We start from the raw sequence: 461,373 nt of genomic DNA on the forward strand, positions 1-461,373 counted from the left end.
AAGGCGCGCTGCATATTGATGGCCGCAATGTTTTCGCCCCAGCCAGCATCGGTGTCGCCCTTGGCAAACAGGCGCGCGATTCCATCGATCTCATCAAGAACGCAGAACTTGCGCTGCTCGAAGCCAAGCGGGCAGGCGGTGGCAGCTCGCGTGTTTATGTGCCGGAAATGGAAGCCGTCGCCCCGAAGGATACGGTGGCGCTGGATTCCGAATTGCGCAATGCGCTTGATCGCGGCGAGATCGAAGTCTTCTATCAGCCCATCGTGCGGCTGACGGATCGCAGCGTTGCCGGGTTCGAGGCGCTTCTGCGCTGGCGCCATCCCGCCAAGGGGCTGGTCGCGCCTGCCGATTTCATCGCCCATAGCGAGGAGACCGGCACTATCGTGGCGCTTGGGCAATTGGCGCTCGAACGCGCGGCGGCCGATCTTTCCGGTTGGCAGCGCTATTTCCCTTTGCCTGAGCCGTTATTCGTCAGCGTCAATCTCTCGCGCCGTCAGTTACGCGAAGCGGGTCTCATTAACCGCTTGTCGGAGCTGCTTTCGAGCGCCAGCGTGGCACCGGGCTCCTTGCGGCTCGAGATCACCGAATCCTCTATCGCCAGCGATGAGGATGTGAAGCGCCTTGCGCTCAGCATCAAGGAATTGGGTGCGGGCCTCGCCATCGATGATTTCGGCACCGGCCAATCGAGCCTGTCGCAGCTTGCCGATCTGCCCTTTGACACCGTGAAGATCGACAAGAGCTTCCTGTCTGCGGGTGCCAACACGGATGGCGATGTCGTCCTCACCTCGATGGTGCAAATGGTGCACGAGCTGAAGCGCGGCGTGATTGTGGAAGGGGTGGAGACCGAGGCCGATGCCGCGCGTCTCGCCGAATTGGGCTGCGAATACGCGCAAGGCTTCCTCTTCTCGGAAGCCGTCACTGCCCAGGATGCGATGACCTATATCGCCCGCACCTTCCGGTCGCCGAGCACGGTGGGGTAGGGCTTAAGCCCGCCCCGCCTCGCCCGAAAACCCGGAAATATCGGCGCCGAGTTTGGCGATGGCGGTTTCCCAAATCGCCTCATGGCCGGTTTCGAACACCAGCTTGGGATCAGCGTCGCAATGAATCCAGCCATTGGCGAGGATTTCGTTTTCGATCTGGCCGGGGCTCCAGCCTGCATAGCCAAGCGCGAGCAGGGATTTTGACGGGCCGGAGCCGTCTGCAATCGCCTGTAAGATATCTGTGGTGGCGGTCAGGGCGATATCGGAGGTGATGGTGAGCGTGTCCTCCTCGGTGCCGTAATCGGCGCTGTGCAGGACAAAGCCGCGCCCCATATTCACCGGCCCGCCAAACAGGATCGGCATGGCGGCGAGACCGGGCGAAACCGGGATTTCGAACTTCTCCATCAACTCGCCAAAGGCCAGCCCCTCGATCGGTTTATTGACGATCAGCCCCATCGCGCCCTTAGCGGAATGGGCGCAAATGAAAATCACGCTTTTCTCGAATCGGGGATCAGGCATGCCCGGCATCGCGATAAGGAGCTTGCCTTCCAGGAAATTCTCGGCCGGTTCAGGAGAAATCGCACGCGTCATGCCTTTCAGGATAGCACAGCGGCTTCACCCGTGCACGGCGTTAGGTTACAACTCTTCTAAACAGACGCGTAATATCATCAGATTAGGAGTGACTATGACCATCGCAACCGGTGACAAGATTCCGTCGGCAACACTGATGGAGATGCGCGATGGGGCGCCGCGCGCGGTCAAAACCGAAGAGCTTTTCGGGGGCAAGAAAGTGGTGCTGTTCGGCCTGCCGGGCGCCTTCACCCCGACCTGCTCAGCCAAGCATCTGCCGGGCTTCATTCAATACGCCGAGGCCTTCCGCGAAAAGGGCGTCGACACCATCGCCTGCCTCTCGGTGAATGACGCTTTTGTGATGGGCGCTTGGGGCAACTCGGTGGGGGCGGGCGACAAGGTGCTGATGCTCGCCGATGGTAACGGCGATTTCACCAAGGAACTCGGCCTGGAGATGGACGCCACCAAATACGGCATGGGTTCGCGCTGCCAGCGTTTTGCCATGGTGGTGGAAGACGGCGTGGTAAAGAAACTGAACGTCGAAGAACCCGGCGCCTTCCAGGTCTCTGCCGCGGAATATGTGCTGAAGCAGGTGTGAGGCTAGCGCCGCACGCTCCCTAAAACGTCATGGCCGGGCTCGACCCGGCCATCCATTTTTGGCGATGTCCGTTTTCTGGATGGCCGGCTCGGTGGCCGGCCATGACGGATGAAGTGTTTACGGCACCGCGCCACGGGCGAGGGCATCGACGCGTTCGTTCTCGGGGTGGCCGGCATGGCCTTTCACCCAGCGCCAGGTGATCTTGTGGGGGAAGGTGGCGGCATCGAGCGCGCGCCATAAATCTTCGTTCTTCACCGGCTTCTTATCGGCGGTTTTCCAGCCGTTTTTCTTCCAGTTGATGATCCACTTGGTGACCCCGTCCATGACATAGCGGGAGTCCGTATAAAGCGTGATTTCTGAGGGCTTTTTCACCGCCTCCAGCGCCTTGATCGCCGCCATCAACTCCATGCGGTTGTTGGTAGTGGCCTTCTCGCCGCCGAAGAGTTCCTTTTCATGTTCGCCCGCGCGCAGGATTGCCGCCCAGCCGCCGGGGCCTGGATTGCCCGTACAGGCACCGTCCGTGAAGATTTCGATTTGCATGGCGCCTACAAACCATATTCGCTGCTGCTGCGCACCTTCTTATGAAAGCGCAAGCGGCGGGAATATTCGCGCGGGTCTTTGGGCCGAACGAGGGCGTTGGGATCGTGGTTCAGCCAATCGTAAAGCCGGGTCAGGAGGAAGCGCAGTGCCGCGCCGCGCGCCAGGATGGGCAGGGCTTCGCGTTCTTCCTTGGTGAGTTCGCGCCCTTTGCAATAGGCCGCGATCAGGCTCTTGGATTTGGTGACGTTGAAGGCGACATCTGGCTCGAAACACCAGGCGTTCAGCATCACCGCAAGGTCATAGGCATACGCATCGTTGCAGGCGAAATAGAAATCGATCAGCCCCGAGACCTGGCCATTCATGAAAAGCACGTTGTCGGGGAAGAGGTCAGCATGGATCACACCTTGCGGCAGACCCACCGGCCAGTTCGCGGTGATTTCGTCATGCGCGGTGCGGATCAACTCGCCGAGCCCTTGCTCGACTTCATCGGCCCGGGGAAGGCAGGCCTCCACCAGTTCCCGCCAGCCATCATAGCTGAGGGCGTTCTTGCGCTTTAACGCGAAGCCTTTTCCGGCCTCGTGCAGCTTCGCGAGCGCCGCACCCGCCGCCGCGCAATGGGCGCCGTCCGGCTTTCGAAGCGAGAGCCCGTTCAAGAAGGTAAAGAGCGCCGCCGTCCGCCCCGAAAGGCGCGAGGATTGCGCCCCTTCGAGACTTCGAACAGGCAGAGGACAGGCGATGCCATTGGCCGAAAGATGCTCCAACAGCCCCAGGAAAAAGGGCAGGTCTTCCACCTTCACCCGCTTCTCGTAGAGCGTGAGAATGAAGCCGCCTTTGGTGGTCTGGAGGAAATAGTTCGAGTTCTCCACGCCCTCGGCGATCCCCTTAAAGGTCAGGGGCGCGCCGATGTCGTATCCGGCGAGAAAACTCTCGAGTTCTTCAAAAGAGACATCAGTGTAAACAGCCATCCCCAATACCTTGCCAGGGAGTTCGGCGAGTTGAAAGTGTTTCCGTGTTGGAGGGCTGGTTACCTATTCCACCTCCGTCATGGCCGGGCTCCGACCCGGCCATCCAGATGAAGGTGAAACCTGCCAATCCTTGGTAGGTTGTGCGCGTCGGCATGGATGGCCGGGTCGGAGCCCGGCCATGACGGTTTAGGGTGGTGATGGATTCACCATCTCTCAGCTAATGAAATGCCGCCGGTTACAGATATTTCAGGCTGGCCCCAAAACGGCGGTTTTTGCGACGCGATTGGCAAAACCTAAGGCCGATGCGGCTTTAGCGCGGGCCGCAGCGCTTGGCTTGCCGGGCGGCGTTGGGTAGAGTTCCGCCCTTCCTGCGGCCAATCAACCGCAAGTCGCGTGGGGCTGCTGAAAGGCGCGCCGCCGGCAAACATGGGTCGCGCGGGAGGGAATCTCACTGTATACACGCCCGCGGCATCACCTTTTTCGAGCCCCAACCCTTTTCGAGCAAACGATGAAAAGCACGAAGCTTGTTCGCCTCTTTACCGTTTCGGCCCTTGCTGTGGTCACGCTCTCGGGCTGTGAGACTTGGCAGAAGGCGGTCAATTACGTGCGCGCGGACAACCAGAATGTCTGCCCCGACGCCCAGATCCTGGCGAACACCTCGGTGATCCCGGTCTATGACCCGGCCAAGGGGGCTGACCCCTCCAATATCGTCTACACGATGCAGATGACCGGGATTAAGACGCGCTGCGATTATTCCAAGCGGGACAACACCACCGACGTCAATCTGCGCATCGCCTATAAGGCGACCCGGGCGCCGGGTGGCGAGGCAGCGCATTTCAAGGCGCCGTACTACGTGGCGGTGACGACGGACGGCAATATCGTCGACAAGCAGGTTCACTGGCTGGAATTCGATTTCCCGCAGAGTGCCGCTGTCGTCACGGGCGAAGAATATATGGACAGCGTGGTGATCAAGGTCGCCCCGCAAAAACGCTCCTTTGAATATCACGTGCTGACGGGCTTTCAGCTCACCCAAGCCCAAATCGAATACAACAAAAAGATGGGACAATATCTGCCATGACTTCGCTTTCCCGGGAGCTTTCGGCAATCGCGGGCCGCGCGTTTGCTGATGAGGGTCTTTCCGCGGAATTCGGCCTGGTCAAACCTTCCGACCGTCCCGATCTTTCCCAGTTTCAATGCAATGGTGCGCTGGCTGCTGCCAAGAAGGGCGGCGGAAATCCGCGCATGCTGGCGCAGAAGGTGGTTGATAAGCTGAAGGCGACCTCGATCTTCGCCAAGCTCGAGATTGCAGGCCCCGGCTTCATCAATATCGATCTCACCGACACCGCGCTCGATGCGCGCGCCGCCGCTATGTCGAAGGATGCCCGTCTGGGTGCGCCGGAGACCGGCATCGGCAAGACGATGGTGATCGATTACGGCGGCCCGAATGTCGCCAAGCCCATGCATGTCGGTCATCTGCGTTCGGCGATCATCGGCGACAGTCTGAAACGGCTGTTCCGCGCCAATGGCTGGAAGGTCGTCGGCGACGTTCATCTCGGCGATTGGGGCCTGCAAATGGGCCAGCTGATCTCCGAAGTGGCCTTGCGCGGTATCGCGCCGATCTATTTCGACGAGGCTTTCACCGGCCCTTATCCGGAAGAATCGCCCGTCACCATGGATGATCTTGAGGTCCTCTATCCGGCAGCGTCAGCGGCCTGCAAAGCCGATGAAGCGCGGCTCGAACTGGCCCGCAAAGCCACCGCCGAATTGCAGGGCGGGCGTCCCGGTTATGTCGCGCTGTGGAAGCATTTCTTCGCGGTGTCCGAGAAGGGCCTCAAGCGCGAATATGCCAGCCTCGGCGTCGAGTTCGATCTTTGGAATGGCGAAGCCAGCGTCGATCCCATCATCCCGCCGATGGTCGAGGATTTGAAGGCGCGCGGTCTTGCGGAAGAAAGCCAAGGCGCGCTCGTCGTGCAGGTTGCCGAGCCCGGCGACAAAAAAGAAATGCCGCCGCTGATCCTTTTGAAGTCGGATGGCGCGGTACTCTACGGCACCACCGATCTGGCGACCATTGTCGATCGCGTGAAGGAGCTGGACCCGAACCTCATTCTCTATGTGGTCGATCAGCGCCAGCACGGCCATTTCGAGCAGGTTTTCCGCGCCGCCAAGAAGGCCGGTCTCGCGGGCAAGGCCGAGCTGGAACATGCCGGTTTCGGCACCATGAACGGCGCCGACGGCAAGCCCTTCAAGACCCGTGCGGGCGGGGTGATGAAGCTGTTCGATCTCATTGCCATGACCACCGAGGAGGCCAGGAAGCGTCTTACGGAAGCGGGCATCGGTGCCGATTATCCCGAAGCCGAGAAAGAAGACATCGCTCAGAAGGTGGGCGTGGCGGCGCTGAAATTCGCCGATCTCTCCAATTACCGCCTGACGGACTACATTTTCGACCTCGAGCGTTTCACCAAATTCGAGGGTAAGACCGGCCCGTATTTGCAGTACGCGGCGGTGCGCATCCGTTCGATCCTGCGCCGCGCGGCGGAAGAGGGGCTGATCGGTACCGCGCCGGTGATCCGCTCGCCGGAAGAGCGCGCGCTGATGTTGCAGATCCTGGCGCTTCCCGATGCGATGGAAGCCGCCGAGGAAAAGCGCGCCCCGAACATCCTCTGCGAGTATGTGTTCACGCTCGCCCAGGCCTTCAGCCGCTTTTACGCTGAACACCACGTCATGAGCGAGCATGACGAGGAAAAGCGCCTCTCGCGCCTCGGCCTTTGCGGCCTGACGCTGGAAACTCTGACCAAAGTCCTGGATTTGCTCGGGATCGAAGTTCCGGAGCGGATGTAAGTCCTGTTTCCCTCTCCCCTTGAGGGAGAGGGCACAAAATCTTGCACTTAGCCGAGTGCAAGATTGGCCGAGCCTATGCGATCCGAGGCTAAGTGCTAGATTTTGCGGGTGAGGGGTCACTATCGCGGCACTCACCCCTCACCTGAAAAATCATCGGGGTTAGCGCCGCGCCTCTTTGTTCCTTTCGACCAGTCATGCGGCGCGCCCCTAACCCCGTGATTTTTCTTCCTCTCCCTCAAGGGGAGTGGGGAACTGGCGAAGGGTGGGGGATAACTTTCCTGCCGCAAAAACAATCACTGCCTTCTCGTTGACACTCCATCCCCCCCTCGTGATACTTCCCCCCAACGCAAGGCCCCGCCGGGAGGCGCCGGTTTTGTGGTGAGCAAACGATCCCTCGCGGGAGACGTTTTCCTTCTGCCAAGGCAGACAGTTCCAGCCCTCGCGTTCTGCGAAGGCCGACTTGTCGGGCCGAAGCCGAAGGCGAAGGCCGAAGGAGCAACCGCCCCGGAAACTCTCAGGCAAAAGGACCGCGAAGGGGATGAACTTCTGGAAAGCAGATGCGCGTTCAGCGTGTCTCACCGAAGGGGTAACCCCGATCCGCCAAGCGGTCAGGGGGAAATCTCTCAGGTCCAATGACAGAGGGGCGCGGATTCCGCGAGGACGCGGAAGGCGCTCATCTCAAACGTCATTGGGCCTTTATGACCGACGCTGAAGCCTTACGCCGTACGCCGCTCTATGCATTGCATGTGGAGCTTGGCGCCAAACTCGTCCCCTTCGCGGGCTATGAAATGCCGGTGCAGTATCCGGCTGGTATCCTGAAAGAGCATCTGCACACCCGCGAGAAAGCCGGGCTGTTCGATGTCTCGCATATGGGCCAGGCCTTCCTGCATGGCGCCAATCCCGCCGCCGCGCTCGAGAAGCTGGCGCCGTCGGATTTCATTGGCCTCAAAGAAGGTCAGCAGCGCTATGGCCTGCTCCTCAATGCTGAAGGGGGCATCAAGGACGACTTCATGGCCTCGCGGCTGGCAGGCGAGAGCGCGATGTATCTCGTCGTCAACGCCTCCATGAAGGACAGCGACTTCGCCCATATCTCCCGCGAGCTGGCGGGCGAGGTGGCGCTGGAACAGCGTCCCGACCGTGCCCTTCTGGCCCTGCAAGGCCCGGCCGCGGGTGCGGTGCTGGAAAAGCTCTCGCCCGGCATCGACAGCCTGACCTTCATGCGCGTGCGCCGCGCCGTAGTGGCAGGTGTGGAGGCCATCGTCAGCCGCACCGGCTATACCGGCGAGGACGGCTTTGAAATCTCCGTCGGCGGCCAGGATGCCGAAAAGCTCGCCCGCGCGCTGCTCGCCGACCCGGATGTGATGCCGATCGGCCTCGGCGCCCGCGATTCCCTGCGCCTCGAAGCCGGTCTTTGCCTCTATGGCCATGACATCGACGAAACCACCGATCCCGCCGAAGCCAATCTCGTCTGGGCCATCGGCAAGCGCCGCAAGACCGAAAAGGGCTTCCCGGCTGCCGACAAGATCATGGAGCGGGTTCTTAACGGCACCGCCCGCAAGCGCGTCGGTATCCGCCCCGAAGGCCGCGCCCCGGCGCGCGAGGGCACCGAGATCGCCGATAAGACCGGCCGTATCATCGGCAAGATCACCTCGGGCGGCTTCGGCCCCAGCCTGAATGCCCCGGTCGCCATGGGCTATGTCGAGTCTGCCTTTGCTGCCGATGGCAGCGAGATCGACCTCATCGTCCGCGGCAAACCCGTCCCGGCCAAAGTGGCCCCCATGCCTTTCGTCCCCAACCGCTACAAGCGAGGAGCCTGACCCATGTCGAAGACCTATTACACGGACCAGCACGAATGGATCCGCGTCGAGGGTGATGAAGGCACCGTCGGCATCACCAGCCACGCCACCGAGCAGCTCGGTGACGTCGTGTTCGTGGAAGTCCCCTCTGTCGGCAAGACCGTCGCCAAGGGTGGCGAGGCCGCGGTGGTGGAAAGCGTCAAGGCGGCGAGCGAAGTCTATTCGCCGGTCTCCGGCACCGTCACGGCGGGCAACAACGACCTCGCCGATGATCCGGCGCGCGTCAATGCCGATCCGGAAGGCGAGGGCTGGTTCTTCAAGCTGAAGCTCTCCAACCCGGCCGAGCTCGATGGGCTGATGACCGCCGAGCAGTATCTCGATTTCGCGAAGGACCACTAATAGATGCGTTATCTGCCGCTGACTAAGGCCGACCGCGCCGCCATGCTCGAGACCATCGGGGTGGTGAGTGTGGACGCGCTTTTCAAGGATGTCCCCAAGGCCGCCGAGGTGCCGGTTTCGGCCTTCGATCTTCCGGATCATCAGGGCGAGCTGGCCGTCGAGCGCAAGCTTGCCGCCATGGCCGCCAAGAGCACGGCGTCGGGTGCGGTGCCGTCCTTCCTGGGCGCGGGTGCCTATAAGCACCACGTCCCGGCAGCGGTGGATCACCTTATACAGCGCTCGGAATTCCTCACCTCCTACACGCCCTACCAGCCGGAAATCAGCCAGGGCACGTTGCAGGTGCTGTTCGAATTCCAAACCCAGGTCGCCATGCTGACCGGCATGGATGTCGCCAATGCCTCGCTCTATGACGGCTCCACCGGTACCGCGGAAGCGGTGCTGATGGCCCAGCGCGTCACCAAGCGGGGCAAGGCGATCCTCTCCGGTGGCCTGCATCCCCAATATGCCGAGACGGTCGAGACCGTCGCGAACCTGCATGGCAGCGTTCTGCGCGCGCCCGCCATTCCGGGTGCCGAAGAAGACCTCGCCAGCCTGGTCGATGATCAGACTGCTTGCGTCGTAGTCCAGACTCCGGACGTGTTCGGGCTGCTGCGGGGTCTTAAGAACATCGCCGAAGCGGTTCATTCTAAAGGTGCTTTGCTGATCGTCGTGGTCACTGAAGTGGTCAGCCTTGGGCTTCTTGAATCCCCCGGCGCGCAGGGCGCCGACATTGTGGTCTGCGAAGGTCAGTCGCTCGGCAATGGGCTGAATTTCGGCGGGCCCTATGTCGGTCTTTTCGCGACCCGCGAGAAATATGTCCGCCAGATGCCGGGCCGGCTCTGTGGACAAACTGTGGATGCCGAAGGCCGCCGCGGTTTCGTCCTCACGCTTTCGACCCGCGAGCAGCACATTCGCCGCGATAAGGCGACGAGCAATATCTGTACGAATTCAGGGCTTTGCGCGCTGGCTTTCACAATTCACCTCAGCCTCTTGGGCGAGGGTGGCTTCACCCGTCTCGCCGCAATCAATCACCAGCGCGCCACCACCCTTGTGGATAAGTTGTTGACGGTTCCGGGGGTGTCACTGGTCACATCGACCTTCTTCAACGAGTTCACGCTGCGCCTGCCGAAGCCCGCCGCTGAGGTGGTCGAGGCGCTGGCGGCCAAGGGGATTCTGGCGGGCGTGCCCGCCTCGCGCCTTGCCCCCGCCGACCGCGATCAGCGCGATCTCTTGATCGTGGCCGCGACCGAAACCAACACCGACGAAGACATCGACGCGTTCGTGACTGCCCTGAAGGAGGTGCTGTGATGGCGATGAACTCTCAAGGCCGTCCCTCTCAGCCGGGCGCGGCGGAAGTTGCCAGCCTCGCCACCATCTCCGGTGACCGGGGTTTGGACCACGAAGAAAAGTTGATCTTCGAACTCGGACGTTCGGGCCAATGCGGCGTCGATCTGGAAGAGGTCACCGTCTCCGATGACCGCCTCGGCGGGCTTCGCCGCAAGGGCGCCATCGGCCTGCCGGGTCTCTCCGAGCCGGAGGTGGTCCGTCATTATGTGCGCCTGTCGCAGCAGAACTATTCCATCGATGCGGGGCTCTATCCGCTCGGCTCCTGCACCATGAAGCACAACCCCCGCCTCAACGAGAAGATGGCGCGGCTGCCCGGCTTCGGCGACCTGCATCCTCTGGCCCCGGCCTCGGCCAGCCAAGGTGCGCTGGAGCTGATCAGCGAACTCGCCAAATGGCTCACGACCCTGACCGGCATGCCGGCGGTCGCCATGTCGCCCAAGGCGGGCGCCCATGGTGAGCTCTGCGGTCTGCTCGCGATCCGCGCCGCTGTCGAAGCGCGTGGGGAGAAGCGCCTGCGCGTGCTGGTGCCGGAATCGGCCCATGGCACCAACCCCGCCACCGCCGCCTTCGCGGGCTTCACGGTGGAAGAGGTGAAGGCCACGCCGGAAGGCCGCGTCGACCTCGACGATCTCCGCATCAAGCTCGGTCCGGATGTGGCGGCCTTCATGCTGACCAACCCGAACACCTGCGGCCTCTTCGAGCGCGACATCATCACTATCGCAGAAATGGTGCATGACGCGGGCGGCTACTTCTATTGCGACGGCGCCAATTACAACGCCATCGCGGGCCGCGTCCGTCCGGGCGACCTCGGCGTCGATGCCATGCACATCAACCTGCACAAGACCTTCTCCACCCCCCATGGCGGTGGCGGTCCGGGCGCGGGTCCGGTGGTCCTCTCCGAGCGTCTGGCGGCTTTCGCGCCGCTGCCGCTCCTGGTCGCCGATAAGGATGGGTTGCGCCTGATCGAGACCCGCGAGGGTCTGCCGGGAGGGGCCAAGCCCTTCGGCCGCATGAGTGCCTTCCACGGCCAGATGGGCATGTTCGTCCGTGCGCTCAGCTATATGCTCAGCCATGGCCGCGACGGCATCCGTCAGGCATCCGAAGACGCCGTGCTCTCGGCCAACTATGTGCTGGCGAGCCTGAAGGACGTGATGAGCGCCCCCTTCGAAGGCCCGTGCATGCATGAAGCCTTGTTCGACGACACATGGCTGAAGGACACCGGCGTCACCACCCTCGACTTTGCCAAGGCAATGATCGACGAGGGCTACCATCCGATGACGATGTATTTCCCGCTCGTCGTCCATGGCGCCATGCTGATCGAGCCGACCGAGTCCGAATCCAAGGAAAGCGTCGACAGCTTCATCCATGTCCTGAAGACCATGGCGCTGGAAGCCAAGGCCGGACAGACCGAGCGCTTTGACGGCGCCCCGCGTCTTGCCCCCCGCCGCCGCCTCGATGAAACGGCTGCCTCGAGGAAGCCCGTGCTGAAGTGGAAGGAAGGGTAACCCTTCCGTCATGGCCGGGCTCGACCCGGCCATCCATTTCTAATCACACATCGGAATAGAAAGACCCGCCGGAAGGCGGGTTTTTTTATCGCCGCACATGCCGCTCAGCTGCGCCTGGGTCAGCCCGCGCACATGGGTGAAATCAGTGCCGCGCGCCTGGGTGGCTGAGAAGACCGCGCCGGAAAAATCCGCCCCGTCGAGTTTGGACATGGAGATATTCGCGCCGGAAAGATCGGCCCCGGTAAACTTGGCGCCCCGGAAATTGGTCACGCTCATGCAGGCCATGACCAGCTTGGCACCCGAGAAATCGGCCCCCTCCAGATTGCCGCCTTTGACGCATTGGTTGGAAAGGTCCTGGCCCGCAAAGACGCAATGGGGGCATTTGAGGCCGGGCTTTACCTCGGGGCTTGCCGCCTGCGCCCCCAGGAAAAGGGCGAAAAAGGCGAGAAAAGCAAAGATAAGGCAAGGCATGGCTGTTCCGGAATGAGACGGGCAGGGGTGTCGTCGCAACCTGTATGCCAGACCCCGAAAGTCCCTGCGCAGAGCAGTGTCATTTTTTCTAACGGGATGTCGCTGGGGCGATGTCACAGATTTGTAATTGCCGCTTACAACTTCATGACGGAGGCGGCGGATTTCGCAGCAAAATCAAACGCCGTTCGGCTGGCATGACGGTTGCTAACCTTTTCAGCAGAATGGCGCCGAATAGCTCGTCGCCTCGTCTGGGAGAGCGGGATGACCAAAAAACTTCTCAAAACAACGCTAGGGCTTATTTTCGCGGGCGCATTATCCGCGGGGGCAGCCTTCGCCAGCCCAACCTGCCTCAGCACCACCAATCTTGGGGATGGCGGTTCGGTCGCTGCCGCGTCGCTCACCTCGGGCTCTTGCCTAGTGGTGAACGATCTCACCTACGGCAACTTCCATATCGCCAACCTGCCGGTGGGAGCATCGATCAGCTTCAACACCAACACGCTGGGTGGTCTCGACTATTACCAGATCTCCTTCGACGGCAAGTTCAAGGCGGGCAAGCCCGCAGCCAAGATCTATAGCTGGGATTATGAAGTCGCGATCACCGGCCCCACCGGAATTGGCGCGGGCTTCACCAGCATCGACGCCGATTTCACCCAGACGGTAGGCAAGTCCACCCGCACGCTCACGACCTCGCCGTTGGCGAGCGATGTGATCACGCAGGTGAAGAACGGGCCGAACCTGACCAACACGAGCATCAGCCACGCCGATTTCGGCCTCGGCCTGACCTCGCTCAAGATCAGCGAAATCTTGGCCGATCTGGGCACGGTGTCGTCGGTGACCTCCACGCTCACGGCCTTCATCCCGCCGCAGAATCCGCCTGAAGTGCCCGAGCCCTTCACCCTCGCGCTCCTCGGCGGCGGCCTTGCGGGGATGAGCCTGCTTCGGCGGAAGAAGAGGTAACAGCCACTTTTACCTCCCCCTTGCGGGGAGGTCGAAATGCGAAGCATTTCGGGTGGGGGGAAGCGGTTGAGGCACATCCCAGCTGCTTTCCCCCACCCGAAAAATCGTTCGCTGCGCGCCCAATTTTTCGACCTCCCCGCTAGGGGGAGGTGAAAGAGCCAAAACAAAAAGAGCCGGATTTCTCCGGCCCCTTTCGTCACTTCGCTCAGGAGAAGCGTCGTCTTAGCTGCAGCCGCTGGTCGAGCCGCAGGTGTTGCACTTCATGCACGTCCCGTTGCGCACCAGGGTGAAATTCCCGCAAGTGCCGCAAGCATCGCCTTCATAGCCCTTCATGCGGGCTTCGGCGCGGCGCGCATGAATGTCTGATCCAGGCTTGCCCAAGGAGACCACCGGGGAGGCTTCGGCCACCGCCGCGATAGAGGCTTCCACGCTGGAGGCGATTTCCGAAAGATCGACCGTCGCCATCTCCACGAAATCCTCATGGTCGTGATCGTGGTCATGATCATGTTCGTGGTCATGTTCATGCGTGGCTTCCATCTTCACCGCGGCCGCGGCGGCACCGCCGCGCACCACGCCGAGGCGATGCACATTGGCGCGGACATAACCGGCCGAGGTGGTACGGCTGATGGCGGGCTGCGCCTTCTGGCCTTCCGCGACACCGCCGCCAAGGTCTTCATCATGATGCGGCGGCACATGGGCGAGGTCGTTGCGGCCGAGATAGGAAACCGCCAACTCGCGGAAGATGTAGTCGAGAACGCTGGTGGCGTTCTTGATGGAGTCGTTGCCGATCACCATGCCCGCCGGTTCGAAGCGGGTGAAGGTGAAGGCGTCGACGAATTCTTCCAGCGGCACGCCATATTGCAGGCCGATCGAGATCGCGATGGCGAAATTGTTCATCAGGCTGCGGAAAGCGGCGCCTTCCTTATGCATGTCGATGAAGATTTCGCCGGGACGGCCGTCTTCATATTCGCCGGTGCGCAGATAGACCTTGTGACCGCCGACGACGGCTTTCTGGGTATAGCCCTTGCGGCGGGCGGGCAGGGTCTCGCGTTCGCGGGCGCGGATGACCTTTTCCACCAGCTTCTCGACGATGCGCTCGGTCACCACCGTGGTGCGCTGGGCAACCGGGGCGGCGATCAAAGCTTCGCGCTTATCCTCTTCTTCCTCATCTTCGTCATCAAAGTCGAAGACCTGGCTGGCGAGCGGCTGCGAAAGCTTGGAGCCATCGCGATAAAGCGCATTGGCTTTCAGGCCCAGCTTCCAGGAGAGGAGATAGGCCTCGCCGCATTCGCGCACGCTGGCGCTGTTGGCCATGTTGATGGTCTTGGAGATGGCGCCCGAGATGAAGGGCTGCACCGCCGCCATCATGCGGATATGGGCTTCCACCGAGAGGAGGCGCTTGCCGATACGTCCGCAGGCATTGGCGCAATCGAAGACGGGCAGGTGATCGGCCTTGAGATGCGGCGCGCCTTCCAGCGTCATCGCTCCGCAGACATGCAGATTGGCGGCATCGACATCGGCTTTGCCGAAGCCGAGCGTCTTCAGCATGTCGAAATCGGGGCTCGCCAGCACCTCTTCGGAGATCTTCAGCGTCTCGACGCAGAAGGCTTCGCCCAGCGTCCATTTGTTGAAGACGAAGCGGATGTCGAAGGCCGATTCCAGAGAGGCTTCGATCTTGGCGATCTCTTCCACGCCAAAGCCCTTGGCTTTCAGGGCTTCGTAGTTGAGGGCGCCGGTATAGCCGTCCAGCGTGCCATGGCCGACCGCATAGGCGACGATATCGTCGATCTGGCGCTGGTCATAGCCAAGCGTGCGCAGGGCTTCGGGAACGCAGCGGTTGATGATCTTGAAATAGCCGCCGCCCGCGAGCTTCTTGAACTTCACCAGCGCGAAATCAGGTTCGACGCCGGTGGTGTCGCAATCCATCACCAAGCCGATGGTGCCGGTCGGCGCGATCACGCTCGCCTGCGCATTGCGGAAACCATAGCGCTCGCCGACCGTCAGGGCATCATCCCAAGACTGTTTGGCGGCGCGGATGAGCTCGTTCTGCTGAATGGCGGCAAGATCCAGCGGCACCGGATTGGTGGAGAGCTGTTCATAGCCTGTCACCTCGCCATAGGCGGCGCGGCGATGGTTGCGGATGACGCGCAGCATTTCGGTGGCATTGGCGCGGTATTCGGGGAAGGGCCCGATCTCGCTCGCCATCTGGGCGCTGGTCAAATAGGAGGTGCCGGTCATCAGCGCGGTGATGGCGCCCGCAATGGCGCGGCCTTCGCGGCTGTCATAGGGGATACCGGCGCTCATCAGATAGCCGCCGATATTGGCAAAGCCCAGACCCAGCGTGCGGTAGTCGTAAGAGCGCTGCGCGATCTCCTTGGAGGGGAACTGCGCCATCATCACCGAAATTTCGAGCACGATGGTCCAGAGCTTGACGGCATGCTGGAAGGCGGCGACGTCGAATACCTTGCGGCCGTTCTCTTCGGCGCGGAACATCATCAGGTTCAGCGAGGCGAGGTTGCAGGCCGTGTCGTCCAGGAACATGTATTCCGAGCACGGGTTGGAGGCGCGGATATCGCCGCCAGCCGGGCAGGTGTGCCAGTCATTGATGGTGGTGTGGAACTGAATCCCCGGATCGGCGCAGGCCCAGGCCGCGTTGGAAATCTTCTCCCACAGCTCGCGGGCGCGGATGGTCTTCACCACTTTGCCGTCGCGGCGGGCGGTCAGATACCACTCTTCGTCGTTCAAGACCGCGGAGAGGAATTCATCGGTGACGCGCACCGAATTGTTCGAGTTCTGGCCCGAGACCGAGAGATAGGCTTCCGAATCCCAATCGGTGTCATAGGTCTTGAAGTCGATATCCTTATAGCCCTGCTTGGCGAAGGAGATAACGCGCTCGATGTAATTGTCGGGGATCATCGCCTTGCGCGCGGCTTTGATCTCGCGGCGAAGGGCAGGGTTCTTTTTGGGATCGAAGCAATCATCGCCCGAGCCCTGGCAGTTCACCGCCGCCTTCATCACCGCTTTCAGATGCTTTTCGGCGAGCTTGGAACCGGCCACCATGGCGGCGACCTTCTGCTCTTCGATCACCTTCCATTCGATGAAGGCTTCGATATCGGGATGGTCGACATCTACGATCACCATCTTGGCGGCGCGCCGGGTGGTGCCGCCCGATTTGATGGCGCCCGCAGCGCGGTCACCGATCTTCAGGAAGCTCATCAGGCCGCTGGATTTGCCGCCGCCGGAAAGCTTTTCGTTTTCGCCGCGCACGGCAGAGAAGTTCGTGCCCGTGCCCGAGCCATATTTGAAGAGGCGCGCTTCACGGGTCCAAAGGTCCATGATGCCGCCATCGTTGACGAGATCGTCCTGGACCGACTGGATGAAGCAGGCATGGGGCTGCGGATGCTCATAAGCGGTGCGCGAGCGTTCCAGGCGGCCGGTGTTGGGGTTCACATAATAATGGCCCTGGCTGGGGCCATCGATGCCATAGGCCCAATGCAGGCCGGTGTTGAACCATTGCGGGCTGTTGGGGGCCGCCATCTGGGCGGCGAACATGTAGCAAAGCTCGTCGTAGAAGGCCTTGGCGTCGGCCTCATCGTCAAAGTAATTGCCCTTCCAGCCCCAATAGGTCCAGGTGCCGGCCATGCGGTGGAAGACTTCCTTGGCCGAGGTTTCGCCGCGCGTCTCGCCGCTGTCCGGTGTCTGGCGCCACAGCCATTCCGGCACGCCTTCTTCCGGCACGGGTTTCAGGGCGACGGGCACGCCCGCTTTGCGGAAATACTTCTGGGCCAAGACATCGGACGCCACCTGGCTCCAATGCTCAGGCACTTCGATATCGGTCTGACGGAAGACGATGGAGCCATCCGGGTTGCGGATTTCCGAGGTCGCCGTGCGGAAGGCGATGCCGTCGTAAGGGGAGTGGGCTTCTTTGGTGTAGTGACGATGAATACGCATGATCCCCTCGACATTCCGCGAAATGTGCCCGCCTCGAACGCTCCCGGCAGCAAAAAGGGGACAGCTTTCCCATCCGCGGGACTTCAGCTTGGTCAAACTGAGCCCCGGCGGGGAGATTTCGGTGTGTCCGCCAGATTTGGTGTCGCGAGCGGCGACGTGGGCCAAGTATTGAATGGGTCTTCCCGGACAGGCAAGGGATAAGTGGTAAACGCGGCTGTGGACACTATATCTGGTGGGACCGTCTGCCGCGAAAAAGCCGCGAGTCAAGCGGGTGTGCTAAATTGCGCAGAAAATATATTTGCATTCGGCTGCGCACAGGCACCGGTTACCCTGTTGGTGGGTTGTGGACAGTCGCCTAACTGACCGGCTTCTGTCATGGCTGTGTCGTCAATTTAGCGGCCTGATTTCGTCAGGCTTTGCTTGGCCCGGGCGGTGCGGGTCCCTATATTCCCCACGAATCCACGTCCCATGAGTCGCTGATGAAGTTCCTTTGGATGATCTTTTCCTGGTGGCACGGCGCCACCATCGGCACGCTCCTCAACACCTGGTTCCGCGGCGTGGCCGTGGGGGCAGATGGTTTTGGCAACCGCTATTACCAATCCAAGGACGGCAAGCGCCGTTGGGTCATTTATAAGCACACGGTGGAAGGCTCCTTCGTGCCGCCGGAATGGCACATCTGGCTGCATCACACCGTCGATGAACCGCCCGCGGCGGATCTTAAAAAGAAATCATGGGAGAAGGACTATTTGCCGAATTTGAGCGGCACCGCAGGAGCGTATCATCCCCGCGGTAGTTTGGCCGCCGAGGGCGTGCGTCAGTCCGCGACCGGCGATTATGAAGCCTGGAGTCCCAATGCGTAACGAGCCCTCCTATGCATAACGAAACTGTCGAGACTTTGATTGGCGCCGTGGTGATCGTCATCGCGGTGGTGTTTGTGATCTTCACCTATCAGACCACCGGCTCGGCCCGCATGGACGGCTACGAGCTGACGGCAAAGATGGTCCGTGTGGATGGTTTGGCGGCGGGCACCGATGTGCGGCTCGGCGGGGTCAAGGTCGGCACGATTAAGGCTCTGACGCTCAATCCCGACTACATGATCACCATCCATATGGACATCAACGGCAATGTGAAGGTGCCGGACGACTCCTCGCTGGTGGTGACCTCTTCGGGCCTGCTTTCGGGCTCTTACCTGTCGATCCAGCCGGGCGGCTCCGACAAGATGCTGGCCGCGGGCGGGCAGATCAAGAACACTCAGGGCGCCATCGACATGATGGGCCTGCTGAATAAGTTCGTGAATTCCAGCTCGGGCAGCAGCTCTGGCAATTCCAGTGCCGCACCCGCGCCAAGCCAGCCGTAACGCCATGAAAAAGACCGTGGCCCTCGTTCTTGCCTCTGTTGCCCTGGCAGGCGTTGCTGCCGCCTTGGCCCAGAACGATCCTCAGCCCGGTCAAGCTGTTTCGCCGCCCGCCGCGGCGCCGTCAGCCGATACTCCCGCGCCGCTGCCGACAGAAGCGGTGGCGCCGCCCACCACGCCGGTGGGCCCGCCGCCCAACGCGGTGCTGGAACTGCGCGCCCTCGACAAGATGACCGGCAAGGCTTCGGTCATTAACGCGCCGCTGAATAAGCCGGTGAAATTCGCCACCCTCACGATTACGGCGCGCACCTGCTATTCCACCCCGCCGAGCGAAACGCCAGAAACCAGCGCCTTCCTGCAGATCGATGACGACCGGCCGGATCAATCCCACCGCCGCGCCTTTTCGGGCTGGATGTACGCGTCTTCGCCGGGCCTCAATGCCCTGCAGCACCCGCTCTACGATGTGTGGGTGATCAGCTGCATGACCAAGTCGCCGGGCCAGCTCCCGTCGGTGGTCGCCTCCGCACCGGTCAAGGCGGTGTCGCCCAATGCGGGCGCCAATGAAGCCATGCCCACATTGCCTGAAGATGCCGGCCAGTAAGATTTCGGCCAGATCGCTGGTGTCGCCAGCGCGGTGTTGAGCAGCGCCAGATAGCGCGCGCGCGGAATTTCGATGGCGCCGAGGCTCGCCAGATGCGGAGTAATGAACTGGGTGTCGAGCAGGGCGAAGCCGCCAGCCCTCAGCCGCGCCACGAGATGGACGAGGGCGACCTTCGAAGAATCCGTGACGAAGCTGAACATGCTCTCACCGAAAAACGCGCCGCCAAGTTTCACGCCATAAAGGCCGCCGACGAGTTCGCCATCAAGCCGTGTCTCCACCGAATGGGCATGACCTGAGGCGTACAGCGCGGTGTAGAGTTCCAGGATCTCATCATTGATCCAGGTTTCCTCGCGCCCCTCTTTAGGCGTGGCGCAAGCCTCCATCACTTTGCGGAATTCCGTATCCACCGTGACCGTGAACCGGTCCGAGCGGATGGTGCGGGCGAGCCGCTTGGAAACATGTAAGCCGTCGAGCGGGAAGATCCCGCGCATATCCGGCGATATCCAGAACAGGGAGGGATCGTCCCGGCTTTCCGCCATCGGGAATAGCCCCTCGGCATAGGCGCGGAGCACGATCTCTGGCGTGATTTTCGGCGCGTGCATCACGCCATCATAGCCGAGGGCCCCCGCAGATGTCAGCGGCGCTCCTTCAAATGCGCGATAGCATCCTGGTCTTACGCAGCAGCACGCGGCCGCCGAGGCGGGTGAGGGCGCGCGCGGCCAGGAAACTTCCGACCGCGCACAGAAGGCTGATCGGCATGATCCAATAGCCGAGCAACTCATGGCCAACCGGGGACTTGTCTAGGATCGCGAAGGCGAACATATGCGGGCCCACCCAAAATCCGGTCTGTTCCGGCAGGATGGGTTTGGCCACCACCACCGCCGCGAAGCCGATCGACAGCAGGAATAAGAAGAGCGCGGCAAATCCAAGCGCGGCAGCGGCAAGGCTGCGTCCGGCGCGCTCCAGGATGGTCACCAGCAATATGCTATGGGTCGAGTGTACCACCGCCTGTTCCAGCCGCGCCTGATCAAGATAGGCGGCGGCGAGTTCCAAGGGATCGCCAAGACTTTCCAGCGCTTCGTCGGCGGGGGCGCCGGTCTGGGCGCTGCGATCCTCGATATGGCTTTTGATCTCGGCGAGAATGGCGCTGCGCTCTTCGGATGGAACGCTCGTAAGCGCCCGCGAGAGGGTGGCGATATAGGCTTTCACCTTATCATTTGTGAGAGCGAGTTCAGTCATGGGGTGTTCTCCACCACACCGGTCATGGCGGTGCGGAATGCGATCCAGGCCTCTTTCATGGCGGCGATGGTTTTCTCGCCCTCAGCGGTGAGGCTGTAATATTTGCGCGGATGGGCGGCGTCGTCTGTGACCCAGCGGGCCATCAGCTTGCCGTCCTTTTCCAACCGGTTGAGGAGGGGATAAAGCGCCCCGTCGGCGACGATGTCGCCTTGCCGGTTGGCTTCGGTCAGGATTTGCAGGCCGTAGCATTCGCCGCGCGCCACCACGGACAAAACCACCAATTCGGCGGCGCCTTTGCGAAGTTGCGAGAGCCAGGGTGCGATGTCGATCATGGGAACAATCTATCGCACGATGTCTTGCTATGCAAGATATAATGTTATGATGTTTTGCGGAGGCGGGCTGTGCCTCCGGCATGGCTTAGAAAGAGGCGGCTAATTCCGGCGGTTATCCGGGAACACGACTTCGATGGACGGATCGCCTTCCGGCGCTTCCCTGCCGGCGTTGCGCTTGGCGATGGTCACGGCATAGGCGAAGACGATCGCTGCCCCGGCGGCTGCGACCAAGAGAACATGCGGCGTGCTCAGATCCACTAAGAACCGGGCCGCGACCGCACCCAAAGCACCTGCCATGGCGATGGGGGCCACAGCGAGCTTGATCCGCTCGCCCAAGCCGTTCACGGCGAGGGCGAGGATGCTCGGCCAAGCGGGGCCTGCGAAGAAGCACATTGCAAGGCTGGCGACAGCCGCCGCCCCAGGGCCAAAAATCGCGCCCGTTAGCGCGGCCAGCACGCTGCACGCCGCGAAGATCTCCAAGACGCGCTCCGGGCTCATCGCCCACATCAAGCCAGTGGCGCAGAGCCGCCCTAAGCCGAAAAGCACAAGACAGAAGACAAAGACCTCGGAGAGTTCACCGTGCGATAATTCCTCGAAGGCCAAGGCAAAGCTCTTATCCGCGGCTTTCCAGGCGAGCGCCATAGAGAGGATATTGGCGAATTGGGCCGCCATCGCGAAGCCATAGAGCGGGTTGCGCAGAAGGTCGCTGAACTCGGTGCCGATCGAGGTGGGGCGGCGATAGCTTTTCCGCGCGACCGGAAAGCGCGCATGTTCCACCGCGCCGCTCAAGACCAGAACGCTCACCCCCAAAAGAATATAAGGATGGGCGATGGAATAGCGTGCCGCCTCTTTGGGCAGGGCAAGATCGGAGTCGATCAGCCAGCGCGCGGTGAAAATGCCCACCAGCGAGCCGATGGGATAAGCTGCTTGGGCCAGATTGAGCCGCCGCACAGCGGTCCGGCTGCTGCCCAGCTCCATCACCATGGGATTGACCGAAATCTCCAGCATGATCCAGCCATAGGCCAGAAGCATCGTGGCGAAGAGGAAGAAGTCGAAGCCTTGAGTCTCGGCGGCGGGATAAAAGGTGAAGGCGCCGATGCAGATGCAGCCAAGCCCGATCAGGATCGTCGGCTTGAAGCCAAAGGCGCGGGCGGTCAGGGCGGCCGGAATGGCACCCAGGATATAGACGATCTGATAGGCGCTGTCGGTGAGCGGGCGGCGCAGGCCGGTCAAGGCGAAGACCTGCGCGAATTGCGGCATCAGGGTTTCATAGAAACGATGGCCAACGCCCCACAAGGTCACCAGGACCATCATGAGCGCGAAGGCGGCCCATTGACGGCGGTCAGGAAGGGTATGGTTTGGATCGCCCACCCAGGTCCCCTGTCAGGAAATAACCTAGCGTTGTTTGATTAGCGAATTACCCTTCGTGCGGCAAGCATAGAGCGCGAAAAGAGCCATAAACAGGCTCGCGGCGGCGACCACGGCGAAGTTAAGACGCATCGTGTCCCCTAAAAGGAAGTGGAGGGGCCGCAAGACCAAGCCGCCCAGCGCGCCACCTGTGGCCACCAGACCGGTGATGGTTTTCATCTCCACCCCGCGTCCTTCGAGCGCCATGCCCAAAATGGTGGGCCAAGTGATGGAGAGTAAAAAGCTTAAGGCGAAGCCCGCCACACCTTGCGCTGTACCTTGGCTGAGTGCGGCGAGGACTGCGGCGAGGACGGCCAGCGCCATAAAGCCGCCGAGCACGCGGGTGGGGCGCAGTTTCCACATCAGGGCGGTGCCGGCGAAACGTCCCAGCGCGAAGAGGATCATGCTGGCCATGAAGCTATGGGTGGCGAACCAGCAATCCTGCGGCAGGATGTAGCCAAAGCGCATGGGCGAGGACCACAAGGCGCCCATACCAATCACACTGGCGGCTTCAGCCAGGATGGCGAAAAGGATGAGCTTGTTCTTCAGAAGGCGCGCCGCTTCGGTGAAGATTGCGGCATAGCCCGGGGCACGTTCGCGCGCCACGGCGGGAAATTCGTTTTCCTCGATCAGAAATGCGCCGATCAGCACGAAGCCGCCGACCACGATATAGGGATGGGCGATAGCAAGATGAGCGCCTGCTTGGGGCAGCACGATGCCTTGGCGGGTGATCCAGTTGCTCGCGAAAATTCCGATGATGGCGCCGAGGGGATAAAGGCACTGCGCCAGATTCAAGCGGAAGACGCCCCGCTCGGGACTGCCAAAGGCGACAAACAATGGATTGGCTGCGGTCTCGAGCGCGACCCAGCCGATCGCGGTGGTGAGTACGGCAGCGAGGAGCAAGGAAAAGGCTTTGGTTTCGGCTGCGGGATAAAAGGTGAAGGCCCCGGCCGCGACACAGCCCATGCCCAAAAGGATCGCCGCTTTATAGCCGAAACGCCGCGCGTAAATGGCCGCCGGAATGGCGCCTATAAGATAGACGAAGCTGTAAATACTCTCGGCCGCCATGCGCTGCAGAGGCGAAAGCTGCAGCACCCCCACGAACAGCGGCATCATCCCATCATATAGCCGGTGCCCCACGCCCCAAACCGCCACCAGACTGGCGGTTAAGAGAAAGGCGATGACATACCGCTTGGGGGCTGCCGCGATTCCGGACACGGGAAAATGCTCGGATGTTACGTAGGGAAGCTTACCTGTCCCGCTTTAAGGAAACGCTACTGTGGGCGTAGTCGTCTCTGGCGGAGGTGTTTGGCTGTGCTGCAGCTTAATGCAAAGCGGGTGATCACCACACTACACAGCGCCATCAGCACCAGCCGCAGGCCATCTGGCACCGCGACAGGCGATTCATAGGTCCATCCCAGAGCGATGCCGCCCGCAGCTCCGGCTGTGCTCAAAAGGCCGCCTGCGATTTTCATGCGGCTGCCTTGGCCCGCAAGGGTGAGACCAATCACGGTGGGCCAGCAGATCGCCAGAGGCAAATTGAGGAAGAGCACCAGAACGGCGCGGGTCGATCCGCTACACAGGCTCGCGGCGATCACCAGCGGGGTTGCTACCACCATGGCGAAAGCGAGCAGGTTGGCCGGGCGATAGCGGAACATCAAAAGGCAGCCGCCAATCCGCCCCGCGCCGTAGAGAAGCATCGAAATGAGCAGGCCGTTGCTGCCGAAATGGCCGACGTTGGTGACGCCCAGCGCCGTGGCGCCCTCCGATGCGAAGCCCGTGATGCTTCCGAGCATGAAGATGCAGCAAGCCTGGGCGGTAAGGGCGCGTTGAAAGCCGGGGTTGGCGAGCAGGCTTTTGATTTCGCCACTGATGCCTTTGAAGCTTTGGCAGCGCGCGCTCGCCGCAACCGGAAAGCTGATTTCCTCCACGGCGAAGGCCAAAATAAATCCAACCCCGCCCACCAGAATATAGGGATGGGCGATGGCCATGGCGTCTCCCGCATGGGGCAGGGTGAGGTGCCAGCTTTGAATCCAATACCCCGCGCCAATACCGATGATCGCCCCCAAGGGATAAAAGCACTGCATCAGGTTGAGGCGCCGGACCGCGGTTTTCTCCGGCCCCATTTCCAGAATGAGCGGGTTGGTCGCGTTTTCGAGCACCACCCAGCCCGCCAAGAGAAAACTCACCGCCATGGCATAGGTGTTGAAAGAGGCCATCTCAGCAGCGGGATAAAGGGTGAAGCTGCCGGCCATCAGGCAGCCCAGGCTTAAGAGAATGGCGGCCTTATAGCCGAATTGCCTGGCATAGATTGCGGCGGGGACAGGCAGGAAAAAATAAAAGAGATCGAAGATGTTCGCGATGACATCCCCGCGCCAGCCGTTCAGCGAAAAGTGGTCTTTGAATTCGGGGGTAAGTGAACTGAATAGATAATGACCGCATCCCCACAGAAAGGTGAGGCAGAGCATCAGCGCGAAGGCGCCTCGGTGCTGAGCACGATTTGGCTCCGCGTGGTGCACAAAAAACCCCATCAATAAGCGGGGGCATCATCGTCTACGTATGTAAACGCTATACTAATGATCCGTACACGGCGATCAAAGAGTCACAGCAACTACAAGTAAACAAACCGTGCAAAAAGCCGAAAAGGCGGGGATTAACCCGCCTTCTTCTTCGCCAGATATTTTTCCAGCCAATGAATGTTGTAGTCGCCGTTGATGATGTCCGGCTCTTTGAGCAAGGCCTGGAAGAGGGGAATGGTGGTTTCGATCCCATCCACCACCAGCTCGTCGAGCGAGCGGCGCAGGCGCATCAGGCATTCGTTGCGGTTACGGCCATGCACGATCAGCTTGCCCGTCAGGCTGTCGTAATAGGGCGGGATTTTGTAGCCCGCATAGATATGGCTGTCGAAGCGCACGCCCAAGCCGCCCGGCATATGGAACTGTTTGATGGTTCCGGGTGAGGGCTGGAAGGTGAAGGGATTTTCTGCATTGATGCGGCACTCGATGGCATGGCCCGAGAAGGTGATGTCTTCCTGGTTGATGCCAAGCGGGGAGCCCGCCGCGATGCGAATTTGTTCGCGCACCAAATCGATACCAGTGATGGCTTCCGAAACCGGATGCTCCACCTGCAGGCGGGTGTTCATTTCGATGAAATAGAACTTGCCGTCCTCATAGAGGAACTCGATCGTGCCCGCGCCGAGATAACCGAGCTTTTCAAGGGCGCGGGTAACGACGCCGCCGATCTCGTCGCGCTGGCTGTCATTGAGGGCCGGGCTGCCGGCTTCTTCCCACACCTTCTGGTGACGGCGCTGCAGAGAACAGTCACGCACACCGAGATGGACGACCTTGCCGAAGCTGTCGCCGATGACCTGCACTTCGATATGGCGCGGGGTCTGGAGATACTTCTCCATATAAACCGCGTCATTGCCGAAAGCAGCCTTGGCTTCGGATTTGGCGGTGGAGAGCGCAAAGGAGAGTTCATCGCGGTTCAGCGCCACTTTCATGCCGCGTCCGCCGCCGCCCGCCGTCGCCTTGATCAGCACGGGAAAGCCCATGCCCTCAGCGATCTCGATGGCGTGTTCTTCGTTTTCGATCGCGCCTTCCGAACCTGGCACGGTCGGAATACCCACCTCTTTCACCGTCTGTTTGGCGGTGATCTTGTCGCCCATGATGCGGATATGCTCCGGCTTCGGGCCGATGAAGGTGAGGTTATGCTCGCCAACGATTTCCGCGAAACGGGCATTCTCGGAGAGAAAGCCATAGCCGGGATGGATGGCTTGCGCGCCGGTGATTTCCGCCGCCGCAATCAGCGCCGGGATATTGAGATAAGACTGCGCCGTCGCGGGCGGACCGATACAGACGCTTTCATCGGCCAGACGCACATGCATGGCGTCGGCATCAGCCGTGGAATGGACTGCCACAGTGGCAATGCCCATTTCCTTACAGGCCCGGTGAATACGAAGCGCGATCTCGCCGCGATTGGCGATGAGGATTTTTTCAAACATTATGCAAGGACGACCAGGGTCTGACCGAATTCGACCGGTTCACCGTTGGCGACGCAGACTTCGGTGATGGTCCCGGATTTGGGGGATTGGATCGGGTTCATGGTCTTCATGGCTTCCACGATCATCAGCGTGTCGCCTTCCTTGACCTTGTCACCCACCTTGACGAAAGGCGGCTTGCCCGGCTCGGGCGCCACATAGACGGTACCGACCATGGGGGAGGGCACAGCGCCAGCGGGCGGGCCTTTGGGCTTGGCCGCTTCAGCGGGGGCGGCAGCGGCAGGGGCCGCGGCCACGGGGGCAGCCGCCGGGGCGGCCATATAGGAGCCGACCACCTGGCGCGCCACGCGCAAACGCGAGCCGCCCTGTTCGACTTCGATTTCTGTCAGCCCGGTCTCGGTGAGCAATTCGGCAAGTTCACGGATCACGGAAGAATCAATGCTGGGCATACTTTTCCCCTTCCCGAGCGGGAGGCGCCCCCCGATGGACTTAACATCCTTCATATTCATATGGCGGCCTCTTCGATCAGGGACGCAACGGCGTCCACGGCAAGCAGATAACTATTGGCACCGAACCCGACGATCACACCCGATGCGACGGGAGAGATATAGGAGTGATGGCGAAATTCCTCACGCGCAAAGGTATTCGATAGATGTACCTCGACGATGGGGCAGGAAAGAGCCCTTAAAGCGTCGTGGATGGCAATCGACGTATGCGTGTAGGCACCGGCATTGATGATGATGCCGGCCGCAGCCTCCCGCGCCTCATGAATCCATTCGACCAGCTCGCCTTCATGGTTGGACTGGCTGAAAACCACGTCATAGCCATGGCTTTGGGCCCGCGCGGCGGTCATATCGCCGATATCGGACAAAGTGGTGCGGCCATATACGTCCGGCTCTCTCGTCCCCAAGAGGTTGAGATTGGGCCCATTGAGGACATATATCGCCTTGGCCCTGGACTTCTTGGCCACGAAAATGGCTCCGTTACGAGTTCGGATTCGCCTTATAATCGCCAATCGGGGCGGCGCAAACACCAATCAGGATCAGGCGTTATGGCTGTTACAGTGACGATTAACGGAGAAGCCCGCGAACTGAACGGTCCGGTCAGCGTGGCAGCTCTGCTAACAGATATGGGACTCGACCCCGCCAAAATTGCGGTCGAACGCAATTTGGAAGTGGTTCCCAAGTCCCAATACCACGAAATCACGGTGAATGGGGGAGATCGCCTCGAAATCGTGCATTTCATCGGCGGCGGCGATGACGCCCGCCCTGTGGATAAACCGTTGATAATTGCCGGGCGGACCTTCAAGTCGCGCCTTATTATCGGGACAGGGAAGTACAAGACCTATGCCCAGAACGCCGCGGCGCTGAAAGCCTCGGGCGCCGAGATGGTGACGGTGGCCGTGCGTCGGGTGAATCTGACGGATAATTCATCTGAGAAGCTGGTCGATTTCATCGATCCCAAGGAATACGTCTACCTGCCCAACACGGCGGGCTGCTTCACGGCGGAGGACGCCATGCGCACCCTTCGCCTGGCGCGCGAGGCGGGCGGCTGGACTCTGGTGAAGCTGGAGGTCCTGGGGGACAAGAAGACCCTTTACCCCAACATGATCGAAACCCTGCGCGCCACCGAACTCCTCATCAAAGAGGGTTTCCAGGTGATGGTCTATTGCAGCGACGATCCTTTGATGGCCAAGCGCCTTGAGGAACTCGGCGCCTGCGCGATCATGCCTTTGGCCGCGCCCATCGGGTCGGGCCTCGGGGTGCAGAACCCTGTCGGCATACGGATGATTATTGAAGAGGCGAAGGTGCCGGTGATCGTCGATGCCGGTGTCGGCACGGCCTCGGATGCGGCGATTGCCATGGAGCTGGGCTGCGACGGCGTTCTGATGAACACCGCCATCGCCGAAGCCAAGGACCCGGTGCTGATGGCTGCCGCGATGCGCCATGCGGTGGAAGCGGGGCGCCTTGCGTATCTCGCCGGCCGCATGCCCAAAAAGCGCTACGCCGATCCCTCGAGCCCGATTGCGGGGTTGATTTAGCCTCCAACCCTCCCTCAAGGGGAGGGTGGAACCTACTTCATCAGCGCCTTGATCTCGTCCTCGGTGATCTCACCGGCATGGACTTTGCCGTTGATGATGAACATCGGCGTGCCGCTGAACTGGGCCTCGCGGGCGAGGCGGGCGCTGGTGGCCATATCTGCCTCTACATGTCAGCCGGTGGTCTCGTTGTTGGACGATTCATTCGCGTTATATCTAGGCGCGCTTATCGTCAGGGATTTTATTGATCCTTTTCATGTAATTGCCTCGTGGGGCTATCCGGGCTTTTCCAGAATTGAAGCAGTAATCTCCAGAGAATTCGAAGCAAACTTGAGTTCTCCAATTGACTTTGAAAACATCTTTGGAAAACACGGTAACTCGACAAAATATGCAGGATTGCTCTTCGCGCAAAGCCGAGATTAGTTGCTCTGTCATGACAACTGGGGGGAACACTTCTGGGAAGGTGTCATAAAATCCGTTGGGATGGATCGTAATTCGTGGAAACTGACCTTCCGGGATTTTCTCCTCATCCTCCCATTCCCAATTGAGTTGGCGCACAACAACACAGGAGGCAATGGCGACATCGATCGCTGGGCTTTGCCCATGGTTTGTGGCTCTTACGTGAAACTTAATTGGTCTACCGGGAGCGATGTCCCCAGATATTACGTCAAATCCCAAGTAGGCTCGGACTTGGGCGCGACCGACGTCACGAGCGACTTTGATAGATTTCTCAGCCGCGTTGGAGGCTCTCTTGGCTTCATCAGCAGCATCGCGACTCGCATCGGCTGCGCGCTTCGTGTGATAAAGCGTGAAGCCGACAAGTATCACACCAGCCGCCGTGATGAACATTTCGAGCGTTGCAACAATTGCTATCCACGGCGTCCACGCAGCTACCCTTTCTTGGGCTTCGACGTTGCGTCGTTCATAGTCGGATGGTGGCTTGCGGGCTTCTGCTTCAAGTGCTCCGGCTATCCGCTTTAGGTCCGGTGCTAGAGATGATGGAGACGTTTGGGTTGCGTTATTAGCTGGCGGTTTTTGGGGGGAGATTGATGCAGCTTTTCCTTCTGCAGAGCTGTGCAAGATCAGCAAGACTGCCGTAACGATTAGCAAATAGTACCGCAACATGAACAGCCCGCCGTGAGTCCCCCGTAGGCGATCGTACGGCGGTTGTGTCCCCCTGTCTTTTCAATTTTTTCTCGCCTGCGGTATTCTCTCCGCTGAGACGCATAATGCCAATCGCCGGGTTGATTTGATCACATCCCGTCATGGCCGGCCTCAGAGCCGGCCATCCAGGCGGTATGGATGGCCGGGTCAAGCCCGGCCATGACGTTTGACGAATTACGACTTCATCAGCGCCTTGATTTCGTCCTCAGTAATTTCACCGGCGTGGACTTTGCCGTTGATGATGAACATCGGCGTGCCGCTGAATTGGGCCTCGCGGGCGAGGCGGGCGCTTGCCAGCATGGCCTTGTCGGTTTCGGGCGCGGTGAGATCCGCGGAAAGCTTCATCACATCGATGCCGACATCGCGTGCCGCTTTCAAGAGTACCTCTTGATCGACCGCCTGTTTGCCTTCGCTCATCAGCGCGAAATGCAGCGCCAGCGCCTTGTCGCCTTGCTTTCGTGCCGCCACCGCGGCGCGCGCGGCCATCTGCGATTGGGCGCCGAAAATTGGAAACTCGATGAAGGAAAAGCGCGTGTCGTGCTTATGCGCCTCGTAGAACTTCTTCACCGCCGCCGAGGTGTTGCGGCAATGGCCGCAATTATAGTCATAGAACTCAACAAAGGTGTTCTTGGCATTGGCCGGGCCGGTGACATAACCGACGGCGGGATCGAGCAGCGCCTTCTGTCCGATCTTGTCGACCGCCTTTTGTGTGGCGAGGGCTTCCTCGGCGGCGGCATCGGCTTCCGCCTTGGCCTGCATTTCATAGATCAGCTTGGGATTGGCGAGCAGGAACGAGCGCAGCCGCGCATCCGAGGCCACCGGCACCAGATGAAAGGCGAGGGCGCCGCCCATGATTGCAATCGCCGCCACCGCGCCTACGGCACCGCCCAGCGCCGCCGATTTCCAACCCTGCTGCATGATATTGTCCTGTCTTTAATTCCGGCGCAGTTGGGATTGCGCGATGGCGAGAATGTCGTTGGCCCGTTCCCAATCGGGCGTGCCGTTCTGTAGTTTCTGGCGCGCACGCAGCGCAAACACCGCCGCTTTGCGAATGTCGCCGACGCTGTAATAGCGCTCCGAGGTGGAGAGGTCCGCCATCGCGGTGTTTCCGAGATCGCTATAGGCCTGCGCCAGCTCATACCAGGCGAAGGGATTGTCGGTATCCTGCTGCACGGCGATCTTGAGATTGGCGACGGCTTTTTCTTCCATCGCCTTCTGGCCTGTCGCGATTTGCGCAGCCGCCAGCGCCACGCGCAGCTCCGGCGCATCCGGCAAAAGGTCGACACTCTTCTGATAGGGCACGACGCCTTTCATCGGCTGGCTCATCGAGACGTAGATCTGGCCGAGAACCTCATAGAAGTACGGATTTTTCGGCTCGTCTTTGATCAGGCTGTTGGTCTCGGAGAGGGCCTTGGGCAGGTCGGGCGAGCGCATATAGACAATGGCGCGGGCATAGCGGGCCTGCGGTGAGGTGTTCGTCACCGGATAGCGGTACATCACATCCTGAACCGGCAGGGTGTAGCCGATCAGCTTAGCCTTCACCATTTCATAGGCGTGTACGGCTTGCGGGGAATCCGGCACATCGCGATAGGGCGAGGCTTCCGCGATCAGGCGCAAATTCGTCACGCGGTCGCGGCTCGCCGGATGCGAGGTGGCGAACTGCTCGGGGTTTTTCACCATCATGGCTTCTTCATTGGCCATGCGCTCGAAGACATTGACCATGCCCATGCCGGAGAGGTGGATGGCACGCAGATATTTCTGGCCCATCTGGTCGGCAGTGGCTTCTTGGGCGCGCGAGAAGGCGAAGAACTGCGCCGCCGCCACGCTCTGACCCATGCCCATCAGCACCATGCCCGCCTGGCCTGCACCCGCAATCGCCGCACCAATGCCGAGCAGCATCGAGAGCAGCATGGGGATTTCGGCTTTCGCCATGGCTTCGGAGCCGCGGGTGAGGTGACCGCCCGCCATATGCCCGGTTTCATGCGCGAAGACGCCGATCATCTCGTTCGGCGTTTTGAGGTTAATGAAGAGACCGGTGTTCACGAAAATGTTTTGCCCCTCGGCCACGAAGGCGTTCAGCGAAGGGTCATTCACGAGATACATCTTCACCGCTTGCGGATCGATACCTGCGACTTTCAGGATCGGCTCCTCGTAAGAGCGGATAAGGCGTTCAGTTTCGGTATCCTGTACCAAGCTGATGCCCTGGGCCGCGGCGGGGCCAAAAACGGCCCATGCGGCGCCGAAAAAGCCCGCGCAGAAGGACAGAAGGCGTCCCGACACAAGTCTGCGGCTTTTCCGGTCGTTCAGAGGGTTGCAAATCGTCAAAGCTTGGACTCTCCTCTTCCCCCAAACGGTTCGGGCGACGGTAGGTATAGGCGCTGTTTGCGTCAACGGCGCGCGGCCCACAAGTGTATTCGGATTCAGCAAGGATTACGGCCAGTTCATGATTTACGCGCGCGCATTAGCCGGGGTTGCCGGCCTTGTTCTTCTGGCCGGCTGCTCGGTCGATCTCGGCTCCGTGGGCGACACGGTGGGGCTCGGCTCCAAGGCACAGCCGCAGGGCCTGGCGGTGGGCGATGAGCCTTTTGCGGTGCGCGTGGGGGCGGCGACCCTGGCTCAGGGCGGTTCGGCGGCGGATGCGGCCTCGGCGATGTATTTTGCGCTCTCCGTCACCTATCCCGTGGCGGCTGGGCTCGGCGGCGGCGGCATTTGCATCGTTCATGATCCGGCCAAGAACGAAACCGTGGAATATGATTTTCAACCGCGCGATGCGGCTTCGGGTGGGGCCTATGCAGTGCCGGGCGCTGTGCGCGGCATGGCGCTGATGCAGGGGCAATACGGCAATCTGCCATGGCAGAAGGTGGTCTCACCTGCCGAAGGCTATGCACGGGCTGGTTTTCCGGTCTCCAAAGCCTTGGCCGACAGGCTTGCTTCCACGGTGGATGTGATCCGGCTCGATGCCGGGCTTTCGGCGGCGTTCCTGGATGAATCCGGCAAGCCCATACCGGTTGGCACGATGGTGACCAATCCCGACCTTGCGAACACTTTGGCCGCGATCCGGGAAGCCGGGCCTGATGGTTTTTACGCGGGCGCGGTGGGCCAGAAGATTTCCGCTTATGCGGCAAGTGAGGGCGGGGCGATCACCGCCGCCGATCTCGCCTCGGCCAAGGCGCAGGTGACGACACCGCGCGTCAGCCAAATGGGTTCGCAATATATCTATCTGCCGTCGCAAAAGACTGGCGCGGGGGCTTTCGCGGGCGCCGTTGTGGATCATCTTGCACGCGCCACGCAGACCGATATCGGCGGCAAGGATCTGCAAGCTTCCGTTGTCTATGCCACCCAGCAAGCCCTGAAGGATTACAAAGTCTCCGATCTGCCCAAAGATTTGGGCGCCACCGGCTTTGCCGCGATGGATAACAAGGGGCAGGCGGTGGCCTGCGCGGTGACCATGAACGGGCCGTTCGGCTCGGGCCATACGGCGCGCGGCACCGGCGTGACTCTGGCCAAAGCACCGTCCTCCGGCGCGGCGGGGCTGGCTTCGGCCTTCCTGACCCCTGTCATCGCTGCTCCGCGTACGGATGAACCGGCGGTTCTCGCGGGTGCAGGTGCGGGCGGTCCCAATGGTACGGCCGCGATTGCCTATGCGCTGGCGCGCATTACTGCGGGCGATGAAATCCTCACCCGCAAGGATCTGCGCACCACCGGTGTTGCCCCTTACGACACGGTGAACGCGCTGGTCTGCTCGGGCTCGACCTGCGTGGCTTTGCCTGATCCGGCCGCCAGCGGCCTCGGCGCCGCAGTGCCGACACGCAAGAAGTAAGGGGGTATTCGCGCGGGAGTGGGTTGCCTTGGCGGCAGCGCTTCCCGCGCGGCATCATTTACCCTCCAGAATTTACTCTCAGGCATAAGTTTATTGGGTGGAATTAAAACGCATCGTCGCGCGTTATACCGTAGCTTTTGACAGATGCGTCATGGAGGCGAGCCCTCCCACCCGAGGATTGTATGCAAGTTCGCCTATCCGCACTGGCAACCGCCGTGCCGCCTTTTGTGCTTGAGCAGCGCGATGTTGCTGGCAGCGTTGAAGCGCTCCTGGGCAGTCACGAAAACATCCGCCGCCTTTTACCCGTGTTCGAGAACGCCGGGATCGACCGTCGCTATTGCGCTGTTTCCTTCGACTGGTTCGCCAAGAGCCATGGCTGGCAAGACCGCAACGCCATGTTTGTGCGCAGCGCGGTGGCGTTGCTGGAAGAGGTGTCGTCAAAGCTTCTTGCCTCTGCCGGGCTTCAGCCGCGCGACATAGATGCCATCGTCACGGTATCGACCAGCGGTATCGCCACCCCAAGTCTTGATGCGCTGCTCATCGAACAGCTCAGCTTGCGCAGAGACGTGAAGCGGCTGCCTATTTTCGGTCTCGGATGTGCGGGCGGTGTGATCGGGTTGTCGCGCGCCGCCGATATCGCAAAGGCGATGCCGGGCAGCAACGTGCTTTTTCTCGTCGTCGAACTCTGCACCCTGAATTTTCGAAAAGAAGATTTGTCCAAGAGCAATATCGTGGCGACGGCCCTGTTCGGGGATGGCGCGGCGGGCGCGTTGCTCTCAACAGAGGCTCAAGGCCCCGTACTTGGCCCCAGTGGCGAGCATACCTGGCCCCATTCTCTCGATGTGATGGGGTGGGAGGTCGAAGATCAAGGCCTCAAGGCGATCTTCTCCACCAGCATTCCTGCTTTGATCGAACGGGATATGCGCGCCATTACCGATACGTTTCTCGCCGATCACCAGCTCTCGCGTCGCGATATCGCGCTTTACGCAAGCCATCCCGGCGGCGCCAAGGTGCTTGATGCGCTGGAGCATGCTTTCGAGATCGAGACCCTGAGCGATAGTCGCGCGGTTCTCAGCGCATACGGCAACATGTCGGCGGTCACCGCGCTCTTTGTTCTGGCCCGCATGAACTGGCGCAAACCGGACGGGCGTATCCTCTTGAGCGCGATGGGGCCGGGCTTCACCGCGGCATTCCAGCTTCTCGGGGGGCCATCATGACGATTGCTATCGCTATCATCGCTGCGGTCGCGCTGCAACGGCTGTTGGAACTCGTCTGGGCGCAGCGCAACACCGCGCGGCTGCGCGCGCGTGGTGCCACAGAGGTGGGGGCAAGCCATTACCCGCTCATAGTGCTGCTGCATGCGGCCTGGCTGGTCTCGATCCTGATTTTTCTGCCGTTGCCGGTCGCAATCTCCGCGGTGCCATTGGCTGCGTTTTTAGGGTTGCAGCTTTGCCGGGTCTGGGTGCTTTTCACCTTGGGGCCTTATTTCACCACCCGCATCATCTCTCTGCCTGGGGCGCCTTTGGTGCGAAAGGGCCCTTATCGCTACATCCGCCATCCCAATTACGCCGTGGTGATTGGTGAAATTCTCACGCTTCCACTGGTCTTCGGCGAGGTGAAGGTTGCCATCGTCTTCTCGCTGTTGAATGCGGCGATATTGACGTGGCGCATTCGCGTGGAAGATGCAGCCCTGGCAGCACGCCGATGAGCGATACGGTGAAAAGCTGGATCGGCTTTATCGCCATGTGTGTGGGGATGTTCATGGCCATCCTGGATATTCAGGTAGTCGCGACCTCGCTGCCGCAATTGGGCGCCGCCCTCAACCTTCGTGAAAACGATCTGAGCTGGGTGCAGACCGCGTATCTCATCCCAGAGATCATCGCCATCCCGCTCACCGGCGTTCTGACGCGCGCCATCGGCTTGCGCTGGCTTTTCACAGCCTCGACCTTGCTCTTTGTGATCGCCAGCCTTGGCTGCGCGCTGAGCGGTGGCTTTGCTACCTTGATCTTCTTTCGCGCGCTGCAAGGCTTTTCCGGCGGCGCTTTGATCCCGGCGGTGTTCACCTCGGTCTTCTCGATTTTTCCGCGTAAGGCGCAGCCCGCTGCGACCATCGTGGCGGGCAGCTTCGCCATGATCGCGCCGTCGCTTGGGCCAGCCTTGGGCGGCTACCTCACCGAGGCGTATAACTGGCACGCGATCTTTCTGATCAATATTCCGCCGGGGCTTTTGGTCTGTGCGGTGGTGGCTTTTCTGTTGCGCTCGCCCCGCAGCGGCCTCAGTGAATTGACCAGGGTTGATTATCTCTCGGTGATTTTTACCTCGTCTTTTCTCGTCGCCCTGATGCTTCTGCTCAAGGATGCGCCCAAGCAATCCTGGTCCGGTGCGGAGATTTGGGCGTTGGAGGCGATTTGCCTTCTCACGCTTATCGCCACCATCCGGCAGTGTTTGCGCCACCACCAGCCTTTCTTGCACTTGCGAAAATTTTCCGACCGCGCCTTTGCTACCGGGGCGATCCTCAGCTTTGTCACCGGCCTCGGTCTTTACGGCGCCACCTATCTCTTGCCGGTGTTTCTCGGCTATGTGCGCCATCACGATCCTTTGGAGATCGGCAAGATCGTGATTGTGGCGGGGCTGGCGCAGCTTATTACCACCCCGGCGGCGGCGGTGCTCGAACTGCGCGTCTCTGCCAAATGGATTGCGCTGTTAGGCTTCGCGCTCTTCGGGGCGGGCTTTCTCGCCAATGGCTTCATGACGCCAGAGACCGATTTCGATGGTCTTTTCTGGCCGCAGGTGCTGCGTGGTGCGGCGGTGATGCTGTGCATTTTGCCGGCGACACGCTATGCCCTGGACAATTGGGAGGAGGCCGAGCTTTCCGACGCCAGCGCCTTGTTCAATCTCTTGCGCAATATGGGCGGGGCGGTCGGCATCGCCTTGGTGGATACGGTGTTGCAGCAGCGCACACCCGTTCACGTCCAGCACATCGTGACCGCGCTGCAAGCGGGCGATCGCGCCACGGCGGAATTTGTTGGCTTGCCGCTCAGCCGGTTTCATGGCGAGCCACTCGGCCCCATTGATGAGCTGACCAAATCCCTCATCCAGCCTATGGTGGAGCGGGCCGCGGCGACGCTGGCATTCAACGAAGCCTGGCTGATGGTCGGGGCGGTATTCGCTGTAACCCTCTTCATCTTCTTTTGGGCGCCGGGCACCGCACCGCTATCGCGCAAGGCATAAAAAGAGCCCGGTGCGGAGGGGCGCACCGGGCTCGGTACCGGATCGTTGGCTCCGGATATTAGAACTTGATGCCGACGCCTGTGCCGATCAGCCAGGGATTGATGTCCACTTTCGCCGTCACCGGCGCGCCCGAGAACGAGGCATTGGTGGAGAGCCACAGCTTCTTGACGTCGAAATTCCAGACATAGCGGCCATCTTCCGTGAGCGGAACATCGGTGCCGAATTGCAGCGCGAAGCCCCAATTGTCGGTCGTGCGCAGCTTGCCGAGCGGGCCGTTCGAGCGATCATAGAAGATCGTCATGTTGGGGCCGGCGCCGACATAGGGTTCGAAGAAGCCGATCTTGTCGAAGTGATACTGCACCGTCACCGTCGGCGGCAGCAGGTAGACGGTGGCGAGCTTGCCAGCGGCGTTGTGATAGATGCTGTGTTTGGTGGTCCCGGCGATTACTTCCACGGCCCAATGCTTGGTGAAGTAATAGGAGATATCGGCCTCGGGGATGACGCTGTCGGTGATGCTGAGCTTGCCGCCGATATTCACGTTCGAGCCGACATCCGGCTGCACCGTCACGGCGCGCAAACGTACTTCCCAAGTCCCGGCTTCAGTGGCGGAGGCGGGCGCGCTCGCCAGCATCAGAGCGGTGACGGAAACGCTGGCCAGAGCAGCAAACACAGAACGCATAGGGCTTCCTCTCATTTGTCCAATTCTTGGAAGCGCAGGGAATAACCCCGGAGATAGAATTACAATTAGATCGTTTCTAAGCGCGAATACCCGAGTTAGGAGAGAAGTGCTCCGGTTTTGCGGGGCAGGGTGGCGCAATCCCCTGATAAATTTGTGGTTTCCGTTATGGAAAAACCAATTACTTTACTAAGTCTTTGATTTGCTTGCGCCGTTAGGTCGCAGATTTGCGCTCCCCGCAACAGGCGTGAGACGCGGGCTTGGCCGCTGTCATTTTTGGCTTCAAAGCCGAATCATTTATCGCGGATGGTGAGGTAGACCAGCGTCTGGTTCGCCAGCACATGGGCGATTTCGCCGAAGGTCGCCGGTCCCGGCATGGGGATGAACTGGTCGCCCTCCAGCTTGCCATGGACATAGTTGAGAACGCAGTTGCAGGAGAAGGCGGGCGCGAGCGAAAGCTTTTTCGCTGCCGCGATCAGGGCGAGGCGGTAGTCGGGCATGGGCTGCGCTTGGTGATAGACCCGCCCCTTCATCACCGGGGCATAGAAGAGCGCCTTGCGGGTTTCATGGTTGAGCGCGTGGAAGGCGGTGTTGATCACCATACCCGCCTTTTCGCTGATCAGCGGCAGAGTGAGATCGAGTTTCTTACGCATGGCATAATCGTAGAAGTCTTCCGGCGTGCCATTGATCATGCAGCGCCCGGCCGAGAAGCTCGATTCCTGGAAGACGATCTCATCGCCAAAGCCCGGCTCGAAGACATTGATGGTGCCGATTACCGCCACTCTGGATGGTGGCAGGCTGGCGCGCAGGGTGACGATCGCACTGTCGCTGACGACCCCAGTCGGGCCCTCGAACACTTTGGGCGTGACCTTGCCGATCTCGTCGAGATGCACGCCGGAGACCCAGCCCGCCACCGCGGTTTCAAAGATGCCCGGAATGCTGGAGGCGGTCAGCCCATAGGTGGTGTGGATGTCGCTCAGCCCCGGCACGATCACAAGGGTGAAGCCGTTGGAGGGGGCTTCGGTGGCGATGGCGGGGATATGGCCGATATCGATCAGCCTTGTGCTCACATCGGTGATCTCGCGCGGCAGAACCGTAACAAAGACGCGATCGCGTTCGACGACGCCGCCTTCATGGGTGAGAAAATAGGGGATGGTGCCGCCGATCCAATTGCCGCGCTGCAGCCGTCGCAAGGCCGCTTCTTCACCAGCGATATGCAAGGCCAAGCCCTGCGCGATGAGGCTGTTGGCTTCTTCGACAGGTACGAGCTGGTTCACAGGGGCCCCGATCCCTTAATCCGCGCGCAGTTTTCGGTCGTTTGGACCAAATTTATCGTACAAAACTATGCCCCTTCGGCGCCCCTCGCAAGAAAGATCGTCAGTAGATGCGACAAACCCGGCGTGAAAGCCGGGTTTGTGCAATCATTTATTTGGAATGCGTATTATTCGGAGTGGATACTATTCCGCCCGAAAAGTCCGCTGCCACCAGCCTTTTTTGGGCGGCTGCGGCGGTTCATTGGATTGGGGCGCGGATTCTTGCGCGGGCGCAGCTTCTGGCTTCTGCGAAACAGACTCACTCTGATTAGACGAGTCTTGCTCCGCCGTGTCGGCCTTCACCGGCTCAGTTTGAGCAGGCTCAGCTTTAACAGGCTCAGCTTTAACAGGCTCTGGCTTCACAGGTTCAGAGGCAGGCGTAACGGGCTCCACCGGTGTGGTGTCGACCTCTTCATGCATCAGCGACCAGACCGGCTTGGAGGCGGCATTCGGCGCCGCTTCGATGGCGGGGCGCACCGGCTCGTCGCGGGGCGTGGTGTCGATCTCATCGACATTGCCGAAACGGTCTTCAAAGAAAGACTTGGCAGGGGCGGGCGCTGCAACGGCTGCGGCCGGAATCTCGGGCGCAACGGCGTCGCCAGAAATGGCTGCGTCGGCATCCTGAGCTTCGCCTTCGCCAGCTTCGGCGCGCGTCTCATCGTTGAAATCGCGATCACGGCCACCACGGCGGCCACGGCGGCGGCGGCGGCGACGGCGCCGTCCTCCCTCACCATTTTCGCCTTCAGCCTGCGGCGCACCGCCAGCTTCCTGGCCTTCGAGCGCGGGTTGATCCTCGCCATCCTCATCGCCGTCGTCGCCTTCGCTTTCGCTCTGGGCGGCCTGCGGCTGCGTATTCTGGCCATTTTCTGCGCTGCGCGGCTCGCGATCATCGCGGTCGCGGCCACGCCCGCCACGGCGGCGGCGACGACGACGACGACGGCCATTCTCGCCATCGCCATCACGGCCTTCGCTATCGCGCCCTTCGCGGCTCTCGCTCTGTTCGAATTCCGCCGGATCGCTGCCCGCTTCGACAGCGGCTTCCATCTCGGCTTCTTCCACAAACTCTTCCGGTTCGGGCTCGGGCGGCGGGGCCATATCGGCAAGCCGCGGACGGGCGGTGGAGGGATCGCGCTGGCCAAAGCGATCGATTTCGAAATCGCCAGCTTTCAAGCCTTCACGCGGCTCGAAATTGATCACCACATCGTATTCGGTTTCCAGACGCGCCAGCTCTGCGCGCTTCTGGTTCAGGGTATAGAAGCCGACATCCTGGGCGACATGGACAACCATGCCCTCGCAGCGCTGCTTCTGGGCCTCTTCTTCCAGGCCGCGCAGCACGCGCAAAGCGGTGGATTCCACCGAACGCACGATGCCTTGGCCGCCGCAATGGGGGCAGGGGACGGTCGAACCCGCGATCACACCGGCGCGCAGGCGCTGGCGGGACATTTCCAAAAGGCCGAACTGGCTGATCTTGCCGATCTGAATGCGTGCGCGGTCATTCTTCACCGCATTATGGAGACGCTTTTCGACCGCGCGATCGTTGCGGTTGTCTTCCATATCGATGAAGTCGATGACGATCAGACCCGCAAGGTCGCGCAGACGGAGCTGGCGGCCGATTTCGTCGGCAGCTTCCAGGTTGGTCTTGGTCGCGGTGTCTTCGATATTATGTTCGCGCGTGGCGCGGCCCGAGTTCACGTCGATGGCGACGAGAGCTTCGGTCTGATTGATGACGATATAACCGCCCGATTTCAGCGTCACGGTGGTGGAGAACATCGCATCGAGCTGGGCTTCGATGTGATGGCGCTGGAAGAGAGGAACCGGCTCGCGATAAGGCTTCACATTCTTGGCATGGCTGGGCATCAGCATGCGCATGAAGTCTTTGGCGTTGCGGTAGCCTTCCTCGCCTTCGACCACGACCTCGGTCACGTCCTTGTTGTAAAGGTCGCGGATGGCCCGCTTGATGAGATCGCCTTCCTCATAGACGCAGGAAGGGGCGTTGGACTGCAGCGTGATCTCACGGATCGTGTCCCAAAGGCGGAGCAGATATTCGTAGTCGCGCTTGATCTCGAGCTTGGTGCGGTTTTCACCCGCGGTGCGGATGATCAGGCCCATGCCTTCCGGCAGATCGAGGGCCTGCGCGGCCGCCTTCAAGCGCTTGCGGTCATTGGCATTGGTGATCTTGCGAGAGATGCCGCCACCGCGCGGAGTATTGGGCATCAGCACGCAATAACGGCCGGCCAGCGACAGATAGGTGGTCAGGGCGGCGCCTTTGTTGCCGCGCTCTTCCTTCACCACCTGCACCAGGATGATCTGGCGGCGCTTGATGACTTCTTGGATCTTGTAGTGACGGCGGCGCATCCAGCGCTGGCTCGGGCGCTTGGCGTCCAAAGCTTCGGCGCGCGGGGTCTTCTCTTCGCCTTCCGGCACGATTTCGGCTTCCACGGCCTCGGCGGCGTCTTCGCCGTTTTCGCTTGCCGCAGCTTCGGCGGTTTCGCTGGCGGGGGCGTCCTCGTCCGCGCCCTCGCTGGCCGCAGCCTCAGCCGGGGCGTCTTCGGAAGGCTCGCTGGAATCGTGTTCGGACTCTTCGACGATTTCCACCACCGCGCGTTCGGCGGGCGGCTCGTTGTCGAGCTCTTCGCCGTTTTCGCTCTCGGCGGTTTCTTCCTCGTCTTCTTCCTCTTCTTCGTCGTCGTCGTCGGAGGAGGCGTCTTCGCTACCGGCCGGCTTCGCCTTGATCTCGAAGGATTCGATATCGTCTTCCTGGCGCTCGCGCGCTTCGGCTTCCTGATCGGCGAGCAGGGCGAGGCGGTCGGCGACCGGGATCTGATAGTAGTCGGGGTGGATTTCCGAGAAGGCAAGGAAACCCTGGCGATTTCCGCCATATTCCACGAAGGCAGCCTGCAACGAGGGCTCTACGCGGGTGACTTTGGCGAGGTAGATATTGCCTTTGAGGGGCCGCTTGGAGGCCGCTTCGAAATCGAATTCTTCAACCTGCTGTCCGTCCAGGACGACAACGCGTGTCTCCTCCGGGTGGCTGGAATCGATCAACATCCGTTTGGGCATAGAATTCTCCGGGCGGCGCGCTAGGGACGGCCGGACGCAGCAGGGCGTCGGCTACCGGCATGGGCCACCATGTTTGGGTAAGTGTTTGCGACCTGCGCGCACCCCGCCGCGGCAGTGCCACGGTCTTTTCGTTAAGGGTACGGTCCAAGTCGTTCATCTGTTCACATGTACTCGCGAGGCGGCGTCAGCCGCTCAGCTCTCTCGCTGCTCCTTGGCCGTTAAGGCCAATCCGATTGGCGTCCTCCTCGGACAGCCCCGCCACACTCTGAAGAGCGCGGCACCGACGCAGCATGAAGCAGTTGTAGGTAACCTGCCGGGCTCCGGCAAGTCTCGTCCCGCCCCCCCGTATCAAATTCCTGATGTGCTAACGAAGCGTAAATGGTTTACATCCAGCTTTCGCGAGCAAAGACCAAAGGCGCAGGCATGGGGGGCGTGAGGAAAATTATCCTGTTGTCCACCATCGGCCTGGTCCTGACGGCCGGGGCGGGGCTGGCGCTGTTCACCTTAAGCGCCGCCCGTGGCCAGGATACCCCCCAGACGGTGGACGACGTCATCAATAAGGTGCTGCGCGAGCGGGCTCAGGCGCCCGCCCCCGATTCCGCGAAACCACCCGCGGCCCGCGAAGCCGTGGTGATGGGCGCGCGCATCGGTGAGCATCAGGACCGCACACGCTTTGTGGTGGAACTCTCCGAACCCATCCCGATGCGGACCTTCACCCTCAATAATCCCAACCGGGTGGTGATCGATATGCCCTCGGTGCGCTGGCATTTGGAGGGGCCGCCTAAGCCGACCGGCAATGGGGCGGTGCGCTCTTATAGGTATGGCACCTTCCGCCCTGGCAATGCGCGTTTCGTGATTGACCTGAACGGCCCCGTCAATGTGGCCGAGCCGATGGTCCTGCCGCCCCAGAATGGCAGCGGCTATCGCGTGGTGTTCGATCTTTTCCCGGTGACACAGGCGAAATTCGATGCCAATGCGGGCTGGCCCGCGGATTTGAAAGCACGCGAACAGGCGGTGCAGATGGCGGCGCTACCCAAATCGCCGCCCGTACCGCAAACCCGCATCAAGAAAGCGATCATCATCGATGCCGGTCATGGCGGACCGGATTCCGGCACCATCGGTCATGATGGCACCATGGAAAAGGATGTCGTTCTCGCCGTGGCGATGAAGCTGCGCGCCACGCTTCTGACCCGTGGCTATACCGTCTACACCACACGCGACAGCGATGTGATCGTGCCGCTCACTCAGCGCGCGCGCATCGGGCGGGCCTATAAGGCCGATCTCTTCATCTCGATCCATGCCGACTCCAACCCCGACCCCAATGTCTCGGGCCTGTCGGTCTACACCCTTTCGGAAAAAGGCTCGGATAGGGAAGCGGCCGCGTTGGCACAAAAGGAAAACGCCGCCGACGCGATCAATGGCGTCGATCTCTCGGGCGATAACTCCGCCGTGGCGCCGATCCTGATCGATCTCGCCCAGCGCGACACCATGAACAAATCTTCACATTTCGCCGAGGGCGCGCTGGCGGAATTGGGCGCTGTCACCGACATTTTGCCGCGTCAACCGCATCGCTCCGCTGCTTTCGTGGTGCTGAAATCCCCCGATATGCCCTCGGTGCTGATTGAGCTCGGATATTTGTCGAACAGCCATGATGCCGCCCAGATGCAATTGGAGTCTTGGCGCGCTAGAGTTGCCCGGGCCATCGCCGCTGCGGTGGACCGCCAATTTGCACCGCCGTTGGAAGCGGGGGCCAGTTCGCCCACGCCCTAACGCTTCGCCGCAGACGAGTAGAGTTCGCAAAGCTTCCCATGAGCGACACGCAAGACGAATTTCCCCAGCGCCGATCAAGCCAACAGCCGCGCCAGCCTGGACGGGCCACGGCGCGGCCGGAAGAGCCGTGGGATCTGCCGCCGCCGGATGGTTTTGGCGCGCGCCATGCTGAGGGCGGCGAGGGCGAAGAGTTCGATTTCAGCGCTTATGACGAAGCTCCTCCGCCGCCAAAAAAAGGTGGCCGGGGCGGTAATGGCGGTGGCGGCGGTAAAGGTTTTAAGAAGCCCTGGCTGCATAAGCTCGCGATCTATGCCGCGCTTGGTGCGGGCGTCTTTATCGGCGTCATCGTGCTCAGCGTCATGGGCTGGATCTGGTGGGTCACGCGCGATCTTCCCAGCGTCAAGGATTTGCAGAATTACACCCCGCCGGTGACGACCCGCGTCTATGCCGGTGACGGCACGCTTTTGGGCGAATATGCCCGCGAGCGGCGCGTGTTCGTGCCTATCGCCTTTGTGCCGAAGCTGGTGATCAACGCCTTCACCTCGGCGGAAGACCGCAATTTCTACAGCCATCCGGGTATTGATCCGTCGGGCATGCTGCGCGCCGCGATCAAGGACATCGGCAAGGTCATGGTCGGTCAGCGCCCGCATGGCGCCTCCACCATCACCCAGCAGGTGGCGCGTACCTTCAAGCTCAATGCCGATGTGAAGATGGCGCGTAAGTTTCGCGAAATCTTCCTCGCCATGCGGCTGGAGTCGACCTACTCGAAGGACAAGATCCTCGAGCTCTATCTGAACCAGATCAATCTCGGCCAGAACTCCTATGGTGTCGGCGCTGCGGCGCTGAATTATTTCGGCAAGTCTTTAGGTGATCTCACCATCTCCGAAGCCGCCTTCCTTGCCGCTTTGCCGAAGGCCCCCAGCCATTACGATCCGCGCTTTCACCCTGAAGCGGCCCGCGACCGCCGCAACTGGGTGATCGGCCAGATGGAAGAGAATGGCTATATCACCCATGAGCAGGCCGAAGCCGCCAAGGCGGAGCCGCTCAATGCGAGCAATCGCCCGCTCGGCAGCCAGACGCAAGACGCCAACTACTTCGTCGAAGAAGTCCGCCGCCAGCTTTACACCCGCTATGGCGGCAACCAGCTTTACGACAACGGCCTGCAAGTGCGCGCCTCGCTCGACACGCGGTTGCAGAACTACGCTGTGAACGCGCTACGTATGGGCTTGGTGCGCTATGACCGCCGCCATGGCTGGCGCGGCGCGACCAAGACTCTCGATGTCTCCGGCGATTGGAAGACAGCGCTCAAAGGCCTCGGCAATCATTCGGGTATCGAGACCTGGGACACCGCGGTGGTGCTCGGCTATCGCGCCGATAAATCCGTCCGCATCGGGCTTGTGAGTGGACAGGAAGCCTCCATCCCGTTCAAGGAGCTGGCTTGGGCGCGCCCAGAGCTGAAGAACGCCGAAGTCGGCGCGTCACCGGCCAAACCGCAAGATGCGCTCAAGATCGGTGATGTGATCTATGTCGAGCCGGTCGATAGCCATGGCAATTTTGGCCTGCGCCAAGTGCCGGAGGTGAATGGCGGTATTGTCGCGCTCGATCCGCATACGGGGCGCGTGCTCGCGCTCTCGGGCGGCTTCTCGTATGAATCCAGCCAATATGACCGCGCCATGCAGGCGCTGCGTCAGCCGGGGTCGACCTTCAAGCCCTTCGTCTATGCCGCCGCGCTCGACAACGGCTTCACCCCCGTCGCCAAAGTGCTGGATGCGCCCTTCTGCATGCAGCAGGGGCCGGGCATGCCAATGTGGTGTCCGGAAAACTTCGAGAAGCACTTCATCGGCCTGGCCACGCTGCGCCGCGGTATTGTGCTCTCCAAAAACCTGATGACCGTGCGTCTCGCGCAAGCCGTCGGCATGGACAAGATCACGCCCATCGCCGAGCGCTTCGGGGTCTATAACAAGCTCGATCCCTTACTCGCCAATGCGCTGGGGTCCACCGGCACGACGCTTCTTCGCATGACCACCGGCTTTGCCGAGTTCGTCAATGGCGGCAAGAAGATCACGCCCTCGCTGGTCGATCAGATTCAGGATCGCGACGGCAAGACCATCTGGCGTCACGACGATCGCAAATGCGAGGGCTGCAACAGCCCCGACTGGAACAATCAGGCCGAGCCGCTTCTGGAAGACAAGCGCGAGCAGATCATGGACCCGCGCACGGCCTATCAGATCGTCTCCATGCTGCAAGGCGTGGTGCAATACGGCACGGGCGCGAGTGTTTCGGTCATCGGCAAGCCGATCGCGGGCAAGACCGGTACCTCGAACGATAGCCGCGATGTCTGGTTCATCGGCTTCTCCCCTGATCTGGCGGCAGGTGTGTATGTCGGCTTTGACAATCCGCGCACGCTGGGGCAGCGCGAGCAGGGCGCCACGGTGGCGGCTCCGATCTTCCGCGACTTCATGAAGGGCGCGCTGGAAACCAAACCCGCCACGCCCTTCCGCGTGCCGCCGGGCATCGAGCTTATTCCGGTGGACCGCTTGACCGGCAATCTCGTGCCCGCGGGCACGCCGGGCTCTATCCAGGAAGCCTTCAAGGCTGGCACCGCGCCGGGTGAGCCGGGCGCCGCGCCGACCATGGTGATCGGTGGCGATCAGCCCGCCACCACCGCCACGCAAGGCCAAGCCCCCGGTGTGGAGCAGGGAACAGGCGGGCTCTACTAAGCTTTTGACTCCGGACCGGAGCCGATATGAGCCTTGATGATTGCGACAGCGCGAAGAAGCCTTCTGGAGCGGGGCTTCTTCGCCGCGTCTTCAGGATATTTGCTACGCGCCGTCTGTTTCGCGCCAGCGAGCTTGCGCAGATTTTCCTCTGTGCCGTGCTGGGCGCGGTTGTGGGGGTGGTGATCTATCTCTTGCGCGAAGCGGTAGTGAATTTTCACCGTCTGAGTTTCGATCTGCCCGCGGGCGCGCTCCTCAGCACCGGCCAGCATGTCTCCGAATTCCGCTTGATGCTGGTGCCGCTTCTGGGCGGCTTGGCGCTCGGATTTTTCCGTCATGCAGCGCGGCGGCGCTCCGCCGAGATCATCGATCCCATCGAAGCCAATGCGCTTTATGGCGGGCGCATGTCCTTTCGCGATTCCATCCGTCTCGCGCTCACCACCATGCTGTCCAACGCTTCGGGCGCCTCACTCGGCATGGAGGCGGGCTATACCCAGCTTGGTGCTGGTTTCTATTCCATGGTCGGGCGCAAGTTCCGCCTGCGCCGTGCCGATTTGCGCGTCTTCGTCACCGCGGGAGCTGGGGCTGCGATTTCTGCTGCCTTCAATGCACCGCTGGCAGGGGCGTTTTATGGCTTCGAGCTGATCCAAGGCGGCTACACCACACGCGCGCTGGCGCAAGTGGCGGTGGCTTGCATTTGCTCGGTGCTGGTCGCCCAAGCCTTGAGCCCGGAAGGGGTGCTGTTTGTGGTGCCGCAAGGCGCTGCGCTCACCCCGCTCAGCTATTATCTCTTCGCCGGAATGGGCTTTTTGGCGGCGGGGATCGCGGTGCTCGCCATGCGCAGCGTCACCTGGACGGAGAAGGCCCTGCGCGCGCTTCCCGAATGGACGCGCCCGGCCATTGGCGGCTTTGCGGTGTCGTTGATTGCTTTAGCCTATCCCCAAGTGCTCGGCAGCGGGCACGGCGCCATTCAATTCCACTTCGACAGCACCATGCCCTGGCTGTTTCTGGCGGCGCTGCTCTTTGCCAAACTTTTTGCCTCCGCCATTTCGGTCGGTTCGGGTTTCCGCGGCGGGCTCTTCAGCTCGTCCTTGTTTCTCGGCGCCTTGTTCGGTGCGCTGTTCGTGCAGATCGCAGGATTGATCTATGCGCCGCTTTTGGCTGAGCGTTCCGCTTTCATGTTGGCGGGCATGGGGGCGGTTGCGGCAGGCATTATTGGCGCGCCTTTGACCATGGTCTTTCTCACCTTGGAAGCCACTGGCGATTTTGCGCTCACGGCGGGCGTGCTGCTCTCAGTGATCATCTCGGCCACCATTGTGCGCCTGTCTTTCGGCTATTCCTTTTCCACCTGGCGCTTCCATCAGCGCGGTCTCGCCATCCGCAGTGCCCATGATGTGGGCTGGATATCCGAGCTTTCCGTCGGACGGTTGATGCGTTCCGATCCCAAAGTGGTAACGGCGGATACCTCGCTCAGGGCGTTACGCGAGCTTTTTCCGCCGGGCAGTACCAAGCGCCTCTATGTCATCGACAAGGCGGGCCATTACGCCGGGCGCATCGATATCCTGGAAGCGCATGATCCTTCCATCGACGATGCCTTGCCGGGGTTGGTGGCCGGTGATCTTGCGATGGACAATAAGCTCTATCTTTTGCCGGGGTTGAATTTGCGCGATGCGCTGATCCGATTTGAAGATAGCCAGAGCGACAGCCTGCCGGTGCTGGCCTCCGAGACAGATTTGCGTCCCATCGGATATCTCACTGAAGCCTATGCCTTGAAGCGCTACACTCAGGAGTTGGAACGCATCAGAGGCGAAGAAACCGGCAGTGATCTATATTCTCTCGGCCAGACCTCGCAGGGGTAATGCGGAAATTGCACATGCACCGTTTGGCTCTAGTCTTGGTGTAAGGCGGCGTTAATCCGGCTCGCTTATTTTGCGCTGCAGCAACGCCGGGCGTCATTTTCATGCGCAATGGTCTTTATCGCTCCTGGTTCAAAGGGCCCTTTGCTCAAGGCTGTTCCGCGATCATTCTTCTGGATGGAAGAGCCATCGCAAGCGATCCCGGCCACAGCTATATCGGCGATTTCACAGATGTCGGCGGGCATTTTCATGCCGAGGTGAAGGCGAAGCGGCACACCCGCCTGAAACTCCCCGCCGCCATGGCCGATCTCGACGCGTTCACAATCATCTGCGACGGCCCCTCCGCGCAAGAGACTGCCACGCTCACCTGTGTTGTGCCAGAAGCGCCCGGCAACGAGGTGGAAATCAAGCTGATGTGGGTGAGTGAGATCTGATCATGCGCGATGGTTTCTATCGGCTGCAATATGAAACGGGTGCGGTCACCGGCAGTGGGGTGATGGCTTTTCACGAAGGTGTTTTGTCCGGCTGCAGCCCTTATTATTTCATGCACGGCACCTTCAAGAAAAAGGGCAATAGCCTCGAAGGTATCATCGAGTTCGAGCGGCACACCGAGCGGCCAAATCAGGATCCTTCTGTGCCGCGCGAATTCACGATCCGCATTTCAGGACTTTGCGGCGCCAATTACGGCCAGTTCGTGTTTTCGAGCCCCGATGGGCCGCATCTCAAAGGCAGTGCCAAATTCACTTGGCTCGGCGCGTATCAATAGAGAGCCAGCGTTTCGCGCATTGATGCGTGCTTGTTGTGCTGTAGCGCTTGAGGCTTCGGCGCGACGGTTGCGGTGAATACGCATTTTCCAACCAGCAACACGAGTGGCAGAGCTTGAACGCATCGAAAGCGAAGAGATCGGCGACGATCTTTGTTCGCTCGATAAATTCGCGCGAGAATACTCGGGGAAACTGCTCATGTGTCTGTAGAAAATATGTAAGGGGCCGTTAATTCCCCCTACCTATTTTGCAATTTAGTAAGTGTCGGAGATGTTGGTCATGCGTGACGGTCTTTACCGTTCCTGGTTCAAAGGTCCCTTTGCTCAAGGTTCTTCCGCGATCATTCTTCTGGACGGCAAAGCGGCCTCCAGCGATCCCGGCCATAGCTACATAGGCAGTTTCACAGATGTCGATGGGCATCTTCATGCCGAGGTGCAAGCCAAGCGGCACACAGGCCTGAGATTTCCTGGGGCTGTCGCCGATCTCGATGAGTTCACCATCATCTGTGACGGGCCATCCACGCAGGAAAGCGCCACCCTCAAAGGTTTTATCCCGGAAGTTCCCGGCGTCGCGCTCGAAATCAGGCTGAGCTGGGTCGACGAGGTCTGATGCGATAGTTTTTATCGTTTGACGGGCCGGCAGCCGCGTTTTGGGGATGCTCGGGCTGCACGCCCCCCCATTTCTGCATGGCACTGCAAGAAGAAGGGCTCGCTCGGCGAGTACCAATAAGCCCTTGTTCCCTCCCAATCCGTGGAGGATGATGTTCCCGGAGCGGCCTTCTTGGGGACTATCATGGCGTTGCGATCGAGGATCGGCGCATTACTCATATGCGTCGTGGCGCTTGGTGGATGTAGCACCACGGTCGCGGTGAAAGCGCGCTTTCCTGCCAACAACGCGCAAGCCGCAGAGCTCAAACGCGTGGCAGTGGCTGGGTTCGGCGGCCCAGAAGGTGATTATTTCGCCTATGCGCTGGAAGCCATGCTGAGCAATGCCGAATTCGATGGGCGGCGCTATTTCTCCCTGGTGGGCAGTGGCGCGCGCGATGTGCCGCCGGATCGTGCGGTGGAGTTCGGACGCAGGGTAGGGGCCGAGGGTGTCTATTCGGGCATGCTGCGCGAGGCCGATTTCGAAGATTATCCCTATGAAGAACGCACCAGCCGCTGTGTGGAGAAAAACGCGGAAGGCAAATGCGTGCGCAAGGAAGTTTTGGTCAAGCCCTGCGTGCGCCGCGAATTCAACATGGATGTGGTTGTCTCGCTTGCCGAAGTGCGCACGGGCGAGGTTGTCTATTCTGCCCGCAAATCCGGCGATACCTCTGCCTCTTGGTGCAGAGGTGATATTCAGCCCTATAGCGATAGCGATATGATGGATGGCGTGCTCAACCGCATCCTCGCCGAAATCCGCCCTGACATCGCACCGTATAACAAGGTGCTGCAAGCCACGGTGATCGAGAAAACCGATGGGCTGTCGGAAGGTGATGCGGCGCGCTTCAAGGCGGCGGTGAAGCTTGCCGATAACGGCAATATTGGGGATGCCTGCCGCCAATGGGATGAGCTGAAGGCGGCAAACCCCAATCATCCGGGCGCGGTCTATAATGTCGGGGTCTGCGCTGAGGCCAATGGCGATTTCGATGGCGCCCTCGCATTGTATGAACAGGCGAGCCGACTTTCGCTCAAGCCCGATAGCGACATCGCCGAATCCATCGCCCGTGCCAAAAATCTGATCGCCGCACGCCAGGAGCTGCGCCGTCTGAAAGCCAAAGGCAAACGCGGCTGACGCAAGCCGCTATCGCGTTTCGGTGCGCGCGCGCCCGTGCTTGGCGTCGATCTCTTTCAGAAGAAACTTCGCCCGTTTACAACTGGGCGAGCAGCGGCCTTCCGTCTCCAAGCGGCAGGGTGCCAGCCCTTCGGCTTGCGGGTAACGCGTCAGATCGGCGGCAAGACAGCGGGACATGGGATGGTAGAAAATAGGTCGCGAGTGCGCCTTATTACACCCATCACCTCCTCGTACCTACAACTTTCAAGAGGGTTTTCACGGCGGGTTAAGGGTCCAGGTCGATATTGGGCCAAAATTAGACAGCGCTTTCGGGGGGCACCGCCATGCTGAAGTCGATCAGCACCCGTCAATTGATGATTGCCTATGCCGCTATTGCCGGGCTGTTTGTTTTGGCGGGGGTGGGGTTCTGGAATGACATTCTGCTCTTTCCCAAGCTCGCGAAGTTTTTCGGTATCGATCTTTCTCATGCCTTGTGGATACAGACGCTCTATTCGCTGGGCTATGTGCTCGCCGCGCTGCCCTCGGCGCTGTTTCACAGGAAATACGGCTACAAGATCGGCATGATCTTCGCGCTCAGCGTGGTGTCGATTGGTCCATTCCTGATTTTTCCGGCCATCGTGCAGCATAGCGCGATCTTTTTCTTTCTGGCTGTGGCGCTGCTCGGCGTGGGCTGGTCGGCGCTTGAAACCAGCCTCAATCCGCTCGCGGTGGAAATGGCACAGCCGCGCGTTGCGGTGCGGCTGATCAATTTCCTGCAGGCCTTTTTCACGGTTGGCCTGATGGTCGGCTTTATCGCCTGCCGCTGGGTCTATGCCCCGGATCTGCATCTGTCCTTCGACATCTTGGTCGAAACGGCGGCGCGTCCCTATGTGGTGGTAGGATTGGCAGTGCTGCTCGTGGCCTTTATGGCCGAGCGTGTGGAGCTTCCTGCGCGTTGCGGCATCCGCGAGGGCGGTATCGCCGATGTAGGGCAGGAGATGCGCGATCTTTTGGCGTGTCCTCAGGTCAAACATGGCATGGCGGCGATTTTCGCCTGCATCGCTCTGCAATCGACGCTGCAAGGCGCAACCTACCAATATGTCATGCAGCAATATCCGGACTACAGCGATGCCATCGCGCAGAACATAGTGTTCACCGGCTTGGCTGTGTTCGGTATCGGGCGCTTTGGCGGGGTGGCGCTGATGGGGCGGATCGATCCCAACCTGCTTCTGAAATGGGGGGTTGCCGCTTGCGCGGTGTTGACCCTTGGCGCCGTGCTGATCGGCGGTACGTTCGGTCTTGTTTGTGTCATCGCCACCAATCTGTTCCTCGGCATCGGCTATCCGACCGTGCTGGGGACCGTGCTCAGAGACCGGCATGAGAGTCCCAATATCGCTGCCGGCCTGCTTGTGACGGCGTCGGGCCTGGCCGGGTTGATCGTTCCCTTGGCGATGAATTTCCTCATCGTCTCCGCGAATGTGCGTGTCGCCATTCTCTTGGCGCTGCCCTGCTTCCCGCTTCTTTATTTCTATCTGCTCCAGCAGATGCGGATGGTGAGCCCGCAACTTGCGGGTAAGGGCACTGCAGCTTCTAGTTAAAATTAAACTTCCGCGAGAAGTTGATACTGACACGCACTAGCGCATTTTGTCGCACCAGTGATAATGAGAGTTGGTCGCGAAAACGTATCCCCCTATGGTCGCCTCCGTTTTGACCTTGGGGAATTTCGATCGTGCTTCTGACTGCCACTTCCATGATTGCCTTGCTTGCCGCCGCCGATGTTGATGGTGGCGCTGTAGCGCCGCTTCCGGCCTCGAGCATCGACACGTCCGCCCGTGAGCTTGTGACGGTGAAAGGGGAGCGGCAGTCGGGCTATTTGCCGACCACCTCCAGCTCGGCCAAGATCGATGCGCCGCTGCGCGATATTCCCCAGTCCATTGCCGTCATCAGCGAGGATGTGCTGCGCGATCAGCGCGCGCTGTCGATCCAGGATGCGGTCAAGAACGTGCCGGGTGTCGGCCTCAGCTCAGGTGACGGCCAGCGCGATCAGGTCTTCATCCGTGGCTTCACAGCGATCGGCGATCAGTATGTCGATGGCTTCCGTGATGACGGTCTTTATTTCCGCGATCTTTCCAATGTCGAAACCCTGGAAGTGGTGAAGGGCCCCGCTGCGGTGCTTTATGGCCGCGGTTCCTCGGGCGGCATCATCAACCGCGTCACCAAGAAGCCGGACCGCGACATCACCGCCTTCACCGTCACCGGCGGTTCGTTCGATGATAAGCGCGGCGAGATCGATCTTGGCCGCAGCGATCTTGGCTATGGCGTGGGCTTCCGTGTTACCGGCGCCTGGGAGGATAGCGACAGCTTCCGCGATCAGCAGTTCCTGCACCGCGTCGCGATTTCGCCCTCGCTGATGCTTGGGCGGGGCAGCGACACCACGCTGCTGCTGCAAGCCGATTACTTGCGCGACCGCCGCCTTACCGATTTCGGCATTCCCGCCATCAATGGCCGCCCGGTGGATGTGCCGCGCAACCGCTACTACGGCGCCGCCAATGCCAAACAGGCCGATGTCAGCCAGGCCGAAGTTCTGTCGCAGACTGCGGTGGTCGAGCATCGCTTCAGTGACAGCCTCAGCCTGCGCAATGGCTTTCGCCATTACAACTATTCGCTCAATCGCCATAATACGAACTCCACCGCGGTGAACACGGCGGCGCAGACCGTCTCGCTCTCCCATGGCGGTGTGCTGCGCGATGAGGATGGCTGGTCGAACCAGCTCGAACTCACCCAGAAGCTTGAGCTGCTCGGCACCCATCACAGCCTGCTTTATGGCTGGGAGCAGTCCAACCAGGGCAAGGATGCGGTAACGCTGAAATCCACCGTCGTGGCGGTGACGAATATCTTCAACCCCGTGCTGCCGGTGATCGATAACGCGAATTTCACCGCCGCCAGCGCCAGCAATACCAATCGCTTCACCACCACCGGCCTTTATGTGCAGGACCTCGTGGACATTGGCTATGGCATCAAGGCGATGGTCGGTGTGCGCCATGATGATTTCCACCAGAAGACCACGCAGCGCATCGCGGGCCAGCCGAATCTCGCACGCACCGACTCCAATTGGAGCCCGCGCGCGGGCCTTGTCTATCAGCCCGATACGATGCAGTCCTATTATCTCTCCTGGAGCCGCAGTTATCAGCCTTCCGGCGAGACCTTCGCGCTTGCGGCGACCAATGCCGATCTCGCGCCGGAAAAGACCGAGAACAAGGAATTCGGCGCGAAATATTCGCTGCTCGACAATCGTCTGTCGATCCAGGCGGCGGCTTATGATTTGCGCCGCACCAATATCAAAGGCACCGATCCCATTACGCAGAAGGTGATCCCGGTCGGCGTGCAGCGCACACAAGGCGTGGAAATTTCCGCGGCGCTGGATCTGCCCAATGATTTCCGTGCCATGCTTGGCTATTCCTATATGGACGGGAAGGTGACGCAATCGGCGACGCCGAGCTTCGTCGGCAAGCGCGCCACGCTGACGCCCGAGCACAGCTTCAATGCCTTCCTGACCAAGACGCTTTTCACCGATTACGGCATCGGTGCAGGCCTCAACTATGTGGGCGATCGCTGGGCTGATCCGGCCAACACCACCATCCTGCCGAGCTATGTTACCATGGATGCGATGGGCTGGGCCGATTTCGGCGTGATGCGGCTGCAGGTGAACCTCTATAACCTCACCAATGAAGGTTACATCGTTTCGGGCCACGGCACCTCGGCGCTGCTCAACGTCCCCGGCGCACCGCGCAGCGTTCTCGTGACCGCGCGGGTGAAATTGTAACCGCCATCAAAGCCGGGCCGTCATCCTGCGTTTACCGAAGGAGGCCCGGTCATGCTCACCAAAGGGAGGTACCCTTGTCCTGTCTTTGCAGCCTTTATGCCTGTCCTTTGTATAAGCACATCGTCGAGCTGCAGAACGTGCGTCGCGCATCGATGTCTCCCCCACCTCGTCATGGCCGGGCTCCGACCCGGCCATCCAAGTTGTCACCGCGACCTATGGATTTCGGGGCAAACTGACCGCTGGATGGCCGGGTCGGAGCCCGGCCATGACGGAGAGGTAAGTCCAATTCTCGCACCTTTCTTGAATCCGTCTTAATTGTTTGCTATACAAACAATTAATGCTGCAACGGATCGCGCGTCAGGCGCGGGGAGGGCGCGATGTTGAAACGCTTGCTTTTTTGCGCCGGTCTGATCCTGGTGCTAAGTACTTCCGCTGAGGCATCGATCCTTAACTTCTATCTCTGGGGTCCGGGCGCAGCGTCGTCGTCTTTCTTCGCCACCATGCCCAGCGACTTCACCCCGGTGGATATCGCCGCGGATGGCTCGTCTTTCGCGGTGGACGACGTGACCTATATACGGGGCGGCTTTTTCCCCTGTCCCTGCACCGGCAGGCTGACCTTCTACACGCCAAAGCATCATGGCGGGGTGGAGATTTCCGGCGGCGGCACAACCCCTGCCCATTACGAGACGGCGCAGCTTTTCTCCGGCCCGATCACGCATCCGGTGATCGATCTTGGCACCTATGACGGCGTCTTTATCGCGCCGGACAATTTCTACAGCGGCGGCCCGGCCACCATTGTCATCACCGAGACGCCCGATCCCGCCGTGCCCGAACCCGCCACAGGCGCGATGCTGCTCGCAGGGGCGCTGCTGCTTTTTGCCTCCCGCCGTAAACTGAACCGCGCGCGCATTTCGGATAACGTGCAGAGCGGCTTGAGCATCGCCTAAACCGCGAGCTGTGTTCTGCTGGCTTCGCGCCCGCCTCTTTGGTATTCAGGCGTCCTGCCTTGATACCAAAGGAAGTTCGTTATGCGTCAGCGCGTGAAGATGTTTGCTCTCGTTGTTTTTGCCCTCGCAGGCGCGTCGCTGGTGCTGGCTGGCTGTCACACCATCGCTGGCGCCGGTGAAGACCTTTCCAAGGCCGGCAAGGCCATCGAAAAGACCGCCAGCAAACACGCGCCGTAATATCGGAAGTGGGGTGGGGCGCATCGCTCCCCAAACCCGTCATCCCGGACGCGCCACGAGGGTCTCATCGTCTGGCATTAGGCGCGATCCGGGAGCCACGGCGAAACCTGGCGCGGCTTCAGCGACGACGAAACTTACGCCGCGCCCGGTTCTTGCCAGTGGGGATAGGTCACATAAGCCGTGAGCGCGCCTTCATCATGGGCGCGAATGGTAACGGTGTCGCCTTTGGGCATATAGACGATCTCGCCAGGTCCGGCCGTTACATGCACATCGCCGCTCGACACCGACAGCCGCCCTTCAAGAACAAGCATCACGTCGTGGACGGCCAGCTTTTCATTCAGGCCCTGGTTGGGACCGTAACGGCCATAGCCGATCGTGATGGGTCCGCCATGCCGCTGGTCGACCAAGTTGGCCGCGAACACGTCGTCATCCTGCCCGGGCGAGCGCTCGAATGAGGCGTCGGCCATGGAGAGTTTCCGGATCATCTGTAAGTCCTGCTGGGTTGCCGTCCTTAACCCGTTCGGCTGGACCGATGTTCCAAGATGCACTGCCGCAGATCGTGCATTCGCTTTTGGAACAAGAATACGGTGACAGGAACCCTATTTCCCGGCTTGGGAGGCAAGGTGCTCCTGTCACCACGTCCCAGTCACCACTACCCCGTCACCACTTCTCCACCTGTCATCCCAGACGCGCCAAGACGGTCTCATCGTCTGGCACAAGCCGCGATACTCCTTCCTTTTCTGCCCCACAAAGTGGGGGAAGTGCTTGACGATGCAGGGCAGCGTCAGGCGAAGGGGGCACGCCAAGATGCCTGTCGCCAAAAAGTTTCACGCGGAGACGCAGAGCCGCAGAGAGAGCGTGCCACATCCTATACCGTCATGGCCGGGCACCGACCCGGCCATCCATCTCTGCGTCTTGCAAACCCTCGTCATGCTGAGGTGCGAGCCGCGCAATCGCATTTGAGATGTGTACGGATGATTTCGGCGACGAGCTTCGCGCCGCAGCCTTAGCTAAGGCTGAAGCAATTTCAGCGGTGGTTCGCGAGTGACTTTACTCTGAGCTAGCTTGGCTTCTTCGGCCCGATCGGCGGTGAAAATTATGGCTGCTACGATATTCTTCTGCTGACTTGAAAAGCGGGGGGACGGGATACTTTTGGCCCGAATACAAAGGGACGTCTGCTGCAAATGCACGAGGATTTCGATTGCTTGCGGAAGCTAACTGAAACCCGAAGGTGATGTTTGAACCGGTCTCCCAATTTTTGCGCGCTGTTACAATCCACTCGTTCAATCGAGTCATTGATTGAGACGTGATATATCCGCCTTTGAGGACGTTACGGAGTGTCGTAAGAATTCCCACCTCACCTTCGCTACTTTCGACAAAGTTTCGAACAACAGCTCTAATAGTTTGTTCGCTTTCGTGTGTGGGGTAATAAAGGGCCGGCCTGAGCCGCACCTTGGTGAAAACACTCTGCCATGATGATTCAAAGAATGTCTCGGAGAGCCTCGCGCGCAAGACGTGATAGATGATGGCGTTAAGAAAGAGAAACATTCCTCCAATTGTCGCGGGGCGGCGTCCTTCGAGCGTGTCGCGAACTGTAGTTGCGCCATATGATTGCGTGCGCTGTGAAAGAAGGACGTACTGAATGGGAATTTCAGAGAGGGTCTGGATTCTGTCTATATGTGGCAGGGAATAGCGCCACGTTGGCGAAGTTTGGGCGTCGAGATACGGACGTGTCTTTACAAAGTCGCGATAGCTATTTGGGATTTGGCTCCCTGGAATGAAACGCTCACCCTCAAGGCATTTTTCAAGTGCACGTGCAAAGTCATCTGCACGCGGAAAGTCAACGCCGCAACTTCGTAACCATGAGGGAACTCCCGATAGGTAGACCAATTGGCGTTTCGATGTCGCAATGATTTCCTCTTCGGATATTCGTGTTTTATCCGCAGCATCCAAAAATGATAGTGGTGAAGCTAGTTGAAGCAAGAACTGCAACTCAGGTATCAATTTAAGGCTCGGGTGAAAGCCTGGTGGCCACTTAGCGTCTGTTGTGGTTGCTCCCTCAAATTTAGCTTTTACGAGAGTGGTTCGCGAAAAGTCGCAATTTGTCAAGTTCGCAAATGAAAAATCAAACCCGGATAGATTAGCGTTGCCAAAGTTGAGACCAGACAGGTCTGTGTGGCGGAAATCGCATTTGGGGTCGAGATCGAGAAGTTTGACTATTTCATTAAATTCGCTTGGCCCGTTTAGGGGGTCGATCAGTCTAGCAACTCTATTTAGGTCAATTCGGATCGCTTCCATGGTTGCGTTGCCCCTTCAACCGGCTTTCACTTATGTGTATTTCGTCCTTAGTTTGCTTGATTGATTTGGCGACGAATATCTCTATGCATCTTTGTTTTAGTGGAGAGAGGCGAGCAAAAACTCCCTTACTGCTATCATACACCTTTGAAATCTTCACATCAGCTGCGTAGCAAAAGAGGCTTACATCAATAGAGAAATTGTCTTCGTCGACCATCACGGTACAGAGGTTCTCATCCCCTAGATATTTTCCAGAGAGAGCTTTCTGTTCGGACTGTTCCGAAACGTTCCAGATTGTGTCAGGTAAAGCAATAACGGGATCCAAGACTTCAGTCGCCGTTATTTCCTCTGAGGTTTTGCCATTAATACTTGCGCCAGCTGTTGCTGTGGGTTCGGAGCTAATCTCAATTTTTGCTCCAGCACTTTTCTGACTGCTTGAAATGTAAGTTTGTTTTGCTGTTCGTCGTTTGCCTTTGTCGGCATCGGCATATCTAGAACCGCGAACAATCGTGCAGTTCCTGAGATCAAGCTTCAGGTATGCTTGGCTGAGCCGTATTTCGAATGAAACAGATGCATTTGAAATTTTTGCTACACCGAATCTCAGTTCGACATTGATGGCGAACCCTTTTGAAGTCAGCGTTTGCGATGGGACGTCGCATAAGAGCTCTGCCAATCGTGCAAATTTATTCGTGTCTGCAAATTCCACTTCCATAGGCTTTTGCGCCACAAACATCGCCCCCATGATGTTCGACTGCAGAAATTATACATTGGGAGAATTTGTGGCAACAGTATTGGCCGGGGAGAGTAAATGGATGTAGTGCTAGCAATTCGCATGTAATTTAAGGCGCTGAACTCCCCGCCTTTCCCCTCTTTAAGTCTCCCCACCTCTTGTCGATGCGACCTCGGCTTCCCATCTTTAGGGATGGTCGCTGTTTGAAAATTGAAGGCGAGAATGATCCGCGGTTTGAGGCGGTCATTGGATCAGCACGAGGAAGGAGGGTACTCCCCCCTCTGAAAACGCTCAGCACAATTATATTGCCGAAGCTCGGCTGTCGGCGTTTGGCGCGACCGCTCCGCGTCTCCGCGTCTCCGCGTGAAACTTCCTTTTGAGGGCGATACCTCGTACGGCGGCCCCCCTTCGACCGCTTCGTGGCGTTCGCACGCTGTCGCTACTCACTCCCCCGAAAGGCGGGGGGGCAGAAAAGAAGAGGGGTGTGCCCGAACCGGGGCCGAAATGAAGGGCAGTCTGAAGGCGAGGGCAGCGAAAGGCGGCAGAGGGGTACTCCCCCCTCCCTAATCTCCCATAACAATTATATTGCTGAAGCACCGTGCGCCTGGGCGCTGTCCGAGGGCCGTCCGGCAGCCGCCGGGGACGCTTCCGGGCCGCTCCTAATACGGCGAAAATCCTGCCGCCCCAGGCGGTTACCCCCGAAATCCCCGATTTGTTTTCAGCTTTTCACGCCCCGTTTGCATCGGCGCGGCCAAGACCCTATATCCCGTCCCCCACGCGCGCCTTTGGAAGTGGGAACCGGTTTTCCGCATCCCGGGCGCGCCAAAGACATCAAGCGGACCAGATATGCGCCCGGAAATTGAACGGCAAATCGACGAAATCCAGCAGGCGATCGCCCTGCTGAGGAGGCATCTTTAACTGGGATCAAGCGATCCGCCGCCTCGATGAATTGAACGCCAAAGCCGAAGACGCCGCCATCTGGAACGACCCCCAGGCCGCCCAGAAGCTGATGCGCGAGCGCCAGAAGCTGGACGAGTCCTTGGGCTCGGTGAAAAAGCTCGAAGCCGAGCTCTCCGACGCGGTCGGGCTGATCGAGATGGCCGAGGCCGAGGGCGATGCCGACATGATCGCCGATGGCGAGGCGCAAGTGGGCGACATCGCCCGCCGGGCCGAGCGCCAGCGTCTGGAGTCCATGCTTTCGGGCGAGGCGGACGGCAACGACACCTATCTCGAAATCCATGCGGGCGCGGGCGGCACCGAAAGCCAGGATTGGGCCGAGATGCTCTTGCGCATGTACACCCGCTGGGCGGAGCGCAAAGGCTTCAAGCTCGAATGGCTGGAAGAGAGCGAAGGCGAAGGCGCGGGCATCAAATCGGCGACGCTCTTGGTCAAGGGCCGCAACGCCTATGGCTGGCTGAAGACCGAAGCCGGCGTGCACCGCCTGGTGCGCATCTCGCCTTATGATTCCAACGCGCGCCGCCACACCTCGTTTTCCTCGGTGACGGTCTATCCGGTGATCGATCAGACCATCGAGATCGACATTCCCGAAAAAGAAGTGCGCATCGACGTCTATCGTGCCTCGGGCGCGGGCGGCCAGCACGTCAACAAGACCGAGTCTGCGGTGCGCATCACGCATTTGCCGACCGGGATTGCGGTGTCGTGCCAGACCGAGCGTTCACAGCATCAGAACCGCGCCAATTGCTGGGAGATGCTGCGCTCGCGACTCTATGAGATCGAGCTCAAGAAGAAGCAGGACGAGACCGGCGCCTTTGTCGGTGAGAAGTCCGAGATCGGCTGGGGTCACCAGATCCGCTCTTATGTGCTGCAGCCCTATCAGCTGGTGAAGGATTTGCGCACCGGCGTCGAAAGCCGCACGCCGTCGGATGTGCTGGATGGCGATCTTGATCCCTTCATGGCCGCAGCCCTGGCGCAAGCCATCGGCGGCAAGAAGGGCGAGAAGATCGAGGATCTGGAATAGGGCGGGCAGGATAGGGGCGGCTTTGGCCGCTCCGCCGCCAATACCAAAAGCCCCGCTCGGCGGTGACCGGGCGGGGCGTTTTGTTTGAAAGACTTACGGCTTCAGCGGCGTGAATGTGGCCGCGGGCGCGTTGGTGGCCGGGCGTGTCAGGCTCGATGTCGGTGCCTGCGGCGCCGGGGCCACGGCGGGGGCGGCTGGCTTGCCGAAATCATCGCCGAGCGGATTGTCGGCGTGGCGGCAATTGCCCTCGAAGAAGGCGCCGGTCTCGACCGCGAAAGCCTCGTGCAGGATGTTGCCCTGAACATGGCAGGTCGAGGCGAGCAGCACCTTGCGGGCGCGGATCGAGCCTTCGATGCGGCCGCGCACGGTCACTTCCTCTGCCATGACATCGCCTTGGATAAAGGCCTTCTCGCCGATGACGAGCGTGGCGCTCTGCACATCGCCTTCCACGCGCCCGTCGATCTGCACATCGCCGCTGGACTTCAGCGTGCCGGTGACGACGAGATCGGAACTGATGATGGACGGCGCGGAGTTGCGCGGCTTGCGCAGCGCGGCCTGATTGTTCTGCATGGGCGGCGGAGGAGCCGATGCCATGGTCTTGTCTTCCTTCTTGCTAGAGAACATGTCGCCCTGCCTCGATGAAATTTCTCGGGTTCCTCACCACATCATCGTACCAGATCTCATAATGGACATGAGGACCGGTACTACGCCCCGTCGACCCGAGTTTACCGACTGGTGCACCTTCCCCAACCCTGGCACCTACATGCACCAGGATTGATGAAAGATGTGCGTACCTCGTGTGAATGCCGTAACCGTGGTTGATCTCGACCATCTTGCCGTAGCCGCCGCGTACATCGGCCCACACAACAGTACCGGGCGCGGTGGCATGCACCGTCGAACCGGTCGGTCCCGCAAAATCAACGCCGGGATGGAAAGCGTAACGGCCAGTGAAGGGGTCAACGCGCGCGCCAAACCCGCTGGTCCGCTCAAAAGAGGGACCTGAGACGGGTGTGGTCAGCGGCACATGCTTCATGCCGGCCAGAAGTTCACTCATTTCTTCCAGCACCGCCGAGGCTTTCAGATAGGCGTCCTGAAAGGCCTGATCGGAGATGCCCTCCAACTGCACGGAGGAGAGCGGAATTTCGGGCCCGCCAACGCCGCCTTGGGCAGATGCCACGCGCTGGGCGAATTGGTCGGGATTGATGCCGGTCTGTTTCAGCACGCCGCGGATATCGCGCACGCCTTGTTCAGCCTCGCCTTGGGTGCGCGCCATCAGGACGGTCTGGCCGACCGATAGGCGCTTCACGCGCTCGGTCTGGGCCGCAAGCTGGCGCAGCACGGGGTGGCGTGCAATCACCTCAGGCGCGATGTCATTTGGCCTCTGGCGGTGGAAGAGGCCGGTGATGCGACCGACCGCGCCGCCGAAATCCAAAAGGCTTGCATGGGTCGGCTTGGCGCCGCGCGGCTGCGGCTTGACCGGCTTGGGATCGACCGTGATGTCCGAGCTGCCAGACGCGGGCGCCACTGCTTGTCCGGCACGCGGCGCGGATTGGATCGCTGAAGGCGGCGCGCCCACATCCAAGCCTTCTTCGATCGGACCGGCGCTATCGGCATTGGCCGAGGCCGAGACGGTGTTCTGCCGGTTCACCACCGCATCCACTTGGCGCTTATGGTCGAGCACCTGAAGGATCGCGTTCTGTTTGGCGGCAAGTTCGTCGGCAGCAGATTTGAACCGGTCGTCAGCCGTGACGAGGGCGGTGTTCACTTCGTCATAGGCGAGCTGTAGATCGGCGATGCGCGCTTCATAAGCGGCTTGCTGCTGCTGTTGGCGATGATCTTTGGCGGCGATGATTCGATCCTTGAAGATCACATTCACGGTGGCGAAAGCCACCCAGCCCAGGAAGATCAAGGTGAGGCCAGCGACAGTGCCTTGGAAAACAGAGCTCAGGGTGAAGAACTGCACCCGCCCATCACTGCGGATATAGAGCTGGCGCTCTGGAAATGTCTCGTGAAGCCACGTCCAGACGCGCTCGGCGAGCGTCTCCGCCATACTCATACTTCCCCTTTGCGCGTCGTTTTCTGCGCTTACCCCTAGGGGCGGCATATCACCGTTTCCAGGGCGTTTGTTCAAGCGATTAGCCCAGAAAAACGCGGGCGAGGTTAATCCTGATCGGAATGTTTTCCGAGAGTTTGTTGGCCTCAAAGGGCTTTTGCCGCATCCAGAACGGCCTCCGCATGGCCGTCCACCTTCACTTTGCGCCAAATTGCCTGGATTTTTCCGGCCTGGTCGATCAGGAAGGTCGCGCGTTCCACCCCCATGGATTTGCGGCCATACAAGGTTTTCTCGACCCAGACGCCATAAGCCTGGGCGATTTCGGTTTCAGGATCAGATGCGAGCGTGAGCTTTAACTTGTGTTTGCTTTTGAAGCGATCATGGCTCTCCTTGCTATCCTTGGAGATGCCAATGACTGTGACCCCAAGCTCTTGGAATTTCTTGGACAACGCCGAAAAGGCGATAGCCTCCTTGGTGCAACCAGGCGTATTATCCTTGGGATAAAAGTAAAGGACTACCGGCGCGCCCTTCAGGGACGCCAAGGAGACCTCGCCGCCAGTGTCGGCTGCGAGCTTGAAGGACGGGGCTTTATCACCGAGCTTGAGGTCCATTCCTAATCCAGAAGTTAGGTTGTCCGTAGGGCCTGAGGCTGTATACGCGATAGCGGTAGGCGCGAATTTGCGCAATACCCGTCATGGTTTCTGGCGTCCGCGCGCCACAAAAATGGTGGCAGACGGAAAAGGCATTGATGAATCCGGTTGGTTTTCTCAGGCGCTCGATCAAGGCGCATCATTTCAGCCGGGCGGCGATGGTAGCAGGCGGGATCGCCGCGGCCCTGGTACTGTTTGTGCTGGGCGCCGTTATCCGGCTGCTGATCGGGCCCGTATCGCTCGGACCTTTCGCCGGATCGCTTTCGGCTGCCATAGACCGGGCCGTGCCGGGGATCACCGTTAAATACGATCAAGCCGCTGTGGAATGGGAGCGGGATGAGGGGCGCATTACCCTGGCGATCCTGGGCACGCGGGTGCTCGATCACGAGGGGCGCATCATCGCCCAAGCTCCCAAGGCCGATATCGATGTTGCCGCCAGTCCGCTTATGCAAGGCAGGGTAGAGGTCAAGAGGATCAGCCTTGTTGGCGTGCAGCTCACCTTGGTTCGTGCCGCCGATAGCTCGCTTCATCTGGGGGTTGGCAAGGATCGGCAGGATGAAGACATCCTGAAGCGTCTGTCCGATACGCTGAAAAACAGCGACGGGCCGTCCACGCTGGAAAGTTTTGCCATTAAGCGGGCGCGGCTCGCATTCTATGACGAAACCAGCAAATTATTCGTCGTGGCCCCCCGTGCCGATTTCCGGCTAGCCAAAGACAAGCGCAGCCAAGGTCTCGCCGCAGTGGTCGATGCCGGCGTAGAGATTTCCGGTTTTCCTGCCCATTTGCATGGAGAGGTCAATCTTCCGGCCAATAACGGACCGGTTACCGGAAAGGTCGCCTTGCAGGGCCTGTCGGTGCATGCCTTGGCGATGAATAGCCCGGCCTTTGCCGCGGTGAAGGATACCGCCCTGACGGTTGATCTCGAGGCCAAGTTCATCAAGCAGGGCGCTGCACTGACCTCGCTGGACTTTTCTCTGGCGGGCAAGGGCTCGCTTCTGGTGCCGCAGCTTGCAAATGGCCGTGTCAAAGTCTCGAAGCTGGATGCCAAGGGCCATTACGACGGCAAATCCAATCGGGTCGTGCTCGATCGCGCGCTTCTGGTGGCCGATAAGATCAAGGCGGAACTTAAAGGGCGATTAGGGCTTCGGTACGATACATCCGGCGCGCTGTCAGTCCTGGATGGTGAGCTGAAAATGAACCGCCTCGGCATCGCTTGGCCTGGTGTTTTTGCATCCCCCGTGCAGTTTGAGCAGGTCGATGTGAAGGCTAGCTGGCTGCGACCGGAGAAGAAGTTCGTCCTTGAGAAGCTCGCGGTTGGCGGGGCGCCATTTGCCTTATCGGCCTCTGGCCATGTGCAATTTGCGCAAGATCAATCCCCCGCGGTCGAGATCAAGGGCAGCATTGCTGCAATGAGTGTGCATGATCTCGTGCGCTATTGGCCGGTGGTAGCTGCGCCTGGCGGGCGTGACTGGGCCGCGAGCAATATGACCAAAGGGCGGATAGGGCCGCTGGTTTTCGAACTCCATTTTGCGCCGGGGATGCTTGATCAGCCCGCGCTTCCGGCCGATGCCGTGCTGGTGCGTGCGCAAGTCAGCGATGCCGAGGCAACCTACATACAAGGCCTTACGCCACTCACCAATCTCAGCGGCACGCTGATTATCACGGGCACCTCTTTCACAGCGGATATCGCGGCTGGACGTATCGGCAATCTCGTTGCCGGGCACTCCAAATTCGTCATTCCTGATTTCAACGTCTCTGAAGAAGTCGGCGTCGTGGATGCGCATCTGCAAGGGCCTATGGCCGATGTGCTGGCGTTGTCTGACATGGGAAAGCTGCGCTATCCGACGCGCTTTGGCATCAACATCGCCAGTGCCAAGGGGGATGCGGCGCTCGACCTCAATTTCCGCATCCCGCTTCTGAAAAGCGTGTCAACCGATCAGATCAGCATCGGCATCAAGGCGAATGTGAATGGCTTCGGATTGGCCTTGGGGCCGCGCCTGACCATCACCGATGGCGCCGTGCTGTTTCAGATCGACAATAACAAGCTGCGCGCAACAGGCAGCGCAGGCATCGGCGGTTCGGCGAGTAAGCTCACTCTGGATTGGACCGAAGAGTTTCAAGAAAAACCCGTCACGACCAAGATCAACATCAAAGGGGCGGTTGACGACATCGCCCGCGCAGCTCTGGGCCTCAATACCAAGGATTATCTGAAAGGGCAGATGGGTGTTTCCGGTTCGCTGACTGGCCATCGCGGCGCCTTGACTCAAGCCAGTCTAGCCCTTGACCTCACGCCCACTCTGGTCAGCCTGGACCTCATCGCCGTCAATAAACCCGCTGGCTTCCCGATGAACGCGCGTCTGGCGATGACCTTCGGGCCGGGCAGCATCCCTGACACTCAAGTTGTGCGGGTCACCGGGCCTGCCACCACCATCGCCGCGACACTGCGTTTTGACACGAGCGGTAAGCTCGTCAATTTGCAGGCGCCGACGGTACACATTGCCCAAAACGATTTCGCGCTCCAGGTGGCGCGAGGGGTTTATGGCATCGATGTTCAGCTACGTGGGCATTCTCTTGATGGTTCGCGCATCGGTGCGCAAAGCGGTGGCTCCGACGAGGCGAAGTTTGAAGAGCCTTTCCATGTCAACGCGAAATTGGATCGCATTGTCCTGCGCGAAGGCGTTTCGCTCGCCAATACCGCACTGGATGTTTCGGGCGTTGCCGATCGTCCGGCGACCATGAATCTCTCATCCTCCTTGTCCGGTAAGTCGCCCCTGACCATGACTATCGGCCCGACCGATAGTGGCCGCCGCCTTGTTATGTCCACGGGGGATATGGGGCTCTTGTTGAAGGGCGTGTTCGGCTTCACCTCAATGCAGGGCGGCAAGCTTGATGTGAATGCGAATTTCAACGGCCGGGTGGATCAGCCAGGCCCTGCCGATGCTGCCGACTTCCAGGGCAAGGCTGTGTTGAAGGATTTCCGCGTTCTCAATCAGCCCTTTCTGGCGCGCCTGTTCTCTGCGGGATCGCTGATGGGCCTCGCCAATCTGATGCAAGGCCAGGGCATTGCGGTGGATTCGCTGGAAGTGCCGTTCTCCTCCAAGAATGGCGTGATCTCGGTGCGCGATGTGCGTGCCTCGGGTCCGGCTATCGGTGCGACAGCAGAGGGTTATGTCGACCGGCCCAAAAGCGTGATCGCGATCAAAGGCTCGCTGGTGCCGCTGTTCGGGATCAACAGCGTGCTTGGCAATATCCCGATCCTGGGCACGCTCGTGACCTCGAAAGAGGGGGAGGGTATTATCGGGATGACCTATAGCGTGTCGGGAAATTCGGGCGAGCCGAGCGTCAGCGTCAATCCGCTCTCGGCGCTTGCGCCAGGCATCCTCCGGCGCATTTTCGAAGGGCGCATTCCCAACGCCTCGCAGGCGCCGTCGAACGCCGTGCCGCCTCCGCCGTCCCCAAAGCCAAACAAGCAGTAACACTGACCCGAATAGGCCTTCTTAGCGGGATTTTTCGAGGATGTTGGTGGGCAGACCGTCGATGCTGGTCTGGTTTTTCTGTTCCCAATAACGGCGGATTCCGTCGTCGCCTTTGCCGCGCGCCCAATCGTTCAATTGTTCACGCTCGGAGGAATAGTCGAAAAAGGGCACCGACATTCCGCATGACGTCTGCACCATCTCGATCGTGACATCGAAGATCTGCCGTGCCCCGGGCAGAGGCGGAAAGTGTGCGATGAGTTCTTTCCATTGCTGATCGCCTTTATGCACGGCCTTGGCGATACCGAATATCCGCAGGATGACGGGTTTACCCTCGAAGGCGCAGAACATAATGGTCATGCGCGGGTTCACCTGAACATGGGCGGATGTCTCATTACCGCTGCCGGTGACGTTCAGCCAAAGGACGCGGTTCGGGGATAGCACAGCGAAGCTGTCCATCCCTTTAGGCGAAAGACTGACACGGCCCGTTTCTGCCGCTGTCGCAACGAAGAAAATCTTCTGCCGCGCGATGAAATCGCGGTGCTCTTCGCTCAATGCGCCAAATTTCTTGCCCATAGGCGGCTCCTTTTGCCTCCATCAGCATCTCACATGCCACGGGCGAGGCCATAAAAATATGGCCGGAGCTTAGCGCCCCGGCCATTCGAAAATTGCATGGAATGAAGTAATCAGACCGGCTTGACCAGAATGTGCTTCTTCTTGCCGACCGAAAGCTTCAGCACGCCTTGATCGGTGAGATCGGAAAGGCTCACCGTCGCGCGCACATCTTTCACCGCCGCATCATTGATCTTGAGCCCGCCGCCTTCGATGAAACGGCGCGCTTCGCTGGCAGAGGAGGTCAGGCCAGCCTGATGGGCAAGGGCCGTCACCGCAATGCCGTCGAGCTTGTCGCGCGCTATTTCAAAGGTCGGGAGACCTTCGGCCAGCGTGCCTTCTTCAAAAGTGCGGCGGGCAGTTTCGGCGGCTTCAAGCGCAGCCTCCCGGCCATGGGCCATCGCGGTCGCTTCGGTGGCGAGCACCTTTTTGGCGTCGTTCAGCTCGGCGCCTTGCAGGGCTTCGAGGCGGGCGATCTCGTCCATCGGCAGATCGGTGAAAAGCTTGAGGAAACGACCGACATCGGCATCCTCGGTATTGCGCCAGAACTGCCAGTAATCATAGGGCTTCAGCATATCGCCATTGAGCCAGACAGCGCCCGCTGCGGTCTTGCCCATCTTGGCGCCCGAAGCCGTCGTCATCAGCGGCGAGGTGATACCGTAGAACTGTGCTTCGGTCAGACGGCGGCCAAGGTCGGTACCCGAAACGATATTGCCCCACTGATCGGAGCCGCCACACTGCACGCGGCAGCCATAGCGCTTGTAGAGTTCCACGAAATCGTAGGACTGCAAAATCATGTAGTTGAATTCGAGGAAGCTGAGCGGCTGGTCGCGCTCGAGGCGCAGCTTGACGCTGTCCATGGTCAGCATGCGGTTGACCGAGAAATGGCGGCCGACATCGCGCAGGAAGGGGATGTATTCAAGCTTATCCAGCCATTCGGCATTGTCGACCATCACCGCATCGGTGGGGCCGTCGCCAAATTTCAAAAAGCGCTCGAAAATGCGGAAGATCGAGACTTTGTTGGCTTCGATCTGCTCAGCCGTCAAAAGCTGGCGGCCTTCGTCGCGGCCGGAGGGATCGCCGATTTTGGTGGTGCCGCCGCCCATCAGCACGATCGGCTTGTGACCGGCCTGCTGCAGGCGGTGCAGGGTCATGATCTGCACCAGGCTGCCGACATGGAGCGATGGGGCGGTGCAGTCAAAGCCGATATAGGCCGTGACGCGTTCTTTCGCGAACATCTCGTCGAGCCCGGCATCATCCGTGGTCGCATAATACGCGCCGCGCTCCGCGAAGGTGCGGAGGAAGTCGGATTTGAATTTTGGCGCGTTGGTCATGATACGGTTCCTTGATGCCGTCTTGGCGAGTAAGACCCAAACAACGGTGCGGGCAAAAGAAAACCCGCGGGCCTTCGCAGCCGCGGGTCTTCTACGGCTGCAAAAATCCGGTCAGCGGTGATCGTAGGGGTTGGTCATGCGTTCGTTGACATAGCCCTTCACGGTCTCGACCACCTCAGCCTCGTGCTTGTCGAAGAAGTGGTTGGCCCCTTCGATCTTGTCATAGGTGATCTTGATGCCCTTCTGTGTGTGCAGGCGGTCGACCAGCTTCTGCACATCCGGCTCCGGAACCACGAGGTCCTTGGTGCCGTGCACGATCAAGCCGGAGGCCGGGCAGGGCGCCAGGAAGGCGAAATCATACATGCTGGCTGGCGGGGCGATGGAGACAAAGCCGGTGATCTCCGGACGGCGCATCAGAAGCTGCATGCCGATCCAGGCGCCAAAGCTGATGCCGCAAATCCAGACGAAAGAGGGGTTCGGATAAAGGGTGTTCATCCAATCGAGCACAGCGGCGGCATCGGAAAGCTCCCCCGCGCCGGAATCGAAAGTGCCTTGGCTGCGGCCGACGCCACGGAAGTTGAAGCGTACGGTGGTGCAGCCCATGCCGTGGAACATGTGGAAGAGGTCGTACACCAGAGGATTGTTCATGGTGCCGCCAAACTGGGGATGGGCGTGCAGCACCAGCGCCATCGGGGCGCCGGGAGTCTTCTGCTTCTGGTAGCGCGCTTCAATACGGCCCGCGGGGCCCGGCAGGATGATATCAGGCATGGACAAAAAGGCTCCGAAAATCCGGTTGGCAAAGACGCCTGCACGAAGGCATTGTAGGGTTATGAGTCGGCACGGTTTGAGAATGATTTTCTTTTGAAACCATGCACATAGCGATTCTTTTGGTTGGGTGCCCTGGGTAATACTTGACCTGGGCACTCAGGAAATTTATATGCTTCCCGGAAGGTACGCGACGCGATTGTCCGCTGTTCATACACCAAGCGGCCCCCCGTTGCGCAAGGAAAAGCAGCGCAGGGCGCAAATCAGCCGATGTTGCGTCGGTTTGGAGTGGTACGATGAGGCTTAGCACCAAAGGTCGATATGCCGTTATGGCGATGGCGGATCTGGCTTCGCATGAGGCTGGGGCCCGCCCGGTTTCCCTAGCGGATATCGCCGAACGGCAGGAAATCTCGCTCTCTTATCTAGAGCAGTTGTTTGCCAAGCTGCGCCGTGGCGGGCTGGTCACTAGCGTGCGAGGTCCCGGCGGCGGCTATCGCCTCTCCAGACCTTCCGACGAAGTACGCGTTGCCGACATCATTATGGCGGTTGATGAACCGATCACCGCGACCCGCTGTAAGCCTGGTTGCGCCAAGGGCTGCGCCACGCAGGGCGCGCGCTGCATCACCCACGATCTTTGGGAAGAGCTGGGCCGCCAAATCCATATGTTCCTTTCCAAAGTCTCGCTGGCCGATGTGGTCGAAAAGAAGGTCTTGGGCCGGGCGCAGTTGGAAATTCAGCCGGGTGAAGGCGAAGCTGCCGCGGCATAAAGAGGCCCATTTTTCAGGCCTGGAATAAAGTTATGGCGTATTTGGATTACAACGCGACCTCGCCCTTGCGTGCGGAGGCGAAAGTGGCTGCCGAACGGGCATTTGCGCTCGGCGGCAATGCTTCGTCCGTACATGCCTCTGGCCGCGCAGCGCGCGCGCTGATCGAGGAGGCGCGCCAGAATGTGGCCGCGCTGGGGGGGGCTCGCGCGGAGGAGGTGATCTTCACCAGCGGCGCCACCGAGTCTAATGCGCTCGCCCTTTGGGGCGCGGTGATGGGCTCGCTCGAAGCCCGTGACGCGGCGAAGGATGCCACGGCCCGTATCACGCGGCTGTTCGTGTCCGCGATTGAACATCCCGCGGTTTTGGAAAATGCCAAAGCGGTTGCTGAACGCTTTGCGGGATTGCGTTTGGAATTTATCCCGGTGCGGACGAATGGCGTTGTCGATCTCGACGCGCTCAAAGATCTGCTGCGCGAAGGCAAGGGGCGGGCGCTGGTCGCCCTGATGGCTGCCAATAACGAAACCGGTGTTGTGCAGCCGGTGGACGAGGTGCTGACCCTGGTACGCGCGGAAGGCGCGCTCTTGCTGGTTGACGCGGTTCAGGCGGCTGGAAAAATCGCATTGCCTGCGGCTGACTATCTCACCCTCTCGGCGCATAAGCTCGGTGGGTTGCAAGGTGCGGGCGCGCTCATCGTGCGAACCGGTATACCGTATGCGCCGCTGATCACCGGGGGCGGTCAGGAACGCGGTGCGCGGGCCGGAACCGAGAATCTCGCGGGAATCGCAGCCTTTGGCGCGGCTGCCACGGCGGCAGCGCAGGAAAATGTCACGCCCGTGCTGCGTGACCGTTTTGAAGCCGGTTTGAGAAAGATTGCCCAAGAGGTCACCATCTTTGGGGTTGAAAGCCTGCGCTTACCCAATACATCCAACTTTTCTTTGGCTCCTATCCCGGCTGAGACCGCATTGATGGCCTTGGACCTTGATGGCGTGATGCTAAGCTCAGGCGCTGCGTGTTCGTCGGGCAAGGTCAAACGGTCGCACGTTCTTGCTGCGATGGGCATAAGCGAGGATGTTGGGGCGTGTGCGTTGCGCGCCAGCTTCGGCTGGAATTCCACCGAGGCGGATGTCGACGCTGCCTTGTCGTCCATTTCCAAACTGGTCGCGCGCAGGCGCGCGGCCGCATGAGGGCGTAATGGCTGCCGGTTCTGAAACCAAAGACCAAGTTGCCGCTCTGGGTGAGAAGTACAAATACGGCTTCGTCACCGATATCGAGATGGAGACGGCTCCCAAAGGGCTGAATGCGGATGTGATCCGTTTCATCTCGGCCAAGAAGGGCGAGCCGGAATGGATGCTGGATTGGCGCCTGGCGGCCTTCCGCCGTTGGGGCGAGATGACCGAGCCCAATTGGGCGCGGCTGCGCTATGCCAAGATCGATTACCAGGATGCCTATTATTACGCGGCGCCCAAGAGCACCGAGAAATACAAGGACCTGGATGAGGTCGATCCCAAGCTCTTGGAGACCTATAACAAGCTCGGCATTCCCTTGTCCGAGCAGAAGATGCTCGCGGGTGTCGCCGTGGATGCGGTGTTCGATTCCGTTTCGGTCGCGACCACCTTCAAGGAGAAGCTCAACGAAGCGGGCGTGATCTTCTGCCCGATCTCGGAAGCCATCCGCGAATATCCCGATCTGGTGCGCAAGTACCTGGGCAGCGTTGTTCCTGTGACGGATAATTTCTTCGCCACGCTGAATTCGGCGGTCTTCTCCGACGGCACCTTCGTCTACGTGCCCAAGGGCGTGCGCTGCCCGATGGAGCTGTCCACCTATTTCCGCATCAATGCCTCCAATAGCGGGCAGTTCGAGCGGACCCTGATCATCGCAGATGAGGGCTCTTACGTTTCTTATCTCGAAGGTTGCACCGCCCCGATGCGCGACGAGCATCAGCTCCATGCCGCGGTGGTGGAACTCGTGGCCCTCGAAGGCGCCGAGATCAAATATTCGACGGTGCAGAACTGGTATCCGGGCGACGAGAACGGCAAGGGCGGCATCTACAACTTCGTCACCAAGCGTGGCGATTGCCGTGGCCGCCGCTCCAAGATTTCCTGGACGCAGGTGGAAACCGGCTCTGCCATCACCTGGAAATATCCCAGCTGCATCCTGCGGGGCGATGAAAGCGTGGGTGAGTTCTACTCCATCGCCATCACCAACCATTACCAGCAGGCCGATACCGGCACCAAGATGATCCATCTGGGCAAGAACACCCGCTCGCGGATCATCTCCAAGGGTATCTCGGCGGGTAAGGCACAGAACACCTATCGCGGGCTGGTCAGCGTGCATCCCCATGCCCAGAACGCGCGTAATTACACCCAATGCGACAGCTTGCTGATCGGCGGCAAATGTGGCGCTCACACCGTTCCCTATATCGAAAGCCGCAATCCTACGGCGCGGCTGGAGCATGAAGCGACCACCTCGAAGATCGCCGAGGATCAGCTTTTCTATTGTTTGCAGCGTGGCCTGACCCCGGAAGAGGCGGTGGCGCTGATCGTCAACGGTTTCTGCAAGGAAGTCCTGCAGCAACTGCCCATGGAATTCGCCGTCGAAGCACAGAAGCTTGTCGGTATCAGCTTAGAGGGGAGCGTCGGGTGATGCTCGAGATTAAAGATCTGCATGTCAGCGTCGGGGATAAGGAGATCCTGAAAGGGCTCTCTCTCACCATCGAGACCGGCAAGGTCCACGCCATTATGGGGCCGAACGGGTCTGGTAAATCCACCCTCTCTTATGTTCTCTCGGGCCGTGAAGGCTATGAGGTGACGAGCGGCTCCATCACCTATAACGGTGAAGACCTCCTCGCGATGAAGACCGAAGAGCGCGCGGCGAAGGGGATTTTCCTCGCCATGCAGTATCCGGTCGAAATCCCGGGCGTCACTACCATGATGTTCCTTAAGACGGCGCTGAATGCGCAGCGCCGCGCCCGCGGGGAAAGCGAACTCGACGCCATGGCGGTCTTGAAGCTGGTGCGCGCCAAGGCGAAATCCTTGCAGGTTTCCGAAGACATGCTGAAGCGGGCGCTGAATGTCGGCTTCTCCGGCGGCGAGAAGAAACGCCTCGAGACGCTGCAGATGACGCTCTTCGAACCCAAGCTCGCGATCCTGGACGAAACCGATTCCGGCCTCGACATCGATGCGCTGAAGCTGGTGGCCGAGGGCGTCAACACGCTGCGTTCGCCGGAGCGCTCTATGCTGGTCATCACCCATTATCAGCGCCTCCTGGACTACATCGTGCCTGATAAGGTGCATGTGCTGGCCTGGGGCAAGATGGTGGCGGAAGGTGGCAAGGAATTGGCGCATGAGCTGGAAGCCAAGGGCTATGGCGATCTTGTGAAGGAGCGGGCATGAGCACGCGCGAAGCAAGGCGGGCCGAAGCGCTCGAAAGCTTCCGCGTCCGCGGCATGCCGCATCGCCGCTTCGAGCATTGGCGCTATTCCGATCTGCGCGCCGTCCTGGATGCAGGGCAGGTGGCGCAAGCGGGCACGGCGAAGTGGTCGGTGGAAGATCTGCCCGAAGGGGTGGAGATGTTCGATCTCGCCGAGCCGAACGGTCCCAAGTGGCTGATCGAGACCTTAGGCTCGATTGGCGTGCGCCGTACCATGCAGGAAGCCTCGCTCGCCTTTGCCGATGGCGGCGTGGCGTTCCGGGTGGCGAAAAACACGGTGGTTACCGACCCGATCAAGCTCACCGTCACCGGTTCTGGAAATCTGCGCTGGCTGATCCTGTTGGAGGAGGGCGCGCAGGCGACGGTCTACGAAAAGCACGCCTCTGATGCGGGCCTGCTGCGCAATGTGGGTGTGGAAGTGGCTTTGGGTGCGAATGCGGAAGTGTTCCATGTCCGCACTTCGCCCTTTGCGCCGAAATCCTTCACCATCGAGCATATCGCCGTCTCCGTCGCGAAAGATGCCCGCTACAAGGCGCATTTCAGCAATTTCGGCGCCCGCCTGTCGCGCACCGAACTGCAGATCACGCTGCAAGGCGAGGGGGCTGAGGCCCATCTTTCTGGCGCCACAGTTCTTGGCACGGATGGTCATGCCGATGTGACGACCCATATCGAACATGCCTCGGGCAATACGCGTTCTACCCAGCTCTTCAAGCATGTGGCGGGCGGAAAATCCCGCGCTGTCTATCAAGGTAAGATCACGGTGCGCGAAGGCGCCGATGGTTCCGACAGCCGCCAGACCGCACGTGCGCTGCTGATGAGCGAGCGCGCCGAAGCCGATATGAAACCCGAACTCGTCATCTTCGCGGATGACGTCAAATGCGCCCATGGTGCCACGGCGGGCGATCTTGATCCGGAAGCGCTGTTCTATATGCGCTCGCGCGGCATACCCGAAAAGGATGCTCGCCGCTTGCTGATCAACGCCTTTTTGGAAGAGGCGGTCGAGCCGATCGCGGACGATAAGTTGCGCGCCGCGGTGTGGCACGACATTGAACAGGCGCTGCCGCGCGCCATGGAGCCGCTGAAATGAGCTTTGTTCCGCCCATCGGCGATTTCCCCATTCTGGCGCGCGAGGTGCATGGCAAACGTCTTGCCTATCTCGACAGTGCAGCTTCGGCGCAAAAGCCCAAGGCTGTGCTGCAGGCGATGTCCGATTTCGCCTCGACGTCTTATGCCAATGTGCATCGCGGCGTGCACACGCTGGCAGCCGAATCCACCGACGCTTATGAGAAAGCTCGCAGCACGGTCGCCAAATTCCTCAACGCCAAGCATACGGACGAAATCGTCTTCACGCGCGGCGGCACGGAAGCGCTAAACCTGGTGTCCTATGCCTATCTCGCGCCGCGCATCGGGGCGGGAGACGAAATCGTGCTCACCAAGATGGAGCACCATTCCAACATCGTACCGTGGCATTTCCTGCGCGAACGCCAAGGCGCAAAGCTGAAATGGGTGGATGTGCGCGAAGATGGTTCCATCAACGCCGCCGCCTTCGGTGCCGCCATCACACCCAAGACCAAGCTCGTCGCGGTCACCCATATGTCGAATGTGCTGGGCTCGGTGAATCCGATCAAGGACATCATCGCGATTGCGCATGCCAAGGGCGTTCCGGTGGCGGTCGATGGCTGCCAAGGCGCAGTACATGAGATCGTCGATGTGCAAGACCTGGATGTCGATTTCTACGCTATCACCGGTCACAAGCTTTATGGCCCGAATGCGATCGGCGCGCTTTATGCCAAGCGGGCGCATTTGAAATCCATGCGCCCCTTCAATGGCGGCGGTGAAATGATCGCCGAAGTGAGCGAGGAACGCATCACCTATGCCGAACCGCCCGCGCGGTTCGAAGCTGGCACGCCGCCGATCCTGGAAGCGGTGGGTCTTGCCGCTGCGCTTGACTACATCACCGGCCTTGGCCGTGCAGCGATCAAAGCCCATGAGGCGGAGATCTATGCCTATGCCCGCGAGGCGGTGCGTCAGTTCAATTGGCTGAAGGTAATTGGCGAGGCGGAAGGCAAGGGCGCGATCCTGTCTTTTGAGGCCGAGGGGATGCATGCGCATGACCTCGCCACTATATTGGATCATGAAGGCGTGGCGGTGCGGGCCGGGCATCATTGCGCGCAGGTGCTGATGGAACGGTTCAACCTTGCTTCCACCACGCGGGCATCCTTCGGGCTCTATTCCACCCGCGAGGATGTGGATTTGCTGATCGCGGGCCTCGCCAAAGCCCGCAAGATTTTGACGTGAGAGTATGATGGACGAGAGCCTGCGTGAATTGTACCAGGAAGTGATCCTCGATCACTCGCGCCACCCGCGCCATTTCGGGCCGCTGGAACATGCCACCCATGATGGGCAGGGGCATAACCCCCTCTGCGGCGACCGCGTTACGGTGCATCTGATCGTCGATGGCGAGGATCGCATCCAGCGTATCACTTTCGAAGGCCGGGGCTGTGCTATCAGCCAAGCCTCTGCCTCGCTAATGACCGACATGTTGACGGGGCGTACGGTTGGCGAAGCCGAGGAATTGATGAACGGCTTCCTGCATCTGGTGAAGGGCGAGGACGCGTCCGATTTGGCAGAAGACGATCTTGACCGTTTGCAGGTGATGGCGGGCGTTTCGGCCTTTCCCATGCGGGTCAAATGCGCCACGCTGGCCTGGCACACCATGAAATCGGCACTGGAGAACGGTGCATCTCAGGCCGAGGCTGCGAAGACCGAATGAGCGAGCAACTCGAAACCACGCCGGATCAGGTTTCCGCTATTCCGCCGGAAGAGCTGGAAGCCTTCACGCAAAAACTCATCGCGGCGATGAAAACCGTCTACGATCCGGAAATTCCGGTCGATATCTATGAACTTGGCCTTATCTACAAGGTGGATGTGGCGGACAATAAGGACGTCGCGGTGGACATGACACTGACCGCGCCGGGCTGTCCGGTGGCTGGTGAGATGCCCAATATGGTGCGCGACGCGCTTCTTACCGTGGAAGGCATCGGTGATGTCACGGTTAACATGACCTTCGATCCGCCCTGGACGCCGGAGCGCATGAGCGAAGAAGCCCGCCTCGAACTGAACATGTTCTGATGGGAACGATGATGAAGCGCGAAAGACCCAAAGCTGTCCGCCTGTCCGATGCGGCTGCCGCCCGTATTCAGGAAATCATGGAAAATGCGGAAGGCAAATATCTGGGCTTGCGCGTGGGCGTGAAGAATGGCGGCTGCGCCGGTATGAGCTACACGATGGATTATGCCGAAAGCGCCGAACCGCTTGAAGAAGTGATTGAAGACAAAGGCGTGAAGGTTTTCATCGATCCCAAGGCGATCCTGTTTCTGATCGGAACCGAGATCGACTTCGTAACGGAAAAGCTGGGCGCGCGTTTCGTTTTCAACAATCCCAATCAGACGGCGGCTTGCGGCTGCGGCGAGAGCGTGACTATCAAGCCTGCGGTCGAGGCGTAACTGCGGCCAGCATCTGGATGGTGAGCCCCAGGCTCGCCATCGCCGCTCCGAACAGGCAAACGGGGAACCATCCAGCGATATGATAGATGGCTGAGGCGCCCGCCGAGCCAATCGCGCCGCCAATGAAGATCCCAGACATGAAAAGCGTGTTGATGCGCCCGCGCGCCTCAGGGCGCAGCGCGTAGATTTTGTGCTGGTTGGACACCACCGCGCTCTGCACGCCGAGATCGAGCACCATCACGCCCACGATCATGCCAGTGAGGCTGTTCCAAAAACCGAAGGCGAGCCACGACAAAAGGCAGGTGATGGCGCCTGCGATCACTACGGGGCGTGGGCCCCGGCGGTCGGCGATATGGCCAGACATGGGCGCGGCGAGAATTCCGGCGACGCCCAAAATCGCAAATAAGCCCGCGGCATCGGCGCCCAGTCCGAACAGCGGCTCTTGCAGGCGCAGCGACAGCACCGTCCAGAACACCGAGAAGGAGCCAAAGAGGCAGCCCTGGGTCATGGCGGCCCGGCGCAGCACCGGCTCTTCATCCCAAAGATCGGCGAGAGAGGCGAGGGCCTTGCGATAGGAAAGCTGCAGGTCCGGCTTGTGCGAGGGCAAGGTGAGCGCCATCAGCGCGCCTGCGGCCAGCATGGTGGGCACGGCAGTCCAGAACACTGCGCGCCAGCCGAACCAGCTTGCTAGGAACCCGGCGACAGCTCTGCCCAGCAATATCCCGCAGAGCAGGCCGCTCATCACTTTGCCGACGATAGCGCCGCGGCTTTCATCGCTCGCCAGTGTGGCCGCGAAGGGCACGATCTGTTGCGCCACGCTGCTGCCTGCACCCACCAGCAATGACGCGAGCAAAAGCCATGGTGCAGTGGGCGCAAGCGCGGCAAACACCAGCACGGCGGCGAGGAGGGCGAATTGCAGAACGATCAGGCGGCGGCGGTCGAGTAGGTCGCCTAAAGGCAGGAACAGGATCAACCCAAAGCAATAGCCAAGCTGGGTCGCGCTCGGGATATACATCGCGGCATGCGAGAACGGGAATGCCCGCTCGATCATCGCCAGCAGCGGCTGGTTGAAATAGAGGTTGGAAACGCCAAGCCCCGCCGCGACCGCCATGGCGACGGTCGGGATGGTGTGGTCGGGTGTGGAGGACGCAGGCTGGGCCATGGCGGTTTGATAGCCCCTTGCTGACCGTCATGCCAGCCTTGTGCCCTTGCCCTGAAGTCATTTGACAGGCTGGCATGCCGCGCTTCTATTCTCCCTTCAGGTCATGCAGCAGGTCGAAAGCCTTATCGCGGCGGGGCGCCGCTACGCGCGTAAAAACGGTGCGGGCATTGCCGTGTCGCTGGTGCTGCACACGCTCCTGGCGCTGCTGGTCTTGGCCGGCGCCGCCCGTCACACCACACCGCTGTTTTCACGCCCAGAGCCTTTTCTGCCCATTGATCTGGTACGGCTGGGTCCGGAAACTCGCTCCCCCCCGGCGGAGCAGCACGCTTTGGTGCCGCAGCAGAGGGCCGGTAAGCCGCAACAGGAAACAGCGCCGCAAGAAGCTCGCGTCTCACCCAAAGGCACCAAACCGGCGCCCGATGATGCGCTCGATACCAAGCTGAAAGCACTCGCCAAGCTCAAATCGCCTGACACCAAATTGAAGCTGGAGGTCGGGCAGGGTGTTTCCACCGTCGATGCCTCCAATGGTGCAACTGGGGATTCGGCGACCTATAGCGTGCGGGATTTCGTGCTGGCGCAGGTTTTGCGGCGCTGGACGATCGATTTAGGCAAAGCCAAAGACAAGCCGCTGGTGATCGCGCTGCAAATCACCATGAAGCGGGATGGCTCCATTACCGAAGCGACCATCATCGAGCAGGCGCGCGCCAAGACCGATGCCTATTACCGCGATATCGCGCTCGGCGCGCGCAATGCTGCGCTGTTGTCCTCGCCAATCAACCTGCCGCCTGGCGATTATCCCAAGGAAATGCATTTCACGCTGCGCTTAGACACTCGGGCTGTTCTGCATTAGGGCAGATCGCGCGCGATGCGAAATCCGGCGAGTGTGGAATAGTCGTATTCGCTGCCATCACTGGCGCTGGCGATACGGGCGGCAGAGCGCACGAAAAGCGGTACGTTATCCCAAGAACCGCCGCGCAAGACATGCTGGCTGCATTTGGCGTCCCGCCAAGGCCGCGCATCGCTGGGCGCGCCAACATAGCTTTTGTGCCAGCAATCCTCGGTCCATTCCCAAACATTGCCCAGCATGCCGTAAAGCCCGAATGGGTTGGGCTTGAAGCTGTCGACATTAGCGAGGACATGAAAGTCGTAGGTTGAGCCGCAACCATTGCAGTTTGCATGGCCTCGGCCGATTTCATCGCCCCACCAGCGGGCTGTGGTGGTGCCCGCGCGCGCGGCATATTCCCATTCGGCCTCACTCGGCAGGCGATAGGGGCCGGTTTTGTTGGGCAGGTTCGGACGCGCTTTGCGCACTTGCTCGTTCAGCCATTCGATATAGGCGTGCGCGTCTTTGTAGGAAATGCAGCTCGCGGGCCAGCGCGAGGGTTCCTCGTCATAAGGCGGATAGGCCAGACCCTTGCTCGGCACATGCCAGCGCATATCGAGCAGGGTGTTGCAGGGATCGGGCTGATAGCCCGTGGCGCGCAGGAAGTTCAGATACTCCTCGCTGGTCACATTGAATTTGGCCAGCGCAAAGGCTTTCACCGCGACGATGCGCTGGGGACCTTCGGCATCGAACCGTCCTGCTTCGCTTTGCGGGCTGCCCATGACGAATTTCCCGGCAGGGATGCCGATCATGTCCGGGCATTCGGGGCATTCCTTGAAATCGCGGTCGGCCGGTTCAGCCGCGACCGCGCCGCTTATAAGGCAACCAACAAGCAAGAGGCGGCGCAGCATGGGACACTCGCGGTTTGGTTGGTTTGCTTTAATATATAAGCTATCGCTGCCGGAGCGGCGGCACGCATTCAGTCTAGGGGCAAGAAAGATGGCAGGACAACCCTTAAAGCGCCTCGATTATATCGATAATCTGCGCTGGGTCGTGATCGTTCTGGTGCTCGGCGTGCACGCCGCGGTGACCTACAGCCATGTGGGGAGCTGGTATTACAACAGCGATGTCGAACCGGGTCTTTTCGAAAGGCTCATCTTCATTGCCTTTCAAGCCTCGCTGCAGTCCTTCTTCATGGGGCTGATGTTTTTCCTGGCCGGATATTTTGTGCCCACCGGCTATGACCGCAAAGGCTTCGGGCGTTTCATGGCGGAGCGCCTGTTTCGTCTCGGCGTTCCGTCGCTGATCTATGTCTTTGTCCTGCACATTGGCATGGGGATATTTCTTCTCAATTGGTACGGCAAAACCGATCCTGCTACTGCCTACGGCCTCTATCTTGACAAAGGGCAGTGGATCAACGGCACCGGTCCGATGTGGTTTGCCGTGGCCTTGCTGTTCTTTTCGTTTGTCTATGCGCTGCTGCGCCTTGTTCTGCCGAAACCCACAACGAGCTCATCTTCTGCGGCGCCTTCACTCACCGCCATTCTGTGTCTGGGGCTCGGAATGGGCGCGGTGACGTTTCTTGTACGCCAATTCGCACCGCTTGGGACCGCGTGGCACAATATGCAGCTTGCCTATTTCACCCAATATGTCGTGCTGTTCGCGCTGGGGATCTTGGCGCGCCGGCGTGGCTGGGTGGAGGCGCTTCCGCCGCGCTGGGGAATGCCTGTTTTTCTCACTGCCTTGATCGGTGCTCCGCTCTCGGCGATTGGCTTGGTGCTGCTTTCGATCTCGACGCACGCACCTCAAAACGCTTTCGACGGCGGCTTGACGTGGCAAGCCGCTGCACTTGCTTTTTGGGAGCAGGTATTTTGTGTGTTGTTCTGCACCGGTCTCCTGATCCTGTTCCGCGACCGTGTGAATGCGCGCACGAATTGGAGCCGCGGTTTCTCCGATAACGGATTTGCCGTTTACGTGATCCATCCTCCTATTCTGGTTGGCATTACCTTGGCAATGCGCCCCTTGGCTTGGCCGGCTTTGGCCATGTTTGCCATGGCCTGGATCATGGCACTCATCGCAAGCTTTGCTGTTGCAGCCGGGCTTCGTGCCGTGCCGGGCGTAAAGCGCATCCTATAAAAAAAGAAGGCGGGCATTGCGGCCCGCCTTCATCGTTAGAAGATTTTCATCTTACCAGAGCTTCACGCGCTCTTCCGGCGGCAGGTAGTACTTGTCGCCCGGCTTGACGTCGAAAGCGCCGTACCAATCGTCGAGGTTGCGGGTCGCACCCAGCACGCGGTATTCGGCGGGCGAATGCACATCCGAAAGGATGCGGCTGCGCAGCGCGCCTTCACGCATCTTGGTGCGCCAGACTTGGCCGAAGCCCAGGAGGAAGCGCTGGTCGCCCGTATAGCCATCGATCACCGGAGCGGGGGTTCCGCCGAGGGCGATGTGATAGGCCTTCAGAGCGATGGAGATGCCGGCCAGATCGGCGATGTTCTCGCCCAGCGTGGCCGCGCCGCGCACATGCAGGCCCGGCAGCGGTTCATAGGCATCGAACTGCTTCACCAGCATGGCCGTGCGGGCGTCGAAGTTCTTGCGATCCTCTTCCGTCCACCAGTTCTGCAAGACGCCTTTGCCGGTATATTTCGAGCCCTGATCGTCGAAGCCATGGCTGATTTCATGGCCGATCACCGCGCCAATGGCGCCGTAATTGACCGCATCATCCGCATTGGGATCGAAGAACGGCGGCTGCAAAATCGCGGCCGGGAAGGTGATGGAGTTGAAGGGCGGGTTGTAATAGGCGTTCACCGTCGGCGGCGTCATATACCATTCCGCCTTGTCGACCGGCGAATCCAGGCGGGTCACGTCGCGCTTCCAGTTGAAGGCAGCGGCGCGCTTGATGTTGCCGATCACGTCATCGCGGCTGATCTCGAGAGCCGAGTAATCGCGCCACTTGTCGGGATAGCCGATATAGGGCGTGAACTGGCTGATCTTCTCGAGCGCCTTCTTCTTGGTCTCCTCGCCCATCCAGGGGAGCGTCTTGATGTCCGCCTCATAGGCCTTCAGCAGATTGCTGACGAGCTTTTCCACCTTGGCTTTGGATTCCGGCGGGAAATACTTCGCGGCATAGAGTTTGCCGAAAGCCTCGCCCAACTCGCTATCGAGCAGGCGCACCGCGCGGGTAGCGCGGTCATTCTGCTGCGTGCGGCCGGAGAGGGCGGTGCCAAAGAAGGCGAAGTCTGCGTCATCGAACTTCTTGGGCAGGTAGGAGGCGTAGGAGTGCAGATAATGCACCGTCAGGTAATCGCGCCACACTGCAACCGGGGTCTTGGCAAAGAGCTTGGCCAGGACCGGGATGGCGGTGCTTTCGCCCACAATGATCTGGCGCTCGCCACCATTGAGTGGAATGCCGCCTTCAGAGAAGAACGAGTCCCAGGGGAATTGCGGCGCAGACTTCTTCAGCGCGGCAAAGCTCATCGGGTGATACATCTTGTCTGCGTCGCGCTGGTCTTTCAGCTCCCAGCGGACTTTGGCGATGGCGGTTTCGAGTGCCAGCACCTTTTCGGCGCGCGCCTGCGCGTTCTTCGCGCCCGACATGTCCAGCATGGTGGCGATGAAGACCTTATAGGCGTCGCGCACCTTCACGATGTCAGCATTGGTGAGGAGATAGAAATCGCGATCCGGCATGCCCAGGCCAGCGGCCGAGACATTCACGCTGTAATGATCGGGGTTCTTGTCATCGATGCCGATACCGGCCGCGAAAAGAGATCCGGCCGAGACATTCGGCGAGCCCATCAGCTTCGCGACGTCTTTCAGGGACTTCAGGCTGGCGATGCGGGCGAGGTCGGCCTTGGCCGGTTCCAGCCCATGCGCTTCGATGGCTTTCTCGTCCATATAGCCATCATAGAGGTCGCGCAGCTTCTTCTCGTCCGGGGTGAGCTGATCGACCGGCTTGGCTTCAAGCCCAGCCACGATTTCCTTCATGCGCTTTTCGCTGAGGATCGCGAGCGACTGGAAGGAGCCGATGCCGGAACGATCCGCCGGGATCACGGCCTGCTTGTCCCAGGCGCCATTGACGTAGTTGTAGAAGCTGTCGCCCGGCTTAACGTTCTTATCCATGCCGGAAAGATCGACACCCCAGGTGCCGAGCTCGGCCTTGGGGCCGGGCGGTGGGGCTGGCGGTGGCGGCGGCGGGGCGGCTGTGCAGCCCGCCAGCAACAGCGCGGCGACGACCACGAGGGGACGTTTCATGCAATAACTCCTTGGTGAAAGCCCGTCAGACAAGCGGCCTGCGCTTGCCGTTGGGAACAGTGTAATGAGGGAACCCAGCCGAAGAAAAGGGCCGTAATGGCCGTCGAACCGGGTTCATCACTAGTAAAAAAGCAAACTACCAGAGCTTCACGCGTTCTTCGGGGGCCAGATAGTACTTGTCGCCCGGTTTCACGCCGAAGGAGGCGTACCAATCGTCGATATTGCGCATCGTCCCCAGCACACGGAACGGTCCCGGCGAATGCACATCCGACAGGATGCGGTTACGAAGATCGCCGTCGCGGAATTTGATGCGCCAGACCTGCGCGAAAGCCATCAGCACGCGCTGATCGCCGCTAAAGCCATCCAGCACCGGCGCGGGCTTACCATCCAGCGAAATCCGATAGGCCTTCAGCGCAATTGAAAGCCCGGCAAGGTCGGCGATGTTTTCGCCCAGCGTATTGGCGCCGCGCACATGCAGGCCCGGCATGGGTTCATAGCCGTCGAATTGCGCCACCAGTTTGTCCGTACGCTGTTTGAAATTGGCGCGATCCGCATCCGTCCACCAGCTTTCGAGATTACCGGTGCCGGTGTATTTCGATCCCTGGTCGTCAAAGCCGTGGCTGATCTCATGGCCGATCACCGCGCCGATGCCGCCATAGTTCACCGCATCATCCGCATTGGGATCGAAGAAGGGCGGCTGCAGGATCGCGGCAGGGAAGGTGATCGAGTTGAACGAGGCCATGTAATAGGCATTCACGGTCGGCGGCGTCATATGCCACTCGTTCTTGTCGACCGGCTCATCCAGGCGCTTCACATCGCGCTGCCATTCGAACAGCGCCGCGCGCTTCACATTGCCGATGAGGTCGTCGCGCGCAATGGTCAGGCCCGAGTAATCGCGCCAAGTGTCGGGATAGCCGATATGCGGCGTGAAGAGATGCAGCTTATCGAGCGCCTTGGCTTTGGTCGCATCGCTCATCCAGGTCAGCGATTTGATGTCGGCCTCATAGGCTTTCAAAAGATTGCCGACGAGCTTTTCCACTTTCGCCTTGGATTCGGGCGGGAAATACTTGGCGACATAGAGCTTGCCGAGCGCTTCACCGATCATGCCGTCGAGGAGGCGTACACCGCGTGTGGCGCGGTCATATTGCTGCGAGCGGCCGCCGATCACCGTGCCATAGAAAGCAAAATCGGCATCGTCAAACGCTTTCGGCAGATAGGCGGCATAAGCGTGCAGATAATGCACGGTGAGATAGTCTTTCCACACCGCGACCGGTGTCGCCTTGAAGAGCTTGGCGAGTTCCGGCACCGCGGTGCTTTCGCCCACGATCACTTCGCGCGCGCCGTCTTTCAGCGGAATACCGCCTTCCGAGACAAAAGCATCCCATTCGAAGCCGGGCGCCATGGTTTTAAGGGCCGAGAAGGCCATCGGCGCATACATCTTGTCGCGATCGCGGCGCTCCTTGCGGGCCCAGCGCAGCTTGGCGATCTCGGTTTCGAGTGCCAGCACCTTTGCCGCGCGCGCTTCGCCATCCTTGGCGCCGGTCAGCGTCAGCATGGTGGTGATGTAGGTCTTATAGGCCTCACGCGCCTTCACGATGTCCGGGTTATCGAGCAGATAGTAATCGCGATCCGGCATGCCGAGCCCGGCAGCGGAGACACGCACGGCATAGGCATTGGAATTCTTGTCGTTGATCGAAATGCCCATGTTGAAAAGGCCGCCGGTCTCAAGCTTGGGCGAGCCCATCAGCTTGGCGACATCCTCCAGGCTTTTCGCTTTGGTGATCAGCGCGAGGTCCGCTTTGGCGGGGGCGAGGCCGCGCTCTTCGATCTGCTTCTGATCGAGAAAACCATCATAGAGATCGCGCAGCTTCTTTTCTTCCGGCGAGAGCTGGTCCAATGGCTTGGCTTCCAGCGCGGCGACGATCTCTTTCATCCGGCCTTCGCTGGTGATCGCGAGCTGTTGGAAGGAGCCGATATTGGAGCGATCCGGCGGGATGACGGCGTTGCGGGTCCAAGTGCCGTTTACGTAATCGTAGAAATTATCACCGGGCTTGGCGTTCTTATCCATCCCCGCCAGGTCGATGCCCCAACTGCCCAGGCTCGCCGTGCCGGCGTTGGCTGGAAGAGCCGCAAGGGCGAGGGCCCCCGCCAGCAGGAAGCCGCGGAATCGGTTAAGGCCGGACATGGATTGCTCCTCGAAATAAAATTTGCCGGGAGAATGGGGATGTACAGACCAAGGGCGCAAGTCACGCTTTCGCGAAATCCTGCACTTTCGGGAGGCGTGGCGCGGAAATAGGCGGGGATAATTCGGGGCTTAGGCGGCGTTGATGGCGCTGATCAGCTCATCTTCCGCGGTCACCCGGTTGCGGCCCGAATTCTTCGCCTTATAGAGGCATTGGTCCGCCCGCTGAACGAGTTTTTCGGCGGTGTCATTCTGACCGAGCTCCGCCACCCCGATCGAGATGGTGATGGTGCCCAGAATGTCCCCGGTAGACCGCTTCACCAGCTTCTTGTTCTCCACATTGCTGCGGATTTGGCTGGCGAGCTTTATGGCGCCAGTAAGTTCGGTGCGGCGCAGGATGACGGCAAATTCCTCCCCGCCATAACGCGCGGCGGTATCGCGGCCTTTGACATTCTCCGAAAGGCAGCCCGAAACCAGGCGCAGCACCTGATCGCCCGTCTGATGGCCCCAAGTATCGTTGAAGCGCTTGAAGTGATCGATATCGCACATCATCAGCGCGACCGAAGTATTGGTCTCGCGTGCATCATCAATCGCGGCCTGAAGCTCAATGTCGAAGGCCTTGCGGTTGGCGAGGCCCGTGAGGGGATCGAGGCGGCTTTCCTTGCGCACGGTGTCGAGCTGGTTTTTCAACTCGTTCACCTGGGCGGAGGAGCGCTGTAATTCGGTTTCCAGCGATTTTGCGCGGGTTTCCATCGCCTGGGTGGCGCCGACCAGTTTGTCGATCAGTTTAGCGACTGCGGCAGGAGATTGATTACCGCCGAGTTCGCCGCTCACCGCTGACAAGGCGCGGCCATACTCGCCTGCATCCTTGCCGGCCTTCTCCAACTTGCTCATCACGGCATCGATCATGCCGGAGATGGAGGAGCCGACTTCTTCCATGGTCTGGGCGGTGCGTTCACGGATGAGGAAGCGGGCGCAAAGATCCTGCAGCACAGGCCCGGTGAAGGGAGCGCGCTCGCGGATCATGGTTTCCACGGTCCGCGACAGGGCTGGGTTGTTGCCCGCCGCATAGACGAAGAAGAGCTCGTAGTGATCCGGCGTCGGCGCGACGTTGAAATCGGCCATCAAGGCGAAGGCCGCTTTTGCCAATGCTTGTTCCCGCGACTGCCCGGCCACGCTTTTCCCCAAAGTTCCACCTAGTGGATGCAACCCCGAGTGTCGGTCGCGGGAGTGTAAGAAAGCGTTAAACGGGCTATTTTTTATCGCCGGACACTTTGTCTTTCGGGTGTTTTTTTGCCTCGGGGCTTGCCGGCAGGGGCGGGGTTTCGCGCTCTACTGGAGCCCCGATGGCACCCGGCGAAAAACTCGGGGAGTCGCTCGCCGGGAAGCTGTCTTCGGCCTGCTGGTCGACGGAGCCGGGCTTGGAATGGGTCAGCCCGTCAACATCACGCTTGATCTTCGCCGTCATCCGCCTCTCCAGAATTGTACTCAGGAGAGGAACTGGATCACTCGCCCTGCGGTTCCCCGGAGGGTTCCGGCGTCTCCGCCGGGGCGGATTCCGCTACAGCTTCCGCAGGGGCCTCGCCAGTGGCTTCGGCGACGGGCTGCTTCTTCTTGCGCGGGGCGCGGGGGGGCTTGTCGGTCTTGGGCTTGGCAGCCCGGGGCGCCCGGGTCCGCTTCGGCTTTTCGGTGACCGTTTCTGCCTTCGCGGGTGCTTCCGCTGCTTCGGCTGCCTTGGGCGTTTCGATCAGCTCAGCCTGGACCGGGTTTTCCACCACCTCCACTGGGGCGGGCGCTTCAACCACTGGCGCCGGGATCGGCTTATCGACGGCCACGACAGGGGCCTCGATCACTGGCGCAGTGACTGGCTTTTCCACGGCTTCCACAGGTGCGGGCTTTTCCACGTTTTGCGGCTTGGCGGGCTGTCGCGCGGGCTTGGGCGCGGGTTCCTGCTCCGGCTCCGGCTTGGGCAGCTTCACCGGGCGCAGCAGGAAGGCTGGCAGTTGAGAGATATCGACGGGCCTGGATTCGACACGCGGGTTTTGAGGCGCCTGCGGACGGCGTTGCATATAGGGCATGCCCGGCATGGCGCGGCGTGTAAACGGCTCCTGCGGACGGCCAGGCGTGGCGGCTTTGGGCTGGGGCGCGGGCACAGGCGTTGCGGGAGCCTTCACCTGCTGCTGCGGCTTAGGCGGCTGCGGCTTGGCTTGTTGCTGCTGCGGGCGGACGAAGTTGCTGTTCGGCGCGTCGGGCTTTTTGACCGGCTCCATGGCGGCGACTTGGCCATGCGGCTTGATCGGATGCTCATGACGGTCGTTGCGGTCACGGCGGCCCCGGCGATCACCACGGCGGTCGCCGCGTCCATCACGGGACTTCTCGCGGGCAGGGCGCTCGCGCACTTGTTCGGCCAAGCCTTCCAGCTTGCGCCGCACGATGGTGTTTTTGGTCAGCTTCTCGATGGCGTCGACGTTTTTGGAATCCGCGCCGGTGACGAGCATATACGCCTCGCCCGAGCGGCCCGCGCGGCCGGTGCGGCCGATGCGATGCACATAATCGTCGGAGTGATAGGGCACATCGAAATTGAAGACATGGCTCACGGCCGGAATGTCGAGGCCGCGCGCGGCAACGTCAGAAGCGACCAGGATGGTGACTTCGCCGGAGCGGAATCCATCCAGCGTTTTGGTGCGCACCGATTGGTCCAAATCGCCGTGGAGCGGCGCGGCATTGAAACCGTGCTTCGACAGCGATTTGGCAACGATATCGACCGTGTGCTTCTTGTTGCAGAAGACGATGGCATTGGTGATCTCGCCCGCTTCGCGGATGAGGATGCGCAAGGCTTCGCGCTTGGCCCAATCGTCATTGGGCACTTCCACCAGCTCTTGCTTGATATTGGTGGCAGCAGTGGCGGGGCGGGCAACTTCCACCCGCACCGGGTTGGAGAGGAACTGCTCCGTCAGGCGGCGGATTTCCGTCGGCATGGTCGCCGAATAGAACAGCGTCTGGCGGGTGAAGGGCAGGAGCTTACAGATCTTCTCCACATCCGGAATGAAGCCCATATCCAGCATGCGATCCGCTTCGTCGATGACGAGGGTCTGCACTTGGGTGAGCATCAGCTTGCCGCGCTCGAAATGGTCCATCAGGCGGCCCGGCGTGGCGATCAAGACGTCGACGCCACGGTCGAGCTTCTTCTCCTGATCATCGAAGGAGACGCCGCCGATCAACAGCGCCATCGAAAGCTTGTTGTACTTGCCGTATTTGCCGAAGCTCTCGGCCACCTGGGCGGCGAGCTCGCGGGTCGGCTCCAGAATGAGCGAACGCGGCATGCGCGCCTTGGCGCGGCCACGCGCCAGGATCTCGATCATTGGCAGGGTGAAAGAAGCGGTCTTACCGGTGCCGGTCTGGGCGATTCCGATGATGTCGCGGCCCTTGAGGACGTGGGGAATACCCTCCGCCTGGATCGGGGTCGGGGTCTTGTAGCCCGCCTCCTGCACGGCTTGGAGGAGCTGGGGTGACAGGCCAAGCTTGTCAAAACCAGACTCAGCCTCTTCGGCGGGGGCTTCCGGCGCGGCTTCGATTGTTGCTGGAACCACAGGTTCTTCAGCAACGGAATTGTTATCCGTAGGCTCAGGGAGGGGGGAGGGGGTAGGCGCCTCGGCGGCGGCGACAGGGGCCTCCACGGCAGGGGCAGCAACCTGTTCGGCGGCTGCTTCGACCGCCGGAGAAGAAGAAATCTGTGTGGGTTCAGAAGGGTTTGTCGAAGATACGGGATTGGTAGCTTCAATCATACCGGCTTGCGCGCCGGCGCTCGTTACATCACTCAAATGCGCTCCTGCATGAGCCCGTCCCCGGGCCCGGTTGGGCAAGGGCGCAGCTTAAGCGCCCGGGGCGATGCCCGTATTGGCACCGCTCGTCCATCCCCGGGATATGAGGAACAAAGGGCGAAAAGTCAAGGTGAGGGGAATCCGCATTGCGCCTTCCCGCGAGAGCTGGGAGCTTGGCCGTCCAGCGTTACGGATATCGTCCGTATCGCCGTTCCCCGTCTCGCCGGCTCTCCTCCAATGTGTGGCCTTTATCCGGACGGATATACGACGCCATGGGAGGTGTACCAGTAGGGCAGAGGCTCAGTTCGGCATCTTCCGGAAAATCCAGCGTGTTAAAGCCACCAGCGGAATTGCGCCTGAGCCACCAAATGCTTTTGCGAGCCGGATCAATATAGGTGTGCTGCAGAGAAAGTGCCGTTACGGTTCCTGATGGTGCGCTGCCTTGCAGCACCTGCCTAATTTTCAGATCAAAGAACCACGGCCACCGCATGATAATGGTGTCGTCGTTTGTCTCTGGGATCACGCTTGGAATTTCCGCGGTAACGAGAGCCTCAACTTTGGCGTCGAAGCAGCTTTTGCGCTCTGCGTCGTTGGCGCCGCCAACTGCGGCGCGGGGTAAAACATAGATCGCTATGGTGACTGCAATGAGTGCAGGCTGCAACGATGGTAACCGCAACATCTCTCATTTCGCCTTAGGATAAAGCCATCCCTGTGTCGTCAGCCACTCCATGATGGTGCCTTGCCAGCGATCGCGCGGGATAAGCGCGAAGCCGTGCTGGCCTTTTTCGAAGAAGCGCGCTTCCACCGGCACACCGGCATGGCGCAGGGCTTCGAGGTAGACGATGCTGTTGTCGATATCGACCAGCTGGTCGTCCACGGCATGCAGCAGCAAGGCGGGCGGCGTCTTTGCGGTGACCTGCATTTCGCTGGAGAATTGCGCCACCAAATCATCCGAAGGCGAGGGGCCGAGCAGGGCGTTGCGTGAATCCATATGGGTGACCTTCGCGGTCATGCTGATCACCGGATAAACTAGGATCTGAAAATCTGGGCGCAGGCTGATCTTGTCGGGATTGTCGATGGTGGACTTCTCGAAATGGGTCGCCAGTGTCGAGGCAATATGTCCGCCCGCGGAATAGCCGATTACGCCGACGCGCGCCGGATCAAGCGCCCATTCTTTCGCATGCAGCCGGATGAAGCGCATCCCTTGCTGGGCGTCTTGCAGCGGGCCGATGGATTTATCCGTCATCGTCTGATCGCTGGGCAGGCGATATTTCAGCACGAAAGCTGCGATGCCGTGATCGACAAAATATTGCGCCTGCTGCACGCCTTCATATTCGAAGGTCAGCCCGGCATAGCCTCCGCCGGGGATGATCAGCACGCTTGCGCCCGTCGCCTTGATCTTTGCAGGCAGATAGACCTGGATCGCGGGGCGGCTGACTTTCAACACCCAGCCGGTGCCGTTTTCCTCATCCGGGCCGGGCTTGGAATTGGGGATCGCCGCCGTGCCGTAGAGCGCAAAGCTTTGCATTTTAGGCGGGAATGCCTGGGCGGGATCAAGCGGCGCGGCTTTCGCCGGTATCAGAACGGCTAGGCTCAAAAGCGCGGCCCAAAGCGCCGCTTTCGCGAGATCGATCATCTTCTTTTCCCCTGGCTCCTATGGCGAGCCTAGAGCAGTTAGGGCAAAGCCGACAGATAAATTGTCTGAGTAACTCGCGGCGCGGTGCCGCTTGGCCTTCACTTTTCTGTTGCTTGGCCGGTGGCTTGTAGCTGCTTCAGCTTGCGGCGGAAGGCTTCGTAGGTGAGGGCGTTTTGAACATTCACCGGCAGATCGGGATTCATGAAAACCACTTCGCCGTCTTCGCTGACGCTGCTCTTGGCGTTGGGGTCGGAAATGAAGACGACTTGCAGCGTGTTGGGGTCTTTGTCGGGCACGAAATCTTCAGGCTTGGCGATATTGTTCACCGCTAAGATGTCCTGACGCAGCATCAGAGCCTTGATCTGTTTGTCTTCATCGGCGGGCGCCGCGTAACAGGCGCCGGCGAGCAGCACCGTCACGCAAAAGAGCTTCACTTTTCGCATCGGACCGCCTCCCGGATCGTGCCTGGATGTTAGGCCGGTTCCGTGCCGAGGCATACCTCCGAGCGCGGGCATTTCAGAAAGAGGAAGGGCACTTCCCCGAGACGGGGCTTGATGTGTGGCGCGATGGTTTAAGTTTTTAATTTTTAAAAGTCGCAACTTTGCGCATCAGGTTTGATAATAGTTGCATCGTATACCGTGTACGAAATTGAAGAGACCTCGCGCCTTCGCCTATGCTTAAGCCGTATTTCTGCCCGGAGCCTTTGCCGCCTGGATGTCCGTCCAGGTGCAGTGATGCGTTTGCGCGGGTTTATGACGAGCTGCATGGGCGGGTCAGCATTTATATCGCCAGCGCAAGATGCGCTGTCTTCCTGGAAGGCGATTGCACGCCCAACGAGGCGGTTGCCGATATAATGCTCTGCCTTGAGCAGGGCTTGGTTCAGCCGGCGACGGAGGTATTTGTCGATCTGACCGATTTCAGCGGGACGGTGGATTGGGGGTTCGTCGGCACAATTCCTAAACTTGCGATCTGGAAGCCGCCGCCACAGAAAATGGCTTTCCTTGTAGGCAGCGAGCCTTTGGCCGTGCTTGCCAAGGTCGTGGGGGTATTTGTCAATAATACCAAATCGAAGACCTTCACGGACCCTTACGAAGCGCATGCCTGGCTAGGCTGGCTGGATTAATGACCGAACTTGCGCTCGGCGCCGCGATAACAGCCGCTATAACAATTGGGCGCGCCGTGCCTATATAAAGGTCCGCTTTATTCTGGGACCTTGCTCATGCCCTCCGCGCCGCCGCCTTTCCATGGCCCGATCTACTGCGACACCGCCCATATGTGGCTGGGCATGCACGAGCCGGTGAATACGATCACCAATGCGGCCATCCTGATTGCGGCCTATATCGGCTTTCGCCATGTGCGGCGTTCGGGGATGAAGTTCAGCGCCGATCTGGTGCTGCTCTTGGTCTTGCTGGTCGGTGTCGGCGTCGGCAGTGCGCTTTGGCACGGGCTTCGCACCTTCTGGGCTTTGCAGCTCGATTGGATTCCGGGCGTGCTCTATTTCCTGCTCGTGACGCTGCTCTGGATACGCCAGCTCTATGGCTGGTCTGCGGGCGTCTTCGCGCTGATGATCATGCTGGCGATGTCTGTGCTTGGCATCATCAAGTTCGGCGACAGCCTCGCGACGATCACGCCAAACCTGCGCTTTGCGCCCTTCTATTTCACCGTAACGATCTTGGGCGCGCTGATGGTGGCGGGCGCCTGGAAGAAATTCGGGCGCGACACGGCGATGCTGGGGGCCGCGGCTTTGGCCTTCGGGATAGGGGCGGCGGCGGCCCGCTCCATCGATCTCTTGATGTGTTCGGTGGTGCCTTTCGGCACGCATTTCCTCTGGCATCTCGGTCTTTCGACCGCGGCCTGTCTGGGGCTGATGCTGGTGGTGAAAATGAAAAAGGCGCGGGAAAATTCCGCGCCTTCTCTTGCAGCTTGATGCAAACAGCTTAAGCGACCAGCGCCCCGTTCGGCATCATTTCGTCGGGCGGGTTCGCGAGGAAGGTCTTACGATAGACCGCGCGCTCGCAGGCGCCCTGACGCGGGCCCTGGCAATAGAGTTTCACGTTACCCAATTCCTGGGCCTTCTCGTCTTGCGCGTACTTGCTGAAAAAGCCGCAATCCGGGTGGTTACCGCACACTTCCGACATACAAGGACTCCACGCGTTTCTTTATCTCTGCCTCTGGGGCGTTGAGCCCAGGTTTGCAGACGAAAAAAGACAGTTTTGAGGTAACTATCGGGGTGTGCGGCTTTTTGCGCGCGGAAATGCGGTCGCAGGGGAATAGTGCCTAAAGAGAACTGCATAGGGAGTAGGCAGAATAAGCGCGCTCCCTACGCAATAAGACCTCTTAAACGTCCACTTCCTTCACGAACTGGGCATTTTCCTGAATGAACTGGAAGCGCAGCTCGGGCTTTTTGCCCATCAGCCGCTCGACCATGCTCTCGGTCTCTTTCTTATCCTCTTCGCCGACCTGAACGCGGACCAGCGTGCGCATGCCCGGCTTCATGGTGGTCTCTTTGAGCTGGGCCGGCATCATTTCGCCAAGACCTTTAAAGCGGGAGACTTCCACCTTGGCGTTCGACTTGAACTCGGTCTTCAAAAGCTGATCGCGGTGCTTGTCGTCGCGGGCATAGATCGACTTGGAGCCATGGACCAGGCGATAGAGGGGGGGCATCGCAAGATAGAGGTGGCCGTTTTTGATGAGCTGCGGCATCTCGCGATAGAAGAAGGTGAGGAGCAGCGAAGCGATGTGCGCGCCGTCCACGTCGGCGTCGGTCATCACGATGACCCGCTCATAGCGCAGCGCCGATTCATTGTACTTCGCGCCCGCGCCGCAGCCGAGCGCCTGCATCAGGTCTGAAAGTTCCTGGTTCTGCGCAAGCTTGCCCGCCGTGGCACTGGCCACGTTCAGGATCTTGCCGCGCAAGGGCAGGATGGCCTGGGTGGCGCGATCGCGCGCCTGCTTGGCGGAGCCACCGGCCGAATCGCCCTCCACCAGGAAGATTTCCGTGCCTTCGGCGGCATCACGGGTGCAATCGGCGAGCTTGCCGGGCAGGCGCAGTTTGCGGGTCGCCGCCTTGCGCGAGACTTCCTTTTCCTGGCGCTTCTTCAGACGGTCTTCCGCCTGGTCGATGACGAAATCGAGCAGCTTGTCCGCCGTGCCGGGATCTTCAGCCAGCCAATGGTCAAAGTGGTCGCGCACCACGTTTTCCACCAAGCGCTGGGCGTCGGGGGAGGAGAGCTTGTCCTTGGTCTGACCCTGGAACTCTGGATCGCGGATAAAGACCGAGAGCATGCCCACTGCCTGGGCCATCACGTCTTCCGGCGTGATCTGGGCGGTCTTCTTATTATTGGTGCGCTCGCCATGGGCGCGCAGCGAGCGGGTGAGGGCGTTGCGCAGACCCTGCTCATGGGTGCCGCCTGCGGGCGTCGGGATGGTATTACAATAGCTGGAGAGGAACGGGTCCATCAGCGGCGTCCAGGCCACCGCCCATTCCAGCGTGCCTTTGCCATTCTGCTCCGAGCGGCCGCTGAACATGCGCGGCGTCACCGTGGTCTTATTATCGATCTCGCTCGCGAGGTAGTCCGAAAGGCCGCCTGGGAAATGGAAGGTGTCCTCGGCGGGCGTCTTGTCGTCGAGCAGGCTGGGATCGCATTTCCAGTGAATCTCCACCCCGCGGAAGAGGTAGGATTTGGACTTCACCATGCGGTAGAGCCGCGACGGCGAGAAATGCAGGTCGCCCTGGAAAATCTTGTAGTCGGGCTTGAAGGTGGTGGTCGTGCCGCGCCGGTTGGCGCTGCCTGTTTCCTTCAGCTTGCCGATGGGCAGGCCGCGCTCGAAGCGCATCTTGTAGCCGGTCTTGTTGCGGAAGACCTCGACTTCCATCCATTCGGACAGCGCATTCACCACCGAGGCGCCGACGCCATGCAAGCCGCCGGAGGTCTCATAGACCTTGCCTTCGAACTTACCGCCCGCATGCAGGGTGGTCATGATCACTTCCAGGGCCGACTTATTCTTGAATTTGGGGTGCGGATCGACCGGGATGCCGCGGCCATTGTCGCGAATGGTCAGGATGTCGTTGGGGAAGAGCTCGATTTCGATGCGGCTGGCAAACCCGGCCACCGCTTCGTCCATGGAGTTGTCCAGGATTTCCGCTGCCAAATGATGCAGGGCCGCGGCATCGGTGCCGCCGATATACATGCCCGGCCGCCTGCGGACGGGCTCAAGCCCCTCCAGCACCTCAATATCTTTGGCGGTGTATTCCTTCCCGCCGGAGCGGTTTTCGTCAAACAAGTCTTTGGCCATGGGTCGATCAAGCGCGATTCGGGGATAAACCGATAGTGGAAAAGCACCTTCCCGCAAGGCAGGCAGGCACTTCTTAAGGAGTTTCCCGTAAGACCTAGTGGCGTTTTCCCGCCGAGACAATGGCTTCCTCATATCGATGATGACCGATTGCGCCGCACAGCAACCGCAGGAAGATCCGCGCTACTGCTTAGCGCGGCTGAAGATCATAATTGACACCTTGCCGGTCACGATCCTGCTCAACCCGGTGGCGGTGCTGCTGACGGTCTTCGCCATGTGGCTGGGGCAAACCGATTTCGGTCTGCACTCGAAAACCCGCATCGCGGCCGCAGTGGGGGCGCAGATCATCGCCTCTTTTGCCGCTTTCGTGGTGCGCGAGCGCCACCGGGTCATTCGGCCCGATGGTGTCGCGCAGGCCCGGCGCGAGCTGATCTTGATGCAAGGCGTCATTGGCTCTGCCTGGGCGGCGGTGGGCTGGGCGCTGTGGATAGATGGCAACGGCGCCAATAACGGCTTAGTCGCGATTCTCCTGGTTATGAGCCTTTGGGCGCTGGCTTTGACGCGTTGCGCGGTGCGCATGGTCTTTTTCACGGGCATTTTCACGGCGGTAGCGCCCATGATTGTGCGTATGGGAACCTCGGGCGACGTTCTCGCGCATGTCTTTCTGGCGCTGCTGCCGATCGTGGTCGGCTATGTGGCGTTCTCAGGCATGGCGGCGCGCAGCCGGGTGGATGAGATGCTCCAGGCTCGCTTCGCGCTAGAGGATTTATCGGCAGAGCTTGCGGCCGCGCGCGATGAAGCGGTGGAGAAGCGCAAAGAGGCCGAGAACGCCAACGCCTCCAAATCGGCCTTTCTCGCCAATATGAGCCACGAGCTCAGGACACCGCTTAACGCCATCATCGGCTTTTCGGAGATCATCGCCACCCAGGCGCTCGGGCCGCATAATGAGCGCTATCCCGAATATGCCGGGGATATCCGCAACTCCGGCACGCATCTGTTGACGCTGATCAACGAGATTCTCGACATCGCCAAGATTGAGGCGGGCAAGATGGAGATCGCGCCGCGTCCTCTCGATCCGGAAAGCGCATTGGATGCCGTGGAGCGGATCATGACGATACGCTGCCTGGAAAACAATTTGACTGCTGTTTACACGGTTAAGCCGGGTACACCGATGATCATGGCCGACGAGCGGGCCTTCCGGCAGATCGTTCTCAATTTGGTTTCAAATGCCGTGAAATTCACGCCCTCTGGCGGGCGCATCAATATTACATGCGAACCCGCCGAAGAGGAGGGGCTGCTGCTCTCGGTTTCCGATACCGGCCAGGGCATTCCCGCCGAGAAGCTGGCGCAATTGTTCCAGCCCTTCAGCCAAGTCGACAATCGTTTCGACCACCACCATGGCGGCACTGGTCTGGGTCTCGCCTTGGTGCAGGGGCTTGCCAAGCTGCATCACGGGCGCGCCTGGATCGAAAGCGAATTGGCGCAAGGGACAACGGTTTACGTTTACTTCCCATTAGGCACGGTTAAGCAGGCCCTAACCACGGCCGCCGAATAGAATGTGAAGCTTCTCAGTAAATTTTAACCCACGCTGATTAGCATCGACAGCCTCGATGCCCGGGGAAAAGGGGAATCCCGTGGAATTTTTCAATCGGCTGCGCAGCCAGCGAAGCACAGATGTCCGTGTGCTGAAAGCGCAGTTGGACTTAACTTCGCAGACGGTACGATCCACAAGGCTTTCGTCGCCGTTTTGGGCGCTCGCCATCGCCTGGCTCGGCTCGGATAGTTTCGGCGCTTTTGGCCATGCGAGCTTTAACGTTGCTGTGTTTGTGCCGGTGATTGTTTCGGCCACGATGATTTTATCGGCCAGCGTCGTCTCCATCTACCAATACGACACGTCCGATTCGAATGAATACGAGCGCACCCGCCCGTGGTTTTCGCGGATCGTCGCCATGCAGGCGATTATCTCCGCGGCCTGGGGCCTCACACCCTGGCTGTTGTGGGACCCAGGTTCCGTTCTCAATCATGTCTATCTCGCGGGCGTTACCGCCGCGGTGCTTGCGATGCTGGTCGTCAGCCGCTCGAGCCATATGGACATGTTCCTCGCTTCGATCCTGCCCTTGACCTTGATGGCCTCGCTGCGTTTCGCCATCGGCAATGACGTGATCGATTACGGCATCGCGATTCTGCTGCCTGCTTTTGGCGCGCAGCTTTTGATCGACGGTCGGCGCCTGATGCATCGCCTCGACGAAGACTCCCGTCTCAGGTTCCAGGTGGAAGATCTGGCGCGCGAACTTGAAGAGACCCGCGACGATGCATTGAGGAAGCGTTTCGAGGCTGAGACCGCCAACGCCTCCAAGACCGCATTCCTCGCCAATATGAGCCATGAACTTCGCACGCCGCTGAACGCCATCCTCGGCTTCTCTGAAATCATCGCTCAGGAGTGTTTCGGTCCGGTCGGTTCGTCGCGCTATCGCGAATATGCGGGCGACATTCATTCCTCTGGCGCACATCTTTTGAGCCTGATCAACGATCTTCTTGATGTTGCCAAGATCGAGGCGGGCAAGATGGAGATCGCGCCGCATCCCATCGATCCGCATCGCACCTTCGATATCGCCTTGAAGCTGATCGGCGCCAAGGCGCGCGAGAAGAAGCAGGATCTTGTCATCACTATCCTGCCCGATGCACCGCCGCTTTATGCCGATGAGCGCGCACTGAAGCAGATGCTGATCAATCTGGTTTCCAACGCGGTCAAGTTCACGCCGGAAGGCGGCAAGATCGCGGTGACCGCGGGCGCGGCCTCGGGCGGCGGCTTCCAGGTGGTCTGCGAAGACAACGGCCCAGGCATTCCGCGCGAGAAACTCGACAAGATTTTCACGCCCTTCAGTCAGGTCGACAATCGCTACGACCGCCAGGCGGGCGGCACGGGCCTTGGCCTTGCGTTGGTGCGCGGCCTTGCCGAACTCCATGGCGGGCGGGCTTGGCTTGAGAGCGAATATGGCAAGGGCTGCCGGGCCTATGTGGTGCTTCCGGCTGAACCACCCAAGCAGATGGGATTGGAAGGCGCTGTCGCGGCGTGAATGTCGGATAGCGGACGAAAGGAGCAGGCTATGCATTGGAGAAAGCCATTCCCGCCCCGTTCCGTGCGTCCCCAGCCGCTGGATGAGTTCAGGAGCTTGGTGCTCGAGAGCTTGAAGGAGGAGGCCGAGAGGCTTGCGCCTGCCGAGCGAGCTGCACCAGAGACGCTGCCGCAGCCGAAAATTTTTGCCACAGAGTGACGGGGTTTGGTTTAATCTCTCCGCCGAGGAGAGTGAGATGTCCCCCCCGTCTATCGGCAATTTGATTCGTTGGCATTCCCGTGAATTCGGTATTTCGGCAATGTTTGCCGCTGTGGTGCTGTTTGTGGCGTCCATCATCGTGCTCGGGCGCAATGTCGAGCAGCTGCGCGAAAGTTTCCAGCTTTCTACCCGCACCCAGGAAGTGCTGCGCCAGATCGATCAAGTGCATATGAAGATGATCGGCACCGAAATGATCGTGCGCGGTTATGGCTTGACCGGGGATGCCTCGTTTCAGCGCTATGCCAAGGAAAACCGGATGCGGATGGTCGCGGCCATGACCACGCTTGGCGAATTGGTGCGCCAGGAGCCCGCGCTCGACAAGGACTATCACATTCTGGAAGGCTGGGTGGCGCAACATCAGCAGCTTTACATCGATCTGATGGATGGCGGGCCTGATCAGCGCGCCCGTATTGTGGATGCGACCGTCAATCCGCAAAAGCGCGAGGCGCGCGCCGAGGCGATGCGGGCGCTCGACCGCATGGATGGGCTGGAGCAGAAACTCTTGGCGGAGCGGCGGGCCCGGGCTGAAGCGCAAGCGGCGAAGAGTTTCGTGATGGCGATTGCGATTGCGGTGTTTGCTTTTGTAACCGGTACCATCGGCTTTGGTCTGACCTTCATGCCGCACAAATCCGGCCTTGCGCCGCGCTGGTAGGGCGCACCCGCAAGTAGATACTCCCATCACAGGAGAAGATGCTGTGAAAAGACGCTCTCTCGCATTCCTAGGCGCGCTGATGCTCGGCACTTGTGCTGAAGCCGCGGTGATCGGCACCTTGCAGCGCTATCCGGGATTGAAGCCGGCCGCAATCGCCGTTTTGCCTGCGGAAAGGCGCACGGCGTGGGAAGAATATTTGAAACGCTCGGTGGCCGCGCATAAGGCGGATATGGCGGTGCTGGAAGCGGAACGCAAAGGGATGAAGCAATTTCCCGGGCCGCCCGACGCCAGCTACCACGATAAATCCATGCCGCTCGACAAAGCTCCGGAATGGTATGGCAGTGAAGAGGCGCGCCGCATAGCAGGCAACATCGTCTCGTTTCAGACCCCCGCAGGCGGCTGGGGCAAGAACCAGGATTTCACCAAGGGCCCGCGCCTTAAAGGGCAGATGTGGGTCGTATTCGAGAAAACAGCGCGCAGCCAGCCGCAGGATTATCCCAACCCCGCCGCGGTGCATTGGCATTACACCGGTACCATCGATAACGATGCCACCACCACACAGCTTCGCTTTTTGGCCAAGACCATCGCGGCCGCCGGGGAGGGCGATACGGCGGCTTGGAAAGCAAGTTTCCTGAAAGGGCTCGATTATCTTTTCGCGGCCGAGCTTCCTTCCGGCGGCTGGCCGCAGATATGGCCATTGGAAGGCGGCTATTCCGACGCGATCACCTATAACGACGATGCGTTTGCCAATACCGCTTCGCTGCTCGCCGATGTGACGGAAAATGCGGGCGGGTTTTACGGCTTTGTACCTGCAGAGGCGCGCGCCAAGGCCAAGGCCGCGGTCAAACGCGCCCGCGCTGTGATCCTTTCCACTCAGGTGGTGGTGCATGGCACGCGCACGGTCTGGGGCCAGCAGCATGATGCGCTGACGCTTTCTCCTGTTGCGGCGCGTAATTTCGAACCCGCGATGCTCTCGGCCACAGAAAGCGCGGATCTGTTGCTGTTCTTGATGAAGCTGCCAGATCCCAGCACCGAGGAAGTGCGTGCGATCCATGCCGCCGCGCGCTGGCTGCAGACCGCGGCCATTCCCGATATCGCTTGGGAGCCGGATGGGGATGGGCGCAAGCTTGTCGCCAAGCCCGGCGCGCCGCGTATGTGGGCGCGCTTCTATGATCCGCAAACCATGAAGCCCGTCTTCGGCGACGTGGACAAGACCATCCATGACAACGTCAATGAAATCAGCGCCGAGCGCCGCGCGGGCTATTCCTGGTACAATACCGGCCCCGAAAAAGCGCTGAAACAATACGCCCAGTGGGCCAAGACCCATCCGGCACAGTAAAGAAAAGGCCCGGTGTTGGCGGGCCTTTCAGCATCAGCCTTTCACCAGGCCTGCGATCAGGGCCGAAATCGGTGTGGTCGGGCGGTTAATCAGTTTGGAAAGCGTGTGGCTGTCGTCGAACAGAGCGCCCAGCGAAATTGGGCCTTCCCAGCCTGCGACCATGGCCGCGAAGGGAGCTGGAAGACCTGCGCCCTCGAGAATCTTGGCGTATTCGCGGATCGGCAGGTCGTGATAGGGAATCTGCTTGCCGCTCTGGCGCGAGATCTCTTCGGCGAGGTCGCTTAAGGTGAAGGCGGTATCGCCTGCGAGTTCATAGGTTTTGCCTTCGTGACCACTCGTGGTCAGCACCACCGCGGCGGCTTCGGCATAATCGGCGCGGGCGGCGGCAGAGGCTTTACCGGCGGCGGCGCTGCCGACGAGCGCGCCATGGGCGAGAGCGGCAGCAATCGAGCCCGCGTAATTCTCCGTGTACCAGCTATTGCGCAGAAGGGTGAAAGGCAGGCCGGAAGCTTTCACGGCCTCTTCGGTCGCTTTGTGCTCTACGGCGAGATCAAGCGCGGAGCTATCGGCGCGCAAGAGGCTGGTATAGGCGATGAATTTTACGCCCGCTGCCTTCGTTGCCGCGATCACTGCCTTATGCTGGGCCTCGCGCTGGCCGATCTCACTGCCGGAAATCAGCAGCAGCTTTTCCACACCTTCAAGTGCCGCGGCGTCGGGCGTGTTGTAGTTGAAGGCGCGGGTGGTGACGCCGAGATCCTGCGCTTTGGCCGGATCGCGCACTAGAGCGACAATTTCCGAAGCGGGCAGGCGGGTTTTCAGGGCTGCGATGACAAGGCGGCCGAGCTGGCCGGTAGCGCCGGTGACCGCGATGGTGTGGGACATGGGAGGCTCCGTGAGGGTGTTGCCTTGAACGATATGGGCCTTGACTTACGAAAAGGAAGTACTTACATAAACGTAAGTATGACAAAAAGTGAGAATTGAAGAATTTTCGCCATGAGCGAACTCCGTACCCTGTCCGATGCGCTCCGTCGCGGTGAGCTGTTGAATGCGGCTTGCCCGTCGCGCGATGTCTTGCGTCATCTCACCGGGCGCTGGGCTGTGCTGGTACTGATTGTTCTGCAGGAAGGCACGCTGCGCTTCAGCGAAATCCGCCGCAAGATCGATGGTGTTTCGGAGCGCATGCTGGCCGAGACCCTGCAATCCTTGGAAGCCGACGGCATGCTCACGCGCACCGATCACCACGTTGTGCCGCCGCATGTAGATTACGATCTGACAGAGCTGGGGCGCGAAGCCGCCGAGAAGGTGGCTGCGCTTGCCGATTGGATCGAAGTCAACATGCCCCGCATCGCGACGCATTGGGAGAAGGCGGGCTGACCCCAAGCAGAACCCCCGGTGTTTCTACCGGGGGCTTGGGGGCTCACGCGATGCGGCGGATCACGGCGAACCACATTTGCAATCCGTCCAAATGCTCGGGATGTTCATAGGCGGGGTTCAGCTCGCTTGGCGCGAAATCCAGCGCTTCAATCTGCCAGCCTTCGGCGAAATCTGCTGCTATATCCGCACGGGACAGGCCGCCGCCGGGCGCTTTGGGACCTTCGGCAAACGCGAAAAGATAAAGCCGACCATTTGTGTTTAGGACATGCGCCAAGCCTTGGACATAGGCCTTTCGCTGCGCAGCCTCATAGACATGGTAGAGCCCGCTATCGATCACACTGACAAAGCGCTTATCCCATTGGGCGAGGGTCATCGCGTCCTTCACTTGGAAATCGACTGTAACGCCTTCTTTGGCCGCGCGGGTCTTCGCGCGGGCGATCGCTTCTTCGACAAAATCGATGCCGGTGACGGCAAGTCCGCGTTTGGCGAAATAGACCGCCGTGCCGCCGGTGCCGCAGCCACAATCAAGAAGCGGGCCTTCGATCTCGTTCTCGATAGCGATGAAGGGCGGCTGGGGCTTACCGATATCCCAAGGCGGATTGGTTTCGGCATAGATCTGCGTGAAGCCGGACTGTGCGCTTTCGTACTGTTCAGGTTTTTGGGCATGCGTCATGGATAACCTCCAAGGGTTTTGGGCAAAGATGCGAGGTGGGAGCGAAAGGGGCGGCTTAGTCGTCTGGCGGCGGGGCGGCGAGCACGCCGTCGATGATCACATCGAGCGCCCACAAGAACCGTGATTTCGGCGAAGTTGCGAAGAGCAGTTCGCGGTTGGCGTGGAGCAGGGGATACTCCTCCGCTGAGAGGTTTTCGAAGACCTCCTTGGCCTTGGTGAAGTCACTGCCATTGTCGCGCCAGTTGCTATGCTCGGCCGCGACCGCAGTCACGTGCAGCAGCAGCAGATCGACTGCCAGGGCGGCGCGCGTCTCCTGAACACCGCCTTCCATCAGCAGCGCCAGCACGCGCTCAACGATCCGAAGTGCATTGGGGCCGCAGGTGATCTGCATCATGGCAAGTTGCGCCAACCCCTTCTTCTCATAGAGCAGCAAAAGGTAAGAGGTGAGCAGGGCCTTGAGGCGGGTGCGCCAGCCTTTGCCTTCTTCAGGCAATTCCACGGCCCCGAAAGCCGCATCCAGCATGGCGGCGTAAAGGGCATTGAGATTCTCGAAATAGACATAGAGCGAGGCAGGGCCGGTATCGACCGCGCTCGCCACCCGGCGCAGGCTGATCCCGCTTACCCCTTCGGCTTCCAGAATGGCTAGGGCGGCAGTGACAATCGCTTCGCGGCTGAGCGGCGCCTTGGCGGGGCGATTGCGGCGGCTGATGGGGGCGGGTTTCTCATCCATGAGGCTATTCTAGCTAACGAACAGTGATCGTCAAGATCAATGATCGTTAAATCCGGAGCTTGTCCAAACTAAAAGACCCTGGGGCGTACCCCAGGGTCTTCAGCACTTCTGTCTTCAGGAGAGAAGATCAGACCGAATAGTACATCTTGAATTCGATCGGATGGGGAGCGTGTTCGAAGGCGTACACTTCTTCCATCTTGAGATCGATATAGGCGTTGATGAAGTCGTCCGAGAAGACGCCGCCCTTCTTGAGGAACGAACGGTCGGCATCCAGGCTGGCAAGGGCTTCACGCAGCGAACCGCAAACGGTCGGGATCTGCTTCAGCTCTTCCGGCGGCAGGTGATACAGGTCCTTATCCGACGGATCGCCGGGGTGGATCTTGTTCTCGATGCCGTCGAGGCCGGCCATCAGCATGGCGGCGAAGGCGAGGTACGGGTTGGAGCCCGCATCCGGGAAGCGCACTTCCACGCGCTTGGCCTTCGGCGAGTTGCCGAACGGAATACGGCAAGAGGCCGAACGGTTGCGCGCGGAGTAGGCGAGCAGCACCGGGGCTTCGAAGCCCGGGATCAGGCGCTTATAGGAGTTGGTCAGCGAGTTCGTGAAGGCGTTCAGCGCCTTGGCGTGCTTGATGATGCCGCCGATGTAGTAGAGGGCGGTTTCGGAAAGATCAGCATAGCCCGAGCCAGCGAAGGTCGGCTTGCCAGCCTTCCAGATCGACTGGTGAACGTGCATGCCCGAACCGTTATCGCCAGCCATCGGCTTCGGCATGAAGGTGGCCGTCTTGCCATAGGCCGCGGCGACCTGGTGCACGATGTACTTGTAGATCTGCATGTTGTCCGCGCCCTTGACGAGCGTGTTGAACTTGCAGCCGAGTTCGTGTTGGGCCGAGGCCACTTCGTGATGGTGCTTTTCCGGGTCGATGCCGACATCGCCCATGATCGCCAGCATTTCACCGCGGATATCCTGCGCGCTGTCGATCGGCGGAACGGGGAAGTAGCCGCCCTTCACCGACGGACGGTGGCCGAGGTTGCCGGAGTCATATTCGGTGCCGATGTTCCAGGCCGCTTCCGTCGAATCGATGTGATAGAACGAGCCCGACATACCAGCGTCGAAACGCACGTTGTCGAAGATGAAGAATTCGGCTTCCGGGCCGAAGAAGGCGGTGTCGCCGATGCCCGTGGACTTCAGATAGGCTTCAGCAGCCTTGGCGATCGAGCGCGGGTCGCGATCATAGGGCTGGCCGGTGGTCGGCTCCAGCACGTCGGCGGTGATCACGAGCGTGGTCTGGGCGAAGAAGGGGTCGATGAAGGTGGTGGAGAGATCCGGCAAGAGCAGCATGTCGGATTCGTTGATGCCCTTCCAGCCGGCGATCGACGAACCGTCGAACATCGTGCCCTGGGTGAGGAACTCTTCGTCCACCGCGGCGAGGTCGAAAGTGACGTGCTGCCACTTGCCGCGCGTATCGGTGAAGCGAACATCGACGAACTTCACGTCTTTCTCTTTAATCAGTGCCAGGATTTCTTGAGCTGTAGCCATAACTAGGTCTTCCCCTTCCAAGTTGGGTGTGGTTGTTCGCCGGGATTACTTAAATCGCGTCCGTGCCGCTTTCGCCAGTACGGATACGGATCGCTTCTTCGACATTGAGGATGAAAATTTTGCCATCACCGATGCGGCCGGTGCGGGCAGCTTTTTGAATCGCGTCGACAGAGGCCTGCAGCCGGTCCTCGGCGATGACGATTTCAATCTTCACCTTCGGCAGGAAGTCGACGACGTATTCAGCGCCGCGATAGAGTTCGGTATGGCCCTTCTGCCGGCCGAAACCTTTGGCTTCCGTGACCGTGATTCCTTGGACGCCCACTTCCTGGAGCGCCTCCTTCACCTCATCCAGCTTGAACGGCTTGATGATGGCCTCAATCTTCTTCATTCCGGACTCCTTGCGCTGAATGTTGCGCCGTTAAGGAAATAGCAGGGGTTATGCCAAGTTTCGGCTGCACAAAACCTAACAATATCAAGAACTTATAGGGCCTGTTCGCGGCGGCCGCCAAAGTCTGCCCAAAGGATAGTCTTTGTGCACGACAATTGAGCAGCATCGCTGTTATCAGCCCCCAGATATCTTGATGTTTTTGCCTCCACGCCCAGCTTCTTCCCTATCCTTTGCAAGCCTCGCACCAACCGCAAGCTCTTTGCGGCCATTCCGTTTAAATACTTGAAGGAGGCTACCTTTGCCGTGTGGCGGTCGTATAGTCGCCGCCATGTCTGATCTGCGCTTGCCCACAAGAGAAGAGGTCCTGACGGTTAGCGAAATGTATGCGGCTGATCGTTTTGCGGCCGCGAGTGGCGTGCCGACTCTATCTCTGATGGAATATGCGGGGCGTGCGGTCGCCGATGAGATTCTCCGGCTGCATGCACGGCCTTGCCCGGTCGTTGTGTTGTGCGGGCCGGGCAATAACGGCGGCGATGGATTCGTGGTGGCGCGGCTTCTGAAAGCGCGCGGCTGGAAGGTGACTCTGGCGCTGCTCGGTGCGCGCGGCGACCTCAAAGGTGATGCGGCCTATCAATCGGTGCAGTGGGACGAAGAGGTTGTGCAGGTATCGCCATCCGTACTGGACGGTGCAGGGCTGGTGGTGGACGCGCTTTATGGTGCGGGGCTGTCGCGGCCTTTGGAAGGTGTGGCGCGCCAAACTGTGGAGGCACTCAACGCGCGGCCGGTGGAAGTCGTGGCGATCGATGTGCCCAGCGGGCTCTCGGGCGATCTTGGCCGCGCCTACGACGGTCTTTGTGTCGATGCCGATGTCACGGTCACGTTTTTCCGCAGGAAGCCCGCGCATGTCTTGATGCCGGGGCGCCTAAAATGCGGGCGCGTGGTGGTGGCCGAAATCGGCATTCCGGTGGAGGCGTTGGGCGAGATTGCGCCCGCCATTGTTCACAATGGCAAAGCGCTATGGGGCAAGGCCTATCCCAAGCCTGATCCTCTCGGACATAAATATGGGCGCGGTCATGCTGTGGTGGTTTCCGGCCCAGCACATGCGACGGGGGCGGCCCGGCTCGCTGCGCGTGCGGCGCTGCGTATCGGGGCGGGGCTGGTAAGTGTCGCGAGCCCGCCTGAATCCGTCGATGTGAATGCCAAACATTTGACTGCGATTATGGTCAAACCCTTCGAGGGTTCGGCAGGGCTCGCCTCTCTGCTCCAGGATAAGCGCTACAACGCGGTCGCCATCGGGCCCGGCCTAGGCGTTACGCCTCAGACCAAAGATCTCGTCGAAACCGCGCTGGTGGCGCCATCTGTGATCGATGCTGATGCGCTTACCGCCTTTCGCGACGATCCCGGCGAGCTTTTCGATCAATTGGGTCCGTCGCATGTGCTGACGCCCCATGAAGGGGAGTTCGCACGGCTCTTTCCGGGACTGCTGCAGGACTCGGTTAACCGTATTGAAGCGGTGCGCAAAGCCGCTGCCACTGCCGGATGCGTGGTGCTGCTTAAAGGGCCGGATACGGTGGTCGCCGCGCCCGACGGTCTGGTTTCGGTCAACACCAATGCGCCACCCTGGCTTGCGACCGCTGGTTCCGGCGACGTTCTGGCGGGTTTCATCCTTGGCCTTTTGGCGCAACATATGGACGCCTTTCTTGCCGCCTCTGCCGCCGTCTGGCTGCATGGGCTTTGCGCCACCGATTTCGGCCCCGGCCTGATTGCCGAGGACATCGCCGAACAATTGCCCGGCCTGCTGCGCAGGCTCTATGAAGAGATTTGAGATGACCGAAAACTGGTTATTATGGGCTCGGCAAGCGCAGGCCTTAGCCCAGAGCGGACTGACGTTCTGTACCAACCCATATGACATCGAGCGCTACCACGCGCTGGAAAAGCTCGCCGCGGAGATGATGGCAGGCGGGCCGGGCGAGGGCGCCGAGCTGCTCCTCAATTCCTTTCAAGCGCAAAAAGGCTATGCCACGCCGAAAGTGGATGTGCGCGCCGCGCTGTTTCGCGATGGTGAGGTGCTGCTCGTCAGCGAGAATTCCGATGGCGGGCGCTGGACCCTGCCAGGCGGCTTTGCCGATGTGAATTCTTCGCCCAGTGATAATGCCGTGCGCGAAATGCGCGAAGAGGCGGGGCTGGAAGTGAAGACGACCAAGCTCGTGGGCGTTTGGGACCGCGATAAGCGCGGCTACACCAAGCCATACCCCTATCACATTTATAAGCTGATGTTTCTGTGCGAGCTCACCGGCACTTGTGAGAAGTCCAATCTCGAAACCGGTGAGCCGCAATGGTTTCCGGTAGATGCCTTGCCCGAACTCTCGATGGACCGCACCCAGCCCTGGCATATCGAGCGGCTCTACGCCCACTATAAAGACCCAAGCCTTCCGGCGGAGTTTGATTGATGTCCGACGTTCTTATCCGTCATGTGGAGCAAAACGATCTTTCCGCGTTGCTCGCCATCTATAATCATTATGTCGAGACTACCGCGGTCACCTTCGATCTGGGGCCGCGCACGCTGGAGCAGCGCCAGGTTTGGCTCGACAGTTTCGCGCGCGAGGGCCGCTGGCAGTGTTTTGTCGCCGTGCAGAAAGGCGAGCCGGTCGGCTGGGCCTGTTCGGGAAAATTCCGCGAGAAGGACGCCTATCTCACAACGGTGGAAACCAGCATCTATCTGAAGCCCGGCATAGGCGGGCAGGGGCTCGGCACCCGACTCTATGCCACGCTCTTCGAGGCGCTCGCCAAGGAAGATGTGCATCGCGCCATCGGCTGCCTGACGATTCCCAACGAGTCCTCGGTAGCGCTGCATAAAAAGCTCGGCTTTCAGCATGTCGGCGATTTCCACCAGGTCGGGCGCAAATTTGGCCGCTTCTGGGACATCACCTGGTACGAGAAGGCGCTCTGACCGCCCATTTTCCGGTAAATACACCGAAAACAATGTGAATAAATCCGGCAAAGCCCCGCTAAAGGGCGGAAGTCATTGTCGCTCTGGCCCTTCTGGCAGCAACAAGCCCTAGCGGCCTGCGAAATCCCCTGCTATAGCGGCGCCCTTCTGCCGGTACCCCCGGTGGAGCCCGTATGCGGGCGTGGCGGAACTGGCAGACGCACTCGGTTTAGGTCCGAGCGCCGAAAGGCTTGGGGGTTCAAATCCCTCCGCCCGCACCACAGGCGGCAACAGGCGAAGGCGCACTCACCCCCGAAGGACGGCTCCCTCGGGACAGGAAGTTTGGAAAGAAAAAGACATGCAGATTACTGAGACCGTTTCCGAAGGCCTGCGCCGCGAATATCAGGTGGTGGTAGCCGCCGCCGATCTGGACAGCCGCCTCTCGAGCAAGATCGACGAGGTCAAGCCCAAGATGAACCTCAAGGGCTTCCGTCCTGGCAAGGTGCCGACCTCCTATCTGAAGAAGACCTTCGGCAAGTCCATGATGGGCGAGATCGTCGAAGCTCTCGTCAACGAAGGCAGCCAGAAGGCCGTCTCTGACAACAATTTGAAGGTTGCTTTCCCGCCCCGCGTTGAGCCGTTGGGCGATATCCAGGCCGCCGTTGATGGCAAGGCCGATCTCGAATTCAAGGTCGTCATCGATCTGATGCCCGATTTCGAGCTCGCCGATGTCTCCGCCCTGGAAGTCGAGAAGCTGGTCGCCGACATCGAGGAAGCCGATGTCGATGAAGCCATCAAGCGTATTTCCGAACAGTCCCGCAGCTACAGCGCCCGCGGCGAAGGCGAAGAAGCCCAGACCAACGACGCGGTGGTGATCAACTTCGTCGGCTCGATCGATGGCGAAGAGTTCGAAGGCGGCAAGGCCGAAGACTTCAACCTCGTGCTCGGCTCGGGTTCGCTGATTCCCGGCTTCGAAGACCAGCTCGTCGGCGCCAAGGCCGGTGAATCGCGCGATGTGAAGGTGACCTTCCCGGCCGAATACGGTGCCGAAAAGCTCGCCGGCAAGGATGCTGTCTTCGCGGTCACCGTGAAGGAAGTGAAGAAGCCTGACGAAGTTGTGATCGACGACGCGTTCGCCAAGACTATCGGTTTCGAAACCCTGGCCGAACTCAAGGACCGCGTGCGCGAGCAGCTCAAGCGCGACTATGCCCAGGCCAGCCGTTTGCATCTGAAGCGCCGCATCCTCGACGCCCTCGACACCAAGCATGACTTCTCGCTGCCGCCGACCATGGTGGAAGGCGAATTCAACGGCATCTGGCGTCAGGTCGAAGCCGAGCTGAAGCGCGAAGGCAAGACCGCTGAGGACGAAGGCAAGTCCGAGGAAGAGCTGAAGAAGGAATATCACGACATCGCCGAGCGCCGCGTGCGCCTTGGCCTTGTCCTCGCCCGTATCGGCGAGCAGAACGGCCTCACCATTGCGCCGGACGAAATCCAGCGCGCCATCGCTTCGCGCGCCCGCCAGTTCCCAGGCCAGGAGCAGGCCGTGTTCGAATATTATGCCCGCAACCCGCAGGCCCAGGCCGAAATCCGCGCTCCGATCTTCGAAGACAAGGTGGTGGATTTCATCGCCGAGCTCGCCAAGGTCAGCGAGAAGAAGGTCGACCGCGCCACGCTGTTCATGGACCCCGATGAGGCCCTCGAAAAGCTGAAGGGTGAGGCCAAGGCCTGATCCTTCCGGCAACCAGAAACACGAAAGGGCGTCCGAAAGGGCGCCCTTTTTGTTTGGGGCCGCGCTGTCGTGAATTTCCACTATCGCGATTTTTCAATATTAGCCCACTTATTAGGCAGAGCATGGGCAGGGTTGCAGTACGGGGCCGTACAAATCCAAAAATCCTTACTTATTTCATGGAAATAGAAACCATGATCTGAAGGAAGGAGAATGTTTCGCTCAGCATTCGCCGTTGCGATAACGGCACTCACCTTGACCGGCATTGCCGCTGCCGAGCCCGCAGTCGTCTATCTGCAAGCCGTTTCGCCTGTTGGCAACAAGAACGCGCGCGCGACGAAGCTGGCCTATGACGATAGTGAATTGGCCAGCACAGAAGGCGCCACAGCACTCTATCGCCGGATCGAGGCGGCCTCGCATCTTGTGTGCGGCGACCAGGATGCCACCATTCGCGATATCCAGCCTGAAAAGAAACTCGCCGCCTGCCGCAGCCGTGCCATCGGTTACGCGGTGGCCAGTGTGAACGCACCCAAACTCGCCGAAGCCGCCGCGGCCGCAATGCCGTAGCGGGACGAGGGCGGTCCGGCCCGCCACGGGTCAAGCCGGAAAAGAAGGGCGTCCTCCCACCTCCGGGGCGCCCTTTTTTGCTAGTAGGATTTTCAAGCAGTGGGCGATCCAACTATTACGCGCTGCATACGATTTTGAAGGGCGGGGGATGCAAGTCGGAATGCATCCATGCGAGCCGGACCGTGCATCTCTTGGATAGAGAAACGCAAGAGAGGTCCCCATGACACGCTTCGCATCCATCGCCGCAGGTTTCGCCTTTGCCGCCGTTCTGATGGCAGGATCCGCATTCGCCGAGAGCGTTCGCGTAGAGGCCGCAGCCCCGCTGCCCTCGGGCCTTTATCAGACCCGCGCGGCGATGGTGCCCTATCAGGCTGGTGAGCTTGCCAGCGATGATGGTGCGCGCGCCGTCTATGCCCGGATTGAGGCCAGCACTCATGCGGTCTGCGGGGAGAATCTGGCGCAGCAGCCCAGCGAGGCGATGACACACAAATATGCCGCGTGCCGGGCGCGGGCTATGGCGGGGGCGGTCAAGGATTTGGATTCCCCGCGCCTGACCGCCATCGCCCATTAGGTACTACCAGCGCTGATGCACATGCGGTTTGACGAGCCGGTCATAGATCTCGCGCGCCGCTGCCATCACGTCCTGCGATAGGGGCGCGAGGTCGGCGGCGCGGGCATTCGCCTGCGCCTGTTCGGCATTGCGCGCGCCGGGGATGACCACCGTCACGGCCTCGCTCATCAAGATCCAGCGTAGCGCGAATTGGGCCATGCTCGCGCCCGCGGGCACCAGCTTGCGGATTTCCTCGACTGCTTTCAGGCCGGTCTCGAAGGGCACGCCCGCGAAGGTCTCGCCGACATCGAAGGCCTCGCCATGGCGATTGAAGGCGCGATGATCGTCAGAGGCGAATTTCGTCTCCTTCGTGATCTTGCCTGAGAGGAGGCCCGACGCCAGCGGCACGCGCGCGATCACTGCGATGTTCTTTTTCTTGGCTTGTTCGAAGAAGAGATCGGCAGGGCGCTGGCGGAAGAGGTTATAGATGATCTGCACACTGACAACATTAGGGTATTCGATCGCCTTCAGCGCTTCTTCCACTTTCTCAACAGAAACACCGTAGGCTTTGATCTTTCCGGCCTTTTGGATTTCATCCACAGCCTCGAAGATTTCCGGACGCCAGTAAGCTTCCAGCGGCGGGCAGTGGAGCTGCACCAGATCAAGCGCATCGACTTTAAGGTTCGAGAGTGACCGGTCGATGAAGGCTTCGAGGTTCTTTTTGGTGTAGCCTTCCACCACATGCGGATCGAGTCTGCGCCCGGCCTTGCTGGCGACAAAGGGGCGTGTGCCGCTGCGCGTACCCAAGACTTCCGCGATGATCTTCTCCGAACGGCCATCGCCATAGACGTCGGCGGTGTCGACAAAAGTGATGCCGGCATCGAGCGCGGCGTTGAGGGCAGCCTTGCCGTCTTCCTCGCTGACATCGCCCCAGGCTGAGCCGATCTGCCAGGCGCCGAAGCCGACTTCGCTGACCTGCGCTGACAATCTTCCGAACGGACGTGACCGCATTTGTGATGCTCCCTGGGTGTGAGGCGCGAGGTAGCAGCGCAGTGCCTGAGCCGCAAGCGCGGCTTTGGTACGTAAACGCTCCGCTACGGCTTTAGGTGTTTGTCGAAGAATTTGACGATCACGTCCTGAGCTTCCTGTGCTTCGGGTATTTCCGAGCGGCCGATGAAGGCATGCCACATGCCGTCCCAGACATGCAGGTCGGCTTCGACACCCGCCTTGACCAGTTCGCGCTGGGTATTGATGGCGGTGCTCATCTCGTCTGAGCGCGTGCCGGTGATGAGGAGCGTCGGCGGGAACTGCTTCAGCACCTCCGGCGACACGATGGGCGACATCAGCGGCGCGTTGAGATCGGCGCTGCCGTAATAGACCTGCTCGTCAAAATGCGGCGGCTTGCGCGGATCGGGCGGCGTGTTGCCCAACAATCCTGGGGCGAAGTAGATCGAATCCCCGGCCCATTTGGCATCGGCACCGGCGCACAGAATGCCGATCGCGCCGGGGCGGGGGAGGTTCTCTTTCTGGAACCACGCCGTGGCTTGCGCCGTGAGCAGCCCGCCGGCGGAACAGCCATAGATGCCGATGCCTTGCGCCGGATAGGTTTTGAGCAGCGCCTTGTAGGCCGCAGCCACGTCTTCGCTCGCGGCGGGAAACTGGTGCTCCGGTCCCATGCGGTAATCGAGCGAGACCACTTTGATCTTCAGCTTCGCGGCAACCGGAATGACGTCCATCATGCCGAAATTGATCGCGTCGCCGGCAACGAAGGCACCGCCATGCAGACCGATCAGCACGCGATGGCGGTTGCGCGGCGCGATGCCGTCTTTCGGTGTCACCACCACGGCATGGATGCCGCCGACCATTTCTTCCTTGAGATCGACGCCGAACTGCTCCTGCAGCTTTTTGACGATTGGCACATATCTGGCGCGGATGCGCTCGCGCCCTTTTACGTAGTCGGGCGGGCCTTCAGGCTGAGGGGCGGCGGACGGCGTGGCGGCGGGTGGCTTGGGACGCAGCGTTTCGAGCAAGGCCGCTTTGGCTTCCGGGCTCGCCCGTTCCGGCAGCGGCTGCAGGAATGCAGGCACCTGAAGAATGCCGTTGGCATCGACCTTTTCCGCCGGATCGGCATGCGCCGAGAAAGACACCAGAACCGCGGCAGCCAATGCCGATATGCACTTGCCCATGTTTGTCCCTCGAATAGCCGGCGCCTTGTAGCTCGCAAAAGCTGCTCGATGGGTCACGTCGGTGTGAGGAGGTTCAGCGCCCGCGAGAAACGACGCCACATCTGAAGAGTAAATATTCCTATTGTTGTTTATCGATAAATGTGTATTGTTTTTCGATGTTGATGTATCGAGAGTCGATATGGGCTGTGATGAAGCAACGGAATGCTGCTTTAGGGGCTTTGCTGGCCTTGGTGCTCATCGCCGGATCAGAGGCGGACACGGGCAAGGCCGCGCCGAGCTATGGCGTGGTTTTGGCCACCGCAGTTGCGGCTGAGATCTGCGGAGGTTCCTGGCGGGATGGCGGGGCTGCCGTGACCCGGAACTGCCTGACGCGGGCCTTCGATCTGGCAGGCGAGGGGCTCGCTTTAGCCCGTCAATTTTAATCGCGAAGTGTGGAGGGGTTTGATGGCTACGAGTTTCCTGCCGCGGGCGCTGCAGTGGGTGTTCCGCTTTTTCACCATCCTGATGGGCATCGCCGCTTTCGCCATCATCCTGGTGCTGATCGTCGATCCCAAGCTGCCCTATGGCATGATGCAGGGCTCTTTTGATGTGCACTTTCTGGGGCAGCCGGGGGTGATTTTGCTGAAAGGCACTACCCTTTGGGCGCAATACCTTTCAGGCGCCGGCGTGCATGTGCGCATTACCGATGCGAACGGGTTGTTCGAGGTGATCAAGCATACGGGCCTGCCGCTCGCACTCCTCTCGGTCGTTTATTTCGGCATTTTGTTCGAGTTGTTGCGGCGCCTGTTCAAGGCGGTGCAACACGGTCAGAGCTTTACCCAAACCTCGTTCCGGCTGGTGCAGACCATCGGTTTTTCGTTGCTGATCTTCTCGGTGGTTTCGGCGGTGGCGGAGGGCTGGTTCCAATACACCGTCTTCACCTATTTGGCGCATCACGCCCAGTTGACGATCTCGGGCACGGATTTGCAGTTCCCCGCGCCGAACAATTTCGAGATCCAGGGCGGCAATGGCTCGCCTTTCGGCAGCCCCTATTTCTTCACCGGCTTGCTCGTGCTGGCGCTGTCTGAGGTTTTTCGCCAGGGCCTGAAGCTGAAAAACGAAAACGATCTGACGATTTGAGGGGGATAGGGGTTATGGAGTTGGTGTGGTTGCCGCGTGCCTTACGGCGGCTGTTTCGAGGCCTCGCCATTTTATGTGGCGTGCTGTTTGTGGTGGTTTTGCTTTTCGCCTGGATTGATCCGGTGATGCCCGGGCGCGGCTTGTCTCTGGTGATCAACATGATGGGCGATCCGCGCGATCTGCCGTTCCAGCACCGGGAGTTTGCGTGGCAGTTCGCCAAACGGGGCCTGGTGACTTTCCAGATCCAGAATGCGTCGCTGTTCCTTAGTGCGCTCATGCACGCCGCCATACCGGTCTTTCTTATCGACCTGCTGTATTTTTGTGGTCTCTTCGAGGTGCTGTCGCGCCTATTCCGAAATGTCGAGCGGGGGCAGTGTTTCACCCTGCAATCGGTGCATTTTATGCAAGGGATCGGGATTTCGCTGTTGGTGATGTTCCTGGTCGATGCCGCCACGGGTGGCTGCTGCTTTTACTTTTTGCTGGATTTTTTGACCCACAATGCCGAGCCATTGTCCTCCACTTATGCAGTTCACCTACCTGGCAGGGAGGTGCAGCTTCCATACTTCTTCGTGGAGAAGCCGCTTAACCTATATCTCCCATCAGTTTTCAGCTGGGAGACCCTGTTCTGCGGATTCCTCGTGCTGGCTTTTTCCGAAGTCTTCCGCCAAGGCTTGAAACTCAAAAAAGACAGCGATCTGACGATCTGATGGCCATCAAGCTCAATCTCGACCGGGTGATGTTTGAACGGAAGGTCAGCTTGACCGAGCTGGCCGACCGCATCGGCATCACCTTGGCTAATCTCTCGATCCTGAAGAACAACAAGGCCCGCGCTATCCGCTTTTCGACCCTGGATGCGCTCTGTCGCGCGCTCGACTGCCAGCCCGGCGAGATCATCGAATATGTCCCGGGCGAGCCGATGGAGGATGAGGATTAGGCCGCTCCTGCCAACTGGTTGGCCGCGATGGGCAGAGCTGTCGCTGCTGCGGGCTTCTTATCTTTGTTGTCGGCGTCGTCCGTCTTGGCCGCGTCTTTGTCCTTTTTATCTTCAGCCGCTTTCTTGGCCTCGGCGGCTTTTTCCAGAAGGGTAAGGCCGGCATCCTTATCCTCCTTGCCATCCTGCGCGTCCTTTAGCGCTGCGAGTGCCTTTTCATCGTCCGTCTTGGGATGATTGCCCGACTGATAGGCCTTCAGCGTGGCCAAAGCCTTCTCGGCATCCGTCGGTGGGGCTTTGTAGAGCTTGGTGGCGTCGATGGAGACCTTTTCTCCTGCCGCCCATTTCTCGGCCGCATCCTTGAGCAGCGCTTTCACATCGGCGGACATGCGGGTGTAGGGATCGAGCCGCATGTCGTCAGAGGCCATGATAGAGTTGAGGTTCAGCGTCACCCCCAGAATGGTCACCGTACTTTTGGCAGTGAGGTGGCCGTAATTCTTGGCCTGATTAAGGGCGCTGATGGCATCACATTGGGCGGCGTTCGCGACCCAATCCACTAGCGTGGCCCGGAAACTGTCGGGCGTGCCGTCGCCCATATGCCCCTGCTGCGTCGTGGCGAGAAGCTGCTGATCGAAATCATCAAGATGTTCATAGCTGCGGAACCAGGCTTGCGCGCGCTCCACTTCGGGGCCGCCGCCGGGCATCCAGGCACTTTCGAATTGCTTCTCAGCTTGATTGATTTGTTTTGCCCCGGTGGTGTGCAGCGCGGTGCTGCCGCTCGCCAGTGCCGCTACATCGCCATAGCCATGTTTAATGCAGTCTATCATAACGTCGGTTGTTTTATTGAAGGCCTCGCCAAGCTCAATCGCGGTGGCTTTGCCGCTAGTGTCAGCCAGAGTCGACACGGCTTTGAAGAAATCCTGCGTGGCAGCGACGCTAAGGGGCCTATAGCCGCTGGCGGGCAGGGGGGCTGTGGCGTCGGCGGCTTTCTCAGCATCGCTTTGTTGCGGGGCTGGGCCGTATTGATCGAAATAGGCTTTCGCCCGCGCCACGAAATCTTTGCCGCCGCGTGAAAGCTCCATCAGCGCCAAGGTTTTGGCATCGCCCAAAGCTTGCGCTTTCTGTTGGATCACCTTTGTTGTCGCGGTCTGTCGATCTTCTTCGCTGTCCTTGATCGCATCCTGTTTCGCGGCGATCTCGGCGGCATAGGTGGGATCGGCCAACACCGCCTCTACGGCGCGTGAAACATCCGCCTGAGCCGAAAGCAAGGCTTTGGCATCCTCGGGACTTGCCGATCCGCCGCCCGTGAAGCCGCTTGCCGCCCAGGTGGCTTGGCGGGTTTGAATCAAGAGCCGTTGATCGTTCTCGGACAAGGAATTGAAATAATCGAGCCGCCGCTGCTCGATATCCGCCTGACCCTTACCCCAATTATCGCTGCTGATCTGACCGTTGAAGGCGGCATCCTGAGACGCCATCGCGCGGTAATGCTCGACATAGGCGGAGGTGGCAAAGGCGGTGGCCACGTCTACGGCTTTATCATTGCCTGCTTTGGTGGGATCGAAATTACTCGCATCGGCCACCAGCGCAGCGAGGGATTTGTAGGCGCTGAGCTGATCGTCCAGCGAAGTCTTGCCGCTCATATCGTTGAGGGCTGCGAGGCCCTTGGTCACCGCATCGCTCGACCAGGTCTCGGCAGGTTTGGTCGGGCTGGTGAGCGCAGCTTGTGCGGCGGGCGAGAGGGTTAGTTGGTCGGTGGGGGCGGAAGAGCTTGCAGGGCTGGTTTCTTGCGGCGGCGCGCTCACCGCCGCGGATGTAGCTGCTGGAATGGCCGTGCTGCTGGCGATCTGCATCGCGATCTACCCCAAAAGGCGCGCGAACAATTACACGGGTACGTTAATATTTGTTCTATCTGGGATTGTTGTCTCGTGTGGCTTTTTCACGCGCTGATGTTCAACGCGGCCCCGGGCAGGATCAGGGCGCTCCCGCCGCTGGCGGCCTCGACGCTTTTGTCGAGCTTGGTGAGGGCTTCCATGCTGTCTTGCACATCGCGTGAGGTTTGGTGTTGGCCGGCGAAGGCCTGTTTGGCGGCCTTGGCCATCTCTTTTAATTGGCGCGACAGGCCGCGCACCTCATTGAGAAAATCGTCTTTGTCCTTGGCCTCGGGCGATTGCTGCAACTGCTTTTGGATGTCGCTGCCGGTCTTTTGATAGGCGCCGACCGCCTGCTTCTGTTCGGAGGCATCGCTTGCACGGGAGGCGTCACTCTTACCGGCTTCCGCGCTTTTTGCATCCTCAGCTTTTGCTTCGCCCTTCTCATTTGGCGCTCCCAGCTCCGCGGCCTTCGCTGTCGTGGCGGCATTGGCCATATCGGCGGCATCGGTCGCGGCGGCCGCGCTGCCGCCGGTCGTCTGGGCGTATTCCTTCACTGCCGCGGCCAGCTCTTTGGCGAGTTCTGCGATCTGGCGGGCCATCTGCTTGGGATTGCCTGCCGCAAGCATCTTCATTTGACGCAACATCTGGCGCACTTGCTCGACGCGCTGTTTTGCTTGAGCCTTGGCGTTGTCGCTGCTCGCTTTAGGCATGGCCTTGAGCTGTTGAAGCGCTTGCTGCTGCTCTTTCAGCTTCTCCGCCTGGGCCTCGGCCAATTTGGTGCTCACATTATTGCGCGCCGCGGGAGCGGTGAGGGCAGGTGAGCTGGTGGCGGTGACATCCATGGCGGTGCGGTCTGTCTTGGCCTGATTACATATTCAGCCCGTATTTGGGCAGCGACACATCAGCTAGACGTGAATGTGGTTGAGAAAGGGTTTATTGCTGCGCCATTAAGGGGCGGTTGACCCGGCCTATGACAGGGTAGTGTTCGAAAAAGGATTGGGCGATCTGGCGGTTGATGCGCGGGTGTGGGAATGGTTGACTTAGCCCCGCTGGCCTACTCAACTCAGAGGTCGAATCAGGAGTTGCCATGACTGACCCCCGTGACGTTTACATGAATACCCTTGTTCCCATGGTGGTGGAGCAAACCTCCCGCGGCGAACGTGCTTACGACATCTACTCTCGCTTGTTGAAAGAGCGGATCATCTTCATCACGGGGCCGATCGAGGATTACGGGGCCAGTCTCATTACGGCACAGCTTCTCTTTTTGGAGGCGGATAACCCCAAAAAAGAGATCTCGATGTATATCAACTCGCCGGGCGGGGTGGTCACGGCGGGTTTGGCGATCTACGACACCATGCAGTACATCCGTCCCACGGTGCAGACTCTTTGCGTCGGTCAGGCGGCTTCCGCTGCGTCGCTTCTGTTGTGTGCCGGCGAAAAGGGCATGCGCTTCTGCCTGCCGAACAGCCGCATCCTGGTGCACCAGCCTTCGGCCTCTTATTACGGCCAGGCGGCCGATATCGCCCGCCATGCCCAGGAAATTGTTAAGTTAAAACGGCGGCTTAATGAGATTTACGCCAACCACACCGGCCAGACGGTCGAGGCCATTGAAAAGGCGCTCGATCGGGATACTTATATGAGTGCAGAAGAGGCAAAAACCTTCGGCTTGGTTGACGCTGTGTTTGCTAAGCGTGCTGAGCCTCAGGAGAATTCCTGATTTCGCCTTTCGTCCTGACTGTCAGGATACGCGTAGTTTAAACATATCTTGATCCGCCCGCCGCTAACGTGATCGAATGGCTTGGTGCTGAACCGATTTGAGTTGGCGCGGGTTGTGCAGGGTGCGTTTACGGTGGTGCAAAGGCGACCGAAAAGGCGACATGCCTTGCAGTCTTAAAGGGCGGGCCGAAAGGCCCGAGACAACGGAATGAGTAAGTCCAGCGGCGGCGAATCCAAGAACACGCTCTACTGTTCGTTTTGCGGGAAGAGCCAGCACGAGGTCAGGAAACTGATCGCGGGCCCTACGGTCTTCATCTGCGACGAATGCGTCGAGCTGTGCATGGAGATCATCCGGGAGGAAAACAAAACCTCCTTCATGAAGAGCCGCGAGGGCGTTCCGACGCCTGCGGAAATCTTCAAAGTGCTCGACGATTATGTCGTCGGCCAGCAGCATGCAAAGAAGGTGCTCTCGGTAGCGGTGCATAACCACTACAAGCGCATTAATGCGGGCTCCAAGAATTCGGACGTCGAACTGGCGAAGTCGAACATCCTCCTGCTCGGCCCCACGGGCTGCGGCAAGACCTTGCTCGCCCAGACGCTGGCGCGCATCCTCGATGTGCCCTTCACGATGGCCGACGCCACCACCCTGACCGAAGCCGGTTATGTCGGTGAGGACGTCGAAAACATCATCCTCAAGCTCCTGCAGAACGCCGACTACAATGTCGAGCGGGCGCAGCGCGGCATCGTCTATATCGACGAAATCGATAAGATCAGCCGCAAGTCGGACAACCCGTCCATCACCCGCGACGTGTCGGGCGAGGGTGTGCAGCAAGCTCTGCTCAAGATCATGGAAGGCACCGTTGCCTCCGTGCCGCCGCAGGGTGGGCGCAAGCATCCCCAGCAGGAGTTCCTGCAGGTGGATACGTCCAACATTCTCTTTATCTGTGGCGGCGCTTTCGCGGGTCTCGACAAGATCATTTCGCAGCGTACCTCGGGCTCGTCGATGGGCTTCGGCGCCGTCGTACGCGCGCCCGACGAACGCACCACGGGCGAACTCTTGCGCGAAGTGGAGCCGGAAGATCTTCTGAAGTTCGGTCTGATCCCGGAATTCATCGGCCGTCTGCCGGTGCTCGCCACCTTGGGCGATCTCACCGAGCCGGCGCTGATCGAAATCCTGACCCGTCCGAAGAACGCGCTTGCCAAGCAGTATCAGCGCTTGATGGAGATGGAAGGCGTCAAGCTGCGCTTCCAGGATGAGGCCCTTTCGGCCATTTCCAAGAAAGCCATCCAGCGCCGTACGGGTGCACGCGGCCTGCGTTCGATCATGGAAGCGATCCTGCTCAATACGATGTATGAGCTGCCGACCATGACGGGTGTTCAGGAAGTCGTCATCACGGCCGAAGTCGTCGAGGGCAGGGCGCAGCCGCTCTACACGTATTCCGATAAAGGTCAGATGGCGCAGCAAAGCGCGAGCTGACGTTTTCGCTACGCGACAGCAGGAAAGTTGGAAATCCCCTTGGGAACCACCCCAGGGGGATTTCTATTTGCTCGCAACTGATGCGTTTGGGTGTCTTCTACGAGAAGGTTTAACCCGGTTTACAGGGTTTTCGGCGCCTACTTGGCGAGGTGAGGTTGCGCTTTTGCCCTGGCCCCGGGATTATGTCCGGCTTGTCGCTCCCTTGTCTTGAAACGATCCAGTTGGAGCCCCACTTTATGAACCTTAGAGTCGGCCCATTCCGGGCGACAGAGCGGAGCCGGTGCCCATCTGGGGCTGGTGGACCCGCACAACCGCCGGCAGAACCGGCGAGGAGACCATAAATGTCAGATTTCCCCTCTGCCAAGACTGAGGGCGCCAACCCCGAAGGCGCCAAGCCGGAAAGCCCGCTTGTGCCCGTCCTGCCGTTGCGGGACATCGTCGTATTCCCCCACATGATCGTGCCGCTTTTTGTTGGCCGCGAGAAATCCGTACGCGCGCTTGAAGAAGTCATGGCCGAGGAGAAGCAGATCCTTCTGCTGACCCAGAAGAATGCGGCGGATGATGATCCAACCCCGGATGGGTTGCACAAGATCGGTACCATGGCGACGGTCTTGCAGCTTCTGAAACTGCCCGACCAGACCGTCCGCGTTCTCGTGGAAGGCAAGAGCCGCGCGCGCGTGACCGGTTTCACCGAACGCACGGATTTCTTCCAGGCTCAGATCGAACCCGTCTCCGAGACGGTGGGCGAGGGCCGCGAGACCGAAGCTTTGGTGCGCACCGTCAAGACCAACTTCGAGCAATACATCAAGCTGAACCGCAAGGTGCAGCCTGAAACGCTCGCGGCTGTGGCGCAGATCGAAGATCCGGCCAAGCTTGCCGATACCGTCGCCTCCCACCTCTCGGTGAAGATCGGCGATCGTCAGGCCTTGCTGGAAACCTTCGGTACCGCGGAACGTCTCGAGAAGGTCTTAAGCCTAATCGAAGGCGAGATCGGCGTGCTGCAGGTCGAGCGCAAGATAAAATCCCGCGTCAAGCGCCAGATGGAGAAGACCCAGCGCGAGTACTATCTGAATGAGCAGCTCAAGGCCATTCAGAAGGAACTCGGCGAAGGCGAGGAAGGTCGCGACGAGCTCAACGAACTCGAAGAGCGCGTGCGCAAGACCAAGCTCTCCAAGGAAGCGCGTGAGAAGGCGCAAGGCGAGATCCGCAAGCTTCGGCAGATGAGCCCGATGAGCGCGGAAGCCACCGTCGTGCGCAACTATCTCGATTGGCTCTTGAGTCTGCCTTGGGGCAAGAAGTCCAAGATCAAGAAGGACATCAAGCTCGCCGAGGACATCCTCAACGAAGACCATTATGGCCTCGACAAGGTCAAGGAACGCATCCTGGAATATTTGGCGGTGCAACAGCGCGCCGGCAAGATGAAAGGCCCGATCCTGTGCCTCGTTGGCCCTCCGGGTGTGGGTAAGACCTCGCTCGGCAAGTCGATCGCGCGCGCCACGGGCCGCGAGTTCGTGCGCATGTCTTTGGGCGGCGTGCGGGATGAAGCGGAAATCCGCGGTCACCGTCGCACCTATATCGGCTCGATGCCTGGCAAGGTCATCCAGTCGATGAAGAAGACAAAATCGTCGAACCCGATGTTCCTCTTGGACGAGATCGACAAGCTGGGTGCCGATTGGCGGGGTGATCCGTCTTCGGCCCTCTTGGAAGTCCTGGACCCCGAGCAGAACGCGACCTTCAACGACCACTATCTGGAAGTCGATTTCGACCTCTCCGATGTGATGTTCATCACTACGGCGAACAGCCTGCGCATGCCGCAGCCTTTGCTCGATCGTATGGAGATCATCCGCATCCCCGGCTACACCGAGGATGAGAAGGTGGAAATCTCCAAGCGCCACTTGATCGCCAAACAGGTCAAGGCGCATGGGCTGAAGGACAGCGAGTGGTCGATCACCGACGAAGGCCTGCGCGACCTGATCCGCTATTACACGCGCGAAGCGGGCGTGCGCAGTCTGGAGCGTGAGATTGCCAATCTGGCTCGTAAGGCGGTCAAGGAGATCGTCTCGGGCAAGGCTACCTCGATCACGGTCACGCCGGAAAACCTCAACACCTATGCGGGCGTGCGTCAGTTCCGCTATGGCGAGGTCGAAGGTGAGGATCAGGTCGGTGTCGTGACCGGTCTGGCGTGGACGGAAGTCGGCGGCGATACGCTGCAGATCGAAGCCGTCAGCATGCCGGGCAAGGGCCGGATGCAGACCACGGGCAAGCTCGGCGATGTGATGAAGGAATCCATCGACGCGGCACGCTCCTATGTCCGCTCCAAGGCGACGACCTATGGCATCAAGCCGCCGGTCTTCGACAAGGTGGACATCCACGTCCACGTGCCGGAAGGCGCGACGCCGAAGGATGGTCCGTCTGCGGGTGTCGCCATGTCGTTGGCGATCATCTCTGTACTGACGGGTATTCCGGTGCGCCGGGATGTGGCGATGACGGGCGAGGTCACCTTGCGCGGTCATGTGCTGCCGATCGGCGGGCTGAAAGAGAAGCTCCTCGCGGCCTTGCGGGCCGGCATCAAGACGGTGCTGATCCCGCAGGAGAACGAGAAGGACCTGGCCGACATCCCGGATAACGTGAAAGCCGGGCTGAAGATCGTTCCCGTCTCCAAAGTAGGAGAGGCTCTCAAAGTTGCCCTGGTGCGCGAGCCCGAGCCCATCGATTGGGTGGAACCGGACGAAGCGGCCGCCGCAAAGCGCGTCGATGGCGACCCAGATTCTGTCTTAACACATTGAAGTAGTTAGCATTCCCGGCGGGGTGGAAAGCCTCGCCGGGATGCCTGTTTCCACCCCCTGAAGGGGAAAAGCCGCGGTTTCGCACGCTTTTTTGTTGGAAATTCCCCGAGTTTAGCCCGGTTTCGGGCCTGTTTTCCTTGCCCGGCTAGGGCTTGGCGCCCTAGATTTCGGCCAATCGCCCCGGCGATTCTGAGTTTTCTGCGCTATCCCGCGGCACAGGACCACCGCTCTGCCGGATCGCGCCTCGTAAGAAGGAGCTATTTCCGTGAACAAGAACGATCTGATCCAGAAGCTCTCCGACCACACCGGACTTGCCAAGACTGACGCGGCCAAGGCTGTGGACGGCGTCTTCGACCTGATCGCGGCGGCGCTCAAGGAAGGCGATGAAGTGCGCCTGACGGGCTTTGGCGTGTTCGTGGTTGCCACCCGCGCGGGCGGCAAGGGCCGCAACCCGCAGACCGGCGAAGAAATCACCATCAAGCCGTCCAAGCAGCCGCGCTTCCGTCCTGGCAAGCAGCTCAAGGACTCGCTGAACTAAGCTTCGGCACAGTTTGATTTTGAAAGACGGGGCAGCCTGATGGCTGTCCCGTTTTTTTGCGTGCGGCGGCTACTCATCTTCGATGAGAAAGAACAGGGCCTCGACCGGTGTCTCGAGCGTTCTCGCCAGCGCCAGCGCCAGCATGGTGGACGGCACGAAGACGGAGTTCTCCACCGTGTTGATGGTCTTGCGCGAGACGCCGACAAGGGCCGCCAGATCCGTCTGGGTCAGCCCTTTCGCCGTCCGTATCTCTTTCAGCCGGTTGCCAAGTCGGCGCTCAGCCATCGCGCGATGCCCGCCAATCGGCGATAAGATAATATAGCGTAGGGATGATAACGATGGCTGCCAGCGATAGCCGCATAGCTAGCGGCAAAACCGCAGGCGCGAGCGCTTGAACCAAATAGTTCGTAACTAACGCGGCGGCGGCGACGAGATAGCCGATAGCAGCGGCCCTGGCGCGTAAGGCACGGCTTAGCTCGTCATTGTTCGCAGCGCGGTAATGACGATCGAGAAACCCAGGCCCGAGCACGAGGGACAGAGCTGCGATCAAGATCGTGCTGGCAAACAAGGCCCGATCCGACCACGGCGCAGTAGTGGCAGTTTCCGCGAGCAGGGTAAGCGTCATCGCGATCACAAAAAGGACGCTCCATCTTTGACGGCGGGCATAATGCTCAATCAGTCGGCCTTCGACGTTCGGGCTAAGCTTTTCCGGCGCAGCGCGGAAGCGTCGCCGATACAGGAGGATGGCGCCCCAAACGAGGATAAGAATGCCAAGTGGCAGCCACCACGCAACATGACCACTGATCCCTGCGGGTGCAAAATTTAAGGCGAGCACTAAGAGCAGGGCGAGGCCGATCCAGAACACTAGTCCCAATGCAGTTGTGCGGCTGTGCCCATCCAGCTTGCGCATTTCTTCGGCTGCAATTTCTTCGTCGGATCGATTGTCGAGCATGTCGTTCTACTCCCCCCGTCCGGCCCGCCAATCGGCGATGATGTAATAAAGCGCAGGCAAGGCGTACCCGGCATAGAGCGCCCAGGCTAAGCCGGGCAGCAGCAAATCTGGTCTGAAGGCGCCGAGCCCCCAAAGCCCCGTCAGCGCAAGCATCACCACCCAAAAGCCAAAGCGCAGCGTGCGGGCCCGCAACGCCGCAGTGAATTCGTCGTTCAAAATCGCTCTGGTCTCGCGGTTGTGCCAGCCTGGTCCGATGGCGAGCTGTGCCGTGCACATCAGCAGCAAGAGCGCGGTCACCGCGAAAAACAGCAATCGCAGTGGCCAATCCAACGCGCTCGTCTTTTCAGCCGCCGAACTCAATGCGATCATGTTGCCGCTTAAGGCGACAAGGCCTGAAAGGAGCATCCAACGCCATGTGCGGTGATGGGCATCAATTCTCTTGCGCACAATGTTGGGGGCCTGGGCATCCACAGGCGGCGTAGTACGCTTAAAATAGGCGAAGGCGGTGATGAAGCCGCTACCTGCCAAAACCGCGACGAGGATCTGAAGGTCTTGGTTTTGCAGCCACGCGCCCCGGCCTGAGAACAGGGCCGCGGTGAAGAGCAAAACCAAGAGGAGCGTGCCGCCCAGCATCGCTGCCGCGAGGCGCAAGGCCGCTCTTTCGCTCGCATCCAGCCTGGCGACGATCTCGTCTTCAGCCTCTTTGCTCATGAAGCCCCGCAGCAATGTAACCTATGGGTTACTGTAACCTTGGAGTTACGGGCTGTCAACCGGAGGTGGCTAAGGCAAAGCTTGATGCTTTGGCTGGCTCGTGTAAGAGAGACGCCCCAAGCCGGTTCGCCCGGACGGGCGGTTAGCTCAGCGGTAGAGCATCTCGTTTACACCGAGAGGGTCGGGAGTTCGAAACTCTCACCGCCCACCACCAACTAAGTTATTGTTTTGGTGTATTATTTTTGATTTTTTCTGTGTTGGCGTTTTTCGCTCAAGTGCTGTTCTGAGACTATCTTGAGACTTCGGCAGGTCGCCTCCGGTGATCTTGGTACTCATGCCTCCAAGGCGTCGGTCGCCTCTTTGAGAAAATCCGGCTCGTATTCGCCATATGCGTCTGAAATCTTGTCCTCTGGCGCTACTTGGCCGAGCTGGGTGTGCTGCTCGCTCAATCAGGGGGGCGTTTTCAGGCGGGACATAGCCGGACGGTCGGGCGGCAACTTGCGCCACCTTCGGACCTTGCTTCGGTCTGGTCGGCCTATACTTTCACGGGTCGTCGGGGAACTGAGTGGGCATAGATGAATAGGGAAATTAGCCCGCTGACGGCGGGACGCTCAAAAGCTGCGGCTCGTTTCGGGCGGTGGATCGCCATCTGCGGAGCATTGCTGGCACTTGGCGGTATGGCGCTCGCCGACGAATTGGGTGACCTCAAGCAGCGTGCGGAGCGCGGCGATGTCAAAGCTATGAACTTCCTCGGGCGCATTTATGCCCTTGGCGAGGGGGTTCCACAGAATACGCCAACGGCTTTGAAGTGGCTTCGTCTCGCTGCAGATAAAGGCGATCCTGGCGCCATGATGAAGATCGGAGATATCTACTTCAGCGGGCGAGGAGGCATTCCCGTCGACCAAACCGAGGCAGTGAAGTGGATTCGAATGGCGGCGGACCGTGGCAACGGGGACGCGATGGCTTATCTATCCACCCTTTATCACGATGGGTTGGGTATCGCGCGGGACGACCTCAAGGCTTACGAGTGGGCGTCGAAGGCCGTCGATGCCGGGAACACCAAGGCGACACCATTGCGGGATTTTTTGAAGCGGGGTCTTCTATTCGCCGTCGATAAGCCCGGAACCACGACATGCGCGAGTGTAAGGGCCAAATTTGATGCAGACGGGACCATCACACAGGAGAAATTCAAGCAGCTTATGATCTCGATGGGATACAAATGGAATCCCATTGCTGAGCAGAATTTCGCAGGCGAATGTAAAGTGGCGGCGCTCAAGGCAAGTGTGACCAAGCACCAACAACTTTGGCCAACAAACATCATTTTCACTGCCAAGGTGATCGACGACAAAGGTGTCTGCAAGCTAACAGACATTTTGCTCGAGCCTTGCGAATAGGCTCTTGCCTTCTTCCCTCCGCGCAGGAGGTTGCGAAGGTCGGCTTTAGGAAACCTCGCTCAACGCGGCAGACCAGCACGCTCACATGCCGGGCAGTTTCAACACACGCCGGTTTCCGGCGCGGTCGAAACCGGCGTCCAGGGCTGAGGCGGTGTCGCCGGGCGCGATCGAGGCCAGCAGTTCTACGATGTGGTTCAGCGAGAAGTCGTCCTCCTCGCGCCACCCTTCGACCAGCGCGGGCAGGCTATCGCGCAAGATAAGGCTGTAGGCGCGAATGTGCCAGGCGGTCCATTTTTCTTCGCCCGCAAGCTCGACCAGGCGCTGCGCATCCTCTTCGTTCAAGGCGATGGCGCTGAGCTGTAACGTCAGGCCGTCGTCAAAGGCGGTTTGATAACTATCCTCGGCCAAGACCGCCCAGAAGGTAAGGGTGCCGCCTGCGTTTTCCAGCCGAGCCCGCACCGCAGCCACCATTTCTTCGGTGACCGAAGAATCGTCCCAGCCGCTTTCCGGCGCGAGGGCGAGAAGGCTGCGCTCGTCTACCAAATCCCAATCTGCCATCGCCGTTCCCCGCTGCTATTGCCACTCTACTGGGCAGCTTGGCCCGCAATTGGGCAGTGCCGGCCCGGCGGCGCCCAGACATCCGCAAAAAACCTCCCGCAGAGGCGGCTTTCAACCCGAATGTTCCTAGCTTCGACTTGTTCTAGGAAGCAAACCACTCCTAAAGTCTACGGTATACGATTATGGCACCGCTTATCCGGGCGGCGCGTGAGGAGGTTGGAATGGCGTTCTGGAGCCGCTGCAAGAGTATCGATAGTCATCTCAGCCATGCCAGCGGCCGCCATTTGAAGGCCACCTTGCGCTGGTGGCATCTCCTCATGATGGGCGTGGGCGCCATTGTCGGCACCGGCATTTACACGCTCACGGGCATTGGCGCGGGCCTCGCAGGTCCAGGCGTGCTTCTGTCCTTTGTGGTCTGTGGTGTGATCTCGACTTGCGCGGCGCTGTGTTATGCCGAAATGGCGACGGCCATTCCTGCCTCGGGCAGTGCCTACACTTATACATATACGGTGCTGGGTGAGGCGCTGGCTTGGATCGTCGGCTGGAGCTTGATCCTGGAATATACGGTTTCGGCAGCCGCAGTGGCCGTCGGTTGGTCGGGCTATTTTTCCGAATTCATCCATACGGCGGGGATCGCGGTGCCCGAAGTGCTGCTGCATGGCACCTTTGCGGGTGGCTGGATCGATATTCCCGCGGTCATCCTCTCCGCTATTGTGACTTTGCTGTTGATCCTCGGCACCCGCGAAAGCGCACTTATCACCACCGTGCTGGTGCTGGTGAAACTGGCGGCACTGCTGCTGTTCGTGGTCATCGCCTTTCAGGGCTTCAATCTTGCGAACTTCCATCCTTTCCTGCCCTCAGGCATCGGCGCGCATGTCGATGGGGATGGCGTCAAGCGCGGCGTGCTTGCAGCCTCGGCCCTGATCTTCTTCGCCTTCTATGGTTTTGACGCGGTGTCGACCGCGGCTGAGGAAACCAAAGATCCGCAGCGCGATTTGAAGATCGGCATCATCGGCTCAATGGCGCTGTCCTCCTCCATCTACATGCTGGTGGCGCTGGCAGCTTTGGGCGCGTGCTATTACACCGATCTTTCCAAAGCCGCGGCGCCGCTCGCCCATGTTCTCAACATGCTGAACAACCCCTTGGCGGCACAGATCGTCTCGATGGCGGCGATCATCGCGCTGCCGAGCGTGATCCTGGTGGTGATGTATGGCCAGAGCCGCGTGTTCTATGTGATGGCGCGTGACGGGCTTCTGCCGCGCTCGCTCGCCAAGGTCAGCGAGAACCGGGGCACGCCGGTCTTCATCACCGCGGTCACGGGTGTCATTGTGGCGTTGCTCTCGGCCACGCTGCGCCTCGACAACATCGCGCTTCTGGCCAATGCGGGCACGCTCTTTGCGTTTATCGCTGTGGCGGCGTCTGTGCTGATGCTGCGCTGGCGCGCGCCGGAGCATAAGCGGACGTTCAAGGTTCCGGCCCCTTGGCTGGTGGCGCCGCTCTGCATTGTTGGCTGTTCGTATCTCTTCGTGAACGGGCTTCCGGCCACGACCCAGATCTGGTTCCTGATCTGGAATGGTATTGGGTTAGTGCTCTATTTCGCTTATGGCGCGCGCAGGTCTGCCCTCGCGGCGCCCCAAGCGGCGGAGTAAGGCTCAGAACCTTTCGATATCGAAGGCGGGGCAGGATTGGGATTGCCCCGTCACCATCGAAGCAATGCGTTCGGCGGTAAGCGGGCCCAAGGTCAAGCCAAGATGGTTATGCCCGAAAGCATAGAAGAGATTGGCGGCAGCGCGGCTTTTGCCGATCGCGGGCAGATAGTCGGGCAGGGTGGGGCGCGATCCAACCCATTGCGAGGTTTCCGCGCCCGCTTTCAAACCCAGATCGCGCACCGTGCGCGTGATGCGGCGCCATTTGGCGGGATCGGCGGGCAAATTCTCTTTGCCGAATTCGACAAAGCTTGCCGCGCGCAGGCTGGAGGCAAAGCGGGTGACGATGGTCGCGTAATCCTCGAACACCACCGGAGGCATCATTTGCGGCCAGGCTTGCGCCTCATATTGCACGTGATAACCGCGCTCCGCGATCATCGGCACTTTATGGCCGGCTGTTTCCAGAAGCGCGCGCGAGCCGAAACCTGCCGCTACCACGATCACATCCGCGGTGATCACCTCGTTATCGAGAAGAATGCGCGCGGTGTCGTCCTCACGCTGAAGCGCCCGCACTTTGCCGTTCAGGCGCGTAATTCCGGCGGCCGAAAACGCGCTCTCCAGTTTTGCGAACAGCGCGGCCGGATCGCTGATCTGTCCGCTGCCGATACAGCGTACCGCGCCTTCGATCTTCTTGGCCGAGAGCGCCTGCAGCGCTTCCATCTCCTCTTCCGACGCGTCGCGAATGCTCGCTGTGCCGGTATCGCTTTCCATCCAATGCTGGCGGCCCGCAGCCGCGCTCTTGGCACTGTTCCAAACGATGAAATGGCCATCGCCGCGCATCAGCTCTGGCGCGCAAAGGCTTTCTGTAAAGCGTTTCCAAGCCGGAACTGCTTCCGCCAGAAGCAAGGCCAAGGCGCGGCTGCCGCGCTCAAAACTCTTGGGCTGAGCCGCCTTCAGAAGACGAATCGAAAAGGGCAGCCATGCATCAATGGCATTAAGCGGCAGGGACAAGGCGCCATGAGGCGAGAGAAGGCGGCGAGGGGCGCCGAGGACAGTCGCCATAGACGCGATAGGTGCAACTTGCTCTACTGCAATATGGCCTGCATTTCCCCAGGACGCACATTTTCCATGCGAAGGCGGCGCATCGATCAGCGTCACGTCCAGGCCCGATTGGCGCAATTTCAACGCCACTGCCGAGCCGATAATGCCTGCGCCGGTGACAACCGCTTTCGTCATAACAATTCCCACATTGAAAGCCGAAATATTATACCGTATACCGGTACCACTGCAACGGAGGTTTGAATGGCTGCGAAAGTACTGTGGAAGGGTGTTTATCCTGCCGCGACGACTCAATTTGATAAAGATTTGGCCGTTGATGTGCCCGCCACACAAAAGGTTTTGGATGCGCTGGTGACGGATGGCGTGGATGGCCTCGTCGTGCTGGGCACTTGTGGTGAGAATAATTCGCTGGAACCGGAAGAGAAGCGCACGGTTCTGGCCGCAGCCGCCGAAACCGTTGCCAAGCGCGTTCCTATCGTCGCCGGTGTTTCCGAGCTCACCACCGATCGCGCGGTGAAATATGTGCGCGATGCCGAGAAGCTTGGCGCCGATGCGCTGATGGTGCTTCCGGCCATGGTCTATGTGCCGACGGAAGATGAGCTCCTCGCGCATTTCAAAAAGATCGCGGCTGCGACCTCGCTGCCGATCATGATCTACAACAACCCCATCGGCTATCGCGTCGAGATCAGCCTCAAGCTGCTCGAGCGTCTGGCCGAAATTCCGAACGTCGTCGCCGTGAAGGAAAGCGCCCCCGATACGCGCCGCTTCACCGATGTGATCAACGCCTTCGGCAAGCGCTTCACGGTTCTCGCCGGTCTTGATGACGTTGCGCTGGAAGGCTTGATGATGGGCGCCTCGGGCTGGGTCTCCGGTCTTACCAGCGCCTTCCCGAAGGAATCCGTGGCGATCATCCGCTTGCTGGATGAAGGTAAGTTAGAGGAAGCTCGCGAAATCTATCGCTGGTTCATGCCGCTCCTCCATCTCGATTCCTGCCACGATCTCGTGCAGGGCATCAAATTGGCGGAAGAATTGATGGGCCGCGGCTCCGAGCGCGTGCGTCTGCCGCGCCTGCCGCTCGCAGGCAGCCGCCGCGAGCAGGTCATCGCGATGGTCAAACATGCTGCCGCCACGGCGCCTTGCAGCAAGCTTTCCTCCGCGGCTTAAGGGGTTAGGCTCCCGCCATGAAGAACATCTTCTTTTGCATCGATGGGCACACGGCGGGAAACCCCGTGCGCCTTGTCGCGGGTGGGGCGCCTTTGCTCCATGGGGAAAATATGGGAGAGCGCCGGAAGGATTTTCTGGCGCGCTTCGATTGGATCCGCACCGGCCTGTGCTTTGAGCCGCGCGGGCATGACATGATGTCAGGCGGGTTCCTCTATCCACCGACCCAAGCCGATACCGATATCGGTATTCTCTTCATGGAGACCAGCGGCTGCTTGCCGATGTGCGGTCATGGCACCATCGGCATCATCACCTTTGGTATCGAGCATGGGCTGATTGTGCCCCGTGAGCCCGGTCGTCTGAAAGTGGAAGTTCCTGCGGGCATCATCGACATCGAATACGGCACTGAGGGCAAGAAGGTGACCTGGGTGCGCATCCGCAATGTGCCCGCTTATGTCGCCGCGACCGGCATCAAGATCGATGTGCCCGATTTCGGGCCGCTCACGGTCGATATCTCGTATGGCGGCAATTACTACGCCATCGTCGAGCCGCAGGGCCCCTATGAAGGGCTCGACGCGCTCAACGCCGACCGTATCAAGGCGCTCAGCCGCACCATCCGCGCCCAGCTTCAAGCCATCATTGATCCGGTGCATCCGGTCGATCCGCGCATTCACGGCGTCAGCCATGTTTTGTGGGCCGATAAGCCGATGAGCGCTGATGCTGATGGCCGCAATGCGGTTTTCTATGGTGACAATGCCATCGACCGCAGCCCGTGCGGAACGGGAACCTCAGCGCGGCTTGCCCATCTGGTTTCCAAGGGGCGGTTGAAAAAAGGCGACCGCTTCATACATGAAAGCTATATCGGCAGCCGCTTCATTGGCCGGGTGGAAGACGTCACAAAATTGGGCGGGGTGGATGCTATCATCCCGTCCATCGAAGGCTCGGCGATAGCCACCGGATACAACACCATTTGGATCGATCAGGACGATACGTTCGCGGCCGGATTTAGCGTGAAGTGAGATATCAATGACTGAGACCATCACCCTGCAGCATCATGTGGCGGGCAAGCTCGTATCGGGCGCCACCGCCTTTGAGCAGCCCAATCCTGCCGATCCAAACGATCTCGTCATCGTCGGCCCGGAAGGCGATACGGCGCTTGCTGATGAGGCGAGTGCGGCGGCGCGTTCGGCGGTGGCTGCTCTGGCAGCGGGTGGGGTGGAAAAGCGTGCCGATAGCCTGGCCGCGATTGGCCGTACACTGATGGCCCGCGTGCCGGAACTCGCCGTGTTGATCGCGCGCGAGACCGGAAAGACAGTGCCGGATGCCAAGGGTGAAATCATCCGCGCGGCGCGCCTGTTCGAATTCTTCGCGGGCGAAACCATCCGCAATGTGGGTGAGATGTTCGATTCCACCCGTCCGGGCGTGACGGTGGAAGTGAGCTACGATCCCGTCGGTGTGGTCGCGGCGGTGACGCCGTGGAATTTCCCGATTGCCATTCCGGCCTGGAAGATCGCGCCCGCCATCGCCTTTGGGAATGCGGTTCTGTGGAAGCCCTCGGAATATTCCTCGGCCACCGCCGCCGCCTTGATGGAGGTGATCGCTGGCGCCGGACTTCCCGATGGCGCGGTGAACATGATTTTGGGTGCCGGTGGGGCAGGCAAGGCCGTCACCGAAGCTTCTGGCGTGGATGCGGTCTCCTTCACTGGTTCCGCCACTACGGGCCAGCTCGTGCGCAAGGCCGCCGCGGCCAGCGGGCGCCGCATGCAGCTTGAGATGGGCGGCATCAATGCGCTGGTGATCGCGGCCGATGCCGATATCCCGAGCGCGGTGGAATGTGCGCTGAATGGCGCCTTCTTCGCGGCGGGCCAGCGCTGCACTGCCACCTCGCGTATCATTGTGGATGACAGCATTGCCGATGCCTTCGTCGCTGCGCTCACGGCTCGGATGCAGAGCGTTGTTGTGGGCGATCCGCGCGATGCCAAAACGCAAGTTGGCCCGCTGGTGTCCTTGCGCCAGAAGGCGGCGATCTCCGCGCTCACAGAGCGCGTGGAAGCGGTGACGGTACCGGTGATCGGCGGCACGAAACAGGAAATGCCGCATGCCTTCTTCGCGCTGACCTTGTTCGATGGCCTGACGGGCGATCACATCTTTGGCGCCGATGAAATCTTCGGGCCGGTGGCGGGTGTCTATCGTGCCAAGGATTTTGATGAGGCGCTGGCGCTGGTGAATGGCTCTAAGGCCAATCTCTCCGCCGGGCTCTGCACCAAATCGCTGAAATATGCGCAGGTGTTCAAGAAGAAGGTGCATGCGGGCGTGGTGACGATCAACCTGCCGACCGCGGGCATCGATTATCACGCGCCCTTCGGCGGCGTCGGGGCTGCAAGCTATGGCCCGCGCGAGCAGGGGCGGTCGGCGCGCGATTTCTACACCGAGCTGAAGACGACCTACCTCAGCCCGGGCGTCTAATTCTCCACACCGGAATCAGATGGGCCGCCACCGCGGCCCATTTTTTTTGCCTTCGGCGCTGCTTGCAATCGCGTCAGGCCGTCCAGGGGGATCGAAAGCGCGCGCGGGAACCCATTCGCCCGCAATCCTTTGTAGTATACTATTTTCATGCCAGGGTACCGTGTTGTCTGACATAATAATCGCCAGCCCTCATACGGGCACATCAGCCTTAATGCGCAGAAGAGGCATATTTACTGCGCAAAAATGGTAACGATAGCATCTATATTGCACAAATTGGCGGCGAACCGGGTAGATGCTTGCATATGCGCCGCAAAAAAATTGTCATCTAAATGCCGAACGTGCCCTGCGACCGATTGCGTGCAGTCGTATATCGTATAATATTTTTCTCAGCGTTTTGTAATAATGAGGGAAAGGGGCACATTCTCCATGAAGCTTAAGACCAAACTCTTGGCCGCGACCAGTCTTGCCGCGGGCGTGTTCAGCTTCCAGGCGTCCATGCAGCTTGCCTATGCGCAGGCTGCGCAGGAACCCGAGACCATCGAAACCGTGGTGGTGTCAGGCATCCGCGGCAGCTTGACCAAATCGGCCCAGATCAAGCGCGATTCCAAGCAGATCGTTGACGTCGTGTCCGCCGAAGACGTTGGTAAGCTCCCGGACAACAATGTCCCGGAAGCCCTGGCCCATGTCACCGGCGTGCAGATCGAGCGCATGCATGGCGAAGGTTCGTCCATCTCCATTCGCGGTCTCAGCAGCGTTGCAACCACCTTGAACGGCAACGCGGCCAGCTCCGGTTCGGATCGCGCGATGAACCTGTCCGATATTCCGGCGGAATTGTTGAAGGCCGTGACGGTTTATAAATCCCGCTCCGCCGATCAGGTTGAAGGCGGTATGGGCGGCACCGTGAATGTCGATCTACGCCGGCCGCTGGATCTGCCGTTCGGCTGGACTTTGGCAGGCAGCGTGCGCGGCGTTTACAGCGACCTTGGTGGCACCTACAGCCCCTATACCAGCGCGCTGATTGCCAATCGCTTCGACACCGCGCTGGGCGAGATGGGTTTCCTGCTGAACCTCTCCTATACCCAGAACAATTACTTCGAGAATTTCATCGAAAGCGAGTCCCCGGATCCGTTCTTTGACAAGGATCAGTCGACTCTGCCGGGCAATATCCATGCCTTGAATGGCGGTGTCGGCCCGATCGCGCCCTATGCGATCAATTACGGCGTCGAGCAGGGTGCAACCACGCGTCCCTCCGTCAATCTTTCGACGCAGTGGAAAGCAAACGATCATCTCGATTTCGTGCTGGAAGGTGCTTACATCTCCAGCAAGGACAAGCTGCACCGCGATCGCCTGCATATGGTGGTGCGCAACGGGACCTATAATCTCTCGAATATCCAGATGATGCCGGACGGGCAGACGCTGAAATCGGCGACCTTCACTTCCGCGGATGGCACCAGCCCAGTCAATGGCGGCCCGGAATCCTATTTCACCCGCACCAACCGCGACGAGTTCAACACCAATCTCGAAGCGCATTACCACTTCGACCGTTTGCAGGTGAATGCGAGCGCGCAATATAACTGGAGTTCGTCCAAATACTTCACGCTCGGCACCTATTCGCGTTTCCAAGGCGCGACGTCGGCTGTGGTGGACGTGAATTCCTCCACGGTTCTTGGCGGCGGGCCCTTCGTCCAATTCAACAACACCGATTTGAACGACGTCTCGCAATACCGCTTGTTCCAGCTCCATGACGAAGTGGGGCACTCCAAGAGCCAGGAATTCGATACCCAGGCCGATGCGACCTATCAGGTGAGCGAGGATTGGTATCTGCGTAGCCTGCAAGCGGGCTATCGCTACTCCAACCGCCATACGCAGAAGGATTTCGGCTATCGTGACGCCATTTTCTACGATAGCGCCACGACGAAGAACAACACGCACTATATGCCGATGAGCGCGTTCCCGTCCTGCGGTAATGCCAGCGAGAAGGTCAAGCCTGATGTGTCGGGGGCGGATATTCCCTCCTGGTATCGTCTGTCATCCTCCTGCATTCTCGATAATTACGCGGCGGTGCGTAACTACATCGCTACCTCGCCGATGGCTTCGAAGGGCCGCTACGATTGGTCGAGCAATGAGCCGCCGAATATCGATCTGACCAATTCCTATAACGACCACGAATACACTTTTGCCGGCTATGCCCAGGCAAATTGGGGCGCCAATTTGTATTTCCCGGTTGAAGGCCAGCTCGGCGTGCGTGCCGTTCAGACCTGGGGCGATGTGCTCAGCACGGATTACACCGACAATCAGGATGCGAAGGGTAACTGGTTCACCACCATTACTCCGCATTCGGCGAATAAGAGCTATTTCGACGTGATGCCGAACGCCAATGCACTGGTGCATTTCTCGGATAAGCTGCAGCTTCGTCTGTCCTATTTCTATCAGGTGGACCGTCCCGCGTTTTGGGATGCCTCGGCCTGGCAGAGCATCAACGTTCCCAACAAAATCATTTGGGCGGGCAATCCTGATCTGCACTCGATGCGTGAGCATAATTACGACGCATCGCTGGAATACTTCTTCGGCAAGGCGGGCCAGGTCTCGCTTGGCTACTTCCTGAAGAAGCCGCATGGCTGGTTCTACTATGCGGGCATTCCGATCAACGATCCGAGCAGCCCCTATAACGGCTACACGCTCTATCAGAATCGCAATGCCAAGCCCGGCACCTTCGAAGGTCTGGAATTCTCTACCCAGAGCTTCTTTGATTTCCTGCCTGGCTTCTGGTCGAACTTCGGCGCCAGCGCCAACGGCACGCTCATGACGTCGTACACCATCATGTACGACTATCTGAATCCCAAGGTGAACACCGACCTTGCGAGCGTTCCGGGGGTCTATAACGCCGAAAACGTTTCGCGCTACACCTATAACCTTGCCTTGTTCTATGACACGCCGGAGTTCAGCGCCCGTTTGGCCTATAACTACCGCGCCAAATGGCGTGTCAGCGTCTGGCAGGATGCGGTGGCCTATTCGCCGTATAACGATGCCACCTCGCGGCTCGATGCGGCGGTCAACTTCACGCCCTACAAGTGGGTCACCTTCAGTGTCGAAGGCTCCAACCTGCTCGGCGAGAACAACCGCACGCAATGGGGTAAGGACGATAAGATGCCGCTCGGTCTGCGCATGCAGGCGCGTACAGTTCAGTTGAGCGCGCGCTTCCGCTACTAAGTTCATCTTTCCTATGGAATGGGCAATCGGTCTTCGCCGGTTGCCCATTTCTGTCTAGCTCTGATTTGGTGAGGGGGAAAAGTTGCGTACACGCTTCGCTGCCTTTGGCGTTTTGGCTTTGCTGCTCGGGCCTGCTTGGGCCGCGCCGGGAGAAGAGGTCAATCTTTCCTCCCTGGTCACCAACTTCGAACTCGGAGCGCATTTTGTTTCCGGAAGTGCCGTTCTTTATCGATTGAACCGCGAGGAAATTCGGCTCGCTGATCCCAAGAGCGGGAACAGTGAGCTCATCGCGCGGGTGTCCGCCATCAAGGCGCTGCTTGCCGCCAAGCTCACGGATAAAGACGATGTCACGCCGCTGGATTACGATGCAGCCAAAAAAACGCTGAAGCTGAGGGCTGGGGGCAAGATTTGGTCTTATGACCTTGCCAAGAATTCCGTCAGCGAAGCGGGCGGCGAACCACCGCGTGCTGAAAAGCAGACCGAAGTGGAATCCCCTGACCACAAGCACAAGGTCATTGCCAGAAACTACAATCTCTATCTGGTCGACAAAGCGACGGGCAAGGAAACCGCGCTGACGGCGGATGGCTCTTTTGATCGCCATTACGGCCAGAATTATGCGCTGATGGCCGATATGGTGGAGGCGAACAGCGAAACCCCACCGATCAATCTGGCGGTGCAGTGGTCGCCGGATTCCAAGAAGCTTCTCACCTATCGCCTGTCACGCAACAACGCCTATATCTGGCACGCGATTCAGCAAACCCCGAGGGATAGCCGCTTTCCGCGGACCTTCACTTTCGTTTATCCCACCGCGGGCGCCAAGGATGTGCCGCAGATCGAGCCGATCCTGATCGATGTGGAAAAGGCGATAGCGAAAAAGAAAACCGCGATCACCACGCTGAAAGTGCCCGCGCTCTCGCTTTTGTGGCCCGGTGATCCGCCGCTGTGGTGGGAGGGGGACCATATTCTTTATGAATGGACCGCGCGCGGTTATGGCGAGGTCAATCTTTACGAAATCGATCCCGTCACGGGTGTAGCGACGGTGCGTGTGCATGAAGCCGTTAAGCCGCTGGTCACGGTCACCTCCAGCGCCATTCGCAGCGAGCCGGAGCTGGGCGGCTATCTCAATATCTCCGAGCGCAATGGCTGGGCGCAGCTCTATTACCTTCCAAAAGGCAGTGATCCCGCGGGCGGGCGGGCACTGACCTCCGGTGCTTGGGAAGTCTCAGAAATTCTGCGTACAGAGAAGAGCCGCGTGCTTTTTACCGGCAATGGCCGCGAGGCGAATTCAAACCCTTATAACCACGCGCTCTATAGCGTCACGCTGGATGGCACGCTGAAGCTCCTCACGCCGGAGCCTTACGACCATCGCGTCACGCTGTCGGAGGATGGCGCCTGGTTTATCGACCGCATGTCCTCACCAGCGCTGCCGTCGCAAACATTGCTGCGCTCGACCGAAGACGGAAAGATCGTCGCGCGGCTGGGTGAGGCCGATCCAACGCCGCTGAAAGAGGCGGGCTATGCCCCGGTCGAACCGTTTGAAATGCTGGTGGAGGATGGCAAGACCAAACTCTACGGCGCGATCTTCCGGCCCAAGAATTTCGATCCTTCCAAGAAATATCCGGTAATCGATTACGTCTATACCGGGCCGACCACGCATAACTATCCCGAAAGCTATGGCGCCAGCTTGGGCCGGATGGAAAGCACGCTGGCCTCGCTTGGCGTGATCGTCACGGTGATCGATGGGCGCGGCACCTCGCAGCGCGGCCAAGCCTTCCGCCTTCCGGCTTATCAGAATATGGGCGAGGTGGGAATCGATGATCACATCGCCATGATGAAGGCGATGGCGGCGAAGTATCCCTACATGGATCTCAGCCGCGTTGGCGTTTATGGCCATTCGGCGGGCGGTTATGATGCCGCGCGCTTCATCTTACGCCGGCCGGATTTCTTCAAGGCGGCTGTGGCAAGCGCGGGCACGCATGATCTGCGTCTCGACAAAGCCTGGTGGCCGGAAGTGACCATGGGTCTTGCCGATGACGCCACTTGGGATCGCAACTCCAACATTGCGGTGGCGGGAAATCTGAAAGGCAAGCTCCTCATCGTGCATGGCGAGACGGACGACAATGTCCCGATCACCGCCTCGCTGCGCTTGCACAAGGCGCTCATCGATGCAGGTAAGCTGCATGAATTCGTGATGGTGCCGAACAGCACCCACCACACGGTGTTCCAGCCTTATTACTGGAAGATGCTGCTCGATTTCTTCCAGCGCAATTTGGTGGAGGCGAAATAGCTTTCAAGGCCAAGCGCGCAGCAGGATCACGCCATGGGCGGGAACATCATACTGCGCACTGGCCGTCACATCCTGATGCGCCCAGAGATCGCGCAGCTTGGCAGGCACGGGCAAGCCGATCTCCTGCCAATTCAGCGCGATCTCTTGTGGCGTAGCGCTGCGATTAAAGAGGCCAACCGCGACCGAACCATCGGCCAATTTCTTGGTCCAGATCTCGCGCGAGCCGGACTTCTTGACCGGCAAGCCCTGCGTACCCGCCTTGTCCTGATCGATGGCGATGACCTCCCGATTGCTCAGTATCTCCAGCGTTTGTGGAGACATCTTGCGCACATCATTGCCCAGGATCAGTGGCGCGGCCATCAGCGCCCACAGGCTGAAATGGGTTTTGTATTCGTCGGCGCTCATGCCGCCATTGCCGACTTCCAGCATATCGGGATCGTTCCAGCCATTGGGGCCGGTATGGTTGGGTATGCCATTCTTATCGAAGCCGATCTTCGCCATGGCGGCGTAGCTATCTTCGATATCGCCGGTGGTGCGCCACAAATGCCCGCCCACCGCGCGGCCCCAGCTTCCCACATCAAAACGGCCATATTCGCATAAGGAATAGACGATGGGGCGCCCCGCCGCCGCCAAGGCTTCGCCCATTTCCTGATAAGTGCCATAGACGGTATCGGCGGTGTTATAGAAGGCCTCACCGGAGCAAAGATCGTATTTCAGATAATCGATGCCCCATTGCGCGAAGCTCTTGGCGTCTTGTTGGATATGCCCATAAGAGCCTTCGAAGCCAGCGCAGGATTTCGGCCCAGGCGAAGTGTAGATGCCGAGCTTCAGGCCTTTCGCGTGCACATAATCGGCCAGCGCCTTCATATCGGGAAATTTTGCGTTCGGCTGCAAGCTGCCATCCTTGGCGCGCGTGCCCTGCCAGCCATCGTCGATGTTCACATATATATAGCCAGCATCGCGCAAGCCGGAGGAGACCAGCGCATCGGCGATCTCACGGATCGAGCGGTCATCGATGTCGGTGGCGAATTTGTTCCAGGAACTCCAGCCCATGGGCGGAGTGGCGGCGAGATTTTGCTGTGGCACAACCCGGCGCGGGGGCAGGGTGGTGGTTTTGAAATCGAGCGCCTGCAGCGCTTTCGCCGTTCCCTTATGCGCTTTGACATCGAAGACCTGGTCCCACAGCTTGCCGCGCATGGAGAGGGAGGCGCCGTGACGCTCCAAAACAATGTCTTCCATTTTTACGCGCGGATTGCCGTTGAAGAGGTGGAAGATCAGCTTGCCGTCCTCCACACGCATGTCGCGCATGGTTAGGTCGCCATACCAGCGCGAGGTGACCATGCCTTGCCACGCCCCATCGTGTTGTTGAACGGTGATGCGGGTGAAGCCGGGAAAGTCCGGCGAGGCTTCCACAATCCAGCCGCCGCTTAAGGCGGGCGAAGCTGCCGAGGCTGATGAGGCGAGTAACAGAGCCGTGAAGGCCACGCCAATCTTGGCAATTCGTGTGCGCATCGCGCATTCCCCAGTAGTCTTCAAAATCGTATAATATATACTTGAAGGCGATTGCCTATGCCGATTAGATGGCGGACGTCTTTATTTTGAGGGAATGATGAAGCGGAGCGTTGCGCGAAAATCCTTGGTGGGCTTGGGGCTGGCGGCGATCGTGTTGATGTTCCCGGTCGCGGCAAAGCCCGTTGCCGATACGGTCACGCAGAAGTTCGAGACGCCCGAATTCCGTCTCTCGCTGCAACAGAATTCGCAGACCCTGGTCTCCCTGGCGCCAAAAGCCGCCTCGGATGGGTTTGATTTCGCGCCCTCAGGCCGTTTCAAAACCCGCCTTGGCAATGGCGCCTATCGCTTGGGCGATATCGACCTGCGTGTCCGCAGCGCGGGCGAGGCGGAGTGGCATGATTACTCCAGCGCCTTCAAGCGCGCGGCGGTCAAGCCGCTGGCGAAAGAGGCGGGTGTGCTGGCAGCGGCCGATATCTCGGCAAGTGTTGGTGGGCCAATAAAAGTCGAGCGCCGCTGGGTGCAAGAGGGGGGCAAGCTCGCGCTGCGTTTCACCTTGACCAACACCTCGGAGGTGGCGGTGGAAGTTGGCGGCCTCGGCATCCCGATGATCTTCGACAATATCATCACCGGCCGCACGCTGGATGAAGCGCATGAGAAGGCGTCGTTCTATGATCCTTATGTCGGGCGTGATGCGGGTTATCTGCAGGTGAACCGGCTGAACGGCAGAGGCCCCTCCTTGCTGGTGCTGCCGGAAGCCGGAACGCCCTTCGAGCTCTATAAGCCCATCCTGAATGCGCGCAACGCGGACAAGTCGCTCAAGATTTATAACGACCCCGAACAGCGCAATATGACCTTCGAAGGCTTTTATGACTGGATGGTCACCTCGAAAGGCTTCGCGGATACGGAATGGAAGGGCGTTTCGCAATGGAATGAAACGACCTCCTTCACCTTGGCGCCGGGTGCGAGCCGCACCATCGGTGTTCGTTTTGTCACCGCGCCATCGGTGCGCAAGATCGAAGCCACGCTGATAGCGGAGGGGCGCCCCGTCGCCGTCGGCCTGCCGGGCTATATCGTGCCGACCGATATGAAGGCACAGCTTTTCCTGCACGCGCCCGCCGCGGTGAAATCGGCTGAGGTTTTCCCAGCGGGTGCCTTGAAGCTTGGCACGCCGGAAGCCGTACGCGATGGCTGGATGAAATATTCCGTGCAAGGCGTAAGTCTTGGCCGGGCGCGTCTCACGCTCACCTATGCTGATGGCACGGTGCAGACCATCCATTATCTTGTGACCAAGCCTGAAGCTGAGGCGGTCGCCGATATGGGCCGTTTCCTCTTTTCCAAGCAGTGGTATGAAAATCCCAACGACCTCTTTCATCGCAGCCCCTCGGTGATGGGCTATGACAAGGAAGAGGGCCATATCATCACGCAAGATAACCGCGTCTGGGTCGCTGGCCTCAGTGATGAAGGCGGGGCGGGCGGCTGGCTCGCCGCGGCGATGAAGGAACTCGATAATCCGGTGCCGGAGGAGGTCGCCAAATTCGAGCGCTTCGCCAACGAGACCTTGTGGGGCCACATCCAGGTCAGCGAAGGCCCGGAGAAATACGGCGTCAGGAAATCCATCTTCTATTACGACCCGGAACATTTCCCGGCGGGCACCTATGATCCCAAGCTGAATTGGAAAACCTGGGCCTCGTGGGACAAGAAGGGCGCGGATGATATCGGCCGCTCCTTCAACTATCCCCATGTCGCCGCCGCATGGTGGATGCTCTATCGCGTCGGGCGTTATCATGAAGGCTTGGTGACCCAGCCCTGGCAGACTTATCTGACGCGCGCCGCTGAGACCATCAAGGCGATGATGGTGAAGGCACCGTACTACACCCAGTTCGGCCAGATGGAAGGCGATGTCTTTGTTGCCATCCTGAAGGATCTGAAGCGTGAGGGCATGACGGCTGAGGCGTCCGAGATCGAAGCCTTGATGAAAACCCGCGCCGATCATTGGAAGACGCTGAAATATCCCTTCGGCTCGGAAATGCCGTGGGATTCCACCGGCCAGCCGGAAGTCTATGCCTGGATGCGGTATTTCGGCTATCAGGATCAGGCGGCGGCGACGCGCGAGGTGATCCTCGCTTATGATCCCACCATCCCGCATTGGGGCTATAACGGTTCGGCGCGCCGCTTCTGGGATTTTCTCTATGCCGGGAAAATCTCGCGTATTGAGCGTCAGCTCCATCATTACGGCTCATCCAACAACGCGCTGCCACTGTTCGATTCCTATCGCGCCAATCCGGAGGACTTCTATCTCTTGCGCGTGGCCTATGGCGGCTTGATGGGTTCGCTCAGCAATATCGACGAAAACGGTTTTGCCTCGGCGGCCTTCCATTCCTTCCCCGATATGATGAAGTTCGATCCCATCAATGGCGATTACGGCTCAAGCTTCTTTGCCCATGCTTATGCGGCGGCATCCTATCTCGTGAACCATCCGGTCTTCGGCTGGGTCGGCATGGGCGGCAATGTCTCGGAGGCCAATGGCAAGGTCGTGATCGCGCCCAAGGATAGCGCGCGCACCCGTCTCTTCATCGCGCCGGAAAAGCTCTGGCTCACGCTGGACGCGGGCAAGATCGACGCGGCTGCCTATGATCCCAAAAGCGGCTCCGTGGTGCTGACGCTCGCGCCCAAGGATGCGCACACGTCAAAGGCAGTGCTCAACATCGCGGGCGGTTATCACCTCGCGCAAGGTGGTACTGTGGTCGCGCTGGATGCTAAGCCCGTTGAGGTCATGTTGGTGAAGAACTAAGCTTAAAAAAGGCCGCCTCAAAAGGGCGGCCTTTAATATTAGCTGTTCTGGATTTCGATCTGGTTTCGCAAATCTTCCAGAGTGGAGGCGATGTGGTCATACATCATGCTCTCGACCACTTTGGATTGCCCGGCGCACCAGGCCTCGAACATCTCAGTATGTTCCTTCTTGGCGCGCTTGCGGCGGCCAGCCGGTTCCAGATGCTTATGCACATAGCGTTCGGCGATCAGGTTCAGCCGCTCAATAATGCTGACGGTGATCAGCTGGCGGATCGGGCGCACCAGCGTCATATGAAATTCGCGGTTCAAACGGCCCACGGCAACGCGATCGTTGGCGGCGGCTTTGTCGAGCAGGTTCAGCGCGGTCCGTGCGATGGCCTTGTCTTCGGCGGTCGCTTTCTTGGCCGCGCGGCCCACCGCTTCCGGCTCCATCTTCAGGCGCAAGGCATAGACTTCCTCTGCCTCTTTGGCCGAAAGCGGGTAGACGAAAAAGCCGCGATTGGTGACCGACTGCAAAAGCCCATCTCGTTCGAGCCGCGCAAAGGCTTCACGCAAGGGGATTTTGCTGACGCCCAGTTCCTTGGCCAGCGCGTCCTGCCGGATGGGAAGATTGGCGGGCAGCTCGTTCGACAAGATCCGGTCGCGGACCAAGCTGTAGACTTGCTCCGACAGGGTCTTGGCGACGATCGTCATTCTCGGTTTTTCCGCGTTTTCGGGTGCTGAGGCGCTGTGCTCTGTCGACATCATCTGTTTCCAGCGGTTACCCGCCGTTCTGGCCTTGGGGACGAAGGCTATTGTGGCTGGCGATCGTTGCCAGATAACGTATACTATCAGGCCGTCTCCCTCCAAGAAAGACCGTGCTTGTCGCTCCCTTTGGCAAGGCGGACGGCCTTTTCCCAACTGGATATGAAGCCCAAATGACGATCGAAGCTGTTCTTGCTGAACTGACCCCGCCCGTAAGCCTTGCTGCCCCCATTTCCCGGGATGAGCGCCTGGCCCGACTCGAAAAGGCGCGCCGCCTGACGCGCGATTTGGGGGCTGAGGCGCTTTTGATCAATGCCGGGTCAAGCATCGACTATTTCACGGGGCTGCGCTGGGGTGTTTCGGAGCGTTTGACGGCGCTGTTCTTACCCGTTTCGGGCGACCCCATCATTGTTTGTCCCTATTTCGAACGCGGCTCGGTTTTGGCGGGACTGCAGGTCGAAGCCGATTTGCGGCTTTGGCAGGAAGATGAGAGCCCCTATGCCCTGATCGGGGATGCCATGCGCGCCAAGGGGCTGACGAAGCTTGCGGTCGATCCCTCCATCTCCTTCGAAATGGTCCATGCGCTGGGCAAACAAACGGGGCTTTCGATTCTGGAAGCCGGGCCGGTCATTCGCGGCTGCCGCCTGTGCAAGTCGCCCGGCGAGCTCGCCATCATGCAGCAGGCGATGGACATGACCTTGGCGGTGCATAAGGCGACTCAAAAGATCCTCCGCGAAGGCATCACCACGGCGGAAGTCGAGAATTTCATCGAAGCGGCGCATCGGAAAATGGGCGCCTCCGGCAATTCCTTCTGCATCGTGCAATTCGGCCGTGGTACGGCCTATCCCCATGGGTTGCCGGGCGTGCAGGCCCTGAAAGAGAATGACCTTGTGCTGGTGGATACCGGCTGTTTCGTGCAGGGCTACACCTCCGACATCACCCGCACCTATAGCTTCGGCAAGCCGACTGATCGCCAGCGCCAGATTTGGGATATTGAGAAGGAAGCCCAGGCGGCCGCTTTCGCCCGCGTTGCGGTGGGCGTACCCGCCGAAGAGGTGGATGCCGCCGTGCGCCGCGTGCTCGAAAAGCATGGGTTGGGGCCGGAGTATAAACTTCCGGGCACGCCGCATCGCACCGGCCATGGCATCGGCCTATCGATCCATGAAGCGCCGTTTATCGTGCGGGGCGACAAGACGCTGCTCGATGTCGGCATGTGTTTTTCGGATGAACCGATGATCGTGGTGCCGGGCGAGGATGGAACCGAATTCGGCGTTCGCCTGGAAGACCACATCCACGTAACAGAAAAAGGGGCCGCGTGGTTCACGCAGCCCCAGCAAGATATCTTTACCGCCTGATATCCGTCTTATTCTTCGTCGGGGTAGGGGCCTTTGCCCCCCTCGGCGATGAATTGATCGATCCGCGCCTCGAGCACCGGCAACGGCACCGAGCCCAAGGACAGTACGGTGTCGTGGAAGGCGCGGATGTTGAACTTTTCGCCCAGCGCGGCCTCGGCCTTATGGCGCGCTTTCCAGATCGCCATCTCACCGAGGTAATAAGAAAGCGCCTGTCCCGGCCAGGCGATATAGCGATCCACCTCGGTCGCGATTTCATGATCGGCGAGCGCCGTGTTGTCGTGCAGGAATTGGCGGGCCTGTTCGCGCGTCCAGCCTTGGCTATGAATGCCGGTATCGACCACCAGCCGTGCTGCGCGCCACATCTGATAGCTCAGCATGCCGAAACGTTCATAAGGCGTCTCGTAGATGCCCATCTCCACACCCAGCCGCTCGCTATAAAGCGCCCAGCCTTCGCCATAGGCCGAGATGAAGCTGTCACGGCGGAAGGGCGGCAGGTTCTTGTTTTCCGACGCTAGCGGCATCTGGAAGGCATGACCCGGCGCGGATTCATGCAAGGTCAGCGCAGGCAGGGAATAGAGCGGGCGCGAGGGCAGGTTATAGGTGTTGACGAGATAGATGCCTGGGCCACCGCGGCCACCCGTATAGAAAGGTGCGATATCATCCGGTACTGGCTTGATGGCAAAACGCTGGCGCGGCAGATGGCCGAAATACTCGCCTGAGACGGCATCGAACTTTTTGGAAATCCAGGCCGCGCGATCCAAGAGGTCTTGCGGCTTCTTCACATAGAATTGAGGATCGGTACGCAGGAAGGCGAGGAAGGCGGCAAGATCGCCTTCGAACTTCACTTCCTTCATCACCTCGGCCATTTCGGCGCACAGAGAGGCGACTTCCTTCAGCCCGACCTCGTGAATATGCGCCGGATCGTCATGCATGGTGGTGTATTCGTAGATCTGCGCTTTATAGAAGTTCTTGCCATCCGGCAGGTCATACGCGGCGAGGGATTTTTGCGCGCCTGGCACATATTCATCGCGCAGGAATTTCAGCAGATTTTGATGCGCCGGAATCACGCTGTCTGAGATCGCCTTGCGGGCAGCCGCGCGCAGCTCTTCCTGTTTGGCGGCTGGAAGGCTCGCCAGCATGGTCTTGAACGGCGTGTAGTAGATGTTCTCTTCCACGTTCGGCGCGTTCAGCACCGATTGCACCGTGGCGTCGCGCCCTTCTAGCGTGACCTGGGGCAGGGTGAAGCCGCGCTTTAGGCCGGCCCGCATATTCTCGATATTCTCCTGGAAATAGCGGGGAATATCGTTCAGTTGGCTGATGTAATTGCGATAGTCCTCTTCGCGGCGGAAGCTGCCGCGTGCCATGCTGGCCAGATCGCCCCAGAAGGAGGTGTCGCCGGAAAGCGGGCGTTGATAGGTCTTATAGACCTGATCGGAAATCAGGGTCTCGATCTGATAGCGATAGACCTTGAAATCCACGCCGCGCTGCGCCGAGAGTTTGGCCGTGTCGATCTTGTCCAGGCGGTTCAAGACCTCGCGCCAATGGGCAAGGCGCTTTTGCTGCGCGGCTTCATTCACCACCGGCAGATGGGCTGTATGCGTTGCATTGGGCGTGTCTTCATCCGCCGCGAATTGATGCTGCCTCCATGTCCATTCCGCCTTGTACAGAGCTTCGAAAGCTTTGTTTTCGTCGTGCTTGGCGGTTGCGGCTTGGCTTGGAAGAATGAGATCACACATGCAGATTGCCGTCATCACTATGGGTAGGAACGCTTTCACAATAAGACCCCCGCTGCCTGGAACAAGAGAAGAGAACCGATTGCAGCGTAATCGTATACAGTATATCTAACAAGAGATGCTTCCGAGAAGGGGACTTGAATGCCGCGCCTTCACCGCCGTGATCTGTTGCGAAGCTCCGCATCTATGGCTGCGTTTGCAGCGCTATCTGGCGGAACGGCTCTAGCCGCACCGCAGCAGGGCCTCGCGCACCCCGTCGCACTGAAGAATGTGCGTCTCTTACCCTCGCCATACCGCACGGCGGTTGAAGCCAACCTCAAATACCTTCTGTCGTTGTCGGCGGATCGCTTCCTGCACAACTATCATAAGTTCGCAGGCCTCCCCGTGAAGGGCGAGCTTTATGGCGGCTGGGAAGCTGACACCATCGCGGGCGAGGGGCTTGGCCATTATTTGAGCGCTTTGGCGCTGATGTATGCCCAGACTGGCAATCAAGAGTGCAAAACCCGCATCGCTTATATCGTTTCGGAAATGGCCAAGGTGCAGGCCGCGCAAGGCGATGGCTATGTCGCCGGATTCTTGAGGAAGCGCAAAGACGGCACCATCGTGGATGGCAAAGAAATCTTCGCCGAAATCGCTGCGGGCGATATCCGCTCCACCGGGTTCGATCTGAACGGCGCCTGGTCGCCGCTCTACAACATCCACAAGGTGCTGGCGGGTTTGTTGGACGCCGAGGAACTGGTGGGCAATAAGCAGGCGCTGACCGTCTGCCTCGGCTTCGCCCGCTATCTCGATAAAGTGTTCGCGAAGCTCTCCGACGCGCAGATGCAGGATATGCTCTCCTGCGAATATGGCGGCATCAATGAAAGCTTTGCCGAGCTTTATGCCCGCACCAAGGATGCGCGTTGGCTGAAACTTGCTGAACGCATCTACGATAAGAAGAGTCTCGATCCCGTGCTGGCGGGCGAGGATCATCTCCCCAACACCCATGCCAATACCCAGATTCCGAAGATCATTGGCCTTGCGCGGATCGCGGAAGTCGGTGGGCCCGGCAGCTTCAAGCAAGGCGCGGCGTTCTTCTGGGATACCGTAGTGCACCATCACAGCTTTGTGATCGGCGGCAATGGCGACCGCGAATATTTCTTCGCGCCCGATACCACGGCGGATCATCTCACCGAACAGACCTGCGAGCATTGCGGCAGCTACAATATGCTGAAGCTGACGCGGCACCTCTATGCCTGGAAGCCGGATGCGGCGCTGTTCGATTATTACGAGCGCACCCAGCTCAATCACATTCTCGCGGCGCAGAATCCCAAGACGGGCATGTTCACCTATATGACCCCGATGATGTCGGGGGCAGAGCGTGGCTTCTCCGGGCCAGAGGATGCCTTCTGGTGCTGTGTGCTCTCGGGCATGGAAAGCCACGCCAAGCACGGCGATTCCGTCTATTGGGAATCCGGCAACACGTTTTTCGTGAACCTCTTCATTCCCTCCGAAGTGAAAAGCAGCTTCGGTGCCTGGCAGCTCCAGACGCGCTATCCCTATGAAGGCGATATTCACCTCAAATTGAACGCGCTGCATGCGCCGAAGGTTTTCGCGCTAGCCCTGCGTATTCCGGGCTGGGCTGAAAGCGCCGACATCACCATCAATGGCGAGAAGGTCGAGGCCGTCCGCGAGCATGGCTATGCGGTCCTGCGCCGTACATGGAAGGCAGGCGATGCGGTGACGCTCTCTCTGCCGCTGGCGCTTCGTCTTGAAACGGCGCCGGGCAGTGAACGCGCGGTGTCGATCCTGCGCGGGCCTATGGTGATGGGCGCTGATCTCGGCTCTGCCGAGAAGCCCTTTGAAGGTGTCGCGCCCGCTTTGGTCGGCGCGGATTTGCTCGCGGGCATCAAGCCGGTAGCGCCGCAAGATGCGGTCTATCGCACCGAAGGTATCGGCCGCCCTGGCGAACTCACCTTGAAGCCTTTCTATGCCCAGTGGGAAGAACGTTCGGCGCTCTATTTCAATCGCTACAGCGAGCCGGAATGGGCGAAATACCAAGCCGCCTATCTCGCCGAGCAAGCCCGGTTGAAAGACATTGCCGCCCGTTCGCTGGATGTGATGCATCTGGGTGAAATGCAGGCCGAGCATGATCACGCGCTGAAGGCGGAAACTTCCTATCCCGTGATTTATCGCGCCCGCAATGGCCGCGATGCGCGCGCTGGTGGCTTCTTCTCCTTCGAGATGGCCGCCCGCAAAGACGGCAAGGACCCTGGCGCGCTGATGCTCGCGGTCACCTATTGGGGCGGCGAGGTCAATCGCGATTTCAATATCGAGGTCGATGGCGCGCTTGTCGCGCATCAGCTCCTCACCGGTCAAAAGCCCGGCGAATGGCTCGATCTCGAATATGCGATCCCGCTGGAGCTGACCAAGGGCAAGGACAAGATCACCGTCCGCTTTGTCAGCTTGAATCGTAAATCCGTTGGTCCGGTCTTCGGCGTCCGTCTCTTCACCGCCGCGCCTTCAGGGGCAAAGTGATGCTGAAAGCTCTTTTTCTCAGCGGCGCGGCTTTTGCCTTGCCGCTCGCCGCCGCCGAGCCCATCGCCGTGACCGCGCCGCATAATCCGATCTTGTCGGACGGCACTTCATTTTCCGCCGATCCCGCGCCGCTGGTGGTGGGCGACACGCTTTACATTCTCGCCGGGCATGATGAAGCCGCGCCAGACCAGAATGATTTCATCATGAATGACTGGCAGCTTCTGGCGACCAAGGATGTCGCCTCCGGAAAATGGCTGCATTATCCGCGTTTCCTGAAACCCGAGGATGTCTTCAAATGGGCGACGCCGGGCCGCGCTTACGGTGCCCAGATCATCCAGGCGCCGAACAAGAAATTCTATCTCTACGCGCCGGTGATGCAGGCGAACTGTTCAGATAAGGATTGTTTCGGCATTGGTGTCGCGGTTGCTGACAGCCCGCTTGGGCCTTGGACTGATGCCCATCCCGCAGGTCCCATCATCTCGCAGCGCGCCCCCGTCGCCAACACTATCCAGAACATCGATCCCACGCCTTTCGTGGATGAGGATGGCCGCGTTTATATCTATTGGGGCACCTTCGGACAGCTGCGGGGTATCGAACTCGCCGCCGATATGATCACGCCCAAAGGCGAAGAGGTTGCGGTTAAATCGCTGAAAGGCTTTTTCGAAGCGCCTTGGCTCTTTAAGCGCAACGGCACCTATTACATGGCCTATGCGGGCAATCACGCGGGGCCGAACTCGGATTGCACCCCTGCCGTCTATCACGCCTGCATCGCCTATGGCTCCGCGCCGTCACCGCTCGGTCCTTGGACCTATCGCGGCGTGATCCTGCCGCCGGTCAGCTCCACCACTTCGCATGACGGGATCATTCAGTTCAAAGACAAATGGTATCTCGTCTATCATACCGCGGATGCCAAAGGTGGCGGTCATTTCCGCCGTTCCGTCGCGATCGATGAGATGCAATGGGACGATAGCGTTACCCCCGCCGCGATCAAACAGGTCACGCCGACGCCGCGCCCGCCTTCGGAAATCGGCCCGCAGCGCAATGTCGCCCCCGCTGCGAAAATCGTTGTCTCCAACGATCCCGTGCCGGTGCAATGTTGGAGCAAGGCGCTGAATGATGGCATCGTCCGGGTCAATCCGCTGCCACCCGATATGTGGGGCACCTGGAACGGCAATAACCCGCCCAAGCCCTGGATCGCTTATCAGTGGAGCGCGCCGGTCAAGCTGAACGCCTCGCGGATCACTTTCTGGGCGGATCATCCGGCAGGCGCGGGCGAGGGCGTTGCCCCGCCGAAATCCTGGCACCTTGAATATTGCGATGGCAGCGCCTGGAAGCCGGTCCATGCCACCTCCAGCTATGGCACCGAGACAGACAAATTCGTTGAGGTGACCTTTGAACCCGTCACCACCACATGTCTGCGAGCCGTTTTCGATGCCTCGCAGGCGGGGGGTGGCACGGCAGGCGTGGCGGTTGAGGAATGGGAGGCGCTATCGGTCGAACCCGTCAAGCTGCATCTCGGGGAAAGTCCGCAAGTTAAATAGGGGATTATCGCCCTCGCGGGGGCCGCCTCACGGATTTGGGACTTTGCGGCAGGCAAAATTGCGCGCTTAACTAGAGTCTTGCACAAGCGAGGCTCCCATGAAGCTGATCCGCTTTCTCGCCTTCGTCCTCTTCATCAGCCCCGCTGCGCTGGCGGCAGACAGTCTCGCAATCAACGGGGCGGGCTATTTTGAAAAGCCCGGCCTCAACGTCATGGTCTTCGATGATTTCTACCCCGAAGGCCATCAAGGCGGGGTGAGCATCATTCAGCAGGGCGTGCGCGTCGCGGCGCTGGGGGACCTTCGACTGGAACCTGCGCCAGGGCAGTGGTCGCCCATGCCCGCGATTGGCGCAAAGAAGATTGACCGCAAGACTGGAACCATCACCCAGTCGCTCTCTTACCCCGACCCCAAGCGCATTCACGCCACCGATAATCCGATCGTTTATCCCGACCTCGATTTTTCCTATCGCCTGCGTGTCACCGCGCTTTCCGGAGACAGTTTCAAGATCACTGTCGATCTCGACAAGCCGCTGCCGGAGGCGTGGATCGGCAAGGTCGGCTTCAATCTCGAACTCTTCCCCGGCGATCTTTTCGGCAAGCCCTATTTGATGGACGGCTTAGGCGGGATTTTTCCGCGCCAGCCCAATGGTCCCATCACCGGCAATAAAGAAGCCAAAATCGGTGCGCCGCTGGCGAGTGGCACCAGCTTCGTGGTCGCACCCGATGATGAGGCTCGCCGCCTGAAGGTGGAAAGCAAAACGGGGCCGCTTCAGCTCATCGATGGCCGCGTCACCTATAATAATGGCTGGTTTGTGCTGCGCAGCCTGATCGCGAAAGGCGCCAGCAAAGGCGCTATCGAATGGATCGTCACGCCGCACACCATTCCTGGCTGGAAATATCAGCCCGTCATCCAGGTCAGCCAAGTTGGCTACGCCAGCGCGCAGCAAAAACGCGCGGTGATCGAGCGTGACCCGCGCGATACCACGCCTGGGCCCGTAGTGCTCTATCGCTTGACCGAGAGCGGCAAGGAAGAGGTGCAGCGCGGCACAGCGGAGCAGTGGGGCAAGTTCCTGCGCTATGATTATGCCACCTATGACTTCTCCAAGGTGACCCAGCCGGGCATGTATGTTCTCAGCTATGGCAGAGTGCTCTCGCATCCCTTCCGCATCGGATCGGATGTTTATGACCGCGACGTGTGGCAGCCGACGCTGGAATATTTCCTCCCCGCTCAGATGTGCCACATGCTGGTGCGCGAGGGCTATCGCGTCTGGCATGGGCTCGATCACCAAGATGATGCGCTGATGGCACCGGTCAACCACATGCATTTCGATGGCTATGCGCAGGGGCCCTCTACCTTGACCAGCTTTAAACCCTGGCAGCATGTGCCGGGGCTGGATGAGGGCGGCTGGCATGATGCGGGCGACTACGATTTACGTGTCGAATCCCAGATGGGCACCGTCTGGGCGTTATCCAAAATGGTGACGGAGTTCGGCCTCACTTACGATGCCACCACGATCGACGAAACCGCCAAGCGCACCGAAATTCATGAGCCGGATGGCAAGAACGACGCCCAGCAACAGATCGTACACGGACTTTTAAGCGTGCTCGGCGGCTATCACGCGATGGGGCGGCTCTATCGCGGCATTCAGGATATTGATCTCGAGCAATATACGCTGCTGGGGGACATCTCCACCAATACCGATGGGCTTGTTTACGACGCCGCGCTCAAGCCAGGCGAGCGTACCGCCACCACTTCGGGCAAAAAAGATGACCGTCTGGTCTTTACCGAAGATAATCCCGACCGGGAGGTCGAAATGGCGGCACAGCTTGCGGCCGCCTCTGTGGCGCTCAAGAACTTCGACGCCAAGATGTCGGCGGATGCGCTGGATGTTGCCAAGAAGCTCGATGGCACCAGCTTTGCCCGCGCCAAATGGCTTTCCCCGCGCGTCTTCATGCTGAGCGAACTTTATCTCGCCACCGGCGATAAGAGCTATCTCACGCGGCTCATCGCGCTCAAACCGGAGATCGTCGCGCATATTGGCCAGGCTTGGGCGTTGGGTGAGGTGATCAATCAGATTGATGATGCCGCCTTCAAAGCCGATGTCGCCAAGGCGGTGGCCGCTTATCAGAAAGACCTCGCCGCCAAGCTCGCCAAGGCCTCACCTTATGGCGTGCCGTTTGATTGGCGCATCTGGGGCGTGGGCTGGCAGGTGCAGGAAGAGGCCGTGCATCAATACTTCTTCCGCAAAGGCTGGCCCGAGCTGACCACGCCGGATTTCGAACTCAACGCGCTCAATTATGATCTCGGCGTGCATCCGGGCGAGAATACCGAATCCTTCGCTTCCGGTGTCGGCGCGCGTTCGGCCACGGTGGCGTATGGCACCAATCGCGCCGACTGGTCTTACATTCCAGGCGGCGTCGTCTCCGGCACCGCGCTGATCCGCCCCGATCTGCCCGAGCTGAAAGTCTGGCCCTTCTTCTGGCAGCAAAAGGAATATGTCATGGGCGGCGGCGAAACCGATTTCATGTTCCTCGCCCTTGATGCGCGGAAGATGTTCGGGAAATAGCCCACCACCTCTCTGTCACAGGTGTAGACAATGCATGGATTGTTGGCGTTGTAGGGCGGTGCAACTCATTGTTGTTGCTCAGGGGTACCCGCTGGCATGGAGATTGCTCTTTAGCCTGGGCGGCTTACTCGGAGCTTACCATGCACGGCAAACTCCCCTCTGACGAGACCGCGCAATTCCAACGTCTAGTCGCGTTCTTTTGCGCTCTGTTCTCCGGGCCTGATCCTTTGGCTTCGGCCGATTGCCGCGACTCTTTCAAAACCTATGTGCCCCATTATTATCGCGACTGGTTCGGACCGGGCGTGGAAGGTCTGACGGCGCGTCATCTCAAATGGTTTCGCCGCCTGTCGCCGGTATTCGATCTGCCGCGCGGTTCAAGTGTGCTCGATTTCGGTGGCGGCTACGGCATGGATTCCATTTTCCTGGCGTCGCTGGGCTACAAGGTGACGTTCTACGAAGTCAGCATTCATCACATCGGCGTCGCCAAGGCGCTGGTGGCGAAGTATGTGGAGGAATTCGGCCCCTTGGACATTACCTTCATGCACGCCCGCAAGGATCCTCTGCCGACCGGGCTGGATGCGGTCCTGCTCGATGAAGTTGCCCATCATATCGAGCCGGTGGAGGAGGTTTTTGAGACCGCCGCACGCATGCTGAGACCCGGTGGTTCGCTGTTCCTGCTCGAACCCAATTTCCTGAGTGCGCCGGTGCAACTCCACTTCTTCCGCGTGCGCGGCTTCAAGGTCGTTGGATTGCAATGGGACATCGAGACCGGCGAGGTGCGCCCGCTTGGCCGCGAACATATCCGCATGCTGTTCGATTGGGTTGCCCGCGCCCGCAAATTCGGCTTCCAGCGTCTCCACACCGATTATGTCGTGCCCTGGCTGATCCGCAGCGCGCGGCCGAGCTGGCCGCGTCGCATCGTGGAACATGTGCCGCTGCTCCGCGACATCGCCGCCACGCATGTGACGATCCATTTTGCAAAGAATGGATAAGCGCCGAGGCCGCCGCGGATCGGAAATGAAATGGCGACAAGCCTAAGCGAAAAGCATCGCACAGCCGGTCATCCCGCGCGAGTATTTACTCCGACCCCGTACCTTCGCGTACCTCTGCGGGCTACAGATGATTTCACTTGTGTCTAATGGTTTTATACCAACGCGGTATTCGCTCGATCCGTATATTCTCTGCATTTTCTAGCAAAAATCGTGGTCTGCCGGGGTTCTCATTATTATGAAACATACCCGTTATCATAGCATAGGCCACCCATTCCTGACTGTCGGCTCCAGAATCGAAAGTCATCTTTTGGTTCATTGCGGTTGCTTTATCGACCGCGGTCGACAACGCCCGCAAATTTTGTCCATTCCCATGGGGGGCATCATATATCCAAAGAAGTTTATATTGCTTGCATCGTATATCAACAAAACCTCTGTACTCACTTCCCGCCAGCTGCACCAAGCCTTCAAAGGCTACACGTCTCTCGTGAAACACCTCTGGCTTTGACAGGATATCGCACACACTTGTTTTTACCGTGTCTGCACTGGCCCCACTCAAAACTAAATTCAGAGCTCCAAGAATTACCCAGACGACCGCTGTTCCGGCGCGCATAACATGATGCTCCTCTAATATGGGGGGGCTGTCGGTCGGGGGGGATGGGAAGTACGGGGTCAGAGTAAATTCCTTTCGAAATGTGACTCACGCTTTCAATGAAGCACGCCCCATGAATCGCATACGCCCCCAAATTCGCTTAGTATGTCGGAAATTTTTTTTTGCACGCCCATGACAAATTCATAAGTCAGGACATGGCATAGGCTGATCAAAATATAAGGGGCGGAGGCATCCACGACTTTATCCAACTGTGCCTCAGGATAAAGCTGCCATATCTTGTCTATGGCTTGATCAGGCGGAGGCCAATTTTCAAATTCGACATTGAACTCGATTTTGTAGGATTTTGAAAAATCAAATTTGGCTGCATCCAATCGACGAAATACATCGCCGTCGAGGTCGGGCGGCCATGTCATGTTTCCTCACGTGTTTAATGGTTGCGTGGAGCATACGGTTATACCCTGGCCCAGCAAGTTCGAGATCAGGGTATATGCTCTGGTTGATCGATTTATGCAGGATTTCGCGCGCTCAAGCTATCTGCGTCCGCTTCTCACCCGCCATTCTGTCCGTACTCTGTCCACGCCATGAAATCTCGCCGCTTCCTCTTGGCGGCGGGGCGGGCGGTCCCCATCTATGGGAATCGTCTGAAGTGACCCTCAAAAAAGTTTTTTTGAAAATCGCACCGTACCAATGTCGTCTGAGGTCGCCTTAATGCGGGTTAACAGCAAGGCGTTTGTTCTTTGAAATCGCGAGGATAGAGGAAAAATTCGGGATTTGAATTCGCGTTTTTCACGTCACCCCTGGCCCGCCGCAATTGGAGGAGGGGGGAGGGGAAGGAAAATCCCAGCACAATTATATTGCTGAAACCGCTTCAGCGCAGATGCCCGGCGGTGCGCAGCAGGTAAGCGAGGACCTGCGCTACCGCTCTATAGAGCGCTTCGGGAATTTCCTGGTCGACTTCCAGGGTGGAGAGGGCTTCGGCCAGGGCAGGGTTCTCTTGCACCGGCACGCCGCTCTCTCGCGCCTTCTCGATGATGGCTTCGCCGACCGCGCCTTTGCCTGATGCCACCACGCGCGGGGCATGGGACTTTTCATATTTCAGCGCGACCGCGATGGTGTCTTTCTTTGCCGCCATCACACCGTGCTCTTACCATAAGCGCCCAGCGTCCCGCCGGCTGATCCGCCAGATGTGCCGTAGGCGGATGATTTAGCGGGGGCGGCGGAGACAAAGGCGATATCGGCCTCGAGATGGCTGCCGCTCAGCGCGTCGTTCAGCCAGCCAGCGCCTTGCTTAAGCTCAGTCAGCGCGTCGGGCCGGTCTGCGGCGATGGTGATCCAGGCGTGGTCGCCGGAAAGCGCGAGGTTGGCGCGCACCGGGCCTAAGGGTTCGATGGTCAATGCGAGGCCCACGCGCCATACCGGCTCGGGATGCTCGGCGCTGCGCCCGGAGCTGTCACGCTGGATGATGAGCTGCGCCACGGCGGGGCCTTGCGGCGTCATCAGCGGCAGATCGACGACATAGCGCGGGTCGGGTGTTCGTGTGCCACGGCTCTGCGGATCGGCATCTTCCGGCAGGCTCGCTAGCTGCAGCAGATTTTGGCGCGCCAAAGCGGCCTCGCTGCCGGTGATGAGAAGCTTGGCCGCATCCACGGGGCTGGAGCCTGCAGGCAGGCTTGGGCTTGCGGGGCCTTGCGCCACGGGGTGGCGGCCCGGCGGCGGCACGCTGGCGCCACCGCTCGGGATTTCGCTCTCACCACTTTGGGCCGCCCATTGCCGCGCAGCCTCAGCGAGTTTGCCGAGCGCGGATTTCTGATCCCTCGGCGCTTCACCTTGTTTGGCGAGGCCTGACTCAGTGAAGAGGCCCGATTGCGCCAGCGCCGTTTTGATATCGTCCGCAGACGGAGCTTTGTTGGTCGGCAAAGCAAGGCTGACGAGCTGCTGCACCGCGGCTTGCACCGGTGGCGGCAGCAGGCCCGCGCGCGCCGCCGCCAGGGCATTGGCCAGAAGCGGGGCCATGCCGTCCTGCTTAGCGATGCTGGTTTGGCGCGTGAGCGCGATGGCGCTTTGCAGGGCGGCGACGGGATCGGGCGGCGCGATGGGCGTGGCGATCTGGGGCAAGCCTTGGCTGGCAGATTGAGGCGCCTGCGCGACCTGACCGGTACCCGCGGGCGCGGGCGGCGTCGGCAACGACGGCGGAAAGGAAATAGTCACAGCGGCACCTGCAGGCTTGCGGCCCAAGGCTAGCCTTCCAAATCTTAATAACCCGATGCCGCTTGGCTAAGCGGTTCCCGCATTGGTGGCGGGTTTGTCTTGAAACCGCTCAATCTTGGGACAAGGCCCTTTTGGCCCCGCGCCGGCCTCGCTAGGGTGCGGTCCTCAAAAGGACCTTCCCATGCGGACCAAACTTCTCGGCGCGGCGGCGCTTTCTGTTCTCGCGCTGGTGCTCTCGGCCTGTGGCGGCGGCGGGGAGCGGATGCCGGTGCATGTGGGCGAGGAGTGGCACGGGCCGATTCTGATCCTGCGCCGCTATGCCGGGCCAGATGGCTATCTCACCCGCAAGCAATTGGAGGAGGGGCTGCGCAAGGATTTCGACGCTGCCGACCTCAACCATGATGGCGTGCTGCAGCCGGACGAGGCGCGGGTGGTAAATCAGGCGCGCTGGAAAGAGGATCAATCGGCGATTTCGCCGCTGCAGGATTGGAATGGCGATGGGGTGATTGACTTCAATGAGTTCGCCGCCACCGCCCGGGCTCTGTTCAACCAGGTGGACCGGGACGGTAATGGCGTCCTGACGCCGCAGGAGCTGCGAATCTCCGGCAAGGATGGGACGAAAACCGGCCCCGATGACGCTCCCCAAGACGGAAAACAGGGGGCTCCGGAGCGCGAACACCGCCGCGGCGGCCACGGAACAGCGGGATAATGCTGGGTAATTCGCGCTAAACGGGCCAATTTGCGCGGTATCAGCCGGTCTTTCCAAAAAAAATGGCGAGAGGGCAAAAAGAGCTAATCGCCTGCTTGACTTAGGAAAGCTGGCCCCCTACATCAGCGCTCCTTCGCGGGGACACCTCGCGAAACCGCCCGCGGGGGCGTAGCTCAGTTGGTTAGAGTGACGGCCTGTCACGCCGTAGGTCGCGGGTTCGAGCCCCGTCGCTCCCGCCATTAACTTCCAAGGGAAGTTAATGTTTTCAAAGGTGGTTCTGGAATTTTCCAGCCCCCCTCCACGTTCAGCACCGCGACCGCTGAACGCCAAATCCCTGGTCAGATATGCCCTCAACCCATCGCCGTTGCGGCGGGTGTCTTACTTTCGAAGACCTGCGCGGCGCATCAGCCCTCAGCGGTAAGGGCTTGAATGCCATTGCACAATAAATATGATAAATGCATGGCTGCCGCAGCGAAGAACGGCAGCGGCCTCGAGCGCGCAGGTACAGGGCCGTCTCCGGGGAGCCTAAAACAGGGAAGGGAAGAAAAGTGCCAGATTTTCATAATAAGCTGGAACGGAGTCGTCTTGTGCGTGGCATGCGGACGATCGTCTCCGCAGCGGCTTTGGGGGCTATGGTAGCAAGCGGTGCCGTCGCTGCGGAGGCGCCCCGGATTGTCCAAAAAGATGGCCGTCATGCGTTGTTGGTAGATGGAAAGCCCTTCCTGATGCTGGGCGGGCAAATTCACAACTCCAGCGCTTGGCCGGTCGAATTGGGACAGGTCTGGGAATCGGCCGCAGCCCTGCACGCCAATACGGTTGAAGCCCCTATTTATTGGGAGCAGTTCGAACCGCAGCAGGGGCATTTCGACACCACCAATATCGATGCGCTGATCAAAGGCGCGCGCGCCCATAACCTGCATTTGGTTCTTCTCTGGTTCGGAACCTGGAAGAACGGCAACATGCATTATGTGCCTTCCTGGGTGAAGGAGGATAGCAAGCGCTTCCCGCGCACAATCCGCCCCGATGGTGAGCCCCTTGATGTGCTTTCTCCGCTGGGGCGCAACACGCTCGCGGCCGATAAGGCTGCCTTTGTGGCCCTTATGAACCATCTCAAGAAAGTGGATGGCGACGAACACACCGTGCTGGTGGTTCAGGTGGAAAATGAATCGGGCAATATCGGCAGCGTGCGCGACAATTCACCTGAGGCCAATGCACTGTTTGCCAGTCAGGTTCCTGCTGATCTTCTCGCGGCGGCGCATAAGTCTGCAGGGACCTGGAAAGAGGTCTTCGGCAGCGAGGCGGATGAAACCTTCCAGGTTTATTATCAGGCTAAATACATCAATGAAATCGCGGCGGCCGGCAAAGCCGTGTTCAACATTCCCTATTCGATCAATGTCTGGGTGTCTTATCCGCCTAACGCGCTCGCGCAACGCGCCGTGGAGCAGCCGGGCATAGGCTATCCCAGCGGCGGAGCGGTTCAGAAAATGGTCGGCTTGTGGAAGGCTCTTGCGCCATCCATCGATGTTATCGGGCCGGACATCTATGGCGATGGGCGCGATTTTGTCGAAAACCTGCTACAGACTTATGCACGCCCGGACAATCCTCTGATGATCCCTGAAATTGGGCGCAGCGATAATTTCGCAAAGATCTTCTATAAGGCGCTTGGTCATGGCGCGATCGGCTTTGCACCCTTCGGTATCGACCGGACAGGCTGGAACATTCTGGGCGACGAAGCCTGGCCCGCACATGCGCGCAATTTCCGGCTTTTCGCCCCGATGAGCCGCGAAGTCGCCAAGCTGGAATTCGAAGGCAAGGTGAAGACCGCTGTCGAGGAACCCGGTAAGCCCACGCAGGAAATTGATTTCGGCGAGTGGCAGGCGACGGTCGCCTATGGCTATCCGCAACGGGATGGCGAGACCCCGCCAGGTACAAAAGACCATCATGGCGCGGCCTTCATCGCCCAGCTTGGACCGGACGAATTTCTGGTTACGGGCCTAGATGCCAGTGTGATCTTTCATTTGAAGGATAAGAAGCCTTGGATGCGCAGCCAGTTCGTCACGGTGGAGCAGGGTAGCTTTGAGAAAGGCGTCTGGAAGCCGGTGCGGCTTTGGAATGGCGACGAAACCGATCGCGGCCTTTGCTTCCACCAAGACGTCGAAGTCGTGCGCGTGAAAATGCAGAAATTCTAAAAACTTGCGCTGAGGGCGATGGTTTACGCCCTGTAGATCAACAGATACTCGATGGCCGAGTGCGAAAGCGCTCGGCCATTTTCTATTTAACACGCGTGCGTGCGCCGTTAACCGCCAGCCGATTTGCGTCAGAAGATATCTGCTTAGCGCAACTGAACTTTACAACCCTGGCAACGAAGGGGCGGGCAGGCTGAGCTAGCCTGAGCCTGACCCTCTGTTTGCGCAAGGGCGCCCGTCCCACGGGCGGCGTTCCCGATTTGGCGTTCAGGGTTCGTGCCGGGACGACCCGGTTTGCGCTCCTCACCGCCGGGACGGCCCGGCTCCATTTTGGAGATCGCCTTGGGCCAGAACGAACCAACGCCCGAAGAGTATCGCGCACGCTATTTTGCGTTGAAAGCGCAGGCTCAACTTGCCAATGCTTCGCGCCCCGCCGCCAAACGGCTCGAAAATCCTACTGTGCTGCCGCCCGAACTGATTGGGGTCGAGGAGATAATCCCGCCGGGCTGGTATTGGACCGGGCGTATCGCGCGCGGGCAATCGCTGCGCCTGATCAATGCGGAAGCCTCAGCGGGCGTCGCCGCGTTGTTCTGGAATGCGCATGACACCTCTGAGCGGCTCAATCCCGGCGATACGGTGAAGGTACAGTGGACGGCGCGGATATCTCGCGGGCATCTTCTACTGTCGGATATGGGCCGAGCGATCGCCTCCATAACTGAGGACACTTGCGGCTACGCAGATCTGATTGCCAACGGCACCACACGCAAGGCCTTAGAGCGCAAATACGGCGCTGATGTCTATCGCCGTAACAGCCATGACAATTTCATTCTGGCGGCTGCAAAGCACGGGCTGAGTGAGCGCGATGTTGGGCCCTGCATCAGTTTCTTTGCGCCGGTGGTGACCGACGAAGCGGGAAATTTCTTCTGGAATGCCGATGCGTTGAAGCCGGGCGCATATGTCGATCTGCGCGCAGAGATGGATCTCATCGTTGCTCTTTCCAATTGTCCGCATCTTTTGAGCGGCGGAGTGGAGGCAAAGCCGGTGCGCCTGCAAATCTGGAATTCGCCCCCCGCGCAGTTGGACGACTTCAACCGCACTGCCACTGAGGAAACGGTGCGCGCCTTCGAAAACACAGATGCCTATCTCGCTGGATATTGAGGAGACAGAAGATGACTCTTTCCACCTCCACTCTTGATCCGGCCAAGGCTGTTTACGACCAGTCGGTTCCGGCGCGCGCGCCGTGGTCGCATCTGATTAAAAAAGGGCAAATACTGCGCATTGTCGATGCTAAAGGCCAACAAGCGGTGGACACGTTGTTTTATAGCGCCGAAAAGCCGGAAGAGCGCTACAGCGCCCAGGACACGCTGGCCGAACAGGGCTCTGCGTATGTCACCACCGGCACGCGGCTGATTTCCAATGCCGGAAATCTCATGGCAACGGTCATCGCTGATACGAGTGGTGATCACGATACATCGGCAGGGGCGTGCAGTTGCGAAGCCAACACGGTTCGTTTCGGGCATCAGACCAAATACATGCATGCATGCCGGGAGAATTTCGTGGTCGCACTCGCCGGCCATGCCATGAGCAAGCGCGATATCGTCTCCAACATCAACTTCTTCATGAATGTTCCAGTGCTTCCCAATGGCGAACTCGCGATTGTGGATGGCATGTCTAAGCTAGGCGACTATGTTGAAATCCGGGCCGAGATGGATGTGATCTGCGCCATTTCCAACTGTCCGCAGGTGAACAATCCTTGTAATGGCTTCAACCCCACTCCAATCCAAATATTAATCTGGGATGGCCCTGCCTGAATCATGTTCAAAACGGTCCTCATCGCTAATCGTGGAGAGATTGCCGGCCGCATCATTCGCACGCTCGATAAGATGGGTATTGCGAGTGCTGTGGCTGCTTCCGATGCGGACCGTTTCACCCCGCCTATGTTGGCTGTTGGGCGCGTTATCCGGCTGGGCGGTGGCGGCGTTCAGGATACCTACCTCGATGCCGACAAGATAATCGCGGCGGCGCAAGCGGCAGGTGCAGATGCGGTGCACCCCGGCTATGGTTTTCTGTCCGAAAATGCCGATTTTGCGGAGCGTCTGAACCGCTCAGGTATCACCTTTATCGGGCCAAGGCCGGAACATATCCGCGCCTTTGGTTTGAAACATAGCGCGCGAGAAATTGCTTTGGCTTGTGGCGTGCGGTTGCTGCAGGGCAGCGGCGTGCTTCGCCACTTTGATGAGGCGATGGCTGAGGCGGCACGTATTGGCTATCCGGTGATGCTGAAAAGCACCGCTGGCGGCGGTGGCGTCGGCATGCAGCTTTGCCATTCGCCCGAAGAGCTAGCAGATCGGTTTGATCGCGTGGCGCGGCTCGCGGCGAGCAATTTCGGTGATGGCAGACTTTATATAGAGCGTTATGTGGCCAGCTCGCGGCATATCGAGGTGCAGATCTTCGGCGATGGTAAGGGCGGTGTTGTCACCTTGGGGGAGCGTGATTGTTCCTTGCAGCGGCGCCATCAAAAAGTGGTGGAGGAGGCACCGGCCCCCAATCTTTCTCAATCTCTCCGCCGGTATGTGCACGACGCCGCCATCGCGCTTGCGCGTCATGTCAATTATGCTTCCGCGGGTACGGTCGAGTTTGTTTATGATGTGGAACGCGCTGAAGCCTATTTCCTCGAAATGAATACACGCCTTCAGGTCGAGCACCCGATAACAGAAGAATTGTATGGCGTCGATCTCGTGGAATGGATGCTGCGGCAAGCTGCAGGTGAACTCGTCCTGCCGAACCAGGAAAGCCTGGTTCCGAGGGGCGCGGCGATAGAGGTGCGGCTATATGCAGAAGATGCCGTCCACGATTTCCGTCCTTCGACCGGCACCATTACGGCCGTTCAATGGCCGGAAGGTACGCGGGTGGAAAGCTGGGTAGCGCCCGGTGTGGACGTATCGCGATACTACGATCCCATGCTCGCCAAGCTGATTACGCATGGCGAAAGTCGTGATATAGCTTTGGAAAAAATGCGTGCTGCACTGGCGGAAACAAAGCTCTGGGGCATCACAAACAATCTTTCCTATCTCGATGCGACGCTGTCGATGGAGGCATTTGTCGCGGGTGAGGTGGTAACCTCGAGCCTAAGCCACTTGGCATTTAGCCCTGGTGTTGTCGAAGTGATTGCTCCTGGAACCTTTACCGGCCTGCAGGACTGGCCGGGGCGCTTGGGGTATTGGTCTGTCGGAGTTCCGCCATCCGGGCCGATGGATGATCGCGCCCATTGTATCGTCAATCAAATCGTCGGCAACGCATCTGGCGCTGCTGCCCTGGAATGCACCTTAACCGGTCCAACTTTGCGATTTGGGCATGATTGTGTGATCGCGCTGGGCGGCGCAAAGATGCAGGCGATGCTGGATGGCCTGCCTGTTCCATATTGGCAGGCTATCGAAGTGCGTGCGGGGCAGGTACTCAGTTTAGGAGAAATCCAAGGCCCCGGGATGCGCAGCTATATCGCTGTGCGTGGCGGTTTTGACGCGCCACTCTATCTTGGGGCACGCGCGAGCTTTGCGTTGGGCGAATTCGGCGGGCCTGCGACCGGAATCTTGAAGGCGGGGCAACAGCTTTCCTTTGCGCAAGATTTCGTGGAGGGCCCGCCCGCCGTTGTGAGTGATATCCCTCAACTCACCCGCAACTGGGATATTGCTGTTCATTATGGACCTCATGGCGCGCCGGAGTTTTTCGCGCCAGATGATATCGATGATCTTTTCTCGGCCGAGTACGAGGTTCATTTCAACAGTGCGCGCACTGGCATTCGCTTGATTGGTCCTCAGCCGCGTTGGACGCGTGCGGATGGCGGCGAGGCGGGGCTGCATCCCTCCAATATTCACGACAATGCTTACGCTATCGGCGCGATTGATTTTACTGGCGACATGCCAATTATTCTCGGCCCGGATGGCCCAAGTCTGGGCGGCTTCGTTTGTCCTGCCGTGGTGGCGAAAGACGAACTGTGGAAGCTCGGCCAGCTTCGCCCCGGCGATAAGCTCCACTTTCATCCTGTTGATCATGTCACTCGCAAACCCATAAAGCCGAAATCGGATCGTCTACGTGAGCTTCCGGATGTGGTTGTGCGCCGGGCAGGTGACGAAAACATTCTGGTCGAATTCGGCCCTATGGCGGTTGACTTTGCGAGCCGTCTGAAAGCGCATCTATTGATGCAAAGCCTGCAATACGAGAAGGGCCTTATCGACTGCACGCCAGGAATCCGCTCTCTTCAGATTCATTACAACAGCGAAGTGTGGCGCGAGGATAAGCTCCTCGACGCGATTAGCGAACGTGTCGCCGCTTTGCCTTCGCCCGAAAGCGTCATAGTGCCAAGCCGCATTGTGCATCTGCCGCTCTCCTGGAATGATCCATATACCCAGCTTGCGATGCGAAAATATCAAGAGTTGGTGCGGCCCAATGCGCCGTGGTGTCCGGACAACATAGAGTTCATTCGTCGCATCAACGGGCTTTCGTCTGAAGCTGAAGTTCAGCGCGTGCTCTTCGACGCATCTTACCTTGTGCTTGGGCTTGGCGACGTCTATCTCGGCGCACCGGTGGCAACTCCGCTTGATCCGCGCCATCGCCTAGTGACCACAAAGTACAATCCGGCGCGCACCTGGACTCCGGAAAACGCGGTAGGAATTGGCGGCGCTTATCTTTGTGTTTATGGCATGGAAGGGCCTGGTGGCTATCAGCTTGTCGGACGCACCATTCAGATGTGGAACCGCTGGCGAAAGACGGCGTGCTTCGAAGAGCCATGGCTGTTGCGCTTCTTTGATCAGATCCGCTTCTTCCAGGTTTCGACAGCTGAGCTTGCCGAGGCGCGTGAAGCTTTCCCGCATGGCGCTTACCCCTTGCGGATCGAGACCTCGACCTTCTCGCTCGCCGCGCATCGGGAGTTTCTCTCCACGCATGCAGACTCCATTACAGCGTTCAAATACTGTCAGCAAAAAGCGTTCGAAATAGAACGGCAGCGCTGGTGCGACGATGGACTGGATATTTTGGTGGCCAACGGGGCCGCTGCAGATAGCGATGAAGCCATTCCGGTCGGTGCAACGCCGGTTTATGCGTCTACGGCAGGATCTGTTTGGAAACTGGAAACGGCACCAGGAGCCCATGTCGCCGCCGGTACAACAATTCTCATCACAGAGACCATGAAAATGGAAATCGCTGTTACAGCACCCTGTAGCGGCAAGCTGCTGCAGTTGCGCTGCCAGCCCGGGCAAGTGGTGCAAGCCGGACAACTTCTGGCACTGATCGGAGTGACTTGATGCAAGCCATAACTCTTGCCGGTTTGAAGGCGACGTATGCCAAAGGGACACGTGTAAGCGATGTGATGGCGGAGGTGCTGCGCCGTATCGATAGCTATAAAGATCCCGCGGTTTGGATTTCCCGTGCCAGCTCGGAGGCGGTCATGGCCCGTTCGGCGGCACTCGACGCAGATCCTTCGGCGCGCGCATTGTCGCTTTTCGGTGTGCCCTTTGCTGTAAAGGACAATATCGATTGTGCCGGCTTTCCCACAACGGCGGGTTGCCCGTCCTTCGCTTACGCGCCATCGGAAAATGCAACTGTAGTGGAGAAGCTGCTTGCGGCGGGCGCGATTTTGCTGGGAAAGACAAATCTCGATCAGTTTGCAACCGGTTTGGTCGGCACGCGTTCGCCTTATGGTGCGCCGCGCTCGGTGTATGATACGCGGTATATTTCGGGCGGCTCGAGTTCCGGCTCGGCTGTTGCGGTGGCGGCCGGTTTGGCGGCGTTTGCGCTCGGCACGGATACGGCGGGCTCGGGCCGTGTGCCAGCTGCCTTCAACAACATTGTTGGGCTCAAGCCGACGCGCGGGCGGCTTTCAGCACGCGGTGTTGTTCCAGCCTGTCGCAGCCTCGATTGTGTTTCGATATTTGCTAATACGGTAGGTGACGCGGCAATCATTGCAGCAGTGGCTGAAGGTTTTGATGCGGCTGATCCCTTTTCGCGGCCCATGCCCGCCGTGCTCGCGCCACCGGATGCGTTCCGGTTCGGCGTGCTACCAGTCGCCTCGCGCGATTTTCTCGGTGATGTGGGGTGTGCCGCGCTTTACGACGCGGCGATTGCGAGGCTTGTCTCTTGCGGTGGTACGCCGGTGGAGTTCGATTATGCGCCGTTCCGAGATGCTGCGGAACTTTTATATGATGGTGCTTGGGTGGCCGAGCGGACGGCGGCTGTTGGTGATTTCCTCGATGCCCACGAATCCGGTTTGGATCCGGTGGTGAAGGCGATCGTTGCCAGCGGGCGCCGGTTCAGTGCTGTAGATGCTTTCACAGGCAGTTATCGGCTTGCCGAATGCCGCAATAGGGCCGATGCGGAATGGGAGAAGATGGATCTCATGCTTCTTCCTACAGCGGCTGTGCATTATACCCTTGATGAAATCACCGCGGATCCTATTCGAAGGAATAGCCATCTCGGGCGTTTCACCAATTGGGTCAATCTTCTTGATGCTTCCGCCATCGCGGTGCCCGCGGGGTTTCGCGACAATGGCTTGCCTTTCGGCATTACTCTGCTGGCACCTGCGGGTGGGGAGGTCGGGCTTACAAATTTGGCGCAGCGCTTTCACGCTGCCAGCGCAACTGGGGCGGGGCTATCGCGCACGCCGGTCACGGTTGAGCCGTTGTCGCTGCTAGATAAGGGTGTCGATCTCTTCGTTGTTGGCGCTCATCTCAGCGATATGCCGCTGAACAAAGAACTGCGGGATCTAAAGGCGCGTTTTGTTACCGCTGCGCAGACCGCACCGGATTATGAGCTGTACGCGTTGGCCAATACCACACCCCCAAAGCCAGGAATGGTGCGTGCGCCAAGCGCGGATGCGGCATCTATCGCAGGCGAGGTGTGGCGGTTGACGCCGGAAGCCTTTGGCCGCTTTGTGGCGAAAATCCCGACACCGCTCGGAATCGGCAAGATCCACCTTAGCGATGGAAGCGAAGTCAGTGGCTTTCTCTGCGAGCCTATTGCCCTTCAAGGCGCGCGTAACATCACAAGCTTTGGCGGCTGGCGCGCCTTTATCGCATCGATGACGTCAATATAGAAAAGTGAGGTTGATTGTGGCGGAAGACAACACCATGCGCCGGGCACCAAGAATTTTCAGCTTACCGATTGCGGCGTTGATTGGAATGTCGCAACTTTCCGCGGCGCCAGTACCCGCTTGGTCCGGCGATGGCGGGGTTCCGGCATTCTACACCTGGACCGGGGCCATACCCGTAAAGCCGGGCATTTTCCTCCGCGGTGAAGCATTGTCCTCCGAGATGTCGCTGCCGGATGCCGGTATAGCTTTGCGCATCCTCTACACCTCTACCGGCTGGCCGAAGGCGAAACCCATCACCGTCTCTGGGGCTCTCTTCATTCCGAAAGGAACACCGCCTAAAGGCGGCTGGCCTCTGATCGCCTGGTCGCATGGCACCACGGGTTATGCAGATGTGTGTGCGCCATCGGCGCGGCCGCGTTCTGAGCGCGATGCCAAATATCTCAATGATTGGCTGAAGGATGGCTATGCCATCGTCGCCACCGATTATGCGGGGCTCGGCACGCCAGGGCCGCACCCTTATCTGCAATATAAGTCGGAAGGCATGTCTGTGCTTGACAGCATCCGCGCGGTACAGGCGAAATTTCCCGAGCTGAGCCGCGACGTGCTTACTATGGGTCAAAGCCAGGGATCTGGCGCCGCACTGGGCGCAGCCTTGATTGCGCCTGACTATGCGCCGGAGCTGGAGATCAAAGGCACGGTCGCCACCGGCATAGTTGCAGCCACCACGGCAATCGGCAACGCGCCGCAGGTGAAGGATGCTGAGATTTACACATCGCCCAAAGACTATAGCAACACCGCTTATGAGGTCCTGTTCTTCCTCGGCACGGTGCGCGCGAGCAATCCCGACCAAATCAAACCCGACGATTACATTTCCAAGAGGGGCTGGCCAATGCTGGAGAACGCGCAGCATAGCTGCTTTCGTGATCTGGCGAAGGACGCGCAGACCATGAAAATATCAGTCGCGGATTTCTATAAGCGCCCGATTGATAATCTCGAGGCCATTGCCGATAAGACGAGAAACTTCCCGAACGTCCATATCAAAACGCCTGTTTTCATCGGCACGGGTTTGGCCGATACCTCCGCCAAAACCTCTAAGCAGTATAATTTTGTTTCGGCGATGTGCGCGGCAGGTACCACAGTGCAATGGCATTATTATCCGCACGCCACCCACAGCAGCGCCTTGCCGCGGGCGCGTGTGGATTCACCCACTTTCGTGAAGACTGTTATGCAGGGTAAACGTGCCGAGAATATGTGCGCCAAGCTTGTGCCTCCGGGGCCTATCCAGACGCCGGAAGAATAACAAGATAGTTCAGGGAAGACGCCAGCGCCGCGGAATCATTGCCCTCGATTCCGCGGCATCTCTTATTCCTTGCCGCCGAGCAGTTTTGGCAGATCGCCAATCACCGCGATTAGGCTGAAGGCGCCGATCCCCACCAGCATGAATAGCACCGCGCCTACGCACATGGTCGGTTGAAATCCCATCCGCAGGCTGTTGAATACTTTGATCGGCAATGTCTGGATCATGAAGCCCGAGACCATATTGGCGATGATGTATTCATTCAGGCTGACAATGAAGACAAAGACAAAACCGCAAGCAACGTAAGGCGTGATGATCGGGCGTACCACGGTGCGCAGCACATCGCTCTCATTGGCGCCCATTAATGCGGCGGCTTCGATCAGCGCTGGATCTATGGTGCGAAAGCCCATGCCGATAGTGGCCAGCGGCATAGTGGCAAACACAACCGCGTGGCTGAAGACGATATCCTCCAGACGGCCAATAATGCCGAGCCAGCTGAAGAACACCAGGAACACGATTGAAACAACGATGGCTGGCAGAAGAAAGGAGAGGCGGGCTAGCCCATCCAGTAATGCTCCAACGTGCGAAGCATATTTCCAGATCGCGTAGCAGATCGGCAAGGCGATGCTGACCGATGCCAGCGCGGCAAGGATCGCGATCCGCAAGGAGTTGATAAAAGCAGCCATCCAGTCTGGATCATTAAAGAAATAGCTGTACCAGGTAAGGCTGGCATTCTCCGGTGGAAAGCGGATTTGCTGCACGTTGTTGAGGCTAACTCCGGCCACGATTAGAAGCGGCGTCAAGAGGAAGGATGCAAGCGTCATAAGAAAGAAAAAGCGCAGCGTGCGTGTCACAGCCTTTTTTTCCTTCCGGTAAGGAGGAGAGTGAAGAGGGCAATGGTCGCAGTCGCCAGCATCAGCAAAACGGCCATGGCGGCAGCGCGCGGCAGGTCATGCCCGGCTTGTGCGGTCGATCCGATCAACACCGCCAGGGGCCATTGCTTTGGGGCTCCCAGAACAATCGGTGGCGCATAAGCGCCCATGGTGAAGATGATGGCTAGCAGCACGGTCATCGTCGCGGGCGCGCGAGCCATCGGCACAATCACGGAGAAGAAGGCCTTAAAGGGCGAAGCGCCCATGGTGCGCGCGGCTTCCACTAAGCTGTTGTCGAGGCGTGACAGCGAGGGATAGAGCGTCAGCACGGAAAAGGGGAGCATTAGATAGATGAGGCACGAAAGCACCGCTCCGCGGCTGGGTGTCAGCGACATGGGTTCGGCCATTATGCCGAGCATGACCAGAATATTCGAAAGCCCAATTTTCTTGGACAACATAACCTGCCAAGCAAAGGCGATCAGCACGTCGGAAAGCGTCAGGGTGGTCAGAAGAAGAATGAGCCAAAGAATTTGCGCCCGCCGCCGCATGCGGGTGATGAAATAGGTCAGCGGAAAACCCAGAATTAGACTCGCCGCGGCCACTGAGGCGGAGAGCTCTATGCCGTTCAGTATGGCACCGAAAACTTCCGGCTGAACCAGCGCGCGATAGGCGGAGAGGGTAAAGCCTTCTGCCCAAAGCCCTGCGGGATCATAAGGCGCCAGCGAAATGCGCAGTAGAAGAAGAAAAGGGAACGCCGCAAGGCTGATGAGCAGAAAGCCGGGCCATGCAAGAAGCGCACTCTGTTTCAGCCAGCTCGTCTTCATGTGGAGAGCACCGTTGCTGCGTCGGGCGAAATATTGATATGTACGCTCTCACTCCGGGCGTGCGCGTTCCACTGGGCTGGATCGAGGCTGGCGAGAAGCTCCTGATTTTGGCAGATCAAACGCAGTTCGATCCGTCCGCCCACATCACGTACAAATTTCACAGATGCCTCGATACCATCCTTGGCGAGGTAAATGCCTTCTCGGCGCACCGCGAGGGTAGCGTTGTCGCCACTCTTCAGTGCGGCCGGAACCGCTTTCACAGAAAGCGTGCTTTCACCCCAGACAACATTTCCTGCATTGGCGACCTTTACCGGTAACAGATTGCTGCGGCCAATGAAGCTTGACACAAAGATGTTGGCAGGATTGCGATAGAGTTCGGCGGGGGCGCCGATCTGCTGCACCACGCCGTCGGCCATCACCACCATAATATCGGCAAGGGTCATAGCTTCCCGTTGATCATGGGTGACAAGGATGGTGGTGATCTTCAGCGCACGCTGAAGCTGGCGAAGTTCGACCTGCATGTGGTCACGTAGCTCCGCATCCAGTGCAGAGAAGGGTTCATCCATCAGGAACAGCATCGGTTCCTGGGCCAAGGCTCGAGCTATGGCGACCCGCTGACGCTGGCCACCAGAGAGTTCGCTGATTTTTCGGCCGCCAATATCCGGCAGCCTTATCAACGCGAGCAACTCATTGACGCGCGCCTTTTCCTCGCGGGAATCGTAATTGCGCAGTGAAAGCGCATATCCGATGTTTTCCGCCACCGTCAAAAAGGGGAACAGTGCCAGGGACTGGAACACCATGGCGAAGTTGCGCTGATGCACCGGTCTTGCTGTGATATCGGCGCCATCGAGAAAAATGGCGCCGGATGTCGGCTGCTCCAGCCCCGCTATAATGCGTAAGAGGGTGGTCTTGCCGCAGCCTGATGGCCCCAGGATACAAACAAACTGACCTTGCGGCACGGTGAGGGAGGTGTCGTGCAGGGCGGTACGCTTGGCAAAAGCCTTGCGGATATTTTTGACCTCTAGGCCTAAGGGCATCGGGTTATCCGGTGATCATGTTGGTGAAGCGCTGCTCGATATAGCTCGTGAATTTGAAGCGCGCTTCGGTGGCGGTCGGAATGGAGGGGATTTGTGAGGAGACCGCGGCGAATTCGGTATCGCTTAAGGAAAGCTTGCCACGCTCCATCACTGGGGCTGAGCCGACATGGCGCGCGATTAGCTCCTGTGCCCGTGGCGTGCACATGAAGTTAAGGAATTCCGTGGCTTCGTCGGTTTTGCGCGACGCGCTGGGCTGACACCAGGCATTGGTCGCCTCCACCGCGCCCTCCTTGGGGAATATCGAAACAACGTCAGAGCCGTTCCGGCGCATCACCATGGCGGTATCGTGCATATAGGTGCCGCCCAGAACCTCATCATTGATCAGAGCCGTCTGCATGGTGCCTTCGTCCTGCCACCACAATTTGACGTTGCTCTTCATCTCGCCGATCTTGGCAATGACCTTGTCGATACCTTCTTTGGTCTCCAAGATCTCATTTCCTCCGAAATGCAGCTTGGTGGCGATCTCCAGAATGAGCGAGGTCGATCCCGACATCACGCCAAAGGCTGCTTTGCGCGGCTGCCATAATACGCTCCAGCTATCGGGCGCTGGCTTCATCTCTTTGGGATTGACCACCAAGGTCATGTACCAGGACATCGCCGCGACATGATCGGGGTGTTGGCCGAAATCGGCGCTAAAGCGGGGCTTCAGCGCGCGGACATTCGACAGGCGTTGCGTATCTTGCACTCGCCATAGCCCTTGGGCCCGGCCGCGCAACACATCGACAGAAGACGCGCAGCAAACATCCATCGGAGGATTACCTGCCTTGTTTGCTTCTGCTAGTTGAAAAAGAAAATGTGCGCCTTCCGGTTGTTCCTGGGATTGCACGGCAATGCCGCTGGCCTTGGTGAATTCGGGATAGATGTATTGTGCAAAGCTGCGTTCGAAGAGGCCGCCGAAAGTGGAAACACGCAAGCTGCGTGTGCCGCTGTGTTTCACAAAAGGGGCGCCGGTGAGGGCATAAACGCCGCCTGCCAGTACAATGCCGCCTGCCGTCCAGCCCGCCTTGCGCAAGAAGTTTCGGCGACTGGCCCGTTGGCGGTGGTCGGTCGGAGGCGCCATGTCCTAGCTCCTTGCCTTGCGCATGCTTTGATCCCAGTCATCAGGGTGATGGCAAGGCGAGAGGCCGGGGAATATCAAGCTGTACAACATCAGTTATCCGTAGACGAAACTATCACGCCACTCAGCCCCAACGTTGCGTGAAGCAGTGTGGGGCTCGTGGCGCCAAGATGAGGCTTTGCTGTGCAGCTCAGCCCAATTTTCCGGCATTCACACCCTCCTGCCGCCATGGCAAAGAACGCACGCGCATAGCATCTACGATTTCGAGAAGCGCTAAGGTGCGCGGAGAAGAGGTGTCGCGGCGGGTGATCAGTTCGATGTCGGTCGTGAAGCTATAGACGTCCGGAATGATCGGCTTGAAGTTCTGCAGCCGCCAATGTGACTTGACATAGTGGTCCGGCAGCGAGCCGAGGTAATGCCCTGAGGCGATCATGATTGCGACGGATTCCATCGTGTCCACCGAAGCAGTTTGGTGCAATTCGCTAGAGCGGAAACGATCGCTATCGGTAAGGAAGGTGTAGCCCGCCTTATCGCAGCTCTGAACGTCTTCAACGGTCATGTCGCTCTTGGCATAGAGCGGGTGCGACGGCGCACAATAGAGGTTGGAATGCTCTTTATAGAGCAGGCGATGATCTAGCTGGTTGATATGCCGACGTCCAATGACCATGCCCACATGCAGCGTGCCGTCCAGAACGCTCTGCTCAATTACATTCGATGTGGCCGTAGTTATATGAAATTCCACGGAAGGGTAGAGTTTGCGGAACTCGCCCAGAACCTCTGGAAAATTCATCGCCGGGTCGGCGAGAACGGAATCTATCACCCCGATCTCGATCGTGCCGCGCAGCTCGGTATGCATGCTGCGGATATTGGCTTCGAATTGCTCGAGATTTGAGATCAGGTGCAGGCTCGATGCATAAACATGCCGCCCCTCGTCGGTCAGGGAAAAGCCCGTCCGCCCGCGCCGGCACAGTCGCACCCCCAGACGGGTCTCAAGGTCTTTGACATAGCGGCTGATCGAGGGCAGGCCGAGTTGCAGTTCGGATTCCGCGGCCGCAAATCCTCCGCAGCGCACCACAGCGCAGAAAATCCGCAGGAGGCGGATATCACCATCGCCGATTCTGCCAGTGAAGGTTTTCAGCTTCATAGTTTCGAACCTCGACAATCGTTTTTGTTCAACTCGCCATTCTCGCTCCCGCTTCAGCCCTTCAGTGTAAGGACCGTGCCCGGATGCGTGATCGATAACGCTGCAAGGCACATACCAATTTTGGTCCTCAACACAGGGTCCGCCAATTTGGGTCCGTATGACGACTGCCAGAGTGAGTGCCTCGTCGATGCCTGACTCCAAAACCGGCTCGAACATTTGAACGAAGGATGGCGTCTAGAAATGAAGATGAAGCAGGATATCGCCAAGCAACCGATGATTGTCGGACAACCCGTGCTGGTCATGGTCGACTTTCAGGGGAATGGCGGCAGCGGCGGATATGTGCCTGGCGTGGAAGGCGGCGTTCCGCATGTCGGCACGCTGGAAGAGCGCAAGCAGCGCATGGCGCGCGCCAGAGAGCTGGTTGACGCTGCGCGTGATGCGGGAGTTCCGGTTGTATTCATCCAAGAAGTGCATCGTCCAGATGGCGTTGATTTCGGGCGAGAGCTTGATGGCGATGAGGATGTGCACTGCGTTGAAAATCTGCCTTCGACAGCGATCTCCATGGAAATAGGCTATCGCCCGGGTGATTATCACATTCCTAAGCGGCGCTATTCGGCCTTTTACGGCACCGATCTTGAAATCCTGCTCAAGGGCCTGAAGGCGCAGACCTTGATTCTCACTGGCGGCCTTACCGACGTCTGCGTGCACTACACCTTTGTCGATGGTCACCAGGGCGATTACTACTGCCGTGTGGTCGAGGATTGCGTCGGCGGTTCGAGCCAGGAAGCCCATGACGCCTCGCTGCGGGCAATGGAATATCTGCAGGCCGGCGCTCGCCGCAAAGCCGCAGAAATCCTCGAGGCGTTCAAGGCGATAAAGGCCTCGAAAGCTGCTTGAACCATAGCGGTCCTTTAACGATGGCGCTTAAGCTGCCCATCGCTAAAGAGTGGTTTGTAGAAAAGCCGCTTGGCGATGGGCTGACGCTGATCCGCGAGCCGTATGTTGCGCGCGTCCTGCGCTGCAATATCTGGCATCTGCGTGGCCGGGATCGCGATCTCCTGATTGATACGGGCATGGGAATCGTGAGCCTTATGGCGGCGTTCCCAGAGCTCTTTTCGAGGGCGCCGCTGGTAATCGCCACCCATGCGCATGGCGATCACATCGGCTCTCTATATGAGTTTTCCGAGCGTGCCGCGCATGCGGCGGCTTGTGCGATTCTATCCAATGCTAATGAATCCCGCAGTCTTCTTCGCGAGGACTGGCCCGCGCGTGCAGTCGAGATGCTGAGGCGGGCCGGGTATCGCATTCCGCGCGCGCTCCTTTCCGCTGTGCCGCATGAGAGCTTTGATATCCGCAACTTGCCGCTTTATCCGGCGCCACCCACGCGCCTTTTAAATGAAGGCGACATAATCGATCTCGGAGACCGTCAGTTCTCGGTGCTGCATTTGCCCGGTCACACGCAAGACAGCATCGGGTTGTTTGAGGAAGCCACCGGCACCCTCTTTTCGGGCGATGCCATCTACGACGGGCCGCTCCTCTACGAACTGAGCGACAGTGATTTAAGCGCCTACGCCATCACGATGCGTCGCCTGATAGAATTACCCATCCGGCTCGTGCATGCCGGGCATGATGCGAGTTTCGGAAAGAAACGCCTTTTATCGATTGCGCGAAAACATCTGGAGCATTGGTAAAGATGAAGCCTTGTGCAGCCTCTGCTCAATCGAAAGCCGATGCGGGCTTTTGTGCCTGCTTTTTTGGCGTCCACGGTGTTTTCGAAGCCATGGCTGTCATCGAAACTTCGCGGCGCGGGCAATTTCGTTTTCAAACGCAAAGATGCTTCAGCTTGGCTCATTTTGTTAGCGTCTACAACAGTGGGGAAGTTAGCCTCTTTGATTAAGGAGACTGGTAATGTCCGCAGTGCATAAATTGAAAGAGTCTTTGTTATTGTGTTGTGCTGCGGTCGTTCTGACAGGGGGCGCCGTAGCCGCCGAGAATGCCGGCGGCACGACGACTATTCTGGAAACGGTGACGGTAACTGGGCAAAAGCGCACTGAAACCCTTCAGGAAGTGGCGCAGAGCGTCAGTGTTTTGGGCGGCATGCAGCTTGAGAACCAGCATATCGCGACCTATGCTGATCTCGCTTCAGCCATTCCAAATCTGTCTTTCACAAGCTTAGGTGCGCCGGGGCTCTCCAATCTCGAAATTCGCGGCATCTCTTCCGACGTGGGCACTTCGACTGTCGCTATCTACCTGGACGATACGCCGATCACTATTCGAAATCAGGCGTTCTATTCCGGCCAATCTGAGCCGCAGCTCTTTGATCTTGCGCAGGTGGAAGTGTTACGCGGCCCGCAAGGCACGCTTTACGGCGCCAGTGCCATGGGCGGGACTATTCACTTCGTTTCAAACCCGGTGGATCTTTACAGCTATGGCGGGTCCGCTTCTGCTGATGTCTCCGGGACTGAGCATGGCGGTGCGAATTTCAGCGCCAAAGGCGTTGTCAATGTCCCATTAATCGATGGACAGCTTGGCTTGCGTATTGGCGTCGCCATTACCCATAACAGCGGCTATGTCGATCACGTCGACTCCAGTGGTCATACCCTGCGCAACGACATCAATAGCGATGAAGAGAAGGTTGTGAAGGCTTCCATCCTTTGGAAGCCGACCGAGCGGATTTCCATCACGCCGTCGATTTTCTACCAGCGCACGGCGATCGGCGATACCGGCCTGATTTCCCTGAACCAGGCTCCCTACAAAACGGACAAGCTGGTGAAGGAGAGCGGCGCCGATACGCTAGCCATCCCGAGCCTGAAAGCGGAATATCACTTTGATTGGGCCGATCTTGTCTCGGTGACGAGCTATGCCTATCGCCATTTCCCACGCGTGACTGACGGCACGTATTTTAACAGCGAATATATCGGCGGTTATGTTGACAACATGGGGGTCAAGGGGCTGGATGGCAAGCTCGATGGCGCCCAGCTTGGTGCGTTGCCCGGGCCGGTCTATAACGCGATTACCACGCGCCAATTCACCCAAGAGGTGCGTCTGGTCTCACAGCCTCACGATCCTAGCGCGGCGCTGCCCGTCACCTGGATTGCCGGCCTCTACTATTCAGAGGGCAATAAATACGGCAAGTCGTCCCAATATATCACCGACTTCAATACCACGGTCGCCAAGGTCTATGGCATGACCTCGAAGGATCTTCTGGGGGATGATATTCCGAACGATCTTTTCTACCAGTTCGACAACCAGACCAAGGATTATGAATATGCGGCTTTTGGCGAGGGCTCCTATTATTTCACGCCCGGTCTGAAATTCACCGCGGGGTTGCGTTATCTTTACGCCCGCTCGACCGGCTATGGCACTTCGAGCGGCTTCTTCGCGGGTGGCAGCAAGCCCGCATTGAAGGTGGCAAATTTCCACGCTCTCACGCCGAAGTTCTCGCTGAGCTATGACGTCCAGTCAAACCTCACGGTCTATGCCTCGGCGGGGAAGGGCTATCGCCTCGGCGGCAATAATCCAAATGTTCCCTCTGGCTTTTGCGCCAAGGATTTGGCGAGCTATGGCTTAAGTGCCGCGCCCAAGACCTATGATCCTGATGAGCTGTGGAACTACGAAGTGGGCAGCAAAGGTACATTCCTGGGCGGCCGCCTGTCACTCAACACCGCGCTCTATGACATCGAATGGAAACACATGCAGATCGATGTGCCGCTTAATACCTGCGGCTTCGATTTCACGGGTAATATCGCCAATGCGCGCAGCTACGGTGTTGAGCTTGAAGCCATGGCGCAGATCAGTGATGCACTATCGGCGGGCATCTCTGGCAACTATACCCATGCGACATTTACAGAGGATGTGGCGGGTCTCGGTGTGAAGAATGGTGACCAGGTGCCTGGCGCGCCGCGTTGGTCGCTTAATCTCTGGGCGGAATACCGTCGCAAGATATTCGAAGGCAGTGAGAGCTTCCTCAGGGCAAGCTGGCAGGCGACTGGTGAAAGCCACGGCACCTTCAATGCCAAGAATGCCGATTTCAAACGTCCTGTCTACAGCACCATCAGCGCGCGCTTGGGCACGGATATCGGTAATTGGGAAGTTGCGCTTTACGGCCAGAACCTGCTCGACACATATAAGATCGTGCAGAGGCCATCCAACAATTATGTGCCTGGCGGCTATACGATGCGTCCGCGCACCCTCGGTATTTCCGCTTCAGTCAATTACTGATCCCGCAACACCGCGCGACTCCCGGGCTTTGGGGCCCGGGTGTCTTGCCCCTTAGAACAGCGTCACTGCCATGGCAAAAATCGAAGTCGACGGCTCATTCTCAGTCGACATGTTCCGACGCGTTTTCAGCTTCTGTCTGCATCAGTGGAAGCGCCAGCCGATCCTGATCCCTTCGATGATGCTGTCGATGCTGCTTGCGACGGTATGCGATGCCTTTGTACCGGTTTATGCGGGCCATCTGATCGATGCTCTGCAGTTGGGTCTTCGCGGGAAGGATGCGGCCTTTCACGCCATCTTGATGATCTTCGTGCTCGCGATGATCCTGGTCACTTTTCGCTATCTCGCGCTTTATCTTCTCAATCATTCTTCGACCAGAATCATGCCGTGGATCATCGAGGGAGCCTTCGCGCGGGTACAGAAATTTTCGACAAGCTGGCACAATTCCAATTTTGCGGGTTCCACCGTGCGCAAGATCACGCGCGGGGTTTGGGCGTATGATCTTTTGGCCGACACGGTATTGCTTGGATTCTTTCCCGCTTTTGTGATGCTGGTCTCTGTGACCATTCTGATGGTTTGCCGCTGGCCGCTGATGGGTGGATTGGTGGCCGCGGGTATTGTCATTTTTGTGAGCGTATCGGCGGCCTTTGTGTTGCGCTTCATTGTGCCTGCAGCGCGCAAGGCCAATGCCGCCGACTCACGCATTGGTGCGGTTCTCACCGATGCCATTAGCTGCAGCGCTGCGGTGAAAGCATTCGCTGGTGAAGCGCGGGAGGAGGAAAGGCTGGCAGAAACCGCGGCTGTCTTTCGTAAGTTGACTTTCAACACCTGGAACCGCAGCTTGATTGCCGGTTCGACGCAAACCACCATGACGGCGTTGTTGCAGACGGGTATGGCCGTGTTCGCAGTCTGGCTTTGGCTGAACGGCAAAGCATCTACGGGCGATGTCGCCTATGTGCTTGCGACCTTCACCTTGATCCAGGGCTATTTGCGCGAGATGGCAACTCATTTCCGCAATTTGCAAAAATCCGTCAATGAGATGAGCGACGTAGCCGCCATTGCCATGCTGCCGGTGGAGGTGTGTGATATTCCCAGCGCGCGGCCGCTGATCACCAAGGCTGGGGCAATCCGCTTCGAGAATGTGCGCTTTCGCTATGCCGCCGGCGAGAAGGATATCTACGAGAATTTCTCCATCGACATTGCGCCAGGCGAGCTGGTCGGGCTGGTGGGGGCGTCGGGCAGTGGCAAAAGCACCTTCGTCAAGCTGCTGCAGCGCCTTTATGACGTGCAGGAGGGGCGCATTTCTATCGACGGACAGGACATTGCCTCGGTAACGCAGGAGAGTTTGCGGCGTGCGATCTCTTTGGTGCCGCAGGAGCCGGTCCTCTTTCACCGCAGCCTTGCCGAAAACATCGCCTATGCCCGTGTGAATGCCACGCGTGAGGAGATTATCGCAGCGGCCAAACAGGCGCGGGCGCATGACTTTATCGCGCATTTGCCGGAAGGCTATGAAACCCAAGTGGGCGAACGGGGCGCCAAAATTTCTGGTGGCGAGCGCCAGCGTGTAGCCATTGCCCGCGCGGTTCTATCCGATGCCCGCATTCTGGTTTTTGATGAAGCAACCTCGAGCCTCGACAGTGTTTCCGAAGCATTATTACAGCAGGCGCTCGAAACGATCATGCGCGGCCGTACCACATTGTTCATTGCGCATCGCCTTTCCACCTTGAAGGTGGCCGACAGGATTTTGGTATTCGATAATGGCCGCGTCGTCGAGATGGGGTCTCATTTGGAGCTTATGGCGCGGGCGGGGCAGTATCGAAGACTGTTTGATGTCCAAACAGATGGCTTGGCCGCGCAGTAACGCGGTCGCACTACAAGCCTCGATAGGCGGCTGCTTTGGCGAGGCGTGTTGTACTAGACGGCTAATGGCGTCACATACCCGCCGAGCGTCGCAAAAAATTCATACAGCGATTATTCGGGCAGGAAATTGCATCGCGCTGCTTGCCAATTGGCATTGCACTGTACTAGCTGGGGGCATGAGCCGGGATTTTGACGAGAGAGCGCTATGGCTGGCGCGCGTTGTGCTACCGCATGAGCCAGCGCTTCGCTCCTGGCTCAAGACTCGCCGCGTCATCGCTTTTGAGATCGACGATATCGTCCAGGAGGCCTATGCCAAGCTGCTGTCCTTGGAGAATGTGGCCGATGTGCGCGATCCCAAGGCATACATATTCCAGGTAGCCCATTCGATTTTGGTAGATCATATCCGTCGCTCTCGGGTGGTGCCGATCCGGGTGGCAGGCGATATAGACCTCCTGGAGGTGGAATCCCCGGGGGCGTCACCCGAACGGCAATTAGCGGACCGAGACGAGCTGCGCGAGTTAAGCAGCGCCATAGCGTCTATGCCGAATAAGGTCCGGCTGGTGTTTGTACTGCGCCGCGTGCATGGGCTTGATCACCGCGAGATTGCGCGCCGTCTCGGCATCAGCAAGAAGACGGTAGAAAAGCGCATGTCCGCGGGGATCCGGCATTTGACGAATTTTTTCACACAGGGAGGGGTTGGGCATCCTCAAACGTCTAACGACAGGGGCAAGCCGTTGCGCGCGAGACATGATAAGACAGACACGGCAGAAAATTGACGATCTCGCTGCGGATTGGGCCGCCAAGCTGGACACGGGCGCGTTGTCGCCAGAGGATGATGCTGCGCTTCAGGCGTGGCTCAAGGCGGATCCACGCCATTTGGGGGCTTTCGGAAAGGCACGCGGGCTGGCGCTGTTCAGCGAGCGGGCTTGCGTACTGGGCGAGAAGGATCTGTTGCAAGCTCCTTCGCCACGCTTAGATCGGCGCAAATTGCTTTGGAGCTGCGGGGCCAGCATCGCGGCGGCGGCGTCTATCGCGCTTTATCCGCCAGTAGCTTCATGGATTATGGGCGAGCGGCTTTACACGACACGGGTTGGAGAAACCCATGTGGCGATTTTGGAGGACGGTTCCGTCCTGACCTTGAACACCGATACCAAGATCGGGGTGCGCTTCAAAAAGGGCGAGCGCAACATCATGCTCTATCGCGGCGAAGCGCTGTTCGATGTCGCCAAGGATAGGAAGCGCCCGTTCATCGTGCATGCACGCGACACCCAAGTACGGGCCGTCGGTACCAGCTTTACGGTTCAGGATCTGCCGGGAAGGCCGGTGCAGGTCTTGGTGCGCGAGGGCGTTGTGGAAGTTCGGCTCAAAGATATGCCTGTTCCCGCCCGCCTTGCCGCCAATATGCAGGCCGTGGCGCTTCCAAATGCGGCAATCTCCAAGAAAGTCCTTCCGACCGGAGATGTTGAACGCGGGCTTGCTTGGCGTGCAGGCCGGATCGCGTTTGAGGGCATATCGCTTAAGGATGCGATCAGCGAATTCGCGCGGTACAACGACACGCCCATTATCGTCGATGACCCTCAGCAGGCGGATCATCGCATTACCGGACTTTTTATCTCCAATGATCCGGTGCGCTTCGCAAATGCTGTCGCTATCGCGCTCGACCTTGAAGTCGAAATGCGAGGTGACGCCATTCATCTGGTCAAGCCTTTGCGGCGCTGAGCCAGGGCGATCCTGTCGTCACCTTGTAAAACGTTTATGACATGCCGGGGGCATCTCGAAGCTCAACCGTCTCACTGTTGCACGGGATGGTGCTGTCTTTGATGAGGGGGCTCAATGTCGCAATTCAGAATGTTTCAGCTTTTGGTGGGCTGTTCCGCCATGGCTCTGCTGATGGCGAGTGGCGCGTCGGCGCAAACACGTACTTATGATGTGCCCGCGCAAAGCGCGATAAAATCCATCCCGGAATTCGCCCGTCAGGCGGGAATCCAGATCGTATCTCCCGCAGACAAGCTTGACGGTGTTGCGACTCCTGCGGTCACCGGCACGATGGAGCTGCACGATGCGCTTGCCCATCTTGTGAGGGGCACGGGTTTGCGAGTTGCCTCCAATGATGACCAGACCGTGGTCCTGAAGCTTGCGGAGGCTAAAGAGGCTCGCAGCGGAAGTGCCGCGAATGCCGCTGAAATAGAAACAGTGACGATCACGGCCTCGCGCGTGATCTCTGATGCCGCCAACTCGCCCACGCCGCTGACGGTGTTGGGTGCGGAAGACATTGAGCTCAAAGCGGCGGTGAATATCGCCGATCAGATCGGCCTTTTGCCCGCCCTTGCGGCGACCAGCAATCCGCGCAACACAGCCAGCAATATTTCCGGCGGCATCGCGGGCATCAGCGCGCTGAATTTGCGCGGTCTTGGCCAGACGCGAACCCTGGTTCTCTTGGATGGGCAACGTCTTCCGGCAGCAACGCTTTCGGGCTGGATCGACATCAACACTATCCCGTCCGGCTTGATCAAACGCGTGGATGTTGTAACCGGCGGCGCTTCAGCGGCCTGGGGTTCGGACGCTATCGCTGGTGTAGTCAATTTTGTCATCGATAAGAACTTCACCGGCTTGAAAGGTGAGGTGTTGGGCGGGGCAACGACCTATGGAGATGATCCAACTTTCAAGGCGTCGCTGTCTGCTGGCACTAGCTTTGCGGGCGGTCGCGGCCATGTCCTTCTGAGCGCGGAAACGTGGTATAATGGCGGGCTCACGGGCTTGCCGCGCTCCTGGTATCGTGGTTCCAAGCAGCTTTATAATCCGGCCTATACCGCCACCAATGGGCAACCGCAGATTTTGGTTCGCCAGAATGTCGGCTACACCACCATTGCTCCAGGCGCGATTGTCACTTCTGGGCCGATGCGCGGGTTATATTTCGGTGCCAATGGTGCTCCCGCGCAGCTTAATTATGGATCCTTGGTCTCCGACCCATTCATGGTCGGCGGTGACTGGAAATATACCGATTTCGGCAAAGACCCGCAGGATCTCGATCCAGAGATCACTCATCAAAGCGCCTATGGCCGTGTTTCCTACGATGTCACCAATGGCCTGGAGCTCTATGGCGAGTTCACCTTTTCGCATGCCCACAGCAAAATATCTGGGACGCCGTATTTCAGCTTCGGCGGCCTGACCATTCAGCGCGATAACGCCTTCTTGCCCGCTTCTGTTTCGGCAAGCATGAGCCAGCTTGGCCTGAACTCTTTGACGGTTGGGTCGTGGAATGCCGATATGGGGCCGCTGCAATCGCAGACAGACCATACGCTGTACCGCTATGTGGTCGGCGCGAAGGGCGTGCTTCAAATTCTCGGCTCGGAATGGAGCTGGGACATTTATGGCAATCGCAATGTCAGCGAATTCTATGATGCAAGCCTGGAGCCGATTAAAGCCAATTATGCCAAGGCGATCGACGCGGTAATAGGCCCCAATGGCGCGATCGTCTGCCGCTCCAGCCTGGCCACGCCGGGCGATGGCTGTGTGCCGCTGAACATTCTCGGCACCGGCGTCGCTTCGCAAACTGCACTGAATTATGTCATGGGGAACAGCAACATCAACGCCCACATCACGCAAAGCGTTGTGTCGGGCACGGTGCGGGGCGAACCTATCTCGACCTGGGCTGGACCTGTGGCGGTGGCTGCCGGTGTCGAATATCGCCGCGAAAGCGAGGGCGGGCGTTCTGATCCCTTGTCGCTCACCAATGGCTACTGGGCGGGCAACTATAAGCCGATCACGGGCTCCTATGACGTCACCGAGGGCTTCATGGAAGTGCTCGTGCCGCTCCTGCAGGATGGATTCCTGTCGAAGTCTTGGGATTTGAATGCCGCGGTGCGGGCGACCAATTATAGTACGTCGGGATATGTCACGACATGGAAGGTCGGTACGACTTACGCGCCGTTTGAGGACGTAAAGTTCCGGCTGACCAAATCGCGCGACATCCGTGCGGCAAATCTCTCGGAGCTTTATACGCCGGGTGCCGCCGCCACAACAACGCTGTCTGATCCCTTCCTTGGGAACAAATCCTACACCGTGTTGCAGCTCACCACAGGCAATCCCACCATTTCCCCTGAGAAGGCCGATACTTTCGATATCGGTGCTGTGCTGTCGCCGCAATTCCTGCCCGGCTTTTCGGCCTCGGCGGATTATTGGGATATCGATATTCGCGGGGCGATCTCCACATTGAGTGCGTCCACCACGGTGAACCAGTGCTATCTTGGTAACCAGGCGCTTTGCGGCAATATCGTGCGCGACGGTTCGGGGCAGATGACCCAGGTTTATCTGCGCCCCATCAATCTCGCCAAGCGCCTGGCGCGCGGTCTCGATTTCGAAGCGAATTACCAGATCGCCGTCAGCGATATTTCTCCCGAACTCGGGGAGGGGCAGGTCTCGCTGCGCGCGCTTGTCACCCACTATCTGAAATCCGTGACGGATGACGGTATCAGCGGCGTGACCTCCTCATTGGGGGTGAATAGCGGCGGTGTTCCCCACTGGCTCTACTCGGCGCGTTTGACCTATGCGTCAGGACCGGTGACTCTATCGCTCACCGGCCGGGGCGTCAGCGCCGGGGTTCTGGATCCCTCCTATGTGGAATGCTCGGCGAATTGCCCGGCTTCCACGGCGGCGCATCGCACCATCGATAACAACTCCATCGATGGCACCTTCGCGATTGACACCTCTTTTGCCTATGAAGTGTCTGAGCCTGTGCAGATGTTCCTGAATGTCGATGATATTACCAATGAGGTGCCCGCGCAGGTGGCCAATGGCATATCGATCGGCAGTGCGCAGCGCGGTGTTAGCAATTACTACTATGATCTGATCGGCCGGTCGTTCCGCGCTGGGGTCCGCTTCAAGTTCTGAGATGGGGAAGGGGCGCTTTGGGGCGCCCTTTTTTGGGAGATTTGTATGCGGCCTAGGCATTGTTTGTGGATAATCGCGGTGTTGCTGGCGCATCCGGCATATGCTTTCGATTGGCATAGCTGGGATACGGATAAATCAACGCGCGAGACCACGTTCCTTCCGACCTGCACCGGCCCCTATCAGATCTCATCTGCGGATGTGAATGGGGATGGTTATCCTGATTTGATTATCCCGTGCCGGGGAGAGCTGTTGTCGCCCAAGCTTAAGCGTCCGGCGAATGATCAGCTCACGGTTTATCTCAATCCGGGCGCCAAAAAGGGTACGCCGTGGAAGCGGATGGATTTCACGGTTGGCTTTGGCCCGTACCATTCGGCGACGGCTGACCTCGATGGCGACGGTATTCCGGATGTGGTCGTGCCGAATTACCAGTCCAATGATGGGCGCGATATCGCCATTCTTTACGGGGCTAAGGATCGCAAGAAGGTTTTCGAACCGGCCGCCTATATTTCGATAGAAGGCGGACATTTCGTCAACGATTATCCGCTGATGGATGATGGCGAGCCGCGCTATCCTACGCCGGGCCTGACCTCTGTGGCCATTGCCGATTTCAACCACGATGGCAGGCCTGATATTGTCGCCGCCTCCTATCAGTCCAATTTCTTTGTGGTTCTTCTGAATGAGGGCGGCAGGAAGTTCCGTCAGATACGCTTTCCGCGTCAGGCGCCGCCATATGACCTTTTATTGGCCGGGCCGCGCGACATCGCCGTTGCAGATTTTGACGGTGATGGCGAGTTGGATCTGGCATTCTCAATGTATGAGAGCAATCTGATTGAGGTGTGGAAGGGCGATGGGAAAGGCAACTTCTCGCCTTGGCGGCGTTCGCAGGCGATGGGCCGCATTCCCTATCATCTGAAGGCCGCGGATTTGGATGGCGACGGCAGGCCCGACATCGTTGTGGGAAATCGCAGTGTCAGTGACAATGTGGTTCTGCTGAAGAACGGGCTGGATCGCTTCACGAACGCGGGATCGTTCCGCCTTGACACGCCAAAGATCGGTGAAACGACGGCGGATGAAATTCGCGATGTATTCCTGGCTGATCTCGATCACGACAAGAAGCTCGATCTGATCGCGGCGGCGCGCGCCTCTGGTAAGGTCGTGTTTTGGAAGGGAACGGGGGATCTTTCCTATAACGAGGCTTTCGTGGACAGGAAGACGCTGCTCTTCCCGGAAAAGGGGCCACGCGGTATCGCGGTTATCCCGGGTGCCGTTGCGGTGATCTTCTACAACTCCAGCGAGGTGGGACTTATCCCTCTGCCCGAAAAGTAGGATGATGTGGTGCTGTGTCGAAAGGGCCGCGCGCTGGTAGAGCGTTTAGAACGCGCCATGCAGTCCAAAGCTGATGGTCTGGCCGGTGCGGTAATACCGGCTGGTGGCATTGCTATATTGGAAATAGCTAAATTGCTTGGCGTGGAACAGGTTTTGAACGTTGAAAGTGATTTCGGGGTCACTGGGGATTTCTCCCAAAAACCGCGATAGGCGCAGGCTGGATGAGAAGTCCGCCTGCCCATAGGCCGCGCTGAAGAGATATGCCCCCTCTGGGCATCCGCTTGCTGCCGCTTGGGTCGTCGGCAAACAAACGCTATTCACATTGGAGCTTGTGCCATAGGAGCGCGCTCGGAAGGTATAGGAGAGGCGTGCCATCAGGCCGTTTCTTTCGTAATACCCCGTGAGATTGAGGCTGTAGGGCGCTACGTCTGTGGCATGCACGGCAGCAGAGCCTGAGCTGGACTGTCCTGTGACCGTGGCATTTCCGGTGAAGCCGAAACCCGACAGACTGGAAAGAACGCCATCCAGCGGCTGAACATAGGTGATTTCCAGACCTTTGATTGTCTCTATGCCCGGCGCGTTGATTTGTTGGGTGACATTCACAACGGCCGCGCAATCATCGTCCGATGTGCATCCGGCGCGAGCCGCGAGCGCGGATTGCTGCAAGGAGGTCAGGCTGCTCCAGGTGATGCCAAATTGTGAGAGATATGAAAATGGCCGCGATACGATTTGGGCGACGGAAAAGCCGCTGATGTCTTTGCGGAAGAGTGCCAGGCTGAAATATCCCTCAAGACCGGTATAGGTCTCGACACCAATATCGATGTTGTTCGAGAAATAGGGCGTCAGACGCGGATTGCCCAGGGTGAGCGATTGCGCGGTGAAATCGCTGAAATTCACGGTTTGGATCATTTGGGCGACGTTGGCACGGGTCATGGTTCGTGACCAGCTCGCGCGCACCATCGCATTCTTGTCGAGCTCATAAACGAGATTCATGCTCGGCAGATAGGCCTGATAGGTCCGCACCGTGTTGGGGAAGGTGTAATCGCCATTGGTCAATTTCGTTGGCGAGCGGATTTCCTGCCGGGTTTGGCTCCAACGCAAGCCGAGATTATAACTCAGTGTGCGCCGCGCCAGCTCGAAGTTGCCATCAACCTGGCCATATAGTCCTGTGCTGCGTTCTTCAAAACATCCAGATGTTGCGCCCGCTGCTGTGCCGGTGGAAAACCCGAAACCTTTCGGCTGGTCGACGCAAAGGCCATAGACGTTGTTGAAGCCAATATTTTTCTGCTCCTCATATTTTGAGGCGCGCTGGAAACGGGCGTAATCCAGAGAGACAAAGCCGCTCGGGCCCGGATAAAGATAGCTTGCCAGCTCTGCCTGCGGGATCAGCGACAGCGATCGTCCCGAACAAGCGCTATTATTGCCGTTCTGGCAGATATTGCTCTGCCATGTATCCGTTCTGTCGATGCCGACAATGCTGCGATACGCAACGTCATAAGCCGCGCCGAGCTTGAGAATAAGGAGGTCGTTGCGATAGGCCGCGTCCAGATGTGCTCCGTACGTGCTTGTATATCGCCGGTCGAGCAAGAGCTCCGCACGGCCGCCATACCACTGGAAATTAGCCGGGTTATCGAGATCTATATTGGTCGTGATCGAGGGGATTGTCCTCGTATTGTCAAAATGGGCAGTAACCCCGCCTATGGGCGCAGCGCATCCAGGTAGGCCGCCAGGCACGCCGCTGGAGGGGCAGGTGACCAGATAGACGTTGGGCGTTTCCCGGAAGTAATGGCTGCGGCTGGCGCTTGCTTGCAATGCGATCATCATGCGGTCATCCGGCCGCCAAATGATGCCTGGATTGAGGCTGAGAAAATCGAAGCGCTCGTTATAATCGCGTGCCTCCAGGCCAAACTGCGCATTATAAAGCGTCGTCGTACGCACCACGCCGTTGCTGTAAAGCGTGCTCGCCGTGGGGATCATCGGCTGGGCGCCGGCTCCCGCCCGCACGCCAAGGCCGAGATCGGAACGGTCAAGACGGCGGAACTGGCGGCTCGCAAAGATGTCGAGATAGGCGTTCAGTTTTTCCGATGGGCGTATCTCCAGGCTGGAACCTGCGTTGTAGCGATCGCGCGATCCGCGTTCATACATGCTGCGGGGCAGGCGTGGCAGAAGCATGTTGCTGATCTGCGTGATATCGAGACCGGGATTGAGCGCCTTCAGCATCGCGGCATTGACGGTCGTCCCAGCCGGCAAGTTTTGCAAGGCTACGTTGCTTGGAATGGTCGGAGCGATGGCCATGGCATCACCGCCGATGCTCACCTTGCTGCCAACAAGATCGCAGCCGCTCGTTGCGCCGCAAAGGGTTGCGTTGTTGATGGCCGGCGTTACCCAGCCTGCGTTACCGTCTTCCCATCCATTCGTATACTGATAGGACCTTCGTGCGGCGATCCCGATAAGAAGGCCAACCGAACCCAACACCGAATTGGTGTTGAATGTATCGCTCGCGATGAAGGCGCCACTGCCGCCCATCCCGTTGGAGAGGGTGTTGGAGTTGCCTTGCAGCGAATAGCTCATATGCGCGCCGGGATTGTCGAATGGCCGCCGCGTTTTCAGATTGATTGTGCCGGCGGCTCCACCTTCCAATATTTCCGCGCGTGCGGTTTTGGTCACCGTGATTTCAGAGAAAAATTCGCCCGGAAAAACATTCAGATCCACTTCCCGGTTGGAGTTGCTGGAATCGATGATGCCTCCGCCCGCCACCATGATTGGCGCGTTGTTCAGGAGAATTCTCGTGTAATTGGTCGATAGGCCCCGGATGGCGACTTGCACGCCTTCGCCATCGGCATCGCGTTTCAGCAATATGCCCGGAATGCGGTTTATGGATTCAGCGATATTGGTATCGGGAAACTTGCCTATATCCTCGGCGAATATGGAATCGGTAAAGCTGATCGCTATCTTTTTTTGCGCGGCGGCATTGGCGAGGCTGGCGCGGAAGCCGGTGACGATCACGGTTTCCGGGTGTGCCGCGTCCGCAATGGCGGAGGTGGCATCGGGGGACGCTGCATTTGCTTTGTTCGAAACAATGACAATCACTTTGCCGTTGTCGGACAGCACCGTCAGGGGGGTGTCTCTCAAGAGCTCTCGTAAGCCAGCTTGAATGTCGAAGCGCCCATGCACCGCACGCGTCTTAAGGGTGTAGATATCCTCTCCCGGTGCGAGGATTTGGCGGCCCGCCTGCAATGCAAAGGCCGCGATGCCTTGTTCTGCGGGCTGTTCGGGAATGTCGAAGACGCGCAAATCCGCTGCCTGCGCGGCTTGTGCGCCGCCCAACGCAACGTATGCCCCCGCAACGAATGTGGGCAGTCTTCGCATTCTGTGCCCCGGAATTTCCAGCCCTTTACTCTACATACTGGACTGAGAATTATTTGTCTGCTTTATTCCTTTGGGCGGAGAGCAAGACTGTATTGCCTTTCTGATCGAAGGAGAGGTGGAACGCCTCTGCGGTGGCCTTGGCAAATCCCACCGGGTCGTTTGCCTTGAAAAGGCCGCTCACCACGCGGTTTGAAACGGCTGGATCCGCCATGGTGATCGTGATTGGGCTATAGCGTGAAAATTCGGCTGCGGCTTCGGCCAGGGTTCGGCGCGAAAGAAAAATATAGCCCTCGCGCCAAGCCAGGGCGTTGGTGACTTCGGCCGTGGAAGCGGAAGTCATTGTGACTGCGCCGTTATCAGTGATGATCACCTTGCGGTTGGCCGGAGCTTGCAACGTGTGATTGCCGCTTGAATCGTGGGTTTCAATCGCCACGACACCTTCGCGAACCAGCACTTCAATGGGCGAACCTGCAACATTCTTGACGGAGAAGCTGGTGCCGACTGCGCGCACATGGGCATTTCGCGCTGCGACCCGGAAGGGACGAAGCTTGTTTTTGGCGACGTCGAATAAAGCTTCACCCTTGGCGAGGGTCACGTCTCGGGAGAGCAGGGCGTATTGAATCTCCGCCTTGCTGCCCGAATTCAACGTCATGGCAGAGCCATCCGACAGCGCCACGACCTCCATATGCCCGAGTGTCGTGGAATAGTGATGGTTTTCCAGGCTGAGGCGGAAGAGCCCGGCGTACATCGCCACAATGAGGCTCGCCGCGATAGCGCCGATCATGACAAAACGCGTTGCGCTTTTTGGTCTGGCGGTGACGGCGGGCGCCAGTTCGGGATGCGCTTTACCCATTTTCTCGAGGTGAATCTGGACTGCCAGCGCTTTCATGAAAGCGCCCTTATGGCGCGCATCGGCCGCCAGCCAGCGCCGGAAAGCCAGTTCATCCGCGGCGGGCACTTGTCCATGATCGGACTTCGCTGCCCATTCGGCCGCTTGCCGGTCGATTTCGCTGCTAGCTGCGCTCATGGGCTCCACCAAAATACGCAATATTGCCAACGTCCTCGGCTGGTGCGGCTTGCGCTTTCCGGCCGAACCGCGCCATCAAATGCAGGATGGCGCGGGCAAGATGGCGTTCGACGGTGCGATCAGAGATGGCCAGGCGTTGTGCCGTCTCCTGCTCCGTCAGTCCCTCCACCCGTCTCAGCCAAAGAACTTCGCGCGTGCGCTCTGGAAGTTCAGCCAGAACCTGCGCCACTGCCTGAACTTCTTGGCGCAGAACTATGGCTTCTTCGGGGTCGGCCGCGGCTGAAGGGGTGCCCAGCGCGTCCAAATCGCCATTCGCGGTGACAGACACGATCCGCGGGCGGCGGATGTGGTTCATAACGATCGAATGCGCGACGGTTTTGGCATAATGCAGCGGGGTGCGAATGGCGGAAACGTCCTCCATGGCCCCGAATTTCGCATACATCTCCTGAATAACGTCGTCGATATCCAGCTCTGCGATGCGGTACCGCGACAACCAGGCGCGTATACGCGGTTCATGCGGCAGCAAATTTTCCTCGATCCATGCGGCACGCTTCCACAACTCACTCATGACGCGTCGGACCAGTGTTGCCCGCCATGCCCGGGCAATTTTGTACCGGTATCAGTAAAAAAAATCGCGCCCTCGATCGGTGGGGCAGGCTGGAGATGTGAGATGGCTACATCGTACTGCGGCATATTGAGCGGTCGTCCCTGCCGAGGCTTCTAACGAGCCTCTGAAACATGTGCCGGAAAAAGCTGTCAGGCCCCCCGGCGACTATCCTGCTCTTTATTATATCCCGCGCTGCATCGCTAGGCTGTTGTAGGGGCGCCACAGCTCGCACATGCCTCAAAAAAAGTTTGTCGGGTTTTGGGGGCGTCAGGTGTCTTGGATGCGAGAACATAAAAAAGAATTTTGGGGAGGCTGACCAGCCTTAGTTCGTCTCTAGCGGCAAACCCATCGGGCGCATTGCGCTGCCGGGTGAGGGTGGAGGCTTGCCTGTGGCCTGGGCCGCAGGCGGATGAATGACGGTCCGGATCTAGCTTCTGATTGAGGAAGAAAAATCGTGCCCGTCGCATAAACACGATGGGCGCGCGAGGGGGATTCATGTCCGCAGCCGGCTCTCGTCATATCCGTCCAACGGATAGCATCGATGGGTTCCTCCCCGGTTGGGCGCTACGGCGGCACTCTGTGCGGTGGGGTGCCGCCGCTTTTTTCTCCTCGCAGGTTTTTGGCTCGGGCATAGCCAGCCGCGAACTCCACTGATCGGATTTTGAAGAGACAGCCTCCGGCCTCGGGGGCTTGATGGCACAAAAAATGAGACCGGTACCATCATCAGCAGGGCATACGCCGAGCGCGACACCAGCAATACGTGAACAAAAACAGCAGAGGGAGAAGGGAATGCAAAACAGAAACAGAGGGGGAAGGGGTATGAAACGTGTATTGATGGGCACCGCTGCCGTGGCGGGGCTCACCGCTTTGATGCCGGCGCAGGCCCAAGAGGGTGCGATCGAGACGGTCGTTGTAACCGGCTATCAGCGCAGCCTTGTGAGCGCCGCCGATGCTAAGCGCAATGATATCGGCTTTACCGATGCCATCTTTGCCGAAGACATCGGCAAATTTCCCGACAGCAACATCGCGGAAGCCATCAACCGCATTCCCGGTGTCGTTCTGAACCGCGATCCGGCCACCGGCGAAGGCTTGCAGATTTCGGTACGCGGTCTTGGCTCGCAATATACCAAGATCGTGCTCAACAACGCGCCGATCGCGGTGGCGACGGCCTCTGGTATCGACCAGACGAATTCCAATCGCGAAACCGATATGAACATGTTCCCCGGCGAACTGTTCAGCAATATCTCGGTGGCGAAATCCTCGCGCGCGGATCAGCTTGAAGGTGGTGCGGCTGGCACGGTGAATATGCGCAGCCGCCGTCCTTTCGACCGGCCAGGCCCTTATCTCTCCTACAATCTCACTGGCAACGGTAATTCCATCACCAATGGCCTTGGTGGCACCGCGGCGCTGATCGGCAGCAATACATGGAAAACCGGCACGATCTTTGGTGATGTCGGTGTGCTTGTCGGCGTGGTTGGAAACCGCATCGCCCAGTTCACCAGCGGTTGGGATGATGGCAACGGCGGCTGGGCGACGCCCACAATCAAGACCGCAAGCTCTACGGGCGTCGGCCAGTGCGCCACGGCGACCGGCTGCGACAACGACAATACCTTCTCGATCGGCGGCAATTACATCACCGTTCCCGCGACGATCCCGCGTAATGTCACCTTCACGGGCGCGTCTGGCCACGCCTATGGCTACAGCTCCACTTGCCCGACGAATACGCCCGCGATGACCTATTCGCCTTGTGCGGTGAATGCCTACACACTGGCTGACATCAATCCGAAACTTGGTGCCGATGCGGCTTCGATCACCAATAAGCTCGCTAACGCGTTGTTCCCCCGCTTGCTGCGCAACATGTATCAGCGCAACAACCGCTGGAAATACAACGGCGTTGCAAGCTTCGAAGTGCGACCGAGCGACTCCTTGCACTTCTATGCGGATTTGGTCGCGGGCAAGTTCTGGGAAAATATCGACCGCACCGAACTGACGCAGCCGATGCGCTCCAACGGTTCATGGACGCAAGGTGTCATTCCGGCCGATGTGGTGATGGACCAGAACAGCGTCGTGCAATCCTTCACGGCGTATAACGCGCAATGGGCGATCGATACCCGCCATTACGCCAACACGGCCGATTTCTTCGCGATCAATCCGGGCATGAGCTGGCAGGCCAGCGACATGCTCTTCATCGAGCTCAGCGCCAATGCCAGCCGCAGCCACTGGATTCAGACGGTTTCGGAAATGGCGGTGGTGTCCTGCCCCAGCATGGGAACGTATCCGGGCTGCACGCCTGTTGATAGCACCGGCGCGCCCGTGACCAATGGTGTCGTCACCAAGAACTGGTTCGACGGCAAGCAGTATTTGTGGTCGAGCAATATCGATCCCAATAACCCGCGCAATTATCAGTGGGCCTCCTCAAGCCTTGGCACCGGCGGCGGCGTGTCGGTCAACGACAACAAGCGCTATTCGCAGACCTATGGCGTGCACTTGGATCTTACCTATGGCGGCGATTACTTCCGCGTCAAAGGTGGCGCCGCTTATGACGTCATCAGCCGCAACATGATCCAGGGTGATGCCAACGGGCCATGGTCCAAAGCGGTCTGTCAGGGCTTCCAGAACACCACGAGTTCTGCTTGCGACGGCCGTCCGGGTTCCTATGTCGCGCAGCAGAACCTCTACAACTTCCTCACGATGGGGCCGACGAATTTCTTGACGTTCGATTACGCGAACTTCGAGAGCTTCACCAACATGAAGGCCTATAACGCGCCGGTCGCGGGCTTGCGCAATCGCTGCGCCTATCAAAAAGCCACCCCGGAAAACGGCAATCCCGTGCAGTCTTCCACCGGTTCTTCGGGCTGTTACGAAGAACGCATCCTGGGCTCGTATATCGAGGCGGAAGGCAAGTTCAACTTCGATCTTCTCTGGGATAACCAGGAACTTCGCTACAATGTTGGCCTGCGCTATGTCACGACACGGCAGACCATCGATTCTCCGTTCCAGATGACGAACCTGCCGCAGACGACGGCCTATTGGGGTAATGCCTTCTACGATTACACCTTCGTGCCGCAGACAAGGACCTACGATACCTTCTTGCCGTCGGCGAGCCTTGTCTATAAGCCGCTGGATGATCTTCTGATCCGTGCCAGTGCTTCGCGCACCATGACGCGCGCATCCTTGCCCTTGATGACGTCCAACCTCACCGTTGCGTCGCTCGGCTATCAGAATATTCCGACCAACGACGGGTACTACTTCACCTTCAATCCGGGTAACCCGGATCTGAAACCCTATTACTCGACCAATATCGATGTCGGTGTCGAGTATTACACCGGCAAGGAAGGTTATATTAGCGTCAGCGCCTTCCGCAAATTCCTCCATGGCGTGCCGATCAACCGCGTGCTCGATGGCAAGACCTTGGCGGATGTGGCGTCCTACGGCATCACCTACGATTACTTGAACTGGAACCAGATCCAGAACTTGAACAGCTATGGCGGCGCCACCAACACCGGCTGTACCGATGCAGCAAGCTGCGCCGCTACGCCGGTTCGCTTCACCATCAACTACAACCAGCCGGGTGTTCAGACCTATACGGGTCTTGAGTTCGGCTATACCCAGCCCTTCGATTTCGTTCTCGAGGATTACGGCCTGAAGGGCTTTGGTATCTCGAACAACTTGACGATGATCGATTTCAAGCAAAGCGCGTCGAACTTCGTCATCGCCTCGGATGGCAGTGCGCCCATTCATGCCGCGGCCGTGCCGCACTGGTCCTATAACGGCACGCTGTATTGGCAGGGTGACGGCTTCTCTGCGCGTCTGTCCTATAACTACCGCACCGGCTATTACAGCAGCGGCGTTTCGGGTGCGAATAGCGTGTGCTTGCCGGCGCTTTCTGCTGTGGCTGGCCAGAACACCTATCAGCGCGCGGGTTGCTCGGCGGGCGCCTATATGAGGAACGCGCCTTACTCCCAGTTCGACTTCTCCACCAGCGCCAAGATCTCGAAGATCATCGACGCGACGATCCCGTCCGATCCCGAGATGAGCATTGGCGTGACCAATCTGTTCCGCTCCAAATACAACACCTACTTCCAGTACCCGGTTGCGCAGGATCGCTATTACCTCAGCAACCAAACCTTCTCTCTCTCCCTGCGCGGGACTTTCTAAATGTCGATGAAGCAAGAGAACAACGAACACCAGGGGAGTACCCAGAGAATGTCTAACTGCAATCGCGAACTGGATAAGAAGGGTTGGGGCCATTTGTCTGTGTGGCCGGGAAAGTCGCTCCTGACGGGCAGCACGGCGTTGTCTTTGATCGCGGCTTTCGGCGTGAGTGCTGGTTGTGCACTCGCCGATGTCAAAGTGTCGAGCGGGACGATGGTGGATTCCTCCACCGTCACCGCCGGTAGCGGAGCCATCGTTCTGAGCGGCGGCACCTTGAACTTCAGCTCGACGTCGAGCGTGAGCAATGCGGTTTCGGCGGCAACCGGTTCGTCCAGCAGCATCACCGCTGGCGGCAATAGCGGCACGCTGGCGGGAGCCTTGACGGGGACGGGGGCGATTACCCTCTACTCCGGCACTCTGATCCTGAAGAACACCGCGGATCAGGCGGGCTATACCGGCACCATGACCGTCGCCTCCGGCGCCACGCTGCAAATGGGCGATAACAGCACCAGCATGATCGGCGGCATCATTTCGGATGGAACGACGCTGATCAACAACGGAAGTGTGGTGTTCAAGTCCATCGCGACGACCGGAACCACGGCTGCCGCTTTGCTGCCCAACACTTATTGGGGAGCCATGTCGGGCAGCGGAGCGGTCCGGGTGAGCGGCAGCAATTCCCAAGTGTATCTGACGGGCACGAACACCTACACCGGAACCACCACGATCGATGCCGGCAATACGCTCTTTATCGGTAATGCCAACAACTATGGCAGCATCACGAGCGGTTCGATTGCTGTTGCGGGCACGCTCGCCTTCAACCGTTCGGATCTCTATGTCTATAACGGCACCATTACCGGCGCCGGCATTGTCAGCCAGTCCGGCGGCGGCACACTTATTCTCAATGGTAACAGCGTGCTGACCGGCGCTTCCTCAATGTCGTACAACAACAACCTGACGCCGCCGGCCAAGGTGGGCTATATCGGTGCGTTGCGCGCGACCTCTGGCTGGCTTCAGATTGGCGATGCCGGTCACAAAACGGCGTCGATCACCGTTCCGCTTGCCAACATCCTGAAGGGTGCGGGCATGTCGGGCTTCGGCACATTGAACGGCGACCTGATCAATGGTGACGATACGCAGGGCACGGTTTCGACGCCGACCACGCCGACCACCCAGCTTATGGGCGGCATCCTCATGCCGGGCGATGGCTCGACGCCCGGCACCTTCACGCTCAACGGCAATTACACCCAGGGCACTTATGGCGGCCTGCTGATCGCCACCACGCCGACCGTCACGTCCAAGCTTGTGGTCAGCGGCACGGCCAATATCAAAGGGCAGCTCAGCATTTCGGGCCTGAATGGCAGCTATACGCCGGGGCTTTATCCCATTCTGACCGCCAATACCGTTTCAGGTACGTTCAACACGGTTCTGACGGGCAGCCCGGATACGGCCAATGCCTTCGGCGTCTATTACAAGCCGAGTGAAGTGGATCTGGTGATTGCGCCGAAATCCATCGGCCAGGTCTACAATGATCTGGTGGTGCAGAATTTCGATGCGGCGATCAGCTTGAACGATATGGTGCTGGATCACACGTCATCCGCCGTGTGCAAGGATTGCCAAGGCTTCTCCGTCTGGGGCCATGGATATAATGGCTCCAGCGGGCTATCCGATGGCAACGGAGCGTCCGCATTCTCCAATCACACGGTCGGTCTGATCGGCGGCTTGGATTATCGCTATCTGAGCGGCTTGTCGTTCCATGCGGTGATCGGCGACAGCGAAGGCCATGTCCGCCTGCATGATCAGAGCGCTTCTGGGCACAACACCCAGATTTACATGTCGGCGGCGGCGCATATCCCGGCCGGTGCGGTTGTCTTTGACACCTCCACCTTCTTCCTCGATGCGGCCACGGATGTCAGCCGGAAAGACAGCTTGGGTAATAGTCTGACGTCGACCGTCAAAGACACCGTATATGGCGCTTCGGTGCAGATCGGCGTGCCGCTTCTGCATGGCGACCTGCTGCCCTTCGGCAAGGTCACTTATAGTTTCCTCTCTGGTGGGGGGGCGAAGGAAGCCGGTGTCAGCCCGATGATCCTGGCGGTGAAGCATGGGCATCAGACGACCGGGCGCTATCAGCTTGGTGTCCGTTATGGTCACACCTATGCGTTGGATGATGATTTTCAGATCCGTCCGCAGATCATGCTGGGCGGCGAGGGGAATGACCGCGCCATCGGCAAGACCAATTTGATGTCGATGTCTTCCGGCGCGCTCTTCTTCGCGACCTCAGCCGCGCCTGATCGTATAGCTGCAGTGGGCCAAGTTGGCGTGGATGTCTCCGCGAGCAATTTGACCTTCCAACTGGGAACAAGCGGCCGCAAGAGCGGCAACCAGGATCAGTTCCTGTTCAACTTCGGCGCCGCGTATCATTTCTGATGTTCGCGATGGTGGCTCCTCATTGGGGCCACCATTTCCGCCGTCTATCCTTAAAGCGTATTTGAGAAAGGGGCCTCTCGGCCCCTTTTTTAATGTTCGTGGCTGCAGGAGCAGGCGCCCGCCTCGGTGAGCGGCGCAAGAATACCTAGCATATATGCGGCAACAGCCGTTGCCGGGGCCATATTCGGCGCCACCACCGTGGTGATACCGCGTTCCTTCATCTTCTCGACAAAGCAGCCGCCCGCGCTTCCGGCAATGAGAACTTGAACGCCATCGAGCGGATGGGCGCCTCCCTTGAAATTATGAACGGTCTGCTCCTCGTTCAGATCGATACGGGCGATCTCAACCGGATGCTCGCCAGCTTCCGCTTCATAGACAAGAAAGCGGGCCGCATGTCCGGCATGTCCGGAAATGCTCTGGAAGTCTTCGCTAGCGACGGCAAATTTCACGATATTCTCCATGGAAGGCTGGATGACAGCCTTTCATGGGCGCAGTTGGCGCGCGGGTTCAATTGCGCCAAATGCGCGCAGAGTTCCGCCTCAGCCCGTGGCCGAGCTTCCGCGGACGATTAACTCCCCACCCAACATCACGGTGCGCGGCTGAAGGCCCGGATTTTGGATGCGATCCGACAAGAGCTGCATGGCGGCATGGCCGATATCGTCCACGGGTTGCGCAATAACGGTCAATCCCGGTTCGACAAGGCTCGCCCAAGGTTCATTATCGAAGGCCGCAACGGCGAGGTCTTCAGGTATGCGCAACTTCAGCGCTTTTACCGCGCGTAGAATCCCGCCGGCGGTCAGGCTGTTGGAGGCGATGATTGCGTCGGGCTTCTCGCTGGCCCATAGCTGGCGCAGAGCGGATTCTGCATCGCTCGTATAAGGACGAATGAATTGGCCCAATACGGGCAGACCTGCTTTAGTCACTGCCTCGGCATAGCCTTGATAGCGTTCCTGGCCTGTGCGGCTCGAATTGCCGAATAGTCCCGCAATGCGCTTTTTGCCCGAAGCAATCAAATGCTCCACGAGCACACGCGCGGCCTGAACATTGTCGAGCGCCACCGCATCATAGCGGCTGCTCGCCAGATAGCGGTCAACCATCACCACGGGGACCTCGAGAAGTGGATCTTTTTCGAGCTTGTGCAGCGTCGTTTCGGTCGGGGCTAGAATAAGCCCGGTAACGCGCTCTTCTTGCATGGAGCGCAAGTAAAAGGCTTCGCGTTCTGGATTCTCATCCGTGTTGCATAAGACAACGCGCATGCCTTGCGCATAGGCCATGTCCTCGACCACGCGGCTGACTGCGGTGAAGAAGGGATTGCGGATATCTGCGACAACAAGCCCGATCGTTTTGGTGTTCTGTGAGCGCAGCCGGCGGGCCGAAAGGTTGGGGCGATAGCCGATCGCCTTCACCGCTTTTTCCACCTTTTTCCGCAGCTCGGCGCTGACGGGGCCGCCACTCAAAGCCCGCGACACAGTGGCCGGAGAGACGCCGGCGGCCCGCGCCACATCCTTGATCCCGGCGGGGGATGTCTGTTGATCTAATTTATTATTCAATGGCTTAACCACTTTCCTGGCCCTGATCGCGGCTCTGTCGGCCGCTTTCTATGAACACTTATTGACAAACGGGGGTGAAAACGATTTCAGTTCCCTCGCGCATGAAAACGATTTCAGCGCCGTCACCATAATAAGCCCTCGGGAGGGGCGCAAGGATGTCTGCCACATCAGTCGCGGGGCTGCTGTCCCCCAAGCTCATCCAGCTTGCGGCGCGTCCGGCCAGCAAGGCAGAAGCCATTGAACAAGCCGCGGCGCTTCTGGTTGCCGCCGGTATCGTCGCGTCGGGCTATGGCGCCTCCATGCAAAAGCGTGAAGCGGTCGCCAACACATTCCTCGGCCATGGTATCGCCATTCCGCATTGCTTGGCGGAAGACCGCAATCTGGTGCTGAAGAGCGGCCTCGCGATTCTGCAGGTCCCCGCTGGTGTCATTTGGAATGACGATCAAGAAGCCAAGCTCATCGTCGCCATCGCCGCGCAATCGGATACGCATTTGAGCGTGCTGCGCCGCCTGACGCGTCTGCTGCAGGACGAAGCCGCGCTCGCCAAACTCTTCGCGACGGAGAAGGCCGACGATATTCTTGCTGCCTTCCTGGCCGACGAGGCGCAGACGCAATCTGCACCCGCCAGCGATTTTGCTGTCAGCGCGGTTTGGACGGTGACTTATCCCGCGGGCCTGCATGCCCGTCCCGCCACGCGCTGGGTCGAAACTGCTAAAGGCTTTGCGTCCAGCATCAAAGTGCGCCGCGGCGCTGAGGCGGGCGACGCCAAATCCCTGGTTGCGCTATTGCAGCTTGGCGTGAAGCCGGGCGAAGAGGTGGTGTTCTCCGCTGAAGGCCGTGATGCCGAAGCCGCGGTTGCCGCCCTGAAAGTCGCCGCCGAATCTCTCGCCGCACAGGAAATCGCCGATGCCAAACGTGCGGCGGAAAAATCGGCGGCAAAGCTTCCGGGCTGGACCCCGCCGGGCAATCCCATCGCGATCTCCGGTGTAGCGGCTGCGCCAGGTCTTGCCATTGGGCGTCTTCACATTCTGCGCGGTGCCAGCGAGGCGGTGCCTGATCATCCCGTGCCGCTGACCGAGGGCGGCAGCATGATCGATGCGGCGCTCACCGCCACGCGCTCGCGGCTGAAGGCTTTGGCGGATGATACGACCAGGCGCCTTGGCGCTTCCGAAGCGGCCATCTTCAAAGCCCAAGCTGAACTTCTCAACGATACCGATCTGATCACCCGCGCTTGTCAGTTGATGGTGGAAGGTCATGGTCCGGCGTGGTCGTGGAATGCGGCGGTGGAAGACATCGCCTCCAAGCTCGCTTCCTTGAATAATCCGGTGCTGGCGGGACGTGCCGCCGATCTGCGCGACGTTGGACGTCAGGTGTTGCTCGTCCTGGAGCCGGGTCTGGCTCGCAGTGAACTCTGCCACGATGTGCCGCCGACACTGGAAGAAAAATGCATCTTGGTGGCGAAGGATTTGTCGCCTTCTGATACCGCCGCGCTCGATAGCGCCATCGTAGCCGGTATCGTGACGGCGGAAGGTGGCCCGACCTCGCATACGGCTATTCTCGCCCGCACGCTCGGTATTCCGGCGCTCGTCGCGGCGGGGGCCGGTGTTCTCGGCCTTACCGATGGCGCGCCCGCAATCATCGAAGGCCAGGGCGGGCGGCTTTATCTTGATCCGTCGGCGGAAGATTTGGTTGCGGCCCGTGAGCACCTTGCCGCGCTGGCCGCGAAAAAGGCTCAGGAAGCTGAACGCCGCGCGCTGCCCGCCGTCACCACCGACGGCAAGCGCACGGAAATCGTCGCCAATATCAATCAGGCCCATCAGGCCGCTTTTGCGATCGAGCAGGGTGCCGAGGGCGTCGGTTTGATGCGTACTGAATTTCTTTTCCTCGAAACCCGCAAGACCCCGGATGAGGATGAGCAATACGAAGCCTATGCCGCCATGTTGAAGGCGATGGATGGGCGCCAAGTGATCGTGCGCGCGCTCGATATTGGCGGCGACAAGCAGGTGCCGCATCTTGCCTTGCCCCAGGAAGCCAATCCCTTCCTCGGCGTGCGCGGGGCAAGGCTGCTCCTGCGCCGTCCCGAATTGTTGCTGCCGCAGTTGCGGGCGCTTTATCGCGCCGCGTCATCGGCTGCGGGCAAGCTCGCGATCATGTTCCCGATGATCACCTCGGCGGCTGAAATCATCCGCCTGCGCAGCATCTGCGAGGACATCCGTAAAGAGGTGAATGCGCCGGAAGTGCCGCTCGGCATCATGATCGAAGTGCCCGCCGCTGCCTTGCAAGCGCATGTCTTGGCCCAGCATGTCGATTTTTTCTCGGTCGGCACCAACGATCTTACGCAATATACCCTCGCGATGGATCGGCAGAATCCTGATCTCGCACCGGAAGCAGATTCCCTGCATCCCGCCGTGCTGCGTCTGATTGGTTTCACGGTCGATGGTGCCAAGCGTTATGGCCGCATGGTCGGCGTCTGCGGTGGTCTGGCGGGTGATCCCTTCGGGGCTTCGCTGCTTGCAGGTCTTGGGGTTGATGAACTCTCTATGACTCCGCTTGAAATCCCCGCGGTGAAAGATCGTTTGCGGCGGGCGAGCCTCGCCGAGTTGAAGGGGCTTGCGGCGCGCGCGCTGGCCTGTGAATCCGCTGCGGATGTGCGGGCGTTGGAAGGCGTTGCACCATGAGCGCCATCGTCACCGTAACGCTCAATCCGGCGATCGATCTCACCGTCGCGCTTGATCATTTGACGCCCGGTGAGGTGCATCGCGCGCACAGCGCCGTGTCCAATGCGGGTGGCAAGGGCGTGAACGTCGCGGCCTGTCTTGCGGATTGGGGCGTCAATGTCTCCGCCACCGGCTTTCTCGGTGCGGGCAATGTCCATCCCTTCGAAACCCTGTTCCGGGATAAATCAGTTGGCGATGGCTTCATTCGATTACCCGGTGAGACGCGCATCAACGTCAAGATCACCGAGCCGGGCGGGCGCACCACCGATGTGAATCTGCCGGGACTGCCGATCGAAGCCGATCTTCTGCCGCGCCTTAATGATCGCATCCGCGCGCTGGAGCCTTCGCTGCTGGTGTTGTCGGGAAGTCTGCCTGCAGGTCTCTCGCCGTCGATCTGGGCAGATATGGCCAGCCATTGGCAGCAGCAGGGCGTGCGGGTGTTGCTCGATGTTTCCGGTGCGCCGCTGCAAGAAGCTCTAAGCCGGGAAGAGCTGCTCTTCGCCGTCAAACCCAATCGCGATGAGCTTGCTGCCGTGATGGGTGCTATTCCTGATGACGCTGCGCTGCTCGCCCAAGCGCGTGCCTTGCATCGCAATGGTATCGGCCTTGTGGTGGTGTCGCTCGGCAGCGAAGGCGCGCTGTTCGTCTCGGAAGAGGGTGCGCTTTACGCGGCGCCTCTGAAAGTCGGCGTGGTGTCGAGCGTCGGCGCAGGTGACGCCATGGTGGCTGGTCTGTGCGCCGGGATCTCCGAAGATGCCAGCCTTGAACGTCTCGCCCGGCTTTCGACCGCTTTTGCGGCGGGCAAGCTGCGCAAGATCGGGCCGCATCTGCCGCCGAAACAAGATGTCGAAGCGCTTGCCTCCGCGGTCTCCATCGCGGCGGCGGAAGATTGGATCATGTATGGCCGGCTTTCCGGCGAACAGTCCTCATAAGAGGGACGTATCGGGAGTATCTCATGACCTTACCGGTGATCATTGGCGATAGCGCCAAGACGGCACAGGCATTATTGGCAGCCGAGAGCCTTCGCAAAGCCGCCGCTGTACGCGGGCTGGATGTGGCTGTTGAAGTGCGAGTGGAAGGCGTCACCCTGAATGCGCTTCCCACGGCGCAGTTGACGGATGAGACCGTCATCGTCGGTGCGCCCGATGGCGATCTGCCGAAAACCCAGCGCCATTTCACTATTGAAGCGATGCTCGCCGATGCGGGCGCATGCCTCGATCAGCTTGGTTCCGCAGAAAGCAAAAAAGCTTTCGTGGTCGCGGTGACCTCTTGCCCGACGGGCATCGCGCATACCTTCATGGCCGCCGAAGGCTTGAAAGCGGGTGCGGAAAAGCTGGGCTATGACATCCGCGTGGAAACCCAAGGTTCGGTCGGCTCCAACGATACGCTTTCCGAGGATGAAATCGCCCGCGCCGATGTGGTGATCGTGGCCGCCGACCGTCAGGTCTCGACCGATCGTTTCGGCGGCAAGAAGCTCTTTGTCACCGGCACCAAGCCTGCCATCAAAGACGGCGCGGCGCTGATCTCGCAAGCGCTCACCGAAGCAAAAGTGCAGGGCGCTGCCGCCGCCCCGTCGGATGCAGCCGCCAAGCCGCAAGGCTCACCGGGCGTCTATAAGCATCTGATGACCGGCGTCTCCTTCATGCTGCCCTTTGTGGTGGCCGGCGGTCTGATGATCGCGCTCGCCTTCGCGCTGGGTGGCATTTATGCCGGTAATGTCGATGGCACCTTTGCCAATGCGCTCTTCAAGATCGGCGCTAAGGCCGCCTTCACCCTGATGGTTCCCGCCCTCGCAGGCTATATCGCGTTCTCGATTGCAGACCGGCCCGGCATAGCGCCCGGTATGATCGGTGGCGTGCTCGCGGCGCAAGTCGGCGCGGGCTTCTTAGGTGGCATCCTCGCGGGTTTCATCGCGGGCTATGCCGTCAAGCTTCTCACCAAATACATCCGCTTGCCGCAAGGCCTCGAAGGCTTGAAGCCGGTGCTGATCCTGCCTTTGCTCGGCACGGCGATCACGGGGCTTGCCATGATCTATGTCGTCGGCACGCCGATGGCCCAGATTCTCGCAGCCCTTACCAATTGGCTGCAAGGCCTGCGCGGCGCCAATGCTTGGGCGCTGGGCGCTATTCTCGGCGGCATGATGGCGGTCGATATGGGCGGGCCGGTGAACAAGGCGGCTTATGCTTTCTCGACCGGGCTTCTCACCTCCAACATCTTCGCCCCGATGGCCGCCACCATGGCGGGCGGGATGGTGCCGCCGCTGGCGCTCTTCCTCGCCACGCGTTTCTTCGCCAACCGCTTCACCAGCGCCGAACATCAGTCCGGTCCGGCAACGGCGCTGCTCGGCCTTTCCTTCATCACCGAAGGGGCACTGCCGTATGTGGCGCGCGATCCCTTGCGCGTCATTCCGGCCCTGATCGCCGGATCGGCCACGGCGGGCGCTTTGGCGCTGGCTTTCGGTACCGAGCTGCGCGTGCCCCATGGCGGGGTCTTCGTGATGCTGATCCCGAATGCGGTCAGCCATGTCGCTGCCTATGCGCTCGCCATTCTGATCGGCTCTGCCGTCGGCGCCATCGCGTTGCGTCTGACCCTTCGCCGCCAAGCTTGAACCTATAACAACACTACTCCAGGGAGCATTTCATGCGCCTTTTGCTGAAAACGTTTTCAATCCTGATGCTGAGTTCCGCGGCTGCTGCGCTGCCTGCAGTGGCGGCCGACAAGACCATTACCTGGAGCGCCTCCTACACGGGCGAGGCGGCTGAGGTGATGGATGGCGGTTTGGCCCGCCGTGGTGCCTTTGCGGGGCAGGTGTTTCTTGGCGCCGATACCGATCTCGACAAGCTCTTGGGCTGGGGCGGGGCCACGCTGCATCTTGGCCTCAACAACCGCCATGGTGAGGATCTGTCGGTGAAGGGCATCGGCAACTCCACCTCGGTGCAGGAAATCTATGGCGGCCAGAACACGCGTCTGGTGCGCGTGACAATCGAGCAGAAATTATTCAATGACCGCTTCGATCTGGAAGTGGGCCGCACGCCTGCCAATATCAGCTTTTTGGGCTCGTCCTACTGCCAGTATTTCCAGATGAATGCGGCTTGCGGAAATCCGACGTTTATTTTCAAAACCTCGAATTTCACCTGGTGGCCGACTTCAAGCTGGGCGGCGCATGCCACGGCTTGGCTGACCCCGGAAATCTATTTCCATGGCGGCATCTATGAAGTGAACCCGAAGCGCGCGCTCGACAGCGACCACGATCTCGATTGGAGCTTTGACGGCGCCACCGGCTATATCGCGCCATTCGCGCTCGGCCATAAGACGACCTTCGAGAACTCCCGCCTGCCGCATAAATGGGAAATCGGCGCCTGGTACGATGAATCCGATTACACAGATCCCTTGCGCGCCGCCAATGGTAAGCCCGCCTTGAGCCAAGGCCTTCCTTATGCCACCCGCACCTCGGGCCGCTCTGGCTTTTATGCCCGTTTCGAGCAGATGGTGTGGCGCCCGGATGAAGTCAGCCATCGCGGCCTCACGCTGATCGGCGCGGTGCTCGGCAAGATCAACGGCCAGCTTGCGGAATCGAGCTATCAAATGGCGGGCTTTGAGTGGACCGGCCCGCTGAAAAGCCGCCCCACCGACAGCCTCGCTTTCGTCATTGCGCGGCAGGAATATTCCGGCCTCGAGCTTGATAACATTCGCATCGCACGCGCGCTGGTGGGCGGGGCAGGCACCCAGCATCGCGATCAGGTGATGATGGAAATGAGCTATGGCTTCGATCTTGTGCCGAACATCCGCGTTCAGCCGAACGTCCAATACATCATCCATCCTGATCAGATGAATGATCCCTCGCGTCTGAAGGATTTGCCGAACGCTTTCCTGTTCGGCCTGCGCTTCGACGTCAACTTTGCAGATGCCTTCAAGTTCAACGACTGAAGGCAAGGCCCGGCTGATTGGTCCCCCCCGCAGCCGGGCCTATTTGCGAAGCAAGGCTGCCTCTCTATTCCGCAGTGCTCTTCTGATGAAACCGGGCTGCGAGCAGGTGATAGACGCCATCGCGATTGATCGCGCCAGCCACAAGATTGGCCAGCAGCGCGGTTGTCATCAGCGGCACCAGCATGCCGTGGTCGCCGGTCATTTCCGACACGATGACAAAGCCGGTAATGGGCGCGCGGACCACACCGGTGAAATAGGCGACCATGCCTAAAAGCACGATCGGGCCGGGCGCGGCGTGGTGAAAAAAATGCGCGACATCGGCCCCGATTCCAGCACCAATGGACAAGGAGGGCGAGAAGATGCCGCCGGGAATGCCGCTCAGCGAGGATAGCGCCGTGGCAATGAGTTTCAGCGGCGCGTAGAGCAGCGAAAGCGTGCCGCTATGATGCAGCACCATTTTGGCTTGGTCATAGCCGGTGCCATACACGGCACTGCCGCTGGCCAAACCGCACAGGGCCAAACCGAAACCGCAAAGCCCGGCGAACAAAACCGGATGGGCGGATATCCAGCTCCGCCAACGCACCGGCAAGCATCCCACCCCTGAAACCAGAAGCCAGCTAAAGCCGCCGCCCGCTAGGTCTCCCACCACCGCGCAAACAGGAACGGCGATCCAGGCTGTGCCAATCGGCAAGGACGCAACTGTGTAGCCGAAATAGGTGTAGTTGCCCATCAAGGCTTGCGCGGTGAGACCGGCGATAATCACCGCCGCGATGATGAGACCGCTGGTGCGCATTTCAAAACTGCGGCTCATCTCTTCAATAGCAAAGACGATCCCGGCGAGCGGTGTGTTGAAGGCGGCCGCCACGCCTGCCGCCGAACCCGCCAGAATGAGCCCCGATTGGCGCTGCGGCGATAAATATCCCGCCAAGAACATCGTTGAGGCGCCAACTTGCACCGTGGGGCCTTCGCGGCCGGTGGAGGCGCCCACGAGAAGGCCGAAGAGGGTGAGAAAGACCTTGCCAATCGCGGGCCGCAGCCCGACCAGCGTGCTGCGATGTTCCCAATCCGTCGAGGCGCGCGCGGCAATGGCCTGCGGAATGCCTGAGCCTTGGCAATTTGGAAAAAAGCGCAACGTCAGAAAAAGCGCGAGCACAAAGCCCAGCGGTGTAACGATGAGCGGCAGATAGGGCCATTTGGCAATTTGGCTGCGAAAAATGGCTTGCGCGGCATCGGAGCCGAGTGCGAGCCCGACAGCGGTCAGGCCAACCGCTAGGCCTCCAATAAGGAAAGTCAGGCGCTGCCGCCATTTTACGGAATGCAGCAGCAGAAGGCGCTGATGATGAGGGTTAAATGCGCGCGCCAGAAGGGCCTTGCGGAAGGAAGCGAACATTGTACCTGTCTAAAGCATTGTCCCTGCGGCTGCCAGTGATTGCTGTCAGAGACAAATGTATCTCACGCGCCTTTTGCTTTTTGGGGATGGGGGATGTGTGCGTCGATCAAGGCGTCCGCTGCGGCCACCAGATGGCGGGCAGGGGCTTCTGCGCCAAACAACTGGCCGGAAAGATGCGCCCCTTCAATGAGTAGGATCAGCATATCAGCGAGCATGGCGGGATTTTTCGCGCCCAGCTTTTTGGCCACGTTGCGATAGCGCTCGCGGAACTGGCGTTTGACCTCCAGCGCGGCTTGGCGCGCGGGGTGATCGGGATGGGGATACTCCACCACCGCATTGGAATTGCCGCAGCCGCGATATTCCGGCGTGGAGGCGCGTGTCTGGATACCGAAAAGCCATTTGCGCAAACTGGCGCGCGCGTCTTTGCCATCCGCAAACAGCGCGTCGAAGGCTTTCAGCCTTTCCGCCCCGTGATGGCGCAGATAATCGGCCGCGAGTTCGTCTTTAGAAGGGTAGGTGCGATAGAGGCTCGGCTTGGTGACGCCCGCGCGGCTGACGATCTCGTCCACACCCACGGCGCGGATGCCTTCGCGGTAAAACAGCTCTTCGGCCGTCTCCCGGATACGCTCTGCCGCCCGCTTGGTCGGCTTGGAGGTGTCCTGCACCTGTTTCTCCCGTTCACTTCGTAATGGAAGCCATCAAAGCTTGCCCTGCGAAATGTCTTAATTTGTAAGCCTTCTAACTTCCGACTTGCCTGATAAGGGGTACCCCGTATATCTGTTTTCTGGGACGTACCGGTCAGTAACATGCATATAGCCCCAATCGGCACATTTTGCCAGAACTATGACGCCAGCGTTACACGGGGGCGGGCATGAACGCCATTGTCCGTATCGCGCTGGAACGGCCCTACACCTTTGTGGTGATGGCGCTTCTGATCCTGATCATCGGGCCTTTGGCGGCGCTTCGTACCCCGACCGATATTTTCCCCAGTATCGGTGTGCCGGTGATCGGCGTGGCCTTCCAATATACCGGCCTTTCGCCCGAAGAGATGTCGGGGCGCATCATCACGCCCTATGAGCGTGTGCTGACCACCACCGTCAACGATATCGAGCATACCGAGAGCACCTCGCTACCGGGTATCGGCATCGTGAAAATCTATTTCCAGCCCAATGTGGATATCCGCACCGCTACCGCGCAGGTGACCTCGATTTCGCAAACGGTGCTGAAGCAAATGCCTGCGGGCATCACCCCGCCGCTGATCCTCAATTATAATGCCTCGACGGTGCCGATTTTGCAGCTCGCCAGCTCCGGCTTGCCGGAACAAAAAGTGCTGGACCTGACGCAGAACTTCATGCGGCCGGTGCTGACCACGGTGCCGGGCGCGGCCATTCCGTATTCTTATGGCGGGCGCGTGCGCCAGGTGCAGGTCGATCTCGATCCCCAGGCCCTGCAGGCCAAAGGCCTTTCCGCACAGGATGTCGGCAATGCGCTCGCGGCGCAGAACCAGATCATTCCCTCGGGCACGGTGAAGATTGGCGCGCTGCAATATACGGTGAAGCTCAACAACGCCGCCCAGACGATTGACGATCTCAACAATCTGCCCATGAAAGCGGTGAATGGCACGGTGGTGTACTTGCGCGATGTGGGGCAGGTGCGTGATGGCTCGCCACCGCAGCAGAGCTTGGTGCATGTCAACGGCCAGCGCGCCGTGCTGACTACGGTGCTCAAGACGGGCTCCGCCTCCACCCTGGATGTGGTGCAAGGCATCAAGAACGCTTTGCCCAAAGTGCTCGAAAGCCTGCCGGATGCCTTCAAGGTGACGGCGCTGAACGATCAGTCGCTGTTCGTGACGGCGGCGATCTCGGGCGTGGTGCGCGAAGGCCTGATCGCGGCACTGCTCACCAGCTTGATGATTTTGCTGTTTCTGGGGAGCTGGCGCTCCACCGTCATTATCGCGACCTCCATTCCTCTCGCCATTCTGGCGGCCTTGGCGGCGCTTTCCGCGGCGGGCGAAACCCTCAACATCATGACTTTGGGCGGCTTGGCGCTTGCCATCGGTATTCTGGTCGATGACGCCACCGTGACCATCGAGAACATCAATTGGCATCTGGAGCGGGGCAAGGCGGTGCGCCAGTCCATCCTCGATGGGGCGCAGCAGATCGTGACACCGGCTTTCGTGTCGCTGCTCTGTATTTGCATCGTGTTTGTGCCGATGTTCATGCTGACGGGCATTTCCGGTTATCTCTTTGTGCCGATGGCCGAGGCGGTGATCTTCGCCATGATCGCCTCCTTTATCCTCTCGCGGACCTTGGTGCCGACCATGGCGATGTATCTGCTCCGCCCCCATATCGGCGAGCAGCATGCCGCGCGCGGGCATAAACCCGGAATGTTGGCTCGCTTTCAGCAAGGCTTCACGGCGCGGTTTGATCGCGTACGTGAGGGCTATCGCAATCTTCTCGCCATGGCGATGGCGCATCGCGCGCTGTTCGTGGGCGGCTTCATGGCCGTGGTGGTGCTGTCATTCGCGCTGATCCCGTTCCTAGGCTCGAACTTCTTCCCGTCGGTGGATTCCGGTCAGATCACCATCCATGCTCGCCCGCCGGTCGGCACGCGGCTGGAGGAATCCGCCGCCATTTTCGGTCGCATTGAAAAGACGATCCGCGCCACCATCCCGCCGAAAGAGCTCGATACCATTGTCGATAATCTCGGCCTGCCGACCAGTTCGATCAACACGATCTATAACAACTCCGGTTTGATCGGCTATCAGGATGGCGACATCTATATCAGCCTGAAGGATGGCCATAAGGCGACGCCGGATTATGTGCGCAAGCTGCGCGAGAGCTTGCCTGCGGCCTTTCCGGGCGTGACCTTTTCCTTCCTTCCTGCGGATATCGTAAGCCAGATCCTGAATTTTGGCACGCCTGCGCCGATCGACATTCAGATCAGCGGCCCCAAGCTCGAAGCCAATCAGAAATACGCGCTCGCCTTCCTGAAGAAGCTGCGCCAGATCCGCGGTGTCGCCGATGCCCGTATGCAGCAGGCGATGGATAACCCCCAACTCCGTGTCGATGTCGACCGCTCGCGGATTGCTGGTTTCGGCCTCACCGAACGCGACGTCACCAACAGCCTGACCACGTCGCTGGCAGGCTCGTCGCAGGTCGCGCCGACCTTCTGGCTCGATCCCAAGAGTGGGGTGTCTTATCCCATCGTGGCGCAGATGCCGGAATTTGAGCTGGATACGCTCGCCGGGCTCTCCAATGTCCCGATCACAGGCACGTCCGGTGGCCTGCAGGTGTTGGGTGGCCTCGCCCATATCAGCCGCGAGACCTCCGCCGCCGTCGTCACCCATTATAATGTGCGCCCCACCGTCGATCTTTATGCGGCGGTGCAGGATCGCGATCTGGGCGGGGTGGCCGCGGATGTGCGCCGGGTGATGGCTGAAATGGCGCCGCAAGTGCCAAAGGGGGCAACCGTCACCTTGCGTGGACAGGCCGCCACCATGGATACCGCCTTCACCAGCCTCTATTTCGGCATTCTGGCGGCGCTGGTGCTGATTTACCTCCTGATCGTGGTCAACTTCCAATCCTGGCTTGATCCCTTCGTCATTATCACCGCGCTGCCTGCGGCTTTGGCGGGGATCGTCTGGATGCTGTTTGCGACCGGCACCACGCTCTCGGTGCCCGCGCTCACCGGCGCCATCATGTGCATGGGCGTAGGTACGGCGAATTCGATCCTGGTGGTCAGTTTCGCGCGTGAGTGTCTGGCCGAGACCGGCAATGCCGCCATCGCGGCGGTGGAGGCGGGGATCACCCGTTTCCGCCCGGTGTTGATGACGGCGCTGGCCATGATCATCGGCATGGCACCGATGGCGCTGGGCCTCGGCGAGGGCGGCGAGCAGAACGCGCCCCTGGGCCGGGCCGTTATTGGTGGTCTGATCTTCGCGACCTTCGCGACCCTGATCTTCGTGCCGGTGGTGTTCGCCATGGTGCATGGCAGGAAATCCCATGCCCCCGCGTCGGAAAGCTCAGCTACGGGAGAGGCCTATGCCTGACAGCCAGAACTTTACCTTTGAAACCGAAATGGCCGATCCGGCGGCGCCCAAGCATAACCCGAATGGCCTCAGCGAAAGCCAAAATGACGTGCTGCGCTACACCCCGCCCAAGCATTTGAAGCGGATAGGCATCGGGGCTGGGGCTTTGGCGCTGGTGGTGGTCGGCATCGGCCTCGCCGGGCGCATGGTTGCGGCCAGCAAGGTTCAGGATTGGACCGCCGATCAGGCCATTCCGGTCGTCAAGCTCATCGCCCCCGCCGGGCCGAGCGCCGGACATGATCTGGTTCTGCCGGGCTCGCTTCAGGCCTATAATAATGCGCCGATCTTTGCGCAGGTCGCTGGCACCATCCTGAAATGGCATGTCGATATCGGCGCCAAGGTCAAATCGGGGGATGTTCTGGCCGAAATCGACCCGCGCAGCTATCGCGCGGCGCTGGATCAGGCCCGCGGGCAGCTCGCGCGCGATACCGCCAGCCTCGCCAATGCCAAGGATAACCTTCAGCGCTACCAGTCCCTCGCCAAGCAGAATGCGATTTCCAGTCAGCAACTGCAGAACCAAGAGTCGACGGTGGAGTCCAATGCCGGGGTGGTGGCGGCGGATCGCGCGGCTGTCGAGGCGGCCAGCATCAATCTTGGGTACACGCGTATCGTGGCGCCCTTTGATGGGGTGGTGACCAGCCGCTCCGTCGATATCGGGAATTTCGTGGCCGCGGGCAACGCGTCAGGCACGCCGCTCTTCACGGTTTCGGATCAGAACCGGCTCCGCCTTTATGTGCGTGTGCCGCAAGGCTACTCCGCCCAGGTTGTGCCCGGCACCAAAGCCAGCTTCACCGTGCCGGAATATCCCGGCCGCAGCTTCACCGCCACCGTCGGCGCCAGCGCCAGCGCCGTTGATTCGTCGAGCGGCAGCGTTCTGGTGCAGCTTCTGGCCGATAATTCCGAAAAGCTGCTCAAGCCTGGCTCCTATGCCCAGGTGCGCTTCGCCTTCACTGCTCCGGCCGTCAGCGCCGAAATCCCCTCCAGCGCGCTCATCTTCCGCAACGGGGGCATGGCGGTGGCTGCGGTGGGGCCGAAGAATAAGGTAGTGTTTCGTCCGGTGGAAATCCTGCGCGACAACGGCGCGACGGTGCAGCTCGCCTCTAGCTTCGAGCGCGGCGAGCGGATCATCGACAATCCGCCGGATTCCCTCGGCCAGGGTGACGAGGTTCGGGTCGCTTCTAAGGCAGCGGGGAGAAACTGAACGGGATGGGTGCGACAGTTGTTGCGAGCCTTTCTCAAGGCCAGCGAACACAGCTTCCATCCCCGTAAATTTTCCTCATTTTTCCTGTTTTCAGCCCGCGACTCCTGGTCTAAACCCATTCTAAATCAGCGTTGTGCCGGTCGGTCGCAGGGGGAGCCGTCCCCGTTTGGCGCCCGCGTGACAGGTGGGGCAGGTTCTTGTCCCGGCCCGGTGGTCAGCTCTGGCGCGGTTAGGAAAGTCGATGGAAAAGCTCCTTTTGGAATACCTGCCGATCCTGATCTTCATCGCAGTCGGCGGGCTGCTTTCGGTGTTTCTGGTGGTGGTGCCGTATCTGGTGGCGCCCAAGAGCCCGGATGCGGAAAAGCTCTCTGCTTATGAATGCGGGTTCAATGCTTTCGGCGATGCGCGCATGAAGTTCGATGTGCGCTTCTATCTGGTCTCGATCCTCTTCATCATCTTCGATCTGGAAGTGGCGTTCCTGTTTCCCTGGGCGATCACGCTCGGCGAGACGGGGCAGTTCGCTTTCTGGTCCATGCTGGTGTTCTTGGGCGTTCTGACCATCGGCTTTATCTATGAATGGAAAAAGGGAGCCCTCGAATGGGAGTGATCCCCGCGGGACAGGCTGGGCGCGCTGGTGTTGAAGGCGCTGGCCCCATCACCAATGAAGATCCTTATTTCAAGGCCATGCAGGCCGAGCTGGCCGATAAGGGCTTTCTCGTTGCCAACGCCGATGCGCTGATCAACTGGGCCCGCACGGGCTCGTTGATGTGGATGACCTTCGGTCTTGCCTGCTGTGCAGTGGAGATGATGCAGGCCTCGATGCCGCGGTATGATCTCGAGCGCTTCGGCATTGCTCCGCGCGCCTCACCGCGCCAATCCGATGTGATGATCGTGGCGGGCACGCTCTGCAACAAGATGGCGCCCGCGCTGCGCAAGGTTTACGACCAGATGCCCGAGCCGCGTTACGTGGTGTCGATGGGCTCCTGCGCCAATGGCGGCGGCTATTACCACTTCTCCTATTCGGTGGTGCGCGGTTGTGATCGCATCGTTCCTGTCGATATTTACGTGCCCGGCTGTCCGCCGACTGCCGAGGCCTTGGTTTATGGACTTTTGATGCTGCAGCGGAAAATCCGCCGCACGGGATCGATCGAACGGTGATGCCATGATCGTACGTGTCTGGACAGGGGACGCCCTGGAAGAGAACGCCGAAGAATACCGCCGCCAGTTCGCAGAGGTGTACCTCAGGCGCTTTAAGGCCATTAAAGGGTTTCATGGGGTTCAAGTGCTGGAACGGGTCCATCACAACCATATCGAATTCGTCATTATATCGCGTTGGGACAGCATGGATGCGATCCACGAATACACCGGGGAACGCGCGGATCATGCTGTGCTCGAAAAGGAAACACGTGAGGCCCTCGCGCGCTACGACGAAAAGGTGAAGCACTACGTCCTGGTGCTGGAGGAGAACCGATGAGCGTCGATTTTCCGGCTCTCGCCGGCGAGATTGCGGTGGCGCTGCCCGCCGTCACCACCAAGATTGCTTTTGGCGAGCTTACGGTTTGTGCCGAAGCCGCTGATATTCTCAATGTGCTGACGGTGCTGCGCGACAGCTTTGCCTTTAAGACCTTTATCGATCTTTGCGGCAACGATTATCCCGCCCGCCCCAAGCGCTTCGATGTCGTCTATCATCTTCTCTCGATCACGCTGAATGCGCGTGTCCGCGTGAAGGTGCAGACAGACGAGGCGACGCCCGTTCCCTCTGCTATCCCGGTCTTTGTCGGGGCAGGGTGGTATGAGCGCGAAGCCTGGGACATGTACGGCATCACATTCGCCGGCCATCCCGATATGCGCCGCATCCTCACCGACTATGGCTTTGAAGGTCATCCTTTGCGCAAAGACTTCCCGGTCACGGGTTTTGTCGAACTGCGCTATGACGATGATAGCAAGCGTTGTGTCTATCAGCCGGTTCAGCTGGTGCAGGAATTCCGCGAATTCGATTTCTTGAGCCCCTGGGAAGGTGCACCGCACATCCTGCCGGGCGACGAGAAGGCGGCACTGGCACCGAACGCCACCTCTGGCGATCCGGGGAAGAAGTGACATGCAAGATTACGAGAACTTCCGGAAAGATGAATGCCCACCCTGGCTGAAGGACGGCGCTAAATCCGACGACGGTCGCATCACCATCAATTTCGGCCCGCAGCATCCGGCAGCGCACGGCGTGTTGCGCTTGGTGCTGGAGCTTGATGGTGAGCTGGTGACCCGCGTTGATCCTCATATCGGTCTTCTCCATCGCGGCACTGAAAAGCTGATGGAGACCAAGACCTATATCCAGAGTATCCCGTATTTCGACCGTCTCGATTACGTGGCGCCGATGAACCAGGAGCATGCCTATTGCATGGCCATCGAGAAGCTCCTTGGCTTGGAAGTGCCCAAGCGCGGCCAATATATCCGCGTGCTCTTCTGTGAGGTGGGCCGCATTCTTTCGCACATGCTGCAAGTCACCACCCAGGCAATGGACGTGGGCGCGCTCACCCCGCCGCTGTGGGGCTTTGAAGCCCGCGAAGATCTGATGCAGTTCTATGAGCGCGCGTCCGGCTCGCGCCTGCACGCCAATTACTTCCGGCCCGGTGGCGTGCATCAGGATCTGCCGCCCAAGCTGATCGAAGACATGATCGCCTTCTGCGAGCGTTTCCCGAAGGTGCTCGACGATATCGAAACGCTTCTCACCGAGAATCGTATCTTCAAGCAGCGCAATGTCGAGATCGGCATTCTCACGCGCGAAGATGCCGAGGCTTATGGCCTGACTGGTGTGCTTCTGCGTTCGGTGGGCGTGCCATGGGATTTGCGCCGCGCTCAGCCCTACGAATGCTATAACGAGATGGATTTCCAGGTCGCCATCGGCAAGAACGGCGACAACTATGATCGCTATTGCATCCGCGTCGCTGAGATGCGCGAAGCCAATAAGATCATGCTGCAGTGCTTGAAGAACCTGCCGGAAGGCCCGGTGGTGTCGACCGACAACAAGATCGTGCCGCCGCGCCGCGCCGTGATGAAGTCCTCGATGGAAGCCTTGATCCATCACTTCAAACTCTACACCGAAGGTTTCCGCGTTCCGGAAGGCGAGGTTTATGCCTCGGTGGAAGCGCCCAAGGGTGAATTCGGCGTCTATCTTGTGTCGGACGGCTCCAACAAGCCGCATCGCTGTAAGATACGCGCGCCGTCTTATGCCTCGATGCAGGCGCTCGAACATTTTGCCACGGGCCACATGCTGGCCGACGTCTCGGCCATTATCGGCTCGATCGACGTCGTTTTTGGGGAGGTGGACCGGTGAGCGTTCGCCGTTTGCACGAACAACAGCCCGAAAGCTTCGCCTTCAATGAAGCGAATATGGAACGGGTCAATCAGTGGATCGCCAAATTCCCGCCGGAGCGTCAGCGCTCTGCGGTGATTGCATCGCTTTGGATCGGTCAGGAGCAGGAAGGCTGGGTCACCAAGCCGATGGTCGAAGAGATCGCCAAGCTGCTCGACATGCCCTACATCCGCGTGTTGGAAGTGGCGACCTTCTACACCATGTTCCAGCTTTCGCCGGTCGGAAAGCATCACGTCCAGGTCTGCACCACAACGCCGTGCTGGCTGCGTGGTTCCGACGAGGTGGTGAAGGCCTGCAAGAAGCACATCCATGAAAAGCCGCACACGGTTTCGGCCGATGGCGAGTTTTCCTGGGAAGAGATGGAATGCCTTGGCGCTTGCGTGAATGCGCCGATGATCCTGATTGACAAGGATCCTTATGAGGACCTCACCGGCGAGAAGACCGGCGAAATTCTCGAAGCCATCCGCCGCGGCGAACAGCCGAAGACCGGCCCCCAGAACGGCCGTCATTCCTCCGAGCCGGAAGGCGGGCCTACAACGTTGACGACGCTGGAGGAGAAGGTCTGATGCTCGCCGATAATGACCGCATCTTTACCAACCTCTACGGCTTTCAAAGCGCAGGGCTTGAAGCTGCCAAGCGTCGTGGCAACTGGGATGGCACCAAGGCCATTTTGGAACGCGGCGTCGATGCCATCATCGACACCATGAAGAAGTCGGGCTTGCGCGGCCGTGGCGGCGCGGGCTTCCCGACGGGCCTGAAATGGTCCTTCATGCCGAAGGAAGTGAAGGAGCGTCCGCATTACCTCGTGGTCAATGCCGACGAATCCGAACCCGGCACGTGTAAGGATCGCGATATCCTGCGCCATGATCCGCATACGCTGATCGAAGGCTGCTTGATCGCGAGCTTCGCGATGCGCGCGCATGTTGCCTACATCTATGTGCGTGGTGAGTTCATCCGCGAGCGCGAAGCGTTGCAGCGCGCGGTGGACGAAGCCTATGCCGCAAAGCTCATCGGCAAGGATAACATCCACGGCTATCCCTTTGATCTTTATGTCCATCACGGCGCGGGCGCATATATCTGCGGTGAAGAAACCGCACTGCTCGAAAGCCTTGAAGGCAAGAAGGGTCAACCGCGCCTGAAGCCGCCATTCCCGGCTAATGTCGGTCTCTATGGCTGCCCGACGACGGTCAACAATGTGGAATCCATTGCGGTGGCGCCGACCATCCTGCGCCGTGGCGCGGAATGGTTTTCCAGCATCGGCCGTCCCAACAACACGGGCACCAAGGTCTTCTGCATCTCCGGCCATGTGAACAAGCCGTGCAATGTCGAAGAGGAGATGGGTATTCCGTTAAAGGAACTCATCGAGAAGCATTGTGGTGGCGTGCGCGGCGGCTGGGATAATCTCCTCGCGGTTATTCCGGGCGGCGCCTCAGTGCCGGTGATCCCGAAATCGGTCTGCGACACGGTGCTGATGGATTTCGACAGCCTGAAGGCGGCGCAAACCGGTCTTGGCACCGCTGCGGTGATCGTGATGGACAAGTCTACCGACATCGTGAAGGCGATCCAGCGTCTTTCCTATTTCTATAAGCATGAGAGCTGCGGTCAGTGCACGCCTTGCCGCGAAGGCACCGGCTGGATGTGGCGCGTGATGACTCGCATGGTGAAGGGCAATGCCTCGGTCGAAGAGATCGATCTGCTTTATGAAGTGACCAAGCAGGTGGAAGGCCACACGATCTGCGCCCTCGGCGATGCCGCGGCGTGGCCGATCCAGGGCCTGATCCGTCATTTCCGTCCGGAGATGGAGCGGCGCATCCTCGAATACCGCGCGGCGGCAAAGGCGGCGGAATAACATGATGCTGCGGGGCTGGATCAAGGCGACGGTGCGGGCAGGGGTTTTTGCTCCCGCTTTCGCATGCCTTGCGCTTGCCCAGATAACACCGGACGCGTCTTCCAGCCTCCGTCCCAAGACGGAAAGCGTGGGCGTCACCATGCCCGCGCCGGAGTGGTTCCCCCATAGTTGGGACATCAACACCTACGTCCTGCGCGTCACCCAGTTCGGTATCATGCCGCCGCTCGATGGTGGTGTGGCCTTTGTGGGCGACAGCCTGACCGATTGGATGCGCTGGAACGAGCTCTTCCCCGAAGTGCGTAGCCGTAATTTCGGCATCGCGGGCGACACCACTGTGGGCTTGAAAGCGCGCATCAATCAGGTGATCGCGGCCAAGCCCGCCACGGTGCTCTTGCAGATTGGCACCAACGACGTCGAATTCGGCAAGCTTACGCCGGAAGGCATTGCCGCCAATGTCGGTGATTGCCTCGATGCGTTGAAGATCGGCCTGCCGGGCACCACCGTCTATGTCGAAAGCCTTCTGCCGCGCCAGCCGCAATACGACGACAAGGTGCGTGCCGTGAACGCCGCGATCAAAGCGGTGGCGGAGGGGCGCGGCCTGATTTTTATCGATCTCTATCCCCATTTCGTGGCCGGCGGACGGCTCGATCCCAAACTCACGCCCGATGATCTGCATTTGTCGGGTGAGGGTTACCTCCGCTGGCGCGATATTATCCGCCCCTATATCGGGAATAAGTGACCCATGGCCCGTAAACTGATTATCGACGGCAAGGAAATCGAGGCGGAGGACAACCTCACGCTGTTGCAGGCTTGCGAGCAGGCCGGCGCCGAGATTCCGCGCTTCTGCTATCACGAGCGGCTGTCCGTCGCCGGCAATTGCCGCATGTGCATGGTGGAGTGGGTCGGTGCGCCCAAGCCGCAAGTGTCGTGCTCTTTGCAGGTGAAGGATATCTTCCCGAACAAGGATGGCACGCCCGCCAAGATCAACACCACTTCGCCGGTGGCCCGCAAGGCGCGCGAAGGGGTGATGGAATTCCTTCTCATCAACCACCCGCTGGATTGCCCGATCTGCGACCAGGGCGGCGAATGCGACCTGCAAGACCAGGCGATGTATTACGGGCGCGATGCCTTCAACCGCTTCCACGAGAACAAGCGCGCGGTCGAAGACAAGTATATGGGCCCGCTGATCAAGACCCAGATGAACCGCTGCATCCAGTGCACCCGCTGCGTGCGCTTTGCGACGGAAGTGGCGGGCGTCCCCGATCTCGGCGCCACGGGCCGCGGCGAAGATATGGAAATCACCACCTATCTCGAAAAGGCGTTCCAGTCCGAAATGTCGGGCAATGTGGTCGATCTCTGCCCGGTCGGCGCTCTGACCTCCAAGCCCTATTCCTACACCTCGCGTCCTTGGGAACTGCGCCACACCGAAAGCATCGACATCATGGATGCCCAGGGCTGCAACACCCGCGTCGATACGCGTGGCCGCGGCGTGCTGCGGATCCTTCCGCGCCTCAATGAAGACATCAACGAAGAGTGGCTGCACGATAAGGGCCGTCACATTTGGGATGGTCTCGGCGCGCAGCGTCTGGACCGGCCTTATGTGCGCAAGAACGGCAAGCTCACGCCCGCCTCCTGGCAGGATGCCTTTGAAGTCATCGCCACCCGCGTGAAAGCTACCAAGCCCGAACGTATGGCGGCCATCGTCGGCGATCTTGCCGCCGCTGAGGAAATCAAGGCGCTGCGCGATCTGATGCGCGGCCTCGGTGTCGCCAACCTCGATTGCCGCCAGGACGGCGCCAAGATCGGCGGCGCGCGCGCGACGTATCTCTTCAACACCTCCATCGCGGGCGTGGAAGCGGCCGATGCCATTCTGTTGATCGGCACCAATCCGCGCTGGGAAGCCCCGGTGCTGAATGCCCGCATCCGCCGCGTTTGGTTGAACAGCTCTCTTGCCATCGCCAATATAGGCCCGGCGGTCGATCTCACCTATCCGGTGGAACAGCTCGGCAGTGATGTCGCTGTGCTCGACGGCCTGCTCGATGGCTCGCATGTTTTCGCCGAGGTTCTGAAAAACGCCAAGCGCCCGATGATCATCCTCGGCAATGGCGCGCTCGTCCGCAAAGACGGGGCGCAGATCCTGTCGCGTGTCGCCAAGCTGGCGCGCGAGACCGGCGTCATCGGTCCGGCGGGCACGGCGGAAGAGGGCGGCTGGAACGGCTTCAACGTGTTGCACACCGCCGCCTCCCGCGTCGCGGCGCTCGATCTCGGTTTTGTGCCTGCTGAGGGTGGCCGTGACGTCGCCGGGATCATTGATGGCGCCCAGAAGGGCGAGATCGACTTTATCTATCTTCTCGGCGCCGATGAACTGCCGCTCGAAAGCATGGGCCGTCCTTTCGTGGTCTATCAGGGCAGCCATGGCGATGCCGGCGCCTCTTATGCCGACGTGATCCTGCCGGGCGCTGCCTTCACCGAGAAGGATGGGCTTTACGCGAACTTCGAAGGCCGGGTGCAGGAAGCCCCCCGCGCCACCTTCCCGCCGGGACAGGCCAAGGAAGATTGGGCCATCCTGCGCGCTCTTTCCGTGGAGCTGAGCGCGCCGCTGCCCTATGACAGCCTTGATGCGCTGCGCCGCGCGCTCGCCGCGGAGCTGCCGCAGTATGGTGCGCTTGGTAAGCTGCCGCGCCATGAAGGCGCCGATCCCGCGATCTGGGGCAGCCTTGGGGCTGCGGGCCCGCTGGAAACAGAGGTGCCGCTCACCCATGCGATTTCCGATTACTACCTCACCAACCCGATTGCCCGGGCAAGCAAGGTGATGGCCGAATGCAGCCGCGTACTCCTCAACGGCGGCGAAACCCAGATGGCGGCGGAGTAGGGCGATGGGCGTTCTGATCCAATTCTTCACCAACCTGCCGACCTATTTCGGTCTGGGCACCATGCCCTATGCCGCGGCCTGGACCATCAGCCAGACGCTGCTGATCGTGCTCTATGCCGCCATCGTCATGGTCTCGGTCGCTTTCTGGATTTTGGCCGACCGCAAAATCTGGGCGGCAGTGCAGCTGCGCCGGGGCCCGAACGTGGTGGGCATCTTCGGCCTCTTGCAGACTTTCGCCGACGCCATGAAGTTCATGTTCAAGGAGCCGATCATCCCGGCGGCCGCGAACAAGGTGATCTTCCTCGCTGCACCGATCATTTCGGCAACGCTGGCCTTCGCCGCGTGGGCGGTGGTGCCGGTCGATGATGGCTGGGTGATCGCCGACATCAATGTGGGCGTGCTCTACCTCTTCGCCATCTCCTCGCTGGGCGTCTATGGCATTATCATGGGCGGCTGGGCCTCGAACTCGAAATACGGCTTCCTCTCTGCGCTGCGCTCCGCCGCGCAGATGGTCTCTTATGAGGTCTCCATCGGCTTCGTCATTATTACGGTGCTGCTCTTTGCCGGATCGCTGAATCTGACGGCCATCGTCCATGCCCAGGCGCATGGCTGGTACGCCTTCTCGATCCTGTTCCCGATGTTCGTGGTGATGTTCATCTCGAGCCTTGCCGAGACGCAGCGTCCGCCCTTCGACCTTCTGGAAGCCGAATCCGAGCTCGTGGCCGGCTTTATGGTGGAATATTCCTCCACCCCGTTCCTGCTCTACTTCCTCGGCGAATACATGAACATCATCATGCTCTGCGCACTGATGAGCATCATGTTCCTCGGTGGCTGGCTGCCGCCGGTTGATATCTTCCCGCTCAACGCGGTGCCGGGCGTGCTCTGGCTGCTGCTCAAGATCATCTTCCTTTTCTTCATGATCTCGATGACCAAGGCCTTTGTTCCGCGTTACCGCTATGACCAGTTGATGCGCATGGGCTGGAAGTTCCTGCTCCCCATTTCGATGGCTTGGGTGGTGATCGCGGCCGGTTGGGTGGTCTTCATCCGTCCTGTTCTTCCCCATCTGTTCGGAGGCTAGTTCGATGGCATACCTCGATAAAAAGGCACGCCAGATCTTCCTCTGGGAGTTCGTTCAGGCCTTCATCATCTCAATGCGCTACTTCTTTGCGCCCAAGGCCACGCTGAACTATCCCTTCGAGAAGGCCTCCCAGTCGCCCCGTTTCCGCGGCGAGCACGCGTTGCGCCGTTATCCCTCCGGGGAAGAGCGCTGCATCGCCTGTAAGCTCTGCGAAGCCATCTGCCCGGCGCAGTGCATCGTGATCGAAGCCGAACCGCGCGACGACGGCAGCCGCCGCACCACGCGCTACGACATCGACATGACCAAATGCATTTATTGCGGCTATTGCCAGGAAGCCTGCCCGGTGGACGCCATCGTGGAAGGCCCGAACCTGGAATTCTCGACGGAAACCCGCGAGGAACTTTTCTACGACAAGGCCAGACTGCTTGCGAACGGCGATCGCTGGGAACAGGCCATCTCCCGCAACATCGAACTCGACGCGCCGTATCGGTGAGGCTGACATGATCTTGCAAGCAATCGCATTCTATATGTTCGCCGCGGTGCTGCTTCTCAGCGGACTGGTGGTGATCAATGCCAGGAACCCGGTTTACTCCGTGCTGTTCCTGATCCTCGCCTTCTTCAACGCTGCGGGTCTTTTCGTGCTGCTGGGGGCAGAGTTCCTCGCCATGCTGCTGGTCATTGTTTATGTCGGCGCGGTGGCGGTGCTCTTCCTCTTCGTGGTGATGATGCTCGATGTCGACTTCGCCGAGCTGAAGAAGGGCGCGCAGTCCTACCTTCTGCCGGGCCTTGGCATAGGCGGCCTCCTGGTCGCCGAGCTTTTCATCGCGGTCGCTTCGCAGTGGAACTTCGCCACCAAGGCGGTGCGCGGCGCGGCGATGCCTTCGGGTGTCACCAACACCGCCGCGCTGGGGCACATTCTCTACACAGATTACGTCTTCTACTTCGAGACGGCGGGCATGATCCTGCTCGTTGCCATGATCGGGGCCATCGTTCTGACGCTGCGCCATAAGCCGGGCGTGCGCCGCCAGAAGGCTTGGGACCAGATCAGCCGCGAGAAGGCGGATTCACTGGCGCTCGTCGATGTGAAGCCGGGCGAGGGGGTACAATAATGGAAATCGGACTCGGCCATTATCTGGCAGTCGCCGCCGCGCTGTTCACCATCGGCGTGTTCGGCATCTTCCTCAACCGGAAGAACATCATCATCATCTTGATGTCGGTTGAGCTGATCCTCTTGTCGGTCAACATCAACTTCGTGGCGTTCTCGAGCTATCTCGGCGATCTCATGGGACAGGTCTTCGCCCTGTTCGTGCTCACGGTCGCCGCCGCCGAGGCCGCCATCGGTCTTGCCATCCTCGTCGTCTACTTCCGCAACCGCAACACCATCGCGGTCGACGACGTCAACCTGATGAAGGGCTGATATGTTGTACGCAGCGCTCGTATTCATCCCGATCATCGCCGCCACCTTCGTCGGCGTCTTCCAGCGCTGGCTCGGGGCACGGCCGTCGGAGCTCATCACCACGATCGGGCTCTTCACCAGCCTCGCGCTCTCGGTTTACGCATTCTACGACGTGGCCATTCTCGGCCATGCCCAGATCGCCACGCTCTGGCAGTGGATCGCCTCCGGCGACTTCACCACCAGCTGGCAGGTGAGGGTAGACACGCTCACGGCGGTCATGCTGGTCGTGGTGACCGGCGTTTCCAGCCTCGTGCACCTCTACTCCTTCGGCTATATGCACGACGATCCGGATCGTCCGCGCTTCTTCAGCTATCTCTCGCTCTTCACCTTCGCCATGCTGATGCTGGTGACGGCCAACAACTTCCTGCAGGTTTTCTTCGGCTGGGAAGGCGTGGGTCTGGCCTCTTATCTGCTCATCGGCTTCTGGTACAAGAAGCCTAGCGCCAACGCCGCGGCCTTGAAGGCCTTCGTGGTCAACCGCGTCGGCGATTTCGGCTTCATGCTTGGCATCTTCGCGATCTACTGGACCTTTGGAACGCTCGATTTCGATGCAGTGTTCCAGGCGGCGCCGGATTTTGCGGGCAAGACCTTCCTCTTCGCCGGTCATCAGGTCGATATCCTGACCACCATCTGCCTGCTTCTGTTCGTGGGTGCGATGGGTAAGTCGGCCCAGCTCGGCCTGCACACCTGGCTGCCGGACGCAATGGAAGGCCCGACCCCGGTCTCCGCGCTGATCCATGCCGCCACCATGGTGACGGCGGGCGTGTTCCTGGTCTGCCGCGCCTCGCCGCTGTTCGAGCTGGCGCCGGTCGCCTTGCAGTTCGTCACCATCATCGGCGCCACCACGGCATTCTTCGCCGCCTCGGTGGGCCTGTTCCAGAACGATATCAAGCGCGTGATCGCCTATTCGACCTGCTCGCAGCTCGGCTACATGTTCGTGGCGGCTGGCGTGTCGGCCTATGGCGCGGCCATGTTCCACCTCTTCACCCATGCCTTCTTCAAGGCGCTGCTGTTCTTGTCAGCGGGTGCGGTGATCGTCGCCATGCATCACGAGCAGGACATGCGCAAGATGGGCGGCCTTCGTAAGCAGCTTCCCTTCACCTATTGGATGATGCTGATCGGCAATCTGGCGCTCACCGGCGTCGGCCTTCCGGTCGCGGGGATCGGCCTTGCCGGTTTCTATTCCAAGGATGCGATCATCAACTCGGCCTATCTCTCGGGCACGACTGTCGGCCAATATGCCTTCGTGATGACCCTGGTCGCGGCCGCCATGACCTCCTTCTATTCCTGGCGTCAATTCCTCATGACTTTCCACGGCCGCTATCGCGGTCTTGATCACCACCATGACGAGGCTCATGCCCATCATGATGATCACGGCCACCATGCGCCCAAGCTGGAAGAGGTGCATGAGCCCACGACCGTCATGCTGATCCCGCTTGGCGTGCTCGCCGTTGGCGCGGTCATCGCGGGCTTTGCTTTCGTGCACTTCTTCATCGGCGAGGGCGAGTTCTGGCGCGGTGCGGTTGCGCTCGCCTTCGGCCACAATGCCGAGCACGAGCACGACATCCCGCTTCTGGTGGAATTCGCGCCGCTGCTCCTGACCGCCCTCGGCTTCGGCATCGCGTATTACTTCTACATCGTGAAGCCGGAACTGCCCGCGCAGCTCGCGGCGAAGAAGGGCGTTCTCTATCTCTTCCTGTATCGCAAATGGTACTTCGACGAGATCTACAACTTCCTCTTTGTGCAGCCAGCCAAAGCCATCGGTCGCTTCCTATGGAAATGGGGCGACGGCAAAACCATCGACGGGCTCGGGCCCGACGGCGTTGCCGCCCGCATCCTTGATGCCACGCGTGGCGCGGTCCGGCTGCAATCCGGTTACGTCTATCACTACGCCTTCGCCATGCTGATCGGCGTGGTGGGCCTGGCGACCTTTTTCATGTGGACCTGGAGGTAAGGCGCCATGAATCACCTCCTTTCCATCATCACCTTCCTGCCGCTGCTCGGGGTTCTGGCGATCCTCGCCACCAAGGGCAGTGACGCCACACGCTCCACCACGGCGCGCTGGGTTGCCTTGATCGTCACCGTGATCGATGCCGTGCTCACGGTGTATCTGTGGAGCGGCTTCGACGGGTCGACTGCGGCCTACCAGTTTGTCGAACAGGCCGAATGGTTCGGTCCCGGCACCGGCATCACCTATCACATGGGTGTGGACGGCATTTCGGTGCTCTTCATTGTGCTGACGGGCCTTCTGATGCCCTTCACCATCCTGTCGAGCTGGGATGCTGTGAAAACCCGCGTGCCCGAATACATGATCGCGTTCCTGGTTTTGGAAACGCTGATGATGGGCGTCTTCGCGGCGCTGGACCTGTTCCTCTTCTACGTCTTCTTCGAAGGCGGGCTGATCCCGATGTTCCTGATCATCGGTATCTGGGGCGGCAAGCGGCGCGTCTATGCGAGCTTCAAGTTCTTCCTCTACACGCTCTTGGGCTCGCTTTTGATGCTGCTGGCGATGCTGTGGATGTACCTGACCACGGGCACCTCCGACATCCCCACCATCATTGCGACGGCGCATTTCCCGGTCTGGGCGCAGTACTTCCTCTGGTTCGCCTTCTTCGCGAGCTTCGCGGTGAAGATGCCGATGTGGCCGGTCCATACCTGGCTGCCGGATGCGCACGTCGAAGCGCCAACCGCGGGCTCGGTGATCCTCGCCGCCATTCTCTTGAAGATGGGCGGTTACGGGTTCCTGCGCTTCTCGCTGCCGATGTTCGCCTCGGCCTCGGCCGATCTGGCTCCGCTGGTCTTTGCCATGTCGGTGATCGCCATCATCTACACCTCGCTGGTGGCCTTGGCGCAGGAAGACATCAAGAAGCTGATCGCCTATTCCTCGGTCGCCCATATGGGCTTCGTGACCATGGGCATCTTCACGCTGACCCAGCAGGGCATTGATGGCGGCATATTCCAGATGCTGAGCCATGGTGTCGTGTCGGGCGCGCTCTTCCTCTGCGTCGGTGTGGTCTACGACCGCATGCACACCCGCGAGATTGCCGCCTATGGCGGGCTGGTGAACCGCATGCCGGTTTACGCGGCCTTCTTCATGGTCTTCGCGCTCGCCAATATCGGTCTGCCGGGCACCTCGGGCTTCATCGGTGAGTTCCTCACCATGCTGGGCGTCTTCCATGTCCAGACCTGGGTGGCGATCTTCGCCGCCACGGGCGTGATCCTCTCCGCCGCCTATATGCTCTACCTCTACTGGCGCGTGATCTTCGGCGATCTCGTCAAGCCCGCGCTGCAGAGCATCAAGGACCTCACCTTGCGCGAAGCCGCGATCCTGGCCCCCATGGTGGTGGTGACGATCCTGATGGGCGTGTATCCGAAGTTCGTCTTCGACGTCACCTCGACCTCGGTCGCGCATCTCATCCAGCAGCACCACACCGCGCTGGCCTATGACCGCAGCACGCATCAATCCGTTCATCTGGCGAGGAACGCCCAATGACCATCTCGCATGATCTTCTTGTCGTGGCGCCGGAACTGATCCTCGCGGTCGGTTCCATGGTGGCCCTGATGATCGGCGCGGCGACGGGCGAGGGCTCGGCCAAGCTCGTTTCGATCCTGATGGCCTTGCTGATGTTCCTCATCGGCTGTGTGGTGGTGACGGCGGAGCCGGCGACGGCCTTCGGTGGCGCCTTCACGGTCGATGCCTTCTCGCGCTTTGCCAAGCTTCTGATCCTGGGCACGGCAGCGCTCTGCACCATCATGGCCTCGAACTTCTTCAGCCTCGATAAGCAGAACCGCTTCGAACTTCCTGTTCTGATTGGCCTTTCCACCCTCGGTATGATGGTGATGGTGTCGGCGGGAAGCTTCCTCTCGCTCTATCTCGGCCTCGAATTGCAGTCGCTGGCGCTTTATGTGCTCGCCGCCTTCAACCGCGATAGCGTGCGCTCCACTGAAGCGGGCCTGAAGTATTTCGTTCTCGGCGCGCTCTCCTCGGGCATGATGCTCTATGGCATTTCGCTGATCTACGGCTTCACTGGTTCGATCGAGTTCTCGGCGGTGGCGGGCATCATCGTCGGCTCGGGCGTTTCCATCGGCCTGATCTTCGGCCTCGTGTTCCTGATCGCGGGCCTCTGCTTCAAGATTTCGGCGGTGCCGTTCCATATGTGGGCGCCGGACGTCTATGAAGGTGCGCCGACCCCCATCACCGCCTTCTTCACCACTGCGGCGAAGGTTGCAGCGCTGGCGCTGATGATCCGCGCCATCCTGGTGCCGTTCCCGGGTGCCTTCCATCAGTGGCAGCAGATCATCGTGGTGGTCTCGGTGCTCTCGATGTGGCTTGGCGCCGTGGCGGCGATTGGCCAGAACAACATCAAGCGTCTGATGGCCTATAGCTCCATCGGCCATATGGGCTATGCCTTGCTCGGTCTTGCAGCGGGCACGCAGGAAGGCGCCAAGGGCATGCTGGTCTACATCGCCTATTACGCCATCACCAATATCGGCACCTTCGTCTGCATCCAGGCGATGCGCCGCGACGGCAAGCCGGTGGAATCGATCTCTGACCTCGCTGGCCTTGCCCGCAGCCGTCCGGCTTTCGCCTTCGCGCTCTCCGCGCTGATGTGGAGCCTTGCCGGTCTGCCGCCGCTGGGTGGCATCGTCGCCAAGATCTACGTCTTCGGTGCCGCGGTGCATGCAGGCCTGTTCTGGCCGGCTGTGCTGGGCGTGCTCGCAAGCTGCGTGGCCGCTTACTACTATCTGCGCATCGCCAAGGTCATCTACTTCGATGAACCTGCCAAGGGCTTCGACAAGGGCTTCGGTGGTCCCGGCATGGGGCTGATCCTGGCGGGTTCGACTGTATTCACTGTGGCGCTCATCGCGGTGCCGTGGGTGCTGGTCAGCCCGGCGGGCGTGGCGGCTTCGGCTATCTTGCATTGACGTCTTGGCCATCAGGCTGCGGCCTCCTCGAATTTGTGGACATCGACTCCACGAATGAGGAGGCCCGTCGGCGGGCGCTGGCGGGCGAGGCGGGGCCGCTCTGGATCACCGCCGAACGTCAGACCAAGGGGAGGGGGCGGCGCGGTCGCGTCTGGCAAGCCCCGCCGGGCAATCTCTCCGCCACGCTTCTGATCCGGCCCGATCGCCCTGCCCAAGAGTGCGCCCAGCTTTCCTTTGCCGCGGCGCTGGCGGTGTCCGACATGCTCGCTCATTACGCGAGCAGGCACGACATCCGTCTCAAATGGCCGAATGACGTCTTGGTCGAAGGGCGGAAAATCGCCGGAATCCTGCTGGAATCCGAAACCCAGCCGGATGGGCTGATGCGCTTTCTCGCCATCGGCATTGGCGTCAATCTCGCCGCTTTCCCGCCCGAGACGGAATTTCCTGCCACCGCTTTGGGGGCTCTGGGGCTGACCCCGCCTGCGCCAAAGGCCGCGCTCACCCGCCTCGCTGGCGCCTTTTTGAAATGGTATGAGGTCTGGCGCGGGGAGGGTTTCGCCCCCTTGCGTGCGGCGTGGCTCGCCCGGGCTTATGGAATTGGGCGGCCCATCCGGGTTCGCCTCGCGGCGGAAGACATCCATGGCGTATTCCGCGATCTCGATGAGACGGGCGCGCTGCTCCTGGAGCTTCCGAATGGCGCGGTGCGGACCATCGCCGCCGGTGAGGTGTTTTTCTAAGTTCACCTGACCTCTCACCAATGGGGAGGTAGGAGAGATTGCATGCTTCTGGCCATCGATGTCGGCAATACCAATATCGTTTTCGCGGTCTTTGACGGCGAGACTATCCGCTGCCAATGGCGCACCGTCACTCAGCCCACGCGCACCGCCGATGAATATGCCGTGCTTCTGAAATCGCTGATGGAGCTGAACGAGCTTTCCTTCGCCGATTTCGATGGCGCCATCATCGCCACCGTGGTGCCCGCCGCGCTGTTTGATCTGCGCCAGCTCTGCAAACTCTATTTCAAGCTCGATCCTCTGGTGATCGGCGATCCGGCCGTGAAGCTCGGCCTCAACATTCTCACCAAGCGCCCGGAAGCGGTGGGTGCCGACCGTCTGGTCAATGCGGTGGCGGCGCATGCGCTTTATGGCGGACCGGCCATCGTGGTTGATTTCGGCACCGCCACCACCTTCGACATTGTTGCCGCCAATGGCGATTACGAGGGCGGCATCATTTCGCCCGGCATCAATCTTTCGGCGGAGGCGCTGCACAAGGCTGCCGCCGCGCTGCCGCGGGTGGCTGTCGCCCGCACTCTTTCCGTGATCGGCAAGGACACGGTGCCCGCGATGCAGTCCGGCCTCTACTGGGGCTATATCGGTCTCATCGAAGGCATCGTGAACCGCACCAAAGCCGAGTACGGCGAGGCGATGACGGTGATCGCAACCGGCGGGCTCGGCCGCGTCTTCTATCGCCAAACGGCGGCAATCGATCATTACGACCCGGATTTGACTATTCGCGGCCTGGTGCAGCTTTACGCGCGCAATAAAGCCGAGTGATAAAAATAGAAAGCAGAGTTGGTGGCGAAAATTAACGACGACGAGTTGGTGCTTCTCCCGCTGGGTGGCGCGGGCGAGATTGGGATGAACTTCAACGCCTATGGCTATGGCCCTGGCGAGGACAAGCAATGGCTGGTGCTGGATTGCGGCGTCTTGTTTGGCCGTGAGGCTGCGACCCCTGGCGTCGATCTCATTGTGCCGGATATCTCTTTCCTTGCCGAACGCCGCCGAGATGTTCTCGCCATTGTCGCGACCCATGCCCATGAAGATCACATCGGCGCCATCCATCTTTTGTGGCCGATGCTGAAATGCCCGGTCTATGCCACGCCGTTCACGGCGAAGCTGATCGAAGGCAAGCTGATCGAGGCAGGCATCCGCGAAAAGGTGAAGCTGCACGAGATCCCGCTGCATGGAAAATTCTCCATCGGGCCTTACGATCTGGAACTCGTCTCCATCACCCATTCTATTCTCGAGCCCAATGCGGTGGCGATCAAAACCCCGCTCGGCACGGTGGTGCATACTGGCGATTGGAAGATCGATCCCGCGCCGCAGCTTGGCGAAGCGACGGACATCAACCGCTTCAAGGCGCTGGGCGACGAGGGCGTGCTGGCAATGGTCTGTGACTCCACCAACGCGCTGGTGGAAGGCCATTCCGGTTCTGAAGGCGATGTGAAAAAATCGCTCACCGAACTCATCGGCACGCTGAAGGGCCGTATCGCGGTCACCGCTTTCGCCTCCAATGTGGCGCGCGTCGATACCATCGCCAAGGCCGCGAAGGCCAATGGCCGCCATATCGTGCTTGTCGGTCGCGCCATGCATAAGATCGTGCAGGCCGCCAAAGACAGCGGCTATCTGAAAGACTTCCCGCCCATCCTCGATCCTGAGGATGCGGAGAATTTGCCCGCCTCCAAGGTGCTCTACATCTGCACCGGCAGCCAAGGTGAAAGCCGCGCCGCGCTTACCCGCATCGCCGCGGGTGAGCATGTGGTCAAGCTCGGGCCGGGCGACAGCGTGATCTTTTCCTCGCGCATCATTCCGGGCAACGAGATCGGCATCTTCGATCTGCATAACAAGCTGACGGCGCTGGGTGTCGATGTTCTGTCGGCGGACGATCACTTCGTCCATGTCTCGGGCCATCCCTGCCGCGGCGAGCTTTCTGAGATGTATGGCTGGGTCAGGCCCAAGATCGCCGTGCCGGTGCATGGCGAGCTGCGCCATATGCATGCCCATGCCGAACTCGCCAAATCCTTGCAGGTGAGCCAGGCCGTGGTGATCGAGAATGGGCATATGCTCCGCCTTGCGCCGGGCAGGGCATCGGTAATCGATGAAACGCCCGCGGGGCGCGTGCATCTCGATGGCGAGGTGCTGGTGGCGGAGGGCCTCGGCTTGGCGCGGGCGCGCCGCTCGCTCAGTTTCGCAGGCATGATCGCGATCACGCTGGTGCTGGACGGCAAGGGCCGCCCGGCAACCGAAGCCTCCATCATCTTCGAAGGCATTCCAGAGCCGGTGCATGAGGCCGTGCGCGAAGCGGTGGAGAAATGCCTGCATCGCCATAACCCGAAGAAGGACGACGAGGGCAAGCTGAAAGAAGCGGTGCGCCGCGCGGCGCGCTCCACCGCCAATGACGCTTGGGGCAAAAAGCCGATCACGCGGGTGGATGTGGTGGTGGTGTAGCATCTTTCCGGCTGAAGACAGGTCTGCGCGCTCTGCTGCGTTTGCAGCAGAGGGGCGGTGCGGGGCGCCAGAGGCGGCGTGCAGCACAGTTTATTCGCTTCAAGCATGGTGACTTGAAGCCATCGCGTATATCCGCCTTCCGGCGTCCCGCACCCGGCGTTCTATGACGTGACATCGGCCGCGCTATCACCCGAAAGATTTCGCGGTGAAGCGGCTTTCGCAACGGTCCGGGGCCTGACCCGCAATCGTTCCAAAACACCGTTTCAGCGCAGCCTTCCGACCAGCGACGTCTCGCGCGCATCTGCTCTCTGGAGCGTCTCCATTGGTGAGCAGGCGGGGCGACCGAGCACACCCTTTGCTGTCCCCGGTTCGTTACTCCGGTTGGGCAAAGCGCCGATCACAGCTCGCAAATCGGACGACCGGTTCGCCCCCTCTTCGAGCTGCAACGGGTGAAGTGTAAGTCCGGTTTGAAAGAGGGGGATAGATTTTTGGAAGTTTTTTTACGCGCGGGGGATTGGTGAGATGCGCGAAGAGGTTAGTGCGTTTGTGGAATTGGTTGATGTGGGGGATAGAGTTCTTTCCAAGCACATCCATTTAACCTCCCCGCAAGGGGGAGGTTAAATGGGGATCACATTGTCATCCCTGCCGAAGTGCGCGCTGCGAAGCAGAGTGCACGCAGGTTGGTAGCGCCAGCGAAATCTGCGCTGGCGTAGAAGCGGGTCCCAGATCGCGCCCGCGTGCCAGATGACGCGATCATCGCGGGCGCGTCCGGGATGACAATTTGGTTTTCCCTTCCCTAAGTTACTTCTTCGGGCTCAGCATGCCGTGCATGTCCAGCCAGCGGACATATTCCTCGAACCAGCCGGTGCTGGTGGTTTTTTTCGGATACATGCCGAAGCCATGGCCGCCTTGTTCGAAGAGGTGGAATTCCACCGGCTTCTTCGCCGCGCGCCAGCTATCGATCAAGCCATAGCCGCCATTGCCGAACAACGGATCGTCGGCCGCGAGGCCTACGAACATCGGCGGCGCATCCGCCGGAACCGCGACCGGTGCCATGGAGCCATAAATGATGCCGATGAAGGCAGGCTTGGCGTCTTGGCCCGCCAGCGTCGTTGCCATGGTGAGGCCTGCACCCGCGGAGAAGCCAACCATGCCGATGCGATCAGGATCGATATGCCATTCGGCGGCGCGGCTGCGCACCAGCGCGAAAGCGGCGCGCGCATCGGCAATCTGCGGGCCAAGGCTTGCGTTCACATCATCGGCTGAGGTGGGGTTCGACGGGCGGGGGCCTTTGCCGACGCTGGCGAACATCGCCGCCATGGATTTTCCGAAGTCATCGATGCCCGCCGGGGTTTGGCGGAGCCGGTATTTGAGCACAAAAGCCGTGACGCCTTTGGCGGCCAGCGCCTTGGCGACATCCCAGCCTTCATTCTGCATGGAGAGCGTCATGAACCCGCCGCCGGGGGCGACGATGACGGCTGCGCCGCTCGCCTTGCCCGCATCGGGCAGGAAGGGCGTCAGCGTGGCGACGGTGACGTTGCGGGCGAAGACGCTGCCATATTGGCTGTGCCAGGATTCCTGCACCGTTGCGCCCGGCAATGGCCCGGTGTTGAGCGTGATGGCGTTCGGCTGCGCCGGTACCGCGATCGGCTCCATCTTGTCGCTCTGGGCCAGAGACGGCACCGCAAGGACGCATGCAAAGGCTAGAGTTGCCGCGGCCATGCGCAGCGTATTCGAAATTATGTGTGTCATGATGCTCCCCGTTTTTGCGCTCGTATGTTTGGCGCATCAAATACTCCTACAATATCAAGATGGGCATCACAACCGAAGCGCGCTATGCTCCCGTATTCGTGAGAGGCGCGTCATGAGGTAAGGGATGGGGGCAATGGATGGGAGCAAGCTTATGATCGGCCGTCTCAATCACGTCGCCATCGCCACCAGCGATCTTGCCAAAGCGGCGGCGGTCTATCGCGATCAATTGGGGGCGGAGGTCTCGGCGCCGGTCGATCTGCCGGAGCATGGCGTGACGGTGGTATTCGTCGCGCTGCCCAATACCAAGATCGAGCTTTTGCAGCCCTTGGGGGAGCATTCACCCATCGCGGCGTTTCTCGAAAAGAATCCGTCCGGCGGGATGCATCATCTCTGCTATGAGGTGGAAGATGTTGAAGCCGCCGCCGCGTATCTGAAAAGCCAAGGCGCGCGCGTGCTGGGTGAGATCAAGATCGGCGCGCATGGAAAGCCGGTGCTGTTCCTGCATCCCAAAGATTTCGGCGGTGTGCTGATCGAGTTGGAACAGGCCTGAACGGCGCCCGGGGAAGGGCGCCGTCCGTATACGGATTTATTGCGCCAGCCATTCCACCGAGACCAGGGCCTTGGAAACGACCGTGGGATGCGGCGTGTCGTTATAGACCATGAAGCTGCCCGTGCCCTTACTGGCCCAGATGCCATCCAGCGCGATGACGAGCTGGGAGATATAGGTCGCGCCGAGGCGTGGCGGGATCGCATGACCCTGCAGCGAGAAGATCTGCTGTGTGCTGCCGAGGCCGGTGGCATGCACGACGCCGGTGAAGGCAGTGGGCGCATGCGGCGGGGGATTGATGGCCTGGTTCAGCTCGCCGGTGCCATTCACGATGCTGGTGCCCGCGGGGACCGTCAGCACGGCCTTGACCGTTGGCGCGCCATCGGCGCCTGTCGTGATCGTGAAAATACCGGTTTGGTTCAACGGATGTGGATTGGACATGAAGCCCTCCAGATGTTGTGAAGGGCTCAGTATACAACCAAAAGAATAAGTTATCTATATTAACTCAACTAATGAGAGTGGTTCTCCCTCGCTTAACATTGGCACCTGCATTCAGCCACCTAAGTTGAAGGCGATCTTGGCCGCGAATGCCGCTGCGATAATCGCCACCGCCCAATTGAGGTCGCGCCAGCGCCCCGCCACCAGCTTCAGCACCACAAAGGCGATGAAGCCGATGCCGATGCCGGTGGCGATGGAATAGGTGAGGGGAATGGCGAGCGCGGTGAGAAGCGCAGGCGCGGCTTCAGTTAGATCGTCCCAGTGAATTTCCTTGAGGCCTTTGACCATCAGCGCGGCGACAAAGATCAGCGCCGGCGCCGTAGCAAAACCGGGCACAGCAAGTGCGAGCGGGCTGAAGAACAGCGCGAGCAGGAAGAGAAGGCCGACGACGACCGCCGTCAGCCCCGTGCGTCCGCCCGCCTGAATGCCCGCCGCGCTTTCGATGTAGGCGGTAAGCGGCGAGGTGCCGAGCACGGCGCCGATCATGCTGCCAAACGCGTCGGTGGTGAGCGCGCGCCTGAGGTTCGGAATGCGCCCTTTTTCGTCCAGCATATTGGCTTGATAGGCGACGGCGGTCAGCGTGCCGGAAGCATCGAGCATTTCGACCAGGAGGAAGATCAGCACCGCGCCGATCACCCGGCGATGGGCGAGGGCGACGATCACGACCAACCCCGCGCCCGCCAGAAGCACTTCAGGGGAATTGAGCTCGCCCGCCATCATCGGCACGCCGTTATGGCCGCTGACCACGAAGCCGGCGTTGTAAAGACCGATAAAGGCGAGGAAGAATCCGATACCCGCTGCGATGGAAAGCTTCAGGCTGCGAGGAATCGCGTTGATCAGCCACTCGCGGGCAGGCGTGATCGAGATAGCCACGAATAAGATGCCGCTAAGGAAGACGCAGCCGAAGCCCAACCGCCAATCCATGTTCAGGCCAGGCACCACGCTGTACGCAAAATAGGCATTCAGCCCCATGCCCGGCGCCAGCGCTACGGGAAGTTTGGCGTAAAGCCCCATCATCAAGGTCGTCAGCGCCGCCGCAAGGCAGGTCGCCACGAAGACCGATTCATAGGGAAGCGAGCCCAACGAATGCAGCGTGGTGGGATTTAAGACCACGATATAGGCCATGGTCAGGAAGGTGGTGAGACCAGCTATCACCTCGCGACGCAAGGTTGTTCCGTGGGCGGAGAGTTGGAAAAAACGCTCGAACATAGGCCCCCCAATGCATGAGAGGCCAAGCTAAAGCGATGCGGCATGGGCTACAATGCGAAAGGCCGGGCGTTGGCCCGGCCTTTCTTCCGCAGGGTCCCCCCCGACGGATACCTCTCCCCGAACTTGGCCGTTCACGAGCTTAGGCGCTGGCCTTTTTTTCTTCGGTTTATGTGGGCCATCTTGTAGTCGCATTTCATGCAATTGTCACGATGGATTGCGTAAGGAGTGACCCCTATTTGCCTGAAAAATTCGCGGCGCTCTGTCTCGTGACAGCGCTGCCATTTATAGCGATTATAAGGTAACCGGTGACATAATCCCGCCAAGCTTGACACTGCTCCCTCCAAACCGGAGCTTTGGCCTATGCGCGGGTGGGTGGGGTTGCTGTTCGGGGCGTGTTTGATTCTTTCGGCGGGCCATGCCGAGGGCATCTGGCGCATTACCAAGGATCACTGGTCGGAGGCGGATGAGGCGGGCTTCTCCCGCTTCGTTCAGGCGATCGGGGAAAGCAACTGTTCCTCCTCGCAAAGCTGCTTGCGCGACCCCGCCAATCCTTTTCGGGACAGCGATAAGCACTTCCTCGATATCGACACCGATTGCGCCAAATGGGCGTATCTCTTGCGCGGCTACTACGCCTGGAAAAACGGTTTGCCGTTTTCTTTTGTCGATGGGGTGACGGGGGCGGGGGATGAGAAACATTCCTCCGCCGGTAATCGCCCTACGAGCCGCCGCGCCTTCGTCGATCATGGTGAGGGTATCGGCGGGGCCTCCGCTGTGCGGGAGCTGATTTCGTCGGTCTTCTCGGCGAATTTTCGCACCGATGCAGCGCGCGGTGACGGTGTGCTTGCCGATTTCTATGCGCCGCGCATCGCGCCCGGGGTGATCCGCCCCGGTACGGTGATCTACGACACCAATGCGCATGTCGGCATTGTCTATAAGGTCGATCCCGATGGCCGCATCTATTACATGGACGCGCATCCCGATTTCACCATCACCCGCAGCGTCTATGGCGCGCAGTTCGGCCAGAGCCCCGCCAAGCTTGGCGGCGGCCTGAAGAACTGGCGCCCTTTGAAGCTGGTGGGTGCGCAGGACGATGGCAAAGGCCATCTCATTGGCGGGCGCATCGTGGCGGCGAAGAATGGCGAGATCGCCGATTTCTCGCTTGAGCAATATAGCGGCACCGAGCCCCACAGCAAAAAGCCGCGCTTTATTTGGGATGGCGAGGAGATGGGCTTCTACGCCTATGTCCGCACCGCCATGTCGGGCGGCAAGACGCCGTTCAATCCCTTGCACGAATTGCGCGTCACGCTGCGCGGGCTTTGCAGCGATCTGAAAGACCGCGCCGCGACGGTCGATCTTGCCATCAGTCAGAGGGTGCAAGAGGCGCCGCATCCCGCGCGGCTGCCTTCCAATATTTTCGATTCCGGCGATGCGGCGTGGGAGCAATACGCGACGCCCGCGCGCGATGCGCGGTTGCGCGCGGGTTTTGCCGATTTCTATTCCCAGATGGCGGCGATGATCGATCTGTGGGTGAAGCGCGATCCCAGGCTCATCTATGACGGGCTCGATCTGAAGACCGATATGCTTGCCGCCTATGATCGCGAGGCGAAAACCTGCGATCTCACCTATCTTAATTCCGCGAAACAGCCGGTGGCGCTGAGCCTTTTGGATATGCCCGCGCGGCTCTATGATATCAGCTACGACCCTTACGATTGCATTGAGCTGCGCTGGGGTGCGCGCGGTGAGGAACGCAAAACCTGCTCCAATGGCGAGCGTAAAAACCGCTGGTATGAAGCACAAGCGCGCTTGCGGCACATGAAGGAGCGCGCGACCAATACGGCCTATAGTTTGGACGATCTCGAATCCCGCCCGCCGCGCGATAGCGCCCCGCCGCCGGTAGACGTCCGCGCCCTGATCACCGCCATGCCTGCGCGCATACCGCTCGCCCCGATGCAGCCGGTGGGACGTTAGTTTGGGGCGTACAGGCTTATTGCTTAAACGGCGCAGGATCGGCGGGCGGGCAGACGTCTGACGGCTGTTTGTTGGGCCTGACAACGCGGACGCAATCGGGGCCTAGGTCGTTCCAGCTTTCGCTGCCGAAATTGGCGGTGATGCTGCGGCCATCGGCGAATTTTGTCTGCTGTACCGACTGATCCGGCGTCAGCCAGGCAAAGCCGGTGAGGGCGACGGGCACATCCGTTCCATGGATGCTGCGAAAATCATCTTGCGCGGCCTTGAGCCATGTTCCGACACGGGCGAGTTCGCGGCGGTCGAGATTCCAGATGGTGGGCGTGCCATAGAGCAGGGCACGGGCAAAGCGTTGGCGTTCCAGCCCGCGCATTTTCATCAAGCCGAATTCCCAGCGATCAAGCGCCACCACGCTGTCGTGAAAGGCAGCCTCGAACAAGGGCAGGCGGTCGGCGGCGCCGAACAAGAGGCGCACTTCGTCTGGCGTCGGCGTGTAGGGGGCGAAATAGATCGCCTGGCGCTCCGGGGGCCAATATCCGCCGAAGCGGTTCGCCTTCGGCTTTTCCCAGATGGCCATGACATGCGCCTGCGCTGTGCCATGAGAGTAATGGGCGACGGGCGCGCTCCAGGCGGTGACGTTCTCCGATCCCTGCAGCAGATCGAAACGGGAGAGGGCCAAGTCGAGCCGGGCCAAGCGGTGGGCGCGGTCTTTGGCTTTGGTCATGAGGTGGCCGGGGGTGAAATCGTTGTAGAAATCTCCGAAGGCATCGACATCGATGAAGACTTGGCTGGCACCTTCGGCGCGGTGATCGCGATAGCGTTCTGCCGGAACGAATGGCGTGCGTTGGGCGATTGCCTCACTGGACATCTCGCAGCCGCGATTGGCAAAGCCGGGAACAAGTTTGCCTTGCGCATCGTGCAAGCAGCCTGAGGGATAAAGGTCATCAGGCCATATCGCGGCGGGGCTGTCGGCGGTTTTCGCGGGCTGACCATTCTCGAAGGCGTCGTAAGGCCCGGCGAGATAGCCCTCGGTATAGGCTTTTTTCAGATAGGCCGGGCCAACGAGATGCTTGTCGCTGTGCGGGTCCTGGTCGTAGCTGAGGACGATGCGTTCGATACCGAGCTTTTTCAGATCGTCGAGAAAGGCAAGGTCGCGCCCGTCGCCCCAGACATAGGCATGCGGAGCGCCGAACAGCCGGGGCAGGTTGGTCACGGCCTTATCGGCAAAGGATTTGAACTGGCCATGTTCTTTGAGGAGCCTGCGGTAGAACAGGGCGGGCGCCAGCGGATTGGGTTTGCCGATATCGACATGCAGATCGATGGTTTCGGCGCCATCGGCGAAATCATGGACCAATTCTGCTTGCAGACCGTCTTTGTTTTGCAGGCACAGTTTCGATTGAAAGCCGTCGTCCAGCGCATAGGTGAGGGCATGGGTCTCGCTTATGTGGCTCCAGGCAGGAAAGGAAAGCAGCGTGGTGCCGCCAAGACATCTGCGGCGATGATAGACGTTTTGCCAGAAGGGATCATTCACCTGATAGGCCATGCCTTCGCCATCTGGGATCGACCATGTGCCCGATGCGACTTGCGGCATGGCCCAGGACAGAGAGGTGCCGGGTTTGCCCGAAATGATCAGGTGCAGGCCCGTGCCTTCTGCCGAGACATGAAACTCTCGGCCCTCAACATCGCTCCAACGCCAGCCTTGGCCTTCGGCGGTGACTGTGACGGATTCCGGCGCATGCAGTGGCGGCATAATTTGAAGAGGTGATGGTGCGGTGGCCCGGATCTCTAAGCTCGCTGGATCTATGGTGTAGGTGTTCGATCCCGCCTGGAGCTGAAGCGGGGCCGCAGGGGCCGGTATCGCGAGGCAGGCCCCGATCAGAACCGCACTTCCAACTCGCATGGTCACCTGTTTCACGAGAACTGCTCCTCTGCTGATCGGGCTTAAACTAGCTGTATTTACATCGCGCTTCTCACCAGCTTATCCTCGCACGTAATAGGTGATGTCGTGACAAGTGCGACCCTGGGTAATGGTTTTGTGCCGGCCTGGACGGTGCAGCTGGACTTGCCGCACATACCCAAAAGCGAGAGCGCCCGATGTTCGATTTGGCTGATGTGAAGTATGTGCGGCGTATCACGGTCGGGAGTTCCGATCCCGAAAAACGCATGACGGAAGAGGAGGCAGCCCAGGCGATGGCGTTCCTCAATCGCTGTCTGAGCGAGGGCCAGCTTATCGGCTTGGAGAAATCCTTCTCCGTCTTCAACATCGATGAAGAGCAGGTGGTGGTGCAGGCGGTCATCTATCATGTCGGCTTCACCCGCCGTCCGCAGTGGATGCCGGAGGAATCGTAAAGCTCCAAAAGGGTCAGCGCGCCCCCGCCGCCAGTAGATGTCCGCGCTCTGATTAACGCGATGCCGCCGCGCGTGCCGATGAAGCCGGTGGGGCGGTGAGGACATACCGCCCCTCGCGGTCCATCGCACCTATCATCATCGCTAGGCTTTCCATCAACGCGGCGGTGTCGCGTTTGCGGGGGTGGCGGTTCAAAACGCCTAAGCGGTTTGTGCGCGTGATGGTGGTGTGGCCGATGTGCAGGTGATGGCGCCAGAGTTCTTTTCGCACGCGCGGGGAGCGCCATTTGAGGGCGCGGATGATGGCGTCCGATGTCGCCCAATCGAGCGCACCCATCGCATAGAGGTCACCGAGGGCGCGGATCAGTTTGGCGGTTTCAAGCTGGGCAGGGCGGTAGCTGCTGGCATTGCATTTGGTCTCGGTTATCAAGACCCGCCAGCCGATCAGGCCGCGGCGGATGAAGAGCCCGTCTATGCCATGTCCGCCCGCATCGATTTTGGAGGGGAGCTGGCGCCAGCCTTGCTGGGTGAGGATCGCCGCCGTCAGAAGCTCGCCGAAATCGCCTTTGACTTGGCCATGCCCCAGGAAGCGCACCCGCGCCTCGGTCCAGCGGGCAGGGGGCGATAGCGCGATGCGGGCCCAGAAAAGGACCAGCGCGGCGGTAGCGCCCAAAAACGCTGCAAAAACAACTGCCCACATACTGCCCCCGGCTCAGGTGAGGGTGTATATACATGTATTTACACCGCCACCCAGAAGGACTAGTATGACGGGAAATCGGTGAGGTCCGCCATGGACAAGAACGATACAAGCAACAGGCTCGTTAGCCGCGTCTTCAAATCCGGCAACAGCCAAGCGGTACGTATCCCGGCTGAGCTGGCTTTCGCGAGCAACGACATGGAAGTGACCGTCACCCGCCGTGGTGACGAACTCGTCATTGCGCCGAGGCGGCCAAGCGTCGAAGAAATGTTCGCCAAGCTGCGGGCTTTACCCGAGGACTCAAAGTTCGGGCCGATCGAGCGGACTCTAACGCGCGAAACCGAATGGGATCGCTAGGGTGGCGTATCTGCTCGATACCAACGTTCTCATCGATATCGGCGATATGAATGAACCGGTAGCGGCGCGATTTGCCCGGCATGCGGGGCAATCGTGCACGTCGGTTCTCAATCTTGTCGAAATGGAACGCGGCGTGGCGCTGCTGAAGGCTGGAAGCGAAAAGCGGCGCGCGCGGCTGGCGGCGATTTTGGAGATTCTCCCCGTGCGGACATTCGACCGCCGAGCGGCGGCGGTGTATGGCACGATTATCGCCGAGCTGGGCCTGAACCGGGCTCGCGATTTCGACCGTATGATCGCGGCCCATGCCATAGCGCTGGAGGCCGTGCTGGTGACGGCCAATACCGAGGATTTCCGTGACATTCCCGGCCTGAAATTCGACAACTGGGCTATCTGACAGCCTGTCCAATTCGCCATTTGCCCCGGGAGCCTTCGCCCCTTATGAAAGGGCGCCCCAAGGGGCTCCGCTTCGTCCCTGACTTATCCCCAGGATATCCACAATGCGCCTTTCCCGCTTTTTCCTGCCCGTTTTGAAAGAAACGCCCTCTGAGGCGCAGATCGTCTCCCACCGGCTGATGCTGCGTGGCGGGCTGATCAAGCAGGAGGCCGCCGGCATCTACGCCTGGCTGCCGTTGGGCTTCAAAGTGCTGCAGAAGGTCGAGCAGATCGTGCGCGAGGAAATGGATCGCGCCGGGGCCGTCGAAATCCTGATGCCGACGCTGCAATCCTCCGATTTGTGGCGCGAGAGCGGGCGCTATGACGCCTATGGTCCGGAAATGCTGCGCATCACTGATCGGCACGAACGTGAATTGCTTTACGGGCCCACCAACGAAGAAATGGTGACGGATATCTTCCGCGCCTATGTGAAGAGCTATAAGGCGCTGCCGCTGAATCTCTATCACACCCAGTGGAAATTCCGCGACGAAGTCCGCCCGCGTTTCGGCGTGATGCGCGGCCGCGAATTTTTGATGAAGGACGCCTATAGCTTCGACATCGATAAGGCTGCCGCCCGCCGCGCCTATAACCGCATGTATGTCGCGTATTTGCGCGCCTTCGCCCGCATGGGGCTGACCGCCATTCCGATGCGCGCCGACACCGGCCCGATTGGCGGCGACTTGAGCCACGAATTCCATGTTCTGGCCGAGACCGGCGAAAGCCAGGTCTTCCTCGACAAGAACCTGCTCGATATGCCGATCCCGCCCGCCGATACCGATTTCGATGGCGATCTCGAACCCATCGTGCAGGCGCGTTCGGCGATGTATGCCGCCACCAGCGATGTGCATGATCAGGCCCGCTTTGAAGCCGAAGTGCCGGAAGAGCGCCGCATGTCGACCCGCGGTATCGAAGTCGGCCAGATCTTCTATTTCGGCACCAAATATTCTGCGCCGATGAAGGCCAATGTCACCGGGCCAGACGGCAAGGATGTGCCGGTGGAAATGGGCTCTTACGGCATCGGCGTGTCGCGTCTTCTCGGCGCGATCATCGAAGCCAGTCACGACGATAAGGGCATCATCTGGCCCGAACCCGTCGCGCCCTTCGATATCGCCGTCATCAACCTCAAAAAGGGCGATGCCAAGACCGATGCGGCTTGCGAAGAGCTTTACGCGAAGCTCAAGGCGCAGGGCAAAGACGTGCTCTATGACGATCGCGACGAGCGCCCCGGTGCGAAATTCGCCACCGCCGAACTGGTTGGTATTCCGTGGCAGGTGGTGGTCGGCCCGCGTGGCTTGGAAAAGGGCGTGATCGAGGTCAAGGAACGCGCCAGCGGCAAGACGGAAGAACTCTCCGCCGAGGCCGTGCTGAACCGGTTTGCGAAATAAGCCATGAAACAAACCCGCCCTTTTGCGCCGTTCGAATGGATGCTGGCGCTGCGCTATTTGCGGGCCAAACGGGCGGAGAGTTTCATCTCCATCATCTCGGTGATCTCGCTGGTCGGCATCGCCTTGGGTGTCGCCACCCTGATCATCGTGATGGCGGTGATGAACGGTTTTCGCCATGACCTGATGAACCGCATCCTCGGCATCAACGGCCATGTCATGGTGCAGATGCAGGATGGCTCGGGCATCGCCGATTACGACGCCATCGCCAAGCGCATCTCTGCCATCAAAGGCGTGGAGCATGTCTCGCCGCTGGTGCAAGGCTTTGCCGCCGTGGATGCCAATGGCGTGGCGACAGGGGTGCAAATCCGCGGGCTTCGCAAAGCCGATCTGCAAGCCCTCAGCATGGTGTCGAAGTCTCTGTCACCCGTGGCGATGCAGAATTACGGCGACGACACGGTTCTTATAGGCGTGCGACTGGCGCAAAATCTGGGACTGGCGCCGGGGCTCGATCTGAAGCTGATGGGGCTGAAAGGCGATGTCACGCCCTTCGGCACCACGCCGCGGGTCAAAGCTTATACCGTGGCAGGACTCTTCAATATCGGCATGAGCGAATACGACCGCACCATCGTCTTCATGCCGCTGGATCAGGCGCAGCTCTTCTTCAATCTCGGCGATTCCGTGCCTTCGCTGGAAGCGATGGTCAGTGATCCCGATCATGTGCAGGACCTCGTGCCTGCGATCCAGAATGCGGCGGGGCCGGGGATGCGGGTCTTGACCTGGCGCGATACGCAATCGACCTTTTTCGAAGCGGTGGAGACCGAGCGGGTGGTGATGTTCCTCATCCTTACCCTGATCATTGTGGTCGCCGCGCTGAATATCGTCTCCGGCCTTTATATGCTGGTGAAGGATAAATCGCCGGATATCGCCATCCTGCGGACCATGGGCGCGAGCCGGGGTTCGGTGATGCGCGTGTTCCTGATTGCGGGCATGAGCATTGGCGTGGTGGGGACCTTCGCGGGCTTTCTTCTGGGCGTCGCCTTCTGCGCCAACATCGAAACCATCCGCATCATTCTGATGAAAGTCACCGGCGCGAATTTGTTCAGCCCGGAAGTCTATTTCCTCTCGCATATGCCCGCGGAGATGGATTTTGGCGAGGTGATGTCGGTGGTGATCATGGCGTTGTCGTTGAGCTTCCTGGCGACGCTCTATCCGGCTTGGCGGGCCGCGCGTTTGGATCCGGTGGAGGCGCTGCGTTATGAGTGAGACCGCACTGGAACTCGTCAATATCGTCCGAATCTTCCGCGAAGGCGTAGGCGAACTCGAAATTTTCCGCGATGCCAATGCGGTGCTGGTGCCCGGCGAAATCGTGGCGCTGGTCGGCCCTTCAGGCGCTGGCAAATCCTCGCTTCTGCATATCGCGGGGCTGCTCGAAGCGCCGACCTCGGGCGAGATCGTGATCTGCGGCGTGCCCGTTTCCGGGCTTTCCGAGCGCGAACGCACCGCCATCCGGCGCGAGACCATCGGCTTTGTCTATCAGGCGCATCATCTGCTGCCGGAATTTTCCGCGTTGGAAAATGTGGTGCTGCCGCAGATGATCGCGGGCGTATCGCGCAAAGACGCGGCGGTGGAAGCCGAACGCCTTCTCACGCTGATGGGGCTGGAAGGCCGTCTCACGCATCGCCCGGCGCAGCTTTCCGGCGGTGAGCAGCAGCGCGTGGCCATTGCCCGCGCGCTCGCGAACAAGCCGCGTATCCTTTTGGCCGATGAGCCGACGGGCAATCTCGATCCGAAAACGTCCGCGGGCGTGTTTGAAACCCTGGTGCAGGTGGTGCGAGCGGAAGGCGTCGCGGCGCTGATCGCCACGCATAATCTGCAGCTCGCCGCCAAGATGGACCGCGCTTTGGTGCTGCATGAAGGCCAGCTGCACGATGCGGGCAAGCTAGGGGCGCAGGCGTAAGCATCTCCACTGTCGTCATGGCCGCCCTCCGAGGCGGCCATCCATGGATGGCCGGGTCAAGCCCGGCCATGACGGGTAGGGTTACGCCGCCATGGCCCAATTGACCGCGTAGAGGCAGTGCAGGTCGATGGAGGAGAGCTGCGGGATTGGGGTCTCAGGCAACAGCACCGGCAATTCAGTGCAGCCCAGGATCACGGCTTCCGCGCCTTGCGCTTGCAGCTCTGCGATGATGCTGAGGAAGCGGGCGCGGTCTTCATCCAGATACACATTCGCGCACATGCGGCTGAAGATGGCGGTGTCGATATATTGGCAATCCGCATCGTTCGGGATGAGGATTTCCGCGCCGCTCTTCTCAGCAATACGGCCGCGATAGAAGGTTTCCTGCATGGTGTGGCGCGCGCCGAGCAGGGCGACTTTCTTGTAGCCCTTGGCCTTGATGTCGGCGGCGAGCGCATCGCCCAGATGCAGCACCGGCACTTCGACCGCACCCTGCACCTGGTCATACATGCGATGGATGAGGTTGGAGCACATCACCACGGCATCGGCGCCAGCGGCCTGAAGCTTGCCGGCAGCGGTGGAGAGAATGTTCGCCGCATCGTCCCAGCGCCCGGAATGCATGGCGCCTTCGAGCTCGGAAAACTGCACATTGTAGATCACCATCTGGCAGCAATTGAGCCCGCCGAGGCGCCGCGCCACTTCTTCATTGAGAACGCGGTAATATTCGATGGTGGAGGTCCAGCTGGTGCCGCCGATCAGGCCGATGGTTTTCATGGCAAATCCGGGTGTTTCGCGCGGGGAACTTGTCGCGCCATACGCCCTCATGCAATTGTTCTATTGCAAACCGAACAATGCCGGATTGTATGACGCACAATCCCTACCGCCTGGACTGGATTCCCGAGCTTTCCGGCCGCGAGGGCGATGTTTACCAAGCCCTGGCCGAAGCCATCGCGGAGGACATCGCCTCCGGCCGCCTGAAGCCCGGCACGCGGCTGCCGCCGCAACGTCTGCTGGCCTATACGCTGGGGCTCAACCCCGGCACGGTGAATAAGGCCTATCGCCTTGCCATGCAGCGCGGGCTTTTGTCGGGCGAGGTGGGGCGGGGCAGTTTTGTGCGCGGCGGCGCCTCCAGCGGACTTTCCTGGCCGAATGCCGATCCATACGCGCGCGCCATCGATTTTTCCGACAACTTTCCCTGCGCCATCAAGAATGCCGCTTTGTTCCAGAAGCAGCTTTCGGCCCTGGCGGCGACGCCGTACTTCGCGCAGCTTTTACAGTATCAGCAGAACAGTGCCTTGGAAGGCCATCAGAAGGTGGCGGCTTCCTGGGTGTCGCGTTGCGGCGTGGCGGCGGAGCCGCGTAATATCCTCATCACCTCGGGCGCGCTGCATGCGGGGTTCATCAGCCTGATGACGCTTTGCCGTGCGGGCGATACCGTTCTTACCGAGGAGTTCACCAGCCAGGCGGTGAAGGGCGCGGCCCAAAGGCTGAAGCTGAAACTCGTCGGCATCAAGATGGATCGCGCGGGCATCCTGCCAGATCATCTCGAATGTCTGCTGAAGTCGAACAAGACTGCGGCGGTCTATCTGGTGCCGACGCTGCATAACCCCACCGCGACGCTGCTCAGCCTGTCGCGGCGCAAAGCGGTGGCGAAGCTTCTGGAACGCCATGGCGTGCCGCTGATCGAGGATGATGTCTTCGCGCCGCTGCTGGATGATCCCATGCCTCCGGTATCGAGTTTCCTGCCGGGTGCGGGCTTCTATATTGCGGGGCTGTCGAAAGCCTTGGCGCCGACCTTGCGGCTGGCGTTCCTTTCTGTGCCGGAACGCTATTACCAGGATGCGCTCTCGAATTTGCGCATCACCTCCTGGCTGGCCTCGCCGCTGCTGATGGAACTGGCGAGCAATCTGATCGCGCGCGGCGATGCCGATAAGCTGATCAAGGATCAACGCGCCGAAATCCGCCGCCGACAAGCCTTGGCGAAAGACATGCTGGCGGGGTTCGAAGTGACTTCGCATCTGAACGCGCCACATCTCTGGCTGAAATTGCCCGCACCCTGGCGCGCGGCACAGTTCAAGGATGCCTTGGCGCGGCGCGAAGTCTTGGCGGAAGCGACGGATTCCTTCGTGGTCGATCGCGGTAATCCCACCCATGCTTTGCGGTTATGCCTCGGCACACCGCCATCCTTCGAGCGGGTGAAAGAAGGGCTTTCCATTGTCAAAGAAACCCTAGCCGATGTGTGATTGATCGCCGCCGCCAAGGCGCTAGTGTTCTCTCTCAAAGAGGAGACAGATATGGCGGAACAGCTTTGGTCGGCGGTGGATGATTACCTTTCGGAAGTCGCGGTCAGGCCTGACCCGTCTTATGCGGCGACCTATCAGGCGAGCGTTGCGGCGGGCCTGCCCGATATCGCGGTGAGTGCTGCGGAGGGTAAGCAGCTGCATCTTCTCGCGCGCATGCGGGGCGCCAAGCGCATTCTCGAGATCGGCACGCTGGGCGGCTATTCCACGCTGTGGCTGGCGCGGGCGCTGCCGGATGGCGGCAAGCTTATCAGCCTGGAATATGATGCCCATCACGCGGATGTGGCGCGCGAAAACCTTTCCAAGGCGGGCGTGGGCGAGAAGGTGGAGATTATCGTCGGCCCGGCGCTTGAAACCTTACCCAAGCTCGAGGGCGCCTTCGATTTCTTCTTCGTCGATGCCAATAAGGATGGCTATCCCGACTATTTCCGCTGGGCCTTGAAGCTGGCGGCGCCCGGGGCAGTGCTGGTTGCCGATAATATGGTGCGCCAAGGCAAGGTTGCGGACGCCACCAGCGACGATCCTTCGGTGATCGGCGTGCGCGCCGCGCTGGAAGTTGCCCGCGCCGAACCGCGCGTCTCCGCCACCGCGATACAAACGGTGGGAGCGCGCGGCCATGACGGCTATCTGCTCGCCATTATCGATTAGGCGACGCGTTTCTGCATCATCTCGCGCGCCATGGCTTTGGTGGTCGCCATCAGCTCTGCCATGGCAGGCGGTTTGGTCGCCTCAAAGCTTTTGCGTGCGGAATGTTTGGCGAGATAGGCCCCGAGCGCCGGGATTTCGGCGATGATGGTGCCCGTTTCCGGCAGATCTTTCAGATAGTCGAGCATCGGCAGGGCTGCGATATCGGCATAGGTGAAGCTGCCGCCGACGAAATAGCCGGACTCGCCCAGGACGCGGCCCAAAAGCTGAAGATGATCACGCGTTTTGGGAAGGCTGGCGGCAATTGTATCGGGGCAGGGCTCGCCATCCGCCGTCATGGGAAAGAAATGGCACATGGCGAAGGCCTGAAACGCCGGAACCAGGCTGGAATTGAGCAGCGAGACCCATTGCATGCAGCGCGCAGCAGCTTGCGGCTCGGCCGGGAAAAGGGCGGGGCCTTCAAAGGCGCGGTCGATATAGGTGGCGATGGCGGCGGACTCAAACAGTGTGAAGTCGCCATGCTTGAGGCAGGGGATCTTGCCCAGCGGGTGAATGGCATTCACCTCCGGTGCGTGGGCGCGGCTGGGCGTCACTGTATAAGGCACGCCTTTTTCCTCCAGCGCCATCAGCGCAGAGCGGACATAGTTGGAGAATGGCGCACCCAGAATTTCGACGGTCGTCATGAATGTCCCCTTCAAAGTATGTGTGAAAGATTTTCGAGAGAGCCCGTCCAGCCGCGGCGATGCTGTTCGCAACGCTCTTCGCTGTGGAAGCCTTCATGGCGCAGGGTGAGCACCGTGCCGCTGCCTTCCGCGCGGAAAGTGAGGGTGACGAGGGTTTCGATCTCGTCGTCCTCCCAAACCCAGGTGAAAACCAATTTGTTCGGCCGGTCGATGGTGCGGTAGACACCATGGACGGGATAGGGCGCGCGGCCCTCCTGCAGCATGGCGATGCGAAAGCGCCCGCCTTCGCGCGGATCAAGTTCGGTGATCTCGCCGCGAATGCCATGCGGGCCGATCCAGTCGCCCCAATGGCGCGAGAGCCAAGCATCGAAGACGCGTTCCGGCGCGGCATCGAAGCTGCGCGTCATCTGTAAGAACGTGCCGTTCATCTTGTCTCCTTCAGGTGTTCGGCAAGGCGGTCGAGGCTGCCTGACCAGAAGCGGGCATAGAATTCCAGCCAATCGCTTGCGGCTTTCAGGGCGCCGGATTTGAGGTGGCAGCGCTGATGCTGGCCGACTTTGCGCCGTTCGATCAGCTCGGCTTGCTCCAGCACTTTGAGATGGCGTGAAATCGCGGGCTGGGAAATCGCAAAAGGTTCGGCGAGTTCGCCCGCGGTGGCATCGCTTTCGGCCAGTCGCGCGAGGATGGCCCGGCGGGTCGGGTCGGCGAGGGCGGCGAAGGTGCGATCCAACTGTTTCATAACGATGAGGTTATATAACTTTCTCGTTATATACAAACGGTTCGGCTTGCCAGGGTTTTGGACACGTTTTGTTCTTGACAGAACAGAGAGAGAACAATAACCTGTGCGCAAGGCTGTGGACAAGCGGTGCATATCCCTGTGGAGGGTCAAATGAACTGGTTGAAGGATGCGGTGGCAGGCGTTGGTTTGATTGTCTTTTTTGCTTCGGGCCTGTTTTTGGCCGGAGCAGCTCAGTCTCTTCTCGCGGTGAGTTAAGAGGGATCTGTGGATAGGCCGGATTGCCTTCGTTTACGGCCTTAACGGAGGCGCCGGAACAGAGTAGCGGTGTGGCCTGCCGGAGGTGGGTCTGTGGCCGTCAATAATGCGACAGCGGAGATAGAGGCGCCGTCCCGTGCACAGTTGCACGCGGCGTTGGGCAGGAGTGCCTCGGTCTGGCCTGGGATCATCTCCGGATTGGAAGAGCGGTTCTCACCGCTCGAGCTTCAATGGCGCCCTTCCGGTCTCGCTTTTGGACGGATGTGTGCGCTGCGTCACAAGGGCTTGGCGCTGGCTTATCTTCTGCCTATGGCGGGACAGTTGCTGGTTGGCGTAGCGCTCGATGAGCGGGCTTATGAGCTGGCGCAGGCTTCCGCGTTGCGGGAGGCCATCAAGAAAATGCTCCGCGACACACCGCCAGCGCCGGATGGGCGTGGCATCCGCTTTGTGGTGAAGAATGAAGCCGATATCGGGCAGGTGGTGATCCTGGCCGAATGCATTATGGCGGATGCCAGAGTGGGAGGCCTCTCGTGAGTGATCCGCGCAGCTTCGTTCATCTTCGGGTGAAGAGTGCCTATTCGTTGATCGAAGGCGCGATCCGGCCGAAGGAGCTCGCCAAGCTCTGTGTCGAATACGGCATGCCCGCGGTCGCGGTCACCGATGTCGGCAACCTCTTCGGTGTCTTTGATTGGACCGATGTGGTGATGAAATCCGGCGTGCAGGCCATTGTGGGCTGTTTGCTGCCAGTGGAGCTGACCGGTGCTCAGGTGCTCGGCTCCAAGCCGAAGCCGCCTTATCTGCCGGTCTATGTGCAGAGCGATCTTGGCTATTTTCATCTCTGTAAGCTGCTTTCTAGCGCCTATCTCGATGTCGCGCCCGGCGACTGGCCCCATGTCACCGCGGAAAAGCTCGCGGCCTATTCGGAAGGGATCATTGCGCTGACGGGCGGTCCCGGCGGGCCGATCAACAAGCTCGTCGAAACCGGCCAGATGGAGGCGGCGGAAGCTATCCTCGATAAGCTGACGGCGATTTTCCCCGACCGGCTCTATGTCGAATTGCAGCGCCACGATCTGGCGGAAGAGCGCGCGGCGGAGCCGGGGCTGATCGATTTTGCTTATGCCAAGCGCCTGCCGCTGGTCGCGACCAATGACGCGCATTTCGGCAAGGAAGAGATGTATGAGGCGCATGATGCGCTGCTCTGCATCGCCGATGGCGCCTATGTCTCCCAGGAGGACCGGCGCAAGGTCACCGCCGAGCATCGCTTCAAATCCGCCGGCGAGATGATCGCCAAATTTGCCGATCTGCCCGAAGCCATCGCCAATACGCTGGAGATCGCCAAGCGCTGCGCCGCCAAGCCCAAAAAGCGCAATCCGCTTCTGCCTGTGTTCGAGCCCGTGTCGGGGCTTTCGGCGGAAGAAGAGTTGAAGGCGCAGTCCTGGGCGGGTCTTGAGCGGCGTCTGGCAAAGAACGGGCTTTATGCTGAACGCGAGGCCTATAACAAGCGCCTGGAATACGAGCTCGACATCATCATCAAGATGCAGTTTCCGGGCTACTTCCTGATCGTGTCCGACTTCATGAAATGGACCCGCGCGCAAGGCATTCCGGTGGGCGTTCGTGGATCGGGTGCCGCTTCGCTGGTCGCCTGGTCGCTCGATATTACCAACCTTGATCCCTTACGTTTCGGTCTCTTCTTCGAGCGCTTCCTGAACCCGGAACGTATCTCGATGCCTGACTTTGATATCGACTTCTGTCAGGAGCGGCGCGACGAGGTTATTCACTACGTCCGCGATAAATACGGCCATGATAAAGTGGGCCATATCCTGGCGCTGGGCTCCTTGCAAGCGCGCGCCGCGATACGTGACGTTGGCCGCGTGCTGCAGATGCCGCTGGGTCTCGTCGACCGTATCGCCAAGCTGATCCCGGCCCCGCCCGGCAAGCATATCAGCCTCGACGATGCCATGGGGATGGAGCCGCGCCTCGGCCAGATCGCCGAGCAGGAGCCGATCGCACAGAAGCTCTTCAGCGTCGCCAAGAAGCTGGAAGGGCTTTACCGCAACGTCTCCACCCATCCGGCTGGCGTCATCATCGGCGACCGCCCGTTGGATGAGCTGCTGCCGCTCTATTTCGATCCCCGTTCCGATGTGCCGGTGGCGCAGTTCGACTATAAGGGCGCGGAAAAATCGGGTCTGGTGAAGTTCGACTTCCTTGGCCTGAAGACCCTGACCGTGATCGCCAAAGCGCAAGACCTCTTGAAGGCGCGCGGCATCGAGCTTGATACCCAATCGATCGATTTCACCGACCGGCCCACCTTCGAGATGCTGTCCAAAGGCGATAGTGTCGGCGTGTTCCAGCTCGAATCCACGGGTATGCGCGATCTGATGCGCAAGATGAAGCCTGACCACATCAACGACTTGGTCGCTCTTGTGGCGCTCTATCGCCCGGGTCCGATGGACTCGATCCCGAAATACATCGCGGTGAAGAATGGCCGCGAGGAGCCGGAATATCTCCATCCCAAGCTCGAGCCGATCCTGAAAGAAACCTATGGCGTGATGACGTATCAGGAAGACGTCATGCACATCGCCCAGGAGCTTGCGGGCTACTCGATGGGGCAGGCCGATAACTTACGCCGCGCCATGGGTAAGAAAATCGTCGCCGAGATGGTCAAGGAGCGCGAACGCTTCCTGAAAGGCTCCGGCGAGCGCGGGGTCGCGACCGATGTCGCCGAACAGATCTTTGATCAAGCCGCAAAGTTCGCAGGTTACGGCTTCAATAAAGGCCATGCCGCCGCGTATGCGCAGGTCGCCTATCAGACCGCGTATCTGAAGGCCAATTACCCGGTCGAATTCCTTGCCGCCTCGATGACGCTGGATATCGGGGCCACCGACCGTCTCGATGTCTTCCGCCAGGAGGCGCAGCGTCTTGGCATCAAAGTGCTGCCGCCGGACATCAACCGCTCCGCAGCGGTGTTTTCGTGCGATGCGGGCAAGAAGGAAATCTATTACGCGCTTGCCGCCGTGAAAGGCGTAGGCCGTCAGGCCATGGACCATCTGGTAGAGTTGCGCAAAAGCGGCGGGCCGTTCAAATCGCTGGCCGATTTCGCTGCCCGCATCGATCCCAAGCAGGTCAATAAGCGCGTCTTTGAAAATCTGGCGCGGGTGGGCGCCTTCGATTGCTTCAATTCCAACCGCCGCCAAGTCACCGAAGCCGCAGACGTTATCTTGGGGGCGGCGCAAGCCGCGGCCTCGGAGCGCGAAAGCGGCCAGTTCAGCCTGTTGGGCGGGCCTTCGCAATCGAAGTCCGATCTGCGTCTTCCCAATGTGCGCGATTGGCCGGCGCATGAGCGCTTGTCCGAAGAATTCTCCGCCATCGGCTTTTATCTGTCCGGCCATCCGCTCGATCAATATCGCGTGGCGTTGAAGCGCTTGCAGGCGGTGACCTTTGCCGAGGTGCAGCAGGACCGGCGCAGCTCGTCCCAGCCTATCGTGGCGGGGACCGTGATCCGCAAGATGGAGCGGCGCGGCAAGAACGATCAGATGTATGCCTATGTCTCCTTCTCGGACGCGACGGGCATGTTCGAGGCGATGTTCTTCTCGGAGGTATTGATGGCCTCGCGGCCCTTGCTGGAGCCGGGCAAGTCGGTGCTGGTGAAGCTTTCCGCGGTGTGGGAAGGCGAGGAGCTGAAGCTGCGCGCCGTCTGGGTGAAGGACCTTGATGTCGAAGCCGCCCAAGCGGGCGAGGGGCTGAGGCTGCACCTTAATGATGTCGCCGCCTTGCCGGGGATTGCTGCGCAACTCACCAAGCCGGGCAAAGGCGTGATCAGCATTGTGGTGCCGGGTGCGCCGGGCGAAGAGGTCGAAATCGCGCTGCCCAAAAAGCACCAGGTCACGGCGCAAATGAAAGACGCCTTGCGCGAGCTGCCAGGGGTGATGATGGTGGAGGCGGTATAGGCTTCCCTGGCGGTATGGTTGCCAGAAGGAATATCTGAGGGAACAAAAGCAGGGACGCGGCGTTTTCACCGTTCTTGCTCAAAAGTTCCCTTCTATGCTGCAAACAGCCCTCAAGAATGCGCGCACGCCCATCCTGCTGATGGGGGCCGGCGCCGTTGTGTTGGCCACCATTGTTGCGACCTCGATTTCGCTGTCTGTCCAGACTGCGGAACGGTCTAAGCAGATCGTCGCGTCCCGCGCACTGCGCTCGGCGGCTTCCGAGGAAATGCAGACCTTGCTCGACGCCGAGACGGGGCAGCGCGGCTATCTTCTTACCGGTCAGCGTGAATATCTTCTGCCGTTTCAAACCGCGCGCGATCGCGCCCGTTCGGTGTTGAACCGGCTGGAGAAGCTCGCCGCCGCCGATCCGCGCATCGAAAAGCGTGTCGGAGAGCTTCGCCCCATCGCGGAAGATAAGCTCGACGAACTCCAATCCACGGTCGAGTTGTTTACGGCCGGGCGCCGCGCCGACGCCATGGAGGTGGTGAACAGCGGTCACGGAAAAGCGATGATGGATGCGGCGCGCTCGCTCCTCAATACGATCACGGACGAGAGCGAAGCGCGGGTACAGGATCAGCTTAACGCCCTCAATCGCAGTGTCTTGATGCTGCGCAGTTTGACGGTGGCGGGCGGTGTGGCGATCGCCATTTTCGTGAGCTTTGCGATCATCCTGCTGCTCAGGGCCGTGCGCGATGCGGTGCGGGCGCGCGTGACGGTGGAAAAGCTCAATGCCACTTTGGAAGAGCGGGTGCAGAACCGCACCGCGGCGCTGACCCAGGCCAATGACGAGATTCAGCGCTTCGCTTATATCGTCAGCCATGATCTGCGCTCGCCGCTGGTCAATGTGATGGGCTTTACCAGCGAACTCGAAGTCGGCACCGCGACGCTGCAGAAATATTTCGAAGCCGGTGATCCTGCGGCGGCAGATGCAGCCAAAGAAGCAGCCTGCCGCGATCTGCCGGAAGCGGTGAAGTTCATTCGTTCCTCCACGGCCAAGATGGATCGGTTGATCAATGCCATTCTGAAGCTGTCACGCGAAGGACGGCGCGATCTGATGCCGGAGCGCATCGATCTTGGCAAAGTTTTTGACGCCATCACGGCGAGCTTGGCGCATCAAATTTCCGAGACTGAAACCAAGGTGGAGATCGCGCCTGACCTGCCGGTGCTGCAAACCGATCGTCTCGCCATCGAACAAATCTTCGGCAACATCATCGACAATGCGCTGAAATATCTTCAGCCCGGGCGCCCCGGTCATCTCACCATCTCAAGTCATGAAGCGCGCGGTTTTGTGCGCATTTCCATTGCCGATAATGGGCGCGGTATTGCCGAGCACGACCTCGAGCGTGTGTTCGAACTCTTCCGTCGCGCGGGCAAGCAAGATCGTGCTGGCGAAGGCATCGGGCTTGCGCATGTGCGCGCGCTGGTGCGCCGTCTTGGTGGTGACGTTACGGTACGATCAAAAATTGGTGAAGGTTCCGAGTTTCGTGTACTGTTGCCACGTATTCTCCCCAAAGAGCAAAGCGCGCCCTCATGAGTCCCAACGCCGTCGGATTGCCTGTTGCCATTGTCATGATCGAAGACGATGAAGGCCATGCCACCCTTATCGAGCGAAACATCCGCCGCGCGGGCGTGAACAATCCCGTCATGCCGTTTCGCGACGGCTCGGCAGCGCTGGAATATCTTTTCGGCCCGGATGGATCGGGTTCGGTGCATGCCGGCACATCGCTTCTGATCCTGCTCGATCTTAATCTGCCCGATATGACGGGCGTCGATATTCTCGCCAAGATCAAAGCCAATCCGCATTTGAAGCGCGCGCCAGTGGTGGTTCTGACCACGACGGATGATCAGCGCGAAATTCAGCGCTGCTATGATCTCGGCGCCAATGTCTACATCACCAAGCCGGTCGATTACGAAGGCTTTGCCAATGCCATCCGCCAGCTTGGTTTGTTTTTCGCCGTAATGCAGGTCCCAGCCGCCGAATAGGGTTGAAGCCGAACAACATGGTGCGCGTACTTTATGTAGACGACGATGCCGGGCTGGGCGTTCTCTTAAGGAAGGCGCTGGCACCGCAGGGCATTTCTGTCGTCACGGTGGAAACCGGCGACGAGGCGATGGCGAAATTGGGGGAGGGCGGATTTGATATCGTCGCCCTCGATCATAATCTCACCCATGAGGTGGGGCTGAACCTCATTCCAAAAATCCGTGCCCTGAATACTCCGCCGCCGGTGATCTATGTCACGGGTTCCGATGATGCACGGGTGGCGGTGGCGGCGCTGAAGGCCGGGGCGGTGGATTACGTCTGGAAGGATGTGGAGGGGCATTATCGCGAGCTGTTGGGCGAGTCCGTGAAGACCGCGCTGGAACAAGAAGCGCTAAAGCGCCGGGCCGAAGATGCGCGCCGTCAGGTGGAAGAAGCCCGCGACCGTGCCGAAATGCTGCTGCATGAGGTCAACCATCGCGTCGCCAACTCGCTGGCGCTGGTGTCCTCCTTTGTGCAGTTGCAGGCCAATGCGCTGAGCGATCCCGCCGCCAAGCAGATGCTGAAGGATACCCAGGCGCGCATCACCGCTGTCGCAGGCGTGCATCGCACCCTCTACACCTCGCATGATGTGCGCTTTGTCGAAGTGAACACCTATATTGCCTCGCTAGTGGAAGAGCTGGCGGCGAGTGCCTCTCACCGCTGTATTGTGGGTTTCACGCCTGCGCCCGAACCTGTGCCGCTGCCGACCGACCGCGCGGTCTCATTGGGTGTGGTGGTGACCGAGCTGGTCACCAATGCCTGTAAATACGCCTATGGTGATTGCGGCTCGGGAGATGTGCGCGTGGTGATCGCCCCCGCGCCCGACGCCGGGCGGCTGCAAGTGCGGGTGGAGGATGACGGCATCGGCTGGGACGGGGAGGGCGCCATCCAAGGTTCAGGTCTCGGCTCGCGCATCATCCGGGCGCTGGCGAACTCGCTGCAGGCCTCCTTGGTGTATGAAAAGGGCGGGCGCGGCACCCGCGCGGTACTCGAAGTTCCCCTGACCAGCCCTGCGTGAACCGCCGAATTCCCGTCAAATAGGCGCGAAATTTTGCTGCGCGGGGCGGGGCTTTTCCCCAAGCCTTTGATTTTCCACCATTCTGTCGCGATACGGAGCGGTAGAACCCCTTGCTTGCTGCGGAATCACCCCCTATAACCCCGGCCATTCCGCGCGCGAGGTTGGGTTTTGAGGGGTGTTCCCTCATCCCCGTCCGGTGCTCATTCGCAAGATTGGGTAACTCCTCGCGCTAGGTCAAACCGGAAAAAAGGAAGTTTTTCCAATGGCTCTGCCTGATTTCACCATGCGCCAACTTCTCGAAGCTGGCTCCCACTTCGGTCACCGCACCCAGCGCTGGAACCCCAAGATGGGTCCCTACCTCTATGGGTCGCGCAACGACATTCACATCATCGACCTGACCCAGACCGTCCCGCTGCTGCACCAGGCCCTCAAGGCCCTGCGCGATGTCGCGGCTTCTGGCGGCCGTATCCTTTTCGTCGGCACCAAGCGCCAGGCTGCTGAGCCGATCGCTGCCGCTGCGAAGCGCTGCGCCCAGTATTATGTCAACCACCGCTGGCTCGGCGGCACGCTGACCAACTGGCAGACCATCTCCAACTCGATCAAGCGCCTGCGTTCGATCGAAGAGACCCTCGGCTCGGCCCAGGGTTCGGGTCTGACCAAGAAGGAGCTGCTCAACCTGCTGCGTGAGCGTGACAAGCTGGAACGTTCGCTCGGCGGCATCAAGGAAATGGGCGGCCTGCCGAACATGCTGTTCGTGGTCGACACCAACAAAGAATCCATCGCCATCCAGGAAGCCAAGAAGCTCGGCATTCCGGTCACCGCGATCCTCGACTCCAACTGCGATCCGGATGGCATCGCCTATCCGATCCCGGGCAATGACGACGCTGCTCGCGCCATCGCGCTGTATTGCGATCTCGTCGCCCGCGCGGCCATTGACGGCCTCTCGGAAGGTCAGGTTGCGGCTGGCGTTGATGTCGGCGCTGCTGAAGAGCTGCCCGATACCGAAGCTGCGCCTTTGCCGGAAGCTGAAGCGGCCCCGGCCCAGTAACAAACCTTAGGAGACGCGTTATGGCGGAAATCACCGCTGCACTCGTAAAGGAACTGCGCGACAAGACCGGCGCAGGCATGATGGACTGCAAGAAGGCGCTGAACGAAACCGGCGGCAACCTGTCGGAAGCCGAAGACTGGCTGCGTAAGAGCGGCGCCCTGAAGGCGGCCAAGAAGTCCACCCGTACCGCTGCCGAAGGCCTCGTTGGCGTTGCCGTCAACGGCGGTGCTGGCGTGGTTCTGGAAGTCAATTCCGAGACCGACTTCGTTGCGCGCAACGATGCGTTCAAGGACTTCGTGAAATCCGCCGCCGAACTGGCGCTGGTGGAAGCCTGCACCTTGGAAGCTCTGATGGAGAAGAAGCTGGGCGGCGCGACCGTGCAGCAGACCCTCACCGAGCTGATTGCCAAGATTGGCGAGAACATGAGCGTGCGCCGCGTGGCCAGCCTCACGGTCGAGCCGGGTGTCGTTGCTGCTTACGTGCACAACGCCGCTTCGCCGGAAACCGGCAAGATCGGCGTGCTCGTGGCTGTGAAGTCCACCGGCGATGCCGAGAAGCTGTCCAAGTTCGGCAAGCAGGTTGCGATGCATATCGCCGCCACCTCGCCGCTGGCCACTTCGGTTGCCGAGCTGCCGCAGGAAAAGGTGGAACATGAGCGCGAAATTCAGCGCGAATTGGCCCGCCAGTCCGGCAAGCCCGAGAACGTGATCGAGAAGATGCTCGAAGGCCGTATGCGCAAGTACTACGAAGAAGTGGTGCTGCTGGAGCAGGCTTTCGTGATCACCCCCGACATCACGGTCAAGAAGGCCGCGGAAAACCTTTCGGCTGAGATCGGCACCCCGGTCGAAGTCACGGGCTTCCTGCGCTTCCAGGTGGGCGAGGGCATCGAGAAGGCCGCTGACGACTTCGCTTCTGAAGTCGCCAAGATGGCTGGTAACTAACACTAAAACCCGGAGGGGCTGAACCGTCATGCCGTCAACGCCGAAATACCGTCGCGTACTGTTAAAGGTGTCGGGTGAAGCGTTGATGGGGGATCAGTCCTTCGGGATCGATATCGCCACCGTCGATCGTATTGCTGCTGAAGTAAAAGAGGCAGTGGATGCAGGCTCTCAAGTCTGCATGGTGATCGGCGGGGGCAATATCTTCCGCGGCGTGTCCAATGCCGCGAAAGGTATTGAGCGGGCGACCGCTGACTATATGGGCATGCTGGCGACGGTGATGAACGCGCTTGCCATGCAGGCCGCTCTGGAGCGCACCGGGCTGGAAAGCCGGGTGCAATCCGCCATCCCCATGCAAAGCGTTTGCGAGCCCTATATCCGCCGCCGCGCCGTGCGCCATCTTGAAAAAGGGCGCGTGGTGATTTTCGCGGCCGGTACCGGCAATCCCTTCTTCACCACCGATACCGGGGCAGCGCTCCGTGCGGCGGAGATGAATTGCAACGCGCTTCTGAAGGGCACCAAGGTCGATGGCGTCTACAGCGCCGATCCGGTGAAAGTGCCGGATGCGGAGCGTTATGATACGCTGTCTTACCACGACGTTCTGGCACGCGACCTCAAGGTCATGGACGCGTCGGCGATCAGCCTTTCGCGTGAAAACAAGATTCCGATTATTGTGTTCTCGATTCACGACCGTGGTCAGCTTGCTGCGGTGCTGAAAGGCGAGGGGCGGGCGACGGTCATTCAAGAGAGCGCTTGAAAAAGCGCTTTGGGCGGATAAGCGCATAGGAGGCGCATATGGCCGAGACCTATTCAAAAGATGAAATGGCGCGCCGCATGAAGGCGAGCGTGAGCGCAGCCAAGGACGATTTTGCGGGCCTTCGCACGGGGCGTGCGTCGCCGCACATGCTGGATCCGGTGATGGTGGAAGCCTACGGCCAGAGCATGCCGATCAATCAGGTTGGCACCGTTTCGACCCCCGAACCGCGACTTTTGGCGGTGCAGATCTGGGACAAATCCATGGTTAAGGCCGTGGACAAGGCGATCCGCGATGCCGGTCTCGGCCTCAATCCGCAGATCGATGGCCAGCTTTTGCGTATTCCGATCCCGGAATTGAACCAGGACCGCCGCAAGGAACTGGTCAAGATGGCCCACAAATACGCCGAGCAGGGCCGCATCGCCGTGCGCAATGTGCGCCGCGACGGCATGGAACTGCTCAAGAGGCTCGAAAAAGACAAAAAAATCGGTCAGGACGAGCAGCATAAGCACAGCGAAGAGCTGCAAAAGATTACCGACGCCAATATTAAGGAAATTGACGACGCACTGGCGGCGAAAGAAAAGGAAATCATGCAGGTTTGAACCGCATGATGGCCCTTTGCTGGGTTGCTTGGGGGCGTTGATCGGGTCAGCATGACCCCGGTCGCGCCCCGGCTGCGTAAAGGGCGTTCAAAGGACTTTGGGCAATGGCCGCATCGCCGCTTGATGAGAACCTGCCGCGCCATGTCGCCATCATTATGGATGGTAATGGGCGCTGGGCGAAGAAGCGGCATCTGCCGCGCCAAGCCGGTCATGTGGCGGGCGTCAATGCGGTGCGCGAAGTGGTGCGCGCGGCCTGTGATGCCGGTATCGAGGCGCTGACGCTTTACGCTTTTTCCTCCGAGAACTGGAAGCGCCCGGCGATCGAGGTCGGCGCCTTGATGGGGTTGTTCCGGCTCTATTTCCGCAATGACATGAACGAGGTGATCGAGCGCGGTGCCAAGGTGCGCATCATCGGCCACCGTAATCGCGTCGATCCCGATATCCGCGCCATGATCGAGGAAGCCGAGGTGCGATCGGCCTCCAATACTGGTCTCAATCTGATCTTTGCTTTCGATTACGGCGGCCAGGAAGAAATCGCCGCCGCCGCGCGCGAGCTTGCCCGCGCTGCCAAAGAGGGCCGTCTCGACCCCGAGACCATCACCCCTGAAATTCTGTCGTCGCGCCTGTTCACCGCGGGTCTTCCTGAGCCGGATTTGTTGATCCGCACCTCGGGCGAGCGGCGGTTGTCGAACTTCCTCTTATGGCAGTCGGCTTATGCCGAGCTGATGTTCGTCGACACGCTGTGGCCCGATTTCGGCCGCGAGGAGTTCTTCGACGCGCTGAAGCAATTCGGCAAACGCGAGCGCCGGTTCGGAGCGCTGCCGGGTGTGGTCGCGTGACCGGCCAGAGCGACATCGCGGCGCCTAAGCCTAAGAGCGCCCCTTCCAAATTTTCCCGCGAGTGGAATCTGCGCGTCGTTTTCGGCGTGCTGCTCGCCACCGCGATCATTTCCGTGATTTTCGCCGATAAGCCTTATCTGGAGATCGGTGCTGGAGCCTTCGCAGTGTTGGCGGCGCGTGAATGGCACCGCATGGTGGGCAAGGGGCGCTTCCTCGCAGAAGTGATCCTGACCACCGCGACAGTTTGGATTGCGCTGGCGATGTTTCTGATTTCGCCGTCGCTATCCATCTCGGCGCTGATCCTGTCTCTTGGGACGCTGGTGGTGCTCATCACGGCGCTGCTGCGCAAGAACAATCCCATCTGGCATGCGGCCGGGGTGATCTATTTCGGGCTGCCGGCGCTTTCCATCATCGCGCTGCGCGACTTTGCGCCTTTGGCGGTGGCCACCCATGACGCGCGTTATGGCGCCTGGGTTTTGGTGGGCTTGTTCCTGATCGTCTGGGCCACCGACACCGGTGCGCTTTTGTTCGGCCGTTTTCTTGGCGGCCCGAAACTCGCGCCTGTTCTGTCGCCGAATAAAACCTGGTCAGGCGCGCTTGGCGGCATGGCGGCTGCGGCCGTGGTGGAAGCCATCTTCATCCTGATCATGGGCGGCAATCCGCTTTATGGGGCCATCTTCGGTGTTGGCGTGGCGGTGGTGGCCCATTTCGGCGATCTCTTCGAATCCTGGGTCAAGCGCAGATTCCATGTCAAAGATTCCGGTTCGATGATTCCCGGGCATGGGGGCGTGCTCGACCGTATCGATTCAACCTTGGCCACTTTGGTGGCTGTGGCCGTGCTTGTGCTGGTGCTCAAGCTCGACCCGTTATTTGGAGCCTATTCATGAGGGCGCTTGCTGCACCGCGTGGGAACGCAGAGATTCCCGATCTGTCTGGTGTTTTGCACCGGAGCGTAACCGTTCTCGGTTCCACGGGTTCCATCGGCGTTTCTACGCTGGATGTCATCGCCCATGCACGCGCCACCTATGGCGCCGATGCCTTTCCGCTTGAGGCGCTGACGGCGGGTGGCAATGTCGACAAGCTGATCGAGCAGGCCAAGGCCGCCAAGCCTAAGCTCGCGGTGATCGCCGATGAAAAGCACTTCGCGGCGTTGAAAGACGGTCTTTCCGGCACCGGCATTGAAGTCGCCGCAGGCCGCAAGGCGGTGATCGAAGCCTCTGCGCGTCCCTCTGATACCGTGATGGTCGCGATCATGGGCGCTGCAGCGCTGGAGCCTGCGCTTGCTGCGGTGGCCCGCAGTGCGAATGTTGCGCTCGCCAATAAGGAATGCATCGTTGCCGCTGGCACGGTTTTCCACCGCGTTTTGGCGGCCTCGAAGGCGACTGTGCTGCCGGTGGATTCCGAGCACAACGCCGTGTTCCAGCTCTACGACGCCGAGAAGAACGAAGCGGTGGAGAAGGTCACGCTCACCGCGTCCGGTGGACCGTTCCGCACCTGGGATATTGAGCGCATCCGCGCGGCGACGCCTGCGCAGGCGGTGGCGCACCCCAACTGGTCGATGGGTGCCAAGATTTCCGTCGATAGCGCCACGCTGATGAATAAGGGCCTTGAGCTGATCGAGGCGCATTTCCTCTTCGCGCTTCCGGCCGAGAAGCTGGGCGTAGTGGTGCATCCCCAATCCATCGTGCATGCGATGGTGACCTTCGAAGATGGCTCGACCTTGGCCCATCTTTCGGCGCCCGATATGCGCACGCCGATCTGTCATGCGCTGGCTTGGCCGCGCCGTATTTCCTCGCCCTCGCGCCGCCTCGATCTGCCCGCAGTGGGCCAGCTCACCTTCGAAGCGCCGGATACGGAGCGTTTCCGCTGCCTCAAGCTCGCCATCGAGACCATGGACCGGGGCTGCATGTCGCCGACCATTCTCAATGCCGCCAATGAAATCGCGGTGGATGCGTTCTTGAAGGGCCGCATCGGTTTCATGGACATCGCCCATGTCGTGGAAGACACCCTGAATGATTGTCCGGGTGCAAATATTGAGGCGGAAACGGTGGAGGGGGTGCTGTACACTGACCTCCGGGCCCGTGAAGTCGCCGCCGCAGCCTGCGCCCGCAGGCAAGCTTAAGGAGAGCCGATGCTGACGATTCTTCACGATCTGATCGCCTGGGCGCCTGTCGGCATACCGGCCTTCATCTTCGTGATTAGCGTAGTGGTGTTCTTCCACGAGCTTGGCCATTTCCTGATGGCCCGGGCCTGTGGCGTCGCCATCGAGGCGTTTTCCATCGGCTTCGGCGGTGAGATCGTCGGCTGGACGGATTCGAAAAAGACCCGCTGGAAGATTTGCTGGTTGCCGCTTGGTGGCTATGTGAAGTTCGCGGGAGACGAGAATGCCGCCTCGATCCCCAGCCCAGAACGCCTCGCCGAGATGAGCGAGGAAGAAAAGAAGGGGGCGTTCCCCTTAAAACCGCTCTGGCAGCGCATCCTGGTGGTAGCGGCTGGCCCGATAGCGAATTTCATCCTCGCCTTCGTTGTTTTCGCCTTCCTTTTTGCCGTTTTCGGTGCCCGCACCATTTCAACCTATGTTGGGGTGGTGGAGAAGCCGTCTGCGGCTTATGAGGCGGGCATCCGGCCGGGCGATAAGATTACCGCGGTGGACGGCAAGAAGGTCGAATTATTCAATCCTGACCTCATCCTTGCGATCCGCGATTCGAAGTCTGCGACCCTTGCCGTCACCGTCCAGCGTGGGGACAAGACCCTCAACCTGAAGGTCTCGCCACGGGAAAAGGAAGTGCCTGACATCTTCGGTGGCAAGCACAAGGCGCGCGCCATTGGTGTCGAGCCAGATCAGCAGTCGCCGGAAAACATGGTCTATTTGCCGGTTCCCTTGGAAAAAGTCCCGCTCGTGGCGGCCTACCAATGCTGGGGAATCGTTGATTTATCGCTGACTTACGTATGGCGCATCGTCGCGCAGAAGGCCGACACGAGCCAGCTCGGTGGCCCGGTTCGGATTGCCAAGGTTGCTAAATCGGCGGCCTCCACCGGATTTTACAGCCTTATCTATCTGATAGCTGTCATTTCTGTAAGCATCGGGCTAATCAACCTTTTTCCTATTCCGCTCCTCGACGGGGGGCATCTTCTGTACTATGCATGCGAGGGCGTCTTGGGTCGCCCGCTCTCTGAGCGGGTCCAGGGCGTGGGGTTCAGGATCGGGCTGGCGTTGGTATTGGGTCTCATGATCTTTGCCACCTGGAACGACCTTGTCAGATAGCTTGGGAGGGTCTCGGGGCCGGACATGGCAATTGCGCCATGTGCTGCAATGCGAGACGTGTCAGAGACTAGTGAATGAACACTAAGGCCCTGTTCGCCCGGTTGAAGCGTGTGGCTCCGGCGACGCTCGTACTCACATCCGTCGCCATGGGCGTCGCGGTGGTACCGTCCGCAGATGCTCAGCGCGCCGCGGCGCCGAATCCGTCACAACCTGGTGCCGAACCGGCAGCAGAGCAGGCCCCGCCTGCTGTCGTGCGTCGTATCACGGTGACGGGAGCGCAGCGCATCGAAGCGGCGACGATCCTCACCTACATCACGCTGCATGAAGGCGATACCTACAGCGAATCCGCTTCCGACCGCGCCTTGAAGGCGCTGTTCGCAACGGGGCTGTTCTCGGACGTGAAGATCAATTTCGACGGCTCGATCATGACCGTCCACGTGGTCGAAAATCCGATCATCAACCGCGTCGATTTCGAGGGTAACTCCAAGGTCACGACCAAGGACCTCGAAAAAGAATCGCAGATGAAGCCGCGCATGGTCTTCACCCGCGCCAAGGTTCAGTCCGACGTCCAGCGCATCATCGAACTTTACCGCCGCAATGGTAAGTTCGCCGCCAGCGTCGACCCGCAGATCATTCAGCGTCCGCAGAACCGCGTCGATCTCATCTATTCGATCAATGAAGGCCCGACGACGGGCGTCTCGCGCATCACCTTCTCGGGCAACAAGGCCTTCGACGATTCCACGCTGCGCAAACAGATCGCGACCGAGGAAAGCGCCTGGTGGCGCATTCTGGCGACCAATGATAACTACGATCCCGACCGTCTTCTGTTCGACAAGGCGCAGCTGCATAACTTCTATGCCACGCGTGGCTATGCCGACTTCCAGGTGACTTCGGCGGTGGCCGAACTGACACCGGACCATTCGTCCTTCTACATCACCTTCACCATGGACGAGGGCAAGAAGTACAATTTCGGCAAAGTCGAACTCGTCTCGCGCATCAAGGAATTGCCGGCTCAGGCGCTTCGTCCGCTGGTCGATATCAAGGACGGCGATCTCTATAACCAGGATCGCGTTGAAAAGCTGAAGGACAAGATCGTCAATGCGGTCGGCTCCAAAGGTTATGCCAGCGCTGATGTGGCGGTGCGTTTGCGCCGTGATCCGGAAAGCCACAAGATCGATCTCGTCCTGCGTATCGAGCAGGGCCCACGCGTGTATGTCGACAAGATCAATGTCGTCGGCAACAATCGCACGCTGGATCGCGTCATCCGCCGTGAATTGCGTTTCCAGGAAGGCGATGCCTTCAACCGCGATCTGATCGACCGTTCGCGCACGCGTATCCGCGCGCTGGGCTTTTTCAAGGACGTCACCATCAAGAACGCGGCGGGCTCGCGCCCCGACAAGACCGACATCACGGTCAATGTCGAGGAAATGTCGACCGGCGAAGTCTCGCTGGGTGCCGGTTACTCCTCGACAAGCTCCTTCGTGGGCGAGTTCTCCTACACCGAAAGAAACCTCTTCGGGCGCGGGCAGTTCGTGCGCGGCAGCGTGTCGATGTCCTCGATTTCCAAGCAGTACCAGCTCTCTTTCACTGAGCCATGGTTCCTGGATCGTCCGCTTGCGGCCGGTATCGACCTTTATAAGTGGGTCACGAACTACAACCAGGCGAACTATCAGGGCGATGTGACTGCAGCCGGTCTGCGTTTAGGCTTCCCGACCTCGGAATATGGTTCGGTGCAGCTTCGCTATACCTTCCGCGTCAACAAGATCTCGCCCTATAGCGGCGCGCCGACCTCGTTGTTGCAGGAAATCCAGCTTTACGGCAATCAGACCAATACCTCGCTGATCGGCTTCACCTTCGGCTACAACACGCTCGACGACTATCTGAAGCCGACCAAGGGTGTGATGTTCTCGCTCAGCCAGGACTTCGCGGGTCTCGGCACCGGTTTGAAGTTCCTGAAGACGGAAGCGAGCTGGACCGGGTATCGTCCGCTCTTCTGGGATATGGTGGGGCAGCTCACCTTGGGCTCAGGCTTCATCCAGGGCTATGGCGGCAGCACCGTTCCGATCGAAGAACGTTTCTTCCGCGGCGGCGATACTTTCCGCGGCTTCAAGCTCGCCGGTATCGGTCCGCGTGACACGAGTTATCAGGGCGACTACGGCGCGCTTGGCGGCGACTTCTATGCCCAAGGCTCGGCGCAAGCCCGTCTGCCGGACATCCTTCCGGCCGATTATGGCATGCAGTTCGCGCTGTTCTCCGATTTCGGCACTCTCGGTCATCTCGACACACCGTTCCGCGGTGCGGTCTATCCGAACGTGAAAGACAATCTTGCCTTCCGCGCGTCGGCTGGTATCAGCGTGAAATGGAAGTCGCCTTTCGGCCCGGTGCAGATCGACCTCGGCGTCCCGGTCGTCAAAACCTCTTACGACAAAACCGAATTCATCCACTTCAGTGCCGGCACAGGAATGTGAGCCATGAATAAGACCTCTTCTTTGATCCGTAGTGTCGCGGTCGCGGGAAGCATCCTTCTTGCCGCCGCCACGGCACAATCTGCTTATGCCGCCGCGCCCGCGGGCGGCGCCGCGCCAGCCGCGCGTATCCTGATTATCGATCTGCGCCGGGCGATCGCCGCCTCCAAGGTCGGCCAATCGATCCAAACTCAGGTCAATGCTCTCAAGCAGCAGGCCCAGGGCCAGCTCAACAGCGAAGCCGAAGGTCTGAAGCGCCAGCGCGCCGAGATCGAGCAGCAGGGCGCCATTCTGGCGGCCAATGTGAAGGCGCAGAAGCTGAAGGATTTCCAGACCCGCGCCCAGGCCTTCGAGAAGAAGGTGCAGGAACGTGGCGGCCTGATCCAGGGCGGCATGCTGAAGGCTAATGCCCAGGTGGAAGAGGCGCTTGGCCCGATCCTTCAGGGCCTGATGCAGGAGCGCGGCGCGACCGTGTTGCTCGACCGTGGTGCGGTGCTGCTCGCCCCCAACGCGATCGACGTGACCGGCGTTGTGGTGCAGCGTCTCGACATGAAGATGCCGGCTGTGAAGGTGGAGCTCACTGCGCTTCCGCCGGGCTTGGTGGCGCGCCAGCAGGCCGCCGCTCAGGCGCAGTAATCGGCCGACGGACATGGCCGATCCTCGCTTCTATGACAATCGCGGGCCGTTCACGCTTGCCGAGGTCTGTGCGAGGGTCGGTGCTACCGTACCGGACGGTGCGGATGGCTCAGCGCATATCGCCGATGTGGCGAGCCTTTCAGGCGCTGTCGCGGCCCATCTGACCTTCTTTACGGGCGATAAGCCCAACGCCGCCTTTTCGCAGACCTCCGCTGGCTTTTGCCTCGTCTCGGCGAAAGCCAAGGACATGGTGGCGCCTGAAGGCACTGTGTTGATCCCGGTTTCTTCGGTGCAGCACGCTTTCAGCGCGGCGGCGGAACTCTTCTATCCCGATTGCCACAAATTCGCTGGCCCGTTTAACGCCGGGGTCCATCCCACCGCTATCGTGGGCGCGAATGTGCTCTTAGGGGCTGGCGTCGTGGTTGGTCCGGGGGCGGAGATCGGCGAGGGCACACAGATCGGTCCAAATACGGTGATCGGGCGCGGTGTCGCCATCGGGCGCGATTGCGTCATCGCTGGCAATACCGTCATCGCCTGCGCCTTCATTGGCGATCAGGTCTCGATCCTCGCGGGCGCGCAGATCGGCCAGCCGGGGTTCGGCTTTGCCTCCAGCGCGTCCGGGCACATCAAGATACCCCAGCTTGGCCGGGTGATCATTCAGGACCGGGTGGAAATTGGTGCCTGCACCACCATCGATCGTGGCGCCTTAGGCGACACCGTGGTGGGCGAGGGCACGAAGATTGATAATCTGGTGCAGATTGGGCACAACACCCATATCGGCCGCCACAGCATCATCGTCAGTCAGGTCGGTATCTCCGGCTCGACCGAGATCGGAGATTTTGTCGTACTGGCTGGTCAGGTTGGCGTATCGGATCACGTCAAGATCGGCAGCGGCGCCCGCCTTGGCGGCAAGTGCGGCGTGTTCATGGGGCAGGTGTTAGAGGGTGGCAAGGATTACGGGGGCATCCCTGCCAAACCGGTACGCGATTGGTTGCGTGAGATTAGTGCAGTCGGCGCGCTGGTGAAGAAGCCGAAACGAGGAAGTTGATGTCGGACGAAGCAGAAAAAGTGGTGCTCGACTCGGAAGCGATTATGCGGCTCATCCCGCATCGTCATCCGATGCTGATGGTCGAGAAGCTGACCGACATCGTGCCGCATCAGAGCGCCACCGGCTACAAGGCCGTGAGCTTTAACGAGCCGCATTTCGCAGGCCATTTCCCGGGCCATCCGGTGATGCCGGGCGTGTTGATCGTGGAAGCCTTGGCGCAGACCGCAGGCGCGATGGTGATGTATTCCATCGAACTCAGCTCCGACAATCGCGTGGTCTATTTCATGACCATCGAGAAGGCGCGTTTCCGCCGCCCCGTGCGTCCGGGCGACATGCTGGAGATGAAGGTGAAAGCGCTGCGGCGTCGTGGCCCGGTCTGGCGTTTTTCTGGTGAAGCCTTTGTCGACGGTGCATTATGCGCAGAGGCCGAATTCTCGGCCATGATCTACGAAGGCACGGCAGACAATGGCGGTTCATCCGACGGCAATCGTTGAAGACGGCGCAGTATTAGGCGCCGGAGTCGAGATCGGACCCTTTTCAATTGTCGGTAAGGACGTGCGCCTGGGCGATGGCGTGCGTCTTCTTTCGCATGTCGTGATCGGCGGCATTACAACGATTGGCGCGCGTACCGTGGTGCATCCCCATGCCGTGTTGGGCGGGGAGAGCCAGATCCGCGGGCATAACCCGGCAGGCACCGAGCTTTCGATCGGGGAAGACTGCATCATCCGTGAGGCGGTCACGATCAGCTTAGGTTCGCCCAAGAGCCACAACATCACCCGCGTCGGGTCGCGCAATTACCTGATGGCCTATAGCCATATCGGCCATGACTGCATCGTCGGCAATGACTGCACCTTTGCCAATGGCGCCCAGCTCGGCGGGCATGTCACCATTGGCGATAGCGTGGTTCTGGGCGGGCTTTGCACCGTGCAGCAATTCGGCCGTATCGGCCGTGGCGCGATGCTGGGCGGCATGGCGGGCGCCAATCTGGATGTGATCCCTTTTGGCATTGCCTTCGGCTCGCACGCCTTCCATGCGGGCCTCAATATCGTTGGGCTGAAGCGCCGCGGCGTGTCGCGCCCCGCCATTCATGCCCTGCGCCACACCTATAAGGCGGTGCTGGTGAGCGACGAGGGCACGCTGGCCGAGCGGGTGGCTTTCGCCCGCCAGGAGTGGGGCTCTCACCCCGAAGTTGCCGAAGTACTCGATTTCATTGCCGCGCCCGCCAAGCGCAAGATCGCGCCTGCGCGCCGCCACGGCGAAGACGCGGACGAAGCATGACGACTGCCGCCGTAAAAACGCCTTTGGGGGTGATCGCCAGCGGCGGCGACCTGCCCAAGGCGATTGCCGAAAGCGCCCGCGATGGGGGCCGCGCGGTTTTTGTCATCGCGCTCACCGGTTCCGCCGAGGAATGGGTCAAGGACTTCCCGCATGAATGGTGCGGGCTGGGCGAGGTCGGCAAGCTGCTCAAGGCCCTGAAGGGCGCGGGCTGCGAAGAGATTACTATGGCGGGCAAGATCGCCCGGCCGAAATTCTCAGATATCAAGCTCGACTGGAAGGGCGTGCTGGTCGCGCCCGGCATTATCGCCGCCGCCCGCAAGGGCGATGACGGGCTGCTGCGCGCGGTGGTCGAGACGGTCGAGCGCGAAGGTTTTCGGGCCATCGGGGCCCAGGACGCGGCGCCGGGTTTGCTGGTGCAGGAGGGCCCGCTGGGGCGGCTGAAACCAGATGCCGAGGACGAAGTCGATATCGCCACCGCCTTCAAGATCGTGCGCACCTTGGGCGAGCTCGATGTAGGGCAGGCGGCGGTGGTCTCCGAAGGCCTGCCGCTGGCGGTGGAAGCCGCTGAGGGCACCGACGCCATGATCGCCCGTATCGGTACGCTGCCGAAACATTTCCGCGGGCAGGCGGATAAACGCCGTGGCGTGCTGGTGAAAGCGCCCAAGCCGATCCAGGACCGCAAAACGGATTTGCCGGTGATCGGCATCGCCACGGTGCGGAACGCTGCCGCTGTGGGGCTTGCAGGCATCGCCGTGGAAGCGGGTGGGGCGCTCATCTTAGGCCAGAAGGCTGTCGCCGAAGAGGCTGACAAGCTTGGACTTTTTGTGATTGGCGTGAAGCCATGAAGCACTTGATGCTGATTTGCGGCGAACCCTCCGGCGATGCGCTGGGCGGTCAGCTTATGGCCGCGCTGAAGGATTTGTGTGGCGGCGAGATCAAGATCAGCGGCGTTGGTGGCGAGGCGATGAAGGCTGAGGGGCTGGAACCGCTCTTCGGTCTGGACGCGACCTCGGTCACCGGCTTGCAGGAGGTGATTTCGCATATCCCGGAGATTTTGCGCCGGGTGAAGCGTGCCGCCGACTATGCCATCGCCACCAAACCGGATGCGGTGGTGCTGATCGATTCACCTGATTTCACACATCGAATTGCGCAGCGGATCAAACGATTAGCGCCCGAACTTAAGACAATAAATTATGTCGCCCCGCAGGTTTGGGCGACGCGTGCGTACCGCGCCAAGAAGATGGCGAAGTATTTCGATCTGGTGTTGGCGCTGTTACCATTCGAGCCGCCCTTCTTTGCGGGCTATGGGCTGAAGGCGGTGTTCGTCGGCCATCCTGCGCTGGAGCGCGGCAAGAAGATGGTCGGTGGTGAGGCCTTCCGCGCCCGTCACAATATCCCCGCCGATGCGCCCTTGCTCGCGGTCTTGCCGGGCAGCCGCAACAATGAGGTGAAGGCTCTGCTGCCGGTTTTCGCCGAAACCGTGCGCCTGCTTGGCGCCCGCATCCCGGGTCTCCATACCGTGCTGCCGACCGTGCCCCATGTGGCGGAGCGGGTCCGGGCTGGGGTGGAGAACTGGCCAGCGCCACTCACCCTGATCGAGGGCGAGGCGGAGAAATTCGCTGCCTTCGATGCCGCCGATGCCGCGCTCGCCGCCTCGGGCACGGTGACGACCGAACTGGCGCTGGCGAAGACCCCGATGGTGGTTTCCTACAAGCTGGGGGCGATGACGGCGGCGATCTACCGTCCGCTGATCCGGGTGAAGTACTACACCCTGGTCAATCTGATCCTGGGCCGCCTCGCGGTGCCCGAACTGATGCAGGAGGACTGCCAGCCAGGGTTACTGGCGGACGCCGTCGCCCCGCTCCTGACCGATCCCGCCGCCGCCGCTTCCCAGACCGCTGACCTTGACGAGGCGCTGCGCCTGATGGGGGCGGGGGCGGAAAATCCCTCCCACCGGGCCGCCCAGGCGATTTTGGAGTTTCTACATGAACCTTCACCCTCCCCATGAGGGAGGGTCGAAAAACGCCTGCGTTTTTCGGGGAGGGGTATGTCGCGTCGCATCCGGCTCGGCAGGATGGGTGAGTTTGCTCCAGAATTGTCCCCCTTCGCGCATTCTCGGGTGGCACGACATACCCCTCCCCGAAATTCCACGCGCGGCGCGCGTAAGAATTTCGACCCTCCCTCAAGGGGAGGGTGGAGTGGCTGCTTTCTGCCTCCTTGTGACAAACGAACCGTTGACGGCGCCTCTGCGCAACAATAGTTTGCCGCCCACGATGAAGATGGTGCTCAAGCGCATGACGACGACGACGACCAAGCCCTCCGGGGTTTTGGTTCGCGCGCGCTGACGCCTAAACGCCAACGCAAACGACCCGAAGCCCCTGCCGCAAGGCCCGGGGCTTTTTTATTACCCGCGCCGAAGGCAATACGAAGAGAGAGACGACATGAAAGCCAATCCCACTGTTGCCATCGTCGGCGCCACCGGCGCAGTCGGCGCCGAGTTCATCGGCTGCATCGAGACGCGCAATTTCCCGGTCGGCAAGCTGAAGGCGCTGGCCAGCGCCCGTTCTGCCGGCAAGACGCTGCCGTTCCGTGGGCAGCAGGTTGTCATCGAAGAGCTGACCGAAGCTTCCTTCGAAGGCGTCGATATCGCGCTGTTCTCGGCGGGCGGCTCCATCTCCAAGAAATTCGCCCCCATCGCCGTCAAGGCGGGCGCGGTGGTGGTCGACAACTCCTCGGCCTTCCGCATGCTGGAGGACGTGCCGCTGGTGATCCCGGAGATCAACGCGAACCGCATCAAGGATCACAAGGGCATCATCGCCAACCCCAACTGCGCCACCATCACCGCCCTGGTGCCGCTCTGGCCGGTGCATAAGAAGAACCGCATCAAGCGCCTGATCATTTCCACCTATCAGGCCGCCTCTGGCGCCGGTGCCGCGGCGATGGCCGAACTCGCCGACTCCACCAAGGCCTATCTTGAGGGCAAGCCTTACGAGCCCAAGGTGCTGCCGCATCCTTATGCCTTCAACCTCTTCAGCCATAACACCGCCATCGAAGAGACCGGCTATAATGGCGAGGAGACTAAGGTCATCATCGAGACCAGGAAGATCTTCGAAGACCAGCAAATTGCCGTGAACGCCACCTGCGTGCGCGTGCCGGTCTTACGTGCCCATTCGGAATCCATCACCTTCGAATGCGAAGCCCCGATCACCCCGGAAGAGGTGCGCGCGCTGCTGATCGATGCGCCGGGCGTGAAGCTGGTGGACGACCGCGAGAAGAACTATTTCCCCATGCCGATCGACGCGTCGGGGCAGGGCGATGTCCTGGTCGGGCGCATCCGCAAGGACCTCTCGGACCCCTCCGGCCATTCGGTCTCGATCTTCGTCGCCGCGGACCAGCTTCTGAAGGGCGCCGCCCTTAACGCGGTGCAGATCGCCGAACTTCTGTAACGGGGTGCGGGCGGCCTCCTCGCATGGGGAGGCCGTTCAGCCACGGTTCAGCTTACGCCAGTCACACTTCTGGGTAAGGAAGGGTGGCTCCATGCGGTTTGCAGCAGCGGCGGTATTGGTGTGTGTGGCGGTGTCGGCGGCAGAGGCCGCCCCAACCTGTCTGAAACCAGCGGAGCTGAAGCTTCTAAAAACGGCCGTCCTGGAGCAGGCGCTCGCCACCGCGGCGCAAAGCTGCCATCTGGAGGCGGCACATGCCCGTTTCCGGGCGGTCTATCGCGCGGATTTGCAGGCGAGCGACCGCGCCCTGAAAGGCTTTTTTGCCAGCCGAAAATCGGGCGAGACCTACACCGCGTATAAGGCGCGGATTGGCCGGGAAATCGCTGGCCGCAGCCATGACGCCAAATTCTGCCGCGCGGCAGGTGTAATTTTCGCCATCGCCCTCAATCACGAAAAAGCCAGCCCGCCATCTTTGGGAGCTACCGGATATGAGCATTGCGCGATGCCCGGGATTCCATCCGCGCCGCAACATCCCCTTCAGATCGAAGCTGCGTCTGTGTCGCCTTCGCGCGAGATGCCGCCCGTTCCCTCCGTGAGGCCGCAGCCGGTCACCGTGGCCACGGCGGTGCCTCTGCGTTTGACGGCACCGCTTCATTCTAACGATGCGCAAAAACAGGTGGAGTCGCCCGCGCAATCGCCCGTAGCCGAGCACGACGAAAGCTGGCGAGAGGCTTCTAATGTCGATCTTTCCAGCCTTGCTGATGCAGCGGATGAAGGCTCGCCTTATAAGCCGGGCGATCCCGTACCGAATGCGTACAAGCCTGGGGCCGTCTGGATCAGCGCCGCTGCGCAACCTGTCCAGCCCGCCCAGTACCAGCCACGCCCGCCGAACCCCGATGTCTATCTCGGTATAGATGGCCGCTGGCATCCAAGGCCACGCGAGGCCCATCGCGAGTAACGTCCGGTTTGTTTTACGAACTTATTCGTACGTCGTGCTGCGCATCGGCATCCGTATAATCCACGATACGTCTTCGCTGCTTGGCTTTAGAGTTAATTTTACCTCTACCGCTATCGTCACCCCGTAATCTTGGGTTGGGCGAGAAACGTGATGCGGGACATGACAGCGGCGCCATCGCGCGGCATCGCCTTCAAGCTGACGATATCGCAAATCGTGATGGCGGTGATCGCCGTGGCCGCGATCGTCCTCTTGATGGCGATCTATCGCCTGACGGAAGCGCAAGTCTCGCGGGATGTGGCAGAGGCCAATGCGCAAGCAAGCCTCGCCTTCAATTTGCAGCGGGCCCGCAAGGAAACCGAAATCGACATCATTCAGATCCAGCAATATCTGCAAGATGTCTCAGCTACGCGTCTGGTTGATGGTCTTGGAGCTGATGATTGGACCATCGTGGCCGATTATGCGCAGCGCTTTGACAAAGATATCGGTGAAGCCCGTCAGATCGCCGAGCAGCTCGGCGACACTGTTCTGGTGGGTGTGCTTGATAAGATGAAGGCCGAGTTTCCCGCCTATTACGAGACCGGCCGTGAAATGGCGAAGGCCTATATCAAGGATGGCCCGCTGGGCGGTAATGCGGCCATGCCGAAATTCGACGCCGCCGCGACGGCTTTGACTGAGGCCATCAAGGCCGCTGATGGTCGGATTGCCGCGATCCGGGAAGCCGCCGATGCAGGACGAGCCGCCGCTGCTGCCTCGCGCCAGCGCGCGAATGATTACATGACTATTTTGGGCGTTATCCTTGCGGTCGTTCTGGTTGTGGTCAGTGTTCTGATTTTGCGTTTTGTGCGGAACAGCCTGTTGCGCCCGCTGGCTCGGGCAACCCACGTGCTGGACGAGATGGCGTGTGGCAATACCGATGTGTCGGTCGCTGAATTCACCAGCGATGACGAAATGGGTCAACTCGTGCTGGCGCTGCAAAAAGTTCGTCGCAACGCGCAAGAGACCTATGAAGCCGAGCGCCGCAAGGAAGAGGCCGTGATTTCATCACTGGGCAAAGGCCTGCACGCGCTGGCGAGCGGCGATCTCAATTATCGCCTGGAAGAAGACATGGCGGGCGCTTTCGCGGCCTTGCGCGCGGATTTCAATGCAGCATTGGCACGGCTGCAGCAGACCATCGCGACCGTGGCCGAGACTGCGGGAAGCGTCGCTCATGGTGCGGGCGAAATTTCGAGCGCCACAGATCTTTTGGCCAAGCGCGCTGAGCATCAGGCGGCGAGCCTGGAAGAAACCTCAGCGGCATTACAGGAAATAACCAATACCATCACCGTGACGGCGGAGAACGCCAAGGAAGCGCGCGATGTCGTGGCCAATGCCAAAGGCTCGGCGGAGAAGGGCGGCGAGGTTGTCACCACCGCCGTTGCGGCCATGGAGGAGATTTCCAAATCCTCCAAGAAAATTTTCGATATCGTCGGTGTGATCGATGAGATCGCCTTCCAGACCAATCTTCTGGCGCTCAATGCCGGTGTAGAGGCGGCGCGGGCAGGCGATTCAGGGCGCGGTTTTGCCGTGGTAGCTTCGGAAGTGCGCGCACTGGCACAGCGTTGCGGCAAAGCTGCCAAAGAGATCAAGGACCTTATCGCGGCCTCGCATGAGCAAGTGGAATCCGGCGTGGCGCTGGTGAACCGGTCGGGCGAGGCTTTGGGCGATATTCTGGGCCAGGTCAGCCGTATCAATGCGCTGGTGGCCGATATGGCGCAAGTCTCCGAGCAGCAGGCCGCCAGCATCAAGCAGATCACGACGGCGGTTTCCGATATGGATACGGTCACCCAGCAAAGCGCTTCCATGGTGCAGCATAATCGCGAGGTCGCCCACGATTTGTCGCGCCAGACCGGCGCACTCGCCAAGCTGGTGGCGTTCTTCTCTACGGGCTCAAAAGCGCTCGCGCCGCAAAACCGCAGAGCCGCGTAAAAGAAAACGCCCCGCTGTTTCCAACGGGGCGTTCGTTTTTGATGTGAACCAGATCAACGCGCGTCGAGCGGGACGTAATCGCGCTGTTGCGCGCCGGTATAAAGCTGGCGCGGACGGCCGATCTTCTGATGCGGGTCTTCCAGCATCTCTTTCCACTGGCCGATCCAGCCCACTGTGCGCGCGAGCGCGAAGAGGGCGGTGAACATCGACACCGGGAAGCCGAGCGCACGCAGGGTGATGCCCGAATAGAAGTCGATATTGGGATAAAGCTTCTTCTCGACGAAATACTCGTCCTGCAGCGCGATGCGCTCCAGCTCCACAGCCACATGCAATAACGGATCGTCATGCTGGCCGAGCTCATCGAGCACGGCGTGGCACTGGATCTGCATCGCCTTCGCGCGCGGATCGTAGTTCTTATAGACGCGGTGACCGAAGCCCATCAGGCGGAAAGGATCGTTCTTATCCTTGGCCCGGCGGATGAACTCGGGAATGCGGTCCACCGTGCCGATGGTTTCCAGCATCTTCAGCGCCGCTTCATTGGCGCCGCCATGCGCGGGGCCCCAGAGGCAGGCGATGCCGGCCGCGATACAGGCAAACGGGTTCGCGCCCGAGGAACCGGCAAGACGCACGGTCGAGGTCGACGCGTTCTGCTCGTGATCGGCGTGCAGGATGAAGATGGTGTCGAGCGCCTTGGCGAGCACCGGGTTCACCACATATTCCTCAGCCGGGACCGAGAAGCACATATGCAGGAAATTCTCGGTATAGCCGAGCTTGTTCTTCGGATAGACGAAGGGCAGGCCGGTGGAATAGCGATAGGCCATCGCCGCAATGGTCGGGATCTTGGAGACGAGACGCACGCAGGCGATCTCGCGCTGGCGCGGATCGTTGATGTCGAGTGAGTCGTGATAGAAGGCCGAGAGGGCCCCGACGACGCCGCACATCACCGCCATGGGATGGGCGTCACGGCGGAAGCCGCGATAGAACGAAGCCAGCTGTTCATGCACCATCGTGTGATGGGTGATGGTGTAGTCGAACTTCGTCATTTCCTCCTTGTTCGGCAGATCGCCGTAGAGGAGCAGGTAGCAGACTTCCAAGAAGCTCGATTTGGCGGCGAGCTGGTCGATGGGATAGCCGCGATAGAGCAGAATGCCCTCATCGCCGTCGATGAAGGTGATGTCGCTTTCGCAGCTGCCCGTCGAGGTGAAGCCGGGGTCATAGGTGAACACGCCAGCTTCGGCGTAGAGCTTTCGGATATCGACCACGTCCGGGCCTTGGCTGCCGCTGAATACCGGCAAGTCGACTTTCTTGCCTTTGATCTCCAGGGTCGCTGTGCCGTTCGGCACTGCCTTACTGTCTCGCATCGTGGTCTCCCGTTAAACGATCTGTCGCGCTTTCCTGCAATGCAGCAATTTTCCGAGTGCGCTGTCAATCGCTAGAACGGCTCTAAATCGTGTGTGCTGAGAGCCTAGTAAGAGATTCGTTACGTCCCAGCACCTCCAACATTGCAAAAATTGGTGGCGAGGTGGTTTTGCCGGTGAGCGCGGCGCGCAGCGGCTGGGCCACTTGCCCCAATTTTAGCCCCTTGGCTTCGGCGAATGCACGCGCTTTGTCTTCCAAAGCGTGGGCTGTCCACGCGCTGTCTGTCAGCGTTGTCAGGAATTCGCCGAGGTTTTTCTTGGCGTCGTCATTCAGCAATTTGGCGGCGGCTTCATCAGGCGTCCGTACGCCATCGGTGAAGAGGAATTCCGCCGCGCTGGTCAGTTCGACCAGGGTTTTGGCACGTTCCTTGAGCTGCGGCATTGCTTTTACGAGGCGTTCGCGCGCAAGCGCAGAAAGAGTGCGCGGTGGGGTTTCGCGTGCCAGCATCGCTGCAATCTCGTCAGCCAATGCTGTGTCGGCCATCTCGCGCAGGTAATGAGCGTTCAGATTATCGAGCTTCTTGAAATCGAGTCGCGCCGGGCTCTTGCCGATGCTCTCGAGATTGAACCATTCCACAGCCTGCTTTGTGGGAATGATCTCGTCATTGCCATGGCTCCAGCCGAGGCGGAGCAGGTAGTTGCGCATGGTTTCGGGCAGATAGCCCATGTCGCGATAGGCTTCCACCGCCAGCGCACCATGGCGCTTGGAGAGCTTGGCGCCGTCCGGGCCATGGATCAGCGGAACGTGGCCATAGACAGGCTCCGGCCAGCCCAGCGCCTTGATCAGCTGCATCTGGCGAGCGGCATTGTTGAGATGGTCGTCGCCACGGATGATGTGGGTTACGCCCATATCGTAATCGTCCACCACCACGGCCAGCATATAGGTCGGGGTGCCGTCGGAGCGCAGCAGGATCATGTCGTCGAGCTGCTCATTGGCAAAACGCACATCGCCTTGGACGATATCGCGGATGATGGTCTCGCCGCTGTCTTGCGCCTTGAGGCGGATCACGAAAGGCGCGCCTTCGGGGGCATCCTTGGGACCCTTGTCGCGCCAGCGCCCGTCATAGCGGATGGGCTTGCCAGCGGCGCGCTGGGCGGCGCGCATCTCATCGAGCTCCGCCGGGGTGGCATAGCAACGATAGGCACGGCCTTGGCTAAGCAGCAGCTCGGCCACTTCGCGGTGCCGCGGGGCGCGTTCGAACTGATAGGTGATCTCACCATCATGATCGAGTTCCAGCCACTTCATGCCGTTCAGGATGGCGGCCACGGCTTCCGGGGTGGAGCGCTCGCGGTCGGTATCCTCAATACGCAGCAGGAACTTGCCGCCCGTATGGCGGGCATAGAGCCAGTTGAAGAGGGCCGTGCGGGCACCGCCGATATGCAGCATGCCGGTGGGCGAAGGCGCAAAGCGCAGGACGGGGGTCATAGGTTCTGTCATGATGGGGATCGGGGGCTAATCGCGAATTGGGCTTTAAGTGATTGCGCGGCCAAGTGCAATTTCGCTGAGGGGCGGAGAGGGCTTTATTGCCGCTTTGTGCGGATTTGTGGCCGATGGGCTGCGCAATATTCGCGCATCAGCGCTTTCAGACCGCATCCGCTGGCCATTATGGCTGCCGGTCGCGCAAGGCGCCGGAATCGGCTGGTATTTCGCGCTGCTGCAGGAGCCGCCGCTCAAAACCGCCTATGGCGCGCTGGCGATGGCGCTTTTGGCCGGGGTTCTGGCCGTTTTCAGCCCCAGCGCCAGGCTCAAAATCCTTCTGGCACTCGTGGCGGCGTTTGCGCTGGGATTCGGCACGGCCAAGTTGCGCAGCGACAGCGTGGCGGCACCGGTACTGACCGAGCGTATCGGTCCCTTGCACATCACGGCGCTGGTGGTGGGCTCCGAACCGCGCGGCTATGGCAGCAGGCTGCTGCTGGAGCCTTTCCCCATCGACCGCTTGGGCGCGCGGACACCCAAATACATCCGCCTGACGGTGCGGGCGCATAGCGCTGTGCCGCGGCCCGGCGATTGGGTTGAGGTGATCGCCATTTTGATGCCGCCGCCGGAACCCTCCATGCCCGGCGATTACGATTTTGGCCGCTGGGCCTATTTTCAGCAGATTGGCGCGGTCGGGTATCTTTACGGCGTGCCGCAAGAGATCGCGCCGCCACGGCTGCACACGCTGTTGGAGAAGCTGCGCGCGGGGCTGGAGGATTTGCGCGGGCGCATGACCGCGCGTGTACGGAGCATTATTCCGGGGCGCGATGGGGTGATCTCGGCGGCGCTGATCACCGGGCAGCGTGTCGATATCGATGCCTCCGATCAGACGGCTTTTCGCGATTCCGGGCTGATGCATGTGCTGTCGATATCGGGTCTGCATCTGGCGCTCGCGGGCGGGTTCTTCTTCTGGACCATCCGCGCCTTCTTCGCGCTTTTCCCGTCCATCGTTCTGCGGCATCCCATCAAGAAATGGGCTGCCATCGGCGCGCTGGCGGGATCGACCTTCTATCTTCTCATTTCAGGCTGCGAGGCGCCTGCGGTGCGCTCCTGGATCATGCTGGCGGTGATGTTTTGCGCCATTCTGGTGGACCGGCCCGCGCTCTCGATGCGATCTGTGGCGCTTTCCGCTGGCTTTATTCTGCTCGTCACGCCCGAGAACATGCTCGATCCTGGGTGCCAAATGTCCTTCGCCGCCGTGATCGGGCTGATCGCGTTTGCGGAATGGAGTGCGGCCCATCGCGGCGAGGAAACGCGCAAAAGCTGGCTGTTCAAGGCCTGGCAGTATCTCGGCGGCATCTGCATCACCAGCATCATCGCCGGGCTTTGCACCGCGCCCATCGCCATCTTTCATTTCGACCGCGCCTCGCCGTTTGGCATTCTCGCCAATCTCGCGGCCTTGCCCGTGGTGGGCGCGGTGATCATGCCCGCCGCCACCGCCGCCATGGTGCTGATGCCATTCGGTCTCGATGAATGGACCCTCATTATCATGGGCAAGGGCGTGGCGGTGATGATGGCGATTGCCCATTGGGTGGCGGCGTTGCCGGGCGCGGGCACGGTGGTTCCGGCTTGGCCTGGGGCGGCGGTGGCCGCAGTGATGACGGGCGGCTTATGGATCGCGTTCTGGCGCAAATCCTGGCGCTGGCTGGGGCTCTTGCCGGTGCTTGGAGGAATTGCTTTCGCGCTGACTGCCGAGCCGCCGGATTTATTGGTGGCACGCGATGGGCGCACGGTGGCGCTGCGCCTAAATGATGGACGTTTCGGCTTCATCGGTAAGGTGAAGGATCGTTATGCCGCCGAGAATTGGCTCAGGCGCGCTGGCGATGAACGAAAGCCCGACGAGGCGATTGGCGGGGCAGGGATGACATGCGATGCGCTTGGCTGCATTGCGCGGCTGCGCGGTGCCACCGTGGCGGTAGATTTGCGCGCCGAAGCCTTGGGCGAAGATTGCACCACGGCTGATATCCTCGTCAGCGCGACGCAAGCGCATGGGTTTTGTGTGGGGCCAAAACTCGTGATCGACCGCAGTGATCTCGATGCCAACGGCGCTTACGCTGTGCGGTTCAACCCGCTGACGGTGGAGACGGTGGCGGGTCTACGCGGGCAACGGCCGTGGAGTGGGCGCTCAACTCAACCCTCCCCTTGAGGGAGGGTGACGAAAGATTTCAGTACCTTCTAATCAGTACCTTCTAATCAGCCCGACGAGCTTCCCCTGCACCCGCACGCGATCGGCGCCGAAGAGGCGGGTTTCGTAGGCGGGGTTGGCGGCTTCCAGCGCGATGGAGTCGCCGCGGCGGCGCAGGCGCTTCAAGGTGGCTTCGTTGTTATCGACCAGCGCCACGATGATCTCGCCGGAATTGGCGGTATCGGCTTCCTGGATGATCACCGTATCGCCATCGAGGATGCCCGCATTGATCATGGAATCGCCGGTGACTTCGAGGGCGTAGTATTCGCCGCGCCCGATCATGCCGCTCGGCACCGCCACATCGGCGACCTTGTTCTGCAAGGCTTCAATCGGCGTGCCTGCCGCGATGCGACCGACGAGGGGCACATTCACCGAGCCTTCGCCTTCGCTGATCGAGCGGCGCGGGCTTCCGGCCCCACGCGCATCAAGATTGGTGACGCTCCCGCTGCGCCCATGGCGGCTAGGGCTCATGCGCTGGGCCTGACTGCGCGTTGTGGCGGGGCGCAAGGTCTCGGCCATGTTGTCTGGCAGCTTGACGATTTCCAGCGCGCGGGCGCGCTTTTCCATACGGCGCAGAAAGCCGCGTTCTTCCAGCGCCGTGATCAGGCGATGGATACCGGATTTGGATTTCAGATCCAGCGCATCCTTCATTTCATCGAAGGAGGGTGGCACGCCGCTTTCGCGCACGCGCTCATGGATGAACATCAAGAGCTCGTATTGCTTGCGGGTGAGCATGGTCCCCCTCCCTTGCCGATTCGCTGTTTCGAGCCCCGGTGAACAAAGCCGAAACACGACGAATCGTTCTACTTTAGTTCTTTTGATGCGTCAACAAGGGTGTGGGTAGAATGTACGGGCGAAGCTTACTTCGCATCCGCGACAAAATCGGGATTTGTCAGCGTCAGGCTGGTGCGATTTTCGCGCACTTGAATTTCGCCGAAGAGATATCCGCCTTTGTCCTCAGGCCCAAGATAGGGAATGGAGGAGGGCTCTTGCCAGCTCACCCGTGTGAGCACCACCCAATTGAGTGCGGGGATGCCGTCAAAGCTGAAATGGCCAGTGCTGTCGCAAATCGTTTTGTGCTCGTATTTGCGCGCGTGGCGGTCGTAATTGACTGGGATGCCTTTGCCGTTCTGCAAGAGCTGTTCGAGCTCGGTGTTATAGCCCACCGCGGGCAGCAAAGAGATTTCTCCGCCTGCGCAGGTGATCACGTGTCCATCGGGGAGTTTCACAAAGGCTTGACCGGTTACGGTGTAGGGCCCGCTCTGTGTCCAGGTCTGAAAATCCCCGTCTAGAAAAGGCGTCACCATGTATTGCGGCGGCGCACTGGCACATCCGGCAAGGCCTAACGCGATAAAACTAGCGGTGGCGAGACGCGAGAGAGACATGGCGGCATCCGATTGGGTCGGCGCCGCCACTCTCGCGCGTCAGGGTAAGCGTCCGCTTAACGCGCGGTTCAGCGTCCGTATGGACCGTAATAGGTTTCGCGCTGATCGCGCCACTCATAATCACGCGGTGGCGGAGGCGGCGGCGGTGGCGCATAGCGGACGTCATCGTAATGGCGGTCGTTATTCTGGCTCGCCAGGATGGCCGTCAGGGCGATCAGGCCCACACCCACCGCGATAGCCGTGCCGGTATTGTCGTGATGGCGGCGATAGCGGTCGTCTCGATAGCCTCGGTAATCGCGATAATCGCGTTCGACATAGCGGTATTCGTGCCAGCCGCCACGGCGTCCGTAATCGTAAGGATCGGCCTTTGCGGCGCTGGCGGCCAGGGTGCCAAACCCGACTGTAAGGGCGAGGGCGGCGGTGAGGAGCTTTCTCATGGGATATTCCCCATTCATTTCGCCCCGACCTTGCGCCTTCCTGCCTGAACCCAAGCTGGGGCAAGTATTTAGCTGGCGTTCATCGGGATGGCGGAAAAGCGGCAGGTCGGGGGTGCCATCATCCTTAAAAAACTATCAAAGAAATGGAGTACATTTTAGCGTACACTGTTCGCCGCAGGGGCGCGGATGCGCCGTTAGGGGGGAGACCATGAGTGAAGACCACACCGAGGTGAAGGCCGAAAGCCATCACGATCATCCCGACATCGAAGTTGAGCGCATCGAGACGGTATCCAGCACCACCACGCCATGGACGGTGCGGCTGATCTTTGGCGTCTTGGGATTGGTATTCATTGGCGCGGCAGTCGCGGCCTGGGAATTCCGAACGCTCTTCGATTCCCATATTGCCGAAGCGTTGCCCTATATCATCATTGGCCTGGGTGTTTTGGGGGTTGGCGCTATTGTCGAATCCATCACCACTGAAATCTGGCTCGCTTTGATCATTGGCGCGTTCGCGCTGGTGATTACCTTCCTGATCGTGGGCCGTTCACAAATCATTCAGTCGGGCGACGCCGTCTTTGTGGTGGATCGCTTTACTTCGGGCGTACAGTTCTGCACCCAAGATGGTTGCAAGCCGCTGCCTCAAGTCAAAGATCTGCCCAAGCCCCCATCGCCTGTGCTGGTGGAAGGGCCTCTGCCGCCTCCGCCTGCCGCGGTCCCTGCGCCGGTTGTCGTTGAACCTGCACCGGCCCCCGCGCCTGTACCAGCGCCGGCGCCCGCGAAGGTCCCGGCGAAAAAATAGCTGATGGTTTGGTTCTCAACGGATTTCTCAACGGCTGCGGAGCTGGCCTCTGCAGCCGTTTCTCGTTGTGCTCAGGGCTGTAGTGGATGGGTGCGGCATCCTGTCGCCAAGTTCCACGAAATGCATGTATAATACGTGTGTATCAATGTAAAAAACGTTATTCGTGCTGTGTTGTACATCTATATTAAACATAAAGGCGGCAATGGCTTGGGTTCAGCCATCTTGAGTCGGTAATGCGTCTGTTTTTTCGTAATACCGCTTGGCAGTTCGTCGTCTGAAATGCGTTTTCGCGATTGCTGCTGGTCGGCTTCGGTGACTTGTCAGGAAACCTTGCTGGTACGAAAGTTACCAAAGGCCCTGGAAGGCAGAGGAGGAAAACACATGCCGGTCTACCGCCTCACGCCGCTCGAAGGTAGCGAAACGAGCCCCCAATGGCAGGCGTCATCTATGCGCCCCTATTGCTTATGGGTGCGCGCCAAGGATGAGCTTGATGCCCGCCGCCAAGTTGCCAAGGCCACTGCCGTTACGGGTGATGCAGAGGTTGCGCCGTGGAAGGACGAGGGGCTCGTCGCCTGCGAATATGACGACAGTAAGGAGTTGGCCGACGGGATCATTTATGTCCGGCGCGCCATGCCTCAACGCGAACGCTGCCACGCTTAGGTGCTATCTTAAAATCCGTCGAGCGGGATGATCTCTGCAAGATCACCGCGCTTTGCTTCGGGGGCGTTGGGATGGCGTACTAACAATGCATCCGCTTCCGCAAGAACCGAAAGCATCGAGGAATCCTGCGCCAGATAGGGCTCAGCCCAAACCTCACCGCCTTCATGGGAAAGGCGGGCGCGCAGATAGGATTGGCGTGAGTCATTGGCGGGCAATTCGCCTTTGAGCCGCGCATGACTGGTGTGGCAGCCGCATTTGAACTTTTGCGACAGGCTGCAGGTGTGCTGCTGGGTGCCGAGCATCGCATCAATGGCGGGACGCAGGAATAGGATGGCGCAAACCAGCGCCGAGACGGGATTGCCGGGTAGGCCCAGGATCGGCGTATTGCCGAGACGTCCGAAAAGCAGCGGCTTGCCGGGCCGCATCGCCACTTTCCAGAAATCGAGCGCGAAATCGGTCGAGCCGAGCGCCTTCTGAACCAGATCGTGATCGCCCACCGAAGCGCCGCCCAGCGTCACCACCAGCTCTGCCTTGGCATCGGCGATGGTGGCGATCTCCTGCACCGTGTCAGGCAGGATGCCGAAATCACAAGGCGCGCCGCCCCAGGCGGTGATCATGGCGGTGAGGCCATAGCCGGTGGAGGCCGCGATACCGCCGGGCTTCCTCGGCGCGCCGGGGGCCGAAAGCTCATCGCCAATGGAGGCGATGGCCACGCGGGGGCGGCGGCGCACCTTGGCATGGGTGACATCGCCTGCCGCCAGCAGCGCCATATCGCGCGCGCTGATGCGTTTTCCTGCTTCGAGCAGCACCGCATCCTTCTCGAAATCGAGACCTGCGGGGCGGATGTAATCGGCGCGGATCGCGTGCGGATCAAAGCGGATCATGTCGCCGTCGCGGCGGACATCTTCCTGGATCACAATGGCATCGGCACCATCGGGCAGCGCTCCGCCGGTGAAAATGCGCACTGCCTCGCCAGGGCCGACATAACCGATGAAGGGATGGCCTGCGGGCACACTGCCGATCACCTGGCGCGGTTGATCTCCATCGGAAAGGCGCACCGCATAGCCATCCATGGCCGAGGCCGCGAAGGGAGGCTGGTCGTAGCGCGCGCGTACATCTTCCGCCAATACGCGCGCCGCAAGATGGCCAAGATCCATCGTCTCGGTATCAATCGGCGAAAAGGCGGCGGTGATGCGGGCTTGCGCTTCCTCGACACTGATCATTGAAACATATCCTCCGGGCGCACTTTGGCGGCGCGCGCCAGCTTGACGATGACATCTTGCGGCAAGGCTCTCAGGCGCCCGGTGAGAAAGGCGAAAAGCTGCGAATGCGGCACGCCCGCGTCCTTCGCCCATTCCGTCGCTTTCAGGCGACGGCTGCTCATGAAGTTCCGCAAGGCGGCACGCTTGGCATCGGGCGGGGCAATGGCTGGGGCCATGACTTCGCCCATCAGCACACTGGGGCGGCCACGGCTTGGCGCCACGGGTGTCTTGCGTGCAGAACGCAGCGGCGGGGCGGTGAAGGCACCGCTCTTGCCGCCGGATTTCGCCAGCAGCCGCACACCCTCAATCACTGCGCCTTTATCGATGGCTTTGGTCATATCGTAAATCGTCAGCGCGGCGATGGAGGCAGCGGTCAAAGCTTCCATCTCGACGCCTGTGCGCGCCACGGTTTTCACGGTTGCGGTGATCTTGATCGCGTTCTTGTCGGCCAAGGGCTCAAAGGCGATTTCGGCTTTGGAGAGCGGTAAGGCATGGCAGAGCGGAATGAGGTCCGAGGTTTTCTTCGCCGCCATGATCCCGGCGATGCGGGCTGCCGCCAGCACATCACCTTTGGGGGCTTCATCGGAGGCGACTGCATCGAAGGCTTCCGGCGACAGCAGGATCACCGCTTCGGCGCTGGCTTCGCGCTCGGTGGTGTCTTTGGCCGACACATCCACCATGCGCGCGGCGCCATTTTCATCGAGATGGGTGAGGTTGTTCATCATCCGCCCTAAACTTGCCGGTTCCCCGCCGGTCTGTTGGGCAGGGACTATCTACCAGGATGAGCTTCCGATCAACGCACGGGTAGCAGCCGCCACATCCGTCTGGCGCATCAGGGTTTCGCCGATCAGGAAGGTCGAAACACCCGCGCCTGATTTGAGGCGCTTCAGATCCTCGCGGGAGGAAAGGCCGCTTTCGGCGACCAGCAGCTTGTCGGCGGGGACGAGGGGAGCCAGCCGCTCGGTCACAGCGATGTCGGTGACAAAGGTTTTCAGATCGCGATTGTTGACGCCGACCATACTGGCGCCAAGCTTCAGGGCGCGTTCCAGCTCTTCCTCGTTATGCACTTCCACCAGCGCGTCCATGCCATAGGCGGAAGCGACAGCTTGCAGATCGGCGGCGAGGGCGTCGTCCACCATCGCCATAATGATGAGGATGGCATCGGCACCCCAGGCCCGCGCTTCGGCCACCTGATAAGTGTCGAGCATGAAATCCTTGCGCAGGACGGGCAGGTCGACGGCCTCGCGGGCGGCGATGAGGAACTCCGGCGCGCCTTGGAAGGAGGGCGTATCGGTGAGGATGGAAAGACAGCTCGCGCCGCCCTCGGCATAGGCTTTGGCGAGCAGCGGAGGATCGAAATCGGCGCGGATAAGGCCCTTGGAGGGGCTCGCCTTCTTGATCTCGGCGATCAGCCCATAGCGGTTTTCCACCCGGGCCCGGACCAGGGCCGATTTGAAACCGCGCACGGGATCGGCGGCGCGGGCACAAGTTTCAATTTCGGCCAGCGGGATCGCCTCTTTGGCGCGCGCCACTTCCTCGCGTTTATAGGCGGCGATCTTGTCGAGGATGTTCATGGGCACCCGTTGGACACTGTGATGAGCTTTTGCAGTACCGCTTTGGCGGCGCCGCTGTCGATCATTTTGGCAGCGATATCGACGCCCTCGCGCAAATCGCCCGCCTTGTCGGCCACCATCAGGGCCGCAGCGGAGTTGAGCAGCACGATATCGCGGTAAGCGCCTTTTTCACCGTTCAAGAGGCGGGTGAGGGCGGCGGCATTCTCCGGCGCATCGCCGCCTTTGACGGCTTCGATCGGCCAACGCGGCAGGCCCGCATCTTCCGGCACGATCACAAAGGAGCGCGTCTCGCCGTTCTCCAGCGCGGTGACATAGGTCTCGCCGGAAATCGAAATCTCATCCAGGCCTTCGGCGCCATGCACCACAAAGGCTTTTTCGGCACCATGGGCGGCGAGTACTTTTGCGACGGGCTCCAAAAGATCACGCGCGTAAACGCCGAGCAATTGCCGCTTGGCGCCTGCGGGGTTCGAAAGCGGGCCGATCAGATTGAAGATGGTGCGAAAGCCAAGCGCGCGGCGTACCGGCGTGACATAGCGCATCGCCGGATGAAAGCCTTGCGCGAAGAGAAAGCACAGGCCCGTCTCTTCGATGCAGATGGTGGCGGCTTCCGGCGTCACTTCCACCTTCACGCCCAAGGCTTCCAGCACATCGGCGGCGCCGGAACGCGAGGTCATGTTGCGGTTGCCGTGCTTGGCGACGTTCACGCCCGCTGCGGCGACCACGAAACTCGCGGCGCTGGAAATGTTGAGCGTGGAAAGCCCATCGCCACCGGTGCCGACCAGATCCATCGCATCGGCGGGCGCCTTTACGCGAGTCATTGCCGCGCGCATCGCGGTCACGGCGCCGACGACTTCATCTACGGCAGGTTTGCGCACCGCGATGGCGGCGAGGAAGGCCCCCATCTGCACATCGCCCGCTTCGCCTTTGAGAATGGCGTGAAAAGCTTCTGCCGCCGTCTCCGCATCGAGAATTTCGCCCGCTGCGACGCGCTTCAAAATCGTGCCGAAGCTGGTCATGCCGCTTTCGCCAGATTCAAGAAGTTTTGCAGCAGGGCATGGCCGTTCTCGGAAGCAATACTTTCGGGATGGAACTGCACGCCATGCACGGGATGGGTCTTGTGCATCACGCCTTGGATGACGCCGTCCTCCGACCAAGCGGTAGCTTCGAGGCAATCGGGCATGCTTTCCGGCGCGATGGTGAGCGAGTGATAGCGCGTCGCCACGAAATCGTTGTTGAGGCCCTTGAAGACGCTTTTTCCCGTGTGGCGGATATGGGAGAGCTTGCCATGCATCGGCTCTGGCGCGCGCACGACTTTGCCGCCATAGACTTGGCCAATCGACTGATGGCCGAGGCAGACGCCCAGGATCGGCAGGCTGCCATTGGCCTTTTCGATCAGGCCGCAGCAGATGCCCGCCTCATTGGGCGTGCAGGGGCCGGGCGACAGCACCACAGCTTCAGGTTTCAGGCTCAGGGCCTCATCTACCGTAAGCTCGTCATTGCGCTTGACCTCCACCTCGGCGCCAAGCTGCCCCAGGTAGTGGAAGAGGTTATAGGTGAAGCTGTCGTAGTTATCGATAAGCAGTAGCAAAACGTCACCATCTCTTTGAAATCAGAGGGTTATTCCCGCTTTTTGGCGGTTTCCCTCTGCCCATCTCTCCCATTTCTGGCGCGCGCCCGCGAGCCCCGCAAGGGTGCCGGTCGCGCCATCTCTGAGTCGTCCTGGGCGGGCGCATTTTCGCGGAAGCGGCCCGGGAAAGAAAGATGGCATCTGCAGTCTATGCAGCGCCTAAAATACGGGCGGCCTCGAACTTAGGCGAAGAATTCGGTGCAGTTTCGCGCTACCCGAACCATAGCCGCACTCGTTTCACATAAATGACGCCGAGTGAAACATTGTCTTGATCGGGCAAGTTCCTGGCTTTGACCCCTTTAAGCAGGTCGGTGCACAAATGGCTTGCCGTGGTGCTCGCCATGGCTTCCTGGATAACGACGTCCTCTTCAAGTGTTGCGATACCGTCGGACGCGGCGATCACGATGTCACCGGGTTCAAGAAGCGCTGGCCTGCACCCGTAATCCACCAACCCGATCGGCTGCACAGACACCACGCTTCGGAGTGCACTTCGCCTTGAATCGGCATTGGCCGCAGCTTCGGACATTTCTCCTCGGCGTACCATCTCGTCCAGGATCGGCGCGCAAGAGTGATCTGCGTTTAAGCGGGTGAGTTGTCCACGATGAATAAGATAAAGTGGGGAGTCGCCGATACTAACCCAATAGAGCGACTGCCCGTCGGTTCGCACGGCCAGGGCTGTCCCTCCCATATCGCGCAATCCGGTATGCGCGGCTTTGATAGAGAGGGCGGTGTGCGCGGCGTCAATGGCTCGGCGCATCGCGGTCTTATCCCAGGCCTCAGCGCGCCGCAGGTGTTTGCAAAGCTCGGCACAGATAATTTTACTGGCAATCGCGCCGCCCCGATGGCCGCCCATGCCATCCGATAGGAATATTGCGGCGGAACGCTTAGTTGCACGCAGCAAAAGCGAGTCTTCTTGCTGCTGCCGCCGGCCAATCCATTGCGAGGCTGTGGCTTCGGTCGTGATATTGGTTTTTGCATTTGTCATTGCAGGCCAGAGCTCCGCGCCAGGGCGAGATCGCGGTGGCTACCGTTGGGATGCAGTCGCAGATAAATCGCGTAGGCTTCAGGGGCACCAATTTCTTCCGCAGTTAAAAAGTCTTTTTTTTCAGCGGCCGAATTATCCACAACAGATGTTTCGGCAGGTTTGAGGGAGGGTCTCGCTGCTGTCTGGCTGGGCCTTGCATCCATCACGTTTTCGCCGACTAGGATGAGGCCCACCAGCAATACGATCGCACCCGCCGCTATAGTTATGGGGAAGACGGATAAGTTGGGCCTGTGTATTTGGATAGACAGCGAAGGGAGCTTCAAAGCGGTTGATGCTTTTCGCGATGTTGTGCGGGCGCGCTTTCCATCGCCCAGAAGTACGGCTCGCCACGCTGCGATGGAACTCGGGCGCTGCGCAGGATCTTGCGCCAGGCCCCATTCAATGGCCTCGATTACGTGGCTAGGCGCTTTGGACCTAACCTCCTTGGATAGGGGAAGGAAATTGGCGGCGTCGCGCTGTGTCGCTTCCGGCGGTGCGGTGCCGGTCAGGCAGCTGAATGCAACGGCAGCTAGTGAATAAAGGTCTGTATACGGACCTTTTTGGGTTGAGGTGCTGTACAGCTCTTTTGCAGCATAGCCCGGCGTCACGACAGTGGCAGAGAGGGAATGGTCGCTGTCGGTGATCATTCGGACGGCACCAAAATCGATCAATACTGGCGATCCATCTCGCCGTAAAAGAATGTTCTCTGGCTTGATATCGCAATGCAGGACGCCGACATCGTGTACGGCCTTTACCCCTTTGCTCAGGGGATCGAGTATGGCCAACATCTGGCTGGCATTCAGGACGCCTTGCTGCTCGATATAATCAGCAAGTGATAATCCTTCTACATATTCCATCACCAGATAGGCCGTATTGCGGTCTTCCAAAAAGGTGATAACGCGAACCGTATTCGGGTGGTCCACCTTCGCCAGCGTTCGTCCCTCAGTGAGAAACGTCTCGCGGCCAAGCTCGAATTCTCTAAGCAGAGCAGCATTATCGGATATTGGCGCAACACAGCCCTGAGGGTCACGTGTTACCCGCCGATCCGGGAAGTACTCTTTAATTGCCACTTGTCTGTCGAGTTTTAAGTCATGAGCAAGATAGGTGATACCAAATCCGCCGCCGCCGAGTGTGCGCTCAAGGCGGTATTCCCCAACAACAGCGCCGGGAGATAAAGATTTGAGCATTTTCTAGAGTGCTCCTAATAAACATAAGTAGTGATAATAAATTTGCGCTAAAGTTCGCGCTTTTTTATTTTCCATTCAGCGTATATTTCTTCGACTATTTCAAGCAACAGTCGGTGCAAACTGAATAGATTCAGTATGGGGTGGAGGGGATATGGTTCGTCATTGGATGGGCAGCTTTTGCAGAGCCAGCTTTTGTCTGGGTGTCGCAATCTTCGCTGTCCTTGGGGCCCTTGGCGCAAATAATTCTCTGAGTTTGAACGCTGAAGCGGTTGCGACTGGAGCTGACGTCAATAAAGGCGTTGTCCAGGTCATCGTAATTGCGTCGAAAGCCAAGAATTTCAGGACGGTCACAGGTAGCGGCTTTTTGATCAACGCGAATGGTGTCGTGATCACCAACCGGCATGTGATCGCGGATGCGCTCATCCCGAGCCGAGCGCATATCTTCGTCAACCCCGATGGGCAGCTTATGAATGTCGTTGAAGACACATGGCTGCATCCCAATGCGGAGGTTGTGTGGACATCGGAAAGCCTGGATTTGGCGATCATCCAAACCAACGGCCTGCACAATGTTGCACCGGTGGTGATTAGCACAGCTTTGCCAAACCCGGGGGATGAAGTTCTGGCGATTGGCTATCCCGGCGATGCTGAGCGCAACGACTTCAAAGGGTATGATATCAAGTCCGTCGCTACGGTCACCAATGGCGCGTTTAGCCGCCAAATTCTATCCACTTGGGATACAGGATCACGGCCGCTCCAAATTATCCAGCACAGCGCAACCCTCAGCCCGGGCGATAGCGGCGGCCCGTTGCTGGATTCGTGTCGGCGCGTTATCGGCGTGAACACGCAGCGCAATGTGAGCAATCAGGTTCTCGTGCGTGATGGGAACGGCAATCTCTCACAAGCCACCTCAGCCTCACCCCATATCAATTATGCCTCGGCGATCAGCGAACTGCTGGAGATACTCAAGCAGCGCGAGGTGCCAGTAACCTCGATCTCTGCGGAACCGTGCAGAAATGGCGTGGTACAGAGCGCGGCCAAAGTGCCCGCTGCGCCCGTTCAGGCGAGCGCTCCCGCTGTAGCGGCTGAGCTGGTGAAATCGTCGGGCGGTTCCTCATCCAATCTCCTGATGATCGCTGGCGGCGTGGTGGTCTTGCTCGCTTGCGGCGCATTCATCGCCTTACAGCGCTCACGGTCTTCGGGGGCGCCGCAGATTGTCGTGACGCCCGCGCCGGCGGCACCGGAACCAGTCTCGGGTTCGATGCATGCGAAGACGCGTGCCATTCGCGCTGCCACGATTGCGCTTGGCAGCACCGAAGGCATTCCTGTGGTCGAGCTTGTGGGAAGCGACGATCAGGTCGCCATTCGCATCCTTCCTGGCGATCTGGCCTTGGGCCCGGTGGTGATTGGCCGTGAGCCGCCGCAGGAGAAATTCGCTTTGTCGGAAAGCAGTGTTTCCCGGCAACATTTCAGCCTGGAATTCCTCGACGGGAAACTTTTTGTCAGTGACGAAAACTCCCTGAACGGCACGTCGCTTGACGGACTTCCGCTGAAAGCGGGTGCAAAAGCAGAGGTACAATCGGGACAATTAATTACAGCTGGAGCGATAAAGCTCCGCGTCAGGCTGACTTAAACCTTTTGGGGGCAGATATGAATCCGTCTTTCACACGAAGGGCTGTAAAGGCCGTTGAGTGCCTGGTTCTTGGAGCCATGCTGATTTCGGCGCAGACAAGCCCTGCCTTTGCACAGGATACGCCGGAAGCAACGCAGCAGGGAGATGACGGCAGCAACGAATGCACCGCGCATAAGACAACGACTGGTGCTGTCGTCGGTCTGCTGCTTGGGGCACTGATTGGTGGGCTTGCCGGGGGCAAGAACGCCGCGCAGAACGCCTTGATTGGCGGCCTTGCCGGGGCATCGGTCGGTGGGCTGATCGGCAACAGCCTGGATCGTGAGGACTGCGAGCGCTATCGTCAATCGCGATTGGATGCTCTGTATTCCGGGCAATCCACCCGGTGGGAGGGCACAAAAGCTACCGGTGAAACGCAGGTCCTTTCTGAAGAAAATCAAGCCACGACGCTAGATGTTGCTGTCGACGAATCCAAGATCGAAGTAATGCCGGACCTCATCATGGTGGCCGGAAATTATTCGGTTATTTCGGACACGATTGTGCGCAGCGGACCCGAAGACAAGTACCGTCCGGTCACCGCGCTCGGCAAGGGCGACAAGATCGACGTTTTCGGCCAGGCAAAGGATGGCAAGTGGTACTTGGTCGGTGTGAACGGCGTCAGTAAGGGATTTGTACCGCCATCTGCTCTTCAGTCGGAGCGCAAGCCTGTCAGTAGGGCTGCCGTCGTGGTGGCGGAGGCGGGTACGATCAAGCATCGCAAGCTCGCGGCGACAGGAATTTGCCGGACGACGCAGCAAACCGTGTCGATGAGGTCTGGCGGAGATCAGAGAGAAGTGACCCGTTCCTGCATGAATCCCGATGGCACCTGGACCACGCAAAAGGTGTAGCTTGGTATCTTGTCTTTGGCATACGGCGCGGCGGAGCTTGCTGGTGGTGGGTTTAGCCGTTCTGCCGCTCTGTGCTGCGGAGGCGGGCGGCGAGCGTCTTTTCATGGACTCGCCCGACATTGCCATGAAGGCATTCGAGCCGGTGGGGCAGATGTGCAAGCAGGAAATGCACTATGCCCTGCGCGCTGCCTCGCAAGAGGTGTTTCTCTCTCAGGTCAGCAAGATTGAGGTCTTCCTGGGGGGATTGCGCGGCGCTTTGAGCGTGACCTGTCCGGCTGCACAAAAGATCGTTCTAATTGGCTATATCGGAAACGATTTCTATTTTGCGGGTACCGCCGAGGCGAAGAACGATTGGAAACTTATCGCTCTCTCTGCGAAGCCGCATCACTAATCTTGGCGCAGATCAGGAACGCTTCGGCGCTGCGGCTGAGCTGGCGGCTTTTGTGGGTGACGAGATAGAAGTTGCGTTCCGGCAGCTCACAAGGGACGGCTGCCAAAAGACCCGCCTCAAGCCCCGCCACCACGGCGGAGGTGGACAGAATGGAGGCGGCAAGGCCGGTCGAAACGGCTGAGGAGATGGCTTCGTTGGAGGGCAGCTCCATCAGCACTTGAAATGCCGCCGGATCAAGCTTTGCGCGTTCCAGCAGCGTATCGAACAGGGCCCGCGTCCCCGAGCCTTTTTCGCGCAAGACCCAGGCCGTCTCACGCAACTCCTCGGCCGTCACAGGGATTTTGCGGCCCGCCCAGGGATGCGCGGCGCCAACCACCAGGAGTAGCTTATCTTCGGCGACCACCCGGGTCGTCAGGGCGGCGTCGGAAATTTCCCCTTCGATGAAGCCAAGCTGGGCGGCGCCCTCATGCACCGCGGCAGCGACTTGTTCGGTGTTGCCGATGCAGCAGTCCAGCGCCACGTCGGGATAGGCGAGGCGAAAATCGATGAGCTTGCCCGGCAGCCAATAGGTGCCCGCGGTTTGGCTGGCGGCAATGCGCAATGTTCCGCGCACGGATTTTCCGAGATCGTGAAAGGCATCTTCCGCAGCCGCAGCGCGATAGAGCACGGCGCGCGCTTCTTTGAGGAAGCTTGCTCCATCTTCGGTCAAGGCTATGCCGCGCCCAACGCGATCGAAAAGTTTCAAGCCGTATTGCGCTTCGAGATTGGCAATGGCCGCGCTTGCCGCCGATTGGGTGAGGCCCAGCGCCGTGGCGGCGGCGGTTACATGCTGGCGCTCGGCCACGGCGACGAAGATGCGGAGTTGTTCGAGAGTCATCCGGCGAAGGTTTCCACCAAAAAGAGGCTGAAACAAGCGATGAATAGAGAGGATACTGCACCCAAAAGCATTGGATGGAAGCCTTTTTCGGCCAGCTTGCGGATATCGGTTTCCAGGCCCAAGGCGGCAAGCGCGATAGACAACAGGATGGTCGTCAGCACCGCAATGCCATGATGCCAGCTTGCCGGGAAAGGCACGGCGCTGTTGAACAGCACCAGAAAAACGAAGCCGGTCACAAAGCCGGGCAGCGAAACCGTGCTCGCCTTATGAGAGGAGGAACGGCGGGCGGCGAGCATGGCGAGGACCATCACCACAGGGGCGAGCATGCCGACGCGGGCCAGCTTGGCGATGGTGCCGAATTCGCCCGCCGCTTTGCCGTCCTGGAAGGACGCGGCCACGACTTGCGCCACTTCATGGATGGAGGCGCCAGCCCAAAGCCCGAACCCTTGCGGGCCGAGATGCAAAAGGCTTGGCAGCAGCGGGTAAACGAACATCGCCACCGTGCCGAAGATGGTGACGCAAGCCACCGCGTAAGCCACGTCTTCGTCATGAGCCTCGGTCACGGTATTGACGGCCACCACCGCAGAGGCGCCGCAGATGGAGGTGCCGGCCGCGATCAATTCGGCCAGCCGTTGTTCGACTCCCAGCATCTTGCCCAGCCATTTGGTGAGGATGAAGGTGCTGCCCAGCGTGGCGGCAATGATGGCGACCCCGGTCAGGCCGACTTCCGCCAGTTGCTGGGTCGTCAACTGCAGCCCCAACAGCGCCACCGCAAAGCGCAGGATGTGGCGCATGGCGAACTTCACCCCGGGCTTGGCGCGGGCAGGCGTGCCGACCAGATTGTGGAACATCATCCCCAGCAGGATTGCCAGGATCATCGGGCTCAGCACCGAAAACCCCGGCACATTGCGCAAGCCATAGGCCAGCGCCACCACCGCCCCGGCTACGCCAAGTCCCGGAATATATTTGAAAAAATGGCCCAGAAAGGGGGCCGGAGCATCGATGGCGGCAGGGCGCATGATAATTTCCACACTGAACACTCTGCACAATTGGCGGATACGTGTCCATCAATCCAACAGATTATTGTTGTGGAATTCATCACCAAAAATTGTTGATGCAGACACTCAGGCTTAGCCGCCGAAGGCGGGGCCGGGTTTGAGGCCCAAGGCTTTGAAAATCATCGCCGCCGGACAGAAGCCGGTGAAGGCGGCCTGGATCATATTCAACCCGGCGAAGGCGGTGAGGGCGAACCAGTAGGGATGCACGAGTAGCCCCAAGCTCAGTCCGGCCAGTATCACCAATCCCGCAAAGATAAAGACGGCCTTGTCGATGTTCATTGTCATTCTCCCTGGAGTGCTTGACAATATATTAGATGTATCTAATATACAGACCGATGCGCAAGGGAATTTGCCGATGAGTTTGAAAGAATTGTCGCCGTCAGAGATTGCCGATCTTCTTTCCAAGGATGCCATCACCCTGATCGATGTACGTGAGGCCAATGAATATGCCGCCGCGCATATCAAAGGTGCCACGCTGTTTCCGCTCTCGCAATTTGATCCGCACGCCTTGCCCAATCCGTCCGGCAAGCCTGTCGTCTTTCATTGCGGCATCGGCGGGCGGTCGGCCAAAGCGGTTGCGGCCTGTCAGGCGGCTGGCGTTACGGTCGACACCCATATGAAGGGCGGCATTCAGGCTTGGATCGCGGCGGGACTTCCGGTCGAGCGCTAAACTGTCTTGGGGGCGGCGATGAACATTTTTTCCGGCATCATGGCCTTCTTTGGCTTTGGCGCGCCGCAAACCCCACCGCCGCCACCGCCGCCTAAAACTTTTTTGGTGCAGCCGGTCAGCGTGGCCGATGAGAAAGCGGTCTTCGCCACCGTGCAATCGGCCAATGTCGTGCCCGCCCGCGCGCGCATTGGCGGCACGATTGTCGAGTTGAAAGTGCGTCAGGGCGATCATGTCGAACAAGGCCAGGTGATCGCGCTGGTCAGTGACAAGAAACTCGGGCTGCAGGCGAGTTCCTATGGCGCGCAAGTGGCCGCCGCGCAGGCGCAATACGCTCAGGCCAAAACCGATTGGGACCGCGCCCAGCGCTTGATGGCCGCCAACGCGATCTCCAAAAGCGCTTATGATCAGGCCAAGACCGCGCTCAATGTCGCCCAATCCAATGTGAATGCCTACGCTGCCCAGAAAGCCGTGGTGCAGCAGCAATCGGTGGAGGGCGCGGTGCTGGCGCCGCAAACCGGTCGCGTGATCACGGTGCCCGTCACCGCGGGAACCGTGCTGATGCCGGGCGACACGGTGGCGACGGTGGCGCAGGGCGATTTCGTCTTGCGCCTGAAAATCCCGGAACGCCATGCCCGCGATATCAAGGTGGGGCAGCCCGTGCGCCTCGATGGCAGCGATATCGGGCTCAGCGGGCCCAGCTTTGGCACCATCAAGCTCATTTATCCTGAGATCGACAATGGTCATGTCGTGGCCGATGCTTCGGTGGCCATGCTGGGCGATTATTTTGTCAACGAGCGCGTGCGGGTCTGGGTGAGTGCGGGCCAGCGTTGGGCTTTTGTGATTCCGGCCAGTCTTGTGAAAACCCGTTCGGGCATGGATACCGTGCAGCTTTGGGCCAAGGGCGCGGTGATGGAAATCCCGATCCAGCGTGGGCAATCCCTGCACCGTCCGGGTAAGCCGGACAGCATTGAAGTTCTTTCCGGCCTTCACGCTGGCGATAAGATCCTGCCATGAAACTTGGGCTTTCCGGCGCGCTGACCAAGGCAGCTATCGGCTCGCCTTTGACCCCGCTGTTCTTGATGGCGGCGGTGATTTTCGGGCTGATCGCCGTGATCGCTATCCCGCGTGAGGAGGAGCCGCAGATCAGCGTGCCGATGGTGGATATTTTCGTCGCCGCCGACGGGCTGAAGGCGCCCGACGCGGCAGAGCTGGTCACCAAGCCGCTGGAAGAAATCGTCAAGGCCATTCCCGGTGTCGAGCATGTCTATAGCCAGACGGTGGATGATCGTGTGGTGGTGACGGCCCGCTTTCTTACTGGCACCAAGGAAGACGATGCCATTGTGCGCGTGCAAGCCAAGGTGCGCGCCAATTACGACCGCTTGCCGCTCGGCATTCCGGAGCCCTTGATGGTGGGGCGGGGGATCAACGATGTGGCGGTGGAAGTGCTCACGCTGTCGCCAAAGCCCGAGGCCGCCGCGCGCTGGAACGAGAAAGACCTTTATACCCTTGCCGGAAAAGTGCAGGCCGAACTTGCCAAGGTCGACAATGTTGGGCTGACCTATATCCAAGGTGGTGCGGCGGACGAAATTTCTGTCGAGCCAGATCCCGAAAAGCTGGCGCTCTATGGCATCACCCTGCAGCAGCTCGAAGCCAAGATCCAAGGCGCCAATCGCTCCTTCCTCGCTGGGCAATTGCGGGACCAGGGCCGCATGGTGGAAGCGGTGGCGGGCAAGACGCTGAATGGCGTGCCTGATATCGGTCTGCTGCTGGTTACCACACGCGATGGCCGCCCGGTTTATGTTCGCGATGTCGCCAAGGTGATTATGGGGCCAAGCCCGGCTGAGCATCATGTCTGGTCGATCACGCGTCAGGGCAAGAACTGGTCGACGGCACCGGCGGTGTCGATCGCCTTTGCCAAGCGCCAGGGCGCCAATGCGGTGGTGGTATCGGAGCAGCTCATTCAGCGCACGGATCATCTGCGCAAGACCTTGATCCCCGCCGATATCAATGCCGAAGTCACCCGCGATTATGGCAAGACCGCCAACGACAAAGCCAATGAGCTTCTCTTCCATCTGGGGCTGGCGACGGTTTCCATCGTGTTTCTGATCGGCTTTGTGGTGGGCTGGCGCGAGGCGGCGGTGACGCTGATCGTCATTCCTACCACGATCCTGCTCACGCTCTTCGCGGCCAATCTGATGGGCTACACCATCAACCGTGTGAGCCTGTTCGCGCTCATCTTCTCCATCGGCATTCTGGTCGACGATGCCATTGTGGTGATCGAGAATATCGCCCGCCATTGGGGCATGCGCGATGGGCGCTCGCGGCGTGAGGCGGCTATTGCCGCTGTGGCCGAGGTTGGCAATCCCACTATCGTCGCAACCCTCACAGTAATTGCTGCACTGCTGCCGATGATGTTCGTCTCCGGCATGATGGGCCCTTATATGGCGCCCATTCCCGCCAATGCCTCGGCGGCGATGCTATTCTCCTTCTTTGTCGCCATGGTGGTGGCGCCTTGGGCCTTGCTGAAACTTTCCGGTGAAAAATCTGGCGCCCATGATGCGGCGCATGGTGAAGGCGCGATAGGGCGAATGTATCGCCGTGTGGCGGGGCCGATCATTTCCTCGCGCGAGAACGCCAAGAAATTCCTTCTCTATGTCGCGGTCGCGACCGTTCTGGTCTGTACGCTCTTCGCCACCAAGACCGTGACGGTGAAGCTGCTGCCGTTCGACAATAAATCCGAGCTTTCGGTGATGGTCGATCTGCCAGAAGGCGCCAGCGTGGAAGATACGTCGCGGGTTTTGTTTCAGGCTGCCGCCATCACGCAGAAGCTGCCGGAAGTGACCTCCATTCAGGCCTATGCGGGAACACCTGCGCCGTTCAATTTCAACGGTCTGGTGCGCCATTCCTATTTGCGCGATAAGCCGGAGCTGGGCGAGCTGCAGGTCAATTTGGCCGATAAATCCGACCGCAAACGCGCAAGCCATGTCATCGCGCTCGATCTGCGCCGCCAATTAGAAAGCCTGAAGCTGCCGTCAGGCACCGTATTGAAAGTCGTGGAAGTGCCGCCTGGCCCGCCAGTGCTGGCGACGCTACTCGCCGAAATCTATGGCCCGGATTCCAAAACACGCCGTGCAGTGTCGGAGGAGGTGAAGATGCTCTTCAAATCCGTGCCCTATATCGTGGATGTCGACGATTCCTATGGCGATCCGCGCCCACGCCTCCGCATCACCATTGATCAGGACAAGCTGGAATATTTCGGCGTCGAGCAAAGCGATGTCTATGACACGCTGAAGGCGCTGTTGGGCGGGCAGGCGGTTGGCTATTCCCATCGCGGCGAAGAGCGCGACCCCATGAAGATCGTGGTGCGCCTGCCCAAAGATGACCTTGCCTGGACGCGCAAGCTTGAATCCACACCTATTCCTGCCAATGCCATTCCCGGCAACAAGGCGGTGGTGGAGCTTGGAGATGTCGTGCGCATCATCCGCGAGCCCGGTTCGCCGACCATTTTCCGCCGCGATATGCATTATGCCGATATGGTAACGGCGGAGCTGGCGGGCCAATATGAAGCGCCGGTCTATGGCATGGGCGCAGTCAACGATCTGATCAAGCGCCATGATTGGAAGGGCCTGCCGCCGCCGCAAATCCTGTTGCATGGTCAGCCGGCGGATGAAACAAAGCCGTCCTTGCTGTGGGACGGCGAATGGGAAGTCACCTATGTCACCTTCCGCGATATGGGCGCGGCCTTCGGTGTGGCGCTGTTAGGAATTTACATCCTGGTGGTGGCGCAGTTCGGCTCGTTCAAGCTGCCGCTGGTGATCCTGACGCCGGTGCCGCTCACTTTGATCGGCATTGTTATCGGCCATCTTCTTTTCGGAGCGCCCTTTACGGCGACGTCGATGATCGGCTTTATCGCGCTCGCGGGCATCATTGTGCGCAATTCTATCCTTCTGGTGGATTTCATCCGCCATGGCCAGCATGGCGATAAGCCCTTGCGCGAGGTACTCTTGGATGCAGGCGCGACGCGCTTCCGGCCCATTCTCCTCACCGCGCTGGCGGCAATGATCGGCGCGACAACGATCCTGTCGGACCCGATTTTTCAGGGCCTCGCGATTTCGCTGCTGTTTGGTCTGATCTCATCGACCTTGCTTACGGTGCTGGTGATCCCCGCAATCTATGTCTGGCTCAAATCCTAGCGGATACCGATTTTGCGCAGCTCGGCACAGAATTCGCGATCGTGGCTGAGCGTGTGGTGGGTGGACCACGTCACCAGAAAGTCACTCAGATTGACAATGATGCTGTTGATGTCGCCATCCAGCAGCTCATTTCGAAAGGCTTCGAGCTCTACGAGTAGTCGCGCGTGCTCCATTCTATGTTCAGCCGCTTTCTTGTAGCGGCAGACATCGAAGAACTCTTCTTCATGCGCGAAATGGCGCTCGGCATAGGCATGCAAGCCGTTGAGAATGACCCGGATTGCTTGTTTGTCCACGCCCGCCAGAATGGATTCATAAAAATCGTTCACCAGCGTGAAGAGCTGCATGTGTTCCACGTCGAACACATACACACCGACACTTAAACTGCTGGTCCATTTTACAAGCGGCATGGTGGGCGCTTCAGTGCAGCCCCTTGCTATTGAGATGGTTTCCATAGGCCTTGTCGTCGTGCAGAATATGCTGCTCAAGCCAGCTTTTGAGGAACTTCATCATCTCGATTGCGATGAGGCCATTGTAGCCGATGGTGAGGCGATTGCGGAACTCAGTCACCTTCACCTTTAGCTTTTCATGTTGGGCCTGATGCTCGCGAAATTTCGGATAGCCGAGGCGTTTCAGTTCGGCTTCCTCGTGCTGGAAATGTTCCACTGTATAGCGGATAAGCTTGTCCAGAATGCTGGCCAAGACGTCCTTTCCCTTACCCGCTTGGAGCTTGTCGTGCAGCTCGTTAATGATGGCCATTAGCCCCTTATGCTCGTCGTCAAAGGCCTTGACCCCAACGCTGAAGCTTTGAGACCAGTTCAAGAACGCCATAGTGCTTCTCCGGAAATGTTCTAGGTGGCGTGTACGGGACGCGCTGCGGCTTTCAGGATTTCCTGGGCAATGGAATGGAGGGGGACGATGCGATCCACGCAGCCGCGCGCGATAGCTTCCTTCGGCATTCCGAAAACCACAGATGTGGCTTCGTCTTGTGCAATTGTGATCGCGCCGGACTGCTTCATTTCCTGAAGCCCGCGTGCGCCGTCGTCGCCCATACCGGTCATGATGACCCCAACCGCATTGGAGCCCGCATAGGCAGCCGCCGAGCGGAATAGTACATCTACGGAGGGGCGGTGACGGGAGACCAGCGGCCCATCCTTGACTTCCACTTCATAGCGCGCGCCACAACGCTTGAGGAGAACGTGACGATTGCCGGGTGCGATCAGAACGCGGCCCTGCAATACGGCATCTCCATCCTCCGCCTCTTTGACATCGACCGCGCAGAGGTCGTTGAGACGCTTGGCGAACGAGGTCGTGAAATGTTCTGGCATATGTTGCACGACCACAATTCCCGGTGCCGAAGCGGGCAACGCCTCGAGCACATCCCGCAAGGATTCTGTTCCACCGGTGGAAGCTCCGATGCACACAATCTTGGCCGTCGTTTTTGCGAGGGCGCGCGTCGAGGGCGGCGGTAGCATAACATCGGCGGATAGTTTTTTTGATGGTTCGATCGGTGGTGGTGGTGACTTGCGGGGGCGGTCTTTTAGCCGGGCATGAGCCGCGGCTTTCACGGTGTCGCAAATCTGGATTCGTGCTTCGGCGAGGTGTGCGGCGACGCCCATGGCCGGTTTGACGATCACGTCCACGGCGCCGCATTCCAATGCCTGTTGCAGCGTTTGCGAACCGGATTCTACAAGCGAGGAGCACATCACCACTGGAATGGGATGCTGGCTCATAAGCTTTTTGAGGAATGTGAGCCCATCCATGCGCGGCATCTCGACGTCGAGCGTGATGACGTCGGGAACCAATTCGGTAAGCTTGCGCGCCGCTACAAACGGATCTGATGCGGTTCCGATGACCGCGATCTGGGGATCGCTCTCCAAGACCGCGGCGAGCCCCTGGCGCACCGTGGCGGAGTCATCGACGATCAGTACCTTTATCTTCTCGTCGCGCATATTCATCGCCTGACGAAAATGGTGCTGGCGACCTGCTCAAGCGGCAGTCCCGCCCCGGTCAAGGTTTCGGAATGCCCCAGGAAGAGGTGCCCGCCCGGCCGCAGATGTTCGGCGAGTTTGGTCAGCACGCGCCTTTGGGTGAGGCGATCGAAGTAAATCAGCACATTGCGCAAAAAAATCACATCGTAATCGCGCTCGAAGGGATAGCTGTCATTGACAAGGTTGAGTTGGCGAAACTGCACCTTGCCGCGAAGCTGAGGTGCGACGCGGAATTCGTGGCGGGTGGGATCCTTGGCGACCAGCACATAACGGCGGCGGTATTCCTCCGGCACCGGTTCCATCATGCTATCGGGATAGAGCGCCAGCGTGCCCTTCGCGAGTACCTCCGTGCAGATATCCGTGGCGAGGATGGAATAGTCCACGCTGCCCGCGAAGACGTTTTCCGCTACCATCGCCAAAGTATAAGCTTCCGCGCCCGTCGAGCTCGCCGCGCTCCAAAACTTCACGCTCCGGCGGCCTTCCGCGATATATCTTGGGAATAAGACGTCGCGCAGGAAGTCGAAATGCTTGGGCTCGCGAAAGAAGTCCGTCTTATTGGTGGTGACGGCATCTATGAAATCCACGAGCTCGTCGCCATCTGGATCGTCTTCGAGAAGGATCTTGCTATAGGCATTGAAGCTTGTGATGCCGAGATGGCGCATCCGGCGCCGCATTCGCCCTTCAATCAGCGTCTTCTTCTTTGCGGTGATGTGAATGCCGCAGGTCTGCTCAATCATCTCGGCGATCCGCCGGAAGTTCCGCTCACTGAGCGGCTCCGACGGCCACGACGTTTCCGTATCGCTCGAGCTGGGTGGGGTTCTCATCGCCAGCATTTAGGCCGCCGCTGCGAGGAGCGCGGCCTCGCTTGCCGTTAAGAGCCGCGCCATGTCGAAGATGACGACGAAGGACCCGTTTCGCCGCACCACCGCCTCGATATATTCGGAACGCCAAGGCACACCGACATCAGGGGCCGGATCGCGATCTTCGGTGGAAAAATTCGCGACTTCCAACACGCGGTCTGCAACCAAGCCAAGGGGCAACACCCGGTCGCCAAGCGGGACATCCACAACCATGATCCGCGTCGCCAAGCCGATTTCGACGGGCTTGAGGCCGAGCTTGCGCCGAAGGTCGATCACTGGAACGCCGCGTCCACGCACATCGATCAGACCGATGAGATAGTCGGGGCCCTCTGGGATGCGGAAAGATTCACGGTAATCCAGGATCTCGCGTACCAGCGAAACCGGCACCGCGAAAACTTCCGCGCCCAAGCACAGCGTCACGTATTGGCTCTCATCCCCAGCCATTATGCATACTCCCGAAAACCGTCATCCTCGGCGTCACGCTGGTTGAGATCCAAGGCGAAGCCCTTGATACGCGCTTGCTGGTCGGCAACGCTCGAGCGGCCGGGTTTCGCGGGCTGCCGGGCAGGGCCTTTGCCAGCTTTCGGGGCAGGCGGCGCCGACGGTTTCTTGGCTTGTGCACCGGCGTTTTTTGCGTGGCCCGCGCTGCTGTCGGTGCGGAAATAGGCGATGGAGGTCTGCAGTTCCTCGGATTGCGAGGCCAGCTCCTCGCTGGTGGCCGACATCTGCTCTGAAGCCGAGGCGTTCTGCTGTGTCACCTTGTCGAGCTGCTGGATGGCATCATTGATCTGTGAGGCGCCGATATCCTGTTCACGGCAGGCCGCGGAGATCTCGGCGACGAGTTCGGCGGTCTTGTGAATATCCGGCACCAGCTTGCCGAGCATTTCGCCAGCAGTACGCGCCGCTTTCACGGTTTCGCTGGAAAGACCGCTGATTTCGGTTGCTGCCGTCTGACTGCGCTCGGCGAGCTTGCGCACCTCAGAGGCAACCACCGCAAAGCCTTTGCCATGTTCGCCGGCACGGGCAGCTTCCACCGCCGCATTCAGGGCCAGAAGGTCGGTCTGGCGTGCGATTTCCTGAACGATAGTGATTTTCTCGGCGATAGTCTGCATCGCGCTCACCGCCTTGCTGACGGCTTCGCCCGAGGCTTCTGCATCCTTGGCTGATTGCTTGGAGATCTTTTCCGTCTGGCTGGCATTATCGGCGTTCTGTTTGATGTTGGCCGCCATCTCTTCCATCGAGGCGCTGGCCTGCTCGGCGGCACTGGCTTGCTCGGTGGCGCCTTCGCTCATCTGCTCGGCGGTCGCGGAGAGTTCCTGGCTGCCCGCAGAGACGTTGTTGGCCGCTGCTATGGCATCGCCGACGACGCCGCGCAGGCGGTCCACCATGCTTTCCAGCGCCTGGCCGAGCTTATCCTTTTCGGAAAGCGGCTTGGGCTGCACCATCAGATCGCCCGCCGCGATCTGATCGGCCATGGTGGCGGTCTTGCGTAGATTGCTGGTCATCACATTGACGGAATCTACGACATCTTTGATCTCGTCATTGGTGGTGACTTCGATATGCTGATCGAGATCGCCAATCGAAACGGCTTGCGCCATCTGATTGATTTTCTTGAGGCCAGAGGTGATTGAAATCATAACCCACGCGGCTGCGGCGATGGACAGGATCAATGCTGTAATAACACCGCCGACAAGAAAGGAACGGGTCGTTTGATAAGAGGTTTCGGCCGCCTCGGCAGAGTTTTTCATGTCCTGTGAGGCAACTTCTACGATTTCGTCGGATTTGGCGAGGATCGCATTATTGTATTTGCGGATTTCACCGACCGACAGAGCGACAGCCTCGGCATTTTTGTTCTGCAGTGCCAGCTCGCGCAGCTTCGCATCGACCGGCTTGAACAATTCCCAATTGGCGCGAATTTCCTGATAAAGAACTTTGCCGCGTTCGCTCGCGATCTTATAGCCATGCTCGATATCTCCATCGAGCTGGGCGCGCAGGGCGTTGATCTTCTCGTCGTAGCCACGCATCTTGGCATCGTCGTTCTCGAGAATGATATTCTTCTCGTTGCGGACCAAGTCGAGCAGATCGACCTTAATCTCTTTGGCTGTCGAAAGACGTTCGACAGGACCTGAAATCAGGGCGGTAAGATTTTCGTTCTGGGCTGCAAGATTGCTGACCCCAAGCCAGGAAATCGCGCAAATAATGATCGCAATTAGCCCAAAGGCTAAAGATAGCTTCGTCTTAATGGTAAAGCGCATGATGCCGTCTCCGGGATAATGTTTCGATACGAAATGTCGTCTGGCGGCCTACAAAGAAATTTCAGCCGTATTCACGGAAGCCGTCGTCCTTGTCATCGCGCCCGCTCATATCGAGGGCGAAGCCGCGGACGCGTAATTGCTGTTCAGCAACGCTTGGCTTCTGCGTTTTGAAATCGGTTTTACTGCGCGAGGCCGGGCGGTTCCGCGTGGCTTGCGCTGGGGCAGTGCTATTGCTGGTGCGGAAATAGGCGATGGATGCCTGCATCTCTTCCGCTTGAGAGGCGAGTTCTTCGCTCGTGGATGACATCTGCTCGGAGGCCGCCGCATTTTGCTGGGTGACCTTGTCGAGCTGTTGGATTGCTTCGTTGATCTGGGCGGCGCCGATATCCTGCTCGCGGCAGGCTGCGGAGATCTCCGAAACGAGTTCGGCGGTCTTGCGGATATCCGGCACCAGCTTGGCCAGCATTTCTCCCGCCGTCTGAGCAGCTTTCACGGTATCGCTGGAAAGCGTGCTGATCTCGGTAGCCGCGGTCTGGCTGCGCTCCGCGAGCTTGCGCACTTCCGATGCTACAACCGCGAAGCCCTTGCCATGTTCACCCGCACGGGCGGCTTCCACCGCCGCGTTGAGCGCCAGGAGATCGGTCTGGCGCGCGATTTCCTGCACAATGGTGATTTTCTCGGCGATGGTGCGCATGGCATCTACAGCCTTGCTTACCGCTGCGCCGGAAGCTTCAGCGTCGTGCGCCGATTGTTTGGAGATTTTTTCGGTTTGGCTGGCGTTATCGGCATTCTGTTTGATGTTCGAAGCCATTTCTTCCATCGAGGCGGAGGCTTCTTCCGCGGCAGAGGACTGCTCGGTCGCGCCCTGGCTCATTTCTTCCGCGGTGGCGGAGAGTTCCTGACTGCCGGCGGAGACATTGTTGGCCGCGGCAATTGCATCGCCGACGACACCGCGCAGGCGTTCCACCATCTGGTTGACCTTGGCCACGACATCGCGCACTTCGTCGTTGTTCTTCACCTGCAATGTCTGGGTAAGATCGCCGCTGGCGACGGTTTCGGTAGCCTCCGTGATCCGGCGAAGGCCCGCGCCGACGGTGATCATCACCCAAGCGGCGGCGGCAGTGGCCAGGAGAAAGGCAATCGCAACAATGGTGATCAGAACGGTGCGGGCACGCGTCTCGTTTTCGTCCAGCTTGTTGCCCGCCTCTTTCATGGCGTCTTCGGAAAAGGCGACAAGCTGAGTTGTTCCTTTGAGCATCTCGTTGCTCAGCTGGCGCATTTCGCTGCTCGAAATCACCGTTGCCTCTTGGGTTTTTCCCTCCAGGGCGAGGCCGCGCAGCTTATCGTCGAGCGGTTTGAGCTGCTGCCAATTGGAGAGAACATCGCGATAGACGGGTTTTCCTTGCTCGGATGCGATCGCCAAGCCGTGCTCGATATCGGCATCGAGCGCGGCGCGCGTTTTGGCGATGTTGCTGTCAAACCCGCGCCGTGCGCCGGGATCGGTTTCGAGAATGATGTTTTTCTCATTGCGGATGAGTTCCAGCAAATCGGCGCGGACTTGCTTGGCGGTAGATAGCCGATCGACAGGACCGGCAACCATCGCATCCACGCTGTCATTCATGCTCGCTAAGCTGCTGATGGCGAAATATGCAGACGCCAGGAGGAGGAGCAGGGTGATCCCAAAACCCAATCCCAGTTTCAGTTTAATGGTGAAACGCATAACCCCCTCCTTGAGGTGAAATTATCAGCGCAAAACTGTACTCAGGCGTATTCTCTAAAACCGTCATCCTTGTCGTCACGCCCGCTCATATCGAGGGCGAAGCCGCGCACGAGACGCTGCTGTTCAGCGAGCGATGCTGCAGCTTTTCCGGTTTTCGGCAGCGGCTTGCCGTGCTGAGCAACGCGTTTTTGCGGGGCTGCGCTTTCGTTTGTGCGGAAGTAGGCGATAGAGGTTTGCAGCTCTTCGGCCTGCGAGGCGAGCTCCTCGCTGGTCGCGGACATCTGTTCGGACGCCGCTGCGTTCTGCTGCGTAACCTTATCGAGCTGCTGAATGGCTTCATTGATTTGGCTGGCGCCGATATCCTGTTCGCGGCAGGCGGCTGAGATTTCCGCTACCAGCTCGGCTGTCTTGCGGATATCTGGGACTAGCTTGGCGAGCATTTCTCCGGCCGTCTGCGCCGCTTTCACGGTATCGCTGGAAAGACCGCTGATTTCGGTTGCCGCTGTCTGGCTGCGTTCGGCGAGCTTGCGCACTTCCGAAGCGACTACCGCGAAGCCTTTGCCGTGTTCGCCTGCGCGTGCCGCTTCCACCGCCGCGTTCAGGGCCAGAAGATCTGTCTGACGCGCGATTTCCTGCACGATGGTGATTTTCTCGGCAATGGTGCGCATGGCGTCCACCGCCTTTGTCACAGCGGTACCTGAGGCTTCCGCGTCGCGTGCCGATTGCTTGGAGATCTTTTCGGTTTGGCTGGCGTTATCGGCGTTCTGTTTGATATTTGCAGCCATCTGTTCCATGGAGGCCGAGGCTTCTTCGGCAGAGGCCGCCTGTTCGGTGGCGCCCTGGCTCATCTGTTCGGCGGTGGAGGAGAGTTCCTGACTGCCGACCGAAACATTGTTGGAAGCCGCAATCGCATCGCCGACGACACCGCGCAGGCGTTCCACCATCAGGGCGAGGGCTTTGCCAATGGCGTCCTTATCGGATTGCTGCTTGACCTCGATCGTGAGATCTCCCGAGGCGATCTTGGTGGCGGTATCGGCAACGCCCTGCAGTGCCGCGACCATGCCTTTCATCGCAGTGACAAGCTTGTCGATTTCGGAGCGAGGCTGGGGCTGATGGGAGAGATCACCCAAGGTGATCTGCTGCATGACTTCAGCGACTTGGCGCTCCGTGCCGACCAGCGCGACACAGGCCTTACCCAGCGTGTCCTTTTCAGACAGCACCACCGGCTCGACCGTGAGGTCGCCGATCGAGAGCTTCTGCACGAAGTTGTCGAGACGATGCAGACGGCCCATTACCTTGGCGAGAGACGCGCCGAGCACGTCCTTCTCGGAGCGCGATTTCGGTTCATAGGAAAGATCGCCAGCGGCGACACCTTCCATCCCGGTGGTAATGCGGCGCTCGGCGGCGACGACTTCCTGCAACGCTTTGCCAAGTACGTCGTGTTCGGAGAGGATGGTCGGCTCCTTTGAGAGATCGCCCAAGGAAATCTGATGTGCGATGTCGGCGGAACTCTTGAGATTGGCGCTCAAACGGCCCACCGCGACGAAGACATCGCCGATTTCGTCGTCGGCCTTGTAGCTGGCGGCACTCGAGAGATTCCCGATCGCCATGGCATCGGCCTGTGCCGTGACCTTCTTCAGCCCGCTGGTGATGGACCACATGATCCAGGCGGCCGCGGCGAAGGTAGCGAGGAGGGCGGCGATTACCACTCCGATAAGTTCGTTGCGCGTGTTAGCATAAGTTTCCGCGGCCTTCTCGACGGCAAGGTTCACGTTTGTCGTGCCGAGTTCCGTCAGAGCATCGGTTCTGGAGATCATCTCGGTGCCGAGCTTGCGAGCCTCGCCGAGCGAGAGCGCGCGGGCCTCGTCGATTTTTCCGGCTTGGGCAAGATCGCGCATGCGCCGGTCGAACGACTTGAATTCCTGAAGCTGGCTTAAGAGCCCCGCGTAAATCTCCTTACCCTTGCTGCTGGCGATCTGATCGCCATGGGCCATATCGCTGTCGAGCTTGGACATTGCGGCGGTAAGGGTGCCCTCGAACGACTGGCGGGTCTGCGGATCCACCGCGAGAATGACGTTCTTCTCGTTGCGAATAACATTGTAGAGGTCAGCCTTCACCTCTTTGGCCGTGGAAAGCCGCGCCATTGGGCCGTTCACCAGCATTTCAGTCTCAGCATTCATGCCGTTTAGACTGGAAATCGCAATGACCGAAGCCGCCACAAGGGACAAGCCGATCAGGCCAAATGCCAGGCCCATTTTCGCTTTGATGGTAAAACGCATAATGCCCTCCCGAGCAGCGATGATTAGTTTTGTGCGATAGCCATATCGCAGCCGAGCGCGAAGATTCGTTCGAGATTGGGCACAATGATGAAATCGTTGTCCCGCTTTGCGATGCAGCGGATGAGGTCTGCCTGCCAGCGCATTCCAACGCGCGGCGGGGCTTCGGAATTTACGGCTTCGAGCAGCGTGACTTCATGGACCTTATCGGCCTTGATGCCGATGAGCGTGGTCTCGCCGTCAAGATCGAGTTCGATGACGATGACGCGGCTATCCGCGGTCTGGCGTGCGATATCAAAGCCGAATTCGCGATGAAGATCGGCGAGAGGGATTACGCGCCCGCGAAAATTGGCAAGGCCTGCGACCATAGCGGGTGCGCCAGGCACCACGGTTTCCTGCATGTGGTCGACGATTTCCCGCACAAGGCTGGCTTCGATGGCGAATGTTTCGCCCTGCATGTCGAAGGTCACGACTTCCATTGGGCTGTCGGTGCCCGCTTCTACTTCGCTCATAGATCAGACGGCAGCGCTAAGCTGCCCCTCCTGTTTCTGGCCGAGGGCGACCAGATGCATGACGTCGAGGATCAGCGCGACACAGCCATCGCCAAGGATAGTGGCGCCGGAAAAGCTCTCGGCTTTTGCATGGAAGCGCGATAGCGGCTTGATGACGGTCTGGTGGTGGCCAATGATCTGGTCCACCACGAGCCCGACGCGTTCGGAGCCGGTCGAAATGACGACGATTTTCTGGTAGCGATCTGGATCTGTGCCGGTCGCAAACATTTCCCTGAGACGCAGGAAGGGCACCAGGCTATTGCGCAAGGTGATGAAGCTGCGCCCGGTGGATCGCTGATCCTGCTCGGGCAAGAGCTCAATGCATTCCTCGACACAGGAAAGGGGAATGACATATCGGCCCTCGCCAACCCGCACCAGAAGCCCTTCGATGATGGCGAGCGTCAGGGGCAGGCGCAGGTCGACCGATGACCCTGCCGCGGGGATCGATGTCAGTTCGATGGTGCCGCGCAAAGAGTCGATCGTGCGTTTGACCACGTCCATGCCCACGCCGCGGCCCGAAAGGCTGGAAATCTTCGCCGCCGTGGAAAACCCGGGTTTGAAGATGAGCTGATAGATGTCGTGGTCGCTCAGCACGGCCCCTGGCGGGATGAGGTGGTTTTCCTCGGCCTTGGCCTTCACCCGCGCGCGGTCAATGCCGCGCCCGTCATCGCTGACGGTGATGACCACTTCGGTTCCGGCTTGGCGGGCGGAAAGGTGGATTTGCCCTTTTTCCGGTTTGCCGGCAGCTATGCGTTCTTCGGTGCTTTCAAGGCCGTGGTCGGCCGCGTTGCGGATGAGATGGATCAAGGGATCGGCCAGGCGCTCAATGACGGTCTTATCGAGCTCAGTCGTACCGCCATCTGTGCTGAATTCGATCTCCTTGCCCGTCTCGCGTGCCAAATCATGGATGAGACGGCGGAAGCGACCGAAGAGCTGGCTAATCGGTACCATGCGAACGAACATCATCGAATCGCGCAAGACGGAGGCGAGGCGCTCGATCTCCTCGGCTACGGACCGCAGACTCGAATCCGTAGTGGCGTTCGCAACCTGCTTCAGGCGGGACTGTGCGATCATCAGCTCGCCAACCTGGTCCAGCAGTTCGTCGAGGCGGCTGGCTGGCACGCGCACGGTTTCGCCCGCGAGGGTGATGCGGGTTTCGAATTTTTCGGCGGCGGGTTCCTGGGGCGGGGCGCTGTCGGCCACCGGAGCGCCCTCTACATTATATATAGGGGCCTGCGGCTCTTCTTCGGCGGTAAGCTCTTCGATTTTGAGCACCATGTCGTCGATAACGAAGAGAAAGACCTCTTCAATTACTGAACGAGGTTCTGAGGTCGTAAGCTCTACCGTCCAAGCGATGTGGCACTGGTTCGGGGAAAGATCGGCGAGATTGGGAATGCCGCTGGTATCAGCAACAATCTTGGCATCGCCGAGGGCTCGCAGCTCGTCGAGCAGGGCCAATGGTCTAGTGCCGTTGATCAAACAATCTGGCGGCAAAGAAAAGTAGATGCGCCAGGCGTGCTGGGAAGGGGCGGTGGGGGGCACCGCAGTTTCCAGGGCCATCGCCTGGCGCAATTCGTTGAGGAGTTCTTCGCCGCCATCAGCCTCCGCCGCAGGGTGTCGGGCGAGCGCGCGCATATGATCCAGCGCATCCAATACGGCGGCGATCAGCGCGGGGGTTGCAGGCACTTCATTTTTGCGGACGCGGTCAAAAGCGGTTTCGAGGTGATGGGTGAAGGAGGCGAGGGCCTCGTAGCCGAACATCGCCCCTGAGCCTTTCAGGGTATGCAGGGCGCGGAATACCTTGGCGACGATTTCGCCGTCTTGGGGACGGTTTTCAAGGTCGAGCAGGCCTTGTTCAAGCTGTTCCAGTAATTCCTGGGATTCGGCGCGAAAGATATCTTGGGGATCGGAATGGCTCATCGTGCGAGCACCTTTTTGACGACCCTGGAAAGCTGGTCGGCGGCGAATGGTTTGGTGAGCCAGCCGGTCGCACCTGCTGCCTTGGCTTGCTGTTTCACCTCACCGGAATCTTCCGTGGTGAGAAACAGGATGGGGATGCCGGCATAGGCTGGTAGTTTGCGCAGCTCACGGATCATCGTGAGCCCATCCATCACGGGCATATTGAGATCGGTGATGACGAGATCGAATTGGCGCTCTCTGGCGAGGGCCAGTGCATCCGCACCATCGGTGGCACCGGTTACCTCACAATCGGGATGGAGGGCGATTTTTACCGCCTGGCGGATGGAGGCGGAGTCGTCGACAGCAAGCACGGAAATCACGGCGTGTTCTCCATCAGCCAGAAGCTGCGACTTGAAATCTCGGTGAGAAATCCGCCGCGCTCCAAAAGTGTCTCTAGTTCGCCGTTCGCGCGATGGGATAGAGACAACGATTTCCCCGTGCATATGGCTTGGCGGCGGCCGGCCTCGATAAGCTGCACAAAGGTAATGTCAGGATTTTCCAGCCCATCCAGGTCGAGCACCAGACTATGGTGTTGCGCCAAGGCATCGTTCAGGCGGCCATGGAGGGCAGCAATTTCGCGGATATCGCCCGGTCCTGTGATCTTAAGAACGCCTGCGTCCGCTATCGTCTTAGTCCCATCCGTCATTCCGGCCTCCTCCGGCACGCGAATTCCAAATCTGGGCGCAAGGTAGACGCGTAGCGTTCAATTGCGGCTTAAGCCGTAGAAACCGGAAATTTCGGTGGAAGCATTTTTATTCAAAAATACACAGGACAGATTGTCACGAACAAATGCGTAATTTGGAATCCTGTATGTCCGTAGTCCTCAAATAGGCCGCAATAATGCCGCGCGATGTTCACGGATCCGACATCCCGCGACCGGAATACGCGGCACGTACATTTTGGAAAGCTGCGGAGCTGCGCGACATTCCGCACGTCCTCGCTAACGAGATTGTTCGTTTTCATACGAGATTGGTGTTTAGTAATATTGTCTATGTTCTAATGAGATTCGAATTTGCTATTCGGGCAAACCGATCCTGGCTAAGCCGACCGGCGCCCCGAAACGAAGAATAAGGACGAAACCTTTGGTCAAGCGGTGCCATGAACACGCGATTGCCTAAGAAGCCTAACGAGGTTGATCGCGAAATCGGACTGAAGCTCCGCAAATGGCGATTGGCGCAGGAAATGGAAGCGGGCGAACTCGCGAGCAAGCTTGGCGTCACCTATCAGCAGCTTCGAAAATACGAAAAAGGCCTGACAAGAATTTCTGCTTCAAGGCTTTACGAAATCTCTCAAACCCTTGACGTCCCAATTCATTGGTTTTTTCGAGAGAACCATCTTGATACGGATCGGGTGCAGCCGGCGCTATTTGGCGAGTTGTCGGGAAAGCGACAATCCATGCTGGACGGTGTTTCTCGGCGGACTGGTGAGGCAAAGAAATCGCCACTGGATGCTCAGCCGGTTGATCCGCGCTAAAAGGTCAGCGCGTTCTATAAATTCGCAAATAGCGTCACCAAGCGTGCTAGATGAGCCGTATGGATCGAGATACTGCCTCCGTTGCTGAGCAAAAGGGCTCTCGCACGCCGCGTTCTGTTTTCGGGCATTGTCCTGCTCATTGGCTGCTTCGGCAATTAGGGGACCGCTGGTCAGTGCCAGTTTTGAGTGCGCTGTCGCTTGGGCCTAAGCGTTTTTCGCAATTACGCGAAGACCTGCAACCGATATCGCCGAAGATGCTCGATTCCACTCTCAAAAAGTTGATCCGCATCGGCTTCGTGAAGCGCTGCGGAACACATAGCCAAATATATTATGAGCTTACCGCTCTCGGCCTCTCCTCGCGCCCCGCAGTTCGCAAGCTCTTGAGCTGGCCGCTGCGCCAAAACGTGATGCTTTATATTCGCGAAAGCATGGACCACAAAGCCTAGGCCAGATCACCTTCGATTGCTGCTGTTCTTTCGGTCCTGCTTACTTTCGGTATCGGCGGTCATGGCGGCCAGGATGTCGGTTTCATGCAATCGCATCCAGAGGTATAAATCCCCCATATGTTCTAACAAAGAGCGACCCTCTGGGGTTAGGCGGTAGGCTGCCTGGGCTGCTGTCGTGTTGGATTCCTCGCGCTCAATCAGGCTGAAACGCTCCAGTTTCTTCAGCGCCAAGATCAGCATGCGTTCCGAAATGGGAGTGAGAGACTTGCGAAATTGTGAAAATCTCAGCGGACCGTTGTTCAGTAATCCTAGAACAGGCAGCGTCCATTTGTCGGCGAAGTGCAGGAAGAACCAACGCGCAGGACAATCGCTCTCTGTTGCCGATTGTCGGTTAGTGCAGGTGGCGCAAAGAAACTGGTCCGTGTCAGTGCTGGCGCAGTTCATTGTATTCCGTGTCTGGATTGGAATTGTATCAAGAATACGTACAAATTTGGTACGGCATTTGAAACCTTGCCGATGCGCTATCGCGCAATAGGATTAATTTTTCGCGCGGTTGTATAGGCTGGACTTAGACTGATTATAAAATAACGCTGAAATTCAGCAGCAGGATATCTCTCTGGTTTCGGTTCGCGGCATCGCTTACAGATCACTGTGTCTGCTTGGAGCTAGTGGTTCAGCGTGTTGCGCTCACCCGCCATACAGCCCCACCGAGATCGTCAGCGATAAGCAGCGCGCCGTTCTTATCCAGCGCTAGTCCTACGGGCCGTCCGTGCGCCACGTCTCCATCGATAAAGCCGGTGACAATATTCTCTGGCTGGCCGTTGGGACGGCCGTTGACGAACGGTACAAAGACGACGCGATAACCATTGTAGGGGCTTCGATCCCAACTTCCATGCTCGCCGATAAAAGCCCCACCCTTAAAGCGCGCGGGGAAGGCATTGCCGGTATTGAAAACCATACCGAGCGGCGCGACGTGTGAACTCAGCGAATAGTCAGGCTCGATGGCTTTCGCGACGAGGTCGGGGCGCTGTGGCCGTACGCGGGGATCAACATGCTGACCCCAGTAGGAGTAGGGCCAGCCATAAAAGCCGCCATCTTTGATAGAGGTGAAATAGTCCGGCACGAGGTCGGGGCCTAGTTCGTCGCGCTCGTTAACCACAGCCCATAGCGTTTTTGTGGTGGGTTCGAATTGCAGCCCGTTGGGGTTGCGTATTCCGGTGGCATAAAGGCGGCGGGCGCCGGTTTGGCGATCAATCTCCCAAATGGCGGCGCGGTCCTTCTCTGCCTCCAGACCGTTTTCCATCACATTGCTGTTGGAGCCGACACCGGCATAGAGCTTGGTGCCATCCGGGCTGGCGGTCAGCGATTTGGTCCAATGGTGATCGATAGGGCCGCCGGGCAGGTCGGTCAGCTTGGTGCCAGGCCCGGATATATATGTGTCGCCCTCGTAATAGGCGAAGCGCATCACGGAATCTGTGTTAGCGACGTAGAGATCATTGCCCACCAGAACGACGCCAAAGGGATGGACTAGGTGATCGATAAAGACGGTACGCAGGTCGGGAATGCCGTCGCCATTGGTATCCCGCAATAAAAGAATCCGGTTGCCTGCAGGATTGGCGGAATGGGCGCTGGCTTCAATCCATTTCACAACAATTGTCTTAGGGCGGAAGATCGGCTCTTTGGGCCCATCGGATTCCACCACCAGAATGTCGCCATTGGGCAGGGTATAAACCGTACGCGGATTGTTGAAATCCTTGCCCAGCGCCTGGATCTTGAAACCCCGCGGCACATGCGGGCTGGCGTTACCCCATGCCTCATGGCTCGGCACGCGCATAGGCGGAAAGAGGTACTGATGCGGCTCGGGTAATTTCGGATGTGGCCCGGTCTGCTCTTTGGGATTCTTCGCAGGTTCTGGCCCGCAGGCGGAAAGGGCGACCGCGGCCGCCGCGCATAACAAGAGGGCGCGAGGCTTCACCGGGTTTCTCCTTCATGGCGACGGTCTAGCTGTTCCGGTGCCACGCCTACGCCATGGCGATAAACCATCGCCCAGCCATTCCAACCGGTGACGAGCAGGATCAGAACCACAATGGCCGACAGCGTGATCCCCGTGGGCACCACGCCGGTGTAACCGTCATGGGTATGCACAAAGGCATTCCAGATCGCGACGAGGAGGGCGATGCCATTGCCGATGCCGTGAATCCAAGCCTTGCGCAGAGAACGGATGCGGCGCTCGCCTGCAAAATCGGTGAGACCGGTGATGACCACGAAAGCGGAAACCAACAACCCGATGGCGAGAAACCACGACGACATGTTCGCCCATTGCGGCTCATAGGAATTGGCATAGGCGATGTCGGTCAGAAGCGTCGCCACGAAGCAGACAATAGGCACCGGCACCAGCATGGGGTGGATTGGGTGACCGGCGATGCGTGCCGTAGATTTCGGAAAAGGGGAGTTGATCATTGCTAACGGCTGCCTCGGCAGGGGGACCGGGACTAACGGGCCGCTTCCCGGCGGGTTCCGGGCGAAAAACCCCGAGTTTCCCTGGGATAACTGGCGTGTGCGTCATGTTGACATTCAACTAATTCTATAGTTTCCTCTCGCAGCTATTGCGACTGAATTGCAATTCAAGAGGGCAAAATGAACCAGGCGCCGCTTCCGCGGACCAAGCCAGAACCCCCGCGTCTCAGTGCTCAGATGGTGCTGAAAGGGGCTCGTGAGGTGATCCTGGTGCATGGTCGCGAGGAATATAGGTTGAAGCTTACCGCAGCAGGCAAGCTGATCCTGACCAAATAGTCTGCTTACTGATCAAGTCTATTTTTATCCAAGCCAGCCACGGAGGTTCCTCCTTTAGCCAGCCAGGATGCTGAGGGGAACATGTCTAAATCATCCTGGAACGTTCTGTTTGCCTTGTGCGGCCTCATCGGCCCCGCAACCGCCGAGACCATGTCCGTTGAAACCGTGCGGGTGGACGGCAAAGCCAGCGGCACTGAGCTGCAAGCCCTTCCAACCTCAATCCAGGATACGCCGCAGGCCATCCAGGTCATCTCGAAAGAAATCCTGGAGCAGCAGAAGGTGGGCTCGCTGGAGCAGGCGCTGCGCAACGTCCCAGGCATCACAATTGCTATCGGTGAAGGCGGTGCGCTGGCGGGCGATCAGTTCAAGATTCGCGGCTTCGATGCCAAGGACGACGTCTATCTCGATGGCTTGCGCGATTTCGGTGTCTATTCGCGCGACAGCTTCAACGATCAGGAAATCGAGGTCCTGAAAGGTCCGTCCGGCGCATTGTTCGGGCGCGGCACGACCGGCGGGGCGATCAACATCGTCTCAAAAACGCCCGAAGCGGGCGATCATATCAGCGCGCAAGTGATCGGCGGTGATAAATATCTGCGCGGCACGGCGGATCTCAACCTCGCGCTCAGCGATACCGCCGCGGTACGCCTGAATGTGATGGGCAATTGGACCGGTGTGGAAGGGCGCGATGTGGTCTATTCGCATCGCTGGGGCGTGGCGCCGAGCATCGCCTTCGGTATTGGGACGAATACCACCTTCAGCCTCTCGGCGCTGCATCAGCAAAGCGACGCCATTCCCGATTACGGCCTGCCGGTCTCGGTAGATCCCATAACGCGCATTGCCAAGCCGGTGACAGAGAAGGGCATCCCGCGCTCTAATTTCCTGGGCTATGACAGGGATCGCGACAGCACCACGGCAGATATTCTGACCGCCAAATTCAAGACTAAGCTTTCGGACGGGCTGACGCTGGCGAACGATACCCGTATCGGCATCTATTCGCGCTATTTCCAATACACCACGGTGGACCGCTGCGATGAAACCGCCGCGACCAACACCTGCGCCACCAATATGGCGATCAACCCGGCTACGGCCTATGGCGGCATAGGCGGCGGCGGGCCTTATCGCCAAGCCGCTTGGGGCATTCAGGATATCGCCAGCGCGAAAGCCGATTACGATCTTTTGGGCCTGCGCAGCCAGACCATATTCGGGGTGGACGTTTCCTATCAGCGCAACAAGCGCACTTTCTATGCCTATACGCTGCCGGCGAAAGGCGCCTTCAATTACCTCCTCGGCAATGGCTCGGCCTCACGTACCAATATCGGCGTGAGCCTGCTCAATCCGGTGCATACGCCGCCTGCGGGATATAGCGTCTATTTGCCGACGCTGAATGGCGCGCTGCCTGCGCTCACCACCGCGTCCCCGTCGACCAATCTTTATGCCAGCGGCGATGCCACCGATGTGGCGCTGTTCGCGGTGGAGCGGCTGTGGTTCACGCCGCATTGGTCGGTGATCGGCAATCTGCGTTGGGATCATTATGATTCCAGCTATGCCACGCAGACCATCGGTTCGCCCACGACGTCGTCGGCGACGGCAGCGCTTTCCGCAAAAAGCGAGTTCTTCAGCCCGCGCGGCAGCCTGGTGTTTGAACCGTCCGAGGATCAAACTTTCTACTTCACCTTTGGCCGTTCCAACACGCCGCAAGGCACCTCTATCGTTGGCGCAGGCACAGGCATCGCCGCCACCACGGCGGATCTGAAGCCCGAAGTCGCCGAAACCATGGAGCTGGGCGCCAAGCTGGGCCTCGCGAAGCTGGGGCTGGAAGATTTCATGCTGACGGGCTCGCTCTTTGTGGTGAACAAGCAGAACGCGACAAAGGTGGATTCCTCCACCGGCGATGTTCTCAGCCAGTCCGGAGAGCGCCAGCGCGCGCAAGGCATCGAGCTTGGGCTTTCAGGAAAGCTGCTTCCGGATTGGAGTTTCACCGCCTCCTATACCTTCCTCGACACCAAGACGCGCGATTCCTATGTGAACTGCATCGCGGCGCCGCCAGCGGGCAGCATCATTACCGGTGTGATTTGTCCAACCGGCATTGCCACGGGTTCGCCGGTGCGCAATAGCATCGCGATTGGGCGCCAGATCACCTACACCCCCAAGAACGCGGCGACGCTGTGGACCTCGTATAAATTTCCTTTTGGGATGGAGGCGGGCGGCGGGCTCTTTTATCAAAGCGCGCTCTATAATGCTTTCACGCCTGCGAGCGCGTCTGTGGCGGCGCCTGCAACCCAGGTGCCGTATCGCATCGTGAAAATTCCCGAGACAATCCAGCTCGATCTTTTCGCGGCCTATGAGGTGCAGAACTGGCGGCTGGGGCTCAACGTGATCAATGCCACGGACCGGCTGAATTACGCGCAGAGCTTTTCCAATCGCGCCACGCCCGCGCCATCGCGCACCTTCATGTTCTCCGTCTCCACCGCCTATTAATGGGGCTGACATGCTGATCCGCATCCCAGAGGTTCTTTTGTCCGAAGAGGTGGCTCACTGCCGAACGGTGCTGGAAGCGGCGTCCTGGGTGGATGGCAAGGTGACGGCGGGGGCGCAATCGCGCGAGGCCAAACAGAATCTGCAAATCCCGCAGAATTCCGAGGCCGCGCGCGAATTGGGCGAGATCATCTTGCGGCGGCTCGGCACCAATCCGGCGTTCACTTCGGCGGCCTTGCCGCTGCGCGTGTATCCGCCGCTGTTCAATCGCTACGATGAGGGGATGCATTTCGGCACCCATATCGATAATGCGATCCGCCCGGTGCCAGGCGTCAATCTGCGCGTGCGGACCGATCTTTCCGGCACACTGTTCTTAACCGCGCCGGAAGATTATGACGGCGGTGAACTTGTCATCGAAGATACCTATGGTGAGCAGCGCGTGAAGTTCTCGGCGGGCGATATGGTGCTATATCCGGCCACCAGCCGCCATCGGGTCGAGGCCGTCACGCGCGGCAGCCGCTGGTGTTCCTTTTTCTGGATTCAGTCCATGGTGCGCGACGGAGAAGCTCGCGCCACTCTGTTTGATCTGGACACGGCCATTCAGTCTTTGCGCGCTAAATCGGGCGAAAGCGAAGAGGCGGTGCGGCTAACCGGGGTCTATCATAATTTGTTGCGCCGCTGGGCGGAGGTTTAGGGGATTATGTTTCGCAAGGTTTTGTTTCAGGCCCATCTTTGGACGGGGCTGATTTTAGGTATTGTCTTTGTTGTGCTGGGGGTGACGGGGGCGCTTCTGGTCTATCAGAAAGAGCTGATCGCGCTGGGCCAGAAGCCCTTGCCGCGGGCCGAGAGCCAGGGGGCGATGCTCTCCGCCGATGCTTTGATCGCGGCAGGCAAAGCCGCGGTGCCCGGCAAGACCGATAACGTCACCCTGGTTTTCCCCAAGGAGCAGGGCGAGGCTGCTGCCGTCTTTATGCGGAAGGTTGAGGGTGGCAAGCACGGGCATAAAGCCCGTGGCGAGATGCGCGGGCCCAAAGCAGGCATGGATGGCGACGGTGGCCGCAAGAATTACACCTATGTCTATCTCGATCCTGTGTCCGGCAAAGTGCTGGATGTGCGCGATACTAAGCTCAATCCCTTCTTCGCCACGCTGCATCAGCTTCATGCCAATCTGATGCTGGGCCCGGACGGGCGCCAAGTGGTGGGCTGGTTCGGCGCGGGCATGCTGCTTCTGGGCCTCAGCGGGATCTATCTGTGGTGGCCGCGGCGCGGCGCCTGGAAATACGCCTTCGGCATTCGCAAACACGCCAAGGGCTATCTCTTTCACCGCGATCTGCACGGGGCGGCGGGCATCTGGTTTTGGGTGGTGTTTGTGATCGTCACCTTTTCGGGCGTGGTGATTTCATTCCCTGCCACGTCGCGCGCCACCTTTGTGGCCGAGAAGCCTGCCTTCGATTTGCGCCGCGGGCCTGTGGTGCAGCCAGTTGAGGGCGTCGATCCCATCGGTGCGGATGCTGCGATCACGCTGGTGAAGAAGGAAATCCCGGGGGCGCAGCTCGCCACCATCAGCTTTCCCGGCAAGCCCGACGAGACCTTGCGCGTGACGTTGCAGGGCGATCCCGCAACCATTGCGTTTGTCGATCCCTATGCCAAGAGGATCGCGGGCTGGCGCAATAAGCCTGCGGATTTCGTCTCCTGGCAGCGCATCTTGCATGATGGCCGTGGCTGGGGACCGGTGTGGCGCGCGCTGGTGTGCATTTCCGGGCTGCTACCGCTGCTCTTCACGATCACAGGCACAGTGATGTGGCTGAAAAAGCGTAAGGGCAAAACGGCAGCGCTCCGGGTGGTCTAATATTCGGCAAGGATCGCTTGGCGTGCCTCGCGCAGCCGCGGTCCGACCCGCACCAGGAAGTCTTTCAAGAAGAAGACACCATAGATACCGCTTTTGCGGTCGATAAAGGGCAGTGTGCCGAAAGCGCCAGGGCTGGAGACGAGGGTGCAGTGTTTATCCGCGTCCCAGCGCTCGCACCAATTGCCTAAGCCATATTGCGCGCCTTCGCTGACGCCGGGGGGCATGAAACCGCGTTCAAGCCCGAGCGTCTGCGCGGTTTCCATCGCGGCTATGGCTTGTGGCGAGAGGATCTGGTGATCCTTGAAACGCCCGTTCGCGGCCAGCATGGTGAGAAACTTCATATAGTCATCCGCTGTGGTCACCACGCCGCCTTGCAGAAGCGGGTTCAGGGTTTCGCTGGCGGCTACGCGGGCGCCACGGCGGGGATGTTCCCAACGCGTAGAGGTCATGCCGAGCGGTATCGCGATGCGCTCATTGAATAGATCGGCCCAGCGCTTGCCGGTGACTTTTTCCACCATCGCGCCTGCCACCTGAAATCCGGGGCCGCCATATTCGAACACGGCACCGGGCGGATGGGCGAGCGGACGTTTGGCGACTTCCGCCGCGCTCTCGGCCAGGGTGATGCGCGGGTCTTGGCTGATATCGATATGGCCTTTGCGCAAAGAGCCAGTGCCTGCGGTTTGTGCGAGCAGCATGCGCAAGGTGATGGTGCTTTTCTCACCGGAAAATTCCGGCAGTACTTTCGAGATGGGCTCATCCAGCGAGAGCTTGCCTTCATCCACCACCGTCATCACCAGCGCGGCCGTCATCCATTTGCTGGCAGAGGCGATATCGTATTGAGTGGAGGCATCGATTTTGCCGATATCGACGCGATAAAGCTGTTTGCCGTCCTTCATCACAATCGCTGTGACGCCGGACACACCGCTTTTGACGATGGCCAGCAGATTATCGTTGACCGCTTTTGGGACGGAAGCCCCGCTTGTTTGTATCGCGGGCGGATTAATGGTGCTTTCGACGCGATGAGCAACCCGCCGCGCCGCCATCATGCAGCCGGAGAGCACAAGCGAGGCGGCCAGAGCGGCAATGAGTTTTTTCATGAAATATTCCCTTTAGTCTAAGAGAGCCCGGCCGTTGGGGGGGACGAAGCGGCCGGGCTCCACGCGGTTCTCAGTTCTGGGGTCTATTGACTGAGCCGCTACGCGAAATGCTGCCGCCATTCGGACCGGTGGTGTTCGAATACCAGCTTGAACCATTCTCATCGCGGCTGACACCGCCGTTATGCGTCCAGCTGCGGCCATTGTTGCCGGTCACCTTGGTCGAGCCGGTGCAGCTGCCATCGGCGCAAGACCGGGTGCGATCTGCCGTATAGCCATAGCCGCGGTTGGTCTGGACCGAGCGGTGCCCGGTGCAGGCACCGCCGCCGCAATTGCGGTCGACGTTTTTGACAAAGCCGCGGCCTTGGCTGCCTTGGGCCCAGCTGGTGCGATGGAAGCTGCGCGCTACAGCGCTATCCAATGTGGCGGCGAAAGCGGTTGTAGCAATCAGGGCGACAAAGGCGGTGGAAAGAAGCTTTTTCATGGGGAAATCCTTCTGGTCAGTGAGGGCGCTCCGATGAAAGGCAGTGTGGCCTGCACCCGTATCGCCAGGATTTCGCGACCGAAACGCCGTGTAACGCTTTGTAACCGGGCTTGCCTCAGGGGCGGGTGAGCCGCAAAACTGTGCCATGAGCCAAACCATCCTGATCGTCGAGGACGACCGCGAGATTTCGAGCCTTGTGGAGGCGCTGCTGACGCGGGAAGGCTTTCACGCCCGCATTGCTGCCACCGGCGCGGCTATGGATGCGGTTTTGTTAGAAGCGGTTCCCGATCTGATCCTGCTTGATCTCATGCTGCCCGGGGAGGATGGACTTTCGATCTGCCGCCGCTTGCGGGCGAATTCCAATGTGCCGGTGATCATGGTAACCGCCAAAGGCGACGACATCGACCGCATCATCGGGCTTGAAGTCGGCGCCGACGATTATGTCGCCAAGCCCTTTAACCCGCGCGAGCTGATCGCCCGCATTCGAGCGGTGCTTCGGCGTGCCGTTCCGGCGGCGATTGGTCCATCTATTCAGGTGTCACGGCGGATGTGGTTCGGAGATTTCACGCTCGATCTCGATGCGCATCGCCTCTTTCGGGGCGCGGAGGAAATCGAACTTTCCACCGGCGATTTCGATCTGCTCAGTGTGTTGGTCGAGCATCCGATGAAAGTTCTGTCGCGCGATCAGTTGATGGATTTGACCAAGGGGCGAAGCTGGGACGTCTTCGATCGTTCTATCGATGTGGCTTTGTCGCGGCTTCGCAAAAAGATCGAAACCGATCCGGCGCATCCGGTCCTGATCAAGACGATCCGCAATGCCGGTTATATGCTGGCCGTTCCAGCCGGGAAGGTTTGAGATGCGCCTCAGCTTGCGCTTGGCTCTTATCTTAGGCGTCACCTTGACCTTGCTGCTCTCGGTGCTGTTGCTCGCCTTCATTGTCGCGCAACGTCCGGCGCGTGCCTTTGGCGTCGTCTTACCGCGTCCGGCCCAGGTTGCGGCGATGGCGGAGCTGATCGAAACGACACCGCAGCAACATTGGGATTTGGCCATTACCGCAATCAGCACGCCCTATACCAAGCTGCAGGTATTGGAACAGCCGCCGCAATCGGCAGGCGGACGTCCGATGCCCGGCATCGTGTTGGCCTTGCGCCGCTATCAACGCGCGGTTGGAGATCGGCCTGTCAGCGTGATGGCGGAGCTTGAGCAGGACAGCGCCGCGCCAGATATCGAACTTCGCGACGACCAAGTGCGCGCAACGCGTCCTGTTCGTATCCTGCTCGGGCTTCATAATGGCAAACTCTTGATGATCGAGGCGCGGCGGCCATTGTCGGAGCGCTTCACCGGGTTAAAGCTCGGCTTTCTCGCGCTCGGCGTTACCATCGTGATCGGATTGATCGCGCTCTGGGTCATTCGCCGCCAGTTGAAACCTCTGGAGCGCCTCGGCGCCGCGGTGGAGAAATTCGGCACGCGGCTGGAAGTCTCCTTGCTTCCCGAAAAAGGCTCACTGGAGCTGCGCCAGTTGATTGCCGCCTTCAACCGCTTGCAGGCCAATATCGGCGAACTCGTCAAAGGACGTACGCGGATCATCACCGCGGTGGGTCACGATCTCGGAACATATCTAACGCGGCTGCGGCTCAGGGTGGAATATATCGGTGACAACAGCCAGCGTGAAAAGGCCATAAGCGATATCGAGGATATGCAGGCCTTGATGCAGGAAACCATTGCGCTCGCAAAACTCGAGCATGACGGGCAGGCCGATGGGGCGATTGATTTGGCCGCGTTGCTGCCAAAAATCGCAGAACGCTTCGGCGAGGGGGCATCTTATGATGTTCCGGCTGACCATCTATGGGTGCGGGCCGCTGGCATTGAGCGCGCGATTGGAAATCTCGTTTCAAACGCTCTGAAATATGGTCATGAGGCGCATTTGGCAGCCGCCGCCAATGGCGATGAAATTCACATCGTCGTGGAAGATCGCGGTCCCGGAATCCCGCTTGGAGAACGAGCGGCGGTGCTGGAGCCATTCTACCGGCTGGATAGCGCACGCAATCTCAACGAACGTGGCTTCGGTTTAGGGCTTGCGATTGTGGCTGAGGTGGTAAAGGCCGCGTCGGGAAAGCTTCTGTTTGAAGATCGTGAAGGGGGCGGCCTGCGCGTCCGGATGATTTTTCCAAACGCGCAGGCTTAAGCCTTACTTCAGTGTGATGACCTGCTTCTTGCCGTCGTAGCTGACAGTCTTGTCGGCATTCGCGGTGATTTCCACGCCCGTGCCGCGGCCTTGGCTTACCAGCACGAGTTTGAAATTGCGCTTCTCCAGCATGCCGGGGAATTTCCCCTTGCGGTCCGCGATGGTGAGCGTGCGGGCCTTGTCGTTCCAGGTAAAGCTGATGGTGGCATAGACGCCTTTCTCATAGGCGTAGGTTTCGTCCTGGTCTTCATATAGGGTGAAGTGCCCGTCCGTGCCGGGATAGATGCGCAGCTCGATGGGATCGGCTTTCTTTTCCGTGGCGTATTGCAGGTACGGTCCCATCGGCACGATGGAGCCCGCGCGCACCATCAACGGCATGGTTTCGATTGGCGCATCTGCGGTGATGGTCTGGCCGCCCGTCATGCCCTTGCCTGTCCAGAAATCGATCCAGGACGTGCCCGCCGGCAGATAGACGTCGCGGGTTTTGGGTGTGTTGGCGGGCAGGGGCGCTGCATCGCGCGCGTGAATATCCGGCGTCTTCCAATAGACTTGCGCGCGGAAGGCGCCGAGCACGGCGTTCGAAGTTTCGAATTTAAAGTCGTATTGCTTACCAGCTTCCAAGGTCAGCGGCACCGTCCAGGACCCCATGGAGTCGTAATTGTGCGTGATCTCCTTGCCATCGAGATAGACTTTCTTCGGCCCGAAGCTGCGCAGATCAAAGCGATAGGTGCCGGATTTTGCGACCACCAGCTTGCCTTCCCAACGCATGGAGAAATGCGGGTCTTTGATGAAGCTCGGCCAGCCGGTGTACCAGAAGAGGTCTACGGTCGGTTCGATGGCTTCGTGGCAGACCTTGCCCCAGTGATCGTCGCAGAAATATGTGGCTTTCAGGCCGGGCTTGCCATCCGCAGTGCGGAAGTTTTCCGAGCCCACGATGATGCTCTGTTCCGGTTCGCGATGATACATCGGTGTTGTCACCGGCGCCGCCATCAGCGAGGGCCCGAAGAGGAACTGGTCCGAGATGCCATAGGTCTTTTTATCGGCCGGGAAATCCATCGGCAGGCCGCGCATGATGGAATAGCCGTCATGGGTGATCTGCCACGCCACCGAATAGATATAAGGCAACAGGCGGTAGCGCAGATTGTCGAACTTCTCGAGCACGGGAGAGTATTCACCGAACTCCCAAATCTCGCGCGGCGTCTCGGAGCCATGGCTTCTGAAGATCGGCGCAAAGGTCCCGAACTGGAACATGCGGGTATAAAGTTCCTGATACGCCGGATCTTTGCCGCCGTTTGAAAACACGCCGCCTTGGCAGCCGAGCGAATAGGCACCGATGTCGAAGGTCCAATAGGGAATGCCCGCCATGGAGTGGTTTAGGCCTGCCGGAATCTGCGCCGCGTAAACGCCCCAGCTTGCGCCGATATCACCGGACCAAGTGGTGGCTGCCGCCCGTTGCTGGCCCGCAAAGGTCGAACGGGTAAGAATATAGACGCGCTTATCGTCGGTTGTCTTGCGCTGATTGTTATAGACGCTTTCCGTCACCACCAGCGAATAGGGGTTGAGATAGCGGGCGAAGGAGCCGAGGTGGTTATCCTCCACCTTCTTCATCTCATATTCGTGTGAGTCCTTTGTGAGGGCGTTTACGATGTCCGGTTCAGTCGAATCCATCCACCAGGCATCATTGCCGATGCCGAAGATGTTCTTGTTGAGGTACTTCCAGAAGAGATCGTTGGCGGCGGGGTTGTAGGCATCATAATATTTGAAACCCGCCCAGCCGACGGGCGAATAAAGCCAGCCGTGCTTATCCATCTCTTTGTGAATGTCGGAGGCCGGGCCTAGCGCTTCCCAGATCGTCGTCATGACGTGGAAGTTTTTGGCGTGCAGCTCGTCATACATGGCCTTGGGATCGGGATAGCGTTCGCTGTCCCAAACCGTGGAACCCCAATTTTCCAGGCCTTTCCAGTAATTCCAATCCTGCACGATGGCGTCGACCGGAATCTTCAGTTCGCGATATTTCTTGGCGACGCCCAGGATTTCCGCCTGGGTGTGATAATGCTCCTTGCTCTGCCAATAGCCATAAGCCCATTTGCCATAAAGCGGTGCTTCGCCCGTCAGTTTGCGATAGCTTTTAATGGTCGCATCGATGGATGGGCCGGCGAAAAAGTAATAGTCGACATTGTCGGCGACTTCCGACCATAGCGATGCGCCCTTGGCGTCATCGGAAAAGACGGTCTTGGAATAATTATCCCAGAAAAGACCATAGCCCGCGGAGGATACCAGCATCGGGGTGACGGCGGCGGTATTGGCCTGAACAAGTTTCACCGTCTTGCCGCGATAATCGAACGCGCCATCCTGATGCTGGCCAAGGCCGTAAATGCCTTCTTCCGGGGAAAGCGTGAAAGCCTGTTTAATGCTGAAGGCTTTCGGCTCTTGTGGCAGACCGGTCGGGGCGAAGCTGGCGGCGCTTTGTTCGGCGAGCAGCACATGCCCATCCGGCGCGGTGAAGGAAACACTGCCATCCGTCTTTTTGATCTCTACGCGCAGGTTGGGAGAGGTGATGACGACAGCGCTTTCCTTCTCGGCAAAAGAAAGCTTCAGCTTCGGCAGTGTGGTCTGCACCGCGGAGAGGCTGCGCTTCTGATCGGTGCCATCTTTGGTCCATTTCAGGATGCGCACAGTGCCCGGCGCATAAAACACGGCTCGGACCGTCTCGCCGCCCGCCGATATCTCCGCGCCATTTGGAACAGGCCTGTAGCTGCTTGAGCTATGTGTCGGTTGGGCGAGCGCGCCCGTGGCAGCAATGACAAGCATTGCCGCAATGGAAAAGTATGTTACTCGCATGGCGTCCCCTGAAATCTGGCCTTGTTGGTCTTTTTGAGAATTATATGACGATTACGGAAAGCGACAAGGTGGCCAATGTGCGGCCCGATTCCACGAAGGGGCTTTCCCGGATTCAAAATATCATATAATTACGCGTATAGCGTGTCGCAGTTCCTGCTTGTATAGTTCCTGACCGGTTTGGTTGGTGATCGCTCAAAGCGATGATTGGACGTCTCCTTCTGAGAATCACCAGCCTCACTTGACGAGGCGCCTTAAAACGCCTCGTCTTTTTTTATGCGCGGGCCCGTCGCGTGTTAGGAAATGAGACGTATACAGAGTAAATGTCAGAGCGTTGGGCTATGATGTTCCGGCGCGTGCAGAAGTTCTTTTAGGGCACAGCGCTTACCGCACACCCAAGGGCATAATTTTGACATGGGTAGACGGTTTGGTTGCGCGCGCATTCGCGCAATGGGGGGGGTACGATGGGGCAGTCCGGCTTTAGCCGCCGTCATCTCTTGCAAATGGGCGCAGCGGCATCGCTGCTGGGGCGGGCGCGTGCTGAAGCTCCGCCTGCGTTTCTAGCCGCGGAAGCTGGCACCTCGCTCCTCACCACGGATGTCCGCTTGAACGGTCAAGGCCCGTATCATTTCGTGGTCGATACGGGGGCCGACCGGACGGTGCTCGCCGACACGGTGGCACGCGATCTGCTCTTCGCGGCCAGTGGCAAGATCAACGTTCAGGGGATCGTCCGCACGGTGGAAGCGCCGTCGGTGCGGATCACAAAGCTCGAGGCTGGACCGGTGCGGGGGGAGGCGCTCGATGTGCCAATCCTGCCGCGAGAGCTTTTGCAAGCAGATGGTTTTCTCGGTCTTGATGTGTTGGACGGCCACCGCGTCGTGATGGATTTCCGCGAGGGCGTTTTGCGGCTGTTGGAACCGCGCCCCTCCCAACTCATCGGCTTCGATGCGCCGCGCGAAGTTCCAGTGAAATTAAGCGGCTCAGAGGGACGTTTGCGGTCCACCCAATGTTTGGTGGACGGCGTGCGCTGCACGGCTTTTATCGACACCGGCGCGGAAATTTCGGTTGGAAATGGGCCGCTCTATCGTGCATTGGCGGAGAAGCACCCGACCCTTAGGAGTGTGGAGACCATTCCGTTGACCGGTGTCACTGGCGGAGTGGTTGCGGGTGATGTGGTAGCCTTGAATGGTATTAGTCTTGGCGGGCTCAGCATTCTGGATAGCCGCATCGCGATTGCTGATCTTCAGGTGTTCCGCTTATGGGATTTGGCAGAGACGCCTGCGCTTTTCATCGGTATGAACTGGCTGCACCGCTTCAACCGCGTCGCCATTGATTATGGCCGCAAGGAAATGCGTTTTGATCTTGCCGTGGCGCGGCCCGATACACGCTGGAAATGCAACGCGCCGGACGAGGATTGCCATTACCGGCTGGGTTCTCCGTATACGATTCCGCGCCCATCTGTGGCGACGTAAACCCGCCCGAAGATGTTCTTATCGGCGGCGATGCGGCGGAAGGCGCGATAGTATTCGTGCGCCGCGTCGTTGAGCCTGGTCCAGCTTTCGCCGTTGTCGAGAGACTGCCAGATCGCGCGTTCATTGGCTTTCGTTGCAATGGCATAAAGAGCCATCTCGGTTGCACCAGGCGCGGCTTTGCCGAAATCCATCCCTGAGATGTTTATGCCTTTGGCCGTGGCGCTGAAATGTTGCCCGCCATCGGTAGAATGATAAAGCGTTCCTTGGGCCACGAACCAGAGGTCGCCCACCTTGTTCGGCGTGGCGAGCAGCTTCTGCCAATCCTCGCGCCGCGTCGGCTCATCGGCTTTGATATCGGGCAAGCCCTTGGTCGCTATAGGCTTGAAGGTGAGGGCGCCGTCGTTGCTGACATACAGGACGGACTTTTCGAAATCCAAGGCATAGAAGCGGTTGGCGTCGGCGCGGTCTGCCACGATCCAGCCGTGACGGGCGGGCAGGCCCTTAGCCTTGGTCCAGCTTTGCCCGCGATCCGACGTCACCACCGGTTCGGGCGTCATTACCACGAAGCGCGCGCCATCGGCTGAGACAATGATATTCGCATCGATATAGGCATCGCCGTAATTATAGCCGAGCTTGTCGTCGGGAATTTCACTGTATCCCGCGGGCAGAGGTGCTTTAAGCGGCCGCCAATGGGCACCGTAATCCGTCGAATAGCTCAGCGAGTAGGAGGGGCGGTTATGCTTGGACCGTGTGCCACTGCGCACAAGTACATTCGGCGCCTTTTCGGCATAGTCGATGGTGTTGGTATTGGTGAACATCGGGTTGGAGGTGATCGGCATCGACTGAGTTAAGTCAGTGTGCACGAAGCCCCCAATATCCCCGAAACCCGAGATCAGCGGTGCGCCAGCGGCGGGGCTTGTCATGGTGATCACCGCGGTTTGCTCAACCCCCTCCACCCACGGCTTCCATAAAATCCGCTGATTGCGCTCGGCGTGGCCGAGCTCGTCGGTGCCATAGACGGTTGCGCCGGTGGTATAGGCGACATGGTCTGAATTAAACGGATCGATGGCGAGGCCGGAAATCCACCAGCCGAATTCGGCTTGACGTTCGCCCCAATAGAGGAACGGCACGGCGGAGACATCACGGTCCGAGAGCTCGCGCAGATTTTGCCAATGTGCCCCGCCATCCTGAGAGCGCCAGATGATGTCGCCTTTCTCGCGGCAGCTCGTAGAGACGACCAGCGTTCCTGTATGCGCGCGATCCAGCGATAGGCCGGCATAGCCGCCCTTTGGTTTGTTCGCGCCTGTCTCCGGTGTGATCTCGGTCCACACGCCGCTTTTAATGTCGAGCTTATACACCGCGCCATCGCTGATACCGTATGGCCCGGCGTGATCGCTATAAGTGATATACAGAATGCCTTTGCCATCCAGCTTGGCCTGTTGCGGCAGACTTGGCGGTTGGCCCTGCACCGCTTGCCAGCTTTTGCCCGCGTCATCAGAGCGATAAAGATGCACAGGCCCTGGATCGGCAATGCCGACAAAAATAGTGCTGGAACCTTTATTTTTGCTGCCGCTTGCAGGATCGAACACGACAAAGCTCAGCCCCGCATGCGGGCGCGCATGGCCAGGAGGAACGCCAAGGCCGGCGTAGGGGAAGCTCGTCACTTTGCTCCAATGCTTCCCGTTGTCGGTGGAGCGTTGCAGCCCATCATATCGTGAGCCGAAATAAAGAATGTTCGTGTTGTTGGGATCGACGGCGAGCCGCTCACCAACTGCGCGGCCTTCCTCATTGCCGCCCATGCGAAAGGGTACAGGCACAATATCCCAATGGGCGCCGCGATCCTTCGATCGCAAAATCGCGGAGGGGAAAAAACGGTACGTCCCCACCGCCATATAGACGCTATTGGCGTCTACAGGATCGGGAGCGATGCTTTCAATGCCGGTGTAATTCGGTTCAGGAGAGGTGTCCTGCAATGGGATCCAGCGCTTGGCCTGATCATCCCAGCGATAAGCACCGCCCATGTCAGAGCGCAAATAGGCGAGGCCTTTTTCGACTTGGCTGAAGACAAGGCCTGGCATGTAGCCACCGCCTCCAACCTTGACGTTGCGCCATATATATTCGGCCCCGAACGCGCTGGTCAGGCTCATCACCGTCAACGCTAACCCGAAGGCCGCGATCCGCGACAGGCTTGGCTTCATCATCCGGTTCCTCGGTTTTTGCCTGAACTGCTCCCATCCCGGGATCCACAGGCCTGTTAGGCATGGCTCGGCATTGTTAGGCGATACCGCGCGTCATTTTACAAATGACAACGGTATCTGACAGCGGTGTAAGCGTTGGCTGCTCTGGAATTAATGCCGCATTTGCGCCCACATATTGCCATGTCGTCCGTTCCCTCATTCCGCATATTCTTGCGGCAATCAATGTACAAGTTTTGCGGGAAAACGTAATTTATCATTTTAAAACAGTTCATTACAGTCGTCTTACTGGTGCGTTGGCCTGTTAGAAAATAGTCACATACTGCGTTAGTTTTGGCGTGATAGGTCGAAACAAGGCAAATGTGGCATTCTGTGTCTTGCTGGTAAGCGCTTCCAGTGGTAACGCACAGGTCAGAAACCTGAGGTGGCGATACATCGAACCGCCATGAGGGCTTTCTGGTTAGCGTTCGATCGCTTCGTGCTGAGATCAGAGCGCACGTGCTGAGGGGTGAGCTAGGTCGAGTCCGACCGATCATGCTGGGGGACTGCGCTTGAAGCTTAAGCATTGCAACGTTCGGAGGTGTTTGTAGCTGCGCAAATTATCCGATCAATCGGATAAGTTTTTAATGGCGGAAGCCCCGCCAAAAACGGCGAAACCGCCGAATGAAAAACAACTGGGAGGGCATCGTGAATAAATTCGAACAATTCAGAACAGTGCTGCTATGCGGCGCATCACTTGTGGCTGTTGGCGTGTTGTCTGGTGCCGCCTTGGCGCAGGAACAGCCGATGGAAACGGTCACGGTGACCGGCATCCGCGCCAGCTTGCAATCGGCACAGGCAATCAAGCAGAAATCTGATCAGGTGGTGGACTCCATCACCGCTGTGGATATTGGCGCGTTGCCTGACCGCTCCGTGGCCGAAGCGCTGCAGCGCGTGCCGGGCGTTCAGCTCACCCGCACCGACGCTTTGCGCGATCCGGTTCGCTACGGCGGCACCGGTAACGGCGTCTTTATTCGCGGCCTGTCGTGGGTTTCGTCGCTGACCAATGGTCGTGACACCTTCTCGGCCTCCAACGGCCGCACGCTTTCCTTCGCCGATATCTCCGCCAACCTGATGGCTGGCGTTGACGTTTATAAGAACCCGACCGCCAAGATGATCGAAGGCGGTATCGGCGGCACCGTCGACCTTCGCACCCGCAAGCCGTTTGACGCAGATGGCCGTGTGATCGCGGCGTCGGCCGATGTCACCTATGGCGCGCTGGTTGATGCGGCCACGCCCTCCGTCAACGTGCTCGTCAGCGATCGCTGGGACACGAAGATCGGTGAATTCGGTGCGCTGTTCTCGGCCGACTATCAGGTCCAAAAGAACCGCACCTCGAGCATCTACACCCAGCGTTACGACGTCAAAGTTCCAGTCGGCACTGGTTCGGGCTATTTGCCGGACAGCACGATTGGCTGGCGTACCATCGACTGGACCCAGGCGCGCACCGCGTTCGATCTCTCGCTGCAGTATCGCCCCAACGAAAAGCTCGAATTCACCCTGACCGGTATCTATTCGAAGGCCGAGCCGCATGAAGGCGAATATGCGGCGTCTTTGAACGTCGATTCCGATGCGGCCTATCTGCCGAACTACAAGTTTGCCAGCGATGGCACTTGGGTTGGCGGCACGATGGTCAATTCGCTGGCCGTGGGTAATGACACCCGCGTCGGCTCGCATCACAACACTAATGCCGACTATTCGCTGACGGCCAAGTACAACCCGACCGATGCGTTGGAAATCACCGCGGATCTGCAATATTCGGAATCCCGCGCCTATTTCCGCAGCATGGCCGTGTTTATGAACGTCATCAATAACCGCCGCACATCGAGCCATGCGGACTGGGACGGCAACAACAAATACGTGATTTGGCCGTCTGCTCCGATCATCAGCCCGAAAGTTGATTTCTCGGGTGATGATCCGATGATCAGCTACACCAGCACCGAAGCCTCTGCTGTGCAGAACCCGAAGAACAACGTGTTCGGCGCGGCCATGGATCATGTCGAAAACAACTACGCCCATAACTGGGCAGGCCGTCTCGACGCGACCTATCGCTTCCAAGGCAAGGGGCTAGGCGGTTGGCTGCAGTCCGTCGAATTCGGCTATCGCCAGGAAAATAAGAACGCCATTACCCGCCAGACGGGCTGGAACTGGGATACGCTGAGCTATGAAGACTGGTTCGGCGGCCAGGATAACATGGCTGCCGCCGTCAAATATGCTGACGATGCCTCGATGACCAAGGATATGACCCTGCGCAATCTGGGCACGATCCTGGGCAACAACGTGCCGAGCGTCTGGCTGGTCAAGGCGTCGTCGCTCATGGGCGATACCCGCGATACCGCCAAGCTGCTTGCGACGGCCAAGGGCACGGGTGGCTGGACTCCCTATGCCAACCAGGTCGGCTGCCAGGGCGTCGATTACAAGTGCCAGAAGATCTACGAAAACAACGATCCCAAGGCCGATAACGTCAGCGGCGGCATCAATAAGCAGGCCGAAGTCACCTACGCCGGCTACTTCGTCGCCAACTTCGCCAATGACGGCTTCCTTGGATATGATCTCCCGGTCGATGGTAACATCGGTCTGCGCGTGATTAAGACGGAAGTTTCCTACGGCGCTGGCTACACCTTCTATCCGGTCATCGCAGCATGCTGGGATGGCGCGGCGCTGTGCGCCAGCAATGCGGCTGCGGCCAAGTTCGTCGGCAACATTTCGTCTGACGGAACCAAGGGCCTCGGCGGCAAGGCGATTACGTCCTCGCCGGGCACGCACAGCTACACCAATGTGCTGCCGAGCTTTAACTTCCGCGCGCATCTGTCGGATCAGTTGCAGGCCCGCGTGGCGTATTCACAGGCGATGGTCCGCCCGGACTTCTCCTATACCCAGAACTACACCTCGCTGTCTTTCAACTGGGATTCCCAGCATGGCGGCATGTTCCGGGCAAACGATCCGTACACGGCTGGCGGCGGCAACCCCAACCTGAAGCCGATGTCCGCGCAGCAATACGATGCAAGCCTGGAATATTACTTCTCGTCTACCGGCAGCTTGTCCTTCGCAATCTTCCACAAGACGCTGTCGAACTACTTCCTGACGGCGACTGCACCGGAAAGCTATGCGCCGAATCCGAATGGTGGTTCGGGCCCGAACTACATCTTCCAGACCACCCGCACCATGAATGGCGGCAAGGGTTCGGTTGAGGGCTTCGAATTTGCCTACCAGCAGTTCTTCGACGGGCTGCCGGGCTTCTGGGCAGGCTTCGGTCTGCAAGCCAACTACACCAAGATCTACAATCATGGTGGCGGCAATGCAGTTCAGAACGTCAACGAAGAAGCGCAGCGCAACAACCACCTCCAGGCAGGCCTGCCGATCGAAGGCATGTCGAACGACAGCGCGAACCTCGCTCTTCTGTATGCGAAATACGGCGTCGACTTCCGTCTCGCCTACAACTGGCGTTCGCGTTACCTGATGACCAGCTCTGCGGCGAACATCAATCAGCCGATCTGGTCGCGGAACTTCGGTCAGCTCGACTCATCGGTGTTCTATGATTTCCTGGATCACTACAAAGTTGGTGTCCAGGCGACCAACCTGCTGAATACCACGACGGTCCTCGATGTCGGCTACACCGATTATCACCCGCGCTATGACTGGATCGACACGGATCGCAAGATCTCGTTGATCTTCCGCGCCAACTGGTAATTCATCCCATTGGATGTCTTCGGCCCCCCGGTTAATACCCGGGGGGCTTTTTCACGCGCATATGTGATCTTCTCGAAGATTGCGAAGCTCAGCGAACCGCGCCAAACTCGCTGGTGCAATTCCCATAAGGTGCAGGATGGCCGCCAAGAGAATCTCATTATGTGCGGCTGCGCTGCTATGGGCGTGTCTTCTGCCCGCGGCCGCGAAGGATGTTCCCATTCCAGCCGTGGTTCAGGATCATGGCCGTTTCGCGCTGATGGTCGATGATGCGCCTTTTTTGATGCTTGGGGTCCAGGCCAACAACTCCTCGAATTATCCCGCCGTGCTGCCACAAGTGTGGCCTGCGCTTGACCAGCTTGGGGCCAACACGCTGGAAATGCCCATTGCCTGGGAGCAGATCGAGCCAGTGGAAGGCCGCTTCGATTTCTCGTTTTTGGATGCGCTGCTGAAGCAGGCGCGAGGTCACAAGAAACGCCTCGTGCTGTTGTGGTTCGGGGCCTATAAGAACACCGGACCGTCTTATGCCCCTCAATGGGTGCAGACCAATAGGGATCGTTTTCCGAAATTGATCGACGGGCAGGGCAAGCCCAATGGCGTGCTCTCGCCGCATAGCCCCGCGCTGATCGCTGCCGATAAGAAAGCTTTCATCGCCTTGATGACGCATTTAAAGGCGGCGGACCCAGAGCGGACCGTCATCATGGTGCAGGTCGAAAACGAAACGGGCACCTATCGCTCGGTGCGTGATTATTCGCCGGCTGCGGAAAAGATTTTCGCCGGTCCTGTTCCGGATGTTCTGATCAAGGGGCTTGGCAAGCAGCAAGGCGATTGGAAAACCGTATTTGGCAAGGACGCGGACGAGTACTTCCATGCTTGGGCCTTCGCCCATTATGTCGAGGAGGTCGCGCGGGCGGGGAAGGCGGTCTATCCCCTGCCGATGTATGTCAATGCGGCGCTGCGCGATCCTGACCCAGAAAAGAAAGTAGACCCAATCAATTATTCATCGGGCGGGCCAACCTGGAACGTACTCGATATCTGGAAACTGGCGGCGCCATCAATTTTCACGGCCGCGCCGGACATTTATGGTCACGGCTATGCTGATGCGATGGGCCAAATCCGCCAGTATACGCGTCCCAATAATCCCTTGATGATCGTGGAGATTGGTTCGTCGTCGGATTTTGCCCGCTTCTTTTATCCGGCTTTGGGGAATGGCGCGCTCGGCTTTGCGCCGTTCGGGTTCGACTTCACCGGCTATTCCAATTTCCCGCTTGGCGCCAAAAAGGTGGATGCGGCGTCCATCGCGCCCTTTGCGGCGAATTTCAAACTGGTTGGGCCGATGATGCGTGAATGGGCCAAGCTTGCCTTTGCGCATCCCACCTATGGCGTCGCTGAGCCCGACGATCATGCCGCGCAAACCATCGCGCTCGGCAAATGGCAGGCCAAGGTCGAATACCGGCTCTGGCAGTTCGGTTTTCCAGAATGGAAGGGGCTTTTCGAAACCGCGCCCGAGGGAACTGAAAATCCGAGCGGTGGCGTTTCGCTGATCCAACTCTCTTCGGATGAGTTACTGCTGATCGGGTTGCACGCCCGCGTCACCTTCAGCCTTGCTGCAAAAGACAGCAAAGAAATGGTCTATCAGCATGTGGAAGAGGGCCATTTCGAAAAAGGCAAATGGGTATTCGAGCGCGTCTGGAACGGCGATGAAACCGATTACGGCCTGAACCTCGCTCAGCCGCGCATCCTGCGCATCAAGCTTCAAGCGTATTAAAACAAGAAAGACAGGGATGAACCTCATGCAGACCAGAAAAATCGCACTGATGGCCGCTGCAGTGGCCGCGCTGAGTGCGACCGCCTGCTCCAATTATGCGTTGATGGGCTCCAAGCCCAAAGCTGAAGCGCCCGTAGCTGTGAATTGGCAGAAAACAGAAACGGGCGTGGTGGTCACGCCGAGTGAGGCGGGCGCCAAGAAGGTCACGCTGTCGGTGATGACCGACAGCATCATCCACGTCGTGGCGCAGGGTGCAGACACACTGGCGCCCAGCCAGAGCCTGATAGTGCGTGCGGCCCCGCAAAAGGTAGCCTTCGATGTTAATGCAGAGGGCGATGCGGTTGTTTTGAAAACTGCGAAAGTCTCCGCCGCGGTCTCGCTGAAGACCGGAAAAGTCGTTTTCCGCGATGCCAGCGGCAAGGTTGTGTTGGATGGCGTCAATGGCGGTCAGTTCACGCCGGTCAAGGTCGATGGCAAGGACTTCTTTGCGGTTCGTCAGGAATTCAATCGCGGCACGGATGAAGGCTTTTATGGCCTTGGCCAGCATCAGAACGGCCAGATGAATTACAACAGCGAAGATGTGATCCTCGCCCAGCACAATATGGATGTGGCGGTACCGTTCGTGGTGTCGACCAAGAACTATGGCGTGTTGTGGGATAATTATTCGATCACCCGCTTCGGGTATCCCGCCGAATATCCGGCGATCAATGCGCAGCTCAAGATTTACGATGCCTCGGGCAAGGAGGGTGGCTTCACTGCCCGCTATACCGACAAGGGCAAGTTGCTGGCCGAACGGGTGGAAGCCGATCCCAATTACCAGTTCATCGAAGACCAGAAGAATTTTCCGCCCGGCGTGATGCAGGAGCAGAAAGGGGCGGGCACTTCCAATCTGCCGCCAGCACCTCCGCAGACGCTCACTGTCACCTATGATGGCGCGATCGAGACCCAGAAGAGTGGCGTTCACAAATTCCGCTTCTATGTCTCCGGCTATTTCAAGCTATGGATCGACGGCAAGCTGGTGATGGATAGCTGGCGCCAGGGCTGGCAGGGCTGGTACCGTAACATCGATATTCCGATGACCGCCGGCAAGAAGGTCACCTTCAAGGCCGAGTGGAAGCCGGAAGGCGGTTATTTGCGCTTCCTGCATCTCGATCCGATGCCGCAGGACGAACGCCGCGAGCTGTCTCTGCATTCCGACGTCGCCAAGGCGATCGACTATTACTATGTCGCCGGATCGAACCTCGACGAAGTGATCGCCGGTTATCGTCATCTCACCGGCCCGGCGATCATGATGCCCGAATGGTCCTACGGCTTCTGGCAGAGTCGTCAGCGCTACGAAACACAGGACCAGCTCGTTGACGTCTTCAAGAAATATCGCGAACTGAAACTGCCGATCGACGCGATCGTGCAGGACTGGCGCTATTGGAAGGATCCAGAGTGGGGCAGCCACGATTTCGATCCTAGTCGCTTCCCCAATCCTAAAAAGATGTTCGACGATGTGCGTGCGATGCATGGCAATGTCATGCTGGTCATCTGGCCGAAATTCTATGAGGGCCTGGCGCACTTCAAGGAGTTTGACGACAAGGGCCTGATGTACCGTTATGCGATCGAGCAGAAATATCTCGATTGGGTCGGTCCGGGCTACGTCTCGTCGAACTACGACGCCTATTCCAAGGAGGCACGCGACATCTATTGGGACCAAGTCCAGAAGAAGCTCGACAGCCTGGTCGCGCCCGATGCGTGGTGGATGGACAATGACGAGCCCGACATCCACTCCAACATGTCGATGGATGTGCAGATCAAGATGCGCGGGCCGACGGTGCTGGGGCCGGGGGCCGAGTTCTACAACACCTATCCCTTGGTGCATACTTGCGGTTTCTATGATCATTGGCAGTCGGCCCATCCGGATAAGCGCACTTTCATCCTGACGCGCTCGGGCTTTGCTGGTTTGCAGCGTTGCAATGGCGCGGTGTGGAGCGGCGATATCGCGGCGCGCTGGAGTGATATGCGTGAGCAGATTTCGGCTGGCGTGAACTTCTCGATGTCGGGAATTCCGAACTGGACCTTCGACATCGGCGGCTATTCACTGGAAAACCGCTACATCACGATGGACGTCGGCAAGAAGCACATCGTTCCGACGCGGGCCGACAAGGCGGAATGGACGGAGCTTTATACCCGCTGGTATCAGTTCGGCGCTTTCGTGCCGGTGTTCCGCAGCCATGGTGAGGCCGTCAAACGCGAGACGTTCGAAATCGCCAAGCCGGGCAGCAAGGTTTTCAACATCCTCGCCGCCTACGACAAGCTGCGTTATCGCCTGCTGCCGTACATCTACACTATCGCAGCTGATACCTATCACAAGGCGGGCACGATGATGCGCGGGCTGGTGATGGACTTCCCGAACGATCCCAAGGTGAAGAACATCGCTGACCAATATATGTTTGGTCCGTCGTTCCTGGTTGCGCCGGTCACCGAGCACAAGGCGACCTCGCGGTCGGTCTATCTACCGGCCGGCACTCGCTGGTACGACTTCTATAGCGGCACGGTGTATGAGGGCGGCCAGAGCATTACAGCGGCGGCGCCGCTCGACAAGATGCCGGTGTTCGTCAAGGAAGGCGCGATCGTGCCGACCGGCGTTGCCAAGCAGTACACCAGCGAAAAGCCGGACGCGCCGCTCACTCTCCTGGTCTATCCCGGCAAGAACGGTCGTTTCGATATCTATGAGGATGATGGCAAGACGCTGGGGTATCAGCGTGGCGCCTTCGCCCGCATTCCGGTGACGTGGGATGAGGCCTCTGGCACGCTCAGCATCGGCGCGCGTCAGGGCAGCTTCCCTGGCATGGTTGCCGGGCGCACCATTCATGTGCGCTGGATTTCCGGCCCATCGAAGAACGCGGCCAATTTCGCGGCTAAGCCAGAGGCAACCGTGACTTATGACGGCAAGGCGGTGACAGTGAAGCGGCCTTAAAGCTTATTCCGCGGCGGGAACCAGCAATGGTTCCCGCTCGCCGTGGGATTGTCTTTGCGCGTTGACGATCAGCTCCATAGCTTCGTCGAGCATGACTTGCATGGCTTGCTGCGCGGTGGCGGGATCGTGCGCGATAATGGCGTCCGCCACCTTCTTGTGGTCGGCCACCGAGGCTTGACGCACGCCCTTGAGCTGATTGGTCATGCGGATGGAAATGCGTAAAGCCGTGTCGATCATATCGCAGAGCTGTTCGTAGAAGCGGTTGCCGCTCGCTTTCATCACCGCGACATGGAAGGCGATATCGGAGGTGAGGGGATCGTCATCGCCTTGTTCGGCGGCGGTCATGCGCGAGAGGGCGTGCAGAATAGGGGCAACTTCGCGCGCGCCCGCTGTTTGGGCGGCCGTCGCAGCGGCGAAGGGTTCCACCGCCATGCGCATCTGGGTGAATTCGATCAAAAGAGAATAGGAGAGCTTGCGTTCCAACAGCCAGCGCAGCACGTCTGGATCGAAGAAATTCCAATTCTGTTCGGGCTGAACCCAGGTGCCGTGTCGGGGGCGGGCACTCAAGAGTCCTTTGGCCGTGAGCATCTTCACCGCTTCACGCAGCACGCTGCGGCTGACGCTGTACTTTTCGCAAAGCGAAGCCTCGATGGGGAAGGGGTTCTTCTCGGAATAATGCCCCGTGACAATAGCGATGCCGAGGTCTTCCATGATGCGGAAGGTGAGGTTAGAGCCCGCAAGTCCGCCCACAGGGCTCAGGCCGACGCTATTACCGATCCCATCTGAAGTTTTGCGCATTGCCAACCTCCCGCAAGGTAGTGCGCCCGTACGTGCGGTCGCATCAGTTTTATGGTGGTAACGCTACCATGCGTTCGATGGGGAGGCAATGCCGGGCTGCGGCAGTTTGGGCCGTTATCTGTTACCGGGGAGGGCACAGAGTGCGCCCCGTTTGAAAGCTGCGGCACAGTCCAGGGTTTCAAAGGGGGCGGTGGAATCGCCCAGGGGTATGAAGGCGACGAGCCCGCCGGGCTGCTCGTGGCATTGAAATTCCACCACATAGCGTTTTTGCGCATTTTCGCGGCCAATCAGCCGTGTGGTGCTATCGTCAGCGGTGCAAGCAATTTTCTTCTCCGCCATGGCGTCTCGGAAGGTCTTCAGGCTCACCGCCGGGGCACCGTTATCGGAGAGCTTGCAGGGCAGGCCGCGCGAAGCCGATTCGGCGCAAGTCTCGACATGGATCGGGATGTTCGCACCGGGCAGGCCTGCCACTGAGATATAGCCTTTGCCATCCTCGCAGGCATATTCGACGAATTCAGTGTGGTTGGCGCTGTTTTGGCCGATATAGCGATACTGCTTCAGGGTGCAGGTCTTACCTGTCTTGGAAAGAATATTGGCTGCGAATTTCTTCATGTCGGCACTGGCGGGCAGGCCGCAGACGGCAGTCGGTTTGCGTCCTGCTTTGATATCGGCCTGGCGTGTGGCATCCACCGAAAAGCAAGAGAACCCATAAGGCTTTTCCGGCTCCTGGGTGACCAGAAAATACCCCATTCCATTTGAGCAGCTCGCTTCATAGGTAATGGTGTCGACCTTCTTGCCGTTAATAGTGTCTGGCCCCTCGGCGGAGCGGATCGCGTCGGTCACTTCGCAATTCAGCGGCAAGGTCTTCACCAATGTGGCTACTGCGGCGCGGTCTTCGGCCAAGAGGCTTTCGAGTGTTTTGCCCTTCGCCTTATCTTCCTTGGTCAGGCGTTTGGCGCGATCGGCATAATCGGAAAGGGTATTGAACTGATCTTGGCTCATGGTTTGGCCCATATGGTTGTCGGACCCACCACCCGCATAAACGGGTCGCGAAATTGCCAGCGCGGTCAGCACGGCCGCCACAACCAGATGCCCCAATTTCATTGCAAGACCTCCCCAGGACCTTTGTACGATAATACGGGTAAGCGCTTTCGTCGCCAAGGCAATGCTGTGTCGCGTCGCGATTATTTGAGGCTGCGGGCCCCCCCCGCGACGGAAGGCACCATGGACAAATGCATGGAGCAATTCTAAATATCACCCCATGAAGTCGAACTGGCGCACCGTTTTGAGCCTGTTCGTGGCGCTGGTTTTCTCCATCGCCGCGATACCTGGCTCTATGGCGATGCCGGCGCCCAAGGCTTCATCTGCCCCCATGGCCGCGATGCACCACTGCGATCACATGCAGATGATGAAGGCCGGCCATGATTGCGCCCAACACAAAACCAAAGAGCAGGGCTCGCCCTGCAAGAACATGGCGGCGTGCATGGGAGTGCTGGGATGCTTTGGTGTAGTGGCTATCGATTTCGTGCAGGTGCACGCATTCGTCCCCGCCCGTGGGGCCGCGGTCGCGATTACCCATCAATCTGTGCAGGGCCTCTCGTTGCGCCCCGATAATCCTCCTCCGATCGCCTAACGGAAAAGCCGCGTTTGTGCTTGCGCTTCGGTGCGTACGCACGCGCGCGAATTTCCCACAGGCTTTGATCTATGTGCCCGGCGCTCTGCCGGGCCGGAGGAAGACATGAAATCCTATCTTTTTGCCGTGCTTACGGCTGGCGTACTGACATCTGCATCCTTAGCTGGGGCACCCATGCATCGCATGGCACAAGCAGAGCCCGCTTATGAAATCCAACTCGATGGCAAGCTGATCGCAGGAAAGCCCCTGTATCTTCGGCTGGTCGACAAGACCAGCGGCCAAGCGGTCGAGGGAGGAGAGGTGGCCGTCCTGCGTCCGGTTTATGCCGGGCCCAAGACCCCCATCCGCTATGAGGTGCAGGCCCTGCCGCATGACGCGCAGGGGCGCTTTGTATGCGCCAGCGAACATCACGCAGCCGGTGTCACGCTGCGCGGTGCGGGCCCGGCCGGAGTCTCTCCGGTTTGGATTTCCATCCATAGCTGAGTTCCTCGGCGGGACGGGCACAAGCCTGTCCCGCTCCGACACAAATTCCGGAGAAGAAGATGTATAGAATTATTTTTGCAGCGCTTGTCTTGGCGTTCGCGTTCGTCCCGGCGCGCGCCGATGCAGGCGTTACCTTCAAATTGCGCGATGCGGTGGTCACCTCGGGCGTGGTCTCGAAAATCCGCATCGATGCGGTGGATGCGGCGGGTAAGCCGGTCGCGGTTTCCAATCTTCAAGTCCGGGTCGATATGAGCCCGGATGCCATGGCCGATATGACGGCGGATGCCAAAATCTCCGCTGTGAACGGCGGCTTGGTGGTGGAGACCAATATCTATGCGCCGGGGCGCTGGGCGGTGATCGTCAGCGGCACGGCCAATGGCAAGCCGGTAAAGGTGAGCCTCACTGTGACGGCGAAACGGAAGAGCGCGGAGGCGGCATTGCCGCCTCCCGCCAACCCTCAGCCCAAGTCCGGGCAGGAACGAAAGATCCTTTATTACCGCAACCCGATGGGCCTCGCCGACACCTCGCCGGTGCCGAAAAAGGATTCCATGGGGATGGACTACATTCCCGTCTATGCCGATGAGATGGCAAAGACGCCGGGCGCCATCCGCCTGACCACGGAGAAAATGCAACGCGCCGGTGTGCGCACTACCGTGGTCACACGCATGGCGCTGGATAAAACCGTGCGCGCCACCGGTACTGTCGCCGCCGATGAAACCCGCCAAGCGGTACTTTCGGCCCGGTTCACTGGGTTCATCGAGAAGCTCTATGTCTCCCAAACCGGCGATGTGGTGCGCGCGGGCCAGCCCTTGATGCGGGTCTGGGTTGAAAGCGCCGATCTTCTAGTCAAATCCGCCGACTATATCGGCTCGCTGCAATCGGGCGCGCAGGATCATGCCGCTTCCGCTGCCGCGTTGCTCCGCCAATATGGTGTCAGCCCGTCCGAGCTTACCGCTATGGCGAAATCTGGGGTTCCGACACGCAGTCTGACCATTGTCGCGCCAGCTTCGGGTACGGTGATGGAAAAGCCCGCGGTGCAAGGCATGCATTTCGCCACCGGCGACACGCTGTTCAAGACCACCGATCTGTCGCGGGTGTGGATTTTGGCTGATGTTTCCGAACGCGATCTCGCCGCCGTGAAAAAGGGCCAGAAAGCTTTTGTCAGTTTCCGCGATAGTCCTTCGGAGTCGTTTGAAGGCACGGTGCTGCTGGTCTATCCCGAGCTTAATGCAGCGACCCGCACGACAAAGGTGCGTATCGCGGTCGCCAACAAGAATGGCCGCTTACGCATTGGTCAATATGCCGATGTCCGCATTGCGGTGCCGGGCGCGGCCGCTTCGGCACTCACCATTCCAGCTTCCGCTGTGGTGGATGACGGCACGCGGCAGGTCGCCTTCGTGGCTTTGCCGGGCGGGCTGTTCGAACCGCGCAAGCTCACGCTTGGCGCACGCAATGGCGATAGCGTTGAAGTTCGCGCCGGCCTGAAAGAAGGCGAGCATGTCGTCACTTCCGGCAATTTCCTCATTGATGCGGAAAGCAATCTGCAATCCGCCCTGCAGAGTTTCCGCAAATGATCGCACGCGTCATCCGCTGGTCTGCCCAGCACTGGGGTTTCGTTCTGATCGCCACCGCGGTTCTGGTGCTGGCGGGCATTTTCGCCGTCAGCCGTATTCCGCTCGATGCGATCCCGGACCTCTCCGATACCCAGGTCATCGTCTACACCGACTATCCGGGGCAGGCGCCGCAGGTCGTCGAAGACCAGGTGACGTTCCCGCTGACCTCGGCCTTGCTCAGCGTGCCTAAAGCCAAGACTGTGCGTGGCGTCTCGTTCTTCGGCGTCTCCTTCATCTATGTGATTTTCGATGAAGGCACCGATGTCTATTGGGCGCGCTCGCGGGTGCTCGAATATCTCAATGGGGCCTCGGGAAAACTGCCGCAAGGTGTTTCGCCAAGCCTGGGACCGGACGCGACCGGGGTGGGCTGGGTTTATGAATATGCGCTGACCGGCAATAAGCAGGATCTTTCCCAGCTTCGCTCTTTGCAGGATTGGCATTTGCGCTATGCCTTGGCGAAAACCGAAGGCGTCGCTGAAGTCACGTCTGTCGGCGGGTATGTCAAGCAATACGCGGTGGTGGCCGATCCAGGCCGTTTGCGCGCTTATGGTATCACGCTTGGCCAGCTGCGCGATGCGGTGATGAATGCCAACACCGATGTCGGCGGGCGTACGGTGGAGCTTTCCGAAACCGAATTCATGATCCGTGGCCGTGGTTATCTGAAAACGCCCTCCGATCTCGAGCAGGTGGTGCTGAAAGCCAAGGACGGTACGCCGGTCACGCTCGCGTCGGTGGCGCATGTCGAAATCGTGCCGGATGAACGCCGCGGCCTGGCTGAGTTGAACGGCGAGGGCGAGGTCGCTTCCGGTATCGTGGTGCAGCGTTATGGCGCCAATGCGCTGAACGTCATTAAAGCTGTCAAAGCGCGTATTGCCGAAATCGTCCCCAGCCTGCCGCAAGGCGTGAAGCTGATCCCGGTCTATGACCGCTCCGAACTGATCGGTCGTGCCATTGCAACCCTGAAAAGCACGCTGATCGAGGAAAGCATTATCGTAGCTTTGGTGTGTTTCCTCTTCCTGATGCATGCGCGCTCGGCCTTAGTGGCGATTTTCACCCTGCCGGTCGGCATCTTGATGGCTTTCATTGCCATGCATGCGCTCGGCATCGGTTCCAACATCATGAGTCTTGGCGGCATTGCGATTGCCATCGGCGCCATGGTGGATGCGGCCATTGTGATGATCGAGAATGCGCATAAGCGCCTGGAACGTGCGGCCCCTGACGAGCCCCGCATAAAGGTGCTCGTCGCGGCGGCCGTCGAGGTGGGCCCCGCGCTGTTTTTCAGCCTCTTGGTGATCACCGTTTCCTTCATTCCGATCTTTGCCTTGGAAGAGCAGGAGGGGCGGCTGTTTCATCCGCTTGCTTTCACCAAAAGCTTTGCCATGGCAGCGGCGGCGATGTTGTCGGTCACATTGGTGCCCGCGCTGATGGCGCTCTTTGTTCGGGGCAAGATTGCGCCGGAGGAAAAGAACCCCGTCAATCGTGCGCTGATTGCGGTCTATCGGCCCGTGATCCGCCTGGTGCTGGCGCGGCCTTGGGCGACGTTAGGCGCGGCGGCGGCAATCCTGCTCGTCAGCCTTTATCCCGCCGCGAAGCTCGGCAGCGAATTCATGCCCGCGCTGAACGAAGGCACACTCCTCTATATGCCCACCACACTGCCAGGGCTTTCCATCACCAAGGCGGCGCAAATTCTGCAAACCCAGGACCGCATCATCAAGTCGTTCCCAGAGGTGGAAAGCGTTTGGGGCAAGGCGGGCAGGGCGGAAACGGCTACCGATCCCGCGCCGGTGGAAATGTTCGAGACCGTCATCAACCTCAAACCGCAAGCACTCTGGCCGCATGGTGAGACGACCGAACAGCTCATCGCCAAGCTCGATGCGGCGTTGCAATTCCCCGGCATCTCCAATGCCTGGACCATGCCGATCAAGGCGCGCACCGATATGCTGTCGACGGGCATCCGCACGCCGGTTGGGGTGAAGATCTATGGCAAGGACCTCGCGGTGATCGAGAAGCTGTCGAAAGAAGTGGAAGCGGCGGTGCACAGCGTTCCGGGCACCACCTCGGCCTATGCCGAGCGCATCAATGGCGGCTATTACCTCGACATCTCACCGGATCGTGAACAAATCGCGCGCTATGGTCTTTCGATCAATGATGTGCTCGACACCATCGCCAACGCCGTTGGTGCCAAAGTGGTGACGACCACAGTGGAAGGGCGCGAGCGCTATGGCGTTGTGGTGCGCTATCCGCGCGATGTGCGTTCCGACCCCGAAAGCCTCGCGGCCAATACCCTGGTCTCGCTGCCGGATGGAAATTCCATTCCGCTCGGCGAGATTGCCAAGATCACGCGACCGCGTGGCCCTACCATGGTGCGCACTGAGGACGGGCAGCTGGTGAATTATGTCTATGTCGATTTTCATAACCGCGATCTCGGCGGCTATGTGGAGGCAGCGCAGCGTGCGGTGGCCGAGAAGGTGAAATTCCCGCCCGGCTATTATGTGCGCTGGAGCGGCCAGTTCGAATATCTGGAACGCGCCAATGCGCGGCTGAGGGTGGTGGTGCCTGCCACGCTTCTGGTGATCGTCTTCCTGCTCTGGCTCAACTTCCGCCGCATCTCCGACACGCTGATTGTGCTCCTGTCCTTGCCTTTTGCCTTGGCGGGCGGGTTCTGGCTGATGTGGGCGATGGGCTTCAATATGTCGGTCGCCGCCGCGGTGGGCTTCATCGCGCTTGCCGGTGTGGCGGCGGAAACCGGGGTGGTGATGCTGATCTATCTCAACCACGCGCTGGAGGAGGCGCGGGCGGCAGGCAGCCTCGACCGTAACGCGATCATCGCTGCGATCATGCGCGGCGCGGTTGATCGTGTCCGGCCGAAGATGATGACCGTCGCGGCGATCATGGCGGGGTTGATCCCCATTCTTTGGGCCAGCGGTACCGGCTCGGAGATTATGCAACGCATTGCCGTGCCGATGATTGGTGGAATGCTGTCTTCAACCCTGCTGACGTTGTGCGTCATTCCGGCGCTGTTCTATTTGGTGCATCGCAGGGATTGAGCGGCGCGGTATTCGGGTTTATTGCAGTTTTGTGACAACCCAAATCGGAGTGGACCATGACCAAGACTGCAATCGCCTTTCTGGCCGCGGCCATAGTCCTCTCCGGCGGCGCATCTGCCAAGGATGCGAAGGCTCAGCGTGAAGGCTATTTGAAGCCTGGCGTGGTGGACATCATGTCGATCCTGCCGCCGGCGCCCGTCGTTGGCGATCCGCGCTACGAGACCGACCGGGCCATCTTCAAGGCGACGCGGCGCTATATCGGCACGCCCCGCTGGTCCATGGCCACCAATGATGCGCGCTACGATGATGTGAGCATGCTGGCCGATTTTTCCTGCGCGCTCGGCGCCAGCCTCGATCCGGCCTCCGTGCCGCATCTGATGGCGCTGATGCGTAAGGTTGGCACTGATACCCAGCGCGAGACAAACGTCGCCAAGAACATCAATAAGCGCCTGCGCCCCTATAAGATCGACGATGGCGAAATCTGTCAGCCCAAGGAAGAACTGGGCGACAGCTACGATTATCCCTCAGGCCATACCACTGGTGGCTGGACCTGGGCGCTGGTGCTGTCTGACGTGGTGCCGGATCGGGCCTCTCAGATCATGGCGCGCGGCCGCGCTTATGGCGAAAGCCGCATCGTTTGTGGCGCGCATAACGCCAGCGCGGTTGAAGGCGGGCGCTTATCAGCCACCACCACTTTGACCGTGGTACGCAATACCAAGGCCTATCAGGATGATGTGGCCACGGCGCGGGCGGAATTTGCAGCGGTGAAGAAGGCTGCGCCCGCGATGTGCCAGGCGGAACAGGCGCTGATCAAAGAGAATATCTTCGTTCCGGCACCCTGACCGGCCTAGCGGACTTTCCGTTCCACGCGCGAGACGTCTTTCGCCCGGAACTCGCCCCACACTTTGGTCCCTGATCCGGGCGTGCTTTCGATGTGGAAATCGGCGCCGTGATATTCGATCAGGGCTTTGGCGATGGGAAGGCCAAGGCCGGTGCCGTCCCGCTCGCTGGCGACGTCCATATGCGCTTGGCCGAAGGGCTCGAGTGCCGTGGCGATGCCTTGCGCATCCATACCGGCGCCATTGTCTTCCACGCCAAGCGACAACCCGCCTGAAATCAGGCGCTTGGCGAAAAGGCGAACATCGCCGCCTTCATTGGTGAATTTGACGGCGTTGGAAAGGAAATTCACCAGGGCTTGGCGAAGTGCACGCGCATCCGCATAGAGCATTACATCCGTGGGGACGTCGAGTTTCAGCGAAACGCCTTTAGCAAGTGCCTGCGGTCGGACCAGCAATAGGGCGCTGTCACAAAGCTCGTCGAGTCGCACCGAGTTGCGATGCAATTCGAAGCGCTGAGCCTCGATTTTCGCCATGTCGAGCACATCATTGATCAGGCTCAAGAGATGTTCGCCGGATTTGTAGATGTCGTTGATATAGTCCTCATAACGCGGCGGCGTAATCGGGCCATAGACGCGGCTCCGGATCAGATCAGAAAACCCGATAATCGCGTTCAGGGGGGTGCGCAGTTCATGACTCATGCTTGCCAGGAAACGGCTCTTGGCAATATTGGCAGCCTCGGCGGCTATTTTTGCACTCTCCAGCTCTCGCTCGTGCTTTTTCTGTTCGGTTATATCAATCAGCGCACCGACCACATGCTGGCTCGTGGCATATTCATCGGAAACCAAGCAGCCGATATTGAGGAGGGTGCGTTCTTCGTCGGTATCCGCACGCCGAATGCGAATTGTGGAATGCCAAGGACTGTTGAACGGGGGATCAGGATAATTGGGCATATTTGCCCGAACAATATGACGGTCTTCTGGGACGATCAGTTCTAGAAAATTGGCGTAAGTGGATTCGAAATTGTCATCCACCCCCAACAGTTCACGCAGTTGCGGCGACCACACGTCTCTCGGTTTTGCCGTATCGGCATCATAGGTCCCAATCCCAAGCGCCTCAGTCCCGAGCCGCCAGCGTGCATCCACCGCTTTCAAGTCACGCTCTCGTCGCGCCGCCACAATGGCGAGTCGCACCAGTTTGAGGCAGGACTGGATGAGCTGCTCTTCCTCCCGGGTGGGCGCCCGCGGCTCACGGTAGTAAAGGGCCAGCGTTGCAAGCACGCTACCGTCCCGATGCATAACTGGTGTCGACCAGCAGGCGTATAGGCCATGCGGTAAAGCCAGGTCTCGAAACGGCGCCCATAGAGGATCCGTCGCGATATCGGTCACGACAACAGGTTTTTTAAGGTAGGCAGCGGTCCCGCAAGATCCTATCTGTGGGCCAATCGGCACTCGCGTCAGGTGGGCGAGATAAGCCGGGGGCAGGCTGGGCGAAACCAGCGGGGTCAGATTTTCTCCGTCCGGGGTAACCGTCATGATCGAGCACAGCATGGCCGGGCAGGTGCTTTCGATCAGGGCTGCGACTGCACCCAAGGTTTCCTGCAACGACGCGCCATCGGACATCCCCTCCAGAATTTCATTCTGGACGGCAAGCAGGCGCTGCGCTGAAAAAAGTTCGTTCAGGATACGACTCCGCGAGGGGCAGTACGCGACCCAAACTAACGGTGCTTCGGTTACTAAAGTCAAAACTGGCCGTAATCTCGGCTTATCAAAATTCGCTCCAGTCATTTTGGGGCTGTAGGCGGGTGATTTGTACGACGTTCGTATCGCGAACCGGGGGAGGCGCGGCGGGGCGCCGGACGGACGCCGCTCCGGTTCGGAAAAACGCCATTTGCTGGGAAAGTGTCTGCGCCTCGCCTGCGAGCTGGCGGGCGGCATTGGTGGATTCACCTACCATCGCCGCGTTTTGCTGGGTGACCTGATCCATTTGGTTGACAGCTACGTTCACCTGCTCGATGCCGATGGCTTGCTGTTCGGCCGCTTGGGCCATTTCGCCGATCAGGCTGTTGATGCCCGTCACTTGTTCGGCGATCCTGGACAAGGCTTCGCCTGTGGCGCCCACCAGCTTGACGCCAGAGGCTACATGATCGCTGGCGGTCTGGATTAAGGTCTTGATCTGCTTTGCGGCTTCGCTCGAGCGTTGAGCCAGTGCGCGCACTTCGCTTGCCACTACGGCGAAACCTTTGCCCGCTTCTCCCGCGCGCGCCGCTTCCACGCCCGCGTTGAGCGCGAGGAGGTTGGTCTGGAACGCGATTTCGTCAATGACGCCGATAATCTCGGTGATCTCGCGCGAGGACTGGGAAATCGCGTCCATGGCGTCGATCGCGGTGTCGACCACCTGCGCGCCATTCTCGGCCGCGGCTTTGGCGGTCTTCACGCCAGAATGCGCGTCATGCGCATTGGCGGCGGTCTTTTTGACGGTAGCGGTGATCTCTTCCAGGGCGGCGGCGGTTTGCTCCAGGCTCGCCGCCTGTTGCTCGGTGCGGCGCGAGAAATTATCGGCAGAGCGTGAGATTTCTTCCGCGTTGCTGGTGATAGTCGTGGCTTCTGTACTCACGTTTTGGATGGTCTTTTGGAGATGATCCAGCGCATCGTTGAAGTGCTGACGCAGAGCTTCATAGCTTCCGCCAAGCGAATGATCGATCCGGGCCGTCAGATTGCCTTCCGACAGGTGCTTTAGGGCCTCGGTCACGGAGGCAACGACGTCTTCCTGCTGCAATTGAATGGCGGTGTAGTCCGTCATCCAGTCCACGACCTTCACAAGTTTTCCATTCAGGTCGTAGACTGGTGTGTAGTTATTTAAGACATAAATTTCGCGCCCCCCAGCGGCTTTACGCTTATATTGTTGCTGGACATATTCGCCGCGCGCCAGCCGGGCCCAATATTGGCGATAGTCGTCGCTGATGGCGGTTTCGGCATCCACAAATATGGAGTGGGGGCGCCCGATGCACTCGCTCTCGCAATAGCCCAGCATCTCCAGCGCAGACGGGTTCACCGAGAGAATAGTACCGTCCGGCTTGTATTCGATCACTTGGCGCGTGCGGTTCAGCCCGTCTAGTTTCCATTCAAACTCATTGAGCCGTTTCAAATCGGCATAAGCGGTTTTGATCCCGGCTATGCCTGCCAATGCGGTCAGCACGCCCACGACTGCTAGCTCGGTAGACGTGCCGTTTCCAGCTATGAAATGAAAGTAGATCAATGCCGCAAACGGCACAGCAAACGTGCACAGAACAAGCACTGTGCGCAGAACAGACGGCTTTGCAGCCATGAAATCATCCCCCCGAACGATTTCGCCGGAAACACACACGGCGAGTGGGAGAGTCTTGTCACGGCCAAGTTGATTTTGGTTTAATCAAACGAGGGTAAGAAGAAAATTGAGGGGTAGATTTCTCCGCCCCACAATTTTCTTAGCCGCAGCCGGAAGAGCTATTCAAATGTGTATGGTGGCCGCATCGGGCGGCTCAGCATGGCATTGGCTTCGTCGTCATTCTTGAAGCGCTCTTTCACTGGATCCCAAGTAAGGCGGCGCTTCAAATGCATGGCGATGAAGTGCAGCAGACAGGTCGAATTCGCGCGATGACCGATTTCGGCATCGGTTGCCATGGGCGCGCCTGTCAGAATCGCGCGCACCCAATCGGCATGTTGTTCGGGGCTGGCATGGAGATGGATTTCATTCGGGCCAATCACGCTATCCAAAATTTTCGGATCGGATGCCGCGAAAGAGGGCGGAGCCGCGACGGTCGATTTAGGATCGGAAGCTGTCGCGCTGCCGCTGCGGGCGACAAAGATCCAGCCTTTTTCGCCGATGAACTTTACCCCGTTCGGAAAATCACCTGAAATGTCCATGGTCACGCCATTGGCGTAGCGCGCATGGGTAAGGAATTTGCCATGCACATTCCAAAGCCCGCTTTTGGGGAACTCCGCTTCGCCCCAAATTTCGACCGGCCCTGAATGCTCCATATCCATCGCCCAATGGGCGGTGTCGACATGGTGTGAGCCCCAGCCGGTGATCATCCCGGCAGTGAATTGTTCGCAGCGCAGCCAGCCGGGGCGATCGAAGCTGTCCTGCGGATGCACGCGCATTTCTGTGTAATAGACTTCGGGTGTCGAGCCGAGCCAGGCATCGTAATTGAGATTTGGCGGTACGGGCTGCTGCGGTGCCTCGGGGCCGGACGGATCGCCGGGCAAGCCAATCTCGACATGTTTCAGCGCGCCGATACGGCCATTGCGGACGAGTTCGCAGGCTTTGCGAAATTGCGGCCAGGGATCGTCGGAACGCTGTTGTGAGCCGATCTGCAAAAGCTTGCCTGTCTTTTTTACCTCATCGGCCATGATGCGGCCTTCGGCGATGGTGAGCGCGGCGGGCTTCTGCAGATAGATATGCTTTCCAGCGCGCGCCGCATGCACGGCAAGGGTGGCGTGCTGGTGATCTGGTGTCGAGATGATCACCGTGTCGAGGTCTTTATTCGCAAGAAGCTCGCGATAATTCGCATAGGTGATTGTGGCGTTCCAGGATTTGCCGCTCTGGCTCGTATAAGTCTCATCGACCAATTGCTTGCCAAGGGCGAGGCGCTTGGAATCGACATCGCAGACCGCCAGAACCTGCGCCCCGGAAATTTTGAAGACCTCTTTCAAATCGTGACCGCGGCTGATGCGGCCGACACCGATGGCGCCAATATTAAGCCGCGCATTGGCGCCGAAGGCACGCTCCGGGATGATGGCGGGAAAGGCCGCGAGCGCGAGACCTGCTTTAAGGATGCCGCGGCGGGAAAGAGTGCTGGTCATGTGGCATCCTCCTTACGCGATCACGGGGTTGGTGGCGATTTTCTGTGCCGTCAGCACCAACTCGGCCGTGAGCAGGGCCTCATCCTGGTTCTGCGCCGTTTCGGTGCGATGGATGATGTCCGACACGAATTGCGGCCCGAACGGTAGCACCACATTGTTGCAGTCGATGAAGCGCACGCCTTTCTTGTCCACCATGAAAAGGTGATTGCCGCCGGATCGTCCGGCGATATCGGTGTATTTGCGCAGTTCGATATAGCCCTCGGTGCCGAGCAGGAAGAGCCGCCCGTCGCCCCAGGTGGAAAGCCCATCCGGCGTGAACCAATCGACCCGTATATACCCCGTGCCGCCGTTACCTACCGCGACCATATCCCCGAAATCCTCGAACTCCGGCTTTTCAGGATGGGCGACGTTCCCGGCTTGCGCAGCTACGACGCGCGCTGAGGTGGATTTGGTGTAGTAGAGGAATTGCTCGATTTGATGCGAGCCGATGTCGGTGAGAATCCCGCCATAGCGGTTCTTGTGCCAGAACCATTCCGGCCGTCCACCAGCATCTGCGTTACCGATCCGGTGTGGGGCGAGGTTGACGGTCTGGATCACCTTGCCGATGGCGCCTTGCTCAACCAGATACCCGGCCTGGATCGCGGCTTTCACCTCCAGCCGCTCCGAATACATGATGGCGAACTTTTTCTTGGTCTCCTTGACCGTCTTGCGCACCTCGGCAAGCTGCTCGAGTGACGTGATCGCGGGCTTGTCGGAAAGAAAATCCTTGCCCGCTTTCATCACCCGAATGCCGAGTGGGGCGCGCAGGTCCGGAATAGGGGCGCCCGCCACCAGCTTGATGGTCTTGTCCGAGAGGATCTCGTCCTCGCTTTTGGCGAGCGGAACGTCACCGAACTGGGCCCGAAAATCGGCGATATGTTTGGGATCGGTGGCATAGAACTTCTTCAGCCGCCCGCCGCCGCGCTTGATCGCGGCTGTCATGCCCATGATGTGATAATGGTCCAGACCGATGACGCCGAAATCAATCGCCTGTTTGGCGAAAGGGGCGGCGTCAAAGCCCGGCGCGGCGCTTTCTTCGGCAACACCCTTGCCCGGTTCGGCCAGCGCGGGCATGGCGCTCATCATCCCCGCGGCCAAAAGCAGGGCTCTGCGGTCAACAGCTTCGCTCATAGGTTTTCTCCCCGAAATCCGGTTTGTTTTTGATACCGGTATCATGTCGCACTATAACACTCGGCCGAAGGGCCGGGGAGGGCCGCGCCATCACATTCTCTTGCGGGGCTCTTGCGGGCTTTCCACACCTAATTAGGTCGGGAAATGCCCTTGCGGCTTGCACTTGGCTTTAGCTTGTCCATAACTCGATCAGGGATTTCAGCGAGGCAAGCCATGCCCAAGACCTTTCCGGGCGTCACCGTCGTAGACCATCCATTGGTCCAGCATAAGCTCACGCTGATGCGCCGCACGTCTACATCGACCAAGCAGTTCCGCGAGCTGCTCAACGAGATTGGCATGCTGATCTGTTACGAGATCACGCGCGAATTGCCGACAGAGCTGATCGACATCGAAACGCCGCTCTCGCCCATGAAATCCCCGGTGATCGAGGGCAAAAAGCTGGTGTTCGCGCCGATCCTGCGCGCCGGAATGGGCTTTCTGGATGGAATGCAGAACCTCATCCCGTCGGCCCGTGTCGCCTTTATCGGCCTTTACCGCGATCCGACCTCGCTTAAGAGCGTCGAATACTATTTCAAGGCGCCAGAGGACGTGGCAGACCGCTTGGTGGTTGTGATGGACCCCATGCTGGCGACTGGCAATTCGGCCATTGCCGCGGTGGATATGCTGAAAGACAAGGGCGTTACCAAGCTTCGCCTGATGTGCCTTCTGGCGGCCCCCGAAGGGGTGGAGAAGTTCACCAAGGCCCATCCGGACGTGCATGTCTGGACAGCGGCGGTCGACGACCATCTCAACGATCACGGCTATATCGTCCCCGGCCTCGGCGATGCGGGTGACCGCATGTTCGGCACCAAATAGCCGATTTAACCCATCCGCCTACGGAATATTTGCGTATACGTAACATCCCTAGCTAGGGGTATTGCGTATGTGCACGCATACGCATTTTGCGGGCAGAAAATTCCGCGAAAATGACGGAAAAACGCGGTGTATATACGGTTAACTTCTCCCGGTCCTTTGTCTGTATACGCCAAAAGTAGAATTACTATAAACAAATTCGAAATCTCGCATCGCGCATACGTCGTTGAACCTTCAACTAGATTTCGCGCGGAGCAGATACGTGAACTGGAAAGACTTTTCCGTTTCCAAGAAAGTCATTGGCGCTTTTGCCATTGTCCTGGCGACCACCATCGCTTTGGGTTTGCTCGCGCTCGGTGACCTTTCACGGCTGAATAACGACGCCAAGGATCTGCGCACCAACTGGCTGCCATCCATTCAATATCTGGGAGACGTGCAATACGTCGCGACGCGCTATCGGGCTTATGAAGCCTCCATGCTTCTGGTGGAAGGCGATCAGGCGGCGATTGATAACCGCACCCGCATGTCGCTCGGCCAGCAGGTCGATAAGTATTTGGATGAGTATGAGCGTTTGGTCACCGACGATCACGAGCGCCAGCTCTTCAATGCGCTGAAGGAAAAATGGACCACTTATCGCCAGATGGACGCCAAGCTTGTGGAGATCTATCAGGCGCAAGGGGCGAAAGCGGGGTCAGATTTCCTGACACACGACATGCGCACCAGCTTCAAGGCGCTGCTCGATGTGTTGCAGGATGCCGTCAAATATAACCGCGATGGCGGTGAGGCGTCCGGCAAGCATGGCGAGGCGACGTTTGACTCGTCTCGCCTGATCATCCTCTTCTCGCTCGCCGCCGCCGCGCTTTTGTGCAGCCTCGCGGGATGGGCGCTTATCCGCGGTGTTTCCACGCCGTTGGGGCATATGACCGGCGCCATGGGGGAGCTGGCGCGCGGCAATCTCAATGCCGCCGTTCCCTGCGCCGGGCAGAAAGATGAAATCGGTGCGCTTGCGGAAGCCATGACGAGTTTCAAGAACCAGCTCGCGGCGGCCGAACGCGCCAAGGCGGAGCAGACCAAGATCATTGTCGAGAGTATCGGTCAGGGTCTCTCCCGTCTTGCGGAAGGCGATCTCACCCATCAAGTGACGGCCGATCTCAGCGGTGAGTTCGCTAAGCTGAAGAGCGATTTCAACAGCGCTATCGAGCGCCTGCGCGACACGATGCAGAGTGTGCTGGACTCCACCTACCAGATCGCGAGCAATGCGAGCGAGATTTCCATTGCGGCGGACGACCTTTCGCGGCGCACCGAGCAGCAGGCAGCTGGTCTCGAAGAAACCGCAGCCGCTTTGGAAGAGATCACCGCGACGGTGAAAACGACAACCGCGAACACGCGTGAAGTCACCGTAAATGTCACGAGCGCGAAAGCGGCGGCGGAAAATGGCGGTCGTGTGGTGGAAACCGCCGTCAAGGCGATGGATGCCATTGCACAGTCTTCCAAGCAGATTACCGACATCATCGGCGTGATCGACGAGATCGCTTTCCAGACAAATTTGCTCGCCTTGAACGCGGGCGTGGAAGCCGCACGTGCCGGCGATGCCGGACGAGGGTTCGCGGTGGTGGCATCGGAAGTGCGCGCTCTGGCGCAACGCTCCTCGGAAGCCGCCAAGGAGATCAAGGCGCTGATTAACACCTCGTCGGAGCAAGTTGGCGCGGGGGTGAAATATGTCGGCGAATCCGGAGAGGCGCTGAAGCGCATCGTCGATCAGGTGGTGCAGATCAATGCGGTGGTCGGCGAGATGGCCTCCGCTGCGGAACAGCAGGCGACGGGGATCGAGCAGGTCAACATCGCGGTCAGCCATATGGATCAGGCGACCCAGCAAAACGCCGCGATGGTGGAAGAATCCACCGCCGCTTCGCGCAGCCTTGCGGGTGAGACCAAGAAACTGACGGAGATCGTCTCCTTCTTCCGTGTCGGGGAGCGAAACCGTGTTGCCGAAACGGTCTCGGCGCGTCCGGTGAAAGCTGTTTCCCGCCCCCCTGTCACGCCGCGCCGTGCCAATCGTGTTGGGGCTGCGAGGCTTGCAGCGAAACCGCAAGTTTCTACGGCGGCAGAAACCAGTGATTGGTCAGAGTTTTAAGCGTCAAAACACGAGCTAAATGAGAAAGTTATCCGGGTACGGAAATATACCTACCGTGACTATTTTGACCGTACCCAGATCAATTGGGGCCACAATTTATTAATGTACCAGACTTAACGTGCAGGAAGCCTATCCGGAGGCCTCCATGGCGTTGAAAGATATATCTGTTCGAAACAAAGTGATTGGCGCATTCGCGGTTGTTCTCGCCGCGACCATCGCGCTCGGAATGTTCGCGATCATCAATCTCGGTCGCCAGGCGGCTGAGGCCGACGAACTGCGCACGGATTGGCTTCCATCCATCAGCTCGCTGGGAAATTTCCAATATCAAATTACACGTTATCGCTCGTTCCAGGCCTCTATTCTGATGGTTCCTGCAGAGCAGCGCGAAAAGGATACCAAAACGCGCATTGCCGTGATGGAAGCGGCCGATAAAGCGCTGGGGCAATATCTGACGATGGTGGACTCCCCGGAAGAGCGCGAGCTCGCTGAGACCATCAAAGCCAAGTGGGCTGAATACAAGCCGACCGACGACAAGCTCATCGCGATCTTCAATGCCAAGGGGCAGGCGGACGCGAACTATTTCCTCACCCATGAATCGCGGACGATCTTCAACCAGTTGAAGGACGCTGTCGAAAAAGACGTCGAGTTCAACCGCAAGGGCGGCGAGGCCGCGGCCATCCGCGCCGACCAAACCTATAAGTCGGCGCGTCTTTTGATCATGCTAGCCTTAGGTCTTGCCTCGGCTTTGTGCTGCGCGGCGGGTTGGATTTTGATCCGTGGTGTCTCCGCGCCTTTGTCGGCCATGACGGACGCCATGGATGGCCTCGCGCGGGGCAACCTTAATGCGGACGTCCCTTGTACGGACCAGGAGGACGAAATCGGCAAGCTTGCTGGGGCCATGACGAGTTTCAAACATCAGCTCGCGGATGCCGAACGCGCCAAGGCAGAGCAGACGAGGCTTATCGTCGACAGTATCGGTCAAGGACTTTCAAATCTCGCCAAAGGCGATCTTACCCACCAGATCACCGCCGATCTCACCGGCGAATTTGCCAAGCTTAAGACCGATTTCAACGCTGCCATCCAGCGTTTGCGTGACACCATGCAGAACGTTCTGGATTCGGCGCATCAGATCGATTCCAATGCGGGAGAGATTTCCTCTGCTGCCGATGATCTTTCTCGCCGTACCGAACAGCAGGCAGCTGGCCTGGAAGAAACCGCAGCGGCGCTGGAAGAGATCACCGCTACCGTCAAGAAGACGAGTGAAAACACCCGCGAAGTCACGGCCAATGTCGCTTCCGCGAAGACGGCTGCCGAGGACGGCGGGCGTGTGGTTGAGACGGCGGTCAAGGCGATGGATGCCATCGCGCAATCGTCCAAGCAAATCACCGACATCATTGGTGTGATCGATGAAATCGCTTTCCAGACCAATCTTCTCGCCTTGAATGCGGGCGTCGAGGCAGCTCGCGCGGGCGATGCAGGTCGAGGTTTCGCTGTGGTGGCCTCGGAAGTGCGCGCGCTGGCGCAGCGCTCTTCGGATGCGGCCAAGCAGATCAAAGCGTTGATCAATACCTCTTCCGAACAGGTCGGAGCCGGCGTGAAATATGTCGGCGAATCCGGCGCAGCGCTGAAGCGCATCGTGGAGCAGGTGGTGCAGATCAACGCCGTGGTGGGCGAGATGGCGCTTGCAGCCGAACAGCAGGCGACCGGTATCGAGCAGGTCAACGCCGCCGTCAGTCAGATGGACCAGGCGACCCAGCAGAATGCCGCGATGGTGGAAGAATCTACCGCCGCTTCGCGCAGCTTGGCGGGCGAGACCAAGAAGCTGACCGAGATCGTCTCGTTCTTCAGCGTCGGCGGGCAAAATAGATCTGTCGCGCCGTCGCGTCAGACCCGCGTCACCCCCACTACACGTCCTGTGGTTCGTTCCGGCAATCGGGCGCTTGCGCAAAAGGCCCAACCCAAGGCGGAAGCCGAAGCCAGCGATTGGGCGGAGTTCTGAACCTAGTGCCGGCGATACAGCCTAGTGCGATACGCACTGGGCGTTTCGCCGGTGATGCGGGCGAAGGCTTGCGCGAAAGCACTCAACGAGGAAAACCCAACTTGTAACGCGGTCTCGGTGACTCTCTCGCCCTCCGCCAACAGCCGCATGGCCGTGAGAATCTTGGCCTGCGTCAGCCAGTTCTGCCACGACATTCCCGTCACTTCGGAAAATCTGCGGCGCAGACTGCGTTCGGAGAGATGGGCGGCGGCGGCTGCCTGTGTCGCCTGAGCTTGCGCGAGATTGGCTATGGCATACTCCATCGCGCGGCTGATCGCGGCGTCGTGCACGCGGGGTAAACGCAGCGGCTCTTCCTCTGTCAGGCGCTCGGCGCAAATCAGCGACAGAGTCGAAAAATAGCTCTGAGCAACGGCATCATCTTTTGCCGATCCTGGTTGCCAGCGGCGCGCATGCAGGATCATCTCGCGCAAAAGCGTATCGACGATGAGGAAGCGCAGGCGACCTTCCGTAGGGCTGCTGCTGCTTGGTGCCAAATACAGCGAAATGCCTTCGGCATCAGTCAATTGTGTACGATGCGGCAGCCCTGCTGGTATCCAGGCGGCGCGTGCTGCGGGTAGGGCATAGTTCGCGTCAGAAGTTTCCAGATGAACCATGCCATGCACGCTGTACAAAAGCTGATCATATTCGTGGCTGTGCCAGCCATAGAAAATGCGCGGGTGTGGATCGCAGAAAGCAAATCCGGTGCCTGATGGCGCGGAAAGACCGACCTCCTTCAGGAAATGCGTGGTTTGCTGCTCATCGAGCGTGTGCATGGCCGATTGCCGTTGAATTATGGCCGCCAAGCGTTAGCGGCTGTCTCGGAGCCAATGATACTGACGCTCTGCTGTCAAGAGGAGCAGACCCATGAGGGACGCAGACCCGCATAATGCGAAAGTTGTCGACCAGTTTACCCGCTGGGCGGAACGTTTTTCGAAAGAACCGCTTCACGCCGAACCAGATGCGATGCAGCGGCTTCTTGCGGCGGTTGCGCCACAATCTTCGTCGCGCGTTCTCGATGTCGCTTGCGGTCCCGGTATCGTGGCCTGCGCACTGGCCCGCTACGCGGCGAAGGTAACGGGCGTTGATCTCACCGCGGCTATGCTGGAAGAGGCGAAGCTCCGTCAGGAACGAGAGGGGCTCACCAATCTCACCTGGATGCAAGCTGATGCCACTGAGCTGCCTTTCGGCGATGAGTGCTTCGATGTCGTTGTGACGCGCTACAGTTTTCACCATATGCGCCAGCCAGAGAAAGCCTTATCCGAGATGCGGCGCGTCTGCCGCGCGGGTGGTCGTGTGGTGGTGGTGGATGCGACGCCAACGACGGAAACCCAATTGGCTTACGACGCTATGGAGACGCTGCGTGATCCCTCGCATGCCAGCGCCTTGACGGTTGCACAGATCCGTCACTACGCCAAAGATCTCGGCTTGAAGGAAGTCGCTTATGATTTCCATTGGCTGGAGGCCGCGCTTGAGCCCTTGGCGGATCAGGATCGGATGGGCGCGCTAACCGCCGTATTCAATGCGGATATCGAAAGCGGAGCGGACCTCATCGGCGTCAAGGCGCGCCGCACAGAGAGCGGCATTCGCTTCAGTTTTCCGATTTCCGTATTTGCGTGGCTAAGAGATTAGCCGCTAACGGCTTCCTGAAGAGGTTCTTCCGGCGCGGGCTCTTCAGCCAATTCAGGCGCGTTCTTTTTGGCGAAGCGGCGGTAGAGTTCAGCATAGCGCTGGCCGCTGCGACGCCAGGAAAAATCCATCCGCATGCCTTGTTCCTGAAGCGCTTTCCAAGTCGGGCGGTCCTGATAGCGATAGATCGCGTGAGAGAGGACTCGCGACAGCGTATCGTGATTGACCTCATCGAAGAGGAAGCCCGTGGCTACGCCCGCAGAAAGCGCCGCCTCATTGGCATCGATGATGGTGTCCGCGAGGCCGCCCGTATGCGCCGCAATCGGCACGCAGCCATAGCGCAAGCCATATAGCTGCGTCAGCCCGCAAGGTTCAAAGCGCGAGGGCACCAAAATCGCATCCGATCCGCCTTGCAGAAGATGCGAAAGCTCCTCGTCATACCCAATCTTGACGCCGATCCGCCCCTTGAAGCGTTTGGCCGCGTCCATGAAGGCGTTTTCGATGTAGTGCTCGCCCGTACCGATCAAAGCCAGGCGTCCACCCATGGTGACAATGTTCTCCGCCATCCCGGCGAGCACATCCATGCCTTTCTGCGTCGTAAGGCGACTGACGACGCAGAAAATGGGCCCCGTGCCGCCGTCCAGATCGAAGGCCTTTTCGACCTGCAAACGATTTTGCAAACGGCGGTTCAGGGTCAGGCGCTCATATTGCGCCAGAAGGTGCGGGTCCTCGGCGGGATTCCAGACCTCGGTGTCGATACCGTTGACGATGCCATAGACGCGGTCGCGCCTTGCCCGCACCAGGCCTTCCAGCCCCATACCGAAATGCGCGTCTCCGATTTCTTCGGCATAGGTCGGGCTTACCGTGGTGATGGCGTCGGCGCAGAACAGCCCGGCTTTCAAGAAGCCGACGCCGCCATAATATTCGACACCATGCATGGAATAGGCATGCCAGGGCAGGCCAAGCCAAACGAAGATATCGTTGGGAAACCAGCCCGCGAAAGCGATGTTATGCACCGTCATGATGCTCGGCACATGGGCGCCATCGTAGTGCAGATACGCCGGCGCCATCGCCGCCTGCCAATCATGGGCATGCAGCACATCGAAGCTGGGCATGTTGAACTTGCCCTGCGCGACATCCGCGGCAGCGCGGGAGAAGGCTCCGAAACGGCGCCAGTTATCATCCCAGTCTTTGCCGCTGGCATCGCAATAAGGTCCGCCCGGACGATCATAAAAGCCGGGCAGGTCGAGCACGATCAGCTTCAGCTTGCCCGCCCAGCCACTGAGGATCTGCGCCTTTTCGCCGAACAAGCTGTCATAGCTGTGCAGCACCACCGCATCGCGCAGCGCCTTCATTACCGAGGGGTAGCCGGGAAGGAAGGTCGTGACCTCCACGCCATGCGGGGCCAAGGCTGATGGTAGCGCTCCCGCAACGTCTCCAAGCCCGCCCGTTTTCACCAGGGGATAGGCTTCGGAGACGACGGAGAGGACTTTTAAGCTCATGACAGCCGGTCGATCATCGCCTGAGTTATAAGACACACACCAGATTCAGTACGCCTGAAACGCTTGGCATCGAGTTCCGGGTCCTCGCCCACCACCATTCCTTCCGGGATGATGACGTCACGGTCCAGAACCACTTTGCGCAAGCGTGCCGAGCGGCCAATATAGCAGCGCGGCAGGATAACAGCATCCTCCAGAACCGAGAAGCTGTTGGCTCGTACGCCGGTGAAGCAAAGGCAGCGGCGCAAATGCGCGCCCGAAATGATGCAGTCGCCGGAAACAAGAGAGGCCACAGCCGAACCGCGCCGTCCTTCCAGGTCGTGCACGAATTTGGCAGGCGGGGAGATTTCCGCATAGGTCCAAAGTGGCCATTTGCGGTCATAAAGGTCGAGCTTGGGTACCACATCGGTCAGGTCGATATTGGCTTCCCAATAGGCATCCACCGTCCCAACGTCACGCCAATAGGGTTCGCTTTCGCCTTCCGCACGGACGCAGGAGTCTGAGAATTTATGCGCCACCGCTTTGCCGTGTTTGACGAGGTAGGGGATGATGTCCTTACCGAAGTCGCGGCTGGAGCCCGGCGTGGCTGCATCGCGGCGGAGCTCTTCGAACAGCTTCTTGGTATTGAAGACATAGATGCCCATGGAGGCGAGGCAGGTATCGGGCTTGCCGGGAATGGTCGGCGGGTCAGAGGGCTTCTCGACGAAGCTCGTGATGATGCCTTTTTCGTCCACGCCCATCACCCCGAAGCCCTTGGCTTCTTCCTTGGAGACTTCCAGGCAGCCAATGGTGACGTCCGCGCCCGAATCCACGTGCTGGATGAGCATCAGCTCGTAATCCATCTTGTAGACGTGGTCGCCCGCCAGGATGACCATGTATTCGGGGTTGTTAGAGTGGATGATGTCGATGTTCTGGTACACCGCATCCGCCGTGCCCTGATACCAAAGGCCCTCCGACACGCGTTGCGAGGCAGGCAGAATGTCGAAGCTTTCGTTACGCTCGGGGCGGAAGAAGTTCCAGCCCGATTGCAGATGGCGGATCAGCGAATGGGCTTTGTATTGGGTAGCCACCGCAATGCGGCGGATGCCGGAGTTGACCGCATTGGAAAGAGCGAAATCGATGATGCGGGCTTTGCCGCCGAAATAGACCGCGGGCTTGGCGCGGACATCGGTGAGCTCCTTCAGCCGCGAGCCGCGGCCCCCCGCAAGCACATAGGCCATAGTATCTCGGGCCAGCGGGTATCTACGCTCCATAACCATCGGTCTCCCTGGGCGACACCAAATCGCGTGCGCGTCGCCATCATCCCTATCTCAGGCTGGCATTGTAAAGCCTGTTTTGCCAGCGAAAGTGTAAAGAAATCAGCGGCAAAAGATCAGATAACGGAGGAGTGTTCTGCCCCCGGTGTCAAACAAAAGCCCCCGCGCTTTCGCCGGGGGCTTAATGACTTCGGAAAACGTTTTCGCCTTACAGCGCGTCGCCGTCGCGCTCGCCGGTGCGCACGCGCAAGGCGGCTTCAAGGTCCAGCACAAAGATCTTGCCGTCGCCGATCTTGCCGGTATGGGCTGCTTTCTGAATCGCGGCGATAACCGCCTCAGCGCGCTCATCGGTGACCGCGACTTCGAGCTTGAGCTTTGGGATGAAGGAAATCGTGTATTCGGCACCGCGATAGACCTCTTTATGGCCTTTCTGACGGCCATAGCCGCGCACTTCGGTGACGGTCATGCCTTCCACGCCTGTCGCCAAAAGGGCGTCGCGGACGATTTCGAGGCGATGCGGCTGGATAATGGCGCTGATGAGCTTCATGGGATCTCCTAACCTGCTGAGTGGTATCCGGCTTCGCCATGGCTGGTGAAATCGAGGCCCTGGATTTCGCCCTCGCGTCCGATATGCCAACCGGCGACTTTCTTGACTGCTAGTATAATGAGAGCCGTCGCGATGAGCGACCAGGCGCCCACGATTGCCACGGCTTCAAGCTGAACCAGGAATTGGGCGCCAACACTGCGGGCGAGGGCTGTGCCGCCGTTGCCGAGCCCCGTCACAAACGGCAGAACCAAGCTGCCCAAGGCGCCGCCCACGCCATGCACCCCCAAAACGTCCAGCGCGTCATCGACCTTCATATGGCGTTTGACCACCAGCACCGCGCCATAGGTGACGAGCCCGCCCAGAATGCCCAGCACGACCGCGCCTTCGGGGCCCACATAGCCCGAAGCCGGGGTGATGGTGGCGAGCCCCGCCACCGTGCCGGTCACCGCGCCGACCAGGGACGGCTTGCCGAATTTGATCCATTCGATACCCATCCAGACACAGGTCGCGGTCGCAGCGGCAAGGTGGGTCGCCAGCATGGTCATGCCCGCATCCGCCCCCGCTTTCAGGGCCGAGCCAGCGTTGAAGCCGAACCAGCCAACCCAGAGGAAGGCCGCGCCGACCATCACCATCCAAGGCGCATGGGGCGGGTTGACGGAATGGGGGAAGCCGCGGCGCGGCCCCAGAGCCCAGGCGGCGAGGAGGGCGGAAAGCCCTGCCGTCAGATGCACCACGATGCCGCCCGCGAAATCCATTGCGCCCCATTGGGCGAGAAAGCCACCGCCCCAAATCCAGTGACAGGCTGGGGCATAGACCAGCACCAGCCAGAGGGCGGAAAAGAGCAGCACGGCGCCGAATTTGATGCGCTCCACATAGGCGCCGATGATCAGCGCCGGGGTGATGGCTGCGAAGGTCATCTGATACATCACAAAGACGCTTTCGGGGATGGCTGTGCCGGGATGGATGCTGCCGCGCGCCATATGGTTCAGGAACGCGGCCTTCAGATCGCCAATCCAGGCCCCCGAACCTGAGAAGCACTCGCTATATACAAAGACGAACCAGAAGAGGGAGACCATCGCGGCAATGGCGAAAGTCTGAAACAACACGGAAAGGATGTTTTTGGCCTGCACCAGCCCGGCATAGAAAAATCCCAGCGCGGGCAGGGTCATCATCAGCACCAGCGCGCTGGAGACCATCAGCCAAACCGTATCCGCCCCGTTGATCATCGCCCCTCCAAAGTCTTTTTGTTTATTGGCTAGGCAAGATGCAAATAAGAGCGCCGCACGCAACGCGGCATGTTGCCAAAGTTGTGGGCAATTTAGAAATATTGTTACGCGGGCCGTCAGGACCTAGTTTTCCCTCAATCGTCATGGGCTGGGCCTGACCCGGTCATCCAGCCTTCCACATAGCCTGGATGGCCGCCTCAAGGGCGGCCATGACGGGTGTTGAGCTAGGTGCGACCTAGAAACTGCCCCACAGGCTTTCGCCTGGGGCTTGCTTGACTTGGCCTTCCCCGGGTGGAAGCGTCCGGAAATGTTGAATAATCACGCCCCGAACGCCCGCAATCCGATCCACCCCTATGATGAGGGACTGGTCCAATCTCTCTCTATCGAGGAGGGCGAGGTCGCGAACGCTGTCGCCGCGCTTGGCGAGCAAGTCTCGAGCCCGGCCCGGCTCTTGAAGGCGCTCGCCGTCATCGATCTCACCACGCTGTCGGGCGATGATACGCCGGAGCGGGTGAAGGCCCTTTGCGCCAAGGCGCGCCAGCCCTTGAAGCCGGAGGTGCAGGCAAAGCTCGGCGCTGAAGGCGTCACCACGGCGGCGGTCTGCGTTTATCACGCCTTCATTGGAACGGCGTTGGAAGCGTTGAAGGGTGCCTTGCCGCTCGCCGTTGTCTCGGCGGGCTTTCCCCACGGCCTCTCGCCTTTGAAGGCACGCATTCTGGAAGTGGAAGAATCCGTGGCCGCGGGCGCCACCGAAATCGACATCGTGATCGACCGCTCCAAGGCGCTCACCGGCGATTGGAAGGGCGTCTATGACGAGGTGCGCGCCTTCCGCCAAGCCTGCGGCGAGGCTCATATGAAAGCCATCATCGCCACGGGCGATCTGGGTTCGCTCGGCAATGTCGCCAAGGCGTCGGTGGTTTGCATGATGGCGGGCGCCGATTTCATCAAGACCTCCACCGGCAAGGAAGCCGTCAACGCCACGCCGAACGTGGCGCTGGTGATGGCGCAGATGATTGCGCTGTGGCTGAAGAAGACGGGCTATAAGGTTGGCTTCAAGCCCGCGGGCGGCATCTCCAAGGCCAAGGACGCGCTGGTCTATCAGGCGATCATGCAGGATGTGCTGGGCGAGGAATGGCTTGAGCCGCATCTCTTCCGCATCGGCGCCTCCAGCCTGCTCGGCGATATCGTTACGCAGCTTGAAAACGCCTAACTGCTCTGGGGCGGTTTAGGTTCAAATCACATCATGGGGCGGCTGGCGCGCCTGCAAAAGTGCCAGTGAAGGGGAAAACGAAAACATGTCTGGCATGATCAGTCCGCTCAATTTGCAGAGCATCGCCGGGATGGCATTGATCCTGGTCTTGTGCTGGCTGTTTTCGGAAAACCGCCGCCGCTTTCCCTTCCTGCTCATGCTGGGCGCGATTGGGCTGCAATTGGCGCTGGTGTTGTGCCTCTTCGGCGTGCCCGCGATCCGCGCCGGGCTGACGAGCTTCGGCGGTCTGTTCGAAGGTCTCTCCAAATCCGCCCAGACCGGCATGGCTTTCGTGTTCGGCTATTTGAGCGGCGCTGGCCCGCAGCCTTATCCGCTCACCACGCCGGGCGCCTTGTTCGTCTTCGGCTTCCGCGTCTTGCCGGTGATCATGGTGGTCTGCACGCTTGCGGCGCTGCTGTGGCACTGGAACATCCTGAAATGGATCGTCAAAGGCTTCGGCTTTGTTTTCTCGCGCACCATGGGGCTGCGCGGGCCGACGGCGTTGGCCGTTGCCGCGACCATCTTCATGGGGCAGGTCGAAGGCCCCATCGTCATTCGCGCTTATCTTAATCGCCTGACGCGCTCGGAGCTGTTCCTGCTCATCACCGTCGGCATGGCCTGCGTTTCGGGCTCCACCATGGTGGCCTATGTCACCATTTTGCAGGGCGTTCTGCCTGGCGCCGCCGCGCATGTGCTGACGGCCTCGATCATCACCGCACCCGCGGGTATCTTGCTCGCCCGCATTCTGATCCCGCGCGATCCCATCGCCGAAGCCGCGCAGGATAAGCTGCCGCCCGATGAGCGCGTTTATAAAAGCTCGATGGATGCCATCATGAAGGGCATCAATGACGGCATGCAGATCGCCGTGAATGTGGCAGGCTGCCTGATCGTTTTCGTGGCGCTGGTCGCGATCGTCGACATGCTGCTCGGTGGCTTGCCGCAGATTGGCGGCGCGGCCATCAGCGTCGAGCGCATTCTTGGCTATGTCTTCTCGCCGGTCGCCTGGTGCCTCGGCATTCAGTCCAGCGAAATCCATACCGCGGGCCAGCTTCTCGGCACCAAGATGATCCTGACCGAGTTCACCGCCTTCATCAAACTCGGCGCCATTCCCGCTGCGGAAATGACCGAGCGTACCCGCACCATCATGACCTATGCCTTGTGCGGCTTCGCCAATGTGGCCTCGGTCGGCATCAACCTTGCCGGTTTCTCGGTGCTGCTGCCGGAACGCCGCGACGAGATCATCAAGATGGTGGGCAAGGCGATGCTGGCGGGCTTTTTCGCCACCTGCATGAGCGCCGCGCTCGTCGGTGCCATTCCGGCTTTCATTACGGCGATGCCGAATTAGTTTTTGCCGTCATGGCCGGGCTCGACCCGGCCATCCAGCGGATCTTCGCGATATGTTATGGATGTCCGGGTCAGGCCCGGCCATGACGAATGATATGGTGAAAACAATGATCGAAGACATGCACGCCCTGGCGAAGCTCTACCGCTCCCGCGCCTATGCTCCCTATTCCAAATTCCTGGTCGGGGCGGTGGTGAAGGGCGCCAATGGCAAGCTCTATGGCGGCTGCAATGTCGAGAACGCGGCCTATCCCGTCGGCAATTGCGCCGAGGCTTCGGCCATTGCCGCGATGGTGGGCGATGGTGAAACCCACATTGTGGAAGCCCTGGTGATGGGGCCGGAGGGGCAGATTTGCACCCCTTGCGGTGCCTGCCGCCAGCGCCTGCGCGAGTTCGCATCGGCGGACCTTAAAATCCATCTCGCGGACCCCACCGCGGTCCTGCAAACCATCACCCTGGGCGAGCTTCTGCCCATGTCGTTCGGGCCGGAAAATCTCAACCGTTAGAATATACAATTATATCGTCATGGCCGGGCTTGACCCGGCCATCCAGACAACCGAGTGCTGGTCCTAAGATGGATGGCCGCCTCAAGGGCGGCCATGACGGAATGTGAAAGGCGCCTCATGCTCCCCCAAGAAATCATCCGCAAAAAGCGTGACGGCTTTGAGCTGTCGGAAGAGAACATCGCCGAGTTCATCACCGGCGTGACCAAGAGCGCGGTGACCGAGGCGCAGATTTCCGCCTTCACCATGGCGGTGTTCTTCCGCGGCATGAGCTTTCCCGAACGGGTGGCGCTGACCCGCGCCATGACCCATTCGGGCACGGTGCTGGATTGGGGCGATTTCGGCCCGGTGCTGGATAAGCATTCCACCGGCGGGGTAGGCGACAAGGTCTCCCTCATGCTCGCCCCGATGGTGGCGGCTTGCGGCGGCTATGTGCCGATGATTTCGGGGCGCGGTCTCGGCCATACCGGCGGCACCCTCGATAAGATGCAGGCGATCCCCGGCTACAACGCGACGCCCGATCTGATGACCTTGCGCGATGTGGTCAAGAAAACCGGCTGCGCCATCATCGGCCAGACCTCCGATCTCGCCCCCGCCGACCAGCGCATCTATGCCGTGCGCGATGTGACGGCGACGGTGGAATCTATCCCGCTGATCTGCGCCTCTATCCTCTCCAAGAAGATCGCGGCGGGGCTGCAGGGCCTCGTTATGGACGTGAAGCTCGGCACCGGCGCCTTCATGGAAAATCTCAACGACGCGACCGATCTGGCCGAAACCATTGTGAAAATCGCGGGCGGAGCAGGGCTGCCTACCGCCGCCATCCTGACCGATATGAACGAGGTTTTGGGCCTTACCGCCGGTAATGCCATCGAAGTTCAGGAAGCGGTTGAGTATCTCACCGGAACTCATCGTGAGCACCGCTTACATGAGATCACCAAAGCCCTGGTCGGTCAGATGCTGGTCTTGGGCAAGCTTGCCGCTACGCCTGAAGAAGGTGCCGCAAAGGCCCAAGAAGCCTTGGATTCCGGTAAAGCCGCCGAGAAATTCCAGGAGATGGTTTCCGCCCTTGGCGGTCCACATGATTTCCTCACCCAATCTCTGAAGTATCTGGATAAGGCGCCGCTGACCGTGCCCTTCAAGGCGGCGCGCTCCGGGGTGATCGCGGGGGAAAAGACCCGCGCCATTGGCCTCGCCGTGGTCGATCTTGGCGGCGGGCGCCGCAAGACCTCGGATGTCGTCGATATGGGCGTCGGCATTTCCGGCTTCCTCCCGGTCGGCACCAAGGTTCAGGCCGGGGACACCATCGCCCTCATTCACGCAAAAGATGAGGCCGATGCGGCGCGCGCGGCTAAGACGCTGGAAGAGGCCATCGAAATCGCCGATACCGCTCCGCCTGCGCGTCCTCTCATCCATGCGCGGGTGATGTAGGGAGTAAGCATGGCGCGCCAAGCGTTCCGCGGTCCGATTTTCCACCTCCTCGACGACCCCGATTTGGGGCCCGAGGCGGCGGTCATTTATGAAGATGGCGGGCTCCTGGTCGAAGACGGCCATGTGGCGGAGGTCGGCCCCTTTATCGAGGTGCAGCCCTTCCTCAAAGGTGCGCCGCTGACCCGCGTCACCGACGGGCTGATCGTGCCCGGCTTCATCGATTGCCACGTCCACTTCCCGCAGGTGGACATGATGGCCTCGCCGGGCAAGAACCTGCTGCACTGGCTATCGGCCTATGCCTTCCCGGCGGAGAGCCGCTTCTATCACGAGGATGTCGCCGCCGAGGCCGCGCGCTTCTTCCTCGACCAGCTTCTGGCCCATGGCACCACCTCGGCACTGGTTTTCGCCACCGCCCATAAGGTCTCGGCGGAGGCTCTGTTCGCGGAGGCCTTCGCGCGCAACATGCGCCTCATCACCGGCAAGGTGCTGATGGATGTGAACGCGCCCGCGGGCATCTCCGACACCGCCGAAACCGGCTTCATGGAAAGCCGCAGCCTGATCCGCGAGTGGCACGGCAAGGGGCGGCTCGGCTATGCCGTGACCCCGCGTTTTGCGCTGACCTCCAGCGAACGCCAGCTGGAACTGGCGGGCCGTCTTTTGGGCGAGCATCAGGGCGTCAAGCTGCACACCCATCTCTCCGAAAACTATGACGAGCTTGAGGCGGTCAAAAAGCTCTATCCTGATTGCCCGGATTATTTCGGGGTCTATGAGAAATTCGGCCTCGCCACGCCGCAATCGGTGTTCGCCCACTGCCTGCACTTAAGCTCGTCGGAATGGCAGCGGATGGGGCAGGCCGGGTGCGGTGTCGCCCATTGCCCGACCTCCAACCTGTTTTTGGGCTCGGGCCTCTTCAATCTCACCGACGCGGAAAAAGCGGGCGTGCGTACCGGGCTTGCCAGCGATGTCGGGGCAGGGACCTCGCTCTCGCTGCTCGCCACCATGAATGAGGCCTATAAGGTCCATCAGCTGCAGCAGCGCCGCCTTTCGGCCTTCAAGCTGTTTTACCTCGCCACGCTGGGCGCGGCCCGCACGCTGCGGCTGGACGACAAAATCGGCAATCTCACCCCGGGCAAAGAGGCCGATTTCCTCATCCTCGATGCCAAGGCTTTGCCGGTGCTGCAACGCCGTTGGGAACGCTCGTCATCGCTGGAAGAAAAACTCTTCGCCCTTGCCATCCTCGGCGACGACCGCGCCGTGGCCGCGACCTATGTGGCGGGAGAGTTGGCGCATAAGCGGTAATCTCCAGCCACTCCACCAATTCGTCATGGCCGGGCTAGACCCGGCCATCCAGACGCAGCTGCTAGGCTTAACCACTGGATGGCCGCCTCAAGGGCGGCCATGACGGGGCGGGGATGGGGCGCCCCGTTGCCTCTCTCCGCCGACTCTGCAATTCTTCCTCATGGACCTCAAAACATTCGCCCAAGCGCTGCCGAAAGCTGAACTGCACCTTCACCTGGAAGGCAGTTTCGAGCCGGAGTTGATGTTCGCCATTGCCAAGCGCAATAAGGTCGAAATCCCTTACGCCTCCGCCGAGGACGTCCGCGCCGCCTATCGCTTTTCCAATTTGCAGGATTTCCTCGACATCTATTACGCGGGCGCCTCGGTGCTGCTGGCAGAGCAGGATTTCTACGATCTCACCTACGCCTATCTGAAGCGCATCGCCGCCGATAACGTTCGCCATGTGGAGGTCTTCTTCGATCCTCAGACCCACACCGAGCGGGGGGTAGCGTTCTCCACGGTGATGATCGGCATCACCAAGGCGCTGAGCGACGGCCAGAAGGATTTCGGCATCAGCTCCAAGCTGATCCTGTCCTTCCTGCGCCATCTTTCCGAGGAAGACGCCTTCAAGACCTTTGAGCAGGCCGAGCCGTATCTCGATTGGTTCGTCGGCGTCGGCTTGGATTCCTCCGAGAAAGGTCATCCGCCCTCCAAATTCGCCCGGGTCTTTGCTGCGGCGCGCGAGGCAGGGCTGAAACTCGTGGCCCATGCGGGCGAGGAGGGGCCGCCGGCATATGTCTGGGAGGCGCTTGATATTTTGAAGGTCGACCGCATCGATCACGGCAACCGCTCGCTGGAAGATCCGAAGCTGGTGGAGCGCTTGGTCAAAGACGGCATGACGCTCACCGTCTGCCCGCTTTCCAATTTGAAGCTTTGCGTGGTGAACGACCTGAAACAGCATCCCTTGAAGAAGATGCTGGATTTGGGCCTGAAGCCCACGATCAATTCGGACGATCCGGCGTTTTTCGGCGGTTATGTCGGGGAAAATTTCGCGGCCGTCACGGAAGCGCTGAACCTCTCGAAGGCCGAGCTTATCACCCTCGCTAAGAACAGCTTTTCCGGTTCTTTTCTGAGCGAGGCAGAGAAACAATCCTGGCTTTCTCGCATTGATGACATGGCGGTGTAATTTTTCTCGTCGCCAGCTTTATTGTATGTAATCATTACAAAACCCCATAGGGTGAATGTGACGCTACCGCCAAGCGACTGATGGTGTTGCTAAATGTCTAGCGCGCCTTTCTGGCACGGGCGTTGCTAAATCGCTTCCAGCTCCGGATCAGCATTTGGGCAACGATCCGGGCCGGGATGACTGCAGAACGCGGCATCCGCTTTTGGAGGCAACGATGACACTCAAATCAGTTTGGCAGGGCGCGGTAGCGTTGGGCGCGCTTGTCCTTGTGGCGCAAGGGGCGAGCGCGTCTGCTTTTGTGAATGGCGGTTTTGAGGCTGGAGATGCGAGCGGTTGGACCATCGGTGGCGGCTATCGCGCCCCGGTCTACAATCCGCCGAACCCTGCCGACTTCATGCCGGGCGGCACCTATTACGATCCCAGCGTTGCATCTAGCCATTCGGCTATTGTGTCGACCAGCAGTGTTGATCCCAATCTTGGCAGCAAGATAGGTTCGCTGGTCTATTCCGGCAAATATGCCTGGCGTGTCGAAGATACGGTCGCGGGTGGCTATGCCTCGGTGATCAGCCAGACCGTGACCAACTACACGGATCCGACCATCTATTTCGAATGGAAATCGGTATTGCTCGGCGCGCACGACGCGACTGAAGCTGCCACCATGGTGATTTCGCTCAAGGATTTGACGAGTGGAACCGAATTGATCCATCGCGAGTATAACGCTGCTGCGGGCGGCGGCGGGGTGGATCCGCGCTTCACTTATGACAATCCGACAGGCAATTTTTATACCGCCGATTGGCAGATCGAATCCCTCAACATCGACGCCTCACTCTCTGGCCATGACTTCATGTTGTCGGTGTTGGGATCAGACTGTGAACCCACGGCGCATTGGGGCTATGTCTATCTTGATGGCTTCGGCTCAGTCGTGGTGCCGCCGAACAATCCGGGCGTGCCGGAACCTGCCACCCTCGCACTTATGGGCGCGGCTTTCGCCGGCCTCGGGCTTTTGCGCCGCCGCCGCAAACAGGCTTAAGCCGCGCGGCAAAACAAAAGAGCTGTGCGGTCGGGCGCACAGCTCTTTTTCTTTGGGTCGGGAAAATGTCAGGCCGCTTCAGGCATGGCCACGCGGCCCGCTTCATGGCGCTGCAAGGGTTTTGAAATCGGAAGCTTGGGCATGCAGAGCTCGAGATTTTCGCGCTCTTCCAGAGCGACCAGCCAGGATTTTTCCAGCTCACGTTCCAGCTCCGCCGCGGCGCGAAGCCAGAACTCCTCGGAGCGGCCATCGGGGCGGCCTTCATTTTCCCAGATCATATAGCTGCGTGCGCGCACCTGTTCTTCGGGTATTAGCTGCTCGAGTCCCATCATACCTCTCCTATCCGGCTGCTCGCCGGGCTGCGTTCTCCGTCCTTCCCCCTTGATGTTCTCGCTTCACGTCGTCCTGCTGAGGCAAGCCCAGCAACTCTTGGTAAAGCGCCATATAAGCCCGCGCACTTCTATCCCAGCCGAAAGAGCGGGTCATGGCTTGAAGCTGCAATCGGCGCCAGTGCAATGGATCGTGATAAAGCGCCAATGCGCGCGTCAAGGCAGACACCATACTATCAGCAGACGGATCATCAAAGACAAATCCGCTCGCCGAACGGTCTAAAATTGATTGATTGTTTGCATCTACAACGGTATCGGCAAGGCCGCCGGTACGCCGCACAACAGGCAGCGTGCCATAGCGCAGCGCATACAATTGGGTGAGGCCGCAAGGTTCAAAACGTGCGGGCGCTAACAAAATGTCCGCCCCTGCTTGCAGTTTGTGCGCTAAGGCCTCGTCATAGCCTATGGTTACAGAAATCTTTGCGGGATAGGCTGTTTGTGCATCTTTCAGTTTAGCCTCGATACTTCGATCGCCTTCGCCCACAATGACAAGCTGAGCGTTTTGGCCGACAATAAAGGGCAGGGCCTCGATCAGCGTGTCGGCCATTTTTTGTTCAGTGAGGCGGCTTACAAAGCCGAGCAGCGGCGTTTCTGGATCAGCATCGAGGTTAAGCTCGTGTTGTAGCGCTACCTTGCAGGCTCTTTTACCAAGCATATCGCTGGCGCGGTAATTAGCGGCCAAAAAGGGATCGGTAACAGGATTCCAGATGTCCTCATCGATGCCATTAAGAATGCCGCTGAAAACCTCCTGCCGCGCGCGCAAGACACCATCCAGGCCGCAGCCGAATTCCGGGGTCAGAATTTCCTGGGCATAGGTTGGGCTGACAGTGGTCACGCGATCGCCATAGGCGAGGCCAGCTTTCAGATAGGAGAGGCGACCGTAGAATTCGAGATCGTCGCCCGATTGCAGCGGCAGGGGCGGTACTTCATGGGGCGCAAAGGCACCCTGAAACGCCATATTGTGGGTGGTGAAAACGCTTTTGGGACGGCAACCAAGCTCATGCGCGAGAAACAACGGCAAAAGCCCGGTGTGCCAGTCATTGGCGTGAACGACATCCGGCTGCCAACCCAGATCGCAATGGCCTAGTGCGATATCGCTAGCGACTTGCGAAAGAAACGCAAAGCGATGTGCGTTATCGGGCCAGTCCTGACCATTATCGTCTTGATATAATCCGCCCGCGCGCCCGAACAAGCTGGCGCTGGAAACGAGATAGACCGGCAAATCGCAATCGGGAAAAAGCCCGGCGAGCACAATTCCATCGCTCACGCCCATAACGGGCTCGAGTTTCGCCACCACGCGCGGCTCTCGCAATTGGCCTACGGCGCGGGGATAAGCGGGCATGATCAGGCGGATGTCGGCTCCGAGCCGCTGCAGCGCGGCAGGTAGAGCACGGGAAACATCCGCGAGACCTCCCGTCTTTGCGAGAGGATAAGCTTCTGAAGTTGCGAAAAGTATGCGCATGCCCCGCCTCACTTTGTGGTCGAAGATAGCGCTCTCATGCCGGAGCGGTGGCGGAAACGCGGGCGCGGTACCCGAAGGAGAAGACACGATATAGCTGGCACTATCGTGGGCACCGTTTGCGTTCCTAGACTTAAGATGCCGAGAGGCATTATGTGGGGTGTGATGGGCCAAACCGCAACGGCAGCTGGCCCACTTGATCCAACGCCGTCAGGTTGGCGGAGTTCCCTCTGATCGTCACAAATTTGTCCGCGCCCTGCGGATACACGCAAAAGCTGCGCTGCTGTTAGGCCGGGAAGATGTGACTGTCGCGTATATTTCGTCCCCAAACCCCTGGAAATTTGCTAAAAATGACGGGCGGGGCGGTCGGCCTTTCGGGGCGGCTGCTGAACAATGGGGGTGGGGATATGCGGTACGCGGAGTACCACAAAGAGATCGCGCGTCTCGATAAGGAGATCGCCAAAAAACTTTTTCGTGAGGAACGCGCCGCCAATGGCAGTGGTCCTTGGTATCTGCATTTATTTCCGGATATGCGCAGCTCGGTGGTGGAAAAAGCTGCACGGGAGCGCTTGGCTCTTGCCAAGAAACGCGCCCTCCTGGAGCGCGACATGTTCGGGGCCGCGACGCTGATCTGTAATGCCGATGCGACCGCCGTCTTCCGTCGCACCGTGCCAAGTTCGTCCGATGCTGTCGAAACCTTGCGGGTTGCGGCCGATGCCGCGCTCGAATGGAAGCGGTGAGGGCGTCATGGCGAAAGACAATAAGGTCATTGGCTATATGACCCCGGCTGATCTCGTGGCGCTGATGCGCGAGACTGGCAACATTCTGGTGCAAGAGACGACGGTCTCCGACGGCAAGCCCGCCATCCACGCGGCGTTGCGCGTCGTCAACGCACAGACTGGGGAACAGCTTCCGGGCGGGCTGCCGTTTTCGGTGGTGATGTTTAAATCACCTACCGAGCCCAGCTTCTCCAACATCGCGATTGGCACCATCGTTCCGGCGGCCGAACTCGATATCCGTTTGCCGCGGGACTATTTCAATTTCTGTAACCAGCGGCTGCGGTTCATGCGGGTGTTCCCGTTGGATGAGCGTTCATTTGTCATCCAAATGGATCTCATTCTGCACAACGCCACACGCGAATACGTCAAGTTCAGCCTTGGCGTCTGGGGCGCATTGTTCACACAGGTGCTGTTCGAGTTGATGGGCAGAGGCCGCGAGTCTCTTGTGCATGCGGCGGAAGTCTATGCCGCCACTGATGTGGCGCAGAATTATGTCTCTACTGTCACCGCGTCAGATGCAGAGGCGCCGGTGGAAGAGACGGTGACGGAGCCCGTCACACAAGCAACGGAGGTGGTGAATGCCTCTGTTGGGCAAAGCGGTCAGGCCGAGGCTGAGATCAGCGCGGCGTCCACCGAGATCGTGCCCGTTGAAAGCGTGCCGGTCGAGGTTGCGCCCGAGGAAACCGTCCCGGCGGCTTGCCAAGAAGAGGCGAGCGACTTTGTCGCCGAAGGGCCGTACTCAACGCTCGCTCCAGAGCCTGCCAGTGAAACGCCTACCGAAACTTCCAGCGAGGTTGCGCCGGAAATCACCGAGCCCGAGCATGAATCCCTGCTCGTGCGCAATTATCGCCTGATGCACAGCGAACCTGCGGAAGGCAAGGACATGCCGGAAGAGGTGATCGTTTCGGATACGGTTGTGGCGAATGACGCCGAAGCTTCGCCGGAAGCCGCGCCAGCGCTGCATGAAAATCTGCTGCCGTCGGCAGCAAAAGAAGAGGAAAGGCTGGCGGTTTGATCGCGCCGCCATGCCAAGCCAAGAGCCGGGCAATGTCCCGGCTCTTTTTTTGTGACGGTGTCTAGAAATTCAATGGTGTAAAGCGGCCGCGATCACGCCCAGGTGATAGGGCCAGATGAACAGCGCGATGATGGCTGGCCAGACGCTCAGCTTCATATAGCCGATGGTGAAAAGCCAGCCCGCGAACCACACCAGGCCGCCTGACCCGCTATTGACGACTTTGTACCGTTCCATGGAACCCCACCCTTTGGAACTATCCTAACCTCAGCTTTCGCGCTCGTGCCAGCGAAAGGATTGTCGCGAGGGCCGCGAATGCGGGTTGTGGTAAAAAAGAAAGGCGGCCCGAGAGCCGCCTTCCCGAAAGAACTGTCGCAGAACTTATAATTTCGCGGTCAGCACCACGCGGATATCGCGGCCCGGCGCCACCACCAGATCCTTGTTGAACGCGGCGGCGTTGCGTTCCTCTGCATTGGTGAGATTATGGCCGATGAGTTCGATCTGATAGCCGTCCATCGGGCGCCAAGCGAGCTTGGCGTTCAGCTCGGTATAGCCGCCGGTGGCGGTATCGAAGGCGCCCGCATCGGTCTGCTTGCCGGCCGCGGTGGCATTTACGCCGAGGTCGAATTGATCGCTTTCCCAGGCAAGACCCCAGCCGATCCGCATCGCGGGAATGCGTGGAACATTGCTGCCGTCATTAAGGGTCGCGCGGACGAAATCACCCTGAAGCGTGCCGACCAGGCCACCAGAGCCGTACTCGTACAAGGTCAGCGATCCCTTGCCTTCCAAGCCCCAGAAATGCGCGCCTTGCTGGCGATAGAAGAGCTCGCGCAGATCGCCGCCGCCCACCGAGCAGACGCCATCGTCGCTGCAGGATTGGCCGTTCAACGCGCCATAGATGTAATTATCGAACCAGGAACTCCAGGCGCTGAAGTCAGCGTTGAACTTGCCGAGGCGCAGTCGGGCGGTGCCTTCCAGCGAATTGGAGCGTTCGATCTTCAGCGTGGGATCGCCGGTTTCATAGGTTTGAGGGCCGTCATGGCCGCCACGCGCGAAGAGTTCTGTTTGGGCCGGGGCGCGTCCCGCGGAGGAGGCAGTAAGACCCAGCTTGAGGAAATCGCTGGCGTCGTAGAGAAGCCCGATGGCGCCGCTGACGGGTGTGTAATCGCGCGTCGTGCGCACATCGCTCGCGGGTGTGCCGGTGATGCGGACATTCTCGATGCGCGCGCTGGTTTCAAGATGCAGGGTTTTGCTCAGATCGCTGTCGGCGAAGATGTAGCCCGCGACTGAGTTGGTCTGTGTCGGGAAAAGATAGGAGCTGTCCTGACCGATGGCAGAGAAGCCGCGATTCTGCACCTGCAGACCGACCGCCGCATTGGAGATCGGACCGATAGCGCCGATCAACTGCTCGATATGGGCATCCAGCTCCTTGTTCTTGAAGGTGGTGTTGACCGAGCCGTCGGGGTTCTTTTCCTCGTGGCTGTAATTGGCATAGCTCGCATCGACATTGAGCGCACCGAACGGGCCAGCCCCGACATCGAAGGACGAACGCGACAGGAACTTGGTCTGCCGCATCAGGATATAGGTGGTATCGCTCGGGATGCCGTATTTGCCGTCATATTGAATGACCGCAGCGCCAGTGTGGCTGTTGTTGCCAAAGAAATAGGTCGAACCCGCGGAGAACCCATTACCGACAAAGAAGCTGTTGGCTTGGGTGCCGTTCGGCGTGTCGTAATTGCCAGCAGTCCGGTAAAAGCCGTCCGCGTGAATGGCAAAATTGCCCGCCGCGATATCGGTCATCACCGAGCCTTCGCCGGTATTGGCCGAAGAGCCATAGGTGCCTGACACCTCGGTCGACATGGTCTTTTCCGGCAGGGCGGTCGGCACGCGGTTGTTGATGGCGTTGATCACGCCGCCCAGCGCCTGGCTGCCATAGCGAAGCGTCGCCGCGCCGCGCACCACTTCGATTTGTTGCGTCGATAATGGATCCAGCGGTACGCCATGGTCGGGGCCGATATCGGATACGTCCGAGCTGGAAAGCCCGTCTTCCACCAGCTTGACGCGGGAGGCGTCCATGCCGCGGATGATTGGGCGGGAGGCACCGGCGGCGAAGCCGGAGCCGCTCACACCCGGCACATTGGCGAGCGCATCGGCGATATTGCCGCCCGCAGCGTCCAGAATGGTGCTGCGATCGACCTGGGTAGTGATCGAGGCGCTGGCATCAAGGCCTTTGGCGATCGGAGAGGCGGTCACCACGACGGTTTCAACGCCGCTCGCGCGATCGGGGCTATAAACCTGCTGCGCAAAGGACGGGCAGGTGCAGGCTGCCGCGGCTGCGGACAGCATCAGATACTTACGGAACACGGATAATCTCCACGTCAGAAGGAATGCATGGGGCTCAAAAAGCCCGCGTGTCAGGGTTTCACTTCAGGCGTGGTGTGGAGGTGCGCGGCCGTTCCAGCTATGTGAGGTCGCGCGTGCGAGATGGAATGGGGCCAGGATGAATGGCACCAGAGACACCGCCATGGTGGGCGGCACGGTGACGATCTTGGCCGGCAGAAGATAAACGCCGCCATGCAGGTATTCCTGGCAGAGCAAGCATTGATCGGTGCTCAGCGGCGCTTTGCTGCTTGATGGTGCGGAAATGCTGGTGGTGACGCTGGAAGCGGCGAGAAGCTTGGGCAGATCATGCAAATGGGTCTGCACCAGGAAGGCTTGCACGCTGAAAAACAGGAGTACGACAAGGCTGATTGCTGCGCGCAACGCGCTCAGCTTTCCAGCTTTTGTATGTGTCGTAACCACCCGCATGATTCCGTTCTACGCTGCACCACACGCTTCACGCAACTTACCAAAGCTGTAATTTTGCAAGTTCGTTAGCAGCGCCACGCGGTTGCTGTGAGGGTGCCGTATTCCCGCCGCTATATGCAAATCAGGCGTGCAGAGGATCTCTTTTCAGCTTTGGATGTGAGGGCTGCCCGGTTTGGGGGAGTTTGGCACGGCCAAGTGCAACATTCCGCGACGGCAATTGCCGTTGCAAAGACTCCTGAGCCATTTCTAATAGAACGGGAAATGTGGGTGGAGGAGTATTCCCAAGACGTAAGGGAAAACCCTAACTACGTGCGCCTGACGCGCGGTGTCACTCTATCATCTAATAGTAAGTTGCATCTAGAACCCCAATTTCGGGGTGTTGGCCGGGATTTTACAATCGATTGGCGCATGGAACGACGCGGGGGCATGTTGATGACTGGGTTTGACGATGCGGCGATCGCGCGGTTGCGCAAGGCGGGATTGCGTCCGACGCGTCAGCGCCGCGAGCTGGCTGAAATCCTTTTCGCCGAGACGAGTGAAGCGCTCACAGCCGAAGGCTTACATGCGCTCGCTGTGAAGGCCGGCATCCGGGTCTCGCTGGCAACTGTTTATGGCACGCTGCACAGCTTCTGCGGCGCTGGTTTGGTGCGGGAGATTTCGATCGACTCCAAGCGCTATTTCGATACCAACATCGACAACCACCAGTATTTCTTTTTCGAGGAAGAACGCCGTCTCGTCGGCGTCACGGAATTAGAGACGGGCTATCGCGATATGCCGCCGCCCCCGGAAGGGCGCCGGGTCAGCCGTGTGGATGTTGTCGTGCGTTTGCGCAAGGACGAGCCCTTTCACAGGCGTTAAGGGATTGACCGGAACAGCCGGTCTGCGTTTAACCGCTCATTGAAATCCGTTATGGTACAAAACAGGTATGTGCCAGATACGTAAATGCTCGGCGGCCGATTTTGAGCGCGTCGTCACGCTATTAAGGCAGCTTTGGCCCACCAAATCGCTGGACCAAAAGCGCCTTAAGACGGTGTGGGATCGCGCCCTCACCAACTCCAGCCAGCATTTGATTTGCGCCATTGACGGCGGTGACTTGGTTGGCTTTGCTTCCATGAGCATCAAGAACAACCTTTGGGCTGAAGGTTTCCTCGGCCACGTGGATGAGCTGATTGTGACGGAGAATTCGCGCGGGCAGGGCATCGGCACCGCACTGGTCGAGCATCTTGTTGGCATCGCCGAGCAGGCGGGCTGCGTGCGCCTGGAACTCGACAGCGCCTTCCATCGCGAGGAAGCGCACGGCTTTTACGAATCCAAAGGCTTCAAACAGCGCGCCTATATGTTCACGCGCGTGCTTTAACGGTTTTCGGCGCCAAAGGGCGCAAATCCCGCTTCAAGCTGTTTGACGCGCTGACGTGTGGCCCAGGCTTTCCACTGATCCGCCGTGGTTCCTGGATAGCGTAAAGGCCCGAACACCGCCCAGGCATCGCGGTATTTGATCCAGCGCCGCTGCACTCCGCGCACGCCGTCTGCCGTCACCGAACCTTGATCGCTCCAATCGGTCTCTTTCATCACCTTGCGATAAAGGGCATTGAGCTTCGCATCTGCGGCGGCGAAATCATCCGCAGGCGGAAGCTGGTGATTTTCGAACTTATTTACATAGTTGGAAAGAGCTTCATCCATCGCGCCCAATTCCCCCGTATAGAAGGCGCCGCGCAAAGTGCCGGACATATCCTGCTCATCGCCGGCATGGGCCTCGAAATAGCTCTGTGCTGCTTTCCGCAATGCCGCAAACGCTGACTTTTGCTCCGATGTGTAGGTGTCTGTCAGCTGGGCTAGCTTGCGGTCACGCTCCGCTTTGAGGTTGTCTTGCGTGAAGCCTTCGCACGCTCCGGCATGCAGGCCGCTGGTGACATGGTCGCAGAAGAGGAAATTCCCGCTCGTTTTTTCCGTAAGGAATTTCGTCATGCCCTCAAACTCGGCGATGGTGAGTTCCTGGGAATGACAGATAAGCGCTGTGGCGCGCTTACGGTCTTTGGCAACGCCCCAGCCATTGGCGAGCGCCACCGCAGCCGTCACTGTGTCATCGGCTGAGAAATTTTTGGAGTTGCGCGGATCGGCAGCGATAGCTTTGAGTTCAGCGGGAACAACTAAGGTCTTGCCGGCCGCGATACAGCGATCGATGGTGGCCATAGTCTCGTCCGCAAAGAAGGGCTTTTTGCCTCCGCCCGCCAGCATCGCGGAGAGGATCGCTTTGGCCTTGGCGAAATCGCCCGCATAGAGCGCCTCGTTCAACCGGTCGTCATCGCTCTCGCCGGGGGCTGGTTTTTTTGCGGTGAGGTCGGCGCTGTTGTGCAGATCATGGCCGATGGTTTTGAGAACATCGACATTTTGTTCGACGCCTGCCAGCGCTACCCCGCAGAAGAGCATGCTCGCCCATAGACTATGCCGCATCACACCGGCCCCCGAAGCACGGAACGCATCTTAGCATGCGTCCCGCGTCCCGGCGCTTAAGCTTTGTCAATCTCCGTGTCGCAGCCCGGTTACTTGGTCTGCCACAACAGGAAGGCATAGGTGTCAGCGGCTTCCTGATCGGCTTGGCTGCGGGTGGAGCCGATGCCGTGCCCGGCATCGAAATCGACACGCAGCAGGATCGGTTTGCCGGAGGCTGTCGCCGCTTGCAGCCGCGCCGCCATTTTGCCGACATGGAACGGTGCCACGCGCGGATCACTCACGCCCGTGGTCAAAAGCGCGGCGGGGTATTTGGTGCCGTCCTTCACCGCGTGATAGCTGTCGATGCTCTTCAGCGCGCGATAGCCCTTCTCCTCGCGGATGGCGCCCCATTCGGGTTCCTCGCCATAGCCGTTCTGCTCGGCGACATAGCGCAAGGGGTTGAACCAGCCGACGCCGCCGACCACAGCTGCGAAAAGATCGGGCCGTTCCGTCATGGCGCGGCCAACCGTGATGCCACCTGCCGAGCGTCCGCCAATGGCGAGATGCTCTTTGGCGGTATATTTCAGCGCGATCAGCTCTTCACATACCGCGATCAAATCGCGCCAGGTATTGGGCTTGTTCTCGAGCTGACCGGCCTTGTGCCATTCGCGGCCATATTCGCCGCCGCCGCGCACGCCTGCAAAACCCACCACCGCGCCTTGATCGATCAACGCCAGCAGGCGCCCTGCGAAGTTCGGCGTATAGGCCGCCGAACCATAAGAGCCATAGGCCTGGATGAAGAGCGGATGGCTGCCGTCCAGCTTCAGGCCTTTGCGATAGATGAGGTGATAGGGAATCTTGGTGCCGTCTTTGGCCGTGGCGAAAGCGTGCTTGGTCTCATAGCCGCTGACATCGATATTCTGCGGCGGGTTGAGGCCGGTATCGGCGGCGGCGGTCTTGGCATCCACACGCCAGACGCCGGTCGGGTTCAGCCAGCCTGAGAGGTTGAAATAGATGCCGTCCTCTGTCGGATCGGCCCAGGGATGGCCAACCGTGCCATCAAAGGGCAGGGCAATCGGCGTGACCTTGCCCGCATCGTCCAGCCGCGCCAGATGATAGATACCGCCATCGAGGATACGCAGATAAAGGCCATCCTTGGCGCGCGCGATGTCGAGCAGCACCGTCGATTGCTGCGGCACGACTTCCACCGCTTTGGCGAGCGAAGGCGCGCTGGCAGAGAGCTTGATCAGCTTGCCGCGCGGCGCATCCTTGCTGGAGATGAGATACAGCGTGTCGCCGTGAAGATCGACGCCGGTGATCACGTCTTCGAAATCGGCCACCTGTACCCATTTGGCCTTGCCCGCCAGCACATCGGCGAGCGGGGCGATAAACAGGCGAGCTTCCGGGCGGACATCGCTGAGGAACAGCAGCGCATATTTGGAGCCATGCGCCGTCGCGATCGTTGGCGCCTGGATGTTCTCGAATACGACTTTGGGGTCCAGCCCACGCTTCATCAGGATGGGATCAGAGGCGGGATCGCTGCCAAGCTTGTGGAAGCGCGCCTGGCTGTCGAGATAGCGTTCCGGCGTCGCCACCTTGCCGGTGAGCTGGTTGTAGAAGAAGCCCGAACTGTCCTCCAGCCATTGCGGATTGGCGCCTTCGGTATTGGCGATGGTCTCGGAAAGCTCCTTGCCCGTATCGACGTCCAGGATATGCAGCACGGAATCTTCGCTGCCATCCTTGGAAATGCCATAGGCGATGTATTTGCCATTGGGCGATGCGGTCCACCAATCGAGCGAGAAATGCCCGACGCCCACCTCATGGATCGCGGTGGGATCGATCAGCACGCGATCTTTGCCATTTTCGCGCAGGAACAGCTTGAAATTATCCGCGCCCTTCACGCGCTGCTCGAAGAACAGCTTGCCGCCCGCGCGCTGTAGATCGGCGGTTTGCACGCTGTCGCCGGAAAGCTCGACAATCCGCTTTAACAGCGCGTCGCGGCCGGGCAGATGATCGAGGATCGAGCGCGTATAGGCGTTCTGGCCTTTCAAGAACGGCAGCCAGTCGGGGTCTTTATCGTTCTCCATCCAGCGATAGGGATCGGTGAGGGTCTCGCCGAAATAGGTGTCCTTCACCGGCAGCACTTTTGCGACCGGCGGTTTTAGTTCTGCGCCGAGCGCAGGCAAGAAAGATGATCCCATTGCAACACCCATCACGCCCAGCCATTGGCGGCGGTTCATGCTCATATTCAGCCCCTCAATACAGTTTTAGCGGAATGCCGGTTCGTTGAAGCTTCTCAGCTTGCGCGAATGGAGCGTGCCGTTCTGGGCTTCCTCGCGCAGTAATTCCAGCGCCCGGATACCGATCTGCAGATGCTGGCTGACGCGCTCTTCATAGAAAGCATCTGCCATGCCCGGCAGCTTGATTTCGCCATGTAAGGGGCGGTCGGAGACGCAGAGCAGCGTTCCATATGGCACGCGGAAGCGATAGCCGTTCGCCGCGATGGTGGCGCTTTCCATATCGATGCCGATAGCGCGCGACTGGTTGAAGAGGCGCGACAGCTCGGCAAAGCGAAGCTCCCAGTTACGGTCAGAGGTCGTCACCACCGTACCGGTACGCAGGCGCTCTTTCAGCACTTGCCCCGTACCGCCGGTAACCTCGCTCACCGCCTGGGTCATGGCGACTTGCACTTCGGCAATGGCGGGAATCGGAATCTCGCGCGGCAGCATCTCGTCCAGCACCTGATCGTCACGCAAGTACGCATGAGCGAGCACATAATCGCCGAGGCGCTGGTTGGCGCGCAAGCCGCCGCAATGGCCGACCATCAGCCAGACATGCGGACGCAGTACCGCGATATGATCGGTGATGGTTTTCGCATTCGACGGGCCGACACCAATATTGACCAGGGTAATGCCCATCGAGTTTGGCTTGACCAAATGATAGGCCGGCATTTGCGGCTGCTTGGCGAGCGGGGGAATGGAAGGCGGTTTGCCCGGCTCGGTGATGCGATTGCCCGGCTCGACAAAGGCGCGCGCGCGCCCGCCCGCTACTTCGTTTTGGCAATAGACTGCGAATTCGTCGATGTAGCGCTGGTAATTGGTGAAGAGCACGAAGTTCTGGAAATAGCGCGCATCCGTGCCGGTGTAATGGCGCAAGCGATGCAGCGAATAATCCACGCGCTCGGCTGAGAAGAGCGACAAGGGTGCCGGTCCCGGGCCCGGCCATTCGCCGCCGTCGGCGATTTGGTCATGCGCGGCGTCGAGGCGCGGCAGGGCGAAGTATTCGATCAGCTTGCGCCGCTTGACGGCATCAATCGCCGACGCACGCGCCACGGCAAAGGTCAGCGGAATAGAGGTGCGCGACTGGCCGACATAGATCGTCGTCTTATATTTCAGCTTCAACAGCGAGAGCTGTTCGATGAGATAGTTGTGGAACAGGCGCGGCTGGGTGATGGTGGTGCCATAGCGCCCCGGCGCGGTCACCTTGCCGAAGGCGAGGCCCGTCGAGCGATGCTCTTCGGTGAATTCCACATCGACGCAGAGATAAGGATAGACCGGATCAGGCCCGTGCTTGGCTTCATCGCGCGCGAAGGCGGCGAAAGAGGTTTCGATCTGCGCAATGGCGTGGTCATAGAGCATCACCAGCCGGTCGAAGGCTTCTTCGGGCGTGGCACAGGTGACGAGATCGGTCGCAACGTCTTCAGATAAAATAGGTGTCACAGGAAGCTTGTCCCCACAGATAAGGGCGCAAGGCCCAGATGTTTGGCAATGGATTGGCCGATATCGGCGAAAGTCGTGCGGATGCCGACCGAGCCGGTCCCGATCTTCGGCCCGAAGGCGATCACCGGAATATGCTCGCGGGTGTGATCAGAGCCTTGCCAGGTTGGATCGCAGCCATGGTCGGCGGTGAAGATCACCAGATCATCCTCGCGCAAAGCAGTCTTTAATTCGGGAATGCGCTTATCAAAGGCTTCGAGGGCCGCAGCATAGCCCATCAGATTGCGCCGGTGGCCGAACAGCGTGTCGAAATCGACGAAATTGGCAAAGATGATCGATCCTTCGGGCGCGGATTTGGTATGCGCGATGGTGGCGTCGAATACCGCTTCATTGCCATGCGCCGCTATTTCCTGGGTCACGCCGCGATGGGCGAAGAGGTCGGGAATCTTGCCGATGCCGATCACTTCTTTGCCCTGCGCCTTGTTGATGTCGAGCAGCGTGTCGCGATAGGGCGGGGTGGCATAGTCATGGCGATTGCCGGTGCGCTGAAATTCGCCGCGCTTTTCGCCGACAAAGGGGCGCGCGATCACGCGGCCGACGCGATACGGGTCCACCAGTTTGCGCACGGTATGGCAAAGCTCCCACAGCCGCTCGAGGCCGAAATGGGTTTCATGCGCCGCGATCTGATAAACGGAGTCTGCGGAGGTGTAGCAAATCGGTTTGCCGGTACGGATATGCTCTTCGCCCAGCTCTTCGATGATCTCGGTACCCGAAGCGTGGCAGTCACCCAGAATGCCCGGCAGCTTGCCTTCGCGGATGACCGCTTCGGTCAGCTCGGCAGGGAAGGTCGGCACTGTGCGGGGGAAATAGCCCCAATCTTCTTCCACCGGCAGGCCCATCATTTCCCAATGCCCGCTCGGGGTGTCCTTGCCTTTGGAAAGCTCGCGCGCGGCGCCATAGAGACCGGTCGCCGGACCATTGGTCAGTTCGGCCACGCTTCCATCCGCCAGATGCGCCGCACGTCCGAGTCCCAGCGAAAGAAGGTTGGGGATTTGCAGCGGCCCGGCGGGCGAGGCGGCACGACCCTCCACGATCCGGCCATAGGTATTGGCGCCGGTGTCGCCGAAGCGGTCAGCGTCCGGCAAGGAACCAATTCCGAAAGAGTCGAGGACGGCAATAATCGCGCGCATGCGGCACCTGAGCTAGGCCTCCCCCCGAAGGCCGGATGAAACCTGTTCGTGCTATTGTCTCAAGAAAGCGCGCCCCTTGTCCATGCATGCGGCACGCTGCTAACAGCTAGCTTCCATGACCCAGCAACAAACCAGCCAGGCTAGCCAGATGAGCGATCTTCTCGCGCAGGGCGTGCGTGCCGTTTCGGAGCGCATTGCCGATTTCCCCGATACCGCCATCGTGCTCGGCAGCGGCCTTGGCCGTTTCGCCGCCGCGCTGGAAGAGGCGACTGTCATTCCCTATGGGGAGATCCCGGGCTTTTCGCGCTCCACCGTCGTGGGCCATTCGGGCAATCTGGTCGTCGGCACTCTGTCCGGCAAGCGCATCGCGGTGATGCAGGGGCGGATCCATGCCTATGAGGGCCATCCCGGCTCTGCTATTGCCGCGCCGATCCGCATTTTGCGCAAGCTCGGCGTCAAGCAGCTTATCCTCACCAATGCCTGTGGCGGCCTTAATAAAGAGATGTCGCCGGGCTCCCTGGTGATCCTTGAGGACCACATCAATTTCTCTCAGTTCAACCCGCTGATCGGCCCCAATGACGAGAGCATCGGGCCGCGCTTCCCGGAGATGAGCGAGCCTTATGATGCGGAGCTGCGCGCCAAGCTCGAGGAAGCCGCCGCCGAGGCCGGTGTCGAGGTCAAGAAGGGGGTTTATGTTTTCGTGCTCGGCCCCAATTTCGAGACCGCTGCCGAAATCCGCATGTACGCCAAGTTCGGTGCTGATGTGGTTGGCATGTCCACCGTGCCGGAATGCTTGGTCGCCCGACATTGCGGGATGAAGGTCGCCTGCGTTTCCATTGTCACCAATTACGGGACGGGCATCGCCTCCGAGCTTCTCACCCATACCGAGACCCTCGCGACCGCTGAAAAAGCGGGGATAAATCTCGAGGGAATGCTGCGACAATTCTTGCGCAAAATTTAGGCGCCTGTTGCACTGCAATAGAACTGTCATACTTTTTAATGCCCGAGGTTAGGACCTCGGGCAACAAAATGGCGCGTATTTACACGTATAGCGAAAATTGACGAAGCGCTTCAATTTCAGCGTCTTGCAAACCTCCAACCTAGGTTTGTTTTTTTAAGGTCAGTGTGCTTTTCGGGCGACTTCTTTGTCACAAAAGCAATGTGTTAAGTCCCGTAAAGGGAAGCTGCTGCCGTGGCAGTTTGCTGCAAATGCGAATTATCGTTCCGCGGGTTTTCGGGGCGGTAGGGGGAGTAGGGCGCGTTAAAACGTGAGTGTTTCGAAAGAAGCACGGCCACAACGCGCCAAGCCGCCCCCCCTGTTAAGCGGCGATGAGTACGCACCGCCAGATGCGGTGCCCACAAAATGGACCTTACGAGGGGAAGACTAGATGAAAGTTACGACGAAGCTGTTCGGGAGCGTGTGCCCGGTCGCCATTCTGGCGTTGCCGTTCGCGTTCTCGCTGACGCCGGCGTTCGCCCAGTCCACGGGTACGCAGGACGTTGAAACTGTGACCGTCACCGGCACCCGGATGAACCTCAACGGCTTGATGAATGCCGCTCCGGTCGCCAAGGAAAAGTCCGTCATCACCAGCGACTTTTTGAAGACCCAGACGGCTGGTCAGACGATCTTCCAGGCGTTGAACTTCATGCCCGGCGTGAACTTCACCAATAACGACCCCTATGGCACCTCCGGCGGCAGCATCCGCATGCACGGCCAGGACGGTAACCACATTTCGCTGACCCTCGATGGCATGCCGCTGAACGATACCGGCAATTACGCCATCTACACCAACCAGATGCTTGATTCCGAAGTCGTGGATCGCATCTCGGCCTTGCAGGGCGCGACCGACGTGGACAGCCCGACCGCGGCGGCCACGGGTGGCGTGATCGCGATCACTTCCGACAAGCCGCATGATGAGTTTGGCGGCGAAGCCGTCGTCTCCTTCGGTGAATTCAATTCGCAGCGCTATTTCGGCCGTATCGACACCGGCGCCTTCGGTCCCTTCGGCACCACTGCCTTCGGCAGCTTCTCCTATCAGAGCAACGATAAGTTCAAGGGCGCGGGCTATCTGAAGAAGATCCAGGGCAACCTGAAGATCTATCAGGATATGGGCGATCTCGGCTGGTTCAGCCTCGCTGGCCACTGGAACGTCAACCGGAACAACAACATCTACAGCCCCTATTATACTCCGGACACGACTGGCTTTGATCCCAAGGTCGCCTCGCAGATCGAAGTGATCAAGAACCCCAATGGCGGCGGCTATATCGCCAACCCGCTCTTCGCCAACTCCAGCTCTTCTTACAGCGCGGATGGTTGGGATCGCGATTACACCAACCAGTGCGTCTACAACCGCGTTCAGACTCCGGCTCAGATTGCTAACAAGAACGCCCCTGCCGACAACACCAGCCCGGCTGCGGCTCCCAAGGCGGGCGTTGCCGATTACACGATGACGACTTGCGGCAACTATTATAAGACCCGCATCAATCCGTCCGACACCGGCAATATCCGCTTCTCCTCGCTGTGGCGCCTCCTGCCGGGCTTGACCGCCACTCTTGACGCCAACTTCCAGTACACTCTGGCGACCGGCGGCACGACTACCAACAACCTGTCGGAAACGGATTCTAAGCTGATCGGTACCACCGTGAAGGCCGCGACTCCTGCGACCACCACGACGCCGTTTGGCTGCATCGCGGGCGTTGGCTGCGACCTCAATGGCGACGGCGATGTGAAGGACACGGTCGAAGTTCAGTCCCCGAGCGTCACCAACACCCGTCGCTACGGCCTGTCGTCCTCGCTGATCTATCGTTTGACGGATACCCAGACCTTCCAGGTCGCCTACACCCTGGACTGGGGTCTGCATCGCCAAACCGGCCGCAATGGCTTGATCAACGGCCTGAACGGCTTCTACAATCCCTTCGGTCCGGTGGCCAATGATGGCGCCCAGGCTGTGATCTCTGCTGACGGCACGCCGGTTCGCTATCGCGATCGCAAGTCCTATGCGGTGATGAACCAGATCGGCTTTGACTGGGAAGGTGATTGGCTGGACGGCATGGTTCAGACCACCGTCGGCTTCCGTAATCCGTGGTTCGAACGCCGCCTGAATCAGTACTGCTATGAGCAGGCCGGTTCGTCGACTGCCTTCTGCACCACGCAGACCATGGGCTATTACAACGCCGCGCTGAATTACTACACGGTGTCGGCCACTCCGGGCGCCAAGGACACCAAATATGTCGGTCCGTCCGATGGCAGCGGCAAGACCAACAGTAACTTCAACCTGCAGTCCACGCTGCGCTACAGCAAGTTCCTGCCGCATCTCGGCTTGACCTTCGCGCCGCTGGGCAAGGAACATCAGTTCTTCACGACCTATACCCAGGAACTGGCTGCTCCGCGTACGGATAACCTCTACACGGCGACGAACTCGGTCACGACCGATGCGACCACGCCATTCCGCTTCACCGCGGGCACCAAGCCGGAAACCTCCACGACCTATCAGATCGGCTATCGCTACCTTGGCGAAGACCTGCAGGCCGCGTTGATCCTGTGGAACTCGCAGGTGCATAACCGCATCGTCTCGAGCTATGAAATCTCGACCAACACCTACTTCGATCACAACGTGAAGGGCGTGAACTTCTCGGGCTTTGACTTTGAATCCAACTACAAGGCCACGGAAGATCTGACCCTTTATGCGAACGTCGGCTATGTCCGCGCCCGCATCACCGAGAACATCGCTGTCGGCGGCGGCTTCGCCAACACGCTGAACAAGCAGCTCTCGGAAACGCCGAAGTGGTCGATGTCCGGCCGCGCCAGCTATGACATCACCAAGTGGTGGAACATCGGTGTCGGTGCGAAGTATGTCGGCCGCCGTAATCAGACCGAAGACAACAACGCCTTCGTGCCTGACTATTACACGGTCAACCTCGACTCCAAGTTCGACCTCGACGATGTCGGCCTGACCAACTCGGATCTGCGCTTCAACGTCGACAACCTGTTCAACAAGCACTACTTCGGCAGCATGTCGAACTACACCTGCTGGACGCCGGGCACGACGCCGACCTCGGGCTGCACCAGCATCCCGTACGCCAACATCGGCAACCCGCGTACCTTCTCGACCGCTCTTACGCTGCGCTACTAAGCCTAGGCGTACTTCGGATAACAGACCGGCCGGGAGAAATCCCGGCCGGTTTTGTTTTGAATGCCTTGCCGGAAGATGGCGGCAAGATGAACCATCCACAGCTTTTATGGGAGCTCTAGAGAGGCTAAGCCCTCCGTATACGCGGCAAGTCTCACTCGCATCTGATGCTGCACCGCAGTTCACGCGACTGTGGTGCGCTGACCGCTTTCGGTCGCCCGGACAAGCTGCCATAACGCCTGCGCTTCAAGCCAAAAGGGTAGGTCATGCGTTCTGTCCTCGTCTGCGCCGTCGCTGGTGTAGTTTTGTCGTCCAGCGCTTTCGGTTGGGGCGCTGATGGGCATCGCATCGTGGCCTCTGCTGGCCTGCAGGCCCTCCCAGCGGAAGTCCCGGCCTTTCTGCGCGCGCCTGAAGCGGTGGCCGCCATGACCTATCTTGCTCCGGAGGCCGACCGCGAAAAGGGTGCCTCGAAGTCCTTCGACGACGAACACAGCGCGGCGCATTTCGTCGATGTGGACGACGCGATGAGGGTCAATGGCGGTCCCGATCTGAAGGCGCTGCCCGACACCCGCAAGAAATATGACGATGCGCTGCGAGCTGCGGGGTCCGATCAGTATGGGGCGGGCTATCTGCCTTATGCGATAGAGCAGGGCTTCGATCTTCTGGCCAAGGAATTCGCCATGTGGCGGCTTGATGTTTATGGCGAGAAGAACGGCAAGACCGCTGAGGATCGCACGCGCTTTGCCAAAGAGCGGGTCTGGCGCGAAGCGATCATCCTGCACGATCTCGGCTACTGGACGCATTTTGTCGGCGATGGCTCGCAGCCTTTGCATGCCACCGTGCATTTCAATGGCTGGGGCAAATATCCGAACCCCGAAGGCTTCACCGAGGCGAAGATTCATTCGCCTTTCGAATCGAAATACGTCCGTGACAACATCCACGAGAAAGACGTGATTGCAGCAATGCCCGCCTATAGGGACTGCGCCTGCACCATTTCGGTACGCACCGCCGAATATCTTTCCGCAGATGCCGCAGAGGTGGTTCCGCTCTATCGCTTGGAAAAGCAGGTCGGTATTTCCAAAAAATCCCCGGAAATGGACGCCTTCATCACCAAGCGCCTCGCAGCCGGGGCGGCCGAGCTGCGCGATCTGATCGTTGATGCCTGGCATCATTCATCGGATCTCGGCGTCGGCTATCCGCCTAAGAAGATCAGCGACATCGAATCAGGCAAGGTCGAACTTTCCAACCTTGGCGAGTGAACATCTCAAGTTTGTGCCGCGTTGACTTCTTCTGTCGCCTGCGCGGTACTTATCTATGTCCCGCAGGAATCCGAATCGCGATTGTCCGCCGGTGAGTCGTGACTTCGGCTCGCCCAGGCGGAATTCGCGCGCGCGTGCCGGTTTCGAGGCGGCATTCTGGGCGCTGCTTTCCTTGGCAGTGGTGATTGGTGCGCCTAGCGCCGTATACGGACTACCTGTGCTCGCCGATCTCGTCACGCCCGCAGCCGTATTCGAGGCCCAAGCCAGCGTCGCGCCCCGGATTCCCGCGCCCGCCTTGCGTGGTTCCTTTGCGGCAGTTTCCACTGCGCCAATTCTGCGGCCGCTATCGGATGAGAACGAGCTTTCGTCCGTACCCGATGCGGAGTTGCGCGCATCGCAGGAGGATGCCGAGGCGGTTGCACCTGTTCTTACGGTGCCGGAAGCCCCACGCCAGCCGGTGATCGCGCTGGTGATCGATGATCTTGGTAATGACGTGGCTGAGACCCGCCGTGCCATCGCGCTGCCGAAGGGCGTATCGCTCTCCTTCTTGCCATACCCATCCGAAACTCCGCGTCTGGTGCGCGAGGCGCGTGATGTCGGCCATCAAATCCTGGTGCATGTGCCCATGGAAGCGGTGCAGGATCGCGACGGCTCTTTGAAGAGTGGACTCTGGCGCGGACTGCCGGTGCAGGAGAACTTACGCCGTCTCGCCTGGGCGTTGTCGCGGGTGGAAGGTTATGCCGGGATCAACAATCACGAAGGCAGCGTCTTCACCGCTGACCGTGCTGCGCTGGTGCCGGTGGCCGAGGCGCTTTACGGCCAAGGCATCTTCTTCCTAGATTCACGCACCTCGCCGTCGAGCCAGGTGGTGCCGGTGGCGCGCGGCTTTGGCGTGCCGAGCGCGGATCGCGATGTCTTCCTCGATGATGACCAAGACAGCCATGCGGTAGCGCAGCAATTGCGCGAGCTGGAACGGATCGCGCGGGTGGAAGGCGTAGCCATCGGCATCGGCCATCCCCACAAAGCCACGCTCGATCTCGTCACCCGTTGGTGCGCTGGGCTGAAGGGCATTCAGCTCATTCCCGCCTCAGAGGCGATCCGGCTGAAGACGGAACTCGATATGGGGGTGAAGAAAGGGCGAATAGCGAGTAGCCAATAGGGATGTTGACCAACGGCTGGGCCTGCCCACTTTCGCTACTCGCTTTTTTTATTGCCCCCGCTTGCCAGCGCTCGCAAATCGCACAGCTTCATCGGCGGCGCTCATCAGGGCTTTGGCTTTGTTGACCGTCTCCTGATACTCCGCCTCCGGCACGCTATCGGCGACAATGCCGCCGCCCGCCTGCACATACATGGTGCCGTCTTTCACCAGCGCGGTACGCAGCATGATGCAGGTATCCATCGAGCCATCCGCCGCGAAATAGCCGACCGCGCCCGCATAGGCGGCGCCGCGCTTTTCCTTCTCGAACTCGTCGATGATTTCCATGGCCCGGATTTTCGGCGCGCCTGTCAGCGTGCCTGCGGGAAGTCCTGCCGCCAGCGCATCCACCGCATCGAGATCGTCGCGGATTTCGCCTTCGACGTTCGAGACCAGATGCATCACATGGCTATAGCGCTCAATGAAGAAGCTATCCGTCACCGTGACCTTGCCGGTCTTGGCGATGCGGCCAACATCATTGCGCCCCAGATCGATCAGCATCAGATGCTCAGCGCGCTCTTTGGGGTCCGCCTGAAGCTCTTCGGCCAGCGCCTTGTCTTCTTCCGGAGTCTTGCCGCGCCAGCGCGTGCCGGCGATCGGCCGGATCGTCACTTTGCCATCGCGCAAGCGCACCAGCACTTCCGGGCTTGATCCGACCACGGAGAAACCGGGGAAGGCGAGGTGATAGAGATAAGGTGAAGGGTTCAGCCGCCGCAGCGCGCGATAAAGCGAGAAGGAGGGCAGGTTGAAGGGCCGGCGGAAACGCTGGCTGGGGACGACCTGAAAAATATCGCCTGCCAGGATGTACTCTTTGGCCTTGGCGACCATGGCGAGATAGTCGTCATGGGCCATATTGGATTGCACGGGGCCGCCTTCCAGCGCGCCTTCGGGCAGCGCGGGGCTCACCGGCAGCGGGCGTTCCAGATCGGCGATAGTGTCGTTGATGCGCTCGGCGGTGCGGGCATATGCGGCGCGGGCATCGACACCTGCCTGCGGCCACACCGGCGACACCAGCACGATTTCATCGCGCACGGAATCGAAGATCGCCACAATGGAGGGCCGCATCAATATCGCATCGGGCAAGCCCAGCGTATCAGGCGGCACATTGGGCAGCTTCTCGATCAGCCGCACCATGTCATAGCCAAGATAGCCGTAAAGCCCCACCGCCATCGGCGGCAGGCCCGCGGGCAAGGTCATACGCGTCTCTTTCAGAAGACCGCGCAGCGAGGTGAGTGGATTGGTCTCCGCGTCCGGCTCGAAGGCGTCGGCATCGGCGCGGGCATTGCGATTGATCTCGGCCTTGCCGTTTTTGAAACGCCAGATGAGGTCCGGCTTCAACCCGACAATCGAATAGCGCCCGCGGGTTTCCCCGCCTTGCACGCTCTCCAGAAGAAAGGCGTTCTGACGGCCCTCCGCCAGCTTCAGATAGGCTGAAACCGGCGTCTCCAGATCGGCGATCAGCCGCGTGTAAAGGACTTGCGGCTGGCCATTTTCATAGCCCGCCGCAAAGGCCGTAAAATCGGGTTCAATCGCCATATTACTGCGCCTCGGCGCCGCCACCGGCCGCGCTGTCGAGATTCTTGCGGTTATAGGTGACCTTCTGCACCGCCTTCTGTTCGGCGACATAGGATTCGGTGACCGTCGAGCCGACCTGACCCGACAGACCCTGCACCAGCGCCAGCAGGCCGGGGCCTTTGTCGGGCACCTGCGGATGGGCAATGCCGGTCACGCGCGCCACGATGTAATCGCCGCTCTTGCCTTTGGGGCCTTGCACGGTTTCACCGGGCTTGGCGGCAAAGAGCGAGGCCACCAGCGCATCCGAGAAGGTGTCGTCATTGGTCTGGCGCGTCAGGCGCGGGCTCTTCTGCACGCTGGCACCAATCGATTTGGCGGCATTGTCGAGGCTCTTCTCGCGATTGGCTTCGGCAGCCAGATCCTGCGCCTTCTTCTTCAAGAGACGCGCGCGTTCCACCTCGGTCCAGGCGGCGAGAGCTTTGTCACGCACCTGATCCAGCGGCTTCACCTTGGGTGCCGTCACGCTGTTGACCAGGGCGACATAGATCGCGCCTTTGCTGGTCTGCTGCGGATCGCCTTCTTCACCGGCTTCGGCATGGAAGGCGATGTTGCGGAATTCCTGATCGTCCGGCGCCGCTGCCTTCTGGCCATCCGGCGCGAAGCCGTTTGCGTCCATCGCGTTGACGCGGCCCGATTTCATGCCGACCTTCTTGGCCGCATCGGCCATCGACATGCCGCCGCTCGATGCGTCGGTATAGGCGTTGGAGACATCGGTCAGCTTGGCGACCGCCAGCTCTTGGGCGAGTTTGGTGCGGATTTCGTCCTTCACGCTGTCCAGACTCTTGGAGATGCCCGGCGTGATCGCGGTCACCTTGAAGATTGCATAAGCGCCTGCCGGGGTCTTCAGGGGCTGGCTGATGCCATCCTTGGGCAGGGCGAACACCACTTTGGAAATCGCAGGATCAAGATCGACCGGGCTCATCGCGCTCTGCGTGACGGGCTTTTCGCCTTTTTCATTGGTGAGCTGATCAAAGCCGGTCTTGGCCTTTTCCGCGGCGGCTTTGGCGGCAGCTTCGCTGGTGAAATTCAGCTGCTGCACATCGCGCTTTTCGGGGACGTTATAAGTGTCCTTGGCTTCGTCATAGGCCTGCTTGATCTGCTCGTCGGTCACTTTGACCGTGGGGGCTACGTCTTCCGGCGTGAGGTACGCATAGGTCACGTCGCGATATTCGGGAGTCGAGAAGGCGTTCGCATGGGCCTGCACAAAGGCCTGCAGCACCGCATCGCTCGGGGTGGGGATGGTGCCCAGCGATTTGGCGTCGACCACGATGTAGTCGGCCGCGCGCGCTTCGGCGAGATAGGTGTAGAGCAGCTTCGCATAGCCGCCCGGCACGCGGAACCCGCCCTCGATGGCCTGGATGAGCTGAATGCGGGCGGTATCGGCGCGCATCAATTCAATGAAGCCCTGCTCGGTATAACCAATGCGCTCGATGGTCTTCTGGAAGGTGGCGCGGTCGAACTGGCCGGTCAGGCCAGAGAAGGCCGGGATGCGGTGAATCATGGCCACGACCTGCGCATCAGAAGCGGTGAGGCCGAGCTTGTGCACCACATTGTCGATGGCGAGCGAATTCACCTTCTGGTCGAGCACCGCGTCAGCGATCTTGAGCTGCTTGGCCTCTTCCGGCGACAGGGTGGCTTCACCCCGGCGGTTAGCCTCGTTGCGGACCATATTGGCGTAGTCGCGGCGGAAATCCTGTTGATCGATGGCAACCCCGCCCACTTTGGCGACCGAGGTATCGGTGTTGCCATACATCCAGCTGCCCGCCCCCCAGGAAACGAAGCTCAGAGCCAAAATGCCCAAAAGGACATTGGCGAGCTTGGACTTGGAGTATTTCCGCATTTCCTGAAGCATATCGGTACCGTTCTTTGTCCGGGACTTTAGGCCCCGGGGGAGGGCTATGAAATCGCATGGCGGCGCAAGGCGGCGGATGATAGGGAGGGGCCCTCATAACGGCAAGGAGATGCGCTTGTTGATCGCAGGAAACTGGAAGATGAATGGCCTTGATGCCTCCCTTTCGGAGGTTCGGGCCTTGGTGGCTGGCTTAAAAGCGCGGCCGGGGCTGAAAGTGGTGATTTGCCCGCCTGCGACTCTACTCACCCGGGTGGTTAAGGAAGCCGGCTCCGCCATCGGCGTCGGCGGCCAGGACTGCCATGCCAAGGTGTCGGGCGCCTTCACGGGCGATATTTCCGCGGAAATGCTGAAGGATGCCGGGGCGACCTGGACCATCGTGGGCCATTCCGAGCGCCGCCAGTACCATGGCGAAACCGATGCTGTGATCGCGGCCAAGGCGGAAGCTGGCTGGCGTGCGGGCCTCGGCGTCATGATTTGCGTCGGCGAATTGGAAGCCGAGCGAGTCGCGGGCAAGGAATATGAAGTCGTGAGCACCCAGCTCGCGAACAGCGTGCCCGCCGATGCGGCTTCTCACATCGTCGCGATCGCCTATGAGCCCGTCTGGGCCATCGGCACCGGCCGCACCGCGACCGCCGAAGATATCGTCAAGATGCACGCCCATATCCGCAAGGAGCTGGTGGCGCGTTTCGGCGATGCGGGCGCCAAGATCGAGATCCTGTATGGCGGCTCGGTGAACCCGAAAAACGCCAAGGAAATCCTCAGCCAGCCGGAAGTCGGCGGTGCGCTGGTGGGCGGGGCGAGCCTCAAGGCCGCCGATTTCCTCACCATCGTGGACGCGGCTCCGTAATCGCGGGCAGCATTCAAAACTGCTTAAAAGGCTGAATATTATATATTATCCAAGGCCTTAACTATGTGGCCCCCACCATTCCTTAACCTTCTGCCCTGCAGAGTGTTTGACAAGGAGTGGTGGGACGCATGCCCAAGCTGAATTACGAAACAGCAGATGTGCTGGTCTATGATCCGGTAGCGGGACACCGCAATGCCACCCGCGGGGCGCTCTACACGCTGGGATTCAAGAAGGTTACGACCTGCGGCATGCTCGCCGCGTTGGACCACGCGCTTCGCTATTCCCCGCCTGATCTGGTGTTTTGTGAGGCCGAGGGCTCCGAAGACGAGCTCTGCAAAATGATTCAGGCGGTCCGCCAGAGCGGGACCCACGTTAATCCGTTCCTGGTCATTATCGTCACCGCTTGGGAAAAGAGCCGGGCACTGGTCCACCAAGTGCTCAATTCGGGCGCTGACGACCTTATCTTGCGGCCTTTGACGGCCAATCTTCTCAAAGCGCGCATTGATAGCCACGTCGAGCGGCGCAAGCAGTTCGTCGTCACCCATGATTATATCGGTCCGGACCGGCGCAGCGACCCGAATCGCGTCTCGAAAATTCCTCTTTTTCAGCCGCCGAACTCGCTCAAGATGAAGGTGGCCGACGGCATGTTGCAGCAGGAAGCGGCCTATAAGCTCCAACAGGAGTTACGCGTCGCTCTGGATCTGCTTTGGAGCGAGAAATTGCGCCGTGAGGTGTTCCAGATCTGCGCCCTCTGGCGGCTTTTGCAGGATAGCGAGAACCCGGCAACGGACCCCAATCTCGCCAAACTGCAGGCTTTGGCCCTGGTGGTCGCCAAACGCTGCGTCGAAAACGGCATCGATGCCGCGCAGCACTGGTGTGATTCGATCAAAACGGCGGTGGAGGGGCTCTATTTCGGGGTGGACCGCAATGCGTCCATGCATCTTTTGGGGCAGGCGGCGCTCAACCTCAACCAGATTGTCAGTCCGGAGCTGCCACGTGCTGACCACCTGCAGGCGCTGGACGAGGTGGTGACCATGATCCGCAACCGCCCCGAGCCCGCGGCAGATGTTCCCGATTTGAAGCAGGTGGGATAATTTTCTCACAGATGTGTTCCGCCGGGTGGATTGGGCCGCTTCCCAAGCCGCGCCTGATCCTCTAAAAGCGCGGCTTCCGGAAAGGCCAAGTCATGCAAACCCTGCTTCTGACCATCGAACTCGTCATCGCGGTCCTGTTGATCGTGTTCATCCTGCTGCAGCGCTCTGAGGGCGGTGCACTGGGTATTGGCGGCGGTTCGGGCGGCGGCATGGGCGGTCTTTTCAGCCCCCGCGGCGCGGCGGATACGCTGACCCGCACCACCGCCTATCTGGCGGTTGCCTTTTTTGTGGTGTGCCTCGCGCTGAACCTTTTGGTGGCGCACACCCACAAGCCTGCGGCTTCGATTCTCGACACGGCGCCCGCGAAAACCGCGCCTGTGCAGAAGGCGCCCCAGGGCCCGGCGGTTCCCACCCCGCACTGATCGGAATTTAATGCTGCCTGTTTTCGTCGCACGCCACGTTGCGCTGTGACGAAGCATGGCTGTGCGCGCCAGCCCACGGGGTGCGCATGATTCGTGTGGCGAACAATCAGCGGACGGCATCCGGCGTCCCGCATCGTGAAAATTGTGGAACAAGTATAGCCCCAGAGCCGCTGCGGCTTTGGGGTGCGTGAAAAACCTGTGTGAAGTCAGATGGTTCGAGCTGTGACAGAAAAACAAAAAAAGCCCGTCTTTCGGGACGTTTTTGTCCTTGAGAAAGGCAAACTCTTTCGCCATGGTGGACTTCCATGGCGCGACTGATCTTTATCACTGGCGGCGTGGTTTCTTCCCTCGGAAAAGGCCTTGCCTCGGCGGCTCTTGGAGCCCTTCTGCAAGCACGTGGCTATAAAGTCCGTTTGCGGAAACTCGACCCTTATCTCAACGTCGATCCGGGCACGATGAGCCCGCATCAGCATGGCGAAGTCTATGTCACCGATGACGGGGCAGAGACCGATCTCGACCTCGGCCATTATGAGCGCTTTACGGGTGTTGCCTCCTCGAAGGCCGACAACATCACCTCTGGGCGCATCTACAGCCAAGTGATCGAGAAGGAACGCCGCGGCGAATATCTCGGCCGCACCGTGCAGGTGATTCCGCATGTCACGGACATGATCAAGGAATTCATCCTGGCGGGGACCGAAGACCTCGACTTCCTGCTCTGCGAAATCGGCGGCACGGTGGGCGACATCGAAGGCCTGCCGTTCTTTGAAGCCATTCGTCAGCTCGGCAATGAAGTTGGCCGCGATCAACATGCCTTCGTGCATCTGACGCTGGTGCCGTATCTGGAAGCCGCGGGCGAACTCAAGACCAAGCCGACCCAGCACTCGGTGAAAGAGCTGCGCGCGATCGGCATTCAGCCCGACATCCTTCTGTGCCGTTCGGAAAAACCCTTGCCGGACGACGAACGCCGCAAAATCGGCCTGTTCTGTAACATTCCGGCGGAACGCGTGATCCCCGCGCTCGATCTGCCGACCATTTATCGCGCGCCGATCGCCTATCACGAAGTGGGTTTCGACACCCAGCTTCTGAAAGTCTTCGGCATCAACGATGCGCCGAACCCCGATCTTTCCAAGTGGAATTGGGTGGTGGATCGCGTCACCAATCCGGAAGGCGAAGTGCGCATTGCCGTCGTCGGCAAGTACATGCAGGTCAAGGACAGCTACAAATCGCTGAACGAAGCCCTGACGCACGGCGGTATCGCCAATAACGTCAAGGTGCGGGTCGAGATGATCGATTCCACCATCTTCGAACGTGACGACGCGGCCTCGTTCCTGGAGCATGTCCACGGCATTCTGGTGCCGGGCGGCTTTGGCGAGCGCGGTGTGGAAGGCAAGATCGAAGCGGTGAAATTCGCCCGCGAGCACAAGGTGCCGTTCTTCGGTATCTGCTACGGCCTGCACATGGCGGTGATCGAAGCCGCGCGTGATATGGCTGGTCTTGACGACGCGAACACGAGCGAAAACGGCCATCCCAAGAACCCCGTCATCGCGCTGATGACGGAATGGGTGAAGGGCAATCAGGTCGAGACGCGTTCGGAAACCGCTGACCTTGGTGGCACCATGCGCCTTGGCGCATTCCCCGCGGCGCTAACGCCGGGCAGCCATGTGGCGCAAGTCTATGGCTCGACCACGATCTCCGAGCGCCATCGTCACCGCTATGAGGTGAACGTCAATTACGTGAAGCAGCTCGCCGAATGCGGGCTTCAGGTTTCCGGCTGGTCGCCCGACGGGCGCCTCCCCGAGATCATGGAAATCCCCGAACCGGCGCATCCCTGGTTCATCGGCGTGCAGTTCCACCCCGAACTGAAGTCGAAGCCTTTCGACCCGCACCCCCTGTTCAAAAGCTTCATCGCAGCCGCGGTGCGACAGTCGAGGTTGGTGTAACGAACCGGGTGAGGGGGCTCTTCTCACCGCACGCAAATCCGAATGGCCGGGGCAACCCGGCCATTTGTGTTTTGGAGCTGGGTTTTCGCTGGATTTGCTCGGCTTTATGATGCTGACTTAACCATTCGACATTGCCTTCCTTAGCAATTCCTAAACCCACCGCCCGGTATTGTCGGGATATGGGTTGGCGGTCTGTCCTGTTCGGCTTTGCGGTGTTGGTAGCCTGCGCGATAGGCGCAATGGCTCAAAACGCGCCCGCGCGCGTCATCACCCCGGCGCAACTGCCCCAAACGGTTGCCCAGAACACCGCTCAAACCGCGCCCCAATATGCCGCCCCGCAGCATATCCCGCCGTCTCCGCCGCATTATTCGGTCCAGTCGGCGCCTGATGATGCCCCGCTTTCCGCGCCCACGGAGCGTGTCTCGGTGGCGCCCTCCGGAGATGCCGCCCGTCTCGCGCCGGATGCCCCGCGCAATCCCGCGACAGCCTCCACTCCGCCTGCACAGCTCAGGTCTTCGGCCGCCCCGGCAGCCTATTCCGCTGCCAATCCCGCGCAGAACCCGGATGAGCACATCACCATCAGCGCGCTGCGCCAGGGCGAGGATGGGCTGTATCGCTTAGGGCCTGGCGACAAGCTGCATGTCATCGTTTTCGGCGAAGGCGATCTGACCGGTGATTTCACCATCGACGGGCAGGGCTTTGTGCGTCTGCCGCTGGTGGGGCAGGTGCAGGCCGCAGGGCTCACCAGCTTCGGCCTTGAAAGCCGCATCGCCGACTCCTTGATCAATGGCGGCTATCTGGTGCAGCCGCGCGTCGCCGTGGAAATCCTCTCTTACCGGCCTTTCTATATCCTCGGCGAAGTCGCCAAGCCGGGTGAGTATGCCTATGTGAATGCGATGTCGGCACCGAACGCGATCGCGCTCGCAGGCGGCTATACCGACCGCGCCGTGACCGACACGATCTACATCCGCCATCAAGGCGAAAGCCGCGAGCACGAGCTTGCTGCCGACGAGACCACCCGCATTCGCCCTGGCGATGTGGTGCGGGTCCGCCGCAGCACCTATTGGGCGATCATGACCTTGCTCTCGCCGATCATTTCGCCCTTCGCCACGGTGGCTTACCTCCTGAAATAATTTGAGCGATTTTGCGCATCACAACGCTTTGATGACGCATTCTGCGCGTTCTGCGGTGACAAGCCGGACGCCCGCCGCTACATCTTTCGCCCAAGGAAACGCGTGAGAATTAGAGGGCGATGATGCGCCAAATCTTGGCTGCCGCTGTGTTGTTTGCTGTCCCGGCTTTGGCCCAATCTCAACCCGTGGCCCAGCCTGCGCCGGAACCCGCCAATCCGGTGGCCGAGCCGACCACGCTGTCGCCTGTGACCGATCCCTCCATCACCGAGCGTCCACCGGTGAAGCCGATCAAGATGAAGAAGATCGTGCTGGTGGGCGATTCCACCACCCAGCCCAATAGCGGCTGGGGCGGCTCGTTTTGTGCGCTGCATGTGAACATGGCGACGGCTTGCGTCAATCTGGGCCGCGGCGGGCGTTCGACCTATTCCTATCGCGCCGAAGGGGCCTGGGATTTCGCGCTGCATGAGATGGAGAAGGGCCCCTACAGCGAGACCTATGTGCTGATCCAGTTCGGCCATAACGACATGCCGGGCAAGGCGGGCCGCTCCACCAATCTCGAAACCGAATTTCCCGCGAATTTGCGCCAATATGTGCTGGATGCGCGCAAGGTCGGCGCGGTGCCGGTGCTTTTGACGCCGCTAACCATCCGCTCCTTTTCGAATGGCCGCTTGAACCACGGGCTTGATCCCTGGGCCGAGAAGGTCCGCGCCGTCGCCAAAGAGATGAACGTGCCGCTGGTCGATCTTTATGCCCGCAGCCACGCGGCGGTGCAGGGGCTGGGGCCAGTGGAAAGCTTGCGCCTTGCCGAAGTCGCCCCGCCAGAAGATGTGCATGAGGCTGCCAAGGCAGGAAATTCGCTGCCGTCCTCACGCATCGCCAAGCCGGTGGCGAGCAAGCCCATTGATCCCACCGGGCCCCAGGGCAGCTTCTCTTACGGCTTCGATTACACCCATGTCGGGCGCACTGGCGCCGACTACTTCTCCGCGATTGTCGCCGATGGGTTGGTGCGCGCGGTGCCTGCGCTTTCGCGGGACATTTTGCCGTAAAAGCTCTTCACAGCGTCATGGGGGCAGGGGTTTCCTCTGCCGAAACCTCCCTCTAGAATGCCCCTATGACCGCTGTATCCCCCAATGCGACCGTCAAGGTCGGTTCCGTCGAAATCAGTAACACCAAGAAGCTTTCGATCATTGCTGGCCCCTGCCAGCTTGAAAGCCGGGCCCATGCCTTCGAGATGGCGAGTGCGCTGAAAGAGATTTGCCAGAAAGCCGGCGTCGGCCTGATCTACAAATCGAGCTTCGATAAGGCAAACCGCACCAGCGCCAATGCCAAGCGCGGCATGGGCTTAAAAGAGTCGCTGCCGATTTTCGCCGCCATCCGCGAAGAGCTGGGCCTGCCGGTCCTCACCGATATCCATGAGCGCGAGCAATGCGCTCCCGTCGCCGAAGCCGTCGATGTGTTGCAGATCCCGGCCTTTTTGTGCCGCCAGACCGATCTTCTCATCGCTGCGGCTGAGACCGGCAAGGCGATCAACATCAAAAAAGGCCAGTTCCTGGCGCCGTGGGATATGAAGAATGTGCTCGCCAAAGTGACCGGCGCGGGCAATCCCAATGTGCTCGCCTGTGAGCGCGGCGCGAGCTTCGGCTACAACACCCTGGTCTCTGATATGCGCGCGCTGCCGATCATGGCGGGCTTCGGTTCGCCGGTGGTGTTCGATGCCACCCATTCGGTGCAGCAGCCGGGCGGGCAGGGCGCATCCACGGGCGGTGACCGCACCATGGTGCCGTATCTGGCGCGCGCTGCTGTTGCGGTAGGTGTGGCGGCGGTCTTCATGGAGGTGCATCAGGATCCTGATCACGCCCCCTCTGATGGCCCGAATATGCTGAAATTGAAGGACTTCCCGGGCCTTCTCGATGAACTCCTCGCCATCGACGCCATTGTGAAAAAGTAAACCCAGGGGCCGCTTCGAGCGGCCCTTTTTCTTACCTGAGGTGGGGTTCACAGCGAGCCGACCGGCATCCAAAAAATAATTGTATGCGTCACTAACGTTTTTCGGGATAGTCCCCGGACTGCAATCTCAAACTGCATAGACGGGGACGGACATGAAAACGCTTCTGGCGCTCAGCGCCGCTTTTATGCTTGGTGCACCGGCTTCGGCGGCGCTGCTTTATGATGCGCATTCCTGCACACCGGGCATTTCTTGCGCTGTAACATCACATGGCTCTTCGCTAGGTACTGGTCCCAGCAATGCCGATTTCCAGAGTTTCTTCGCCGCCAATCTCGGCTTTGATACCTCGGCCGATACCTTCACCTGGACCGCATCCTCCAACGCCAATGGCTATTTCTTCGGAAACGTCAGCGACTCCCAATACGCGATCAACACCTCTTATCTTTGGAACAGCTCCGGCGTGATCTGCTGCACCATCGATGAGCCCTATGCCATCGCCGATGGCAATGATCATAACCTCTTTATCGGGTCTGACATCTACGGCCAGTCCGGCCAGCAATATCTCTGGGCGGAGTTTATCGCCAATCCTGGCGGGACTTTTGCGCTCACGGGCATACCGCTTCAGCTCACACCGCAAGCCTACAGCATGCTCGGTGCAGACCTGATATCGGTTCAGTTCCTGGCCATTGATAATTCGGATCGTATCCTGGCGCGCTGGAGCCAAGGCTGGCTGGAATTCGATCCGGCATCGTCCAGCAATCCGGGCATTCCTGAACCGGCCACCGCGCTTCTGGCTTTGCCGCTTCTATTACTGCTCCGCCGCCGCTCTAAGCTGTCCCGCTAAGCGCGCGCTCCAGGGCCGCTCTTTGCGGCCCTTTTTCTTGGCCGGGGCGGCCGATTGTCGTGGCCTTTGTGTTCGCGTTCCGTTTCATTGCGGAACGGCAATTTGCTGCTATGGGAAGGGGCTCGCGCACTCCAAGAAGACGCCAGCCCATGAGTTCCGCCATTTCCCAAACTGTCGGCTTTGCCGCCGCTATTTTCACCTCCGCCGCCTATCTGCCGCAAGTGATCCGGGTCTGGAAGACGCGGCGCACCCAAGACGTCTCGCTCGGCATGTTCCTGGTGATGACGGTGGGCCTTCTGTGCTGGCTGACCTACGGCCTTCTCAACATGGATTGGCCGGTGATCGTCTGCAATTCAGCCGCGCTGGTGATGACGACCATCATCCTGGTCTTCAAACTCAGGCACGGCTGAACAACCGCGTTAGAGCCAGCCTCACGCGGTGGGAACCGTGCCGCCATCGATGACATATTCGGTGCCAGTAATGGAGGCGGCGCGGCTGGATGCCAGGAAGGTGATCAGATCGGCAACTTCGCCCGGCTTTGCAGGCCGCCCAAGCGGAATGCCGCCTAGCGCGTTCATGATGATCTTCTTGCCGCCCTCATAATCGGTCCCGGCATCCCTCGCGAGCCGCTCTGCGAGGGCCACAGCCGCATCGGTCTCGATCCATCCGGGTGATACCCGAACCACCCGGACACCTTTAGGTGTCACTTCTTTCGACAAGCTTTTGCTGTAGGTCGACAGTGCGGCCTTCGCCGCGGCGTAGGCAGTTGTCGAGTCTGGCAGCGGAAGTGTGTGCTGGATCGAAGTCACATGGATGATCACGCCTGATCCTTGCGCGATCATGGAGGGCAGCAGCGCACGGTCGAGCCGGACTGCGGGCATCAGATTTTGATCAATCTCCTTCTGCCATTCTTCATCCGTCAAGGCTGCGAAACCGCCGCCTGGCGCGCTCGATCCGCCAAGCACATTGACCACAATGTCGATGCCGCCAAGCGCCTGCAGCACCTCTTCGGCGACTTTCGCGCAGCCTTGCGCCGTCATCAGATCTGCGCCGATATAGTGGATATTTCCCGACGCTTTGTCGGGAACCGTTCTGGCTGTTGTTGCCACCCTCACGCCTTCAACGGTCAAAGCCTGAACCACCGCCGCGCCGACACCTTTGGTGCCGCCCGTTACCAAAGCGCGCTTTCCGTTAAGGCCTAGATCAAAGCCCATGGGAGAACTCCCGGCGCGCGGTTTTGCGTCCTGCGAAAGCGTAACGAAGCATGATCGATATCCTCGATGAATTGTAGAGATACCGAAAATGGCTTAGCTTCCCGAAAAGACAAGAACGCACGAAAAAGTAAGGTCCTTACGAGGAAGTATGCCTCATTCCTACACACGAGAAACCGCCGCCGAAGGCGTTGAGAGCGCGCTCAAATTCATCGAGGGGCGCTGGAAACTCGTGATCCTGTTTCATCTCTTTGGAGGGCATGTGCTGCGCTTTTCCGACCTCGAACGGGCCATTCCGGGCATCTCCCAGAAAATGCTGAGCCAGCAGCTTCGTCAGATGGAGAAGGATGGAATGGTGCGCCGCATCGTGCATCCTACTGTGCCGCCGAAGGTCGATTATTGTCTCACCGAATGGGGGCAGGCGCTATGCCCGGCGCTGGATGCGCTCCTCACCTGGGGCGCACAGCGTGAAACCATGAGCGCCGCCGCTCAGACCGAAAAGGCCTGAGCTTTGTGAAACGCGGCAACTTGGTGATGGCTGCTCTTGGGTCGGGCCTTAAGCGGTCGCACCGAAGGCGAGCACGACACCTGTCAGCGCCAAGAGGAGAAGTGCGAGTTCGGTCAGCATGCTGGTCATAAATCCGAACGCGCGCTTTTCCGGCGCCTGCATATAGCCAACGAAAAACAGCACGCGGCCAATCAGCCAGACCACGCCCAGCAAGGGGGCGAGGAGCGGATAGGGGCTGAAGAACACCGTGGCGAGCCAGAGCAGGATCACAAAGGCGGGGAGCTGTTCCAGGGTGTTCATTTGCACCCGCACGGCGCATTCAAATTCGAGGGGGCCGGTGATCGCTGGGGCTTTCACGTGATGCTTGTAGCGCATCCGCCCGACATTCACGCAGGTTACGAAATAAAGTGCCACGGCAAGAATCGTGACAAAGGCGGAACTGAGTACCACCGGTGAGGCCAGCATGACGATTGTCCCAAGCTTGTAGCAATTTTATGGTTGGCTGGGTTTTACCAAGGAATTTCTGGTTTTACGACCTGTTTTCGGGCTCTTTTGGGGGCCGTTTAAGAGGTCGAATTTGCCCCAGGCGGTGCTGCTTGCTAGCGCTGTCTTTCCGGCTTAAACGAGGCCCGAATTTACCGTGCCGACCCCTTAAGGAGACTGACGCATGACGGCGATCATCGACATTGAAGGCCGCGAGATTTTGGACAGCCGCGGCAACCCGACCGTGGAAGTGGATGTGCGCCTGGAAGATGGCTCTTTCGGCCGCGCGGCGGTTCCCTCGGGCGCGTCCACGGGTGCGCATGAAGCTTGCGAACTGCGTGACGACGACAAGAAGCGCTACCTCGGCAAGGGCGTGGAGAAGGCCGTGGCTGCCGTCAATGGCGAGCTGTTCGATGCCCTCTGCGGCATGGAAGCCGAAGACCAGGTCCGTCTCGACCGCGCCATGATCGCCCTCGACGGCACCCCGAATAAGGCCCGCCTCGGCGCCAACGCCATCCTGGGCGTGTCGCTGGCTGCCGCCAAGGCTGCCGCTGAAGCCGCCAACCTGCCGCTCTACAAGTATGTCGGTGGCGCGAAGGCCAACACCCTGCCGGTTCCGATGATGAACATCGTGAATGGCGGCGTGCATGCCGACAACCCGATCGACTTCCAGGAATTCATGATCATGCCGGTCGGCGCGCCGTCCTTTAAGGAAGCGCTGCGTTGGGGTGCGGAAACCTTCCACGCCCTGAAGTCGGCCCTGAAGAAGGCCGGTTACAACACCTCCGTCGGCGACGAAGGCGGTTTCGCCCCGGCTCTCAAGAGCGCCGATGAAGCCCTGACCTTTGTGATGCAGGCCATCGAAAAGGCCGGTTACAAGCCGGGCGAAGACATCTACATCGCGCTGGACTGCGCCTCGACCGAATTCTTCAAGGACGGCAAGTACGTCTACGAAGGTGAAGGCGTCACCCGCACCTCTGCCGAGCAGGTCGAATATCTCGCCAAGCTCGCCGCCGCCTATCCGATCATCTCGATCGAAGACGGCTTTGCGGAAGACGATTGGGCTGGCTGGAAGCTCGTCACCGACAAGATCGGTAACAAGGTTCAGCTCGTCGGCGACGATCTCTTCGTGACCAACACCCAGCGTCTGGCTCGCGGCATCAAGGAAGCCACCGCCAACGCCATTCTGGTGAAGGTGAACCAGATCGGTTCCTTGACCGAAACCCTCGAAGCCGTGGAAATGGCCCACAAGGCTGCCTATCGCGCCGTCATGAGCCATCGTTCGGGTGAAACCGAAGACTCCACCATCGCCGACCTCGCGGTGGCGACGAACTGCGGCCAGATCAAGACCGGCTCGCTGTCGCGCTCCGACCGTATCGCCAAGTACAACCAGCTCATCCGCATCGAAGCGGAGCTGGGCGATCAAGCCGTGTATCAGGGCAAAGCCGTCCTCAAGGCGTAAGGGTACCAAGGGCCAAAACGGCCCTTGTGGGGGAAAAGAAAAACTGGGAAGGCCGTCCGCGAGGGCGGCCTTTTCGTATTTGGGGAAGGGCTGGCGTCAGCGCAAAAAGCTAAAGCCCGGGGCAAATGATGGAGGCCGTGGAGTAAGGGGATATCGTTTTCCATCCCAGCGACTCGTAAAGCGCTCGGCCATCTTCTGTGGCGACCAGCAATTCCAGGCCGCTGCGATGTTGTCGGGCCTGATGCAGTGTTTGCATGAGGGCGCGCCCAAGCCCTTTTCGGCGGTGTTCAAGCTCTGTTCCGATGCGGTCGTAGATGAAGACACCTTGTATTTCCACCGCATAACCACTGGCGGCAAGTGTGCCTGTTTCAGAGAGGATGCGTGCCTCCCACACATGGCCGGTCTGTGTAATTTCGATTTTATACCCATCGGGCAGAGGCTTCGGCCCAGGCATGCCCGTGGCCTGCATGAAGTAGCTAGGCGCATGGAGGTTCCAGCCTTCCGTTAGCGCCGCGCGCAATGCCTCAGCCGTCCCGCAGAGTTTTAAGAGGTAGCGGGGCTTGTTGATCGTCCGGGCGAGGTGTTCCAGGCCCGATCCCATTTTTGGGAAAACCCAGCGGGCGATTTCGGCCTTCGAATTGGTATCGATACGAAAACCGCCATGTTCGGAGACGGGCGGTGGCAGTCCGCGCGAAATCGACCGGGCTGAGAGCCACGCATGCAGGATCAGTGGATCGACGTCTGTACGCATCATCTCTCGCAACATGTAGGAGGTCTCGGCCGCATGGAAGCCGCAAAGCGGTCTGGCAGGAACTGCGCCCTGCGCGGGGCAGTGTTGTCTTTCTAAGATGCCGTTTGGGATTTCAGGGGGAGTGCGTGCTCTTGCGCGTTTGTGACAGCGCAGTGCGCGTTGCAAAAATAACGGCGCGATATTTCGTCAGTTTCGGTCGAAAAGATTTGCGCTCTAACCCGTTCACAGACTAAAGAAATCCGCTCCGTACGGGTTTACGTAAACCCGCTCGGCCGTCCCCTTTAACCAAAAAAATATTGACGCACCGAATCACCCATGATTCGGTAGACAGCATGCGAATCAGGCCGAGCATTGTGCGAGTTCTTTGGGGGTTGAGCGTTCCGGCGCTCCTCTTAGGCTCGAGCTATTTCGGCTATTACGGGCTCTATGGCGAACGCGGTTACGTCAAGCTGGCGACCGTCAACACGGAGCTGGCGCAGGCCCATGCGCATCTCGCCCAACTGACAAGTGACCGGCTGCGTCTGCAGCACCGCATCGATCTTCTGAAGTCAGGGGATCCCGACCTTGTGGAAGAACTCGCGCGCACCAAATTGATGGATGGCGCACCCGGTCAGGTGGCGGTCCCGCGCGAGAGAGAGCCGCGCGCGAAATAGGCTTGTTTTGGCCACAGGAATTGGTGGTGCGTTAACCGCCGTTATGCAAGGCTTTCGGGGCCGTCAATCGGCTGCAAGGCACGCTGAGTGCTTGCAAAAACCTTCCCCGCCTGCGACAAACAACCATTGCGCCGAATGTCACGGCAATCATCAAATGGAATCTCTATGAGCAACCCGAGCGTGGCCGAAGTAGCCGGCGTCAACAACGCGGCGGCACCCAGTTCGGCGACCCTGAAAAAATTCTACCACGACATGCTTCTGATCCGCCGCTTTGAAGAGCGGGCGGGCCAGCTCTATGGCATGGGTCTCATCGGCGGTTTCTGTCACCTTTATATCGGACAGGAAGCCGTTGTGGTGGGCGTGCAGGAAGCCCTCAAAGAGGGCGATCAGGTGATCACCGCATATCGCGATCATGGGCACATGCTGGCCTGTGGTCTGGACCCCAAAGGCGTCATGGCCGAGCTGACTGGCCGTGAGGCCGGCTTGTCGAAAGGCAAGGGCGGGTCGATGCACATGTTCTCGACCGAGAAGCACTTCTATGGCGGCCACGGCATCGTCGGCGCCCAGGTGCCGCTTGGGGCGGGGCTTGGCTTCGCCAACAAATACAAGGGCAATGGCAATATCTCCGTCGCCTATATGGGCGAGGGTGCGGCCAACCAGGGCCAGGTCTACGAGACCTTCAACATGGCCAAGCTGTGGATGCTGCCGGTCATTTTCGTGGTCGAGAATAACCAATACGCCATGGGCACCAGCGTCGAGCGCGCCAGCTCCCAGCCAGAGTTCTACAAGCGCGGCGAAAGCTTCAACGTGCCGGGCGAGAAGGTCGACGGCATGGATGTCGAGGCGGTCTATGCCGCCGCGGCCAAGGCGGTCGCGTTTGTGCGCGAAGGCGGCGGGCCGATGATCCTCGAAATGAAGACCTATCGTTATCGCGGCCATTCGATGTCGGATCCGGCCAAGTACCGCACGCGCGACGAAGTGCAGTCGATCCGTGATCGCAAGGATCCCATCGACCAGTTCGGCGCCAAGCTCGTGGCTCGCGGAATCCTCAAAGAGGATGAGCTGAAGGCCATGGACAAGCAGATCCGCCTCATCGTCAATGAGTCTGCGGAATTCGCCATCGATGCTCCGGAGCCCAAGGAATCGGAGCTTTACACGGACGTGCTCATCTGATGTCCACGCAAATTCTCATGCCCGCCCTGTCCCCCACCATGGAGGAGGGCAAACTCGCCAAATGGCTGGTCAAGGAAGGCGACACGGTGAAGTCCGGCGATATCCTCGCCGAGATCGAAACTGATAAAGCCACGATGGAATTCGAAGCCGTCGATGAAGGTACGATTGGCAAGCTCCTGGTCGCCGAAGGCACCGAAGGGGTGAAGGTCAATGCGCCGATCGCCGAATTGATTTCCGAAGATGGCGAGTCCGCTTCAACCGCTGCGGTTAAGGCGCCCGCTTCCAAGGCCGAAGCCGTCGCGCCTGCGCAGGCCAATGTGACACCGGTGGCAAAGGCCGTCATCATCGAGCCGGCAGTGCCCGAAGGCACTGAAATGATCGCCACGACGGTGCGCGAAGCTTTGCGTGACGCCATGGCCGAAGAGATGCGCCGCGACGAAAGCGTGTTCCTGATGGGCGAAGAAGTGGCCCAGTATCAGGGTGCTTATAAAGTTTCGCAGGGCCTGCTTGAAGAGTTCGGCGCCAAGCGCGTGATCGACACCCCGATCACGGAGCATGGCTTTACTGGTCTTGCGGTCGGCGCGGCGTTCGGCGGTTTGAAGCCGATCGTGGAATTCATGACCTGGAACTTCGCCATGCAGGCGATTGACCAGATCATCAATTCGGCGGCCAAGACACGCTACATGTCCGGCGGTCAGATGGGCTGCCCAATCGTGTTCCGCGGTCCGAATGGTCCGGCGGCGCGCGTCGGTGCGCAGCACAGCCAGGATTATTCGGCCTGGTATGCCCAGGTTCCGGGCCTCAAGGTGATCGCGCCGTATTTCGCTTCCGATGCTAAAGCGCTTCTGAAAGCGGCGATCCGCGATCCCAATCCGGTCGTGTTCCTGGAAAATGAAATCGTCTACGGACGGTCCTTCCCGGTTCCGAAGCTCGATGATTTCGTCCTGCCCATCGGCAAGGCGCGCGTCATCAAAGAAGGCACCGATGTCACCATCGTGGCCTATTCCATCGCGGTCGGCATCATGCTCGAAGCTGAAGAAGAACTCGCCAAGATGGGCATCAATGCGGAGCTGATCGACCTTCGCACCCTGCGTCCGCTCGACACCGACACTGTGATTGAATCGGTGAAGAAGACGGGCCGTCTGGTTACGGTGGAACAGGGCTGGCCGGTGTGCTCCATCGGTTCCGAAGTGGTGGTGCAGGTGGTGGATAAGGCTTTCGATTATCTCGATGCGCCGCCCGCCAAGGTCGCGGGCAAAGACGTGCCCATGCCCTATGCTGCCAATCTCGAAAAGCTCGCACTGCCGCACGCGCACGATGTGATCGAGGCGGTAAAGGCGGTCACGTATAGGTCTTGATGATGGGCGGATACGCTCGCACATCCCAATCGTCATGGCCGGGCCTGCCGCCTACGCCTTTGGCTTTGGCGTGCCAAGTGTATCTCACTTGCCGCGGCGTAGCAGAAGGCGAAGCCGGGACCCGGCCATCCACCGCGTTCGCGCGTTGGCTGGATGGCCGCCTCGAGGGCGGCCATGACGAATAAGGATTCCGGGATGGATGTGGAACCCGCCATCGTCAAACCTGCCATGTCCTGGCATAGGGGCGGCTGCCACTGCGGCGCCGTTTCCTTTGATGTCCTGGTGCCTGCCGAAGTTATTATCGACGACTGCAATTGTTCGATCTGCTCTATGAGCGGCTTTTTGCATTTGATTGTGCCGAAAGACCGCTTTCGTTTGCTCTCAGGTCAAGACAAGCTGACTAACTACCGGTTTAACACGGGTACGGCCCAGCATATGTTTTGTTCTGTCTGCGGAATAAAATCGTTTTACATCCCGCGTTCCCACCCCGATGGTGTTAGCGTGAACTTCCGTTGCCTGGATAAGAAGGGCTTCACGAAGGTCACGGTGAATTCCTTCGATGGAAAGCACTGGGAAGAAAACGCGGCCAAACTCATGCCGCTTGAGGCTCGCTGATGACCACACAAATCCTGATGCCCGCTCTGTCGCCCACCATGGAAGAGGGCAAGCTCGCCAAATGGCACGTCAAGGAAGGCGATGCCGTCAAATCGGGCGATATTCTCGCCGAGATCGAAACCGACAAGGCGACGATGGAGTTCGAAGCCGTCGACGAGGGCAAGATCGGCAAGATCCTGATTGCTGAAGGCACAGAAGGAGTGAAGGTCAACACGCTTATCGCCATTCTTCTGGAAGAGGGTGAAGACGCCAGCGCCATCACCGACATTCCCGCCGCGATGAGCGATATCAAGGCTGCGGTCTCCGCCGAAGCCAAGGACACCAAAGAGGCTAAGGCCGAACCTGCTGCACCTGTGGCTGCCGCTGCTGCGCCCGCAGCGCATGGCGAGCGCATTTTTGCCTCGCCGCTGGCCAAGCGCATTGCCGCCCAGAAGGGCATCGATCTCGCCGCCATCGCTGGTTCTGGCCCGCGCGGACGCATCGTGAAGTCCGACGTTGAGCACGCCACCCCGGGCGCCGCGCCCAAGGCTGCACCCGTTGCCGCTGCTCCGAAAGCCGCCGCGCCCACTTCGGCGCCGGTGGAAGTTGCCGCGCCGCAAATCGGCGGTCTGCCGGATGCGCGCATCTATTCCAAGCCGGGCGAGTACGAAGAGATCCCGCACGATTCCATGCGCAAGGCGATTGCCAAGCGTTTGACCGCGGCCAAGAGCCTGGTGCCGCACATCTACGTCAACATGGACATCACCCTCGACGCGCTGCTCGCCGCGCGTGAGCGTCTCAACGCGGCCGCCCCCAAGGGTAAGGATAAGGTCCCGGCTTATAAGCTGTCGGTGAACGACTTCGTCATCAAGGCGGTGGCGATGGCGCTCAAGAAAGTGCCGGAAATCAATGCCTCTTGGACCGATACCGCAGTGCTGCGCCATAAGCATGCTGACATCGGCGTCGCCGTGGCGCTGGATTTCGGTCTGATCACGCCTATCGTGGCGCGCGCGGAAGAAAAGGGCCTCGTTGAAATTTCCAATGAGGTGAAGTCGCTCGTCGAGCGCGCCAAGGGCAAGAAGCTGAAGCCGAACGAATATGAAGGCGGCTCTTTCGCGATTTCGAACATGGGGATGTTCGGTGTTTCGAGCTTCTCGGCTATCATTAATCCGCCGCATGCGGCGATCCTGGCCGTAGGCGCCGGCATCGAAAAGCCGGTCGTGAAGAACGACAAGATCGAGATTGCGACCGTGATGACCGTTACCTTGTCGGTTGATCATCGCGTGGTGGATGGCGCAGCCGGTGCCAAGTTCCTGGTGGCACTGAAGCAGTTCCTCGAGGAACCGGCGGCAATGCTGCTCTAAAGTCTGAGGCGGGGGCCTGATGGACGAAGTGGGTGCGATTTTGGAAACGGGCGGGGCGGCGGCTGTAGAGCTGGCCGCCTCGGCCCTGGTGAAACCTACCCACTGCGCCAATTGTGGTTCAGCGCTTACAGGCAAGTTCTGCGCAGTCTGCGGACAATCCTCGGATCATCACCGCCGCTCGGTCAAACATCTCCTCACCGATCTCTTCAAGGATATCGCGAGCTTTGATAGCCGCATCCTGCGCACCGCCTACGCCTTGCTGATGAAGCCGGGTGAGCTTGCGCTGGCCTTCCATGAAGGGCGCACCCAGCGCTATGTGCCGCCGATCCGGCTCTATCTCTTCGTCTCGCTCTTATTCTTCCTCACTCTGTCGATGACCGGCCTCGCGCTGATGCAGTTTGTCCTTAAGTCGCACGCGGCCAAGCTTGTCGAAGCGAATGGACACTCCTATTTGGCGACGAGCGGCGGCGGCCGTACGGAGATCAGCAAATCCGAGCTTAAGGATGGTAAAAATCACTTTCTCATCAGTGGCGAGGTGGAGCTCTTTCAGCGTGAGGGTGTCGCCCATTCCAAGATCGATCCGGAAGCGCTCAGCCAGCTCACCAACGAGCTTGAACACAAGGCGGTTAAGTCCCGGGAGGGCAAGGATGGTTTTATTGCCAGGACGGTGATTGGAACCAGCTTGAAACTGGCCAAGGACCCGGCGGCGCTGAATGGTGCGCTGACGGCCTGGATGCCGCGCGTGCTTTTCCTGCTCTTGCCGCTCTTTGCACTGATCTTGTCGGCATTCTACTGGCGCCAGCGCAACACGTTATTTTTCGTCGATCATCTCGTCTTTTCGTTGGGATTTCACACCTTCGGTTGGCTGCTGCTTCTGGCGACCGCAGCATTGGCACAGCTCATTGATGGCGCCATCGCAGTTCTGGTGATGGGGGGCGTCGCAGCGGTCTATCTGCTTTTCGCGATGAAGCGTTTCTATGCCCAGGCTTGGGGCTGGACGGCAGGCAAATGTGTCGCGGTACTCGCGGTTTATTTTTGCTTCTGCGTTCTGCCGGGCTTCGCGGGCGTAATCATTGCTTCGGTGTTGTGGGGCTAGGATGGACGAACTCGAAGCCATTCTGGAAACGGGCGGCGCGGCAGCGCTGGAAGTGGCGGCATCCGCGATGGCGCAGCGCGGCGGCAAAACCGTTTATTGTCCGAATTGCGGTCAGCCGATGATTGGCCCTTTCTGTGCGCTATGCGGCCAGTCGATCAATAACCATCGCCGCTCGGTCGGGCATCTGGTGGCCGATCTGGTCAAGGATATCGCCAGCTTTGACAGCCGCATCTTGCGCACCGCTTACGCCATGCTGGCCAAGCCGGGCGAGCTGGCGCTGGCCTTTCACGAAGGGCGCACCCAGCGCTATGTACCGCCGGTTCGGCTATACCTTTTCGTCTCGCTGATTTTCTTTGTCGCGCTTTCAATTTCCCATGTCGCGCTGCTGCAATTCGTGCTGCGGGCCGATCCGATCAATATCGTGATAGAGAAGGGCAAACCCTATCAGGTCAACAAGAATGGCGAGCGAGAAGAAATGTCCGCCCGCTATGCCGACGGCAAAAAGCATTACACCTATAATTCTGACCTTGTTTATTTCCAGCGCGAAGGCTCCGTGCATTCCAACTTGTCCAAGGCCCAACTGGATAATATCTCGCAGCGCGTCGAGACCGAGCTCGGAAAAAACAAGGACAAGGGAAAGGATGCCAGCGTTGTCACCCAGACGGTGTTCGGCACCTTGCGTAAACTGGCGGATGATCCAGCGGCGCTGAATGGATCGCTGACGGTTTGGATTCCCCGCGCGCTGTTTCTGCTATTACCGCTCTTTGCGTTGCTGCTGGCAGGTTTTTATTGGCGCCAGAGAAAATCGCTGTTCTTCGTAGACCATCTTGTGTTTTCGCTGAGTTTCCACAGCTTTGGTTTCGCGCTGCAATTGGCGGCGGCTGCGCTGGCGCAGGTGATTGCAGGCGGTTACGCGGTAGCCGCGATGGTGGTGGTGCTCTCACTATATTTGCTCCTTGCGATGAAGCGCTTCTATCGCCAGAGTTGGCGTTGGACCGTGCTCAAATGGGCGGCGGTTTCTTTCATCTATTATTTCTTCTGCGTGCTGCCCGCCTTTGGCCTGGTCATCGCGGCTGCTGTGATGTGGGGCTGAGATGGACGAGTTTGAAGCTATTCTGGAAACGGGCGGGGCGGCGGCTGTAGAGCTCGCAGCAAGTGCTGTGGCGGAGCGGGGCGGCAAAACGGTGCCGTGTCCCAATTGCCAAAAGCCGATGATTGGGCCGTTCTGCGCTCTGTGTGGTCAGCCGCTCAACACGCATCGCCGTTCCCTCGGGCGGCTGCTCCACGAGATCGTCAAGGACGTGGCGAGTTTCGACAGCCGCATCCTGCGCACTGCCAAGGCGCTGATGATCCAGCCCGGCGAATTGCCTAAGGCTTTTCGTGAAGGGCGCACCCAGCGTTATGTGCCGTCTGTGCGGCTCTATTTCTTCGTTTCGCTGCTCTTCTTCTTGTTTCTCTCGTTTACTGGCATCGCCTTGATGCAGTTCAATCTGGTGGTGAAGCACACAAGGTTGACCCATGATGGGCACGGCCAGGTGTTCAAGGAACAGGACGGCAAGCGTGAAAAACTGGAAGGCTTCACCGCCGACAAGAACGGCAAGCTTATTTTCATAAAAGCGGCGGGCGACGAGGCGATTTCCACGCTGGACAACAACACCATTGCTGATGGCAAGCTGCATGACGAGCTTTCTGGCAAGATCACGTTCTTCCATCGTGTCGTGCCGGAATCGCCGAAGGACAAGCCTTTCATCGACAAGAAGCTCGATGAGGCGCGGTCTTCGATCCACGTCGAAGGCGACGGGGTGCAATGGATCAAGAAGGGCCTGGATGGCACGTTGGAGCGGCTCAAGGATAGCCCGGCGGCGTTGAATGATCCGCTTACCACCTGGATACCGCGCATCCTCTTCGTGCTTTTGCCGCTGTTCGCGATCCTGCTCGCTATTTTCTACCGCAGGCAGCGAAAACATTTTCTTTTTGTCGATCACCTGGTGTTTTCCCTCACCATGCACAGCTTTGTCTTCGTGGTGCTGATCGGGGCGGCACTCGCGGCGCAGGTGATGTCGGCCCATTGGGTGGCGCGCCTCACGCTAGGCGTGCTGGCGCTTTATCTCTTCCTGTCGCTAAAAGTCTTTTACGGACAAGGTTGGGTGAAAACCGGATTGAAATTTACCGGGATCGCCTTCATCTACGCCGTCTTCTTCCTCGTCCCCGCGCTGGTCTTCGCTTTGGCGGCCAGTGTCTTCGGGGCCTGATCATCGGAGAAATCACATGGCCGAAACATTTGATGTTGTCGTGGTGGGCGGTGGCCCGGGCGGATATGTGTGCGCGATCCGCGCCGCGCAGCTCGGCTTGAAAACGGCCGTGGTGGAGCGCGACCGCTTGGGCGGCATCTGCCTCAACTGGGGCTGCATCCCCACCAAGGCGCTGCTGCGCTCGGCCGAAGTCTTCCATCTCATGCACCGCGCTGAAGAGTTCGGCTTCATGGTGGAGAATGTGAAGTTCGATCTCGACAAGATCGTCAAGCGCTCGCGCAAGGTCTCCGAGCAGCTTTCCAACGGCGTCGGCTTCCTGATGAAGAAGCACAAGATCACCGTCATCGCGGGTGAGGCCAAGATCGTCGCCAAGAATCGCCTGCATGTCACCAAGGACGGCAAGACCGACGAGGTCTCCGCCAAGAACATCGTGCTCGCCACCGGCGCGCGCCCGCGCACGCTGCCGGGCCTGGAACCCGATGGCAAGCTGATCTGGACCTCCAAGGAAGCGCTGGTCCCCAACACCTTCCCGAAATCCTTGCTGGTGATTGGCTCGGGCGCCATCGGCATCGAGTTCGCGAGCTTCTTTAAGACCCTCGGTTCCGATGTCACCGTGGTGGAAGTGCTCGACCGTGTGCTGCCGGTGGAAGACGAGGAAATCTCCGCCTTCGCGCATAAGGCTTTCGTCAAGCAGGGCATGAAGATCAAGGTCGCCACCACGGTCGAGAAGCTGACCAAGGGCGAGAATGGTGTTATAGCCACGCTGAAGTCCAAGGACGGCAAGACCGAAACCGTCACCGCGGATCGTGCCATCCTCGCGGTCGGCATTGTCGGCAATGTCGAGAATATGGGCTTCGAGGAGGTCGGCATCAAAGTCGACCGCACCCATGTCGTGGTCAATGAATGGTGCGAGACCGGCGTTGATGGCGTCTATGCCATCGGCGATCTCACCGGTCCGCCATGGCTGGCGCATAAGGCCATGCATGAAGGCGTCATCGTCGCCGAGCGTATCGCGGGCGTGAAGGGCGTGCATCCGCTCGACACCTCCAAGATCCCGGGCTGCACCTATTGCCAGCCGCAGGTTGCTTCTGTCGGCATGACGGAAGCCAAGGCGAAAGCGACGGGCCGCGAGATCAAAGTCGGCCGCTTCCCCTTCATCGGCAATGGCAAGGCGATTGCGCTAGGCGAGCCGGAAGGCCTGATCAAGACCGTCTTCGATGCCGAAACCGGCGAGCTCTTGGGCGCCCACATGGTCGGGGCGGAAGTGACCGAGCTGATCCAGGGTTATGGCATTGCCAAGAGCTTGGAAGGCACTGAAGAAGCGCTCTCTGGCGTCGTCTTCCCGCATCCCACTCTGTCGGAAATGATGCACGAAGCCGTGCTCGATGCCGACAAGAAGGCGCTGCACATCTAAGTGTAACGGGGCAGGGCGGAGCCTATCCGCCCGCCACGATCTCCTTCAAATCTGCGGCAATGCCCGCCGGGTCACGCGTATCGGTCGTGACCAGGCGGGCTTTTCCGTTTTGGTCGAAGACATAGACCGCGCTGGTATGCATGACGGTGTATTCTGGCTTCTTCTTCACTGAATAAGCCACGCGATAGCGCCGCGCCGTATCGGCGATTTCGTTTTCCGTGCCGCGCAGGCCATCGACTTGCGGCCCGAACGAGCGCGCATAGCCTTTCAGCAGCTCCAGCGTATCGCGCTCCGGATCGACCGACACGAACAGCACCCGCACCTTCGCCGCCTCTGGGCCGAGCTTGCTCAAGGCATCGGCCAGATCCGACAGGGTAGTCGGGCAGACATCCGGGCAATGGGTATAGCCGAAATAGACGAGCACGACTTTGCCGCGGTAACTTTCTCCTGTCACCATGGCGCCATCCGAAGCGCGCTGCATAGAGAACGATAAGTCCGGCACCGCACCGGAAACATCGCTCATATGCCAGGTTTTCTTGGGCCCGCAGCCACACAGAATGAGGAGGAGGGCAAGGGATAAGGTCAGCGCGCGCATAGCAGAAGGCTAGCACCTGAGCTTCCATCCTGTCATCCCCGGGGAAAGCATAGACGGCGGGGCCCCTGCATCCCTAAACTGGTGACATACGGCAGGAGCCCTCGTTGCACAGCGCCCGTGACCTCCATCACGATTTCCTTCTCTACGGCTTCGCGGTGATTGCGGGGGGCGTGGTGGAGCGGCTTTGCGCAGTTTTCCCCGCCGATCTTCCGGCCTTCTTCCCGTGGGAATTTTCCTGGCCCGTTTGGCTTTTCACCACGCTTGGGCTCGGCTGGTTTTTCCTCGGCCTCAAGCGCCTTGCGCCCGAGGACCGTCCGCCGCTCTGGCGCGGCTTGGTGTTCATCGCTGGCATGCTTGGCAATTACGCCGTCTTGCAGACCCATATCGATTATGTCGCCCAGCACATGTTCTTCATCCATCGCGCGGCGCATTTCTGGCTGCATCATCTGGGTGGATTTCTCATCGCGCTCGGTCTTGCGGGGAAGGTGATCCGCGCCGGCATGCCGTTCTGGCTTAACCCCATGCTAGATGCCAAACCCATCCGCGCCTGCCTCGCTATCCTTCAGCACAAACTCGTCGCGCCGTTTCTCTTTGTGGGGCTTCTGTATTTTTGGCTGCTGCCGGGTCTGCACACCCGCGTCATGCTCGACCGGGAGCTCTATGATCTGATGAACTGGACCATGGCGCTCAATGGCATCATGTTCTGGAGTCTGATCGTTGATCCGCGCCCTCATCCGCCCGCGCGGCTCTCTGTGCTCTGGCGGGCGCTTGCCATCCTGATCATTGAGCTGCCCCAGATGGCGCTGGGCGCAATCCTTTCGCTGGCAGAGGTGGATTTCTACCCGGTTTATGCCATCTGCGGCCGTGTGATCGATATGACGGCCTTGAACGATCTGCATTATGGCGGTCTCATCATCTGGCTGCCTGGCACGCTGATGAGTTTTCTCGCGATGATCGTGGTACTGATGAATCTCAGGCGGAATGAAGAGGGATAAAATGGAAACGCCCATCCTGGATGTGCCCACGGCGATCAAGATGGCCGCGCGCGAGCCGGACTCAGCGGTGGCGCAATACCGCCTCGGTCAGGCCTTGGCCAATGCGGGCCGCCTGCAAGAGGCGTTTTTCCGCTTCAACCGCGCCGCCACGCTGAATGAAAACTATGCCGCGCCGCTGATTGAGATGGGCCGCTTCTTTGCCTCTTCAGGCCAGTTGCGGGAAGCCGAGGCTGCCTTGCGCGGGGCCCTGATGCGTGATCCCTCTGCGTCGGAAGCCCATCACGGTCTCGGCGCGGTGCTGATCGCGGGCGAACGGCTGGAGGAGGCAATCACTCAGCTTTCTTCTGTCCCGCAAGGCCATGAAAGCTATCCCGAGGCGCAGGTGAAGCTCGGCCAGACACTTTTTCTCCTGCAGCGCGCCGAAGAGGCGCTTGCCGTTTTTTCGCCGCTGATGGACGCCTATCCTGATCTCATTGCCGCTTATCTGGGGGCAGGATCAGCCTTGCGCGCATTGGGGCGTTCGGCAGAGGCGCAGGCCGTCTTCGAAAAAGCGCTCGCTATGGCGCCGCATATCCCGACGCTGCACCGCGCTGTCGCTGAGGGCAAAAAGTTTAAAGCGGGCGATCCGCAGATTTCCACCATGGAGAGTCTTCTCTCTAACGCGGGAACGCTTCCTGTCGGCGAAGGCGTGGCGCTGCATTTCGCGCTGGCCAAAGCCTATGATGATATCGGCGAGCCCGACCGTGCCTTCGAGCTTTGGCGCGAGGGCAATTTCGTCAAGCGGCGGCTGACACAGTATGATGAAGCCGCCGTCCTTGGCCATATGGAGGCGATCCAACACGCTTATAACGGGCCATATATCGCCGCGCGCGAAGGCCTTGGCGATCCCTCCGAGACGCCGGTCTTCATCGTCGGCATGCCGCGTTCCGGTACCACGCTGGTGGAGCAAATTTTGGCCAGCCATAAAGACGTGGCCGCCATGGGCGAGCAGCGCATTCTCTCTGATCTCATCGCCGAAGGCCGTCTGGGGCAGGTCTATCTTCAGGGCTTCGACGAATTGCCGCCGGAAACCTGGAGTGCGCTGGGCGCGGAATATCTCGCCCGTTTGCCGCAAGGAAAAAAACGCGTCACCGACAAGCTGCCCGCCAATTACCGCCATATCGGGCTCATCCATCTGGCACTGCCGGGCGCTAAGATCATCCATGTCCGCCGCGATGCGATGGATACCTGCTTCTCCTGCTATCGCAGCCTGTTTCCGAATGGGCTCGAATACACCAGCGACCTTGGCGAGCTTGGCCGCTATTACGCCGCCTATGAACGCTTAATGGCACATTGGCGCGCGGTGCTGCCGCAAGGTGCGATGCTGGAAATCGATTACGAGGACCTCGTGGCAGACCTGGAAGGCGGCACACGCAATATCCTCGATTATTGTGGCTTGGATTTCGACCCGGCCTGTCTCGATTTCCACAAGACCGACCGCGCTGTCTTTACCGTCAGCGTCGAGCAGGTTCGTTCTCCGCTCTACAAAACCGCTATGGGCCGCTGGAAAGCTTATGAAGCCTATTTGGAGCCGCTGAAAAAAGCTCTTCAACCCTCCCCTTGAGGGAGGGTCGAATTTGCGTGAGCAAATTCGGGGAGGGGTATGTCGTGAATGACAAAATGAGCTTGGCTCACTACCTCTGCTGCGGCTAACCCCTCCCCGAAATTTTGCTCGCTTGCGCTCGCCAAAAATTTCGACCCGCCCTCAAGGGGAGGGTGAAGGTTATCAATACCCCATCGCGCGGCCGTCTTTGCGCATCTCTGTTGCGCCCCAATAGACCTTTTGTTTGGGGTCGAAGATGATCGCCTCATAGCCGCCAAACGCGCCGGTACCGGGCGCAATCTTATAGCCGCGCTTGGCAAGTTCGTCCTTCGCGGCGGCGGTAAAGCCGCTTTCCATTTCCACCGTGCCCAGGCCTTGGGCTTTTTCGCCGGTGGGTTCGGCATTGCCGTAATGGCGCCAGCGCGCGGCATCGCCCGCTTCCTGCACATTCATGCCGAAGTCGATGATGTTGGTCAGTACCTGCACATGGCCTTGCGGCTGCATATCGCCGCCCATGAGTCCGAAGCTCATGAAGGGCACACCATCCTTCATCACAAAAGCCGGAATGATGGTGTGGAAGGGCCGCTTGCCCGGCGCGTAAGCATTCGCCGCTTTGGCATCGAGCGAATAAAGCTCGCCGCGATCCTGGAACATGAAGCCAAGCCCATCGGCCACCAGCCCCGATCCCATGCCGCGATAATTGGATTGGATCAGCGAGACCATCATGCCGCTCTCATCGGCCACAGTCAGATAGGTCGTATCGCCATCAAACAACCTTGGATCGCCCGGGCCGAGCGCGGGATTGGCCTTATCCGCTGAAATCAGCTTGCGCCGCTCCTCGGCATATTTATCGCTCAAAAGCCCCTTCATCGGCGCCTTGGCAAAAGCCGGATCGGCATACCATTTCGCCAGATCCTCGAACGCCAGCCTTTTGGCTTCCAGCATCAAGGTCAGCGTTTCCGGCGTGCCCCAGCCCATTTTTTTCAGATCATAGGCTTTCAGCACCTGCAGCATCTGCAGCACCGCGCCGCCTTGGCCGTTGGGCGGCAGCTCGTAGACGTCATAGCCGCGATAATTCACCGAAATGGGCGTCACCCATTCGCCATGATGGTCCGCGAAATCTTGATAGCGCAGATCGCCGCCGATGCGCTTAAAGTAGGTGTCCATCACGCGCGCGATTTCGCCTTTGTAAAACGCATCGCGTCCGCCCTCGGCCAGCAGGCGATAGGTGTGACCAAGATCGGGATTCTTGAAGATTTCGCCTTCGCGCGGAGCATGGCCGCCTTCCGCATCCGCGATCAGATAGGTCTTCTTGGCGTTGTCGAATTCCTCAATCAGCCCGCGCCGTTTCGGCCCCGCGAAAGAGGCCATATTGCTTTTCCAGTAAGCGGCGGCGAGCTGCGCCACGGGAAAACCGTTCTCGGCATAACCGATCGCGGGTGCCAGCACCTCTTTCATCGGCAGTTTGCCGAAGCGGTCATGCAGCGCAAACCAGGCATCCACCGCGCCCGGCACGGTGACGGGCAGGGAACCTACCGGCGAAATATGCGGCTCATAGGGCAGGCCCGCTTTCTGATAGGCCGAGGCGATTTCTACCTTCAGCTTTTTCAGATCGCGGCCCTTGGCCGAGCGGCCCGAGCCGTTATAGCCGTAGAGCTGTTTGGTCTTGGGATCGTAGACGATGACAAAGCAGTCGCCGCCGATGCCATCCAGCACCGGCTGCATCAGCCCCAGCGCCGCGTTGGCGGCAATCGCCGCGTCCATCGCGCTGCCGCCCTTTTTCAGAACATCGAGGGCGATTTGCGTGGCCAGGGGATTTTCCGTCGCCGCCATGGCGTGCTGGCCAAGGGCCGGGGCCTGGCTGGCCCAGGGCGCCCCGGCGTAACGATCGCCCCGCCCAACCGGCGCGGCCACGGCAATACTCGCGGCCGCCAAACAAAGCCCCGCAGCCAAAATCCCCCCAGTCCAACGCACGCGTCTTACTCCGCAGTTTTGATGTGACAGGATGGCAGGCCGTTCTTCTCGAAATAGCGCTGGTGGTATTCTTCCGCGCGCCAGAAGGTCGGGGCCGGCTCAATGGTGGTGACGATCGGGCTCTTGAACTTGCCCGAAGCCGCGTATTCCGCCTTTTTCTTCCGCGCGACCTCTTCCTGCTCATCGGTATGGGTGAAGATGACCGAGCGGTACTGCGTGCCTTCGTCGGGCCCTTGGCGGTTCAGCGTGGTGGGGTCGTGGCTCTGGAAAAACACGTCCACCAGCTTGTCGTAGGAGACGACAGCTGGGTCGAAGGTCACTTCCACGACCTCGGCATGGCCGGTTTGGTCCGAGCAGACATCCTGATAGCTGGGATTGTTCATGCAGCCGCCAGCATAGCCGCATACCGCATCGGCAACGCCGGGGACTTCCCGAAAGAAGGCTTCCACCCCCCAGAAACAACCCGCTCCGAATGTGGCTTTTTCCATGAAACTGCTCCGGTGATCACCGTTTCAGACTAGCAGAATATCTGAACGGTCATACAAGGTCTAAATCGCAATCTCCGCCCATCCACAGGCGGCGGAAAACATGCCGCTTTCGGCAGGGCTGGCGCAGGGGCTAGTGTGACCCTACCGATTCCTGGCCCCAAGGACCGCCGTCATGACCGTCATCCGCGAGACCAATTTTCAAAACCTCGGCACGCTCAAGACGGGCAAAGTGCGCGATATCTACATCCAACCCGAGCGGTTGATCCTGATCGCAACCGACCGCCATTCTTCCTTCGACCGGATCATCGCCCATGTTCCGGATAAGGGCGCGATTTTGAATCTTTCCAGCGCCTTCTGGTTTGCCGCCACGCAGGACATCATTCCGAATCATGTCATCGCCGTGCCGGATCCGAACGTTCTGGTCGCCAAGAAGCTGAAGCCTCTGCCGGTGGAAGCGGTGGTGCGCGGTTATCTCACCGGCACGACTTCCACGGCGATCTGGACGCGCTATTCGGCGGGCGAGCGAGTCTTCGGCGGGGTGACGCTGCCGGATGGGATGAAGAAGAACGCGCCGCTGCCGGAAGCCATTTTCGATCCCACCACCAAGGAAGATGCCCACGACCGCACCTTGACCCAGGAAGAGTTGGTGGCGGAAGGCTTCATCACGCCCGAGCGTCTCGCGGAAGTGAAATCCACCGCGCTGGCGCTCTTTGCGCGCGGCCAAGAGGTTGCCGCCGATCACGGCCTTATCCTGGTCGATACCAAATATGAATTCGGCCTGGATGATGAAGGCCAGCTCACCCTGATCGATGAAATCCACACGCCCGATTCCTCGCGCTATTGGCAGGCGGCGAGCTTTGGCGCGCGCCTCGAAAAGGGCGAGGAGCCGGAATATTTCGACAAGGAATTCCTGCGCCTTTGGTTCCGCGATCACTGCGATCCCTATAAGGACGCCGTGCTGCCGGAAGCGCCTGCCGAGATGGTCGCCGAACTTTCGCGCCGCTATCACGCGCTTTTCGAGCAGCTCACAGGCGAGGCGCTGGTGCTGGACAAGAGCCTGCCGCCGCTGGAGCGGATGGAAAAGGCGCTGAAGCCCTACACCGTCTGACGGCTTGTCTCTCCATAGGGTTGCGCCGAATCCTGGTTCTCGCCAGCTGATCCTCTGTGGACGGTCCATCTGCAGGGGCGCGTTAGGCATTACTCTTGCTCAGCTATAGCTTCACCGTCCGTCTTGTTTCATTGTGGGCTGGGTGCGTAGGGGGAGACGGTTCGCCAAGGGGCGCGCCGGAAGGGGATGGCCGACGGAATTCTGATCGCGGGTCTGGTAATGATCTTCGTGTCGGCGGAGGTAATCCTGCGCGGCGCGGTGGGGATCGCGCGCCAGTTCGACATGCCGCCGCTTTATACCGGCATTTTCGTGGTCGCCGTGCTGACGGTTTTCCCTGAGCTGTTCGTGACCTATCGCGCCGCCACCATGGGCCGTCCCGAAATGGCACTGGGCGGTATCATAGGCTCCAACCTCATCGATCTCTTGCTGGTGATGGGGCTGGGGGCGCTGATCCATCCCATGGCCGCGCCGCCGAAGGTACTGTTCCGCGATGGTGGCGCGCTTCTGGTGGGGGCTGTGCTGCTGGTGATTATCTCCCTGACGGGCGAGCTCACGCGCCAATTCGGCATCGTCTTGCTGCTCGCCTCTGCCGCTTATGTCGGGCTGATCGCGGTGACCGATTGGCGGCGCACGCCCGATCACTCTGTGCCGACGGCGCGTGCCTTGTTCCGCTCCGAAGGCGAAATGCCCTCACTCCTTGGGGCGTTTGTGCTGTTGGTGCTGGGGCTGATCGCGCTGGCTTTGGGGGCGCATCTGGCGGTCTTGGGGGGAATCCATCTGGCGCGAGAAATCGGCTGGAGCGAGACCACCATCGGTCTCACTTTGATCGCGGCGGGGCTATCCTCGCCCAAGCTGCTGGTGACGCTGACAGCGGCGGTGCGCGGCCAGACCTCCATTGCCGTGGGGCAGATTCTGGGCGCCTGCGCCTTCAATCTGTTGTTGGTGTTGGGGCTTGTCGCGGTGATCCAGCCTTTCGCCGTACCTGAGCAGTTGCGCAAATTCGATGTCTTCCTCTTGGCCGGGGCGAGTTTCATTCTCCTTCCTTTGATCGCGATGCGCTGGCGCTTGTCGCGACCCCGTGGCGTTTTGCTGATGATCGCCTATGGGTGCTATCTTGCGTTCATCTTGGTTCGGCAGGGTCTGCCGCTGCCGGTGAACCTCTAAAGACCTATAGAAGGCATCCGTCATGACGGAATTCTTCCTGGATAAGCGCCTTTCCTCCAACACGGTTCAGGCGCTGGATCTGCCGGTAAGCCGCGTCTTGGTGATGGATGATGCGCGCTTTCCTTGGCTGGTGCTGGTGCCACGCCGCCCGCATCTGACTGAAATCTTCGACGTCACCCCCACCGATCGCGTCATGCTCACCGAAGAGGTGGTGCTGGCCTCTGAGAAGCTGAAAGCGCTGACGGGCTGTCACAAGATCAACGTCGCCAATCTCGGCAATGTGGTGCCGCAGCTTCACATCCATGTGATTGCGCGTAACCCGGGCGATGCCGCCTGGCCGGGGCCTGTATGGGGGCAGGGCGCCGCGGTTCCCTATGAACCCAGGGCATTAGAGGCCTTTGTCGACGCCGTGGTGAAGATGTTCTGAGCCTCTTTCCCGGTGGCCCCCGCGTCGGTCCAGCCTCTTGTCGTTGATACCGGTACCATGGCAGGAAGGGGGGAGCTGGTCGCTTCAGAACCGGCAGCGGAGGATGTCATGCGGATTTCGGCTCTCATCACGGTGCTGATGGCGGTTTCGGGTGCGGCTTATGCCTGCGATACCCCGGTTTCGGTTTGCCCCAAACAAAGCACCGGCGCGCTGGCGCTGATCGCGGGGGGCACGCCAGCCCGCGTGATTGTTGACGCCAAAGCCGACAATGCCGTGCGCCATGTCGCCGAAAGCTTCGCCGAAGATCTCGAACGCGTCAGCGGCAAGAAGGCCGAACTTTCCAATGCGCCCGGCAAAGGCCCGATGGTGATCATCGGCGTGCTTGGTCAATCCAAAATCCTCGATGACCTCATCAAGCGCGGTAAGCTCAAGGCCGAAGACATCAAAGGCCAATGGGAAGCTTATCGCCAGATCGTGGTCGAGAAGCCCTATAAGGGTGTCGCTGAAGCTTTGGTGATCGTCGGCGCCGACCGCCGCGGTGCGGTCTTCGGCACCTATGATATTTCCGAAAAGATGGGCGTGTCGCCCGCCTATTGGTTCGCCGATGTGCCGGTGCGCCATGCCGACAATCTCTTCATCACCGCGGGCAGTCGCGAAGATCAGCCCAAAGTGCGCTACCGCGGCTTCTTCATCAATGACGAAGCGCCCGCGTTTTCTACCTGGACCAAGGAAAAATTCGGCGGCGCCAATCACAAAGCCTATGCCCATATCTTCGAATATCTCTTGCGCATGAAGGGCAATTATCTCTGGCCCGCGATGTGGGCGCCGCGTGCGTTTAATGCCGATGATCGCGAGAACATGGTGCTCGCCGATGCCATGGGGGTCGTCATGGGTACCAGCCATCACGAACCGATGACCCGCGCGCAAGACGAGTGGCACCGCGATACCGATAAGGGTGTCACCGGCGGCAAATGGGATTACACCAGTAACGGCGAAAACTTGCGCAAATTCTGGCGCGGCGGCATCGAACGCATGATGTCCAAAGGCGATGGCACGCCCTATGAGAGCCTCGTCACCGTCGGTATGCGCGGCGATGGCGATGAGCCCATGGCCGAAGGCACCGCCACCAAGCTTCTCGAAACCATTGTCGCCGATCAGCGCAAGATCATCGCCGATGTCACCAAGAAACCCGCCGATCAAACCCCGCAGGTCTGGGCGCTCTATAAGGAAGTGCAGGATTACTACGACCACGGCATGAGCGTGCCCGATGACGTGATCCTGCTCTTTGCCGATGATAATTGGGGCCAGCTCCGCCGTCTCGCGACGCGCGATCTGAACCACAAAGGCGGCTTCGGCATCTATTATCACTTCGACTATGTCGGCGGTCCGCGCAATTACAAATGGATCAACACCAACCAGATCGAAAAGACCTGGCAGCAGATGGATCTGGCTTACCGCTCCAATGCGCGCTCGCTTTGGGTGGTCAATGTCGGCGACATCAAGCCGATGGAATTTCCGCTGCAGTTCTTCTTGAAGCAGGCCTGGAACCCGGAAGCGATGACGCCCGCTGCCCTCAAAGCCTATCCGGCGGAATGGGCCAAGGCGACGTTCGGGGCCGAAAATGCCGCGATTGGCGATCTCGTCACCCGCTACAGCCAGTTCGCTGCGCGCAAAAAGCCCGAGCTGATCGATCCGGCCACCTTCTCACTCTCCGATTACGAAATCTTTGCCACCCAATGGCAGATGTTGGTCGCCGATATGTGGGCGGAAAAGAAGAAGCTGCCGCCCGAGGCGCTGGATGCCTATTTCGAGCTGGTGGAGCATCCCATTCTGGCGCTCTCCAACCTCTATGATCTGTATTACAACGTCGCGCTGAACCGCATGTTCGCGGCCAAGAACAATCCTGTTGCCAATCTTTTCGCCGATAAGGCCGAAGCCGCTTTCAAGCGCGATAAGGAACTTTCCGCCCAATACCACGCCCTTAAGGGCGGAAAATGGGATGGCATGATGCTGCAAACCCATATCGGCTATACCTACTGGAACGAGCCCAAGACCGACATCATGCCCGAGGTGAGGCGCGTGCCGGGCGAGGCGCCGAAAAGGGCTATAGTCATCCCGGCGACCGCTGTTCCGCCCGATGTGATCTCGCGCGAAGCCCCCGATTTTACGCGCGCCGTGAACGGAAAGGGCCTCACCTGGACACCCATCGCCCATCTTGGCCGCACCAAAGGCGCGGTGCTGGCGCTGCCGCAAGGCGAGGGCGCTACCACGCCAGCCGATAATGTCCGTCTCGAATACGATGTAACGCTGACAAAAGCAGGCGAAGCCACGCTCAAGCTCTATATGGCGCCGACCATTGATGCCAAAGGCGCGGGCGGCATCACCATCGGCGTGTCGCTGGATGATGGGCCGGTAGAGACCTTGCGTTATAACCTTCTCGCCACGCCGGGTGCTGCGGCCAATCCCGATCAGGCGGCCTGGATCGAGGCGGTGTCGAACAACATCCATGTTCTCAGCGCGAAATTCCCCCGCGTCACGGCGGGCAAGCACACGCTCAAAATCTGGCGCCTCAGCGATAACGCGGTGCTGGAAAAGCTCGTCCTCTCCACCGGCCCCGTGCCCGAAAGGTATCTGGGGCCGTGAATTCGGGATTGATGGGGCACTCAGGCTGAAGGCCGCGCCGGCATCTTCGCGTTCGATCGCCGCCGCAGACCAAGCCCCATCAGGCCCGTCATGAAGAGCGCCACCGTAGCGGGCTCGGGCACAAGTGAGACTCCGAAAGCCGTATCCGTGGTGACTCCGAACTCGCTGCCGTTGGGAAGTGGAACATCGAGCCAAAGCGATTTATCGCCCGGTGGCACGCTGGTCGGCAGATGCCAGAGGCTGAAATAATTATCGTGGTAGGTCTCGAACCGCATATCAAGGGTGCCGCCATAGTCATTTGGGAACGGCAGTTCGGCCGGATTCATCTGGGCTTCGAAGGTGATGGCTTCTCCGCCAGCGGACACCGTCGCGGTGACTTGGGTGGTGTCGATAATCATGCTCGGGAAAACGACATGATAGACGGCATCCGGCAGAGACCACACGCCAGGCGCCGAGGGCGCTGTGCCAGCATCATAGCGGAAGTATCCGTGAAATGAGTGGCCTTGCCATGCAAGCGGTCCCCCAACCACCTCGCCGACGAAATCATATTGCATCGGATAGGGCGTGGCCTTCGCGGGCGCGATGAGTGCGGCGGCGAAAGTGGCGACTGCGAAGAAGCGTGACAATCTGGTCATCGAGCGATCTCCAGGCCCCACGCCTGTACAAGCATGCAGTGTGCCACAGTCGGAAATCGCGATTTCGTGCGCTTTGCCCGCATGCGATCTGCGGCAATCGTCAACGCGCTTTACAATATAGCCTCTTGGCTGACTAACAGCGCCGCACCGGGGGCCATCGCATATGAGTATTAACACCCTCATTGTCACGCCTCGCGATTGCGGGAAACCCGCCACCGCATGATCGTGGAACACACCAGCAGGGAACACGGCGATGAGGGGAGGGGTACATAAGAAATCAGAAAACGCGAAAACAGGAATCAAGCCCTTGTGTTCTGACGTGGTATGGGCAACCAAGAAATGGAACACCACCCGGAAACGCCCGTGCCTTTAAAACCGGCCTGCACGCAGCCGATTTTAAAGGGCTCAAAAAACGGGTACGGGAATTGCGCAAACGCCTCATTGCGTTGGGCTTCGTTTAACGCTTTTTAACCAGTTCACACGCTATTAATGGCGCCGACGACTGCCCGGGAGAACCCGAATGCTGGCCGAAGCCGCAAAAGCCGCCGCCAATACGGTGGTTCAAGCCTTGCAAAAGGCGAGTGCCGCAACCGGAGTGGATTTCAATTATCTGCTCGGCACGGCCATGCGGGAATCTGGGCTGAAGAGCGATGCCAAGGCCTCCAACTCCTCGGCTTCAGGTCTGTTTCAGTTCGTCGAAAACACCTGGATGAGCCTGGTGAAGGACCATGGCGCCAAATACGGTCTCGGTTCCATGGCCAACGCGATCCAGAAGGGCGAGGACGGCCGGTATCGTGCCAAGGATCCGGCTGATCGCAGCGCCATTTTGCGCCTGCGTAACGATCCGCAGATCAGCGCGTTGATGGCGGGCGAATATGCCAAGCAGACCCAATCCGATATGGAAGACAAGCTTGGCCGCAAGGTCTCCTCTGGCGAGCTTTATGCCGGCCATCTCTTCGGGCCCGGTCAGGCCTGCAAGCTGATCCGTTCAGCCCAGGGCAGTCCGCATGAATCGGCCTGCGATCTCTTCCCCAAGGCTGCGGACGCCAATCCAAACATCTTCTATAATAAGGATGGCTCGCCCAAGACGGTGAAAGAGGTCTATTCCTGGACCACCAATCAGACCAAGGTCGCCCTGACGCCCACGCTGAAAACCACGGGTATGGCGGAGGTGCCTTCCCTTAAAACGGGCGTGCTGTCGACCGATACCACGGCTGCCACAATGGCGGCTTTATGGTCGCAGCCCAGGAAAGGATTCTTCTCATCTGATGAGAATTCAGGCAATGCGCCGCCTTTTGCGATGACCCCGGCCATTTTGGACGTGCTTCAGACGGTTGCTAAGAACCACGGCAAAAAGTAAAGCCCTGCCATCCTTTTACAGGGGCTTTCCGTGCGTACCGCCTTAGCCGCCGTGTGGGCGACCATTCTTTGCGCGTTTTTCGTCCAAACGGCCAATGCGCTCCAAACCGACCTCATCAGCTTGAAAGCCGATAGTGTCTTCGCTTCAGGCGTGATCGGCTTGATGATGGCGACCTATTATCTTGGCTATGTCATGGGCCCCTTGATCGGGCGCGTGGTGATCGGGCGAATCGGTCATATCAACACCGTGCTCGTCACCATGCTCTTGCCCGCTGCAGTGATCCTGGTGCAGCCGCTCTTCATCACCGCGCCGGCTTGGGCGCTGTTTCGCGCACTCTCCGGCTTTGCCCTCGCCATTTCCTATGTTGCGGTGGAAAGCTGGATTCATGAATCCGTCGGCAATGGCCTGCGCGGACGCGTCTTCAGCCTCTATATGTTTTCCCAGCTCGTCGGCATGACCTTGGCACAAGGCCTTTTGACCTTTGGCACCGCCGACACCTATTACATGTTCGTGTTGGCGGCGGCGCTGTTCCTCATGGCGGCGATCCCGATCCTTACGGCACGCCACACGGCCCCATCGGGTGCGCCGCCTAAGCCACTGCCTTTGCCGACGCTCTTCCGTCTGGCTCCGCGCGGTGCGCTGGTCACGCTGCTCGCTGGGCTTTCCTGGTCCATCTTCTTCACCTTTGGCCCGGTCTATGCCAAGCGCGTCGGCTTCGACATGGCGGGCATCGGCTTCCTGATGGCGATCTCGGTAGCGGCGGGCGGTGTGATGCAAATGCCTGCGGGCTGGATGTCGGACCGCTGGGGCCGCAAGCCGGTGCTGCTCATCCTCTTTGGCGGCGGTGTACTTGCAAGCCTCATCGGTATCGCCTTCGATGGCGCTTCCGCGCATCTTATCGCAGCGGCCTTGTCGGGCGGCTTTATCTTCCCCATCTATGCAGTAGCGGCCGCGCTGGTGAATGATGGCGTGAAGCAGGAGGCCCGGGTGGCGGCAGCTTCTGGGCTGGTGCTGCTGTTCGGGTTCGGCTCTATCTTCGGCCCGTTACTTTGCGGCTTGGCGATGGGTGCAATGGGGCCGTCCGGCTTCTTCGCCGTTGTGGCGGCCACGATGATATGCGGCCTCGCCGTACTGCTGGCGGCGGCGCCTCAGGGGCGCGCGCGTTCCAGTGTCTTCAAGACACGCCGCTCCAACTCCTCAGTCAAGGCGAGGGCGACGTAGTTCGAGATATCCTTCACCTTGTCGCGGTAAATGACCTGGATCGCGTCGAGATGGGCTGAGATGAGGGCAGGCGGAACCTCTGTTTTGGTTTTGCCGAGGCCTTCCATCAGCTTGGCGAGCGAGGCGGCGATCCGCGCGATCAGTGGATATTCAAAGGTCGTGGCTTGGCCGCGAAGATCATGCGCGGTGCGAAAAAGCGCATCGGCGGTTTCTGGGCTGGGCTTCGCCGTAAATGCTACAGTTGCCGCGCTAAGCGCGGAAATATCGGCGGCGAGCCAGTCGGAGAATTCGGCCTTGAGGCCGTCCACGGCTTTCTCTGCGCGGGCCAGAATATCGCTGTCGATGTAGCCGCCGCCGCCAACCTTGGCGCGCAGCGTATTCGGCGGCATGAAGATCTGAGCTTTCTTCGGGGGCTTATTCATTTGCTATCTCTTGATTAGTCCACCGTCACGAGGTCCGGCTCGCGGCGTTCGCGGCCTTGATACGCGGTGATGGATTTGCGCCTGCGGCAAGGTCCGAAATAGGTGTCGCAGCGCACGAATGGCCGCGGGTTCTCGATCACATTGATCAGCCTTACCAGCATGGCTTTGACCGATACCGGCTTGGCAAGAAACTCGTTGATCCCAGCATCGCGCGCCTGGCGCACATGGTCGACATGGGTGTGGCCGGTCAGCATGATGATGGGCACGAAAGGATTGGTCGATTTAGGCGAGGTGCGCACCAGCCGGGCGAATTCGATCCCCGTTATGCCGGGAAGCTGCCAGTCGAGGATGATGATGTCGGGCTTGGCATTGGGCAGCGCTGCCCAGGCCTGCTCGGCATCATGGGCCTCGAAATATTCGCGCACGCCGAACGCCTGCATGATGGCGACGATCAAGCGCCGCATATGCAGATTGTCGTCGACGATCATGACGCGCAGCCTGTCGAAACGAATGCCGCTCATGCTCCCCGCATGCCTCCCCCGGGCAGGGGCGACAGTAAGGGTTTGCCCTTAACGTCTCATGAACTTCTTAGTCGACAAATTGTTCGGCGAGGATTCGCTCGTCCAGATTCCGCCCCGCGTCGAACAGCATGACCATGGCGATCGAGCGGTCTTCCTCTACGTCCACCGAGGTGATGTTGCGGACCTCGAGCCCGTCCGCCACGGCGCTCACGGGGCGTTTTTCCACCTCCAGGGCTTCGAAGCGGACCTTGGCGTTATGTGGCAGAAGCGCGCCGCGCCAGCGCCGGGGCCTGAAGGCGCTGATCGGGGTCAAGGCCAAAAGCGCGGAATCTATGGGCAGGATTGGTCCATGGGCGGAAAGATTATAGGCGGTGGACCCCACTGGCGTCGCCACCAGGGCGCCGTCGCAGATCAGCTCGCTAATGCGCACCTTGCCGTCGACCAGGATACGCAGCTTGGTGGCCTGGCGGGTCTGGCGCAGCAGCGAGACCTCGTTGAAGGCCAGCCCGTCAAAGCAGCCTTCCGAAGATGTCGCATGCATCCTGAGCGGGTGCACTGTGGCGCGTTCGGCCAGGGCGAGCCGGTCCATCAGGTCAGCCTCGACATACTCATTCATGAGGAAGCCGACGGAGCCGAGATTCATGCCATAGATCGGTTTTCCCTGGCCCAGAAAGGCGTGCAAGGTCTGCAGCATGAATCCGTCGCCGCCCAAGGCGACGATGATGTCGGCCCCATCGGGGCCTGAATCTTTGTAAAGTCCACGCAGATTGGCGAGCGCGGTCTGCGCCTCCGGCACACTGGTGGCTACGAAATGCAGCCGCATGGTCTCAGCCCCCTGTCAGCGACATCGGACGGGACACCGCCGGGCTTCTATGGCGCCGGTCTATCACGAAATCATGCCCCTTGGGCTTTCGTGTAATGGCCTCATCGATGGCTGCACCCAGCATTCCGTCGTCTTCGGTGGCGCGCAAGGGGGAACGCAAATCCGCCGCATCCTCCTGACCAAGGCAAAGATAGAGCTGGCCGGTCGCGGTCAGCCGCACCCGGTTGCAGCTCTCGCAGAAGTTATGGGTCATGGGCGTAATGAAGCCGAGGCGGCCGCCGGTCTCGCCCACGGTGACATAACGGGCCGGTCCGCCAGTACGATGGGTGCTGTCCAGAAGCGTGAATTCTTGCGACAGCGCCGCCCTGACCAGGGACAGCGGCACGTATTGGCTGGTGCGGTCCTCCGCGACCCCGCCCATCGGCATGGTCTCGATCAAGGTAATGTCCATGCCGCGCTCATGCGCCCAGGTGATCATCTGGGAGAGTTCATGGTCGTTGACGCCCTTCAGCACCACCGTGTTGAGCTTGATGGAGAGGCCCGCATCCTGGGCGGCCTCAATGCCCCCTAACACCTGTGCGAGGTCGCCCCAGCGGGTAATGGCGCGGAAGCGGTCGGGATCAAGACTGTCGAGCGAGACATTGATCCGCTCGACCCCGGCTGCCGCGAGGCCGCGCGCCATGCCGGCAAGCTGGCTGCCATTCGTGGTCAGGGTTAGTTCCTTGAGGCCAGCACCGATGTTCTGGCCCAGCTTTTCGAAAAGGCCCAGAACACCCCGCCGGACCAGCGGCTCGCCCCCCGTGATGCGAATCCGCTCGACACCTTTGCGGATGAAGGCCGTGCAGAGCCTCTCGATCTCCTCCAAGGTCAAGATTTCGCGCTTGGGCAGGAAGACGGGGTTTTCGCCCATGCAATAGACGCAGCGAAAATCGCAGCGGTCCGTCACAGAGACTCGCAAATAGGTAATTTTTCGGCCGAATGGGTCGATCATGATCAGACCCTAGCAGGCCCCAACGGGCTGCCCAATAGCGAGCTAAGGCCTTTTTGGTCTAGGGCTTTACGCCGTTAGGGCGGCTTCTTTCAGAACCAGCAGAGCTTCGGCCTTGCTGTATCCGGCGAAGGCTTCCTCAACCGCGGCAAGATCGGCATCCGACAACACGGGCTTCATCATCCGGGCCTGGCGCGAGAGTCTGAACACCGTCGAGAAAACGCAACGGTCGATGCCCACCGCACGGCAAGCCAGCGCCACATATCGCGGTCCGCGTTCATAGAGATGCTGACGAAACGCATTAAGTGGCAGGTTCAAAAGCCGCGCGAAAGCGAGGTCGAAGAGATCGATCTGACCTTGATGCAGCACACGCAGCAGGAAGCCTGCCTTGAGCTGTCCGGCGGCATAGAGCTTGTCCACCAGCTTTTGAGCGCTCTCACTGGGGGTGAGGCGCGGCGCGGCCGGTTCCGTCCGGACTGCCGTCTCGGCTTCGCCAACGGCTTTGGAAAGTACCGCGTTGTCGACTTCGTAATGGTGCTGGATATAGGTCTTCAGCGTCTCCGACACCCAGCCGCACATCTTGGTCGCCAGAACCGGCGGCAGATCTTTGCGGTGCGTGATCGGCTCTTGCAGCGCTTCAATATGCTGGGATTTCTCAACCAGCACTTCATACGTGGAGCCGGAAATCTTGGCCGTCGCATTGCGCACCAGCGTGACCAGCACGGTTTCTGCTTCGCAGTGCGATAGGGCTGCAGTTACGGTTTCGCCGATATGAGGCCTTGCCGCGACAGCTTCCTGATGCGCTACGCCGCATTCAGCGATGAGATGCAGCATGTCTTCGTCACAAAGAAGCGGGCTTCTCAGAATGACGGGACGAGCGACTTCGATCGTATCGTCGGCCAGCAACAGAACAAGATCATTCGGCGCCGTGGGATCATCGGCAAGGCGCTCGGCGAGGGAAATGCGGATCGCCATTTCAACGTCGTGGGTCAGGCGGAGCAGGATGTCACGCATCAGAAGGCGTTCGCGCTCACTAAGATGGCTGCCCTGGACACGATAAAGGGATGCGACAGCCAGATAGAGCTCCTCCCGCGTGGTATCTTGCGGATTGGAGGCGAGTTGGGCGAGACGGCCCATATCGCTCATATCGCGTGCTGTCAGTCCCACAGTTTGCCCCATACAATCTGGCTGTTGTGCCAGTTGTGAGCATTAGCAAGATGCTGTTAACAGCATGTTAAATTTAACGCCTGGGGAAACCCTAACGGGCTAGAAACCCTAACCATCCTAAAGCTTAATGCGCTTCCGCTGACGTAATTGGGACTTTCGTCCTGTTTCGAATTGTTGGTGGTGAGTCGATTTTGCAACCATAGGTGAGTGGTGTGATTTCGGCGAAATTCCCGTAATACGAAAGTTGTGTGGTTGTACCACTACAGGTGATCGGTTGGTCATTTGACCATCGGGGGCGGTCATGGGGGCTGAAACAGGGCGGTCACGCCATCCCTGCGCACGATGTGCGCTTCCAGCAGAAAACGCTGTCATAAGGCTCGCTGGTGAGCGGCCGGAATTCTCGGCCCGGGTCGTTTTGATGCCCGGCCAAGCGATAGCAATGGCAGCCCTGGCGCTGCTACTTGTCGGGCTCTTCCTTCATGCGCCGGGCCACTGCATTACCGGTGTAGTGGCGGTGGTCTCGGCTGGTTTTGTCGTCAGCATTTTCATGCGGACCGTTCTGGTCTTGCTTGGGCGCTATCGCCGGGTCGGTTCGACTGAGGCGGAGTGGGCGTGGCCAGTTTACTCCGTGCTGGTGCCGCTCTTTCATGAGGTGGAGGTGCTGCCGCAGCTTGTTCAATCTCTCTGTGCGCTCGATTACCCGAAAGACAAGCTCGATATCCGCCTTATCTTGGAAGAAGATGATGTTGAGACCCGCGCTGCGGTAGCTCAAGCGCCCTTTGCCTGTGTGGTGGTGCCCCCATCGCGTCCCAAGACAAAGCCGAAGGCCGCAAATTACGCGGCGCATTTCGCTGGCGGCGAGTTTCTGGTTGTCTTTGATGCCGAGGACAGGCCCGAGCCGGACCAATTGAAAAAAGCCGTGCGGGCCTTTCGTGCCAATCCCGATATCGACTGTTTTCAGGCGCGGCTGCGTATCGACCGCTGCCGGAATTGGCTGCAGCGCATGTTCGCGTTGGATTACGGTATTTGGTTCAACGCGCTTTTGCCTGGCTTGGAATATCTTTCAGCGCCCATTCCTTTGGGTGGCACCTCCAATCATTTCCGCCGTGCTTCGCTGCTCAAGGCGGGCTTGTGGGATCCTTACAACGTGACAGAGGACGCAGATCTTGGTTTGCGCTTGGCGCGGCTGGGATTTCGCGTTGGGATTCTTGATTCCGTGACTTGGGAGGAAGCCCCGCAAGCGCTTGGTGTCTGGCTGCGCCAGCGCACACGCTGGATGAAGGGATATATGCAAACCCTGCTGGTGCATTGGCGCCAGCCACGGCGTTTCATTGGCGATGTGGGGCCTATTGGGGCTTTCACCATTCACATGTTCTTGGGCGGTGCCGTGTGGTCGGCGTTGGTCAATCCGTTGTTATGGATTTTCTTTGCCGTTTCCAGTTTTGGCCAGCCCGCGGCACCAGACCTCTTGGCCCGGATCGCCGAAGCCTCGGGGTTCACGCTATTGCTCGTCAACGCGCTTCTGGCGCAGATCGGGCGCCTCCAAGTGTCCCGCAGCGAAGCGCTGCCGCCCTGGTATGTCACACTCAGCTATCCGCTATATTGGCTGCTGATTTCTGTGGCGGGCTGGCGGGCTTTGTACCAGCTCGTTCGAGACCCATTCCTGTGGGAAAAGACCCCGCATGGGGCAAGCTTGCCGTGAGGCCCCTCGCAGCAATGCTGCTGGCTTTTTGGCTCGTCATCTCGCCGACGACGGCGGGAGCATGGACACTGCCGCAAGGCACATTGAAAACCTTCAACGGTGTGACGTCGAGCAGTGCATCAAAGCGCTATGATACCCATGGCGTGCTGCAAGGGCCGGCAGTCTTCAACAAAATCCTGATCCAAAACTGGATCGAATATGGTGTGACTGATGCCTTCACCCTGGTCGTGGCACCGCAATATGTTATCGCCGAGACCGGAACGGTTGATGGCGGACGTGTGAACGTCTCCTCCTTCTCCATGGAAGCCGGGGGGAGGCTACTGCTGACTCAGCGCCTCGGAATGCTTTCCCTGCAGGCGAGCGCCAAGAGCGCGGGCGCTTTTGATATGTCCATCTCGGCGAGCGGCGAGGGCGGGCGGCAATACGAGTTGCGCCTTCTCAACGGGCATGGCTTCAAGCTGGCAGGGCACGACGCTTTTTTCGATATCGAATTCGCCCGACGCTGGATCAAACGTCCGCGTCCTGATGAATACGTTTTGGACATGACCCTGGGTCTGTGGGTCATGCGTAATGACCTCATCATGCTTCAAGGCTTTTCGGTGTTCTCTGGCGAAGGGGTGCGGCGGCCATATGAGCCCTATCGCCAGAGTAAGTTCGAAATTTCCCTGGTGCACAGGTTCAGCCGCCGCCTGTCCCTCCAAAGTGGATATTTCACTACGCCTTTGGGACGTAATACCGTCCGTGAAACAGGCTTTGTTGCTACGATCTGGTTTCAGGTCTGATCCCGGTGTGGTGAATGGCTACTGGGCGTAGTGTAATTCCATTTGAAAGCTGCGCTGTGGGAATGGGTGGTAGAGAAAATAACGCCGCTCGTTCAGATTATCGATGCCTGCCGCAATGCTCCAATGCTCGTCGATCCGGTAATTGGCCCGCATATCCAGAACCAAATATCCATCAAAGCCGGTAAAGGTATGTGCGTTGGAATCGGAGCTATCGATGGTGCCGAAACTTCTGTCGGCATAACGCCCCGCAAGAGAGAGGCTGAGCGCCTCGCCGACATGATAGGTCGCCAGGGCGGTTGCCTTGAGTTTCGGTATTTGGGGCAGGCGTTTTCCTGCCGCTGCTGCAAAGGCCAGATCCTTCACGGTTTTTGCGTCGGCATAGGTCAGGCTTCCCGAAATATCCAAATTCTCGATCACAAAGCCCTTGCTCTCCGCCACCACCTCAATGCCTTGAACCCGCGTGCGGTCCACATTCTGCACATAGCTGTAAAGCGTGGTCGAGCCGGGAACCAGGAGCGCGGATTGGGAGAGCAGAGCGTTGGCGATATCTTCGCGGAAGAGGGCCAGGCGCAGGCGTGTCTGGTCCGTGTGATACTCACCGGCGAGCTCATAGCTTAAGGCCCGCTCGGGCTTGAGATTGGGATTTGGGACCGTGAGCGTCGGCCCCGTGGTGATCGTCTGATAAAGCTCGGTCACTGTGGGCATGCGCTGGGCTAAGCCCCAAGATGCAGACAGACGCAACGCATGCGCTGGCTCCCATTGCACGGAAAGTTTGGGCGAGAGAACGCGTGCCGAGAGACGTGGCTGGTTCACATTCAGCGGTGGGGTGGCCGAGATATTGATGGCGTCATATGCTCGCCAGCCTTCCAGCCGCAACCCGGCGATGGCATTCCAGTTCTCTGCGAAAGCCCAGATATCTTGCAGCCAAACGGCCTCGGTTGCGGTGCGCCCTTGGGCCTTGGCTGTGATGGAGCCAGGCGCGGCCGTAATCCAGTTTGCGGTCGCGAATTTGGTTTGCGAAAACGCTTCGGCGTCGTGATGAAGGCCAAAAGACAGCGTGTGCTCTGCCCAGCCGCGCCAGATGCCTTTGGCATCCAGTGTGTACCAGCCGGTGCCATCAAGACGCGTGATTGTTCCTGCACCACCTGTTGCGGCGCTGGGCAGCGCGGTGCCGGGAATCCGCTGGTTATCGCTGAGATAGGCATAATCGCTAGCGACGAATTCCCAGCTCCAGGCGCGGTCTGCGGCCGTCGCCAGTGTCAGCCCTTGGGCAAGGTGGGTCTGGTTCCAGTGCCATACGCCATTGGAAAATACTGAGGCCCCGATGGAATATGCGTAGCCGCCGATATTGCTGCTGCCCGCATAGACCATGTCTCCGGCGCTGTTGCGCAGATAGCTTTCCGCCTTGGCGGTATCGCCCTGATGAAAAACACTGACGGTATAGGTCGCCTGCCAGTCCTCCGTGAAATCATAGGCCATCTTCAGTGTGCTGGTATCCTGGCACTGCGCTTCAATCCCGCTGGCCCCCGCGACAAGGATGGGCGCTCCGGTGCGGCTAAGATCATTAAAGCCGCCGCGCAGAGGCATTCCTGCCGAGCTTGGATTTGAGGGCCGCGCGAGGGTCACATACGAAAGCGGTTGGCTTGTTGCGTCGAGGTGGTTGGCCGAAAGCCGGAAGGAGAAGGCGCCTATGTGGTCGCCAACCCCTGCGGAGACCTGCCATGTGCCGTAATCGTGCGAGGTTCCGTATTGCGCGAAAGGCTGAAGCGAGCCGGTGACGCCAGCATAGACGACAAACCGGTCCGGCATTTTTGTGCGGATATTGACCACCGCGCCGATAGAACCGCCGCCATATTCCGCCGCGAAAGGCCCATAGAGGACTTCTATGCCCGTCACGTCTTGCGGCTGCGCGATGGCGAAATGGGGGCTGGCGCCAGAGTTGTTATTGCCGATAGGCGATGAAATCAGGATGCCGTCCGCGAAAATCAGGCTGCGCGCAGATGCGCCCACGCCGTTGGTCCGCGTGGCTATAGGGTCTTGGGTGTCGCCGATATGACGTTTTCGTATGGTGATAGAGGGCAGGTATTTCAGCATGTCCTCGGTATTCACCACATTGATCTTCACCTTTGCGGTAGCGGCATCGATGCTCTCGATGTGGCTGGCGACTTCGGTTTGGGAAGGGGTGCCAGTTACGATCACGGTTTCGCTTTGCGGCGCGGCTGCATGCGCGGCTACGAGCGATGGGAGTAGGACAAGGGCACATGCGCCCTCGGCCAAATGCGTTGAACGCATGAGAGTCTCTTCTGGAAATAGATTTTGGGGACGCGCGGAGGTGGTCCGCGCGAGCGATCCGGACTATCCAGCGAGAGGTGGGGCGCGCGGGGATTGCGGCCTATAGCAGGGGGATCCCGTGCAGATGGCGTTGCCGCGCGGCAGGTCATCTTGCCAAGCGGTGTCTGGCGGGGTGGCAAGCGCGAGCGCCGGTGAATGGGTGGCGAAATGCGGTGCGGCACCGAAAGCACAAGTGGAATGCTGGCTGCTTTTTCCGGGATATGGATGATGGTCCGCCGATGGGGCCATCTGCACAGGCCCGTTGGGGGTGCACAGGACGAGGGGGACGGAAAGTGTTTGCCCCGGCATAAAGCCGACAGGCACGGCAAGACGCAAAACAAGGGCGGCAAAAGCGAGCCAAAGCCCCGTCGCCTGCGCAATTTTCCCTGTCTTTCCTGCCGTTTTCATAGGCGCGGGAGAATGACAAACAGGAAAGAATTACACAAATACTAAATCGCGCTATCGCCTTGACGTTTGTTAGGTGCGATACATTTGAGCCCAGGTTGCCCGCAGTCCCTGAACGCCGAACCGCTCCATTTGCCGTTGCCAAGCGCCGAACTCTTCCAACGACAGTGAATAGCGCAGGCAGGCTTCCTCAAGGCTCAGCAATCCGCCGCGAACGGCGAGCACAATCGCGGCCTTCTTCTGAATCCCCCAGCGGCGCGTGTCCGCCGGTGGCAGATCGCCTAGCGACAGGGGCGGGTGCTCTCGTCGAGGAATGGAGCGCACCTGCAGTTTCTTTTCTCTGTCCATCTATCCGTTCCATTAGACTTTCGGCGTGGGCCAACGCCGGCAATGTTTGTCAAAATTTCTCGCGTGAGTTTGTCGGGCGGCCTCTGCCGATGTGCAGCAGCTGGTTCAGCCAGGCATTCGCAGGGGATAAATCTTCGGCCTTAGGCTTGGGCGAAAATTTTGCGGCGCCTTGTGCATCCAGAAAAAGCGGCGAGAGCACGCGTTGCTCATGCATGGGAATGCGCGTGAGGAATTCGACTGCGCCGATCAGCCGTGTGGTATCGGCCATATGGCGCAGGGGCGCGATCGCGATCGCGATCTTGCTGCTGGTTGAATCCTCATAGGCGCAGTAGCCCTCAATCGTCACGGGCGATGCGTTTTCCTTTGCGAACCGCAGGCTCAGCGCGACGGCGTTGCGCGCACCCCAATCCCACAGCGAAAGGAACGTGGTGCCCTTGAGCTCATGGCCGAACGCCTCGCACAAAGCAGTGCCCGCGAGGCGAAACGCAGGATCCTTTGCCTCATCCAAGATAAAGGTGTGAGGCAATGTGGATTTCAATAGCCGCGGCTGAACCGCTGATTGCGCGGGAATGCCTCCGCTGGCGGCGAGGCTGCTCCAATAGTTCAGCAATGCGCTGCAAGGGCCGTTGTGCCTGGCTTCACTTGCGGCTGCTGCGTTTTTCAACTCGCAGACATAGTTTCGCATCATCAATATTGGTTGCTGTGGCAATGAAAACCCGCTCGCGAATTGCAGTTGAAATTACCGGTCGTTGAGGTGAGAAAACGGCTGAAAAGCCTGAATGTCCCGTGCCGCAATCAGCATCTTCGCGCGAAGGCTCTTTTGCAGGCTGACAATTTGCACCAATGCGACACTCGATTGCGCCATACCCATTTGTGGAAGCGGGCAAGCTAGAAAGAGAAACATCAGCCAGGGCATCACTCCGAGTGCGCGCAACAGGTCCTCAACGCCAATGATTAATGAAGTATAATCTGTCCCTTTCACATCCGATTGTCTGTCTATTGAGCGACATTTGGAAAAATTTCCGGACATGGCGGGTTTGTATGCGTGTTGATGAATGCGGTGCGGAGAATGCTTCGAAATTGGTGTGATGCATATAACCCCACTCCTGCAACGATAATTGCATCGATGTAATGATGTGTGTCGTGGGTTGGTTCGTCGGCTGGGCGACGCGTAGAATGTCGGCCCGCATCCAAAATTGTTATGTATAAATACAAAAATTGGAACTAAAGGCGGGTTTGTCTTTGGGGCGACAGCACCGCGCCTTTGCGCCTCATCGATTCATATATATGTGTACGAATGATTTTTGGGCCGCGTTGGCTCGCTAATCGCATGCCGTGGGGGCGTGGCGTTCTTAGGGGGAATTGCTTTGGGCGTTGTGGCTGGAATGGCCGATTTGATCACGCTTGGGTTTGCTTTTATAGCAGCCGGCGCTGGCGTCACCGCTGTTTGGAGTGTTGGTAATACAGAGAAGCGCATCGCCTCCGCCTTGCGCAAAGAGGCCTATCGCTGGCGTCTGGATTCAGAGAGCCGCGCGGCCGTTTTGAGCCATAACTGCAAGGAAGTTGGAAATTTCGTTCAGGCTGTTGTTGAACGAAATATGGAAGCCGCGGTAGAGGCGATCCGCACGCCGGTCTTGAATTCCTGCACGGGCATTTCGGATGAGCTGAAATCCTTTGGCGATGATAACCTCGGCCATCGTGATCTGTTGCGCTCCGCCGTGGAGAAAAGGCTCGATACCGCTGAGCAGCGCATCTCCAGCTCGACCCGCGATCTTCGCGACAGCTTGAGCAATAGCCTGGAACAGACGAGTTCCTTGCTGGTAAGTAATATAAAGGTGCTGAGCGATCATCAGAAGGAGCGGCTCGACCGGCTTCTGTCCGCGCTGGAAATTCTCTCGCAGCATCATCTGCAATCGCAGGACGCCTTGCGTGTCAGCGTTGAGACGCGGCTGGATGCAATCCGCGCGGAAAGCTCTCAGAAGCTGGAAGAGATGCGCCGCAATGTCGATGAACGCCTTGAGATCGGCCTTGAGAAGCGCATAGGGGAATCCTTCCGTACCGTGACGGAACAGCTCGAGCGGGTGCATTCAGGTCTTGGCGATATGCAGGCGCTGGCGAGCGGCGTCGGCGATCTCAAGCGACTCTTCTCGCATGTCAAATCGCGCGGCGGTCTAGGTGAAGTACAGCTCGGCATGTTGCTCGAGCAGTTTCTGTCACCGGCACAGTATTGCGCGAACGCCATCATTCGCGAGGGCGCGGATCGCGGTGTGGAATATGCCATCCGGCTGCCTGGCCGCGATACCAGCGCCGAAGTGCTGCTGCCGATCGATGCCAAATTCCCGCAAGACATTTATATGCGGCTTGTGGAAGCGTCGGAGCGCGGCGATGTTGATGCCATTTCTCAGGCGACAGCCGCGCTTGAGGCCAGCGTCATCTCCTGCGCGAAGTTCATCCACGATCAATACATCTGCCCGCCGCTGACAACCGAATACGCCATTCTGTTCCTGCCCACCGAAGGTATCTTCGCCGAGGTATTGCGCAGGCCTGGGCTGCTTGAGCAGATTCAAAAGGAATGGCACGTGACGATTGCCGGCCCGACCACTTTGACTTCCTTGCTGTCTGCTTTCCAGATGGGTTTTCAGAGCCACGCGCTGCAGCGCCGCTCGAGCGAGGTGTGGAAACTCTTGGCCGCGGTGCGCACGGAATTCAGCCGCCACGGCGATACGGTGGACAAGCTGAAGAAGCAGCTCAATTCCGCCTCCAATGTGATCGATCAGCTCGGCTTCCGCACCAATGTGATGAGCCGGCGGCTGCACGAGGTGGAAATGCTTCCGCAGAGCGAAATTCCCGGGCTCTTTGGCCTCGGCATCAACGGGGAAATGCCCCATGAGGAGCCGCTGACCAATTAACCTCGCGGGAGCCATCCGAGGCCCCGCCCGAAGCGTCGCGGACAGATCGAGACTTTGGCGCTTGCTATCCATTGCGGTACCGGCGGGCGGAGGCTATCTAATCCCCGCTTGCTTCGCGGTCCCAGACCGCAGGGGCGGCCGGGTCCAGCCGCCATTTGCGGCAGGCCTGATGCTCGACCCAAGTGCATGAGACGGCTAGACACGCGCTAGAATTTCCGCCTAAGTGCTTGGAAATAAATAGAGTGCCGGCTTAGCTCAGCTGGTAGAGCACCTGATTTGTAATCAGGGGGTCATCGGTTCGAATCCGGTAGCCGGCACCAGATTTTCGCGCAGGCCCCGCCTGACTGGACCATCATGACCCGCTATCTCATCACCTCGGCTCTTCCTTACATCAATGGCGTCAAGCATTTGGGCAATCTGGTCGGCTCCATGCTGCCGGCAGATGTCTATGCCCGTTTCCGCCGCGCCAAGGGCGATGAGACCCTCTTCATCTGCGCCACCGACGAGCATGGCACCCCCGCCGAGCTGGCGGCGCTGGAAGCCGGGCAGGATGTAGCCACCTATTGCACCGAGCAGCACGAAATCCAGAAGTCGCTGGGCGAGGGTTTTGCGCTCTCCTTCGACTATTTCGGCCGTTCCTCCAGTGTGCAGAACCGTGAGTTGACCCAGCATCTGGCGCGGGTCTTGTGGGCCAATGGTCATCTTGAGGTCCGCACCACCAAGCAGGTCTATTCCCACGCCGAGAAGCGCTTCCTGCCGGACCGCTATGTCGTCGGCACGTGTCCCCATTGCGGCTATGAGCGTGCCCGTGGCGACCAGTGCGAAAACTGCACCCGCGTGCTGGACCCGGCCGATCTCATCAATCCGCGCTCGGCGATTTCCGGCTCTACCGAGATTGAAATCCGCGACAGCAAGCATCTCTTTCTGAAGCAATCGGCCTTTGTCGAGCAGCTGCGCGTCTGGATCGAAAGCCATGCCCAGGATTGGCCGAATGCCGTGCTCTCGATTGCCAGGAAATGGCTGGACGAGGGGCTGAATGACCGCGGCATCACCCGCGATCTTTCCTGGGGCGTGCCCGTGCCGGACGACATCGCCAATGGCGAACTTAAGGGCAAAGTCTTCTATGTCTGGTTCGATGCCCCCATCGAATATATCGGCGCCACGAAAGAGCTGACCGACAGCCTCGGCAAGCCCGATAGCGACTGGCAGCGCTGGTGGCGTCCCGAGAACCCCAAAGACGTGACCTATGTCGAGTTCATGGGCAAGGATAACGTGCCGTTCCACACCGTGGGCTTTCCTGTCACCGTCATGGGCTCGGGCGAGAATTGGAAGCTGGTTGACCGCATCAAAGGCTTCAACTGGATGAACTATTATGGTGGCAAGTTCTCCACCTCGCAGAAGCGCGGCATCTTCATGGATAAGGCGCTGGAGATTTTGCCCGCTGATTACTGGCGCTGGTGGTTGATGGCCAATGCGCCGGAAAGCGCCGACAGCTCCTTCACCTGGGAGCACTTCGCCTCTGTGGTGAACAAGGACCTTGCGGACGTGCTCGGCAACTTCGTCAACCGCGTCACCAAATTCACGGTCTCGCGCTTCGAAGGCAAAGTGCCCGGCGAAGGCGAATATGGCGAGGACGAAAAAGCGCTGATCGCTGAGCTCGATAAGCGTGTGGCGCAGTACAACGCTTATCTCGAAGACATAGAATTCCGCAAAGCCTTGGGTGAGCTGCGCGCTATCTGGGTGGCAGGCAATGAATATCTCACCAAGGCAGCGCCCTGGACGCATGTGAAGACCGATCGCATAAAGGCGGCTGTTGGCGTGCGCATGGGGCTCAATCTGGTGCATCTGTTTGGCCATCTCACTTGGCCGGTACTCCCCGCCTCGGCGAAGAAGATTCACGAGGCCATTCAGCCTGCGCCGCAGATCATCCCTTGGCCGGATAAGCCGATGGTGGAATTTCTCGACGATCTCGAACCAGGTCAGGCGATCACGCCGCCCGACGTGATGTTCGCCAAGATCACCGACGAGCAGCTCGCCGAGTGGAAGACCCGTTTCGGCGGGCAAGAAGCTTAGCCCGTTACCCTCTTAGTCAAGGCCTTTACGGAGGTCTTGACGGCTGCTCTGTAATGTAACATATGAAGTTACATGAACCAGGACAATCGACTTTCCGGCGTTTTGCACATTCTGCTGCACATGGCAGAGCGGCAGGAGCCTGTGACGTCGGAGCTCTTGGCCGAGATGATGCAGACCAACCCGGTTGTCGTCCGTCGCTTACTGTCGGGTCTGCGCGCCCGCGGTTATGTCCGCTCTGAAAAGGGGCATGGCGGCGGCTGGACCTTGGCCTGCGATTTTGAAACCACCAGTTTGCGCGACATCTATGAGGCGCTGGGCAGCCCATCTTTGTTGGCGATCGGGCTTCGTGATCCGGCCTCAAGCTGTCTGGTGGAGCAGGCGGTGAACGCGTCCTTGTCTCAGACCTTTGTGCAAATCGAAGAGCTGCTGTTACAGCGTTTCGGCGCCGTCACGCTAGCGACCTTGAGCGCCGATTTCTGCAAGCGGAGGACAAGCTGCTCCGCCGTATCTCGAAAGGATTTGGCTGATGACGTCTGATGGTGAACCCCGCCCGAAAGACGGCGCGGCGTGCTTTCTACAAGTTTTCGAGAATCCGCTGATGGCGGTGCATTATCATGATGGCCCGCGCCAATTCGTACCGGGTCTTGAGGCGCTCCATCGCATGACCGGCATTCTTCTCGCGGAGCGCGTGCCGAGCGACGCCAGGATCTTGGTGCTCGGTGCTGGCGGCGGCCTCGAATTGCGGGCACTCGCGGAGAGTTTTGGCGGCTGGCGCTTTGTCGGCGTCGATCCGGCGGCTCAGATGCTTAAATTGGCCGAGGCGACTCTTGGCGGCGATGCCGCGCGTGTGGACTTCGTTCAAGGCTATATCGATGATGCGCCCCAGGGCCCGTTCGATGCTGCCGTTTGCCTGCTGACGCTGCATTTTCTGGATGAGGCCGAACGGTTGCGAACCGCGCGTGAAATCTGCCGCCGTCTGAAACCTGACGCGCCCTTCGTGGCAGCGCATGGCAGTTTTCCGCAAGAGGGGCCAGAAAAAGCGCTCTGGCTGTCGCGCTACGCCGCCTATGCCATTGCCTCCGGCGCGGATCCCGAGCAAGTGGCCAAGGCGCGCGATGCCGTGGACGCCATGGGGATGATGCTCAGTCCGCAAAGGGACGAAGCTGTGCTGCGTCAGGCAGGATTTTCTGATGTGAGCCTGTTTTACGCCGCCTTCACATGGCGCGGCTGGGTCGGCTATGCCTGACGTTACTCTTCCGTATTAAGAGGCTCCCAGCCTTCGCGGGTGAGGGCCTCCATGGGGTGGAAGCGGGCCTTGTAGTCCATCTTCTTGGAGCCGCGCACCCAATAGCCGAGATAGACATGGGGCAGGCCGCGCGCCCGCGCGGTCAGCACATGATCCAGGATCATGTAAGTGCCGAGGCTGCGACTGTCCTCTCCGGGATTGAAGAAGCTGTAGACCATCGAAAGCCCGTCGCGCAGCTCGTCCGTGAGGGCTGCAGCCACCAGCCTGCCGCGCTCCGATCCGTCTCTCAGACGGTATTCCACGATATGGGTGGAGACCGGGGTTTCCTCGACCATGGCGACGTAATCGAACAGGCCCATATCGCTCATCCCGCCGCCGGCATGGCGGGAGTCGAGATAGGTGCGCAGAAGGGCGAATTGCTCGCGCGTCGCTTCGGGGGGCACTACATTGCGCAGGAGATCGCTATTGCGCTTCTCCACCCTGCGCAGATTGCGAGAGGGCTCGAAGCTTTCGGCGACGATGCGCACCGAGACGCAAGCCGAGCAGGCATCGCAAGCCGGGCGATAGGCGATGGTCTGGCTGCGGCGGAAGCCGGAATGGGTGAGGGCCTCGTTGAGAGGCTGGGCCAGGGTGCCGGTCAACCGCGCGAAAACCTTGCGCTCCGTTTTGCCGGGCAAATAGGGGCAAGGCCCGCCTGGCGTCAGGAAAAATTGAGGAACTCTCGCGGATTTCTGATCCGTCACTGTTCGTAACCCGCCCTGTGCAAAAGGACTATGACAGCCCTAGGGGCGCGAGCGCCAGCCTTTCTTAGGAGAAAATCGCGTTACAATTGATGACCCACGGGGACAGGGGGCGCCTCGCGCATCAGAACAATGGAAAGACGCCTATTGGCGGAGGCGTTGGGGTCTTCCGGCAGCAATGGTTCTGCCCCCGCCTTGCCTGCAACTTCATAGATGCGATCCGAATTGAGCCCGGCGGCGGAAAGAATGGCCCGTCCCGCATTGGCGCGTTCGGCGGAAAGTTCCCAATTGGTCATGCCCCTGGGGCCTGTAAAGGCTTTGCCCTCAGTATGGCCGGAGATCGAGACGCGATTGGGCAGGCGATCAATCACCTTGGCAATAGTCTCAAGCAATTTGCGGGTATAGGGCATGGGGGTGGAGGTGCCCTGCTGGAACATCGGGCGGCCATCCTGATCGACGAGCTGGATGCGCATGCCGTCAGGGGTTTGATCGACCATCACCTGCTTGGAAAGCTGGGCGATATCAGGGTTATCTGCGATAGCCTGGCGGATCGCTTCGGCGGCATGGGCGAAATCGCCGTTCTGGGTCGAGCTCGATTGGGCCTCTGCGTTGGCGTTGGTGTCACTGGCGTTTTCAGAGGAATTGGAGCCGCCTTGGCTGGAACCGTTCTGCGCCGATTTCTCCGAGGAATTCTTGGAGGGGGGGCTGTTTTTCTGGAACATGGAGGTGGCGCCACCGGCGCGTGCGGTCTCCTGGCCCATGACTTTGCCGCCCAGAACGCCGCCGGCGCCTGAAACCGTCTGCGAGATGGATTGGGGGGCGAAGTAGTCGGCAATCCCGCGCTTCTGCTCCGGGGTGGTCGTATTGATGAGCCACATCAGCAGGAAGAAGGCCATCATTGCGGTCACGAAGTCCGCATAGGCCACCTTCCAAGCGCCGCCGTGATGGGCGTGCTCGCCTTTTTTTATGCGCTTAATGACAATCGGCTGGTCCGCCACCGCCAATCCCCTGTAATTACCCTGTCGGGTTTCGCTATCCGGCCTTTTCGCCGCTGCGAACCTCGCCTAACGTCGGCGGAGAATGCCGCATCTGGCTTAACCGAAGCTTTCAGTTTGGATCTTTCGATGACCGTAGATACCCGTGCCTTCCGCAAAGCCCTCGGAACTTTCCCTACGGGGATTGTTGTGGTGACGGCGGGCGAGGGCGAGAATGCCAAGGGAATTACGGTGAATTCCTTTTCTTCGGTGTCGCTGGACCCGCCGCTGGTGCTGTGGTGCCTGGGCAAGAATTCCAGCCGTTACGATCTCTTTACCAAACCCGCCGAATTCACCATTTCGGTGCTCGCCGCCGATCAGCGGTCGGTTTCCGATCGGCTGGCCTGTAGCGCCGATTGCTCGGTTGCTGGTCTGCCGATTGCGAAGACAGAGAACGGCGCCCCGGCGATGGAGGGGGCCTTGGCGGTGTTCGAGTGCAGCCGCGAGGCGATGCATGATGCTGGTGACCACGTCATTTTAGTAGGCCGCGTGACGCGCTTCAGTGTGCGGGAAGACGGTGCCGCGCTGACCTATTTCCGCAGCCGCTATGGTGTGGCGGAGTAGGAACTGCCCACCATCGAAAATCCGCAAGTTATCGCAATTCACGAAGGTGTTCTGTATAATATAACAATTCCTATAGAATAACTAGACATTATGGCGCGCGTCATTTTACATGCTTCCGTGAGAGCGGAGGATGTAATGCACAAGCATTTTTTGGGATTAAAAGGGGCGGTTGCGGGTTCGGCTCTGGTCTTAGTATCGGCGCTGCCGGCCCATGCCACTTTCGGCTATTTCGAGCATGGTATTGGCGTGCAGGCCGAAGGCTTGGCGGGCGCATCCATCGCCTATCCGAAAGACACCCTGGCGCTCGCTAGCAATCCGGCCTCGCTGTTCAAGATCGGCAATCGCTTTGATGTGGGCGCTGATCTGTTTGCACCTGATCGCGGCGCTGAGATCAAGGGCAATGCAGTGGCGCCTGATCAGAGCTATGACGGCAGTGGCGTGTCCACCTTCCTCATTCCGCAGATCGGCTACACGCGCGTCCTCAGTGATGACTGGGCGGTTGGTATTGCCGTTTATGGCAATGGCGGCATGAACACGTCGTATGACAACAATCCCTTCGCGCGGTTTGGCGCGACTGGAAAAGCGGGGGTCAATCTCGAACAGGCGTTCATTTCTCCAACCGTGGCTTACAAAATCGCCGAGGGCCACAGCATCGGCGTGTCGCTGAACATCGTCTACCAGCTCTTCAAGGCTGAGGGTGTTGGTATCTTTACGGGCTTTTCGTCGGCGCCCACCAAACTCTCGAACCGCAATACCGATCACGCCTGGGGCGCTGGCGTGCGGGTCGGCTATCTCGGCCAATGGACGCCGGATTTAAGTGTGGGCGCCTTCTGGCAGTCCAAGAGCTATTCCGGGGCGTTCAAGAAATACGCGGGGCTGTTCGCCGGTCAGGGCAGTTTCGATGTGCCGTCGTCTTACGGCATTGGGGCCAGCTACAAGCTGACCGACGCGCTGGATGTCGCCCTGGATGTGCAGCGTATCGACTATAGCGGCGTCGATGCCGTCGGAAACCGCCTCAGCCAGCTCTTCCTCGGCAATCCCTTTGGCAGTGATGCCGGTCCTGGTTTTGGCTGGCGTGATGTCACGGCGGTGAAACTCGGCTTCAATTACGCCATCGCGCCGCAATGGCAGGTGAGGGCCGGTTGGGGCTGGGGTTCGCAGCCTGTGCGCCATAGCGAGACATTCCTGAACACCTTGGCGCCGGGCGTGGTGCAGCATCACCTTAGCGCGGGTGGCACCTGGACTTCCTCAGGCGGCACCGAGGTGAGCGCGTCATTGACTTATGCGCCGAAGACCACGATCACGGGCACTGGCTCCATTCCGCCGAATTTCGGCGGTGGTGAAGTCAATGTGCATTTGAGCGAGGTCGTCGCTGGTTTGGCGGTGGGCTGGCATTTGTAGGGTGGCATGCCTCTTTCTCTGGATACCGTAAGAGAGTCCCTGCTTGGCGGGATACTGATTGGCACGGCGGCGGCAGGGCTTCTGCTGGTCAACGGCCATATCGCGGGGATCTCCGGCATCCTTGGAGAGGCGCTTCGCCGGGGTGCCGCGCCATGGCGCTATGCCTTTCTGGCCGGTCTCATCGCGTCGCCGTTTGCCGCTGGTCTGATCGGTATCGCGCCGGTGGTGCCGCAGCATCAGGCCGGTCTGGTGGTCTTGGGTCTTGCCGGGCTTCTGGTGGGCTTTGGCACGCGCTTGTCTAACGGCTGCACCAGCGGTCATGGCGTTTGCGGCTTGGCGAATTTCTCTCCGCGCTCGCTCCTCGCTACGTTCATTTTCATGGCGGTGGCGGGCGTGACCGTATTCGTTGTCCGCCATGTCGTGCCGGGGCTGTGAGATGATCCTTCGCCATGTCGCTCTCGTCGTCACTGCCGCCGCCTTTGGGATCATCTTCGGCTTAGGACTGATCCTGTCGCATATGACGGACCCGGCCCGGGTCGCTGGTTTTTTGGATATCGCGGGCGCTTGGAACCCGGCACTGGCCTTTGTCATGGGTGGGGCTGTGGTCGTGGCGGCCCCGGCGTTCTGGCTGGCTCGTCGGCGCCGTAGCGCCCTTTTGGGAACCCGTTTCGAGTTGCCCAATCGCTTCGCCATCACTTGGCAACTGGTGTTGGGAGCGGCGGTGTTTGGCCTCGGCTGGGGCCTTAGTGGTATTTGCCCTGGCCCGGCGCTGGTCCTGCTTTCGAGCTTGGCGCCGCAGGTCCTGGTCTTTGTGGCGGCGCTAATCGCGGGGATCGTTCTGGCCGACCAGCTCAAGCGCTAAGGGTCTCATTCCTGTTTCGCCGCCCGGGTCAAATACCGCGCCACATCCGTATCAGGCGGGAAGGCGGCGCCGACCCCGGGGCGTTTCAGCTCGTCCAGAGTGAAATCCATGCGGGCGTCATAGGTCCGCTCGATCTGGTTTCGTAAGGGCTGTTCGGCGTCATACCACGCCTTTTTGGCTTCGCCATCGCGGCAGCTTGAAAGTTCGGCGGGATCGCTGGCGCCCCAGCGGCGCTCCGGGCAGTGATAGGGATCGAAGCTCATCTGGAATAGCCGCAATCGGGATTCTTCAAAGGATAGGCTCTGTTGCGCGCCGTTGCTCTTACGATAGGTGATAATGCAGGTGGCGCTGGCGCGCTGATAGGTCTTCAGAAGATCGCCCGCCAGATTGCTGCCCTTATAGGCGAGATGGCTCGTGTCCTTTTGCGCAGCAAGTTCAACAAATCTCTGAGCCATATCCCGCAAATACTTGAAGGCTATCTTTAATCTGGCATCGCGCGATGGGGTTGAGAACATTTCCCAATCGCCATCGCTGCCATAGATGTTGCGGGGCAGCCGGGCGGGGTGCGGCAGCGCGCTCATACGGCGGGCAAGCTCCACGGCGCCGGCGCGGTATTGCAAATCGGAGCACAGCGAGGAGGTCATCTCGCCGATCTCCTTGATTGGGTCAAAGCGCAGTACCCCACCGGCAAGCCTCGCCCGCACGAAATCGTAATAGCCGAAGGTCTGGCCTTTCACCGTAAAGCTGCCGCTCGCCCAGGCTTCTTCCTTGGGGCGCGGGCCGGTGCCGTAGAATTGCTCGGTCGAGAAATCGGCGATCTCGCTATTCTTAGCCGCCACGATGCGCCCACCGCGATAGCTGCCGTCCGGATGCTTTTCCGCCCCTACCAGCCTCAAGGGCCGCCAGTTTTTGAAACCTGAGCCTTGGGCGGGCCGCGAGCGTGCAAAGCGTACATCAAAGGTGAGCTGGGTCAGGGTGAAATCTGTATGCGCGTCAAAGGAATGGATCTGCCCATCGGGATCGACCCTGTAGACAATCGCGACATGTCCCGCAGGATCATAGACTACCGTGCCGGGGCGGATGGAGCCGGGCTTGATCGCAGGAGAATAGAAATCCGGTGCCACGGGCCCATCGATATCGGGATGGATGCGATAGCTCGCCGACGATACCTCGCCGCGGATTTGATCGAGGATCGCGTAGCCGTTGCGCCCGCTCGCCAGATCACGCCGTGAGACCGGCTTGTTGCCATTTCGCGAATAGCGCAGATCCGCCACGCCTGCGTCATGCGCTGCAACCCCATTTACATAGGAAAAGGGCAGACCGCGTTTGAAGGCATAATAGAAGCGCAAGAGATACGGAAGCTGGGCACAGTCCGAATAGAAATGGCGTGAGGGCGGATCGCTGCCGAAGAAAGGATTAGCCGAGGAGCGCAAGCATTCATCCAGCGTGCCGCAATCGGATTCGCCGATAGAAGCGATGAAGCGTTCATAGCTGCGTTCGTCGGCATCACTCCATTGTGTGGCGCGGATGGAATAGGGCGCTGATTCTGCGGCGCGGGCGCTGTCGTAAACATGAAATACAAATATAAGGCCGGCGAAAATCGCCCATACTCTCGCGATGCGTGCGGCCCCCGTCATGCGGCAGACGGTATCGTGCAGGTGAATATATTCAAGCGATTACGAGAGTTGGTTGCTGGAAAAGTGTGCCTTACCGGCAACGAATTCCGGGCCATCAGGCGCTGTCACATTTACTTCATCCAGACGTCACCTACCTGTCTTTCCCCACTGTAATTCCTCCGCGCGGGTGAAAGCACCGTCGGCGGGGAATAGCTGGCCGCTTCGCTCTGGGAAATTTTAGAGAGGTATCTATGAAGGGGAAGTCAGCCTTACTGGCAGGCGTGGCAGCGATCGCACTCCTTGCGACCGCCCAAGCCGGTTACGCAGCGAAGAAATCGTCCGACGCCACGTCCGTCACGCCGGCCACTGCTCCGGCTGCGGCTCCGGCTGGCCCGACGAACGCCGAACTTGCGGCGCGCATCCAGGCGCTGGAAGATGCCCTCCAGTCCGATGAATCCAAGGCTTCGAGCGACCACACGCGTCTCTCCACCCTGGAACAGAATTTCGATTACGCGAAGTGGACCTTCGACAACGGCCGTCCGGTGATCTCGTCGGGTGATGGCCGTTTCTCGATGGCCTTCCGCGTGCGCTTCCAGGCTGACTTCGCGGGCTTCATGCAGGACAGCCCGGCCTCGCTGCCGGCTGGCGCGACCAAGGATCTGGCCTCCGGCGCCGTCATCCGCCGTGGCTTCTTCGGCGTTGAAGGCAAGGCCTTCAATGATTTCTGGTACGAATTCCGTTACAACGGCGGCGGCACGGATGCTGAAGGCTTCGGCATGTCGATCGCCCGCGTGAACTATAACGGCATCCCGAACTTCCGCCTCAGCGCGGGCGTGATCGAGCCGGTGTTCATGCTCGAAGGCACGACCTCTTCGGGCCAGCTCATGTTCCTGGAACGTCCGGAAATCGACAACATCGCTGCCGACGTCTTCGGCGCTGGCGACAGCCGCCGCGGCGTTGAACTGACCTATCAGAAGGCTGGCGTCTTCAAGTCTGACGACAACCTGGTTCTCTCGGTCGCCTTCACCGGCAACACCACCGGCACCGGCACCGACCACGCCACCGGCACGGATGAAAAGACGCAGCTCCTCGGCCGCGCTTCTTATCGCTTCTGGAACGACGGCGTGTCGAACGCCTCGATTGGCGCCTCGGGAGCCACGATCATCAGCCAGGGCGGCAACTCCACCACTGGTTTCGTGAACCTGCAGGATCGTCCTGAAATCCGCGTCAGCCCGACCCGTCTAATCTCGACCGGCGGTCTCAACGCGCGTCATGCTTCGATGTATGCCTTCGATGCGGCTGCCAATATCGAGAACTTCTATCTCGGCGGCGAATACACCAACTTCCAGGTCGATCGTCTGGCGAACGGCGCCCAGGCTGGCGACAGCCCGAGCTTCTCCGGCTTCTATGTCGAAGGTTCGTGGGTCCTGACCGGTGAGCCGAAGACCTACACCGTGTCCTCGCAGAACAACGAAGTCGGCGGTTTCGGCGCGCCGAAGGTTGCCAATCCCTTCTCGCTCTCCGGCGAAAGCTGGGGCGCTTGGGAACTGGTCGCCCGCTACAGCGACACCAACCTGAACTGGAACAAGAATCTGGCCGCCACCGCGACCTCGCAGTCTGGCATCAATGGTGGTGATGAGCGTATTGTTGACCTCGGCTTGAATTGGTACCTCAACAATAACGTCAAGCTCCAGGTGCATGATCTCATCGTCAACGTGAAGCGTCAGAGCGGCGTTGCCGGTACCCAGATCGGTCAAGATCTGAACATCGTCGGCATCCGCCTCCAGTTCACGAACTAATTCTTCCTATCTCCCTTGAGAGGAACTCACATGAACGTCTCTCTGAAGTCTGTGATGACTGCCATTGCCGGGATTGCCTCGGCGGCGGTGATTGCGACGGGCGCGCTTGCCGCGAACATCAACGGCGCCGGCGCTTCCTTCCCCTATCCGATCTATGCCAAGTGGGCGGGCGCCTATCAGTCCGTCTCCGGCGTGGGCCTGAACTATCAGTCGATCGGTTCCGGCGGCGGTATCGCCCAGATCAAGGCGAAGACCGTGACCTTCGGCGCCACCGACGCTCCCTTGAAGAAGGCTGAACTGGATAAGTTCGGTCTGGCCCAGTTCCCCACCGTGATCGGTGGCGTTGTGCCGGTCGTGAACGTTCCGGGCGTGGCCGCTGGCCAGCTGGTTCTCTCCGGTCAGGTTCTCGCCGACATCTTCGCGGGCAAGATCGGCCGTTGGGACGATGCCGCCATTAAGGCGCTGAACCCCGGTCTGGCGCTGCCGGGCAAGGCGATCTCCGTCGTCCATCGCGCTGACGCGTCGGGCACGACCTTCGTATTCACGACCTACCTCAGCCGCGTGTCGCAGGATTGGTCGAAGTCGGTCGGCGCCGCCACGGCTGTCGATTGGCCTGTCGGCATCGGCGCGAAGGGTAACGAAGGCGTTGCCGGTAACGTCGCGCAGACCTCGGGTTCGATTGGCTATGTCGAATTCGCCTATGCCAAGCAGAACCACCTCAAGCACACCCGCATGATCAATAAGGACGGCAAGACGGTTGTCCCGTCGGCTGACACCTTCAAGGCCGCTGCTTCGGGTGCTGACTGGGCTGCTGCTGCCAATAACGGCTTCTACGTGATCATCGTTGATCAGCCCGGCGCCAACACCTGGCCGATCACCGCGACCACCTACATCCTGGTCTATAAGCAGCCCGCCGATCAGGCTACCACCAAGGACGTGCTGAAGTTCTTCTCTTGGGCCTACAAGAACGGCGGCAACGCTGCTCTCAGCCTCGACTATGTCCCGCTGCCGGAAGTTGCCACCAAGGCGATCGAAGCGAGCTGGAAGCAAGTCCAGGGCTCGGGCTTCTAAGACCTAAGTTGAGTGGGGGGTAGTTTGAAGGGGCGGTCTTCGGGCCGCCCTTTCTGCGTTTCTAGGGCTGCGCGGGCTCGGGGCTGAGACATTCTGGGACAGAAACGCCGCGTTTCCGCCAAAAATGTGATCTTACTGTGGCGGCTTAAAATAGGCTGCGTTATCATCTTGCATGACATAATAAGCAAGCTTATCTGTTTGGCCGGACGGATGAGCCATGCCAAAGACCATACAAAACGATCTGCCTTTTGTGCTGCATGACGTGGCGCGCCTGATGCGCACCCGTTTTGACCAGTATGCGCGCCAGTTCGGGATGACCCGGGCCCAGTGCGTCACCCTGATGAAGCTGGAATGCCGCCCGGGCATGTCCCAGACCGAGCTTGCCGCGATCCTGGAGGTAGAGCCGATCACGGTGGCCCGGCTGATTGATCGCCTGGAGGCCTCAGGCTTTGTGGAGCGCCGCCCGGACCCGTCCGACCGCCGCATGCATCGGCTGCATTTGTTGCCTGCCGCCACGCCCCTCATCGCAGAGATCGACAAATACCGCGCCATGGCCGTGGCCAAGCTGCGCGAAGTTGTGGACCCCGCTGACTGGGAAGCGGCCCACCGCGTTCTTTTACAATTCAAGGAAACCCTGCTGACCGAAGGTTTTGGGGCGCCCGAAGGAGATCAGTCATGAGTACCGGTACCTATTATGAAGGCTCCAACGTTAAGCGCAGCAACTCCTGGCTCGGCGGCTTGATCGAAGATAAGGCGCGGCTCCGCCGCGTGCTGATGATCGGCGGTGTGTCGCTGGTGGCCGTGGTGGCGCTGACGGCTTGGCTCACCAGCGGGCGTTATGTCGGAACCGACGATTCCTATGTCCGCGCCGCCAAGCTGATGGTGACGACCGACGTTTCCGGTCTGGTCAAAACCGTCGATGTGCGCGCTGGTCAGCATGTCAAAAAAGGGCAGGTGCTCTTCACCCTCGATCCGCACCCCTTCGAAATCGCGGTTGCCAATTCCAAGGCGGCGCTGGAGGAGGCGCGTTTAGGCGTGCTGTCGTCCGAGGCCGCGTATAAGGCTTTGGTGGCCGAGGTTGCCGCGCAGCAGGCGCAAGTGCGTCTCGCCCAGACGACCTATACCCGCTATGCCGCGCTCGCCAAGTCGAACGCCATCGCGCCGCAGACTTTGGATCAGGCACGCTCAACTTTGGCCTCCGCCCAGGCGACCTTGGCAGCCAGCCAGCAAAATGCCCGCACCCAGTTGGACAAGCTGCTCGGCAATCCCGATCTGCCGCCCGAAAAAGCGCCGGCCTATTTGCAGGCTCAGGCCGCTTATGATGAAGCCGTGCGTCAGCTGAACCACGCCACCGTGCGTGCGCCATTCGACGGTGATGTCACCGAGGTGGATTCTCTGCAGCCGGGTACGTTGCTGATTTCCGCGATGTCCTCTTTCTCCACCACCTCCGCGGTGGGGCTGGTTTCGACCACCGATTTGTGGGTCGAAGCCAATATGAAGGAAACCGATCTCACCCATGTCCGCGTCGGCGCGCCGGTGGATGTCACCATCGATACTTATCCGGGCAAGACCTGGAGCTGCCATGTCGGCGCCATTGCCCGGGCGACCTCGGGCGCGTTTTCGGCGTTGCCGTCGGAAAATGCCTCCTCGAATTGGGTCAAGGTCGTGCAGCGTATTCCGGTGCGTATCGCTTGTGATGTGAAGCCCTCTGATCCGCAGCTGCGTGCGGGCATGAGCGCCATCGTCTCCATCGACACCGGCGAGCGTCGCTGGAGCCGCATGTTCTCGAACCGGTAAATCGTTTTGCCCAGTAAGTTTTGGGACAGATAAGTATGTCTTCTGCTTCCGCAGCCGCATCTGCAGGTGCCCACGGCCACAGTCACGAGCACTATGGCCGCACCGAACTCATCATTGTGGTGATGTGTTCGATGACCGGCACGCTGATGCAGGCCCTCGACACCACTATCGCCAATGTCGCGCTGCCTTACATGCGCGGCAGTCTCTCGGCTTCGCAGGACCAGATCACCTGGGTCTTGACGAGCTATATCGTGGCGGCGGCGGTGATGACGGCGCCGGTGGGCTGGCTCGCCGCGCGCTTCGGCAAGAAGAACATCCTGCTGGTCTCGATGATCGGCTTCACCGTCGCCTCGATGCTCTGCGGCATGGCCACTGATCTTTCCGAGATCGTAGTGTTTCGTCTCTTGCAGGGCGTCTTTGGCGCGGCGCTCGCACCCTTATCGCAGTCGGTGATGATCGATCTTTTCCCGATCGAAAAGCGCGCGCAGGTGATGGCGATCTGGGGCATCGGCGTGATGCTTGGCCCGATCTTGGGCCCGACACTCGGCGGCTATCTCACCGATGCCTATAGCTGGCGCTGGGTGTTTTACGTCAACGTCCCCTTCGGTATCGCGGCGACGCTCGGCCTCTGGCTGGTGTTCAAGGATACCAATCGCAACGAAGGCCTGAAATTCGACTGGTCCGGCTTTCTCTTCATGGCCGTGGGGATGGGCTCGCTGCAGCTCATGTTGGATCGCGGCGAGACCCAGGACTGGTTCTCCTCGCTCGAGATCATCATCTATGCCGTGCTGACCGGCCTCGGCATATATCTCTTCATGGTGCATCTTTTCCTCGGCAAGGCGCCGTTCCTGCCGCGCAAGATGTTCGCCGACCGAAACTTCTCCTTTTCGCAGATCGTGATGTTCGTGGTCGGCGCGGTACTTCTGGCTTCTTCGGCGCTGATGCCACCTTTCCTGCAAAATCTTGGCGGCTATTCGGTGCTGCAGACGGGTCTTCTCTTAGGTCCGCGAGGCTTTGGCACTATCGGCGCGATGATCCTAGTCGGGCGTATCGCCAACTTCACCGATCCGCGTGTGTTGATGACCATCGGCGTCACTTGTGTGGCTTGGTCGCTTTGGCAGATGGCGCAATGGACCCCGTCGGTCGATTATTGGGAATTGCTCTATGTCTCGACGGTGCAGGGCTTCGGCTTCGGCATGGTCTTCGTCCCGCTGAACCTTGTTGCCTTCGCGACATTGCCGGGCCAGTTCCGCACCGATGGCAGCGCCTTCATGAATCTCGTGCGTAATGTCGGCAGCGCGATTGGTGTTTCGGTTTCGACGACTGTGCTTACCAACAGCCTGCAGGCGATCCGCTCGGATCTCGTGCGCTTCGCCACGCCCTTCAATCGTGGCTTAGGCGTCAATGGGGAGGCGCTCTACTACAATCT

Annotated in this window: 396 protein-coding genes, 4 tRNA genes, 2 pseudogenes and 1 riboswitch (2 of these 403 running past the window's edge); of the genes and pseudogenes, 242 read left to right on the plus strand and 160 right to left on the minus strand. The window is 59.7% G+C overall.

Features of this window, described 5'->3' with window-relative positions:
- Positions 1 to 980 carry the 3' portion of an EAL domain-containing protein gene (locus FHS83_RS19805; protein ID WP_167083458.1) on the plus strand. Its footprint begins 1,924 nt before the window's first position, so only the last 980 of its 2,904 coding nucleotides appear in the window; its start codon lies beyond the left edge, outside the window; its stop codon occupies positions 978 to 980.
- Positions 981 to 983: 3 nt separating this feature from the next.
- Here FHS83_RS19805 and FHS83_RS13445 read toward each other — a convergent pair whose 3' ends face one another.
- Positions 984 to 1,571: a YqgE/AlgH family protein gene (locus FHS83_RS13445; RefSeq protein ID WP_167083459.1), complete on the minus strand. Its 588-nt coding sequence runs from the start codon at positions 1,569 to 1,571 to the stop codon at positions 984 to 986.
- 94 nt (positions 1,572 to 1,665) lie between these two features.
- Here FHS83_RS13445 and FHS83_RS13450 point away from each other — a divergent pair, with 94 nt between their 5' ends.
- On the plus strand, positions 1,666 to 2,148 hold the full coding sequence (locus FHS83_RS13450; protein WP_167083460.1) for a peroxiredoxin: 483 nt from the start codon (positions 1,666 to 1,668) through the stop codon (positions 2,146 to 2,148).
- A gap of 117 nt (positions 2,149 to 2,265) precedes the next feature.
- Here FHS83_RS13450 and rnhA read toward each other — a convergent pair whose 3' ends face one another.
- Entirely contained in the window at positions 2,266 to 2,688 is a 423-nt protein-coding gene (gene rnhA / locus FHS83_RS13455; RefSeq protein ID WP_167083461.1) for a ribonuclease HI, read from the minus strand.
- Positions 2,689 to 2,693: 5 nt separating this feature from the next.
- Positions 2,694 to 3,653: a homoserine kinase gene (gene thrB / locus FHS83_RS13460; protein WP_167083462.1), complete on the minus strand. Its 960-nt coding sequence runs from the start codon at positions 3,651 to 3,653 to the stop codon at positions 2,694 to 2,696.
- A 508-nt stretch (positions 3,654 to 4,161) separates the two neighbouring features.
- On the opposite strand from thrB, the gene FHS83_RS13465 reads away from it, so the two are divergent.
- The 6 genes from FHS83_RS13465 (at position 4,162) to gcvPB (ending at position 11,577) form a co-directional block, all read left to right on the plus strand.
- Positions 4,162 to 4,731 carry a hypothetical protein gene (locus FHS83_RS13465; protein WP_167083463.1) on the plus strand — a complete coding sequence of 190 codons (570 nt, stop codon included), beginning with the start codon at positions 4,162 to 4,164 and terminating at the stop codon, positions 4,729 to 4,731.
- Positions 4,728 to 6,491, plus strand: a complete 1,764-nt coding sequence (argS, locus tag FHS83_RS13470) for an arginine--tRNA ligase (RefSeq protein ID WP_167083464.1) — start codon at positions 4,728 to 4,730, stop codon at positions 6,489 to 6,491. Before FHS83_RS13465 ends, argS begins: the two co-directional genes overlap by 4 nt.
- A 536-nt stretch (positions 6,492 to 7,027) precedes the next feature.
- Positions 7,028 to 7,140: riboswitch (glycine riboswitch) on the plus strand.
- Positions 7,141 to 7,189: 49 nt separating this feature from the next.
- Positions 7,190 to 8,308, plus strand: a complete 1,119-nt coding sequence (gene gcvT / locus FHS83_RS13475) for a glycine cleavage system aminomethyltransferase GcvT (RefSeq protein WP_167083465.1) — start codon at positions 7,190 to 7,192, stop codon at positions 8,306 to 8,308.
- A 3-nt stretch (positions 8,309 to 8,311) separates the two neighbouring features.
- Positions 8,312 to 8,686, plus strand: coding sequence for a glycine cleavage system protein GcvH (gene gcvH, locus FHS83_RS13480; RefSeq protein WP_167083466.1), 375 nt, complete (start codon positions 8,312 to 8,314; stop codon positions 8,684 to 8,686).
- A gap of 3 nt (positions 8,687 to 8,689) precedes the next feature.
- Positions 8,690 to 10,033 (plus strand): aminomethyl-transferring glycine dehydrogenase subunit GcvPA, encoded by a 1,344-nt coding sequence (gene gcvPA / locus FHS83_RS13485; protein WP_167083467.1) that lies wholly within the window; start codon positions 8,690 to 8,692, stop codon positions 10,031 to 10,033.
- A complete protein-coding gene (gene gcvPB / locus FHS83_RS13490; protein WP_167083468.1) occupies positions 10,033 to 11,577 on the plus strand; it encodes an aminomethyl-transferring glycine dehydrogenase subunit GcvPB in 1,545 nt (514 codons plus the stop codon). Before gcvPA ends, gcvPB begins: the two co-directional genes overlap by 1 nt.
- A gap of 39 nt (positions 11,578 to 11,616) precedes the next feature.
- Here gcvPB and FHS83_RS13495 read toward each other — a convergent pair whose 3' ends face one another.
- Positions 11,617 to 12,048, minus strand: coding sequence for a pentapeptide repeat-containing protein (locus FHS83_RS13495; RefSeq protein WP_167083469.1), 432 nt, complete (start codon positions 12,046 to 12,048; stop codon positions 11,617 to 11,619).
- Between the two features lie 261 nt (positions 12,049 to 12,309).
- Here FHS83_RS13495 and FHS83_RS13500 point away from each other — a divergent pair, with 261 nt between their 5' ends.
- Positions 12,310 to 13,005, plus strand: a complete 696-nt coding sequence (locus FHS83_RS13500) for a PEP-CTERM sorting domain-containing protein (protein WP_167083470.1) — start codon at positions 12,310 to 12,312, stop codon at positions 13,003 to 13,005.
- A 222-nt stretch (positions 13,006 to 13,227) separates the two neighbouring features.
- Here the strand turns inward: FHS83_RS13500 and FHS83_RS13505 are convergent, their stop codons facing one another.
- On the minus strand, positions 13,228 to 16,956 hold the full coding sequence (locus FHS83_RS13505; RefSeq protein ID WP_167083471.1) for a vitamin B12-dependent ribonucleotide reductase: 3,729 nt from the start codon (positions 16,954 to 16,956) through the stop codon (positions 13,228 to 13,230).
- Between the two features lie 479 nt (positions 16,957 to 17,435).
- Between FHS83_RS13505 and FHS83_RS13510 the strand changes: the two genes are divergently transcribed.
- From FHS83_RS13510 to FHS83_RS19925, 3 genes and pseudogenes are all read left to right on the plus strand, one after another.
- The gene (locus FHS83_RS13510) at positions 17,436 to 17,816 is read left to right on the plus strand and encodes an NADH:ubiquinone oxidoreductase subunit NDUFA12 (protein WP_167083472.1); all 381 of its coding nucleotides are present in this window, start codon (positions 17,436 to 17,438) and stop codon (positions 17,814 to 17,816) included.
- Between the two features lie 11 nt (positions 17,817 to 17,827).
- On the plus strand, positions 17,828 to 18,313 hold the full coding sequence (locus tag FHS83_RS13515) for an MlaD family protein (protein WP_167083473.1): 486 nt from the start codon (positions 17,828 to 17,830) through the stop codon (positions 18,311 to 18,313).
- A 226-nt stretch (positions 18,314 to 18,539) separates the two neighbouring features.
- Positions 18,540 to 18,731: pseudogene (locus tag FHS83_RS19925) on the plus strand (DUF2155 domain-containing protein); the annotation flags it as partial.
- A gap of 35 nt (positions 18,732 to 18,766) precedes the next feature.
- Here the strand turns inward: FHS83_RS19925 and aat are convergent.
- From aat to aroQ, 9 genes are all read right to left on the minus strand, one after another.
- The gene (gene aat, locus FHS83_RS19470) at positions 18,767 to 19,513 is read right to left on the minus strand and encodes a leucyl/phenylalanyl-tRNA--protein transferase (protein WP_167083474.1); all 747 of its coding nucleotides are present in this window, start codon (positions 19,511 to 19,513) and stop codon (positions 18,767 to 18,769) included.
- A gap of 46 nt (positions 19,514 to 19,559) precedes the next feature.
- Positions 19,560 to 20,150, minus strand: coding sequence for an HAAS signaling domain-containing protein (locus FHS83_RS13530; RefSeq protein WP_167083475.1), 591 nt, complete (start codon positions 20,148 to 20,150; stop codon positions 19,560 to 19,562).
- Entirely contained in the window at positions 20,147 to 20,482 is a 336-nt protein-coding gene (locus FHS83_RS13535; RefSeq protein ID WP_167083476.1) for a PadR family transcriptional regulator, read from the minus strand. The genes FHS83_RS13530 and FHS83_RS13535 overlap by 4 nt, the downstream gene beginning before the upstream one ends.
- Before the next feature lie 99 nt (positions 20,483 to 20,581).
- Entirely contained in the window at positions 20,582 to 21,853 is a 1,272-nt protein-coding gene (locus FHS83_RS13540) for a sugar MFS transporter (protein ID WP_167083477.1), read from the minus strand.
- Positions 21,854 to 21,877: 24 nt separating this feature from the next.
- On the minus strand, positions 21,878 to 23,107 hold the full coding sequence (locus FHS83_RS13545; RefSeq protein ID WP_167083478.1) for a sugar MFS transporter: 1,230 nt from the start codon (positions 23,105 to 23,107) through the stop codon (positions 21,878 to 21,880).
- Between the two features lie 56 nt (positions 23,108 to 23,163).
- On the minus strand, positions 23,164 to 24,357 hold the full coding sequence (locus FHS83_RS13550) for a sugar MFS transporter (RefSeq protein WP_167083479.1): 1,194 nt from the start codon (positions 24,355 to 24,357) through the stop codon (positions 23,164 to 23,166).
- 185 nt (positions 24,358 to 24,542) lie between these two features.
- Complete coding sequence (accC, locus tag FHS83_RS13555; protein ID WP_167083480.1) at positions 24,543 to 25,892, minus strand: acetyl-CoA carboxylase biotin carboxylase subunit; 1,350 nt, start codon at positions 25,890 to 25,892, stop codon at positions 24,543 to 24,545.
- Entirely contained in the window at positions 25,892 to 26,338 is a 447-nt protein-coding gene (gene accB / locus FHS83_RS13560) for an acetyl-CoA carboxylase biotin carboxyl carrier protein (RefSeq protein ID WP_167083481.1), read from the minus strand. Before accB ends, accC begins: the two co-directional genes overlap by 1 nt.
- A gap of 56 nt (positions 26,339 to 26,394) precedes the next feature.
- Positions 26,395 to 26,859, minus strand: coding sequence for a type II 3-dehydroquinate dehydratase (aroQ, locus tag FHS83_RS13565; RefSeq protein WP_167083482.1), 465 nt, complete (start codon positions 26,857 to 26,859; stop codon positions 26,395 to 26,397).
- Positions 26,860 to 26,940: 81 nt separating this feature from the next.
- Between aroQ and thiS the strand changes: the two genes are divergently transcribed.
- Positions 26,941 to 27,930 (plus strand): sulfur carrier protein ThiS, encoded by a 990-nt coding sequence (thiS, locus tag FHS83_RS13570; protein WP_167083483.1) that lies wholly within the window; start codon positions 26,941 to 26,943, stop codon positions 27,928 to 27,930.
- Between the two features lie 32 nt (positions 27,931 to 27,962).
- Here thiS and FHS83_RS13575 read toward each other — a convergent pair whose 3' ends face one another.
- The 4 genes from FHS83_RS13575 to FHS83_RS13590 all read right to left on the minus strand — a co-directional run bounded on the left by FHS83_RS13575 (position 27,963) and on the right by FHS83_RS13590 (position 31,371).
- A complete protein-coding gene (locus FHS83_RS13575) occupies positions 27,963 to 28,085 on the minus strand; it encodes a DsbA family protein (protein ID WP_167083484.1) in 123 nt (40 codons plus the stop codon).
- Positions 28,086 to 28,143: 58 nt separating this feature from the next.
- Positions 28,144 to 29,052: a hypothetical protein gene (locus FHS83_RS13580; RefSeq protein WP_167083485.1), complete on the minus strand. Its 909-nt coding sequence runs from the start codon at positions 29,050 to 29,052 to the stop codon at positions 28,144 to 28,146.
- Between the two features lie 213 nt (positions 29,053 to 29,265).
- On the minus strand, positions 29,266 to 30,009 hold the full coding sequence (locus tag FHS83_RS13585; protein WP_167083486.1) for a thioredoxin domain-containing protein: 744 nt from the start codon (positions 30,007 to 30,009) through the stop codon (positions 29,266 to 29,268).
- Positions 30,010 to 30,024: 15 nt separating this feature from the next.
- The gene (locus FHS83_RS13590; protein WP_167083487.1) at positions 30,025 to 31,371 is read right to left on the minus strand and encodes a M48 family metalloprotease; all 1,347 of its coding nucleotides are present in this window, start codon (positions 31,369 to 31,371) and stop codon (positions 30,025 to 30,027) included.
- A gap of 163 nt (positions 31,372 to 31,534) precedes the next feature.
- Here FHS83_RS13590 and FHS83_RS13595 point away from each other — a divergent pair, with 163 nt between their 5' ends.
- The 4 genes from FHS83_RS13595 (at position 31,535) to FHS83_RS13610 (ending at position 36,142) form a co-directional block, all read left to right on the plus strand.
- The gene (locus FHS83_RS13595) at positions 31,535 to 32,911 is read left to right on the plus strand and encodes a gamma-glutamyltransferase (protein ID WP_167083488.1); all 1,377 of its coding nucleotides are present in this window, start codon (positions 31,535 to 31,537) and stop codon (positions 32,909 to 32,911) included.
- 182 nt (positions 32,912 to 33,093) lie between these two features.
- Positions 33,094 to 34,128, plus strand: coding sequence for a type III polyketide synthase (locus FHS83_RS13600; protein ID WP_167083489.1), 1,035 nt, complete (start codon positions 33,094 to 33,096; stop codon positions 34,126 to 34,128).
- Entirely contained in the window at positions 34,125 to 34,619 is a 495-nt protein-coding gene (locus FHS83_RS13605; RefSeq protein ID WP_167083490.1) for an isoprenylcysteine carboxyl methyltransferase family protein, read from the plus strand. Before FHS83_RS13600 ends, FHS83_RS13605 begins: the two co-directional genes overlap by 4 nt.
- Complete coding sequence (locus tag FHS83_RS13610; RefSeq protein WP_208414691.1) at positions 34,616 to 36,142, plus strand: DHA2 family efflux MFS transporter permease subunit; 1,527 nt, start codon at positions 34,616 to 34,618, stop codon at positions 36,140 to 36,142. The genes FHS83_RS13605 and FHS83_RS13610 overlap by 4 nt, the downstream gene beginning before the upstream one ends.
- A gap of 58 nt (positions 36,143 to 36,200) precedes the next feature.
- Here the strand turns inward: FHS83_RS13610 and FHS83_RS13615 are convergent, their stop codons facing one another.
- The 3 genes from FHS83_RS13615 to FHS83_RS13625 all read right to left on the minus strand — a co-directional run bounded on the left by FHS83_RS13615 (position 36,201) and on the right by FHS83_RS13625 (position 41,191).
- Positions 36,201 to 36,821, minus strand: a complete 621-nt coding sequence (locus FHS83_RS13615) for an OmpW/AlkL family protein (protein WP_208414711.1) — start codon at positions 36,819 to 36,821, stop codon at positions 36,201 to 36,203.
- A 290-nt stretch (positions 36,822 to 37,111) separates the two neighbouring features.
- On the minus strand, positions 37,112 to 38,095 hold the full coding sequence (locus FHS83_RS13620) for a DUF6976 family protein (protein WP_167083492.1): 984 nt from the start codon (positions 38,093 to 38,095) through the stop codon (positions 37,112 to 37,114).
- Between the two features lie 180 nt (positions 38,096 to 38,275).
- On the minus strand, positions 38,276 to 41,191 hold the full coding sequence (locus FHS83_RS13625) for an Rne/Rng family ribonuclease (RefSeq protein WP_167083493.1): 2,916 nt from the start codon (positions 41,189 to 41,191) through the stop codon (positions 38,276 to 38,278).
- A gap of 378 nt (positions 41,192 to 41,569) precedes the next feature.
- Here FHS83_RS13625 and FHS83_RS13630 point away from each other — a divergent pair, with 378 nt between their 5' ends.
- From FHS83_RS13630 to FHS83_RS13680, 11 genes are all read left to right on the plus strand, one after another.
- Entirely contained in the window at positions 41,570 to 42,961 is a 1,392-nt protein-coding gene (locus tag FHS83_RS13630) for an N-acetylmuramoyl-L-alanine amidase (protein WP_167083494.1), read from the plus strand.
- Positions 42,962 to 42,999: 38 nt separating this feature from the next.
- Positions 43,000 to 45,681 (plus strand): penicillin-binding protein 1A, encoded by a 2,682-nt coding sequence (locus FHS83_RS13635; RefSeq protein WP_167083495.1) that lies wholly within the window; start codon positions 43,000 to 43,002, stop codon positions 45,679 to 45,681.
- Positions 45,682 to 45,707: 26 nt separating this feature from the next.
- Positions 45,708 to 47,537 carry a chloride channel protein gene (locus tag FHS83_RS13640; RefSeq protein ID WP_167083496.1) on the plus strand — a complete coding sequence of 610 codons (1,830 nt, stop codon included), beginning with the start codon at positions 45,708 to 45,710 and terminating at the stop codon, positions 47,535 to 47,537.
- A 101-nt stretch (positions 47,538 to 47,638) separates the two neighbouring features.
- A complete protein-coding gene (locus FHS83_RS13645) occupies positions 47,639 to 47,968 on the plus strand; it encodes a hypothetical protein (RefSeq protein WP_167083497.1) in 330 nt (109 codons plus the stop codon).
- 2 nt (positions 47,969 to 47,970) lie between these two features.
- Positions 47,971 to 48,300, plus strand: a complete 330-nt coding sequence (locus FHS83_RS13650) for a hypothetical protein (protein WP_167083498.1) — start codon at positions 47,971 to 47,973, stop codon at positions 48,298 to 48,300.
- Positions 48,301 to 48,577: 277 nt separating this feature from the next.
- Positions 48,578 to 48,907, plus strand: a complete 330-nt coding sequence (locus tag FHS83_RS13655) for a hypothetical protein (protein ID WP_167083499.1) — start codon at positions 48,578 to 48,580, stop codon at positions 48,905 to 48,907.
- A gap of 183 nt (positions 48,908 to 49,090) precedes the next feature.
- Positions 49,091 to 50,074 carry a tetratricopeptide repeat protein gene (locus tag FHS83_RS13660; protein WP_167083500.1) on the plus strand — a complete coding sequence of 328 codons (984 nt, stop codon included), beginning with the start codon at positions 49,091 to 49,093 and terminating at the stop codon, positions 50,072 to 50,074.
- A 323-nt stretch (positions 50,075 to 50,397) separates the two neighbouring features.
- The gene (locus tag FHS83_RS13665) at positions 50,398 to 51,651 is read left to right on the plus strand and encodes an MFS transporter (RefSeq protein WP_167083501.1); all 1,254 of its coding nucleotides are present in this window, start codon (positions 50,398 to 50,400) and stop codon (positions 51,649 to 51,651) included.
- Positions 51,652 to 51,782: 131 nt separating this feature from the next.
- Entirely contained in the window at positions 51,783 to 53,876 is a 2,094-nt protein-coding gene (locus FHS83_RS13670; protein WP_208414713.1) for a TonB-dependent siderophore receptor, read from the plus strand.
- A 377-nt stretch (positions 53,877 to 54,253) separates the two neighbouring features.
- Entirely contained in the window at positions 54,254 to 54,823 is a 570-nt protein-coding gene (locus tag FHS83_RS13675) for a PEP-CTERM sorting domain-containing protein (protein WP_167083502.1), read from the plus strand.
- An 81-nt stretch (positions 54,824 to 54,904) separates the two neighbouring features.
- Positions 54,905 to 55,060 carry an entericidin A/B family lipoprotein gene (locus tag FHS83_RS13680; protein WP_167083503.1) on the plus strand — a complete coding sequence of 52 codons (156 nt, stop codon included), beginning with the start codon at positions 54,905 to 54,907 and terminating at the stop codon, positions 55,058 to 55,060.
- A 134-nt stretch (positions 55,061 to 55,194) separates the two neighbouring features.
- Here the strand turns inward: FHS83_RS13680 and FHS83_RS13685 are convergent, their stop codons facing one another.
- From FHS83_RS13685 to FHS83_RS13695, 3 genes are all read right to left on the minus strand, one after another.
- Complete coding sequence (locus FHS83_RS13685) at positions 55,195 to 55,545, minus strand: AraC family ligand binding domain-containing protein (protein WP_167083504.1); 351 nt, start codon at positions 55,543 to 55,545, stop codon at positions 55,195 to 55,197.
- 565 nt (positions 55,546 to 56,110) lie between these two features.
- Entirely contained in the window at positions 56,111 to 57,358 is a 1,248-nt protein-coding gene (locus FHS83_RS13690; protein WP_167083505.1) for a pentapeptide repeat-containing protein, read from the minus strand.
- On the minus strand, positions 57,339 to 58,097 hold the full coding sequence (locus FHS83_RS13695; RefSeq protein ID WP_167083506.1) for a hypothetical protein: 759 nt from the start codon (positions 58,095 to 58,097) through the stop codon (positions 57,339 to 57,341). The genes FHS83_RS13690 and FHS83_RS13695 overlap by 20 nt, the downstream gene beginning before the upstream one ends.
- Before the next feature lie 834 nt (positions 58,098 to 58,931).
- On the opposite strand from FHS83_RS13695, the gene prfB reads away from it, so the two are divergent.
- Positions 58,932 to 60,063 (plus strand): peptide chain release factor 2 gene (prfB, locus tag FHS83_RS13700; RefSeq protein WP_167083507.1). Its coding sequence is split into 2 segments (ribosomal slippage): positions 58,932 to 58,997 and positions 58,999 to 60,063, totalling 1,131 coding nucleotides; the frame shifts between segments, so codons are not numbered across the junction.
- Between the two features lie 93 nt (positions 60,064 to 60,156).
- Here prfB and FHS83_RS13705 read toward each other — a convergent pair.
- From FHS83_RS13705 to bcp, 3 genes are all read right to left on the minus strand, one after another.
- Positions 60,157 to 60,687, minus strand: coding sequence for a bactofilin family protein (locus tag FHS83_RS13705; protein WP_167083508.1), 531 nt, complete (start codon positions 60,685 to 60,687; stop codon positions 60,157 to 60,159).
- On the minus strand, positions 60,677 to 62,113 hold the full coding sequence (locus FHS83_RS13710) for a peptidoglycan DD-metalloendopeptidase family protein (protein WP_167083509.1): 1,437 nt from the start codon (positions 62,111 to 62,113) through the stop codon (positions 60,677 to 60,679). The genes FHS83_RS13705 and FHS83_RS13710 overlap by 11 nt, the downstream gene beginning before the upstream one ends.
- Before the next feature lie 149 nt (positions 62,114 to 62,262).
- Complete coding sequence (gene bcp / locus FHS83_RS13715; protein ID WP_167083510.1) at positions 62,263 to 62,727, minus strand: thioredoxin-dependent thiol peroxidase; 465 nt, start codon at positions 62,725 to 62,727, stop codon at positions 62,263 to 62,265.
- 137 nt (positions 62,728 to 62,864) lie between these two features.
- Here bcp and FHS83_RS13720 point away from each other — a divergent pair, with 137 nt between their 5' ends.
- Positions 62,865 to 66,242, plus strand: a complete 3,378-nt coding sequence (locus tag FHS83_RS13720; RefSeq protein WP_167083511.1) for a YhdP family protein — start codon at positions 62,865 to 62,867, stop codon at positions 66,240 to 66,242.
- A gap of 21 nt (positions 66,243 to 66,263) precedes the next feature.
- Here FHS83_RS13720 and FHS83_RS13725 read toward each other — a convergent pair whose 3' ends face one another.
- The 3 genes from FHS83_RS13725 to FHS83_RS13735 all read right to left on the minus strand — a co-directional run bounded on the left by FHS83_RS13725 (position 66,264) and on the right by FHS83_RS13735 (position 68,953).
- Positions 66,264 to 66,815 (minus strand): pyridoxamine 5'-phosphate oxidase family protein, encoded by a 552-nt coding sequence (locus FHS83_RS13725; RefSeq protein WP_167083512.1) that lies wholly within the window; start codon positions 66,813 to 66,815, stop codon positions 66,264 to 66,266.
- A gap of 110 nt (positions 66,816 to 66,925) precedes the next feature.
- Positions 66,926 to 68,185 (minus strand): tyrosine--tRNA ligase, encoded by a 1,260-nt coding sequence (gene tyrS / locus FHS83_RS13730; protein ID WP_167083513.1) that lies wholly within the window; start codon positions 68,183 to 68,185, stop codon positions 66,926 to 66,928.
- 111 nt (positions 68,186 to 68,296) lie between these two features.
- Positions 68,297 to 68,953: an alpha/beta hydrolase gene (locus tag FHS83_RS13735; protein ID WP_167083514.1), complete on the minus strand. Its 657-nt coding sequence runs from the start codon at positions 68,951 to 68,953 to the stop codon at positions 68,297 to 68,299.
- A gap of 293 nt (positions 68,954 to 69,246) precedes the next feature.
- Between FHS83_RS13735 and FHS83_RS13740 the strand changes: the two genes are divergently transcribed.
- Genes FHS83_RS13740 through FHS83_RS13780 form a run of 9 tightly spaced genes read left to right on the plus strand, consistent with a single transcriptional unit; the run spans position 69,247 to position 76,652 of the window.
- Entirely contained in the window at positions 69,247 to 69,717 is a 471-nt protein-coding gene (locus FHS83_RS13740) for an Rrf2 family transcriptional regulator (RefSeq protein WP_167083515.1), read from the plus strand.
- Positions 69,718 to 69,749: 32 nt separating this feature from the next.
- Positions 69,750 to 70,901, plus strand: a complete 1,152-nt coding sequence (locus tag FHS83_RS13745) for a cysteine desulfurase family protein (RefSeq protein WP_167083516.1) — start codon at positions 69,750 to 69,752, stop codon at positions 70,899 to 70,901.
- Between the two features lie 7 nt (positions 70,902 to 70,908).
- The gene (gene sufB, locus FHS83_RS13750; RefSeq protein WP_167083517.1) at positions 70,909 to 72,360 is read left to right on the plus strand and encodes a Fe-S cluster assembly protein SufB; all 1,452 of its coding nucleotides are present in this window, start codon (positions 70,909 to 70,911) and stop codon (positions 72,358 to 72,360) included.
- On the plus strand, positions 72,360 to 73,109 hold the full coding sequence (gene sufC, locus FHS83_RS13755) for a Fe-S cluster assembly ATPase SufC (RefSeq protein ID WP_167083518.1): 750 nt from the start codon (positions 72,360 to 72,362) through the stop codon (positions 73,107 to 73,109). The genes sufB and sufC overlap by 1 nt, the downstream gene beginning before the upstream one ends.
- Positions 73,106 to 74,233, plus strand: coding sequence for a Fe-S cluster assembly protein SufD (sufD, locus tag FHS83_RS13760; RefSeq protein ID WP_167083519.1), 1,128 nt, complete (start codon positions 73,106 to 73,108; stop codon positions 74,231 to 74,233). Before sufC ends, sufD begins: the two co-directional genes overlap by 4 nt.
- Positions 74,230 to 75,444, plus strand: coding sequence for a SufS family cysteine desulfurase (locus tag FHS83_RS13765; protein ID WP_167083520.1), 1,215 nt, complete (start codon positions 74,230 to 74,232; stop codon positions 75,442 to 75,444). The genes sufD and FHS83_RS13765 overlap by 4 nt, the downstream gene beginning before the upstream one ends.
- Before the next feature lie 7 nt (positions 75,445 to 75,451).
- The gene (gene sufU / locus FHS83_RS13770) at positions 75,452 to 75,919 is read left to right on the plus strand and encodes a Fe-S cluster assembly sulfur transfer protein SufU (RefSeq protein ID WP_167085493.1); all 468 of its coding nucleotides are present in this window, start codon (positions 75,452 to 75,454) and stop codon (positions 75,917 to 75,919) included.
- A complete protein-coding gene (locus FHS83_RS13775) occupies positions 75,916 to 76,278 on the plus strand; it encodes an SUF system Fe-S cluster assembly protein (RefSeq protein WP_167083521.1) in 363 nt (120 codons plus the stop codon). The genes sufU and FHS83_RS13775 overlap by 4 nt, the downstream gene beginning before the upstream one ends.
- Before the next feature lie 11 nt (positions 76,279 to 76,289).
- On the plus strand, positions 76,290 to 76,652 hold the full coding sequence (locus FHS83_RS13780) for an iron-sulfur cluster assembly accessory protein (protein WP_167085495.1): 363 nt from the start codon (positions 76,290 to 76,292) through the stop codon (positions 76,650 to 76,652).
- On the opposite strand, the gene FHS83_RS13785 is transcribed toward FHS83_RS13780, so the two are convergent.
- Positions 76,630 to 77,814, minus strand: coding sequence for an MFS transporter (locus tag FHS83_RS13785; protein WP_208414733.1), 1,185 nt, complete (start codon positions 77,812 to 77,814; stop codon positions 76,630 to 76,632). The genes FHS83_RS13780 and FHS83_RS13785 overlap by 23 nt on opposite strands.
- Before the next feature lie 61 nt (positions 77,815 to 77,875).
- On the opposite strand from FHS83_RS13785, the gene FHS83_RS13790 reads away from it, so the two are divergent.
- A complete protein-coding gene (locus FHS83_RS13790) occupies positions 77,876 to 78,664 on the plus strand; it encodes a hypothetical protein (RefSeq protein WP_167083522.1) in 789 nt (262 codons plus the stop codon).
- Here the strand turns inward: FHS83_RS13790 and FHS83_RS13795 are convergent.
- A complete protein-coding gene (locus FHS83_RS13795) occupies positions 78,661 to 79,548 on the minus strand; it encodes a formylglycine-generating enzyme family protein (RefSeq protein ID WP_167083523.1) in 888 nt (295 codons plus the stop codon). The genes FHS83_RS13790 and FHS83_RS13795 overlap by 4 nt on opposite strands.
- Positions 79,549 to 79,636: 88 nt before the next feature.
- Between FHS83_RS13795 and FHS83_RS13800 the strand changes: the two genes are divergently transcribed.
- Positions 79,637 to 80,773, plus strand: a complete 1,137-nt coding sequence (locus FHS83_RS13800) for an acyltransferase family protein (RefSeq protein WP_167083524.1) — start codon at positions 79,637 to 79,639, stop codon at positions 80,771 to 80,773.
- Between the two features lie 51 nt (positions 80,774 to 80,824).
- Here the strand turns inward: FHS83_RS13800 and FHS83_RS13805 are convergent, their stop codons facing one another.
- The 8 genes from FHS83_RS13805 to FHS83_RS13840 form a co-directional block, all read right to left on the minus strand.
- The gene (locus FHS83_RS13805; RefSeq protein ID WP_167083525.1) at positions 80,825 to 82,888 is read right to left on the minus strand and encodes a M13 family metallopeptidase; all 2,064 of its coding nucleotides are present in this window, start codon (positions 82,886 to 82,888) and stop codon (positions 80,825 to 80,827) included.
- Positions 82,889 to 83,024: 136 nt separating this feature from the next.
- Positions 83,025 to 85,073 (minus strand): M13 family metallopeptidase, encoded by a 2,049-nt coding sequence (locus FHS83_RS13810; protein WP_167083526.1) that lies wholly within the window; start codon positions 85,071 to 85,073, stop codon positions 83,025 to 83,027.
- 129 nt (positions 85,074 to 85,202) lie between these two features.
- Positions 85,203 to 86,246, minus strand: a complete 1,044-nt coding sequence (locus tag FHS83_RS19810) for a diguanylate cyclase (protein WP_167083527.1) — start codon at positions 86,244 to 86,246, stop codon at positions 85,203 to 85,205.
- Between the two features lie 76 nt (positions 86,247 to 86,322).
- Positions 86,323 to 86,538, minus strand: a complete 216-nt coding sequence (locus tag FHS83_RS13820; RefSeq protein WP_167083528.1) for a hypothetical protein — start codon at positions 86,536 to 86,538, stop codon at positions 86,323 to 86,325.
- Between the two features lie 37 nt (positions 86,539 to 86,575).
- Positions 86,576 to 88,660, minus strand: coding sequence for a DEAD/DEAH box helicase (locus FHS83_RS13825; protein ID WP_208414741.1), 2,085 nt, complete (start codon positions 88,658 to 88,660; stop codon positions 86,576 to 86,578).
- Between the two features lie 418 nt (positions 88,661 to 89,078).
- Entirely contained in the window at positions 89,079 to 89,570 is a 492-nt protein-coding gene (locus FHS83_RS13830) for a hypothetical protein (protein WP_167083529.1), read from the minus strand.
- Positions 89,571 to 89,573: 3 nt separating this feature from the next.
- A complete protein-coding gene (locus FHS83_RS13835; protein ID WP_167083530.1) occupies positions 89,574 to 90,527 on the minus strand; it encodes an alpha/beta hydrolase in 954 nt (317 codons plus the stop codon).
- 98 nt (positions 90,528 to 90,625) lie between these two features.
- Positions 90,626 to 90,970 (minus strand): hypothetical protein, encoded by a 345-nt coding sequence (locus FHS83_RS13840; protein WP_167083531.1) that lies wholly within the window; start codon positions 90,968 to 90,970, stop codon positions 90,626 to 90,628.
- A gap of 230 nt (positions 90,971 to 91,200) precedes the next feature.
- Here FHS83_RS13840 and FHS83_RS13845 point away from each other — a divergent pair, with 230 nt between their 5' ends.
- Together FHS83_RS13845 and FHS83_RS13850 are read left to right on the plus strand one after the other, a co-directional pair.
- Positions 91,201 to 91,650 (plus strand): hypothetical protein, encoded by a 450-nt coding sequence (locus tag FHS83_RS13845; RefSeq protein WP_167083532.1) that lies wholly within the window; start codon positions 91,201 to 91,203, stop codon positions 91,648 to 91,650.
- Positions 91,651 to 91,746: 96 nt separating this feature from the next.
- Positions 91,747 to 92,454: a ceramidase domain-containing protein gene (locus FHS83_RS13850; RefSeq protein WP_167083533.1), complete on the plus strand. Its 708-nt coding sequence runs from the start codon at positions 91,747 to 91,749 to the stop codon at positions 92,452 to 92,454.
- A 10-nt stretch (positions 92,455 to 92,464) separates the two neighbouring features.
- Here the strand turns inward: FHS83_RS13850 and FHS83_RS13855 are convergent, their stop codons facing one another.
- Positions 92,465 to 92,665: a hypothetical protein gene (locus tag FHS83_RS13855; protein WP_167083534.1), complete on the minus strand. Its 201-nt coding sequence runs from the start codon at positions 92,663 to 92,665 to the stop codon at positions 92,465 to 92,467.
- Positions 92,666 to 92,864: 199 nt separating this feature from the next.
- Positions 92,865 to 94,823, minus strand: a complete 1,959-nt coding sequence (gene parE / locus FHS83_RS13860; protein ID WP_167083535.1) for a DNA topoisomerase IV subunit B — start codon at positions 94,821 to 94,823, stop codon at positions 92,865 to 92,867.
- Between the two features lie 97 nt (positions 94,824 to 94,920).
- Here parE and FHS83_RS19815 point away from each other — a divergent pair, with 97 nt between their 5' ends.
- From FHS83_RS19815 to pelA, 4 genes are all read left to right on the plus strand, one after another.
- Positions 94,921 to 96,375: an ATP-binding protein gene (locus FHS83_RS19815; RefSeq protein WP_167083536.1), complete on the plus strand. Its 1,455-nt coding sequence runs from the start codon at positions 94,921 to 94,923 to the stop codon at positions 96,373 to 96,375.
- A gap of 79 nt (positions 96,376 to 96,454) precedes the next feature.
- Positions 96,455 to 97,897: an ATP-binding protein gene (locus tag FHS83_RS19820; RefSeq protein WP_167083537.1), complete on the plus strand. Its 1,443-nt coding sequence runs from the start codon at positions 96,455 to 96,457 to the stop codon at positions 97,895 to 97,897.
- Positions 97,898 to 98,132: 235 nt separating this feature from the next.
- Complete coding sequence (locus FHS83_RS13875; protein WP_167083538.1) at positions 98,133 to 98,807, plus strand: CHASE3 domain-containing protein; 675 nt, start codon at positions 98,133 to 98,135, stop codon at positions 98,805 to 98,807.
- A 43-nt stretch (positions 98,808 to 98,850) separates the two neighbouring features.
- Positions 98,851 to 100,146, plus strand: coding sequence for a pectate lyase (gene pelA, locus FHS83_RS13880; protein WP_208414755.1), 1,296 nt, complete (start codon positions 98,851 to 98,853; stop codon positions 100,144 to 100,146).
- A 33-nt stretch (positions 100,147 to 100,179) separates the two neighbouring features.
- Here the strand turns inward: pelA and FHS83_RS13885 are convergent, their stop codons facing one another.
- On the minus strand, positions 100,180 to 101,028 hold the full coding sequence (locus FHS83_RS13885) for an SDR family oxidoreductase (RefSeq protein WP_167083539.1): 849 nt from the start codon (positions 101,026 to 101,028) through the stop codon (positions 100,180 to 100,182).
- 111 nt (positions 101,029 to 101,139) lie between these two features.
- On the opposite strand from FHS83_RS13885, the gene FHS83_RS13890 reads away from it, so the two are divergent.
- A complete protein-coding gene (locus FHS83_RS13890) occupies positions 101,140 to 101,520 on the plus strand; it encodes a winged helix-turn-helix transcriptional regulator (protein ID WP_167083540.1) in 381 nt (126 codons plus the stop codon).
- Between the two features lie 43 nt (positions 101,521 to 101,563).
- Here FHS83_RS13890 and FHS83_RS13895 read toward each other — a convergent pair whose 3' ends face one another.
- The 4 genes from FHS83_RS13895 to FHS83_RS13910 form a co-directional block, all read right to left on the minus strand.
- A complete protein-coding gene (locus FHS83_RS13895; RefSeq protein WP_167083541.1) occupies positions 101,564 to 102,193 on the minus strand; it encodes a class I SAM-dependent methyltransferase in 630 nt (209 codons plus the stop codon).
- 55 nt (positions 102,194 to 102,248) lie between these two features.
- Entirely contained in the window at positions 102,249 to 102,923 is a 675-nt protein-coding gene (locus FHS83_RS13900; RefSeq protein WP_167083542.1) for a TetR/AcrR family transcriptional regulator, read from the minus strand.
- Positions 102,924 to 103,050: 127 nt separating this feature from the next.
- Positions 103,051 to 104,460: a type I glutamate--ammonia ligase gene (gene glnA, locus FHS83_RS13905; RefSeq protein WP_167083543.1), complete on the minus strand. Its 1,410-nt coding sequence runs from the start codon at positions 104,458 to 104,460 to the stop codon at positions 103,051 to 103,053.
- Positions 104,461 to 104,509: 49 nt separating this feature from the next.
- On the minus strand, positions 104,510 to 104,848 hold the full coding sequence (locus FHS83_RS13910) for a P-II family nitrogen regulator (RefSeq protein ID WP_167083544.1): 339 nt from the start codon (positions 104,846 to 104,848) through the stop codon (positions 104,510 to 104,512).
- A gap of 328 nt (positions 104,849 to 105,176) precedes the next feature.
- On the opposite strand from FHS83_RS13910, the gene FHS83_RS13915 reads away from it, so the two are divergent.
- The 7 genes from FHS83_RS13915 to FHS83_RS13945 all read left to right on the plus strand — a co-directional run bounded on the left by FHS83_RS13915 (position 105,177) and on the right by FHS83_RS13945 (position 110,641).
- Positions 105,177 to 106,673, plus strand: coding sequence for an NAD(P)H-hydrate dehydratase (locus tag FHS83_RS13915; protein ID WP_167083545.1), 1,497 nt, complete (start codon positions 105,177 to 105,179; stop codon positions 106,671 to 106,673).
- A 1-nt stretch (position 106,674) separates the two neighbouring features.
- Positions 106,675 to 107,298 (plus strand): NUDIX hydrolase, encoded by a 624-nt coding sequence (locus tag FHS83_RS13920; RefSeq protein ID WP_167083546.1) that lies wholly within the window; start codon positions 106,675 to 106,677, stop codon positions 107,296 to 107,298.
- Complete coding sequence (locus tag FHS83_RS13925) at positions 107,298 to 107,798, plus strand: GNAT family N-acetyltransferase (RefSeq protein WP_167083547.1); 501 nt, start codon at positions 107,298 to 107,300, stop codon at positions 107,796 to 107,798. Before FHS83_RS13920 ends, FHS83_RS13925 begins: the two co-directional genes overlap by 1 nt.
- A gap of 175 nt (positions 107,799 to 107,973) precedes the next feature.
- Positions 107,974 to 108,058, plus strand: a tRNA-Leu gene (locus FHS83_RS13930).
- A 77-nt stretch (positions 108,059 to 108,135) separates the two neighbouring features.
- Complete coding sequence (gene tig / locus FHS83_RS13935; RefSeq protein ID WP_167083548.1) at positions 108,136 to 109,506, plus strand: trigger factor; 1,371 nt, start codon at positions 108,136 to 108,138, stop codon at positions 109,504 to 109,506.
- Between the two features lie 210 nt (positions 109,507 to 109,716).
- Positions 109,717 to 110,070 (plus strand): UrcA family protein, encoded by a 354-nt coding sequence (locus FHS83_RS13940; protein ID WP_167083549.1) that lies wholly within the window; start codon positions 109,717 to 109,719, stop codon positions 110,068 to 110,070.
- A 220-nt stretch (positions 110,071 to 110,290) separates the two neighbouring features.
- Positions 110,291 to 110,641 (plus strand): UrcA family protein, encoded by a 351-nt coding sequence (locus FHS83_RS13945; RefSeq protein ID WP_167083550.1) that lies wholly within the window; start codon positions 110,291 to 110,293, stop codon positions 110,639 to 110,641.
- 3 nt (positions 110,642 to 110,644) lie between these two features.
- On the opposite strand, the gene FHS83_RS13950 is transcribed toward FHS83_RS13945, so the two are convergent.
- Both FHS83_RS13950 and FHS83_RS13955 read right to left on the minus strand, forming a co-directional pair.
- Positions 110,645 to 111,631: an aldo/keto reductase gene (locus tag FHS83_RS13950; RefSeq protein WP_167083551.1), complete on the minus strand. Its 987-nt coding sequence runs from the start codon at positions 111,629 to 111,631 to the stop codon at positions 110,645 to 110,647.
- Positions 111,632 to 111,714: 83 nt separating this feature from the next.
- Positions 111,715 to 112,806 carry an alpha/beta hydrolase fold domain-containing protein gene (locus FHS83_RS13955; protein WP_167083552.1) on the minus strand — a complete coding sequence of 364 codons (1,092 nt, stop codon included), beginning with the start codon at positions 112,804 to 112,806 and terminating at the stop codon, positions 111,715 to 111,717.
- A 188-nt stretch (positions 112,807 to 112,994) separates the two neighbouring features.
- On the opposite strand from FHS83_RS13955, the gene FHS83_RS13960 reads away from it, so the two are divergent.
- Genes FHS83_RS13960 through FHS83_RS13975 form a run of 4 tightly spaced genes read left to right on the plus strand, consistent with a single transcriptional unit; the run spans position 112,995 to position 114,859 of the window.
- Positions 112,995 to 113,228, plus strand: coding sequence for a hypothetical protein (locus FHS83_RS13960; RefSeq protein WP_167083553.1), 234 nt, complete (start codon positions 112,995 to 112,997; stop codon positions 113,226 to 113,228).
- A 22-nt stretch (positions 113,229 to 113,250) separates the two neighbouring features.
- Positions 113,251 to 113,925 carry a DUF2975 domain-containing protein gene (locus FHS83_RS13965; RefSeq protein WP_167083554.1) on the plus strand — a complete coding sequence of 225 codons (675 nt, stop codon included), beginning with the start codon at positions 113,251 to 113,253 and terminating at the stop codon, positions 113,923 to 113,925.
- Positions 113,926 to 113,939: 14 nt separating this feature from the next.
- On the plus strand, positions 113,940 to 114,632 hold the full coding sequence (locus FHS83_RS13970) for a DUF2975 domain-containing protein (protein ID WP_167083555.1): 693 nt from the start codon (positions 113,940 to 113,942) through the stop codon (positions 114,630 to 114,632).
- Positions 114,632 to 114,859, plus strand: a complete 228-nt coding sequence (locus FHS83_RS13975; protein ID WP_167083556.1) for a helix-turn-helix domain-containing protein — start codon at positions 114,632 to 114,634, stop codon at positions 114,857 to 114,859. Before FHS83_RS13970 ends, FHS83_RS13975 begins: the two co-directional genes overlap by 1 nt.
- On the opposite strand, the gene FHS83_RS13980 is transcribed toward FHS83_RS13975, so the two are convergent.
- Together FHS83_RS13980 and FHS83_RS13985 are read right to left on the minus strand one after the other, a co-directional pair.
- Positions 114,856 to 116,706 (minus strand): hypothetical protein, encoded by a 1,851-nt coding sequence (locus tag FHS83_RS13980; protein WP_167083557.1) that lies wholly within the window; start codon positions 116,704 to 116,706, stop codon positions 114,856 to 114,858. The two genes, FHS83_RS13975 and FHS83_RS13980, sit on opposite strands and share 4 nt — an antisense overlap.
- An 86-nt stretch (positions 116,707 to 116,792) precedes the next feature.
- Positions 116,793 to 117,569, minus strand: a complete 777-nt coding sequence (locus tag FHS83_RS13985; RefSeq protein WP_167083558.1) for a hypothetical protein — start codon at positions 117,567 to 117,569, stop codon at positions 116,793 to 116,795.
- A 245-nt stretch (positions 117,570 to 117,814) separates the two neighbouring features.
- On the opposite strand from FHS83_RS13985, the gene FHS83_RS13990 reads away from it, so the two are divergent.
- The 4 genes from FHS83_RS13990 (at position 117,815) to FHS83_RS14005 (ending at position 123,244) form a co-directional block, all read left to right on the plus strand.
- Positions 117,815 to 118,444, plus strand: a complete 630-nt coding sequence (locus FHS83_RS13990; RefSeq protein WP_167083559.1) for an ATP-dependent Clp protease proteolytic subunit — start codon at positions 117,815 to 117,817, stop codon at positions 118,442 to 118,444.
- 207 nt (positions 118,445 to 118,651) lie between these two features.
- Positions 118,652 to 119,920 (plus strand): ATP-dependent Clp protease ATP-binding subunit ClpX, encoded by a 1,269-nt coding sequence (clpX, locus tag FHS83_RS13995; protein WP_167083560.1) that lies wholly within the window; start codon positions 118,652 to 118,654, stop codon positions 119,918 to 119,920.
- Between the two features lie 341 nt (positions 119,921 to 120,261).
- Positions 120,262 to 122,706 carry an endopeptidase La gene (gene lon, locus FHS83_RS14000; RefSeq protein WP_167083561.1) on the plus strand — a complete coding sequence of 815 codons (2,445 nt, stop codon included), beginning with the start codon at positions 120,262 to 120,264 and terminating at the stop codon, positions 122,704 to 122,706.
- A 265-nt stretch (positions 122,707 to 122,971) separates the two neighbouring features.
- Entirely contained in the window at positions 122,972 to 123,244 is a 273-nt protein-coding gene (locus FHS83_RS14005) for an HU family DNA-binding protein (protein ID WP_167083562.1), read from the plus strand.
- A gap of 69 nt (positions 123,245 to 123,313) precedes the next feature.
- On the opposite strand, the gene FHS83_RS14010 is transcribed toward FHS83_RS14005, so the two are convergent.
- The 3 genes from FHS83_RS14010 to FHS83_RS14020 are packed head-to-tail and all read right to left on the minus strand — an operon-like array spanning position 123,314 to position 124,907.
- Positions 123,314 to 123,529, minus strand: coding sequence for a helix-turn-helix transcriptional regulator (locus tag FHS83_RS14010; protein WP_167083563.1), 216 nt, complete (start codon positions 123,527 to 123,529; stop codon positions 123,314 to 123,316).
- A complete protein-coding gene (locus FHS83_RS14015; protein ID WP_167083564.1) occupies positions 123,522 to 124,196 on the minus strand; it encodes a hypothetical protein in 675 nt (224 codons plus the stop codon). Before FHS83_RS14015 ends, FHS83_RS14010 begins: the two co-directional genes overlap by 8 nt.
- 6 nt (positions 124,197 to 124,202) lie before the next feature.
- The gene (locus FHS83_RS14020) at positions 124,203 to 124,907 is read right to left on the minus strand and encodes a hypothetical protein (protein WP_167083565.1); all 705 of its coding nucleotides are present in this window, start codon (positions 124,905 to 124,907) and stop codon (positions 124,203 to 124,205) included.
- A 136-nt stretch (positions 124,908 to 125,043) separates the two neighbouring features.
- On the opposite strand from FHS83_RS14020, the gene FHS83_RS14025 reads away from it, so the two are divergent.
- Together FHS83_RS14025 and FHS83_RS14030 are read left to right on the plus strand one after the other, a co-directional pair.
- Positions 125,044 to 125,118, plus strand: a tRNA-Val gene (locus FHS83_RS14025).
- 364 nt (positions 125,119 to 125,482) lie between these two features.
- On the plus strand, positions 125,483 to 126,301 hold the full coding sequence (locus FHS83_RS14030; RefSeq protein ID WP_167083566.1) for a tetratricopeptide repeat protein: 819 nt from the start codon (positions 125,483 to 125,485) through the stop codon (positions 126,299 to 126,301).
- A gap of 81 nt (positions 126,302 to 126,382) precedes the next feature.
- On the opposite strand, the gene FHS83_RS14035 is transcribed toward FHS83_RS14030, so the two are convergent.
- Positions 126,383 to 126,859, minus strand: a complete 477-nt coding sequence (locus FHS83_RS14035; protein ID WP_167083567.1) for a hypothetical protein — start codon at positions 126,857 to 126,859, stop codon at positions 126,383 to 126,385.
- Positions 126,860 to 127,080: 221 nt separating this feature from the next.
- On the opposite strand from FHS83_RS14035, the gene FHS83_RS14040 reads away from it, so the two are divergent.
- Positions 127,081 to 128,508, plus strand: a complete 1,428-nt coding sequence (locus FHS83_RS14040; RefSeq protein WP_167083568.1) for an amino acid permease — start codon at positions 127,081 to 127,083, stop codon at positions 128,506 to 128,508.
- Between the two features lie 3 nt (positions 128,509 to 128,511).
- Here the strand turns inward: FHS83_RS14040 and FHS83_RS14045 are convergent, their stop codons facing one another.
- Entirely contained in the window at positions 128,512 to 129,741 is a 1,230-nt protein-coding gene (locus FHS83_RS14045; protein WP_167083569.1) for an NAD(P)/FAD-dependent oxidoreductase, read from the minus strand.
- A 66-nt stretch (positions 129,742 to 129,807) separates the two neighbouring features.
- Between FHS83_RS14045 and FHS83_RS14050 the strand changes: the two genes are divergently transcribed.
- The 5 genes from FHS83_RS14050 (at position 129,808) to FHS83_RS14070 (ending at position 138,688) form a co-directional block, all read left to right on the plus strand.
- Positions 129,808 to 130,728, plus strand: coding sequence for a dihydrodipicolinate synthase family protein (locus FHS83_RS14050; RefSeq protein WP_167083570.1), 921 nt, complete (start codon positions 129,808 to 129,810; stop codon positions 130,726 to 130,728).
- 17 nt (positions 130,729 to 130,745) lie between these two features.
- Positions 130,746 to 131,744, plus strand: coding sequence for a 4-hydroxyproline epimerase (locus FHS83_RS14055; RefSeq protein ID WP_167083571.1), 999 nt, complete (start codon positions 130,746 to 130,748; stop codon positions 131,742 to 131,744).
- Between the two features lie 7 nt (positions 131,745 to 131,751).
- On the plus strand, positions 131,752 to 133,191 hold the full coding sequence (locus tag FHS83_RS14060; protein WP_167083572.1) for an aldehyde dehydrogenase family protein: 1,440 nt from the start codon (positions 131,752 to 131,754) through the stop codon (positions 133,189 to 133,191).
- A 426-nt stretch (positions 133,192 to 133,617) separates the two neighbouring features.
- Entirely contained in the window at positions 133,618 to 136,401 is a 2,784-nt protein-coding gene (locus FHS83_RS14065) for a TonB-dependent receptor (protein ID WP_167083573.1), read from the plus strand.
- Positions 136,402 to 136,483: 82 nt separating this feature from the next.
- Positions 136,484 to 138,688 carry a S9 family peptidase gene (locus FHS83_RS14070; RefSeq protein ID WP_167083574.1) on the plus strand — a complete coding sequence of 735 codons (2,205 nt, stop codon included), beginning with the start codon at positions 136,484 to 136,486 and terminating at the stop codon, positions 138,686 to 138,688.
- Positions 138,689 to 138,691: 3 nt separating this feature from the next.
- Here the strand turns inward: FHS83_RS14070 and FHS83_RS14075 are convergent, their stop codons facing one another.
- Complete coding sequence (locus FHS83_RS14075; RefSeq protein ID WP_167083575.1) at positions 138,692 to 140,200, minus strand: glycoside hydrolase family 27 protein; 1,509 nt, start codon at positions 140,198 to 140,200, stop codon at positions 138,692 to 138,694.
- 94 nt (positions 140,201 to 140,294) lie between these two features.
- Between FHS83_RS14075 and FHS83_RS14080 the strand changes: the two genes are divergently transcribed.
- Positions 140,295 to 142,991, plus strand: a complete 2,697-nt coding sequence (locus FHS83_RS14080; RefSeq protein ID WP_208414764.1) for a DUF5695 domain-containing protein — start codon at positions 140,295 to 140,297, stop codon at positions 142,989 to 142,991.
- Between the two features lie 38 nt (positions 142,992 to 143,029).
- On the opposite strand, the gene FHS83_RS14085 is transcribed toward FHS83_RS14080, so the two are convergent.
- Positions 143,030 to 143,683: a GntR family transcriptional regulator gene (locus tag FHS83_RS14085; protein WP_167083576.1), complete on the minus strand. Its 654-nt coding sequence runs from the start codon at positions 143,681 to 143,683 to the stop codon at positions 143,030 to 143,032.
- A gap of 224 nt (positions 143,684 to 143,907) precedes the next feature.
- Between FHS83_RS14085 and FHS83_RS14090 the strand changes: the two genes are divergently transcribed.
- Positions 143,908 to 145,089, plus strand: coding sequence for a M24 family metallopeptidase (locus FHS83_RS14090; RefSeq protein ID WP_167083577.1), 1,182 nt, complete (start codon positions 143,908 to 143,910; stop codon positions 145,087 to 145,089).
- 8 nt (positions 145,090 to 145,097) lie between these two features.
- Here the strand turns inward: FHS83_RS14090 and FHS83_RS14095 are convergent, their stop codons facing one another.
- Positions 145,098 to 146,825, minus strand: coding sequence for a DUF885 domain-containing protein (locus tag FHS83_RS14095; protein ID WP_208414776.1), 1,728 nt, complete (start codon positions 146,823 to 146,825; stop codon positions 145,098 to 145,100).
- Between the two features lie 138 nt (positions 146,826 to 146,963).
- Here FHS83_RS14095 and FHS83_RS14100 point away from each other — a divergent pair, with 138 nt between their 5' ends.
- From FHS83_RS14100 to FHS83_RS14115, 4 genes are all read left to right on the plus strand, one after another.
- A complete protein-coding gene (locus FHS83_RS14100) occupies positions 146,964 to 149,339 on the plus strand; it encodes a glycoside hydrolase family 127 protein (RefSeq protein ID WP_167083578.1) in 2,376 nt (791 codons plus the stop codon).
- Entirely contained in the window at positions 149,339 to 150,880 is a 1,542-nt protein-coding gene (locus FHS83_RS14105) for a family 43 glycosylhydrolase (RefSeq protein WP_167083579.1), read from the plus strand. The genes FHS83_RS14100 and FHS83_RS14105 overlap by 1 nt, the downstream gene beginning before the upstream one ends.
- Positions 150,881 to 150,977: 97 nt before the next feature.
- On the plus strand, positions 150,978 to 153,446 hold the full coding sequence (locus FHS83_RS14110) for a glycoside hydrolase family 9 protein (protein WP_167083580.1): 2,469 nt from the start codon (positions 150,978 to 150,980) through the stop codon (positions 153,444 to 153,446).
- A gap of 140 nt (positions 153,447 to 153,586) precedes the next feature.
- The gene (locus tag FHS83_RS14115) at positions 153,587 to 154,438 is read left to right on the plus strand and encodes a class I SAM-dependent methyltransferase (RefSeq protein WP_167083581.1); all 852 of its coding nucleotides are present in this window, start codon (positions 153,587 to 153,589) and stop codon (positions 154,436 to 154,438) included.
- A gap of 133 nt (positions 154,439 to 154,571) precedes the next feature.
- On the opposite strand, the gene FHS83_RS14120 is transcribed toward FHS83_RS14115, so the two are convergent.
- The 4 genes from FHS83_RS14120 to fliK form a co-directional block, all read right to left on the minus strand.
- Positions 154,572 to 155,048, minus strand: a complete 477-nt coding sequence (locus FHS83_RS14120; protein WP_167083582.1) for a hypothetical protein — start codon at positions 155,046 to 155,048, stop codon at positions 154,572 to 154,574.
- Positions 155,049 to 155,143: 95 nt separating this feature from the next.
- A complete protein-coding gene (locus FHS83_RS14125) occupies positions 155,144 to 155,461 on the minus strand; it encodes a ribonuclease E inhibitor RraB (protein ID WP_167083583.1) in 318 nt (105 codons plus the stop codon).
- Positions 155,462 to 155,916: 455 nt separating this feature from the next.
- Positions 155,917 to 156,180: an EscU/YscU/HrcU family type III secretion system export apparatus switch protein gene (locus tag FHS83_RS14130; RefSeq protein WP_167083584.1), complete on the minus strand. Its 264-nt coding sequence runs from the start codon at positions 156,178 to 156,180 to the stop codon at positions 155,917 to 155,919.
- Positions 156,180 to 157,256 carry a flagellar hook-length control protein FliK gene (gene fliK, locus FHS83_RS19825; protein ID WP_167083585.1) on the minus strand — a complete coding sequence of 359 codons (1,077 nt, stop codon included), beginning with the start codon at positions 157,254 to 157,256 and terminating at the stop codon, positions 156,180 to 156,182. The genes FHS83_RS14130 and fliK overlap by 1 nt, the downstream gene beginning before the upstream one ends.
- 181 nt (positions 157,257 to 157,437) lie before the next feature.
- On the opposite strand from fliK, the gene FHS83_RS14140 reads away from it, so the two are divergent.
- The 8 genes from FHS83_RS14140 (at position 157,438) to FHS83_RS14175 (ending at position 168,535) form a co-directional block, all read left to right on the plus strand.
- Entirely contained in the window at positions 157,438 to 157,965 is a 528-nt protein-coding gene (locus FHS83_RS14140) for an EF-hand domain-containing protein (RefSeq protein WP_167083586.1), read from the plus strand.
- Positions 157,966 to 158,127: 162 nt separating this feature from the next.
- Positions 158,128 to 158,204: transfer RNA gene (locus tag FHS83_RS14145), tRNA-Asp, on the plus strand.
- Positions 158,205 to 158,561: 357 nt separating this feature from the next.
- Positions 158,562 to 160,154 carry a DUF5597 domain-containing protein gene (locus tag FHS83_RS14150; protein WP_167083587.1) on the plus strand — a complete coding sequence of 531 codons (1,593 nt, stop codon included), beginning with the start codon at positions 158,562 to 158,564 and terminating at the stop codon, positions 160,152 to 160,154.
- A gap of 339 nt (positions 160,155 to 160,493) precedes the next feature.
- On the plus strand, positions 160,494 to 161,309 hold the full coding sequence (locus FHS83_RS14155) for an urea amidolyase associated protein UAAP1 (RefSeq protein WP_167083588.1): 816 nt from the start codon (positions 160,494 to 160,496) through the stop codon (positions 161,307 to 161,309).
- Between the two features lie 11 nt (positions 161,310 to 161,320).
- Entirely contained in the window at positions 161,321 to 161,962 is a 642-nt protein-coding gene (locus FHS83_RS14160) for an urea amidolyase associated protein UAAP2 (protein WP_167083589.1), read from the plus strand.
- A 3-nt stretch (positions 161,963 to 161,965) separates the two neighbouring features.
- On the plus strand, positions 161,966 to 165,451 hold the full coding sequence (locus tag FHS83_RS14165; protein ID WP_167083590.1) for a 5-oxoprolinase/urea amidolyase family protein: 3,486 nt from the start codon (positions 161,966 to 161,968) through the stop codon (positions 165,449 to 165,451).
- The gene (atzF, locus tag FHS83_RS14170; RefSeq protein WP_208414784.1) at positions 165,451 to 167,238 is read left to right on the plus strand and encodes an allophanate hydrolase; all 1,788 of its coding nucleotides are present in this window, start codon (positions 165,451 to 165,453) and stop codon (positions 167,236 to 167,238) included. Before FHS83_RS14165 ends, atzF begins: the two co-directional genes overlap by 1 nt.
- Positions 167,239 to 167,323: 85 nt before the next feature.
- Positions 167,324 to 168,535: a lipase family protein gene (locus FHS83_RS14175; RefSeq protein ID WP_167083592.1), complete on the plus strand. Its 1,212-nt coding sequence runs from the start codon at positions 167,324 to 167,326 to the stop codon at positions 168,533 to 168,535.
- A 62-nt stretch (positions 168,536 to 168,597) separates the two neighbouring features.
- On the opposite strand, the gene FHS83_RS14180 is transcribed toward FHS83_RS14175, so the two are convergent.
- The 5 genes from FHS83_RS14180 to FHS83_RS14200 all read right to left on the minus strand — a co-directional run bounded on the left by FHS83_RS14180 (position 168,598) and on the right by FHS83_RS14200 (position 173,526).
- Positions 168,598 to 169,386, minus strand: coding sequence for an ABC transporter permease subunit (locus FHS83_RS14180; RefSeq protein WP_208414786.1), 789 nt, complete (start codon positions 169,384 to 169,386; stop codon positions 168,598 to 168,600).
- Complete coding sequence (locus tag FHS83_RS14185) at positions 169,383 to 170,228, minus strand: ABC transporter permease (RefSeq protein WP_167083593.1); 846 nt, start codon at positions 170,226 to 170,228, stop codon at positions 169,383 to 169,385. Before FHS83_RS14185 ends, FHS83_RS14180 begins: the two co-directional genes overlap by 4 nt.
- Entirely contained in the window at positions 170,225 to 171,265 is a 1,041-nt protein-coding gene (locus tag FHS83_RS14190; protein WP_167083594.1) for an ABC transporter ATP-binding protein, read from the minus strand. Before FHS83_RS14190 ends, FHS83_RS14185 begins: the two co-directional genes overlap by 4 nt.
- A 4-nt stretch (positions 171,266 to 171,269) precedes the next feature.
- Complete coding sequence (locus FHS83_RS14195) at positions 171,270 to 172,385, minus strand: ABC transporter substrate-binding protein (protein ID WP_167083595.1); 1,116 nt, start codon at positions 172,383 to 172,385, stop codon at positions 171,270 to 171,272.
- 187 nt (positions 172,386 to 172,572) lie between these two features.
- The gene (locus tag FHS83_RS14200) at positions 172,573 to 173,526 is read right to left on the minus strand and encodes a LysR family transcriptional regulator (protein WP_167083596.1); all 954 of its coding nucleotides are present in this window, start codon (positions 173,524 to 173,526) and stop codon (positions 172,573 to 172,575) included.
- 240 nt (positions 173,527 to 173,766) lie between these two features.
- On the opposite strand from FHS83_RS14200, the gene FHS83_RS14205 reads away from it, so the two are divergent.
- From FHS83_RS14205 to FHS83_RS14240, 8 genes are all read left to right on the plus strand, one after another.
- A complete protein-coding gene (locus tag FHS83_RS14205) occupies positions 173,767 to 174,423 on the plus strand; it encodes a cysteine hydrolase family protein (protein ID WP_208414788.1) in 657 nt (218 codons plus the stop codon).
- A 20-nt stretch (positions 174,424 to 174,443) separates the two neighbouring features.
- A complete protein-coding gene (locus FHS83_RS14210) occupies positions 174,444 to 175,217 on the plus strand; it encodes an MBL fold metallo-hydrolase (RefSeq protein WP_167083597.1) in 774 nt (257 codons plus the stop codon).
- A gap of 217 nt (positions 175,218 to 175,434) precedes the next feature.
- Positions 175,435 to 177,747 carry a TonB-dependent receptor gene (locus FHS83_RS14215; protein WP_167083598.1) on the plus strand — a complete coding sequence of 771 codons (2,313 nt, stop codon included), beginning with the start codon at positions 175,435 to 175,437 and terminating at the stop codon, positions 177,745 to 177,747.
- A 70-nt stretch (positions 177,748 to 177,817) separates the two neighbouring features.
- The gene (locus FHS83_RS14220; protein WP_167083599.1) at positions 177,818 to 179,605 is read left to right on the plus strand and encodes an ABC transporter ATP-binding protein; all 1,788 of its coding nucleotides are present in this window, start codon (positions 177,818 to 177,820) and stop codon (positions 179,603 to 179,605) included.
- Between the two features lie 175 nt (positions 179,606 to 179,780).
- On the plus strand, positions 179,781 to 180,380 hold the full coding sequence (locus FHS83_RS14225; RefSeq protein WP_167083600.1) for an RNA polymerase sigma factor: 600 nt from the start codon (positions 179,781 to 179,783) through the stop codon (positions 180,378 to 180,380).
- Complete coding sequence (locus FHS83_RS14230) at positions 180,352 to 181,323, plus strand: FecR family protein (protein ID WP_167083601.1); 972 nt, start codon at positions 180,352 to 180,354, stop codon at positions 181,321 to 181,323. Before FHS83_RS14225 ends, FHS83_RS14230 begins: the two co-directional genes overlap by 29 nt.
- A 114-nt stretch (positions 181,324 to 181,437) precedes the next feature.
- Positions 181,438 to 184,494, plus strand: a complete 3,057-nt coding sequence (locus FHS83_RS14235; protein WP_167083602.1) for a TonB-dependent receptor — start codon at positions 181,438 to 181,440, stop codon at positions 184,492 to 184,494.
- Between the two features lie 45 nt (positions 184,495 to 184,539).
- Positions 184,540 to 185,820: an FG-GAP repeat domain-containing protein gene (locus FHS83_RS14240; RefSeq protein WP_167083603.1), complete on the plus strand. Its 1,281-nt coding sequence runs from the start codon at positions 184,540 to 184,542 to the stop codon at positions 185,818 to 185,820.
- 45 nt (positions 185,821 to 185,865) lie between these two features.
- Here the strand turns inward: FHS83_RS14240 and FHS83_RS14245 are convergent, their stop codons facing one another.
- The 3 genes from FHS83_RS14245 to FHS83_RS14255 are packed head-to-tail and all read right to left on the minus strand — an operon-like array spanning position 185,866 to position 190,784.
- A complete protein-coding gene (locus tag FHS83_RS14245) occupies positions 185,866 to 189,189 on the minus strand; it encodes a TonB-dependent receptor (protein ID WP_167083604.1) in 3,324 nt (1,107 codons plus the stop codon).
- Between the two features lie 49 nt (positions 189,190 to 189,238).
- The gene (locus FHS83_RS14250) at positions 189,239 to 190,216 is read right to left on the minus strand and encodes a FecR family protein (RefSeq protein ID WP_167083605.1); all 978 of its coding nucleotides are present in this window, start codon (positions 190,214 to 190,216) and stop codon (positions 189,239 to 189,241) included.
- A complete protein-coding gene (locus tag FHS83_RS14255; protein WP_167083606.1) occupies positions 190,203 to 190,784 on the minus strand; it encodes a sigma-70 family RNA polymerase sigma factor in 582 nt (193 codons plus the stop codon). The genes FHS83_RS14250 and FHS83_RS14255 overlap by 14 nt, the downstream gene beginning before the upstream one ends.
- An 858-nt stretch (positions 190,785 to 191,642) precedes the next feature.
- On the opposite strand from FHS83_RS14255, the gene FHS83_RS14260 reads away from it, so the two are divergent.
- Positions 191,643 to 194,981, plus strand: a complete 3,339-nt coding sequence (locus FHS83_RS14260) for a TonB-dependent receptor (protein ID WP_167083607.1) — start codon at positions 191,643 to 191,645, stop codon at positions 194,979 to 194,981.
- A gap of 48 nt (positions 194,982 to 195,029) precedes the next feature.
- Positions 195,030 to 197,405 (plus strand): autotransporter outer membrane beta-barrel domain-containing protein, encoded by a 2,376-nt coding sequence (locus FHS83_RS14265; protein ID WP_167083608.1) that lies wholly within the window; start codon positions 195,030 to 195,032, stop codon positions 197,403 to 197,405.
- Positions 197,406 to 197,494: 89 nt separating this feature from the next.
- Here the strand turns inward: FHS83_RS14265 and FHS83_RS14270 are convergent, their stop codons facing one another.
- Positions 197,495 to 197,854, minus strand: a complete 360-nt coding sequence (locus FHS83_RS14270) for a NifB/NifX family molybdenum-iron cluster-binding protein (protein ID WP_208414790.1) — start codon at positions 197,852 to 197,854, stop codon at positions 197,495 to 197,497.
- Positions 197,855 to 197,944: 90 nt separating this feature from the next.
- On the minus strand, positions 197,945 to 198,907 hold the full coding sequence (locus FHS83_RS14275) for a substrate-binding domain-containing protein (protein ID WP_208414799.1): 963 nt from the start codon (positions 198,905 to 198,907) through the stop codon (positions 197,945 to 197,947).
- Between the two features lie 203 nt (positions 198,908 to 199,110).
- On the opposite strand from FHS83_RS14275, the gene ptsP reads away from it, so the two are divergent.
- Genes ptsP through FHS83_RS14295 form a run of 4 tightly spaced genes read left to right on the plus strand, consistent with a single transcriptional unit; the run spans position 199,111 to position 205,599 of the window.
- The gene (gene ptsP, locus FHS83_RS14280) at positions 199,111 to 201,633 is read left to right on the plus strand and encodes a phosphoenolpyruvate--protein phosphotransferase (protein WP_167083611.1); all 2,523 of its coding nucleotides are present in this window, start codon (positions 199,111 to 199,113) and stop codon (positions 201,631 to 201,633) included.
- Positions 201,630 to 202,604: a 1-phosphofructokinase gene (gene pfkB / locus FHS83_RS14285; RefSeq protein ID WP_167083612.1), complete on the plus strand. Its 975-nt coding sequence runs from the start codon at positions 201,630 to 201,632 to the stop codon at positions 202,602 to 202,604. The genes ptsP and pfkB overlap by 4 nt, the downstream gene beginning before the upstream one ends.
- 23 nt (positions 202,605 to 202,627) lie before the next feature.
- Positions 202,628 to 204,280, plus strand: coding sequence for a PTS fructose transporter subunit IIC (locus FHS83_RS19690; RefSeq protein ID WP_167083613.1), 1,653 nt, complete (start codon positions 202,628 to 202,630; stop codon positions 204,278 to 204,280).
- Between the two features lie 32 nt (positions 204,281 to 204,312).
- Positions 204,313 to 205,599 (plus strand): carbohydrate porin, encoded by a 1,287-nt coding sequence (locus FHS83_RS14295; protein ID WP_167083614.1) that lies wholly within the window; start codon positions 204,313 to 204,315, stop codon positions 205,597 to 205,599.
- A 64-nt stretch (positions 205,600 to 205,663) separates the two neighbouring features.
- On the opposite strand, the gene FHS83_RS14300 is transcribed toward FHS83_RS14295, so the two are convergent.
- On the minus strand, positions 205,664 to 206,989 hold the full coding sequence (locus FHS83_RS14300) for a chloride channel protein (RefSeq protein WP_167083615.1): 1,326 nt from the start codon (positions 206,987 to 206,989) through the stop codon (positions 205,664 to 205,666).
- Positions 206,990 to 207,051: 62 nt separating this feature from the next.
- Positions 207,052 to 207,654 carry a TetR family transcriptional regulator gene (locus FHS83_RS14305; RefSeq protein WP_167083616.1) on the minus strand — a complete coding sequence of 201 codons (603 nt, stop codon included), beginning with the start codon at positions 207,652 to 207,654 and terminating at the stop codon, positions 207,052 to 207,054.
- A 206-nt stretch (positions 207,655 to 207,860) separates the two neighbouring features.
- Between FHS83_RS14305 and FHS83_RS14310 the strand changes: the two genes are divergently transcribed.
- The 21 genes from FHS83_RS14310 (at position 207,861) to FHS83_RS14410 (ending at position 231,058) form a co-directional block, all read left to right on the plus strand.
- The gene (locus FHS83_RS14310) at positions 207,861 to 211,040 is read left to right on the plus strand and encodes an efflux RND transporter permease subunit (RefSeq protein WP_167083617.1); all 3,180 of its coding nucleotides are present in this window, start codon (positions 207,861 to 207,863) and stop codon (positions 211,038 to 211,040) included.
- Positions 211,033 to 212,280 (plus strand): efflux RND transporter periplasmic adaptor subunit, encoded by a 1,248-nt coding sequence (locus FHS83_RS14315; RefSeq protein WP_167083618.1) that lies wholly within the window; start codon positions 211,033 to 211,035, stop codon positions 212,278 to 212,280. The genes FHS83_RS14310 and FHS83_RS14315 overlap by 8 nt, the downstream gene beginning before the upstream one ends.
- Before the next feature lie 241 nt (positions 212,281 to 212,521).
- Entirely contained in the window at positions 212,522 to 212,887 is a 366-nt protein-coding gene (locus FHS83_RS14320) for an NADH-quinone oxidoreductase subunit A (protein WP_167083619.1), read from the plus strand.
- Entirely contained in the window at positions 212,857 to 213,438 is a 582-nt protein-coding gene (locus tag FHS83_RS14325) for an NADH-quinone oxidoreductase subunit NuoB (RefSeq protein ID WP_167083620.1), read from the plus strand. Before FHS83_RS14320 ends, FHS83_RS14325 begins: the two co-directional genes overlap by 31 nt.
- Positions 213,439 to 213,442: 4 nt before the next feature.
- Positions 213,443 to 213,754, plus strand: a complete 312-nt coding sequence (locus tag FHS83_RS14330) for an antibiotic biosynthesis monooxygenase family protein (protein ID WP_167083621.1) — start codon at positions 213,443 to 213,445, stop codon at positions 213,752 to 213,754.
- Positions 213,751 to 214,377 (plus strand): NADH-quinone oxidoreductase subunit C, encoded by a 627-nt coding sequence (locus FHS83_RS14335; protein WP_167083622.1) that lies wholly within the window; start codon positions 213,751 to 213,753, stop codon positions 214,375 to 214,377. The genes FHS83_RS14330 and FHS83_RS14335 overlap by 4 nt, the downstream gene beginning before the upstream one ends.
- Before the next feature lies 1 nt (position 214,378).
- Positions 214,379 to 215,611: an NADH-quinone oxidoreductase subunit D gene (locus FHS83_RS14340; RefSeq protein ID WP_167083623.1), complete on the plus strand. Its 1,233-nt coding sequence runs from the start codon at positions 214,379 to 214,381 to the stop codon at positions 215,609 to 215,611.
- Entirely contained in the window at positions 215,608 to 216,216 is a 609-nt protein-coding gene (gene nuoE, locus FHS83_RS14345) for an NADH-quinone oxidoreductase subunit NuoE (protein ID WP_167083624.1), read from the plus strand. The genes FHS83_RS14340 and nuoE overlap by 4 nt, the downstream gene beginning before the upstream one ends.
- The gene (gene nuoF / locus FHS83_RS14350; RefSeq protein ID WP_167083625.1) at positions 216,216 to 217,499 is read left to right on the plus strand and encodes an NADH-quinone oxidoreductase subunit NuoF; all 1,284 of its coding nucleotides are present in this window, start codon (positions 216,216 to 216,218) and stop codon (positions 217,497 to 217,499) included. Before nuoE ends, nuoF begins: the two co-directional genes overlap by 1 nt.
- A gap of 1 nt (position 217,500) precedes the next feature.
- Positions 217,501 to 218,238 carry a GDSL-type esterase/lipase family protein gene (locus FHS83_RS14355; RefSeq protein ID WP_167083626.1) on the plus strand — a complete coding sequence of 246 codons (738 nt, stop codon included), beginning with the start codon at positions 217,501 to 217,503 and terminating at the stop codon, positions 218,236 to 218,238.
- A 3-nt stretch (positions 218,239 to 218,241) separates the two neighbouring features.
- Positions 218,242 to 220,371: an NADH-quinone oxidoreductase subunit NuoG gene (nuoG, locus tag FHS83_RS14360; RefSeq protein WP_167083627.1), complete on the plus strand. Its 2,130-nt coding sequence runs from the start codon at positions 218,242 to 218,244 to the stop codon at positions 220,369 to 220,371.
- Positions 220,372 to 220,405: 34 nt separating this feature from the next.
- Positions 220,406 to 221,449 carry an NADH-quinone oxidoreductase subunit NuoH gene (gene nuoH / locus FHS83_RS14365; protein WP_425061528.1) on the plus strand — a complete coding sequence of 348 codons (1,044 nt, stop codon included), beginning with the start codon at positions 220,406 to 220,408 and terminating at the stop codon, positions 221,447 to 221,449.
- A 4-nt stretch (positions 221,450 to 221,453) separates the two neighbouring features.
- Positions 221,454 to 221,942, plus strand: a complete 489-nt coding sequence (gene nuoI / locus FHS83_RS14370) for an NADH-quinone oxidoreductase subunit NuoI (RefSeq protein WP_167083628.1) — start codon at positions 221,454 to 221,456, stop codon at positions 221,940 to 221,942.
- 7 nt (positions 221,943 to 221,949) lie between these two features.
- Positions 221,950 to 222,558: an NADH-quinone oxidoreductase subunit J gene (locus FHS83_RS14375; RefSeq protein WP_167083629.1), complete on the plus strand. Its 609-nt coding sequence runs from the start codon at positions 221,950 to 221,952 to the stop codon at positions 222,556 to 222,558.
- A complete protein-coding gene (nuoK, locus tag FHS83_RS14380; RefSeq protein ID WP_167083630.1) occupies positions 222,558 to 222,866 on the plus strand; it encodes an NADH-quinone oxidoreductase subunit NuoK in 309 nt (102 codons plus the stop codon). The genes FHS83_RS14375 and nuoK overlap by 1 nt, the downstream gene beginning before the upstream one ends.
- Position 222,867: 1 nt before the next feature.
- Complete coding sequence (nuoL, locus tag FHS83_RS14385) at positions 222,868 to 224,859, plus strand: NADH-quinone oxidoreductase subunit L (RefSeq protein ID WP_167083631.1); 1,992 nt, start codon at positions 222,868 to 222,870, stop codon at positions 224,857 to 224,859.
- A 6-nt stretch (positions 224,860 to 224,865) separates the two neighbouring features.
- Positions 224,866 to 226,398 (plus strand): NADH-quinone oxidoreductase subunit M, encoded by a 1,533-nt coding sequence (locus FHS83_RS14390; RefSeq protein WP_167083632.1) that lies wholly within the window; start codon positions 224,866 to 224,868, stop codon positions 226,396 to 226,398.
- Positions 226,395 to 227,831 carry an NADH-quinone oxidoreductase subunit NuoN gene (gene nuoN, locus FHS83_RS14395; RefSeq protein WP_167083633.1) on the plus strand — a complete coding sequence of 479 codons (1,437 nt, stop codon included), beginning with the start codon at positions 226,395 to 226,397 and terminating at the stop codon, positions 227,829 to 227,831. The genes FHS83_RS14390 and nuoN overlap by 4 nt, the downstream gene beginning before the upstream one ends.
- On the plus strand, positions 227,780 to 228,568 hold the full coding sequence (locus FHS83_RS14400) for a biotin--[acetyl-CoA-carboxylase] ligase (protein WP_208414811.1): 789 nt from the start codon (positions 227,780 to 227,782) through the stop codon (positions 228,566 to 228,568). The genes nuoN and FHS83_RS14400 overlap by 52 nt, the downstream gene beginning before the upstream one ends.
- 42 nt (positions 228,569 to 228,610) lie before the next feature.
- Positions 228,611 to 229,384: a type III pantothenate kinase gene (locus FHS83_RS14405; RefSeq protein ID WP_167083634.1), complete on the plus strand. Its 774-nt coding sequence runs from the start codon at positions 228,611 to 228,613 to the stop codon at positions 229,382 to 229,384.
- Between the two features lie 21 nt (positions 229,385 to 229,405).
- A complete protein-coding gene (locus FHS83_RS14410) occupies positions 229,406 to 231,058 on the plus strand; it encodes an MBL fold metallo-hydrolase RNA specificity domain-containing protein (protein ID WP_208414813.1) in 1,653 nt (550 codons plus the stop codon).
- An 801-nt stretch (positions 231,059 to 231,859) separates the two neighbouring features.
- Here the strand turns inward: FHS83_RS14410 and FHS83_RS14415 are convergent.
- A complete protein-coding gene (locus FHS83_RS14415; RefSeq protein WP_167083635.1) occupies positions 231,860 to 232,810 on the minus strand; it encodes an alpha/beta hydrolase in 951 nt (316 codons plus the stop codon).
- A 151-nt stretch (positions 232,811 to 232,961) separates the two neighbouring features.
- Between FHS83_RS14415 and mce the strand changes: the two genes are divergently transcribed.
- Complete coding sequence (gene mce, locus FHS83_RS14420) at positions 232,962 to 233,360, plus strand: methylmalonyl-CoA epimerase (protein ID WP_167083636.1); 399 nt, start codon at positions 232,962 to 232,964, stop codon at positions 233,358 to 233,360.
- Positions 233,361 to 233,396: 36 nt separating this feature from the next.
- Here mce and FHS83_RS14425 read toward each other — a convergent pair whose 3' ends face one another.
- Both FHS83_RS14425 and FHS83_RS14430 read right to left on the minus strand, forming a co-directional pair.
- Positions 233,397 to 233,798 carry a DUF1842 domain-containing protein gene (locus tag FHS83_RS14425; RefSeq protein WP_167083637.1) on the minus strand — a complete coding sequence of 134 codons (402 nt, stop codon included), beginning with the start codon at positions 233,796 to 233,798 and terminating at the stop codon, positions 233,397 to 233,399.
- 111 nt (positions 233,799 to 233,909) lie between these two features.
- Entirely contained in the window at positions 233,910 to 235,064 is a 1,155-nt protein-coding gene (locus tag FHS83_RS14430; RefSeq protein ID WP_167083638.1) for an NCS2 family permease, read from the minus strand.
- 360 nt (positions 235,065 to 235,424) lie between these two features.
- On the opposite strand from FHS83_RS14430, the gene FHS83_RS14435 reads away from it, so the two are divergent.
- Positions 235,425 to 237,032, plus strand: a complete 1,608-nt coding sequence (locus tag FHS83_RS14435; RefSeq protein ID WP_167083639.1) for a hypothetical protein — start codon at positions 235,425 to 235,427, stop codon at positions 237,030 to 237,032.
- 16 nt (positions 237,033 to 237,048) lie between these two features.
- On the opposite strand, the gene FHS83_RS14440 is transcribed toward FHS83_RS14435, so the two are convergent.
- Positions 237,049 to 238,944 carry a glycoside hydrolase gene (locus tag FHS83_RS14440; protein WP_167083640.1) on the minus strand — a complete coding sequence of 632 codons (1,896 nt, stop codon included), beginning with the start codon at positions 238,942 to 238,944 and terminating at the stop codon, positions 237,049 to 237,051.
- 179 nt (positions 238,945 to 239,123) lie between these two features.
- On the opposite strand from FHS83_RS14440, the gene FHS83_RS14445 reads away from it, so the two are divergent.
- Positions 239,124 to 239,378 carry a hypothetical protein gene (locus FHS83_RS14445; protein ID WP_167083641.1) on the plus strand — a complete coding sequence of 85 codons (255 nt, stop codon included), beginning with the start codon at positions 239,124 to 239,126 and terminating at the stop codon, positions 239,376 to 239,378.
- 52 nt (positions 239,379 to 239,430) lie between these two features.
- Here the strand turns inward: FHS83_RS14445 and FHS83_RS14450 are convergent, their stop codons facing one another.
- Positions 239,431 to 240,075 (minus strand): hypothetical protein, encoded by a 645-nt coding sequence (locus FHS83_RS14450; RefSeq protein ID WP_167083642.1) that lies wholly within the window; start codon positions 240,073 to 240,075, stop codon positions 239,431 to 239,433.
- Positions 240,076 to 240,165: 90 nt separating this feature from the next.
- On the opposite strand from FHS83_RS14450, the gene FHS83_RS14455 reads away from it, so the two are divergent.
- The 5 genes from FHS83_RS14455 to FHS83_RS14475 all read left to right on the plus strand — a co-directional run bounded on the left by FHS83_RS14455 (position 240,166) and on the right by FHS83_RS14475 (position 244,203).
- Positions 240,166 to 240,429, plus strand: coding sequence for an antitoxin (locus tag FHS83_RS14455; protein WP_167083643.1), 264 nt, complete (start codon positions 240,166 to 240,168; stop codon positions 240,427 to 240,429).
- 1 nt (position 240,430) lies between these two features.
- A complete protein-coding gene (locus FHS83_RS14460; RefSeq protein ID WP_167083644.1) occupies positions 240,431 to 240,823 on the plus strand; it encodes a PIN domain-containing protein in 393 nt (130 codons plus the stop codon).
- Between the two features lie 103 nt (positions 240,824 to 240,926).
- Positions 240,927 to 242,246: a proline--tRNA ligase gene (gene proS, locus FHS83_RS14465; RefSeq protein ID WP_167083645.1), complete on the plus strand. Its 1,320-nt coding sequence runs from the start codon at positions 240,927 to 240,929 to the stop codon at positions 242,244 to 242,246.
- Positions 242,247 to 242,249: 3 nt separating this feature from the next.
- Positions 242,250 to 243,509, plus strand: a complete 1,260-nt coding sequence (locus tag FHS83_RS14470) for a lipoprotein-releasing ABC transporter permease subunit (RefSeq protein ID WP_167083646.1) — start codon at positions 242,250 to 242,252, stop codon at positions 243,507 to 243,509.
- Positions 243,502 to 244,203: an ABC transporter ATP-binding protein gene (locus FHS83_RS14475; protein ID WP_167083647.1), complete on the plus strand. Its 702-nt coding sequence runs from the start codon at positions 243,502 to 243,504 to the stop codon at positions 244,201 to 244,203. Before FHS83_RS14470 ends, FHS83_RS14475 begins: the two co-directional genes overlap by 8 nt.
- Before the next feature lie 81 nt (positions 244,204 to 244,284).
- Here the strand turns inward: FHS83_RS14475 and FHS83_RS14480 are convergent, their stop codons facing one another.
- Positions 244,285 to 244,974 (minus strand): aspartate/glutamate racemase family protein, encoded by a 690-nt coding sequence (locus FHS83_RS14480; RefSeq protein WP_167083648.1) that lies wholly within the window; start codon positions 244,972 to 244,974, stop codon positions 244,285 to 244,287.
- Between the two features lie 89 nt (positions 244,975 to 245,063).
- On the opposite strand from FHS83_RS14480, the gene FHS83_RS14485 reads away from it, so the two are divergent.
- Positions 245,064 to 246,443, plus strand: coding sequence for an aminotransferase-like domain-containing protein (locus FHS83_RS14485; protein WP_167083649.1), 1,380 nt, complete (start codon positions 245,064 to 245,066; stop codon positions 246,441 to 246,443).
- Between the two features lie 51 nt (positions 246,444 to 246,494).
- The gene (locus FHS83_RS14490) at positions 246,495 to 247,148 is read left to right on the plus strand and encodes an O-methyltransferase (protein ID WP_167083650.1); all 654 of its coding nucleotides are present in this window, start codon (positions 246,495 to 246,497) and stop codon (positions 247,146 to 247,148) included.
- Here the strand turns inward: FHS83_RS14490 and FHS83_RS14495 are convergent.
- Genes FHS83_RS14495 through FHS83_RS14505 form a run of 3 tightly spaced genes read right to left on the minus strand, consistent with a single transcriptional unit; the run spans position 247,145 to position 248,567 of the window.
- Positions 247,145 to 247,828, minus strand: a complete 684-nt coding sequence (locus FHS83_RS14495; RefSeq protein WP_167083651.1) for a glutathione S-transferase family protein — start codon at positions 247,826 to 247,828, stop codon at positions 247,145 to 247,147. The two genes, FHS83_RS14490 and FHS83_RS14495, sit on opposite strands and share 4 nt — an antisense overlap.
- Before the next feature lie 11 nt (positions 247,829 to 247,839).
- Positions 247,840 to 248,256, minus strand: a complete 417-nt coding sequence (locus FHS83_RS14500) for an SRPBCC family protein (protein WP_167083652.1) — start codon at positions 248,254 to 248,256, stop codon at positions 247,840 to 247,842.
- Positions 248,253 to 248,567, minus strand: coding sequence for an ArsR/SmtB family transcription factor (locus FHS83_RS14505; RefSeq protein WP_167083653.1), 315 nt, complete (start codon positions 248,565 to 248,567; stop codon positions 248,253 to 248,255). The genes FHS83_RS14500 and FHS83_RS14505 overlap by 4 nt, the downstream gene beginning before the upstream one ends.
- A gap of 348 nt (positions 248,568 to 248,915) precedes the next feature.
- Here FHS83_RS14505 and FHS83_RS14510 point away from each other — a divergent pair, with 348 nt between their 5' ends.
- From FHS83_RS14510 to FHS83_RS14620, 23 genes are all read left to right on the plus strand, one after another.
- Positions 248,916 to 249,356, plus strand: coding sequence for a DUF3788 family protein (locus FHS83_RS14510; RefSeq protein ID WP_167083654.1), 441 nt, complete (start codon positions 248,916 to 248,918; stop codon positions 249,354 to 249,356).
- The gene (gene dnaE / locus FHS83_RS14515) at positions 249,353 to 252,769 is read left to right on the plus strand and encodes a DNA polymerase III subunit alpha (RefSeq protein WP_208414815.1); all 3,417 of its coding nucleotides are present in this window, start codon (positions 249,353 to 249,355) and stop codon (positions 252,767 to 252,769) included. Before FHS83_RS14510 ends, dnaE begins: the two co-directional genes overlap by 4 nt.
- A 94-nt stretch (positions 252,770 to 252,863) precedes the next feature.
- A complete protein-coding gene (locus FHS83_RS14520) occupies positions 252,864 to 254,342 on the plus strand; it encodes a sensor histidine kinase (RefSeq protein WP_167083656.1) in 1,479 nt (492 codons plus the stop codon).
- Between the two features lie 35 nt (positions 254,343 to 254,377).
- Entirely contained in the window at positions 254,378 to 254,791 is a 414-nt protein-coding gene (locus FHS83_RS14525) for a response regulator (protein WP_167085517.1), read from the plus strand.
- A 17-nt stretch (positions 254,792 to 254,808) separates the two neighbouring features.
- Positions 254,809 to 255,846, plus strand: a complete 1,038-nt coding sequence (locus tag FHS83_RS14530) for a histidine kinase dimerization/phosphoacceptor domain -containing protein (RefSeq protein WP_167083657.1) — start codon at positions 254,809 to 254,811, stop codon at positions 255,844 to 255,846.
- Between the two features lie 262 nt (positions 255,847 to 256,108).
- Positions 256,109 to 256,894: a 30S ribosomal protein S2 gene (rpsB, locus tag FHS83_RS14535; RefSeq protein WP_167083658.1), complete on the plus strand. Its 786-nt coding sequence runs from the start codon at positions 256,109 to 256,111 to the stop codon at positions 256,892 to 256,894.
- Between the two features lie 20 nt (positions 256,895 to 256,914).
- Positions 256,915 to 257,835, plus strand: coding sequence for a translation elongation factor Ts (gene tsf, locus FHS83_RS14540; protein ID WP_167083659.1), 921 nt, complete (start codon positions 256,915 to 256,917; stop codon positions 257,833 to 257,835).
- A gap of 28 nt (positions 257,836 to 257,863) precedes the next feature.
- A complete protein-coding gene (gene pyrH, locus FHS83_RS14545; RefSeq protein WP_167083660.1) occupies positions 257,864 to 258,589 on the plus strand; it encodes a UMP kinase in 726 nt (241 codons plus the stop codon).
- Between the two features lie 38 nt (positions 258,590 to 258,627).
- Entirely contained in the window at positions 258,628 to 259,188 is a 561-nt protein-coding gene (gene frr, locus FHS83_RS14550; protein ID WP_167083661.1) for a ribosome recycling factor, read from the plus strand.
- A gap of 104 nt (positions 259,189 to 259,292) precedes the next feature.
- Entirely contained in the window at positions 259,293 to 260,027 is a 735-nt protein-coding gene (locus FHS83_RS14555; protein WP_167083662.1) for an isoprenyl transferase, read from the plus strand.
- Positions 260,024 to 260,914, plus strand: coding sequence for a phosphatidate cytidylyltransferase (locus tag FHS83_RS14560; protein WP_167083663.1), 891 nt, complete (start codon positions 260,024 to 260,026; stop codon positions 260,912 to 260,914). Before FHS83_RS14555 ends, FHS83_RS14560 begins: the two co-directional genes overlap by 4 nt.
- Positions 260,911 to 262,149, plus strand: a complete 1,239-nt coding sequence (gene dxr / locus FHS83_RS14565; RefSeq protein WP_167083664.1) for a 1-deoxy-D-xylulose-5-phosphate reductoisomerase — start codon at positions 260,911 to 260,913, stop codon at positions 262,147 to 262,149. Before FHS83_RS14560 ends, dxr begins: the two co-directional genes overlap by 4 nt.
- A gap of 9 nt (positions 262,150 to 262,158) precedes the next feature.
- A complete protein-coding gene (rseP, locus tag FHS83_RS14570; protein WP_167083665.1) occupies positions 262,159 to 263,292 on the plus strand; it encodes an RIP metalloprotease RseP in 1,134 nt (377 codons plus the stop codon).
- A gap of 74 nt (positions 263,293 to 263,366) precedes the next feature.
- Positions 263,367 to 265,760 (plus strand): outer membrane protein assembly factor BamA, encoded by a 2,394-nt coding sequence (bamA, locus tag FHS83_RS14575; protein WP_167083666.1) that lies wholly within the window; start codon positions 263,367 to 263,369, stop codon positions 265,758 to 265,760.
- 3 nt (positions 265,761 to 265,763) lie between these two features.
- A complete protein-coding gene (locus FHS83_RS14580; RefSeq protein WP_167083667.1) occupies positions 265,764 to 266,393 on the plus strand; it encodes an OmpH/Skp family outer membrane protein in 630 nt (209 codons plus the stop codon).
- 13 nt (positions 266,394 to 266,406) lie between these two features.
- Complete coding sequence (gene lpxD, locus FHS83_RS14585; protein WP_167083668.1) at positions 266,407 to 267,441, plus strand: UDP-3-O-(3-hydroxymyristoyl)glucosamine N-acyltransferase; 1,035 nt, start codon at positions 266,407 to 266,409, stop codon at positions 267,439 to 267,441.
- Positions 267,441 to 267,935, plus strand: coding sequence for a 3-hydroxyacyl-ACP dehydratase FabZ (gene fabZ / locus FHS83_RS14590; protein WP_167083669.1), 495 nt, complete (start codon positions 267,441 to 267,443; stop codon positions 267,933 to 267,935). The genes lpxD and fabZ overlap by 1 nt, the downstream gene beginning before the upstream one ends.
- Positions 267,907 to 268,719 (plus strand): acyl-ACP--UDP-N-acetylglucosamine O-acyltransferase, encoded by an 813-nt coding sequence (lpxA, locus tag FHS83_RS14595; RefSeq protein WP_167083670.1) that lies wholly within the window; start codon positions 267,907 to 267,909, stop codon positions 268,717 to 268,719. Before fabZ ends, lpxA begins: the two co-directional genes overlap by 29 nt.
- Positions 268,716 to 269,564, plus strand: coding sequence for an LpxI family protein (locus FHS83_RS14600; protein WP_167083671.1), 849 nt, complete (start codon positions 268,716 to 268,718; stop codon positions 269,562 to 269,564). The genes lpxA and FHS83_RS14600 overlap by 4 nt, the downstream gene beginning before the upstream one ends.
- Positions 269,561 to 270,727: a lipid-A-disaccharide synthase gene (gene lpxB / locus FHS83_RS14605; protein ID WP_167083672.1), complete on the plus strand. Its 1,167-nt coding sequence runs from the start codon at positions 269,561 to 269,563 to the stop codon at positions 270,725 to 270,727. Before FHS83_RS14600 ends, lpxB begins: the two co-directional genes overlap by 4 nt.
- A 433-nt stretch (positions 270,728 to 271,160) precedes the next feature.
- Complete coding sequence (locus FHS83_RS14610; RefSeq protein WP_167083673.1) at positions 271,161 to 272,165, plus strand: aspartate-semialdehyde dehydrogenase; 1,005 nt, start codon at positions 271,161 to 271,163, stop codon at positions 272,163 to 272,165.
- Between the two features lie 91 nt (positions 272,166 to 272,256).
- Positions 272,257 to 273,120, plus strand: coding sequence for a hypothetical protein (locus FHS83_RS14615; RefSeq protein ID WP_167083674.1), 864 nt, complete (start codon positions 272,257 to 272,259; stop codon positions 273,118 to 273,120).
- 150 nt (positions 273,121 to 273,270) lie between these two features.
- Positions 273,271 to 275,085 carry a methyl-accepting chemotaxis protein gene (locus FHS83_RS14620; RefSeq protein ID WP_167083675.1) on the plus strand — a complete coding sequence of 605 codons (1,815 nt, stop codon included), beginning with the start codon at positions 273,271 to 273,273 and terminating at the stop codon, positions 275,083 to 275,085.
- Positions 275,086 to 275,138: 53 nt separating this feature from the next.
- Here the strand turns inward: FHS83_RS14620 and gltA are convergent, their stop codons facing one another.
- Together gltA and gltX are read right to left on the minus strand one after the other, a co-directional pair.
- Complete coding sequence (gltA, locus tag FHS83_RS14625; RefSeq protein ID WP_208414837.1) at positions 275,139 to 276,446, minus strand: citrate synthase; 1,308 nt, start codon at positions 276,444 to 276,446, stop codon at positions 275,139 to 275,141.
- Positions 276,447 to 276,528: 82 nt separating this feature from the next.
- A complete protein-coding gene (gltX, locus tag FHS83_RS14630) occupies positions 276,529 to 277,929 on the minus strand; it encodes a glutamate--tRNA ligase (protein WP_167083676.1) in 1,401 nt (466 codons plus the stop codon).
- Positions 277,930 to 278,047: 118 nt separating this feature from the next.
- Between gltX and FHS83_RS14635 the strand changes: the two genes are divergently transcribed.
- Positions 278,048 to 280,126, plus strand: coding sequence for a ComEC/Rec2 family competence protein (locus tag FHS83_RS14635; protein ID WP_167083677.1), 2,079 nt, complete (start codon positions 278,048 to 278,050; stop codon positions 280,124 to 280,126).
- Between the two features lie 33 nt (positions 280,127 to 280,159).
- Here the strand turns inward: FHS83_RS14635 and lexA are convergent, their stop codons facing one another.
- The 3 genes from lexA to FHS83_RS14650 form a co-directional block, all read right to left on the minus strand.
- Positions 280,160 to 280,900: a transcriptional repressor LexA gene (gene lexA / locus FHS83_RS14640; RefSeq protein ID WP_167083678.1), complete on the minus strand. Its 741-nt coding sequence runs from the start codon at positions 280,898 to 280,900 to the stop codon at positions 280,160 to 280,162.
- Positions 280,901 to 281,025: 125 nt separating this feature from the next.
- Entirely contained in the window at positions 281,026 to 281,550 is a 525-nt protein-coding gene (locus FHS83_RS14645; protein ID WP_167083679.1) for a hypothetical protein, read from the minus strand.
- Between the two features lie 68 nt (positions 281,551 to 281,618).
- Positions 281,619 to 281,987: a hypothetical protein gene (locus FHS83_RS14650; RefSeq protein WP_167083680.1), complete on the minus strand. Its 369-nt coding sequence runs from the start codon at positions 281,985 to 281,987 to the stop codon at positions 281,619 to 281,621.
- A 208-nt stretch (positions 281,988 to 282,195) separates the two neighbouring features.
- Between FHS83_RS14650 and FHS83_RS14655 the strand changes: the two genes are divergently transcribed.
- Both FHS83_RS14655 and FHS83_RS14660 read left to right on the plus strand, forming a co-directional pair.
- Complete coding sequence (locus FHS83_RS14655) at positions 282,196 to 282,786, plus strand: hypothetical protein (protein WP_167083681.1); 591 nt, start codon at positions 282,196 to 282,198, stop codon at positions 282,784 to 282,786.
- Positions 282,787 to 283,167: 381 nt separating this feature from the next.
- Entirely contained in the window at positions 283,168 to 283,446 is a 279-nt protein-coding gene (locus FHS83_RS14660) for a hypothetical protein (protein WP_167083682.1), read from the plus strand.
- A gap of 8 nt (positions 283,447 to 283,454) precedes the next feature.
- Here FHS83_RS14660 and FHS83_RS14665 read toward each other — a convergent pair whose 3' ends face one another.
- The 8 genes and pseudogenes from FHS83_RS14665 to FHS83_RS14695 form a co-directional block, all read right to left on the minus strand.
- Positions 283,455 to 284,669 carry a molybdopterin molybdotransferase MoeA gene (locus tag FHS83_RS14665; protein ID WP_167083683.1) on the minus strand — a complete coding sequence of 405 codons (1,215 nt, stop codon included), beginning with the start codon at positions 284,667 to 284,669 and terminating at the stop codon, positions 283,455 to 283,457.
- Positions 284,666 to 284,896, minus strand: coding sequence for a helix-turn-helix domain-containing protein (locus FHS83_RS19515; RefSeq protein ID WP_341801598.1), 231 nt, complete (start codon positions 284,894 to 284,896; stop codon positions 284,666 to 284,668). The genes FHS83_RS14665 and FHS83_RS19515 overlap by 4 nt, the downstream gene beginning before the upstream one ends.
- A gap of 63 nt (positions 284,897 to 284,959) precedes the next feature.
- Positions 284,960 to 285,430 (minus strand): annotated as a pseudogene (gene moaC, locus FHS83_RS19520) (cyclic pyranopterin monophosphate synthase MoaC); the annotation flags it as partial.
- A gap of 51 nt (positions 285,431 to 285,481) precedes the next feature.
- Complete coding sequence (trpC, locus tag FHS83_RS14675; protein WP_167083685.1) at positions 285,482 to 286,282, minus strand: indole-3-glycerol phosphate synthase TrpC; 801 nt, start codon at positions 286,280 to 286,282, stop codon at positions 285,482 to 285,484.
- Positions 286,279 to 287,298, minus strand: coding sequence for an anthranilate phosphoribosyltransferase (trpD, locus tag FHS83_RS14680; protein ID WP_167083686.1), 1,020 nt, complete (start codon positions 287,296 to 287,298; stop codon positions 286,279 to 286,281). Before trpD ends, trpC begins: the two co-directional genes overlap by 4 nt.
- A complete protein-coding gene (locus tag FHS83_RS14685; protein ID WP_167083687.1) occupies positions 287,295 to 287,870 on the minus strand; it encodes an anthranilate synthase component II in 576 nt (191 codons plus the stop codon). The genes trpD and FHS83_RS14685 overlap by 4 nt, the downstream gene beginning before the upstream one ends.
- Before the next feature lie 250 nt (positions 287,871 to 288,120).
- Positions 288,121 to 288,894, minus strand: a complete 774-nt coding sequence (locus FHS83_RS14690; RefSeq protein WP_167083688.1) for a PP2C family protein-serine/threonine phosphatase — start codon at positions 288,892 to 288,894, stop codon at positions 288,121 to 288,123.
- Positions 288,891 to 290,120, minus strand: a complete 1,230-nt coding sequence (locus FHS83_RS14695) for a serine/threonine-protein kinase (RefSeq protein WP_167083689.1) — start codon at positions 290,118 to 290,120, stop codon at positions 288,891 to 288,893. Before FHS83_RS14695 ends, FHS83_RS14690 begins: the two co-directional genes overlap by 4 nt.
- Positions 290,121 to 290,271: 151 nt before the next feature.
- Between FHS83_RS14695 and FHS83_RS14700 the strand changes: the two genes are divergently transcribed.
- The 3 genes from FHS83_RS14700 (at position 290,272) to FHS83_RS14710 (ending at position 293,025) form a co-directional block, all read left to right on the plus strand.
- Entirely contained in the window at positions 290,272 to 291,750 is a 1,479-nt protein-coding gene (locus tag FHS83_RS14700) for a trypsin-like peptidase domain-containing protein (RefSeq protein WP_167083690.1), read from the plus strand.
- 77 nt (positions 291,751 to 291,827) lie between these two features.
- Complete coding sequence (locus tag FHS83_RS14705; RefSeq protein ID WP_167083691.1) at positions 291,828 to 292,634, plus strand: YMGG-like glycine zipper-containing protein; 807 nt, start codon at positions 291,828 to 291,830, stop codon at positions 292,632 to 292,634.
- Between the two features lie 43 nt (positions 292,635 to 292,677).
- The gene (locus tag FHS83_RS14710; protein ID WP_167083692.1) at positions 292,678 to 293,025 is read left to right on the plus strand and encodes a hypothetical protein; all 348 of its coding nucleotides are present in this window, start codon (positions 292,678 to 292,680) and stop codon (positions 293,023 to 293,025) included.
- Here FHS83_RS14710 and FHS83_RS14715 read toward each other — a convergent pair.
- The 3 genes from FHS83_RS14715 to FHS83_RS14725 all read right to left on the minus strand — a co-directional run bounded on the left by FHS83_RS14715 (position 292,994) and on the right by FHS83_RS14725 (position 295,239).
- Positions 292,994 to 293,902 (minus strand): LysR family transcriptional regulator, encoded by a 909-nt coding sequence (locus FHS83_RS14715; RefSeq protein ID WP_167083693.1) that lies wholly within the window; start codon positions 293,900 to 293,902, stop codon positions 292,994 to 292,996. The genes FHS83_RS14710 and FHS83_RS14715 overlap by 32 nt on opposite strands.
- On the minus strand, positions 293,899 to 294,921 hold the full coding sequence (locus FHS83_RS14720; protein ID WP_167083694.1) for a YeiH family protein: 1,023 nt from the start codon (positions 294,919 to 294,921) through the stop codon (positions 293,899 to 293,901). Before FHS83_RS14720 ends, FHS83_RS14715 begins: the two co-directional genes overlap by 4 nt.
- Before the next feature lie 111 nt (positions 294,922 to 295,032).
- Positions 295,033 to 295,239 carry a YgaP family membrane protein gene (locus tag FHS83_RS14725; RefSeq protein WP_167083695.1) on the minus strand — a complete coding sequence of 69 codons (207 nt, stop codon included), beginning with the start codon at positions 295,237 to 295,239 and terminating at the stop codon, positions 295,033 to 295,035.
- Between the two features lie 76 nt (positions 295,240 to 295,315).
- Between FHS83_RS14725 and FHS83_RS14730 the strand changes: the two genes are divergently transcribed.
- From FHS83_RS14730 to FHS83_RS14740, 3 genes are read left to right on the plus strand one after another with little or no spacing between them, the layout of a single operon-like run.
- Positions 295,316 to 295,630, plus strand: a complete 315-nt coding sequence (locus tag FHS83_RS14730; RefSeq protein WP_167083696.1) for a rhodanese-like domain-containing protein — start codon at positions 295,316 to 295,318, stop codon at positions 295,628 to 295,630.
- 18 nt (positions 295,631 to 295,648) lie between these two features.
- Positions 295,649 to 296,644: an efflux RND transporter periplasmic adaptor subunit gene (locus FHS83_RS14735; RefSeq protein WP_167083697.1), complete on the plus strand. Its 996-nt coding sequence runs from the start codon at positions 295,649 to 295,651 to the stop codon at positions 296,642 to 296,644.
- Positions 296,641 to 299,823 (plus strand): efflux RND transporter permease subunit, encoded by a 3,183-nt coding sequence (locus FHS83_RS14740; protein ID WP_167083698.1) that lies wholly within the window; start codon positions 296,641 to 296,643, stop codon positions 299,821 to 299,823. Before FHS83_RS14735 ends, FHS83_RS14740 begins: the two co-directional genes overlap by 4 nt.
- On the opposite strand, the gene FHS83_RS14745 is transcribed toward FHS83_RS14740, so the two are convergent.
- The 12 genes from FHS83_RS14745 to FHS83_RS19525 all read right to left on the minus strand — a co-directional run bounded on the left by FHS83_RS14745 (position 299,820) and on the right by FHS83_RS19525 (position 312,078).
- On the minus strand, positions 299,820 to 300,230 hold the full coding sequence (locus FHS83_RS14745; RefSeq protein ID WP_167083699.1) for a bacteriohemerythrin: 411 nt from the start codon (positions 300,228 to 300,230) through the stop codon (positions 299,820 to 299,822). The two genes, FHS83_RS14740 and FHS83_RS14745, sit on opposite strands and share 4 nt — an antisense overlap.
- 10 nt (positions 300,231 to 300,240) lie before the next feature.
- The gene (locus FHS83_RS14750; protein ID WP_167083700.1) at positions 300,241 to 300,651 is read right to left on the minus strand and encodes a bacteriohemerythrin; all 411 of its coding nucleotides are present in this window, start codon (positions 300,649 to 300,651) and stop codon (positions 300,241 to 300,243) included.
- Positions 300,652 to 300,671: 20 nt separating this feature from the next.
- A complete protein-coding gene (locus tag FHS83_RS14755; RefSeq protein WP_208414845.1) occupies positions 300,672 to 301,772 on the minus strand; it encodes a protein-glutamate methylesterase/protein-glutamine glutaminase in 1,101 nt (366 codons plus the stop codon).
- A gap of 2 nt (positions 301,773 to 301,774) precedes the next feature.
- Positions 301,775 to 302,644 carry a CheR family methyltransferase gene (locus FHS83_RS14760; RefSeq protein WP_208414847.1) on the minus strand — a complete coding sequence of 290 codons (870 nt, stop codon included), beginning with the start codon at positions 302,642 to 302,644 and terminating at the stop codon, positions 301,775 to 301,777.
- The gene (locus FHS83_RS14765; RefSeq protein WP_167083702.1) at positions 302,645 to 303,115 is read right to left on the minus strand and encodes a chemotaxis protein CheW; all 471 of its coding nucleotides are present in this window, start codon (positions 303,113 to 303,115) and stop codon (positions 302,645 to 302,647) included.
- Positions 303,115 to 304,926, minus strand: coding sequence for a methyl-accepting chemotaxis protein (locus FHS83_RS14770; protein ID WP_167083703.1), 1,812 nt, complete (start codon positions 304,924 to 304,926; stop codon positions 303,115 to 303,117). Before FHS83_RS14770 ends, FHS83_RS14765 begins: the two co-directional genes overlap by 1 nt.
- 61 nt (positions 304,927 to 304,987) lie before the next feature.
- Entirely contained in the window at positions 304,988 to 306,646 is a 1,659-nt protein-coding gene (locus tag FHS83_RS14775; RefSeq protein WP_167083704.1) for a methyl-accepting chemotaxis protein, read from the minus strand.
- Positions 306,647 to 306,687: 41 nt separating this feature from the next.
- Positions 306,688 to 308,925, minus strand: coding sequence for a HAMP domain-containing methyl-accepting chemotaxis protein (locus FHS83_RS14780; protein ID WP_167083705.1), 2,238 nt, complete (start codon positions 308,923 to 308,925; stop codon positions 306,688 to 306,690).
- Positions 308,926 to 308,948: 23 nt separating this feature from the next.
- Positions 308,949 to 309,434, minus strand: coding sequence for a chemotaxis protein CheW (locus FHS83_RS14785; RefSeq protein WP_167083706.1), 486 nt, complete (start codon positions 309,432 to 309,434; stop codon positions 308,949 to 308,951).
- Positions 309,435 to 309,437: 3 nt separating this feature from the next.
- Positions 309,438 to 311,393: a chemotaxis protein CheA gene (locus FHS83_RS14790; RefSeq protein WP_167083707.1), complete on the minus strand. Its 1,956-nt coding sequence runs from the start codon at positions 311,391 to 311,393 to the stop codon at positions 309,438 to 309,440.
- Complete coding sequence (locus tag FHS83_RS14795; protein WP_341801557.1) at positions 311,390 to 311,752, minus strand: response regulator; 363 nt, start codon at positions 311,750 to 311,752, stop codon at positions 311,390 to 311,392. Before FHS83_RS14795 ends, FHS83_RS14790 begins: the two co-directional genes overlap by 4 nt.
- Positions 311,749 to 312,078 carry an STAS domain-containing protein gene (locus FHS83_RS19525; RefSeq protein WP_243846210.1) on the minus strand — a complete coding sequence of 110 codons (330 nt, stop codon included), beginning with the start codon at positions 312,076 to 312,078 and terminating at the stop codon, positions 311,749 to 311,751. Before FHS83_RS19525 ends, FHS83_RS14795 begins: the two co-directional genes overlap by 4 nt.
- Before the next feature lie 452 nt (positions 312,079 to 312,530).
- Between FHS83_RS19525 and FHS83_RS14800 the strand changes: the two genes are divergently transcribed.
- Complete coding sequence (locus FHS83_RS14800; protein ID WP_167083709.1) at positions 312,531 to 312,905, plus strand: helix-turn-helix domain-containing protein; 375 nt, start codon at positions 312,531 to 312,533, stop codon at positions 312,903 to 312,905.
- Between the two features lie 50 nt (positions 312,906 to 312,955).
- Positions 312,956 to 313,351: a winged helix-turn-helix transcriptional regulator gene (locus FHS83_RS14805; RefSeq protein WP_167083710.1), complete on the plus strand. Its 396-nt coding sequence runs from the start codon at positions 312,956 to 312,958 to the stop codon at positions 313,349 to 313,351.
- A gap of 6 nt (positions 313,352 to 313,357) precedes the next feature.
- Here the strand turns inward: FHS83_RS14805 and FHS83_RS14810 are convergent, their stop codons facing one another.
- The 3 genes from FHS83_RS14810 to FHS83_RS14820 all read right to left on the minus strand — a co-directional run bounded on the left by FHS83_RS14810 (position 313,358) and on the right by FHS83_RS14820 (position 315,811).
- Complete coding sequence (locus FHS83_RS14810) at positions 313,358 to 313,795, minus strand: winged helix-turn-helix transcriptional regulator (RefSeq protein WP_167083711.1); 438 nt, start codon at positions 313,793 to 313,795, stop codon at positions 313,358 to 313,360.
- 229 nt (positions 313,796 to 314,024) lie between these two features.
- The gene (locus FHS83_RS19830) at positions 314,025 to 315,326 is read right to left on the minus strand and encodes a PQQ-dependent sugar dehydrogenase (RefSeq protein WP_167083712.1); all 1,302 of its coding nucleotides are present in this window, start codon (positions 315,324 to 315,326) and stop codon (positions 314,025 to 314,027) included.
- Entirely contained in the window at positions 315,323 to 315,811 is a 489-nt protein-coding gene (locus FHS83_RS14820; protein WP_167083713.1) for a DUF2231 domain-containing protein, read from the minus strand. The genes FHS83_RS19830 and FHS83_RS14820 overlap by 4 nt, the downstream gene beginning before the upstream one ends.
- Positions 315,812 to 315,988: 177 nt before the next feature.
- On the opposite strand from FHS83_RS14820, the gene hemP reads away from it, so the two are divergent.
- The 4 genes from hemP to FHS83_RS14840 all read left to right on the plus strand — a co-directional run bounded on the left by hemP (position 315,989) and on the right by FHS83_RS14840 (position 320,468).
- Positions 315,989 to 316,144, plus strand: coding sequence for a hemin uptake protein HemP (hemP, locus tag FHS83_RS14825; protein WP_167083714.1), 156 nt, complete (start codon positions 315,989 to 315,991; stop codon positions 316,142 to 316,144).
- 81 nt (positions 316,145 to 316,225) lie between these two features.
- A complete protein-coding gene (locus tag FHS83_RS14830) occupies positions 316,226 to 318,622 on the plus strand; it encodes a TonB-dependent receptor (RefSeq protein WP_167083715.1) in 2,397 nt (798 codons plus the stop codon).
- Between the two features lie 10 nt (positions 318,623 to 318,632).
- Positions 318,633 to 319,313 (plus strand): Fe2+-dependent dioxygenase, encoded by a 681-nt coding sequence (locus FHS83_RS14835; RefSeq protein WP_167083716.1) that lies wholly within the window; start codon positions 318,633 to 318,635, stop codon positions 319,311 to 319,313.
- 6 nt (positions 319,314 to 319,319) lie between these two features.
- The gene (locus FHS83_RS14840) at positions 319,320 to 320,468 is read left to right on the plus strand and encodes a PepSY-associated TM helix domain-containing protein (RefSeq protein ID WP_167083717.1); all 1,149 of its coding nucleotides are present in this window, start codon (positions 319,320 to 319,322) and stop codon (positions 320,466 to 320,468) included.
- On the opposite strand, the gene FHS83_RS14845 is transcribed toward FHS83_RS14840, so the two are convergent.
- The gene (locus FHS83_RS14845) at positions 320,465 to 321,565 is read right to left on the minus strand and encodes a serine hydrolase domain-containing protein (RefSeq protein WP_167083718.1); all 1,101 of its coding nucleotides are present in this window, start codon (positions 321,563 to 321,565) and stop codon (positions 320,465 to 320,467) included. The genes FHS83_RS14840 and FHS83_RS14845 overlap by 4 nt on opposite strands.
- Positions 321,566 to 321,635: 70 nt before the next feature.
- Positions 321,636 to 322,046, minus strand: coding sequence for a hypothetical protein (locus FHS83_RS14850; RefSeq protein ID WP_167083719.1), 411 nt, complete (start codon positions 322,044 to 322,046; stop codon positions 321,636 to 321,638).
- A 145-nt stretch (positions 322,047 to 322,191) separates the two neighbouring features.
- On the opposite strand from FHS83_RS14850, the gene FHS83_RS14855 reads away from it, so the two are divergent.
- On the plus strand, positions 322,192 to 322,902 hold the full coding sequence (locus tag FHS83_RS14855; protein WP_167083720.1) for a response regulator: 711 nt from the start codon (positions 322,192 to 322,194) through the stop codon (positions 322,900 to 322,902).
- A 1-nt stretch (position 322,903) separates the two neighbouring features.
- A complete protein-coding gene (locus FHS83_RS14860; RefSeq protein WP_167083721.1) occupies positions 322,904 to 324,232 on the plus strand; it encodes an ATP-binding protein in 1,329 nt (442 codons plus the stop codon).
- A gap of 3 nt (positions 324,233 to 324,235) precedes the next feature.
- Here FHS83_RS14860 and FHS83_RS14865 read toward each other — a convergent pair whose 3' ends face one another.
- Positions 324,236 to 327,073, minus strand: a complete 2,838-nt coding sequence (locus FHS83_RS14865; protein WP_167083722.1) for a TIM-barrel domain-containing protein — start codon at positions 327,071 to 327,073, stop codon at positions 324,236 to 324,238.
- Between the two features lie 461 nt (positions 327,074 to 327,534).
- Here FHS83_RS14865 and FHS83_RS14870 point away from each other — a divergent pair, with 461 nt between their 5' ends.
- Positions 327,535 to 328,542, plus strand: a complete 1,008-nt coding sequence (locus tag FHS83_RS14870; protein ID WP_167083723.1) for a retroviral-like aspartic protease family protein — start codon at positions 327,535 to 327,537, stop codon at positions 328,540 to 328,542.
- Here FHS83_RS14870 and FHS83_RS14875 read toward each other — a convergent pair.
- The gene (locus FHS83_RS14875) at positions 328,491 to 330,743 is read right to left on the minus strand and encodes a WD40/YVTN/BNR-like repeat-containing protein (protein WP_167083724.1); all 2,253 of its coding nucleotides are present in this window, start codon (positions 330,741 to 330,743) and stop codon (positions 328,491 to 328,493) included. The genes FHS83_RS14870 and FHS83_RS14875 overlap by 52 nt on opposite strands.
- Positions 330,744 to 331,424: 681 nt before the next feature.
- On the opposite strand from FHS83_RS14875, the gene FHS83_RS14880 reads away from it, so the two are divergent.
- The 3 genes from FHS83_RS14880 (at position 331,425) to FHS83_RS14890 (ending at position 339,196) form a co-directional block, all read left to right on the plus strand.
- Complete coding sequence (locus tag FHS83_RS14880) at positions 331,425 to 334,466, plus strand: TonB-dependent receptor (protein WP_167083725.1); 3,042 nt, start codon at positions 331,425 to 331,427, stop codon at positions 334,464 to 334,466.
- A gap of 136 nt (positions 334,467 to 334,602) precedes the next feature.
- Positions 334,603 to 336,231, plus strand: a complete 1,629-nt coding sequence (locus FHS83_RS14885) for a DUF5597 domain-containing protein (RefSeq protein ID WP_167083726.1) — start codon at positions 334,603 to 334,605, stop codon at positions 336,229 to 336,231.
- Positions 336,232 to 336,256: 25 nt separating this feature from the next.
- On the plus strand, positions 336,257 to 339,196 hold the full coding sequence (locus FHS83_RS14890; protein ID WP_167083727.1) for a glycoside hydrolase family 31 protein: 2,940 nt from the start codon (positions 336,257 to 336,259) through the stop codon (positions 339,194 to 339,196).
- 3 nt (positions 339,197 to 339,199) lie between these two features.
- Here the strand turns inward: FHS83_RS14890 and FHS83_RS14895 are convergent, their stop codons facing one another.
- Together FHS83_RS14895 and FHS83_RS14900 are read right to left on the minus strand one after the other, a co-directional pair.
- Positions 339,200 to 339,994 carry a FadR/GntR family transcriptional regulator gene (locus FHS83_RS14895; RefSeq protein ID WP_167083728.1) on the minus strand — a complete coding sequence of 265 codons (795 nt, stop codon included), beginning with the start codon at positions 339,992 to 339,994 and terminating at the stop codon, positions 339,200 to 339,202.
- 114 nt (positions 339,995 to 340,108) lie between these two features.
- Positions 340,109 to 341,098, minus strand: coding sequence for a hypothetical protein (locus FHS83_RS14900; protein ID WP_167083729.1), 990 nt, complete (start codon positions 341,096 to 341,098; stop codon positions 340,109 to 340,111).
- Between the two features lie 157 nt (positions 341,099 to 341,255).
- Here FHS83_RS14900 and FHS83_RS14905 point away from each other — a divergent pair, with 157 nt between their 5' ends.
- From FHS83_RS14905 to FHS83_RS14925, 5 genes are all read left to right on the plus strand, one after another.
- Positions 341,256 to 341,627: a hypothetical protein gene (locus tag FHS83_RS14905; protein ID WP_167083730.1), complete on the plus strand. Its 372-nt coding sequence runs from the start codon at positions 341,256 to 341,258 to the stop codon at positions 341,625 to 341,627.
- Positions 341,628 to 341,732: 105 nt separating this feature from the next.
- On the plus strand, positions 341,733 to 342,110 hold the full coding sequence (locus FHS83_RS14910; RefSeq protein WP_167083731.1) for a hypothetical protein: 378 nt from the start codon (positions 341,733 to 341,735) through the stop codon (positions 342,108 to 342,110).
- Between the two features lie 59 nt (positions 342,111 to 342,169).
- A complete protein-coding gene (locus FHS83_RS14915; protein ID WP_167083732.1) occupies positions 342,170 to 343,684 on the plus strand; it encodes an efflux RND transporter periplasmic adaptor subunit in 1,515 nt (504 codons plus the stop codon).
- The gene (locus FHS83_RS14920) at positions 343,681 to 346,770 is read left to right on the plus strand and encodes an efflux RND transporter permease subunit (protein WP_167083733.1); all 3,090 of its coding nucleotides are present in this window, start codon (positions 343,681 to 343,683) and stop codon (positions 346,768 to 346,770) included. Before FHS83_RS14915 ends, FHS83_RS14920 begins: the two co-directional genes overlap by 4 nt.
- A 56-nt stretch (positions 346,771 to 346,826) precedes the next feature.
- Entirely contained in the window at positions 346,827 to 347,612 is a 786-nt protein-coding gene (locus FHS83_RS14925; RefSeq protein WP_167083734.1) for an acid phosphatase, read from the plus strand.
- A 5-nt stretch (positions 347,613 to 347,617) separates the two neighbouring features.
- Here the strand turns inward: FHS83_RS14925 and FHS83_RS14930 are convergent, their stop codons facing one another.
- The 4 genes from FHS83_RS14930 to FHS83_RS14945 form a co-directional block, all read right to left on the minus strand.
- Positions 347,618 to 349,393, minus strand: a complete 1,776-nt coding sequence (locus FHS83_RS14930; RefSeq protein ID WP_167083735.1) for a GAF domain-containing sensor histidine kinase — start codon at positions 349,391 to 349,393, stop codon at positions 347,618 to 347,620.
- Positions 349,374 to 350,933, minus strand: a complete 1,560-nt coding sequence (locus FHS83_RS14935) for a methyl-accepting chemotaxis protein (protein WP_167083736.1) — start codon at positions 350,931 to 350,933, stop codon at positions 349,374 to 349,376. The genes FHS83_RS14930 and FHS83_RS14935 overlap by 20 nt, the downstream gene beginning before the upstream one ends.
- Positions 350,934 to 351,091: 158 nt before the next feature.
- Positions 351,092 to 352,450, minus strand: coding sequence for a Gfo/Idh/MocA family protein (locus tag FHS83_RS14940; protein ID WP_167083737.1), 1,359 nt, complete (start codon positions 352,448 to 352,450; stop codon positions 351,092 to 351,094).
- A gap of 12 nt (positions 352,451 to 352,462) precedes the next feature.
- Positions 352,463 to 353,620: a Gfo/Idh/MocA family protein gene (locus tag FHS83_RS14945; RefSeq protein WP_167083738.1), complete on the minus strand. Its 1,158-nt coding sequence runs from the start codon at positions 353,618 to 353,620 to the stop codon at positions 352,463 to 352,465.
- Positions 353,621 to 353,833: 213 nt separating this feature from the next.
- Between FHS83_RS14945 and upp the strand changes: the two genes are divergently transcribed.
- From upp to FHS83_RS14960, 3 genes are all read left to right on the plus strand, one after another.
- The gene (upp, locus tag FHS83_RS14950; RefSeq protein ID WP_167083739.1) at positions 353,834 to 354,475 is read left to right on the plus strand and encodes a uracil phosphoribosyltransferase; all 642 of its coding nucleotides are present in this window, start codon (positions 353,834 to 353,836) and stop codon (positions 354,473 to 354,475) included.
- Between the two features lie 259 nt (positions 354,476 to 354,734).
- A complete protein-coding gene (locus FHS83_RS14955) occupies positions 354,735 to 356,606 on the plus strand; it encodes a methyl-accepting chemotaxis protein (RefSeq protein WP_167083740.1) in 1,872 nt (623 codons plus the stop codon).
- Positions 356,607 to 356,751: 145 nt separating this feature from the next.
- A complete protein-coding gene (locus FHS83_RS14960) occupies positions 356,752 to 358,605 on the plus strand; it encodes a methyl-accepting chemotaxis protein (protein ID WP_167083741.1) in 1,854 nt (617 codons plus the stop codon).
- 2 nt (positions 358,606 to 358,607) lie between these two features.
- On the opposite strand, the gene FHS83_RS14965 is transcribed toward FHS83_RS14960, so the two are convergent.
- The gene (locus tag FHS83_RS14965; protein WP_167083742.1) at positions 358,608 to 359,417 is read right to left on the minus strand and encodes an AraC family transcriptional regulator; all 810 of its coding nucleotides are present in this window, start codon (positions 359,415 to 359,417) and stop codon (positions 358,608 to 358,610) included.
- A gap of 91 nt (positions 359,418 to 359,508) precedes the next feature.
- On the opposite strand from FHS83_RS14965, the gene FHS83_RS14970 reads away from it, so the two are divergent.
- On the plus strand, positions 359,509 to 360,273 hold the full coding sequence (locus FHS83_RS14970) for a class I SAM-dependent methyltransferase (protein WP_167083743.1): 765 nt from the start codon (positions 359,509 to 359,511) through the stop codon (positions 360,271 to 360,273).
- On the opposite strand, the gene glgA (FHS83_RS14975) is transcribed toward FHS83_RS14970, so the two are convergent.
- From glgA (FHS83_RS14975) to FHS83_RS14990, 4 genes are all read right to left on the minus strand, one after another.
- Positions 360,270 to 361,772, minus strand: coding sequence for a glycogen synthase GlgA (gene glgA / locus FHS83_RS14975; RefSeq protein ID WP_167083744.1), 1,503 nt, complete (start codon positions 361,770 to 361,772; stop codon positions 360,270 to 360,272). The two genes, FHS83_RS14970 and glgA (FHS83_RS14975), sit on opposite strands and share 4 nt — an antisense overlap.
- Positions 361,769 to 363,028 (minus strand): glucose-1-phosphate adenylyltransferase, encoded by a 1,260-nt coding sequence (glgC, locus tag FHS83_RS14980; protein WP_167083745.1) that lies wholly within the window; start codon positions 363,026 to 363,028, stop codon positions 361,769 to 361,771. Before glgC ends, glgA (FHS83_RS14975) begins: the two co-directional genes overlap by 4 nt.
- Before the next feature lie 205 nt (positions 363,029 to 363,233).
- Positions 363,234 to 363,572 carry a P-II family nitrogen regulator gene (locus FHS83_RS14985; protein ID WP_167083746.1) on the minus strand — a complete coding sequence of 113 codons (339 nt, stop codon included), beginning with the start codon at positions 363,570 to 363,572 and terminating at the stop codon, positions 363,234 to 363,236.
- Between the two features lie 8 nt (positions 363,573 to 363,580).
- The gene (locus FHS83_RS14990; RefSeq protein WP_167083747.1) at positions 363,581 to 364,798 is read right to left on the minus strand and encodes an ammonium transporter; all 1,218 of its coding nucleotides are present in this window, start codon (positions 364,796 to 364,798) and stop codon (positions 363,581 to 363,583) included.
- Between the two features lie 307 nt (positions 364,799 to 365,105).
- Between FHS83_RS14990 and deoC the strand changes: the two genes are divergently transcribed.
- The 7 genes from deoC (at position 365,106) to FHS83_RS15025 (ending at position 372,813) form a co-directional block, all read left to right on the plus strand.
- Positions 365,106 to 366,008 carry a deoxyribose-phosphate aldolase gene (gene deoC / locus FHS83_RS14995; RefSeq protein WP_167083748.1) on the plus strand — a complete coding sequence of 301 codons (903 nt, stop codon included), beginning with the start codon at positions 365,106 to 365,108 and terminating at the stop codon, positions 366,006 to 366,008.
- 94 nt (positions 366,009 to 366,102) lie between these two features.
- Positions 366,103 to 367,392 (plus strand): nucleoside transporter C-terminal domain-containing protein, encoded by a 1,290-nt coding sequence (locus FHS83_RS15000; RefSeq protein WP_167085524.1) that lies wholly within the window; start codon positions 366,103 to 366,105, stop codon positions 367,390 to 367,392.
- 82 nt (positions 367,393 to 367,474) lie between these two features.
- Positions 367,475 to 367,894, plus strand: a complete 420-nt coding sequence (locus FHS83_RS15005) for a cytidine deaminase (RefSeq protein WP_167083749.1) — start codon at positions 367,475 to 367,477, stop codon at positions 367,892 to 367,894.
- A 117-nt stretch (positions 367,895 to 368,011) separates the two neighbouring features.
- Positions 368,012 to 369,319 carry a thymidine phosphorylase gene (gene deoA, locus FHS83_RS15010; RefSeq protein ID WP_167083750.1) on the plus strand — a complete coding sequence of 436 codons (1,308 nt, stop codon included), beginning with the start codon at positions 368,012 to 368,014 and terminating at the stop codon, positions 369,317 to 369,319.
- A gap of 9 nt (positions 369,320 to 369,328) precedes the next feature.
- Positions 369,329 to 370,618: a guanine deaminase gene (gene guaD, locus FHS83_RS15015; RefSeq protein ID WP_167083751.1), complete on the plus strand. Its 1,290-nt coding sequence runs from the start codon at positions 369,329 to 369,331 to the stop codon at positions 370,616 to 370,618.
- Positions 370,619 to 370,778: 160 nt separating this feature from the next.
- Positions 370,779 to 371,783: an adenosine deaminase gene (locus tag FHS83_RS15020; RefSeq protein ID WP_167083752.1), complete on the plus strand. Its 1,005-nt coding sequence runs from the start codon at positions 370,779 to 370,781 to the stop codon at positions 371,781 to 371,783.
- 214 nt (positions 371,784 to 371,997) lie between these two features.
- Positions 371,998 to 372,813 (plus strand): PEP-CTERM sorting domain-containing protein, encoded by an 816-nt coding sequence (locus FHS83_RS15025; protein ID WP_208414865.1) that lies wholly within the window; start codon positions 371,998 to 372,000, stop codon positions 372,811 to 372,813.
- A gap of 68 nt (positions 372,814 to 372,881) precedes the next feature.
- On the opposite strand, the gene FHS83_RS15030 is transcribed toward FHS83_RS15025, so the two are convergent.
- Both FHS83_RS15030 and glgA (FHS83_RS15035) read right to left on the minus strand, forming a co-directional pair.
- A complete protein-coding gene (locus FHS83_RS15030) occupies positions 372,882 to 373,145 on the minus strand; it encodes a DUF2934 domain-containing protein (RefSeq protein WP_167083753.1) in 264 nt (87 codons plus the stop codon).
- A gap of 7 nt (positions 373,146 to 373,152) precedes the next feature.
- Entirely contained in the window at positions 373,153 to 374,664 is a 1,512-nt protein-coding gene (glgA, locus tag FHS83_RS15035; RefSeq protein ID WP_167083754.1) for a glycogen synthase GlgA, read from the minus strand.
- A gap of 404 nt (positions 374,665 to 375,068) precedes the next feature.
- Between glgA (FHS83_RS15035) and FHS83_RS15040 the strand changes: the two genes are divergently transcribed.
- The gene (locus FHS83_RS15040; protein ID WP_167083755.1) at positions 375,069 to 375,401 is read left to right on the plus strand and encodes a hypothetical protein; all 333 of its coding nucleotides are present in this window, start codon (positions 375,069 to 375,071) and stop codon (positions 375,399 to 375,401) included.
- Between the two features lie 7 nt (positions 375,402 to 375,408).
- Positions 375,409 to 376,455, plus strand: coding sequence for a hypothetical protein (locus FHS83_RS15045; protein ID WP_167083756.1), 1,047 nt, complete (start codon positions 375,409 to 375,411; stop codon positions 376,453 to 376,455).
- A gap of 69 nt (positions 376,456 to 376,524) precedes the next feature.
- Here the strand turns inward: FHS83_RS15045 and FHS83_RS15050 are convergent, their stop codons facing one another.
- From FHS83_RS15050 to FHS83_RS15060, 3 genes are all read right to left on the minus strand, one after another.
- On the minus strand, positions 376,525 to 376,689 hold the full coding sequence (locus tag FHS83_RS15050; RefSeq protein ID WP_167083757.1) for a hypothetical protein: 165 nt from the start codon (positions 376,687 to 376,689) through the stop codon (positions 376,525 to 376,527).
- A 144-nt stretch (positions 376,690 to 376,833) separates the two neighbouring features.
- Positions 376,834 to 378,816 carry a TonB-dependent receptor domain-containing protein gene (locus tag FHS83_RS15055; protein ID WP_208414873.1) on the minus strand — a complete coding sequence of 661 codons (1,983 nt, stop codon included), beginning with the start codon at positions 378,814 to 378,816 and terminating at the stop codon, positions 376,834 to 376,836.
- 63 nt (positions 378,817 to 378,879) lie between these two features.
- Positions 378,880 to 379,254 carry a hypothetical protein gene (locus FHS83_RS15060; protein WP_167083758.1) on the minus strand — a complete coding sequence of 125 codons (375 nt, stop codon included), beginning with the start codon at positions 379,252 to 379,254 and terminating at the stop codon, positions 378,880 to 378,882.
- A 438-nt stretch (positions 379,255 to 379,692) separates the two neighbouring features.
- Here FHS83_RS15060 and irrA point away from each other — a divergent pair, with 438 nt between their 5' ends.
- Entirely contained in the window at positions 379,693 to 380,118 is a 426-nt protein-coding gene (gene irrA, locus FHS83_RS15065) for an iron response transcriptional regulator IrrA (protein ID WP_167083759.1), read from the plus strand.
- A 67-nt stretch (positions 380,119 to 380,185) separates the two neighbouring features.
- Positions 380,186 to 380,617 (plus strand): GNAT family N-acetyltransferase, encoded by a 432-nt coding sequence (locus tag FHS83_RS15070; RefSeq protein ID WP_167083760.1) that lies wholly within the window; start codon positions 380,186 to 380,188, stop codon positions 380,615 to 380,617.
- Here the strand turns inward: FHS83_RS15070 and FHS83_RS15075 are convergent.
- The 4 genes from FHS83_RS15075 to FHS83_RS15090 form a co-directional block, all read right to left on the minus strand.
- A complete protein-coding gene (locus tag FHS83_RS15075; protein WP_167083761.1) occupies positions 380,614 to 381,711 on the minus strand; it encodes a lysozyme inhibitor LprI family protein in 1,098 nt (365 codons plus the stop codon). The genes FHS83_RS15070 and FHS83_RS15075 overlap by 4 nt on opposite strands.
- An 89-nt stretch (positions 381,712 to 381,800) precedes the next feature.
- Complete coding sequence (locus FHS83_RS15080; protein ID WP_208414875.1) at positions 381,801 to 383,936, minus strand: prolyl oligopeptidase family serine peptidase; 2,136 nt, start codon at positions 383,934 to 383,936, stop codon at positions 381,801 to 381,803.
- Positions 383,937 to 383,957: 21 nt separating this feature from the next.
- Entirely contained in the window at positions 383,958 to 385,409 is a 1,452-nt protein-coding gene (locus tag FHS83_RS15085; RefSeq protein ID WP_341801558.1) for an AMP nucleosidase, read from the minus strand.
- Positions 385,406 to 386,596, minus strand: coding sequence for a phosphopentomutase (locus tag FHS83_RS15090; RefSeq protein WP_167083762.1), 1,191 nt, complete (start codon positions 386,594 to 386,596; stop codon positions 385,406 to 385,408). The genes FHS83_RS15085 and FHS83_RS15090 overlap by 4 nt, the downstream gene beginning before the upstream one ends.
- Positions 386,597 to 386,711: 115 nt before the next feature.
- On the opposite strand from FHS83_RS15090, the gene FHS83_RS15095 reads away from it, so the two are divergent.
- From FHS83_RS15095 to FHS83_RS15110, 4 genes are all read left to right on the plus strand, one after another.
- Entirely contained in the window at positions 386,712 to 387,557 is an 846-nt protein-coding gene (locus FHS83_RS15095) for a purine-nucleoside phosphorylase (protein WP_208414877.1), read from the plus strand.
- Between the two features lie 427 nt (positions 387,558 to 387,984).
- Complete coding sequence (locus tag FHS83_RS15100; RefSeq protein WP_167083763.1) at positions 387,985 to 390,729, plus strand: TonB-dependent receptor; 2,745 nt, start codon at positions 387,985 to 387,987, stop codon at positions 390,727 to 390,729.
- A 263-nt stretch (positions 390,730 to 390,992) separates the two neighbouring features.
- Positions 390,993 to 391,985, plus strand: a complete 993-nt coding sequence (locus FHS83_RS15105; protein ID WP_167083764.1) for a phospholipase C/P1 nuclease family protein — start codon at positions 390,993 to 390,995, stop codon at positions 391,983 to 391,985.
- Positions 391,986 to 392,076: 91 nt separating this feature from the next.
- The gene (locus FHS83_RS15110) at positions 392,077 to 393,144 is read left to right on the plus strand and encodes a divergent polysaccharide deacetylase family protein (protein ID WP_167083765.1); all 1,068 of its coding nucleotides are present in this window, start codon (positions 392,077 to 392,079) and stop codon (positions 393,142 to 393,144) included.
- 48 nt (positions 393,145 to 393,192) lie between these two features.
- Here the strand turns inward: FHS83_RS15110 and trpE are convergent, their stop codons facing one another.
- Together trpE and FHS83_RS15120 are read right to left on the minus strand one after the other, a co-directional pair.
- On the minus strand, positions 393,193 to 394,716 hold the full coding sequence (gene trpE / locus FHS83_RS15115; protein ID WP_167083766.1) for an anthranilate synthase component I: 1,524 nt from the start codon (positions 394,714 to 394,716) through the stop codon (positions 393,193 to 393,195).
- 1 nt (position 394,717) lies between these two features.
- Complete coding sequence (locus FHS83_RS15120; RefSeq protein WP_167083767.1) at positions 394,718 to 396,607, minus strand: peptidyl-prolyl cis-trans isomerase; 1,890 nt, start codon at positions 396,605 to 396,607, stop codon at positions 394,718 to 394,720.
- Positions 396,608 to 396,683: 76 nt separating this feature from the next.
- Between FHS83_RS15120 and tpiA the strand changes: the two genes are divergently transcribed.
- The 9 genes from tpiA to FHS83_RS15165 all read left to right on the plus strand — a co-directional run bounded on the left by tpiA (position 396,684) and on the right by FHS83_RS15165 (position 405,242).
- Complete coding sequence (tpiA, locus tag FHS83_RS15125; RefSeq protein ID WP_344100930.1) at positions 396,684 to 397,454, plus strand: triose-phosphate isomerase; 771 nt, start codon at positions 396,684 to 396,686, stop codon at positions 397,452 to 397,454.
- A 128-nt stretch (positions 397,455 to 397,582) separates the two neighbouring features.
- Entirely contained in the window at positions 397,583 to 398,548 is a 966-nt protein-coding gene (locus tag FHS83_RS15130; protein WP_167083769.1) for a response regulator, read from the plus strand.
- A gap of 92 nt (positions 398,549 to 398,640) precedes the next feature.
- The gene (secG, locus tag FHS83_RS15135) at positions 398,641 to 398,970 is read left to right on the plus strand and encodes a preprotein translocase subunit SecG (protein ID WP_167083770.1); all 330 of its coding nucleotides are present in this window, start codon (positions 398,641 to 398,643) and stop codon (positions 398,968 to 398,970) included.
- A gap of 305 nt (positions 398,971 to 399,275) precedes the next feature.
- Positions 399,276 to 400,910: a CTP synthase gene (locus FHS83_RS15140; RefSeq protein WP_167083771.1), complete on the plus strand. Its 1,635-nt coding sequence runs from the start codon at positions 399,276 to 399,278 to the stop codon at positions 400,908 to 400,910.
- A gap of 239 nt (positions 400,911 to 401,149) precedes the next feature.
- Positions 401,150 to 402,043 (plus strand): polysaccharide biosynthesis/export family protein, encoded by an 894-nt coding sequence (locus tag FHS83_RS15145; protein WP_167083772.1) that lies wholly within the window; start codon positions 401,150 to 401,152, stop codon positions 402,041 to 402,043.
- 119 nt (positions 402,044 to 402,162) lie between these two features.
- The gene (locus FHS83_RS15150; protein WP_208414881.1) at positions 402,163 to 403,089 is read left to right on the plus strand and encodes a rhamnogalacturonan acetylesterase; all 927 of its coding nucleotides are present in this window, start codon (positions 402,163 to 402,165) and stop codon (positions 403,087 to 403,089) included.
- Positions 403,090 to 403,154: 65 nt separating this feature from the next.
- Entirely contained in the window at positions 403,155 to 403,991 is an 837-nt protein-coding gene (kdsA, locus tag FHS83_RS15155) for a 3-deoxy-8-phosphooctulonate synthase (protein WP_167083773.1), read from the plus strand.
- A 151-nt stretch (positions 403,992 to 404,142) separates the two neighbouring features.
- Positions 404,143 to 404,832, plus strand: a complete 690-nt coding sequence (locus FHS83_RS15160) for a hypothetical protein (protein ID WP_167083774.1) — start codon at positions 404,143 to 404,145, stop codon at positions 404,830 to 404,832.
- A 149-nt stretch (positions 404,833 to 404,981) separates the two neighbouring features.
- Positions 404,982 to 405,242: a SemiSWEET transporter gene (locus FHS83_RS15165; RefSeq protein ID WP_167083775.1), complete on the plus strand. Its 261-nt coding sequence runs from the start codon at positions 404,982 to 404,984 to the stop codon at positions 405,240 to 405,242.
- 21 nt (positions 405,243 to 405,263) lie between these two features.
- Here FHS83_RS15165 and FHS83_RS15170 read toward each other — a convergent pair whose 3' ends face one another.
- Positions 405,264 to 406,046 carry an SDR family oxidoreductase gene (locus FHS83_RS15170; RefSeq protein ID WP_167083776.1) on the minus strand — a complete coding sequence of 261 codons (783 nt, stop codon included), beginning with the start codon at positions 406,044 to 406,046 and terminating at the stop codon, positions 405,264 to 405,266.
- Positions 406,047 to 406,194: 148 nt separating this feature from the next.
- Between FHS83_RS15170 and FHS83_RS15175 the strand changes: the two genes are divergently transcribed.
- Complete coding sequence (locus FHS83_RS15175) at positions 406,195 to 406,551, plus strand: winged helix-turn-helix transcriptional regulator (RefSeq protein WP_167083777.1); 357 nt, start codon at positions 406,195 to 406,197, stop codon at positions 406,549 to 406,551.
- 48 nt (positions 406,552 to 406,599) lie between these two features.
- Here FHS83_RS15175 and FHS83_RS15180 read toward each other — a convergent pair whose 3' ends face one another.
- Positions 406,600 to 407,016: an MAPEG family protein gene (locus FHS83_RS15180; RefSeq protein ID WP_167083778.1), complete on the minus strand. Its 417-nt coding sequence runs from the start codon at positions 407,014 to 407,016 to the stop codon at positions 406,600 to 406,602.
- A 202-nt stretch (positions 407,017 to 407,218) separates the two neighbouring features.
- On the opposite strand from FHS83_RS15180, the gene eno reads away from it, so the two are divergent.
- Positions 407,219 to 408,496, plus strand: coding sequence for a phosphopyruvate hydratase (gene eno, locus FHS83_RS15185; RefSeq protein ID WP_167083779.1), 1,278 nt, complete (start codon positions 407,219 to 407,221; stop codon positions 408,494 to 408,496).
- A gap of 109 nt (positions 408,497 to 408,605) precedes the next feature.
- Here the strand turns inward: eno and FHS83_RS15190 are convergent, their stop codons facing one another.
- On the minus strand, positions 408,606 to 409,262 hold the full coding sequence (locus FHS83_RS15190) for a GNAT family N-acetyltransferase (RefSeq protein ID WP_167083780.1): 657 nt from the start codon (positions 409,260 to 409,262) through the stop codon (positions 408,606 to 408,608).
- Positions 409,263 to 409,579: 317 nt separating this feature from the next.
- Between FHS83_RS15190 and FHS83_RS15195 the strand changes: the two genes are divergently transcribed.
- The 9 genes from FHS83_RS15195 (at position 409,580) to lpdA (ending at position 419,151) form a co-directional block, all read left to right on the plus strand.
- Positions 409,580 to 409,900, plus strand: a complete 321-nt coding sequence (locus tag FHS83_RS15195) for an FtsB family cell division protein (RefSeq protein ID WP_167083781.1) — start codon at positions 409,580 to 409,582, stop codon at positions 409,898 to 409,900.
- A gap of 165 nt (positions 409,901 to 410,065) precedes the next feature.
- Entirely contained in the window at positions 410,066 to 411,073 is a 1,008-nt protein-coding gene (gene pdhA, locus FHS83_RS15200) for a pyruvate dehydrogenase (acetyl-transferring) E1 component subunit alpha (protein WP_167083782.1), read from the plus strand.
- Positions 411,073 to 412,431 (plus strand): pyruvate dehydrogenase complex E1 component subunit beta, encoded by a 1,359-nt coding sequence (locus FHS83_RS15205; protein ID WP_167083783.1) that lies wholly within the window; start codon positions 411,073 to 411,075, stop codon positions 412,429 to 412,431. Before pdhA ends, FHS83_RS15205 begins: the two co-directional genes overlap by 1 nt.
- Positions 412,432 to 412,659: 228 nt before the next feature.
- Positions 412,660 to 413,046, plus strand: coding sequence for a GFA family protein (locus FHS83_RS15210; RefSeq protein ID WP_425061529.1), 387 nt, complete (start codon positions 412,660 to 412,662; stop codon positions 413,044 to 413,046).
- Positions 413,046 to 414,389 (plus strand): pyruvate dehydrogenase complex dihydrolipoamide acetyltransferase, encoded by a 1,344-nt coding sequence (locus FHS83_RS15215; protein WP_167083784.1) that lies wholly within the window; start codon positions 413,046 to 413,048, stop codon positions 414,387 to 414,389. Before FHS83_RS15210 ends, FHS83_RS15215 begins: the two co-directional genes overlap by 1 nt.
- A 19-nt stretch (positions 414,390 to 414,408) precedes the next feature.
- Positions 414,409 to 415,485: a DUF3667 domain-containing protein gene (locus FHS83_RS15220; protein WP_167083785.1), complete on the plus strand. Its 1,077-nt coding sequence runs from the start codon at positions 414,409 to 414,411 to the stop codon at positions 415,483 to 415,485.
- 1 nt (position 415,486) lies between these two features.
- Positions 415,487 to 416,578, plus strand: coding sequence for a DUF3667 domain-containing protein (locus tag FHS83_RS15225; protein ID WP_167083786.1), 1,092 nt, complete (start codon positions 415,487 to 415,489; stop codon positions 416,576 to 416,578).
- Between the two features lies 1 nt (position 416,579).
- Positions 416,580 to 417,737 carry a DUF3667 domain-containing protein gene (locus FHS83_RS15230; RefSeq protein WP_167083787.1) on the plus strand — a complete coding sequence of 386 codons (1,158 nt, stop codon included), beginning with the start codon at positions 416,580 to 416,582 and terminating at the stop codon, positions 417,735 to 417,737.
- Between the two features lie 16 nt (positions 417,738 to 417,753).
- Positions 417,754 to 419,151, plus strand: coding sequence for a dihydrolipoyl dehydrogenase (gene lpdA / locus FHS83_RS15235; protein WP_167083788.1), 1,398 nt, complete (start codon positions 417,754 to 417,756; stop codon positions 419,149 to 419,151).
- Between the two features lie 22 nt (positions 419,152 to 419,173).
- On the opposite strand, the gene FHS83_RS15240 is transcribed toward lpdA, so the two are convergent.
- The gene (locus tag FHS83_RS15240; protein WP_208414890.1) at positions 419,174 to 419,674 is read right to left on the minus strand and encodes an SCO family protein; all 501 of its coding nucleotides are present in this window, start codon (positions 419,672 to 419,674) and stop codon (positions 419,174 to 419,176) included.
- Between the two features lie 176 nt (positions 419,675 to 419,850).
- Between FHS83_RS15240 and FHS83_RS15245 the strand changes: the two genes are divergently transcribed.
- Complete coding sequence (locus tag FHS83_RS15245) at positions 419,851 to 420,741, plus strand: cytochrome c oxidase assembly protein (RefSeq protein WP_167083790.1); 891 nt, start codon at positions 419,851 to 419,853, stop codon at positions 420,739 to 420,741.
- A gap of 1 nt (position 420,742) precedes the next feature.
- Complete coding sequence (locus FHS83_RS15250; protein ID WP_167083791.1) at positions 420,743 to 422,344, plus strand: tetratricopeptide repeat-containing sulfotransferase family protein; 1,602 nt, start codon at positions 420,743 to 420,745, stop codon at positions 422,342 to 422,344.
- A 162-nt stretch (positions 422,345 to 422,506) separates the two neighbouring features.
- Here FHS83_RS15250 and ggt read toward each other — a convergent pair whose 3' ends face one another.
- On the minus strand, positions 422,507 to 424,297 hold the full coding sequence (ggt, locus tag FHS83_RS15255) for a gamma-glutamyltransferase (protein WP_208414891.1): 1,791 nt from the start codon (positions 424,295 to 424,297) through the stop codon (positions 422,507 to 422,509).
- Positions 424,298 to 424,302: 5 nt separating this feature from the next.
- Entirely contained in the window at positions 424,303 to 424,785 is a 483-nt protein-coding gene (gene msrA / locus FHS83_RS15260; protein ID WP_167083792.1) for a peptide-methionine (S)-S-oxide reductase MsrA, read from the minus strand.
- 172 nt (positions 424,786 to 424,957) lie between these two features.
- Between msrA and FHS83_RS15265 the strand changes: the two genes are divergently transcribed.
- The 4 genes from FHS83_RS15265 (at position 424,958) to FHS83_RS15280 (ending at position 430,127) form a co-directional block, all read left to right on the plus strand.
- On the plus strand, positions 424,958 to 425,893 hold the full coding sequence (locus FHS83_RS15265; RefSeq protein WP_167083793.1) for a phosphoribosylaminoimidazolesuccinocarboxamide synthase: 936 nt from the start codon (positions 424,958 to 424,960) through the stop codon (positions 425,891 to 425,893).
- Between the two features lie 186 nt (positions 425,894 to 426,079).
- Positions 426,080 to 427,057, plus strand: a complete 978-nt coding sequence (locus tag FHS83_RS15270) for a sodium:calcium antiporter (RefSeq protein WP_167083794.1) — start codon at positions 426,080 to 426,082, stop codon at positions 427,055 to 427,057.
- Between the two features lie 22 nt (positions 427,058 to 427,079).
- Complete coding sequence (locus FHS83_RS15275; protein ID WP_167083795.1) at positions 427,080 to 427,484, plus strand: HIT domain-containing protein; 405 nt, start codon at positions 427,080 to 427,082, stop codon at positions 427,482 to 427,484.
- Between the two features lie 108 nt (positions 427,485 to 427,592).
- Positions 427,593 to 430,127, plus strand: a complete 2,535-nt coding sequence (locus tag FHS83_RS15280) for a glycosyl hydrolase 115 family protein (RefSeq protein ID WP_167083796.1) — start codon at positions 427,593 to 427,595, stop codon at positions 430,125 to 430,127.
- A 20-nt stretch (positions 430,128 to 430,147) separates the two neighbouring features.
- Here the strand turns inward: FHS83_RS15280 and FHS83_RS15285 are convergent, their stop codons facing one another.
- Positions 430,148 to 430,762 carry a PEP-CTERM sorting domain-containing protein gene (locus FHS83_RS15285; protein WP_167083797.1) on the minus strand — a complete coding sequence of 205 codons (615 nt, stop codon included), beginning with the start codon at positions 430,760 to 430,762 and terminating at the stop codon, positions 430,148 to 430,150.
- A 520-nt stretch (positions 430,763 to 431,282) separates the two neighbouring features.
- Here FHS83_RS15285 and FHS83_RS15290 point away from each other — a divergent pair.
- Positions 431,283 to 432,122, plus strand: a complete 840-nt coding sequence (locus tag FHS83_RS15290; protein WP_167083798.1) for a lytic transglycosylase domain-containing protein — start codon at positions 431,283 to 431,285, stop codon at positions 432,120 to 432,122.
- Between the two features lie 30 nt (positions 432,123 to 432,152).
- Positions 432,153 to 433,343, plus strand: a complete 1,191-nt coding sequence (locus FHS83_RS15295) for an MFS transporter (RefSeq protein ID WP_167083799.1) — start codon at positions 432,153 to 432,155, stop codon at positions 433,341 to 433,343.
- Here FHS83_RS15295 and FHS83_RS15300 read toward each other — a convergent pair.
- The 5 genes from FHS83_RS15300 to FHS83_RS15320 all read right to left on the minus strand — a co-directional run bounded on the left by FHS83_RS15300 (position 433,271) and on the right by FHS83_RS15320 (position 437,264).
- Positions 433,271 to 433,765, minus strand: a complete 495-nt coding sequence (locus tag FHS83_RS15300) for an Hpt domain-containing protein (RefSeq protein WP_167083800.1) — start codon at positions 433,763 to 433,765, stop codon at positions 433,271 to 433,273. The two genes, FHS83_RS15295 and FHS83_RS15300, sit on opposite strands and share 73 nt — an antisense overlap.
- 14 nt (positions 433,766 to 433,779) lie before the next feature.
- The gene (locus FHS83_RS15305) at positions 433,780 to 434,286 is read right to left on the minus strand and encodes a response regulator (RefSeq protein ID WP_167083801.1); all 507 of its coding nucleotides are present in this window, start codon (positions 434,284 to 434,286) and stop codon (positions 433,780 to 433,782) included.
- A gap of 67 nt (positions 434,287 to 434,353) precedes the next feature.
- Positions 434,354 to 435,109, minus strand: coding sequence for an NAD kinase (locus FHS83_RS15310; protein ID WP_167083802.1), 756 nt, complete (start codon positions 435,107 to 435,109; stop codon positions 434,354 to 434,356).
- A 4-nt stretch (positions 435,110 to 435,113) separates the two neighbouring features.
- Entirely contained in the window at positions 435,114 to 436,100 is a 987-nt protein-coding gene (moaA, locus tag FHS83_RS15315; RefSeq protein ID WP_167083803.1) for a GTP 3',8-cyclase MoaA, read from the minus strand.
- A gap of 66 nt (positions 436,101 to 436,166) precedes the next feature.
- On the minus strand, positions 436,167 to 437,264 hold the full coding sequence (locus tag FHS83_RS15320; protein WP_167083804.1) for a DUF2336 domain-containing protein: 1,098 nt from the start codon (positions 437,262 to 437,264) through the stop codon (positions 436,167 to 436,169).
- A 439-nt stretch (positions 437,265 to 437,703) separates the two neighbouring features.
- Between FHS83_RS15320 and FHS83_RS15325 the strand changes: the two genes are divergently transcribed.
- Both FHS83_RS15325 and FHS83_RS15330 read left to right on the plus strand, forming a co-directional pair.
- Complete coding sequence (locus FHS83_RS15325; RefSeq protein ID WP_167083805.1) at positions 437,704 to 438,966, plus strand: glycosyltransferase; 1,263 nt, start codon at positions 437,704 to 437,706, stop codon at positions 438,964 to 438,966.
- Between the two features lie 14 nt (positions 438,967 to 438,980).
- A complete protein-coding gene (locus FHS83_RS15330) occupies positions 438,981 to 439,748 on the plus strand; it encodes a hypothetical protein (RefSeq protein ID WP_167083806.1) in 768 nt (255 codons plus the stop codon).
- A gap of 18 nt (positions 439,749 to 439,766) precedes the next feature.
- On the opposite strand, the gene FHS83_RS15335 is transcribed toward FHS83_RS15330, so the two are convergent.
- The 4 genes from FHS83_RS15335 to FHS83_RS15350 all read right to left on the minus strand — a co-directional run bounded on the left by FHS83_RS15335 (position 439,767) and on the right by FHS83_RS15350 (position 443,862).
- Positions 439,767 to 442,040 carry a TonB-dependent receptor gene (locus FHS83_RS15335; RefSeq protein ID WP_167083807.1) on the minus strand — a complete coding sequence of 758 codons (2,274 nt, stop codon included), beginning with the start codon at positions 442,038 to 442,040 and terminating at the stop codon, positions 439,767 to 439,769.
- Between the two features lie 516 nt (positions 442,041 to 442,556).
- Entirely contained in the window at positions 442,557 to 442,832 is a 276-nt protein-coding gene (gene sciP, locus FHS83_RS15340; protein WP_167083808.1) for a CtrA inhibitor SciP, read from the minus strand.
- Between the two features lie 49 nt (positions 442,833 to 442,881).
- Positions 442,882 to 443,520: a PAS domain-containing protein gene (locus tag FHS83_RS15345; protein ID WP_167083809.1), complete on the minus strand. Its 639-nt coding sequence runs from the start codon at positions 443,518 to 443,520 to the stop codon at positions 442,882 to 442,884.
- A 51-nt stretch (positions 443,521 to 443,571) separates the two neighbouring features.
- Positions 443,572 to 443,862, minus strand: coding sequence for a hypothetical protein (locus FHS83_RS15350; RefSeq protein WP_167083810.1), 291 nt, complete (start codon positions 443,860 to 443,862; stop codon positions 443,572 to 443,574).
- Between the two features lie 355 nt (positions 443,863 to 444,217).
- Here FHS83_RS15350 and FHS83_RS15355 point away from each other — a divergent pair, with 355 nt between their 5' ends.
- The 5 genes from FHS83_RS15355 to FHS83_RS15375 all read left to right on the plus strand — a co-directional run bounded on the left by FHS83_RS15355 (position 444,218) and on the right by FHS83_RS15375 (position 449,060).
- Entirely contained in the window at positions 444,218 to 445,741 is a 1,524-nt protein-coding gene (locus FHS83_RS15355; protein ID WP_167083811.1) for a DNA recombination protein RmuC, read from the plus strand.
- A gap of 244 nt (positions 445,742 to 445,985) precedes the next feature.
- A tRNA-Thr gene (locus FHS83_RS15360) sits at positions 445,986 to 446,061 on the plus strand.
- A 34-nt stretch (positions 446,062 to 446,095) separates the two neighbouring features.
- Entirely contained in the window at positions 446,096 to 447,814 is a 1,719-nt protein-coding gene (metG, locus tag FHS83_RS15365) for a methionine--tRNA ligase (RefSeq protein ID WP_167083812.1), read from the plus strand.
- A 72-nt stretch (positions 447,815 to 447,886) separates the two neighbouring features.
- Positions 447,887 to 448,351: an Rrf2 family transcriptional regulator gene (locus FHS83_RS15370; RefSeq protein ID WP_167083813.1), complete on the plus strand. Its 465-nt coding sequence runs from the start codon at positions 447,887 to 447,889 to the stop codon at positions 448,349 to 448,351.
- Positions 448,341 to 449,060: a class I SAM-dependent methyltransferase gene (locus tag FHS83_RS15375; protein WP_167083814.1), complete on the plus strand. Its 720-nt coding sequence runs from the start codon at positions 448,341 to 448,343 to the stop codon at positions 449,058 to 449,060. The genes FHS83_RS15370 and FHS83_RS15375 overlap by 11 nt, the downstream gene beginning before the upstream one ends.
- 2 nt (positions 449,061 to 449,062) lie before the next feature.
- Here FHS83_RS15375 and FHS83_RS15380 read toward each other — a convergent pair whose 3' ends face one another.
- A complete protein-coding gene (locus FHS83_RS15380) occupies positions 449,063 to 449,803 on the minus strand; it encodes an arginyltransferase (RefSeq protein ID WP_167083815.1) in 741 nt (246 codons plus the stop codon).
- Positions 449,804 to 449,883: 80 nt separating this feature from the next.
- A complete protein-coding gene (locus FHS83_RS15385) occupies positions 449,884 to 450,798 on the minus strand; it encodes a flagellar motor protein MotB (protein ID WP_208414892.1) in 915 nt (304 codons plus the stop codon).
- Between the two features lie 126 nt (positions 450,799 to 450,924).
- Here FHS83_RS15385 and FHS83_RS15390 point away from each other — a divergent pair, with 126 nt between their 5' ends.
- From FHS83_RS15390 to FHS83_RS15405, 4 genes are all read left to right on the plus strand, one after another.
- Positions 450,925 to 451,398, plus strand: a complete 474-nt coding sequence (locus FHS83_RS15390; protein WP_167083817.1) for a flavin reductase family protein — start codon at positions 450,925 to 450,927, stop codon at positions 451,396 to 451,398.
- Between the two features lie 135 nt (positions 451,399 to 451,533).
- Positions 451,534 to 452,799 (plus strand): OmpP1/FadL family transporter, encoded by a 1,266-nt coding sequence (locus FHS83_RS15395; protein WP_167083818.1) that lies wholly within the window; start codon positions 451,534 to 451,536, stop codon positions 452,797 to 452,799.
- Positions 452,800 to 452,805: 6 nt separating this feature from the next.
- Entirely contained in the window at positions 452,806 to 453,234 is a 429-nt protein-coding gene (locus FHS83_RS15400) for a YeeE/YedE family protein (RefSeq protein ID WP_167083819.1), read from the plus strand.
- 1 nt (position 453,235) lies between these two features.
- Positions 453,236 to 453,661 (plus strand): DUF6691 family protein, encoded by a 426-nt coding sequence (locus tag FHS83_RS15405; protein ID WP_167083820.1) that lies wholly within the window; start codon positions 453,236 to 453,238, stop codon positions 453,659 to 453,661.
- Positions 453,662 to 453,666: 5 nt separating this feature from the next.
- On the opposite strand, the gene FHS83_RS15410 is transcribed toward FHS83_RS15405, so the two are convergent.
- The gene (locus FHS83_RS15410; RefSeq protein WP_167083821.1) at positions 453,667 to 455,298 is read right to left on the minus strand and encodes a hypothetical protein; all 1,632 of its coding nucleotides are present in this window, start codon (positions 455,296 to 455,298) and stop codon (positions 453,667 to 453,669) included.
- A 230-nt stretch (positions 455,299 to 455,528) separates the two neighbouring features.
- Between FHS83_RS15410 and FHS83_RS15415 the strand changes: the two genes are divergently transcribed.
- From FHS83_RS15415 to FHS83_RS15435, 5 genes are all read left to right on the plus strand, one after another.
- A complete protein-coding gene (locus FHS83_RS15415) occupies positions 455,529 to 457,076 on the plus strand; it encodes an OprO/OprP family phosphate-selective porin (protein WP_167083822.1) in 1,548 nt (515 codons plus the stop codon).
- A gap of 30 nt (positions 457,077 to 457,106) precedes the next feature.
- Complete coding sequence (gene pstS / locus FHS83_RS15420) at positions 457,107 to 458,147, plus strand: phosphate ABC transporter substrate-binding protein PstS (protein ID WP_167083823.1); 1,041 nt, start codon at positions 457,107 to 457,109, stop codon at positions 458,145 to 458,147.
- A 217-nt stretch (positions 458,148 to 458,364) separates the two neighbouring features.
- Positions 458,365 to 458,826, plus strand: a complete 462-nt coding sequence (locus tag FHS83_RS15425; RefSeq protein ID WP_167083824.1) for a MarR family winged helix-turn-helix transcriptional regulator — start codon at positions 458,365 to 458,367, stop codon at positions 458,824 to 458,826.
- Entirely contained in the window at positions 458,823 to 459,944 is a 1,122-nt protein-coding gene (locus FHS83_RS15430) for an HlyD family secretion protein (RefSeq protein WP_167083825.1), read from the plus strand. Before FHS83_RS15425 ends, FHS83_RS15430 begins: the two co-directional genes overlap by 4 nt.
- Positions 459,945 to 459,979: 35 nt before the next feature.
- Positions 459,980 to 461,373, plus strand: partial view of a DHA2 family efflux MFS transporter permease subunit gene (locus tag FHS83_RS15435; RefSeq protein WP_208414893.1) — the 5' portion only. Its footprint extends 187 nt past the window's final position; 1,394 of the gene's 1,581 nt are visible here — the first part of the coding sequence; its start codon is at positions 459,980 to 459,982; the stop codon falls past the right edge of the window.

The sequence above is a fragment of the Rhizomicrobium palustre genome, from assembly GCF_011761565.1.
Classification (GTDB): domain Bacteria; phylum Pseudomonadota; class Alphaproteobacteria; order Micropepsales; family Micropepsaceae; genus Rhizomicrobium; species Rhizomicrobium palustre.

Coding starts and splice junctions, on each gene's coding strand:
- FHS83_RS13445 (WP_167083459.1), bottom strand. CDS start 1,571: ATGACGCGTGCGATTTCTCCTGAACCGGCCGAGAATTTCCTGGAAGGC.
- FHS83_RS13450 (WP_167083460.1), top strand. CDS start 1,666: ATGACCATCGCAACCGGTGACAAGATTCCGTCGGCAACACTGATGGAG.
- rnhA (WP_167083461.1), bottom strand. CDS start 2,688: ATGCAAATCGAAATCTTCACGGACGGTGCCTGTACGGGCAATCCAGGC.
- thrB (WP_167083462.1), bottom strand. CDS start 3,653: ATGGCTGTTTACACTGATGTCTCTTTTGAAGAACTCGAGAGTTTTCTC.
- FHS83_RS13465 (WP_167083463.1), top strand. CDS start 4,162: ATGAAAAGCACGAAGCTTGTTCGCCTCTTTACCGTTTCGGCCCTTGCT.
- argS (WP_167083464.1), top strand. CDS start 4,728: ATGACTTCGCTTTCCCGGGAGCTTTCGGCAATCGCGGGCCGCGCGTTT.
- gcvT (WP_167083465.1), top strand. CDS start 7,190: ATGACCGACGCTGAAGCCTTACGCCGTACGCCGCTCTATGCATTGCAT.
- gcvH (WP_167083466.1), top strand. CDS start 8,312: ATGTCGAAGACCTATTACACGGACCAGCACGAATGGATCCGCGTCGAG.
- gcvPA (WP_167083467.1), top strand. CDS start 8,690: ATGCGTTATCTGCCGCTGACTAAGGCCGACCGCGCCGCCATGCTCGAG.
- gcvPB (WP_167083468.1), top strand. CDS start 10,033: ATGGCGATGAACTCTCAAGGCCGTCCCTCTCAGCCGGGCGCGGCGGAA.
- FHS83_RS13495 (WP_167083469.1), bottom strand. CDS start 12,048: ATGCCTTGCCTTATCTTTGCTTTTCTCGCCTTTTTCGCCCTTTTCCTG.
- FHS83_RS13500 (WP_167083470.1), top strand. CDS start 12,310: ATGACCAAAAAACTTCTCAAAACAACGCTAGGGCTTATTTTCGCGGGC.
- FHS83_RS13505 (WP_167083471.1), bottom strand. CDS start 16,956: ATGCGTATTCATCGTCACTACACCAAAGAAGCCCACTCCCCTTACGAC.
- FHS83_RS13510 (WP_167083472.1), top strand. CDS start 17,436: ATGAAGTTCCTTTGGATGATCTTTTCCTGGTGGCACGGCGCCACCATC.
- FHS83_RS13515 (WP_167083473.1), top strand. CDS start 17,828: ATGCATAACGAAACTGTCGAGACTTTGATTGGCGCCGTGGTGATCGTC.
- aat (WP_167083474.1), bottom strand. CDS start 19,513: ATGCACGCGCCGAAAATCACGCCAGAGATCGTGCTCCGCGCCTATGCC.
- FHS83_RS13530 (WP_167083475.1), bottom strand. CDS start 20,150: ATGACTGAACTCGCTCTCACAAATGATAAGGTGAAAGCCTATATCGCC.
- FHS83_RS13535 (WP_167083476.1), bottom strand. CDS start 20,482: ATGATCGACATCGCACCCTGGCTCTCGCAACTTCGCAAAGGCGCCGCC.
- FHS83_RS13550 (WP_167083479.1), bottom strand. CDS start 24,357: ATGCTCTGCCTCACCTTTCTGTGGGGATGCGGTCATTATCTATTCAGT.
- accC (WP_167083480.1), bottom strand. CDS start 25,892: ATGTTTGAAAAAATCCTCATCGCCAATCGCGGCGAGATCGCGCTTCGT.
- accB (WP_167083481.1), bottom strand. CDS start 26,338: ATGCCCAGCATTGATTCTTCCGTGATCCGTGAACTTGCCGAATTGCTC.
- thiS (WP_167083483.1), top strand. CDS start 26,941: ATGGCTGTTACAGTGACGATTAACGGAGAAGCCCGCGAACTGAACGGT.
- FHS83_RS13575 (WP_167083484.1), bottom strand. CDS start 28,085: ATGGCCACCAGCGCCCGCCTCGCCCGCGAGGCCCAGTTCAGCGGCACG.
- FHS83_RS13580 (WP_167083485.1), bottom strand. CDS start 29,052: ATGTTGCGGTACTATTTGCTAATCGTTACGGCAGTCTTGCTGATCTTG.
- FHS83_RS13585 (WP_167083486.1), bottom strand. CDS start 30,009: ATGCAGCAGGGTTGGAAATCGGCGGCGCTGGGCGGTGCCGTAGGCGCG.
- FHS83_RS13595 (WP_167083488.1), top strand. CDS start 31,535: ATGATTTACGCGCGCGCATTAGCCGGGGTTGCCGGCCTTGTTCTTCTG.
- FHS83_RS13600 (WP_167083489.1), top strand. CDS start 33,094: ATGCAAGTTCGCCTATCCGCACTGGCAACCGCCGTGCCGCCTTTTGTG.
- FHS83_RS13605 (WP_167083490.1), top strand. CDS start 34,125: ATGACGATTGCTATCGCTATCATCGCTGCGGTCGCGCTGCAACGGCTG.
- FHS83_RS13610 (WP_208414691.1), top strand. CDS start 34,616: ATGAGCGATACGGTGAAAAGCTGGATCGGCTTTATCGCCATGTGTGTG.
- FHS83_RS13615 (WP_208414711.1), bottom strand. CDS start 36,821: ATGCGTTCTGTGTTTGCTGCTCTGGCCAGCGTTTCCGTCACCGCTCTG.
- FHS83_RS13625 (WP_167083493.1), bottom strand. CDS start 41,191: ATGCCCAAACGGATGTTGATCGATTCCAGCCACCCGGAGGAGACACGC.
- FHS83_RS13630 (WP_167083494.1), top strand. CDS start 41,570: ATGGTTTACATCCAGCTTTCGCGAGCAAAGACCAAAGGCGCAGGCATG.
- FHS83_RS13635 (WP_167083495.1), top strand. CDS start 43,000: ATGAGCGACACGCAAGACGAATTTCCCCAGCGCCGATCAAGCCAACAG.
- FHS83_RS13640 (WP_167083496.1), top strand. CDS start 45,708: ATGAGCCTTGATGATTGCGACAGCGCGAAGAAGCCTTCTGGAGCGGGG.
- FHS83_RS13645 (WP_167083497.1), top strand. CDS start 47,639: ATGCGCAATGGTCTTTATCGCTCCTGGTTCAAAGGGCCCTTTGCTCAA.
- FHS83_RS13650 (WP_167083498.1), top strand. CDS start 47,971: ATGCGCGATGGTTTCTATCGGCTGCAATATGAAACGGGTGCGGTCACC.
- FHS83_RS13655 (WP_167083499.1), top strand. CDS start 48,578: ATGCGTGACGGTCTTTACCGTTCCTGGTTCAAAGGTCCCTTTGCTCAA.
- FHS83_RS13660 (WP_167083500.1), top strand. CDS start 49,091: ATGGCGTTGCGATCGAGGATCGGCGCATTACTCATATGCGTCGTGGCG.
- FHS83_RS13665 (WP_167083501.1), top strand. CDS start 50,398: ATGCTGAAGTCGATCAGCACCCGTCAATTGATGATTGCCTATGCCGCT.
- FHS83_RS13675 (WP_167083502.1), top strand. CDS start 54,254: ATGTTGAAACGCTTGCTTTTTTGCGCCGGTCTGATCCTGGTGCTAAGT.
- FHS83_RS13680 (WP_167083503.1), top strand. CDS start 54,905: ATGCGTCAGCGCGTGAAGATGTTTGCTCTCGTTGTTTTTGCCCTCGCA.
- FHS83_RS13685 (WP_167083504.1), bottom strand. CDS start 55,545: ATGATCCGGAAACTCTCCATGGCCGACGCCTCATTCGAGCGCTCGCCC.
- FHS83_RS13690 (WP_167083505.1), bottom strand. CDS start 57,358: ATGGAAGCGATCCGAATTGACCTAAATAGAGTTGCTAGACTGATCGAC.
- FHS83_RS13695 (WP_167083506.1), bottom strand. CDS start 58,097: ATGGGGGCGATGTTTGTGGCGCAAAAGCCTATGGAAGTGGAATTTGCA.
- FHS83_RS13705 (WP_167083508.1), bottom strand. CDS start 60,687: ATGTTCTCTAGCAAGAAGGAAGACAAGACCATGGCATCGGCTCCTCCG.
- FHS83_RS13710 (WP_167083509.1), bottom strand. CDS start 62,113: ATGGCGGAGACGCTCGCCGAGCGCGTCTGGACGTGGCTTCACGAGACA.
- bcp (WP_167083510.1), bottom strand. CDS start 62,727: ATGGACCTCAAGCTCGGTGATAAAGCCCCGTCCTTCAAGCTCGCAGCC.
- FHS83_RS13720 (WP_167083511.1), top strand. CDS start 62,865: ATGAATCCGGTTGGTTTTCTCAGGCGCTCGATCAAGGCGCATCATTTC.
- FHS83_RS13725 (WP_167083512.1), bottom strand. CDS start 66,815: ATGGGCAAGAAATTTGGCGCATTGAGCGAAGAGCACCGCGATTTCATC.
- tyrS (WP_167083513.1), bottom strand. CDS start 68,185: ATGACCAACGCGCCAAAATTCAAATCCGACTTCCTCCGCACCTTCGCG.
- FHS83_RS13735 (WP_167083514.1), bottom strand. CDS start 68,953: ATGCCTGATATCATCCTGCCGGGCCCCGCGGGCCGTATTGAAGCGCGC.
- FHS83_RS13740 (WP_167083515.1), top strand. CDS start 69,247: ATGAGGCTTAGCACCAAAGGTCGATATGCCGTTATGGCGATGGCGGAT.
- FHS83_RS13745 (WP_167083516.1), top strand. CDS start 69,750: ATGGCGTATTTGGATTACAACGCGACCTCGCCCTTGCGTGCGGAGGCG.
- sufB (WP_167083517.1), top strand. CDS start 70,909: ATGGCTGCCGGTTCTGAAACCAAAGACCAAGTTGCCGCTCTGGGTGAG.
- sufC (WP_167083518.1), top strand. CDS start 72,360: ATGCTCGAGATTAAAGATCTGCATGTCAGCGTCGGGGATAAGGAGATC.
- sufD (WP_167083519.1), top strand. CDS start 73,106: ATGAGCACGCGCGAAGCAAGGCGGGCCGAAGCGCTCGAAAGCTTCCGC.
- FHS83_RS13765 (WP_167083520.1), top strand. CDS start 74,230: ATGAGCTTTGTTCCGCCCATCGGCGATTTCCCCATTCTGGCGCGCGAG.
- sufU (WP_167085493.1), top strand. CDS start 75,452: ATGGACGAGAGCCTGCGTGAATTGTACCAGGAAGTGATCCTCGATCAC.
- FHS83_RS13775 (WP_167083521.1), top strand. CDS start 75,916: ATGAGCGAGCAACTCGAAACCACGCCGGATCAGGTTTCCGCTATTCCG.
- FHS83_RS13780 (WP_167085495.1), top strand. CDS start 76,290: ATGAAGCGCGAAAGACCCAAAGCTGTCCGCCTGTCCGATGCGGCTGCC.
- FHS83_RS13785 (WP_208414733.1), bottom strand. CDS start 77,814: ATGGCCCAGCCTGCGTCCTCCACACCCGACCACACCATCCCGACCGTC.
- FHS83_RS13795 (WP_167083523.1), bottom strand. CDS start 79,548: ATGCTGCGCCGCCTCTTGCTTGTTGGTTGCCTTATAAGCGGCGCGGTC.
- FHS83_RS13800 (WP_167083524.1), top strand. CDS start 79,637: ATGGCAGGACAACCCTTAAAGCGCCTCGATTATATCGATAATCTGCGC.
- FHS83_RS13805 (WP_167083525.1), bottom strand. CDS start 82,888: ATGAAACGTCCCCTCGTGGTCGTCGCCGCGCTGTTGCTGGCGGGCTGC.
- FHS83_RS13810 (WP_167083526.1), bottom strand. CDS start 85,073: ATGTCCGGCCTTAACCGATTCCGCGGCTTCCTGCTGGCGGGGGCCCTC.
- FHS83_RS13820 (WP_167083528.1), bottom strand. CDS start 86,538: ATGACGGCGAAGATCAAGCGTGATGTTGACGGGCTGACCCATTCCAAG.
- FHS83_RS13830 (WP_167083529.1), bottom strand. CDS start 89,570: ATGTTGCGGTTACCATCGTTGCAGCCTGCACTCATTGCAGTCACCATA.
- FHS83_RS13835 (WP_167083530.1), bottom strand. CDS start 90,527: ATGATCGATCTCGCGAAAGCGGCGCTTTGGGCCGCGCTTTTGAGCCTA.
- FHS83_RS13840 (WP_167083531.1), bottom strand. CDS start 90,970: ATGCGAAAAGTGAAGCTCTTTTGCGTGACGGTGCTGCTCGCCGGCGCC.
- FHS83_RS13845 (WP_167083532.1), top strand. CDS start 91,201: ATGCTTAAGCCGTATTTCTGCCCGGAGCCTTTGCCGCCTGGATGTCCG.
- FHS83_RS13850 (WP_167083533.1), top strand. CDS start 91,747: ATGCCCTCCGCGCCGCCGCCTTTCCATGGCCCGATCTACTGCGACACC.
- FHS83_RS13855 (WP_167083534.1), bottom strand. CDS start 92,665: ATGTCGGAAGTGTGCGGTAACCACCCGGATTGCGGCTTTTTCAGCAAG.
- parE (WP_167083535.1), bottom strand. CDS start 94,823: ATGGCCAAAGACTTGTTTGACGAAAACCGCTCCGGCGGGAAGGAATAC.
- FHS83_RS13875 (WP_167083538.1), top strand. CDS start 98,133: ATGTCCCCCCCGTCTATCGGCAATTTGATTCGTTGGCATTCCCGTGAA.
- FHS83_RS13885 (WP_167083539.1), bottom strand. CDS start 101,028: ATGTCCCACACCATCGCGGTCACCGGCGCTACCGGCCAGCTCGGCCGC.
- FHS83_RS13890 (WP_167083540.1), top strand. CDS start 101,140: ATGAGCGAACTCCGTACCCTGTCCGATGCGCTCCGTCGCGGTGAGCTG.
- FHS83_RS13895 (WP_167083541.1), bottom strand. CDS start 102,193: ATGACGCATGCCCAAAAACCTGAACAGTACGAAAGCGCACAGTCCGGC.
- FHS83_RS13900 (WP_167083542.1), bottom strand. CDS start 102,923: ATGGATGAGAAACCCGCCCCCATCAGCCGCCGCAATCGCCCCGCCAAG.
- glnA (WP_167083543.1), bottom strand. CDS start 104,460: ATGGCTACAGCTCAAGAAATCCTGGCACTGATTAAAGAGAAAGACGTG.
- FHS83_RS13910 (WP_167083544.1), bottom strand. CDS start 104,848: ATGAAGAAGATTGAGGCCATCATCAAGCCGTTCAAGCTGGATGAGGTG.
- FHS83_RS13915 (WP_167083545.1), top strand. CDS start 105,177: ATGTCTGATCTGCGCTTGCCCACAAGAGAAGAGGTCCTGACGGTTAGC.
- FHS83_RS13920 (WP_167083546.1), top strand. CDS start 106,675: ATGACCGAAAACTGGTTATTATGGGCTCGGCAAGCGCAGGCCTTAGCC.
- FHS83_RS13925 (WP_167083547.1), top strand. CDS start 107,298: ATGTCCGACGTTCTTATCCGTCATGTGGAGCAAAACGATCTTTCCGCG.
- tig (WP_167083548.1), top strand. CDS start 108,136: ATGCAGATTACTGAGACCGTTTCCGAAGGCCTGCGCCGCGAATATCAG.
- FHS83_RS13940 (WP_167083549.1), top strand. CDS start 109,717: ATGTTTCGCTCAGCATTCGCCGTTGCGATAACGGCACTCACCTTGACC.
- FHS83_RS13945 (WP_167083550.1), top strand. CDS start 110,291: ATGACACGCTTCGCATCCATCGCCGCAGGTTTCGCCTTTGCCGCCGTT.
- FHS83_RS13950 (WP_167083551.1), bottom strand. CDS start 111,631: ATGCGGTCACGTCCGTTCGGAAGATTGTCAGCGCAGGTCAGCGAAGTC.
- FHS83_RS13955 (WP_167083552.1), bottom strand. CDS start 112,806: ATGGGCAAGTGCATATCGGCATTGGCTGCCGCGGTTCTGGTGTCTTTC.
- FHS83_RS13960 (WP_167083553.1), top strand. CDS start 112,995: ATGAAGCAACGGAATGCTGCTTTAGGGGCTTTGCTGGCCTTGGTGCTC.
- FHS83_RS13965 (WP_167083554.1), top strand. CDS start 113,251: ATGGCTACGAGTTTCCTGCCGCGGGCGCTGCAGTGGGTGTTCCGCTTT.
- FHS83_RS13970 (WP_167083555.1), top strand. CDS start 113,940: ATGGAGTTGGTGTGGTTGCCGCGTGCCTTACGGCGGCTGTTTCGAGGC.
- FHS83_RS13975 (WP_167083556.1), top strand. CDS start 114,632: ATGGCCATCAAGCTCAATCTCGACCGGGTGATGTTTGAACGGAAGGTC.
- FHS83_RS13980 (WP_167083557.1), bottom strand. CDS start 116,706: ATGCAGATCGCCAGCAGCACGGCCATTCCAGCAGCTACATCCGCGGCG.
- FHS83_RS13985 (WP_167083558.1), bottom strand. CDS start 117,569: ATGGATGTCACCGCCACCAGCTCACCTGCCCTCACCGCTCCCGCGGCG.
- FHS83_RS13990 (WP_167083559.1), top strand. CDS start 117,815: ATGACTGACCCCCGTGACGTTTACATGAATACCCTTGTTCCCATGGTG.
- clpX (WP_167083560.1), top strand. CDS start 118,652: ATGAGTAAGTCCAGCGGCGGCGAATCCAAGAACACGCTCTACTGTTCG.
- lon (WP_167083561.1), top strand. CDS start 120,262: ATGTCAGATTTCCCCTCTGCCAAGACTGAGGGCGCCAACCCCGAAGGC.
- FHS83_RS14010 (WP_167083563.1), bottom strand. CDS start 123,529: ATGGCTGAGCGCCGACTTGGCAACCGGCTGAAAGAGATACGGACGGCG.
- FHS83_RS14015 (WP_167083564.1), bottom strand. CDS start 124,196: ATGCTCGACAATCGATCCGACGAAGAAATTGCAGCCGAAGAAATGCGC.
- FHS83_RS14020 (WP_167083565.1), bottom strand. CDS start 124,907: ATGAGCAAAGAGGCTGAAGACGAGATCGTCGCCAGGCTGGATGCGAGC.
- FHS83_RS14030 (WP_167083566.1), top strand. CDS start 125,483: ATGAATAGGGAAATTAGCCCGCTGACGGCGGGACGCTCAAAAGCTGCG.
- FHS83_RS14035 (WP_167083567.1), bottom strand. CDS start 126,859: ATGGCAGATTGGGATTTGGTAGACGAGCGCAGCCTTCTCGCCCTCGCG.
- FHS83_RS14040 (WP_167083568.1), top strand. CDS start 127,081: ATGGCGTTCTGGAGCCGCTGCAAGAGTATCGATAGTCATCTCAGCCAT.
- FHS83_RS14045 (WP_167083569.1), bottom strand. CDS start 129,741: ATGACGAAAGCGGTTGTCACCGGCGCAGGCATTATCGGCTCGGCAGTG.
- FHS83_RS14050 (WP_167083570.1), top strand. CDS start 129,808: ATGGCTGCGAAAGTACTGTGGAAGGGTGTTTATCCTGCCGCGACGACT.
- FHS83_RS14055 (WP_167083571.1), top strand. CDS start 130,746: ATGAAGAACATCTTCTTTTGCATCGATGGGCACACGGCGGGAAACCCC.
- FHS83_RS14060 (WP_167083572.1), top strand. CDS start 131,752: ATGACTGAGACCATCACCCTGCAGCATCATGTGGCGGGCAAGCTCGTA.
- FHS83_RS14065 (WP_167083573.1), top strand. CDS start 133,618: ATGAAGCTTAAGACCAAACTCTTGGCCGCGACCAGTCTTGCCGCGGGC.
- FHS83_RS14075 (WP_167083575.1), bottom strand. CDS start 140,200: ATGCGCACACGAATTGCCAAGATTGGCGTGGCCTTCACGGCTCTGTTA.
- FHS83_RS14080 (WP_208414764.1), top strand. CDS start 140,295: ATGATGAAGCGGAGCGTTGCGCGAAAATCCTTGGTGGGCTTGGGGCTG.
- FHS83_RS14085 (WP_167083576.1), bottom strand. CDS start 143,683: ATGACGATCGTCGCCAAGACCCTGTCGGAGCAAGTCTACAGCTTGGTC.
- FHS83_RS14090 (WP_167083577.1), top strand. CDS start 143,908: ATGACGATCGAAGCTGTTCTTGCTGAACTGACCCCGCCCGTAAGCCTT.
- FHS83_RS14095 (WP_208414776.1), bottom strand. CDS start 146,825: ATGTGTGATCTCATTCTTCCAAGCCAAGCCGCAACCGCCAAGCACGAC.
- FHS83_RS14100 (WP_167083578.1), top strand. CDS start 146,964: ATGCCGCGCCTTCACCGCCGTGATCTGTTGCGAAGCTCCGCATCTATG.
- FHS83_RS14105 (WP_167083579.1), top strand. CDS start 149,339: ATGCTGAAAGCTCTTTTTCTCAGCGGCGCGGCTTTTGCCTTGCCGCTC.
- FHS83_RS14110 (WP_167083580.1), top strand. CDS start 150,978: ATGAAGCTGATCCGCTTTCTCGCCTTCGTCCTCTTCATCAGCCCCGCT.
- FHS83_RS14115 (WP_167083581.1), top strand. CDS start 153,587: ATGCACGGCAAACTCCCCTCTGACGAGACCGCGCAATTCCAACGTCTA.
- FHS83_RS14120 (WP_167083582.1), bottom strand. CDS start 155,048: ATGCGCGCCGGAACAGCGGTCGTCTGGGTAATTCTTGGAGCTCTGAAT.
- FHS83_RS14125 (WP_167083583.1), bottom strand. CDS start 155,461: ATGACATGGCCGCCCGACCTCGACGGCGATGTATTTCGTCGATTGGAT.
- FHS83_RS14130 (WP_167083584.1), bottom strand. CDS start 156,180: ATGGCGGCAAAGAAAGACACCATCGCGGTCGCGCTGAAATATGAAAAG.
- FHS83_RS14140 (WP_167083586.1), top strand. CDS start 157,438: ATGCGGACCAAACTTCTCGGCGCGGCGGCGCTTTCTGTTCTCGCGCTG.
- FHS83_RS14150 (WP_167083587.1), top strand. CDS start 158,562: ATGCGGACGATCGTCTCCGCAGCGGCTTTGGGGGCTATGGTAGCAAGC.
- FHS83_RS14160 (WP_167083589.1), top strand. CDS start 161,321: ATGACTCTTTCCACCTCCACTCTTGATCCGGCCAAGGCTGTTTACGAC.
- FHS83_RS14165 (WP_167083590.1), top strand. CDS start 161,966: ATGTTCAAAACGGTCCTCATCGCTAATCGTGGAGAGATTGCCGGCCGC.
- atzF (WP_208414784.1), top strand. CDS start 165,451: ATGCAAGCCATAACTCTTGCCGGTTTGAAGGCGACGTATGCCAAAGGG.
- FHS83_RS14175 (WP_167083592.1), top strand. CDS start 167,324: ATGTCGCAACTTTCCGCGGCGCCAGTACCCGCTTGGTCCGGCGATGGC.
- FHS83_RS14185 (WP_167083593.1), bottom strand. CDS start 170,228: ATGAAGACGAGCTGGCTGAAACAGAGTGCGCTTCTTGCATGGCCCGGC.
- FHS83_RS14190 (WP_167083594.1), bottom strand. CDS start 171,265: ATGCCCTTAGGCCTAGAGGTCAAAAATATCCGCAAGGCTTTTGCCAAG.
- FHS83_RS14195 (WP_167083595.1), bottom strand. CDS start 172,385: ATGGCGCCTCCGACCGACCACCGCCAACGGGCCAGTCGCCGAAACTTC.
- FHS83_RS14200 (WP_167083596.1), bottom strand. CDS start 173,526: ATGAAGCTGAAAACCTTCACTGGCAGAATCGGCGATGGTGATATCCGC.
- FHS83_RS14205 (WP_208414788.1), top strand. CDS start 173,767: ATGAAGATGAAGCAGGATATCGCCAAGCAACCGATGATTGTCGGACAA.
- FHS83_RS14210 (WP_167083597.1), top strand. CDS start 174,444: ATGGCGCTTAAGCTGCCCATCGCTAAAGAGTGGTTTGTAGAAAAGCCG.
- FHS83_RS14215 (WP_167083598.1), top strand. CDS start 175,435: ATGTCCGCAGTGCATAAATTGAAAGAGTCTTTGTTATTGTGTTGTGCT.
- FHS83_RS14220 (WP_167083599.1), top strand. CDS start 177,818: ATGGCAAAAATCGAAGTCGACGGCTCATTCTCAGTCGACATGTTCCGA.
- FHS83_RS14225 (WP_167083600.1), top strand. CDS start 179,781: ATGAGCCGGGATTTTGACGAGAGAGCGCTATGGCTGGCGCGCGTTGTG.
- FHS83_RS14230 (WP_167083601.1), top strand. CDS start 180,352: ATGATAAGACAGACACGGCAGAAAATTGACGATCTCGCTGCGGATTGG.
- FHS83_RS14235 (WP_167083602.1), top strand. CDS start 181,438: ATGTCGCAATTCAGAATGTTTCAGCTTTTGGTGGGCTGTTCCGCCATG.
- FHS83_RS14240 (WP_167083603.1), top strand. CDS start 184,540: ATGCGGCCTAGGCATTGTTTGTGGATAATCGCGGTGTTGCTGGCGCAT.
- FHS83_RS14245 (WP_167083604.1), bottom strand. CDS start 189,189: ATGCGAAGACTGCCCACATTCGTTGCGGGGGCATACGTTGCGTTGGGC.
- FHS83_RS14250 (WP_167083605.1), bottom strand. CDS start 190,216: ATGAGCGCAGCTAGCAGCGAAATCGACCGGCAAGCGGCCGAATGGGCA.
- FHS83_RS14255 (WP_167083606.1), bottom strand. CDS start 190,784: ATGAGTGAGTTGTGGAAGCGTGCCGCATGGATCGAGGAAAATTTGCTG.
- FHS83_RS14260 (WP_167083607.1), top strand. CDS start 191,643: ATGAAACGTGTATTGATGGGCACCGCTGCCGTGGCGGGGCTCACCGCT.
- FHS83_RS14265 (WP_167083608.1), top strand. CDS start 195,030: ATGTCTAACTGCAATCGCGAACTGGATAAGAAGGGTTGGGGCCATTTG.
- ptsP (WP_167083611.1), top strand. CDS start 199,111: ATGTCTGCCACATCAGTCGCGGGGCTGCTGTCCCCCAAGCTCATCCAG.
- pfkB (WP_167083612.1), top strand. CDS start 201,630: ATGAGCGCCATCGTCACCGTAACGCTCAATCCGGCGATCGATCTCACC.
- FHS83_RS19690 (WP_167083613.1), top strand. CDS start 202,628: ATGACCTTACCGGTGATCATTGGCGATAGCGCCAAGACGGCACAGGCA.
- FHS83_RS14295 (WP_167083614.1), top strand. CDS start 204,313: ATGCGCCTTTTGCTGAAAACGTTTTCAATCCTGATGCTGAGTTCCGCG.
- FHS83_RS14300 (WP_167083615.1), bottom strand. CDS start 206,989: ATGTTCGCTTCCTTCCGCAAGGCCCTTCTGGCGCGCGCATTTAACCCT.
- FHS83_RS14310 (WP_167083617.1), top strand. CDS start 207,861: ATGAACGCCATTGTCCGTATCGCGCTGGAACGGCCCTACACCTTTGTG.
- FHS83_RS14315 (WP_167083618.1), top strand. CDS start 211,033: ATGCCTGACAGCCAGAACTTTACCTTTGAAACCGAAATGGCCGATCCG.
- FHS83_RS14320 (WP_167083619.1), top strand. CDS start 212,522: ATGGAAAAGCTCCTTTTGGAATACCTGCCGATCCTGATCTTCATCGCA.
- FHS83_RS14325 (WP_167083620.1), top strand. CDS start 212,857: ATGGAAAAAGGGAGCCCTCGAATGGGAGTGATCCCCGCGGGACAGGCT.
- FHS83_RS14330 (WP_167083621.1), top strand. CDS start 213,443: ATGATCGTACGTGTCTGGACAGGGGACGCCCTGGAAGAGAACGCCGAA.
- FHS83_RS14335 (WP_167083622.1), top strand. CDS start 213,751: ATGAGCGTCGATTTTCCGGCTCTCGCCGGCGAGATTGCGGTGGCGCTG.
- FHS83_RS14340 (WP_167083623.1), top strand. CDS start 214,379: ATGCAAGATTACGAGAACTTCCGGAAAGATGAATGCCCACCCTGGCTG.
- nuoF (WP_167083625.1), top strand. CDS start 216,216: ATGCTCGCCGATAATGACCGCATCTTTACCAACCTCTACGGCTTTCAA.
- FHS83_RS14355 (WP_167083626.1), top strand. CDS start 217,501: ATGATGCTGCGGGGCTGGATCAAGGCGACGGTGCGGGCAGGGGTTTTT.
- nuoG (WP_167083627.1), top strand. CDS start 218,242: ATGGCCCGTAAACTGATTATCGACGGCAAGGAAATCGAGGCGGAGGAC.
- nuoI (WP_167083628.1), top strand. CDS start 221,454: ATGGCATACCTCGATAAAAAGGCACGCCAGATCTTCCTCTGGGAGTTC.
- FHS83_RS14375 (WP_167083629.1), top strand. CDS start 221,950: ATGATCTTGCAAGCAATCGCATTCTATATGTTCGCCGCGGTGCTGCTT.
- nuoK (WP_167083630.1), top strand. CDS start 222,558: ATGGAAATCGGACTCGGCCATTATCTGGCAGTCGCCGCCGCGCTGTTC.
- nuoL (WP_167083631.1), top strand. CDS start 222,868: ATGTTGTACGCAGCGCTCGTATTCATCCCGATCATCGCCGCCACCTTC.
- FHS83_RS14390 (WP_167083632.1), top strand. CDS start 224,866: ATGAATCACCTCCTTTCCATCATCACCTTCCTGCCGCTGCTCGGGGTT.
- nuoN (WP_167083633.1), top strand. CDS start 226,395: ATGACCATCTCGCATGATCTTCTTGTCGTGGCGCCGGAACTGATCCTC.
- FHS83_RS14405 (WP_167083634.1), top strand. CDS start 228,611: ATGCTTCTGGCCATCGATGTCGGCAATACCAATATCGTTTTCGCGGTC.
- FHS83_RS14415 (WP_167083635.1), bottom strand. CDS start 232,810: ATGACACACATAATTTCGAATACGCTGCGCATGGCCGCGGCAACTCTA.
- mce (WP_167083636.1), top strand. CDS start 232,962: ATGATCGGCCGTCTCAATCACGTCGCCATCGCCACCAGCGATCTTGCC.
- FHS83_RS14425 (WP_167083637.1), bottom strand. CDS start 233,798: ATGTCCAATCCACATCCGTTGAACCAAACCGGTATTTTCACGATCACG.
- FHS83_RS14430 (WP_167083638.1), bottom strand. CDS start 235,064: ATGTTCGAGCGTTTTTTCCAACTCTCCGCCCACGGAACAACCTTGCGT.
- FHS83_RS14435 (WP_167083639.1), top strand. CDS start 235,425: ATGCGCGGGTGGGTGGGGTTGCTGTTCGGGGCGTGTTTGATTCTTTCG.
- FHS83_RS14445 (WP_167083641.1), top strand. CDS start 239,124: ATGTTCGATTTGGCTGATGTGAAGTATGTGCGGCGTATCACGGTCGGG.
- FHS83_RS14450 (WP_167083642.1), bottom strand. CDS start 240,075: ATGTGGGCAGTTGTTTTTGCAGCGTTTTTGGGCGCTACCGCCGCGCTG.
- FHS83_RS14455 (WP_167083643.1), top strand. CDS start 240,166: ATGGACAAGAACGATACAAGCAACAGGCTCGTTAGCCGCGTCTTCAAA.
- proS (WP_167083645.1), top strand. CDS start 240,927: ATGCGCCTTTCCCGCTTTTTCCTGCCCGTTTTGAAAGAAACGCCCTCT.
- FHS83_RS14470 (WP_167083646.1), top strand. CDS start 242,250: ATGAAACAAACCCGCCCTTTTGCGCCGTTCGAATGGATGCTGGCGCTG.
- FHS83_RS14475 (WP_167083647.1), top strand. CDS start 243,502: ATGAGTGAGACCGCACTGGAACTCGTCAATATCGTCCGAATCTTCCGC.
- FHS83_RS14480 (WP_167083648.1), bottom strand. CDS start 244,974: ATGAAAACCATCGGCCTGATCGGCGGCACCAGCTGGACCTCCACCATC.
- FHS83_RS14485 (WP_167083649.1), top strand. CDS start 245,064: ATGACGCACAATCCCTACCGCCTGGACTGGATTCCCGAGCTTTCCGGC.
- FHS83_RS14490 (WP_167083650.1), top strand. CDS start 246,495: ATGGCGGAACAGCTTTGGTCGGCGGTGGATGATTACCTTTCGGAAGTC.
- FHS83_RS14495 (WP_167083651.1), bottom strand. CDS start 247,828: ATGACGACCGTCGAAATTCTGGGTGCGCCATTCTCCAACTATGTCCGC.
- FHS83_RS14500 (WP_167083652.1), bottom strand. CDS start 248,256: ATGAACGGCACGTTCTTACAGATGACGCGCAGCTTCGATGCCGCGCCG.
- FHS83_RS14505 (WP_167083653.1), bottom strand. CDS start 248,567: ATGAAACAGTTGGATCGCACCTTCGCCGCCCTCGCCGACCCGACCCGC.
- FHS83_RS14520 (WP_167083656.1), top strand. CDS start 252,864: ATGCTGCAAACAGCCCTCAAGAATGCGCGCACGCCCATCCTGCTGATG.
- FHS83_RS14525 (WP_167085517.1), top strand. CDS start 254,378: ATGATCGAAGACGATGAAGGCCATGCCACCCTTATCGAGCGAAACATC.
- FHS83_RS14530 (WP_167083657.1), top strand. CDS start 254,809: ATGGTGCGCGTACTTTATGTAGACGACGATGCCGGGCTGGGCGTTCTC.
- rpsB (WP_167083658.1), top strand. CDS start 256,109: ATGGCTCTGCCTGATTTCACCATGCGCCAACTTCTCGAAGCTGGCTCC.
- tsf (WP_167083659.1), top strand. CDS start 256,915: ATGGCGGAAATCACCGCTGCACTCGTAAAGGAACTGCGCGACAAGACC.
- pyrH (WP_167083660.1), top strand. CDS start 257,864: ATGCCGTCAACGCCGAAATACCGTCGCGTACTGTTAAAGGTGTCGGGT.
- frr (WP_167083661.1), top strand. CDS start 258,628: ATGGCCGAGACCTATTCAAAAGATGAAATGGCGCGCCGCATGAAGGCG.
- FHS83_RS14555 (WP_167083662.1), top strand. CDS start 259,293: ATGGCCGCATCGCCGCTTGATGAGAACCTGCCGCGCCATGTCGCCATC.
- dxr (WP_167083664.1), top strand. CDS start 260,911: ATGAGGGCGCTTGCTGCACCGCGTGGGAACGCAGAGATTCCCGATCTG.
- rseP (WP_167083665.1), top strand. CDS start 262,159: ATGCTGACGATTCTTCACGATCTGATCGCCTGGGCGCCTGTCGGCATA.
- bamA (WP_167083666.1), top strand. CDS start 263,367: ATGAACACTAAGGCCCTGTTCGCCCGGTTGAAGCGTGTGGCTCCGGCG.
- FHS83_RS14580 (WP_167083667.1), top strand. CDS start 265,764: ATGAATAAGACCTCTTCTTTGATCCGTAGTGTCGCGGTCGCGGGAAGC.
- lpxD (WP_167083668.1), top strand. CDS start 266,407: ATGGCCGATCCTCGCTTCTATGACAATCGCGGGCCGTTCACGCTTGCC.
- fabZ (WP_167083669.1), top strand. CDS start 267,441: ATGTCGGACGAAGCAGAAAAAGTGGTGCTCGACTCGGAAGCGATTATG.
- lpxA (WP_167083670.1), top strand. CDS start 267,907: ATGGCGGTTCATCCGACGGCAATCGTTGAAGACGGCGCAGTATTAGGC.
- FHS83_RS14600 (WP_167083671.1), top strand. CDS start 268,716: ATGACGACTGCCGCCGTAAAAACGCCTTTGGGGGTGATCGCCAGCGGC.
- lpxB (WP_167083672.1), top strand. CDS start 269,561: ATGAAGCACTTGATGCTGATTTGCGGCGAACCCTCCGGCGATGCGCTG.
- FHS83_RS14610 (WP_167083673.1), top strand. CDS start 271,161: ATGAAAGCCAATCCCACTGTTGCCATCGTCGGCGCCACCGGCGCAGTC.
- FHS83_RS14615 (WP_167083674.1), top strand. CDS start 272,257: ATGCGGTTTGCAGCAGCGGCGGTATTGGTGTGTGTGGCGGTGTCGGCG.
- FHS83_RS14620 (WP_167083675.1), top strand. CDS start 273,271: ATGCGGGACATGACAGCGGCGCCATCGCGCGGCATCGCCTTCAAGCTG.
- gltA (WP_208414837.1), bottom strand. CDS start 276,446: ATGCGAGACAGTAAGGCAGTGCCGAACGGCACAGCGACCCTGGAGATC.
- gltX (WP_167083676.1), bottom strand. CDS start 277,929: ATGACCCCCGTCCTGCGCTTTGCGCCTTCGCCCACCGGCATGCTGCAT.
- lexA (WP_167083678.1), bottom strand. CDS start 280,900: ATGCTCACCCGCAAGCAATACGAGCTCTTGATGTTCATCCATGAGCGC.
- FHS83_RS14645 (WP_167083679.1), bottom strand. CDS start 281,550: ATGTCTCTCTCGCGTCTCGCCACCGCTAGTTTTATCGCGTTAGGCCTT.
- FHS83_RS14650 (WP_167083680.1), bottom strand. CDS start 281,987: ATGAGAAAGCTCCTCACCGCCGCCCTCGCCCTTACAGTCGGGTTTGGC.
- FHS83_RS14655 (WP_167083681.1), top strand. CDS start 282,196: ATGAGTGAAGACCACACCGAGGTGAAGGCCGAAAGCCATCACGATCAT.
- FHS83_RS14660 (WP_167083682.1), top strand. CDS start 283,168: ATGCCGGTCTACCGCCTCACGCCGCTCGAAGGTAGCGAAACGAGCCCC.
- FHS83_RS14665 (WP_167083683.1), bottom strand. CDS start 284,669: ATGATCAGTGTCGAGGAAGCGCAAGCCCGCATCACCGCCGCCTTTTCG.
- FHS83_RS19515 (WP_341801598.1), bottom strand. CDS start 284,896: ATGGGCGAAGTCATGGCCCCAGCCATTGCCCCGCCCGATGCCAAGCGT.
- trpC (WP_167083685.1), bottom strand. CDS start 286,282: ATGAACATCCTCGACAAGATCGCCGCCTATAAACGCGAGGAAGTGGCG.
- trpD (WP_167083686.1), bottom strand. CDS start 287,298: ATGACCAGCTTCGGCACGATTTTGAAGCGCGTCGCAGCGGGCGAAATT.
- FHS83_RS14690 (WP_167083688.1), bottom strand. CDS start 288,894: ATGACAAATGCAAAAACCAATATCACGACCGAAGCCACAGCCTCGCAA.
- FHS83_RS14695 (WP_167083689.1), bottom strand. CDS start 290,120: ATGCTCAAATCTTTATCTCCCGGCGCTGTTGTTGGGGAATACCGCCTT.
- FHS83_RS14700 (WP_167083690.1), top strand. CDS start 290,272: ATGGTTCGTCATTGGATGGGCAGCTTTTGCAGAGCCAGCTTTTGTCTG.
- FHS83_RS14705 (WP_167083691.1), top strand. CDS start 291,828: ATGCTGATTTCGGCGCAGACAAGCCCTGCCTTTGCACAGGATACGCCG.
- FHS83_RS14715 (WP_167083693.1), bottom strand. CDS start 293,902: ATGACTCTCGAACAACTCCGCATCTTCGTCGCCGTGGCCGAGCGCCAG.
- FHS83_RS14720 (WP_167083694.1), bottom strand. CDS start 294,921: ATGCGCCCTGCCGCCATCGATGCTCCGGCCCCCTTTCTGGGCCATTTT.
- FHS83_RS14725 (WP_167083695.1), bottom strand. CDS start 295,239: ATGAACATCGACAAGGCCGTCTTTATCTTTGCGGGATTGGTGATACTG.
- FHS83_RS14730 (WP_167083696.1), top strand. CDS start 295,316: ATGAGTTTGAAAGAATTGTCGCCGTCAGAGATTGCCGATCTTCTTTCC.
- FHS83_RS14735 (WP_167083697.1), top strand. CDS start 295,649: ATGAACATTTTTTCCGGCATCATGGCCTTCTTTGGCTTTGGCGCGCCG.
- FHS83_RS14740 (WP_167083698.1), top strand. CDS start 296,641: ATGAAACTTGGGCTTTCCGGCGCGCTGACCAAGGCAGCTATCGGCTCG.
- FHS83_RS14745 (WP_167083699.1), bottom strand. CDS start 300,230: ATGCCGCTTGTAAAATGGACCAGCAGTTTAAGTGTCGGTGTGTATGTG.
- FHS83_RS14750 (WP_167083700.1), bottom strand. CDS start 300,651: ATGGCGTTCTTGAACTGGTCTCAAAGCTTCAGCGTTGGGGTCAAGGCC.
- FHS83_RS14755 (WP_208414845.1), bottom strand. CDS start 301,772: ATGCGCGACGAGAAGATAAAGGTACTGATCGTCGATGACTCCGCCACG.
- FHS83_RS14760 (WP_208414847.1), bottom strand. CDS start 302,644: ATGCTGGCGATGAGAACCCCACCCAGCTCGAGCGATACGGAAACGTCG.
- FHS83_RS14765 (WP_167083702.1), bottom strand. CDS start 303,115: ATGGCTGGGGATGAGAGCCAATACGTGACGCTGTGCTTGGGCGCGGAA.
- FHS83_RS14770 (WP_167083703.1), bottom strand. CDS start 304,926: ATGCGCTTTACCATTAAGACGAAGCTATCTTTAGCCTTTGGGCTAATT.
- FHS83_RS14775 (WP_167083704.1), bottom strand. CDS start 306,646: ATGCGTTTCACCATTAAACTGAAACTGGGATTGGGTTTTGGGATCACC.
- FHS83_RS14780 (WP_167083705.1), bottom strand. CDS start 308,925: ATGCGTTTTACCATCAAAGCGAAAATGGGCCTGGCATTTGGCCTGATC.
- FHS83_RS14785 (WP_167083706.1), bottom strand. CDS start 309,434: ATGAGCGAAGTAGAAGCGGGCACCGACAGCCCAATGGAAGTCGTGACC.
- FHS83_RS14790 (WP_167083707.1), bottom strand. CDS start 311,393: ATGAGCCATTCCGATCCCCAAGATATCTTTCGCGCCGAATCCCAGGAA.
- FHS83_RS19525 (WP_243846210.1), bottom strand. CDS start 312,078: ATGACGGATGGGACTAAGACGATAGCGGACGCAGGCGTTCTTAAGATC.
- FHS83_RS14800 (WP_167083709.1), top strand. CDS start 312,531: ATGAACACGCGATTGCCTAAGAAGCCTAACGAGGTTGATCGCGAAATC.
- FHS83_RS14805 (WP_167083710.1), top strand. CDS start 312,956: ATGAGCCGTATGGATCGAGATACTGCCTCCGTTGCTGAGCAAAAGGGC.
- FHS83_RS14810 (WP_167083711.1), bottom strand. CDS start 313,795: ATGAACTGCGCCAGCACTGACACGGACCAGTTTCTTTGCGCCACCTGC.
- FHS83_RS14820 (WP_167083713.1), bottom strand. CDS start 315,811: ATGATCAACTCCCCTTTTCCGAAATCTACGGCACGCATCGCCGGTCAC.
- hemP (WP_167083714.1), top strand. CDS start 315,989: ATGAACCAGGCGCCGCTTCCGCGGACCAAGCCAGAACCCCCGCGTCTC.
- FHS83_RS14830 (WP_167083715.1), top strand. CDS start 316,226: ATGTCTAAATCATCCTGGAACGTTCTGTTTGCCTTGTGCGGCCTCATC.
- FHS83_RS14835 (WP_167083716.1), top strand. CDS start 318,633: ATGCTGATCCGCATCCCAGAGGTTCTTTTGTCCGAAGAGGTGGCTCAC.
- FHS83_RS14840 (WP_167083717.1), top strand. CDS start 319,320: ATGTTTCGCAAGGTTTTGTTTCAGGCCCATCTTTGGACGGGGCTGATT.
- FHS83_RS14845 (WP_167083718.1), bottom strand. CDS start 321,565: ATGAAAAAACTCATTGCCGCTCTGGCCGCCTCGCTTGTGCTCTCCGGC.
- FHS83_RS14850 (WP_167083719.1), bottom strand. CDS start 322,046: ATGAAAAAGCTTCTTTCCACCGCCTTTGTCGCCCTGATTGCTACAACC.
- FHS83_RS14855 (WP_167083720.1), top strand. CDS start 322,192: ATGAGCCAAACCATCCTGATCGTCGAGGACGACCGCGAGATTTCGAGC.
- FHS83_RS14860 (WP_167083721.1), top strand. CDS start 322,904: ATGCGCCTCAGCTTGCGCTTGGCTCTTATCTTAGGCGTCACCTTGACC.
- FHS83_RS14865 (WP_167083722.1), bottom strand. CDS start 327,073: ATGCGAGTAACATACTTTTCCATTGCGGCAATGCTTGTCATTGCTGCC.
- FHS83_RS14870 (WP_167083723.1), top strand. CDS start 327,535: ATGGGGCAGTCCGGCTTTAGCCGCCGTCATCTCTTGCAAATGGGCGCA.
- FHS83_RS14875 (WP_167083724.1), bottom strand. CDS start 330,743: ATGATGAAGCCAAGCCTGTCGCGGATCGCGGCCTTCGGGTTAGCGTTG.
- FHS83_RS14885 (WP_167083726.1), top strand. CDS start 334,603: ATGGCCGCCAAGAGAATCTCATTATGTGCGGCTGCGCTGCTATGGGCG.
- FHS83_RS14890 (WP_167083727.1), top strand. CDS start 336,257: ATGCAGACCAGAAAAATCGCACTGATGGCCGCTGCAGTGGCCGCGCTG.
- FHS83_RS14895 (WP_167083728.1), bottom strand. CDS start 339,994: ATGCGCAAAACTTCAGATGGGATCGGTAATAGCGTCGGCCTGAGCCCT.
- FHS83_RS14900 (WP_167083729.1), bottom strand. CDS start 341,098: ATGAAATTGGGGCATCTGGTTGTGGCGGCCGTGCTGACCGCGCTGGCA.
- FHS83_RS14905 (WP_167083730.1), top strand. CDS start 341,256: ATGAAGTCGAACTGGCGCACCGTTTTGAGCCTGTTCGTGGCGCTGGTT.
- FHS83_RS14910 (WP_167083731.1), top strand. CDS start 341,733: ATGAAATCCTATCTTTTTGCCGTGCTTACGGCTGGCGTACTGACATCT.
- FHS83_RS14915 (WP_167083732.1), top strand. CDS start 342,170: ATGTATAGAATTATTTTTGCAGCGCTTGTCTTGGCGTTCGCGTTCGTC.
- FHS83_RS14920 (WP_167083733.1), top strand. CDS start 343,681: ATGATCGCACGCGTCATCCGCTGGTCTGCCCAGCACTGGGGTTTCGTT.
- FHS83_RS14925 (WP_167083734.1), top strand. CDS start 346,827: ATGACCAAGACTGCAATCGCCTTTCTGGCCGCGGCCATAGTCCTCTCC.
- FHS83_RS14930 (WP_167083735.1), bottom strand. CDS start 349,393: ATGACTGGAGCGAATTTTGATAAGCCGAGATTACGGCCAGTTTTGACT.
- FHS83_RS14935 (WP_167083736.1), bottom strand. CDS start 350,933: ATGGCTGCAAAGCCGTCTGTTCTGCGCACAGTGCTTGTTCTGTGCACG.
- FHS83_RS14940 (WP_167083737.1), bottom strand. CDS start 352,450: ATGACCAGCACTCTTTCCCGCCGCGGCATCCTTAAAGCAGGTCTCGCG.
- FHS83_RS14945 (WP_167083738.1), bottom strand. CDS start 353,620: ATGAGCGAAGCTGTTGACCGCAGAGCCCTGCTTTTGGCCGCGGGGATG.
- upp (WP_167083739.1), top strand. CDS start 353,834: ATGCCCAAGACCTTTCCGGGCGTCACCGTCGTAGACCATCCATTGGTC.
- FHS83_RS14960 (WP_167083741.1), top strand. CDS start 356,752: ATGGCGTTGAAAGATATATCTGTTCGAAACAAAGTGATTGGCGCATTC.
- FHS83_RS14965 (WP_167083742.1), bottom strand. CDS start 359,417: ATGCACACGCTCGATGAGCAGCAAACCACGCATTTCCTGAAGGAGGTC.
- FHS83_RS14970 (WP_167083743.1), top strand. CDS start 359,509: ATGAGGGACGCAGACCCGCATAATGCGAAAGTTGTCGACCAGTTTACC.
- glgA (WP_167083744.1), bottom strand. CDS start 361,772: ATGAGCTTAAAAGTCCTCTCCGTCGTCTCCGAAGCCTATCCCCTGGTG.
- glgC (WP_167083745.1), bottom strand. CDS start 363,028: ATGGTTATGGAGCGTAGATACCCGCTGGCCCGAGATACTATGGCCTAT.
- FHS83_RS14985 (WP_167083746.1), bottom strand. CDS start 363,572: ATGAAGCTCATCAGCGCCATTATCCAGCCGCATCGCCTCGAAATCGTC.
- FHS83_RS14990 (WP_167083747.1), bottom strand. CDS start 364,798: ATGATCAACGGGGCGGATACGGTTTGGCTGATGGTCTCCAGCGCGCTG.
- deoC (WP_167083748.1), top strand. CDS start 365,106: ATGTTGAATAATCACGCCCCGAACGCCCGCAATCCGATCCACCCCTAT.
- FHS83_RS15000 (WP_167085524.1), top strand. CDS start 366,103: ATGATCAGTCCGCTCAATTTGCAGAGCATCGCCGGGATGGCATTGATC.
- FHS83_RS15005 (WP_167083749.1), top strand. CDS start 367,475: ATGACGAATGATATGGTGAAAACAATGATCGAAGACATGCACGCCCTG.
- deoA (WP_167083750.1), top strand. CDS start 368,012: ATGCTCCCCCAAGAAATCATCCGCAAAAAGCGTGACGGCTTTGAGCTG.
- guaD (WP_167083751.1), top strand. CDS start 369,329: ATGGCGCGCCAAGCGTTCCGCGGTCCGATTTTCCACCTCCTCGACGAC.
- FHS83_RS15020 (WP_167083752.1), top strand. CDS start 370,779: ATGGACCTCAAAACATTCGCCCAAGCGCTGCCGAAAGCTGAACTGCAC.
- FHS83_RS15025 (WP_208414865.1), top strand. CDS start 371,998: ATGACACTCAAATCAGTTTGGCAGGGCGCGGTAGCGTTGGGCGCGCTT.
- FHS83_RS15030 (WP_167083753.1), bottom strand. CDS start 373,145: ATGATGGGACTCGAGCAGCTAATACCCGAAGAACAGGTGCGCGCACGC.
- glgA (WP_167083754.1), bottom strand. CDS start 374,664: ATGCGCATACTTTTCGCAACTTCAGAAGCTTATCCTCTCGCAAAGACG.
- FHS83_RS15040 (WP_167083755.1), top strand. CDS start 375,069: ATGCGGTACGCGGAGTACCACAAAGAGATCGCGCGTCTCGATAAGGAG.
- FHS83_RS15045 (WP_167083756.1), top strand. CDS start 375,409: ATGGCGAAAGACAATAAGGTCATTGGCTATATGACCCCGGCTGATCTC.
- FHS83_RS15050 (WP_167083757.1), bottom strand. CDS start 376,689: ATGGAACGGTACAAAGTCGTCAATAGCGGGTCAGGCGGCCTGGTGTGG.
- irrA (WP_167083759.1), top strand. CDS start 379,693: ATGACTGGGTTTGACGATGCGGCGATCGCGCGGTTGCGCAAGGCGGGA.
- FHS83_RS15070 (WP_167083760.1), top strand. CDS start 380,186: ATGTGCCAGATACGTAAATGCTCGGCGGCCGATTTTGAGCGCGTCGTC.
- FHS83_RS15075 (WP_167083761.1), bottom strand. CDS start 381,711: ATGCGGCATAGTCTATGGGCGAGCATGCTCTTCTGCGGGGTAGCGCTG.
- FHS83_RS15080 (WP_208414875.1), bottom strand. CDS start 383,936: ATGAGCATGAACCGCCGCCAATGGCTGGGCGTGATGGGTGTTGCAATG.
- FHS83_RS15090 (WP_167083762.1), bottom strand. CDS start 386,596: ATGCGCGCGATTATTGCCGTCCTCGACTCTTTCGGAATTGGTTCCTTG.
- FHS83_RS15095 (WP_208414877.1), top strand. CDS start 386,712: ATGACCCAGCAACAAACCAGCCAGGCTAGCCAGATGAGCGATCTTCTC.
- FHS83_RS15100 (WP_167083763.1), top strand. CDS start 387,985: ATGAAAGTTACGACGAAGCTGTTCGGGAGCGTGTGCCCGGTCGCCATT.
- FHS83_RS15105 (WP_167083764.1), top strand. CDS start 390,993: ATGCGTTCTGTCCTCGTCTGCGCCGTCGCTGGTGTAGTTTTGTCGTCC.
- trpE (WP_167083766.1), bottom strand. CDS start 394,716: ATGGCGATTGAACCCGATTTTACGGCCTTTGCGGCGGGCTATGAAAAT.
- FHS83_RS15120 (WP_167083767.1), bottom strand. CDS start 396,607: ATGCTTCAGGAAATGCGGAAATACTCCAAGTCCAAGCTCGCCAATGTC.
- tpiA (WP_344100930.1), top strand. CDS start 396,684: ATGATAGGGAGGGGCCCTCATAACGGCAAGGAGATGCGCTTGTTGATC.
- FHS83_RS15130 (WP_167083769.1), top strand. CDS start 397,583: ATGCCCAAGCTGAATTACGAAACAGCAGATGTGCTGGTCTATGATCCG.
- secG (WP_167083770.1), top strand. CDS start 398,641: ATGCAAACCCTGCTTCTGACCATCGAACTCGTCATCGCGGTCCTGTTG.
- FHS83_RS15140 (WP_167083771.1), top strand. CDS start 399,276: ATGGCGCGACTGATCTTTATCACTGGCGGCGTGGTTTCTTCCCTCGGA.
- FHS83_RS15145 (WP_167083772.1), top strand. CDS start 401,150: ATGGCTCAAAACGCGCCCGCGCGCGTCATCACCCCGGCGCAACTGCCC.
- FHS83_RS15150 (WP_208414881.1), top strand. CDS start 402,163: ATGATGCGCCAAATCTTGGCTGCCGCTGTGTTGTTTGCTGTCCCGGCT.
- kdsA (WP_167083773.1), top strand. CDS start 403,155: ATGACCGCTGTATCCCCCAATGCGACCGTCAAGGTCGGTTCCGTCGAA.
- FHS83_RS15160 (WP_167083774.1), top strand. CDS start 404,143: ATGAAAACGCTTCTGGCGCTCAGCGCCGCTTTTATGCTTGGTGCACCG.
- FHS83_RS15165 (WP_167083775.1), top strand. CDS start 404,982: ATGAGTTCCGCCATTTCCCAAACTGTCGGCTTTGCCGCCGCTATTTTC.
- FHS83_RS15170 (WP_167083776.1), bottom strand. CDS start 406,046: ATGGGCTTTGATCTAGGCCTTAACGGAAAGCGCGCTTTGGTAACGGGC.
- FHS83_RS15175 (WP_167083777.1), top strand. CDS start 406,195: ATGCCTCATTCCTACACACGAGAAACCGCCGCCGAAGGCGTTGAGAGC.
- FHS83_RS15180 (WP_167083778.1), bottom strand. CDS start 407,016: ATGCTGGCCTCACCGGTGGTACTCAGTTCCGCCTTTGTCACGATTCTT.
- eno (WP_167083779.1), top strand. CDS start 407,219: ATGACGGCGATCATCGACATTGAAGGCCGCGAGATTTTGGACAGCCGC.
- FHS83_RS15190 (WP_167083780.1), bottom strand. CDS start 409,262: ATGTTGCGAGAGATGATGCGTACAGACGTCGATCCACTGATCCTGCAT.
- FHS83_RS15195 (WP_167083781.1), top strand. CDS start 409,580: ATGCGAATCAGGCCGAGCATTGTGCGAGTTCTTTGGGGGTTGAGCGTT.
- pdhA (WP_167083782.1), top strand. CDS start 410,066: ATGAGCAACCCGAGCGTGGCCGAAGTAGCCGGCGTCAACAACGCGGCG.
- FHS83_RS15205 (WP_167083783.1), top strand. CDS start 411,073: ATGTCCACGCAAATTCTCATGCCCGCCCTGTCCCCCACCATGGAGGAG.
- FHS83_RS15210 (WP_425061529.1), top strand. CDS start 412,660: ATGTCCTGGCATAGGGGCGGCTGCCACTGCGGCGCCGTTTCCTTTGAT.
- FHS83_RS15215 (WP_167083784.1), top strand. CDS start 413,046: ATGACCACACAAATCCTGATGCCCGCTCTGTCGCCCACCATGGAAGAG.
- FHS83_RS15220 (WP_167083785.1), top strand. CDS start 414,409: ATGGACGAAGTGGGTGCGATTTTGGAAACGGGCGGGGCGGCGGCTGTA.
- FHS83_RS15225 (WP_167083786.1), top strand. CDS start 415,487: ATGGACGAACTCGAAGCCATTCTGGAAACGGGCGGCGCGGCAGCGCTG.
- FHS83_RS15230 (WP_167083787.1), top strand. CDS start 416,580: ATGGACGAGTTTGAAGCTATTCTGGAAACGGGCGGGGCGGCGGCTGTA.
- lpdA (WP_167083788.1), top strand. CDS start 417,754: ATGGCCGAAACATTTGATGTTGTCGTGGTGGGCGGTGGCCCGGGCGGA.
- FHS83_RS15240 (WP_208414890.1), bottom strand. CDS start 419,674: ATGAGCGATGTTTCCGGTGCGGTGCCGGACTTATCGTTCTCTATGCAG.
- FHS83_RS15250 (WP_167083791.1), top strand. CDS start 420,743: ATGGAAACGCCCATCCTGGATGTGCCCACGGCGATCAAGATGGCCGCG.
- msrA (WP_167083792.1), bottom strand. CDS start 424,785: ATGGAAAAAGCCACATTCGGAGCGGGTTGTTTCTGGGGGGTGGAAGCC.
- FHS83_RS15265 (WP_167083793.1), top strand. CDS start 424,958: ATGACCGTCATCCGCGAGACCAATTTTCAAAACCTCGGCACGCTCAAG.
- FHS83_RS15270 (WP_167083794.1), top strand. CDS start 426,080: ATGGCCGACGGAATTCTGATCGCGGGTCTGGTAATGATCTTCGTGTCG.
- FHS83_RS15275 (WP_167083795.1), top strand. CDS start 427,080: ATGACGGAATTCTTCCTGGATAAGCGCCTTTCCTCCAACACGGTTCAG.
- FHS83_RS15280 (WP_167083796.1), top strand. CDS start 427,593: ATGCGGATTTCGGCTCTCATCACGGTGCTGATGGCGGTTTCGGGTGCG.
- FHS83_RS15285 (WP_167083797.1), bottom strand. CDS start 430,762: ATGACCAGATTGTCACGCTTCTTCGCAGTCGCCACTTTCGCCGCCGCA.
- FHS83_RS15290 (WP_167083798.1), top strand. CDS start 431,283: ATGCTGGCCGAAGCCGCAAAAGCCGCCGCCAATACGGTGGTTCAAGCC.
- FHS83_RS15300 (WP_167083800.1), bottom strand. CDS start 433,765: ATGAATAAGCCCCCGAAGAAAGCTCAGATCTTCATGCCGCCGAATACG.
- FHS83_RS15305 (WP_167083801.1), bottom strand. CDS start 434,286: ATGAGCGGCATTCGTTTCGACAGGCTGCGCGTCATGATCGTCGACGAC.
- FHS83_RS15310 (WP_167083802.1), bottom strand. CDS start 435,109: ATGCGGCTGCATTTCGTAGCCACCAGTGTGCCGGAGGCGCAGACCGCG.
- moaA (WP_167083803.1), bottom strand. CDS start 436,100: ATGATCGACCCATTCGGCCGAAAAATTACCTATTTGCGAGTCTCTGTG.
- FHS83_RS15325 (WP_167083805.1), top strand. CDS start 437,704: ATGGCAGCCCTGGCGCTGCTACTTGTCGGGCTCTTCCTTCATGCGCCG.
- FHS83_RS15330 (WP_167083806.1), top strand. CDS start 438,981: ATGCTGCTGGCTTTTTGGCTCGTCATCTCGCCGACGACGGCGGGAGCA.
- FHS83_RS15335 (WP_167083807.1), bottom strand. CDS start 442,040: ATGCGTTCAACGCATTTGGCCGAGGGCGCATGTGCCCTTGTCCTACTC.
- sciP (WP_167083808.1), bottom strand. CDS start 442,832: ATGGACAGAGAAAAGAAACTGCAGGTGCGCTCCATTCCTCGACGAGAG.
- FHS83_RS15345 (WP_167083809.1), bottom strand. CDS start 443,520: ATGATGCGAAACTATGTCTGCGAGTTGAAAAACGCAGCAGCCGCAAGT.
- FHS83_RS15350 (WP_167083810.1), bottom strand. CDS start 443,862: ATGTCCGGAAATTTTTCCAAATGTCGCTCAATAGACAGACAATCGGAT.
- FHS83_RS15355 (WP_167083811.1), top strand. CDS start 444,218: ATGGCCGATTTGATCACGCTTGGGTTTGCTTTTATAGCAGCCGGCGCT.
- metG (WP_167083812.1), top strand. CDS start 446,096: ATGACCCGCTATCTCATCACCTCGGCTCTTCCTTACATCAATGGCGTC.
- FHS83_RS15370 (WP_167083813.1), top strand. CDS start 447,887: ATGAACCAGGACAATCGACTTTCCGGCGTTTTGCACATTCTGCTGCAC.
- FHS83_RS15375 (WP_167083814.1), top strand. CDS start 448,341: ATGACGTCTGATGGTGAACCCCGCCCGAAAGACGGCGCGGCGTGCTTT.
- FHS83_RS15390 (WP_167083817.1), top strand. CDS start 450,925: ATGACCGTAGATACCCGTGCCTTCCGCAAAGCCCTCGGAACTTTCCCT.
- FHS83_RS15395 (WP_167083818.1), top strand. CDS start 451,534: ATGCACAAGCATTTTTTGGGATTAAAAGGGGCGGTTGCGGGTTCGGCT.
- FHS83_RS15400 (WP_167083819.1), top strand. CDS start 452,806: ATGCCTCTTTCTCTGGATACCGTAAGAGAGTCCCTGCTTGGCGGGATA.
- FHS83_RS15405 (WP_167083820.1), top strand. CDS start 453,236: ATGATCCTTCGCCATGTCGCTCTCGTCGTCACTGCCGCCGCCTTTGGG.
- FHS83_RS15410 (WP_167083821.1), bottom strand. CDS start 455,298: ATGACGGGGGCCGCACGCATCGCGAGAGTATGGGCGATTTTCGCCGGC.
- FHS83_RS15415 (WP_167083822.1), top strand. CDS start 455,529: ATGAAGGGGAAGTCAGCCTTACTGGCAGGCGTGGCAGCGATCGCACTC.
- pstS (WP_167083823.1), top strand. CDS start 457,107: ATGAACGTCTCTCTGAAGTCTGTGATGACTGCCATTGCCGGGATTGCC.
- FHS83_RS15425 (WP_167083824.1), top strand. CDS start 458,365: ATGCCAAAGACCATACAAAACGATCTGCCTTTTGTGCTGCATGACGTG.
- FHS83_RS15430 (WP_167083825.1), top strand. CDS start 458,823: ATGAGTACCGGTACCTATTATGAAGGCTCCAACGTTAAGCGCAGCAAC.